This is a genomic window from Kangiella sp. HZ709 (assembly GCF_009674675.1).
Taxonomy (GTDB): domain Bacteria; phylum Pseudomonadota; class Gammaproteobacteria; order Enterobacterales; family Kangiellaceae; genus Kangiella.
Window position 1 is genome coordinate 981,716 of the sequence record NZ_WKJC01000001.1, and the last position, 461,373, is coordinate 1,443,088.

Genomic DNA, 461,373 nt, shown 5'->3' on the forward strand with positions numbered 1-461,373 from the left:
TGCTGCGATGATTCCAGCCAGATCTGCCAAAAGACCACAGGCAAGTGCATGGCGTACTTTTTTGATGCCCACCGCGCCGAAATAGACGGTTAACACATAGAAAGTAGTTTCGGTACTGCCTTGAATAATCGACACCAAAGTTCCAGCAAAAGAGTCAACACCATGAGTTTCCATCGCCTCCAACATCATAGCCCGTGAGCCGCTACCGCTAAAAGGTCGCATCAAGGCCGTTGGTATTGCATCCACAAAGGCGGTGTTACCGCCAAAATAAGTCACCACTTTACTAATAAAACTAGAAAAGGCATCCAAAGCGCCTGAGGCCCTTAGTGCACCTATCGCCGTTAGCATTGCCACCAAATACGGAATAATGTTAACCGCGACTTTAAAACCTTCTTTAGCACCGTCAACAAAGTCCTCGTAAACTGCTACGCCCTTTCGCAAGCCATATAACAGAATGGCTATAATGGAAAACATTAATAAAAAATTACCCATGGCTGAACTAAGATCTGTCATCTGCTGAGTCGGTAAACTCGTTAGGCCATATACTATGCCCCCTATGATGGTGGCAAACACCAAACCATAGGCTGCTATCACTCGGTTAAAGAGTGATATTTTTTGAACCATCGAAACAGCTAATAAGCCCACCAAAGTTGAAGCACAGGTGGCGAGCAACAAGGGTAAAAATATCGCTGCAGGATCAGCAGCGCCCATTTGGGTTCGATAGACCAAAATCGTGATGGGGATAATAGTAACGGCAGAAGTATTGAGTACCAAAAATAAGATTTGAGCGTTTGAAGCAGTATTTTTTACTGGATTAAGCTCTTGCAGCTGTTCCATTGCGCGAATACCCATTGGGGTGGCTGCATTATCGAGTCCCAACATATTAGCTGCCATGTTCATGCTTATGGAGCCTAGCGCAGGATGCCCGGTAGGAACTTCTGGCATCAACTTCCTAAATAAAGGCGCCAAGGCTTTTGCTAACAAATTAACCAAGCCACTTTTTTCTGCGATTTTCAGCATCCCTAACCAGAATGCTAAAACCCCTACTAAGCCTATAGAAATCTCAACACTTAGCTTTGCCATATCAAAAATAGCTTTGACTAACTCAGGGAAGGATTGGGCGTTGCCGAGGAATAGCCACTGATACAGAGCCAATAGGAAAGCTATAAGAAAGAAAAATAACCAAAGCAGGTTTAGCATTTATTATTAATTGTCGAGAAGAGATTGGATAACTTCAAAATACCCTAATTTGCCCAGAATGAAAAATAAAAACCCCGTAAATCGCTTTACAGGGCTTGGGGTCTTAGAAGCTATTGTTATATCCTTTCTACTTATATTGTTTTTATTATCTTATTGTCACTCCATTGACAGTTATTTTAAGCAGAAACTAGAACTCCAGTTATCATCATTAGGACATAAAATTATAAAATTAGGACATCTTAACGGCTTACTCTACCATTTGCCTTATTAACTCTCTTGTCATCACTCATTAGTAAGGATGGCTCTACATCAAAGGCTTTGAGCTTGACCTTTTTATACTTTTCCTTACCTAAGCTTTTGAACAATTGCGGGCTAATATCTCGACTAAGTTTATAAAGATATTCTACTTGATCTTTACGAGTTTTAAGTTTTAAAAAATCTAATTTCACATTATATTTTTGTTCAATTAAAGCCTTTACTATATCCAGTTCAACTTTAGATAATTCAGACCTCAATAAGACTCTTTGCTCAGCTTTAACCGTAAAACTGGAACAGATTATAACGAACAATGTAACATTCAATAATTTTTTCATATACAAAACTCCTAATAATCTGCAGCATCTGAGCTGTACTGAATTGGTATAGTTAACGTTATAACTCCTTGATCTAAAATATCGGCAGTTAGATTAACACTAGTATCGCCAATTAAGCCTCCAGAGCTGGCTGAACAGCTTGAACCAGCAGTTGATGCGCAAGTCCATTCAGCTGATAACGTAACTCCGGACGGTAAGCTATCGCTAATTACAACACCGGATACATCACTAGGCCCGCCGTTTGTAATGGTAATAGTATAAACACTGTTACCACCAGGAACATAATCCGTAGGTGTATCACTTTTAGTCACCGAAATATTAGCGGAAATAAAAGGTGTGATAATTACGCTAGTTTCATCATCGTCAGCCACGCCATCAGATAAATCATCAGTGGCAATTCCTATTGTGAAATCTGAGTCAGGATCTACTCTATCAGAATTAGTGATGGTAGCTTCATTAGTTATTGTCGAAGCTGAAGTAACTTCAGCTGTTATTTCTAAAATTACTGAGTCTAAATTTGCAACAGTCCCAATATTCCAGAGCCCAGTTGTCTCATCGTATGTTGTGCCTGAAGGAACCGTCGCTGAAACAAAATCTAAACCCGCAGGTAATAGATCATTTACTGCAACGTTATTGGCATCGTCAGGTCCACCATTAGTTAACGTCAGAGTAATGGTAATATTTTCACCAACAGCAGGACTCGTTTCGCTAACTAGCTGAGCTAAAGAAAGATCTGCTTGAGGAACACAAATTACATACTCCATAGCGTCTCCACCCGCCCCTTCAGGACCGCCACCATCAAGAGCCAAATTAACAGAGCTATAAGCGCCGGACAAGACTACAGAGCCAGCAGCAGTTCCTGTTGCAGAATCTAAACTTGATTCTGTATTACTAGAGGTAGCAAATAAATCTCTGTAAAAACTATTATTGCTGTAAGTTTCAAAATGACTAGGGCCAGCTAATCGGCCTAAAGTCACTCCCGAAGTTGTTATTGTATGACGTGCACTATTTGCAGTGGTACCACTAGTACCACCCACTCTATCAATATGAAGAATGGCATTATAAACTGTCCTACCACCAAAACTTAAGGTGATGTCCCCAGTTGTTCCATCACCACCACCAGTCGTGCCGTCTGAGGCTAATGACGAATAAATTGCCTCTCCACCTGCACCTACTGTTGAGTCCCACTCAAAAGTTACTCCCAATGAATCAGCGCCTTGAACATTTGTATCGCTCCATGCGTTAATGGCGTTCATATTTTCATTCAGAAAATCAACCCACGCTCCTGTAGTGCTATCAACAGCAAAGTTCATAGACACAGGAATAGAGCCAGATGTTGCAGTCGATGTTAAACCCGTTGACCAGGCCCCTGTCAAAGATGAAGTAGAACAAGTTTGAGTTGTTACCGATAACTGGGTGTCAGTTACTGTGAAAGCAATATTCTCTGCGGAGCCTCCAGCCGGACCAGTAGAGTTAACAACTTGGGTGCCATTTACTCTCACCCTCACGTAAGCACCGGCACCATCCCAACCGTCTCCGAAATTATCTAGAATTCGAATATCATAATCGGCGGCAGGAACATCATTAAAAGTAAAGGTGAGAGGGCCGTAAGGAGTATTTGCAGCGTTGTTGAAGCAATTAGTAGGATTACAAATATAGTTAGTGCCCCCGTTAAGGGTCGTAACACGGTTGCCCAGCGCATCTCGAAAAATAACAGCATTTTCTGTTGACCATTCAGGCCAATTAACTTCTATCTCAACGGTCGCAGCAAAAGCAATCCCACTAGATAACAGTAGAAAGCCTATAATAAGTAATTTATATGCACTTTTTATCAAGACTAAGCCTTTGAAATTAATATAGAAATATAATATTTAATTATTATTACGGTACTTTTTTTGATATGCAATGCAAATTTGCATCAATTTTAACTTTTTTACAATGAAAATGACTATAATTTGTATCCAAACTGACGATGGAGTGCGGTATAATTTCGCCCACTTTAATTAAGCACCATGATGATGCTAAACCCAAAAGATAAGACTGACTTTACTAAACTGCACAAACGTTTACGACGAAATGTTGGCCAGGCCATTGCCGATTTCAATATGATCGAGGATGGCGATAAGGTCATGGTCTGTTTATCTGGCGGCAAAGACTCTTATACTTTGCTGGATATATTGATGAGCTTGCAGAAAAGTGCACCTATCAACTTTGAATTAATAGCTGTTAACCTTGACCAAAAACAACCAGGCTTTCCCGAAGCTATACTGCCAAATTATCTTACATCTATTGAAGTACCCTTCGAAATCATCGAAGAAGATACCTACAGCATCGTAAAAGATAAAACTCCAGAAGGGAAAACCACCTGTGGGTTATGTTCAAGACTACGCAGAGGTATTATCTATGGCTGGGCAAAGCGCAACGGCATTAATAAGATTGCTTTGGGTCATCACCGTGACGACATTATTGAAACATTATTTTTGAATATGTTTTTTGGCGGCAAATTAAAATCAATGCCCCCTAAACTCAATAGTGACAATGGTCAACATATAGTCATCCGTCCTCTAGCTTATGCCAAAGAAAAAGATATTGCCCAATACGCTAAGATTAAAGAGTTTCCAATCATTCCTTGTAATCTTTGTGGTTCACAGGAAAATCTGCAGCGTCAAAATATAAAAATGATGCTACAAGACTGGGACAGAAAATATCCAGGTAGGATTGAAGCCATTTTCAAATCTATTACTAACGTAGCCCCTTCTCATTTGGCGGATACCGAGCTATTTGATTTTGTAAATTTAAAACAGGTATCTACTGACGAAGAACTACTATTTGATTCTCCAGAGTTTAAAAGCGCAAAAATAGGCACGGATAACAGTCAAAATTTGAATATCGTAAACTTAAACTAAATTAACCCGCAAAACTTACAACCCGAGTGACGACACTATGACATTTGAAGAATTTAAACAGGCTTTCCCAGTTATTGTTCCCGTCAATGTGGCTTGGGGTGAAATGGATGCATTTCAACATCTCAATAATGTTATCTATTTACGCTATTTCGAAACAGCTCGTATTGCCTATATGCAAAAGATTGGTCTTAACATTAATGTAGCCGATGCTAAAAATAATGAGAATCCTATTGGCCCGATTTTAGCGGACTCTTATTGTCGTTACCGCAGGCCGGTAACTTTTCCTGATACCTTATATATTGGTTGCCGTATTTCAGAACTACAGGAGTTTGGCTTTATGATGGAATACCAAGCCTTTAGTGAACAGCAACAAACCATCGCAACCATTGGCAATAGCCGAATCGTTATGTTGAATTACTTTACGGGGCAAAAAGAGCAGCTGCCCGAAAAACTGCTCTATGCTATAAATCAATTGCAGAGCCTCTAACTTAAATTCTTACTCTAAACTTTATCTCTGGTAATACTCTGTTACTAATACGAACGCTAGGGTACTTCCCATAACGATTTGTTCTGCTAGTATGATCTGCTGAATTAACATTATTTCTAAATATCAATAACTTAGAGTAAATAATAGGTGTTCTTATGAAAAAATTTATAGTCAGTGCAGCGTGTTTAGCTGTTGTAGCTGCATGTTCTGATAATTCCAATCACGCTGAGCAAAAGGCAAAAACAGCAGCCAAAACTGAAGCTCAAGCGCAAGCCAAGCTAGACAAAAAAGTAGAAGCGCCAAAAGCATTAGTCTCAGGTATCGATCTTGCTAACTTCGATAAGTCAGTTCGCCCGCAAGATGATTTATTCCGTCATGTAAATGGATCTTGGTTAGAAAATTTTGAAATCCCGGCCGATAAATCCAACTATGGTTCATTTACAAAGTTAGCGGAAAAAGCCAAAGAAGATGTCAAAGCTATCATTGAAGATTCTGCGAAAATGCAGGCAGAAAAAGGTTCTGATGCGCAAAAAGTTGGCGATTTATATAAAAGTTATATGAATACCGATTTAATTGAGAAGTTAGGAGTATCCCCTTTAACACCTGAATTTGCCAAAATCGATGCGATTAAAAACGCCGAAGATTTATCTAAGTACCTTGCCTATGCGCAAATGATTTCAACTGGTCCATTCGGCGTTTTTGTTTATGCAGACCCGCGTGATCCTGAAACCTACATTACACAAATGGGACAAGGGGGATTAGGGTTACCCAGTCGTGAAACCTATATCGATGACGACGAAAAAAGCGCCGATATTCGTAAAGCTTATGTTGAGCATATGACTAAAATGTTTGATCTGGCAGGGGTAGATAATGGAGCAAAGCATGCTTCACAAATCATGCAATTTGAAACCGAGTTAGCTGAGAAACAATGGCCAAAAGAAAAAATGCGAAATCCGGTCGCTCGTTATAACAAAAAGTCACTATCTGAACTGAAAACCTTAATGCCAAACACTAATTGGGATGCTTGGAAAGCAGAAGCTCAACTCGATGATATGCAACAAGCTATTATTGGTCAGCCTGATTATTTTGTGGCCGTTGATAAGATGATGGCGGACGTCGATTTAGAAACTTGGAAAAGCTATTTCAAGTGGCACATGCTATCAGGCGCAGCGCCTTTCTTAAATTCTGCTATCGCAGATGAAAACTTCCGCTTCTATCAAGGTGTTTTGAGTGGCGTTGAAGAGCAAGAACCCCGTTGGAAGCGTGGTGTTGATGTGATTAATGGTGTTTTAGGTGAAGTCGTAGGTAAGATTTATGTACAAAAACACTTTAAGCCTGAAGCAAAAAAGCGCATGACGGTGTTAGTTGAAAACCTACGCAAAGCTTATGGTGAAGGCATTAAAGGTTTAGACTGGATGGGCGAAGAAACCAAGAAGCAAGCTTTAGATAAGTTAGCTAAATTTGATCCTAAGATTGGTTACCCTGATAAATGGAAAGATTACTCTGAATTAACCATCGAAGCAGATGACCTAGCGGGCAACATGCGTCGAGCCACAATGGTTTCTGTGAAACAAAACCGTGAAAAGCTGGGTCAGCCTATTGATAAAACTCAATGGTTTATGACACCGCAAACCGTTAATGCTTATTACAACCCTGTGATGAATGAGATCGTATTCCCTGCAGCTATTTTGCAACCTCCATTCTTTAACCTTGAAGCCGATGACGCGGTAAATTATGGTGGTATTGGTGCTGTAATTGGCCATGAAATGGGACATGGTTTTGACGATCAAGGCTCTCAGTTTGATGGTGATGGTAAGTTACGTAATTGGTGGACAGAGACTGACCGTGCGGAATTTGAAAAACGCGCCGATAAGTTAGTAGCGCAATACAATGACTTCACTGTGCTAGATGATGTCCATGTTAATGGTGAATTTACCTTAGGTGAAAATATTGGTGATTTAGGTGGCATGACCATTGCTTATAAAGCTTATCAATTATCCAAGCAAGGCAAACCAGCACCCGTCATTGATGGGATGACAGGCGATCAAAGAGTATTTGTAGGCTGGGCTCAAGTTTGGGCACGTAAATATCGCGATGAAGAACTGCGCAAGCGTATTAAAACCGATTCGCATTCACCTTCAGAATACCGCGCTAATGGTACTGTTATGAATATGCCTGAGTTCCATGAAGCCTTTGATGTAAAACCTGGTGACAAGATGTATAAAGCTCCAGAACAACGCGTCAAGATATGGTAAACCGTAGATATTCTAGACTTTTGTAAGATTAAAAAGGCCTGCAAATGCAGGCCTTTTTGCTATTTAGCTTTTTACATTTTATTAGTTTTTTTCAACCTGATAACTCACTCGATAAATAACACTAAAACCATCATCTGAAATAAGAACAGAACCATCGGGCAAGGTAATCAAATCCACTGGCCGTCCTAATACTTTTTCGCCATCTAACCACCCAGTCACAAAGTCATTCTGCGCAATCACATTACGGTTCTTATCAAGCTGCATGTTAACTATTTTGTAACCGACTTTCTTAGAACGATTCCAGGAACCGTGTTGCGCCACTAAAATCGAATTTTGATACTTTTTGGGAAACTGCTTACCTTGATAAAAGATCATGCCCAAAGGGGCTACGTGAGCTTGATATTCCCATTGCGGAAGCACAAAGTCGGTATTACCTTTGTCCTTTTTGAAGCTACTGAAAAACTCAGGATCTTTTACAGCATTTCCATGAACATATGGAAAGCCAAAAAAATCACCACTCTTACTGACCTTATTCAATTCACAGGGTGGTACATCATCTCCCATCCAATCACGACCATTATCGGTAAACCAAAACTCCTTTGTTAAAGGGTCCCAATCAAAACCAACACTATTCCTAACACCGGTAGCTATATATTCAAACTCACCAGATTCAACATCTAAAGCAATAATAGTGCCAAAACGTTTATCTTCCTCATTACACACGTTGCATGGCACGCCGATCGGAATGTATAAACGCCCATCAGGACCAAATTTTGCGTACTTCCAGCCGTGATGAGATTCATCGGGCAAATTATCAAACACAATTTCGGGCTTTGGAGATTTATCGTAGTTTTTGTCGATATCTTTAAAGCGCAAAATTTTATCTACTTCAGCAACATAGAGATCGCCGTCTTTATAAGTCAATCCCGAAGGCATATAAAGATCATCAATGATTAAAACCGTCTTATCAGCTTTGTAATCACCGTTGGAATCAATGACTGCATGGACTTTCCCAGGTCGTCTTGAACCTACATAAATAATTCCTGTATCAGATAAAGCCATTTGTCTGGCCCCATCTACTTTTTCGGCAAAAACTTCAATTTTGAAACCTTCTGGTACTGTAGCAGCATGTAGTAAACCTGGAAGCGTTGCTAAAAACGTCAGAAACAAGAGCTTTGTTGGATTGTTCATAGTATTTGATTGACCCCTTGGAGGTGAAACTTTAATATCAAGCTTAGCGTTATCAAGAATATTAAAATACTAAACTAATGTCAGAAAATACAGGCTTCTTTTCACAAATCACAAAACGCAGAATCCCTCAATTTTTAGGAATATATTTAGCTGCCAGCTGGACCGCTATGGAGTTTACTCAATGGGCAGTCGAAATATATGGTTTATCCAGAAACTGGGAACAGTTGCTAGTAGTATTACTTTTACTTTGCTTACCCCTAGTAGTCGTTCTAGCATGGCAGCACGGAGCTCCAGGAAAACAGAAATGGAGTTTATTTGAGAAGATTTATATTCCAATCAACCTTTTGGCAATTCCTTTAGTATTGAGCTCTATTTATTTAAAAATGGATTTTTCGCCTTCTACTAATAATATTGCAAGCTCCGAAATTAGTGCTTTCAAATCCACCTCAAAGCAAAGCAGTATTAAAAAAATACTGGTATTCCCTTTAAATAACATTAGCAAAGATGAATCATTAAACAGCGTAGCTATAGCCAGTTCAGAAGTTTTAAGAAGAGACCTTAGTCAAAATAAATATATTATAGCAGGCGATAGTTTTGCCTTGATCAACGATTTACAAACAGCACGAGCGCCAATTGATTCCATACCACTCTCTCTGCAGATAAAGCTAACAAAAGAAAAGTATCTAGATTACTTTGCAAACGGGACATTAAACTTCGCTGGCCAACAATATCAATTAAAAGTCTCTCTATACACTTCTGTAACGGGTAAAAAATTAAAAGAATTTATTGCAGAGTCAACCGACTACTTCACTGCTATAGATATCATATCAGAACAAGTAACAAACCATTTATTAGATGAACAAGATCGCCAACAAACCGACTTACCGATAGGCGATTTATATACCTATAACTTCAAAGCTTTTAAAACTTATGCCAAATCTCGAGTGTTAATGACCGATTATGGCAATCATGAAAAAGCAATTGCTTTACTTATAGATGCTGCTGAACAAGATGACAAATTTGCATTAGCTAATCTTACACTTGTTACTTATTATGCTGGTCAAAATCAGATAGCCAATGCTAAAAACAGACTTGATAAGGTTATGCCTTACAAAGAAAGTAAGTTCACCGAAAGAGAAAAGTACTCTTTGTCTTTAGTGCAATTAAGCTTAACCAATCAACTTAGTAAAACGCCAAGTCTGGTAGAACGATGGATAACTGCATTCCCAGACGAGCTTGAGCCTTATCAAGCCAAAGCTAGCATAGCTAGAGTGCTTCTAAAGAAAGATAAAGCGATTAAAGCTTCAATTGACGCCTATGAAAACATATTACGAATTGACCCTACCCTAGTAGCCTACTGGGGTGCAATCGGTGACGTTTACCTGTCCCAGGCTGACTACGATAACGCCATTATCGCTTACAATAAATTTATAGATCTAGACCCTACTAATCAAGATGCCTACCGCAAATTAGGTAACTACCATTTCCAACTGGGAAAGTACGACTCTTCCAATAACTACTACCAGCAAATTCTTCTTCTTAACGCAGAAGACACTAATGCCCTTTCAAGATTAGCGCTATCTAATGCAAGACTTGGTAAATTCGAAGAGTCTCTACGGTTTATTAATCAAGCTATTGAACTAAGCTTAAACCCTGCTCAAGAACATAGCTTTTTATCGCAAAAATCTCGACTATTTTGGAATTATGGGCAGTATCAAAATGCTATCAAAAGTCATGAACAATCCGTTGATGCATTTAGAAAAGTCACTACAACTAGTAGCTTGGCCCTTTACGAAAGTCAGTTTGCAGTTAAATATTTTGTTGCAGGCGAAGCGACCAAGGCGCAAGAAACTCTTAAATTCTATCAAGACTGGGCTAAACAAAACAATGCAACAGCTATTTTACTAAACATCGATTTGCATAGAGCTGAATTATTAGCAGAGCAACAAAAATTTGACGATGCCATTGAACTAGCTCAAAAAGCCAAAATTTCAGCACAACAGCTTGCAGAAAATACTTCGGATAGCTATATAGAGTATTTAACCGGAAGATTTTACGCCTTCAAAGGTGATGGGGAAAAAGCAATCTCTTCTATAAAACCATACACAGAAGAGAACCCGGATAATATCAATAATCTGAAGTGGTTGGCCAGAGCATACATGGTCGATGGTCAATATACTAAAGCCCAAGAAACCCTCAATTTTATGCTGAGGATTGCTCCTGGTTACCCTGAGTATAACTTACTGATGGCTAAAATCCTCATAGCTTCTGATAAAGCTAATCTCGCAAAAGAATACTTAGCGAAGTCGCTTGTCGGCTGGAAGCTTGCTGATGAAAATCATATGGAGCTTGAGGAAACCAAAGTCCTGATTAGCCAATTAGAAAAAAAGAGTCGTAGCATTTAATATAAATAGTTTGACCCTATAAGGGCTAACCCTTAGTATTTTATTAAATAATCGATTCTTTAGTAGTTAAATGTCAGAAAATACAGGCTTTTTCTCAAAAATTTTAACAAGGCGTATCCCGCAATTCTTCGGTATCTTCTTAGCAGGCAGCTGGACGGCGCTCGAATTCACAGGCTGGGCGGTAGAGCGTTATTCCCTATCTCCCAATTGGGAAGAAGTCCTGATAGTTACCTTGTTGCTTTTTTTACCTATGATTTTAGTGCTGGCATGGCACCATGGCGCTCCTGGCAAGCAGAAGTGGACCTTATTCGAAAAAATATTCTTACCTCTATACCTATTGGTTATTCCTCTGACATTGCACCATTTATACAAAGATGAAGACTTAGGGAAAACCGTTGAGATGGTGATGGTAGAAGATGAAACAGGGAAAATGCAAGAAAGAGAAATTGTTAAGTCTCAATTTATTAAGCCTATTATTCTTTTCCCATTTCAAAATAAAACAAACGACTCTAAGTTTGATATTTTAGCAGGGATAACTTCGAATGTACTCAATAGAGACCTGAAGCAAAATATTTTTTACTCCAGTCCTGAAATAGGTCAATTAAGCGAATCAATTAAAAATGATAAGCAAAGTATAAAAAGGCTGCCGCTTTCTTATCAGCTCAATCAAGCTAAAGAACGTGGTAGAGACTATTTGCTCTCAGGCGAATTATTACAAGCTGGGGCTAATTATAAAATCAAAGTCAGTATTTATAATGCTAGTAACGGTAGAAAAGATCTGGAATTGATTGAGGAGAACTCCAACTACTTCTCGGCAATTGATCAGTTAACAATAAAAATCAATGAACACTTTAAAACAGGTTCTGAGTATACCGACTTACCCATTGAAGACTTGTTTACTTATAACTGGGATGCATTCAATGACTACGCTCAGGCCGTTTTAATTTTTAATTTTGGGGACAATGTCCAAGAAGCCGAGCCATTATTTATATCCGCGATTGAAAAGGACGAAACCTTCTCTATTGCTGCGTTTAACTTTGCATTATTCAGCATTCGTCAAAACAAAGTCGTCAAAGCAAAAAAATACACTCAGTTAGCGCAACAACATCAGACTTATCGCTTAACAGAAAGAGAAAGATTTCCCATCAATGCGACAGCCTACTACCTTAATCAACAATCACAAAAAGGCTTTGGAGTTCTAGACCAATGGATCAAACTTTATCCAACGGATACTTTTGCCTATTTGCTCAAAGCTGAGTTTTTAAGGTTCAATACCGATAGTTATGAAGAGTCTATTGCCAATCTGAAAAAAGTCATTGAGCTAGATCCTTCACAACATGCGCTATGGGATGCTATTGGCGATATCTATAATAGTGTGGGTCAGTATGATAAAGCCTTAGATGCCTATGAAAAATATTCTATCAAGAATTCATCTAATCCTATTGCTTACAAAAACTTAGGTGATCTCTATAAGAAAACCGGTAACTATGACTCCGTTATCAGTAACTATCAATCTGCACTTGGTTTAGAGCCTAATAATCAAGCTGTACTATCAAATTTGGCTGATGCCTACTCTAGGATTGGTCGTTTTAGAGATGCTGAAGCTACCTTTAAAAAAGCTATTCAAAATAGTAATACTTCAGCCAGTATCGTTAACAATAAAATACGGCTATCTCAATTTTATTGGGATTATGGCGTCCGAGAGTCTTCAACAAAGTACCTACAGGAAGCTTTTAAAGAGTTCGCCGAAACCCAAAGTGTTGATACCAGTTTACAGAGAGAAGCACTATTTGCATGGCAATACCATTTAGCAGGCCAAACAGAGTTAGCTCAAACCACCATCGATAAAGCGGTAAAACTTGGCGTAGACTCTGGTGAAGATATTTTATTTATTAATACTCAAATCGCTCAAGGCATGTTGCTTAATTATCTAGGAAAACCTGAAGAATCATTAATTGTATACGATGAATTGTTAAAAATTGGCGGTGCCTACTCTTCAGCAAATATAGCGATTATCAATCACTTTAAAGGTAGAAGTCTTTACTTCAATCAGCAGTACGAAGAAGCTCTGATTGCGTTAGAGCCTATATTAGAGCGTTCGCCTGATCGTACGGACTTCCTTCTTTGGACAGCGATGAATTATTTAGCATTAGGTAATTTAGAAAAGTCTGAATCACTTTATAAAAGACTACTTATCCTTGCTCCAGCTATTCCGACCTATAATCTTGGAATGGCCAAAGTGCTACTAGCTAAGAATGAAGTTTCTGGTGCTAAAGAGTATTTAGAAACAGCCATCTCGAATTGGCAATATGCTGATATGGAAATAGCCGAACTCACAGAAGCACAAAACTTACTCAGTTCGCTATAAAAAAAGCCCTTCAAATGAAGGGCTTTTTTAAGCTTTGATATTATTTTAAATGTTTCTCAAAATAATCGGTAATGGTATTAAACACATGAGTTCGAGTTTTCTTTCCCCAAATTGAATGCTTTGAACCTGGATAATTCATTTGGTCAAAAGGTTTATTCGCGTCTTGCAAAGCTTTATATAACTTAGTGCTATTGGTAAATAATACATTATCGTCGGCCATGCCATGGATTACCATTAAATTACCTTGTAAGCCTTCTAAATAAGGGAACACATTAGATGCTTCATAACCTTCCTTATTATTTTTAGGGTGATCTAAGTAACGTTCAGTGTAATGAGTATCATACAAGTACCAGTCGGTAACAGGTGCAACAGAAACCCCTACTTTAAAAATTTCAGGATTTTTAAACATCGCCATAATGGTCATGTAGCCGCCATAACTCCAACCAAACATGCCAATTTTGTCTTTATCCACATAAGGCAGAGAAGTTAAATACTCAACGCCCTTAACTTGATCCACCAGTTCAATATTACCGAGCTTACGATAAATAGGGTCTTCAAATTTTTTGCCACGATTCCATGAACCACGATTATCTAAAGAAAAAACAACAAAACCTTTGCTAGCCATTAAGTGATGCCAGTAAGTGTTACGGGCACCCCAAGTATTGCGCACACGCTGGGCATGTGGACCACCATAAACATCAACAATTACTGGATATTTTTTATTAGCATTAAATGGTACCGGCTTGTAAATTCGATACTGCATTTCTTGGCCATCTTCCGCTTTTATTGTGCCAAATTCTGGTTTAGAGGCCTTTTTATAATAGTCATAATAAGGATGTGTTTTATCCAGTTTATTTTGTTCAAGCCAAGTTACTAAATCGCCATTTGCTTTTCGCAAACTCACCTGTGAAGGCTGAGTGGTCGAAGAAAAATAATCCACGAATACGTCCATCGATTTTGCAAAGGTTACGCCGTGCACGCCACTTTGTTGAGTAATTTTTTTAAGCTCCCCGCCAGCTAGCGGAACTGAATACAAATGCTGTTCTAGGGGACTTTCCTTGTTAGCATCAAAGTAAACCAAGCCATTCTTTTCATCGACTCCGTAAACATTATCAACTACCCAGTCGCCTTGGGTTAATTGCTTGATAAGTTTACCCTCTAAGTCATACAGATAAATGTGTCTAAAACCATCTCGCTCCGATGTCCAAATAAATTGTTTCGACTTCTTTAAAAAACGAAGATCTTTAGTCAGGTTTATCCAAGTATCAGCAGCTTCAGTTAATACCTTCTTAAATGAGCCATTTGCTATATCTGCAAAGCGCAACTCTAAAGTTTTTTGGTCACGACTTTGCCATTGATAAGAAACGCTTTTGGAATCTTTAAGCCACTTAACTCGCGGAATATAAATATCAGTTTTTTTACCAGTATCGATCCAAGTTGTTTTATTCGAGTCTAAATTTAATACCCCCAATTTAATGGTCACATTATTGGTACCAGTACTGGGATAGCGTTGCTCGAAAACTGTAAAATCTTCAGCATTAATTTCATAGCGCTTTTCAATATTCACTGGCGACTCGTCAACTTGTAAGTAAGCAACTTTTTTTGAATCCGGTGACCACCAATATCCCGTTAAACGCCCCATTTCTTCTTGCGCCACAAACTCTGCCATACCATTTTTGATGGTACCTTCACCATCGAAGGTTAGCTGTGTTTCTTTGCCAGTTTTGACATTAACCATAAAAATGTTCTGGTCACGAATGAAAGAAACATAGTCACCATTGGGTGATAGCTTAATATCCGTTTCATAGGTTTCAGTTTTGGTTAATTGCTTGGTAGCGCCATTACCTGCTTTAGTAATATCGTAAGCAAAGATATCGCCGCCTAAAGGAAATAACAATGTCTTACCATCATCACCCCAGTAGTAGCTAATGATACCCTTAGCAAATAATCGCATTCTTTCACGACGCGCCTTTTCTTCATCTGACAGGTTTTCTTCGCCCGGCAATAAATCACGAGAATCAACTAACATACGTGACTTCTTGTCTTTGAGATTGTATTCCCATAAGTCCAAGCGCTCTTGTTCATCCTCCTTGCCCTTTAAAAAAGTCACGCGCGAACCATCAGGTGACAGCTTTACAGATCTAGGCGCTGGCCCATCTAAGGAAGGATCTGAGTAGATTCTTTCTACGCTTAATTCTTTTGCCTGCGCGACAGTAGTTGAAGCCATACCTAAAGCTCCTATCAGAATGGTTGTAATTATTTTTTTCATAGCATACACCTATTTTTATAGTGCCCTAATCATAGAAGCAATAGTTTGAATATTCAATGCCAGATATGGCTAGTTTCATACCTGGATATACTGCATAATCGACACTCTCTCTTTAAGACAGAACAGTCTTATGCACAAAGTATCAGGAAACTGGAAATTAGGTCTAACCCTATCATTAACCACCGCTTTTTTATGGGGTTTATTGCCGATTGCTTTAAAAGGATTACTGTTGCAAATGGATGCGGTCACTGTGACCTGGTATCGTTTTTTAAGCGCCGCAGTATTGGTCTTTTTGTTTTTAGCATTACGTAAACGCCTACCGAGCCTTAAGCAATTAAAAGGCGTTGTAGGACTCTTAATGCTAATAGCTATTTTAGGGCTTGGTTCTAATTATGTCTTCTACCTAGTTGGGTTGGAATTAACCAATCCTAGTTCCGCTCAGGTCATGATCCAAACAGCTCCTATGATGATGCTAATTGGTGGCTTAGTTATTTTTAAGGAACCTTTTAGTAAGTGGCAGTGGCTTGGCTTTACTACTTTTGCGTTAGGTTTAATTTTATTTTTTAACCTACGCTTTGGAGAAATTTTTAATTCATTAGGAAGTTACACTATAGGTTTGTTATGGATATTCGCCGCCGCTGTTACCTGGGCGACCTATGCCCTAGCTCAAAAACAATTACTGAATGAATTCTCATCCAATCAAATCATGTTTATGATTTATTTGGCCTGTGTCCCTTTATTGATACCAATAAGTAATCCTGAACAAATCATGGATATCAATGGTCTAGGCTGGTTCTTGCTTATATTCTGCTGCTTAAATACCTTGGTAGCCTACGGTGCCTTTGCTGAGGCTCTTGCTCACTGGGAAGCAAGCCGTGTTAGTGCGCTTCTGGCTATAACACCATTACTCACCATAGTATTTATGAAAATCTGCGCCTACTTCTTCCCAGACTATCTAATCGCAGAGCCGCTTAACGCCTTAAGTTTAATCGGCGCAGGAATGGTGGTAACAGGTTCGGCCATCACAGCTTTAGCTGGAAGAAAGAAAAGTAACCACTCTTAAAGTGACATGACACAAAAAAAGGCGCTCAAGGCGCCTTTTTTATATTAAGAATATTTATTTCTTTTTGCGAGCTGGTGGAAGGTCGGTACAAACTCCCTCATAAACTTCTGCTGCAAAACTAATTGATTCAGAAAGTGTTGGGTGAGCATGAATCGTTAAACCAATGTCCTCAGCATCACAACCCATTTCAATTGCCAAACCGACCTCAGCAATTAATTCACCAGCGTTCACGCCAGCAACAGCACCACCGATAACACGATTGGTTTTTTTATCGAATAATAACTTAGTCATACCTTCAGAGCGGTTGGCACCAATAGCACGGCCAGAAGCTGCCCATGGGAAGTTGCCTACGCCATATTCAATACCTTCTGCTTTGGCTTCTTTTTCAGTGTAGCCAACCCAAGCTAACTCAGGGTCAGTATAAGCTACTGAAGGGATAGTAATTGGGTCGAAGTAATGTTTTTTACCAGCGATAACCTCTGCAGCAACATGAGCTTCAGCCGTTGCTTTATGCGCTAACATTGGTTGCCCTACAATATCTCCAATCGCATAAATGTGCGGAACGTTAGTACGCATTTGCTTATCTGTTTCGATAAAGCCACGATCAGAAACGGTAACGCCAGCTTTTTCAGCATCAATCAAATCGCCATTTGGACGACGACCTACTGCTGATAAAATCATGTCGAACTTAACCGGGTCAGCTGGAGCATTCTTACCTTCGAAAGTCACGTATAAACCATCTTTCTTAGCTTCAACAGCGGTTACGCTAGTCTCGAGCATGATGTTTTCGTATTTTTTGCTAACAAACTTTTGAAGTACTTTAACGACGTCTTTATCAGCTGCTGGAATTAATTGGTCAGCCATCTCAACCACAGAGATCTTTGTACCTAGAGCGCGGTAAACGGTTGCCATCTCTAAACCGATAATCCCGCCACCCAAAACTAACATGCTCTCAGGAACTTGGCGAAGCTCTAGAGCACCAGTTGAATCAACGATACGATCGTCTTCTGGCAAGAATGGTAGTTGAACCACGCGAGAACCAGCTGCAATGATCGCATGTTCAAATTCTACTGTTTGTTTGTTACCTTCGTGCTCAACTTCTAGAGTATGAGAACCCGTAAATTTACCGTAACCTTGCACAGTTTTTACTTTGCGCATCTTGGCCATACCGGCAACGCCTTGAGATAAACGACCTACCACACCATCTTTATAAGCACGGATTTTATCGATATCAATTTCAGGCTTACCAAAACTTACGCCATGTTTTGAAGTTTCTTCTGCTTCATCGATGACCTTAGCTGTGTGTAGCAGTGCTTTTGAAGGGATACAACCCACATTCAAACATACACCACCTAAGTCGGCGTACTTTTCTACCATTACCACATCTAGACCTAAATCCGCTGCACGAAATGCCGCTGAATAGCCGCCAGGACCACTACCTAAAACAACAACTTGAGCTTTGATATTACTCATGAGTTTCCTCTGAAAATTCTTTTTTAAATGACCAACACCGACCAAAACCAGTGTTTTATAGCCACCTCAATTTTGAAGTGGCGTATTTTACCTTAATTGGGCGAAAAATCACCACCCTAATTACAATATTATCCGTCGAATATCTTCTAACACTTTCGATAAATGCACGATAAACCTTGCGGCAACAGCGCCATCGATAACCCTATGGTCATAAGATAATGACATAGGCAACATCATGCGCGGTTGAAATTCCTTACCATCCCATACCGGTTGCACCTTGTTTCTGGATAAACCCAAAATCGCTACATCGGGCCAATTAACGATTGGGGTAAAGGCTGTGCCACCAATTCCACCCAAACTTGAAATGGTCATGGAGCTGCCTTGCATGTCTTTAGCGGTCAGTTTTTTATCGCGAGCTTTTGCGGACATTTCACCAAGTTCATTCGCTAACTCATAGACAGACTTTTTGTCCACATCACGAATTACCGGTACTACAAGCCCATCAGGGGTATCAACTGCCACGCCAATATTAAAGTACTTTTTCAAGACCAATGTTTCGCCGTCTGCCGCCAAGGAACTATTAAAGGTCGGAAAGTCCTTCAAGCTGGCAACTAATGCTTTCATGATAAACGCTAAAGGTGTTAAGCGTACACCAGATTGAGCTGCCTCTTCTTTCATCGATTTTCTAAATTTATCCAACTCAGTAATGTCCGCATCTTCATGCTGAGTGACATGCGGAATCAAATTCCAGTTACGCTGCAAAGTGACGCTGGAAATTTTTTGAATACGAGTTAACTGCGTCGTTTCCACTTCGCCAAACTTAGAAAAATCGATTTCAGGCAAATCAGGAGCCGCTTGCGCTGAACCAGCAGTGGCTTTTGGACGCGATAACTCAAACTTAATGAAAGCCTGAACGTCTTCTTTAAGAATGCGATTTTTCGGGCCTGTCCCGTTTACTTTGGATAAGTCAGCGCCAAACTCTCTTGCTAGCCTTCTTACCGCAGGACTTGCATGAATAACGCCATCTTTTTTAGGCGCTTGAACTGGGTAATCTGATACTGGAGCTTTTGCCGGAGCTTTAGCGGGCTTTTCAGCCTTAGTTTGCTCTGACTTAACCGGTTCTGATTCAACCGCAGGTACCTTCAACTGCTCTCTCGTTGCCGTAGCTAATATAGTTCCAATCTGATCACCTTGACTCACTTTATCACCAACTTTTACTGTCAAAGCTTCAATCGTTCCAGCGGTCTCCGCCGGAACTTCCATAGTAGCTTTTTCAGTTTCAAGCACAATAAGGCTATCATCTTTTTCAACGCTATCACCAACCGAAACTGAAATCTCAATCACGTCCACGCCATCCGCATCACCTAGATCTGGGATGATGATTTTTTTACTTTGTGCTTCACTACTAATTTCTGGCTCAGTTATTTGCTCTTGCTCTACTTGCGCTGGCTGTTGTTCTGACTCTAACTTGTCTTCTGCAACGGAGCTATTTTCTGAACTAGTGTCGTCATCCGCCATTTCAACTTCGAGAATTAGGTCTCCTTCCGAAACTTTATCACCGACATTGACCACAATGGATTTAATGACTCCAGCAGCACTCGATGGAACTTCCATAGTAGCTTTATCGGTTTCTAACACGATTAAACCATCGTCTAATTCAACCGTATCACCCACGGCAACCATTAATTCAATGATTTCAACCCCATTGGCATCGCCAATATCGGGAACTGTTACTTTAGTTAATTTGTCCAAAGCTCTTCTCCTTCAATCAGCAGTTATAGGGTCATCGGATCGGCTTTATCAGCATCGATCTGGTAACGTTTAATGGCCTTAGTAACTTCTTTGGTATCAATTACACCTTCGTCGGCCAGTGCTTTCAGTGCAGCCACTGCCACATAGTAACGGTCCACTTCAAAGAAACGACGTAAATTCGCACGACTGTCTGAACGACCATAGCCATCTGTTCCTAAGACACTGTAATTAGCAGGAACAAAATTTCGAATTTGTTCAGCATAGGACTTCATATAATCGGTTGCAGCAATCACCGGACCATCCTGTTTAGCTAAACACTTTTCAACATAAGAAGCCTTGGCTTTCTTCTCAGGATGTAATAAGTTTTCACGCTCTACCGATTGACCTTCGCGCGCTAATTCTGTGAAACTGGTGACTGACCAAATATCTGAACTGACACCGAAATCGGCATACAAAAGTTCTGCAGCTTTTTCTACTTCAGGCAGAATTGCGCCCGAGGATAGCAACTGAACTTTAAGCCCTTTCTTTTTAGATTTTTTGCCCTTAGCTAATTGGTACATGCCCTTGATAATGCCGTCCTCAGCACCTTCAGGCATTTCTGGATGCGCGTAATTTTCATTCAACGTGGTAATGTAATAGAACACATTTTCTTGATTTTTATACATGCGACGCATCCCTTCACGCATAATAACGGCCACTTCATAGGCATAAGTTGGATCGTAACTGATGCAATTTGGGATCGTACTTGAAATCATATGGCTGTGACCGTCTTGATGCTGTAAACCTTCGCCGTTCAATGTTGTACGGCCAGAAGTAGCACCAATAATAAAACCACGCGCTTGCATATCCCCAGCAGCCCAACATAGATCACCAATACGCTGGAAGCCAAACATCGAATATAGAATATAGAAAGGAATCATTGGCAAATCGTTACTAGAATAACTGGTCGCTGCAGCCATCCAAGATGACATGGCGCCGGCTTCATTGATACCCTCTTCTAAAATCTGACCAGATTTGTCTTCGCGGTAATACATGATTTGGTCAGAGTCTACAGGCTCATATAACTGGCCAACAGATGAGTAAATACCAATTTGACGGAACAAACCTTCCATACCAAAGGTACGGGCTTCATCTGGAATAATGGGGACTATGCGTTCTTTTAAGGTTTTATCTTTCAACAAAACATTCAAGGCACGGACAAATGCCATGGTGGTTGAGATTTGTCGCTCACCCGTAGATTTTAATAAAGCATCAAACTTGCTTAATTCCGGAATATCTAAAGATTGAGACTCTTGTCGACGAGCTGGTAAATAACCACCTAGTTTGGAGCGGCGTTCATGTAAATATTTAATCTCGGGGCTATCATTTCCCGGATGGTAAAATGGAATCTCTTCCAACTTTTCATCTGGAATTGGTACATTGAAGCGATCCCTAAAGTGCTTCAAGGCATCTAGGTTCATCTTCTTAACTTGGTGAGAAATATTTTTACCTTCACCAGAATCACCCATGCCATAACCTTTAACGGTCTTGGCTAAAATTATCGTTGGTTTACCTTTGCTATTTACCGCCTCATGATAGGCCGCATACACTTTATGCGGATCGTGCCCGCCTCGGTTTAAGCGCCAAATATCTTTATCAGACATATTAGCAACCATCTCAAGTAGTTTTGGATCTTTCCCGAAGAAATGTTCTCGAGTATAAGCTCCGCCTTTGGCTTTACAGTTTTGGTATTCGCCGTCTACGGTTTCTTCCATCACTTTTAATAGTCGGCCTTCAGTGTCACGAGCAATTAATGGATCCCAATAACGTCCCCAAATTACTTTTAAAACATTCCAACCTGCGCCACGGAATTCACCTTCTAGTTCCTGAATGATTTTACCATTACCGCGCACAGGGCCGTCTAGGCGTTGCAAGTTACAGTTGACAACGAAAATTAAATTATCTAAACCTTCTCGCCCCGCTAAGCCGATAGCACCTTTGGATTCAGGCTCGTCCATTTCACCATCTCCAAGGAAAGCCCAAACCTTACGGCCTTTAGTATCCGCTAAACCTCTATTTTCCAAATACTTTAAAAAACGGGCTTGATAGATTGCTTGAATAGGGCCCAAACCCATAGAAACAGTCGGGAACTGCCAAAAGTCTGGCATCAACCATGGATGCGGGTAAGAAGAGATACCTTTACCGTCAACTTCTTGACGGAAGTTCGCCATTTGTTCTTCAGACATACGTCCTTCCAAGAAAGCACGTGCATAGATACCTGGAGCACAGTGACCTTGATAGTAGATAAGATCACCACCATGAATACCGTCGTCTGCATGGAAGAAGTGATTAAAGCCCACATCATACAAAGTTGCGCTTGAGGCAAAGCTTGATAAATGGCCACCTAGGTCCAAATCCTTTTTAGTAGCCTGTAAAACCATCGCAATAGCGTTCCAACGGATAATAGCTCGAATGCGCTTTTCCACTTCAGGATCACCAGGCATATGCGCTTCGTTAGAAGGTGAGATGGTGTTTAGGTAGGCAGTAGTTAGGTCAAAAGGTAAGTGAGCACCCGCTCCACGAGCTTTGGTCACTAACTTTTCTAATAAATAATGAGCTCTTTCAGCGCCCTCTTCACTAATTACGGCTTCTAGTGCATCAATCCACTCTTGGGTTTCAATTGGATCAACATCCGTTTTTAAGGGATCTAACTCCTGATTATCTGACATAACATAACCTTTTCTAGCTTTTTAGCTTATTTGAAGCACCAGAAAAGCAATAATTTCAGTCTTGCTAGCATAACTTTTTTATGTGCAACTTATTGAAATTGAATGCTTTTTGGTGGTTTAAAACTACAATTGATTAACCTCTGTTAATTAATTGGAAGTTTTTATTTATGCACATACTAGTAGTTTAAAAGTAAAAAAGATAGTAATTATTAACAATATTCGTTGTTTGAAATTTGTAGAAAAAAAAACCGAAATTGCTATTTCGGTTTTTTTCATTAATTAACCAGTGTTAATTAATACAGTCCCAACCCTAACAAGGACATCACAGCCACTAAAGCAAAGATTATCACACCAGCTCTTTCACACAGCTTGAGCGCCCATCTTGAAGGGCCACGTTTATCGTCCGATTCGTAAAAGCCTAAACTAGCGAACCCTGCATCTTCTACGAATTTTACGCCATCCACATCGAAGTCTAAGAAGTCTGATTTAATTTTCTTAACGCCTGCACCCATGTCACCTGCCAATAAAAAGGCTAAGGCCGTGATTCTAGCCGGGATCCACTCGAGTATTAGGTTAAGTTTATAAGCAAAGCCTTCTTCAGGGTGGTCCTCTACAAACCAATTAGTTAAACGGTATAACAGTGCTCCAGCGGGACCTAAAATCATAAACCAAATAGCAACGGCAAAATATCGCGTTTGAGATTTTTGGAAAATCAATTTAGATACATGCTGATCGAGTTCTTCAACAGAATTGATGCCCTCAATATCAATTAGGTCGCCTACTGACTCAAACGCTGCAGCATCATCATGCTCCGTGCGGGCTTTATAATAAACATTTAGTGTTTTTCGAGGTGACTCAGGCCCAAGGCACAGTACCAATACAGACACAGCCAGCGCCAACATAAATAAAGAGCCAAATAAGCCGCCGTAATACCAAAAATCGTGGTGATACCATGCAAAAACCCAATAAATAACTAACACTGGAGCTAACAGTATCAATGCATGCCCAAACCACTTTTTAAACCATGATTGCTCACCAAACCACCCAGTCATCGCTTTTTGGTATTGGGTAAACCATTTACGATGGCTCACGGTTTGATTGAGACCTTTTTTATCTCTATGAAAATAATGTTCTACAAATAGTGCGATTATCAGTGCTAATAAGGCCATTTATTCCTCGTTATCTTTATGATTATTGCTATTCTAAGGAAAATTCTAGCAAAAAGTATGTTTCAGTTCGCCCGAATGTTTTACCCTTCTGTAACAAATCATTTTCAGTTATCAGAAAAACTTGTCATTCATAACAACTCTGAGTCAATTTGATCTAAATAATATGACCATTGGAAATAATGACCAGGATCGGTTTTACGGCCTGGGGCTATATCCGAATGACCGGCAATCCTATCTTTGGTTAGCAATGGATATGCTGTGATTAAAGCATTGGTTATGATTACTAACTGATTATATTGCTCTTGAGTAAAGGGTAAATCATCGGCCCCTTCAAGCTCAATACCAATTGAAAAATCATTACAAGCTTCTCGCCCCTCAAAAGTCGATATCCCGGCATGCCATGCCCTTTGGTTAAAGGGTACAAATTGAACTATTTGACCATCTCGTTTAACCAATAAATGGCTTGATACTCTTAAATCACTAATAGTTTCAAAATAAGGATGTAACTTTGAATTGAGCTTGCCTTGAAAAAAATCTTCAATGTAAGGACCGCCAAACTGATTGGGCGGCAAGCTAATATTATGAATGACCAAGAGACTAATATCCGCTTCATCTTGGCGTTCATCAAAATGCGGAGACGCAATTTGTTTGGCTTCGACTAAAAGGTGATTTTGAATAAGACCCATTGAATGTTTAAAAGCATTAGAATAAAAAATTAAACTCAGTATATAATTGATTTTGAAATGTAAGCAAACCAAAACTAAAATTACAAACAGCCATTACCATAAGACTGTGAGAAAAAATTATGATGGACATTCCTTATCAAGAAGCGCTTAAAAAAGAAATTGATCGAGCAGTAGAGATTGCCTTAGCAGAAGATTTAGGCGCTTTCGATTATGATAATCGTGGCATTGACGTTACCGCCGAATTAATCGAAAACGACAAAATAGCCTCTGGTCGATTAATCACTCGTGAAGATGCAGTTATTGCTGGTCGTGATTGGTTTCAAGCAGTTTTTGATAAGCTCGATCCTAGTCTTGAGATTGAGTGGTTATGCAAGGATGGTGATAAGGTCAGTGCAAACGATATCATTTGCCGTGTCAGGGGTAATGCTCGAAATATCCTCACTGCAGAAAGAACCGCTATGAACTTTTTACAAACTTTATCTGGTACTGCCACCACCGTTGCCCGCTATGTGGCAGAGCTTAAGGGCACTAATTGCCAATTACTGGATACTCGAAAAACTATACCCATGCTTCGATTAGCTCAAAAATATGCCGCAACTTGTGGCGGTGGGCGTAATCACCGGATAGGCTTATATGATGCGTTTTTGATCAAAGAGAATCACATCGCTTCTCATGGCTCAATTGAAGGAGCCGTAAAACAAGCTCGCAAAAATCACCCGGCAATCTTGGTTGAGGTGGAAGTCGAGAACTTTAATCAACTTGATCAGGCCCTTGATGCTGAGGCTGATGTGATTATGCTGGATAATTTTACCATTGAAGATATGAAAACTGGTGTGACTATTAATAAAAGCCATAGGCATACCGCAAAAATAGAAGCTTCAGGGAATGTGACCATCGAAAACTTGCATCAAATAGCCCAAACTGGAGTGGACTTTATTTCAGTCGGCGCATTAACAAAACATATCACGGCAATAGACCTATCTCTTAGGTTAAGTATGTAATCAATTTGCTGTTTTATAGGCCTGTTTACGCTTTCTTGCAGTGACATTTATTGTCAATTTAAAGGGATAAATGCCAACCCGTACAATATTTTGGAAGTTAATACGATCTTAAAAAATATAATTTTATCCTCTTAAGCTATTGTTTTATTTATCTTATTTTACTTTTTCCAGTAAAAGAGAAAAGTTCTAGCTTGTCGATGTTTTTAAGCCACTTTAATATCTAATAACAATTTGTGCTTACAACCTTAGCGAGTATTTTGATCGGTTTTATTCGTGTTGCTTACTGTAAGCTATGTCTTTGAATAGGAAAGCTTTATGAATAATAAAAGTTCTGGTTTTACTCTTATAGAATTAATGATCGTTGTAGCTATTGTTGCAATACTCGCAGCAGTAGCCATACCCGCCTATCAAAACTACATTATTCGAGCTAAAGTTACGGATGGATTAAGCTTAGCAGTTGGCGCTAAGACTTTAATCTCCGAAAATGCTTCAGCTGGAAACCCTCTAAATCAAGGATTTGTCGCACCAACTGCAACGGCTAACGTTGCATCTGTTGCAATAACTGCTGCTACTGGCGTTATCACTGTTACTTATACGGCGGCCGTTACTGGAGGTACCATCACACTAACTCCTACTGATGGCGCAGGTGCAGCACTTGTTAGTGGAACCGTGCCTACAGGCTCAACTAGTTGGAATTGTTCTACGACAATTGCAGTTCAATATCTACCAGCTAGCTGTAGATAAAATAATGTTTATAATCAAAGCGAACACTTTGTTCGCTTTTTTTTTGCCTAAAATCATTTCATTCTAGAAAAGATGAATATCTATTAGGTAAATCGACACAAAATTAAGTTTGATTAAGGTGCTAAATATTGAAAATTAGACTACAGGATGCAAATTTGATGACAGAATTTGTCAGTTTTTATCCCAAAAGGTCTTTTATTTGAACTGCATCACAAACTTACAAAACTAAAAAAAAACACATTTAATGTTCCAAAGCATTGATTTTAAATGTTTTTCTTTGCTTTTTTAATAATTTTACAAAAGATACTTGTCGATTTTTTTTACGGCGATTACTATTAACCTCAGAATTTGCTTACACAAGAAAACTTTGACTTGGCTTGTGTTAACAAACTAACAAAGCGGATTCTTATGTAAGTTTTTTTATATATTTTATTTTAGGAGATTTTCTCATGCAAAAGAAAAACCAAGGTTTCACCCTTATCGAATTGATGATCGTAGTAGCGATCGTAGCAATCTTAGCAGCAGTAGCGATTCCAGCTTATCAGGATTACTTAATCCGCGCTAAAGTTACAGATGGCTTAAGCTTAGCTTCTGGCGCTAAAACTTTGATTTCTGAAAATGCTGCTTCGGGTAACGCTCTTGATCAAGGTTTCGTAGCTCCAACTGCAACAGCTAACGTTACATCTGTAGGCATAACAGGCGCTACTGGTGTTATCACAATTACATATACAGCGGCAGCTTCTGGCGGTACTATTACGTTAACTCCGACAGCTGGTGGTGCTGCTTTAGCATCAGGTACAGTTCCAGCTGGCTCTGTATCTTGGGCATGTGCTGCAGGCACAATGGCAACACAATACTTACCTGCTAGCTGCAGATAGTAATTAATATTTGCTATAAAAAGCGAGCTTTTAGCTCGCTTTTTTTTGTCAAAAAATTGACTTTTTATCTTTTTTATTCAAGGATATAGAATAGATTTCTAAGGATAATTCTCGAGCTTAATACTAGTGATTCAAAACAACTTATCGGGCTTAGCCCACCTTATTGTCAGCGAAGGTTTGTTGACTGAAGAAAAAGTGATTGAAGCGAGATCAAATGCAGACAATGAAAAACTAAAACTGCTTGACTGGTTAGTTTCAGCTAACTGGATCAATCCTACTGAGATTGCCAAATTACAGTCTATAGCTTTTGGTAACCCTTACTTTGATCTTTCCTCTATCGACGTTTCTAATATCCCCGAGGATATTGTCGACCTTAAACTTTTAAAAAAACACCGAGCAATTCCTCTTTATAAACGGGGTTCTAGGCTATTCGTTGGATTAACCGACGCCACAAACTTAAAAACACTTGAAGAGCTTCGTTTCCAAACTGGAATGTCTATTGAAGCGGTATTGGTTGAATCGAATAAACTGGATACTGTAATAGAAAAATTAATTGAAGCTAAAGAAAATGAAGCTTTTGCTGACATGGATGACGGCGATCTAGATAACATCGACTTAGATGCGGTTGATGAAGATCAAGCGGACCAGCATCAAGACGAAGGCGGTGATGCCGATGATGCCCCGGTGGTTAAATTCGTAAAAAAAATGCTTGTAGATGCCATTAGAAAAGGCGCATCAGATTTACATTTCGAGCCTTATGAAAAAAAGTACCGTGTTAGATTTCGAATCGACGGCATGCTGCATGAAATCGCAAGCCCGCCAATGCAATTATCTTCAAGAATTTCCGCTCGTTTAAAAGTTATTTCTGGCTTAGATATATCCGAACGTCGTGTTCCACAAGATGGTCGTGTCAAATTAAAAATATCAAAAACTAAATCCATCGACTTCCGTGTTAACACTCTACCAACTTTATATGGCGAAAAAATCGTAATGCGTATTTTGGATCCTACCAGTGCAATGCTAGGTGTGGACGCGCTAGGATTCGAGCAAAAGCAAAAAGAAGATTTTATGCACGCCATATCAAAGCCACAGGGTATGGTTTTAGTTACTGGCCCTACAGGTTCTGGTAAAACAGTAACCCTTTATACTGGCGTTAATATTCTCAATGATGAGTATAAAAATATTTCAACTGCAGAAGATCCTGTAGAAATTAATTTACACGGGGTTAATCAGGTTAATGTCAATATCAAAGCTGGTTTGACTTTCGCTTCGGCACTGCGTGCATTCTTGCGTCAAGATCCTGATATAGTTTTGGTTGGTGAGATTCGTGATCTTGAAACGGCTGAAATCGCTATCAAAGCATCACAAACAGGTCACTTAGTATTATCGACACTGCACACAAATTCGGCACCAGAAACTCTGACTCGTTTGGTCAATATGGGGGTGGCACCATTTAATATTGCAACGACTGTTAACTTAGTAGTGGCTCAGCGTTTGGCAAGAAGGTTGTGTGAACATTGTAAGAAAGCTTCAGATTTACCTGAAGAAGCACTTTTAAAAGAGGGCTTTAAACAGGAAGAACTGCCAGATTTAACTATATTTGAACCGGTAGGTTGTGATAAATGCACCATGGGTTATAAAGGGCGAGTTGGCATTTTCCAGGTAATGCCTTTGTCAGATTCAACTGGACGTATTATTATGGAAGGCGGTAACGCGATAGATATAGCCGATCAAGCAAAGAAAGAAGATATTCCAGACTTGAGACGTTCAGGTTTAAATAAAATTAAAATTGGTTTAACAAGCCTTGCAGAAATCAATCGTGTGACACAAGATTAGCGATCTGAGATAGCGAAACAATTAAATAGGAAAAATTTATGGCTACAGCAGTAAGTAAAAGAGGGTCCAAGTCAAAAAAAATTAGGACCAAAACTTTTCAATACACAGGCGTAAATAAACAAGGACAAAAGATTAAAGGAAGCATGCTGGCTGACGATGCTGCTACGGTAAAAACTGCTTTACGTAAACAAGGCATTAACCCGCAGAAAGTTCAGGCGGAGTTGTTTTCTTTTGGCGCTGCTAACAAAAAAGCAGTTAAACCTGTTGATATAGCTGTCTTCTTACGACAAATGGCTACCATGCTCAAAGCTGGTGTACCATTAGTCAAGTCATTGGATATCGTTGGCAAAGGTCATGAGAATCCTTCTATGCAAGATCTTGTGATGGGCATTAAAAATGACATTGAATCAGGTAGCCCAATAGCCGATGCACTTCGTAATAAGCCTAAACATTTTGACGATTTAGTCTGTGATTTAATTCATGCCGGCGAGCAATCAGGTACTTTAGAGCAGATGCTTGATCGTATAGCAACCTATAAAGAAAAAACTGAAGCATTAAAATCAAAAATCAAAAAAGCAATGATGTACCCCACAGCAGTGCTTGTAGTGGCAGTAATTGTTATGGCCATTCTTTTAATCTATGTAGTTCCTATGTTTAAAGATTTATTTTCTGGAGCGGGGGCAGATTTACCAGGGCTAACCCAAATGGTTGTAAGCGCATCGGAAAGTGCGCAAGAGTATTGGTATATTTACCTAGGTGTAATTATGGGTACGATTTTTGCTTACTCTTATTTCAACACCAACTCCAAAGTTTTTAGGGATACAAAAGATAGGATTTTACTGAAGTTCCCCATATTTGGTCCGCTGATTCAAAAAGCAGCCGTTGCCCGTTATGCCAGAACACTTGCAACAACTTTCGCTGCAGGTGTGCCTCTGGTCGATGCCTTGAAATCAGCTGCAGGGGCTTCGGGTAATGCAGTATATCGCGATGCCATTTTGAAAATTCGAGATGATGTAACTACTGGTATGCAAATCAATATGGCGATGCAATCTACTGGAGTATTTCCTAACATGGTTAACCAAATGGTCGCCATTGGTGAAGAGTCAGGTGCAGTTGACACCATGCTTTCTAAGGTTGCGGACATTTATGAAGGTGAGGTTGATGATGCTGTCGATGGTTTAAGCTCTTTAATCGAACCCTTCGTAATCGTTTTCATTGGCGGTGTAGTAGGTACTATTATCGTTGCAATGTATATGCCAATCTTCAAACTAGGTGATGCCTTCTAAGAAAAACTATGATAGAACTTCTTTCAACAAACCTACCTCTTTTGGTAGGTTTTATTTTTGTACTCGGTCTTTTATTGGGTAGTTTTTATAATGTGGTGATCCATAGGCTCCCCAAAATATTAAACCGCGAATGGAAACAAACAGCTACCGAAATACTCACAGATGCAAAGTGTAACGTATCTTGTCCTGCCGATGAGCTTCCAGAAAAATATAACTTACAAACGCCACGCTCGAAATGCCCTAAATGTTCACACTCTATTTCAGCTATAGAAAATATTCCTGTGATCAGCTGGCTTGTTCTTGGTGGTAAATGTAAAAACTGTAAAACGAAAATTTCTGCACGCTATCCTTTCGTGGAATTATTAACGGCGACTCTATTCGCTCTGTGTGCATATCATTTCGGATTTAATTGGTCGCTAGCATTTGCACTACTATTTGTCAGTTATCTTATTTGTGGTTCATTCATCGATTACGACCATAAAATATTACCCGATCAACTAACTCTGCCTTTAGTATGGTTTGGGTTGTTTGCAGCCTTAATAGTAGAAAACCCTAAGACTAACTTTGCATCCAATTTAGAGTCAGCGGTTATTGGTGCTTTAGCAGGTTATCTTATACTTTGGTCTATTTATTGGTTATTTAAAATAATCACAGGCAAAGAAGGCATGGGGCATGGTGATTTTAAGCTTCTAGCAGCGATCGGTGCTTTTGTTGGCTATCAAATGCTTCCTCTAGTGATTATACTATCAACCGTTGCAGGAGCCATCATCGGAATAGTATCAATCGCTGTTAAAAAACAAGGAAGAGAGCATAAAATACCATTTGGCCCTTTCCTTGCCATTGCCGGCTTTGTCAGCCTTATTTGGGGGAAACTTATCACTGAGCAATATGTTCAGTTCTTTAGCATTTAAATGAGCTTTAAAGTTGTTTTAACTGGCGGTATTGCAAGTGGCAAAACCGCTGTATCAAATTTTTTTTCTGAACTAAACGTAGACGTCATTGACGCTGATATTGTTGCCAGAGAAGTCGTTGCTCCAGAAACCCCAGGGTTAGAATCTATAAGGAATTACTTTGGTTCCGAAGTTATCCTCTCAGATGGGAGCCTTAACAGAGGGCTGCTACGGTCTATTGTTTTTGAAGATGAACAAGAACGTGAATGGTTAAATGGTTTACTTCATCCACTAATAAGGAAACGAATGGAATCGCTACAAACACAATCCAAGTCTAGTTATTCGTTAAGCGTTATACCTCTGTTGTTCGAATCTAAACAATATCAATTGTACGATAGAGTCTTAGTGGTTGATTGTGCCGTAGAGCAGCAGCTAGCACGACTTATGGCAAGAGATAACTCTAGCAAAGCTCAGGCTTTAGCCATTCTTAATTCTCAAGCCAGTAGAGCTGAGCGTTTATCAATTGCTGACGATGTAATAGAAAACTCAAAGGATTTGCATTACTTGCAACATCAAGTTATAAATCTACATAATAAATATCTATCAATAGCAAAAAATTAATAATCTAATGACTGCTCAACACAGTTCAGACAAAGCGATGACTATCTTGTATGAATTCCCATTAAATGAGCAAGTCAGAACCTATTTGCGTCTTGAAACACTTTTTACTCATCAAATACAATTAACACAATCTACTACTCACGCAAGCCATATATCTGCACTTCATAATTTATTAGAAATATTAGACTGCTTAGACCGTGGTGATATCAAGGGTGATTTACTTAAAGAACTTGAACAGCAAAAACTTCACTTTCAGCAATTAGCTGACAATCCTTACATAGACGAAGTAAAACTTAATAAGTTTCTTTCTCAAATCGAACAAATTTTTAAATGGCTTAGTAATTATCCTGGAAAGTTTGGTTCGCAATTACGCAAAGAGCGATTTATAGAGTTAATAAATAATAGAATGCGGATCCCAGGTGGATCCTGCAGTTTTGATCTGCCTGAATTACATCGCTTTTTACATCAGTCTCTTGAAAAGAAACAACAGCAATTTAGTACCTGGTTCAAACACTTTGACGGCTTGTATCAATCGATAAAAATCTTATTGCGCTTATTTAGAGAAAATGCCAGCTTCGAACAAGTTTGTACAGAAAATGCTCATTTCCAATATAGCTTCGCTAAAGGACAGTCGGCACAACTACTACGAATCCGCCTGCCCGAAGAGTCCTCGGTTTTTCCCGAAGTCAGTGGTTCTAAGCATTGCTTTAATATTCGCTTTTTAATCGCCAGCACTGATGATATAGTTGCCTCCACTGAAGATCACAGCTTTTCCTTATCCATTTGCTAGTTACATTATGACCAAAGATTTGATAGTACCTTGCCCCACTTGTAAACAATCTGTCCGCTGGAGAGAGTCAGAGCAATACAAACCTTTTTGTTCTAAACGCTGCAAATTAATTGATTTAGGTGAATGGGCTGGTGAATCTCACCGTATCGCTGGCGCGGAACTTGATCCTGAATTGGTTGAGCAACTCGCAAAAAAGAATTAAGCCATTAAAGCTTCTAGGATTGCTTGGTTAGCTTCAGGAAATTTGTAGTTATTCAGATCTTGCTTGTAAATCCAAACCAATGGCTGCCCTTCTAACCCTTGCGGCACACCTAAATAGTCCTCGACTAACCAAACATCTAGTAATACTTTTTTTTCTGGATAGTAATGTTCAATCTTTTGTAATGAGGAAGTTTGAGTAGGTATAATATTAAGCTCCTCTTGGCACTCCCGAACCAGTGCATCTTCGATAGTTTCATTTGGTTCGACTTTACCGCCTGGGAATTCCCAATAACCGCCTTTGTGTAAATGCTCTGCTCTTTTAGCAATTAGCACTTTGTTTTTTATAATAATGACGGCAACAGCAACGTGAATAGTTTTATGCATAAAAATTCGTTCTAATAGTAGATTTGAAATCGCTAAATTTTTCTCTCAGTTATAAAAAAGGGAAGCTCTTGCTTCCCTGATATTTTTACTGAGTCACCCGACCATGACACTGTTTAAATTTCTTACCTGAACCACAAGGGCAAGGTTCATTGCGGCCAACTTTTGGTTGTTCGCGAACAAACGTTTCAGCCTGCTTCGCCGCCGTTTCTTGCTCGGGCATTGCAGAACTAGATTCATGCTCAAAGTTCATGGTTTGTTGTTTTTGCTGCTGCTCCATTGCCTGCACTTCTTCTGGCATTTGGAATTGAACTTTTGACAGTACCGTAACAACATCATTTTTTAATCTGTCTAGCATCACTGAAAATAATTCAAACGCTTCACGCTTATATTCTTGCTTAGGATTTTTCTGCGCATGTCCACGCATCCAAATACCTTGCCGCAAATGATCCATATTAGCCAGATGTTCTTTCCAGTGCATATCTAAATGCTGTAACATGACTTGCTTTTCTAAAGTGCGCATTAATTTTGGCTCTGGCAAATTAGATTCTTTAGCTTGGTAATTCTCTTGTACAGATTGATAAATCTTCTCACGCAAGCCGTCTTCATCTAAATCATCATCACTGTCTAGCCACTTGCGCACAGGCATGTCGTTCGCGAAATCTTGATAAAGTCGCTCTTCAAGGCCTGCTATATCCCACATATCTTCGATCGATTGACGAGGAATATACTCACTAACGACCTCGTTTACGACATCTTCACGCATAGCCTCAACGGTTTCAGAAATATCTTCTAAATCCATTAAGTCATTACGTTGCTCGTAAATTACTCGACGTTGATCATTAGCCACATCATCATATTCAAGCAAGTTTTTACGAATTTCAAAGTTACGCTGCTCTACTTTTCTTTGTGCATTTTCAATTGCTCTTGAGACCATGCGGTGTTCAAGTGCTTCGCCCTCTTCCCAACCTAAGCGCTGCATCATCATGCCTAAACGTTCTGAGGCAAAAATTCGCATTAAATCATCTTCTAACGATAAGTAAAAACGACTTAAACCAGGATCACCCTGACGGCCTGAGCGACCGCGTAACTGATTATCAATACGACGAGACTCATGACGTTCGGTACCAATAATGGCTAAACCACCAGCATTCAAGACCGCTTCATGGCGCTCTTTCCACTCGCTATTTGCTGTATCTAAAGCTGACTCTGAAGGGTTATCTCCCAAAGCAGCAATATCAGCTTTTAAGTTACCGCCTAATACGATATCGGTACCACGGCCGGCCATATTGGTAGCAATAGTTACCGTTCCAGGACGACCCGCTTGAGCTATAATTTCGGCTTCTTTTTCATGAAACTTTGCATTCAGAACATTATGCTTAATTTTAGCTTTCTTTAATTCTTTTGAGATCAGTTCAGATGATTCGATAGTGACTGTACCGACTAATACTGGCTGACCTTTTGCTTGTAGTTCTTTAATTTCTTCAATAATCGCAAGATATTTTTCTTGTTGTGTTAAGTAAATTAAATCGCCTCGATCATCTCGCGCCATAGGTTTGTTTGTTGGAATTACCACCACTTCCAAACCATAAATGCTTAGCAACTCAGGTGCTTCAGTATCGGCTGTACCAGTCATACCTGAAAGTTTTCCGTATAGTCGGAAATAATTCTGGAAGGTAATCGATGCTAGGGTCTGATTTTCGTTTTGAATATTAACCTTTTCTTTTGCTTCTACTGCTTGATGTAGACCTTCTGACCAACGGCGACCTTCCATCGTACGCCCCGTATGCTCATCGATAATCACGACTTCACCATCGTTGACAATATAATCCACATCTTTCTTAAATAACGTGTGTGCACGAAGTGCGGCATTAACATGATGTAATAAAATCAAACTAGAAGGGCTATAAAGGCTTTGTCCTTCTTGAATTAATCCGCTATTGATTAATAACTCTTCAATTCTTTCCTGACCACGCTCAGTTAAATGAGCACTCTTACCCTTTTCATCAATAGTGTAGTCGCCGGTATCTTCTTGGCCTTCTTCGGACTCTTTTTCTTGTACTTCTAACTGAGGAATCAAGCGATCAATTGCGCGATACAATTCAGAGCTGTCTTCAGCGGCACCAGAAATAATTAAAGGGGTTCTTGCTTCATCGATCAGAATCGAATCCACCTCATCAATAACCGCGAAATTTAAATCGCGCTGAACGCGCTCTTCTTTTTGGAAAGCCATGTTATCGCGAAGATAATCAAACCCGTATTCATTGTTAGTACCGTAAGTAATATCCGCATCATAGGCTTCTTGCTTTTGTTGGTGGCTTTGGCCAGACAAAATGACTCCAACACTCATACCTAAGAAGTCATAAATAGGTGACATCCACTCAGCATCACGCTGCGCCAAATAGTCATTCACCGTAATAACGTGAACACCTTTCCCAGAAATAGCATTCAAATAAACAGGTAAAGTTGCAACTAAGGTTTTACCTTCACCTGTCCGCATTTCGCCAATTTTTCCGCTGTGTAAAACCATCCCGCCGATAAGTTGTACATCAAAGTGGCGCATGCCTAATGTTCGCTTGCTCGCCTCTCGCACGGCTGCAAAAGCTTCAGGCAGCAAGTCGTCTAATGACTCACCGTCTTGATAACGTTTTTTAAACTCTTCGGTTTTCGCTTTGATATCATTATCTGATAAAGCAGCAAAGTCATCTTCTAGCGCGTTAATTTTGGCTAACGGCTTACGTAATTTCTTTAAATTGCGTTCATTTCTGTTTGGGAAGAGTTTTCTTAAAAAGGCCATAATTTGTTTATCTTATCTAGTTATGAGGCTTAGTTTTAGCGCTCTTGAATAGGCTTGCGTTATTCTATAAAGCCATTGATTGTACCGATAATCGACCGACTGTAAATGAAAAAAGTACCGTTCCGACCAATAGCCAGCTAATTAAAGTTACTTATGGGGTTTAAGTACTTAAAAACAAGGGCTAAAAGAAATTTTTGCCATAAAAAAAGCTCCAGTTTGGAGCTTTTTTGTACAATTTTTAACTATTGCTTGATATAACGATAAGGGTTCAACTTTCGACCATTACGCATCACTTCATAATGCACATGAGGCCCAGTAGAACGGCCAGTATTTCCTACTTTAGCAATAACCTGTCCTTTTTTAATCATATCGCCTTTTTCTACTAACAATTCTTTATTGTGAGCATATCGAGTACTGTAACCATCACCATGGTTAATTTCGATAAACTTACCATAACCAGACTTAACTCCAACTGAAGTTACCACGCCTGCGGCTGTAGCAATCACTTCAGATCCAGATAAGGCTGCAAAATCTATTCCTGGATGCCAATCTTTTTTACCTGTAAAGGGATCGGCACGATTGCCATAAGGAGATGACAACCAGCCTTTTTTAATGGGTCTACCCGATATTTTTTGCTCAGCATTAATATCCTTATCGAATACGATAGCTTCTAAGGCGCTCAACTGCTGTTCCTGTGCCAAAATGCTATTTTCTAGTTTATCTAAAGAGGAGCTGACCTCATTGAAGCTTGGGGTAATTGCTGTTTCAGAAGCTTCAGCACCGCCAATAGCTGGTTTATCATTGAATGCAAACTCGTCTGCAATACCCATATCATTTGCTACGCGATTACCTACAGCATCCAAGCGCAATATATGTGCTTGCATTGTTGCCAGGCGGCTTGAAAGCGCTTGAATTTGCTGTTCTGAGCGAGCTTTGGCGCTTGCTAGCTGTTGTCTTTGCGTATTAAGCTCTTGGCTCCATTGATTAATGGCAGCTTCGCTCACTAGATTTTGTTGAACGCTCCATTTAGTCACAGCTACCGTGATCACTACGATAGTAACCAAGGTTAGGGCTGCTAAAATAAGCGTTGCAATAATCTTTGCACGATTCATTTCTAAAGCTTTAATTCCTTGCTGAGTACTTTTAATCAGGGTAATTCGCATCTATCAAACTCATCAATTAACCACCTTACAATTCCTAAAATATCCACTGGAATTTAGTGGTGGTAAAACAACTCAAGTCGGCTTAAAATCTAAAGCTGACCACATATTTAGCCCAGAATGCTTGTTCAACAAAACTGTAGCTTATGAAGCGTCCATTCCGAGCCAAATCAGTCACTGACTCTTTAACTAATCCAAAAGGAGAGTTAAAGGCATTGCTTGATAAGGCCAATTGCCTAAATTCCGTAGCTCAAACAATTGAGAGCTATATGCCTGAAGAGCTTCAAGCTCATTGCCGTGTTGAGTCTATAGAAAATAATGTACTCAACCTGGTTGCAGATAGCGCCATTTGGCTCAATCGTTTGAGGTATTTTTCCTCAGAACTCATGTCTCAACTAAGAGCCAATGAGTTTCCATCTTTAATTAGTATCGAAATAAAAGTGCGACCTAATTTTTAACTCTCCAATCGAGTAATTACTTTAGAATTTCTCGGTTGTCAGAGACGCAATTGGCGCTTATTTCAGCGCCAATTCCATTTTATCTTTTAATAACAAGCGTTTATCTTTTAATCCGTTATTAGTTATCCTAAATTTGCCCCTAACTTTATACAGAGAGAGCCGGATTCATTATGTAGGATATTGGTGCTGCTTTGGCATCATCGAAAGTCGCTAGTTCCCATGCACTTTCATCAGCCATCAAAGCTCGAATCAACTGGTTATTTAGCGCATGTCCTGATTTGCAACCTGAGAAAGCACCCACTAAAGAATGACCTAACAAGAATAAGTCACCAATAGCATCTAAAATTTTGTGCTTCACGAATTCATCGTCATAACGCAATCCGTCTTCGTTTAGGACACGATAGTCATCCATTACGATGGCATTTTCTTGGCTTCCGCCTAATGCTAAGTTATTTTGACGCAAAAACTCGATATCCTTCATAAAACCGAAGGTACGAGCACGGCTAACTTCTTTCACAAAAGAAGTGCTTGAAAAGTCGATGACCGAAGTTTGTCGACTTTTCTTGAATACTGGATGATCAAAATCAATAGTGAAAGAAACTTTAAACCCATCAAAAGGCTCAAAAATTGCGTACTTATCACCGTCTTCAACTTTGACACGTTTTTTAATACGAATAAACTTCTTAGGCGCATTCTGTTCTGAAACGCCGGCAGATTGAAGTAAGAACACAAATGGGCTCGCACTACCGTCCATAATAGGAACTTCTGGTGCTGAAACATCGATAAAGGCATTATCAATTCCTAAACCAGCCATTGCCGACAATAAATGCTCTACCGTCGAAATCCGCACTCCATCTTGCACTAAGCAAGTTGACATAGTGGTATCACCAACATTTTCTGGTGCTGCTTGAATCTCAACTACAGGGTCAAGATCAACTCTACGAAAAACAATACCGTTATCCACTGGCGCAGGACGTAGAGTCAAATAGACTTTTTCACCTGTGTGTAAGCCTACTCCCGTAGCACGAATAGTCGTTTTAAGAGTTCTTTGTCGTATCATTTACTTCTCCGTTTTTAAGAAAATCCTTCTTTCCAAAAATCATTTACTTAAAAATCAATAATTTATGCAATTTCCATGCATAATTTCAGCGAATATTAACACAAAGTTTCACTTGTTTGAACATTTTTTGAACATTTTTTGAACAAGTGTTTGAATTTTCTTTGCAAAGAATTTCATAACGCCAAAATTTCAATCAATATCCCATCTTCAATTTTGCCCTAACTAGGGCGAGATAAGGAGGGATGAAGGGGCCCTATCCTTATCTCTTCGAGCACTAATCATTCGATTAGTTTCAATCTTTTTTTGCTTAATTCAACTTCTAGCTTTAATCCGCTTGCTTGCGCAAGAATGCTGGGATATCCAAAAAGTTATCAACATCACTACCAACCGCCATTTTCTGCTGTGACTCTTTAGCAAGCCTTTCAGTTTCGACAGAACCCGCTTGTTGACGTAAGGCTGGTGGTAAGTCCAACTTATTATAGTCCATCTCGCCCGAGTTCTTGCGGGCAGTTTCTTGGTTATTGCTGACCAAACGCATACCGGCTTCTTGCCCCAAACCTGTTGCAACCACGGTAACACGGATTTCATCACCCATGTTTTGGTCAATAGCAGTTCCCACTACCACGGTAGCATCTTCATGAGCAATATCTTCAATTACTTCACAAACTTCAGAGAATTCATCAATAGTGAAATCTTCATTAGCCGTAATGTTAACTAAAATACCGCGCGCTCCTGATAAATCAACATCTTCCAGTAATGGACTCGCCACTGCCATATCGGCAGCAATTTGTGCACGACCTTCGCCAGAAGCAATCCCAGTACCCATCATCGCTTGGCCTTGCTCAGCCATCACAGTTCTTACGTCAGCGAAATCTACGTTGATTAAACCAGGGCATGTGATCAACTCAGCGATGCCTTGTACCGCACCATGTAAGACTGAGTTTGCTGATGCGAAAGCTTCCGTTAAGCGTAAACCTGCAAATTGAGCCACCAACTTATCATTTGGAATGATAATTAATGAATCAACGACATTGCGCAATTCATCTATGCCCTGTTCTGCTAACAGCATGCGTTTTTTGCGCTCAAACTTAAAGGGCTTAGTAACCACAGCAACCGTTAAAATGCCCATTTCTTTTGCTATATCAGCAATAACTGGTGCCGCGCCAGTACCTGTGCCGCCGCCCATACCTGCGGTGATAAATACCATGTCTGCACCTTGTAGTGCTTCCATGATAATTTCGCGGTCTTCCATTGCTGACTGACGACCCACTTCTGGGTTAGCACCGGCGCCTAGACCACGGGTAATGTTTTGACCAATTTGGATAGTGGTCTTTGCAGAAGAAGCCTGCAAAGCTTGTGCATCCGTATTGGCACAAATAAATTCAACACCATCGATGTTGGCTTGCACCATGTGCTCAACGGCGTTTCCACCACCACCACCAACACCAATAACTTTAATGACAGCGCTGTTTTGACAACTGTCTACTAACTCAAACATATTAGGCATAACCTTTCCCCTTCATTTTTGTTTACCTGTTAAACAACTCTCTTACTTTTGCTTGTTTAATCGCTATTTACCAGCCACTAAACCAACTCTTCATACGATCCCAAATACTGTCGAAGCTATTGGTGGATCTTTCTCTGTGATGACCTTCGTCATCTTTGCCATACAACAACAAACCAACGCCAGTTGCATAAATTGGATTTTTAACCACATCTACTAAACCTTTAATATGCTGTGGCATACCTTGACGCACTGGCATATGGAATACTTCTTCGGCAAGTTCAATAACACCTTCCATCTTCGAACCTCCGCCAGTAATCACCATTCCAGCGGCAATAATGCTTTCAAAACCGCTACGACGAATTTCAGCTTGTACTAACTCGAATAATTCGCTGTAACGCGGCTCAACCACATCCGCAAGAATTTGACGTGATAAGCGTCTAGGGTCTCTATCACCCACACTTGGCACTTCAATAGTTTCATCTTGATTTATTAATTGTCTTAACGCACAGGCATATTTAATTTTAATTTCTTCGGCGAACTGAGTTGGCGTTCTTAAAGCAACAGCTATATCATTTGTCACTTGATCGCCGGCGATTGGAATGACCGCTGTATGACGGATTGCGCCACCAGTAAAAATTGCGATATCCGTAGTACCGCCACCAATGTCAATTAAGCAAACACCCAATTCTTTCTCATCATCTGTCAGCACCGCATAGCTAGAAGCAAGCTGCTCTAAAATCACATCTTCGGTATCGAGTCCACAACGAGCAACACACTTAGTGATGTTTTGCGCGGCAGAAACTGCGCCTGTCACCATGTGAACTTTCGCTTCTAAACGAACGCCTGACATGCCCACTGGCTCGCGAATACCTTCTTGATTATCGATAATAAATTCTTGTGGTAATACGTGTAGAATTTTTTGATCCGCAGGAATTGCCACAGCTTTTGCAGCATCTATGACACGTTCCACATCTGAACTACCTACTTCGTTATCTTTAATCGCTACTATGCCGTGCGAGTTCAAGCTCTTGATATGGCTGCCGGCGATACCGGTGTAGACGGAATGAATTTGGCAACCCGCCATCAGCTCAGCTTCTTCAATTGCTCTTTGAATTGATGCGACCGTAGATTCAATATTAACCACCACACCTTTTTTCAAACCGCGCGAAGGATGTGAGCCTATGCCAATAATATCGACACTATCGTCAGCACTCACCTCACCTACAATGGCTACGACTTTTGAAGTACCAATGTCTAAGCCAACGATTAATCTTTTTTCCCCAGTTTTCGACATAGCTTTACCTATTGCTGTTGTCATTTAAAACGCTTGCTTGTTCAGAGCTATCTGTATTCCAAGCAACCACTAAACCATTTTGATAACGTAAATCCACATAAGCCAATGGATCTTTTTTATAACTCTTTAAGTTATCTACTTGTGATAAAAATCGTCCTAACCTTTCTGCCACTTGGTAGTTACCAAGCTTTACTTCAATTCCTTCAGCTAGTGTGATATCCACTGCTCCGCGTTCAGATAAATTAATGGATGAAACCACCAATTCTTTTTTCGAAAGCTCTAACTGATAATCCTGCAGTAACTCTGTCAGTTCAGAAGCTATTTTTTCAGGCCCATTTAAGCTAACCCAGTTCTCATTAGGCAACTGTTCCGGATAAAAAACGGTACCTTCTTTAGAAACCACACCAGTGCCGCCCCAAAACGCCAAAGGCTCATGTTCAATTACCTGTAAACTTAAGGTCGCCGGCCATACTTTGCGTAGCTGAACTCGCTTGATCCAAGGCAAGCCAATAATCAGTTCTTCTGTTGCGGCAACATCCAAGCTGAAGAAGCCACGCTTTTCAATATTATTAAAAGCCTCATACAGTTCATTTGCTTGTGTATACTTTTGACCTTTAACTTCTAAACGGTTTAGCTGAAACCAATTTCCTGTATCGACACCCGCGGTCCAAATAGCGACAAACACTAAACTTAAAGTCAAAGTAACGCCTGCCATCAATCCTAAAAACCACTTTAGGGATTTTTTTAATCTTTGGCTAAGTTGAGTAAAACCACTTTTTGTTTCTGTGGCTTTTCTCACGTTGCGTTTGTTTACTTTTTTCGCCATAACTAATAATTATCTATTCTCTATAAAACTAGTGTCTAAAACTTTCATCACTAAATCTTCAAAGTTCATGCCTGCCACTTCAGCGGCTTTTGGAACCAAGCTTGATTCTGTCATTCCCGGCACTGTATTGATTTCCAGCAAATACCATTGCTTTGTTTTTTTATCTCTTAAAAAATCAACCCTTGACCAACCGTGAGCATTTATAGCTGTAAACGCTTGCTCGCTGATTGCCGCTAATTCACTTTCTTCTTTGTCACTTAAACCGCTAGGGCAATGATATTCTGTAGTGTCACTTTCATACTTAGCGGAAAAGTCATAAAACGTATTGGGTGTTTCCATTCGAATACTGGGCAAAGCTTTGCCGTTTAAAATCGTAACCGTGAATTCATCACCATCAATCCATTGTTCCAGCATAATTTCATGATCAAATTCGCTCGCGGCGGCAACTGCAGTCTGTAATTCTCCAACTGTTTTAGCTTTGGCCATACCTACACTTGAGCCTTCGCGAATAGGCTTAACCATTACGCAACCATTTAATGAATTTAAAAGTTCTTCTGCGTAGCTCTCTGATATATTTCCAGTAGCGACCATTGCATGTTTGGCTACCGGTAATTTCAAGGCTTGCCAAACTAACTTGGTGCGCAACTTATCCATTGCCAAAGCCGAGGCCATTACACCGCAACCCGTATAAGCAATCGATTCCATTTGCAAGTACCCTTGTATCTGCCCATCTTCACCGCCACGTCCGTGCAATGCATTCCAAACTCTAGTAATTTTTTTTGTTTTTAAATTACTAAGCGATTCCTCTTTGGGATCAAAAGCAATCGCGTCGACACCATTATTTTTTAATGCTTTAATGACTGCCCCACCAGATAATAGTGAAATTTCACGCTCAGCTGAAAAACCGCCCATCATTACAGCTACTTTTCCGTACTTATCATTCATATCTGAGTTATTCGTGCTCATTCGATTAATCTTTTAACTCTGCAAAATTCATTTTATGACTAGCCCAGCGAGGCGCTAAGACACCAACATTGCCAGCCCCTTGAGTCAGAACCAGGTCTTTATCTTGTAATAAGCTAGGTAGCACTTTTTCTAATGCTTTTTGATCTTCAACAAATATTGGATCCACCTGTCCTCTTTGACGAATACTACGGCACAAAGCCTGACTATCTGCTCCCACAATAGGTTCTTCACCCGCAGCATAGACTTGCAACATTACTAACACATCCACTTCCGATAACACCTGACAAAACTCTTCATATAAATCTCTTGTTCTAGTGTAACGGTGCGGCTGATATACCATTACTAAGCGACGCTCGGGCCATGACTGACGCATGGCTTTAATAGTCGCTTCTACTTCACGCGGGTGATGCCCATAATCATCTATTAGACCCACAGTCTTAGATTCGTCATTTAAGTGAATATCAAATTCACCATACATCTCAAACCGTCGGCCTATCCCTTGGAATTTTTCTAATGCTGTTTGAATTGCTTCGTCAGACACGCCATCTTCAGTAGCTACGGCAATCGCAGCTAAAGCATTTTGTACGTTATGTTCGCCAGGTAAATTTAGGTGTATTTCTAAAGCGCCTGAATGACCTTTGCGAACTACTTTAAATTTACTTTGGGTACCATTTTGTTGAAAATCAATAGCTCGAACGTCTGCTTTCGGGCTAAAGCCATAAGTGGTAATCGGGCGAGTAATTCTTGGCATTAAACGCTCCACGGTTTCATCGTCAATACACAGAACTGCAAGACCATAAAACGGTAGGTTATGTAAAAATTCGACGAAGTTATTTTCGAGAACTTTAAAATCACCACCGTAAGTTTCCATATGATCAGCATCAATGTTAGTAACGATCGACACCATGGGTTGCAAGTGTAAAAACGAAGCATCACTTTCATCTGCTTCTGCTATAAAATATCGGCTGGTGCCAAGGCGCGCATTGGTTCCTGCACTATTTAATAAACCGCCAATAACAAAGGTTGGATCCAAACCAGCTTCGGCATAAATAGATGCCGTCAAACTGGTAGTAGTTGTTTTACCGTGAGTTCCGGCAACCGCCACTCCATGGCGATAGCGCATTAACTCTGCCAACATTTCTGCTCTAGGCACTATTGGGATTCGTCTATCATGAGCTGCAATAACTTCTGGGTTTTCCTGACTAATAGCAGTTGAAGCAACCACTACATCGACTTCAATAATATTGCTTTCTCTATGCCCAAAAAATATTTCAGCTCCAAGCTTTGTTAGACGCTCAGTAACTGCTGACTGCCTCAAGTCAGAACCTGATACTTGATATCCCAAATTAACTAATACTTCTGCTATCCCACTCATACCAGCACCACCAATGCCGATAAAATGAATGCGTTTAATTCTGCGCATTTCTGGGATCTGTTGCATCATTGCTGACTGACTCATGAGGATGCACTCTCTTGTTTAAAATTCAGTTGATTCATACTTGCTTTAACACAGATATCTGCTACTTGTTCCGTCGCATTTGGACTTGCTAACTGTCTAGCTTTTTCTGCAATTTCTATTAAATGTTGTTTGTCGTTTGCCAAAGCAGTAATTTGCTCTGCCAATCTTTGCTCTGTTAAGTCGTGTTGCTGAATCAATAAGGCTGCTGACTGATCAGATAAAAATCTTGCATTGTGAGTTTGATGGTCATCCACAGCATGTGGGAATGGTACAAATATCGCACAAGAACCTGCCATCGCAACTTCTGCAACCGTTAAAGCTCCAGCTCTACAGATCACAATATCGGCCCAGCTGTATGCAGTGGCCATATCGTCAATAAACTCAGTTACTTCATAATTCACTCGAGCATTAGTCCCGGCTTCATAAGACGTTATTACTTCTTGATGCTTCCCTTTTCCTGATTGATGTCTCACATCAATATACAAACCATCATTAACAATATTTAAAGTCTCAGGGATTTTTTTATTAAAAATTTCTGCACCCAATGAGCCACCTACAATCAATATTTTTATTTTGCCATCCGCTTCAGATAAACGCTCAGCAGGCTTAGCAATCTGATAGAAATCATTACGGGTTGGATTACCCGTTGTAATCAATTTCTTGTGAGCCATGAATGCCTTTGGATAAGCTTGCAAGGTAACGCTACTGACTTTATGCAATAATTTATTGGTCATTCCTGCAACAGCATTTTGCTCATGGATCACTAATGGAACGCCTGCTAATTTTGCAGCCAAACCACCTGGACCGGACGCAAACCCACCCATTCCTAACACTACATCTGGTTTAATTTTTTTAATGATTTTTTTAGCTGCCAATATATTTGAGACAATACTAAAAGGTGCTTTCAGTAGTGATAATAAACCTTTGCCGCGCAAAGCTTTCACGGGCAACAAGCTAATGTCTATTCCGTGCTGCGGTATCAGTCTCGACTCCATTTTTCCTTCAGAGCCTAACCAATGCAGATCCCATCCCTTAGCTTGCAAATACTTGCCTACAGCTAATGCCGGAAAAATATGACCGCCAGTTCCACCAGCCATTAGCAATATGGTTTTATTTTTACTCATCGTTGCCCCCGTAACTTCGTTTAACCGAGGCGTATTCATGTTCTTTACGACGAGTCTCGAAGTCGATACGTAGAATAATCGCGATAGCCATACAACTCATAATTAATGCATTCCCACCATAACTAATAAATGGCAAAGTAAGCCCTTTAGTGGGTAAAGCACCGCTGGCAACACCTATATTAATAATCGCTTGTAGGCTTAACCAAAAACCAAAGCCATAACAAATATAAGCTGAAAAATATTCTTCCATCCGTAATGCTCGTCGCCCTATTTTTAAACAGCGGTTAAAAATAATCACAAACAAGGCCACGACAAATAGAACTCCAATAAAGCCAAACTCTTCTGCATAAACCGAAAAAATAAAATCCGTATGCGACATCGGCAAATACGACAACTTTTGTACACTGTTGCCCAGCCCTACTCCAAACCAATCACCACGACTAAAAGCAATTAATGATTGAAACAATTGATAATCAGTACCGAATTGGTCATCCCAAGGATTCATAAAACTGGTTAATCGTGTTAAACGATATGGCGCCTGCACCAATACCAATGCCATAACACTGCTAACACAGGCGGTTAGACTCACAAACTGCCAAAGCTTAGCACCAGCCATAAACATCATTGCCAATGAGGTAGCTACGATTACTGCAGAAGAACCAAAATCAGGTTGAACGAGTAAGAAAGCAACTATTAGCCCAATCAATACTAGTGGCTTCATAAAACCTTTAACTTGTGTTTGCAGCTCATCGCTACGACGCACCAAATACCCTGCTAAATAAATTACAACAAAAAACTTCATGATTTCTGCAGGCTGAATGGTTAAAGGTCCTAGTCCAATCCAGCGTTTGGAACCATTAATTTCGCGACCAATAAATAACACCGCAATCAGCAATAAAATACCGAATAATAAAAAGTAAGGTCCATACACCTGCCAAAAACGGGTTTCTAATTGCATAACACAAACAGCAGCAGTGAACGCAATCAGCAGATAGATTCCATGTCGAGTTAAAAAGTGGTATTCATTACCTGACATTTTATCTTCTGCATATGGCATTGAACTAGACGCAACCATAACCAAGCCGATTGCTAGTAAGATCAATACAGGACCTAATAACCAAGGATCTAATTTCGTTCTTGGATCAGAAATTTTTAGCTGTTCTACAAAATCGCCAACTTTCAAAATATTCTGCGCTAACATGCCTGTGCCCTCGCCAATTTTGAAAATTCATTGCCTCGTTCTTGATAATTTTTATACTGATCAAGACTCGCACAAGCGGGTGACAATAAGACTAGAACTTGATTAAGAGATTTGCTTTCAATAATTTGTTTGGCTTTAGCTAATGCTTGCGCCATATTCTCTACAACATGGCTTTTTTCTTTGCTTAACTCTGCAATTTTGTTAGCGTCTTTACCAAATACTACTACTGAATTAACGGTAGTTTTTAGACTATTTTTTAAGCTACTAAGGTCAACACCTTTGGCATCACCGCCTGCAATTAAAATGATATTTTCAAATAAAGGTGCAAAACTAGTTAAAGCTGCAATAGTTGCACCAACATTGGTGGCTTTTGAATCATTAATATAACTTACATTTTCAGTCTTAAAGACTAACTCACAGCGATGCTCTAAGCCTCGATATTTTTTGACAGCGCTTATCACTTTATCGTTAATTTCTATGCCCGACTGTTCTACCAATGCCAGTGCAGCTAATGCGTTTAACGCATTATGAGTACCCTGTAGTTGTAAATCCTCTATAGGCAATATTTCTTGCTCTGATTTAGATAAAACCTTTCTATCCAAATCCAAACAATAATCTGGTGATATCTTTGATGATTTCAAACCAAAGCTCACATTTTTATCGGCTTCAGAGTTAGCAAAGGTATTCTCATCATCCACATTAAATAATCTTTTTTTAGCATTCAAATAAATACATTTTTTAGCATTGATATAATCTTGATAGCTGTCGTATCGATCTAAATGGTCTTCACTAATATTTAAAATGGTTGCCACTTCTGAATTTAATGAGTCAGTCGTTTCCAGCTGAAAGCTCGACAATTCCAACACAACATAATCACATTTTTGCCCAAGTGTTTCTAAAGCCGGAAAGCCGAAATTGCCAGCCGCAACAGCTGAAAAGCCTGTTGCACTAATTGCATTTGCCACTAGATCCGTCACGGTGCTTTTACCGTTAGATCCAGTTATCGCAACCACTTTTGCCGTGTTTACTTGCGCAAACAATTCAATATCACCCACAATCGCAACGCCTTGCTCAGCTGCTGTTTGGATATCTGGTTGATTGATTGAAATACCTGGACTCACTACTAATTCATCGTAGTTTACAAAAAGTTCTGGCTGCCATTCTAAGTAGCTCTCTGCTGCAAATTGATCCAGCTCTTCTATTCCTGGAACTTCTTTTCGTGTATCCATTACATTAAAAAACTGTCCCGCTTTCTTTAAAAAGCGGGCAACAGACAAGCCAGTTTGACCCAAACCTAGAATCAAACGCTTTTTATCTGTTAGTTGTTTAATGCTCATAATTATTTAATTACTCAGTCAATCGATTAACGAAGTTTTAGGGTTGCCAATCCAACCAGTACCAACATCAGCGAAATAATCCAGAAGCGCACAATGACTCGTGGCTCTGGCCAACCTTTGAGTTCGTAATGATGATGCAATGGCGCCATTTTAAAAATTCTTTTACCCGTTAATTTGTAAGAGCCTACTTGTAAGATGACTGAAACCGTTTCAATCACAAATACACCGCCCATAATAAATAGCACCAATTCCTGTCTTACTAAAACCGCAATGGTGCCTAATGCCGCACCTAAGCCTAAAGCTCCTACATCACCCATAAATACTTGTGCTGGATAGGTGTTAAACCATAAGAAACCAAGACCTGCACCTACAATCGCTGCGCAGAAAACAATTAACTCACCTACCCCTTGAATATATGGGATCTGTAAGTATTCAGAGAAGATTTGGTTACCCGTTAAGTAAGCGAAAATACCTAGACCGCCAGCCACTAGTACCGTTGGCAAAATGGCCAGGCCATCTAAGCCGTCAGTTAAATTCACTGCATTGCTGGTACCTACAATCACAAAGTAGGCTAAGAAGATAAATAAAATACCTAACTGCGGGGCTACATCTTTAAAGAATGGGACTAGCAATTGTGTTTCTACAGGGCTTGCGGTATAGAATAAGTAAATTGCAATACCAGCACCTAATACTGATTGCCATAAATATTTCCACCGAGCGATTAATCCTTTAGGATCTTTACGCACTAATTTGATGTAATCGTCTGCTAATCCCACTAATCCAAAACCTACAATCGCCACAATACAGACCCATAAATAACGACTCTCTAAATCACCCCAAAGTAGAGCACTCAACACAATTGCTACAATTATTAATGCGCCACCCATAGTCGGGGTTCCCGCTTTAACTAAATGGCTTTGAGGTCCATCGTCGCGCACCGTTTGTCCAATTTGATATGAACTTAATTTGCGAATCATTGTTGGACCAACTAATAATGAAATCCCAAGCGCGGTTAACACACTCAAAATTCCGCGCATGGTTAAATATTGAAAGACATTAAAGCCTGAATAATATTGTGATAAATATTCCGCCAACCAGGTTAGCATTGTGAACCTCCCCCAAAAGTTTTTTGTTGCACATCCTGATTGTTGTTTTGTTTGGCTTCTATTGCAGCCACCACCCTTTCCATTCGCGCACTTCTTGAACCTTTCACTAATACTTGTGACTTGACACTCAATTGTAATGCTAAATAATCGATTAAAGTTTCAACCCTATCGAAGTGACGTGCGCCTTTGCCAAAAGCATTTCCAGCAAATTGACTTAAACCACCCACTGAATACAAATGATCAATATTTTTATCTTTAGCATAAACACCCACTTCTTGGTGGTATGCAACACTGTCTTCGCCTAATTCAGCCATATCACCTAACACTAAAATTTTTGTACCTTGCCAATTGGATAAAACATCCACTGCTACTTTTACTGATTGCACACTAGCGTTATAAGTATCATCAATGACAGAGCTACCATGAATACCTTTTAAACGGTTTAAGCGACCTTTGACGACTCCTGAACTTAACAATCCTGATTGAATATGTTCATAATCAATACCTACTGAAAAAGTTAGCGCTGCAGCAACCAATGCATTTGATACTTGATGCTCTCCTGGAACATTTACTCTAATATTAAAAACATTGCTTTGATGTTGCATTTCGAACTCTGCACATAAATCTTCGTTTAGCTTTATATTGTGCGCATAAAAATCGGCAGAATTGTGACGAGAAACAGTTACTTTATGGAAATCTTCCGTATTCAAATAATCTTCTGAAAATTCCGAATCTAAATTTACGATACCAATACCTTCTTTGGACAAGGCTTGGTATATTTCGCCTTTGGCTTTAGCAACCCCTTCAATAGAGCCAAAACCCTCAATGTGTGCAGGTGCGACGTTATTGACTACAGTTACGTCGGGTTCCGCAATCAAGCAGCAATAGGCAATTTCACCTATATGGTTTGCCCCCATCTCAACCACCGCGAACTTTTCCTTACCCGTAAGCCTTAGTAAAGTTAATGGCACACCAATGTGATTATTAAAGTTTCCAAGAGTCGACAAGACTTCTTTCGCGCTAGTTGCACTCTGTAAAATTGTTGCAACCATTTCTTTAACGCTGGTTTTGCCTGCACTACCTGTAATGCCAATGACTTTTGGATTAACCTGTTTTCTTACATAGTTAGCTAAAAGGCCTAAACTTTTCTCGGTATCTGAAACTTTTATTTGTGGTAAATTCGAATCAACTTCTTGCGATACCATAAGCGCAATAGCGCCTTGCGTTTCAGCTTGTTTAACAAACTTATGAGCATCAAAGTTTTCACCTTTTAAAGCCACAAATAGGCTATCGGCAACAGCATTTCGTGTATCGGTAAATACTTCTGAAATGACGGTATCGCTTCCTATTAATTCTCCATTCACTGCATCAGCAATAACCGAAAGAGGCAAACTAATCATGAATGCGCCTCCAGAATATTTGCAACGGTATCAATATCGCTGTAGTGATGTTTTACAGAGCCTATCTCTTGATAATCTTCATGTCCTTTACCAGCGACTAACACCATATCCATGGCTGTTGATGATGCATAAGCATTCTCAATCGCTGCTTTTCTGGATGCAATATACGGTATTGTCTGATCACTAAAGCCATCTCTGATCATCTCAACGATCAACTCAGGAGCTTCAGTTCTTGGATTATCATCCGTGATGATAATTTGCTGTGCATTTTTTTCAGCAACCATTCCCATCATCGAGCGCTTGCTGCTATCTCGGTCGCCTCCACAACCAAAGATGCACCATAAATCACCTTGGCAATGATGATTTAACGTCTGCAGAGCTTTTTCTAAAGCATCAGGTGTATGCGCATAGTCCACCACAAAAGTAGCAGCGTTTTTGCAGCTAAATTGTTGCATACGACCTTTAACAGGTTTAGCAGCATTCAATGCAACTAGGAACTTATTTAAGTCGCCTTCTATAGAGCCTAAAATACCTGCAACAGCTAATAAATTAGACAAATTAAAATCACCTAATAAACGGCTGTTGATTCGACCTGTACCCCAGGGAGTCATCAGATCAGCGTTGATTCCGTTTAAAGTAAACTCTTCATTCGAACTTTCAATCCAGCCTTCTATCTTTCGAACTAATTGTTTATCTAACAAATCTTTATTGCGAGTGTAAGCCACTTTTTTAGCGATAATTTCTTCATCTAACAGTAAACGTTGTCCATACAAATCATCTGCATTGATCACAACTGTTTGTATTTCATCTCTTATGAAGAGCTTTCTTTTAGCTAAGAAGTATGACTCCATATCTCCATGATATTCAAGATGGTCATGACTTAAATTGCTAAACACTGCAATACTATAATTTAAACCTGATACTCTGGCTTGATCTAAGCCATGCGATGACACTTCCATGCAAAGATGATGGCAGGCTTTGTTTAAATACTCAGCTGCTTTGGCTTGAAGAGTTACAGGATCAGAAGTGGTATTTGTCGTCACTTCTAAATTATCTATTTGCCCATTTCCTAGTGTGCTCAACAGCAAAGTTGGCTTTTGCATAAACTCAAACGCTTGTGCTGCCAAGTAGCAAATACTTGTTTTACCATTGGTTCCAGTGACCCCAACTAAGGACATTTTCTTTGTTGGTGAGCCATAATATTTCCCAGCTATTTGGCTAACTTTGTCTCTTAAGTTGGGTACTGGAACGATTTTGATAGCTTTGTACTCATAGGCTATCACTTGCTGGTTGTCATCAAGCAAGACTTCAAATTCTTTTGCAAAACCCTCTAAGCTTTTGACTTCTGCTAATACTAAAATTGCACCGTTTTCTATAGCCGATTTAATAAACTTTCGACCATCAGTTTCTTCGCCTGGATAGGCCATAAACAAAAAACCCTGCTCCACTGAACGGCTATCGATAGTTAAACCAGCTATGTCTATATGCTTGAGTTCAAGGGCTTTAACAACACTCTTTTCAACAAAGTGTTTCAGCACTTTTTTTGCATTAGTTATTAGGTTAGTCATGACTGACACCTCCTACTGCAAATGCTTTTACCGTTTGCTGGTCTGGTGCAACGTTCATCAAATCTAATGCTTTGTCGGCCACTTCAGAAAAAATTGGTGCAGATACTGTGCCACCGTAATAGGCATCGCCTGCTGGCTCATCAACCATAACCACGATCGCTAACCTTGGAGCTGTTGCCGGTACCAAACCTGCAAATACCGTAACGTACTCGTCACCATAACCGCCGGTTTTTGCAACTTTTCTAGCTGTACCTGTTTTTCCCGCTACTCGATAACCTTCCACTCTTGCCTTTGTACCTGTACCACCATCAGCAACTACATTTTCCATCATGCTCACAACTTCTTGAGCGATGGTCGAATCAATTACTTGTTCACCTTGCTCTAAACCATTTTGCTTGATGATAGTTAAAGGTCGTTTTATTCCATTCGCACCTAATACACTGTAAGCCTGTGCTAATTGAATAGAGCTCACCTGAAAACCGTAGCCAAACGAGAATGTCGCTTTTTCTATATCGGACCAATTATCTCTTGGCCGAAGGACACCTTTGGTTTCACCTTGCACGCCCAAGCCAGTGGACTTACCAAACCCAACCTTATAAAAACTGTTCAAAAACTCTTGATCAGATAAACTTAATGCAAGTCGACTTACTCCCATGTTGCTGGATTTTTTTATGATCCCACCCAAATCTAGAACGCCATAATTTCTTGGGTCTCTGACCGTTTTTCTATTCAATTTCATACGACCTGGAGAAGTATCAATGGTTGATTGCGGCTGATACTTACCGCTCTCTAAAGCACTTACAATAGTCAATGGCTTTACCGTAGAGCCCGGCTCAAATAAATCGGTAATTGCACGATTCCGAGTCATATTTGGAAAGCGTGAATCTGAGCGATTAGGATTAAAAGAAGGCTGACTTGCCATGGCTAATACTTCGCCAGTATCGACATCGACTACAACTACCGAGCCACCTTTAGCATTATGATTCAATACTGTTTTTTTCAATTCACGATATGCTACCGCTTGGATTCGAGAATCGATACTCAATTGCAAATCATTGCCTTGCTCTGCTTCCGCCAATACACCGCGCTCTTCAACTACTCGGCGATATAAATCAACCACCACTTTTTCTTTTCCTGGCTGCCCCGTCAAATAGCTATCAAAAGCTTTCTCAACACCTTCTAAGCCCTTGTCATCCACGCCAGTAAAGCCGACTAAATTTGCCGTGACCTCCGCACTTGGATAATACCGGCGGTACTCAGATTTCAAGTTCACACCATTTATCGCTAAACGCTTTATAAATACCGCATTATTAGGATCTAGGTGTCTTTCTAACCACACGAAGCGCCTGTCAGCTCTATCTAAAATCCATTTTGATAATTCTTTCTCATCCCGATTAAGTGCTTTAGCAAAACCTTTCCATGCAGGACTTGTTAAAACTGATTTATCTTTCAACAAAGTTTTAGGGTCAATCCATAATGATTCAATGGGAACAGACCGAGCTAACTCTTCACCGTTTCTATCTAGAATTAATCCACGGTGTGAAGAAATACCCTTAACTCGAATCGAGCGTGACTCACCGGCTTTAGCTAAATCAGTTGCATTCCAAACTTGTAAATAAGCAGTTCTAATTATTAAACCAATAAAGCATGCAGACACCACAAACAGCATGGTGACGTATCGCCACTTGCAATCAGGTACTGTCATAATTTTTCGGTTACGTATTTTCTTCACAATTAGTTTTCTTTCTTTATTTCAATAATGACTTCAGAATTTTTATCTAAATGCTTCATTTTTAATTTTTCTATCGCAATTTTTTCAATACGACTATGCTCTGCTAACGCACTTTGTTCTAACCGTAGCTTTTGCCAGTTCAGATCGAGTGCCGTTTGTTCATCTTGCAATTTATTTAACTCACTAGTAGCAATTCGAAATTGATGTGTTTGATTAGCTACTAAAATTGCTGAATACACCACTAATGCGCCGATAAAGATTAATCCAAAACGTCGGCTAAAAGCCGCCACCAAACTATAGAACGGCCATAAACGGTTGGTTTCACTGTTTACTTTAGCCATAATAGTTAACCTATTTTTTCCGCCACTCGCATGACAGCACTTCGCGCACGATTATTACGAGCCAACTCTTCTTCTCCAGCTTTAACAAATTTGCCGACTTTTTTCATACGACGCTCGATCATGTCTTCAGTAATAGGCAATCCTGCTGGAAAATCTTTGCCTTTTTCTTGGTCTCGAATAAACTGTTTTACAATACGGTCTTCTAAGGAGTGAAAACTGATAGCGACAATTCTTCCGCCAATCGATAATGATTCTAGTGATTGCTCTAACACTGCTTTCAAATCATCCAGTTCGCTATTGACAGCAATACGAATAGCTTGAAAACAACGCGTTGCAGGATGCTTATGCTTTTCCCAGCGTGGATGTGCTTCTGAAATAATATTGGCTAATTTTTTTGTGCTATCGATCGTTTCTTGTTGACGCTTTTCGCAAATAATTCGAGCGATCCGCTTGGCATATCGTTCTTCACCATAAGCCTTAAAGACAAATATCATGTCTTCTTCTTTAGTCAACGCAATCCATTCTTGCGCCGTGATTCCTTTATTAGAATTCATCCGCATATCTAAAGGACCATCATTCATAAAGCTAAAGCCACGCTCAGCTTGATCCAACTGCGGAGAAGAAACGCCAAGGTCCATTAAAATTCCATCAACTTTTCCTGACCATCCACGTTTTTCAATTTCTTGAGATAATAAAGAAAAGCTGTCATGGACTATTTCAAATCGCGGATCTTGATCTGCTAATTCATTGGCGACAGCAATGGCCTGTGGATCTTTATCGAATGCTAAGAGGCGAGACTTTTGACCTAATTTGGAAAGCAGATGGCGACTATGGCCTCCTCGGCCAAAAGTACAATCAATAAAGATACCATTTATCTTTTGTGAGCTTTCACTGCTGCCTATTGTATCGTTACCAGGCAGTTGCTTACCTTGCACGAGAGCCTCCACTGCTTCGTTAAGTAGAACTGCATCATGTGGCTGTTGAGGGTTCATCGTTAGAAGCTCAACTCCGGTAAACTATCCGGATCCAATGGCATTTCAGCCATCGCCGCCACATCGTCACTAATTTTCTGGTGCCAGTTTTCTTCTTTCCAAATTTGGAAAGTGTTTCCCTGACCGGCAAGCATCAACTCTTTTTCAAGTTGCGCATGCTCTCTTAACACTGGCGGTAATAAAATCCGGCCATTCCCATCAATTTCATGCTCTGAAGCATGGCCAAGCAACATTCGCTTTACTCGGCGTTGCATGGGATGAGTGCTAGAGAAACTTTCTAGTTTGGATTCCAATTGCTCCCAATGAGGCAATGGGAACAATAAAAGACAAGGATCAATCAAATCAATGGTGACCACAATTTGATTAGCGCAGACATCATGAAAACGCTGACGGTATTTCGCTGGTATTGCGATCCGTCCTTTTGCGTCCATATTGATGGCACTTGCGCCTCTAAACATTATAATAACCCATTGTTTTATTTAAATTTTAAGGAAAAAGCTTGTTGCAAATAGCCATTTTAGAGTGTTAAAACTAACTGCGATCCACTTTATGACACTTTTTCCCACTTCTCGCCACTATAGGAGTTTGATTACTTTTTTGCAAGTAAATTAGCTTCTAAAAATGTGAAAAATGTCTTTATTTTCCAAAGACTTAGCCAACGTTAGTGAGCGCACACAAACTAAGAAAAATAAATTTGTTATTTTTCATTTGATTACGGATATAAGTTAGAAACTACTTTAAGTTAGGGAAATTTTAAGATAAGGAATTCTTTATTTAGGTCCGAATTTCTGACCAATGATTCAATAAATGCATAACATGCGCGATTTCGTAATCGCGCTTATTGAGTTTGCCGTATGCAAAATGCTGCTGCAATTGTCCGGGATAGGTTTCAAAAGCTTGAAAAGCAGACTTCAGGTTGAAGATGGCCTCTTCGATAGTTTTTGAAGCATTCGGATATAAGGCACCGGGGATTTCTTCGGCTAAATTATGACTCATAGCGCCATTGGCTTTAAATAGAGCAAATGCGCTAGTGCCAATGGTACTTTTAAACGCAGATGATTTATGCTCAGGAAAGCCGATCATCGAGAACTCAATGCTTTTAGCACAGTGATCAAAAATATGCGTCAACTTCCATTGACCATTTGACTGAATGGTTGTGCTATCGATGGAGTCTAAAAGATCCAATGCAAGCTCAACTCTAAGCTTATCTGAAGCGCTAGAAAGCTGAGTCCATGTAAACCCTGCGCCCGCTAATGCCGCAACAGAAATACCAGTACCTAGTAAAAATTTTCTACGATTCATTCAAAGCCAATTACGGAATAAAGATAAGAGATTCTGTCGGCGTGTGGGAAGTCGAACCACCAATTTGATTAAACCTGAAATCATCTTCAAAAGCTTTAATAATTGAGTTCTTAGAGATCGAAGGATACTTATCTAGAAAAAGCTGTGAATCTCGGTGGTAGGCATTTATATGGAATACATTAGCATCTACTTGCCACATGGCGGTGGACTTTGCTGAATCGAAATGATAATTACCAATATATACAACCTTTCCTGCATCAACATTAAATTCAATGTCAATTGGTTCAGATGAGGAATTATTATAACTGCCAGAATTAACTCCCCATCTGAATACTTTGTATTTACCCGCAGGCATTTTGATAGCAAATAATTTTCCTTTGGCATCTTTACTATCAATATCTTTTGTTTCAAACAAACTGGCAGGAGTACCATAAGCAAACTTTACAAACTCACGCTTAGTTGGTGTTCCAAAAGTTAAACTATAATCAGAAATGACTCCATCGACAGTAAGAGTTAAAAAGACTAAACCTTCATTTGAGCTTTTATTTAATTGATAATTTTTACTGACATTAGATACGGCGCAACCTTGAAATAGAAGCACTGCAAATAAAATTACGGATAATTTAAAGTTCATGATCAATCCTGCAGATTATTGTGAATAAGTGAAGCTGGCCGATAAGCCGGATTCTGTCGTGGACAGTCATTCGTCTAGGCCATTGATCACTCAATGGCTCCAGCAACCTACCCGATTCCAACGCGAGCCACGCCGTACGGAATCCTATTTGGTCTTGCTTCAGGTGGGGTTTACCTCGCCATATACTGTTACCAGCAATGCGGTGCGCTCTTACCGCACCATTTCAACCTTACCTGTGAACACTAAAGTGAACCATCGGCGGTATATTTTCTGCTGCACTTGCCGTCGACTTTCGCCGCCCAGGCGTTACCTGGCACCCTGCTCTATGAAGTCCGGACTTTCCTCTCTCTTTTTACCCGAAGATAAAAGGACAGCGACTGTCTGGCCAGCTTCTGTGCGGAATTTTCCGCACTTAAGGGTAAAAACGCAAGCTATAATTGAATTAATGTCAGGCATAAAAAAAGCCCAAAAAATGGGCTTTTCAATATTATTTGTAGGACGTTAGCGTCTTTTAACGAAAATACTGGTCACGTTAGAGCCTTTTAAAGACAGTTGCTCTACTGGTTCATCTGCTTCAACTTCAGATTGATAGTAGTTTCGGTTTTTTTGAACATGTTGATCGAGTTTACGCACCCACTGAATAGCATGATTGGTCTTATGCACATCATCGTAACGACCATTAACCGCTTCAGCATATTCCATAATCAATTGTTTTGCTTCTATTTCAGCTGGAGTTTCTATTTCATCAGACACAGGTCTATCTAAAGCAGACAATATTGTATACCCTCGGTCCTGCGTTTTAGCGAACAGATAACCTTTGATAAAAACAAAAAGGCTTACCCCCATTATCGCTAAAGGTGTAATGATTAGTATTAAATCTGTCATCATTTCTATAATTTTATTTGAATCTCTTTATAAATCAATGCTTAGCCGACATACGACTTCGTATAGACTTTACCAGAAGTAAGGCTATAGGTGCAAATAAATATGCAATTATAAGCCAGTTTACTGCGGTACTACCTACTGAATAGATTGATTTGAAAAATGACCACTCAGTATAATGCCTTTCAAAATATCGACCTACTTCAAGAGTAACAACACCTAAAATTAAAAAACTTATGGGCACAGTAACTTTTTGTAGGTTTGGATATCTCTTTGTTTCTCTAGCTATAATGTAAATCAATAACAAAGAAATCGTAGCCCAAGTTAAATACCAAAGGTATTCTGCGTAAGGAAGCTTTAAAACACTTGTAAAAATTAGCCTTGAAAAAAGTTCGATCGCTAAAATATATATAGTCACTCTGAACAAAGGCATTACATTTTGTAATAAGTAAATTAGAGTTATTATTATTAGTGCCAATAGATAACTATCTATAAAGCTAAGTGCAACCTCTAAATTCATAAAAGCTAACTAACGGTTAAAAAGCACATTCTGTATATGATACACCGAAAGCTATATCGTTCGTACCACTAAACTAATACTTTAGGCTCAACACCACCGCCGCCTACTGCTATCGGCTCAACACCACCGCCGCCTACTGCTATCGGCTCAACACCGCCGCCGCCTACTGCTATCGGCTCAACACCACCGCCGCCTACTGCTATCGGCTCAACACCGCCGCCGCCTACTGCTATCGGCTCAACACCGCCGCCGCCTACTGCTACCGGCTCAACACCACCGCCGCCAACTGCTATCGGCTCAACACCGCCGCCGCCTACTGCTATCGGCTCAACACCGCCGCCGCCTACTGCTACCGGCTCAACACCGCCGCCGCCTACTGCTACCGGCTCAACACCGCCGCCTCCAACTGCTATCGGCTCAACACCGCCGCCGCCTACTGCTATCGGCTCAACACCGCCGCCATCTACTGCTACCGGCTCAACACCGTCTTCGAAAGTTTGAGCAGAAAGATTGAAAGATAAAGAACAACTGCTGACAATCAAAGTTGCCACGAATAAATTACGGATATTCATGAATTAAGCCCCTAAGCTATATGAGAAGTAGTTAATATAATAAAGGGCTAAGGTAACACAACATTTGTAAAATAAATGTTAACTGTTGGGAATTTTTACACTCAACCCATTGATTTTATGAGCGTAATGTTATAAAGAGGACTCTTTTAAATCCAATGCTATTTGATATATTTCTTTTTTAGATATGCCGGTAAAATTAGAGACTATTTTGCTGGCTTTGTTTGGCGGTAATTCTTTCAGCAACTCTTTTAGTAAGCGCTCACTATCAATGCTTGCATTATTTGCTTTTTTATCTACTCCCGATATCATCAAGACAAATTCGCCCTTCGATTGGTTATGATCTTGTTCTAATATGTCGACCAATTCAATCAAGGGAGCATCTAGAATAGTTTCAAAGGTTTTTGTGAGCTCTCTAGCCACTACCGCATGCCTATTACCTAAGGTTTCTAGAGCATCTTGGAGACTGGCAGCAATACGATGGGAAGATTCATAAAAAACCATCGTTTCGGTTCTATTTCCCAATTCTAGATATCGTTGTTTACGAGAACTGGATTTTGCCGGTAAAAACCCAAAAAAACTGAAGCTATCGGTAGGTAAACCAGCAACAGACAAGGCTGTAATAATAGCGCTAGGACCAGGAACAGGGCTCACCTTATAACCTTGTTCGCGCAAAGCTCTCACCAACTTAAAGCCAGGATCGCTAATTAAGGGAGTTCCTGCGTCCGAAATAAGTGCAATAGACTCATTGGCATCCAACTTGGCAGCAATTTGGGCAACCCGACTTTCTTCATTGTGCTCATGCAAAGATATCATGGGCGTATTAATCCCATAATGCTGACATAATCGCTGACTATGGCGAGTATCTTCAGCCGCAATTAGAACCACTTGCTTTAAAGTTTCAATCGCTCGGGCAGAAATATCTTCTATATTCCCAATCGGGGTTGCTACCACGTAGAGGCAGGCTGAATTTAAATCATTCTTCATGGCGACTCATACATAATGAACTAGTTAATAGTGACTCTTGTTAAAGGTTTATTCATAAAGTTTTAATACAATAAGGCTTTAAAAGTCTGATATCAGACAACATTAGTAAGGTGTAAAAAACTGCGAACTTTTTGGATACGAGTCCGAAAAGTCGATTACTACCTTTGCCTAAATTGTTAATAGAGCTTAGAATATCAATGAATAGATAGGCAACATAACTTCTTCATTTATTTGTTATTTTACCCGACATTGCGAGTCATAGGAATGATAAATAATTGGAACTTATACTAGACTTTATAAGTCAGTAACTAATATCAACCTGAGTATATAAGCATGACCAAAAACCACGCTTGCAAAGCTTTTATTATCAGCCTCAGCATCTTTTTGCTCGCGGCTTGCGTTACGAATCAACAAAGTAAACGCAGTAACTCGAATATTTACGGCGCTAGCTCAGGTGAATCGGCAGAGTTCTATTTAGCAGAAGCGCAAAAGTATGAAAATGACCAAGCCGCAAATTTCAAGCTAAAGGCTGCTTCTGTTTTCGCACAACAACAAAGATTTGAGCAAACCTATGAAACCATTGTTAGCTTTCAACCAACCCAACTAACTCCCAATAAGCGCAACGCATATTACCTATTGAAAGGCGAGTCAGCTTTAAGGCAACAAAAACCGTTCGAGGCAATTCGCGCATTACAATCCGTTACCAGTCCCGAGTTGCAAAGCCCTGCCTGGAATTTGCACTACCAACTAATTTCAGCGGATGCCTTACAAGCCAATCAAAGATACGTTGATGCTGCTATTACTCGAATTGAAGCCAAAGATTTAATTAAGGATAAATCTCAGTTTGAGCAACAAATGCAACTAGCTTGGCAAGAACTGTCTCAATCACCATTGGGCGCTCTTGAATCAAAACGCAGCCGTGCTGAAAGTTATGATGCAATGGCTTGGCTAGATCTTGCTATCACCAATCAACGCTTTGCAAATAATGCTAGGTTATTATCAGAAGGCTTAAACTCATGGAGCAAGACCTATCCTGAGCATCCAGCTTATCAATATCTATCTACAGAATCTATGACAGTTAGAGATATAGAATTTCTTGCACCCAAAAAAATCGCCTTAATAATTCCTTTGTCAGGCAGGTTTTCTAGTGTTGGTGGCGCCATTCGCGATGGCTTTTTAGCAGGTTATTTCCAAAGTCGTCAAATCCAAGGCGAACAGCCAGAAGTGGTGATTTATGACAGTGCTAATGGAGAATCTATTGAGCAGATTTATCAAAACGCAATGTTCGATGGCGTTGAAATGGTGGTAGGTCCTTTACTAAAAAATAATATCGATGAGCTAACTCGTTTTAACGAGCTGCCAATCCCAACTTTAGTACTTAATCGTTTAAGTAGCGATTTCGCGCCCGCCAATATGTATCAATTTGGCTTGCCAGTTGAAGATGAAGCAACCCAAATCGCCCGTTACGCCATGCGTAATGGTCAAACTAGGGCCTTCGTTATAGACGCCGAACCCAGCGTCGGTCAGCGTGCTATGCAAAGCTTCACTCAAGCTTATGAGGAGCTTGGCGGCACGGTAGTGCAAACCGCAACCATAGGCAGAAACCAAGATCCGAAAGAAGAAATTACTCGCTTACTAGGTGTGGACAAAGTTGAGCAGCGTACGGATGAATTGCAGAACTTATTAAACTTACCAATCGAATCTTCTGGTCATGGTAGTGCTAACGCCGATGCAATATTTTTGATTGCAAATGCCAAGCGTGCACGAATCATTAAGCCTTACTTAAATTATTATTACGCTTACAATTTACCGGTGTATGCCACTTCTAATATCTATAATGGTACTAGTAACACCCGCATTGATAATGATCTCTCAGGAATCAGATTTACCGACTCGCCTTGGATGCTATCCACAAACAAGGCCATCTCAAAGCTGAAAAATAACTTAGCAAAGACTTTACCCAGTAGCAGCAAAAACCTCGGCCGCTTCTTTGCATTAGGTCATGATGCTTTTATGGTGGTTCCCGAAATAGGACAACTATCAGCGCTTCCAGACTCCGCAATGGAAGGTATTAGCGGACTGTTAAGCATTGATTCCTATGGCCGAATTAAGCGCCAACTGGCTTGGGGACATTACGTTAAAGGTGAAGTGCAGAACTATATCGAAAGATAATGTATTCTTAAGACCTTGTTTATGGAAAAGGATAGCCAAGCGATAGGACAAGTAGCAGAAGCTTGGTGCAAAGATTATCTTTGTACCAAAGGGCTACAGTTTGTTGAACAGAACTACCACAGTCGCTTTGGCGAAATCGATCTGATTTTTTTAGACTGTAATAGCGACCCAGAAACTCTAGTATTTGTAGAAGTGCGTTATAGAGCTAACTCCGATTATGGAACTGGTTCTGAAACCGTTACTATTTATAAACAGCAGAAACTAATAAAAACTGCACAAGTTTTCTTACAAAAAGAACGGGGATTTCTCAACTATAATGCTCGATTTGATGTAGTATCGATTTCAAGTGCTAATGACAATAAAGAAAGTTTTGAAGCTGATTGGCAAAGCAATGCTTTTCAAGCCAACGCTTGGTAAACTAACAAAAACCTAAAGGCTTTTTCGATTTATGGTACAACGAATAAAAGACATTTTTACAGAAAGTATCCAAACAAAAATAGCAGCGGCTGATGCATTGCCTGAGTCTATTGCGCAAGCTGGTCAAATAATGGTGAGTGCTTTGCTGGCAGGAAATAAAATACTGACCTGTGGTAATGGTGGTTCTGCAGGCGATGCACAACACTTTTCTTCTGAGATGTTAAATCGATTTGAACGCGAACGCCCAAGCCTTCCGGCTATTGCTTTAACGACCGATACCGGAACTTTAACTTCCATCTCCAACGATTACAGTTTTAATGATATTTTCTCCAAACAAATTAGAGCACTCGGTCAGGCTGGCGATATATTGCTAGTATTTTCAACCAGCGGCAATTCGCGAAATGTGATCAATGCCATGGAAGCCGCTGTATCAAAAGATATGCTGATCGTAGGCTTAACAGGCAAAGATGGTGGCGAAATGGCTGGTTTATTTGGCGCTAACGATGTAGAGGTTAGGGTCCCGTCAAACTCTACCGCTAGAATTCAAGAAGTTCACCTAGTCGTCATTCATGCCTTATGTGATTTCATTGATAATGCTTTATTTGGACAGGCTTAATTAAATGAAAACATTATTTTTTATAACTTTTTTAATCATTCTAGCTAGTTGCTCAACAACAAAAGAAACGACACCAGTAGATTCTAAAAATCTTATTGAGCCTATTATCCCATCTTATTCCCTTAACTCTGTCCCAGTTTATCCAGGTTGTGATACCTCTATAAAAAATAAAGATTTGATAACATGTTTGTCTAAAGGGGTAGGGAATCATGTAAGAAGCAATTTCAATATGAATTATTTAATCAATAATAATATTCAAAAACGTAGAATCATTGCTTCATTTGTAATTAATAGTAACGGTAAAGTTGCAAAAGTCACTGCTAACGAAAAGAACCCTATATTATTAGCAGAAACAAAAAGAGTATTGTTTTCTATCCCTCGGATGATACCGGCAAAAAAAAATAACCAAAATGTCGCTACCTCTTTTGCACTCCCAATAACTTTAGTCTTAGAATAAAACCGGAATTATCATGCTCTCAACTCAATTACTTAGAAATGTATTTATCTATTTACTAACGATATTTGTTTTAGCGGGTTGCACCACTTTTGGTACTATCTTTGAAGACAATAGTATCGAATCTCGTGTTTATAGCTTACTGAAAGATCTCGAAGCAGAAAATCAGCCTGCCAAGATCGAGGTTGATAGCCATAACCTATATGTTTTAATTTACGGCCAAGTGCCTAATGAATCAGTTAAAACCCAAGTTAGTCAGATCATCACAGGCGTGCCAGAAATTCGCAAGGTTTTTAATGAACTTAGAGTAGGCAGCCCCGATGATGTTAGTGGTTTTGGCGATACTTGGATATCAACTAAGGTACGCTCAAGCTTGACTGCTGAGAAAGGACTAGATTCAAAGCGAATTACCGTGCGCACAGAAAATAAAGAAGTATTCTTAATGGGCTTAGTCACTAGAGCTGAAGGAGATAAAGCTGCTTTAGTTGCGCGAAATATTAGCGGTGTAAATAAGGTCGTAAAGATATTTGAGTACATTGATTAAGCTTTCTCTTTAATGCTGAGCTTTACTCAACATATAATCATAATAGGCGCTGTTCAAGGAATACTACTATTCGTATTATTAAACCTTGATAGTAGAGCAACCACAGCTAATCGACTTTTAGGAGTATTCTGCTTACTGCTGGCTTTATACTTTTTATCTCCCTTTATAGCGCTTAATGCCGAACTCAATGCTTTTTCTGGATTATTAGGTTGGGGCTTTTTCTTACCGGCTTCTTTTGGTGCTCTTAACTTTTTGTACTATCGCCATGCTGTTACCAATACGAAGCTCAGCTGGAAAGATTTATGGCATTTAACCCCTGTTCTAATTTGCTATTTATTAAACTTACATTGGTTAACCGAATCCACCGAATATCGACTTAACCTATTGCAAACCTTTGATCCAGTACCTACTGGATTTAAAACCAGTATATTAATCTTTTATTTTCAAGCCTTTGCATATAACGGATTTAGTGCATGGCTTATCTTTCGATATCAAAATAAAGCGCAAAACACTTTAGCCAATTTTAATCCTGATATATTTAGATGGCTTTGGGCTTTTTTAACCATAACACTTATCATTTGGAGCTTTAAAATTATCGCTGATTTTACCAGCTTAAAGTACCTATCTCGATGGGCAGATATTTTGATCGTAGTGTTCATCTATAGCGTAGCAATTGCCCAGTGGCGAAACCCTAAGTTATTTAGAGTTGAGCAATTACAAAGTAAACCTACTAGTAGCGACAGTCATGATCTCTATACAAGCACACACAAATCTTCGCCTGGCTCTTTAGATGAAGGCACCAGAGAAGTCTTATTAAAAAGTACCAAAGAGTTTATGCAACAGGACAAGCCCTTTTTAGATAGTCAATTAACTTTAAGTAGTTTAGCTGAATCTATTGGTTTAAGTACCCATCACTTATCAGAAGTATTAAATCAACAAGAAGGAAAGAACTTCTACCAATTCGTCAACCAATACCGAGTAAGTTACTTAATAGAACAGCTTAAAAAAGATAAAAAAGCCAAAATACTGGATCTGGCTTTAGCTTCAGGTTTTTCTTCCAAAAGCACTTTTAACGCAGTTTTCAAGCAATTTACCGATCAAACTCCTAGTCAATTCCGCAAAAGCCTCACTTGTTAGTCTAAAAAAGTACGAATCGACCCATTCGTACGTCTAAATAGCTCGGTTAAGACGATCGCCACCTTTTTTTTTGCTGAAATAGATTCAAATCCAACGTCAGACGTTTTTTGAGGTTTTGAATCATGACAAACAACTATTTATTAGCAGAATTTACAGCAAATCAAATTTTTGCATTCTGCAGTCAATTAGCAATGCTTGGCTGGCTGATTTTAATATTATTGCCCAGAGGTCTAAAGCTTATTAACTTTATTCCTCTGTACTTAATCCCTTTTACAATTTCTAGCATTTATAGCGTCCTAATCTTTAAAACTTTTTTTACTGTTGATGGAGGATTCAGCTCATTAACAGATGTTCGGCTCCTGTTTCAAAACGATGGAGCCCTGCTCGCAGGTTGGGTTCATTATCTTGCTTTTGACCTTTTTATAGGAGGATGGATAGCCAAAAAATGCGATGAGTTGAAAATATCACGAATCATTCAAACGCCAATCTTAATCGCTACCTTTATGTTAGGCCCGATAGGTCTAGCACTATTTTTGATGATTCGAAGCACTACAAGATTAGTAGAGGAGCCACAGAATGCTTAATATTAACCAAAACCAGCAACAAAAATACAAAACGCTATCAACATTTTTGTTATCTCCGAAATTTGCCGCAGACAAAGTCACAGGTTTGTTTATTTCTTGCACTTTGTTTCTGTTAGCATTTCTAGCACTTCTTTTACTTGTTAATGCTTTTGACAGTCGTCTAATTGATGGCATGCCTGTATGGCATAAGCCCATTCGCTTTGGCTTGTCATTTGTTTTGCATTTTATAACCTTAACCTACCTAGCTCAGCTGGTTGACGAAAAATATAGAACCAAGTATAGATTCTCATTTTTTGCTGTTGCAGCTGCAATCTCTTTATGGCTCGAGTTTTTATATATTACAATTCAAGCTGCTAGGGGAAGACGCTCACATTTTAATTTTGAAACCGATATAGAAAACTATCTCTATATGGCTATGGGTGTAGGGGCATTATTTTTAGTATTAGTGGCTTTTGTTCTAGGCATAATGATTTGGAAGTATGGAAAAAAAGACCAATCTGGACTTCGCCTAGGTTCAATTGCAGGCCTTACCATTGGTTCGGTACTGACTTTAGTTTTCGCTGGATATATGTCTGTAGACATCCCTTACATAACGAATAGATTGAACCATACTCCTAATGTAGTGCCTTATTTGGGTTGGTCAAGAATCAGCGGTGATTATAAACCTGCCCATTTTATTGCGACCCATATGATGCAATTATTGCCATTGATTGGAATCTGGGCTGATAGGTCAAAGTTAAAATCATATATCTCGCCAAGAAAAATAGTCATGCTCGGTATTATTATTCTTACCCTCCTATCGATATTTGCCTTTATATTAGCAAAATTGGATATCCCTATATTCCCGGTATGATAAGAATGCTGACTTTTAAAGAAGCTATTATATTGCTATTCTGTCTATGAATTATAACCAATAACATTTATGGAAAAATCAATGAAACTTATTAAATACCTTATAATAACAGTTGCTACTTTACCGTTAGCAGCAATGGCTTCTAATATAAAATTAATTAATGATACCGGTAGCAAGCAAAGTATTCATACTGGCTCAGGTTTTGTTACTTTAAATAAAGGCAGTAGCACTTCTTTTAGTTGTAAGAAAGGTAAAGAAGTTCGAAAAGCAAAGAGCGGCTCAAAAAAAGAAGTTATTTTTAAAATCCAATCGAAGCACTGCGGTAAAACAGTTAAATTATCAGACGTGATGTAAGCAACAAGTAGTCATACAAAAAAGCCAGCAATTGCTGGCTTTTTAATAGTTATTTAACAACTCTTAAGCTCGGCTTACCCTTGCTAGGTTTTGGTGGTTCATCGTCAGGGTTGTCTGAACTCTCACCTTCGTACATTTCAGGCGAGAACATAATGCCTTTGTCATTTTCACGCGTATAAATCGCTAAGATGGAATTTAATGGCACATAAATATTCAATGAAGAACCAGAGAACCTCGCTTTGAAACTAATCGCGTCATGATCCATATGATAATCACCTACCGCACTTGGTGATATATTCAAAACAATCTTGCCTTCGTTAGCAAACTGTTGAGGAATATCCACTTGCGGATGGCTGGCATCCACTAGAATTTGAGGAGTCCAGTCGTTATCAAGCATCCACTCATAGTAAGCAATAAGCAAATAAGGCTGTAATGGCGTTAGGTTAGCCATAATCCTTAGCTCAAAGCCCCATTCTAAGTTCTTGCTCTTCTTCCGTTAAGCTGACTTTGAACGACTCACGCTCAAAAATACGATCCATGTAGTCGTGAATAGCTTTAGAACCTTTACCAGAAATTTCTAAACCCAATTGTTCTGCACGCCATAACAGCGGAGCTATCACACAATCAACTAAAGAAAATTCTTCACTCATAAAATAATCACTAGCACCAAAAACTGGTGATAACGCCATGATACTTTCTTGCAGCTGCTTACGCGCTTTTTTCGCTTTAGCTTCTGTACCATTGTTAATGATTTCAAATTGGGTGTACCACTCTTTTTGAATACGGTGAATCATTAAACGGCTACGCCCTCTTGTTACGGGATAAACCGGCATCAGAGGCGGATGGGGGAAGCGCTCATCTAAATATTCCATGATGATATTAGCTTCATACAATACTAAATCACGATCAATTAAAGTTGGAACTGAACCGTAAGGGTTTAAATCGCGTAAATCTTCAGGGATATTATCGCCTGCAACTTCTACCACTTCAAAATTAACACCTTTCTCTGCCAGCACAATACGCACTTGATGGCTATAAGCATCATTGCCTGAGAATAAAGTCATTACTGAACGTTTGGCTACAACTGCCATAGATGTTCTCCTAAATAAAAAGGCTTAGCACTTTAAAGTGCTAAGCCTACGAACTTTTAATGAATGTCTTTCCAGAATTCTTTCTTCAGGAAATACGCAGGGACTAGCAATAATAATAAGAATAAAATTGCCCAAATACCCATGCTTTGACTTTGAAGCTTGACTGGATTAGCGGTATAAGCCATGAAAGCTACCAGATCACGCATTTCTTCTTTGTACTCTTCGGCTGTTAATTCACCTTCTTGAGTCTGTACAAAGATTCCACCTTCAGCTGAAAGTTGTGCTTTGGCCTCTTCAGCTTCTGCTAAGCTCGCATTTGCTTCAGACTTTTCTGCATCCGTAGCATTAGCATCAGCAATAACATTTTTTGCCGCTTTAATCGCAGACTCTGCTGCAACCCACTCTTCAGTTAATACTTGCTCGCCTTGTAAATCAGCAAGAATATGCGGCATACCTACATCTGGGAAAACTGTATTATTCATGCCATAAGGACGTGAAGGATCGGCATAAAAAGACGTTAAGTAGTTATAGAGCCAGTCTTCACCACGTACACGAGCAGCTAAACTTAAGTCTAAAGGATCGACACCAAACACTTTCTTTGCATAGCTTTTAGTCATGCTTTTCTTGATAGGGTCGCCAAATTTTTGATCACCCACAACCAAGTTAGCCATAACCTGTTCTTCAGTAAGACCTAAATCTTGTGCGATACGCGAGTAGCGCACATATTCCATCGAGTGACAGCCTGCGCAATAGTTCAAATAAAGTTTGGCACCATTTTGCAGAGACTCTTGATTGGCTAAATTAACATTAGCTTTTTCATTTGGGTAAGTCGTGCCGCCGCCTGCCGAGAAAGCAACTGGAGCAGCTAGCGATAATGCAGTAATAGCAGTAATAATTAGCTTTTTCATTAGTGTGTCACCCTCTCTGGCACTGGCTTAGTCTTCTCGAACCTTGGCAATAATGGCAAGATCACTAAGAAGAACAAGAAGTAATAGAATGTCGCTATTTGGCCTAACAATGTTTTAACTGGTGTTGGGCTTTGAACGCCTAACCATCCCAATAAAATAAAGCAGATTACAAACAAGGCTAATGCTAATTTGTAAGAAGTGCCGCGATAACGGATGGACTTCACTTTTTGTCTGTCTAACCAAGGTAACAAGAATAAAACAACAATCGCCGCTGCCATTGCTAGGAACCCTAGGAATGGATCAGGAATGGCACGTAGTACCGTGTAGAACGGTGTGAAGTACCATACAGGAGCAATAACATCTGGTGTCTTTAACGGATTCGCCGGCTCAAAGTTAGGGCGCTCTAAGAAGTAACCGCCTAAATCTGGTGCGAAGAATACAATCGCTAAGAAGATGATTAAGAACACTACCACACCCACAATATCTTTAACTGTGTAGTATGGGTGGAAAGGAATACCATCTAAAGGAATACCATTTTCATCTTTATGTTCTTTAATCTCAACGCCATCTGGGTTGTTAGAACCTACTTTATGTAAAGCAACAATGTGTAAGAAAACCATCGCTACTAAAGCTAACGGAACTGCCACTACGTGCAATGCAAAGAAGCGATTCAAAGTTGCTAAAGATAAAGTAAAGTCGCCACGAATCCATTCAACTAAGTCTTCGCCAACCACTGGGATAGTACCAAACAGGTTAACAATAACCTGCGCACCCCAGAAGGACATTTGTCCCCAGGGTAATAAATAGCCCATGAATGCTTCAGCCATTAATAAAACAAAGATGATCATGCCGAAGATCCAGACTAACTCGCGTGGCTTCTTAAATGAACCGTACATAACACCACGGAACATATGTAAGTAAACCACTACGAAGAATGCTGAAGCGCCAGTTGAGTGTAAGTAACGTATCAACCAACCCATTTCAACATCACGCATGATGTATTCAACCGATGCAAAAGGCTCGCTTGGACTGTAGAACATGGTTAACCAAATACCTGTTAACAACTGGTTAACTAATACTAATAACGCTAATGAACCAAAAAAGTACCAAAAGTTAAAGTTTTTTGGCGCGTAATATTCTGCTAAATGCTCATTCCAAACCTTAGTTGCTGGAAAACGTGCATCAAACCATTCAAACATGCTTTTAAACATTAGCTTTCTCCTCCAACCAAAATCGTTTTATTGATAGTATCAATGGTATACGGAGGAATTTCTAAGTTAGCATTCGCCGGTACCGATTTATAAACACGTCCAGCCAAATCAAATTTAGAGCCATGGCAAGCACAGAAGAAGCCACCTAACCAAGTTGCATCGACAGAACCTGCATCGGCAAATAGTTTCGGTGAACACCCTAAGTGAGTACATAAACCAATTGCAACAAAAATTTCTGGCTCAATCGAACGGTATTCATTCTGGCAATTTTCTGGTTGTTGCTTTTCGTTTGTAGAGTCCGGATCAGCAACTAATTCGTTAGAAGCCGTAACTGCTTTTAACATGGCTGGATCTCGGCGCATTACCCAAACTGGTTTGCCGCGCCATTCGATAGTAATCTGCTGGCCATTTTCTAGTTTACTGTAATCAGTCTCAACTGGAGCGCCGGCAGCTTTTGCCTTCTCGCTTGGCTTCCAAGATTTGACGAAAGGCACAGCCGCGAAAACTGCTCCAACAGCACCAACACCTGCGGTGGCGCCGATCAGCAAATTCCTGCGTCCTTTATTAACGCCTTCATTACTCATTAGGTATATCTCCCCACTTCAAAAAGGAGTATTTATCTCATATCAAAACAAAGTTGAAACTACGATAAACACTTGAAAAATAAGATAAAGCTGGCAGATAAGTTAAGGTTAAACAATAACCTTATAAATCTTATGTTTATTACTGCCATACAGGCTGGGCATCATACTGGAATTATAAGAAATACACAATCTGGTCTGACCAATCTCATGCCGATCACAGATCTAAAAAATATTACAACGACCAAGAGTAACCAATAATAGAGTTCTAGTTGCAATTTTGGGCTCAAGCGATTATTTAGATATTATTACTTCTTCCACTTAATGATTTGAATATCGACATATTTATTAAAATCATTAACAGCCACTTCGGCATAAGAATAACCGGGAAATGGCTTATACTTGCAAATTAAGTTTCCTTTTACCACCTTACTGCATGTCTTGTTTTCTTGCGGCTTTGAGTAAAACTCAGCCACTTGCTTAAAAGGCTTTCTGACAATGTAAAACTTCCAGTTAGCATAAGAATCACTCTCAGTATTTTTCCACTTAGCACCTGGCATGACTGGAATTATGTAACTAGCGTTAGTTCCAGCTGGTTGCTGATCAAAATCTTTCAGTTCTTCCTTTGCACCTTTTTTACAGGGCTTATCTTGAAAAGCGATCTTGCCATTCGACGACGTACACTTATACATTTTAGCTTGAGCTGGCTCAGTAAAAAGAATGAAGATTAAGCAGAAAACTAAAACCGGGAAGTTTAATTTAAGCATGAGCTATTTTTCGTAAATTATTTTCTCCAAAAGTATAAAGTAAATGATAGTAATCACAATACAAACAAAAACGCCTGCATAATGCAGGCGTTTTGTAGAACTCTTGAATTCTCGCTCTCGACAGAGAGCTGGCGTAAAATTAACGCTTAGAGAATTGAGGTTTCTTACGTGCTTTGTGTAAGCCAACTTTCTTACGCTCAACAGCACGAGCATCACGAGTAACGTAACCCGCTTTACGAAGTGCCGGACGTAATTCGCCGTCATACTCCATTAAAGCACGAGTAATACCGTGACGAATTGCACCAGCTTGGCCAGTACCACCGCCGCCAGCTACAGTTACGTATACGTCGAACTTTTCTAAAGTTTCTGTTAACTCTAAAGGTTGACGAACGACCATGCGTGACGTTTCACGACCAAAATATTGGTCTAAAGATTTTTGGTTTACTGTAATAGAACCACTGCCTGGACGTAAGAATACGCGAGCAGTAGAGCTTTTACGACGACCAGTTCCGTAATATTGTTCAGCCATAGTCTTCTACCTTATATTTCCAAAGCGATTGGTTGTTGAGCAGCGTGACCGTGCTCAGAACCCGCATATACTTTTAGTTTACGGAACATAGCGCGTCCAAGAGGATTTCTTGGCAACATGCCTTTAACCGCTTTCTCGATGATCATCTCAGGCTTACGTGCTTGTAAGTCATTAAAGTTGATCTCTTTGATACCGCCAGGGTAACCAGTATGACGGTAATAGATTTTATCTTCCGCTTTTTTACCAGTAACCGTAACTTTCTCAGCGTTAATGATGATGATGTAATCACCAGTATCAACGTGAGGCGTGTATTCCGCTTTATGCTTGCCTTTTAAACGACGAGCAACTTCAGTCGCTAAACGACCTAAAGTTTTGCCTTCTGCATCAACCACGAACCAGTCGCGTTTTACAGTTTCAGGCTTTGCACTAAATGTTTTCATCTTTCCGAGCTCCAAAAGCCGTTTGCACTCTATAGTAGGGTTCGTAAGAGCTGTGATTTCGACACACGAAAGCCTTACGCCACCTAAAAATTCAGAGCGCGAATTGTACAGAAACACCACCCCATGCACAAGAGGTAATGCCAGATAATTAAATATTTTTCGTTGTCCTAGAGATATTTGCGAATTTTAGCCTTAATTCACAACAAAAGACTTTATTTAACGGGCTTTTAGCGCTATAAAAAGCGCTGGGGGAGTCAATTTTGCATTACTCGCCAAGACGAAAGCAATTTTAACAGTCATTTAACATGAGGCAAAGGAAAAATAATGGCAGACCGTAAAATAACTGCAGTAAAAGACAAATTCACAAAAACACAAATCCTTAACGAAATCGCAGAACAAACAGGATTGACCAAGAAAGACGTGGGTGCGGTAATCGACGAATTAGGCGTAGTTATAGAGCGTCACGTTAAAAAGCGTTCTTGTGGCGAATTCACATTACCTGGCTTATTGAAAATTAGCACCGTTAAAAAGCCAGCGAAAAAGGCTCGTAAAGGTATCAACCCTTTCACAGGCGAAGAAACGATGTTCAAAGCTAAGCCTGCTTCAATCGCGGTAAAAATCCGCCCATTGAAGAAATTAAAAGATATGGTTGGCTAAGTTTTAGTACGTGAAACAAAAAAGCCGGCAGTAGCCGGCTTTTTTTACAAGCTTTCAAACCCAGCTATCGATTCGGTTAGTTGTTTTAATGTGTTATCAGCTAGCTCCATTTCTTTCTTATCTAATGTTTTGACCAAAGGCGTCACCGCATCTAAAAAATCTTCATTCATCTGACGAAAAGTATCCGCACCTCTATTTGTTGCCTTGATTAAATAAGATCTTTTATGTTGTTCATTGTGAACTTTCTCTACTAAACCATCTGCAACAAGGCTGTTCACAAATTTTTGAATGTATTGCCTAGAAACCCCTCTCTCTTTGGCTAAATCTGGCACAGTCAGTGGCTGATTTATAATTGATTTTAAAATGTTCCATACAGGTACCTCACCTGACATCGCATCTAGCTGATTTCCAAGCCCAAGAATTCTGTAATGACAAAAAATTACAGTTCTAATTAAATCTAATAATTTCTGCTCTTTACTAATAGCCATAATAAAACACTTTACATTTGACAACTTAGTTGTCATCATAGCATGAAATCCATAACCAATACCATTGTTATGTTTCTTAAAATTAGCAATAAAACTTTCATCAAAGTCTTTGTGTATTTTTTAGGCTTCTCATTGTTATACGCATGTTCAACACAGCCCGATCGACAAGAAACCGTTGGCAGGATTTTTAAAAACTATAAAGATGTTTCCCGACAGAACTGGCTAACTGAAGGCGATAGACCTATAAATACCATTGTCTGGTATCCCGCGGATAATGCATTTTCAGAAGAAGTTTGGGACATTGGCGTTTTTACTGCAGGCTGGTCAGCGCCGAATGCTCCCATCAAAAAAGGACTGGATAAGCGACCATTAATTATTCTTTCGCACGGTACGGGGGGCGCAGCTGCACAATTATCCTGGCTCGCCGAAGCGCTGGTAAATCATGGGTTTATTGTAGCTGCCATCAATCATCATGGGAATACAGCGGCAGAAGAGCGCTATTCTGAAAAAGGGTTTGCTTTATGGTGGGAGCGCTCTAAAGATATTAGCGTAGCTATTGATAAACTTCTACAGGATGAACTATTTTCAAGATTTATTGACCCTGAGCGCATTGGTGCGGCGGGCTTTTCTTTAGGCTCCTATGCCGTGCTAACAGCTGTTGGCGCAGAAACAAGCTTGAGCCAATTTAAGAATTACTGTTCTCAACACAAATCTGAAATTGAATGTGCGCTACCGCCTGAAATTAAACAGTTGAATGTTAATTTTGAAGAGCTTATTAAAACTCAAAATGCAGCATCAGAGCCATACCAAAATAAAGCTGGAATGATCCTGCACAAAGATACTAGGATTAAAAGTGCCTACCTTTTAGCACCAGTCCATACTCCTGCGCTGGTGAAACCAAGTTTAAAAAGCATTAACATACCAGTAGCTATCGCTGTAGGTAATAGCGATGCACAATCTAGATTAACCACCAATGCCAATATTCTTAAAGAACAGATCACTAACAGTAGATTAGAGATATTAGATAAAGTTGGCCACTATACTTTTTTAGCGCCCTGTGGTTTCAAAGGTAAAATGACGCTTGCAGAACTATGTTCTGATCATTCAGACATTGAAAGAAAAGAGATACACAAAAAAGTATCAGAGGATGCGGCTAATTTTTTTAAAAACTCTTTATAGCTACTTTCTAAACAGTATTTGAAGAATAAGAACATTAAGCCAAATGCTCTTTAGCTAAATAATCTTTGGATTGCATTTCTTGTAGTCGACTGATGGTTCTTTCGAATTCAAAGGCTAGACCCGTACCAATATATAGTTCTTCAATAGCAACTTCTGCTGAGATTATTAGTTTTACGTGTCGTTCGTAGAATTCATCTACTAGCGCTATAAAGCGTCTAGCGGCATCATTAATAGAGTTATCCATTCGCGGGACTTGGCTGATGAAAACGGTGTTATAGCTTCTAGATAACTCAATGTAGTCGGCCGCTGAACGGGGACCTCCACAGATGGCCTCAAAGGTAAACCAAACTAGGTTTTCCGATAAGCGAACAGTATCAATTAAACGTCCTTCCACCTTTAACTTACAATGCTCTTCGCCTTGCTCGCCCGATAATTGCAAAAAATATTCCTGCATATTTTTATCTGCGTGCGCATCTAACGGATAATGATAAATCTCAGCTTGCTCTAAAGTGCGCATTCGATAATCAGTACCACCATCTACATTCATCACCTGACAATGCTTTTCGATTAAAGCTATCGCTGGCAAAAACCTGTCACGCTGCAACCCATTCCAGTACAACTTTTCAGGAGGTATGTTAGAAGTGGCGACTAAAACCACACCTCTCTCAAATAGTGCTTCAAATAACCCCCCTAAGATCATGGCGTCGGTTATGTCCTTAACAAAGAATTCGTCAAAACAAATCAGTTTTGCTCGCTCAGATAATTGATCGGCAATTTTAGTTAAAGGATTTTTCTCACCAGCCAGTTTTTTTAATTCGGCATGAACTTCATGGATAAAGCGATGAAAATGCAGTCGAATCTTTTTATCCGTGGGCACGCAGTTGAAGAAAGTATCCATCAAATAGGTTTTACCTCGCCCCACTCCGCCCCACATATAAAGACCTTTGACCGATTTAGAGGTGCCAAATAACTTGCTAAAAAAGCCCGTGCCTTTTTGAGCATTTAATTCAAGAAAGACACGATTTAAAGCTTCGACCGCCTGTTGCTGGGCTTCATCTTTACTAAAGCCGTTGACTAGATCTTGTTGGTATTTTTCTATTGGACTCATATTTGTAGGAGGTTGCATTAAAGATTTGACTCCAACGATTGCTCTAGCTCTTCTCGCAAATCCACCAAGCGACTATGAAAAAAATGACCTGCGCCTTCCATTTTGATTAATTTAGGTTGTGGTTCTAAATCATCAACCCAATCGAATACCGCTTGCGGCTCAACCACTTCATCAGCATCACCCATTACCACCAACCAATCACAATCAGGGATAACAAAGTTTTCAAAGCTGAATCGATTTACTGGAGGAGCGATGCTTATTAACTGAGTGGGTAATTGCTTATGCGCTTGCAATGCCGCTATCCAAGAGCCAAAACTAAAACCTGCTAACCATAATTTCCTATTAGGATATTGTATCTTGGCATACTCTATGGCTTTAATGAGATCTTGTTGTTCGCCACGCCCTTGATCGTAAGCACCTTCAGAATGACCCACACCACGAAAGTTAAAGCGTAAGGATGGCATTCCTAATCCCGCAAGAGTTCGCGAAACGGTATAAATGACTTTGTTAGTCATAGCGCCGCCATGCTGCGGATGCGGGTGGCAACAAACCGCGACATAATCACCGCTATCCTTTTCGGGCAAATCCCAAACCGCTTCGAGCTCGCCAGCCATGCCTTCAATTAAAATATGATTTTTATTCATGAAATTATTGTGTTCATAAAAAAACTCAAGATAGCGCTATTTTCGCACAATCTTGAGTTTTTGCTAAGTGCTTGCTTACTTTTAAATACTCGGTGATTTGATTACCATCATTTTATCTACTTGCATATCTTCTATGGTATGCGGAATTCCGCCAATACCATAACCAGAATCTTTCAGGCCAGCAAAAGGCATTCCATCAATTCTAAAAGCCGTATGATCATTCACCATAATCGCTGCTGCATTAATATGTTTACGTACATAAAAAGCATTATCTATATTTGAGGTCCAAACTGCTGCTTGGAAGGATACCTCTAGACTATTGGCAAGCTCAACCGCCTTACTCATTTCATCCACTTCGTAAATGCAAATCACTGGGCCGAAAACTTCTTGCTGACTGACTTTAGAATCCAATGAAGGATTGAGTAAAATGGTTGGTTGATAGCAAGTATCAGAAATTTTATTACCGCCCGTGACCAGCTTCGCACCAGTAGCAACAGCTTCTGTTACCCACTCATGAATACGGTCGCACTCTTGCGGCTTGATTAAAGGTCCTACTTCTGTTTTATCACTTAAAGGATCGCCAACGACTAAACTTTCAGCCAAAGTTTTTAAGCCCGCAACAAATTTTTCTGAATAATCTTTTTGCAGGTACACTCTTTGCACCGACACACATACTTGTCCGGCGTGATAAAAGCCACCTTTACCAAGTAGCGTAATTGCTTCTGCATAATTTGCATCAGGGTAAACGATTGCTGGAGCTACGCCACCATGCTCAAGGGCACAACGTGTACCGCTTGAAAGTTTCGAGCGCAGCATCCAACCAATTTTTGCACTGCCGATAAAGCTAAAAAAGCTAACACGCGGATCGGTCACTAACTTAGTAGCGGTAGTGCTTTTATCGCTAATAAAAACCTGACACCATTCTTTGGGCAAACCGGCTTCAATTAAAATATCACGAACTGCTATACAAGATAGCGGAGTGTCACTGGCTGGCTTAACAATGACCGGGCAGCCAGCTGCAATAGCGGCAATTACTTGATGAATAATCAAATTAAAAGGATGATTAAAGGCGCTAACGGCAACTACAACACCAATGGGCTCTTTTAATGTAAACGCAGCTCGATTAGCACTATATTTATCACCACCCATGGGAATGACTTCACCATGCTCATTACGGATAGCTTCTATTGCTAGCTTACAACCGTCAATGGCGCGGTTAATTTCTACCTGTGAATCTAGGTAAGGTTTACCGCCTTCGCTAGCGGCTAACTTGGTTAGAGCTTCCACTCTTTGACTAATAATTTCAGCGGTTTTTTCTAGGACCACCACTCTTTCGTGGACACTCATCCAGTTGGCTTTATCCAAATACAGTTTCTCAGCACTCGATAATGCGTCTTCTAAATGTTGCTCGCCAACGGTTGCAACTTCCGCAATTTTTGAACGATCGAAAGGATTAAAAACTTCTAAATCGCCCGCTTTTGGGATCCTAGAATTTATTTTGACATCATGAATAATCATCTTTGCTTCCTAAATTTATGTTCAGCTTTAGCCTTTGTAATTATTATATGGGACAAACAATCTTACCTAGTTTTTCAGTAAGCTTCGGATTTTCAGAGTAATCGATTGGGATCACCAATAAACGTGGACCTTCTTTTGCTAAAGCTTTTTCGAGTGTTGAGGCAAAATCAACCGAGTTTTTAACAAAGTAACCATCCCAACCAAATGCTTGCGCCAACTGTAACCAATCTGGGTTGCCAAATGCTAACTGAGTATGCCTACCGAATTCCGTATCTTGTTTCCACTCAATAAGTCCATAACCACTATCTTCCCAAACAATCACCAAAATATTGCTGTTCATTCGCTTAGCCGTTTCCATTTCCTGCACATTCATCATGAAACCACCATCACCGCAAATCGCAACAATATTTCTATCAGGATAAACCATACTGGCGCCAATCGCGCCAGGCAATGCAAAGCCCATCGAACAAAAACCATTCGGAATTAAACAAGTATTGGGCTCATTACAGTGATAGTGGCGCGCTATCCACATCTTATGCGCGCCTACATCAGATAATAAGATATCTTGAGGGTTAAGCGCTTTACGGAGATCCCATAAGCATTTCTGCGGCTTAATCAAACCTTCGGTATCATCATCTTTATATTCAGCTAATTCAGCCTGCATATCACGACGCACTGCCTGCTGTTGACTGAAGTCAAAATCATACTCTAGCGATTTCATTTCTTCAGTTAACATATCAAGTGCGTTGGCCAGATCGCCGATCACTTCTATCTGAGGATTGTAATGCTCATCAATTTCTGCAGGCAAAAAATCAATATGAATAATATTTTTATCCGCATTCTCATTCCATAAATGGGGATGATATTCCACCATGTCATAACCTAGCATGATAATCAGATCGGAGGCATCAAGGGCACAAGCTGTTAAATCTTTTGCGCCCAAACCAATAGTATAAAGGCAATGCTCTGAATCCATATCCACGGCACCTTTACCCATAAAGGTACTGATAACGCCGATCCCCGTTAACTCACATAACTCACGCAAACTGGCGCTTGCTCTTTCTCTGATACAACCATTACCAGCGACAATGATCGGCCTTTTAGCTTGTGCAATGCGTTGGGCAACTTGCTGCACGATATTTTTCTCAGGCACCGAGCGGCGAAAACGTACTGGCTTTATTGGCGTTTTCTCAGTCTGCATAGCAGCAATATTTTCTGGTAGCTCAATCAGAACCGCTCCGGGCTTTTCTGTGCGAGCTAAACGCACCGCTTTGCGAGTAATTTCTGGAATATTGTCTTGATGAGAAATGCTCACCGCCCATTTAGTCACGGGTTTGAACATATCTACAACATTCATCGCTTGATGAGACTCTTTATGTAAACGTGTAGTAGCGCCTTGGCCAGTCAAAACCAACATAGGCGCTCGATCCATATTGGAATCCGCCACACCAGTGATCAAGTTAGTAGCTCCGGGACCTAAAGTACCCAAGCAGCCGGCGGGATTACCCGTAAGGCGACCATAAGCTTCAGCCATAAAAGCAGCACCTTGTTCATGACGAGTCAGAATAAATTGAATACTGTCAGAGTTTTCCAAAGACATCATAAAGTCAGCATTTTCTTCACCAGGAACACCGAAAATGTACTCTATTCCTTCTTCTTCTAAACACTTTACTAATAAATCAGATGCTTGCACTTGGCTTCCCTCTTCATTTTGAATTCATTATGGCCATTGTAGACAGGAATATTCATTAATTGCCATTGAATTTATCTATAATTGTGATTTAAAAAACCCACTTAGTATCAAGTGGCACTAAAACCTTATTGTGATAATTGTTTACACATTTTTAATGAAAATATGTGTATCATTATCTCAAAGGACATTAGACTTATATTACTCTTAAATATTACTGCGTCGTATAAAAACGAGGAAAAAATGACAACCGCTTTAGTTACCCTTGGAATATTTCTAGCTTTGATTGCAGGATTTTTTGCCGGTCGTTGGCATGGTATGTCCGAGCGCTCAAAGCAGCTTTCGGAAGAATTAGAAAAAAAAGATGAAGAACTTGAGTCTCTAAAATCAGGTGTTGATGAGCACTTTGCAGAAACAGCTCGCCGCTTTACTAATCTGACAGAAGAATACAAAGAGCTCTATAAACACCTAGCTAAAGGCGCTACCGAACTTAGTAATCAAAGTTTTAAAATAGCGTTGTCGGCGCCAAGTGAGCAACTCATCGATCATGAAAAAGTTGCTGATGCTGAAGAAGATTCAAAAGGTGAAGAAGATACTGACAAACAAGCTCAACAGCCTGTCGATTATGTTAAAGATGATGCCGTTGAAGACGAGGATTCTGAGTCAGTGAGTTCTATAAAAGAGCCCTCTGAGCAAGAAAGTTCAGCAGTCAACGAAGCAGAGCAAGAAAAGGTAGAGATAGCAGGTTCTGAAAATGAAGTGAGCACTGAACCAAACCCAAAATCATAAGTCTGACTGAAAACAAAAAATATTATCATGATGAAATTTTTAACCAGTTTAACTTTTATTGCTAAATACATTCTTATCGGTTTAGGCTTTGCTGCATTGTTGATATTACTAATGCCGAATCGATTTGGCTTTTCATTTAATCAACAACAGACTGTGATACCCATTAAGCCCGACAATACCTCTGAAATGCTAGCAACTGCCAAAGCTGCTGTGGTTACTTTGCAAGTTCAATCTAAAGCCTACCCGATTAATTCGCGTCAGTGTTTTGAAAGTGTTCAGAGTTTTAACAACCAGCAGAATGCTTGCCGTTTCTTTAACAATGGCTCTGGTGTTATTATTGATGAACATGGCCACTTAGTGACTAGTGCCCATGTGGTGACTTTCTCTTCTCGCGGACAAGTATTTGATCAGGCTGAAACTTTATTAGTGGAATTTTCTAATGGTCTGAAAACCACCGCTGAAATCGTTGGGCTGGATTTAGAGTCCGATATCGCTTTACTCAAAGTCGCATCTGATAAAACACCATTTTTACCTTTAAGCTCAAAGGATTTGCAGGTAGGCGATCCAATTTACGCCATAGGCACTCCTTATATGGGCTTTCATCAAACCATTACCAGCGGTATCGTAAGCGCAAAATTCTTTGCAAAGGTATCCAACTATCTGCAAATAGATGCGCCATTAAGAACAGGTAATTCGGGTGGCGCTTTAATCAATGCTAAAGGCGAATTGGTTGGGATTACTCAACTTAGCACTCAAGAAGGCTCTGAAGAAAAACTATTGCAAAGCTTTGCGATTGCTTCTTCTGACGTAGCAGTGATCGTGGCTCAGCTCCAAACTAATGGTGAAGTGGCTCGAGGCTGGTTGGGGCTCAATGGCGAAATGAGTTTGAATCTAGAATCGATTGTCCAAGAAAATCAGCTGAGCAACGAACAAACTAATAAGTTAAAAGATGAAATATCGAAATTGCCTTTCAGCCAAGGTATCGTAGTGACTGGAATCAACCGAGGTGGACCTGCCGATGAAGCTGGTTTGCAAGTTTTAGATATCGTTACAGAAGTGAATGGTAAACCTTTATATAGCACCAGCGATTTACTGGGCGCAATTTGGAATAAAAAGCCCGATGATAAAGTCAAAGTTACTTATTGGCGAGATGGAAATAAGTTGCAATCAGAAGTGGTTTTGGGCATTAAAAACTAATTTTGTGTAGGAAAGTGATAACGATGTTCAAATTTAAAAATAACCTTATTATCAACCTTGCACTCAGTTTTTGACCTAAGTATCTGTTCCTCACTATCTGCTAAAGAAAAGATAAAGTATTGTGGGTTATAAAAGCTTCCTTCCTTCTTCTCTAAAGTAAATGAGTAGCTTCCTTTATCATCGTAACCAAGAACTTCATTTGGATTTCCGTGATTTATTCTGGTCGAAGTAACATAGTCACAAAATATTTCTTCACCTTTATTGCTCTTATAATCAAATTGAAAACCATGCCAAGTACATGGTTTCTCTTTGCCATCATATACACACTTACTCTGACCAGTTATGTAAATATCTTTTGTTTCGTGACAAATCCATCCAAAAGTTTCATTATCTGTACAAGCGTAGCCAGACTTAAAATTAGATATTTCTAGCGCCTCACTGTTAGGTGTTAATAACAAAAATAGTAGTAGTAACTTTTTCATCCACTCACCCAACCCTGCGGATACTTGCACCAATATTTTGTAGTTTTTCTTCGATGGTTTCGTAGCCACGATCGATATGATAAATACGATCCACCAATGTTTCACCATCAGCAACTAAACCCGAGATCACTAAGCTAGCTGATGCTCGAAGATCGGTTGCCATAACCTGCGCACCCGAGAGTTTGTCGACACCACGACAAATAGCCGTATTACCTTCAATGGTAATATCCGCTCCCATACGCTGCATTTCTAACACGTGCATAAAGCGATTTTCAAAAATCGTTTCTGTAATAGTACTGGTGCCTTCGGCTACTGCATTTAGTGCACAAAACTGTGCTTGCATATCCGTTGGGAAAGCTGGGTAAGGTGCCGTTTTAATGTTTACTGCTTTTGGACGTTGCCCTTTCATATCAAGCTCAATCCAATCATCACCAGTAGTCACTTCCGCCCCCGCTTCGCGCAATTTCACTAAGACTGCATCTAGAATAGTAGGATCGGTATTCTTACATAAGATACGACCACGAGTAATAGCGGCAGCAATCAAATAAGTTCCGGTTTCTATTCGATCGGGTTGCACATCATGGTGACCACCATGCATTTTCTCAACACCTTCTACGGTAATCACTGAAGTGCCGGCGCCAGAAATCTTTGCGCCCATCGTATTTAAACAATTCGCTAAATCCACAACCTCTGGTTCACGGGCAGCATTTTCAATAATCGTAGTACCTTCTGCCAGTGAGGCCGCCATGATTAAATTTTCGGTAGCGCCAACACTAACCATATCCATTACGATGGTTGTGCCTTGTAAACGGCCATCAACTCGAGCTTGAATATAACCATGATCCATATTGATTTTAGCACCCATGGCCTCGAGTCCTTTTAGATGTAAATCAACCGGTCTAGAACCAATGGCACAACCGCCTGGCAAAGACACATCCGCTTTACCAAAGCGAGCAACTAAAGGTCCAAGGCATAAAATAGAGGCACGCATGGTTTTCACCAATTCATAAGGCGCTTCATAACTATGGACATCACCAGTCTCCATTTCCACCATGTTTTTCTCACCGATGGTCAGTTGTACGCCCAAGCGGCTTAATAATTCCAAACTGGTTGTTACATCATTCAAATGGGGTAAATTACCAATGGAAACATGGCCATCACATAACAATGTGCCCATCAAAATTGGTAAGGCTGCATTTTTTGCGCCAGAAATTTTAACCGAGCCATCTAATGGTCCGGCATCTTGAATTAGTAATTTATCCACTCGAATTGTTCCTCAAATACTTTTTGGCAGGTGGTTTATTGAAAGTGCTTTACTTTTTGCCATTCTTCATCGGTGTAAGCTTTAATTGTTAAAGCATGAATGGCTCCACTCGCAATATGCTCATTAACCGTAGCGTAAACCATTTGTTGGCGTTTTACAGAGCGTAAGCCAACAAAAGCTTCACTCACTAAAGTTACTGCAAAATGACTACCATCACCTTCAACTTTCATGTGTTCACAATCAATCGCATCAGAGATTAATTGTTCAATTGTTTCTATCATAATTCACCTTTGATTGGATTAACGCCAGAATATCCTTTAAAAATATCACTATTCTTAGAGAAAATGACCAATCTATTATCAAGTCTGTCAAAATCTGGCGAGATTTTACCTTAATTTACTCCTAGAAACAGCTATATTCTCGAAACACAGATAAGATGACAGGCTTTATAAGAATCAGTTACAATAGGCGGCTTGGCTAAATGCAGTAAAGGCAATGCTTTGAAACAAATTTGAGCTTGCTTTAATTTCCTGCCTGTTATGTCATTAAGATAGAGCTTAACCATGGACCGAAGTCCATAACAAGAATATTGGCCGTTAATATCAATAACATTAAAACCGCAGTCAGAAATTAAACTAGGAATTCCATGTTAGAGTATCTAGCTTACCTATTGGTAGGTATTAGCTTATTAGTTTGGAGCGCAGACCGTTTTACCGACGGTGCAGCTGCCATCGCACAAAACTTTGGCGTATCTCGCTTAATTGTAGGCTTAACCATTGTCGCCATTGGTTCATCTTCTCCCGAGATTTTCGTTTCATTAATGGACTCTATTAAATCTTGTGAGCCAGGCGAATTAAACTGTGGCCCTAAATTAGCCATTGGTAATGCTATTGGCTCGAACATTGCTAATGTTGCCATGGTTTTAGGTATTACCGCTATTGTCCGACCACTATTAGTCGACTCAAGCACTCTTCGCCGTGAAATTCCGATACTCTTTGGTGTCACCATAATGGCATTAGTATTCCTTTGGAATTTAAAACTAAGCCATTTAGAAGGTGCCATTTTATTAACGTCTTTACTCATATACTTTATATGGCTGGTTCGTTTGGGGCTTAAGTCTCGAGTAAAAGATGATCCCATGTTAGAAGAAATTGTTGAAGAACTACCCGATCGCATGGGCAACGGCAAGGCTATATTTTATCTAGTAATTGGTCTTGTTTTGTTAGTTTTCAGCTCAAATATCTTGATTAAAGGTGCTTCAGGTATTGCGTTACATTTTGGCGTATCGGAAACTGTGATTGGTTTAACCATCGTAGCATTAGGCACTAGTTTACCAGAGCTTGCAGCTTCTATCGCAGGCGTCTTAAAAGAAGAGTACGAAATTGCTATCGGCAATGTTATCGGCTCCAATATTTTCAACCTTCTAGCAGTGCTCGGGATTCCGGCCTTAATCGCTGCACCAAGCATTGAAGAAAAGATTATCACCTTTGATTACCCGGTAATGTTTTGCTTAACAGTTGCCATGGCAGTCATGGCCTATGGCTTCAAAGGCCCCGGTAAAATCACTAGGCTTGAAGGAATCATTTTATTAGGCGTCTTTATCGGTTATTATGCGGTAAGATTCTTTTAAAATCAGATAATTAAGTCTCTGCTAAACTGTAACTATTGACAGTAATTAGTGGTGATAATTAAACATATGAACCCTACTAAGCATTCATTTATAGAAAGCGCGAAAACTGTTTTTGCTATTGAGCAAAATGCGATTCAAGAGTTAGCAGACACTCTTGGGGATGACTTTATTCGCGCATGTCAGAGTATTTTGGGTTGCCATGGCAAGGTTGTGGTCATTGGTATGGGCAAATCAGGCCATATTGGTAATAAGATGGCCGCCACACTAGCTAGTACAGGTACTCCAGCATTTTTTGTCCACCCTGCCGAAGCTAGTCATGGCGATTTAGGCATGATCAGTGAGCAAGATATTGTAATTGCCCTATCCAATTCTGGCGAAACTCATGAAGTGACCAGTTTATTACCAGTGATTAAGCGTCGCAGTATTCCTCTGATATCAATTACTGGCAACCCTAATTCACAATTAGCCAAAGCAAGCCAGGTTCACCTTACCGTAGCGGTAAAACAAGAAGCTTGTCCACATAATTTAGCTCCTACCGCCTCAACTACGTCGGTATTAGTATTGGCCGATGCTATCGCTGTCAGTCTGCTAGAAGCGCGTGGTTTTACCGCTGATGATTTCGCACTTTCTCACCCTGGCGGCAGCTTAGGCAAAAAGCTGTTATTAGCCGTTGACGATTTAATGCATGCTGGCGATGATTTTCCATCGGTTTCAGAAGCAGTTTCTGTAAAAGAAGCTTTACTTGAGATGACTAACAAGCGCTTGGGAATGACCGCCATTGTCAATGCTGACAAGCAGCTCTTAGGTATTTTTACAGATGGCGATTTGCGTCGAGCTTTAGAAAGCGAAACCAATATTTTAGCTAAGTCCATTGGTGAATTAATGACTAAAAACTGCAAGACTGTCACCACCGGAGCTCTGGCTTCTGAGGCAGTTCAAATAATGCAATCGAACAGCATTAATGCTTTGGTCATTTTAAATGAACAAAATGAACCTATTGGCGCTCTAAACATGCATGACCTGCTAAAAGCTGGTGTTGTCTAACAAAACCATTATGACAAAATTAAATCCTCAACTAGATAACTTATCAGAAGACTTACTCGAGAAGGCGAGCAAAATTCGTTTGCTCATTTGTGATGTCGATGGCGTTTTAAGTAATGGTCAAGTGATCATTGGTAACTCTGGTGAAGAACTTAAGACCTTCAATATCAAAGATGGCTTTGGGATTAAAGCCTTACAAAAAGTTGGTATTGCGACAGCAATTATCACCGGCCGTAATTCAAAAATTGTAGAAAAGCGTTGCCAAGAGCTTTCCATTCAAGACTATTATCAAGGACATTTAGATAAAACATCTGCTTTTGCAGAGCTTTGTAAAAAATACCAAATAACTGAACAGCAAGTTTGTCATGTTGGTGATGATTTACCGGATCTCCCTTTAATCCAAACAGCAGGTTTGGGCATTGCCGTTTCAGATGCCCATTGGTTTGTCCAGAAACATGCGGATTGGATAACTTCGCAAAAGGGAGGATTTGGTGCCGTAAGAGAGGTTTCAGATTTAATTTTGCATAGCCAACATTTATTAGAAGGTCATTTGGCTAGTTATTTACAGGCTGATTTAAAAGGTTAAATATGAACTTTTTAAAAGGCCGCGCCATTTTATGGCTACTCATTCCAATAACGGTTATCGTTGCTTTTTTATGGGATAAAACCGAAGTTGCCGCGCCCAATTTTATACAAGAAAAGACTAACCCTGATTACTTCCTTATCAATACCGAGTCTTATGATTTTAATGGTGAAGGGTTACCAGAAAGACGGTTTACTAGCGCTAAAACTTTGCATTATATATTTAAGCAAGAAACGGCAATGGAAAATCCAGTTTTAACCATCATCAATAGCAACAATGAACAATGGAAAGTAACCGCAAATAGAGCAACCAATAAAGAACTAAGCGAAGAGCTGCTACTAACCAATGGCGTAAGTATTCTGATTAATGATGCCGGTGGTGCTAGCGCTGAGCTAACGACAGACAATTTATTGATAGATCTAGCATCCGAAAATGCTTCCACAGAAAGTGCTATTTTATTAAAAAGTAATTTATATCAGCTAACAGCCATAGGTATGGATGCAGACCTAAAAGAGAATGTTATTCACTTTAAATCTAAGGTAGTATCAGAAGAACTATGAGACACTCTATAATTTCAATTTTAGCTTTTACTGCTGTAGCCTTATCTTCTTCTGGATTTGTAAATGCTGCTGAATTAGAAAAAGCAAAAATTAAAGCCAAGCAATCTTTTATCGATAGGAATGAATTTATCTATCAAGGTAATGTTAGTTATCAGCATGGCCAACTAACCATCTCTGCAGATAAACTGATTAGAGTTAATAATAATAGGAAAAAAGTCAGCGTCATTGGTAATCCGGTTACGGTAACTTTTATTGATGTTCGCGGAGAAACCACAAATATCCAATCTCCTGAAATATTGTACTGGGAAGACTCGGGAGAGATCATCGCTTCAGGTTCTGCTAATGATGCCATTAAGATTGTGCAGACTTCAAAACAAGATACGCTCACATTAACGGGAAATAAACTCAAAGCAAACCGAAAAACATCCGGTGGTTTTAGCTTCACGCTTACGGGTAGTCCAACATTTTTCAAATTACAACGCCCTCAACAACCTTTAATTGAAGCCCGCGCTGCCAGCTTAAGTTCTAACGGTAAAGTACGCCAAACTGAACTCAGAGGTAACGTTCAATTACGCCAAGGAGACTCACTAATGGCGGCAGCTTCGATGACTTATGATGGGGAGACCGAATTGATTTCTGCTCAACAAAGTGAAGACGGCAGTCAAAGAGTAGAGACGGAGTTCTTTTGGCAAAAAGATACTGAAAATCAAGACTCAGATAACAAAGATAAAAAAGAGCAACCGTAATATGAGTATTTTGTACGCCAAATCGCTAGCCAAAAGTTATAAAAGCCGCAAAGTGGTTGAGAGTGTTAGCTTACAAGTTGAACAAGGTTCCGTAGTTGGATTACTAGGTCCCAATGGAGCAGGGAAAACTACCTCATTCTATATGATTGTAGGACTAGTCCCCTCTGATGATGGAAAAATATTGTTGGATGACACCGATTTAACTTCGGTAGCCATGCACAATAGAGCAAAAATGGGTATCGGATATTTGCCGCAAGAAGCTTCTATTTTCAGAAAACTGACGGTGCAAGATAACATTATGGCAATTCTGCAGCTACGCAAAGAGCTTTCAGCTCAAGAGCGTGAAGAAAAGCTTGAACAACTCCTTAAGGAATTTCATATTGAACATATTCGTCGCAGCCTTGGCATGAGCTTATCCGGAGGAGAAAGGCGCCGCGTTGAAATTGCTAGAGCGCTTGCAAACGACCCTAAGTTTATTTTGCTAGACGAACCTTTTGCTGGTGTTGATCCGATATCAGTAATTGACATTAAAGGCATCATCGAGCAACTTAAAGAGCGTGGTCTTGGAGTCTTAATCACCGACCATAATGTTCGTGAAACTCTTGATGTTTGTGAACATGCCTACATTGTGGATTCAGGGAATATTATCGCCGAAGGAACGCCTGATGAAATCCTGAATAATAAATTGGTTAGGAAACGTTATTTAGGCGAACACTTCACCATGTAGTTCGATCTTTCCCTGATTCTATTTTCTTTAGACAAGTTGTTGAATTTACAAATTTTAACCCCATCACTTTAATAAGCACTTGCAAGCTATTATTCTTAGGAGTAACTTGTAAGTTAACGGATGTAAAACGGATCAAAGAATCATAAGATATTAATGAACCAAGCGTTAGAGTTACAACTCAAACAGCAGATTAAACTCAATCCTCAGTTGCAGCAATCAATTAAACTGCTCCAGCTATCTCAGCTAGAATTGGCTCAAGAAATTCAATATCAACTTGATAATAACCCACTACTTATTTGCGAAGACTCGCAAAACAACCCTGAAACGGATGAGTTCAACAGCAAACAGCTGACTGCTAATAATCTAATTTCAGCTAGCAATCTAACCAACACGAACTCTCACACTCAGGAAAACTATTGGGAAGCTATTCCAGATCAGGTAGACTTTAAAGAGTCTTTAGAATCTCAGCTACAGCTCCACCATCTGTCTAGAAAGGATCTTGAGATTGGCTACTATATTATAGAAAACCTCAACGAATCAGGCTTTTTGACCTTAAGTGAAAGAGAAATAGCCAATCAGATTCGACGGGATACACAACTAGAAACTGACGAAGATGAAGTGCTGGCCATAAAACATCTGATTCAAACTTTTGAACCGAGTGGTTGTGCTTGTTTGGATTTACAAGAATTTTTGTCTTTCCAAATTACCCATAACCGTAACTTAGCCATTTCGCAACAACGAATGTCGCAATTAAAAATATTATTCAATCACCACTTTCAGTTATTAGTGGCTCACCAATATGAAAAAATTGAAAATAAATTAGGCATAAGTAAAGATAAATTAAAAACACTACTAAGTATCGTTCAAACACTTCGGCAAAGACCCAATGACTATCGCGCTGATGACAGCGTCGACTATATCAAGCCGGATATCAATTTCTCGCAGAGTAACCACCAGTGGCAAGCAAAAGTTAACACTAGAGAGTTACCAAGGTTACAAATAAATCCTGACTATCTGGAGTTGGCCAAACAAACGGTTAAGACCGATGAAAAAAAATATATTAAAGATAAGGCTCAACTAGCACAGCAGTTTCTAAATTCATTAGCAGCTCGAAAGTCTACTTTGCAAAGAATTGCAGACTATTTAATAGTCCACCAAAAAGATTTTTTTGAAAAAGGCGATATTGCGCTAAAACCATTAAACCTAATCACTATTGCAACTGCTTTAGATTTACATGAGTCAACAATCTCCAGAGCTACCAGTAATAAGTATTGCCAAACTCCCAGCGGAGTTATCCCTTTAAAATCATTGTTTTCAAATGCTATTAATCCTGAAAAAGGAGGTGAATGGTCACAAACTGCGGTGAAACATCAGGTCCAAGAAATCATTAAATCTGAACCTTCCCAAAAACCCCTTAGCGATAGCTCAATAGTCAGTTTATTAGCTGAATTAGGAATCACAGTCGCCAGAAGAACCGTGGCAAAATATCGTGATGCTCTTAATATTCCTAGCGCAACTAAGCGCAAACAGTTATCGACTATCCTTTAATTTAATACCAACAAAAGGAATCATACTATGCAAATCAATTTAACTGGCCGTCATATGGAAGTCACTGATGCTTTAAAATCTTTCGTTAATGATAAATTTGAAAGATTGGAACGCCATTTCGATCACATCAATAATGTTTACGTTATTCTCAGCGTTGAAAAAGTACGTCAAATAGCTGAAGCTACCCTTAATGTAAATGGCGGTGAGATTTTTGCCAACAGTGAAGCAGAAGATATGTACGCTGCAATTGATTTATTAGTTGATAAACTAGACCGTCAAGTGATAAAACATAAAGAGAAACTTACCAGACACTAATGTCCCTCGATTATTAAATGCAAATTTCTGAAATTTTGTTCCCTGAGCTTTGTTTGCTTGGGGAGCAAGCTACTAGTCGTAAAAAAGCCTTACAAATTCTCGCTCAGTCATTACAACAGCATGATAATGCTTTAGACGACTTTGAAGTTTTAAAAGCGCTAATTACTCGTGAGCAATTAGGCTCGACCGCTATTGGTAATGGCGTTGCGTTGCCTCATGCGAGAACGGCTGACTGCCAAAAACCCGTTGGCGCCCTTCTAAGTTTAGAAGAAGGTGTCGATTTTTCTGCACCTGATCAAGAAGTTGTTGATCTCATGTTTTGTTTATTAGTCCCAGAAAATTATGACTTCCAAAAATTAGGTGGCCTCAACCAAATAGTTGAACTATTTCAAGATAAAGTATTGCGTGCGCAAATAAGAAATGCACATAATGGACAAGCGCTTTATGATATTATGCTTGGCGCGCTAGAAATGTGTGACTCAGTAGAACTCAAGGAAAATGCACCCAACAATGAAACTAATCATTCTTAGTGGCCGCTCGGGCTCTGGCAAATCGGTAGCACTTAATGCACTTGAGGATGCAGGTTATTATTGCATTGATAATTTACCGTTAGAGCTAACCCTTGAAGTTCGTAACCGTCATTTTAAGCATACCGATGCATTAGCTATCAGTGTCGATGCCAGAAATCCTGGAGATTTAGAACGCTTCACCCAGGAAATTGAACGAATCAAAATAGTACACCCTGATCTAAAAGTTATTTTTATTGATGCAAACGAAACGGTACTGCTAAAACGTTTTAGTGAAACTCGAAGACGTCACCCACTAACTCATAGCGGTATTTCATTACGAGACGCGATGCAACAAGAAGAACAACTGATAAGTCCGATTCGTGCAATTGCAGATCTGGTGATTAATACTAGCACCTTAACACCGCACGATTTAAGAGAACAAATTCGTAGCCGAGTTACTCAAAGTACTCAATCCAATATGGATATTTTGTTCACTTCATTTGGTTTCAAACATGGCGCACCACAAGATGCCGACTTTATTTTCGATGCTCGCTGCTTACCCAATCCTCATTGGGTGCCAGATTTAAGACCTTTTACCGGTAAAGATGAACCTATTCAAAATTACCTAGGCGCGGATGATCAGGTAATGGAGTATCTTTGGCAAGTCAGGGTTTTTCTTGATACCTGGTTGCCTGCCTTTGCAAAACAAGATCGTAGCTACTTTACTTTCGCTGTTGGCTGCACCGGAGGTAAGCACCGCTCAGTCTATATCGTAGAAAAACTCGGGGAATACTTCCTGACCCAATATCCCAATCTACAAATACGCCATCAACAACTTGAGAATATTGGCAAATAAACATAGCTAGCCAGCTCTAGCTGTTTTATGTAAAATTTGAATCAAATCAAAAGCTAAGAACGGCTTTATGACCGATAATCAAACAAATCAAAGTAAAGAACAACTGCTTCAGCTGAATAAAGCTTTAGAAGGCGGTCAGCTTATTACTTTTGAAAATTTATTATCCGAGTTGTTTGCCCCTGATATTGCATTATTCCTTGAATCATCGCCACCCAAAGTTCGTAAAACTGCTTGGGAGCTGATTGATATTGATCACCAGGGTGAAGTGCTGCAATATTTATCCGATGAAGTACGCCAAGACTTCATCGATAAGATGCAACCGCAAGAATTGGCTGATGTTGTTTCCGAAATGGATACCGATGACGCGGTTGATATCATCGAGGATCTTTCTGAAAAATTAAGCTCGCAAGTATTAAGACGATTAGACGAACAGAATCGTTCGCAGATCGAACAGGCCTTATCTTATCCTGAAGATACCGCTGGCGGCTTGATGAATATTGATACCATCATGATCCGCCCTAGAGTATCTGTGGAAGTGGTATTGCGTTATCTTAGAATAAGAGGAAGCCTGCCAGATAATACGGATCAGCTGTATGTTGTTGACTCGAATGATCATTTAATTGGTTCTGTACCCATCAGTTCGATTTTAACCCACCCTCCTGAAACACCAATTTTAGATTTGGTGGTAGATAATCATTTTCCAATTTTGGCAGATACCGATGATGCTGAAGTGGCACAGCTATTCCAGCGTCATGATTTGGTAACAGCGCCAGTGGTTGATAGTAATAACAAATTACTCGGCAGAATTACCATTGATGATGTTGTTGACGTTATTGTTGAAGAAGCTGACCACTCCTTATTATCCATGGCGCGATTAGATGAGTACGAAGATACTTTTGGCTCTATCAGTAAAACTGCTAAAAGGCGCGCTATTTGGCTCGGGATAAATCTAATCACCGTTATTTTAGCGGCCTTAGTGATAGGTCTGTTTGAAAGCACCATTGCGAAGGTGACTTTATTAGCCGTATTACTCCCCATCGTTCCTAGCATGGGCGGTATTGCGGGAACTCAAACTTTAACTCTAGTGATACGTGGTATGTCGCTAGGACATATCAGCGAAGGCAATCGTGCTTATTTAATGAAAAAAGAGCTAGCTGTAAGCATTATTAACGGTATTCTATGGGCATTCGTGATCGCTAGCCTAGTCTACTTCTTTGCACTCTACAAGGCGGTTGAGTTCAACCATTTGCATCTTGCCATAACTATTGGCGGCGCCATGTTGTTTAATTTAGTGACTGGAGTTTTAGTCGGTGCTACTCTGCCAATGATATTAAAGAAAATGAACATTGACCCAGCAATTGCAGGTGGCGTCGTGCTTACCACCGTTACTGACGTAGCAGGTTTTTTTGCGCTACTAGGTTTGGCAACTTTCTTCTTTGCCTAAAATTATTTTTTGTTAACCGTTTTTTCTATCAAGTGTTACTCAAGTAAACTTATTGAGAAGCAACAATTAAATGATCAATAGCCATAGAGCCCGTTAAGATACTTGAACGGTGATCGATATCATTTGCTAGGCCGATAATATTCAACAACATATCATTTAAGTTGCCGGCAATAGTAATTTCTTGCACAAAATGCTTTATCTCACCATTTTCTATCCAAAAGCCGCTAGCACCTCTAGAGTAGTTACCAGTAACTATATTGACACCCTGTCCCATCAGTTCAGTAACCAATAAACCTGTGCCCACTTTTTTTATCAATTCTGTTTGAGAAATTTCATCATGACCAATTAAGATATTATGAATGCCGCCAGCACTTGCAGTAGATTCAAGACCTAACCTTTTTGCAGAATAACTACTTAAGAAATAATCCTTCAAAATACCATCTGCCACTATATCTCGTTTATAAGTCGCAACACCCTCGGAATCATAACACCCACTACCAAAACCTTTTAGGATAAAAGGATCTTCTACGATTTGTACTGTGCTAGGCAAAACTTTTTGATCTTTTTTATTCAACATGAAGGAAGATTTTTGATATAAAGCCCCCCCTTTTAGAGCACTTAAAAGGTGCCCCCAAATAGTCCTTGCTGTTTCGGGCGTAAAAACTACGGGATATTTACCAGCTTTGATAGTTCCTTGACGCAATCTTCTTTGTAGGCGATTAGAAACTTCTGTTCCAATTAATTGGGCCGGCTCTAAATCCAAGTAATCACGACCGACACTATAATAAGCTTCTTTCAGCATACCACTATCACTATCGGCAATCATAGTAGTCGATAAACTGTACCTGCTGGTAAATTTCTTTGCTATAAAACCATGGCTATTGGCACAGATGCTTGCTGAGCAATGACCGTATATATTAGCGCCTTCTGATTGTTTAATTATGAAGTTATCTAAGGCAGTACTTTCAGCCATCTTCGCTTGTTCAATAGATTCCTCAATAGACATAGAGCTTGGATGGCACAGCTCTAAGTCTTTAATGTCTGTTGCCATTCTATCTTTTGGAGCTAATCCAGCATACTCGTCAGCTTGGGTAAATCGAGCAATATCAGAAGCCGCTTTAACGCCTTTCTCAATGCCGCTTCTAGTCACATCATTGATAGAAACTGAACCCTTAGATTGATTGAAGTACAAAGTTAAGCTTAATGAGCTATCCTGGTTAAACTCTAAGGTTTCAAGCTCTTGGTTTCGAACTTCAATCGAATTACCAACAGTATTATGACACCATATCTCAGCTGCATCAGCACCAGCTCTTTGTGCCATCAAGAGTCCTTCTTTTACCAGTTCTTGATATTTACTGGCAGTGATAGTTTGTTGCTCTGCAAGTTGAGCTAAAGTCAATTGCTGGCTTTTCGCATTCATTAAATAAGGGCCTTAGAAATCGTCTTAAGTTTTACTATCTTAACAAAACTATCCGCAGCGGTTGTAATTATCTTAATGATGACTTTGTATTAAGCATCATATTTACATAGAATACTAAATATAGATTCTATGTTGATAACACTACTCTGCTGTTGCAGCTTATATTACCGGCGATTTATATTATGTCTGAGCAAAAAGCAATCGAAAACAACGACGATTACCGTTCTAAATCAGAACAGAAGAGAGATATCCAAAAAATCACCAAATTAGGTAAGCGGCTGTTAGAAATCCCTAAAGATAAGTTGATAACTTATCCCTTAAGCGAAACCAGTATAAAAGCCATTCTTGAAGGAAAAAGAATAACGAGCCCTATAGGTCGCAATCGTCAAATAAAGTACATAGGTAAACTGCTTAGAAGCGAAGATATGGATGCCGTTCAAGAGCAGTTAGATATTCTTGATCAAGAAAAATTATTAGAAAACCGAAAGTTTCACGACCTTGAAGCGTGGCGAGATAGTTTGATCACCGACGGTAATAGTGCGCTAACCGACTTACTTAACGAATATTATCATTTAGACAGGCAGCATCTTCGTCAATTAATCCGAAATGCCATTAATGAAGAAAAACGCAATCAGCCACCCAAATCAAAGCGACTCATTTTTCAGTATCTAAAAGAAAATATTTAGTTGAAATAGTCCTTAAGACGGCTAGCTTTTAGTACCGCCAACCGTTAACTCATCAATTTTCATGGTTGGCTGCCCAACCGAAACAGGTACGCTTTGACCTGCCTTTCCACAAACACCAATTCCAGGATCAAGGCACGAGTCGTTCGCAACCATACTTACTTTTTGTAAAACCTTAGGGCCGTTGCCAATCAAAGTGGCGCCTTTTATCGGCGCGGTAATTTTTCCATTCTCAATAAGATATGCCTCGCTGGCACTAAACACAAAGTTACCCGAAGTGATGTCAACCTGACCACCGGCAAAGTTAGGCGCGTAAATCCCTTTTTTTACGGATTGAATGATCTCCTCTTTTTCAGAGCTGCCAGAAAGCATAAAAGTATTCGTCATGCGCGGCATAGGTAAGTGCGCGTAAGATTCTCGCCTACCATTTCCGGTTGGCTCTACACCCATTAACCGAGCATTATGTTTATCTTGCATGTACCCTTTTAAAATACCCTTTTCGATCAATACATTAGATTGCGCAGGGGTTCCCTCATCATCAACAGTAAGGGAGCCACGCATATTTTTTATACTGCCATCATCAACCACGGTACATAAATCTGATGCTACTTTTTGGCCTATTTTATTTGAGTATGCGGAAGAGCCTTTTCTATTAAAATCCCCTTCTAAACCATGGCCTACGGCTTCATGTAATAACACACCTGACCAACCATTACCCAAGACTACGGGCATACTGCCCGCGGGCGCTTCTTGCGCATCCAAATTTCTTAATGCTTGTTGCACAGCTTGCTTGGCTAGATCTGAAAAATCTGCTGCCAATAACTCTGCCCATAAGTATCGCCCGCCGATACCTGCCGAACCTCGCTCTCGCTTACCTTTAGATTCGACTACCACCGTTATATTCAATCGAATCATAGGTCGAATGTCGGCTGCTTGCACCCCATCCGTGGCTAACACTAAGATTGACTCATCAGCTGCGGATAAACCAATAATAACTTGGCTGACTTTTTCATCAAGACCACGAGTTAACTTATCAATGTCTTGCAATAAATTAATCTTCTCTGATTGTCGAACATCAGTCATAGGGGAAGCATGCTGAAATATATTTTCAGATGCAGAGGTCTTAAAGCTTACGTGCTTATTTTGACCAGCCTTACTAATAGAAGCCGCCGCTTTTATTGCATTGGTGAGCTCTTGCTGTTCAAATGCATTAGCATAAGCAAAACCCGTTTTATCTCCTAAGATTGATCTAACCCCCAATCCTTTTACCAAATTAAAGCTTGAATCTTTAACCAGACCATCTTCAAGCTGCCAATACTCCATACTTCCTTGTTGTAAATAAATATCAGAATAATCCAGCTGATAACTGTTGAGTCTTTCTATTGATTGGCATAAATAATCTAAACTTAAGTCAGACTCTTGAAATAATTGGCTTTCAACTTGGTTAAGTAAATTCATAATCTGACTCAATAATTATTGGTATGATGGTTAATATTACAAAAAGTTAACTGTGTGGGTATGGGCAGGGAATCTTTGTCTTATGGAAGTTATTAGTCCCTTCGATAATTGATGACTAATTACCCCTTCTTCTTCTGTAAGCTGTATCAAATCTGCTCCCCAAGGATCAATTATTTTACTATGCCCATAAGTGCGCCTTTCGTTATCATGCACACCAGTTTGATTAGCTGCTAGTAAGTAACATAAATTCTCAACCGCACGAGCTTTTAATAACGTGTCCCAATGCGCTTTACCGGTGACATAAGTAAAGGCAGATGGGGCCACAATAAGCTCAACACCTTGCGTTTGATAGTACCGATACAGCTCTGGAAAGCGCAAATCATAGCAGATGGAAAGACCAACCTTAAATCCTTTAATATCGACTATCACAGGATTAGTGCCGGCCATTGTATCAGCGGATTCACAATATGACTCGTTAGCAGCGACCCCAACATCAAATAGATGTATTTTGTCGTAATAAGAAATTAAATGACCTGTATTATCATAAACTAAGCAGCGAGCATAAGGTCGCTTAGGATCGCTAGATGCAACAGGAAAAGAGCCTGCTATTAAATAAAGTCCAAATTTAGCACTCATCTTTGTCAGCCATTCATGCACTCGACCTTTTTGATGTGGCTCTTGTATGGCTAATTTTTGGCTTGAAGAGACTGGCATTAAGGCAAAATTTTCTGGTAATAGGCACAAATCGACTTTAGTTTGATAACAAGTTTTAAGCATTGACTCTAGCTTTGCTAAGTTAGCATCTAGGTCTGCGCTGGCAGTGTATTGTAATGCTGCCACCTTCATGGTGTAGGCTCTTTAGCTTTTTCAATTTTCTGATCAGTCTTATTATCTTGAACTGGGTTAGTGATTTCTTGAATATTTTGCAAAGCCTTCTCAGCTTCAATCTGCTCATCAGTGATTTCGATTTCTTTAGCTTTTTTCGAGACTTCAAGCACTTCTGGGTCATCGAGTGGTCCCGTAATTTTATATTCGATACTCGATACTACATTTAAAGCTGGTTCAAAAATTTTGCTAATCACTAGCATTATCAAGCCAGTGGTTGGCTCGATTGCCCACCCCGCTAATACAGGCAAACTAGAACCAAGTTTAGGAGTTACCAGAACTTGTTGCTCTACTGATTGTTGATTCAAATCAACTTGCCCATTGACCACTACATCAGCCGCAGTACCATTTATCTCTACCTTCTCACTTAATAGAACGCCTTTTTCAATTTTAAAATTTCCAATAATATCATCATAGAAGAAACCATCTCTAAATAGATCACTAAAATCTAATGATAGTCGTCGTGGAATTGATTCGAGCGAAAACAAACTAAAGATGCGCGCTTTTTTATCACTTAGTTCCCGTATGGATCCTTTGCCTGCTTTTAATTTGAAGTAGCCATCAGTTTGGCTTAACTCAAAATCATGCAAACGGCCTGGCCAGGATAGAGATAACTCACCAGATGTTTTTGAATCTCTAAGTCCACCACCTAAATTCCAAAAGTCCATCAAGCCTCTTGGCTTAGGTATATCAAAATTCAAATTAATGTTGGTGCTATTTTGATCGATTGTGCCTTGAATTTGAGATAGCAGTTGATCACTTACAAAAGCTTTGCCTTCAATAGTAATTTGACTACTGGAAAATTTACTTTTCAGTTCCACTGGTCCAAATTGATAACCATTGATAGTGCATATTTTGCACTCCAGTATCCAATCATCATATTCAGCTAGATCTATATCGACTGAATTTTGCTCATTAACTTCATTAGAATCTAATGATAAATTCATATTTAGATTTTCAATAACTAATTTTTTTTGACCATTTTCTAAAAAATTAATATTGGCTCTAGCTTGCTCGGAATAAAAATTAAAACGTATCGCATTTTTTTCATCACTTTCCCCTTTGATATCATTAATTCTGACATTAGTGAAAGCTTGATCAGCAAAGATAAGCTTAGGAGTCGTTAAGTTTATTCGCTGAATCCAATTGGGCCAATTTGAGTCGCCTTCTGACTTAATGTTAATTGCATCTAACCATTCATTTACATATATAGAGTTAAAATAACCCTCTATAGCAACGCCCTTCGTAGGTATTTCAAGTTTCTGTGTCGCTAAGTCGCCCAGTTTGATAATACCTGTTGGAAGGTAGTTGCTTGCTTGATTTTGCTCAATTTGAGCCGATAATTGATTGCCATAGGATGCTCTTACTTGTAAAGTTTCATCTTGCTTAAAAAATGTTGCTAAAAAGTTTGTCACCTTACTCTGGCTTTTCTTTATCCATTCAGGCCCACTAATAGCAGTACCGACTAGATTACTTCTAACGATTAACGACTCTTCAAAATTCTCTTGTGTTGCGACCTTGTAGTGCAGCGAAAAGTCACTCTTCCCACTGGTATCTAATAGCTCATAACCCATAAGTTGTCGACTGACTTTGGCCAAACTAACTTTTCCATTTGCATCGATTTGGATAAAGTCATCATCATCTGTAAAGTTCCCTATCTTTACATCAATACTCAAGGGGCTATCGAAAAGAGTACCTTTTAGTTTTCTAGTTACAGCTCCATTCTCTGTAAAACGAAGCTGCCCATTTGTGTTATCCAAAATTAAGCCATAAGGAATGCCTGAAATACTGGTATCAGAAAAACTAATAAGGCCTTCTATCTTAGATTTTATTTCCGTAGCTAACAAAAAATCCAAATTAAGATCTGCTGCCAAATAGCCTGAAAATTTTAAATTAAGAAGATCACCCCCTAATTTGTCAAGCATAGGAGATTGCAGATATATTTTCTTATAGCTTGGATAGTCGGTTTTTACGGATAGTTTTACCGAGAGTTCTTCATCTGGAGCTTTTATATCGGGAATAATAGCTACCCCCTTTAAAATCTTTACACCTTCTAAAGTTCCATCTGTTGTCGCAAAGGATATTCTTTCATTATCAAATATCGCTTTGGCGTCAATGTCTGTAGCTATCGGCCAATCTGGCTGAAATTTAAAGTCCGTATCTGTTACATTAGCTTGAACGTTAAATACTCCATCATTATTCTTAAAAGGAAAGTTCTGCATTGACCCTTGCCATATGAACTTTGCAAAAGGTACTTGTCCAGACTTAAGACTCTGATCTAAATAAGCTAAAGCTTTTTTTGATAAGCTGCCCTGTCGTGGCCAGTAATTCTCAAGTTTAGCCACATTGATGTCTTCACCTTCAGCATAAAGTGACATATGTAGATCATCATCAAATGTTACAACTCCTCTTGCTTTGACTTTCGCATCTTGATTTTCAAATGAAAACTGCTCTATAAGAAAAGTGCTAGACTGCTCTATCTCATAAATACCACTTAGGGTTAGTTCTTTAACAGCAGTTTTTTCCTTGAGCATAGGACGAAAATCAAAAGAGACGTTATTTGTTTTAGCGTTTACAAACCAAGAGCCTTGCTCTCCTTTTATAATTATATTATCTAACTCTACCCCAGGTATTTTCCTAAATGGATTTATCTTAATGTCACTAAAGTCTAATGTCCCACTAAATGGTTGAATAGCGTCTTTTGAATCTATTAGCACTAAATCTACCGAATTGACGATTCCTTTGGGTTGCAAGCCAGTTAAAACAGTTAATTGCTCGTCGGTTAGTGCAGGCGTTATTATTCTTGTCAAAAATCCAAAAGGTAAAACTCCCGTTTTTAATCGGTAGCCAATCTGATTATCACGGTTCGATGCTGTCAGTTCAATATAACTTTGATGCTGCTCATAGCCATCATTTTCTTTTGTTGAAATTAATAACTTGTCACTCTTTATGGTGTAATACTCACCTTGCTTAGAAAGATTAAGAGCGATATCGACCTTAGCTGCTGCCCTTTCAGCATTGTTTATTTCGAGCCGTCCAGTCTCTAACTTTCCATTAGTTTGAGTGAGCCAGGTTTTTAAGTTGACCTGTTGATAATCGACAATATGTTCTAAGTGAACTAATTTGTTCAGCTTCTCTAATTCTAAAGATTTAATATCCAAATAATATTGCAGCTGTTCCTCGCTATCAAAAAAGCTGCCTTGCGACTCTATCACTAGCCGCCCTTTTTTAATAAGGTCACCATAAGTATCTAGTAATAGTTGGCGCTCATCTTTATCATGCTTATAAATGAGTTGAGATACTCTTTGAGTGAACTGCTCTTGCTCAGCTAATGCAGAAAATTCCAAATCAACAATTGAAATATAGTCATGGTTAAAATCATTAATAAAATTTCGTGAAGACTTTTCAAAGTCTTCTAGTGACATCAACTTATTAGAATTTGATATTGTGGAGGAAACAAGGTTTAGCTTAACAGATGATAATTCGATTTCTTTGGTTACTAAATTTCCACTATAAACTGTGGCCCACAAATCTAGTTTTAGTTTATTATTCTTACTACTAAATTCAACGCCTCGACTATTATCTAACCACTGTAAGTCAGTAATTTCTACAATCGGATGAAAACCAGACCAGTCAACTTGTAAATTTTTATAATCTAGCTGTCCACCAACATAGTCGGCCACATACTCTTGAATGATTGTTTTTTTCTGTAAGAAATAAGGTAATGAAACTTTGATTAATGATAGCAGCAACACGAAGATGATGAGTAATATGGATACTAACCAAATAGATTTCGATATTAATTTAGATAAAAATTTGCTGAATGCTGAAGCCATAAACTAAATCAGCACCACATCGTATTGGTCAGTGCCATATAATGGTTCAGCTTGTAAGCGAATCGGCTTGCCTATGGCATCTTCTAGTTCCGCTAAACCGCTCGCTTCTTCATCAAGCATACATTCAACAACATCTTCACTAGCTAATACTAATAACTTTTGAACATCATAAGCGCGCGACGAACGGCTAATTTCCCTAAATATCTCATAACAAATAGTTACTGCAGTTTTGATAAAGCCACGACCATTACAATACTGACATGGCTCGCACATCAACTGTTCAAGTGACTCACGAGTTCTTTTGCGCGTCATCTCAACTAAACCTAAAGAGGAAACTTCCGTGATCTGGGTTTTAACATGATCTCGATCCAAGGCCTTCTCTAATGTTCGTAGTACCTGTCTTTTATGCTCTGCATCTTGCATATCAATAAAATCGACAATAATAATTCCACCCAGATTTCTTAATCTTAGTTGTCTAGCCAAAGCATTCGCAGCTTCAAGATTGGTTCTGAATATCGTTTCTTCTAAGGTTTTGTGTCCTACAAATGCACCAGTATTGACATCAATGGTAGTCATCGCTTCAGTTTGATCGACAACAAGATAGCCACCGGATTTTAATTGCACTTTTCTTTCCAGTGCCTTGTGAATTTCTTCTTCGATATTATACAAATCAAATATTGGGCGTTCACCATTATAAGCTTCTATTCTTTGTGTCAGAGCTGGTGTGAATTTTTTTACAAACTTATTAACCTGATTAAAGGTGACTTCGTCATCAATCCTTACACGCTCAATATCTTCAGCTAATAGATCCCGCATAATTCTAAGTTCTAATGGTAAATCTTCATGCAATAGCCCGGGCGACTTAACTTTCTTTTTTTGCAGTTGAATTTCAGCCCATAACTTTTGTAAAAAAAGACTATCACGAGTTAACTCTTCCGCTTCTGCTTTTTCTGCTGCAGTTCTGACTATATAGCCATATTCTTCATTAGAACTCTCTTGTAAAATTTTTTTTAATCGCAGTCTCTCTTCTTCTTCTTCAATTCGCTGAGAAACACCAACATGTTTATGATCTGGCATCAAGACTAAGTAGCGTGATGGAATAGTGATGTGAGTTGTTAATCGCGCCCCTTTACTACTGATAGGATCTTTGATTACTTGCACTAAAATCTTTTGGCCCGCTCGAATTAAATTAGTAATATCTTGCGGTTCATCAGAGTCATCAGAATTTTTTTCGCTTGCGGAGTCAAGATCTTGCTCCATAAAGATATCTGCGGCATGTAAAAAAGCAGCTTTATCTAAACCTATATCCACAAAAGCCGCCTGCATGCCAGGCATGACTCTCGTCACAATACCTTTGTATATATTTCCTGCAACACCTCGATTAGCAGTCCTTTCCAAATGCACTTCTTGCAGGACACCATTCTCTACTACAGAAACTCGCGTTTCTTGTGGCGTTACATTAATTAAAATTTCTTCGCGCATAGCAACTTTCTATTTTTGATAAATTTTAGTGTAGCAATTAACCCGTCAATTCAATAGGTATTTGATGTTAAATTCATCAAGCATTTGTCGAGTCTCAAATAAGGGTAACCCCATAACACCTGAGTAACTTCCAACTAATCGTTTTATAAAACTAGCAGCAACACCCTGAATCGCATATGAACCAGCTTTCCCCATTGGCTCTAAAGTATCGCAATAGGTATTGATTTGAGAAAGATTAATATGCTCAAAGGTGACTGAACTTTGACTGGTTTTTTGGACTTGTTGCTCTGAATCTACCACTACAACACTCGTTAAAACTTGATGCGTTTTACCAGATAATTTGCTTAACGTATTAACAGCATCTTGCTTATCTACTGGCTTACCTAGTACTTCATTTTCTAATACTACTATAGTATCCGCTGCTAAAATTGGAACCTTATAGCTATTCAGCGATTCCATATTCATTGTGAGCACCTGAGTGCTTGTAGCTAAATTTTGTTTTGCCGATAAAGCTTTTCCCATTGCTAATCGCTCCACATACTCAAGTGGAGTCTCATTGGCCAGTTGAGTTTCATCAAATTCGTTGTTTATATGAGTGAAGGCTACTCCCAACTGAGTGAGCAGCTCTTTTCGACGAGGTGAATTAGATGCAAGATAAATGCTCTGATATTGATGAAGCATTCTTATTTGACCTTAAAATAACCAGCTATTTGCTTTAACAAAAGGTAAATCCAAGGCCATAAGACTCCATTTAAGACAATTCCAATCCATGGCAATGTATCAATAGATTTCCCCGTTAAACGACCTAACCAATAGGTTATGGCTAAATAAACTGCGCTTACAATGGCTAGTGATAAACCTTGTTTCCATAAAGGGAAGAGACGAACTCTCTTATACAATAACTGCAGAATAAAAGTCGTGATTGCCAATGCAAAGCCATGCAAGCCCATACTGGTATTTAAAATCACGTCAAGCATTAGCCCAACTATCAATGCCCAAAACAAACCGACTCTTTCCGGGATATATAAGACCCAAAAGCTCAATACCAACATAACCCAAGATGGTCGCCACATTTGCCATGAATCAGGTATCGGAAACAAAGTTAAAACCATGGCTACCATTAAAGACAGCAATATTAACCAGGTTCCTCTTTTGCTACCGCTCATTGGTTGCCTCCAACTCTTGAGTTGCTGTTTCCCAAAGTAGCAACACATGATCTGCCGTATTGATATTGGCTGTCGGTTCTGCAATAACTTCTAAATAAGGTTGATCCGAATTTTTAGTGACTGATACTACTTTAGCGACAGGGTAACCATCAGGGAATTTTTCACCCAAACCCGAACTTAACAATAAATCACCTTGTTTAATATCGATAGTACTTGGTAAATGCATCACATTTAAGTTAATCCCATTACCTCTAGCTATCGCCCGAATTCCATTCCGGTTATTTTTAACTGGAATTGCATGATTGGGATCATTAATCAAAATAATACGACTCCAAAAAAGGGTCACCTCAATTACCTGCCCCATAACACCATCAGAATCGACAGCGGACTGACCGACATATAAACCATCACTAGAGCCTTTGTTAACCATTATTTCTTGCGCATAATTATTAGTGTTCACATTAATAATTTCTGCAATCAGACGCTTACCTTTTAATTTTCTTGATGAGTTAAGTAGTTTACGTAATTGAGCATTATCTGACTCTAATCCTACCAATCGTTGATTCTGGGCTTTGAGTATCATGAGCTGATCTTTTAAGTTTTGATTCTCATCAATCAGATCGGCTCGACTCACAATGTTATCATCAGCCCAGACGCTGATTTCACTTGGTAAATTTGCTAAATAATAAACTGGAGATGCCAATGTGGAAAAAGTACTGCGAACTGAATTCAAATATTGATAGCGGTAATCAAGTACCATCATGCTAGAGCAAGTTATAAGCACTAATATTAATTGAATTAATAAAGAAGGACCTTGAGTGAATATTGTCTTAATAGCTAACTACCCCTAACTATTTAATTACTACTTTTAAATACTGTATTTTAATAAAACCATCATATAAAAAAATCGGGCTTTAAGCCCGATTTTTATTGTAAACTTTAATTATTCCGCGGAAAATAAATCGCCAGCGTGCTCTTCCAAAGTTTCTAAAATTTTACCGCCGCCGCGAGCTACACAAGTCAATGGATCCTCTGCCACAATAACTGGCAAACCTGTTTCTTCCATTAACAACCGGTCAAGATCTCGAATCAAAGCACCGCCGCCCGTTAGCACCATACCGCGCTCAGAAATATCCGCAGCTAATTCAGGCGGAGATTGCTCAAGAACAGCTTTCACCGCTCTCACAATTCCATGTAAAGGGTTCTGCAAGGCTTCTAATACTTCATTCGAGTTAATAGTAAAGCTTCTTGGAATACCTTCTGCTAAGTTACGACCACGCACATCCAATTCACGAACTTCAGTGCCAGGATAAGCGGTACCAATTTCATGCTTAATACGCTCAGAGGTAGCTTCACCAATTACCGTGCCATAATTGCGACGAATATATTCGATAATGGCTTCATCAAAACGATCGCCACCAATACGTACCGAATCCGAATAAACCACACCATTTAAAGATAAAATCGCAATCTCAGTAGTACCACCACCAATATCTACCACCATCGAACCGCGAGCTTCACCAACGGGTAAGCCTGCACCAACTGCTGCTGCTACCGGCTCTTCAACCAAATGTACTTCACGAGCACCAGCGCCTAGCGCTGATTCTTTAATTGCACGTCTTTCAACTTGCGTCGAACCACAAGGAACACAAATCAAAACTCTAGGGCTTGGGCGAAAAAAAGTATTATCATGGATTTTTCGGATAAAATGCTGCAACATTTTTTCGGTTACTTCGAAGTCAGCAATGACGCCATCTTTTAACGGACGGATCGCAACGATATTACCTGGGGTCCTACCCAACATCCTTTTAGCTGCTTCACCAACCGCTGCAATTGACTTAACGCCACCGACTCGATCTTGTCGAATCGCCACCACCGATGGCTCATCCAACACGATACCTTGATCACGTACATAAATAAGAGTGTTTGCTGTCCCTAAATCAATCGACAAATCTGTCGAAAACATACCGCGTAATTTTTTAAACATAGAAAGGAGCAGTCCTAATGTAGAAATTTTGTGTTTATCGCTCTAAAAAAGCATTTATTGATGCTTGAAACTGCCCCAAAAGGCTTGTGTTTATTGATAAAGCGCATTTTTTTACTTATCGCGCTACTCTAACAATAGTCACCCTTTGGGGCAAGTCAAAACCAAGCATAAAGGGATTTATTTGAACTATTGGTGAGAATAATTTTTTAGATGTAAATTCAATCCAACTAGTAGACAAACATATTGCCAACTAATTCCAATTTTTAGCAAGCTAATTGGCTGGTTGTGCGATAGTCACTCGATCAAGCCCTGCTAGATCTTGAAAAGTTTCAATTTCAACATACCCTAATTCTTGCAAAATGGACTGAATAGTTTGAGCTTGCTCAAAACCGTGCTCAAACATTAAATAGCCTTTGCTAGTTAAAATAGATTTTGCTTGCTCAGCGATGATTCTAATATCAGCGTAGCCATTATCTTGAGAGACCAAAGCAGAATAGGGTTCAAAGCTTAAATCCTTTAAATGAGGGTCGTCTTCAGCAACATAAGGAGGGTTTGATACAATTAAATCGAGTTTGCCCTTTTGCCAATTTACTAACCACGAGTTTTGCAGACATTTAACATTATCAAGACTTAAACTACTGACGTTTTGCTGAGCAACTGCTAATGCCCTCTCACTAAAATCTACTGCAAAAACAGTTGCTTGAGAACGCTCATAGCCCAACGCACAAGCTATAGCGCCACTGCCTGTGCCTAAATCAGCCACATTAAAGTCGCCTTCCAAAGGAATTTTATCAAGGGCTAGCTCAACCAATAATTCAGTTTCAGGTCTTGGGACAAGGGTGTCTTGAGTGACTTTCAGGTTAAAAGTCCAAAAATCTTGCGAACCGATAATATAAGCTAACGGCTCGCCAGTTAATCTTCTTTCTATTAATTGACAGAATAACTGATCATCACCATTGGTTAATTGAAATTCAGGCCAAGTTTTTAGCCAAGTCCGACTTTTGTGCAGACTAAATGCCAATAAAAGCTCTGCCTCTAATTGGGATTCACGCTCATCCGTGACCGCCCGCAATTCTTGAGTCGCGGCTTTCAGATATTCATTAACAGTGTTTAAAGACTGGAACACTGAAGCTTTACCCAATCCTAGTTAGCTGATTCTGCAAGTGCAGCTAATTGGTCAGCTTGATTCTCAGCCACTAAAGGTTCAACAATCTGATCGATGTCTCCTTCCATAATTTCATCTAACTTGTACAGGGTTAAATTAATGCGATGATCCGTCATGCGGCCTTGCGGATAGTTATAAGTACGAATGCGATCTGAACGGTCACCTGTTCCTACTAGATTACGACGCATTTCAGTTTGTTCTTGTTGTGCTTTAGCATCTTCCGCCGCTTGAATTCTAGCTTGCAACATGGCCATGGCTTTGGCTTTATTTTTATGTTGAGAACGTTCATCCTGACATTCAACTACTACCCCAGTTGGTAGGTGAGTAAGACGAATCGCTGAATCCGTTTTATTCACATGCTGACCACCTGCGCCAGAAGCACGAAAGGTATCGACTCGCAAATCGGCTGGATTAATTTCAATTGCATCCACAGCATCGGCTTCAGGCATAATCGCGACGGTACAAGCTGAGGTATGAATACGGCCTTGAGATTCAGTTTCTGGAACTCGCTGTACTCGATGAGCGCCTGACTCAAACTTTAAACGTGAATAAACCATATCACCACTGATGCGCATAATGATTTCTTTGTAACCACCTTGATCGCTACGGTTTTCATTCATCACTTCAACCTGCCAGCGCTTCTTTTCTGCGTACTTAGAGTACATACGGAATAAATCACCAACAAAAATTGCTGCTTCGTCACCACCGGTGCCAGCACGAATTTCTAGGAAAGTATTTTTATCGTCATTCGGATCTTTTGGTAGTAATAACTTTTGTAGCTCATCTTCTAGCTCTACCAATAAGCCTTTATATTCTTTTAATTCTTCTTGCGCCATTTCACGCATATCAGGATCACTATCACTCAGCATCTCTTCAGCTGTAGCCAAACCGTCAATCGCTTCTTGATATTTTTGGAAACCTGCAACCACTTCTTCAAGTGCAGAATATTCTTTAGATAAATCTCTAAACTTATTCTGATCGGTTATCACATCTGGATCGCCCAGTAAGGCACTCAACTCTTCATGACGATCAACCAAGCCTTGTAACTTTTCTATAACGGATTCTTGCAACATGGGTAAATTCTTTTCCTATCGCTATTATTTTTTGTTAGTCATCATCAAGTTTAAAAATCTCACGCAACAAATCATCCTGCTCAATTTCCACTGTCGACTCTGAGTTCGATTCTTGACGCAGCCAAACCAGCGGTTGATGCATAAACTTTTTTAATAAACGATGCGCTAAAGCTTCAAGTGCATCCTCTGCTTGAGCATCATTTTGCAATTGGGCTTTAGCCCTTTGCAACTCTTGTGTTGCGATTTGTTGGTATTTCTTTTGTAAATCACGCACTGTATCATGCTTTTTCTGATTCTCCAGCCAATGCCAATAAGATTCAACAAAAGGCAAGATAATAGCTTCAGCTTGAGTGGCAGCCTCTTGTCGAGCTTGCATATTGTCTTGAATAACACCTTCCAAATCATCAACCGTGTAAAGATACACATCATCCAAATCAGCTACCGAAGCTTCTATATCTCTTGGTACAGCTAAATCCACCATAAAGATACTTTTGCGCCTGCGCTTTTTTAGCGCCTCTTCCACCATACCCTTACCAATGATCGGTAACATACTACCGGTGGAAGAAATCACTATATCCGCTTGTGAGAAAAAGTGAGGAATAGCTTCTAAACCAATGGCCTGACCGGAAAACTCTTGCGCTAATTTCTGTGCATTAGCCAAAGTTCTATTGGCCATTAACATTTGCCCAACGGTTTGTTGCTGCAAATGCCTTGCCGCCAATTCAATTGTCTCACCTGCGCCGACAAACAACACTGTTAACTCAGAGAAATCTGCAAAGATGTGTTTGGCCAAATTAACTGCCGCAAATGCAACCGAAACTGGGTTGGTACCAATATCAGTATCATGACGAACTTTTTTAGCCGCAGAAAACGCTTTTTGGAATAGGCGCTCAATATCCACACCTAATGTGCCCGCTCGTTTAGCTTTTTGGTAGACCGCTTTTAACTGACCTAAAATTTGTGGCTCACCCAGCACCATAGAATCTAATCCGCTAGCCACTCGCATAATGTGACCTACCGCTGCTAGATTGCTATGAAGATACAAATAAGAATCAAGCTTTTCTTCCAGCTGATTATAGTTCTGAAGCCATGATTTGGTTTGCTCCATCACTATTTCAGGCTCACAGCCCGTAGCGTTTATGTAAAATTCAACCCTATTACAGGTTGAAATAATCGCAACCTCTGAGGGCTTTTGCAGGCTAATCGATAACTCTTGATTTAACCAAGACTGCAAATCAGCCATGGCTTGAGCTAATTCATGCTCAGCAAAGGCTGCTTTTTCCCGCACCGATACCGGCGCAGTCTTATGATTAATTCCCAAAGATATCAATGACATAGAGAGTTAAACTATTTCCAGAAATGTTCGAAATGCTTTAATGGCGCGAATTATAGCATCGGCAAATATTATCTGCGAGATTAATAGCTCTTCTCACTTAAGTTGATAGTTTTATAAAAATTCACTGTTTTTCAAAAGCAAAACTGATAATCTAACTTTTTATGAGTTCGAGTGGATTTTTCTTTGCGCAATAAATACCTTTTGCTATTGACTATTAGCACACTGATGCTCGCTGCTTGCGCGTCTTCACCAAAGCTTTTACCCAATGAAACTAATTCCACTAAAGCTTTGGTGCACACTACTACTGATGTTAGTCACTTAAGTCCTGACCAACGTAGTCAATTGTACTATTCCATCTTATTGGCAAGGCTGGCAGAAAAAAAACAGTTCTTAGATATCGCTCAAAGCAATTACCAAGATGCTTTAGGAAAAACTCAAAGTCCTCAAATTGCTGCTCTTAGTACCAAAATAGCATTATTTCAAAAAGACTTTATTGCCGCTGAAAAAGCTCTAGACATATGGCAAACCAGTTCACCTGATTCCAGCGCCCCAAAAAGAATTGCCCTATTAATTGCACTTCATAAATCTCAATACGAAAAAGCTTATAATAATTTACTGTCACTTTATCCAGCAGAAATAAACTCAAACGTTGACGCTGATGCAAGCTATCAAGTTTCTGCTAGTGTACTCAAAAATAGCTTCAACGATTTGCTGACCTTAGCCTTTTCGAAAACCCTCGATCAGCAAGGGCTGGAGCACCAACAGTTAGGTCTAGCTTCTCTCTTAGAGCGATATAATACGGAAAACCCTCAGTCTTTTTATGGCGACGCCACGCAAACCGCAGAAGCCTATTTACACCTTAATAGCCGAGGCCCATTAACAAAGTTAGCGCGAATTCACTTACTTCTAGATAGGGTTATTGAGAAGAATCCAGGTTTCATTGCCGCCATAAATACTAAGGTTAAAGCTTTGAGTCTTATCTCACTAGAAAAGAGCGCAAGTTATTTAAAAAAAATCTTGTCCCATCAAGCTCTAAGTAAAGTTCAAGTTTCAGAGTTAGCCAACTTTGCCTATCGACAAAAAGATTATTCCTCAGCGACCATTGGCTTTCAAAGAATTGTAGATTCAGAGCCGGATAATTCCGAAGCTCAGTTTCTATTAGCCGGAAGCCACTTTGCCAATAAAAAATATCAACAAGCAACTGATATCTTTTATCAACTAGCCATTGATGATTACCGTAAAGAAGCTAGTGCTTTTTATTGTGGTGATTCGGCAGAGCGTAATGATGACATCATTAGAAGTTTAAGTTGCTTTGAAATGGTTCCTGTGAGCCAGTATTTTTTAGAAGCTCGTCAGCGGATGGCAACGATTTATGCCAATAAAGAAATGTATCGTGTTGGAGCAGAAAGCTTACAAAAAGCGCAAGACTTAGTTGATTTCAATCAAAGACAAATGCTACTGAAATATGAAGTGAATTATTTATTGGAGTATGAGCAGTATCAACTGGCTAAGTCCAGACTTGAATCAGCCATTCAGTTAGAACCCAATAATGGCACTATTTATTATTTACAGTTATTACTTGCGGACAAAACCTTATCGCAAACCGGTTTTTTAGATAAAGTCTATCAACTGCAACAACAAGCCCCTAATGAATATTTACGTAAAGAAGTCACCTTCAGTGCTGTGAATATTTTAACTCAAGAGAAAGCTTATGAATTAATTTTTGCCGTGCTTGATAAAGAAGTTAAGGCCTTTCCTGAAGACTTGGACTTATTGTATTCACGAGCTTTATCAAACGAGCCTTTAAAACGATATGATCGATTAGAAGCAGATTTACGCTATTTATTAAGCATTGCCCCAGATAATGTTAATGCACAAAATGCATTAGGTTACACCTTAGCCGACACCAATAAAAACTTAGATGAAGCTAAAAAGCTCATCGAATCCGCTTACCAAGCTGAACCCGATAATGATGCTATTTTAGACTCAATGGGCTGGATTCAATATCGCTTGGGTAATTTAGAGCAAGCTTTAAAATACATTCAACTCTCCTACGATAAAGCACCAGTTCCAGAAATAGCTGCTCACCTTGGTGAAGTCTTATGGCAAATGGGGCAAACAGAAAAAGCGATTGCTGTCTGGAAAAAGGCCTTGCAACAAGAGCCCTCTAACTTATATATTCGCGACACGCTGCTACGCTTCCCGAAAGCCAATTTATTGCCTTGATTTATGAATACAAAATTTATAACGCTTATCTTTGTTAGTTTTTTGCTGCCAGCCTGTGAGAACAAGAGAGCCCCACAAGCAACGACTGAATGGGATGATCCTTTATGGCAAGCAAACTATAAAGCATTAAAGCCGATCCAAACCTTTGCCTTAAAAGGCCGCATTGGCATTAGTAATCCGCAAGATAGCTTTTCCAGTAATTTCCACTGGCAGCAAAATGGTTATAAAAGCTTTAAATTCAGGATGTATGGCGCTTTTGGTAATACTTATGCCTTGATGAATTCCACTCCAGATTGGACTACCTTGGAAACTGCTGATGAACGTTTTTTTGAAGGTCCAAATGCCAGCGCCTTAATTGCACAGACATTAGGCTGGAAGTTACCGTTAAACTATTTATCAGACTGGATAAAAGGCGTACCCACGGGTGTTGGCAGAGATAAAATCGCTATCAATACCGATGGTACTTTACAATCGCTCACCTATATCGAGCAAAGCTCTGCACAGCAAAATAAAGTATTTAATGTCAGTTACGAGAAATACCTATCGAGTGATAACAAGCAAATGCCTGCGAAAATTCGTATTATTGAAGGTGATAATAAATTGATACTCTCGATTCGTAGCTGGGAAATATAGTTGGGAATTATAATTGGGATTTCTAAGTGACGCCTTATAACTTGCACTTCACTCATTCGACGGGCTTGACTGATGAAAACGGTTATAGCTATTGGCCAGCACCAGTAAAACTCAACCTTGAGCTAAGGGTCTTAGGCAACAGAGCCGATGGTTATCATAATCTGCAAACCCTATTCCAATTGCTAAATATTGGTGATGAGCTTTGGATTAAACCCAATATGACTGGCCAATTAGAGCTAATCACTGACTACCAAGAAGTAGCTAATGAAGATAACTTAGTCATACAGGCAGCCCAAGCACTTATAACTAAAGCAGAAAAACATCAGCTTGGCGCAACTATTAAATTAAATAAGCGCATGCCTTCAGGGGCTGGCTTAGGCGGTGGCAGTTCTGATGCCGCTAGCACTTTAGTGGCTTTAAATACTTTGTGGGGGCTGAATTTATCCAATTTTGAGTTATGCACCATAGGCGAACAATTGGGTGCAGATATACCCGTTTTTGTCCATGGTTATAGCGCCTGGGCAGAAGGAATTGGAGAAATTTTAACGGCAGCCAAGTTGCCCCAAAAACACTATCTTATTGTTTATCCTGAGTGCTCTATCAACACCGGCAAAATTTTTTCACATCCAGCGTTGACAAGAGACGATAAACCCATTAAATTACGCGCCTCTCGCTCAGAGGTGGACTTGGAAAGCTTAGGTTATAATGCTTTTCAGCCATTAGTAGCAGAGCTTTATCCTGAAGTGAAAGAGGCTTTAGAGTTTCTAAATCAATACGGTAAAGCCATGCTCACAGGTACTGGAAGTTGTGTCTTCTTAACCTTTGACAATAAGCGAGAAGCCAGTAAAATATCGGCACTGTGCAAGCAGCGCTGGTTAACTCTTGAAGCTCAAGGTATCAATACCTCCCCGCTGATAGAGGAATTTAAAAATAGGGGTATCGCCAAGCGGTAAGGCAGCGGCTTTTGATGCCGCCATTCGTAGGTTCAAATCCTGCTACCCCTGCCATTTTCTTCTTATACTATCCAGCTCAACTGCTTGAAACTTAATTTTTCAATTTTATTGCTTTTTGGGGCCTTTTTTCATGTCTGACTTGATGCTGTTTAGTGGTAATGCCACACCAGATCTTGCCGCTAGTATTTCTTCATACCTTAATGTGCCATTAGGCAATATCACTACTAACCGTTTTAGTGATGGCGAGTGCAGTGTAGAAGTTTTAGAAAATGTTCGCGGTAAAGACGTTTTCATTATCCAATCAACTTGCGCTCCAACCAATGACAATTTAATGGAATTGATCATTATGGCTGACGCATTAAAGCGTGCCTCAGCAAAGCGTATCACTGCAGTGGTTCCTTACTACGGTTATGCACGCCAAGATAGACGTGTTCGTTCAGCGCGCGTACCCATTAGTGCTAAAGTGGTTGCCGATATGATCGGTGGCGTTGGCTTTGACCGTGTATTAACCGTTGATTTACATGCGGATCAGATTCAGGGTTTCTTCAATATCCCTGTTGATAATGTTTACGCCACTCCAGTTCTACTGGAACACATTCTACAAGATGCTAGCAAAAACTTGATGGTCGTTTCTCCAGACGTTGGCGGTGTAGTGCGTGCTCGTGCTATCGCTAAGCGTTTAAACGATGCAGACTTAGCTATTATCGATAAACGTCGTCCGCGCGCTAACGAAGTCAGCGTAATGAATATTATTGGTGACGTTTCTGGTCGAGATTGTGTCATCGTCGATGATATGGTCGATACTGCCGGTACACTTTGCCAGGCAGCTCAAGCCCTTAAAGACCATGGCGCTAAAAGCGTCTCAGCTTATGCTACTCACCCAGTATTATCAGGCAAAGCCATCGATAATATTAATGGTTCTGGTTTGGATAAATTGGTTATTACCAACACCATACCTTTATCAGAAGCTGCACAAAGCTGCGATCGCATTGAAAGATTAGATTTAGCCCCTCTTTTGGGTGAGTCGATCAGAAGGGTCAATACCGAAGAATCTATCTCTACTATGTTTTTAGATTGATCTTGAACAACTTCTTGATCTGATTATAAATTTTGTCGTTCCCGCGTTTCATTTAAAGAAATGCGGGAACTCAATAAATATTATTGCAAACTTGTGCTTGGAACTAGCCTCAATTTAAAATTCCCAGTCTATTCCACACCATTTGGCTCAAATCTTGTTAAAAACCCTAGATTTCCTCGCTGAAACACTAGCTTAAAAACGCTTTATCGGTGTATAATCGCGCTCCAAATTTTTATGGGCTTTTGGCTGGTCGCAAGTCATTGGCTGTTTTTCAAACTCATAGTCTACCCGTAAGGGTACATAATTGGAGACAAATATGAGCGATTTTGTATTAAATGCTACTAAGCGTAGCGATATAGGGAAAGGTGCGAGCCGCCGCCTACGTCGTGAAGCGAACATGATTCCTGCTGTTGTTTATGGCGGCAAGGAAGAAGCGCAATCATTAACCTTAAACCACAACCAAGTAGTTCGTCTTTTAGAAGAAGAAGCTTTCTACTCTTCAATCATCACTTTAGATGTTGAAGGCGCAACTGAAGAAGTTTTATTAAAAGACTTACAACGTCACCCGTTCAAGCCAAAAGTATTACACATGGACTTGAAGCGCGTTGTACGTGGTCAAGAAATGAACGCTAACGCTCCATTACACTTCATAAATGAAGAAGACGCTCCAGGCGTTAAAGAAGGCGGTGTAGTTTCTCACCAAGTAACTTCTGTTGAAATCATCTGTATGCCTCGTAACTTACCTGAGTACATCGAAGTTGACATGGGTTCAATTGAAATGGGTGGCGTAGTTCACTTATCTGATCTAACTATGCCAGAAGGCGTACGTTTAGCTGCTTTCGAGCAAAACCAAGACAATGATGCATCTGTTGCTAATATCGTTCCTCCTACTGTTTCTGCTTCTAGTGATGATGAAGCTACTGAAGAAGCGGCAGAAGACGAAGCTCCAGCAGCTGAAGAAGGCGGCGAAGAGTAATTCTTCGCTAGCTTCTAACCAAGCTGTAGTTAGACATAAAGAAAGTCTAAGCATGTCTAGCATCAAGTTAATTGTGGGCCTGGCCAATCCAGGCTCACAATATCAAGATACACGCCACAACGCTGGCGCCTGGTATGTCGAAGAGCTTGCACGCTCTTATCAAATACAACTCAAAACCGAATCTAAATTCCATGGCTTTTTTGGCAAAGGATTCATCGGTGGTTTTGAAGTTAAATTATTAGTCCCCACAACTTTCATGAACCTAAGCGGTAAAGCCATTCAAGCAGTTGCGAATTTCTACAAGATACCACCAGAAGAAATTTTAATTGCACATGATGAACTGGATATAGCCCCTGGCACTTTAAAGTTGAAAAAAGGCGGCGGTCATGGCGGCCATAATGGTTTAAGAGATACCATTAGCAAACTTGCTAACAATAAAGAATTTATCCGCTTGCGCGTAGGTATTGGCCACCCTGGACATAAGTCAAAAGTCTCAGGATATGTGTTGAATAAACCAAGCGCAGACGAAAAAAACGCTATCGATATCGCGGTTGATGAAGCGGTACGAGAAACAGAAACCTTATTAAAAGGCGAATGGGATACGGCAGTGCACCGTCTGCATAGCTTAACCTCACCTTTCAGCCAGTAACGAGAGAAGATAACAATGCCATTAAATTGCGGAATCGTAGGTTTACCTAATGTTGGAAAGTCCACTTTATTCAATGCGCTCACAGACGCTGGCATTGATGCGGCCAACTACCCTTTCTGTACCATTGAACCCAATACAGGTGTGGTGCCAATTCCTGATCCACGTTTAGATGCGCTAGCTGGGATTGTCGATCCTGAAAAAGTCTTACCTGCGACTATGGAATTTGTGGACATTGCTGGCTTAGTAGCTGGAGCTTCAAAAGGTGAAGGCTTAGGGAATAAGTTCCTTGCGAATATTCGCGAAACTCATGCTATTGCTCACGTAGTCCGCTGCTTTGATAATGATGATGTAATCCATGTTGCTGGAAAAGTTGATCCTATTGCTGACATTGAAACTATCAATACTGAATTAGCATTGGCAGATTTAGAGTCAGTTGAAAAGCGTTTAATTAAAACCGCTAAAATCGCAAAAAGCGGCGACAAAGATGCTAAAGCAGATTTAGAAGTTTTAGAAAAGTGTAAAGCTTGTCTAGATGAAGGTAATGCATTGCGAGGTTTAGATTGGGATAAAGACGAAAAGAAAGTTTTGTCTCGCTTCCAACTCATTACCACTAAACCAACTATGTATATCGCCAATGTCAGCGAAGATGGTTTTGAAGATAACCCACTTCTCGATAAAGTTCGTGCGTTCGCTGCTAGTGAGAATGCTGAAGTGGTGCCGATTTGCGCCTCCATTGAATCTGAAATTGCAGCATTGGATGACGAAGATAAAATCGATTTCCTGGCGGACATTGGCCAAGAAGAACCTGGTTTAAACCGAGTGATTCGTGCTGGCTATGATTTGTTGAGCCTGCAAACCTACTTCACTGCTGGCAAGAAAGAAGTTCGAGCTTGGCAAGTAAGAGTAGGTGCAACTGCACCGCAAGCAGCTGGCGTCATTCATACCGATTTTGAAAAAGGGTTTATCCGTGCCGAAGTCACAGCATACGATGATTATATCGCCGGTAATGGCGAAGCCGGCGCGAAAGAAGCAGGTAAATGGCGCCTTGAGGGCAAAGATTACATAGTGCAAGATGGCGACGTTATGCACTTCAGATTCAACGTATAGATAATACTGTTTTTTGGCGCTATTTAGGCTAAATGGGCTTGACAAAAAGCTCTAAAATCACCAAAATACGCGCCACTGAATTTATGGCTATGTAGCTCAGCTGGTTAGAGCACAGCATTCATAATGCTGGGGTCGGTGGTTCAAGTCCACCCATAGCTACCATATTCTTTCAGTAATAAGAAAGTGATTCCAAATAACGATTAGTTGAGGTATCATTTCGCTTCTTCGGAGAGGTGACAGAGCGGCCGAATGTACCGGTCTTGAAAACCGGCGTGGGTTAATAGCCCACCGTGGGTTCAAATCCCACCCTCTCCGCCATATTAAAAAGCCTGCTTAATTGCAGGCTTTTTTGTTTTATAACTCAGTAATATTCAATTCGTCTTTTAGCTTGGCGATAAACGACTCGATATCACCTTTAATTTTTAAGTTCTTGGCAATGGTGTGCTTTGCTCCATCATTAGTGTGTACCAATATATTGTAATACTTAGTGTTGCCTGAGCTGGTTTGAGAAATGGTATCGAATTTTTTTATATTTTCTTTGCGAATGCTTTTTGTTTCACTAAAAGTAATATACCCAGTTTGATAATAAAGATTTGCACCATCGACATATACTCGGCTTTTAAACAACGCCGCCCTCATCCCTAAAACTCCAAAGAGTCCGCCCAACAATCCAAATATGATCGGGAATAATACTGGTGCTCCATGCATATAGACACCAAAGCCCACCGCGACAAACACCCAGCCAATTAGTGACATTATTGACCATAGCAAAGTGTTCATTCTTGGGAATAAGTATTCTACCCCTTGATTAGAATAGGACTGAATAACCCCAATTTTGGTCCAGTCGCCTCTTTCGCTTGCTCGACTGGTAAAGGATTGAGAAGAATCAGTTGTAAATAAATCCGATTCATCTCTTTCTTTTTCTAACAGCTCTTCTTTGGACAATTTAAATGCAGGCACTTCAAAGTCTAACTTGAGATCCGGACCTTTCTGTTTAGAATCTATTGATATTCGCCATAGATATTGTGAGCTTGAGTTTGAAGCATCGGTTTCTTTAAGGCTTGAAGGTACATTAAATTCAAATCTAGATTCTGAAGAAAAAATATCGACTCGTTGAGTGTCCTCCCACAATATCTTTTCTCTGGTGGAACGATCTTCACCCGAACCTGACTCATATCTATGAATCGATTTAAGGCTGATAATGGCTTCGGAATTATCCAAGCGCAACGTCGATAATTGGAAATGCCCGCGATTAATGTCGCCAATCTTAATCCGCTTATCATCTACATAGAGTTTAATACCACCGTATCGTTTATGCCTTCGGTAAAGAGCAATAGCCCAGCCAGCCATAAATATGCCTACCATTGGGAATAGCAAAACAAATAAACCTACATACTCACCTTTCTTAATGATATCTGGTAAAGCCAATATCGCTATGGGGAAAGAAATTAAATTCCAGAAAGCTGCAAATATACTAATAGCAATATAGCTACCTTTCGAGTTGGCTGTAAAGAACTCTTGTTGCCATTCTGTACGCCATAACCAAGGCTTATCTTGATATTCCGTTTGTAGCTTTTCTTCTTCGTTATTCTTTCGCTGCCCCCAGAATCCAGCAAAAATAATGCCGCCACCTGCGCCACCAAAAACCAATAGAAAGATAGAGCCAAACCCCAACATCCCCCAACGAATACCTTTATCAATGACGGCTTCTGATGGATTATCTGGGTTCACATAAGCGGTAACAGTCCTATCAATTCTTTGGGCATTTTTTAAGCGTCGGTAAAAGTCTTTTTGATAGTCGCCAATATTGTCAGTCCCTGAAGAAAAGTTTAGTTTTGAAGAGGTATAGCTTCTACCTTCATATTGATAACTAAAAGAGCCTTTTACGCCATAAGTAGTACCGCCTTCATTCGAGTTAGAGTTTGTTTGTTTAACACTAATGATTTTTGCATTAACCGATTGCCAATCATTAGCCTGTAATGAATGATATAATGGAGCTGCCTGCATTAGGAAAGCTCCAATGCCCGCTAATAAAAATATGCCTCCAAAAATGATTAAACAACCTAAGCCTTTTTTATCAGTTTTTTCCTTCATTGTTATTACTTTTGGTTATATAAAAATCGTTTAATAGTAGAATGCTCTTTTAGGGCCTCATCTAATTCCACGGCCTTTTGATAATAAAGCTTCATATTAACTTTATCCCCTGCCCTGCGATAAGCATCGCCTAACCGCTTCACTGTAATGGCGTCATAAGGAAATAAATTCACTAGCCTTTGGTTATATTCGATATCTTTTTCATGACTCTGGGTTACTTTAGTCAGTTGAGCTGCGGGGAAAAGTAATTCTTGAGCAAATGGATATTTTTTCAATGCTATTTCAAGTTTGTCACTAACCTCAGCTGTTTTATCCAATTCTATTGCAGAGTTAAATAGGATCACATGAGCATTTTTATGGTAAGGGTTTCTTTCAATAGCTTTGCTCGCAGCTTGATATGCTCCAGCAAAATTTTTATCTCTTAGCAATACTCTAGAGTCCACATAATCTAATCTAGCCGTATAGGCATTCATCACAAAAAAGCTTGATGCCAGCGCTAAGCCTGAAATGACCACTAAGACAATATACTTATTGATAGATAGTTCGAAGTTTTTATTATTGGTTAACTGTTTAGTGATAATAACCAAACTAAATACCAATAGCATAACCGGCATTGCTAAGTGCATACTAAAACTAAGATTTGCTTGAGTTAGAATCGATAAGGCACTTAATACGACTCCAAGATTGGTGTAGCTGAATGTATTTTTGAGTAAACTCCAAGCTGTAGTAACTAATGATGCTAGCCCGAAAACCACAAGTACCAATCCCCAAATACCATATTCAGTCATGATTTGAATGTAAGCATTATGGACTTTTGAAGCTCGAACTTGGTAATTGATATGATCATCAGCGACAACGGTATTCATATAGTCGCCGTAAAATACGCTCCATTGACCAGGGCCAACGCCGGTAAGCCAATTTTCTTTTGCCATATGCAATGAATTAATAAAGAGTTTATAGCGAGCTTCTCCTTTATTTTCTAGACTTACCGCTTCAGTAATTTGATTCGCTTCATCAAATACCGCTTGAAAGAACCAATGCAAACCTTCCGCATTGAAATGTACTAAAACTAAAGTTGCGAGCATGCTTGATAACAAGTAGCGCTTTTTTAAATGACTCAATGATTGTCGGTAAGTGGAGAAAACCCCAACGGCGATTACAGCAGCTAATAAAATTATTATTAAGGTCAGCCATGCTGCGCGAGTTTGAGTATAGGCGATATAGGTAAGCATCAAGCAAAAAGCAACGCTATTAAATAACAAAGCTTTATTGTCTTTTGGTTTGCAATGCCAAAAACGGACTAATGTTATAGGAAGCATAGCCATCACAAACTGCGTGGCCATATTTCGATTGAAGAAAACAGACGCTGGCTTCGCACCCTGTTTAATTTCAGAAAACTCAAATAAATGCTGAATAATGCCAATAACCGCAGTAAATGTTGCGCTGATAATAAACACACTCAACCAGCGTTCCACCGATATTTCGTTATAATTCCATTGCCATAAAAGCATCGCTAAACATAAGGCTGCTAGCCAGTGAAAGTTATTCATGACTAATTCAAAATAGTTATGCGCCCAAAATAAGCCAACAAGCGTGAGCCCAATTAATCCAAGCATAGGAATGCTTAGCAGCGGTATCTTATTAAGTGTAAATTTCCTTTTGCTGACTAAATAAGCAACCAAACCACCGGCAGCAATTAAAAGAAAAATTAACTTCATCAACATCTCAGCTGGATAAATCTTTTTTGAAGAGATGATCAGTGCCAGAAAAGGAATGGCTGCCAATGATATAACCAAATAATCGAAAAACTTTTCCGCTTGTCTTGTTTTTGAAGTTTTAAGCATAGTGTTTAAGAGTCTAACGTTTGCTTAATGCTACCAATGGTAGTACCTCTTTGCTAGAGAAAAGGGTTACAATAGCGCCAATTTTAAAAGTAGTTTCCAGTATTCGGAGAATCTCATGGTAATAAAACCAAAAGTTCGCGGCTTTATTTGTACCGCCTCTCATCCAAAAGGCTGCATAGCTCATGTTCAAGAGCAAATCAATTATATCAAGCAAGAGATTACCGATGTACCAGCTAATGCTCCAAAAAATGTTTTAGTCATCGGCTCATCAACAGGCTATGGCTTAGCTTCTCGTCTAGTTTCTGCCTTTGGTTATGGTGCCAAGACTCTAGGCCTATTCTTTGAAAAAGAAGCTTCTGAACGTAAAACAGGCACCGCAGGCTGGTACAACAATCGTGGCTTTGAGATCGCAGCAGATAAAGCAGGTCTTTGGCATAAAAGCATCAATGGCGATGCTTTTTCTCATCAAGCCAAAGAAGATGCTATTAAAATCATTCAAGAAGAAATGGGTAAAATTGATCTAGTCGTTTATTCGTTAGCTTCACCTCGTCGCCAAGATCCTGATACAGGCGATGTCTATAAGTCGGTACTTAAACCGATTGGCGATATGGTTACATGTAAAACATTAAATACTGACAAAGGCGAAGTTCATGATGTAACTATTGAGCCTGCCAATGATGATGATATCCAAAACACCATCAAGGTTATGGGTGGCGAAGATTGGGAGTTGTGGATGAATGCCTTAGATAAAGCAGGAGTCCTCGCTGAAGGTGTTGATACCGTCGCTTACACTTACATTGGCAAAAAGCTCACTTGGCCAATCTATGGTCATGCCACTATTGGTAAGGCTAAAGAAGACTTGGATAGAGCCTCTCATACCATTCATGAAAACCTGCAAAGCAAATACAAAGGCTCTGCAAACGTTGCGGTGTTAAAAGCCGTCGTTACGCAAGCAAGCTCAGCCATTCCCGTGATGCCTCTTTATATTTCATTGCTATACAAAGTCATGAAAGAAGCTGGGGTACATGAAAACCCAGTAGAGCAAATTAAAGGCCTTATTCATGATCAAATAGTCAATGGCCAAGCCATCTATGATGATACCCGCCGTTATCGTTTGGACTTAAAAGAGTTGGATGATTCTATCCAAGATAGAGTTGAATCTCTTTGGGATAAAGCTTCCACGGAAAACATTTCAGAAATCTCTGATTATCATGGCTATAAACATGAATTCTTTAAGTTGTTCGGTTTTGAAGTTGATGGCGTTGATTACGAAGAAGATTTAGATCCCAGAATTTGATTCCTAATTAAAGTTTTCAAAGGGCACATTAAGTGCCCTTTTTTATTGTTTTGAGTTATATAGACTGTTCAAATTATTTACAGTTTAACTAAGAAATAACTACTTAGAGTCATATAAGAAAAACAAAACAATATAATTCAATAACTTAACTGGATTGGCACACTTTATGCTTATATTAATATGTATGCACTCCTAAGTGCAGACTATCCCCGGCTAACTGAAGGCAACTACCCGCTTAAGGTTAGCCAATCAATGCGCAAGCCATTTGCCCATCAAATGATGGGCATTTTTTTGACCAGGATAAAACACTTAACTTAGGAAGTTATTATTAACGTATCCAATTCAGCATTTGAAACAAGATTGCTTGCCTTAGTTCAATATCGGTTGTTTCAAGAATGGATTGTTTTTGGCGTTCTGAAATTGGCATAAACTCAGTCAAGCGATCCATAACAAAACCTAGCTGACTCCATTTCTGTTCATCATCAATAATTTCTACTTGAGGATGATCTGACAAATCAGACAATAAATTAACCAACTCAGCCTGCTCGTCTAATACTTGTTTTTGATCGATAGGCTCTAACCATGAAACGTTAGCGGTCAGCAAATTAGATTCTAAGATTTCTAGGCTGTTAATTTGAAAACTGCGTTGTCCCAAACAAATTATTTTTAAAAGACCTGACTCAGTTTGATCAAAATCAACGATTTCGACATAAGTGCCAATGGTAAAGGGTGTTGCAGGGATACCTGCTTCATTACCTCTTTTAATAAGGCAAACACCAAAGCCTTCTCCTTTCGATAATTGCTCAGAAACCATTTTCAAATAACGCTGTTCAAATATTTGTAATCTCAGCAGGCTATCAGGGAATACCACTCGTGAAAGTGGAAAAATTGGAATAACGCTATTATTGCTAAAATCCATCTAGGATCTTAACCCTTTACCTTTGTGCAATAAATACAAACAAATGCTCGCTAGAATCACTATAAAGACCATAATTAAGCCAAATGCTATACCAATTGATATATCTGATTTACCTAAAAAACCATAGCGGAATGCATTAACCATATAAATAATTGGGTTAGCTTGCGATACTCCTTGCCAAAATTCCGGCAGTAATTTTATCGAGTAAAAAACACCACCAAGGTAAGTTAATGGAGTTAACACAAAGGTAGGAATTATCGATATATCATCAAAAGAACGAGCAAATAAAGCATTTAAAAAACCTGCCATAGCAAATAGAATTGAAGTTAGAATAACTACACTTATCAAAACTATAATATTGTGAATTTGAATATTATCGATAAAAAATAATGAAACCAGTGTCACTATGAAACCGGTAAGCAAGCCTCTTAAAACGCCGCCACCCACAAAGCCGGATAAAATAATCCAATTAGGAACAGGCGAAATCATCATTTCTTCAATTGAGCGTTGATACTTAGCGCTAAAGAAAGAAGACACAACGTTAGAATAAGAGTTGGTAATAACCGACATCATGATCAAGCCAGGAACAATAAACTCCATATAAGGAAGTCCATCCATTGTTCCCACACGCGAGCCAATAAGGTTACCAAAAATCACAAAATACAAACTCATAGTTATGGCAGGTGGCAAAATAGTTTGTACCCAAATACGAGTAAATCGAGTGACCTCTTTTAACAGAATAGTCTTAAAAGCTACCCAGTTAGAGCCTTGAATAGGAGTGGTATTAATATTTTGCATTATTATTCTCCCGACACTTTTGTCGAACTAGTTTTATCGCCATTTTCTACCATCCGCACAAACAACTCTTCTAAGCGATTTGCTTTATTACGCATACTTAAAACATTAATATTTTCTTGTGATAAGGCTGAAAAAACACCATTGATACCAGCCCCTTTTTTTACATCCACTTCCAAAGTTGTCTCATCTCGTTTACGTAACTCGTAACCAGTATTCGATGGAAGCTGTTCAGGTAAACCTTGCGTATCTAAGACAAACGTTTCCATATCCAATTGTGCTAATAAAGATTTCATGTCCGTATTTTGGACAATTTCTCCCTGACTAATAATGGCAATATTGCGGCATAAGCTCTCGGCTTCTTCAAGATAATGAGTGGTCAGCACAATTGTCGTACCTTGCTCATTCAAGCGCTGCATAAAGTCCCACATTGAGCGCCTTAGCTCAATATCAACTCCAGCAGTAGGTTCATCTAAGATTAACAACTTAGGGCTATGGATTAAACCACGCGCAATCATTAAGCGGCGTTTCATACCGCCAGAAAGTTCACGTGAAGCACTTTTGCGTTTATCCCATAGACCTAATTCTTCTAATAAAGGTTGTGCTCGCTTTTTCGCTTCTTTACGACTGATACCGTAATAACCCGCTTGCTGTAGAACGATCTGCTCTACACCTTCAAACATATTGAAGTTAAACTCCTGAGGTACTAATCCCAAGTTTTGCTTAGCAGCAGTTAAGTCAGTATCGATATCATGTCCAAACACACTGACTTTACCCGCTGATTTATTCACTAAAGAACTGATAATACCGATAGCGGTGGACTTACCGGCACCATTAGGCCCAAGTAGTGCAAAAAAATCGCCGTTTTCGACTTCTAGATCAATGCCTTTCAGGGCATGGGTGCCACTGGCATAAGTCTTGGATAAATTGGAAATAGATAATGCTTTGCTCATTGTTATCCTTTTGTACTTTTACTACTTTATAATGGATTGCTAAAAATAAATTACTAAGGCTTAATTACCGCTGTAACCCCAACGATGGCCAAGTTTATGATCGAGATCCAGGTGGTCTAAAATTCTCGCCACGATAAAATCAACTAAATCATTAATCGAACTAGGCTGATTATAAAAGCCTGGCGATGCCGGTAAAATAGTCACACCAACTTCAGACAGGCGCGTCATGTTTTGTAAATGAATCGTATTATATGGCGTTTCGCGAGGTACCAATAATAATTGACCACGCTCTTTTAAAACCACATCTGCTGCCCGCTCTATCAGATTATCCGAAGCGCCAGTTGCAATTGCACTTAAAGTGCCTGTAGAACAAGGGCAAATGATCATTTGCTTGGGTGCACTTGAGCCGCTAGCTACTGGAGACATCCAGTTATCGGTAGAAAAAGCCTTAATAAACCCTTCTGGCAAATTTAATTGCTTGGTTAACTCTTTTTCTACTACGCTTGGTGCTTTATTGACTTGTATATCGCACTCTGTCGCCAGCACTACGCGCGCAGCGCTGGATAACATTAAATAGCAATGCTGATAATGATTAACTAACTGTTGCAGTAGCCTAAGCGCATAGGGTGCTCCAGAAGCCCCGGTTATTGCTAAAGTTATCGCTTTAGTTTGACTCATAAATTCCCCGAAAATTATTTAGAGATCTATTGTTTAAGTAGAATTAGTGATAGCTGCTTAAGGGTTACCTAAGAAATTACTTCGCCAAACTATCTAATATTTTTTGATGTATTCCACCAAAGCCACCATTCGACATCACTAAAATTTTATCCCCTGATTCTACCACGGATTTTACCTCCTTAAGAATTGAAACAACATCCGGCAAAATGGATAACTCACTCAGCTTTTCTTTTTCAGACTGTGGGAAATCCCATGCAAAATCGCCCGGCTTATGAATAATAACTCTATCGGCATCAACTAATGAACTTAATAAAACATTCTGGTGGATACCAGAGCGCATGGTGGCCGAACGTAAATCCACAATCGCTATAATTTTTGCGCCATCTACTTTAGCTCTGAAACCTTCTAAAGTTGTCTCAATCGCCGTCGGGTGATGAGCAAAGTCATCATAAACTTCAACTCCACTAGACTCACCTTTAAACTCCATCCGCCTTTTAACGTTTTGGAACTCATTAAGTGCATCACAGCAATACTTCGATGGAACCCCAGCATGACGCGCAGCTGCTATCGCTGAAAGCGCATTATTGGCATTATGCAATCCAATCAAGTCCCAATTAACACTACCTTGCAATTCGCCTTTGAAATACACCTCGAAATGGCTAGCATCGTCAGCTTGCAAAGCATAAGACCAGCCTTGTGAAGATTGAGTTAATTCTGAAGCAGACCATAGGCCTAGCTCAATCACCTGCTGTAAATTACTTTCAATCTCGGGATAAATTACCAAGCCATTTGCAGGAACAATTCTTATGGCGTGATGAAACTGTTTTTGAATCGCAGCTAAGTTTTCAAAAATATCCGCATGATCAAATTCTAAATTGTTCATAATAAAAGTTCGCGGGCGGTAATGGACAAATTTAGAACGTTTATCAAAAAATGCCGTATCGTACTCATCCGCTTCTACCACGAAAAAGGGGGATTCGGTCAAGCGTGCCGACAGACCAAAATTCTCAGGAATACCGCCGATTAAAAAACCAGGCTGCAAATTCGAATACTCTAGAATCCAAGCGAGCATACTGGCAGTTGTGGTTTTGCCATGAGTTCCAGCGGCAGCTAACACCCATTTATCTTTAAGGATATTCTCACACAACCATTGCGGACCTGAGCGATAGTTAAGCCCTTGCTCCAACACATATTCAACCGAAGGATTACCGCGAGACATGGCGTTACCAATAATCACACAGTCGGTTTCTTCAGGAATGTTTTTAGGATCAAACCCTTGAATCAGTTCAATCCCCTGCTCTTCAAGCTGGGTGCTCATCGGAGGGTAAACGTTTTGATCACTCCCGCTTACCGAGATGCCTTTTTGCTTGGCCAGCAAGGCGATACCTCCCATAAAGGTGCCACAAATTCCCAAAATATGAATGTGCATACTTATTATTATGAAGTTTTAATGAAATCCTAGCTTAATCATATGCTAAGCCAGTTTTTTCGTCATCTTTTCAAGCGAGAAAAGGTGAAATAATGTAGAATCGCCTTAATTTCAATACTTAGCTAACTTCTTAGGAATCTGAAATGGCGAAGAAAAAATACAACGCATTTTACGCCCAATCAGGCGGCGTGACGGCAGTAATCAACGCAACAGCCGCTGGCGTTATCGAAACAGCTCGTAAATCTAAAAATATCAATAAGGTGTATGCCGGTCGTAATGGCATTATTGGCGCATTGCGTGAAGAGCTTATCGATACCAGCAAAGAGTCTAAAAAAGATATCGCAGGTTTGACCCATACACCATCTGGCGCCTTTGGTTCTTGTCGCTATAAACTAAAAAGCATTGAAGAAAATAAAGCCGAATACGAGCGCTTAATTGAAGTCTTTAAAGCTCATGACATTCGCTACTTCTTTTACAATGGCGGCGGCGACTCACAAGACACGGCACACAAGGTTTCTCAGCTGAGTGAAACTATGGGTTATCCAATCACCTGTATCGGAATTCCAAAAACCGTTGATAATGATTTACCAATCACCGACAACTGCCCTGGCTTTGGCTCGGTAGCAAAATACGTTGCCGTTTCTATTCGAGAAGCAGCTTTTGACGTAAAGTCGATGGCTGAAAGCTCGACTAAAGTTTTTGTAATGGAAGTCATGGGACGTCACGCTGGCTGGATTGCTGCGGCAGGTGGCTTAGCTTGTGAAAAAGAAGGCGATGCGCCGCACATTATTTTGTTCCCGGAAATTGCTTTCAACAAAGAAAAATTCCTTAAAAAAGTTAATCGTAGTGTTAAGAAATTTGGTTACTGCGCCATCGTGGTTTCCGAAGGCACCGCCTATAAAGATGGCACCTTCTTAGCCGATGCTGGAACCGTTGACTCATTTGGCCATAAACAGTTAGGTGGCGTTGCGCCGGTAGTAGCGCAAATGATTAAAGAAGAGTTGGGTTACAAATACCACTGGGCAGTGTCAGATTATTTGCAACGTGCAGCGCGCCATATCGCCTCAGCTACTGACGTCGAGCAGGCATACGCTATGGGCCAAGCAGCAGTTGAATTTGCAGATGCAGGGAAAAATGCAGTGATGCCAACCATTGTTCGTAAGAACACTAAAAAGTACTCTTGGAAAGTTGGTGAAGCCAAGTTAGCTGACGTGGCCAACGTTGAGAAAATGATGCCCCGTAAATATATCTCCCGTGATGGCTATAGCATCACCGAAGAATGTCGTGAGTATCTACAACCATTGATTCAGGGTGAGTCCTATCCACCTTATAAAAATGGCCTGCCTCAGTACGTTGAGCTTAAAAATGAGCTAGTAAAGAAGAAGCTCAAAAAGAAATTTAAAATCTAAATACAGCCCTCTCTTGAGGGCTTTTTTAATTCAGCCCAATATCTCATTCATAAAAACTTCTTTCCAGAAGTCAAAGAATCCGATTTAATTACCGATATATATCTGCCAATAGAGTGATTATGACTTTAATTCTAATGCCTGGCATGGATGGTTCAGGCTTTTTATATCAACCATTAAGCCGATACCTAACGAGCAAAGGCTTCGACAGCTCTATTGAACCCTTAAACCCGCATAAAGATAAGCGGGCTTATATCGAGCATTTAGAGCAGCAATATTCTAATGAGCCTGTGGTTTTAATTGCAGAATCTTACTCTGGTCATATAGCAACCGAGCTAGCCTTACGTGGAAATTTAGAGATTGAAAAGCTGGTAATTATTGCTAGTTTTTTAGAAAACCCGTCTAAATTTACCTCTCTGGAAAAATACCTTTCGATGGGATTATTAAGAAAGCCTTTGTTGCCGAAAAGCATTTTAGGTCATGTCTTGTATGGCAGGGATGCAACCGATGAGTTGATTCTCTTGTTCAAACAAGCCATGCAAGATGTTAGCACTGAGCAACTAGCTACCAGAATAGCTGATATGAGAAGCTTGGAACTTCCTGCCAATAAAGTTTCAGTTCCTACTGTTTATATTCAAGGCGCGAAAGATTGGTTAGTACCGGCCAAAAACTTAGAATCTTATCAAAAGGTTTTTACTCAACTAGAAGTCTTGCAGTTAGACTCACCTCATTTAGTAGCTCAAGCTAAGGCTAAAGAATGTGCTGAAATCATAGAGTCTTTTATAAAAAAAACCAGCAGTTCTGTTAATTAGACCATAGAACTGCCGGGTTGGGTAAGCTTAGTTATCAGTTAGGTTGAATTGCATGGTGACCGATTGATTATCTAAACCTTTATCAATACCGCCTCGTTTGCCGGGTTTGAACTTCCACTTTTTTAAAGCTTTTTTAGCTTCTCTATCAAAAATTTTCCTGTGACTAGCAGAAACCACTTTTATGTTTTTTGCAAAGCCTGACGCATCCACATCAAAAGTTAACTTAACCCAGCCTTCAATACCTTGTATTAAAGCATCCGCAGGATATGCAGGCGCAGTTTGAATCAATGGTATGGCCTCTTGATCCATCTCCACCAATCCTAAATCAGTAGAGTTCGGAGCATTAATTAGTCCAATAAAATCTGTTTTTACCGGAGAAAAATCTAAAGTTTCCAGATTCACCATAGCTTGTAATTCAACTTGGATATCCTCATTCGCATCTATTGAAGGCAGTACAGAAATACTAGGTTTAATTATATTAACTGGCTCTTGTGGCGCTGGATCTTTTTCAGACGGTAGCACTTGCGGGGCAGGTTTTACCGCCTTAATTTTTGCCATAGGGGCTTGCGGCTGAGCTATTAAGCCAGTCATTAATAACAGCAATGCTAAAGTTACCAAGCAAGCAGTAGCGGCATAGATTAGTTTCTTCATTTTTATCTCCTTCTGCATTAGTCTCATTTCTATAAACGCTGGGTTAAAAATAAAGGGTTAATTTTGTATAGGGCTGTTATAAAAAAAGCGGCCCAAAGGCCGCTTTTTTACAAAGACTTCTTAACTAACTATCTCAATAATGGCGCTATCACCAACGATACAATCGCCATGACATTTATTAAGATGTTCATCGATGGACCCGAAGTATCTTTGAAAGGATCGCCAACCGTATCACCAACTACCGTGGCACTATGAGTGTCTGAGCCTTTGCCACCAAAGTTGCCTTTTTCAACGTACTTTTTCGCGTTGTCCCAAGCACCACCAGCGTTAGCCATCATCAATGCCATCAAGACACAACCTAATAAAGCACCGGCCAGCATGCCAGCTAAACCAATCGCTCCTAATGGCGACATGCCCACAATAACTGGTGCTGAAACAGCGATAACACCCGGAAGTAACATACGCTTTAAGGCTGCTGTAGTGGCAATATCCACACACTTAGCGGTATCTGGTTCGGCTTTACCTTCTAACAATCCTGGAATTTCCTTAAATTGACGACGAATTTCATTAATCATATCAAAAGCTGCATCACCAACTGCAGTCATAGTGATAGACGCAATCAGGAACGGAATAGTACCGCCAATCAGCATTCCGACTATGACCGTTGGGTTGGATAAATTAATGTCCGCTGGATTAATGCCTGCCGATTTAATAAATGCGGCGATAATTGCCAAAGCTGCTAGTGCCGCTGCGCCAATCGCAAAGCCTTTACCAATTGCTGCTGTGGTATTTCCAAGCTCATCAAGTGAGTCGGTAATTTCACGAACTTCCTTACCCATACCGCCCATTTCAGCAATACCCCCAGCGTTGTCAGCAACAGGACCATAAGCATCAATCGCCATAGTAATACCAACAGTAGACAGCATGCCAACAGCAGCAATACCAACACCATAGAGACCGGCTAACTCAGTCGAAGCATAAATAATTCCGCACAAAACAAATATTGGGATCACCACAGATTGCATCCCTACGGATAGACCTGTAATCATGACTGTCGCCGAGCCGGTTTCGCCTGATTTAGCGATTTTCTTAACCGGTGTTGAACCTGTGTAGTACTCCGTGATTAAACCAATGGCCACACCTCCCACAGCGCCAGCAACTACTGCCCACCAATAATTTGTAGGGATCTCTAGTTGCACTGCTAACCAATAGGCTGCAGCAATAAATATAACTGGGGCGCCCATGGTCCCAATTCTTAAGGCTGTCGCTGGAGCCGAACTTGAAAATAGTCGTACCACAATAATCATGACGATAGAAGCAACCATACCCATCGAGGCTAATAACAAGGGGAAAGACATTAAAGCTGCTTGGTAATCTAAACCCGTTAAAGTGGCAGCAATGGCAATTGATGCAATCATAGAGCCACAGTAGGATTCAAAAATATCCGAACCCATGCCCGCAACATCACCGACATTATCACCCACGTTATCAGCAATAACACCTGGGTTACGAGGATCATCTTCTGGAATGCCAGCTTCAATTTTGCCAACTAAGTCAGCACCAACATCCGCCGACTTGGTGAAAATACCACCACCTACACGGGAAAATAGAGCAACACAGGATGCACCCATACCAAAACCTTCAAGCGCATGTACTGCACTTACATCGGTTGCTGGGTTGAAATACCAGAATAAACCGCCTAAACCAATAAGACCCAAGGCTGCCACGCACAAGCCCATAATAGAACCACCAAAAAAGGCAACAGATAATGCCGCCGAAGCACCTTCTTTTTGCGCAGCAGTTGCGGTTCTCACATTTGCTTTAGTTGCTGCATACATGCCTAACCAGCCAGCGATTGACGATGACAAGGCACCTGCAATCACAGCTATAGCTGTCTTGCTTCCCAGTTGCCACCAAACCAATGCCACTAAAACCGCGACAAAAGCAGCTAACATCGTGTATTCACGTTTCATGAATACCATCGCACCTAAATGGATCTGATCAGCGATTTTCTTGATGGATGACTCCCCTTCAGGATACTTTTTCACCAAGATATAAATCACAAAAGCAAACACTAAACCCACCAAGCCAAGAATTGGCGGCAGCGCAAGATTCTCTAACATAGATTCTTTCATACTATCCCCATTGCTCACTATCTATTTGATTATTAAATGATTTTTAATTATTGCGAATCCAATCTAACAAACTTATCCAAAATGTACAATTTTTATGCAAAAAGTTTAGAGTTTAAGCAGTGTTTTTTCGATTTAAACAGTTGTATAATGCGCGCCGTTTCTATACCCCACGAATGAAAAGGTAACCCCATGAGCTTGGACAATGTATCAGCGGGCAAAAATGCTCCAGAAGAGATTAACGTAATTATTGAGATCCCTGCACACAGCGATCCAATTAAGTATGAAGTAGACAAAGAAACTGGTGCCATGTTCGTTGATCGCTTTATGGCAACTTGTATGCATTACCCAACTAACTACGGGTATGTTAATCACACTTTATCGGCTGACGGCGACCCGGTGGACGTTTTAGTTCCAACGCCATTCCCATTGATAGCCGGCTGCGTTATTCCTTGCCGCCCAATTGGCGTATTGAAGATGACTGATGAGTCAGGTGAAGATGCTAAAATCGTTGCCATCCCAACAGGTAAATTAAGCACCATGTATCAGGGGATTCATGAGGTTCAGGAATTACCGGAATTATTGCTTAATCAAATTCAACATTTCTTTGAGCATTACAAAGATCTTGAGCCAGGCAAATGGGTTAAGATTGCAGGCTGGGAAGGTTCTGAGTCAGCGAAGAAAGAAATCTTAGATAGCATTGCTGCTTACGAAAAAGATTAAATCTTTTTAATATAGTTATTGCATTAAAAAGGCAGCCAATGGGCTGCCTTTTTAATTTTGTACAGAATGTTAACTCACTAAATTTTTTAGTAGCTCTCTCTCGGTTTGATAAGTTCTAATCAGTTTACGGTAAATAGCCGTGTTGTTTGGATCATCAGTAAGCTCTAAACGATAACTAGCTTGCGCTTCGCGTAAATCTTTTAAGGTGATTTTTAATCCATTCGGTAAAGCCGTAGCTCTTGCTTCCATCACATTTCCTAATGCAGAATAGTACTGATTATTGGCTTGTTGCAGGCTATTCAAAACTTTAACTTGAGCATAGTTCAGTTCAGTTTCTGTTGTATTTTGTGGTAATTGCATAGCTAAAAAAGCAACCACAAAAACTGAAGCCGCAATAGATACAGGATATAACCATTTACGCTTAGCAGAATTTTTAACCACAGTTTCTTTAGCCTGTATTTTCGAGTCCATGCTTTGAGAATTCATAGTTTGAGAATTAATGGCTTGCTTAATTTGCGCCCACTGATCTTTTGCCTCAACTGTTTTTGGCAAATCTTGTAACTGCTTAATCAATTCTTTTTCATTCATAACATTCACTATAACTAAACTATCGTCTCCAACTAGACGTACTCTAACTAACTAACTGCTCTCTAACTAAGGTTCGTGCACGACTTAAATGTGCCTTGCAAGTGCCCACAGCGATATCTAACGAGGTTCCGATTTCCTTATGAGTCATACCCATCAAATCATGCAAGATTAAAACGTTCTTTGCCTGCATTGGTAAGTTTCCAATGGCCTTTTCCAGATCCATTTGTTGAGGGTTATGAGAAACTGCAAACTCATCTTCAAAGGCTTGCTGCCAGTCTTGATCAGCCAAAACTTCATATTGATATTTACGCTGATGGCCTAAAACAACATTTACCGCAATCCGATACAACCAGCTACTAAACTTACTTTTACCTTGAAAATTTGCCAGCGCCTGCCAAGCTTTGATAAAAGCCTCTTGGCTATGATCTTCCGCTAGCTCTTTACGCCCAGTCATTCGCAAGCAAAGCAAATAGATTTGCTTGTAGTACTGACGATAAAGTTCCTCAAAAGCACTCAAATCACCAGCCATAGCCATCTTAACTGACGATGACTCGTCAAAGTCATCGCTATTAATGATTCCCTGCTCGCTAGGCTTACTCACTTGTTGATTCAAGGGCTAAAGTAATTAAGTGTTTAGTATTAGATGTTCAATATAACAAAAAGGTTTAGTCTCTTCTTAAAATTGGTTCATAAACTTCAATCAAATGGTTAGTGAAAGGAACATCCCCTAAATATCGCGCTAAATGCGTAGCATCGCTAAACATTGTATAATCATACCTGCCACTTCTATCGAAGTTTCTTACCTTAGCTTTTGTTTCGTTTTGAATTTTCTCTACTGCCCTATCAAATCTTGCTATCGCCTCAGGCGGATTTTTTATCCATTTACGATTTTGCGGAAGAATGACCACTTCTACTTGGTCAGAAAATTGCTGGAAGGTTTTAACCAAATTAATGAAAGAATCCATTAATAAAGGATCAAAATTTAACTCTTCAATATCTGCTGTGTGAACTCTATTGAGTCGAGCATTATCCATCCGATGATCAGATTGTAGCAACGCATAGTATTCATCAAATAGTTTAAGGGTTTCTTCGGAGCGTTCTTCCGGAATAGTGCCACCACCCTGCCAATCCATAGACCATTGCGAATCTACAAAGTTAGGATATTCCTCATCAAATTTTTTATTTAAAGCTTCTCCAACTTCTTGCAAACGCTTTTGATGCTCTTCGCTGTCTCGCGGCAAATCAGTTCTCGGCCTTGGTTCTGCAAACATTCTTCCATAAAAGCTAGTAACCATTTCTGCAGAAATGCCATCACGCAAATATTTGATATTCGCCATCCGAATCCCTTTTCGCAAATCTGATTTAGCGATATTTAATAACTCTTCATCTGTGCCTAATAAGCCTAAAAATGATTCTTCTAATGCTATGGCACCATTTCTACGAGTAGTTGTGGTTTGGAACGGGTTGAACTCAATAATGGTTAATTTTAAGCGCTTATTTCCAGCATCAAATTGCTCTTTAATTCTAGTGGCTAAGACGTCTTGAAAATACGGATTTAAACCTCCAAAACCAAAGTTATATGACTTGACCAAAACACCAGCATTTTTCATTTCACGATCAAACTGCCTTGGAGAAAAACCAGCCCTTACCATTGAAGAACCAAACATCATCACTAAATCTTTTTCTTCTTTAATAATTTCAGGTAAAGCATTTCTAGCTTGATCCACCCGCCCCATCAAGGTATCACTTCCAACACCCATGATCTTTGTAAAACCGCGAAAGCCCACAACAACCACTAACATACTAAGGCAAATAGCCATTAGGATTTTGAAATATATTTTTCTTTCACTCATGATTTTGCCTCCTTAAAATTGAAAATAGATAAATTCAGCACTGGGCTTGCCAATCATATAACACAAGAAATGCCCTATGATTAATAAAGGCCAAAAAAGCCACCACTTGGATTCCAGCTTCTCAGATTTATGCAGAATGAAATAATCCATTAAATGGATCAGCAACAATGACATACTCACCAAACCAAGCACTAAGAACGCAGAGTTGGCCGCTATGGCGGTTGATGCGAAGGTATGCATATTAACCAGCATAGTCCAAGCGCCGGTTAAGGTTTCCGCTCTAAACAAGACCCAACCAATTAATATTAAGTAAAAGGTTATGGCCCACTGCAGCAGTTTAATGGCTTTCGAGTTTGATTGAGCAAAGCCTGCAAAACGTTCTTGTTCTCGAAAAAAATGAGTCGCGGTAATTATCACGCCATGGAAAACTCCCCAAGCAATAAAACCCCAAGCGGCACCATGCCATAAGCCGCCCAATAGCATTGTGATAAAGATATTTCGATAACGATGGCCATTACGATTGCCGCCCAAGGAAATATATAAATAATCTTTTAGCCAGCTCGACAAGGAAATATGCCAACGTCGCCAGAAATCCACTGGCGATAAAGCAAAGTAAGGTACTCGGAAGTTCAACGGAATTTGAAAACCCAATAATAAAGCAAGACCAATTGCCATATCACTATAACCTGAGAAATCACCATAAATTTGCCCCGCGAATGCCAATACCCCAGTCCAGAGTTCTAAGGTAGAAACTGCATTGGGGGCATCAAACGCCAGCGCAGCGGGTGCAGCCAATAAGTCAGCAACCGTTTTCTTAATTAAACCTACCGTGATTAATAAAAAGCCATGCTTGGCATTCAACCAGGTAGGAATCGGTAGCTTGTGAAACTGCGGTAAAATATGTCTAGCCCGTAGAATAGGACCTGCAACCAACTGCGGGAAAAACGCCAATGCTGCAGTAAATTCTACTAAGCCTTTACGTGGTTTCATATCGCCACGATAAACATCAATGGTATAGCTTAAGCTTTGGAAGGTGTAAAAAGAGATACCGACAGGCAGAACCCAAGAGAGTGTTTCAAAGGATACTTGATAGCCAAAAACATTAAGTAACTGTGCTACCGATTCAATTGCAAAATCCGCGTATTTAAAGAGTGCCAAAATACCAAGATTAATAAACAACGATAGCGATACTAACCATTTTTTCCGCGATTGACTCGAGCTATTGCCTATCGCTTGCGCAATAAAGTAATCCGCTACTGCAGAACCAACCAACAATGGAATGAACTTATAGTTCCAGGCGCCATAGAAAACTAAGCTAGAGACCAGAATAAAATAGACCTTTGGTTTACGTTGTAAAAATACGAAACCGTAAAACAAAAGAAAAATGACGAAGAAGATAAAAAATATTGGCGTATTAAACAGCATTAATTATTCCCCATTATTATTGTGCTTTAACTTTATTAGATGCAGCAAGGTGCTAAATGGTTTAGCTATAAAAAAGCCCCGTCATACGGGGCTTGATTTTAAATATCTATCCTCTTCTTAATAAATCGACCAAATCGATTATGGCGGCGTTAGCTCTTGAAATATAAGAAGACATGACTAACGAGTGATTAGCAACAAATCCAAACTCTCGACCATTAACTACCATTGGGCTCCACATAGGATCTTGCGTGGCTTCTAGTTCTAAAATAATTTGTCGGAAACTGGCTAAAGCGTTTTTATCTTTGATCACTGAGTCGAAGTCTTGCTCTACCGCTTTCATCATTTGCACAATAGCCCAGGTAGAACCGCGAGCTTCCCAAAAGATATCGTCAATCTCAAGCCAAGGCGTTTTAACTTCTATCAGCTGCCCTGTATTGGTAGATTGTTGAGCAGATGTATCGCCAGCCAAATCAGTATTAATACGAGTTCGTCCTACACTAGCACTCAAACGCTGCGATAAAGAGCCTAACCGTTTACTAACAAAATATAACCAAGAGCGAAGATTATCGGCACGAGCAAAAAACTGAGTATTGGTTATTTGGCTATCGGTCAGCTCATCACGATATTCGCGCAAATGCTGAATCCCTTCACGATACTGACCTTCTGCTCTTGGAAAGATCCACTTAGTGTGAGCAATGTTAAAACGCTCTAACGCGTTTCTTAAGGACAAATTCTCTGTAGATTGGGATTGTGCGCGGCTTATATCATCCCTTAAAACAGTGACCATATCTCGAACTTGTACCAAAGCCCCAAACTCGTAGCTTGGCATATTGTCCATAAAAATGCTTGGCGGCAAAATATCGTTACTCAAAAAACCACCACTTTTATCCAACAAGCTTTCAGCGACTTTTGCCGTTGCTTCAACTGTTAGATAGCCGATGGGCGGCTCTCCAGCAGGATACGATTGTCTAATAGATACCGGATCAATTGGATCTGGTTCATTGCTCCATATAAAAGCTAAAACAATCATCACCAGCAAGATAACAACAAAGGTAACTAATATGGCGCTAAATTTTCGATTCTTTTTTGTGTTTTCCATAGTTTTAATAATCTACCGTTCTTCTATCTAGGTTCGCCTACTTGGAAGGCTACTGCAAGTGGTTCGCGCCCTGAAAAATGTAAATGAATATTATAGGTTTGCTTTTCATCAAGCGGTCCATCCATACCCATAACCATGATATGCAGTCCACCTGGAGCAAAATCAACTGTATCACTGATCGTTAATGCATCTTGATGAATCATTTTAGCCATTCCATCGACTACTTTAGATTCATGGATCATGCCCATACGAGCCCAGTCAAGCGATACATCCTCTAAAACCAAAGGCTTTCCCGTTTCATTTTTTATTTGCATAAAACCGGCGGTATTAGAAACCCCCTCAGGCATTTTACGTAACCACGGGTTGATAATTTGAATACCGTCATGTTCGTAGACACGTACATCGTTAACACCAGTATTAGGCTCTTCACAAGCCACTATCAAGAAAAGAAATGTTACAGATAAAGATGACTTGAACAATTTATTGAGTATCATAGTGCTTCTCGTTATGGCTAACTTGTCATTGATATATAAAGCCGATATTGTACTAATAATCCAATCTAAGCACTAGAAAAGTCTAATGAGCTACGCTTTTGAACCTCTAATAACTGCAGTTCCGATAATTGATTCGCATGAAACTTTTCCCGTTAGAAGAATATACTGCGTAGGTCGAAACTATGCCGAGCATGCTATTGAGATGGGCCACTGTGAACGTGAGGCGCCTTTCTTCTTTACTAAACCTGCTGATGCAGTAGTGGTTAACCCTAAATCTATCCACTACCCAAGCATAACTAATGAATTGCATTATGAAGTAGAGTTGGTGATTGCTATTGCTAAAACAGGTTTTGAAATTGAATTATCAAGTGCTTGGGAACATGTCTTTGGCTGTGCGTTAGGAATAGATTTAACTAAACGCGACTTGCAAACTGAGTACAAAAAGAAATCACGGCCTTGGGATTTAGCCAAAGGTTTTGATCAGTCCGCTCCTGTAAGTTCAATAATCGCCTTTAAGGAATTTGGGGAATTAAATGAAGTTAAGCTTCAACTCTCGATTGATGATGAAATTAAACAGAGTGGAAATATTAATCAAATGATTTGGTCCATCCCAGAAATCATTGTCGAACTTTCGAGGCATATTGAATTAAAATCCGGTGATTTGATTTTTTCTGGAACGCCAAGTGGCGTTGGTGAAATAAAAAAAGGGCAAACCGTTAGTGCTACCATGAATGCAGCTAGGTTTGACCTTAATTTAAACTTTACTGTTTATTAAAGACTATTATAAATTGCCGTTACAATTTGCTCAGGTTTGATAAAAGCAACGCCATTTTTTGCATCATACTTAGCACTAGGTTTAGCGGCTATCGTCGCTTCTAATGATTTACCATCTGCCTTTAATTCGGCTACATTTTGACGAATATCTTTTAGCATTTGGGTATAAGCTGCTAGCTCAGATTTATTGGCCATAGGACCATGGCCTGGGATAATCTTAGTTTTATCATTGGATAAAGCTAAGCCCGTTTCTAACGCATTAATATAACCATCAATCGAACCGCCTGAACCTAAATCAATAAAAGGGTAGCCAATTTTGAAATAGCAGTCGCCCATGTGCAATACATTATCTTGTTCAAAGTAAATTAAAGAATCGCCATCTGTATGGGCATTAGCAACATGCACTATGCGCATCTTGTCATTATTTAATTTCAAGCTCATCTCTTTTTGATAAGTCACGCTTGGCTGAGCGACTTTAGGAGCAGCTTCAACCACTCGATTGAAGGCTTTCATTTCTTGACGTGTACTCATTCTTTTGTGCACGTTTTCATGAGCCACGATCACAGCGCCTTCTTTACCAAAGTTTTCATTACCGCCCGTATGGTCAAAATGCCAGTGAGTATTTACCACAAATTTTACAGGCGCCTTAGTGATTTTATCAATTGCAGAGTTAATTTTTTCACTGAGTGGCGCAAATTGATCATCAATGATGTAAGCACCATCTTCTCCTACGGATAAGCCAATATTACCGCCTCTTCCAAAAAGAACATAAATACCATCCGTCAACTTTTGGCTTTTAATCTCAACTTCAGGTCTTTCTTCAGCATGAGATTTCACTGCTGGGGCTATTGCTATTGATAATGTTGTTAGAGTTACCGCTAACGCGATGATATTGCTTTTAAACATAACGACTCCTAAATTCATTGCTACTCTATGCTTAGTTTACATAAAACCATCTTTGAGTGTAGAGTATTATTATCTATTATTGTTACAGTTTATCATTAGTCGTTATTTATAGCACATGAGGCTCTAGTTATGGCTTTAAGTAGTTCGAAATCACAAGTGTTTGTTGATAATAAAAAGTGCACAGAAATTATTCCTAAACTTATTGAACGTCTCCAAATTCCTGATAAAGGTATAAAGTTGCTTTTTGCTTTTTGTTTAGCTCTCTTGAATCTTAGCTGTAACACCAGTTATAAGCCTGATTTAAAAAGGTTGCACAGCACCTCTACCGCTTATGAAAATCAACCGCCTATCATTTTTATCCCAGGTATAACAGGTAGCAAGCTAGAAAACAAAAACACTTCTGAAGAGATATGGCCTAAGAGTTACTGGCAATTACTAACACATAATTATCAAGAATTAACAGTGGATATCAATCCTCAAACACTTGAGGCCGTTACCGAAAAACAAAATCCTTATTCAGTCACTGATAGAGTCGCCGGAAGAGATTTTTATCAAAACCTTATAGAGGTTTTAGAAAACTATGCTGGATTTCAAAAAGCCATCGCAGGTAACGCTCAAACCAATAGACGTAAATATTATTTATTTGCTTACGATTGGCGACAAGATAACGTCAAAACGGTGCAAAAGTTAGATCAGTTAATTGAACAAATAAAAATAGACTACAATGACCCAAATCTTAAAGTTGACATAATCGCTCATAGTATGGGGGGGTTAATTAGCAGATACTATTTACGTTATGGGAAACTCGATGTATTAGATACTAATGAACTCAAAACAAACTTAACAGGAGCTAAAAATTTACGAAGGGTCATTATGCTGGGGACACCAAATTTTGGTTCCATTGATGCAATTAATACTTTAATTGAAGGTTTACCTTTGGTTTTTAGTAAAATTGAACCTGAAACATTGGCAACCATGCCTTCCATGTATCAACTGTTTCCGCACACTTTAAATCACTGGATTATTAAGCCTGATGGTACTGCTTTAGCTAGAGATCAATTTGATGTTGAGCTTTGGAAACGCTTTCAATGGTCTATATTTGATCCTATGGTAAAGAAAAAAATTATAAGTACTAAGGGCCAAGACTATTATGATTTGCTCGCGGATTTTTTCGAAAAGCACCTAGAAAGAGCTAGAAGATTTGTGTGGGCATTGACAGTTCCCTACCCAAAAACTGATGTAATCCTGATCGCCTTTGGCGGTGACTGTCATTTAACACCTGCAAGAGTTGTAGTTGAAGAAACCAATAAAGGTTCTGAGCTGAGAATGAAACCGCAGCAGATAAGTAGGAAAGTAGCAGGAGTCGACTATGATCTGTTAATGTTAGAGCCTGGCGATGGCACAGTTACTAAGGCATCCCTATTAGCGAGACATTCACTAGATCCTTCAGTACCACGACATAAGTATAGCTTTTTCCCGCTAGATTATTCCTTCTTTTTATGCGAAAAACATAACCAGTTAACATCGAACATTAATTTTCAGGATAATCTTCTACACGTTTTATTAAGCCGAGATTTATAGCCAATCAGTTAATACAAAGCCAACGCCCAAACGATTAGTACGGCGATTGTAATCAATCAAGCTCTCACCATATCCATTAAAATACTGCACATAACCTCTTAGCTTCCCTTTCTCATCAAGTGGAAAAGTCCAATCCAGCTGAACGGCACCTCGGTTTTCACTGCGTAAATTATTTCGCAATAAGATTCCAAAATTGTGGTCATCCCATTGGTAGCGAGTTTGCAATTCAAAGTAACCCATAAAGTCATCAATGTCCGGATTATCATCACCTTTTGGATCAAGCGGGTCTTCTTTTTGCTTTTCAGGAATTCTCCACCAGGGCTTAAACGCCAGCACCCAACGATCTTTTTCAAAAGCCCATTCAGTATAAAGGCGATTCCAACTACGAGAGCTTAAACCGCTACGGCCATTGGACTGATGTTCCACACCTACTGAAAAAGTCGGAATTTGCCAATCTAAAATTTCCCAATCCGTCGACCAGGCGGCAAAAATTTCGGGTTGATGATTAGTTTCCCTAAAAGGACTCGAAACTTCTGAGTTATAAGCTTGCCAATAAGATTGTCCGGTGTAGGCAAAAAATAGTGCGCTATTCTTGCCAAAAGGGGCTTCCCAAAAAGGAGTTTTAAAACTGACTTGAAATTTAATTTCCACATTGTCAATTTCACGCTCATCACCGGCCAGATCAAAACCCTCGTTATTAGGCGAATTGTTAAAGGTCAACGGTAATAGGTAATTGGGCTTATGCGGTAATATAGCAAACCGATTTTTGCGAGCGCGATATTCTTGACGTAAGCGGTTTTTTACTAATGTTGAATTCTTGCTTTGCTTTGCAGAATTAATTTCTTTTTTTTCTTGAGTCGCAAGCTCCTCTTTTTCAGCCTGTAATTCTTGCTCACATAAAGTTTTCAATTGACCAATAGTGGTACTTTCATCTTCTGTCAAAACCTTGGTTGTAATACATTGATTAAGGTTTTCTGATGCAGCCAATGGTCCTGCCATTAAGCCTAATAGTATTACCACTAAGTTTATTCGATACATTGCTTATCTCTCTCCTTTTTAGCTGCTCAAAGTGTAGCAGAAAATATAGACCATTAATATTTAAGTCTTATAAACCCAAGCATAAAAAAGGGGCTAATAAGCCCCTTTAATTTAACCTAGATAAATGATTATTTTACAGGCTGCCCGCTGGCATCAAGTTCAATAATTTCATAACCCAACTGCTCTAAACCAGGTAGGATAGATTTCTTATCGCCAACCACAACGACAATCATTTCATCTCTTACCAAATACTGTTTAGCCAAATCATTAAGCTCATACAGCTCAATATCTTCTAGTATTTCATTTTGCTCTTCAATGTAATCATCATCTAAACCATAAGTAAGAATTCTTGAAAGCAACCCTAACTTTTGCGATGGCGTTTCATAACGACGTGCATCACTTTGACCTAATGAATTTTTCATAAATCCAAGCTCTGAACCAGTCATACCAGCTTTTTGATATAAATCGATTTCTTTAAAGAATTCTATTAATGATTTATCGGTTGCATCTGAACGAACACCTGCACTTGCAGTATAAGAACCATAATCTTTTGAACCTGAGAATCTTGAACGAGCACCGTAGGTGTAGCCTTTATCTTCACGCAAGTTAATGTTGATACGTGAATTAAAAGCACCGCCTAAATTGTAGTTCATTAAGCCCACACGATAATACTCGCCATCTGCATCATAAGGTAAAGCACGCTTACCAATACGAATTTCAGACTGAGCCGCACCTGGTTTATCCACCAAGTAAATCGCTTTCTTCAGTGTTGGGAAATCGTTTAAAGCTGCTTTAGCAACCTCACCACCTTTCCAAGACGAAAAGCGCTTTAGTTTATTAATAACAGAGCTTTCAGATAAATCAGATACTACCACTACGTTAGAAACAGCAGGAGAATACTGAGTTTTATAGAAGTTCTTAACGTCATCCAAACTGATGTTGGCTAGCGATGCCAATGTACCACCTGTAGGCTCAGCAATGGCATTCTCACCATAAAGCAGTTTGGTATAGACATTAGATGCTACTGTTGCTGCTTGCTTTTGAGAGAATTTAATGCCTTCTATCGCTTGATCCTTAATTCGCTTGAAATCTTTCTCATCGAATTTAGGCGTGAATAATTTTTCTGAAGCAATCCACAAAGTACGATCTAAATTCTCAGTTAAAGAAGATATCGTCATGGTGGTGTAGTTTTCGCCTGCTGAAAAGCTAATTGAACTTCCCAGTTTTTGCAGCATATTACTTAAGTCTTCACTAGAGTAACTTTCCGTAGCTTCATTCATCATCGATGCAGTCATTGACGCTAGGCCAACTTTTGCTAATGGGTCGTTACGATGGCCATTTTCTATTCTAAAGCTAATCGCAGTTGTCGGTGTTTCGCTATTATTAGCACCCAAAACTTCAATGCCATTGGCTAATTCTGAACGCCAAACAGATGGTAAACTAATCGACGGGTTCTCGCCCGAAGCCGGCTTGACGCTTCTATCAAAATCATCTTTAGCAATACGTAGGGCTAAACCGGCATCATCATTTGATTTTGGAATAGTTCTATCTTTGATTTGGAAAGTATCTTTTTTTGCAATCAGCTGCTTTTGACCTTTTGGTACTATGCTCATGATCACTGAAGATTTATTTTTGATGTATTTGTTATATACACGCATAACATCTTCCGCAGTAACATTTTGATAACGAGCCAAGTCAATAGCAATTCTATTAGGGTTACCTTCAAATGTTTCATTAGCGGCTAATTGAGAAACTTTACCTGATACACTTTGCAAACCATAAATGGTTTGAGATTTCATACCAGCTTTCACACGCTCTAAATCATCTTTCTCGACGCCACGCTTCTCAAACTCAGTAAAAGTCTCACGCATGATTTTTTCTAAATCTGTTAACGATTTACGTTTCGCAGGATTTGGAAGGGCATACATAGTGAATTGACAAGCTAGCTCTGAGCAAGGGTGACTTACACCAGACTGAACCGTTAACCCTTGTTTATCTAAATTCTTGTAGAACAAAGAAGTACGGCCTTGACCAATAATTGAAGACAAGACATCTAATGCAGCCTCATCATCACTTCTACCGTAAGTAGTTGGAAATGCCATGTAAATCAATGGCAAGGATACATTATCCTCCATAGAAATATAACGATCTTTATCCAAAGTTACTGGCATTGGTGCTGGGTCGCTTACTTCGGGGCCGCGAGGGATAGAGCCAAAATATTTGTTTACCCATGCTAAAGCTTCATTCTGCTCAAATTTGCCGCCAATAGTTAAAGTCGCATTGTTTGGACCATACCAGCGTAAGAAGAATTTCTTTAGATCATTTAAATCAGCGCGATTTAAATCTTCCATAAAACCGATTACAGGCCATGAATAAGGATGACCTTCAGGATACAATGCTTGTGAAACGCGCTCGTTCAAACGACCATAAGGACGATTATCAACGCGCTGACCTCTTTCGTTTTTAACAGTCTCACGCTGCACTTCAAACTTTTCTTGTGTAACCGCATCTAACAAAAAACCCATACGATCGGCTTCTAACCACAACATTTTTTCTAATTGATTCGATGGGACTGTTTCGAAATAGTTAGTTCTATCACTGTTGGTCGTACCGTTTAAAGTACCACCTGCTTCAGTAATAATTTTGAAGTGCTCTTCATCTGCGACATTCTCAGAACCTTGGAACATCATATGTTCAAAAAAGTGAGCAAAACCTGATTTACCAATATCTTCTCGACCTGAGCCAACATGATAAGTCACGTCAACATGAACTAACGGGTCGCTATTATCTTCGTGCAAGATAACGGTTAAGCCATTTTCAAGTACAAACTTCTTATATGGAATAACGATTTCATTGCCCGTTTTAGATACTTCTTCAATCAACTTAATGCCTCGCAGTTGCTCAGAACCGTACTCAATCTCTGGTGCTGAGGAACAGGCGACTATCCCCGTTAAAGCTGAAGCTACGGCTAAGACCGCTAACTTTGGCAATTTACTTTTTGAATCTTGTTTTTTCATACATTTTCCCACTTAAAATTATTTGCCCTATTGATGCACAGTGATTGTACTCGTTCAAGATGATAAAAACGTGCATAGGTGCAAATTGTCACAAAATAAAAGCCACCTTCGGTGGCCTTTCTATTTAATAATTAACTACTTCTCTAGTTTATTTTTTAGGTTGCGTAAACCATCTTCATAGGTGGGTCCAATCATACCATCCATCATCAAACCCATATAACGACCTATTATGTTGTTGCCAAAGTCAGCACTAAATGTCCAAGTTACTCGAGTTTGGCTATAGGTAATTTCTTCAATATCAAAAACTGCGTAACCGGGATTAGGATCATCTCCAAAAAACAATTCTGTTTTAATCATACTAGGGTATTGCGACTCAATAATTTCTAGAGTCCCTTTCCCTAAATTGGGATCTTGGCTATCCCAAGACATTTTATTGCCTTTGCCGTCAGTCGCCCCTGAATACTCATATTTAGCACTGGGATCCATTTCGTACCAAGGCGACCATTCGTTAAATCGCTGCATACTATTAATCGACGTAAAAACTGAGTCTTTATTGCTACCGATAACTATAGAACGCTGTACCTCAACACTCTTTGGCAAGAAAAACCCTATTACCGCCAAAACAACCACTAAACTTACTAAAACAATCAAGAACCATTTTAAAAATTTCATATGCTTCATCTCCATCTGTTCAAAACCATTCTAAAACAATGAGTTAGAGGCTTGCAAATGTGTGAAAAGCCTTAGCGGAGAGGATTACGGAGGAATGCAGCACAGAAAAACAACCCGTTGTTAAAAGCGTTTAATATTCAAAGGCTTAGCAAAGGCGTTGAATTAATACCTTGTAACATTTTAGTTCCAGTACTGGTCGAAAATTTGTATTAGGTAGGCTTCCCATTTTGCTTTTAGCAACTTTAGGAGTATTTTTTGCACTTTAAATGGCCTTCCGGTAAACATTTTACTCAAAAGGTTAATTAACTTTATCGGATATATTTAATTTTACTTATGGTTTCAGAACTAACAACTTTAAAGTTTACCCCTTTACTTAGCATTTTTTTAATCTAAGCTTTAATAGTCTGATTTAAGACAAACTGCTATATACTTTTCGGCAATTTCTTTTAGCTGTCCTTTAATTATTTTAGGATATGGCTCTTGTCCATAATAACGTCTTGATTCTATCCACGTTATGAGCGACTCATCATACTGTGCTTCTGCTAACGACTCCAACTCTTCAATATCAAGCGTTCCTAAATCAGAACGAATCCGTTTTACGTTATGCCACTCAGTTTCTATAATTCCCCTCAAACTCATGGGCTTGAATTCTTTTATAGACGTGTTATAAATCAAAGCCCTTAGATACGGGTCATTTTTTTTAGATTGATTTACAAGCTTATAAGTAACTGCTGTATTGATTAAAGCTGTTTTGAGTAGTGCCATATCAGACAGTTTATTCTTTCTAAACTTCTCTAATATAAATGAGTCACCTACCCGACTTTCAACTAGTGAACCTAAGTGCCCCATGTATGCAGCCTTGAGTAATAATCCCTTGCCTATGTTAATAAGTTCTAAATCTAATTTGTGACTTACTATTTCTTTATTCGAAGGTCTTTTGTAGTGTTGCTCATTGAAAAAAAACTTTATCCCTACGCCACCTTCCCACATTAAATTAGTACCGTAAACATGCAGAGCTTTTACATCATTAGCTTCAGCTAGAATTCTTATGTCCTCAGGAGTTAATGTCGAATATGGGCCAACGTTAGCAAATTCTTCTGGGCTAAAATAATAACGATTAATTTCATCATAAAGTATACTGATTTCTTGCTCATTATCATTGAAGTATTTATCGCATTGCTCATTGCTAGCTCCAACATTTTTACTTTTTTTAACAGTCTTTTTTTCAATATCACTTTTTTTAATTAATAATTCCATTTCGGGTTTTATAGTGTTTTCATCTATAGATTTCTGCATAATTAATGCAGAAGTATTTTCTTTAAAGATAAAAAAAACAAAGGATATAGACAGTAGCAATAACGCTATTATAAGAATTGCTTTCTTCACTCAAATAACTCCAATGCTTTTTGAATAACTTCCGCGCCAGCTCCTTTTTTATAAGCATTTTCGCTTAAATGTCGGCGCCACAATTTACCCCGAGGTTGGGCATGAAATAGTCCTAAAATGTGCCGGCTCATATGCCCAAGATAGACACCTTGCTCGAGTTGAGCTTGCACATATTGAATAAATTCTCGGGCGATTTCTTGTCGGGACAATACGGGGGTTTCATCAGAATAAAACTTTCTATCCGTTTCAATTAAGTGATAAGGGTTATGATAAGCTTCCCTCCCAATCATCACTCCATCAAGATGCTGCATGTGTTCTTGTGCCTGGTGCAAATCTGTCACGCCGCCATTTAAAATAATTTCCAACTCTGGGAAATCTTGTTTCACTTGGTACGCCACGTCGTATCTTAATGGTGGTATTTCACGATTTTGTTTTGGACTCAGGCCAGATAACCATGCTTTTCGCGCATGGATAATGAAAGTTTCAACGCCAGCTTGTTGAACGGTATTAATAAAATGATGAAGATGCTCATAAGAATCCAGCTCATCAATACCAATACGACTCTTAACGGTTGTCGGAATCGAAACTACATTCGCCATCGCATCCATGCATTCAGCAACTAATTCTGGCTCTGCCATCAAGCAAGCACCGAAACGACCGTTCTGAACACGATCGCTTGGACAGCCAACATTTAGATTAATCTCATCATAGCCGTAGTCCTCGCAAATTTTAGCGCACTGAGCTAAATCTTTTGGGTTACTACCGCCTAGTTGAATCGCCACTGGATGTTCTTCAGAATTAAATTTTAAGTGACCATCTTTATCACCGTACAAAATTGCGCCAGTGGTTATCATTTCGGTATATAGAACTGCGTGTTTTGTAATGATACGCATAAAGCGTCTTTGGTGGCGATCAGTCCAATCGAGCATTGGCGCAATACAGATCTTGCGATTAAGTGATTTACTATTTTTCAAAGAATGGCCTATTATTTTTGCTTGGCATTATGACTTTTACCGTTCAACTTCCTTATCATTTTCAAAGTACTTTACTTGCTTGGTGATCCCTTTCTGCTCAAGATCATACTCAATCCACTTTCCATGCAGCTGACCTTGTTGGTAGTGTTTTTTTATCCATAATTTACCTTCCATAAACATGTTAGCAGTTCCGTGATAGCTGCCCTCTGTATAATTTACTTCAAATATTTTTTCACCATTTGTATTCAACTTCACATGGGTACCGTGTAATTTATCATTTTGGTAATTCTGACGGATTTCTAAACCGCCTTCTTGAAAATATTGAGTTTGCTCACCATGCTTAACTCCTAGCACGTAATTAGTGCGGGTCTGCACAGATTCAAGGCCATTGCTGAAATAGACAACCTCCACCCCATTTTTTACACCTTTAAGATAACTAGTTTTTCTTAGTAAGCGCCCGTCTTCTGAGCTATAAATTCTCACCAATCCTTCAAGTTGATTCCATTTGTTATAGTTCTTATCTTTTGCGATTTTGCCATCTGCAAAAAAGCTCTTATAGGAACCGCAAGGTTTAGAATCACAGTAATCGATCAAATATTTAAGCCGATTACTCTCCACTTGCTTAAATTGCCCGTGAAAAAATCCGCGTGAGAAAGTTGCTTGAATATAACCATTGTCTAATTGAATTTGGTAATAACCGTCCAATGGTTTTTGCTTTTGATTAAAATACTGTAACTGCCCTGCTATATTTTTCTTTAAAGTTAAATCTTTTTGCCATAGATACTCAGGTTCTTGTTGCGGCTCAACAACAGACTCCGCTGTGGCCGCGAAAAAGCAAAGGGATACTAACAATATTCTGTAAAGCAGTTTCAAAGGGAGCTCCATTGGTGTTTTCAGTCATTTTACCTAAGTCTTAACTTAACTCCAAAAGTAAAAAAAGCGGGCTATGCCCGCTTTAACTTTATTAGAAATTCCTAAGCGCTTCTATACGCTCATCCAATGGCGGATGGGACATGAACAAATGACCAAATTTTTCTTGGAAAGAACCCGTTTTACCGTTTTTCAAACCAAAAGCGGTAAAGGTTTCGCCCATATCTGAAGGCATATCATATTCAGCCTTTAGCTTTTCTAGAGCTGAAATCATAGCTCCTGTTCCAGCTAACTGAGCTCCAGCTTCATCTGCTCTAAACTCACGCTTACGTGAAAACCACATCACTACGATGCTGGCCAAAATAGAAAATACTACCTGGGCAATCATCACTGAAACATAATAGCCAATGCCGTACCCGCGCTCATTTTTAAGCACGACTTTATCAACAACATGACCAACGATTCGAGCAAAGAACATCACAAAGGTATTCACTACGCCTTGGATCAAAGTCAAAGTGATCATATCGCCATTGGCAACATGGCCTACTTCGTGCGCTAACACTGCGCGAACTTCATTTCTGTCCATTCTGTGCACCAAGCCTTCACTGACGGCTACAAGGGCATTATTCTTGTTCCAACCTGTAGCAAAAGCATTGGATTGTTCAGATGGAAAGATACCGACTTCCGGCATACCAATTTTTGCATCATGGGCTAAACTAGTGACCGTATCAATTAACCACTGTTCACGCTCGGACTGAGGTCTATTTGGATCAATAATATGGACACCCATACTCCGCTTAGCCATCCACTTTGATATAAATAAAGATATCAAAGAGCCAATCATGCCAAATAAAGCACAGAATATTAGCAAACTGGTTAAATTCAAGCTGGAACCATTTTGCGACAAGACTTGCTCAACGCCCAAGGCGTTCATAATAAAGCCAGCCAAAATTAAAACTAAGAAGTTAGTTAATAAAAACAAACCTACGCGTAACATATTTTCTCCACGCTGAATAAACTAAAAGTTATATACCACCACTATATGGGGACAATGTTAAAACTGGCAAGCAAGAAAATCACAATAACTGTAATATTTTATGTATTTTCATACATAATAAAAGTAGAGTTAGATTAAATATTTAAATATCAATAACTTAAAAGCCCAGTAAGCAATAAAAATGCCGACTGTTATCCAAATCCCTACATGAATATTATGCTTTTTTTGCGGTTCTTTTGGCACGTTCTGCTCTTCTTAAAAAAATCGTTTTAACGACAAGGTAAACGCCACTCAAACTAAATAAGACGCCTAGCAAAGCAGCTATAATAAGAAGTGGGTGATTAAAATCGTCCCTATCTTGATAGTCCATAATGTGTAGCATCCAAAAAAAATCAAATATCCGCCAAGTATCATTACGACGAGCTACCACCTCGCCAGTTTCTTGCGAAACATAAATACGAGTGTTATCCGCATCATTAAACTGGATTCGCCATAACGGTAGTTTTCTTCCACGGATTTCATAGTGAGCTTCTGTTTGTAATCCAGAAGAGACTAACTGACCATCACCCGTAAAGTCAGCCATTGCGACTTGCTCACTCACGGTTTGTCCAAACGGAGATAAGACGCGGCCACTTTGGGCATCCACAATTTGTACTCTATTATCGCCGCTAGCTTTCCAAACTAACTTCCCTTGCCAGTGGGTTAGCTCGATCTTGGAAGCCTTAAAAGGTAATGAAGCAATCAACTGAGAACTGTCGAAAGCCACACTACTATCAATCGTGATAACTTGTGGCTTAGCAGCATTGTGCGCCCCTCTGACTTGGTCAATATCAAAGAAACTCATAACCAAGCCGCCTGATAACCAAAGTACGACTTGTAAACCAATCAGCAAACCTAACCAGCGATGGAACTTCCTAAAAAAACGATGCATTTTCATATGTTGTTATTCTGTAATAGTGACAATAATATTTCTATTATGGTTGGAGTGCCGATGCTCCCAACGGCAATACACGTTAGTGACAATTTACCCGACATTTATTAGCCCCTTATTTTAAGGTTTTTTAGACAAAGCTGTTTTGTCAGCTGGTATTGTCCAAAAATACCTCTTTCAAAGCAATTTAAATTGTCGAGTGTCCAGATTTAATTTCTCGCTTAGCGAGATTATTCTAACCATAAAAATGGCCACAAATGAAGAGCTGTGCTTTTAGTACTTCAAACGTCTACTTTGTTCGAAAAGCGGACGCTCTATCCACTATTAGTGTGGTGGCCTTTTCACCTTTCTTCTCCTAAACACTTGAAATAATAAAATAATCCCGCTGATAGTAAATATAAGCGCGCTTGCAGCAAAAGTTATTAAAAGTGGGTTGTTAAAGTCATCACGAGTGTCGTAATCCATAATATGAAGCATCCAAACGAAGTCAAATAATCGCCATATATCACTTCTAACGGTAAGTAGCTGTCCATTGTAGGGATGAATATAAAAAGTGGTATCGATGATGTCATCAAAAAATAACTGCCATACCGGCCCTTCCAATTTAGAGGCTTCCAAAGGAATGTTTTTAATGAGTTCTGAGCTTTTAATAGGTTCATTTCCTGTAAAATATCCTTTAGCCAATTGCTCTATTTCTAGTTGAGAAAGCAACTCTAAATGATTACCAGTTATGCCAGAATAGTAATATTTATCCTTATCTTCGATCTCATAAGCAGGAACATCTTTAACGCGGTAAAATTTAACTGCAGTGGGGTTATGAGAATATTTACTTAGAATAGTCTCTAGAGACACCTGATAATCAGCAGTTGAAACTTGTTGTTCTTTTGAACTCTTGTGCAAGTGTTTCCCATGAACTTTTTCAAGAGGTATAGAGCTCATAACAAGCCCGCCTACAATCCAAAATAGCACTTGAATCGCAATAAAAAGCCCTACCCACTTATGAATTTTTCGACTGTATCGATATAATTGTTGCTTATTCATATCTACCCTCTTTTCAACCTCTCATCAAAACCAAACCCATATGAGCTTGGTTAAATAACTACAAAATCAAATTCTATTAGTTAACTATTAATGCTTGTGTTTCTTTGGTTTATAATCGCGTGCAGATGAGTGTGTATGGACAACTTTCCACAAATCATTAACTTTTCTAAATAGAAAAGTTTGGTATCCGCTTTTATCGAAAACTCTTCCACTCTTTCTAACTTTCCCTTTGACTCGTGTACCGGCTAAGGCCCAAGCAAAATTATTCTCAAAATGAATTTCTACATTTGAAAAGTCTAGCTCTAAATACTCTAGGGCATCTTTTTCAGGTTCAACATGATGCGTTACCAAACTATCAAGCCCTTCGTTTTGTCCTCCTGATTCAATAAAGCGAGCGCCTTCAAAATCTAAAAAGTGCTCACGGAAAGGCTTACCATCACCATTTTCCCAGCCATATTCTATGCCATCTATAATGCTTTTTATTTGCTCTTCATCTTCAGAGCCTTTAATGTTTGCTTTCTCAAACATGCCTGCTTCAAAATGTCCTGGAATATTACAAGCGATTACAATCTCGTTAGTGCCAGAGAACTTCCAGGTTAGCTCTTTAGTCTCTCCAGGTTTTACCGTAACACTATTACCATCTTCATGTACCATATTCGGCATTTCACGCATCATCTCAAGGTGAGCTTTTTGTTCCTTTGCATCGCCAACAGAAAACTCATGATTTATTTTGCCTTCATTGAAAACAATAAATTTAATGACTTCACCAGTCTTAGGCGCTAAAGGTTCTGAGAATTCATAACGCATAGAGTCTTTAGTTACTACGCGAATGGTTCTTGTTGCTTTAGAAGAATCTGCAGGAGCTCCTACCGAACTCGTAACTTCATGGGAATGCTTATCATGATTATGTTCATGTTTACCGCCCGCAATCGACAGGCCTGGGGATAGTGTTAATGCCAAACTTGTGGCTAAAGCTAATTTTATGTTCATAGTATCCTCTTCATTAATAATTACATTAATTCATTAAAAGTCAGTATTACTCTATTACTCGTTTGCGCCATAAATAGTAGATGGCAGGTAAAACTAATAGCGTAAGAATAACGGCACTTAGCATTCCTCCAACCATTGGGGCTGCGATTCTACTCATTACTTCGGATCCCGTTCCTGTTCCATACAAGATAGGAAGCAAACCAACAATAATCGCTGCTGCTGTCATCATGACAGGCCTAACACGCAAACCTGCACCATTGATAACAGATTCAAGTAAGTCGTTTCTTGAAATTCTGCTCGTATCTGATTGATGTTTTTCTAATAACTCTTGATAAGATTGGTTGAGATAGACCAGCATAATCACGCCTATTTCTACAGCGACACCTGCCAGTGCAATAAAGCCTACTCCAACAGCGACTGAGAAGTTGAAGCCTTGTAAATACATTAGCCAAATGCTTCCAATCATGGCAAATGGTAAGGTCCCCATGATGATGGCAACTTCGGCAAAACTTCTAAAGTTCATGAACAACAAGATAATAATAATGGCTAAAGTAAGAGGAATTACGTAGGTTAATTTCTCTTTGGCTCGCATCATGTATTCATATTGACCTGACCACTGAACAGAATACCCAGACGGCAATTTTAACTGCTCTTTTACAACTGCTTGCGCTGACTCCACATAATTACCTACATCGACATTTTCAATATCGATAAAAGACCAACCGTTTAATCGTGCATTTTCACTTTTGATACCTGGAGGTCCATCTTCAACATAAATACGAGCAACTTCTCCTAATGGTACTTTTTGCCCAGATGCAGTAACAATAGGTAAGAGTTCTAATTGTTCAGGAGAGTTTCGATAGTCCTGGGGATAGCGAACATTAATGGGGTAACGTTCCAATCCTTCTACCGATTGCGAAACATTCATGCCACCGATAGCGGTCGCGATCACTTGCTGAACATCTGCAACATTTAATCCATATCGAGCGGCATTTTTTCGTTGAATATCAATTTTAATATATCGCCCACCTGCGACTCTTTCTGAATACACTGAAGCTGTACCAGGGACATCTTTTAATATTTGCTCAAGCTGCTGCCCTATTTTTTGGATCTCGCTTAGTTTTGGACCTGCAATCTTAATTCCGACAGGCGTTTTTATACCCGTAGCTAACATGTCGATCCGAGTTTTAATCGGCATAACCCACGCATTTGTAAGGCCAGGAATCTTCACCAATTGATCGAGCTCTTTGATCAAATTTTTGGTAGTGATACCCTCTCGCCACTCTGATCGAGGCTTTAGCTGAATAAAGGTTTCAATCATGGTTAAGGGTGCAGGGTCTGTTGCGGTTTCTGCTCGCCCCACTTTGCCAAACGCATTTTCAACTTCAGGAATTGTTCTTATCAATTTGTCAGTTTGTTGAAGCAACTCTCTAGCTTTACCAATTGATATCCCAGGATAAGTAGTTGGCATATACATCAGATCGCCCTCATCGAGAGGAGGTATAAACTCGCTACCAATTTTATTCACAGGCCAAAGCCCAACGACCAAAACCAATACAGCCATTACCAAGGTTTTTTTAGGATGATTTAAGACCAGTTTTAGTGCTGGCATATAAATACCCGTCAAAGCTTTATTAATCGGGTTTTTATGCTCTGGTAATACCTTGCCTCTAATAAAGTAACCCATTAATACAGGCACTAAGGTTATGGCAAGCGCTGCTGATGCAGCCATAGCATAGGTTTTTGTAAACGCTAAAGGTGAAAACATTCGACCTTCTTGCGCTTCTAAGGTAAACACGGGAACAAAGCTGATGGTAATTATCAATAAACTAAAGAAAAGCGCTGGGCCTACTTCTGATGCTGAACGTATGACAATTTCCCATCGATTGGATTTGGTTAATGGTGTTTTTTCCATATGCTTATGCATATTTTCGATCATAACAATGGCACCATCAATCATCGCACCAATCGCAATAGCAATACCTCCCAAGGACATGATGTTGGCGTTTAATCCTTGCCAGTACATAACAATAAAGGCCGTTAAAATACCTACAGGCAAGCTAATAATTGCGACAAGTGAAGAACGGATGTGAAACAAAAAGAGCATACACACCAACGCAACTACGCCGAACTCTTCCAGTAACTTAGTCCATAAATTATTAACGGCTCTTTCAATTAACCCGCTACGATCATATACAGTGACTAGTTCTACACCGTCAGGTAAGCCTTGCTTTAAACTTTCTAATTTTTGTTTAACACCTTGGATAGTCTTTTGCGCATTTTCTCCATAACGCATCACCACAATGCCACCGACAGTTTCACCTTCACCATTTAACTCAGCTATGCCGCGACGCATCTGAGGTCCAATATTAATATCTGCCAAATCTTTTAATAATAACGGTGTCCCTTTAGCGTTAACTCCTAAAGGAATGTTTTCTAAGTCTTCGCGCCTTTGGATATAACCATTGGCTCTGACCATATACTCAGCTTCAGCCATTTCAATTACAGAGGCGCCGACTTCCTGATTACCTCTTTTAATAGCCATTTGAATATGTGCTAAAGGTATGCCGTAAGTTCTTAGTTTTTCAGGATCAATGGTGACTTGATACTGTTTAACCATGCCTCCTAAACTGCTTACCTCAGCAACTCCAGGCACAGTCTGTAATTCATACTTCAAAAACCAATCTTGAACACTTCTTAGCTCACTAATATCGTGCTGCCCTGTCTTATCTACCAAAGCATACAAATAAACCCAACCGACACCAGTTGCATCGGGTCCAAGTTGAGGTCTAGCTGTCGATGGTAAACTAGGAGAAACTTGGCTTAAGTACTCCAAGACACGGCTTCTAGCCCAATATAAATCGGTTTTTTCATCAAAAATTACGTAAACATACGAGTCTCCAAAAAAGGAGTAACCTCGAACAGTTACTGCGCCAGGTACTGATAACATTGCTGTCGTTAGTGGATAAGTGACCTGATCCTCGACTACTTGAGGAGCTTGACCTGGATAGCTTGTTTTAATAATGACTTGCACATCTGATAGATCAGGAATAGCATCTACGGGCGTGTTTTTTAAAGAAAACAAGCCTATGCCTACCAATATCAAACTTGCTAACAGTACGAAGAACCGATTAACAACTGACCAGCGAATAATGGATTTAATCATCATATTCTCCTAGTGAATGTCAGCATGGTTTTGAGATTGTTCAGACTTAGAAAACTCTAAAATAATAAACTCATCCGCTACTTGAAAAGTAAATCTAATCTCCTCGCCGACATTAACCTCATTAATATCAAGGTCATCAGATAATACGAAATCCATAGTTGCTTTAGGTCTATTCCATTTTTCAATAGGGCCACGACTAATGTTGATCACTCTAGTAGATGTATCGATTGAATTAATAACTCCATCTACAGTGGCGGAACTCGGCTCTGAATCTTTGCTATTCATATCCATAATGTGGATATTCGTAATTGAAAAATCACCGTTTTCACTTTTACTAATTTCAAGATGCAAACTCATGTTATTTTTCAGCTGATCAAAATCTACAGAGTTACCTACTAGGAAATCCATTGTCATCATGGGCCACTTCCATTCATCGATTGCTTCGTGATCCACATTAATTGACCTTTGGCTTGGATTGATTTCATTAATAGTAGCGCCGACCCAAACAGAATTAGGTTGGGATTCGGCAGATTCCATTCTTTTAAAGTCCGAAGTTTTACTAGACTCAGAATCAATTAAGAATTGTGCTGAAACTACAACCTCTTCTCCTTCCTTTAAGCCTTCTTTTATTTCTACAAATTCTTGATTTTGAAAACCAGTTGTTACCTCTATAGATTTAAAACGACCGTCTCCTAAAGCCAATACAACCTTATCTTGGTATCCTGTTCGAATAACTGCTTCTCGAGGGATCGATAAAACATCCCCTGTTTGCTGTGAATTAATCTTTATTTTGGCATACATATTTGGCTTTAAAGATTTGTCTTGATTAAAGAACTTAAGTCTAACTTTTGCAGTTCGAGTCATGCTATCAAGAGTGGGATAGATAAAATCAATGGTGCCATTCCATTTTCTTCCAGGTAAAAAATCGACCATCATTTCTGCTTCAGCACCAATTCGAACCCAAGGTAATTGTTTCTCAAAAATTTCAACATCTACCCAAACTTGCTCAATAGAGCCGATACTCATGATTTGTGTGCCAGGTTTAACATGATGGCCTTGACGGATATTCAGTAACTTAACGATGCCGTTTTGAGGGGCAAAGAAAGTAATGTTCTTCTTTACCAATCTGGTCTTTTTGATCGAATTTATAATAGAAGGAGCTATTTGGTAAGACTCTAATTTTTGTAGCGCAGCCTTTGTAAGGCGCTGATTGCCTCGTTTTAGCGCAAACAATAATTCTTCTTGAGCATTAACCAACTCTGGAGAGTAAATGGTATAAAGGGGCTGTCCTTTTGTAACCGATTCACCCTCTGCTTTAACGTTTAATGTCTCAATCCACCCATCTACTCTTGGGTGAATATGTACTAAAAGATCCTCATCGAAAGCAATAGTACCTACCGTGTTGATGTTAGCGGTCATAGGTGAAGTTTTAACCTTAGCTAGCCTAACTCCAAGGTTATTCACAATTTCAGGTGATATTTTTATAGCTCCTGGGCTAGCATCCATACTATCCATTCCTTCTTCATACACAGGAACCAAATCCATTCCCATTGGAGACTTTCCAGGTTTGTCCCGACGATAATTTGCATCCATAGGGGCTACCCAGTACAGGACCTTTTTTTCAGCAGACGCATTACTGCTGGTACTAGCTGACTCTTCTGATGTAAAAAGTAAAAACACTACAGTCGTTACAGCAATCCCAATAAGAGTGCCTATAAATATTGGTAATATTTGTTTATTCATTGCTATCTCCAAGAACTTCTACTGCATTAAGTAGCTCTTCTGAGTTCTGTATAAAATAATAATTAAGTTGCATTATCGATTTAAATTTTGCTGTGTGTATCGATAGGAGCTCTAAGCTAGCATCCAACTCAGCTATTCTTGCTCTAACTACCTCTGCAAAGTCACTGACGTCATTACTGTAAGCATTGAGAGCTGCTTCTGCTTGCTGGCTCATTTGGGGTAAGAGAGACTTTTGATAAAGTGCCAGTCTCTCCTCTAATTTTTGTAATTTAGCTGTTTCCGCCTCAATATTTGAAAGAAAATTTCTTAAGGTTAGCCACTTATCATCTTTCATTGCTTCCTTATTAGAAACTGCCGACTTCACTTGGCTATCCTGCTTTGTTGAACTGAAAAGCGGCAAACTAACGGTTACCCCCACACTAAAAAAGTCAGATCTACTCATTCCAGATGGCGCACTATCACGATAGGAATAGCTTGCACTCAGTCCCCACTCAGGTTTATAGGCTTGTTTAGCTAATTCGACGCCCACATCACCAACCATGATCTTCTTATCAATACTGATTAATAATGGATGTAGCTTAACCTTCTCTATCACCTCAGTAGAATTGAAAATATTGGAATTAAGATCTAGTAACTTTTCAGGATATAAGCGCTTAATTTTTGGTAATTGAGAACTTACTTTTGTTGAATTCAGAGTTTGTATATCTAAATGATTTTCAGACTGCCCATAAAAATCATTTGAGCCAATCCATTCGTTAAGCTTTGTTATGGCTACTTTTTGATTTTGTTTTAATTGAAACAATTTATCTTCAAGCCTTGTTAGCTCTAGCTCTGCGCGAATGACGTCCTGTTGGTGAACTTTACCAAAACTTGAACCATAACCAGCCTCAGCTACCTCTGTCAGCTGCTCAAAAAGCCCTTTATTTGTTTCTAGAATCTCAATACTTGCTTGTGCTTTATAAGCATCTAGCCATAAATTAGCCGCCATTAAGCTTACACTAGCTTTACGGTTCTCTCTTAGCCAAGGTTGCTGCTCACTTAGAGTTTTAAATTGCTTCGACTTTAATTCCAAGCTATCGCCTCTAGGAAGCATTTGGGAAATGCCTACTTTAAACTGAGTCATGGGCTCTTGATTAAACTCGAAGGTATCTGTAGGCAAATTAGCCAAATTCACCGAGAGTTTAGGATCTGGCAATACATTGCTCGCTAAACTTTGCTCGTAAAGTGCAGCTTGACGATTTTTACTTTTGCTTAACCAAGGATCATATTTTTGAGCTTGACGAAGCACTTCTTTAAGGCTCAATTTACCTTGGGTTTCAGCCTTAGCTTTAGCAGATTGTATTAAAACTAAAATAACGATTAGCGTGTATTTTAATACCTTACTAGGTAACGTATATATAGGCATACTTGCCTCCAACAATAGATAAGCAACAGGGATTAAGTCTCAGTCTGACTAAATACCAATTAAATTGATCGATTTTGTACCAGTGAATTACTGGTTTGGCTTAACCTAATATTGGGGGTCGATATGGGGTGTCTAAATAACGACTAGAGTAGGATGTAGAATAAGTATATGTTTTAGAATGCTGTGCATTGAACTCATACAGAAAGCTAGCTTGGCTTAAATAGACAGGCACCGTAACGGCACATTGTTGCATTGGGCAAGAATCAGCTGAGTCACAACAGTCAGAGGGTTTATCTGATTCCATTGTGTTTGTATGGTCCATTTGATGCATTAAGTGCATGCTATGATCCATTTCAACAGCTTCCATAGCTTGTTGACTCATGTTTGAACATTGAATTGAAGCATCAGCAAATACTTGATTTGTAGAAACCAAGATAAATACTAAAACTATGACTTTTAATAAAAGGTGTTTCAATTCAATTCTTCCGAAGATCGTATACCAGGAGAATTAGACCAGATATAATATAAAAGTTCAACTGAGAGCATGTATTACAATTAATACTATATGAAGTAACCTACATATACATTGACCATTCAGTTCCTTAATTCAATGTCGGCTTAGTGACGTTTCCAGACTGCTCAGTTCGAAAAGCAGACACTTAAAATCTAAATAATCACACTTAAATTTGTAAGCACCCTTTACACTATATGACTAGATCAAATTTCAGAGAAGAGTTAAAATTGCCCCGTATTTCTTAAAAAGCCAATACTTTTGAAATTATTTCTAGCCATATTATTAACAATTATGACCTTGCAAGCGTCCATTCAGAATGCAGATGCTCATAGTGCTATTGTTGATCAGTATGACTTGCATGAAGTTTTAGATATTGATTCCTCCAATGAAAATGAGCACGACTCCAGTCATTGTTGCCATTGCTATAATTCAAGCACTCTATTTGTTAACTTTCCTCAAGAAGGTATTTTACCTATAGGTAAGAAAAGTAGCTTTTCTACTATATCAAACCACTACCAAACCTATCTCAGCAGGTTGTTTCGTCCCCCGATCCAGTAATTTCCTACATTTTTTATAAATTTAAAACTTAAATCTTTAAGGAAATTATTATGCGCAAATACTTGTTTGTGCTGCCTTTTCTATGTTTGCCGTCTATAGCAACGGCTGACTGGGGAAAGCAGCTCGTTAATTCTGTTGAAAGCAGCGATTATTATCAGCTATTAAAGCAAAAACTGATCACTGCTAATTTTGAGAAGGAAGCATATTCTCAATCATTTTATAACCCTGAAATTCAAGCCGACTATAAAAATTCTGAAGTAAATGAGTTTTCTATCGGCATTAGTCAAACTATCGACTTTTCGAGCAAACGCCAATTTAGTAAAAACTATGGTCAAATGCGCTTGCTGTCAGCTCAAGCTAATGCAAAAGAAATAGAGAGGCAACTCCTCTTCCAAGCTATCAATGCGTTAGTAGAACTGAGAAAGCAGCAACAATTAGAGCAGCTGAATTTGCAACAAAAGCAACTATTAAGCCAGTTATCCAAGGATATTCGAGAAAAAGAACGCATTGGTGAACTAGGCAAACTAGACAGTCAAGTGTCTGAAATAGCTATGGCTAATTTCTTAAGTCAAACAAGTAAGCAGTTACTAGATTTGAACTCGGCTAAGGAGCAGACTAATATTTGGTTTTCTAACAGTGAGTCTCTTCCTAAGAGCCTTCCAAAAGCTCTAACAACTAAAATCAGGGCTCCTTTTATTGAAAAGTTAATAGAGCAAACTCCACAGATCTTACTGGCTCAATCTCAAGTTAATTTATTGAAAGCAGACTGGAAAAGAACCGAAGCGTTAAACAAATCAGATCCAACGGTAGGCGTTAATGTCGGTAAAGAAGGTGATGCCAATACGGTTGGAGTAACTTTTAGCATGCCCCTCAATATTAGCAATAATTATTCCTCTGCTAATTCAGCAAAACACTCTGAATTTCTTGAGCAGGATTATCAATTGGCAATTGCAAGGAAATTGATGAAGCTCGAATTCAAAAAAGAATTTTCCGCATATACGCAACTATTTGATAGTTATCAAGACTGGAAAACCATTGCCTCAGAAAGCATTAGAGGGAATGAAAAGTTGTTGGTTAACTTGTGGCAAGAAGGTGAAATTACAACCTCCGAATTTATTGTCGCCAATCAACAGCGATTAAACGCACTCAAATCAGGTATAGAGTTACAAAATAATCTCTATAAGCAATACATACTGTGGCTATCAACTTCTAATCAATTAAGAAGTTGGTTAATGAATCAATAAAAGGGCCAGAATCATGAAAAATATTTTATTACTATTATTGTTACTCAATATTATGGTTTTTTCTCCAGTTTCTATAGGAGCTACAGAGGAGCACGACGATGATGGCTTGATAGAGCTCACTGATGCTCAGCTACAGGCTGCAAATATTAAAACTAAAGTAATGATTAAAGAGAGCCTTTCTGAGCGAATACTGGCTTTTGGTGAGCTGGTTAATAATGACTATAAAAGTTATGTATTAACTAGTCCCGTTAAGGCAAGAATTATTGATAGGAAAGCTTTCTTAGGTCAGAAAGTTAGTAAAGGTGATGTTCTTATCAGTTTATACAGCGAAGACATTGCAAGCTTACAAAGTCAGTACTCTATCGCTAGTTCTGAATGGAATCGAATACAGCGCCTAGGAAAGTCTACCGTAGGTGCAAAGCGATACAATAATGCTCAAGTTGCTTTCCAAGCAGCGAATTCTAAATTAGCTAATATTGGGATCAGTTTAACTGATCCAAAAACCATTGATACAAAACCTCCGTTAGGCACTTTTTATTTAAGTGCGTTGGCTGATGGCGTGATTTTGGAAGATAAGTTTACCCAAGGTCAGATTGTTGAGTCTGGTCAAGTATTAATGACTATGGTTGATGAAAATACTTTATGGGTTGATGCAAAAATCACTTCTAATAAATTAATACCTACTAATGCCAAAGCAAAAGTCATCATTAACAAAGCTTCCGTAGATGGTGAGATCATTCAATTTGGTCATGCTATTGATGAAGTTACACGAACCAGAAAAGTGAGATTGTTGATTGATAACCCAAATGACAGTTTTCATGCAGGGATGTTTGCCGATATTGAATTTTATATTCCTAAAAGTGAGCAAGGATTTTTAATTAATCAAGGTTCAGTATTAAGAACTTCTGATGGCGATTGGGCTGTATTTATTGAAGAGAAGCCTAATCATTTTAGGCAACAAGAAGTTGAGTTAGGTATTAACCTTGGGGACGTGGTTGAAATAAAAGGCATTAATGAGAGAACTAAAGTGGTTACCAATGGTGCTTTTTACTTGCAATCAGAAGCTCAAAAATCTGGCTTTGATATTCACGGCCATTAGGAGGCAAAATGTTTCAATTTATAGTAAATTTTGCCTTAAAAAATAGGCTACTAATTGTTATTGGACTCATAGCTTTATGCATTGTAGGTTATATCAGTCTGCAAAAATTAAACCTCGATGCTTTTCCTGATGTTACCAATGTTCAAGTATCTGTGAATACTGAAGCTCCCGGCATGGCTGCTGAAGAAGTTGAAAAACTGATTAGTTACCCTATTGAATCCGTAATGTATTCACTTCCAGATGTTGCTGAAGTTCGTTCAACGTCTAAAACGGGCTTATCGCTTGTAACCATTGTTTTCAAAGATAAAGTCGATATTTATTTTGCTAGACAATTAGTATTTGAGCGCTTGCAAGCTGCTAAAGCATTAATTCCAGAAAGTGCAGGCATACCTGAAATGGGGCCTAACACTTCTGGATTAGGTCAAGTATTTCAGTACTTCTTGCTCGCGGATGAAAGTTCGAATATGGATGCAGTCAAATTACGCTCCTTAAATGACTGGGTCATTAAGTTATTACTCATGCCTGTAGATGGTGTAACTGATGTACTATCATTCGGCGGTCAAGTATTACAATATCAAGTCAATGTTAATCCATCTAAACTACTCGCTTATGAGCTGTCTCTAGATGATGTTCAACAAGCAATAGAAAATAACAATCAAAATGCAGGCGGCTGGTATCTCGATAGAGGTCAAGAGCAGCTAATTATCCGTGGTTTTGGTTGGTTAGAATCAGGTGATAAAGGCTTAGAGCAACTACGCCAGCTTCCTATCCGTTCAGTTGATGGAACCTTTATTAAGATTTCTGACGTTGCAACAGTAGGGTTTGGCGAAGAAATCAGACAAGGCGCTGTGACCTTAAGCAGGCGAGATATAAGTGGTGCTATAAAAGCTGAAGGAGAAGTGGTTTCTGGCATTGTTCTTAAGCGAATGGGAGCCAATACCAAACAAACTATTGATGGCATTCAATCTAGAATTGATTTAATTGAACAAGCTTTGCCTGATGGAGTTAAGTTTGTAGCTTATTATGATCAAGCTGATTTAGTGACTAAGGCTGTCGATACAGTTGTATCTGCACTGCTCTTGGCTTTTGTCTTGATTGTCGTAGTGTTATTACTCTTCATGATGAACTTAAGAGCCGCCTTTTTGGTACTCATCTCTATTCCCATTGCCATATTGATAGCATTGATGATTATGTCTTTTTACGGTATTTCCGCAAATCTTATGTCACTAGGAGGTATAGCTATCGCTATTGGTATGTTAGTTGATGGCTCAGTTGTAGTAGTTGACAATATTTTTAAAAAGTTACAAACAACGCAAAGCACAAGTAATGAAAAAGAAGGAAATAAAACTAGTTTATTGCAAATTATCAAGCTGGCTACTCATGAAGTCGCTCGCCCAGTATTTTTCGCAGCCATTATTATTATGGTGGTATTTATGCCTTTGTTTTCTTTCGAAGGTGTTGAAGCGAAACTCTTTCAGCCAATGGCAATTAGCATTATCTTAGCTATTGCAGCAGCTGTATTAGTCGCTCTAGTTATTGTGCCTGCTTTAGCCTCCTTAATTTTAAAGCGAGATTTAAAACTCAAACAAAGTCCTCTTTTAAAACCACTAAACGCGCTTTATAGCAAAGCCTTAATCTATGCTCTAAAGAAGAAAAAAGCGTTAGTTACTTTAGTGTTACTATTAAGTTTGTCTGCCGCTACCATGATCCCTTATCTCGGCACAGAGTTTGTTCCTGAGCTTGAAGAAGGAACTATTAATCTTAGGGTAACGCTAGGGCCAACTGCCAGCTTAAACACAGCTTTAGAGTTATCACCCAAACTCGAAAAAGACTTATTGTCATTCCCACAAGTTAATTATGCATTAAGTCGTATAGGCAGGCCTGAACTTGGTGGCGACCCAGAGCCCGTTAGTAATATTGAAATTTATCTTGGTCTAACGCCTGTCTCAGAGTGGGATAAGTTTAATTCTCGTCAAGAGTTGCAAAATGCAATGGCGCTAAAGCTACAAAAATATCCAGGCCTTCTACTCAACTTTTCTCAGCCAATTGCCACTCGTGTCGATGAGCTGCTATCTGGTGTAAAAGCGCAGTTAGCGATCAAGTTATTTGGGCACGAATTTGACGAGCTAACGACTAAAGGGAAAGAACTTGAAACGATAGTCAAAGGTGTCGAAGGTACTAAGGACGTTTCACTGGAACAAATTTCTGGTGAAGCGCAATTAGTAGTGAAACCAAGACTTAGCAACCTTTCAAGGTTTGGTTTATCTGTTGCCGACGTAATGCAGTTGGTCTCAACAGGTCTAGGAGGAGCTTCTGTTGGACAAATTATTCAAGGCAACGAACGGTATGATATTTATTTACGCTTAGAGCAAAGCCGAAGAGACAATTTGCAGAAAATTAAAGATTTAACCATCCGTACCGATGAGGGGATCTATATAACTTTGTCACAAATAGCAGATATTACTATAGAGACAGGGCCACCTCAGATCCGTCGCGATAAAGTCCAGCGCAGAGTGGTTGTTCAAGCAAATGTTGAAGGTCGAGACATGGGAACGGTAGTTAGTGATATTCAAGCTAAGGTCGATACTGAGCTTGAGTTAGAACCAGGTTACAGTGTAGAAATTGGTGGGCAGTTCGAAAACCAACAAAGAGCTCAACAAAAGCTATTAATTGTAGTCCCCATTTCTATTTTGCTAATAGCTTTACTCTTGTACTTTGCATTTGGTTCTTTATCACAATCACTATTAATATTAGTGAATATCCCTTTAGCACTGGTGGGCGGTGTCTTTGCGTTATGGTTAACGGGACAATACTTATCGGTTCCAAGTTCTGTAGGTTTTATTACCTTATTTGGAGTAGCTGTATTAAATGGAGTTGTGATGGTTGAAGCGATTAATGAGAGATTGCGACAAGGGGTAAATCTAGACGAAGCCATAACTGTTGGAGCACTCTCTCGACTTAGACCTGTATTGATGACGGCTCTAACTTCCGCACTCGGTTTAATACCGATGCTCTTATCTAGTGGTGTAGGCTCTGAGATTCAAAAACCATTGGCTACGGTGGTTGTCGGTGGCTTATTAAGTGCAACACTGCTAACCTTAATTGTAATTCCAGCATTTTATTCTAGTTTTTCAAAGGGATTTGTATCCTCGAACCATGAATAATATGACAAGAATACAAGGTATTATTACCACAACAGTAATGTATGTTTTTACGATTTTTTAAGTAAGCAAGTAGCTCCTTATGTCACACAGTCACACTAACGATAATCAACATTCTCATGGAAATGCTTGCAGCGGACACGGAGAAGGTTCCAGCAAAAAAGTGTTACTAATTGCATTAATTATTACCAGTATATTTATGGTAGTTGAAGTGATTGGAGGGATAGTCTCTGGATCCTTAGCATTGATTGCAGATGCTGGACATATGCTGACCGATGCAGGAGCGTTGTTATTAGCATTTGCGGCAGTAAAATGGAGCGCTAAGCCTAAAGACTCTAAAAGATCATATGGCTACGCACGATTACAAGTACTCGCTGCATTTGCAAATGGCATTGCCCTATTGGCATTAACAATATGGATAGTTGTTGAAGCTGTTGGGCGGTTTAATTCCCCAGAGCCGATTGAGTCAATGTCTATGTTTATTGTCGCACTCATAGGACTGCTCGTTAATATTATTGTGTTTAAAATGCTCCACAGTTCTAGTAAAGAAAACATTAACGTACGCGGAGCTATGCTCCATGTTCTTGGTGATTTACTGGGATCTGTAGGAGCTATTTTGGCTGCTATTTTAATCTATTGGAAGAATTGGTTATGGGCAGATCCTGTTTTATCAGTGTTTGTGTCTTTATTGATAGTAAAAAGTGCACTGCGCTTAATAAAAGAATCTAGTCATATCCTACTTGAAGGGACTCCTCCTAGTTTAGATGTAGCTAAGATTGAAAATGATCTTTCAGCAATTAATGGTGTTAATAATATCCACCACTTACACGTTTGGTGCCTTAATGAAAATAAAATTGTCGCAAGCCTTCACGCAACTGTAGAGGACTTAAAGCAAGGAGACGATATCATAGCAGCCATAAGCAGTAAGTTGAAAAGCGAATACGGCATTGAGCATAGCACTATACAATTAGAAACGAAGCATTGTGATTTTATTGAGTGCTAACAAGATAGGACGAGTAAACTTCTAGCTGGCATTTAGAATGCTCCATAGTAAAGATTACATAGCTACTTCAAGAAGTATCTGTAAGGAGCAATAACAATACTTGTCGGGTTTGCTAAGAACTATGATTGCGCAGATCCCACTCATCAACGTCCGATTTGTGACGGTTTCAGATTGCTTGGCTCGAAAGCGGACACTCAGAAATTAACGCCTAGCTAAGCCGAGCGTGATTTTTGCGCGTCGGCTTGAGCTTTCTGTTAAGTTTTGCTTGGTATACCAAAGAAGCGAGGCACTCGTGCTTTGTATGATAAAAATTCCTGACCATATGTTTTTTCTAGCCATTTTTCCTCTATAAAGGGGGCCACGATATACATGACGGCCCATAAACCCAACAAAATATAAACATAAGTGGAATTGATAAATAAACCCAAACCTAACATAGCAAATAATGAGAACACATAAATTGGGTTTCTACTCCATTTGTACCAACCAGACACTACCAAACCTTTTGCCTCTCCATGTGCATTAGCCCATCCTAGCTTTAGGCTAATATAACTGGCTAGGCCAAAACCTAAAATAAATAATGGAAGCCATATAAAAAAGCGCACTGAATAACTGAATACAGGGGTGTCGTTGTATGAAGTAAAAGAAAGCACAGCCAGTCCAATGATCATAACCCTAAACAAGAGCCAGAATAATCGATATTGCCATGACTCTTTGGAAGGAGGAGGAAAAAATACAAAAGAGGACTTCAATAATGACGCAACTGAAATAAATATCAGTAATATAGCGGCTATCGATGAAACGGTGAAAATAATCTCGTTCATACGTTTTGAAACTTAATGCCTTAAGCAGCGGCGCATTAGCGCGTCCAACCACCAAGTGGCATTGCTACCTTGGCTTGTTATGTGTTTTTGCACGTTATTCAATAATTTTTATCTCACTAGACCATGCATGATCTGGAAGATTTTATCAAGCACACTTCGAATGTCTGCTTTGTGACGCTTACAGACTATTAGATTCTTTCATCTGCCATCCCCCAATTTTTTCTTTAATTCTAGTATTCGTCACTGGCAATTTTTAGAACCAAACAGCTCTGCTGTACTAATATTGCATTAATTTCTGAAGCTTCACCGAACGTTAATAGCGATAAATGGAGCGGTAGGGGTAGTGAATCAGTGTCAATACTGTATCTAAGTGTATCCGCCTGAGAATCACTCCGGCAAAGAATCATTAAATCAACATCAGAAGCATTTGGCTCATCTCGGTTAACGGAACCAAACAAGTGCCAATCAGTTCCATTTGCAATCGCCCCAAGTGATTGAGCAAGTTCTTTGATATGAAAGATAGCATCTGAACGAGTTAACTTGCTAGACACCCTAGCAACCCTCGAAAGGTTAATGCTTTAGCCCCCATAGATCTAGCTGCCTCTTCTGCTTGTTTAGTTATAGAACCATAGCTTGTGGACTTGACCACAATATCAAAATTACCAAAGCGAGCTCTGGCATTACGTACATCTTCAGCACTCATATTGTACGCTTCTATAACAGCCACAATGAGTCTATCACCCATTAGGCGACTAACCTGAAATACGGTATCGTATACATAAGATACGCTTCGCACATTACTGTGCTGCTGCATGGCATTTATGAAAAAGCCCATATTTTTATCACGAAAATCACCGACATTGCTTACTCTTGCTGAACGATTTATATCCCCCATCTTACCGAATGCTGCGTTATTTGAGTGAATATAGTCTATTGCAGAGCCACTCCACAATATATTTGAAGGGACGTTAATTACAAGTTGAGGCTTGTTTTCGCCAGAAAAAAGAAGACGAACTGCATCGGCTCGAATAATTCCTTTAAGCCCTAATACTGCAACAATAAATCTATTGCCATCTTTCCTTTCAATAACTAAAAAGTCTTCAGCGGTTTTCTCTACAACTTTTATTTCATCCTCATCTTCTGATAGCCTTTTAGCCACCCAGGAGCTTATATTGCTCATACTTTAATCCTTATATATTCTTGATAATTCTGCTGGAAAGCGAGAAGCATCCTCCATACTCCCTTCAATATGGAAGGCTTCAAGGTCGTCTATGTGCTGCCGAAATAACTCAACTGTATGCTTTTCGTCCTTAATAAGAATGTGGCGATTAGTATCCAAAATAGTAAGAAGTCTTCTATTGTTAGGTAATATTCGAGAAAGAACTTTGCGCTTCCATTGCTCTGCTGCCCCACTTTCGGGATTCTGGGCAGCTTCTATATGAGGGCCATACAGCTGAAAGGTTGTATGATTTTGTTCGAGAATTGGCTCTACTACTTCACGAGCAGAAGCACGATCATCAAACTTTACAGCCCCAAAGAGCTGCTGAAGCTTATTAGCATGCTCTACCTTCCATTTTCGCATCATTGAGTCAGGGAAATTAGAAGGGGATTTATCTACTTTCGTATGACAGTTTGAGCACAGAACAATTAAATTCTCAAAAGTTCCTCGCTCTTCTTTACTTAACTCTGGCTTAGCTCTAGGGCCTTTATCACTTGCCGCAAAAACATGTGCCAATTCAGCTATATGAAAAGACCCTGAAGGAGTATCTATAAACAGTTCTTCTGCACAACTAGGGTTCTGACAATACCCAGCAGAAGAAGAGAAAAGTCGACGTTGTGTATGCGCATCTGGCGACGCAGTCCCTTTAGAGCAAGACACCATCACACCACTTATTCATTATTTTCCTTTTTTATTACAAGACTCCAATTATTAAGGATAATATTAGCACAGTAGAAAACGATGTACATTCAGCAAATAGTATTATCTTATCTATATAATCATCAAAATATCCAAATTCATTACTTTTAAATAATCGAATATCAAGCCCTTTGTACTACATTAAAATAATCTTGCTAGATGGAAAATAGTTGATATCCTTTATTGAATCCTTCGTAATAATTTTTAACTAGCTGTTATAACTAACTATGGACTTAATAATAGACTCTCAAGATAAAGATATTATAGATATTTGTACTCGCTATTGGTCCCACAATAACGGGCAATTTAACGAAAGCGTTAAAGACATTCTTAAAAGCTATAACAATCTTAAAGGGTTAAACTCTATTGTAGAAGTGAATTGCACGGCGTACTCTGTAATAACTAGCTGCCTTACTTGTGGTGACAAGTATATCTATAAAAATAGAAATGACTTTAAAAAAACATTTAATAACGAAGATGACTTCATTTGGGAGTGCGATGACTGCCTATATTTTCAGACCAAGCAATTAGAGGAAGCTCAAAGAAATGAACTTGTTTCGAGCTACAAAACAGCTATACAACACCCTGTGAAGATAGAGGAATTAACTGTAAGAGAAGCTGTTGTTTTACGCTCTTTAATATTGCACCTAGCTACAGAAGATATGGAGTATTTAGAATATCTAGACCAAGTCGATGGCGAGTTCTCTCTGAGCCCACTTAGGGATTACAGTTTAGAACTACTTCGAGAAATGTATCGTTCCTCCGTAATTAGCATTCACCCATATATTTCTTTAAATCGAATAAACTTTACTGCTGATTTAAATTTCTCCTTTTCACTTTCAGAAGTTCCATGGCTAATTAACATTCCTGAGGGTAAGACGATGGAAGAGTTTTCCATTGCACTGTCAAATAAAATTTCTTCATTAGAGTATATTGAGGAAAGGCCTGACGAAGTAATGGAGTTATGCCATGAAATAAGCTTGAAAGAGTGCATATCATATTTAGAGTACTTAGGCGACGAGTATGGATTTGACTTTAAAGTTGGTCCAAAAACTTTAGAAGCATTAAACAAAGTACTTGCACACTTTTCAGTTGCTCAGGCATATAATTTCATATGGCGAGCCTGCAAAGATGCGGCTGCGTATTATCAACGCTCGCAAATATCTAAACGCCAAGCTGCCAACTCCATTGTTGGAAATATTGATAGGGCAATTGATCAAGCATTAGCTAATAACTGGGATGTTAAAGCATATAAGAGAAGATATGACGCACCACAATCCGTTATTAGCAAAGTATTATTCAATCATTTATTACATACAGACGATGGAGGGTTTAATTCCAAACTAACAAGCTTGCTATAAAAAGAACTACTTTTTATTATTCTCACTCTTTGAAGTGTAAAATCTTCTGCTCCTTTAAAAGACTATTTTCATACTCTAGTTGTTCATTAACTGTCGTTAAAGCCACAACTATATTAGTTAGATTTTCTATTTTTTTATTCAAGCGTTTGATTTTTTTTACATCAGATTCTCTTCTCTTTTTCTTTTTTTTCCCACTAGAAGGAGGAGCCCTATGTATTTCTGAATATGCTTTAACCTCATTATGCAGCTCTGGATATCGATCGCTTCTGAAGCTGGCAGGGTTAATACCAGCTTCTTTTGCTACATTTGTCAATGTGATAGGAGCCCCCTGATCTAACAAAGACGGTTCACCATTCTTTAAACGCTCAAATGCCTCTCGAAGGGGAGATTCAACACTTTTCTGACGTGGCATGAAAAAACACCTCTATTGCTTGGTTTTCAAGTTTAAGTTTTGAATGACGCGGGGTATTCTCTTGTATTGATTTCAACTCTTCCTCATTGCTTTCTTGCAGCTGCCTTAACCTCTTACTATTTTTCTTGACAAATACGGCATCTTTGCAAGGACCACGTCCATCGACGCCAGCGCAGTGTACCGCTGACTCGACACCTCCATATTGGCAACTTTCGACCATACAAAATCCAAGAAGTGTTTGGCGTGCCCCAACTAGTCCTTTTTTAACAAGCTCTTTCAATTTCTTATGCTCTCCATCACTAATCAATTTAATAACTTTAGAGTCCATAAGATTTTCTCCCGTAGCATAAATGTATTCACTCAGGTTACTTTTAGTTATATTTACTAAATTTCGTACCGTTGTTTGATATGCTTCTATCATTACAGCTCGAGTAACTTCCCCATTCACTCTAATTCGCGTGTAATTTCTCCCATAATAATAGCTTTGTTGCAATGTTTTATGCTTCATCATCCATTGAATAACGCTGCCAGGAACATCTGATGCAAACAAGTTAACTGACAAACTTCTTCTTAACTGGTGTGCGGAGAACGACCAAATACCGCCTACTTTAAACCAGGCTTTTTCTGTGAGACGAGGTGTAAGCTGATAAGCAATTTTGTAGTCTTCTTCAGAAATCATTAGATCTTTTCTGTTAAATGCAAGCGGGTATCTAATAATTACACTGCCTAGGCTCCATTGGTTTATTTTTTTAGCTTTATGCGCACTAAAAGGTTCAAGCCCTCCAATCATTAAATATGGATTATCCGTATATTCAAGATCAATACTTTCTAATGTTGACCGTAGTCTAAGCTGAGTGATGTAATTCAATATATTTACTGCACGTTCTACCGACAAAGGTACTACCCAATAAGCATCACTATCTGGATCTGTTTTAGTTGTCTCTCCAACTATCAACCCAACTTTTCCTAGATTAGGGTCATCGTCTGTTTGAAAGCAGTCAGAGCGTAGCGATAGACCTTCACCAACTCTTTGAATACTATGTGCTAAGATGTATGTAAATGCAGCATCTCGAACCAAGTTAAGATACTCAGACATCATATTCAGTTTATGGGTAAAATGCTTTGACTCATTCAACCATCTATAGAGAAGTTCGTCCAAACCACGATCTTTATAAAATGCTTCAATCCCACCTTCGTAAGAGCATCGAGCACCTCTCTTCTTATCTCCATACGAAACACTTTTCGTATTAATAAATGGACTCACAGAGGAATATCCTTCTTCTATATTATGTTTATATGCTTCAAAGACCCACATCCATGCATCTACAAAGGTGTTTTTGTTAAGTTCAAAATCAGCCATTACTCTCTCCGTTGATTGTATTAACGACATCCAAATTCGTGGAGGGATATATGCATGTTGAATAGGAATATGTGGGACTCTTAGTTTTTTTAATTGCTCAATGAAATGTAAATCTGCAATTTTCCACCCAAGGACTTTTTCTTCCCTCAGGATTGAAGACAAAGTCCAAATCAACTTCAAATGCTGCGCAGGGCTTGTTACCTTAATTACCTCTGTAGCTAACAATGGGAGCCTATAAAGTTCATCAATAGAAATCCCGTGTTTATCAGCAACCTTACATATCTTACAAAGCACTTTAAATATGTGACCCAGTGACACAATTTTACCCGGAAAAAGAGGCATGTGATAAAGGTGAAGAAACATCAACTGTTTAAGCAAATGATTATTTTCATAAGAGAGTTGCTGTCTTTTAAAATTAAAACCACAATGACCATATGCTTTAAAGTTCCAATAACTATCGCCATATTTTGAAAGTGGATTTCCATGTTCATCCACTGAAACTACGAAATCACTTGGAGGAGGGAAGGATAAAGGTTTGTAATTATCTAGCTTTGATGCTTCTTGCTCCTTATCTATGTTAGCGCAAAATCGCAATTCACTAACGTTCACTTCCCCTCCCAAAATTTAATAATATCAGCCCATATAGGGTGATAATTTCCCTCATCTACTTTCAATAAAGCTTCTTTAACCCACGACATCGATTGTTTACTTAGATTGTTAAAAGTTTCAATTTTTTTATTCAAACGCTCTACAGCTATATCAGCAGGCAACTCTCGACTCACTGGCTGAGCCGCTTCAATAAGTTTTAGTTTGCGAAAAGATACTAGTGACCAAACATATTCCTCCGAATTAACATCTCTGTGATTTTTACAAAATAAGCATCCTGACTGACTAATGCAGTTTGGTTTATTTATTCCACTAGGTAAATTATCAACAGGTTCCGGGGCTCCTGTACACCCTCCTCCAATAAGGTTAATTGGATTGCCCCTCCAAAAATTTGTCAACGCAGTCATAGCACGTTGCTGAGAAGGTTTGTGATAGTGTTTCGCAAAGGTTTCTTTAGCATGCTGAGCTATTTCGCTGCTTACTTTTGTATCATCAATCAAGCGACTTAAAAAATTAACTCTTGTATTCCTAGTTTTACTGGGAGGTATCCAAGGAATCTTATCCCGCCTAAGGTGCTTCTTGAGTAGATTGTAGTTTACAAGTCCTTTTACTTTAATTAATGAGCGAGTTAAAGGAAAAAGATAAGGTTGCTCTGGCCGAAACCGATCTATAAATGCAATAAACTCTTTGAACCGCTCTTTATAGTCTTTATATATTACAAATGATTTCGGACCGCCGGCTCGTGCTTTATTTTGCGTAACTAACCAATCACTATGCCCTTGTAATTTATATGAAAAGCCCTTCCTAGAAATATGCAGCACTTGGGTAACATTCATTCCAGTTTGATAGACAAAAATTACAAGCTCCACTAGAATTCTCAATGTTATTAAACCTCTTCGATATGGGTCTAGATCTTCATATTCCATTACATCAACTGGCTCACAAGCATTCTTAGCTTTCGTTTGGCATGTTTTTCTTTCTGACTTCAAGCCATTCTCAATACTAACAGGCAATTTAACGCTTACATTCATGCCATCTGGTTTAGTTAAGTTGACTTTTATGGGTAATCGGCCAATTACTGCTTTTGCTGTAAGGCTGTTTGCAATATCTACACAATAAAAGCCAAGTTTTTGGGAGTCACCAATATGCTGTTTTTCTGAGTCTCGACTAACAGCTACTTTCGCGGGATGTTTAAATGCTTTAACAACTCTTGATGAATATCTAAAATCCTTATATACAGGAAGTTTTATTGCATTCCCTATAACTTTAGCCACTTGAATAACTAGGCCATATGCACTTTCTTGTTTAATTTCTTTTTTTATCCATGCCCTATAATATTGATATTCATCAAAATGGATGAAGTTATCTTTCAAATTATCTTCATCAAGATCTAACAACAAATCCCTTTCATCAATAAATTTTATAAACAGTTGAAAACTAGATAAGTAAGTATAAAGTGAAGAATCTGGCATACCTCTTGTTCTTTCAAGATTGAAAAAATCAGTAACAGCCTCAATGAATGGAGTGCGCTCTTTTATAAGACCTTTCCATTTAGTATCGCAATCATTTTTCCGAAACCACCATCTTGCATCGCTTGAGGCGCCGCCTTTAATAAGAAATCTCCTTAAGTCTCCAGCTTTGCGGTTATAATCTTTTATCTTTAAATGCTGTATCTCATCCATAATTTTCAACTAAAGTTCGGGCCTAGAAAGTACCTTATAAATGCCTTATTAGCTTTCCTAGCTGTTTTAGAGTTCTGCAAAAATTTGACATATTTCCATGTTGTAGCTTCATTCTTGTGCATCAGCCAATCTCGAACATTATTTATAGCATCATTATCACTTTGCTTCATGAATTCTCGAGCTAGTTCTGTTCCACAAGTAGCTCTGGATTGATGAAACTTAAGGTCATGAAACTGAGTATATCCATCTCTAATTAATGATCTTCTTAATTCACTCATAGCTGTATTAATACTCCCTTCACTATACCGCTGCCCATCTTTTGTAAGAAATAACAGCGATTTATTATCTTTATGTGCTTTAGCCTGTCTTTTAAGACGAGTTATATTCGTTTCAGCATAATCAAGAATAAAATCATAGACAGGCTTCAAAAACCTGATGAAACCTCTCACATCATACTTAGTATTAACTCCTGTCCCAGGGCCAGCAGCCACCAGCATAATATTTGGATCAATTTTATCTGGTATTGCTCTTTTTAGGTTTTCAATCTTCATCGTTCTGATAGAACCAATACGTGATCCTGTAAAAAAACCAATTACGAACATTGCGTGTAAAACCGTATTGCTCTCGCTTTTGTGTTCATTCAAATATGTTAAAAGAGTGTCACGGTCTTCGCCTGAAAGAGGCAAAAGCCCATCTTCAAGCTTTGAAATATTTGCTTTTCTATGTGAAATTCTTAGATCGGTTGTTGAAACCGTTAGTGTTCGCTGGAAGCCAGTTTTATTGAAGTATGTTACTGATATTTCTTGCTCTCCCCACATTTTTATTTGTTTATCTATATAACCACGCTTTTGAGCCCATTTATAAAAGTTAACAACTGCATTCATCCTTCTAGAAGGAACTGCACTTGTTCCATTAGACGATCTAATAAGATGACCTCTAAAGCGCTCTAAACAACGCTCGGCTTGCCTAATAGGAAAATGTAGCCATGTGATATTATTATCTTCTAACCAATCAGCATATGCTTTTAAGTCATATGCATTACTTCGTAATGTCGAGCTTTTGCTTCTTTTTTCGGATAGATAGATTAGAGCTTCTATCCAAGGCTTACAATCAGACCAGAAAATCAAATAATTTGTTTTAGACTTTCTTGCATCATCCTTTCTCCATTTACCGCTAACGAATTGATACGGTTGAGCTTTATAACTTTGTATATATGCCATCGGTAATTCAGCATCCTTATATTAATTTTTGAAATTATCAACTTTAAGAAATACTAAAAATAGAAAAGAAAACTGCATTCGTAAAGAAAAAACGTAGGAATATCTAAAAATGTCAGGTTTAAAATTACTAATGTGTAGTTATGTCAGATCATGCACTAATGTGTAAGGTAAACCCCCTGCCAAGTCCCAAGCGCTAATCGCCCCTCAATAATGGGGATACTCAAATTAGTCGCGGTTAAGATTGACTTGATATGAGCAGGCATATCATCAGCCCCTTCAAAAGTATGAGTATACAAGGGATCATTTTCAGGCACTTGCCGATTCATCCAATTTTCAAGATCTCGTTTAGCACTCGGATCGGCATTTTCCTGAATAATTAAACTACAAGAAGTGTGTTGGACAAAAAGATTACAAAGGCCATTGTTAGTATTCGACTTATTGATCAAAGCTACAATTTTTTCGGTAAACTCATAGAGCTTTTGACCCTTGGTTTGAATCGTAATTGTATTATGAATAGCCATTTATATATTCAAACTTTACTCTACGAGTAACACCACAACAAAGGGTATAAGCAATGGTTTCAGCATGCGGCGCAACTTTTTCCATCGGTAATTCTTTTCCCCAAAGCACCACCCTATCACCAACAGAGTCTTGAGAGTCTGAACCTAAATCCACTGCTAGCATGTCCATTGACACTCTGCCGACTAAAGGCACTTCGCGGCCATTGACCCAAACTGGCGTGCCATTTTTTGCATGCCGCGGATAACCGTCACCATAACCAATGGCCACTAATCCAATATTGGTGTTTTGGTCTGCAAACCAATGACGACCGTAACCAACTGACTCGCCCTTAGTTATAGGCTTTATAGCCATCAGTTGCGACTCTAAGGACATAACTGGTTGTAAATCATAATCCGAGCCTTGGGTATAAGGCATAGGGGATGCGCCATATATTAATAGACCTGGTCGCACCCAATCCCAATGAGCTCGCTTATGCGCCAAAATCCCTGCTGAATTTGCCATAGATCGTTGACCCAGCATTTCTTTAGTGGCATTGGTAAATTTTTCGATTTGTTCTTCAGAAAAATTTTGATCAGAGTCCGCGCTTGAAAAATGTGACATTAATTTTACTGGTTGTTCAACGATATTTAATTGACTCAATTGACTATGAGCTGACTCAACCTGATCTAATGCGAACCCCAAGCGGAACATACCTGAATCGCATTTCATCCAAACTTTAATTGGCGCTTTGATTTGTGCAGTTTCTTGATAGCTTTTTATCAAATCAATTTGGCTTTGATGGTGTAACACCAACTGCAGATTTTGCTGCTGAATGATCGGCAACTCTTCTAACTCAAAAAAACCTTCGAGTAATAAAATAGCTTGCTTAATATCAGCTTTGCGAAGCGATAAAGCCTCTTCTAAAGTTGCAACGGCAAACATATCCGCTTCAGGTAACGCTGAGGCAATTTCAACCAAGCCATGACCATAGCCATTAGCTTTAACCACAGCCATAACTTTACTGTTATTAGCAATGGCTTTAACGGTTTTGAAATTATGTTTGAGTGCGGCTAGGTCAATAACTGCCTTAGTGGAGCGCATGATTATGGCTCCTTTTAATAGCCCATGGCTTCGTAATCTTGGTGGGCTATATTATCAAACCGACAAACTTCCCCGCGGAAGGCCAGTTCTATTTTACCAATAGGGCCATTACGTTGCTTACCGATAATAATTTCGGCGCGGCCTTTATTTTCTTCTGAATCTTTATTGTAAACTTCGTCGCGGTAAATAAACATGATAACGTCAGCATCCTGCTCAATCGCACCAGATTCACGCAAATCAGCCATCACAGGACGACGATCAGAACGTTGCTCTAAAGCACGGTTAAGTTGTGATAAAGCAATCACTGGGCAATTCAATTCTTTGGCTAGGGCTTTCAATGAACGCGAGATTTCACTGACCTCTTGGGTACGGTTCTCACCATAACCTGGCACCTGCATCAACTGTAAATAGTCCACCATGATTAAGGCCATACCACCTTGCTCACGATAGACTCGGCGAGCCCGTGAGCGCATCTCAGCAGGTGAAATACCCGCAGTGTCATCAATAAATAACTTAGTATGGTTCTTTAACTGTAAAGTTCCGCTGTTAAACTTATCCCAGTCGGCTTGCTCTTTAATTTGTCCCGAACGGATTTTATTTTGCTCAATACCGCCTAACGACGAAATCGAACGCATGATGATAGATTCACTGGGCATCTCTAAGCTGAAAACCAACACTGGCAGTTCACTGTTTAAAGCCGCATGCTCTACTAAGTTCATGGCAAAAGTGGTTTTACCCATCGAAGGGCGCGCTGCAACAATCACTAAATCCGCTGGCTGCAAACCTGAAGTCATGCCGTCCAAATCGGTAAAGCCGGTTGAAATACCCGTAATGCCGCCTTTATTCTTTTGGATCTCTTCAATCCGATGAATGGTCGATTTTAGGATTTCTTCAACACCTGTCGGGCCTTCATTATCCGTTTCGCGAGATTCCGCAATCGCAAAAACTTTCTTCTCGGCATAATCCAATAATTCAGAAAGCGATCGACCTTCTGGATTAAAACTAGCATCCGCAATTTCATTGGTTGCAGAAATCAACTGCCGAGTAACTGCTTTTTCACGAACAATTTCTGCATAAGCGCGAATGTTTGCAACGCTTGGAGTGTTCTGCGCTAGCTCACCGACAAACGGTAAGCCGATATCAGCTTCACCCTGCTTCTCAATAAATTCAGAAACCGTGATCACATCCATTGGCTGCCCCACATTTGCCAAGGATTCCATCGCTTTGAACACTTCACGATGGTTTTTCACATAAAAGTCAGTCGCTAACAAGACTTCTGATACCATTTCCCACATCTCATTATCCAGCATCACGCCGCCCAGCACCGATTGCTCAGCTTCGATAGAATGAGGAGGAACTTTTAAGTCTTTGATTTTATTATCTGTGTATTGGGCTGCTAGCATCTTTTATTTATTCTTTGGAAGTAAACTGTAGTTTATGTATCTATAAAATTATCAGTGGATATTCTGACACCCAAACCCGTTTTCATCAAGCGAACAAGTCTGTGTAAATGCTTGTGGATAATTATTGAATAACTGTATTTAACTCGCAGATATGGGATAATGAGTATAACGATTTGAAGCTTTGGTGACGAATATTAAAGGACGCATTATTCTCTTCGATAGTGAATGCAAGCTGTGCTCTGCTTGGGTGCCATTTGTTATTAAACGAGATCTCCATCAGCAATTTAAATTTTGCTCCGTTCAATCGCCTAAAGGGCAACAGTTTCTGGAAAGCTTTGGATTAGATACCCAAGAATTTGAAACCATGGTTCTAATTAAAAATGGTCATCCTATTTATAAATCAGAGGCTTTTTTTAATATCACCAAACACCTCGAAAACCCTTGGCCTATGCTCAATCTATTAAGAGTGTTCCCCTTAGCAATGCGTGACTGGTTATATGATCGAGTTGCACTGAATCGCTACAAGATCTTTGGTCGTCATAATTTTTGTATGATTCCCACTAAAGCAATACAGCAACGCTTTATTGACTAACTTAAGAAATCGTATGATTAAACCCGCTCTTGCAGAAAAATGGCTTAAAGCCTTATCCATCATCCATATTGTTGGTGGTTTGCTACTCCCTATTTTAGTTTTTAGCCATTGGAGCGACTCATACTTTGCCCAAATAGCACAGCAATTTCCGGATTCAAACCCAGAGTCGTTACGTTTTTTAATTGGAATATTTGGGCCTACCCTAGCCAGCTGGGGATTATTGTTTTATTTTGCCGTATCCAAAGCCTTTGAGTCATTGAAACAAAAAGATTGGTGGTTTCTCGTAGCCGCTATTTTGATATGGGGAGTTTTAGATACTTCCTACTCACTTTATTTCAATATACAAGCGCATCTATATCTCAATGGATTTGTGATACTTTCTTTATTACTACCATTAATGTTTACTAGAAAATATTTCTTAAAATAAAAAAGGCGCCAAATAGGCGCCTTTCTCATTCTTTAGTAAAAGAATTATTCGTCTTCTGCAACAACGTTAACTTTAACCGTTGCATCAACATCAGTGTGAAGACTCACAACGATATCGAATTCGCCGATTGAACGAATTGCGCCTTCAGGCATACGAACTTCTTTTTTCACTAATTCAACACCAGCTTCAGTTACCGCAGCCGCGATATCTGCTGTGCCAACAGAACCGAATAATTTGCCTTCATCACCAGCGTTAGCAGGGATAGTAACAGTTAATTCAGCTAGCTTTTCAGCACGAGCTTGAGCAGTTGCTAATTCGTCAGCAGCTTTCGCTTCTAACTCAGCACGACGCTCTTCAAAGTGTTTAACGTTTGCTTCAGTAGCAGGTACCGCTTTACCTTGAGGGATTAAGAAGTTACGACCATAGCCTGCAGCTACAGAAACTTGCTCACCCAAATCACCAAGGTTACGGATTTTTTCAAGTAGAATGACGTTCATTATCAATTTCCTCTTAAAAAAGCCGCTTATTCGTGGCTATCAGTGTAAGGTAATAAAGCGATATAACGAGCGCGTTTAACAGCAGACGCCAATTGACGTTGATATTTTGCGCTAGTACCAGTGATACGGCTAGGAACGATTTTACCGGTTTCAGTAATGTAGTTCTTTAAAGTTGCTGTATCTTTGTAATCGATCTCAGTTACGCCATCTGCAGTGAAACGGCAGAATTTACGACGACGATTAAAACGAGCCATGATAATTCTCCTATTATTCAGCCGCAGCTTCGGTTGATTCTTCTTTAGCTTCCGCTTTCTCTTCAGTGCGAGCTGGACGAGAAGGTTTTTCTTCGTCTGCTGCTTTCGCCATTGGAGAAGCTTCAGTTATCGCGTCTTTACAACGGATAACCATGTTACGTAGAACTGCGTCGTTGTAACGGAAAGCGTCTTCTAATTCTTCGATAACGTCACCAGTAGTCTCAACGTTCATTAAAACGTAGTGAGCTTTGTGAAGTTTCAAGATAGGGTATGCTAATTGACGACGACCCCAGTCTTCTAAACGGTGAACAGTACCGCTAGCGTCTGTAATCATCTTTGTGTAACGTTCGATCATGCCTGGCACTTGATCAGATTGATCAGGGTGCACCAAGAATACGATTTCGTAGTGTCTCATTTAAAGTCTCCTTTCGGTATCCAGCCATCGATAACCTATTGATTTACATCAATTATTAGCAACAGCAAGGAGTAAACCTAATTGTAAAAAACTTAGCCGCTTATCAGGTTGAATACGACTAAGGGCGCGTATTTTAAGGGTTTGCGCTAATTCGATCAAGCTTTTTAAGCTTTGAAACCCTTAAATTTCAAGGCTTGCGCTTAGTTTAGATTCTCTTTATCTTAGGCTAAGAATTTACAATAAGAACTCTCATGTCAAAGATTAAAAGTACCTTCGGGCCCGCCACTCTAGTTACTGCTGCTTTCATAGGGCCTGGCACTGTGACCGCGGCAACTAAAGCCGGGGCCAATTTTGGCTTTGCGTTGTTGTGGGCTTTGCTATTTTCAGTCATTGCCACCATGATTCTACAGGAGATGACTGCTCGACTTGGAGTTGTTGGTAGAAAAGAACTGGGGCAAGCTATTCGTGAGCAATTTTCTAATCCTTTTTCCAAAGCTGTTGCAGTAATACTAGTTCTCAGCGCTATTTTAGTAGGAAATGCTGCTTACGAAGGTGGCAACATTGCTGGCGCCGCTCTTGGTATCAATACTTTCTTTGAAAATGATTTAACCGCTAGTTTAGGTTTCGATCCCATCGCAGTCATTATTGGTCTTGTTGCTTTTGTACTGCTATGGTCTGGCAGTTATCAAATAATCAGCAAAGCTATTATCATTTTAGTGCTTTTAATGAGCATAGCTTTCATCACCAGTTTTGTTTTTATCACACCAAATTTTTCACAGTTATTTTCAGGACTATTAATACCTTCAATACCGGATGGCTCAACTTTAACCATTATTGCTTTAATCGGAACCACTGTCGTCCCCTATAATTTATTTTTACATTCTGCCAGTGCCAAGAAACACTGGGAGAGTGAAGGTGACTTACCTCTTGCTAGAAAAGATATTTTCATCTCGATTCCATTAGGTGGGCTAATCTCCATCGCTATTGTATCAACCGCGGCCACTGCTTTTTTTGGCAAACAAATCGAAATATCGGGCGCACAAGATTTAGCGCTAAGTATCCAGCCCTTGTTTGGTATTTCCGCTAAATACTTAATGGCCATTGGTTTATTCGCAGCCGGAATTTCTTCAGCAATAACTGCTCCGCTGGCCACAGCTTATGCGCTTTCAGGACTTTTAAATTTGAGTGGGGATTTGAAAGCTTTAAGCTTTCGCGCCATTTGGGTTTTCATCTTAATTGCAGGCGTGCTAGTCGCAAGCTCAGGTTTAAAACCGATAAACATTATTTGGTTTGCTCAAGTTGCTAACGGCATTTTATTACCTATAGTCGCCATTTTCTTGCTCTGGACTATGAATCAACAATACCTAGGCAAGTACAAGAATAATGTATTACAAAACACCTTAGGACTCATCGTTATCTTAGTCACGCTAATGCTAAGTACTCGCAGTTTAATGTCAGCTTTTGGATTACTTTAAATGAGTCAAGTTTCTATTGATATTAACTGCGATCTTGGCGAAAGTATTTTTGCAGTTGATTGGGAAAACGATTCTAAACTAATGCCCTATATTTCATCCGCCAATATCGCCTGCGGAGGTCATGCTGGCAATATAGAGAGTATCAAGGTTTCTATAGTAAACTCTAAAAAACATAACTTAAAAATTGGAGCTCACCCTAGTTTTCCTGATAAAAATAATTTTGGTCGGGCCGTGATGAATATTTCTAATACTGAACTTCGTAGTTCCATTCGACAACAACTCCAGCTTTTTAAGGACATTGCTGATAAAGAATCTTCTGATGTTAATCATATAAAGCCGCATGGCGCGCTTTACAATTTAACAGCTAAAGATAAAAACTTTGCACTGCTCATAGCAGAAGAAACCGCACGTTTATCAACCGACATTAAGCTAATGGGGCTTGCAGATTCAGAGATGGAACAAGCAGCTAAGTCCACAGGCGTAGAATACATTAGCGAAGCTTTTATGGACCGCCTGTATCATGAGAACGGTACTCTAGTCAGTCGAGAGCATCTAATGGCAGTCCACACTAGTATCGATACCTGTACCGAACAAGCTTTAGATCTTGTGCTCAAAAAACCTATTGTTACTTTTGAAAACACTCATAAAATCATTAATGCCCAGTCGATATGCTTGCACGGAGATAACCCTCTAGCCATTGAAATAGCTAAAGCGCTGCAATTAAAACTTAAACAACATAAGATTTCTATTCAATAATGCTGTTTCACAATTTTAGTATCCATATTAATAGCGATTGCTCTTTATTAGTTCAATTTGAAGAAAAGCCAAATTTAAAACTAACTGAATTTATCCATTCGTTTATTGCTTCAATACCTCAGTTAAACTTAAAAAGTTATACAGAATCTGTTGCTGCATACCAATCTATCTTGTTGATTTTTGATCCTTTGAATTGGAATTATCAAGAATCTATTAAGCAATTAGAGCAGTGTCTTAGTAAATTTGAACCATCAAAGTTCTTTGAACCCAAGATCATAAAAATTCCTGTTTGTTATGATTCGCGTGTGGCAAAGGATTTAACTGCTTTTTGTGAAGTGAAAAACATATCCATTAAAGAATTAATCGCACTGCATACCAAACCAAGTTATAGAGTTGAGATGCTAGGTTTTCTACCCGGTTTTTTATATTTGTTTGGCCTTAATGAAAAAATTTCTTTGCCTAGAAAATCTGTGCCTGATGTTAAAATACCTGCTGGCTCTGTTGCCATTGGTGGTACACAAACAGGTATCTATCCTATAGATAGCCCTGGTGGTTGGCATATTATTGGAAGAACGCCTATCAGCCTATTTACTCCTAAACAAAAGCCGCCTGCTATAGCGAACCCTCTAGATTTTATCCAGTTCGAAGCTATCAGTTATGACGAGTATTTAAATTATGTCGATTAAAGTACTCAAGCCTGGATTGCAAACCTCTATACAAGATTTAGGTAGGTCCGGATTTCGACACTTAGGGGTGTCTCAAGCTGGAGCTATTGATAGTTACCATTTAAAGCTAGCCAATTGGCTCGTTTCAAAACCGTTAGATTCTGCTTGTATCGAAAGCTATTTAATTGGTCCTGTCATAGAGTTTCAATCGAATATGACCATTGCCATAACTGGCGCCGAATTTGAAATGTATTTGAATAACACTCCGATCAGCAATAACCGAAGTTATAACGTTCACTCTAGTGATCGACTAGAGTTCGGCAAGCTGATTTCAGGCGCAAGAGCCTATATAGCCTTCTCTGCAGCACTAAATTGCCAAACAGTAATGACCTGTTATTCTTCTGATACCACCTCAGGAATTGCCGCAACTCAAACGCCAACATTAAGCGTTGGTGAAATTATTAGTACTTTAGATTCCATAGACGAACTTCCAATAAGAACCTTACCCAAAGAACTGGTTATTCCTAATCAAAAAAATATTATAGTCAGAGTCATTAAAGGGTTGGAATACTCACGACTCACTAAAAAGTCTAAGCAAATTTTATTTGAATCCACATTTAAAGTTGATGCAAACAGCAATCGAATGGGCTTAAGGTTAAATGGCGAGCATCTTGAATTAAAAGAACAGCATGAAATGGTTAGTAGCCCAATAGTGCATGGAACTATTCAGTTGCCTAAGAGTGGTCAGCCGATTATTGCTTTAAATGAGGGGCAAACGATTGGCGGCTACCCAAGAGTAGCCCAAGTGATCAGCGCTGATTTGCATTTGCTCGGCCAAGCAGCCCCTAACTCAAAGATTAGCTTTTACCCTATCACCATTGACAAGGCTGCAACTTTGCAAAAGCATAAAACTGATTTTCTAAAAGAGCATATTACTTATTTTTAATTAAGTACATGGTTGTGAAGTGAGCTCCATCTTTTTCATCAAGCTTAATTTTAGTATCGAAACCTTTAAGATCACTACCCATATGAATTGCACTTGAAGCACTTATGCCAGCCATAACTGCTGAGTGTTCATTTTGCTTGTAAGGCTTTAAATTAACTTTACAAATAGTTGATTTACACTGAAGATCTTCAACATTATAAGAGCTTGTATCGCCTGATTCGTTTAGAGCTTTAGTAATCGCATCTTGTGTTTGATATGCCCAAGAAGAGTCTACCGCTTCCTGCTCATACAAATTAATCATTGCTTGACGTTCCTGCTCCATTTTTTTCATGGTTTCATCACTGAGAACATTCACATTTTCAATAGACTCCATGGTTTCATCGTCAATTGTCTTGGATAACTTCGCTAACTCTTCACGGTCTTTAATTAAATCTAGCTCTTCTTGCAGTTTAAGCATTTCGTTCTCAAGTGCTGCAATCTTTTCGTTGGCAGACTCTAATGCTTTTAATGCACCATGATCTTTTACACTAACCACTTCGGTTTCTTTAACAATGATTTTTTCAGGCTCTGCCGTTTCTACCAACACCTCTTGAGGTTTAAAAAAAAGATAAGCATTTCCTGCGATTGATAAAGTTAATAAACTAATTAATATTTTATTCATATTATCTACCTTTTATTGTTTTAGCTTTTTTAAATAATTTAACGTCTCTGCCTGACCACTTCAAAGAGCGTTACTCCAGTGGCAACTGAAACATTTAGACTCGACACTTCTCCAGCCATTGGGATTTTTATCAGGTGATCGCAGGTTTCTTTGGTTAACCTACGCATACCATCGCCTTCTGCCCCCATAACAATAGCAATAGGACCATTTAGCTTAGTTTGATAAATGTCATGTTCAGCTTCTCCCGCTGCACCGTAAATCCATATCCCTCTATCTTGCAGCTGCTTAATGCTTCTGGCTAAGTTAGTCACAGTAATAAATGGAATGGCTTCTGCTGCACCACAAGCAACTTTTCTAACTACATCTGTAATAGTTGCAGCATTGTCCTTTGGCGCAATCACCATATTGACTCCAGCGGCATCGGCGCTTCGCAAACAGGCACCTAAATTATGCGGATCCGTCACGCCATCTAAAATTAATATAAAAGGCTCACTTCCGGCAGCATCTAATAATTCAGGAATATGCTTTTCATGGTAGCTGGATTTTTTTAACTCACCGCACTCAGCAATCACGCCTTGATGACGTTGCTCAGTGAGTTCATCTAAATCTTCGCGGCTTTTCTGAACAATTTTGATATTATTACTTTGCGCTAACTTAATTAACTTGTGCAAACGTTGATCACGTCGATTATTTTGCACCAGAACTCGACGAATAGATTCACTATTTCGTTTTATTAGTACTTCAACTGCGTGAATCCCAAAAACTATTTCAGACATTTATCTCTCAACCATTAAACCTTATCGTCACTATTTGCGCTTACCACTTTTACCACGCTTTGGCTTAGTGTTTTTGCCAAAGGATTTATTGCCGCTTTTCTTAGATCCTTTTTTTGCAACAGCTCCGCCCTTCTTATTCTTGGCGGACTTACTATAAGCACTTCCTTTACGCTCATCTTTTTTTGCCGTAGAACCCGAGCGCTTAGCTTTAGAGTATAGCTTACGCCTTTCTGAGCCTTTAACCTCTTCTCGCTTAACAGATTCACGTTTCACCAAATCAAAATCTATTTTTTTATCTTCTAGATCAACCCGACTTACTTTTATTAAGCAACGGTCACCGACTCTGAAACTTTGCTTTGAACGCTCACCGATAAGACGCATTTTTGCTGCATCAAAGTGGTAATAATCACCGTCAAGTGCACTAATATGTATCAAGCCATCAACGTGCAATTCATCAAGTTGCACAAACAAACCAAAGCTGGTGATAGTAGAAACAGTTCCCCAGTATTCCTCACCTACTCTAGTCAGCATATACTCGCACTTCAGCCAATCAGTTACATCTCGTGTTGCTTTGTCTGCGCGACGCTCGGTCATCGACGAGTGATCGCTCATTTGTACTAACTCAGCCTCCATATAAGACTGGCCAGACTCAGTGCCAACTAACAACTCTTTTTCTGCCAAGATACTTTTGATAATTCTATGAACCAATAAGTCAGGATAGCGCCTGATTGGAGACGTAAAGTGAGTATAGGAATCAAATGCTAATCCAAAGTGCCCTTCATTTTCTGGGCTATAAACCGCTTGCATCATAGAACGCAGCATCATGGATTGTATTAACTCATAATCCGGCCTTTCAGAGATTGAGTTATGCAGCTCTCGATAATCCTTTGGTTGAGGCTGCTCTCCACCGAATAAAAACAAACCCAGCTCACCTAAGAAAGCTCTAAACTTTTCTAATCGTTCTTCAGAAGGCCCTTCATGAATTCGATAAATCCCGGGAACCTTATTTTTTAGTATAAACTCCGCTGCCGCTACATTGGCGCAAATCATACACTCTTCAATAATTTTATGAGCATCATTACGCGTTCTACCAACTATTTTCTCTATCTTTCGATCTTCATTAAAAATAATTTGCGTTTCTGTGGTTTCAAACTCTATCGCGCCACGCTTGGTTTTAAGTTCTAAACGAGCTTTAAATAAATCATACAAATTTTCTAAGTCAGGAACTAAGTCAGCATACTCTTTACGAAGCTCCTCATGATCTGACTCTTCTTGACTTAAGATGCTCCATACTTTGGTATAGGTGAAGCGCGCATGAGAGTGCATCACGGCAGGATAAAATTCAGAGCTAATAACCTGACCCTGCGCATTCAAACTCACCTCAGAAACCATACACAATCGATCAACTTTTGGGTTTAATGAGCAAAGACCATTAGATAATAATTCAGGTAGCATCGGCACTACAAAATTAGGGAAGTAAACCGAGTTACCCCTATTAATAGCTTCGTTATCTAATGCCATATCAGGCCTTACATAATGGCTGACATCTGCAATGGCAACCCAAAGCGTCCAGCCGCCATCAGAATTTTTGCGGCAATAAACCGCATCATCAAAATCACGGGCATCCTCACCATCAATAGTGACTAATGGTAATTGTCTTAAATCTTTTCTTGCGCCCGAACCTTTTTGCCAATCATTTTGTGAAATTTCTACCGGTAACCCAGTCACTTCCTGATTAACAGCTTCCGGCCATTCATGTGGAATACCGTGAGCGCGGATAGCGATTTCTATTTCCATACCTGCCGATAGGTAATCACCTAAAACTTCGGTAATTACGCCGCGAGCATGTCGATTTTTTTGTGGCCTTTGGATAATTTCAGCTACTACGACCTGACCTACTTCGGCTTTTAAGCCCGAACTAAGATCAACAAATAGATCATGCTGTATTCTTGAGTCTTCCGAAGAGACAAAATATAAGCCATTTTCTTCATATAAACGCCCTACAACATGTGTGGTAGAGCCATCTAAAATCTCAACAATATCGCCTTCAGTTTTTCCACGGCGATTAACTTTTTTGATCCTAGCTAAAACCTTATCGCCATGAAAAACATTGTGCATTTCACGTGGAGATAAATACCAATCTTCTCCGCCTTGTTCAAGGTCAAGATAACCAAATCCATCTCGATGTGCCAATACAGTCCCTCGCACCAGATCGGTAGCATCTACCAAACAATAATCGCCCTTACGATTACAGATCAATTGACCATCACGCTCCATTGCATTCAATCGTTTATGCAGTGCACTTTTATCGTCCGATTGCTCAATTTTTAATGATGTCGTTAGTTCATCAAATGATAGGGGCTCACCTGATTTTTCTAGAGTCTGTAATATAAACTGGCGGCTAGCTATCGGGTTTTGATAGCGCTGCGCCTCGAGCTTTGCTTGCGGATCAGAGCTTTGAGATTTGCTTTTCTTTTTTGGCAATGGATTTAATTCTTAATAAACTTACATCTATTGTATAGTTTAGCGGACTAATTAGCGATAGCTGGCATAAATTCTTCAAACTAACTTGCGGAAAATTTTAAATTGCAATGGCCAAATACATTTTTTCATATGGCCAGTATCACACCAAGCAAACTCCAGCGGTTGTAGAATTTGATTTACTGGATCCTCACCTTCCATGATCTTATATTTTTGGACTGCAGACCAGGTTCTTAAGTAGTCAGCAAATTGCTTATACGACCAAGTGATTTCCATATTCAAACTAGGCGCTGATAACAATGGATGAGGAAATTCGAAATTGTTGTAGCCTTGCTCGATCCAACGGCGACGCTCAGACCAATAATCGCCTAAAATATCCTCATACAAAACCTTTATGGTTTTATCAATATTAGCGTTGATACGCACTAAGTCATAACACCAAGCCGCGAATATCCCACCAGGTTTCAATACTCTATCGACTTCTTGCATAAAATTGTCAAAATCGAACCAATGCAATGCTTGCGCCACAGTAATTAAATCCACGCTAGAGTCTTCTAAAGTGGATTGCTCCGCCTTTTCTTTTCGATAGTGTATGTTTGGTTCGGGCTTAGCATGACTAATCTGCTCAAGGCTTTCATCTGTAGCCATCACTTTATCGAATTGTTTAGCTAATTGACTGGCTGCTTGCCCAGTTCCAGTGCCAACATCCCAAGCTAATTGATGATTATCACAAACCATAGCTAAATATTGGAAAATTTCTGAGGGGTAAAGCGGACGATTGCGTTGATACTCTTGCGCAATACTTGAAAAGTAGTTTTTATCATCCATGACTCTAGTTCCTTGCGTATCTTTACTAACCACAATACGCTCAAAGTTAATAAAGATCAAAATCTATGATTGCCAGACTAGCTTGTTCCTTTCCATCTGATTAAGAGTTTATTTTACAAATTTAAACCGACTCATAAACTCTTCATTTCTTTCAATGGTTTCTGTAAACATATCTAAAGGCCTAATCCAAGTTCCAAAGTCTCCGTAAAGTGCTTTATAGACTACATATTGCTCACCAGTTTCTGAATGAGTTGCAACGTCTAGAACTTCGTATTTTTGCCCTTTAAAATGTTGGTAGATACCTTTTTTAATTTTGTTAGTCATTATTATTCTCTTGGTAAATATTTGGAAAGTACCGTTCCATCATACTGGAGGGGTTATTAAGTTCGGTAAAACCATATTTTTCATATAAGAACTTTGCTGTCCAAGTCGCCAAAGTAAAACGTCTAATGTTTTGTAAGTCAGGGTGTGCATCAATAGCTTGCATTAAATAATGGCTTAGTCCCTTACCTTGCTCTTCTCGCATAACAAATACATCTACCATATTGGCAAAAGTAGCTTTATCAGTAATCACTCGAGCATACCCTACCATATGAAAGTCTCTATAGAGACCAAAATTAATCGAGTTGCGAATAGATTTTTCAACTAACGGTTTTGAAATCCCATTTGCCCATGTTGATTCTTTATCGAGAAACTGATGAATGCACTCAATATCTAATTTATCGATATCAGTATCCACTGAATAACCGTCAAATTGCCACTGCATAATTAACCTCTTTCGAACATAAAAAAAGCGACCTAATGGTCGCTTTAATCTAACTTAATTATGATATTAATCAAGCTTCAAACGGGTGACGCTTAATAATCGTTTCTACACGATCTGGACCAGTTGAAATAATGTCTACCGGCACACCTACAATCTCTTCCACTTTAGCGATAAAGTCTAAAGCATTTTGCGGTAAGTCAGATAATGATTGAGCGCCAAAAGTTGTTTCGCTCCAACCTGGCATTTCGATATAAACCGGCTGCAAGCTAGTGTAATCATCAGCACCGCAAGGCGTATTATGTAATTCACCTTTTTTCTCACAGTTGTAAGACACGGCAATCTTTACGGTTTCTAAACCGTCTAAAACATCTAACTTGGTCATGCAAAGACCAGAAACTGAATTAATATCCACTGCACGCTTAAGTGCCACGGCATCCAGCCAACCACAACGACGTGGGCGGCCAGTAGTAGCGCCAAATTCGTTACCGATTTTAGCTAAACGAGCGCCAACGTCATCGAACAATTCTGTTGGGAAGGGACCACCACCCACACGTGTGGTGTAAGCTTTAGTGATACCAAGCACATAATCAATATGACGAGGGCCTACACCAGAACCGGTAGCAACGCCGCCTGCTGTAGTGTTTGATGAAGTTACGAAAGGATAAGTACCGTGGTCAATATCAAGCAAAGTACCTTGGGCACCTTCGAACATTAATTTATCACCGGCACGACGCATATCCGCCAAAGTCGCGGGTACATCGTCCAGCATCGGCTCAAGCATCACGGCAAACTCTTTACACAAGGCCAAAGTCTGATCGTAATCAACTGCATCAACACCGTAAAATTCAGTTAATGCAAAGTTATGCAACTTCATCACTTCTGAAAGCTTTTCTTCAAGACGATTTTGATCAAATAAATCTTCAACCCTTAAACCACGACGGGAAACTTTATCTTCATATGCAGGACCTATACCGCGACCAGTAGTACCGATTTTCTTTTCCGGATGACGTGCCGCTTCGCGAGCGTTATCCAAAGCAATATGATACGGAAGAATTAATGGGCAAGCTGGGCTAATACGTAATTTATCTTTAACCGGAACACCTCGCGCTTCAAGCATGTCCATTTCTTTTTTCAAGGCATCAGGAGCTAGAACCACACCATTACCGATGTAACACATAACGCCATCATTTAAAATGCCCGATGGAATAAGGTGGAGAACGGTTTTTTCGCCTTCGATCACTAGGGTGTGACCCGCATTGTGTCCGCCTTGGTAGCGAACAACCGCTTTTGCTTGCTCAGTTAAAAGGTCAACAATCTTGCCCTTCCCTTCGTCACCCCATTGGGTGCCTAGAACCACAACACTTTGTGCCATTGCTTCAACTCAAATTAGTTAATCTGATTCGCATTTCTGCGACAAGAAACCGCGCATTTTACCGCCAACGGCAAGGAAAATCCTCTATTTTTTGATATTTATCACAAATTAATCCATTAGCAAAATATTGGCAACTTCAAGATCAAGTACTTAGTCTCAGCTATTCATGCGATCTGCTATATCACCCAATAAATCCAAGCCAAACCAATCAGCATACTGATGATTCCAATTATTCGTAACTGGTTATCTGAATTTTTAATTGCTTCGCTCATGGTTCTTTTCCACACCTTTGGAAACAAAGCTGGCATCAGCCCTTCAAAGACCAGAAATAAGCCCATTGCGATTAACCACTCTTGTGACATTTAAAATTCTCTCTGTCTATATACTTTCTAAAACCTAAATAATCTCGCCTAACAAAAAAAGGGACAAGCCAAGCTCGTCCCTTTTTGCGTTGCGATTAACTCTTATTTACCGTCAGCGTCTTTAAAATACTTAAAGAACTCGCTATCGGGTTTAATGACCATAATATCGTCTGAGCTATTAAACGAAGCTTTATAAGCGTCTAAACTTCTCAAGAAGGCATAAAACTCAGGGTTCTTATTGTAAGTTTCCGCATAAATACGAGCTGCTTCAGCGTCACCATTACCACGGATCTCACGAGTTTGTTGTTCCGCTTCAGCAATAATGATCGTTGCCTTAGCATCGGTTTCTGCTCGAATAATACTGGCAGTCTTTTGGCCTTCTGCACGGTTTTTCTTAGCAAAACGATCACGCTCAGCTTTCATCTCGTCGAAAACGTTCTTACGAATTTCAGCAGGATAGTTAACTTTCTTAACTTGAACATCAACTAACTCAATACCAAACTCTGGTGTTTTCAACTTAACCGCTTCTAAAATCGCTGCCATGGTTTCTTCACGTTTAGTTGCCACGATTTCTTGAGTATTGCGCAAACCTACTTGGGTACGAAGCTCAGAATCAATAAAGCGTTCTAAAAATTCATTCGCTTTATTCACTTTACCGCCAGTACGAAGATAATACTGACCAAAGTCTTTTACTCGCCAGTTGGCATAAGTATCAATTTCTAAATCAAACTTATTAGAGGTCACTACACGATCAGGAGCACCATCTAATGTTTGAATACGAGCATCAATTTTTAAAGCTTTATTAATAAAAGGGATTTTAAAGTGTATGCCCGGCTCATATACGGATGGAGTTCCATCAGGGTCTTTTTTTACTTTGCTGAATTCAAGGATAAAGCCACGTTGTTGCTCTTTGACGATAAACATTGATTGAGACAATACAAAAATCAATGCCAGCGCTAAAAAACCTAAAATTGGAGACTTATTCATTATTTGCTCTCCTTATTGCTTTTCTTTTTATTCACGATTTGATCCAACGGCAAATAAGTTAAGTTACTACCACCTTCAGTGTCTAATATCACCTTACTGACTTTGCTCATCACTTGCTCAACAGTCTCTAGGTATAAACGCTGGCGAGTTACTTCTTTAGCAGCCTCATATTCTGGTAATAACTTAGCGAAACGAGCCACCTCACCTTTTGCTTCAGCGATTACTCTTTGACGATAAGCTTCTGCAGCCTGCATCATGGTTTCCGCTTCTGCTTCAGCAGTTGGAATTACTTGATTCTCATAGGCACGAGCTTGCTCTTCATAACGCTTTTTATCATTAATCGAACGGTTTACATCATCAAAAGCTTCTCTCACTGCGGCGGGTGCTTCAGACTCTTGAAGGTTAACTTCAATCACTGTTATACCCATTTCTAGAGGGCCAATGGTTTTATTAATTTCTTCCTGCACCATTGCCATAATGCCGGTTTTATTATCCTTTAAAACTTCATCAATATTAGAGTTACCGACAGCTTTTCTTAGTGCAGCATCTGTTGCGTGCTTTAAAACCGAGTCAGGTTTGTTCACATTAAACAAATAGTCTTCAGGTACGGAAACTCGATATTGGACAGATAATTTAACATCTACAATGTTTTTATTTCTAGTCAACATAGTGCCTGAAAAATACTCAGGTTTTACTGTATTTACGTCAACTTTATATAGACGGTCAATGCCCCAAGGCATCCAACCCAAGCCAGGCTCTACCGTTCTATCATAAGCGCCAAAACGTGTAATGACACCCTGCTCCGCTTCCTTAACCGTATAGAAGCCTTTAATCACGTAAAAAGCGACTAAAACCACTAAGCCAATAACAAAGAAGCTTTTACCGCTATTTGCACCTTGACCACCTTTGCCACCAAACATTTTGCCGAATTTATCGCCAGCTTCTTTGATCATCTTATCGAGATCGTTTTGATTGTTTGGGCGTTTTTTACCCCACGGATCCTGGTTATTACCATCTCCGCCCGGTTGATTCCAAGCCATTTGACTCTCCGAATTATAGTGAATATTCAATCTAACTTAATTTATTGTAGGGGCGCGCCTACTAGCTTTCAAGCGATAACGCCCTTTCTAGCTCGATTAATCTGAATTTAAAATGTAACCAGATAAATCTTTATCTAACTTTCTTTCCAAACGAACCCAGTCTGCTTTTGGCAACTGAACCTTTAGTAATAAGTCACCATGCTCCGAGTAAGCCTCTTCTTCTATGGCACTGAGTTCATATAAATAACCGCGTAAACGACCTTCTGATGGAGGAATTTTTAAGTCTGCAATCAACTGCTCATCCATTGCTAATTCTTCAATCGCATCTTGCAGCAAACCCATACCAATGTCTTTTAGCGCTGAAACCCATACTCGAATAGGTTTACCAGTATCATCACGATCAATCCGAGGTTCAGCGCCTTCGATGGCATCGATTTTATTAAACACCTGAAGCATTGGAATTTTATCAGCACCAATTTGCGTTAGCACTTTTAACACTTCCTCGATATTTTCCTCTCTTCTATCAGAGGCCGCATCAATAACATGTAGCAATACGTTCGCTTCTACCGACTCTTCCAAAGTCGCCCTAAAAGCTGCCACTAGATCATGAGGCAAATGACGAATAAAACCTACCGTATCTGCAAGAATCACATCGGTGCCTTGAGGTAAAGACAAACGCCTTAATGTAGGGTCCAATGTCGCGAATAACTTATCTTCCGCTAAAACGTCCGAGTCTGTGGCTAAATTAAACAAGGTAGATTTACCAGCATTAGTATAACCGACGATAGATATCGTTTTAATATTAGCTCTTTTACGAGAACGGCGACCTTGTTCCCGTTGCTTACCGACTTTATCAAGACGCCTCTCGATATATTTAATTCTATCGCGCAGTAAACGTCTATCAGTCTCAAGCTGGGTTTCACCAGGGCCACGCATACCAATACCGCCCTTTTGACGCTCAAGGTGCGTCCAGCCACGCACCAGTCGAGTAGATAAGTGTTTTAATTGAGCCAGTTCAACTTGTAGTTTACCTTCAAAGGTAAAAGCTCTTTGCGCAAAAATATCCAAAATCAAGCCTATCCGATTAATCACTCTAGCTTTAACTTCTTTTTCAATATTTCTTTCTTGAGCCGGTGATAAAGAGTGATTAAAAATAATCAGCTCTGCATCTGTGGCATTTTTTATTGAGATAATTTCATCAATTTTTCCGCTACCGATAAAATACTTAGGATCAGGTGAGCCTCGCTTAGCAGTTACGATATCCAAAACCTTTAGTCCGGCCGAACGCACCAGCTCAACAAACTCCGATAAATCTTCTTGGTTTTTGTCTTGGCTAAGATCATGCCGAAAATCAATGTGTACTAGAACTGCTGATTCACCACCAGCATGACGATCAAACACTCGTCACCTCTATTAATAAAATAAGACAGGTAATTATAGGAAATTTAGACACTAGAAAGCCAGTTACTTCTGCAAAGCAACTGGCTTCTTACTGAATTCTTTAACTTTTGGTTATTGACCTAAAAACCTTAGATCTAAAGCTAGAGACCACCCATTTGGCCGCCAGTATAACCACCACCCATTGTACCGGAACCCATGCCGTCATCATCTGAAGAATCTTCAGATTGTTGGCCATTTTCATTTGTTCCATACTGAGTACGAACATTTCGGATTGGCACTACCGTTGAAACCGCATGTTTATAAACCATTTGGTTGACAGTGTTTTTTAGCAAAATCACGAATTGATCGAATGACTCTATTTGTCCTTGTAGTTTAATACCATTTACTAAATAAATAGATACCGGTACTTTTTCACGACGTAATGCGTTCAAGAAAGGGTCTTGTAGCGATTGCCCCTTTGACATAATAACTACCTCTTTTAATTATAGTGCTCTTTGAGCCTATTGTTATGGTTCGTCCCAAGTTGGATTTTTTATTCTCCAGCTAAGAGTTTATATCAATCACTATACTAAATCGAGCCCCGTCAATAACTTATGAAGAGTGTAAAAAATTTTTCAAAAGTTGATTTACTGATTTATATAGGCTTTTAAAATCTTGATCCGATTGTAAAGAATTGAGGTTTGACCAGCTACGAAGCCATGTGAATTGACGCTTAGCTAACTGGCGTGTAGCAATAATGGCTCTTTCAATCGCTTCATCTTTACTGAGTTCGCCCGCAAGAAATTGCCAGATCTGTCGATAACCGACTGATCGAATTGCTGGCAGATCTATATTTAAATCTCCCCGCTGGTATAGTTTTTGAACTTCATCCAGTAACCCTTGGTCTATCATTTGGTGAAAGCGCTGCTCTATTCGTTGATGTAAAACCGCTCTATCACTTGGCAACAAAGCAATTTGCAGAACATCGTAAGGAAACTCCTCAGTTTCTTGCTCATTATGTAACTGGCTTAGCGGCTTGCCACTGATGGCAAAGACTTCTAGAGCTCTTAAAATGCGCTGAGGATCATTAGCATTAATTCGCTTAGCGGAGTCCGAATCAACTGCATTCAACTTTTGATGCATATAAGCAAGGCCTTGCTCATTTAACTCTTGTTGCAGCTGCTGTCTAATGTCAGGATTAGAGTCTGGTAGATTGTTCATGCCTTCTAATAAGGTTTTGTAGTAAAGCATGGTACCTCCTACGAGTAATGGAATTTTCCCATTAGCAACGATTTGAGCCATTTGTCTTAAAGCATCATCTCTAAATCTAGCCGCAGAATACGGTTCACTCGGATCGCAAATATCAATTAAACGATGAGGCGCTAATGCTAACTCTTGCTCGCTCGGTTTAGCAGAGCCGATATCCAAACTTTTGTAGACCATCGCCGAATCAACGCTAATAATTTCACAATCATGCTCTTGCACTAACTTTATCGCCAACTCCGTTTTGCCTGCCGCTGTAGGCCCCATTACAAAGATAGCTTGTGGTTTTGTTTTTAATCTATTCACTGCAACTCTATCAATTATTTTTTGGATAAAGTGGTTAAAAAATTACCCATAGTTTGGGGGGAGATCTCGTAATAATATTGAGACTTTTGCCATTCAAGAATATTAGACTTTTGCTGTAAGTAATCTGACCAATGAGTTTTTGATTCCGGTTGCCAAGCATCGCTCAAACATTGAATTAAAGCTGCTGGCAAGTTCTCTATTGTATCTATACTGTCAAAAGCGCTTTGCAACCAGCTTGAATAATCGCAGTGCTCAATACAAGAAGGAACTTTACGAATAACTAATTGATTAGGTCCTAATTGTGATAATTCAAAGCCAAATCCAATACAGCTATCGATTGTTTCTTCTATAGGCAACCTTTTTCGAAGCTGTATGCGTATAGGGATCAAAATAGGTTTATTCTTAACGCTTTTATCTTGCCATTCCTGCTTTAAAACACTAGTTATTAAATCAATCACAAAAGATTTCAAATCAAGTAGCTTTACTTTTGATTCTTGCGGTAGCAGATAATATTGCCCGAACCATAGTTGTGATGACTTATCTTGTTTTGGCTGGTAATAACTATTTTTTTCGCTGATCTTTAAAGATGAATTATTTTCAGGCCTATAGCTCCCGTGCATTTCGTTAGCGGAATTAACTTCTGTGGATTCAGCGTAGCTAGAATAAATAGCATCATGGATCGATGCATGATTTTCAGGCTCTGCTTGCGATTGAGCTATTGGTTGAGCAATCACATCAAAACTATCAGCAGCTGCAAAATCCTCAAGCCGAGTATTTATAGCTTTAATGATGTAATCATGGACTCTCCTGCCTTCTATGAACCGCACTTCATGTTTGGTGGGGTGAACATTAATATCTAACTTATCCGCAGGTAATTCTAAGAATAAAACAAAAGCAGGCGAACGTCCGGTCGGCAACCAATCTTGATAAGCTTGACGAACCGCATGATTAATAGTGCGATCTCTTACTGGTCTACCATTGACAAAAAAATACTGGCTTAGACTTGAGCTCTGGTGATAATCGACTGGGCCCAACCAGCCTGATAACTTAATATCTTCTAATTGAGTATCTAAAACTAATGCTTTTTGGATAAAAGGCCGACCGACAATGGCACCAACCCTCTGCTTAATTTGTTCGGATGAATTGGCGGCTGGTATACGCTTAGTAACTTTGCCATTATGTTTTAGCGTAATAGCGACATTAGCATTCGCCAAGGCAATTTTTTTTACCACATCCTCAACATGAATATATTCTGTTCGCTCTGCTTTTAAAAATTTCTGCCTTGCAGGAGTATTAAAAAATAAGTCTTTCACTTCTACAATAGAACCGAAAGGTAACGAATGCGGCAATAACTTCACTTCCATTTGCTGACCTTCGGTATAAGCAGACCAGCCAATATCTTGAGATTCAGGCTTTGAACTTAAGGTCAGCTTAGATACCGAACTAATACTAGCCAGGGCCTCGCCACGAAATCCTAAGGTACTAATCGCTTCAAGATCTTTTGCCTCTAAAATTTTACTAGTGGCATGTCGAGCAAGTGCTAAGTTTAATTCATTCCTGGGAATACCATGTCCATTATCTGTAATTCTTATGAGTCGAACACCGCCACGCTCTAAATCAATTTGAATACGATTAGAACCTGCGTCAATAGAATTTTCAAGCAACTCCTTAACCACAGATGATGGACGTTCAACCACCTCACCAGCGGCAATTTGGTTTGCAATTAATGGGGAAAGTTTTTGAATTGTCACGAAATATAATGAGCTTAGTTTGCGGTAGGGATAATTAATTTTTGTCCAATGCGAACCGTATTAGATTTCAAATTATTGGCCACTTTTAATTCTTTTATTGAAACATCAAAACGACTCGCCACTTTACTTAAATTATCGCCACGCTGAATGCGATAGATACTTTGACGATACATAGAGGCGTATAAAGTTCCATCTGGAGCCTTAGCTTTAAAGTATTGCTTAATACCATCTTTTACCGCTTTGGCTAGCTTTTTGCGATACTTTTTTGACTTTAACAATTTCTCTTCTTGCGGATTAGAAATAAATCCTGACTCGACTAAGATTGATGGAATATCTGGATTTTTCAATACCAGCAAATTATTTTCTTCTACATGCGGTTTATGCATTTTGGGGGCAACCTTATCCATTTTTTTATGCACTTTTTGCGCTATTTGCATACTTTCGGCAATCGAGTTCTCCATTTGCAAGTCGAGCAAAACCGATCTTACTGATGAGTCATAGTGAGACAATCTAATTTTACTATCAACACCACCCAATAGTTCTGACTTTTCTTCTTGTAGCTGCATCCAGCGCGCGATTTCAGATTTAACCCCGCGGGTGTTTAAGATCCAAACTGATGCACCGCGAGCTTTTGGGTTTTTAAAGCCATCAGCGTGTACTGAAACAAATAAATCAGCGCGATGATTGCGTGCAATATCGGTACGCTTACGATGACGTAAATAATAATCACCTGTTCGCGTTAAAATTGCCTTCATGCCTTTTTCTTTATTGATTTCATCGACTAAATCTTTCGAAAGCTTTAAAACTATATCTTTTTCATGAGAACCGCTTGGACCCAAAGCACCTGGGTCTTCTCCGCCATGTCCTGCATCAACTGCAATGACAATATCTCGCTTAGACTCTTTAGGCGGAACCGCTTTTAACTCTTCTTTTGCCGCGACTTTTTTCTTATCAAATAAGTCTATAACCAACCTATCGCCATAATCTTGATAAGGCTTCAGGCTGAAACTCTTTGGATCTGACTCTTTAGTTAAATCCAAAACCAAACGTAAATCTCCAGGATTTACGGGGGTTGATTGACGTACTTTTTTAATCAAATCACTTTTGATTTCTAATTCAGATAAATCCACTACCACTGAGGAAGCCGGTATATCGATCACCACTCGGTAGGGATTAGTAAGAACTTTGATACTGTGCTCAACTTCAGCGCTCAAATCGAGAACCACTCGCGTAGACTCTGGAGACTGCCAAAAGCGCATACTTTTTACTACCGCTGCATTAGTTGCAAAAGCAAAAGTAGTAAAGATAAGACAACTGAATACCATTAAGGCAGATTTAAAAGTCATTAGCCGACGATTACGGCCTGTGGTTTGCAAGTCTTGCACTGTCATTCTGTCACGCTTGTACGGTTTTTAACCTATAATTATTAATCATCATTTTGGCACAAAATATCATCAAAATTCCAGTGATTCGGTAATTTAGCGTTAAAGTCAGTTATTTGCACTTTGCGCCCAGCTTCAAAATAGCTTAATTTTAATTCGAGATCAGCCGCTGGAATCATACCTAAACCTTTATCAGGCCATTCAAAAATCAATAAAGCATTCTGTTCTTGATATTCCCGAATACCAATAAACTCAAGCTCTTCGGGATCAGCCAAACGATACAAATCAAAATGATACACCGCTAAATCCGCAAGCTGATAGGGCTCAACTAAAGTATAAGTTGGACTTTTAGTAGAACCTAGATGACCCAGTCCTCTTAATAAGCCTCTTACTAAAGTAGTTTTGCCTGCTCCCAGTTCTCCTTGTAAATAAATCACACAAGGCATATCCAAAGACTTCGCTAAGGCTAAGCCTAATTGTTCAGTACTAGAATCATCCGCTAGAAAAAGCTCTTTTTGTTGCATACTTCTTTTCTGCATAGGTTAAGACTATATTCTATTTAAACTGACTGGCAGCTTAATCAAGATTTATAAATTCCTTACGATAGAAAGCACATTCAGCAATCGACTCACGAATATCATCCAGTGCTAAATGCGTTGCTTTCTTTGTGAAATTTTTAAGTATCTGCGGCTTCCAACGAACTGCCAACTCTTTTAATGTACTAACATCAAGATGGCGGTAATGAAAATATGATTCTAGCGATGGCATATGTTTCACCATAAAACGTCGATCTTGGCAGATTGAATTGCCGCACATAGGTGACTTGCCTTCAGGAACCCACTCGCGCAGAAAATCCAGAGTTAGTTGACTGGCCGTTTCTTCATCGATATCACTTTGTCTTACCCGCTCGGTCAAGCCAGATTTACCGTGCTGCTCCACACACCATTGATTCATGTTCGCTAAAACTTCATCAGATTGATGAATAGCCAATACAGGACCTTCCGCCAAAATATTTAAATCTTTATCAGTCACAATGGTGGCTATTTCAATAACAACATCCCGATCTGGCTCTAAACCTGTCATCTCCAGATCAACCCAGATTAAATTATCAGCTAATCCTTTTTTATCACTCATCTCTTCAACCTGTTTCTTTATCTGCTCTATGCTCATTATATTTATACTAAGTCTAAAATAACGCATCAATTTAGGCTATTATAGTCGCAAACTCATTTGAATGTTTAGTATTTAGTGGCGGCTCATACTGCCAATAGGGAATCATTATGCTTTTGAACGAACAACAATGTGTCCACAACGATTCAGCTCGCAGTCCAATTGATGCAAACACGCGCGATCAACTATTATCTGAGCAATTAGATCAATGGCAATTTGATGCTGATGCAGGCGCTGTAATGCGTAAATTTAAGTTTAAAAATTATTACCATACGATGGCATTTGTAAATGCGGTGGCCTGGATTGCAAATAAGCAAGCACATCACCCTGATCTAGAAGTCAGCTACGGTCACTGCATTGTTCGATATACCACCCACGATGCCGGCAATAGTTTATGCATGAATGACTTAATCTGTGCAGCGCATATTGATGCATTAGAAACTAACGGTTCTTTTGGGCCAAACTTTGTTTCTGAGCAATAGAATGTTGTTTCAATAATGGCTAGACGGCAAGGTAAGCATATTACCGACAAGCAGCATAATAAAAAGAAAGTATCCATTGATGAGTCTAGCCTTTTGGCACCTGAAGAAGGTGTGGTTATCAGCCGTTTTGGCCAACAAGCCGACATAGCCGATAAAGACTTTAAAATCATTCGTTGCTTTATTCGTAAATCCTTAGATATTCCCGTGGTCGGAGATAAGGTTATCTTTTGCCGACAAGCTAAAACCGATCAAGGCCAAGAAAAAGGTGTGATTAACGAATTGCTACAGCGTCACTCGTTACTGAAACGCCCAACACCGCATTATGGTATTAAACCTGTAGTTGCCAATGTGGACTTTATTGCCTTATTACTAGCTCCTGCCTTAGGCTTTTCAGAAATGATGTTGGATCGTTATTTAGTGGCCGCTCAGGCCAGCGAATTACCGGTTTGGATTATTTTCAATAAATGGGATTTGCTGAATGATAATGAAAAACAGGAAATCGAAGGCCGCTTAAAACCCTACAAAAATTTAGGCTATCCTATTCATATTATTAGCGCCAAGCAAGGCTCAGGAGTCGATGAGTTTATCTCACAAATAGGTAATAAGAGTTTATTACTAGCAGGTCAGTCAGGTGTTGGGAAATCCACCTTGATAAATCGCTTGTTCCCGAATAATACAGTTGCGACTTCTGAAATCTCGGAGACTTCTGGCTTAGGCACTCATACCACTACAGCCTCTCGACTATATCGCTTGGCTAAAGACTCTTATATCGTTGACTCTCCTGGTGTTCGCGAATTTGGTTTATGGCACCTAGATGCGGAACTGATACAAAATGGTTTTATAGAAATCTCGAGGATTTCTGAGCAGTGCAAGTTTCGTAATTGCCGTCATTTGAATGAACCTAAGTGTGCTGTATTACAGGCAGCAGAAGATGGCCAGATTGCTCAAAGTCGATTGAATAACTATCAATACCTCATCCAAAATTTTGACCAAGTAAACGCCTAACAATTTTTAGATTGTGATGGTAAAATCCTCAACATTAATAAAAACCTTTTTTAACTGGTAATCACAACATGGCCGAGTCCTTCTCAAATCAACTAAAAGTTTTGTCGCAATATTTGATACCACAGCATGGTCTTTCATTATTGATGGGAAAAATTGCAGAATCAGAAAGCTCTCGTGTTAAAAATGGTTTTATCAATTGGTTTATTAAGCAATATGGTATCGATATGTCTATTGCCGAAAGAGAAACTGCTGAAGAGTATAAAACATTCAATGATTTTTTTACTCGTTCACTCAAAGATGGCGTACGCCCAATTGAAGGCGATACCAATACCATCGTAAACCCTGCTGATGGAAAAGTTAGCCAGCTTGGGAAAATTGAGAATGGCTTTATTTTTCAAGCTAAAGACCACTTATTTTCAGCCAAGACTTTATTAGGTGGCGATGAAGAGTTAGCAAAACCATTTAAAAATGGTGAATTTGCAACCATTTATTTATCGCCAAAAGATTACCATAGAGTCCACATGCCTATGGCTGGCCGCTTGACAAAAATGATTCATGTGCCTGGCAATCTATTCAGCGTCAACCCATTAACAGCGCGAAATGTTCCGAACCTTTTTGCACGTAATGAGCGAGTTGTTGCTATGTTTGACACTGAAGTAGGGCCAATGGCGATGGTATTAGTGGGCGCTACTATCGTAGGCAGCATTGAAACCGTTTGGCACGGCACTATCACGCCACCGACTCGTGATAAGTTACAGGTCTGGGATTATCCGGTCGATGGTGAGTTCTCACTAGAAAAAGGCCAAGAGATGGGGCGTTTTAAGTTGGGCTCAACCGTAGTATTATTGTTCCCCGAAAACTCCATCGATTGGGCAAAAAACATGAAAGCCTATGCTCCAACGGTAATGGGAAGCGTGCTTGCCACTAAAAAATAGTATCTCATCCAAATTCTTCTTCAAATTTATTTGAATCTTTCTATCTCCCCTTTTATATTGAACACATAATTAATATAAAGGGGATGATAATGCAAAAATACACTCTCACTATGCGCCTACTGCATTGGTTCATGGCTATTCTAATTTTAGGTTTGATTGCTACCGGCTGGTATATGGAAGGCATCCCAAGAGACGCGCCGAATAAATACGACTTATACTCTTGGCATAAGTCTTTTGGTTTAACACTGTTTCTACTAGTCCTAGTTCGCTTTATAGTTAGAATCACTTCAAAAAGACCAAGTCTTTCCGAAAAGATGCCAAGCTGGGAAAAACAATTAAGTCGTGCCGGACATTTCTTTTTATATTTGCTGATGTTTTTTGTGCCTTTGTCAGGAATCATTATGTCTGATGCTGGCGGACACCCATTGAATTTCTTTTTCACCAGTTTTGATATTTTAGTTACCGATAAAAAACTAGCTAGCATTGGTGCTGACTTCCATGCCATCCTACCTTATGTGTTATTAGGCATTGTGGTTTTACATTTATTTGGCGTTTTAAAGCATAAATTTATTGATAAAGATCCAGAGTTGGACGTTTTGAAAAAAATGCTTTAATAAATACACTATTGAACATAAAAAAGCCCGCAATTGCGGGCTTTTTAAGTCCATACACAGACGATATTAACGGAATAACTTTCCCGCCATCCCCATGATGTCATCCATCATAGAGCCATCACCATCAGAATCCAGCAAACCTTGTAGCATGCTAGGATTTTTCGCCATAGGCTGCTGTTGATTTTGCTTACCTAAAGAGCCCATCAAAACAGTGGCTGCCATAGGTAACATTTTCTTCAAAATAGAAGAGTCTAAACCCGATTGAGCAGAAGCTTGTTGTGCTACTTGACGTGACTGTTCTTTAGAACCTAAAAGGTGACCTAAAATAGAGTTACCATTATCAATAGCTTGTCGTTGACCTAACATTTCAGGTTGCTCTATATATTGTTGATTTTTATTTTTTGTTAATGCTCCTAGCAATGACTCTAGGCCACCTTGAGCAACATTATTCTTCATACCGCCTTGTAGCGCAGGTAACAAAGAACCTAAACCTTTCATAGCATCGCCTGCATCTAGATTTAAACTTTTGGCAATTTGACCAATTGCGCCAGAGTTTTGTTGCCCGAGTACCATTTCTAATAAATTACCCATCGATTCGATCTCCTAAGTAGTGCAGAATCCTGCGTTAAATAACCAATACACTATATGGCGTTGAATGGTTATAATCCAATAGTAGAACGAATCATTTAACACTATTTAACAGATCATGTTCAAGCAATGAGCTCACAGCTAGAAGAATTTAAAAACGCAGTTTATTATTGGGTTGCTCAAATTCCGAAAGGAAAAGTCACCAGTTATGGCTATATAGCACGTCTAGCGGGCTACCCAAGGCATGCTCGGCATGTATCAAAAGCGCTAGGTTCGGCTGATAAGTCATTGAATCTTCCATGGCAACGAGTGATAGGCTCTACCGGCAAGATAGCCTTTTCACCCGACTCTAATGGTTATGCCAAACAGGTGGCTTTGCTAAAAAAAGAAGGCGTTACCATTATCAATGGAAAAGTTAATTTGAAACAATTTGCTTGGCAGTTCGTCGAAAAAGACAAGAGCACAAGTAAAGCTTTTAACCCAGAATCTTTTTTTAAATAATGACGACTGATATCAAAAAATCACAAAAGCCCAAAAAAACCTGGTGGCGACATGCTTTAGAAATTCTAACCCTAGTTAGTATTTTTTTTGCAGTGATGCTTTGGCAAGAAAGACACTTGCTAAGTAATGATGGTCATCAAAAAGCTCCTGAGCAGGTTTTAGTTGGACTAGACGAAAATACTCATGCGTTACCCATTAACAATCAAAAACAGTTACTGTACTTTTTTGCCCCTTGGTGCACGGTTTGTGATATTTCTATAGGTAATATAGAACTACAAAAAAGTGCTCTATTAAATAAAGGCTATCAAGTTCGCTATATTGCACTGGATTGGAAAAGCCAACAAGAAGTGCAAGCTTTTGTTGATGAAAATGACCTTACATTTCCAGTGCTAATGGGAACCAAAGAAACTATGCAACAATATTCGATTAAAGGTTTTCCCACCTATTATTTAATCGACGATAATGGCGTTATTACCGCAGGCTCGCAAGGCTACTCCACCAGCTTAGGTGTCTGGATTCGTAGCCTTGGACAGTAAAGTTTAAGCTAGTGCAGCTCTCGCTTTATTCGTCATATCTACTAATGCTTTTCTAATGCTTCCGCCTGTTCGAGCAATTTTAGAAAAGCTAATAAAGAGTGGTTTCTGCTCATCAGCTTTAACAAAAAAACCATCTGGATTCACTGCTAACATTTCAACATCCTTTGCCTCTACACCAAGTTGGTCTTTTAAAATCAATTGCATGGCATCTTTATGGTCATCATTCATATGAGTAATCATTCCATCTTCAGCCTCTAACCAATCCGGTTCATCAAGCAGCCAATCCTGTTTACTTATCCAGTGTATTTCGCCAAAGCCACCAATGTATCGAACTTTATGGCACCTCAAGATAAAAAAATTAAAATCATGTGCTTTTTTATACTGTGTACTTGACGGGAAAATTCGATAATATCGCTCAGCAATTTTTTCAGCCTGCTCCTTCTCGATTTTCACGGCTTCACCCATAACTGTAAGCCTAGCGCCGGCGTTAGCGTCATCATCATCGCCAGTAAATGCAATTAAAGACATTCTAGGATCTTTAAGAATATTACGGGTATGCTGCGCCAAATCACTAATGTAAAAGATCGGTTCGCCATTTACAGTACTAATATATGTCGTTACCGAACCAAACGGGTACCCTTCCATAGACTTAGAATGCGTGGATAAAACGCCTAACTCTTGTGTGCGTAACAAACGGCGGGCATCTTTAATCACTTCTGTTTTATCTTTCATTACAAATATCTCTTTAATTAATTTGGTTCACCATTAGCGGTGATGAGGTTTGCGGATGCTGCATAATCAATACATCCGTTTCAAAAGTTTTACTGATTAGTTCTGGTTTAAAAATATTTTTTGGCGTATCGAAACTCACTAACGTACCCTGCTTTAATAATAAAATTTTATCGCAGAATAAAGACGCTAAATTTAGATCATGGATAATTATAAAAACTCCAATACGTTTCTTGCTCAGCTTCTTTAACAGCTTCAATACACTTACTTGATGCTTTAAATCTAAAGCCGAAGTTGGCTCATCCAGTAGCAGATATTTATTCTCTTCCTTACTTGAGTATAGCTGAGCAAGTACTCTAGCCAGTTGAATACGTTGTTTCTCACCACCGGATAAATAAAGATAGTTGTTTTGTGCAAAAGTATCTGCATCCACTTCTTCCAGGCAGTCATTTACTACTTCGTTTTGTTGCTCAATACTTAAGCTGGATAAACTTAAGCCTAAACGAACAACTTCCCGCGCTTGAAATGAAAATATCAGATCATTATTTTGTGGAAGTACCGCTCTTAGTTTTGACAGCTCTTGATTACCGTAACTTTCTAACGTTCTACCATTTAATGAAATTTTTTGCTTGCTTGCCTCTAAACCAGATAAGCAATGCATTAGCGTTGATTTGCCGGCACCATTTTCACCAATAATTCCAATTAACTCTGGTGCACCTATCTCAAAATTAATTTTAGATAGCAAAGTTTTTTCAGACTTCACAATTGATAAGTTATCTACCTTAATAGTCATATACCTAGTACCAGTTTTTTCTTTTGCTTAATTAAAAGAGCAATAAAAAATGGCGCACCTAATACCGCCGTAACTAAGCCAATAGGTAATTCTGCTGGACTGATCATAGTTCTAGCGATAACATCGGCTAGGATCAATAAAGCCGCACCAAGTAGTGCCGAGTTGAGCAACAAAAATCGGTAATCCGCGCTAGAGCCTAAGCGCAAAATATGTGGAATCACTAATCCAATAAAACCAATAGCTCCTGTTACTGAGACGGCAACGCCAACACCAATAGCATTAAGCCATAACAACTCCCTTTTGACCTTATCAACTTCGACACCGACATACCGCGCATTAGCTTCACCCAGTAACAATAGGTTTAACTCATTCTTCTTCCTCAGCATCAAAACTATACAAACAATAAGAACAGGACTAATAATGGCCAGCATCTTCCAGCTAGCACTTGCAAGCGAACCCATCATCCAAAAAGTAATCATTCTAAGTGCCTGGTCATCAGCGATGTAGCTAAAAACGCCAATTAAAGCGCCTCCTAAAGCATTAACCGCTACCCCTGCTAACAACAAAGTAGCAATCTGCATATTGCCTTTCACTTGTGCTAAACGGTAAATTACAAAAGTGGCTACTGCCGCTCCAGTAATAGCTGCTAGCGGCGTGAGGTATGGCTGCATAACGCTTGAAATAGCCAATTTATCAGCCATCACGATAACCGTTACAGCGCCCACTGCCGCACCTGAGGAAATACCCAATAATCCAGGATCTGCTAAAGGGTTCCGGCATAATCCTTGTAAGCTCGCGCCGCTAATGGCCAAGATGGCGCCCACTAAAATCGCCAGTACCACTCTGGGAAGGCGAATATTATTAACAATAGTGACTAAGTAGTTTTCACTATTATTTAGTCCAAACCAGTTGGCTATCAACTCAAAAGGAAAAGCGAAGTCCACCTTAGCCGCTCCTACTGAAATGGCACACCAAACAACAGTCAGCAGCAAGCCTAACAACCAATACCTGTGGCCCTGCTTTTGAAATACAGAAGAATTCATAGGTTAAATTTACTGACTAGCTTTATAGATTAATTTGATTGGCATATTCGGTTAATTCTTTGACCGCTAGATCAATCCGACTGCCCATGCCTAGTGCTAACAAAGGGTCCATCACATACAAGTTACACTCACCTTTAAGCGACAATATAATCGTTGGATTCTCACAAATAGCGTCTTTTCCACCTGATGATTTAACAACATGGGCAGGCATTACAATCATGTCTATATTCGCTTGAACCAGTCCTTCGTTGGTCATAGTTTTGTAACCATCAATTGTCAAAGCAACATTATTCAAACCAGAAAGTTCAAACAATAAATTTGGCATGGTATTTTCACCAGCTACCATTACTCCCCTCTGCCCGGCACTCATTAAAAGAACTGCATTTATAGTATTCTGAGCGTATTTACGATTTTCTTGAGAAGTTTTTATCGCTGCTAACTTTTCTTTCATAAAGTTTTTTGCAAAGTCAGTTCTTTCGAAAAATTTCGCTATATCCATTACTAATTTTTGCCAAGCATCTAAACTATAACCGTACTGTTCGAACAACTTTACTTGCACTCCAGCTTCAACTAACTGCTGTAATACAACATCAGGGCCGGCACCTTTTGCCGCAACCAATGTAGTTGGCTTTAACGATAAAAGACCTTCTGCAGACAACTGACGGTAGTACCCTACTTTGGGTAACTTATTTAATTCTTCATACGGGTACATGCTCGATACATCCACAGCAACAACCTCATTACCAGCATCTAAGGCATAAACTATTTCAGTTAGTGCCCCTCCGGCACTGATGACTCTTTTAACGTGATTTTTCGATTCTTCGGCAACAACAGTTGATACGAAAAGCGATAAAGCTAGAACGATTTTTAATCTAAACATACTGTAAATCTTAATGAGAATGATTTGCATTTAGATTTATTATCCTTTATAGTCCTTCCCCGTGTCAACAACAACCTATCAATTAAGTAGTAAATACAATGAAAATTAACACAACTGCTTTAGCAGTGACTCTAGCACTATGCCCCCAAGCGCTGTTTGCAGACGATGAAGCCAAAAAAGAAGATTATAATGTCATCACGGTAACTTCAGACCGTAATGACGTTGCAATTTCTGAAACTACTAACACCGTATCTGTTATTAGTGCCGAACAAATGGAAAAAGAACAAGCTCGCAATATTAAGGACTTGGTTCGTTATGAACCAGGTATAAGCGTTCCTTCCAATGGTCGCTTCGGGTTAACGGGCTTTAAAATCCGAGGAATCGGCGGTGACCGTGTATTAACACTAATTGACGGCGTTCCAGTTGCCGATGAGTTTTCTTTTGGTCCTAATTTAGCTGCCGGGCGAAACTTTATAGACTTAGACAGCCTTAAAGCCGTAGAAATTGTTCGCGGTTCAACTTCTAGTCTTTATGGCAGTAACGCTTTAGGTGGAACCGTTAGTTTTGTTACCAAAGATCCTGAAGATTATATTGGTATACACAACGATAACTATTATGCCAGCGTTAAAGCCGGCTTTAATTCAGCGAATTCAAGCAAGCACTTAACCGGGACTTATGCTGCAGGCGATGATGTTTGGCAAGGTCTATTAATCGCTACTAGACGCGATTTAGATGAGTTCGATGCAGCAGCGACATCTTTGGTTGACCCTGCAGATGGCGACAATACTAGCGTATACGGTAAATTAGTATATAAGCCCAATAACGGTCATCAGTTCAAACTAATTTTAAATCAATTAGATACCGAGCTAGAAACTACTGTCGATTCAGCTGCAGGGTCACAAGTGCTTTTAGGCCCTCCAAATTCAGGCGCCCCAGTAATTACTCGTACTAGTATCATTGGCAAGGATGAACAGCAGCGTAACTCAATTTCTTTTCAATACCGCTACGAAGGTAATACAGCAATAGCTGATAGCTTGGATTTTAATTTGTATCGTCAAGACTCTAAAACTAAGCAAATTACTGATGAGGAGCGGACCCTAGTACTAGGTCCAACCGCTTTCGACTACAATCACTTCCGTGACTCACGTTTTAACCAGGATAACTTAGGCTTAAAACTTCAATTAAATAAGACTTTGGGAACCCATGTGAAACACTTGTTAAGCTATGGAGTGGATTGGGACAGAATGGAAACGGACTCCCAAAGAATCGGCACCCACAACCCAATAATTTCCGGTGTGACAACTGATTTTAATACTCGTGATTTCCCTAACTCTGTGTACAAATCAGCCGGGGTATTTATTCAAGATAGAATTAGTTTTACTGACGGCAACTTCATTTTAGTACCAGCTGTGCGTTTTGATAAGTATGAACTGAGCCCAACAACTGATCCTATTTTTTTAAATGGAAACCCGGGTGCTCCTACCCCAGCAGGGTTTGACGAGTCTAAAGTTACAGCCAAACTTGGCGGTTTGTATAAAATCAATAATGATTGGGCTTACTTTATCCAATACTCTGAAGGCTTTAAAGCACCTCCAATTGATGCGGTTAACACAGCTTTTACAAACTTAACTCGAGGCTACACGACTCTACCGAACCCAGATTTAAAACCTGAGAGCAGCAAAAGTGTCGAAACTGGTTTTAAATACTATGGCGATAGTAGTTTTTTTGAACTGTCTGCTTTCGACACACAATACGATGACTTTATCGAAACCTTAGCATTCAAAGGTTTTAACCCGACAACTAACTTACTTGAATTTCAGGCACACAACCTTTCAGCTGTAGAAATTCGTGGATTTGAACTTAAAGGGGGCTTGGATCTAGGCTCTGAGTTTGAAAATTTAGAAGGTATGAGACTCCGTTATGCTTACGCTTTATCTAAAGGTAAAGACAAAGAGACCGGCGCTCCAATCAACTCTATTGACCCTCAAAAATTTGTAGCAGGGATTGGTTACGACTCAACAAATGATTTCTGGGGAGCCGAACTTGCTCTAACTTTAACCGAAGGCCGTGATGAAGGCGACTTATCAGATACCAATCCTGATACCTTTTACGCACCCGGTTATACTAGTGTTGATTTAATAGGTTACTTCGACTTCACTGAAAAATTTAGTGCCTACTGGGGAATTTATAACTTAATTGATAAAACTTATTGGGAAGTTAGCGATACCATCGGACGCAACAATGACGACGAAGCTTTAGCCCGCTTGACGCAACCAGGGCGTAATTTTGCGGTAACCTTAAAGTACGAGTTGTGAAAGACAAACCCATACTTTAATTAACAAAAATTATTATAACTATAAGCTGTTCTTAAGAACAACATCTCTTCACGCTAATCAACCCCGCTTCAGCGGGGCTTTTTTTTGCATTTCGGATTAATGCAAATGACTTACATGTGAAATCTCATCAAACTTCCGTAAAGCATCAAGCAGCGCCTTAGCACTAGAGTTATTTTTATAGACTTCTTCCGCAATGGGGAAAATTTGCGCGGGTCCAGGTGGCAATTGACCATTTGCAAGCGACTGTCGCATTCTAGGTAAAAAGATAAACTGTAACCATTGTTCAAATGGCATCGCGTCTACAGCGAAAGGCATGGTGGACTCCATAGCTTCTTGGCTTGGTGCTTGAATCGACCACAGCTCACTTTCTTTCAAAGCACTTTCGATCAAGTCGAAGTTGTCATTATATTTTTCAAACCAATCTATTTGACTCATGTTTTGCCTTTTTTATCTTTAAATTTTCCTGGTGCAAGCACTTCTATTACATCGCCATCGGCAGCAAAACCATAACAACTATTGATTAACCCTTCTGTTATTGGAAAAGTGCCATCTTGCTCAAAGGTTAAGTAAGGATAAATCGCTTGTATAGCCGTGGTAGCCATAGGTCTTAACAATTCTACAATATGCGAACAACCCGCAACGCTCCCTATTTGCTCTTTTGCTTTTTGAGTCCAACCGCTTTCAATTTTTAAACCGACCAACCGTTCAACATTAGTTTCAATGGCAGGACATCGCACAAATGGCGTGGTTAATAACTTTGCTTCAGCCGCTTGTATCACCAATTCATTATTCACGGTTAAACGTAGCCATATATCGTGAACTAACTCGCCAACGGGTAAAACCCCGCGCTGAAGCGTAGGGAAAGGATAAGCTTTGTCATCGGTCAAATTCGCTTCAATATCCCATAAACCATCTTGGCGTAAATAAGCATTAGGATGGATACGTCTTTGGTGAATTAATTTTCGAGACTTGGGTTTTGATAAACTCATATTGTTAAGAGTCGATTAATTTAAAAAGAATTTAATAGCAAGCATATAATTAGCCACTCTTATTGCGGCCTTTTTTCTCATAGTCCATCAAGTTTTCTTGATGAACGTAATTGAATTGACAACAATCATCATAGTTTTTCTTCAGAAGTTGTCTACTCTTTTAGCGCGTGATCATAAAGATTATTTAGTAAGCCGTTATTCAGAGCGTAAAGAAGCTATTAAGAAAAAGGAAAAAGACAAATGCTGTCTCAATCAAGCTGACAGCTGTATTGCCAAGATGTAGAAAAGCCCGCATAGCGGGCTTTAAGAGGCTTTAATTTTATGACAAAAAATTAAAATCTATCGAACATCGTTAACTAATACCTTATAAAGTTAACATCCATCTAACAAGTACGAAACCATAGTAGCTTCTTGCTTATTAGGTATAAGATATTTGGCTTAGAAGTTCCAATTAGCTGTCAAGCGCGCATTGAAAGGAGCGCCCACGGTAACTTGATGAGTACTGTGCGAGTTAGGGAAATAAGTTATATCAGTTAAATTTTCAATGTTTAACTGTAAGCTTAAATCGTCATTAACGTCAAAGTAAGCCGCAGCATCAAAACGAGTGTAGCTTGGTAACACGGCAGTGTTACTGTTGTTGACAAAGCTCTGGCTTTGGCGCGACAAACCAATACCGAAACCGAAACGTTCGGTGACTTGGAAATTGTTCCAAATCGATAACATTCTTTCAGGCAACTCGCGAGGCTTCAAACCAGTCGGGCCATTGCGATCCACTTGCTCCCCATCAAGCGTGCTTAATCCTGCAGAAATGAACCATTTTTCATTAACCTGCCCCTTCAACTGAACTTCAAGACCATTGATTTCTGAATCAATGACATCGAATGTCGAAGGATCGTTGTCAGCCACTTGTGGGGAGCTTTGTTCTACTTCAAAAACAGCCATAGTTAAGCTTAAAGCATTATTCATGTCCCACTTCAAACCAATTTCGCGATTGGTAAAGGTGTTAGGATCTAATTGATTATTATCACCATTGATATTAGCAAACTGCTCGCCGCTTCGAGGTAGGAATGATTCGCTATAGCTACCGTAGATAGATACATTCTCTACTGGTTTATAGATCAAGCCAAAACGTGGAGAGATCTCCTCATCTTTACGACTACGGTTTTCGTCAGACACGGCGTTATAAACGTCAATATCAAAGCTGTCAAAGCGCGCACCCAATACCACATCGAAGTTATCAGTCAACTGTATTTCATCTTGCAAGTAAAGTGACGTCACTTCAATGTTAACGCGAGTATCATCGTTTATATCAACACTAAAATCATTAATAGTTTGAATACCGCCAGCATTAATACCAATGCCGCCTGATAAATTTAATGGCCGACCAATAGAAAAGATTTCATTGTCATCCATAGTCGTGTCCCAGAATGCATTGAACCGATCTTGATTAGATGTGGTATCGACCACTTCGAAGCCTGCCAATAAAGTATGTTCAACGTTACCAGTTTCAAACTGCCCGACCAAGTTCCCGCTTAATATCAAATTTTCACGCTGAGTAGTATCCAAATAACCATCCAATGTTACGACATCAGGCGTATCAGTTTGGTTATAGCTGGATGCATAGAAATTCTGATACAGCTTGTCATAATCACCATAGAACACGCTGATGTTACCCTTTAGGTAATCATTAAAATCGTGTTCTAACGCGCCTCTGAATAGGTGAGCTTGTAACTCAGTAACATTCAGATCAGGGTCGCCAAATACGATACTATCCAAAGCCTCAACAGGACGGCCATTACTACCTGTGGGAATACCACGGTCAATGAATCGCTCATGATCTATGTACTCGTAGGACAAATCTAAACTGGTAGAGTCAGAAAACACAAAACGAGCGGTAGGGTTGATGCCAACGCGTTCACCATCATAGAAGTCACGGTGATTGTCCAAGCCTTCGAACATGGCATTAATACGGAAAGCAGAGCTATCGCTACTTGAGATATTGCTGTCAATTTGAATACCGTAGCCGCCAAAAGAGTCTAAGCTTGCTTGCATGGCATTAAAAGATTCGCCCACAACCCCTTTCTTTGTGACACGGTTTAAAACACCACCAGTACCGCCACGCCCAAACAATAAAGCATTAGGTCCACGCAAAACTTCAACTTGCTCCAAATTATACAATGGACGGTAGTATTGAACATCATCTCGCATGCCATCAATGAAAAAGTCCGCTGTAGAGCGTACACCGCGGAACACGATTGCGTCTCGATGACCTTCGCCTTGGGAGTTGTTTACGCCAGGAGTGTAGTCAATGATGTCACTGATACTGTTAAAGCCTTGTAAGCTGATTTGCTCAGCAGTAACGATACTTAAACTTTGTGGCACATCGATGATTGGAGTCGGCGTTTTCACTGAATTAACTTGATCGAATGATAAGTATTCTCCCTTTACAACAATTGTTTTAGATTCTTCTTTTATTGATTCTTTATCAGCTTTGTTTTGCTCAGTTTCGGCAAGTAAACTCATTGGTTGCATGGCCAATGCTACTGAAGCAGCAATCGCACTTAATTTTACTAAGGTCTTCATGGTCTCTCTACTATTTAATGATGTAATTAAAATTCGAAGGCATTATAAATGCAAATGATAATGATTATCAATAAGTTTCTGTTTACACCAGGAGTTTTGTAAAGTGACGGGGTTTTTGCTAGGTTTTCTTTGCAAGGTATGGCACTCCATACCTAATACTCTTGCTAGTGCAATATACTTTTTGATACTAAAACCGAGCACTATCCACTAGTTAATAGACAGCTTTCGCTGGCTTTTATTTATTAAAACAATTTATACTAAAACCAGTGGAGGAATTTATGAAAGTTTTACTCAGTACAGTTCTACTAGTAGTAACCGCCTGCTCTAATGAGCCCAAAGAAAGCGATAAGCTTATATCTGACTATAAAAAACAACAGATGCAAAAGGCTCAACAAATCGAAGATGAAATGAATAAAAGGCTCGATAATCTTGAAAGGCAACTTGAAGATATCGAAAAAAAGAAAAAAGACGACCCTCAATAATTATTACTATTCTATGAAACGCTCTAACCTGATCACTTTGGCAGGCGCTACGACCTTGCGCAATGAATTAGCACATATAGTTCGTATATTAAGACCTGAAGTCACCAAGGCCTTAGGCACTGCCGCTGCTGAAGGTGATCGCAGTGAAAATGCTGAATACATTTATCGCAAAAAACAGCTTCGAGAAATTGATAGACGGTTACGCTATTTACAAAAGCGTTGTGAAGAGTTCCAGGTGATAGAACACAAGCCACAAGACCGAGACTCAGTGTTTTTTGGGGCGGAAGTTACACTTGAAGATGAATCTGGTGCGGAAGTCATGTATCGAATTGTTGGCTCTGACGAGTTTGACCAAGCAAGCCATTACATCAGTGTTGACTCGCCGATGGCACGAGCTCTACTCAAAAAACAATTGGATGATGACGTGAGAGTAGAGCTACCGGGTGGGTATAAGGACTATTGGATAACAGCTATTGTTTATCCTGATTTGGATTAAGTTTACTGTCAGTTGAGCTCGACTGCTCACTGTCATCTTTCGGAGTTTCGGAATTAAAACGATTCTTTAAAGCTTCCTTAACGGCATTAATTCCTTTTTCAGTTAACTGGCCTGTCTTTAACTCATTAACCAAAGTATCTTCAACCACTTGAGCCGCATCATCCACCGTCATCATACCTTTTTTGTAAGAGCGACTATGTTTAAAAAGATTAATATGGTGATCAGTACGGCGCCCAAAGGCCATCAATTTTTCAAAATGTGAATCTTTTTTAGGACCATCATGACTTAGATCGAGAATATAGCAAACAATAGCAACTGGACTTAATAATAAATCTCTAGCTGCATCTGCAAAAAGCTTTAATTGAAATAAAAGTAATTCTCGAGTTTTAATCCAAATATCTTTTTTATCTTTATTTGTCATCGATTGACTACCTTTGTTGATATTTTTTATGTTTATGGTTCAAACCTATAAAAGAGTAAAAATAGGCTTAATATTTTCGGTTATAACGCTCACGATTTTCTTGTTTCGCCCATTCACTCTTCTTGAGCATGACATACACTGATCCTAAACCACCATGCTTAGGCTGTGCACTATGAAAAGCGATAACATCTGTAACTTCTTGTAACCAATGATTAACATGACTCTTGATTACTGCCTGAGGCTCGCTTCTTTCTCCCTTGCCATGCGTAATCAATAACAACCGCTTATCTTTCTTTTTACAATTTTGAATAAAGTAAAAAACGTCCTCGCGAGCTTCCTTTACCGTACGTCGATGCAAATCGATTGAAGCTTCTATCGGATATTTCCCTAATCGCATATTCTTGTACACAAACTCTTGAACGCCATCTTTTTTATACTCTAGCCAATCATCTGGTTTAACCATTTCAACAAACCCTGTCGTCAAAGGATTGGGGTCGCTGCTAGGCTTACGACCAATAGCGGCTTCTTGTCGAGCTTTTTGCGCCAGAGTTAGTTCATCATCTTTTTTAGTAAGATCGACACGGTCATTTTCGATTTTTTTTACGCCCTTCAGCTCTTTTTTAAATAATTCTAAATCATCTATCATGTTCAAATATCCAGTCTAACCTGTTTTTAATCCTTCCAGGTATTCCCAACGTTCAAAGACGCCTTCTAAAGACTCTTCTAATGCAGCCATTTCTTCGTTCGCTTGTGTAATATGCTCTTTAGCTTGCTGATAAAAACCTGGATCAGCCATGCGCTTTTGAATCTCTTCAATTTTTTCTTCTAATTCAGCGATGCTTTCAGGTAATTTATCAAGCTCCCTTTGATCCTTATAGCTCAGCTTCTTAGCTGACTGCTTTACTTGCTTGCTTTCTTGTTTGATGTCTAAATCTTTATCGCTATTGCCTTGTTGATTGATTTTACTTTTTGCAGCCTTTTTATTTGCTTGTTCAATCGAAGCTTTCTGCCTTAACCAATCATCATAGCCACCAACATACTCTTGTACTTTGCCATTACCCTCAAAAACAATACTACTGGTAACTACATTATTAAGAAAATCTCTGTCGTGAGATACCACTAAAATAGTTCCAGGATAGGAATCAAGCATTTCCTCAACTAGCTCTAATGTTTCTACATCTAGATCATTAGTTGGCTCATCAAGTATTAAAAAGTTAGAGGGCTTAGCAAGCAATTTCGCCAATAGTAGGCGATTTCGTTCACCACCAGATAATGCAGTAATAGGTGCTCTTGCTCGTTCAGGCGTAAATAAAAAATCTTGCATATAGCTAATAACATGACGATCTTTACCATTAATAGTCATCATGTCTTTGCCATCTGAAACATTATCTTGCGCCGATAATTTTTCATTCAACTGGGCTCGATGCTGATCGAAATAAGCTACTTCCAACTTGGTACCTAAATCAACTTCACCATCGTCAGGCTGTAGTTTTCCTAACAAAATATTGATTAGAGTCGTTTTACCTGTTCCATTTGGTCCAATAATCCCTATTCGATCGCCACGCATAATAATTGTTGAGAAATCATCTATTAAAACTCGTCCTTCATAAGCCATATGAATATCGCGAGCTTCAATTACTTTCTTTCCAGAAGCTTCACTTTGCTGAACCTTCATATTGACATTGCCGATCAAGTTACGACGCTCTGCTCTTTCTCGACGAGCAGCTTCTAACCGCCTCACCCGACCCTCATTACGAGTACGTCGCGCCTTGATGCCTTGCCTTATCCAAACCTCTTCTTGTGCTAGCTTCTTATCAAACTCAGCATTGGACTTTTCTTCCGCAGCCAGACTTTCTGCTTTATGGCGTAAATACTTCTCATAATCGCCAGGCCAAGAAGTTAACTCCCCTCGATCAATCTCTATAATTCGAGTGGCCAGATTTTTAAGAAAACGTCTATCGTGTGTAATAAATAAAATACTACCCTCATAGGATTTCAAAAAACCTTCGAGCCATTCAATTGACTCAATATCCAAATGGTTAGTAGGCTCATCCAATAACAAGATATCGGGTTGCTCAACCAAAGCTTGGGCCAACAACACCCTTCGCTTCATACCCCCTGATAATTCTTTAAAAGCCTTGTCACCATCAAGGCTTAATCGCTTAATGACTGTTTCTACTTTTTGATCGAGGCCCCAAGCTTCCATCTCTTCAATCTTCTGCTGTACATCAGCCATTTTTTCAAATGATTCAGAATCCATTTGCTGTGATAGATGGTGGAATTCTTGCAATAAGCGTCCCGCCTCACCTAAACCTGATGCCACTACTTCAAAGACACTACCATCAGTACCATGAGGTACTTCTTGAGTTAACTTAGCGACCTTTACGCCTTGTAAAAACCGCAACTTGCCATCATCAGGAATAATTTCCCCATTAATAACTTTTAAAAGAGTGGATTTACCGACGCCATTTCTGCCAATCAAACAAACACGCTCGCCGGTCTCAATGCTAAAGTCGACTTTGTTCAGTAAGGCGGGGCCGCCATAACTGACTTCTACTTGGTTTAAGGTTACTAATGCCATACGAATTATGCAGGTGATCTTAATAGAGATATTCTAACTCAAACTATCTACTATGACTTGTGAAGTTTACACGTAAAGCTAATATTTTTTATATATTAAGTGCTAATAAAAGGCCTGCAAATTGCAGGCCTTTTATTAGCACTTTAAGGTAGGGTTTTCTTTAATTGCTTATAATATTGATTAAGGTTAGACGCTTTTGACTTTCCTAAGTCATTTTCTATCTCTGACAATAAGTCCAACTCAAAGGAGTTACTTTCATCCGAAACCTTAATCCAGGCATAGGCTTTCAAGAGATTTTTTTCAACTCCCACACCATCCAAGTACATTAAACCAAGATTATATTGAGCATCTTCATTCCCTTCCTTAGCTAATTTCAAAAACACTTGATAAGCAAGCTCAAATTGTTGCTCATCATATGCTTTCATGGCTTTATCAAAATTAGCTGTAGCATTAGTCGAGAAAAATAGAAATGATACGACGAACAGTAACGTTAAATGCTTACTCATAATTATCCCCATAAATTGCTTAATACACGATTGTATTAAAAAATAAGCTCGGCTTATTGGTGAGGCTCACATATTAGTGCGAGAATAGTTTTAAACAAGATCCTCTCCTAACGTTTGTGAAAGTTTTACATTCGGATGACAAACTACCGTTTACTTACATTATAAAAAACTTATTGAACTGTCCCGGAATAATCACAACTGATTTACAACATCCCCTTCTCTTCACTTTGAACCATGTTCAAGGGGGGATAATAATATTGATTAAACCTAGAATTTGGCTTGCCAAAAAACAGACTTGAGGTAAAATGCGCTTTCTTTCAGGACTTACCCTGATTCTATAAGGGCCCGTAGCTCAGTTGGTTAGAGCATCCGACTCATAATCGGCAGGTCCCCCGTTCAAGTCGGGGCGGGCCCACCATTTCTTCAGTTCACTGTTTATAAAGCTATTAGTTTAACTTTTCTTAAATACATTTAGGCATAAAACAAAGGTAGCGATAATCCCCCAAGATAACCCTACGACTACCCCAACATCTAAAATCCCTCGCCATGGTTGAGGAATATAACTAAAAAAGATTATTAAAAGAACAATTGCAAAGGTAAGAATATAAGCTGATAGGATATTTCTTCTATCCGCCGCAAAGTAACTCATACAATACAATGGTGCCAGTAGACCAATGGCAATGCTTGGATTACTTTCAATTTGACGTAAACGATTGGAAAACTTAATAGAGTAACTTTGCTGAAAGCCTTTATAACCCTCGGAGTAAGCCATAAAAGCAGTATTCCCAACCAAAATTAGCCAGTGGTACCACTGATATTCGTACTCCCACGATAGCAGAAAATGACCAAACAACCGATAAACTGCATAGCCTAATATGGTTATAAAACCCAGAATAGCCCAAATCTGGGCGTAACGAACAAAAGACATTGAATAGTTTGCAAGAATTGTTTGTACGAATTTTATCACAACAAAATACACAAAGCTTTACAATTCAAGTCTTGTACGGTTGTCAGCAAAACCTAATAACCTATTTAGAATCAAACGTTTAGCTATTTTATTGTTAAATTGTAGCAATTAAGGATTAGCAGGGTCATTTTCTGTATAATATTTGGCTGAACTTATAAGGTATTGATATTGGAGTGATAAATGAAGTTAATGACCTCGATACTAGCAACAATAAGTGTTTTATTCTTGTTAGTTTCATGCGGTTCGACGGATGATAAATTAGCCAAACCGGATCAAGGCAAACAATTAATCGTAGCTTTCAAGAGTGATGCTACTAAAGACATAGTTGAGAATTATTTATCTACTTTGAACCTTGAAGTGGTTAAACCGATTACCAAAGACGGTACTCTTCTTGTGCAAGCGAGTGAGAATGTTGATATGGATGCAATATTAAATCAACTGAACTCAAGTAATTTGGTCAGATATGCTGAGCCGAATTACCCTATGAAAAAATCAAATTAATGGTCCTATATATGAAAAAACATTTTTTTTATTCTTTATTAGTAGCGACGTTAGCTTCGACGCACTCGACTAATATCAATGCAAAAATTCTTCCGCAAGTTGAAAAAGAAGACTTCATTCCAAATCAACTTGTTGCCAAATTAAAACCTGCTCCTTATCAGAAAAATTATTCTTTGGCTAATTTAGGTGTTTCTATCGAAATGTTAGAAACTTCAAATGATTATGCGGTTATTAACATTCTAGATAAAACAGTAATTCTGGAAGATAAAATTGAAGAGTTAATGGCAACTGGCTTATATGAGTACGTAGAAAAGAATTATACATACTACTCAACTCTTACACCAAACGATCCAAGTTTATCATCTCAATGGTATATCAATAACACCAACCTAAATGGTGCTGATATTAACATGTTGGCTGCTTGGGATATTCAAAATAGCGCGCCAAATACATTGGTCGCCGTGATAGATGATGGATTCGATCTAAACCACCCTGATCTTAGTAGCAACTTTATCAATGATGGTAAGTGTTTTGCCTCAGATGCTACTTATTGTGGTGGTAATACCGATGCTGGATTCACTGCTAATGACCAAAGCCATGGAACACTTGTGACTGGTACTTTTGGCGCTACAGCTAATAATGCCGTAGGTATCGCTGGTGCTAGCTGGGCTGTTCAGGTGTTGCCACTAAAAGTCGACTTAACTTCATCAGCAATTATTCAAGCGGTTGACGAGGCAATTGCCCAAAATGCTTCTATCGTCAACATGAGCTTTGGTGGGCCAAGCTTTAGCCAAGCTCAATTCGACGCTTATAACCGAGCATTAAATGCAGGGATTTTGTTAGTTACTTCTGCAGGTAATGGCGATATGAATAATGACAAAGGTCGAATTGTTTTCCCAGCAAATTATGATTTACCGAATATGGTTTCAGTTGCTGCGACTAGTAATAACGACTTAATTACAAGCTTCTCTCAATGGGGCCCATTCACTGTAGATATCGCTGCACCTGGTCAAGGTATATTTACTACTAGCATTAACTCATCGTATTCATCAACTGCAGGAACCTCTTTTTCGAGCCCTCTAGTTGCTGGTGTTGCTGCATTAATTAAAGAAAATACAGGAGCAACTGACTACAAACAGTTAAAAGCTCAACTGCTAAATGGTGGCGAGAGAAGTGCATCTACTATTCAAGCAAAAACTTCTTTCAACGGCACCACTGCAACAGGTCGCCTAGATGCAGCTAAAGCATTAGCACCTTTAACAACCGGTGTAGTTGTAATTAATAAGTTAACCATTGATGACTCAGCGACAGGAAATAACAATGGTATTTTTGATCCAGGTGAGACCGTTGATTTAGTGCTTACCCTTGAAAATGTATGGACTGCTGAAAACAACATTAGTGCGACACTATCCACTAATTCTTCACTTTTCACCATCAATACAGCTCAAGCTAATGTATCGACTATTGCTCAAGACTCTACTGCCGAAGTTAGGTTTGAAGTTTCTGCAAGCGACTTCATTGGTAACGAAACAGAGCTGTTTACTTTAGCTATGACTAGTGACAATGGTGATCTTGCATCTAGACAGTTCTACCATGAGATTAGTAAAATCAACCCTAATGAAGTGCACAGCCAGCAGTTCCAGCGTTGGTTTTGGGATGAGTACCATGCATATACCGTTAATGTTCCAGCAGGTGCTACTGATTTAGTTATTAGTACTACCACTACAAACTCAACAGATATTGATTTGTTGGTTGGCTATAATGAACCGCCTGTTTATAACATTACATTAGATCCACCAGAAGGCTCAGGATTCTTTGAGTACGACAGAACTAATCCTGACGTTTTTGTAAGTGGTAACCAAGATGGTAATGAAAACGTTACCATTGCAGCTCCAAAAGAAGGTGTTTATCACATTGTTGTGGTTAATTTTGCTCAAACTTTCCATACCTACACTATTGAAGCTAGTTTTAATGCCCCTGCTCCTGGTTCATTTGAAATTAACCCTGCTGCTATAACTGTCAATGAAGCCGATGGTACTGCAACAGTCACCGTAGAAAGAGGCGGTACTCAAGGTGCTGTAACCGTAGATTTTGCGACAAGCGATGGTACTGCAATTGACGGCTCAGACTATACAGCAACCACAGGCACTTTGAGTTGGGCTGACGGCGAGAACACGGCTAAAACATTCACCGTCGCCATTTTAAATGACGATACTGTGGAATCAGCCGAAACCATTAATGTAAGCTTGAGTAATGCTACTGGCGGAGCAGCTATCGGAGCTAATGGCTCTGCTGTGATAACCGTCAATGATGATGATAGCCCTGGTACGATTCAACTATCAGCAACAAGTTATAGCGTTAATGAGTCAGCTGGTACTGTTACCATAACTCTAACAAGAGCGGGTGGTAGTAAAGGCGCAGCGTCTGTTGATTACGCAACTTCTGATAACACAGCAACTGCTGGATCTGACTACACTTCTAGTAGCGGAACTTTAACTTGGGCTGATGGAGTTGATAGTAGCTCAACCTTCACAATTAACATCACAGAAGACACTATCGATGAAGTTAATGAGACTATAAGCATTACATTAACCAATGTGCAAGGTGCAACTTTAGGCTCACCAACCAGTGCAACAGTGACTATTCTGGATAATGACGCTGCTCCAACACCTCCTCCATCAAGCGGTGGCGGCGGAGGCGGCGGTTCCATAGGATGGTTAATCTCGTTAGTTTTATTATTAAGACTAAGAAAACGAAAAGCTGTTTAGATATTATGTTCCAAAAAAAAGCGCTGTATTTACAGCGCTTTTTTTATACTCTAGCGATTAACTCTAATATCCAATCTTGATATTGATAACCCAATAAAGCTGCAAAGCTAAGCATGAAAACAACCAACGCTTTGACTCTGTAATAAAACAACGGTACCAATATCAAGGTTATGGCTGTTGCGAAAAGAATCCCAAAACCTAAAGAAACCCCCATTGGAATTAAGAATTGTGCTTGAGTAGATTTATCAAAAATAATCGGAATCAAACCAACGAAGGTGGTTAACGAGGTCAGCATAATTGGTCGTAAACGCCTTATACCTGCATTCAATACCGCTTCTTTTCTAGCAATCCCCTTCTCTCGTTGCTTGTTAATATAGTCCACTAACACTAAGCTGTCATTGACTACTACACCGGTTAAAGCCAGCATCCCAAGGATTGACATCATGCTTAAGGTTAAGCCCATTAACCAATGTCCAAGCACCGCCATAACCGCGCCTAGGGGTATCACAGCCATTACGATAAATGGCTTATGGTAAGACTTAAACACAATCGCTAATAAAACATATATCGCAAGCATCACAAATAAAATACTGACATAAATGCTGCTAAACAATTCACTTTCTTCTCTGGCTTCGCCTTCTAAACTATATCCAATTCCAGGAAAGTTTTCTAAAAGCTGCGCGACATCATTATTGATACCTTCTCTGATGGTCAGGATATTGCTATTCGCTTTGTCCACATCCGCGGTAATATTAATAGTTCTCCGACGATCGATTCTGGTAATTGACGACGGACTATTTCCATAAGACAAATCAGCTAATTGGTGTAAAGGCAATTTACCGCCATTAGGAACTTGAACTAACAAGTTTTTCAACTCATCTAATGAGCTTCGTTCTTCTTCTGAGAGTCGTAACATTACCCTTACATCGTCTCGACCTCGCTGGATCCGCTGCACTTCTACGCCAAAAAATGCACTTCGGACCTGACGAGCAAGACTGCTTAAATTAACTCCCAAAGCCTCAGCTTGCGGTTTCAAATCAAATTGAATTTCTTGCTTACCCTTAGAGAAGGAGTCGGCAATATCAAAAACACCCTCTGCATTCGTTAAAATCGTTTTAATTTGTTCTGCAGCTTGATTGAGCTGAATGGTATCAGCGCCACTGAGCTGAATATCAATAGGATCACGGCTACGACCTATCTCTGCTCTAAAATTCAAAGTTTCAGCACCAGGAAGCGGACCTATTAATTGTCGCCACTCTCTAACAAGTTGACCAATAGAAACATCATTCGCTCGCTCTTCCGGCGGAATGGTCTCAAACATCACACGACCACGATTTGGACTAGCGCTACGACCGCCAGCGCCGGATACAGAAAACACATGAGTAATAACACTTTCACCAGTTTCAGTATCTCGATATTTCTCTTTTAATTCGATCGCCGCATTAGTGATTCGTTGAATGTAGTCATCCGTTACTTCGAACGGTGTACCGGCAGGCATCGATAGTGAGTTACGTGCAGTTTCACTTGGAATTCTTGGAAAAGAAGAAAATTTAGTATGGCCTAAAGAAACCGCAAAATAAATGATGTAGAGCAATCCAATAAAGAAAGTCACCGTAATTGCCCAATGGCTGATGGCAAAGTTTAAAACCGGCTTATAAAACTTTACAATTCCAGCCTCAAAGCCATTGGCAAACTTTTGCTGAAAACGCTGAAAAGCATTACCCTCTTCCTGCTTCTTTTTGAACTTCATATGACCTAGGTGAGCAGGCAAGATCAGTTTTGATTCTACCAGCGAGAAAAATAAAACGGGTATAACAATTAAGGGGAGCTGAAAATACCACTTACCCCACCCGCCAGGTAAAAACAGAATAGGGACAAAGGCAATCATGGTGGTAATGATTCCAAAAGTTACTGGGACCGCAACTTCTTTAGTGCCATTAATCGCTGCTTCTAAGGGCGGCGAACCTCGACTTAAGTGATTATAAATATTTTCACCGGTCACAATTGCATCGTCAACCACAATCCCCAGCACTAAGATAAAAGCAAACAAGCTAATCAAGTTAACTGTGGCGCCCATTTCTGGCATTAGGGCAATACCACCAGCAAAGGCAATTGGGATACCAAGACTTACCCACAAAGCGATAGTTGGACGCAAAAACAATGTCAGTAAGATGATAACCAAAATACCACCTTGTAACAGGCTATAATTCAAGGTAGATAAGCGTGCTTTAAGTCCTTTGGATTGATCACGCCAAATTCCAACTTCTAAACCAGCTGGAATTTTCCCCTGTTTAGCTGTTACAAAATCTTTAATTTTTTGCGCCACTTGTATTTCGCTTTGATCGCCGACTCTAAAAATTTCAAGCTCTATAGCAGGTCTTCCATCAAAACGCGTATTCAAACCTTGTTCTTCAAAGCCATCTTTAATTCGAGCAATGTCTTTAAGTAAAATTCGAGTACCATCGGCTTGTGTCAAAATAGGTATTTCTAGAAACTCGCGCTGAGTATAAGACTGACCTTTTAAACGTAATAAAATATCGCCTTTATCCGAGCGCACTTGTCCTGCAGATAAATCAAGTGAATCATTATTAATGGCATTAGCAATTTCTTGTAAAGTTAATCCATATTCATTAAGCAAGTCCTGATTGACTTCTATAGCAATCTCAAAAGCCCTTACGCCGGAAGTTTCTATTTGGGTTATACCTTCAATGGTAAGCATTTCTTCTTGCAAAATATCAGCATATTCGCGCAGTTCTTGCTCTGGTAACTCGCCCGAAACCATTACACTAATCGTTTCTCGATTAAATTCACTGCGACGGATAATTGGTCTTTCCGCTTCAACCGGCAAAGTGTTTAAGGCATCAACCCGACTTTTTACTTTGTCGAGCAAAAGCTCCATGTCGTAACTATCTTCTATTTCGATAATAACCGTTGAGGAGCCTTCTGATGAAACCGAGCGAAGCTTATCAATACCTTCCAAATCAAAAACAGCCTCTTCGACTCGAGTAGAAATCGTTCTTTCTGCTTCTTCCGGAGAAGCTCCTCGAAAAGGAACTGTAACGGTGATAGTGTTAATTTCGATGCTAGGAAAGCGTTCTACGGTTACCCTTTTGAAAATAGTAAAAGCACCGGCTAAAAGTATAACCACCATGAGCATATTGGCGGCTACTGGATTTCGTGCGAACCATGCAATCATTTGGAATCTCCGTTGGTCGCTTTTTTCTTCTTGGTTTGAGCATTGCCTGGTTTGCCCTGCCATTTTTTTGCTGCTGCTTGCCCTTTTATTTGCAAGCTAGCGCCATCAGCAACAAATCGAAGTGGTGTAGTAATTAGCTGGTCACCCGCTGCTACCCCAGATTTGATTAAACTCAAATCCCCACCTTGCCACTGAGTCTCAATTTTCTGACGTGCTAACTTGCCATCGCGGTATAGGTACACTTGGCCATCGTCATAAATATATTTACTAGGAATAACTATTGCCTGGTCAAGGCTAACGCCAAAAATTCGGGCATTCACAAACTGACCGACCTTAAGTAAAGGCTCATTTTCTAAAATGCTGCCATCAATAATTGCGGTTACAAACCACTGTCTACTAGTTTGATCGATAATGCTATCGCTGCGGTCTAAAGTCGCTGGCCAGCTTTTACTGAAGGTGCCAAAATCCGCAACAAGCTCGACCTTGCTATCTTGATTGAAGCTAGGCAAAAATTCGACTTTACTGGTGGGAATTGGTAAACGGATCTCCAAATTCGAGGTCGAGAATATGCTAGCAATAGCAGTGTTTTGGTTCACCAGCTGGCCGAGATCCGATAACTTACTGATGACTTTACCATCATACGGCGCAATGATATTGGTTCGTTCAAGCGCTAATTCAGCCTTTTCTAAACGGGCTTGCGCAGCATCTAACTTTGCTTTAGCAGAAGCGATTTGCGGTTTACGAAGCACCAGTGATGAAGCTTTTTTATTGGGATTGATTTTCTGCCAGTCGCGAATGGCTTGCTCTGCTAATGCTTCTTCCTGTTGCAAGCTAAGTTTTGCATTAGCTAGCTCCGCTCGAGCGATGGTCACTTCAATTCGATAGTCTTTATCATCAATTGTCGCTAATAAGTCGCCTTTTTTAAAGCTACGCCCTGACTCCATTTTTTCGCTAACGGAAGTGATAATACCGGATGCTTGCGCAACCAAGTTACCAGAAGTTTTGGCTTCGATATTACCAAACGAATCAATATAAACTTGAAAAGGTTTAGGCTCTATAGTTTGAACTTCTACAATGACTGCCTGCTCAAATTGTGGACGCTTCCTAGCTTCTGGTTTAGTAAAATACATCGCCGCGATTATCGTAACAATCAAACCGACGATCACAAAAGGGAGTATCTTTATTAGTAATGTTTTTTTCATTGTCATATTGATTATATTATTCGTAGTATTAAAACCGATCCTTTACAAAAAAATGTCTAGGTACCTTAACTATTAGTAACCATTAAATATCAGTTCTTAATTTCTCGGCTAACGGTTTAACCTGTACTAAAACCATTGCCAAAATGGCAAAAAATAATGCAAACACCATAAAAGAATTTATGTTTACAAACTGTGAAAACAAGTATGGCGCAACACCCGTTGAGCCGATCATAATCGCACCTAACATAGAGCGAATAGAACCTATATGTTGGGTACCAAAGACTTCGGCATAATAGGCATTGACTATAGGCCCTGTGGCCGCCACGGTGACACCGGCTAAGAACATAAAGACAATCAGCCAATTATCAGTGCCGCCCTGCCAAAGACACAGTATGGCTAATGTTAGTGGCAATAGAAACCAATTTAAAAAAACCCTTGGATTATATTTATCAACCCAGGGGCCGACTAATAAAGCACCAACAAAGTGGATGATGCCATAAACTGCCAATCCAGTCGCTAACCATTCTAAGGACCAACCTTTTAAATCCGCCCAAAAGGTTTGATGATAAAACAAGGCGGTAATTAAAAATGCAGGAGCAATAATGGCAGGTACCAAACACCAAAAGCGCCAATCTTTGCTCAGTTCTTTCCTAGTCCATTGTTTCTGCTTAGATCGGTTTTGTTGTTCTACCAAGCGCTCAATAGGTTTCAGCTTAGCTTTATGTAGCAACCAAAACAGTAACGGAATTAAAGCCAACAAGGTAAAACCTGAATACATAAGCCAACTGTTGTTAAAACCATAGTGCTTTAAAAGACTCACAGCCACCAAAGGCATTACAATTTCGCCTATAGCCATACCTTGACTGGAGATACTAACAGCTTTTGCCCTATCTTTAGGAATGTAGCGCAACAAAGTGGTAGTCGCTATATGCCCCATCAAACCTTGCCCACAAAGACGGAGCCCTAAATAAGCAAAAAATAGCATCCAAAGACTTTGACTGAATGCGAACAAGACACAGGATAAAACTAGCAGCAGCAAAACAGCAAAAGTAAAAGCTTTCACTTCAACTTTGTCAATTTTAGGCCCTATAAAGAACAAGGTAAAACCACTGGTTAAAGTGGCAATGGAATAAACGAGACTCAACGACTGCTCATTGATAAGCAAGTCCGTAACTAAGTCTTTATTAAATAAAGAAATGAAAAAGGTCTGCCCTAGATTGCCTATAAATACGCATAAAAAGCCAAAGGCTAACAGGTATTTATTGTTTTTAATGAAACCCCAATAATTCATCAAAACAATCCTAAAACAGTCATTTTGCAAACATTATATAGTAGCCGTTCAAAAAACCCATATTTATTAGCTTTCCCTTGCCATTAATGGTTATTTCTTATATCTTACTGCGCCTACGGTGAAGTGTCCGAGCGGCTGAAGGAGCACGCCTGGAAAGCGTGTATAGGTTAATCGCCTATCGAGGGTTCGAATCCCTCCTTCACCGCCATATAAAAAAGCCCTCTTAAATGAGGGCTTTTTATTATTCAATAACTTATTTGTAAAAGCTCGACTTCAGTAGCTCAGCTATTAAATCTTGTTGGTTTACCATACCGAGGACTTTAATAATATTTGGCACAAAGTTTTCGTCGTTATCACCATCTGCACATATATTGATATGACCAACCTTACGACCTGGCTTTGGTTCTTTCCCATAATCATATAGGACAGCTCCAGGAATTCTTGCTACTGCTTTTTTATCAGGAATTCCACCGATCAAGTTAACCATTGCGGTGGCATTTTGAATGGAAGTATCTTGCAGTGGTTGATTTGTAATTGCCAACAAATGATTCTTAAACTGGGAGGCAATTGCACCATCCATACTCCAATGACCTGAATTATGGACGCGAGGTGACAATTCATTAGCCGCAAATTTGTCTCCTAAATCGAAAAGTTCTACGGCCATAGTGCCAACGTAGCCTACATCTTCCATTACTTTACGAATGATATCTTGTGCTTCTTGTTGCTTAGGATCATGTTGCAAACTTAGTGATAACCTTAAAATACCTTCTCTGTGATAATTCTCTGCTAAAGGATAATAAGCTATTTCGCCAGCCACGTTTCTAGAAGCCACAATTGAAACTTCTCTCTTAAAATTCACCATGGATTCTAGGATACAAGCTACTGGTGCTAAAGAGTCCCAGGCAGCAACAAGCTCGCTTTCATCTCTTAAAACTACCTGTCCTTTGCCGTCATAACCATCGCGACGCGTTTTTAGAATTGCAGGCAATCCAACTTCTACTACAGCTTTTTGTAAGTCTTCAAGACTATTCACTGTTGCAAACCTGGCGGTTTCAATTCCTTGCTGATTAAACATGTTTTTTTCATTTAATCGATCGCTGGCTAAAGTGAGCGCTTTTGAAGAAGGGTGGACGGGCTTTACTTTCTCCAGTTCTTGAACTAATGCAACTGGAATACTTTCAAACTCATAAGTAACCACATCAGACCAATTTTCTAAAGCTTCTTTAGCTTTTGGCTCAAGGTAGGGGTAAACAAAATGCTTACCATAGGCGGCCGCGCAAGCATCTTTTTCAGGTGCTACAAAGGCGAAATCCATTGCTAATGAAGACATGTCTGTCGTTTGCCCAGCTTGAGCCAACATTTGAGCCAGCTGGCCACCACCAATAATGCCAACCTTCATTTATACCGCCTCTCTTGGGTCCGCATTATCCATAACTGTTTGAGTTTGAGCCGCTCTAAACTCTTTAATAGCGATTTTAAACTCAGGGTATTTATTGGCAAGAATGCTAGCGGCAAATAAACCTGCATTGGCAGAACCCGCATCACCAATAGCAAGAGTTCCCACCGGAATGCCCGCAGGCATTTGAGCAATAGAGAGTAACGAATCAACGCCATTTAAAGTTCGTGATTTAACTGGAACCCCTAATACGGGCAAAGGAGTAATCGCTGCTACCATACCGGGTAGGTGCGCAGCCCCACCAGCGCCAGCAATAATGACTTCAATACCACGAGACTCAGCTTGTTGGGCAAATTCATACATTTTCCCTGGCGTTCTATGAGCCGAAACAACCTCAACTTCATAAGGCACACCAATCTTATCCAAGGAATCAGCAGCTTTTTGCATGCAGCTCCAATCTGACTTAGAGCCCATAACGATACTCACCAAGGGTTGCGCTTTATCAAAACTCATATATTGCTCTCAAAATAAAACAAAATTAAACAGGCCGCATTATACACTGTTTTCAACCCAGATTTTAAGCCTCTATCTAAGATAATATGGCATTCAAACCCGATATTATCAGTATTCTTAATACCTAAACTAAGCCGCCGCCAAATTGCTTTGGTTATTTACAATTTCTTCTGCTTGGTATTGAGTGAGTAAATATTCAAATGCCGACAGTGAGGCTTTCGCACCTTCGCCCATAGATACGACAATTTGTTTATAAGGAACTGTAGTCACATCACCACAAGCAAAAATACCCTCTGCCGATGTATTGCATTTTTCATCAACCAGGATTTCACCAAAACTTGTAGTCTCAATAGTATCTTGTACAAACTGACTGTTCGGCACTAATCCTATTTGCACAAAAACACCATCCAAAGTTTTGGTCTTTTCCTCATCAGTTGCTCTATTTACATAATTAATGGCGCTCACTTTCCCATCGTCTGCATCAATAGAAGTGGTCGCTGCATTACTAATAATTTCGATATTTTCAGTTGCTTGCGCCTTATCTACTAAAACTTTATCTGCTTTCAGTTCAGGCATAAATTCAAACACTGTGACCGACTTTACAATACCCGCCAAATCTAAGGCTGCTTCAATTCCAGAGTTACCACCTCCAATCACGGCGACATCCTTTCCTTTAAAAAAAGGACCATCACAATGTGGGCAGTAAGCCACGCCATTGCCAATGTTTTCTTTCTCTCCAGGAATTCCAAGTTCCCTCCAGCGAGCGCCTGTAGCGATTATCACAGTTTTGGAACTGATGATTTCATTGCTGCTTAAGTGAATCTTTTTAGAATATTGCTGGTTTACAATTCTCTCAACACGAACATGCTCTTTCATGGTGATTTCATAATCACTCATGTGCTCCTGCATTGATGCTACGAGCTGTGGCCCGGTTGTTTTAGACACTGAAATTAGGTTCTCAATCCCCATAGTATCTTTTACTTGCCCACCAAAACGATCAGCTACAATAGTTACTGCCAAACCTTTTCTTGCTGCATAAATTGCAGCCGCCACTCCAGCTGGACCAGCACCAATTACCGTGACATCTTGCAATGGTAATTGCGTTGTTATTTCTGTGTTGTTTATTTGCGGGAATTTTTCAATCAGCTTTTCCAATAAAGTCGCAATGTCTAATTTGCCATTAGCAAATAGCTCACCATTAAGGTAAACACTTGGAACGCCTTGGATACCTCTTTGATCTATTAACTCTTGATAAAGGCCACCATCAATCATTTCCACGCTAATCTTGTCATTTAATAATGCGAACTGATTTAACGCCTGCACCACTTCCGGACAGTTGTGGCAACTTAAGCTTACAAACACTTCAAACTTCAGTACATCTTCAACTTTACTGATTACAGTTTTAACGTGATCATCCAACTGCATTGGGTGACCGCCTGAGTGCAAAATAGCTAGTACTAAAGAGTTAAATTCGTGCCCTGATGGGATACCTGAAAATTCAATGCCATTGTCAGCGCCATTAGTTTGCAACTTAAAGCTTAAAGGACTTCTTAGCGTATCGACTAACTCTTCTTTAAAAACAACTTTTTCACCGGCACTGGCAACTTGGCTTAGAAATTCTACTAACTCAGAACGTTTTTCATGTTCACCCGTGTTTAACACTATGGTCACTGTTTGAGTTAAGTTTTCAAAATAGCTTTTTAATGAGTTAATAATATCTTGAGTGATCATGTTTCTTTCCTTTTATTTCAAGTGGATGCTCAGTTTTGCTAAGCATCCGTATTTTCTTTACGGTTATAATTTACCGACTAAATCTAATGACGGAGCTAAGGTTTCTTCACCTTCTTTCCATTTTGCAGGACAAACTTCACCCGGATGTGCTGCGATATATTGAGCGGCCTTTACTTTGCGTAATAATTCACCGGCATCACGGCCAACACCTTCACACGAAATTTCCATTACCTGTATAACGCCATCTGGATCAACCACAAATGTAGCTCTATCAGCTAAGCCTTGACCTTCTCGCATCACACCAAAATTGTTAGTAATTTGACCGGTAGGATCGCCAATCATGGTGTAATTTATTTTACGGATAGTATCAGAAGCATCGTGCCAAGCTTTATGGGTGAAATGAGTATCTGTAGAAACTGAAAATACCTCTACACCTCTTGATTGCAACTCTTCATAGTGATCCGCTAAGTCGCCTAGTTCAGTCGGACAAACGAAAGTGAAATCCGCTGGATAGAAAAAGAAAATTGCCCACTTACCTTTAATGTCTTTCTCGGAGACATCGATAAACTCGCCTTGACTGAAAGCAGCTGCATTAAAAGGTTTAATTGTTGAATTGATAGTAGTCATGAGTATTCCTCGTTATTTATTTAGCCCTTATTGGCTACGAGGTTCACTATATTCAAACCCCGACGTTAAATATATTTAATATTATTTAAATTAATGTTAAATTATTTTAAACGATTAAATGTATACTAATATGATTTCTTTAAAGCAGATCCAATACGCCTGCTCTTTGGCCGAGCATAAGCACTTTGGTAAAGCAGCCCAGCATTCTCATGTCACCACCGCAGCCTTAAGTACCGCAATTGCTGAAATGGAAAAACAGCTCGGTTTTGCTCTATTTGAACGTGACAATAAGAAAGTTTTGATCACCAAACTAGGGCATCAAGTCATTGCAAAATACGAGAATATTTTGTTAGAGGTTAAAGATATTTATGACCTTAGAAAAACCTTAGAAAAGCCACTATCTGGCCATCTTTCACTAGGTATTATTCCTACCATAGCGCCTTATTTGCTGCCTTTAATTCTGCCGACAATTATTAAACAGTATCCAAATTTGGCATTGGAAATTTTCGAGGAACAGTCTCATGTGTTAGTGGAAAAAGTTAAGAAAGGAGAAATTGACACCGCCATCTTAGCTCTGCCCTATCCACTCGGTGGACTATTGAGTTTGTCTTTCCTAGGCGAAAAATTCTTCCTGATCCTTCCTAAAAGTCATGTGTTGGCGAAGCAAAAATCTATCGACTCATCTAGCATCCCTCTGAATAAATTATTGCTTCTAAAAGATGGTCACTGCCTTAAAGAGCATGCGTTAGCCGCTTGCCACTTGGCTGAGAATGATTCCATTAATGCCGAGGCGACAAGCTTAGCGACTTTAGTGCAACTAGTGGATAACGATATGGGGATGACTTTAGTACCAGAAATTGCGATAGAACAGTTAGTTCGAAACCACCCTAATCTTGCAGCAATTCCGCTAAAGGAAAAAGGCCCTCACCGCTCTCTAGCATTTATATTACGACCTAACTATCCCCATTTGGATAATTTGCAACTATTGAAACAAATCGTGCTTCAGTCTTTAAGGGTCTAGCCTGCTCGTTTATAAGCTTCTTTCAACCAATTGATCAGTTCTTTATCCACTTGCTTTATGTCAGTGATGCGCACTCGATGCGAAACCATAGCATTAAAACTTCCTGATGCTTCAAGCCGCTCGGTTGGCTCTTCACCTTTTAAGTTAATACCGACATCAACTCGCGCTTTTGTCGAAGGCTGGATCAATGCAAATTGTTTTTTATGACGCAAGCTGACATAAGCCTTTTTAGGTGCTTGTTCAAAGCCCTTACCAAACTTTTCAACCGCTTTTAATAACTTGTCATAGATGGGCTTAAGATCAGGTTTCTTTTCATATTGAGAGTTTACTAAATCACTATCTGACGCTGGCTCAGAATCACCTTTAAGAAAGTCTGAACTAAGCAAATTAGCAAAACCATGCGTTACCCCATGATCGGTTTTAAGCATCTTAACGATTTGTCCATGTTTATTTAATTGACTGGCTTTAATAATTGTATTCCACTCAAGCTGCTGCTTACCGGTTTTTTCTGGAATATTGTTGCGCATGCTTTGCGCCATTTCTTCAGGGCTAGCCATATTAGTATCCTAATCCTTTAACTGAGTCATAAATATAATCTTAGGCACGACTTTAATCAATCTAAGTAACGCTCCTTAATTGTGGAATACTTCAACGCTTCTAGGTAAAATACGCCAGTCCTGTGTGGCTTAATTCCACACCCTTAGCAATCTTCACTAGGATTAACACATGAGTCTTGCGGATAAAGTGCTTGCTGTAAATAACGATCTCCCCATTCGTACCGACAAACCGGTTCATAGCGGTAAAGTGCGCTCTGTTTATTGGTTAACTGGAGCGGATAGTCAGCGTTTGATTCAAGAAAGAAATTATGACGTTCCTAGTGATACGCCTTTGGCCATTATGGTGATCAGTGATCGTATTTCAGCATTCGACTGTATCTGGCATGGCGAAGGTGATGTGCGAGGTGTTCCAGGTAAAGGCGCTGCCCTAAACGCAGTGTCCAATCATTGGTTTAAGCTGTTTAAAGAAAAAGGTTTGGCCGATAGCCATATCTTAGAAATCCCTCACCCCTTTGTCTGGATAGTACAAAAAGCCAAGCCAGTTAAGGTTGAAGCTATTGCTCGTCAATACATAACAGGTTCTATGTGGCGCGCTTATGCAAATGGTGAGCGTGAGTTTTGTGGTATTCGCTTACCTGAAAATCTCACTAAAGATCAAAAATTAGACGAGCTATTAATTACTCCATCGACTAAAGGGATCTTAGAAGGCATTCCAGGCGTTCCGCCGCAAGATGACGTAAACATTAGCCGTCAAAATATCGAAGATAATTTCGAAGCCTTTAACTTCGCTTCTAAAGCTGACATCGACCTATACGAGAAGCTATTAAAAGATGGCTTTAATGTTATCAGCAAAGAATTGGCGAAGCTTGATCAAATGTTTGTGGATACTAAGTTTGAATTTGGTTACGTTAAAGATAAAATTGGCAATGACAAACTCATCTATATGGACGAAGTAGGAACGCCGGATTCATCACGTATTTGGGATGGCCCAGCGTTTAGAGACGAGGGAAAAATTGTAGAAAATTCTAAAGAAGGTTTCCGCCAATTCTTACTCAACCATTTCCCTGATCCGGATATTTTGTTAAACAAAAATCGTATGGATGAGCGGGAAGCATTAGCTCGTGATAACGAACTACCAATCAGCGCCATTAATAAGATTACCAATACCTACGTAGGCATTGCCGAAAAAATCACTGGTGAAAAAATACATCTTTCAGACAATCCAAAAGCTGAGATCATAGAGATCCTTAAAGAAAAGTATTTCTTAATCGATTAATTTGGGTAACACTTTCCCAGCTTTGGCTATAACCTGGTAATCCACCACCAAGCTTTGTGTAGGCTCTGGATTGATTTCTACTATCTTTGCACCTTGGCTTTTTGCGAGCATCATCAAGCCTGCGGCTGGATAAACCTGACTTGATGTACCAATCGATAAAAATAAATCGCAACAATAAGCAGCCGTTTCGCCATCTTGCCATTTTTTTTCATCCAGTGCTTCGCCGAACCAAACGACCGATGGCCTAACTTGGCCACCACAAACTTGGCATTCAGGTACTTGTTGTAAACCCGTTACATCTTCTAAATGCTGCTCGCGACACTGCAAACAATGGTTCTGCCAAATATTGCCATGAATATCGATAACTTCATATACTTGTGGATCAGAGCCTGCTTTTTGATGCAGTCCATCGACGTTTTGGGTAATTAAAGTGACTTTTTGCTTGCCTGACTCTTTGGCTTGTTTTTGCCAATGGGCGATGGCGGTATGGGCAGGGTTGGGCTCTTTATCTTGATTAACCTCCCGCCGCCATTGATACCATTGCCAGACCATTTCAGGATCTTTCAAGAAACCTTCAATGCTTGCGAGTTGTTGCGGATCATATTGTGACCACAAGCCCTTACCAGGCTCATTTCCCTTTTGTTGAGCCTCACGGAAGGTAGAAATGCCGGACTCTGCAGAAACGCCAGCACCTGTGAGAATACAGATGCGTTTGGCTTTTTGAATCAGCTGTTTAACTTCCTTGAGGGTTTGTTCCGTGGCTTTATCCATAAGCTCTTGAGATTTTTATTCTTCGACTAAGGAAAACTTACTTAAATCGAATTGAACATGTTCAATTTCACATTTAATTCCAGCAGCTTTTACCGCGGCCGCTAACTTCTCAGCCTCATCTTGTTCGAGGTCTTCCAGGATAATATGCGGCGGATTTTCAAGGATAGTTTTTAACTCTTTCGGTCGACTTCTAATATTTCGGCACCATCTACTTCGATGTAATAGGTTCCTTTAGCATTAGCTTCATCATAACCCTTCAGAATTAATTTATAAGACATGCTTCTTAAACCTCTTATTTACACTGGATAGTTATCTTTTAGACCTTGATAAACTTTTTCCTTAAAGTTTTCTTCGCTGGTATCTAAACTATCTAAAATATCCACTAAATATTCATTATCTTCGCGGCCATTCCACTCTTTAATGTAGGTACCATCTTTATAACCATGGTCTTGACGGAAGAAATTTAAAGTGTTTTTCCCTACGTAGCTTTTATAGAGCTCATCAAAAGACATTTCCATTTGCTGCATACAACCTGCAAAACTGGTGCCATCAAAATGTTGGTACATCACAGCTTGACCTGCTAGCACTTCCAAAGTTTGTTTAAAATCATCTTTAACCAATGGTTCAGATAATTCTCGCGCTAATTCAGCAGCTATGTCCGCATAAGGTAAACTGATTTCGCTTGAAGGAGTATCTATGCGCGAACTTAAACCAAAATGAAAAATATCCACTAGCTCCATTTTGACTTGTTCCGCATCTGGCTTTTGATGTTTCCACCATTTCCAACCATAGTGCTCAAGCATTTCGCCACACTCAATCCAAATGGCGCGATACCATTCAAAACCTTGCTCAGCCCATTTGTCATTAACTTTAGTATTCATCGCATTCTGCATTTCTAACATGATTGCGATCTGTTTTGTCATTAATTCTTGTGTAGTCATTTTGCTCTCTTAGATTCCCGTCTTTGCAGGAATGACGATACTTACCAACCCTTATGACGCTCTACAAGCTCATAAGCCGATTTAATTTCTTGTGTTTTTTCTGTGGCGATTTTTATCATCGACTCAGGCAAACCTTTAGAAACCAGTTTATCAGGATGATGCTGAGACATTAAGCGTTTATAAGCTTTTTTCACAACGGTTTTATCATCACTAGCCGATACGCCCAACACTTGATAAGCCTGCTCAATACTCGGAGCGCCATAATCAGTTTGACCAGCGGCTCTATGCCCGCCCTGCTGTTGAGAATATTGATGGAACCCTTGCGCTGCCTGTGCCATTTTTATCAATTGATCGATAATAAAGCCTGCAAAACCGAGCCTTTGCCCAATTTGGCGCAAAATATTTTGTTCAATTGGATCCACTTTGCCATCAGCCATAGCCATACTGATTTGGATTTCTAAAAACATTTGCATTAGGTTTCTTTGCCGCCCAACGACTTGTTTAAATTTCGCCATCACGCCTTCAAAATCAAAGCCGCTGCCTTTGCCCTGTTTGAAGTGATCGATGGCAATTTTTCGAGTCGATACATCAAGCCCCATCCGCGCCATCACATTTTCTGCATGCTTGATCTCTTGCTCTGAAACTCGACCATCAGCTTTTGCAATATGCCCCATGATGGAAAACGTAGAGGTGAAAAAAACCGCTTGGATTTTTTGCTGAGCTTGCGGATCCAAACGCTCTTGTTGCTCCGCAGATTTTTTATCAAATTGATGCCCTATTAATGCTCCTAGCAAAGCACCAATGGGACCACGGGTAAAAATAAAGCCTAATAAGCCGCCAATTAATTTTCCAACCCAACCCATTAACTATTTTCTCCAGAACCTGGACCGGATTCATCGTTAGTACTTTTGAAATCAAAATTAATGGTTTTCATGGGCTTCAAAAATTCTTTGTTTAAAGCTTCCAATCGCTCAGGTGTTCCGATGTCACGCCATTCGCCTTGGAATAATTGTCCCGTCACTTCTTGCTCGGACATTAACTCTCGTAAAACTGGTGCTAATGCCGCTGGCGAATCTAATTTTAAGTCTTTAAATATTGCAGGTTGATAAACGCCAATACCAGAAAAAGTATATTGGGTTTCAGCTTGCGACAATACTGAACCATTATCTAAACCAAAATCCCCATTAGGATGTTGCTCCGGATTAGGCACTAAAACTAAATGCGCTTTAGCTTTTGGCTTATTCAAATTGCTGTAATCAAAGTCTGTCCAGATATCGCCATTGACAACCACGAAAGGCTCGTCGCCAAAATAATCTAAAGCTTTACGAATACCACCCGCAGTTTCTAGCGCGATTTCCTCATGTGAAAAAGTAAGATTTACTTTCCAATAACCACCGTCACCTAAATACTCTGGAATAATATCGCCGAGCCAAGAGGTGTTAATCAATATATCTTTAATTCCGGCATCTTTCAGCGCTTCGATGTGGTACTCAATAAGAGCTTTGCCATCGACCTTTAATAATGGCTTTGGCAGGCTGTCGGTCAAAGGGCGCATTCGCTCCCCTCTGCCTGCGGCTAAAATCATGGCTTTCTTTATATTACTCATTAGAACCTTTAGTTTTATTGGATTTGAGCAAGTGAGTCCATTTTCGGCAAAACTTTCTGCTGCACCCATTGGCTAAACTCATCCAGTTGCGGATATTTTTTCGCTTGATAAACAATATACTTGAGGGTTAGAGGTAGATCTTTCAAGTAACCTGGTTTGCCATCTCGATAATTTAGACGAGCGAAAATTCCAGCCACTTTGATATGTCGTTGTAAACCCATCCAATCAAACCATTGCTCTAACTGAGCTTTATCCAATTCCCAATCCGACTGCTCAACAAAATAATTCACCCAATCATTCACTCTATGCGCTGGCCATTCTATATAGCAATCTCTTAGCAAGGATAAAAGATCATAAGTAATAGCGCCATGCACTGCATCTTGAAAATCAATAATGCCAGGCGACTGCCCATCTATTTGCATGATATTGCGCGAATGGTAATCACGATGAACGAATACTTGCGGCTGTTCTAATGCGCTGTCAGTTAACCATTTAAATAATTGATCCAGCATGAGGTTTTCGTCAGCCGACAGCTTCAGCTGTAAATGTTCTTTTAAAAACCAATCTCGGAATAATTCCATCTCAATATTCAGCAATTTTTCATCGTAAGCAGGTAATAGATCTGCTGACTCAATACGTTGCATTTCTATTAGCGAATCTATAGCTTTTTTATATAAATTATCAGCAGATTCATCATTTAGCAGAGGTAAATACAATCGATCGCCCAAATCTGTCAGCAGCATGAAACCTTGCTCTAAATCGCTAACTAAGACTTTTGGTGCATTGACCTTATTTAACATGCTAGCGACTTTTATAAATTGCTCAGAGTTTTCATGCTCAGGTGGCGCATCCACACAAATCCAGCTTTGCTTGGAGTCTTGCAACCTAAAATAACGTCGAAAACTGGCATCACCAGAAACCATGCTCCAGTTAGCTTGACTAAGCCCCAACTGTTGCATTGACCAATTTTTAAGCAAAGTTTCTCTATTCATGATTTTCTCTTAGTGAATACCTTAATATCTTTAGCCACCTATTGATGTAAAAGAATGAGGATTTGTTACCTATTAAATTTTCAATCTTAGTCTTTAAGGTTTATCATTAGGCATCTTTAAAAATGCTTAGTTTGGCTCGGATAATAACGATTAAATGGTAATCAAGAAAGCCTTTAGGGTAAAACCTTTTTTTCCGAAAAAAATCCAGGGTGGAAATTCGATGAAACGCTTTGGGCTTATTCCAATGGCGGGCCTACTCGTCTGCTGCTCTAACTTGGTGGTAATGAATAACGCTATTGCGGCTGATATTAAGCCGCAAGATAAATCATCCAATCAGAGATTAAATAATGAAGTCAGTCAAAAAATAGAATTCCCCGAGTTTAAATCATGCCGCACAGCACCTAAACCTCTGACTTCAACCTCAAATATTCAAAACCCTTTTGAAAGTTCGCAGCTAGAAGCTGAGAATTTAATTAAAGCTTGGTCAGATAAAGCCTATTCTGAAGCTAATAAAGCTTATTTAGAAGGCAATGTCATCATTAGACAAGGCCAACAATTAATTAAAGCTGATAAATTAATTGCGGATAATGCGAGTAAAAGTTATCAAACTGAAGGACAGCTAACGTTTTCCAGTCCTGAACTCATCGTCAGTGCTGATAGCATGGCTTATCAAGAATCAACGGGATCGAGTCAAATAGATAACACCCAGTTCTACCTCTATAGTAATAACGGTAATGGTTCTGCGGAACAAATCACCATCGATAACAAACAAGAGTTAACTTTATATAATTCCGATTTCTCTACCTGCCCTCAGGACCAGCGAAGCTGGGCATTTGAATCTGATAGAATAGTAATCAACAAAGAATCTGGTTGGGGTCAAGCCTATGGCAGCGTAGTCAAAATAGCCGATATTCCGGTGTTTTATCTGCCCTATATCACCTTCCCTGTCGATGACCGCCGTAAAACTGGATTATTGCCACCGTCATTTAGTAACTCAAATCGAAATGGCGCCGATATTAGTGTGCCTTATTATTTTAATCTCGCACCTAATTATGATCTTACTTTAACGCCACGCTACATGAGCAAGCGAGGTGCCAGTCTTAGCACAGAGTTTCGCTATTTAAAGCCTAATTACGCAGGATTAGTGAGTTTCGAATATTTACCTAGTGACAACTTAGCAACTGAAAACCCAGGCATTGACGCTAAGCGCTGGTCCTACCAAGTTAAGCATATCAATCAATTTAGTGATGCTTGGAGCGCCTCCATTGATGCTGAAAAAGTCAGTGATGACGCTTATTTCCAAGATTTTGGTGGCGGTGTAAATAACTCTAATCAAGCCAGCTTATCGCAGAATTTGTACTTACAATATTTAACCCAAGATTGGAATTTCAAAATTCAATACCAAGACTGGCAACTATTAAATACAGCCAGTAGCCGCTTTAAAATTACGCCTAAAATATCCGCTTCACGCTATTTCACTGGCAATGGTTACTACGCTACGATTAAAAGTGAAGCTACCCGGTTTGAACACAAAGACCCAACCCAAATTGAAAATGCTAACCGTTATCATTTGGAACCAACAGTCGGCTGGAACTTTGAACGATTATATGGTTTTATTCGCCCGCAGCTTAGTTATGGTTTAACTCAATACCAGCAAACTGATTTAAACGGTAATAAAGAGACGTTTAATCGCGCTTTACCAACCGTTTCGCTTGATACCGGTTTGTTTTTTGAACGTAATTGGAATATCGGTGGCAATGACTATACCCACACCTTCGAGCCTCGTGCTTACTATCTTTACACTCCATTTGAAGATCAAACTGGTATAGGCTTATTTGATACCAGCCTACCCACTTTTAACTTCACCCAGCTTTTTACTCGTAATCGTTTTGCCGGCATTGACCGTATCGGTGATGCTAATCAAATTAGCGCCGCCGTCACTAGTCGCTTAATTGATGATACGGGTAAAGAGCGAGCAGCCTTTACTCTTGGCCGAATTGCTTATTTGATTGATAGAAAAGTGCAGCTAGATGATTCGACTGAGCGCGATACATTTAGACAATCGGGTTTGTTAGCTGAGTTAAACTGGCGTTGGACAGATACCTTGGAACTAAAAGGTGCCATTGACTGGGACGATCAACAAGATTTAACTACTAGCGGCTCTTTTTTATTACATTATGAGCCCCAAAATAATTATATAATTAATGTCGGTCATCGCTTCCGCCGAAACTTTGATCGACGAATAGAAGAAGCTGAAGTCGCTTTTTCATGGCCAATTAAAGAAAACTGGAGTGTTTTAGGCCGATATAGCAGAGATTTATCACAAAATAGAACCAATGAATCTTTTTTTGGTCTAGAATATGAGTCTTGCTGCTGGGCAGTTAGATTGGTCAACCGTCGTTATTTAAATATTCAACTCGACAATCAAGGCCAATTACTAACCAATCAAGGTGATTTACACAACTCGGGCTTTTTTGTCCAATTTGTCTTAAAAGGCATTGGGAGTTTGCGAGGAAGCACTACTCAATTTCTTGAAGACAGTATTTACGGTTATCGAGATAGACTCGGTAAATAAACAACATTTGAGTTATATATGAAATTAATACAATTATTAGGTATTGCTGGTATAGCATTTTTAACCACTTCAACTAGCCATGCACAAGTTATCGATAAAGTAATCGCGCAAGTAGAAGAAGATGTAGTTCTGCAATCTGAACTTGACCGAAAAATGGCGCAAATCAAAAGCCAAATTATAGCTCGTGGCACCGCAATGCCTACTGAACAGGTATTGAAAAAAGAAGTTTTAGACGCGCTGATTTTAGAAAATATTCAGTTGCAAATGGCCTCGCGTGCCGGAATGAAAATCAGCGATGCTGAACTACAGCATTTTGCAGGTCAAATTGCAAAGCAAAGTGGAATGAGCTTGCCTGAATTTCGTTTAAAACTTGCTGCCGATGGCATAGGCTACGAAATTTTCTTAAGTGATCTTCGTAATGAAATTATGGTAAACCGTGTTCGTGATGGATTTGTTAATCAGCGCATTCAAATCAGCGAAAAAGAAATTGAATCGATTATTCAAGCCATCGATTCACAAAAACGTATTGAATATCACCTAGGTCATATTTTAATTCAAGTACCAGAAGATTCTGACGAAAAAACCATTAAATTCTATCAAGAAAAAGCCAATGATTTGCGCAAACAAGTGGAAAGTGGAAGTGACTTCTCCATTATTGCTGCTAACAATTCTGATGGACCAAATGCGCAATCGGGCGGCGACTTTGGTTGGCATACAGAAGACTCGATGCCAACACTATTTTCAGATGTTGTCTACTATATGGATAAAGGCGCCACATCAAGCGTTATTCGTTCACCATCAGGTTTTCATATTTTAAAATTACTCGATAAACGCGGGGAAGAACAACACATGGTTTATCAAGTCAATTCTCGCCATATTTTGATTCAACCAGACGTTATTACTAGTGAAGAGGATGCTCAGGCTTTATTAACCAGTGTTCGCGAACAAATCATGAAAGGTGAAAAAGACTTTGCCGATGTTGCCAAAAAATACTCCAAAGATCCTGGCTCTGCTAACATTGGTGGAGATTTGGGTTGGCAAAGTCCAAATATTTACGATCCTATTTTTAAAGATCAAATAACACGATTATCTGTCAATGAAATCAGTCTGCCTTTTAAAAGTAGCTTTGGCTGGCATATTGTTCAGCTATTAGGAGAACGTCAAGAAGATCAAACAAAAGAAATGAAGCAAAACCAAGCAGCTCAAGTTTTGCGTCAACGTAAGTTTAACGAGGAAGTTGAAGCTTGGTTACGCGAAATTCGCGATGAAGCCTATGTTAAAAAAGTGGTAGAAGAGCAAAGCTAATTAAATGGCTTTCGCTAAAATTTTAATAACCGCTGGTGAGCCAGCGGGAATTGGGCCTGAACTAGTAGTTAAGCTAGCTCAAAAACCTCAAACTGAACACTTAATTGTAGCTGCCGACCGTGAGCTTTTAACTCAAACAGCTGAAGATTTACAACTCCCCCTAGAGCTAATAGATTATAATACTGATAATCCTCCTAACAACGAGCAACCATTAGGAAGAGGTCAACTCTATATTATTCATCATTCGCTGGCAGAAACTAGCATTGCTGGTCAGTTGAACACGAAGAACAGTAGCTACGTTATTGAAACTCTTACAACTGCGGCGAAGATGGCACAAAAGAAACAGGTTGATGCTATTCTGACGGCGCCAGTACACAAAGCTATTCTTAACCAAGCATTTACAGAAACATCAAGCGAGATCTACTTTTCTGGCCATACCGAATTTTTTGCCCAAAAAGCCAACATTGATCAAGTGGTCATGATGTTAGCCACCGAAGGCCTACGAGTTGCACTAGTTACAACCCATCTGCCTTTAAAGGATGTTTCGGAGTCTATTACTCGAGATAAACTAACCAGTGTGATACGTATTTTAGACGAAGAGCTGCAAAGCAAATTCGGCATCCAAGAACCCAAAGTATTGGTATTAGGCTTAAATCCTCATGCGGGTGAGTCTGGCTTATTAGGTCAAGAAGAGTTGGATATTATTGAGCCCGTTTTAAATCATTTAAACAAATCCATTCGAAGTGAGCTAATAGGTCCGGTTCCTGCTGATACCGCTTTTTCGCCTCAACTTTTACAGAAAGTTGATGCCGTCTTAGCTATGTACCATGATCAAGGGCTGCCTGTATTAAAGTTTAAAGGGTTTGGCAACGCTGCTAATATTACACTAGGCCTGCCGTTCATTCGTACATCAGTGGATCATGGCACCGGTTTGGATATAGCAGGTCAAAATCGAGCATCTTTAGGCAGTATGGAGTACGCTCTCGAAGTTACTCTAGATTTAATTCATGCTCGCAATTAATAAAAAGCAATAGAATTTATGGCTAAAAAAAACTCTTCCATTGTCCAAGGTCATCAGGCTCGTAAGCGCTTTGGCCAGAACTTTTTGTCTGACAACTTCTACATTAACCGAATAGTTGATTCTATCGCTCCTACTGACACTGACTTTATGGTTGAAATTGGCCCTGGTTTGGGCGCAATCACCGAATTACTGATCTCTAAAGTTAAACAGCTAGATCTAGTCGAATTAGATAAAGATTTAATCCCTAGACTTGAAGACAAATTTGCCACTGCAAATAACTTACAAATTCATCATAGTGATGCCTTAAAGTTCGATTTCTCATCACTAACTCAAACAAGCACTAACGATAGCACTTCTAAGCTCAGAATCGTCGGCAATTTACCTTATAATATTTCTACTCCACTGATTTTTCACTTATTAAACTTCCGTGCCGAGATAAAAGATATGTATTTTATGTTGCAAAAAGAAGTGGTTGAAAGGATTTGTGCAAAACCCAATACTAAGGCTTATGGCCGCTTGAGTGTTATGACCCAATACTACTGTGAAACTGAAATGCTGTTTACAGTACCACCAGGAGCTTTCCAACCTGCGCCAAAAGTGGATTCAGCCATCATCAAGTTAAGCCCGAAAGCGGAATCCCTTTTGACCGCTACAGATACTAAATTGTTAGCTGAAGTAGTTACTTCTAGTTTTAATCAAAGACGAAAAACCATCCGCAACAATTTAAAGAAGTATCTTACCGATGATCAGCTCGAAAGCTTATCCATTGATCCATCTGTTCGCCCAGAAACTTTACCCATTGAAAACTTTATTAGTATCGCTAACTGGTTAGCAAAACATTAGAACCGTTTTAAAATGCTTTACATATTAGGTCCCAATTATTATATTTTTAATTGGAAGTAGTAAATATCAGCCTTATCAAGGCTCTATAGGAATCATTAAGAAAGGAAATCGTATGAGCTCAGCACCAGAAAACGGCACCGACAATGCCCGTCGCTTTAATCGAGTCAATATTAATTTGCCTGTTGCAATACGCCAAGAAAACTCACAAGTATTCTTATCCGAAAGTTTGGATATATCAGAAGGTGGGGTATTGGTACGAAACAAAGAAGGCGCAAAGCTAGATGAAGGCGAAGTGGTTAAAGTTCATATTGACGGCATTCTGGGTGAAGACCAATCGAAAATGGTGCTGCATGAAATGAAAGTCATTCGCATAGAAGAAAACATTATCGCTCTAGAGTTTTTATAATCCTCACCTACAAACTGTATAAATTTCAACCAATCCATTATTTTTTCTAATCCTTCTTATAAAACCTGTTAGCTATATTTGTCACTATTTGTAGGAGTGTGATCCAGTTCACACTTTGAAACTGTTGGTGCTGTATATTCCACCAGTCGCATTTCTAAAACACAAGACAAGCACAACTAAATTATATAAGTGCAAGAATAAGTGGATATGTGATTTGAGGCATTCGCCTCGGGGTAGTCTCTAAATCTTAGGAGTTAACAACATGAAAAAACCTTTTAATAAGGCTATAGCGCCTTTGGCTGTATCTTGCGCATTAGCAGCAACTTCTGCAGTAGCAAATCAAGAAAGAAATTTCGAAAACCAAATTAACGATAGAGTTAATGCCATTAAAGCTAAACAAGAAATGGGCTTTGGCTTAATCATTAAAAAGTCAGGCGTTCAAGCAAATTCAAAAGCTATGCAATCAATGGCAAACAGCAATGCGGTAGAAAAGCTCAGTGCTGTTTTAGGCTCGAAAGCCAAACATAAACGTTTTATGTTTAACGGTGCGCAAGTATTAGATTTTGATAATGGAATGAAGCCAGTTTCAGAACTAAGACGCATGGCAAATGAATTAATGGCATCTGATCCTACATTAGATATCAGCCTCAATCTTCCAATGTACGCTCTTTTAACTCCTAACGATACTCATTACGGTGTTCAGTGGCACTACTCTGACGCCACTGGCGGCATTAATGCGCCAGCAGCATGGGATATCACTAATGGCTCAGGTGTTCGCGTAGCGGTACTTGATACTGGCTATCGCCCACACGCTGATTTAGCAGCCAACATTATTGGCGGTTATGACTTCGTATCTAACTCAGCCTCAGCTCGTGACGGTAATGGCCGTGACTCAAATGCTGAAGATGAAGGCGATTGGGTAGCAACTGCGAACGAATGTTATCAAGGAAGCCAAGCAAGCAACTCAAGCTGGCACGGTACTCACGTAGCAGGTACGGTTGCTGCTGTAACTAATAATAACACTGGTGTTGCTGGTGTTGCCTTTGGTGCAAAAGTTGTTCCAGTACGTGTATTAGCTAAATGTGGTGGCTCAACTGCTGATATTGCAGACGCTATCGTATGGTCTGCAGGTGGCTCAGTATCAGGTGTTCCAACAAACCCTAACCCAGTGAAAGTTATTAATATGTCACTTGGCGGTGGTGGTTCATGTCAAAGCGTTACCCAAAGCGCTATCAACTCAGCTCGTTCAAATGGTGCTGTAGTTGTTGTTGCTGCTGGTAACTCAAATGCAAACGCTTCTGGCTTTACTCCTGCTAGCTGTAGCGGTGTAATCAATGTTGCTGCCACAGATCGCAATGGTAATCGTGCAACATACTCTAACTTCGGTTCAAGTATCGATGTTGCAGCTCCAGGCGGCATGGGCGGCGCTGATGGCGTAGCTTCAACTATGGACTCTGGTACTACTACTCCAGCTGGCGATACTTATGCATATAATGCTGGTACTTCGATGGCAGCTCCTCACGTTGCAGGTGTTGCTGCGTTAATGTTTGCAGTTAATCCAGACTTAACTCCTTCAGAAGTAGAAACTATTTTAAAGGACACTACTCGTTCATTCCCTTCTGGCTCTACTTGTTCGACATCAAATTGTGGTACAGGTATTGTTGATGCTGAAGCTGCAGTTTTAGCAGCGCAAGGTAATGGTGGCGGTGGTAACCCTCCTCCAACAGGTGACGGCGTATTAGCTAAAGGCGTAGCAAAAACTGGACTTTCTGGTGCAGCTGGCTCTGAGCAATTCTTCACTATCGATGTTCCTGCTGGTGCAACTGGCCTGAGCTTTACTATGAGTGGCGGAACAGGTGATGCTGACCTTTACACTCGTCGTGGTGCTAAACCAACTACTTCAACTTACGATTGCCGCCCATACAGAACTGGTAATTCAGAAACGTGTACTGTGGCAAGTCCTGCAACTGATACATACCACGTCATGATTCGTGCTTACAGCGCGTACTCAGGTGTTAGCTTAGTAGCTGACTACACTGAAGCTAGCGGTGGCGGCGGTGGTGGCGGTAGTGCTACTGAAACTGTAACTAACAACACTAACGTTAACATTTCTGATAACACTACAGTGTCTAGTTCAGTTTTAGTTGAGAACCGTACCAGCATCGGTAGTATAGATATCAAAGTAGATATTAAGCACACTTATAAAGGTGACCTACAAGTTAAGATCGTAGCTCCAGATGGTAAGTCTGCAACGTTACATAACCGTACAGGCGGAAGTGCTAACGATATCAACCAAACGTTCACCATAAACGCTAGCTCGGTTAGCAACAGTGGTAACGGTACTTGGAAATTGGAAGTTAACGACAACGCTAACGGCGATACTGGCTACATTGATAGCTGGACTTTAACCTTCAAGTAGTCATCTTCTGATTACAATAAACAAGAAAGCGACTCAATAGAGTCGCTTTTTTTTGCCTTTAATTTAAGGCCATTAAAGGATACTATCTCTTATATCATTAAGAGTAGATTCAGTTAGGCTTTAGTAAAATATCACCATGTTAGATTATCAACGTCACTTCATTGAGTTAGCACTATCGAAAAATGTGCTCAAGTTCGGCGAATTCACCCTAAAATCAGGTCGAATTAGTCCCTATTTTTTTAATACTGGCCTATTTGATAGTGGCTACGATCTCGCTCAACTAGGTCGTTGTTACGCTCAAACTATGGTGCAAAAAGAACTCGCTTTCGATATTATTTTTGGTCCTGCGTATAAAGGAATACCTTTGGTTAGTGCTGCTTCCATTGCATTGTCAGAACAACACCAAATCAACAAACCCTACAGCTTCAACCGTAAAGAAAAAAAAGACCATGGTGAAGGTGGCTCTATTGTAGGTAGTGCACTTTCAGGAGACGTTCTAATTATCGATGACGTTATATCTGCAGGCACGGCAATTCGCGAGTCAATCGATATCATTAAAGCCAATGGAGCTAATCCTGTTGGCGTTTTAATTGCTTTGGATCGCCAAGAAAAAGGGCAAGGTGATTTATCTGCAGTACAAGAGGTCGAAAGAGATTATAAAATACCAGTACACTCCATCGTCCAACTAGCCGATTTAATTAGCTATCTGGAGCAAGATCCCAATCTGGCATCCTTTTATGATAAGGTAGTAGCGTACCGTAACCAGTATGGAGTTTAGTTTGTGAAGAAGATTTTTCTTGTATTGTTAAGCACGATCTTACTACTAGCATCTAGTAGCTTATCCGCCAAAAACTATTACCGCTATACTGATGCTGATGGCAAATTAGTCGTGAAAGACTATTTGCCTACAGAAGCAGTAAAAGTGGGCTATGACATTATTACTGAAACTGGTCGTTTAGTAGAAAAAGTACCAGCCGCTTTGACCAGAGAGCAACGCATTGCAGAAAGTATTCGACAAGAACAATTGAAGTTACAAGCCGACAAGCGTCGAAAAGAACGTCAAAAAGATACCCTATTATTGCGCCAATACTCGACGGTAGATGATATTGAACGTACTAAAAAGTCTCAAACTTCTACTTTGAACATCAATCTAAGAATTATTGCTAATCACACCAATTCGTTAAAACGTAAACTGCAAGAGCAAGAAAAGCGGGCGGCAGATTACGAACGACAAGGTAAAGCAGTACCAGAAATGACCTTGCATGAAATAGCAGCTATAAAAACACAAATTTCAGCTAATAATGATTCTGTTGAGCGTTACGAGTCTCAAATTGCCAATATTGACCAGCAGTTCCAGAAAGATCGAATTCGCTTCCAAGAATTAAAAGCCGAATTATTTGTAGAAAATTCATTACGTGACGTCAATGATATAGACGTTCAAGACATTTACGATTGTGCAGATAAAATAAGTTGTGATAAAGCATGGAGCTACGCGCAGATTTTCGCCTTAGAAAATGCAACCCACGCCCTATCTATCGTAACCAATACTTTAATTGTCAGTAAGAAACCGAGAGCCGATAATGAGATTGGGTTAACTATCACTAGAGTTCCTCAGAAAAATGAAGTGGAAGCTATGAATATTGTGATAAATGTTAACTGCAATCCTAGCGAAGAAGGTAGAAAGCTTTGTCAGAGTAATGAAGTTATAGCAATCAAACAGAAGTTTATCGATTATCTTTCTGCTAACTCATAACCATCATTATTATCTTTAGAGCAAAAGTGTTAGTCGCTTACAAATAGCGACTAACAAATTTTTCTTAATAACTGCCACTCTTCTTCCCAATTTGCCAGTGGCGACTGTAAAAAATTAGTTCTAACGTACTGCTGAATACGGCCCTCTGTAAACGCCATCAAGATATTAGCCCTACTGGCCACATCAGGAATGTACTTTTGTCCTGACGCAACCTCTGCCTGACGAAACTGCTGCTTAATATGGGTTTCAATACGATTAAATAACTGACTTATACGGCCTCTAAGACGCTCATGTTCACCCGTTAGTGCTTCGCCCGTTAGCATACGACTAATACCGGGATTTCTACCTGCAAAAGTTAACAACAGTGTAATGATTTTTTGGCACTGCTCTTCTAGATCTGAGATTTCTTTTGATATCATATTGATCCGAGAAAACATTTCCTGCTCTGCAAAATCAATTAAACCTTCAAACATTCTTGCTTTGCTAGGAAAGTGACGATAAAGCGCCGCTTCAGAAACACCGACTTCTTTGGCCAGCTTAGAAGTCGTAATCCTTGCACCAGGTTCTTTTTCTAACATTAAAGCCAAAGACTGGAGGATTTGCTCTTTTCGTTTGCTGTTATTTTTTTTAATAGTCATCTAGTCTCATCTCTTTAGAAATTTACTTTTAGCTTTGGTGCCACAATACTTAACTGTTCTTTTAATACATTTTTCATTCGCTCTAAAGCCGCTTCATTATCAGCTTCAAACTTCACCACCACACTTGGAGTAGTATTTGATGCTCGTATCAAGAACCAGCCTTGCTCATATTCGGCTCTGATGCCATCAATACTATTAATATTAGCTCCCTCAAAAGTTACCTTAGAGGAAAGTGCATCTATCAATTTGAACTTAACTTTATCAGGCACAGGCAAATTAATTTCTTGTGATGAAAAACCTTCCGGGAAACCAGCAAAAATATCAGCCGAAGAGCGTGTGTCTCTGGCGATCAACTCTAAGACTCGCGCAGCAGCATAAATGGCGTCATCAAATCCATTCCAGCGCTCTTTAATATAGACATGACCGCTGCCTTCACCACCTAATAACGCGCCCGTCTCGCGCATTTTAGCTTTCATCAAAGAGTGCCCCGTTTTCCACATTACTGGCATCCCTTGGTTTTCCTTAATAACGTCAGCAAGATAACGGCTACACTTAACATCAAACAATACTTCTGCGCCAAAATTTCGAGACAGAACGTCCGCTGCAAGTAGCATCATGACACGATCGGTCCAAATGATTTTACCACTCGAATCTACCACTCCTAAGCGGTCACCATCGCCATCAAATGCAATACCTAAGTCCGCACTCTCAGACTGGACCATCTCAATAAGATCTTGCAAATTTTCAGCTTTGTTAGGATCAGGATGATGATTAGGGAAGTTACCATCAATTTCTGTGTGCAAAGCTAAGACTTCGCAACCTAAAGCTTGCAAGAGTCGCGGCAATAAATTTCCAGTAACACCATTACCACAATCAACTGCTACTTTTAATGGCTTTTCCAGTGTTATATCAGAGACTAATTTTTCTAAGTAGTTTTGTTCAAATTCAAGCTCTTTTCTGCTGCCTTTTCCACTTAAGAAATCATTTTCTTTTATGCGAGTATAAAGCGCCTTAATATCACGGCCATAAAGAGTATCTTCTGCTAATACAATTTTTAATCCGTTATGTTGTGGAGGATTATGGCTGCCGGTCAGCATTACAGCTGAACGAACCTTTAAAGCGCCAATAGCAAAATATAAAACTGGTGCTGGGACCAACCCTAAATCAACCACATCACGCCCACTTGAGATTAACCCCTCAATTAATGCATGGTGCAATTGCGGACTAGAAATACGGCCGTCTCTAGCAACTAATATCTTTTGCTCTCCACGTGCATAAGCCTCACTACCAATAGAACGCCCGAGGGCATAAACAATATCTTCATTTAAAGTTTTCCCCACCTCTCCGCGGATATCGTACTCTCTGAAAATCTCAGGATTTATTTTCTCGGCTAACTGCAATAAATCGATATCAAAAGTGATTCCTTTCGGCTCGGACTTTTCTTCCAATGCCGCTGCAACGGCTTCTATAGCTTCAGCTGACTCTTCTTCGGTTTCATGCACACGACGATAACTGGCCGCTAGCTCATTGAAAAAATCCACTTGATAATTCGATGGCATCTTATTTTTTGCAATACCTTGAATAAAGCTTCTTGCTTCTGATTTTAAACTTGTTTTTAACGATAGGAACGGCAGTAAGGCAGCTACCACTAAAGCTGCTAATGCTAATAAAATAATTAATAGTGGCAATAAATAATTTGCAGAGAAGGCATTGTTTTCTTGGAACACTGCTATCGACCAATTCGCACCAAATCTTTCAGACTCTGCCAAGGGTTTTGCGCCAGACGCATTTGGTTTACTAGAACTAATTAAATGATTACCAGTATCAAAATGCTGTAACAACTGAAATTCGATGAAATTCTGTTGATTGCCAAAGAAACGGGCAAAACCTTTAGGGTCAAAAGCAATTAAATATATCTTGTCACTAGAAGCAGAAGCAAAAGCCACATGGTCTGGATTCCCATTATTCAATATCAATTCCGGGTTAGCTCTTTTACCCTCAGAGGCCTGGCGCAAGAGCTCTAAGGTCATATGGGTAACGATTGGAGTTGAATCTTTATCTACTTCTAGCTCGCCTTTTAAACGACTAGTAACGGCGGAAACCTCTGGGTAACTGGCCTGTAACGCCGAGAGTATCGCCGCCTCATCAGCCTCTTCTTTTATCGTTTCATCGATATCCTTTTGAATAGTTTCTAACTGTTGATTAACTTGTTGCGCCTTTTCGTTCACAGTGCTTTGCAAATAAAAGCCTGCCTGCTCTTTTAACGGTTGCTGATATCCCCAAAAGTAAAAAGCCACTGCCGATATCAATAGCAATACCGCACCGATGGCAAACGCTGGTATAAAAAAACTAATTAAACTTCTACCCTTTCCTGATTTTGAATTCGCCATATTTTCTTCCTCTTGTATTACGGCTTCGTCATTTCACTTTTACTATCTGACACTATTAATTAATTCCACTAACTCTAAGCTCAACTCACTTTTTAGCATTGGTCCTAATGGATACATTTCTATTTGATCTTTGATCAAATGAAATACTCTTAATTCGTTATGATCGCTTGAAAAACCTATATCTGTTCGACTAACGTCATTTGCGCAAATCATCTCGATACCTTTGCGCTGCATTTTTGCTTTAGCGTATTCATCCACGTTCTGAGTTTCTGCAGCGAACCCTACGCAATAGCAACTCCTATTAGTTGCTACCCATTTTAAAATATCAGGGTTTTGCTCTAGCTCTAAAGATAAACCTGAATCAGCCTTCTTCTTCATTTTTTGCTCAGAAATATCTTTTGCTCGATAATCTGAAACTGCTGCACAAGCAATGAAAACATCCGCCTTATCAGTTGTTTCTGTCACTGCATCTAACATGCTTTGCGCTGATTCAACCATTAGTCGCTGGACACCGTTCGGCGCGGATAAAGAAACAGGACCAGAAACTAAAGTCACTTTAGCTCCTAAATCAGCAGCAGCCTTGGCAATTGAATAGCCCATTTTTCCAGAGCTACGATTGGTTAAAAATCTTACCGGATCAATTTTCTCAACCGTTGGGCCCGCGGTTATGACCCAATGCTGACCTTTAAGCGGTTTATGGTTAAAAAAAGTGTCCACTTTTTGCGCGATATCAAGAGGCTCAATCATTCGACCTAACCCCACATCACCACAGGCTTGCTCGCCTGAGGCAGGCCCCCAGATATGCATTCCTCTTTTGCTCGCCGTTTGGATATTGTCTTGAGTAGCGGCATTCGCCCACATCTGTTGATTCATAGCCGGAACCAAGGCTATGGGTTTTGCGCTAGCCACACATAAAGTGGAGAGTAGGTCATTGGCCATACCAACGGTTGCCCGCGCAATAAAATCAGCACTGGCTGGAGCGATCACAATCAAGTCCGGCCATTTGGCCAACTCTATATGCCCCATAGCTGCTTCTGCACTAGGGTCAAGCAGGTCATCGTGCACTGGGTTGCCAGATAAAGCTTGTAGGGTTAATGGTGTGATAAATGCTTTAGCGCCTGAGGTCATAACCACGCGCACTTCAGCGCCAGCTTTTACCAACTGACGGCACAAATCTGCCACTTTATAAGCCGCAATACCCCCAGTTAAGCCCAGTAAAATTTTCTTTTGGCTTAAATTCATCCTAAATTGTTGATTTGGTTCACATTGATGGCATTAGTTTACGCCTTTACCTACACAATTTGTAGCGTTCGGAGCAAATACTCGCTAACTATAATTTTGTATTCTTTTCTTTTACCAAAGCATATAAAAAGGAATGAGTATGAGAATCATGGAGTGGCCAAGTAGTGAGCGTCCACGAGAACGCCTATTGACGCAGGGTGCAGCTAATTTATCCGATGCAGAGTTATTAGCAATCTTTCTAAGAACCGGTACAAAAAAGCTCAATGTGGTGGATTTAGCGCGTTATTTATTACACGATTTTCGAGGAATCAAACCATTATTGGAAGCCGATTTTAAAACATTTAATAGCTATCCTGGACTAGGATCTGCCAAATTTTGTCAATTGCAGGCCTGCCTAGAGCTTTCTAAGCGCTATTTAGAGCAGTCCTTTGAGCTTGAGCAAGCATTCACTAACCCAGGTCAAGTTCAACTTTATCTAAAAAGCCTGTTATCCAACAAACAAAGAGAGCATTTCTACTTATTATTACTCAATAACCAAAACCAACTGATCCGCAGTAAATTACTCTTTAAAGGCACCATCAATAGCGCCGAAGTTCACCCTAGAATTGTTGTAGAGTCAGCCTTGAATAATCATGCTTCGGCAGTAATTTTTGCCCATAATCATCCTAGTGGAGTGGCGTCGCCGAGCGATTCTGATATAAGCCTTACCCAGCAACTAAAAAAAGCATTAAAATTGGTTGATATTCGCACGCTTGATCATATAATCGTCGCCCACTCCAAGACCTATTCTTTCGCTGAACACGGACTCATATAGACCGATAGAATAGTCATCTTGTAGCAATCACCGTAACAAAGCGGTGAAATCGCGTATTTCTAGCTAAAATCATTGCTTATAACAGCCGATTTTGGTATAAAGTGCGCCCTAATTTGCAGTATCGTCTTAAAAATACCAATTAAGGCGAGATTTAAGGTTATTTTTTGGAGGCTAATCATGGCTAAAGTTTGTCAGGTAACTGGTAAGCGCCCAGTGACAGGTAACAATGTGTCACACGCTAAAAACCGCACTAAGCGTCGTTTTTTACCAAATTTACACTCACACCGTTTTTGGGTTGAGTCTGAGAACCGTTTCGTGAAACTACGCGTTTCTGCGAAAGGTATGCGCATCATCGACAAGAAAGGTATCGATGCTGTATTAGTTGATGTTCGTAAAGCCGGACACAAGGTATAAGGAGCTAAATCATGCGTGATAAAATTCGTTTAAATTCTAGCGCTGGTACAGGTCACTTCTATACCACTGACAAGAACAAGAAAAACATGCCTGGTAAAATGGAGATCAAAAAGTTTGATCCTGTTGTACGCAAGCACGTAATGTACAAAGAAGGCAAAATTAAGTAATTCATTGGTTTAAACCTTAAATTACTACAGCCTCCATGTAGATTGAAAAGCCCAGCATTTGCTGGGCTTTTTGTTCTTAAATCATTAATATTATATTGCTTCTGGCTTATTAATTAATAACTACAATTATCACTATGGAAGATATCCCTAAAAATATAGAATTAGAAAAGCTACCAGGCTCAAGAGTTAACGGAAACCGCACAATGTACTTTCGCGATCAAATAATCTATTCGCCAAATAAGGAGTACTTTGCTTTAGCTTATTCCATTAATGAGGTTAGCAATGGAAATGAAGTAGGTTTTTTATCTTGGGGGGAAATGCCGAGATATTTGAACTTCCAATGAAGGTTTTTGCTTCTTGCTGGCGCTCACCATGGTGTAAGTGGATTTCAAATGATACATTTGCCTTTAAAGCCCAAAGGTACTTCAATAATAAAGTTAATATTCCAATCGTTATCTTTAATGTTAATAGGGGTTTTGCAATCCTTCCTGAATCAAACGAGCCTAATAATTGGTTTGATGATCAAGTTATTACCGATTTAGACTATACTGCTTATACAGATATAGAATTGTTCAATAAAGTAATAAATAGCTAACTTTTTATGCCAGAATTACCAGAAGTCGAAACCACCAAAAAAGGTTTAGAGCCTTTTATTCTTAATTCCAAAGTTAAAGCGGTGAATATTCACTTTAAGACTTTGCGTTGGCCTATTGCGCAAGAAACTAAGTCAATCGAAGGCTTAAAAAGCATTGAATTAGAGCGCCGAGCTAAATATCTGTTATGGCATTTTAAGCATGGAACGGTGGTAATGCATTTAGGTATGTCAGGTGCTATGCGGATCGTTTCAGCTAAAGAGCCTTTGCAGAAACATGATCACTTTGAAGTGATTTTCGCTAACGGCAAAGCATTACGCTTTAACGACCCACGTCGTTTTGGCGCGGTTTTATGGCAAGCCAAAGACGAATCATTAGAATTATTAGATAACCTTGGTCCAGAACCATTAACCGATGAATTTAATACCGACTACCTGCAACAATCTTTGTCTAAACGAAAAAGCGCCATTAAAAACGCCATAATGACTAATCAAGTGGTAGTTGGCGTTGGCAATATCTACGCATCTGAAGCGCTTTTTATAGCAGGTATAAAGCCGATGGCTGTCGCCAATAAAGTCAGCAAACCGCGATTAGCTAAGCTAGTCGATGCCATAAAACAAGTCTTGGCCAAAGCCATTAAAGAAGGTGGTACGACATTAAAAGACTTTACACAAACCGATGGTAATCCTGGCTATTTCGCACAACAGTTGAATGTCTATGGCCGTGATGGAGAAGAATGCTTTCAATGCGACTCCACTATCAAACGTAAAGTTATTGGGCAGCGAGCCAGTTACTATTGCGGAAATTGCCAGCGTTAATTCGGTCTTGATTGGATCTGGCGCCCTCCCTGGCCTACTGGACAGACCAGCTACCAGGTGTTAATGTGAAATTGACATTCACAGAAGAAGGAGAACGCCATGTTAAGTAAATTCTTACGTCGCCGCCAAGATAACTCTAGTGAAAAAAACGTCGATATGACGCCCATGTTGGATATTGTCTTTATCCTGCTCATTTTCTTTATTGTCACCACCAGCTTTACCAAGGAAAACGGATTGCAATTAAACCGTCCAAGTACGAGCCCTAACCCTTGCCTAGAGAATTGTCCTAAGCCAATGCTGCTGTCTATAAACGCTGAGGATATCGTTACTATGGATAATCGTATTATTGATGCTGAGTCTATTAGCGCTAACTTGCAGGCAAAACTAGCAGATGACCCACGTTCAGGCTTAATTATTAAAATTCATAATAATGCCTCTAACCAAGCTTTATTAACCGCGGTAGATCAGGCGAAATCTGTTGGTATTAGTAGGCCAACTGTCAGCCGCTGGTAGTAATCTTAATTCATTGGAGCTAAGTCCAGTTTTTACTTTGAAAACTGGACTTTTTTCACTAGATCGCCTTTAATGTGTCGGCTACAATGTATTGATGAACGAATTTTGATGTTTGAAATTTACAAATGTCATAAGCGGTAGGAATTAAAATGAGAAGAAGACATAGAGAAGACGAAGATACTAATATTGATATGACGCCGATGCTCGACATCGTATTCATCATGTTGATTTTCTTCATTGTAACTACCTCTTTTATTAAAGAAGAAGGTATCGGCTTAAAGCGTCCAAGTAACACGCCTCCGAATCAAGAAAAAACTGAAGATCCGCCAAAAGTGGTTACCATTACTATTAATCATGAAAATCAAATTAGTATGGATGACCGTATTATTGATTCTGAAAGAATTGGCGCGAACATCGAAGCAAAATTAGCTGAAGACCCTCGCTCTCCAGTATTGATTCGCGTACACAATGATGCGCTTAACAATTCATTATTATCTGCTGTTGACCAAGCACGAGCTGCAGGGGTTGACGAGAAAAAAATTACAGTTGCTCGAATGACCAACTAAATTGGTATTATATAAAAAGGCGGCTTCAAGCCGCCTTTTTTGATTCTAGCTATTAAGTACTTATTTTTATGGACCAACTACTCATTATTCTGACCGCAGCTTTAGCTGTAGGATTCTATTTTTATAATTCGAGAATTCGCGAAGCAGCACATCGTGCCGCGATTAACGCCTGTAAAGAGTCGAATGTGCAAAATCTTGACGGCTATGTCTCTTTGAAAAAGATTTACTTTGGTAGAAATCCTGAAAACCAATTGCGCTTTTTAAAACGCTATCAATTTGAATTCGCGACTACCGGTTCTAAGCGTTATATTGGACATATCATTATGCAAGGCAAGCATCCAATTATTGTCGAAATGGAGTCAACTGAAGAGCTATGAGCCAATCAATTCAACTAGGCAAATATAATCGTTTGCAAGTGCTAAGCTCAAACGAATACGGACTTGATCTTGGGTTCTCTGTTCAAGATAAAGTGTTATTACCTAATCGTTATGTTGAAAAATCCATGCTTCAGGAAGATTGGTTAGATGTATTTGTATACCTTGATTCGGAAGATCGTCCTACTGCTACGACTGAAAACCCATTTGCTCAAGTGGGCCAATTTGCTTTTTTACAGTGCGTTGAAGTCAATCGTATTGGTGCATTCCTTGATTGGGGACTACCAAAAGATTTATTAGTGCCATTTGGACAACAATTTCAGCCGCTACAACCAGGGCGCTCTTACTTAGTTTATTTGTACATAGATAATGCCAGTCAGCGTTTAGTCGCCACTACTAAACTGGATAAACATCTGGATAAATCGCCTGCTAGTTTTTCTAAAGGACAAGAAGTAAAAGCCGTTGTGCGACGTAAAACTGATTTAGGCTATTTGTGCATCATCAATAACAGTCACTCAGCACTACTATTTAAAGATCAAACCATTAAGCATTTAAAAGTTGGGACGGAACTGAAGGCTTACATTCGTGAAGTCAGAAGTGACGGTAAAATTAATTTATCTTTAAACAAAGGGGCCATTCAAGCGAAAGATAAACTGGCTTCGGAGATTTTATCAGAGCTTGAAGACAACAATGGCTTTTTACCTTTAAACGATAAAAGCGCACCTGAAGACATTTATCGTAATTTCCAAGTCAGCAAAGCTGTTTTCAAAAGAACTATCGGGCTTCTGTACAAAGAGCGAAAAATTCGAATTGAAAGCGATGGTATCTATCGGCTTTAATCAATTCAACGTCTAAGCCATATGTTCTATCAGTTAGCCTGCAATATAGATATTATTATCCAGCAGCTCCATATTTAAAGCTCTGCGCATAGCAAAATAAGCGCGTTGGTATGCTTCTTGCCCTACATCCAGTTTAGTTGGACCTGAACGAGGTAAGTCATATATGGCTAAAGACGCTAAATTTTCTCTTTTTGGAATCTGGATAGATGGGGCATCTTTATTACGCCAAGAAGATTTCGAGGCAATATGATGAAAAAAGATTCTTTCGCCTTTTTTCGCAGAAGCCAATGCCGGTCTATCTTTTAAGCCGCCATCTAAGAATTTATAGTCATCAATTTCTATCGGTTGAAACATTAAAGGAATAGCGCAGGATGCGTAAATTGCCGGACCCAAGGCACCCGAATTTAAAGATAGAGTTTGCTTTGAACGGATATCGTAAGCCGACAGTGCTAAAGGTATTTGACACTCTTCAAAGGTTTCAACTGGAAGAATATCCGTTAGTTTATCTCTGAACTTTTGACCTTTTAATAAGCCTAAGCCGAAACCGGGATCCCAAAAGTCTTGGCGTTTTAAATCAAATAAGATATTTCTCAGATCGATTGAATTAATACCAGCAGCCCAACAGGCTCCAGCCAAAGCCCCTGAGCTAGCGCCCATCACTCGCCTTGGCATTAACTTCTCTTCTTCCAAAACGGTCAAGATACCTGTATGGGCAAAGAAACCAAAAAAGCCTGAAGAGAGAGTTAAACTAAACTCTTCTTGTCTTAACCAATCTATTAATTTCATAGTAAAAGCATTATCTATTGATATAAAAAAAGCGGCAGCGCCGCTTAATATTTATACTTAAAGTTACACCTCAACAAAGGGTAACCCTGTCAGCTTTTCGTATTTGACGATAAGTTGCTCTTGAGACTCTTCATTGTCTTCATCCAGCGGAATACAGTCTACAGGGCATACTAATTGGCATTGTGGTTCATCATAATGACCAACACACTCGGTACATTTACTGGTATCTATCTCGTAGATTTCTTCACCCTGATAAATGGCTTCGTTTGGACATTCAGGTTCACAAACATCGCAATTGATGCACTCATCGGTAATTTTTAATGCCATAAAGCTTCAAACTTCTCTTTTTAATATTAAATAATATAACTCAATCATTATCGCCGATTTATTCCAAAAATTCGAGCGCTTATAGTTCAATCCTTAAACTTCTGCTGCAATGCCTCTCCAACGCTAGGGTGAACAAAAGCCCTAATATCACCGCCGAGAGAAGCAACCTCTCTGACTAATGAAGAAGAAATATAAGAATAATTTTCAGATGGCGTTAAAAAGATAGATTCTAATTCTGGAGCCAAATGGCGGTTCATGTTGGCCAATTGAAATTCGAATTCAAAATCTGATACCGCGCGAATACCACGCAAAACTCCTATTGCATTTTGTTGCCGGGCAAAATCGACTAATAAACCCGTAAAGCCTTCTACCTCTACTTGTTTATTCTCGGCAAAAATTCCTTTGGCCATAGCCACTCTTTGCTCCAAACTGAAAAGTGGCTTTTTATTTGGGTTATAAGCTACCGCAATCACTACCTTATCAAACATACGACAGGCTCGCTTCACAAGGTCAATATGACCATTAGTGATAGGATCAAAGGTCCCTGGATATAAAACGGTTTTACTCATAAGGCATCAAGTGTTTTTTAATGAACTGCTATTTTACTGAAATTCTAATATTTTGACCAATGGCTTTATGCTTGCAATTGTCCAGATAAATTCGTTGCTAGTTTTGCCACTAATCCATAAATCGATAATTGGGGGTTGGCACCAATACTGGTTGGAAAAATCGATCCATCAAAAATATGCAACCCTTCTAAATGACGGAACTTACCCTCTTCATCGACAACCGAGATTTTTTCATCTGTCCCCATGCTATTACCGCCCATGACATGGGCGCTAAAAACTAGCGTTTTCAACTTCTGCATAGGTAACTCTTGAATGGCTTTTTTCGCCGACTGCCAGCTCTTGTATGGCTTAGCATCCAAGTGAGTAGGAATAACCTCTTTGGCTCCCGCGACAAACTGTAACTCTGCCATGGCAAGAAAGGCTTTACGAGCGGCATCCCAAAGGTAATCGTTTAGTTGATAATCTAATTTTGGATAACCATATTTATCCAAAATAACTTCCCCACCCTCACTATTTTGGGAGAAACCGTCTCTTAAGATAGCCAATGTACCTTGTTGGTATGGGAATTTTTCAAATAACTTGAAATGCTCATTGCCAAACTGGCTCAACACCGTGGAAACTAATGAAGGATGCAATGGTGCCGCTTCTATTTTAAAACCCATAGAGTTGTCTTTCGGCCATAAAAATTCATCAGAATAAATAGATTGAGGAGCCCCCGCGTAACCATTTACTTTGTCAGCCATTAAAGCCGCGGAAACCACCACTGGATGCAAAAATGTTCGCTTGCCAACTCGCTGATAAGGATCAGGAACTTTTGAGCGTAGCAATACTGCTGGAGAGCCAATTGATCCCGCGCTTAAAATAGTATGTTTAGCGCGTACTTTAATCTTTTGATTCGAACTAGGTTTTGAATTAAGCCCAACCGGTATCACTTCGCAGCCAATAACTTTCTCCTTTTCAATTAAAAGTTTATCCACTTTTGCTTGGTACAAAACCTGAGCGCCTAATTTCTTTGCTGCCGGTATAGTAGTCACCATCATCGACTGCTTCGCATTTAGTGGGCAACCCATTCCGCAATAGCCTAAGTTAGCGCAATCTTTCACATTCCTGGATATAGTTTCAAAATGCCAGCCTAGTTTTTCAGCGCCACTTTGCAATATTTTATTATTGGTGTTTGCTGGAATTTTCCATGGCTCTATATTCAGGCGTTGCTCCATTTTGGCAAACCACGGCGCCATTTTTTTATGGCTATGCTTCTTTAAAGAAAACTCATTCCCCCAAAAATCTAAAGTTTTTTCTGGTGTTCTAAAACTGGTAGTCCAATTAACCACCGTTGAACCGCCAACACTTCTACCTTGCAAGATATTAATCGCCTTGTCTTTTGTTTTCCGTGCTGCAGACTCCTGATAAAGCATAGGGTAGGCATCGCTTTCCTGCATTTTAAAATCGCGACCAGTTAAGTAAGGCCCCTCTTCAATGATGAGCACCTTAAAGCCTGCTTGCGCCAAAATCTCGGCAGAGACGCCGCCACCTGCACCGCTGCCAATAATAGCCACATCAGCTTCTATAACTTTTTGCTTATAGTCATTGGCGTTTATTGATTGTTTGTCCATAAGTCAGAGTTCGAATTTTTGATAGAAACTATCGGTTAAGTTCATTTGGGGAGGGCCAGGATAACCAATAGCCTTCCAGCTTTGCGGTTGCGCATAAAAAGCACCCATAACTATTTGATGTAAGCCCATATAACCTGAACGTAATAAACTCATAAAGCTGGTTCGCCAATCATTCAGAAATTCAGTAACCGCTATTACATTTGCACTAGACCAACTGGACCAAACGCCAGCAAAGTAAGCTCGGCCTAATTGATTACCCAATAAATCGAACAGCTGGCGCAATTCATCCTGACTAGATTGAGTCACAAAATCTATGGCCTTATCAATCTGTTGCATCAAGTGTAATGCAAAATCTTTCTCTTCTAGTTTCTTTAATGCCTGTCCCAACATCGCTGGAATAATCGCAAACAAAACATACCGGTCATTCAATGTTAAGAACTGATAGTCGTATGAATCACCTTCTATTAATTCCTGTGACTCGGATAATGACATCTGCCAAATTGAGACCCCAGTAACAGTTACTAAACTAGTAACTGCAGCACCTTTTAATATTTGGCGACGAGTTGCCATTAGCTGCCTCGCATAATTTTATATAGAAATTTTGCAAATTTAGAGTAAGGCGGATACATCAAGCGAGTGCCAGCCAACGCACTTTGTTTAAAAACACTTTTCGCTTTTGAAAAAGTTTTAAAGCCATCATAACCGTGATAATGACCCATTCCCGAATTGCCCACACCGCCAAAAGGCAGCGTTTCTTGACTGACATGAAGAATCACATCATTTAAAGTCACCCCACCTGAAATAGTATGAGTCAAAACTTTATTGATATTAGCTTTATTCTTACTAAAGAAATAAAGTGCTAAGGGTCTAGGATTATTATTCACATACTCAATAACTTCATCCAGATTTTGGTAAGTTACTATTGGCAATAAGGGGCCAAAGATTTCTTCTTTACGAATCAGCATCGATTCAAGGCTTTGAATAATTAACGCGGGTGACATTTTCCGGCCATCAGTTTTCTCTGCAGCATCATTATTTAAATAAACAATCTCACCGCCTTTATCTATTGCATCTTGCAATAGCGCCTCTTGTCTTTCGAACTGCTTATCAGAGTTTATAGCAGTATAATTTTCGCCGTTCCAATTAGGGTGATACTTTTGCGCCGCTTTTTTGCATGCATCTATAAAGTCTTGCTCTTTTCCCTTAGGCAGAAAAACATAGTCAGGGGCTAGACAAGTTTGGCCTGCATTGAGCAACTTACCAAACATAATTTTTTGAGCAGCATCATCGATAGAATAATTTTCATCAATAATGGTCGGTGACTTACCACCTAATTCCAGTGTTACAGGAGTTAAGTTTTCACTCGCCGCCTTCATGACCATTTTGCCCACGCGGTTAGAACCAGTAAACAATATATGATCGAATGGTAAGGCCGTAAACTCAGCTCCAACTTCAGGGCCGCCATTGATTACGGTAATCACTTCTTTAGAAAAATACTTTTCCACCAAAGTGGCAAATAATTCACTAAAATTTGGAGTGAACTCCGACAACTTAAGCATGCTTCGATTACCTGCGGCCAAAGCACATACCAAGGGGGCTACTGACATATAAAGTGGGTAATTCCAAGGTACCACCAAACCCGCCACACCTAATGGTTGATAAATAACTTTTGCTTTTGACGGTTGAAACCAAATGCTGACCTTACGTTTTTCCGGCTTCATCCAAGTCGACAAATTATTTTCAGCGTGCTTAATCGCTTTAACCGAGGGATAAATTTCTGCAATCTGAGTTTCAAAAGTAGCTCTGCCTGTAAAGTCCTTATCAATAGCTTCTATAATCATCTCTTCATTTTCAATGATTAATTTCTTGAGCTGTTGTAACCAACCTTTACGCTCATTAAAATCTGGAAATGGGGAAGCTTGATAGGCTTGCTTTATTGTTTTATATGAATTTTGCATAGCATTATTAGCAGTTTCTGGTCGAACCAGAATAGCAAACTTTGGACAAATTTAAAGTGATAAATTGTTAATTCGTAATAGCTAAGCTTTCACGAAACTAGAGAAAAATTCGAGTACCGAGTTTTCTAAGAAATAACTATAGCCCAATTTATTAGGATCGCTAACAAAACCCACATGACCGCCATTTTTAGACACCCTGACTTCCATATTTGCTGAGAGAGCTTCTTCATTAGGAATGATCTCTGGAGACATAAAAGGGTCATCTTCAGCATGTAATATAACCGTAGGAACTTGAATATCTCCTAAGAAGTATTTACTGGAACATTGACGATAATAATCATCAGCACTTTCAAAACCGTTTAACTTTGAGCTAATGCGCTCATCAAACTCTCTCATACCACTGATCAACCAAATATCTTTTGCGGTTAAATTTAAATGTTTCAGCAATTCCTCTGCGCTAAATTTACTCACTATTTTCTTTTTTAAAGTAGCCAGCAAATAATGTTTATAGATTTTGGAGAAGCCTTTATCGATGGAGTCGGCACAGATAGCCAAATCGAATGGCGTAGAAACAGCGAAAGCGGCTTCAATTAGAGTATCTTGTTTTATTTTACCTTGTTCACCTAACCACTTAAGTAACACATTAGCGCCTAAGGAATAACCCACTGCGAAAATTGGAGCTTGATTTAAGCTACCGCGTAAATAACCTATGACTTCTGCTAAATCTTCACTTCGACCAGCGTGATAAGTCTTTGTTAGGCGATTCATTTCGCCACTACAGCCGCGCCAATAAACCAACAGGCCGCGCCAACCCTTTTCTGCCAGTTGACTAAGCATGCGTCTTAAATAAGGAGAATCAAGGTTACCCTCTAAGCCATGCAGCAAAATAACGGTTGGCATGTCTGAATTTTTATTTAGCCAATCAAGATCAAGAAAATCTCCATCGCTCAGCTCTAGCCTTTCCCGCTCTAGCGCAGGCAAAGGCAACTTTGGAACCAAAGGGCTCCAAAAAGTCTGCAGATGTCGATTAGTTAACCACCAGGGAGGCTTAAATTCACTTTCTTTACGCACAATAGTTCTTTTTAATTATGATATTCAGGGCTGAGTTCGTGTACAGCTTTAATAAAGGCACCCGCATTTTCTGGATTAACCGTTTGATGGATGCCATGACCTAAGTTAAATACATGTCCGCTGCCTTGTCCATAACTTGCAAGAATTTTACTTACTTCTTCGCGAATTCTGTGCTCTGTTCCATATAAAATTGAGGGATCCATATTACCTTGAAGCGCTACTTTTCCTTGCACCTTGTTTTTTGCGTCTGCAAGATTCGTAGTCCAATCTACCCCTAAACAGTCGCAACCAGTTGCAGCCATTAAATCTAACCAGTCTCCAGCACCTTTAGTAAACAACGTCACAGGGATTTTTTGACCATCATATTCTCGTGTTAAGCCATCGACGATTTTTTGCATATATCGAAGAGAGAACTCTTGATAATCGCTAGGAGTTAATACACCTCCCCAAGTGTCAAAAATCATCAATGATTGTGCCCCTGCCGCTACTTGAGCATTCAGATACACAATTATAGAATCAGCTAATTTATCCAATAAGGCATGCATCGCCATCGGATCTTGATACATCAAACCCTTCACTAAAGAAAAGTTCTTAGTGCTAGCACCTTCTACCATGTAAGTGGCTAAAGTCCATGGACTGCCTGAAAAGCCGATAAGCGGCACATCACCCTTAAGTGCTTTACGGATCGTGCTCACTGCATCTGTAACATACTTTAGCTCCTGATTAGGATCTGGTATCGGCAGTGACTTAATCGCCGCCATATCTCTGACTGGGTTTTTAAATGCAGGACCTTCACCAGGTGTGAAATACAAGCCCATTCCCATAGCATCAGGAATAGTCAAAATATCTGAAAAGAGAATTGCCGCATCTAAGGGGAATCGTCTTAACGGTTGCAAGGTGACTTCGCAAGCCAATTCTGGATTAGTACACAAATCCATAAAACTCCCAGCTTCGGCTCTTAATTGGCGATACTCTGGTAAATAACGACCAGCTTGACGCATCATCCAAACAGGTGTGCGGTCAACCTCTTGACGTAAGCAAGCTTTAATATAACGATCATTTCTCAAAGGAATAGACATAGACAATAGTAAATTAACGGCTTGCGCGCATTATAGTTGGAAACCTTACTAAACGATAGTTGAAGCTTATTAATTAGACTAATATTAATGCTAATGTGGAGCGATTTATAGCTCTTCTTGGATGGATTTAAAGGATCTAAGCCATGGCTTTTGCTTTAATATTTCTGCTGGTAGCGATTGGATCGCTAATTGTGCTCTAGCACGATTAGGATATACCCCCCAAACTACTCTATATTGTAACTGAGCATTAATATTTACTGGATACAGATAAGAATCAGCAAGATCCAGCTTATCTTTAAAACTTTTCGCGTCAAACTCAAGCGGATTAGAATACAGCTGTATAGTGTAATGCTCAGGATCTTGCTTAGCTACCCATTCATTGAAGCTAAGAGGTTTATCCTTTTTGCCCTGCTCGATTAGCAATTCACCTGCATCAACAGTTCCTTCTGAGCTCTCAATATTAATAGGTAACTCGTTTGAAATTTGATTAGGTTGATTTTGAACATTGTTTTTATCATCCTTTTTATCACTAGGCCAAAACAGGTAAGTGGCCAATACCACAAATCCTATTAATAAAACTGCCGTCGAAAAGATACCTTTATTAGCTATATCAAAGCTTTTAACACCTGAGCTGTGCCTTTTAAACTTATCACTCAAGCGCTCACCAATTTTTATAATCTCGGCAGGAAAACCCTTACTTTCATAATAAACTAACTCACTTTCTAAAAGTGGTATCTCAATAGTCGGGTCTTTAAATTGGTACATTTTACTTAAAAGCTTATGGCAATCTTGCTTATTAAAAAGCGGTAAGTTAAACCTCGAGTTTTGGAGCCTTGGAACACGGTTTACCAATTCTGGCTCTGACAAAATGACGTAATAACTGTCGTTATTAGTTGAGATTAACTTTTCAAGAACTGTCGCTTCTACTTCCGCAGCATCGTCGAGAATAACCACACTTGTTAAAGCTGGATTCACTGCAAATTGAGATAAGATACTGTCGGTAGTTACTAACGGATGCAATTTTTGGTAAAAAACTTCAACTTCATCATTAATAGTTAATTTCTTTATTAGAATTTCTGCAAAAGTTGATTTTCCAGCCGCAAATGGGGCTTCTAAAAATATGAAGTTACCACTACTTGCCTGCATTTTGATTAAATTAATTAATCTCATCCAAGAGTCTGGTACATGTATTAACTTCCTATCGACGTGTTCCATTAGTTCTCGCCTTTAGTCTTATAGTTAAGAAGGTAGTCTCTTATCGCGTTCTTACTAAATTCTTTAATAATAGCTGTGCCAAGCTTTTCTATTAATACAAGCCTTATTCCCTTGTCTTTATTTTTTTTATCCAACAACATTGCATCTAGAATTTGTTCTTGGTTTAAATTAGCTGGTAACTTAGTAGGTAAGTTAAAGTGCTTTAAAAGCTTAACAAGGCGACTAGAAATGCTAGGTTCCAATTTGGCTTCACTATTGGAAAAACCAGCTGCTAAAACCATTCCTACAGCAACCGCTTCACCATGTAAAACTTCACCATAGCCTGATAAATTTTCAATAGCATGCCCAAAGGTATGGCCAAAGTTGAGAATAGCTCTTATACCTTGTTCTAACTCATCCTTCTCAACAACTTTTGCTTTCAGGCTACAGCTTCTAAAGATCATATATTCTAAGCTGCTAGCATCTTTGTTACAGATTTTGCGGTAATTTAATTCAAGCCATTCAAAAAAAGATTCATCATAGATTGCCGCAATTTTTATAACTTCTGCCATACCTGCACTAAATTCACTGTCAGGTAAGCTCTTTAAGCAATCTGTATCTATAATTACCTCGGCGGGCTGGTGGAAAGCTCCAATAAGGTTCTTGCCTTTACTGTGATTAATGGCTGTTTTACCACCAACTGAAGAATCAACCATTGCTAGCAATGTCGTTGGCACCTGTACAAAATCAACCCCTCTTTGGTAGCAGGCTGCTGTAAACCCTGTTAGATCGCCAACCACACCGCCACCTAAAGCGAGAAGTAAATCGTTTCTCTTAAATTTGTTTCTTACCAAGGTATCAAGAATTTCAGAGAAGGTATCAATAGACTTAGTGGATTCGCCTGCTGTCAAAGAAATTAACTGTACTTCTATGCACGGCTTAATTTTTTCAATCGCTAGCTTAACCTTCTCATAGTAAAGCTTACTAATCTCATGGTTTGAAATTACGGCAATTTGACTGCCTGTGAAACTTTCGAGGAAACTAAAAGAATGTGATTGTATTAGGCCTGAACCAATACAAATATCGTAATTAGATTTTTTGCGTTCAAGCGATAACTTTATCTGTTTCAAAATTATCGCTCAAATACATTAGATAGACTGATCCATAAGCTCAACTATCTGCTTAGCTACAGATTTTACTGAACTAATATTGGTAGGAACGGTTAGATCGGCTATTTCGGTATAAAATGTTTCACGATCTACCATTAGCTGCTCTAGTACTTCCTGCGGGTTTTCATTTTGAATGAGCGGACGGCGCTTGTCACGGCGAGTACGCTCCAATTGCTGCTCTATTGATGTTTCTAAATAAACGACTACACCGCGTGCAGCTAAAAAGTTACGACTTTTATCGGAAACGATAGCCCCACCACCCGTTGCTAGTACAATTCCTTGCATTTGAGTGAGCTCTTCAATGACATCTTCTTCACGCTTACGAAAGCCATCTTCACCTTCAATGTCGAAAATCCAGTCTATAGGCGCACCAGTCCTTCTCTCTAACTCTTGATCACTATCAATAAAGTCTAGCTTCAATACTTCTGCCAGTTGCTTACCAATAGTCGTCTTACCAGCACCCATAGGACCGATTAAAAATATATTGCGCTTACCTTTCATTAATTACTAATACTCTTTATTTGTACTTATGTAGAAAACTAAAAACCCAGGCATTATACCTAGGTTTTAGTTTATTGGGTACGACTCTTATAATTTCAAGTCAGGATTTAATATTTTTGGTGTAACAAAGATAAGTAACTCTTCTTTTGTGTTCTCTCTAGAAGTGTTTCTAAACAGCCAACCCATAAATGGTATATCACCAAGTAAAGGCACTTTGGTTTCATTCACCGTTGTTCTGTGCTGGAATATTCCGCCTAAAACAATAGTTTCACCATTATCTACCAATACTTGAGTGCCGATTTCTTGAGTATTAATCGCTGGAGCACCTCCAACAGCTTGTCCATTAGCAGTAGTGAACACAACATCTGCGCCTCGTCTATCTTGTTTAATGGCTAAATCTAGATTAACACGCCCATCAGGTGTTATTTGTGGTGTTACCCTCAACTCTAGTACAGCCTCTTTAAATTGGATATTTGAAGAGCCGGATGACCCACCTTCTAAATAAGGAATTTCTTCACCTGCTTTAATAAAAGCTTCTCTTTGATTTGCTGTGACCACTTTAGGACTTGAAATTACTTCACCGCGATTTTCTGATTCTAAAGCTGATATTTCTAAGTCTAAAATTAAACCCTCTGCAAGTCTGAAGAAAGATAACCCTAAGGAACCTGCAGGATTAGCCACTGGTAAGCTAACATTTAAAGGAGAGGTGGACAAACCATCTATAGGAGCTCCTACTAATTGAGCAGCTCTTCCTAGAGTCCCAGAAATAGCGCCTTCATTGCTGCTAAACTGATCTGAAATACCAAAGCGGGCCCCTATATCACGAGCAAAACCGTCATCTGCTGTCACAATTCGAGCTTCAATTAATACTTGCTGTATTGGGCGATCTAACAATTCTACTAAATTTCTAGCTTCTTCAATTTTACTAGAAACATCTTTCACGATAAGACTGTTAGTGCGCACGTCAATTGAAACCGCACCTCTGTCAGATAAGATACCAACAGATTGGTCTGCAGAAGTTGAACCTGCGTCACTTGCAGTAGATAGCTTAGAAGGCTTTAGTAATGAAGCTATTTCAACCGCTTTAGCATAATTAACCTGAATAATTTCTGTTCGTAAAGGAGCTAATTCTTCTACTTGCTTAAGTGCCTCCAATTCCTGCTCTTCACGTTGAGCAATAATCTCAACGGGCGCAATCATAATTACATTGCCTTCTTGACGCTTACCTAGGCCCTTAGATTTTAGAATAATATCTAAAGCTTGATCCCATGGTACATTCACCAAATTCAAGGCCATTGAACCCTGAACATCATCACTAATCACAATGTTTAAGCCAGCAAAATCACCCAAAGTATGCAAAATGGCTTTTAAATCCATATCCTGGAATTGTAAAGTTAAACGATCTCCTGACCACTTAGGTTTATCACGTTCACGTTTCTCAACTTCTTTTTTAGATAACGGCTTTAATTCAAGTGTGTATTGGTCATCCGCTTGGTAAGCTAAATACTCAAAATTATCCGTTGCTCGAACCACTAGACGTACAGTATTTCCACGACGACTCGTCTCAACAATTTGTGCTGGTGTTGCAAAGTCAACAACATCCAATTTTCGAATAAAATTAGGATCGATATCTGTTTGTAAGAAGTCGGCAATTACGTTACGCCCTTCTTGTCGTAAATCAACCGACACATTTGGATTACCTAAATTAACCAGTACTCGACCAGAACCATCAGTACCGCGCCTAAAATCAATACTAGAAATATCATAGTTACCTGAAATACCGTTGGACGAAGGTACAGCAGCGGCAACGTTACTTGCAGAAGTGGCTCCCGCATCACCAAGTGTGACTAAAAAAGTATTACCTTGAACTTGGCTATTGTATGACACCATTCTATCCAAGTTAATAATCACGCGAGTTCTTCCGCCTGCTTCTACCGCAGTCACAGAATTTAAAACACCGACACCAACTTGCTTAGTTTTATAAGCTAAATTAGAATCAACACCGTTGAAATCCATAGAAATTCTGGCAGGGCTTACCGTCGTAAACTCCGAAGGTGTAGGAGGAGCACTTGAATACTCAAGCTTTAATTGAACCTTGTCTCCTGGCAATACTTGGTAATCAATTGATTCCAACTGGCTGGCTTGAATACCCCAAGATGCTAGCAAAGTCACCATTGCCAATGAACATTTCTTTAAAAAACCTTTAGATTTTTTCAACATAATTTTATTACCCAAGTGTAACTGTTGATTCCATAAATTCGTTAGTTTCATTATTGCCCCCTACTGTCCTATCACTAGGTACTGTGGACGTTTTTCCCAACATCCCTTTGAATTCGGTACAATTGCTTCAATAGTGATTTGATCACTATCTATTTTAATAACCTTACCGTCATTAAGACCAATATATTCACCTTCATACACTGGCTGAATAACACCAGCACTTTCTCCTGATTGAATTTTGATCAGACCGCGATGCTGTCGTTTATTGGATATCAAACCGACATATTGCAAAGCATCTAAGCCAAATCGCTCCAAATCAAATTTCTGACGATTTGGATCTGGCTGTAGGTCACTTTCACAACCTTCTTCAATTTGAAGTAAACGCGTTTCATATTCAGGGTCAAGTTGTGCAAAAGGGCTTCTTAAAGCGAATGCATCGTAAGCGTAAGGCTCATAAGGAATGACCGTCGGCAATTCTTTAATTCCTGTAGGAGTACTGTCTTTAATCTGCTGAACTTTTTGTTGAAGCTCATTCAGCCCACTTCCTTGACACCCCGACAATATAAAGCCAGCTAGGATAGCAACTGATAATGATTTTATTTTAGTCATTGTTAAAGCCACCTATATATCCTTGGGTTCATAACGATAAGTTTTCGCCAATACGGTAAAGCTTAAAGCTTCAGCATCACCATCTTCTCCAGCTCTTCTACCAGTGTCTGTTGCAGGTTGAATTTTAAAATCATGCAAAGTAACAATACGAGGCAAACCCGAAATGCGACTAACAAAGTCTGCAATTTGGTGATAACTACCAATTGCCGATATGCTTATCGGTTTTTCCATATAAAACTCTTTAGGTACTTCACCTTGATAAGAATGCGAAATCAAATCCACGCCTGCACCAGAAGCTGCATAAGATATCTCATCAAGCAAACCTGGAATCTCTGTACTTTTAGGTAGCCTTTCCAACAAATCATTAAATATATTTTGCATTTCTTGTTTTTGTTGACGATATAACTCTAAATTTGCAGCTTTTTTGTACTTAGTCGTAAATTCCGAAATTTTCTCTTGCTCTATCCTTTCTTTTGATTCCAATTCAAGCAGTTGATCGCTGGTAAAAAAGTAATAACCCAAACCAAAAACCACTAACATAGCAACAATAATCACAGCAATTTTCCCTGGCCATGGCCAATTGCCCATGTTGTTAATATCTTGATACTTGCTCATATCAGCCATTAGTTAGCACCTCCATCAGCATCCTTACCATCTCTACCTGGAATAACTTGTAATCCATCAAGCACAAAGTTTTGTGCCGGTATTCCTTTTTGTTCTTTTTTAATGTCTTTTAAATCCCCAGCTCTTAATCGCTCTGAACTATCCAGCTTTCTCATAAATTCAGAAATTCTTGGGGTCGTTTCACCGCGACCTACAAAAGTTAAATTCTTATCATTGGTTCTTTCGAAGCTGTTGAGGTGGATTCCTTCAGGAACTGATGTTACTAGGTCAGAAAACATTTTTACAACTTCAGGACGACTTTGCTGCAAGCCTTGAATAACGTCCATCTGATTTTCTAATTCTGCCAACTCTTTTTCAATTTTTACGATTTCAGTGATTTGCCTATTGAGCTGATCGATTTCTTGAGTGAGATAATTGTTCCGCTCTTGCTGGGCACCTATCCGCCCTTGCATCGCCCAATAAACCAGCGCCATAATTCCAACGGCAAACAACACCATCAAACCTAGAGTAATAAAGAATTCTTTTTGGCGTTGTTGGCGCGCTTCTTCACGCCAGTCGAGTAAATTAATTAAAGCCATTAATCGAAACTCCTTAGTGCAAGCCCGCAACTAATCATCATTGCAGGAGCGTCCGAGCTCAACGCCTGTGTATTAACATGCGAAGAAATGGACATTTCTGCAAATGGATTTGCGACACGGGTAGGTGTACCTAAATGCTCTTGAATCATCATGTCCAATCCATTGATTGAAGCACAACCGCCAGCCAAGATGATTTCATTTACGCTGTTAAATTCACTGGCAGAGAAGAAGAATTGAAGTGCACGCCCCACTTGTTGAGTAATAATTTCAGCAAATGGAATTAAAATTTCCGCTTCATAATCATCAGGTAAACTGCCTTGCTTTTTAGCTAAGCCAGCTTCTTGATAAGAAAGACCGTAACGGCTTTGAATTTCTTCGGTTAATTGATTGCCACCGAACAATTGTTCACGGTTATAAATTACCTGACCATTTTGAAGAACGTTCAAACTGGTAATGGTTGCGCCAATATCGATAATCGCAACCACTGAATTTTCGATATGCTCGACCGTTTTCTTCTTTGTTAGTTGATATGCGCGCTCGATGGCATAGGCCTCAATATCGACAACTTTAGCCACAAGGTCAGCATCTTCTAATGCTTCTACTCGAGAATCTACGTTAGTACTTCGCGAAGCGGCCAATAAAACATCAACCATATTATCAGCTGACGCCGAGTCACCTAACACACGGAAGTCCATATTAACTTCTTCTAGCGGGTAAGGGATATATTGATCGGCTTCGATGCGAATTTGATCTTCCATCGCTTCATCGTCCAAACCTTTTTCCATTTGGATAGATCGCGTTATTACGGCTGAGCCTGAAACAGCTACCGCGGCATATTTTGTATTAGCTCTAGCTTTTTGAACGGCTTTTTTGATGGCGTTACCAACAGCTTCTGTATCGCGGATGTCTCGCTCTACAACTGCGCCTTGAGGTAAAGGCTCAACCGCATAGCGGTCTACACGATAACGATTGCCTACTTTGCCTAGCTGCAACACCTTAACTGCGGTGGAGCTAATGTCGATACCAACTACAGGTACCTGTTTTTTTTGAAATAACCCCAGAACCATAAATCCTATGCCTCTTCTTTATGTGGTTCGTTAACTTCCCTTTATAAGCCTAATATTAGCGCTTCAGTGCCAAAAGATAAACTTTTTAATTGGTATAAAGTTAAACTTTTTTCTTAACTAACGTCTCTAAGATACTATATTTACTATAATTTACAAAAAAATTCAGCCTTTTTTTTACAAAAAGGTATACTGGTAATCACTTTGAGATTTCCTGTCGAACGGTCACCTTAATTCTTTTTATGAAAATTACCATCTACATATTGAAGAAAATCACCTTATTTGTGAGTTTACTCACAATATTTGGTGTTATGGTAGTTTTAGGCGCTTATCTCTATTCCGCGCCACAACTGCCAACTATTGCTTCGTTAAAAAATATTCAGCTACAGACCCCCATGCGAATTTTTACCGCCGATAAAAAACTAATTGGTGAGTTTGGTGATGTCAGGCGCATTCCAGTGACATTAGAGCAAGTCCCAGAGAATTTTGTAAACGCTTTAATTGCAACTGAAGATAAGCGTTTTAGAGAGCATTCAGGAGTTGATTTACTTGGTATTCTAAGGGTTATCAAAGTTGCACTAACAACTCAAGAAGCCACCGAAGGTGCTAGCACCTTGACCATGCAAACCGCTCGCAACATGTTCTTAAATCGTGATAAGCGCTTGAAACGTAAACTTATTGAGATGTTCTTAGCGTTGAAAATGGAACAAGAACTGAGTAAAGATGAGATTTTAGAACTTTATACTAATAAAGTTCATTTTAGCCATAGAGCTTATGGTTTAGGCGCGGCAGCACAAGTTTATTACGGTAAAGATGTAACTGAGCTTGATCTACCTCAAGCCGCTATGATGGCGGGGTTATTAAAAGGCGAATCGGCTTATAACCCGATTTCTAATCCAGAGCGCGCGCTCAATCGCCGTAACTTGGTTCTTAGCCGCATGCTCTCTGAAAATTATATTACTGAAGACGATTACCAACTAGCATTGGAGACCCCTCTAACCGCCACCAAACATACTGCAGATTTAGACTTAAATGCACCTTACGTGGCCGAGATGGTTCGCCTGGATACTTTAAATCGTTTTGGACGCGAGCAAGCCTACACTCAAGGCCTCGAAATCTACACCACGATTGACTCCAAACAGCAAATGGCAGCCACCCAAGCTTTAAGACAAGGTTTACTGGATTATGATCGCCGCCATGGCTATAAAGGTCCTGAGCTAGTCGTTGAGAACTTTGATCAAGAGGATAAGCAAGCACTCACCACCCTTCTTAGCTCAACGCCTTCGATTGGAGGCCTTGAACCAGCCATTGTGACACAAGTTAGCGAACAATCCATTGAGGTGATTAACTCAAAACTAGAAACTATCATTATTGATTGGTCAGGTCTCGATTGGGCGGCAAAATTTATATCTGATACCAAAATCGGCAATAAGCCCAAAAAAGCCAGTGAGATTGTAGGTGTTGGCAGTTTAATTAGAATCATTGATGCTGGCCCCAAGCTTGATAAAAAGGGCAATATTATTGCAGAAAATCAATGGCAACTTAGCCAGGTGCCGGAAGCAGTTTCTGGATTTGTCGCCTTGAAGCCCAAAGATGGAGCAGTAACGGCTTTAGTAGGTGGTTTTGATTACCTTTCTAACAAGTTTAACTTAGTCACCCAAGCTCGTCGCCAACCTGGCTCGAATATTAAGCCTTTTATATATGCCGCGGCATTAAACAAAGGCTTTACACCAGCAAGTCTAGTCAATGACGCGCCATTCATTAAGGTGAATGAAGCGATTGACGAAGTATGGCGACCTCAAAATGACAACTTAAAATATAACGGCCCTACTCGTTTAAGAGTTGGTTTAAAACGCTCAATCAATACCATATCCACACGCCTTATCGACGCTATAGGTGCGGATTATGCGGAACAATATTTAGTCAAAGTTGGCTTGCCCGATGAGCACATGGATCCATACCAATCATTGGCATTAGGTACTGCGAGCTTTACCCCAATGGAAATGGCCATGGCCTATGCAGTTCTTGCCAATGGTGGCTATCAAGTAGAGCCCTATTTTATTAAAGAGGTACGAACCTCAGATGGCGATGTCCTTTTTGAAACTACCCCTAAAATAGTCTGCAAAGAGTGCGAACAGCTAATCATTGAGCGTCAACTAAATGCTGATACACCTTCTCCTGAAATTCGTAATTATCCTGAATTACCTGTGGCCGAAGAGCAAATTGCACAGTTAGTAATGGACCCCCGCGATGCTTTTATAATCTACGACATGATGAAAGACGTTATTAAAAGTGGAACTGCTACTACTACCTTAAAGCGCCGTCAAAGCTCTTTGTTGAAACGCAATGACCTTGCTGGCAAAACAGGCACCGCCAATGATTATAAAGATGCTTGGTTTTCAGGTTTTAATAGCGAATTGGTAGGTTCGGCTTGGATGGGTTTTTCTGACCACCGACGTAGTCTTGGTAAGTTCGAATATGGCGGCAAAGCAGCGCTACCTATTTGGGCTGCATTTATGGAACAAATACTAGCTGGCAGCACTGAAAAGCACATTATACAGCCGCCGGGAGTAGTTTCAGCCAAAATTGACCCTGCAACAGGCAAGCTGGCAGCAATTGGCCAAAGTGATGGTATTTTCGAGTATTTCCGCGATGATAATGTGCCAAGCGAAATTGCTCAAACCGATAATAACTTAATACCTGAAGTTTTGATTGATTCGCCTTTTGATGAAGAGGAGAACGATGAGTCAACAAATGAAGGTTCAATATTTTAAAACTATTTAATTTGAAGACAGTTATATAACACTTATAAAAAGCGACAGTTTGTCGCTTTTTTTTTATTTCAAATTTCTGATATAACTAGAAAATACATGGAATAAAACTGCAACCGTATCGTTAACCCCTTGGTACAAACAAAAATTGGAGCGGTCAGTGAGTCAAAATCACTCGCAAGACTTATTGAAATCATCGGAGAAAGCATTGGTATTTGCCAAACAGATGTTAGGCAACCAGTCTGATGCGGAAGATCTAGTGCAAACTAGTGTCATTAAAGCACTTACGCACCCTAGTGCGCCCGCTGCTGGAGCCGACTTGCAAAAATGGTTATATCGAGTAGTTCGCAACGGCGCCATTGATAAGATACGAGAGCAAGCTAGGTTTGTTAGTTACGAATCAGAAGATGATATTGGAAGTACTAGCGACTTTGAATCGCCTGAATTACAGCTTGAACAAGAGCAGTTACAAGAAAGATTAAAAAAAGCTCTCATGAAGCTACCTATCACGCAAAAAGAAATCATCGTATTGCGTGACTATCATCAAAGCTCTTACGACGATATCGCGGAGATATTATCTATTCCAAAAGGCACCGTTATGTCTCGATTGCATCGAGCACGACTGGCTTTAAGAACGCTGTTGCTGAAACAGCAATCAATAGAAACCACAAAAGTTACTCAAGAGGTTTAAGATGAAACTTTGTGATAAAACGCAAGAATTAATTAGTGGTTATCTCGATAACGAATTAACCCAACAAGACAGTCAAATGGTAAGAGTTCATATTGAGTCTTGTGATAACTGCAAGAGCATTTATCAAGATTTATACGCAATTAAAAAGGCAACTTCGGAGCTTGACTATCGCACAACTGAGGCTGAAAAAATTCACAAACTCCTACAAGAGCCTACTGCTAAGAACTTTTCGGTTATAGGTTGGACTTTGTTAATTATTGGTTTAATTGGATTAATGATATTTCAAGCATTTACTTTTTTCTTTTCCGATGAGGTCCCAGTTATCATTAAATTATTGGCATTTGCCATCGAAGCTGGCGCATTAGCCTTATTCATTTCTGTATTAAGACAAAGGTTGATAGCTCAAAAAACTGACAAATATAAGAAGGTACAACTATGAAATCCGACATTCATGTTTTTACGTTAGAGCAAGTTCCTAATCACAATGTTGTTAAAGTAATTGGCTTAGTAAGAGGTAATGCCGTTAGAGCACGCCATTTAGGCCGAGATATTTTAGCTGGCCTCAGAAATATAGTTGGCGGTGAAATTATGGAGTACACCAAACTAATGGCTGAAAGCCGAGAGCAAGCTATCGATAGAATGACTGAAGAAGCTAAAATGCTTGGCGCTAACGCTATCATTGGTGCTCGCTTTACTACCTCTATGGTCTCACAGGGCGCAGCTGAATTGTTAGCTTTTGGTACCGCGGTAATTATTGAAGAAAGTAAGTAGGCAAATAAAGTAATCATTATCCTAAAGGAATATCAGCTGAGCTGGCTAAAGACGCAGTAACTGTTCAGAATCTATATACACACTTTATTTACACTTCTTTAGGTAGCTTCAGTGTAACTTTATTCAAAAGCTTTTATCTAAATTAGTAATGTTAACAAATTCTATGATTATGAAAATAATAAGCTCACTTCTGGTTTTATCATTGCTGACCTTCGGTATCTATGTTTCACTACAAAATAAAACATCTGCTCAAGTACCAGTCGACTCAAGCAAAACTGTACTGGCAAAAGTTTCCAGCTCTGAAGAGATGCCCGCCACTAAGCAACTGGACTCAATTATATTAGGTGAAGGTTGCTTTTGGGGGGCTGAAAAGCGCTTAGAAGCATTGCCTGGAGTGATCGATGCGGTTTCTGGTTATGCCGATGGCCGAGGTTTTGCGCCAGAGTATCAGCAAATCATACAGCGCAAACACAAAAACAACCCAGATAATTACGCTGAAGTGGTTAGAGTAACATTTAATCCACAGCAGATTTCTTTAGCAGCCATTTTAAAAGATTACTTTGAAGCTCACGATCCGACACAGGTGAATCGTCAGGGTAATGATGTTGGTACCCAATATCGATCTACCATATTAACCAATAGCCCAGAACAAATTGCTGTTGCCAATGAGCTCATTAATATTTATCAACCACTGTTATCAAAAGCCGGCTATGGGAAAATTGCCACCATAGTAAAGCCACTTGATGCATTTCATCCTGCCGAAGAATACCACCAGGATTATTTGCAGAAAAACCCTAATGGTTATTGCCCTGACCATTCAACCGGCATCAAGTTCGATCCTAATGAACAGGTGGCTAAAGTTGATAACTCAAAGTTATTAAATGGCAAACATATTGTCGTGGTTGATTCCGAAAATTATTGTCCTTATTGTGAAAAATTTAAACAAGATGTAGCCAACGATTACCAAGGCAGCATCCCTTTAACCTTTCGTTATGCTTCGCAACTCGAACAGCTTTCTATTTCATCACCAACTTGGGCAACTCCAACCATTTTATTTTTAGAAGATGGTAAAGAAGTATTCGGGCATCAAGGTTACTTAAGCGCTAAAGATTTCTATAAGGTTTTTGGCGCTTTTAAATTAGGCGATAGTGAAGCTTATAAAGTAGCTTTTCAAAAAGGTACCGATGGCCGATTTTGTAAAGAATACGAAATCTTTAAAAATACCCCAGATGGCATATTTATCGATAAATTGAGCGGCGCAGCTTTGTTCGATACTCGAGACCGCTTTAACTCAGGTACCGGCTGGCTATCTTTCACCCGTCCAGTAAAAGACTCAGTCACTGAGCACCTCGACACCAGCTATGGCATGATAAGAACCGAACTTCGCTCTAAATCTACAGGGATTCATTTAGGCCATGTCTTCGATGATGGACCTAATGGCCTACCAAGATACTGCATCAATGCTACTGTCTTAGAGTTTAAGCCAAGAGACCTCAACAGCAAAAACTAATCAATTTTTGCTGTTGGTAGATTTTTCACCTGATATGTTATTATTTGCTTTATGAATATTTAGGCGGGTGATAAACCGTGCTCCAACTTAAACCATCTTGTGAACACTGTGATAAGTCTTTATCTGCAGATGCTACTGACGCTATGATTTGCAGTTTCGAATGTACTTATTGCCAAAGCTGTGTTGAAAATATATTAAAAAACGTTTGTCCCAATTGCGGTGGCGGATTTAGCTCCAGACCCGTTCGGCCCAAAGAAGAATATAAACCTGGTGTTAGCTTAAAGCAATATCCAGCTTCTAGTGAAAAAGTCTTCAAACCCATCGATTCATCAGAGCATTTAGCTTTCGCAGAATCGATTAAGGATATACCACCTGAAAAGCGGTGAGTCGCTAACTGTTAAAAAGGCTTGACTACAACCAAAATAATTATAGCTATTAAGATCACTACTGGAAACTCATTAAACCAACGAAAAAAAACATGGCTTTTCGAGCAACGCCCTTCTGCAAACTGTTTTTGAAAGTGACCGCAAATAAAATGATAAACCACTAGGACTAGCATTAAAGCTATTTTGGTATGAAACCAGCCTGCGGCTTTATAATAGTCCCAGTTGTAGCTGGTTAGCCAAACACCAAATACTATGGTTAAAATCATAAATGGCGTAATAAAACGATAAAGCTTGCGTGCCATGATGTTGAGCTGATTGAAAGCCCCGTCATTTTCGGTCATGGCTAAATTGACAAAAATTCTTGGCAAATAAAAAATACCAGCAAACCAGCTGACCATAAAAATAATATGCAAAGATTTAATCCAAAGCATCTTTTATCCTGAAATTATGCAGTTTCTAAACGACCAGTGTCTTTCTTCGCAAAAATATACTGATCGGTAATCATTTCACGTGTGATGACACCATAAATTCTTTCTTGCTCATCCGCTGTTAAACGGTAGACATAAGCCGCTGTAATTTTACGCTGCTCCATTTTGTCGAAAGTTTCTTCCAAGGTCGCTTGTAAATTAATAGAGAGTAAATCTTGACGGTTAGCAGGAATTTGCATCAAATCAATCAAAGCGTCACCTGCTTTTTCTTGCAGACTTGTATCATGTTCTTGAGCATTCGATGGTTCGGACTCTGTTTCAACTTGTTCGTTTGCGTTTATTTGCTTTTCAATCTCAATTAGGTACCTAGCCAGATCACTTGCGACCATCAAGGAAATGATTTGCTCTTCTTCTTTAATCAATACCCAACGAGGGTTATCTTTTAACAAAATTTCCAATTCTAAATGAGTATTGAGACGCTTTGAGACAACCATGTTTCGTTCCATCACCCCGGCTACGCCAATGCTTCTAAGAACCTGTTTGATTGGATTCACCTTTATTTCCAATCCACGATCACCCATTTGCGTTTCCCAGAAAGCTCTTTGTTTAAAAACTTGCGTCACCACCAAGTTAGCAACAACAATAGAGAACATTCCTGGTAGAATAATGTTCGGGTTATTCGTTAGCTCCAACAAAGCAATCAAAGCCGCTAACGGCGCTTGCAGTACCGCGCTCATCAAAGTACACATTCCAATGATCGCGTAAAATCCTTCAAAGCTGGAATGCTCAGGGAAAAAGCTGCCTCCAATGTTCCCCATAACGCCGCCTAACATGGCGCCCATAAATAACGTCGGACCGATAACGCCACCTGGTAATGACAAGCCTGAACAAATAATGGTGGCTACAAATTTACCAGCCAAAGCCAAGATCAAAACTTTCAGCAACAGTTCGTCATGAATAGCTCCATTAACAGTGTCATAACCAATCCCCATCACTTCTGGGATGCCGATAGCAATAATGCCAACACTAGCACCGGCCACGGTGGTTTTAACCCAGACATGCCATTTCCTACTGAGTCTCGCGACTCTGCGAGTCAAAAAGATAAAGGCGCTGGCTAAAGTCCCACCTAAAATACCCACTAATAAAAAGTACGGCATTTCCCACAGTGATTGAATATCTAAATGCGACGGTACATCAAAAGCAGGATCAGGACCAAAAACCCACTGGGTTAAAATGGCACCCGCCACCGAAGATAGAATAATCGGAATAAAGCTAGCCACCGCATATTCCATAACGATGATTTCCATAGCAAAAATCACCCCGGCCAAGGGCGTATTAAAGCTAGCAGAAATAGCGGCGGCACAACCACAGCCAACTAAAATACGAGTGCTATTATTGGGTAATTTTAGCTTTCGCCCAAGCCAAGAACCGGAAGTCGACCCTAGGTGAATACCAGGCCCTTCGCGGCCAACTGACTGGCCTGAAGCAATTGTCATGCCACCAATAAAAAATTGCGCAATGGCATTCTTCACCGGCAAATTCCCTTGATGGTAATTCAGGCGCTCTAAAACGTGGGAAACACCGACTTGACGAGTTTGCGGCGCAAGTTTCTGTAAGATTAAGCCAACTAACAGACCACCAAACGTAGTCAAAGCCAAACGAAACATCCAAGACATATCTTCAAAGTCACGCTCAGTTTCATCAGTTCTTAAATTATCTGGAGCCCATAAAACAATACTGGACTCAGTAAATAAGCGAAATAGAATGTTTGAGCCGCCAGCCAGAATACCGCAAATCAAACCGATAACCGCCATTAATGCTAACGCATCAAAGCCTCCCAGTTTCAATCTTAAGCGGTCAATTAAGGTCATATGTCACAGCTTGTTTCGAAGTCAATTCCCTTGAGATAAATTTTTTGTTCTAATAAGCTCACTCAATAAGCCAATCAAAATCTTGGTTGAACCTGTAAATAAACAATTTAGCCATTAGATTCAATTAGTTACATAATAAGTAAATATGTGCTTGAGAACAAACACTTTCAACAATTATGACACAAGAAGACCATAAGCCCGATTACGTGATCCGAAAACGTCGTTCCAGCAACTGGTACTGGGCGATCGCGCTGGCCTCTATTTTTGTGGTAATCGGTGCGGCGGCTTTAGGTTATTGGCTAAACCAAAAGAAATATGACTTTTCGGAAACCGCTGAACAACAATTTTCGCAAGTACAGTCAAGTTTATCAGAAGCTAATGCCAATGCAGTTCGTTGGCAGCAACAATTTGAATTGGAAAAAGCTATCAATCAAGAGTTACGCAAGCAAATTTTCGAACAAGAGCTGCAATTGAATAATCGCAACAAAGAGCTGGCTGCTTTCCAACGTATTTTTGATCCTGATTCAGTTGAATCTGGTTTGCAAATTGCTAGCTTTAGTTGGGAGCCAATCACCACTAAATACCAATATCGCTTAATTCTGACTCAAGCAAAAAAACAAACAGCGAATATTAGTGGTCAATTTGAAATCAGCTTAGTCGGCAAAGCTAACGGTGAAACTAAAACAATTGATTTTAATGAACTGGAAGCCTTAACCGCTAAAGATAGAAATTTCAAATTTAAATACATGGAAGTTAGGACTGGTTTGTTTACCATTCCTGAAAATTTCGAGCCCGAATTAATCAGAGTTACCGTTACCAGCAATGGTCGTAATGGAAAGTCTATTTTAAAAGACTTTGCTTGGAATGATACTGAGTTGAATAACACCAAGGACAATAATAACAATCTGGATGTATCCGAAAATAATGTTCCTAGTGGAGGAAACTAAAAGCTATGTGGGGCAACAAAAACAAAGATAATCAAATCGATACCATCATTGCCAAAGGCACTCAAGTAGAAGGCAACTTCAACATTTCTGGGAATTTATTTATTGATGGCCAAATTCAAGGCGATGTTCGCAGCGATCATAGCAAAGAAGCCGTAGTTTCTGTCGGTTTAAATGGTCAAGTCAACGGAAATCTATTCGCGCCATTTATCGTTATTTTTGGCCATGTCAAAGGCGATGTACACGCTGCCGAACGAATTGAGCTTAAACCCGGTGCTAAAGTTGAAGGTGATTTGTACTACAAAGTCATTGAAATGAATGCCGGCTCAGAAGTGAATGGCAAAATGTTTGCCATGGGCGAGGCAGCTAAACTTGAACATCAATCTGAAACTAGCGATGAGGAAGATTTAAAAGCCGCTGAGCAACACTAAATTTTTACTTGAAGTCATAGCTCCGAATCCCCATTTAAGGCTATAATGGAAAGCAACTCATTAAAGTAATTACGTTTAAATTTTATGTCTATTACCGTAACAGAAGCCGCAACTAATAAAGTTCGCACGCTGATCGAAGAAGAAGAAAACCTTGAGCTAAAACTGCGCGTTTTTGTGACGGGCGGCGGTTGCTCAGGTTTTCAGTATGGTTTTAGCTTTGATGAGAAGCAAAAAGACAATGATATGCTGATCGAACAAGGTGGCGTTAAAGTATTAATCGATCATCTAAGCTTTCAATATTTAATGGGCTCAGAAATTGATTACACTGAAGGACTGCAAGGTTCAAGATTCTTAATCAATAATCCACTGGCCAAATCTACTTGTGGCTGTGGCAGCTCTTTCACCATTTAAATAAGTTTTATAGGCATAATTACCGATTCTAAAGCGCCAATTTGGCGCTTTTTTTGTAATGAAATGGTATGACTAACGTTTATTAACTATAAAATAGTTATAATTCTTGGAGCACCCGATGTCAGAACATGAAAACCAACCTAAAGGCTATATTCCTCCTGCTGTTTGGAAATGGGATACAGAAAGTGGCGGCGAATGGGCAAAAATAAACCGGCCTATTGCGGGTGCCACGCACAGCAAGAAACTTAATATTGGCCAGCACCCTCTTCAACTCTACTCATTAGCCACTCCCAATGGCGTCAAAGTTACCATTATGCTAGAAGAGCTATTAGCATTAGGTATAAAAGAAGCCGAATATGATGCTCATCTAATTAAGATTACTGATGGCGACCAATTCGGAAGTGGTTTTGTCGATGTTAATCCTAATTCCAAAATTCCTGCACTATTGGATAATAGCGGCGAAGAACCGGTTAGGGTATTTGAATCAGGAGCGATTCTTACTTATTTAGCCGAAAAGTTTGATCAACTTTTACCTAAAGATTTGAGTAAAAAAGCAGAAGCTTTATCCTGGCTTTTTTGGCAAATGGGTAGCGCACCTTATTTAGGCGGTGGTTTTGGACATTTTTATAATTATGCGCCTTTTAAAATTGAATATTGTATTGACCGTTTTACCATGGAAACTAAGCGCCAGTTGGATGTATTAGATAACCAGCTAGCGAATAACGATTATATTTGTGGTAAAAACTATAGCGTCGCGGATATCGCCATTTGGCCATGGTACGGCAACTTGGTTTTAGGTCGCTTATATAACGCCGCCGAATTTCTAGAAGCGCAAAAATATACCCATGTGATGCGTTGGGCCAAAATGCTTGACCAAAGACCCGCGGTTAAACGTGGCAGGATGGTTAATCGAACTTGGGGCGAACTGCACGAGCAATTGCACGAGCGACACGACGCATCTGACTTCGTAAATAAGACTCAAGACAAACTAGCTGGAAATTAAACCTGGAAGACGACTTATTAAAAAAGCGCCATATGGCGCTTTTTTTGCAATCAATATCTATAATGACTTTTTGAATTCATCCGTCATTAATTCAAAGTCTTCTTTACCAACACCACAATCTGGACAATACCAGTCATCAGGGATATCTTCCCACTTTGTACCAGGAGCGATTCCATCTTCTTCCCAACCTGTTTCTTCATCGTAAATAAAATCGCAAACCAAACAACGGTATTTCTTAAATTCCACAATAAACCTCAATCAATCTGTGTGCCAATAAATCTATAACAGGCGCTATTCTAATGATTCTCAACCAAAATACCAATGAGTTAATTCAATTTGAATCAATCACCGATAGCCTTGCAATTTTCCCACATGTCATAAACTTCATGTTAGAATTAAGCCTATTATTTCACAGGCTTAAGTATTTGGGTTTGTTATGGATTTTCAAGGTCAGCATATTCTTTCTATCGAACAATTTGATCGTGAAGCGGTTGAAACAGTTCTCTCTATAGCGGCGCAAATGACGCCTTATGTTGAGCGCAAGAAACGCTGTTCAGTACTAGATGGAACCATACTAGCGAGTTTGTTTTTTGAACCCAGCACCCGAACTCGCGTAAGTTTTTCCAGCGCCTTCAATTTACTTGGTGGTAAAGTGATGGAAACCGTAGGCATGGGTAGCTCGTCGCTCACTAAAGGCGAGTCATTGTTTGATACTGCTCAGGTGATTTCGGGTTATGCCGATGTTATTGCTATGCGCCACCCTGAAGCCTTCTCGGTCAGTGAGTTTGCCAAAGGGGCAACCGTCCCTGTTATCAATGGTGGTGACGGCCCCAATGAACACCCCACTCAAGCGTTGTTGGATACCTATACTATTTTTGATGAGTTACTAAGAATCGGGAAGCCGATGGAAACGTTGCGCATTGCATTAGTAGGCGATTTAAAAAATGGCCGAACAGTACATTCACTGAGTCGAGTTTTAAGCTTATTCCCAAACGTTGAATTTACTTTCGTGGCACCGAATGCTTTGACCATGCCCGAAAAGATCATGGCTGTTTGCGAAGATGCTGGCCATCGAGTATCTATTACTCAAGATCTATCTACTGGGCTTGCCAATCAAGATGTGGTCTATATGACACGAGTGCAAGAAGAACGTTTTGATACTCAGGAAGAAGCTAATCTTTATCGAGGTAAATACCGCCTAACTCAAAATATTTATGATAATTATTGTGCAGACAATACCATCATCATGCACCCTCTTCCGCGTGACTCACGCCCCGATGCGAACGAGTTAAGCGAAGATATGAACAGGAACCCTAACTTAGCTATTTTCCGTCAATCCAATAACGGTATCAAAATTCGTATGGCACTTTTTGCTTTAACCCTTGGTGTTGAACAACAACTTAAAAATCACGAAAGCGAAGTAACTTGGTTTACTCGCAAATAGACCAAAAAATAAATATTAGGCATTATGAATCATTCTGAGCAACTTTTTTCGCGTGCGCAAGAGCGCATCCCCGGCGGCGTTAACTCCCCTGTCAGAGCATTTAATGGCGTAGGCGGTACTCCAATTTTTATCCAGTCAGCTACTGGCGCTTATTTTAAATCCGCAGATGGTGAGCAATACCTTGATTATGTCGGCTCTTGGGGCCCTATGATTTTGGGCCACAATAACCCTGTAATCAAAGAGGCGGTCATTAAAGCCGCTGAAAACGGCTTGAGCTACGGCGCGCCTACCGAAATCGAAGCTGAAATGGCAGAAAAAATCTGCTCAATGATCCCATCGATTGATATGGTTCGAATGGTTAACTCTGGTACTGAAGCCACCATGAGCGCTTTGCGGTTAGCACGCGGTTATACTCAGCGTGATAAATTTATTAAGTTTGAAGGTTGTTACCATGGCCACGCCGATTGCTTGCTGGTTAAAGCCGGTTCTGGAGCCTTAACACTGGGCGAGCCCACTTCGCCGGGCGTGCCTGCTGATTTTGCAAAACATACTTTAACCGCTGAATTTAATAATCTGCAATCAGTGAAAGCTTTTTTTGAACAGTATCCTGAAGACATTTCCTCCATCATTGTTGAGCCTATTGCTGGCAATATGAACTGCATTCCTCCGGTCGAAGGTTTCTTAGAAGGATTACGCGAGCTTTGTGACCAGTATGGCGCTATCTTGATTTTCGATGAGGTTATGACGGGGTTTAGAATGGGTATTGATGGTGCACAAGGCTTTTACGGCATTAGTCCCGATCTAACCTGTCTTGGTAAAGTCATTGGTGGCGGTATGCCAGTAGGTGCTTTCGGCGGTAAAAAAGAAATAATGCAGCATATGGCACCCATTGGTCCAGTGTATCAAGCTGGAACCTTGTCTGGTAATCCTATAGCTATGGCTGCCGGTCTAGCAGCGATGAACGAAATATCTAAACCAGACTTCTATCCATCGCTATTTGACTTTACTGAGCAGCTAGTCGCTGGAATGAAATCGATAGCCGCTCAACACGGCATTGCTTTTACCACCAATCACGTTGGTTCAATGTTTGGTTATTTCTTTTCTGAAGAGCCTAAAATCACTCAATATGCTCAAGTAGCAGCGGGTGATATGGAATATTTCAAACGCTTTTATCACAAGATGCTCGATAATAAGGTTTATATGGCCCCTTCTGCATTTGAAGCAGGATTTGTGTCAAGCGCCCACCAAAGTAATGAGCTAGATAAAACACTATCCGCTTTTGAAAAATCATTGTATTAAGTCTGATTCTCACCAAATTTTACATTTGTCACTAGTCAGGCCAGTCTGAATTTCATACAATCCAAGTCAATTTTGACTTGGATTTAGTGTGCTTGACTAGAGTTAAGGCTAAACGCCTTTCATTTACATACATCTTAATAGCAGCCATTGTGCTTTTGCTAGGCGTAAGCTTGCATGTTTACCAGCAAAATCTTAAGCAGTTCAATCAAGTACAAATAGACCAGTATCAAAAATCATTAGAACAGTATCAAGAAAATAACATCTACTACAATCCCCAAGCCACGATAGATTGGCTAGCGATTCGCCAAAACACGAATGGTTATTTTGTTACCAACCCTGACTTAATTAATGAGCCCTCTCAGCTAAATGCAAATAGCCTTAGAGCAACTCGTTACGCAGTCACTACTTTAGCGCAACTTGATGGACTTGATGCAATCAACCTGAATGCAGCTAAAGATTTCATTTTAAGTAGATACCAAGAAGTTGTAGATGATGAAGGTAATATTCTTGCTGGATTTAGAGTGCAAGCTGGTAAGCCGCTGGGTATTCGGCCTACGATGGATGCATTACTTACGTTAAATGCTCTATCAGCAATGAGTTCAGAGCGAATTAATTTATCTGCTATTAATGATTTTATTATTAGCCATCAAAATACTGATGGCGGTTTTTGGGATCCTCATTACCCAAAATATGGTCAACAATCTTGTTTAAAGTGCACCTCTTTTGCGATGAGGGCTCTGGGCGTGCTTCAGCAAGCTTCAAGCCTTAAGGTTTCAGCCGAAACCAAATCAAGCGTGGTTAATTACGTAAAAGCATCTTGGGATTCTGATGTACAAAGTTATAGCGATCAAATCGGCTCAACGGCAAATGACAGTTACGATATTTTTAGAGCTTTCATATCTCTATGGCACTTAAAAGAAGGTGCTGAAAAAGATAAAAGAACTTTTGTTACAAGCAACCTTAATATTACCGATATAAAAAAGACGATCGATATAAAGTTTAAAGCTCCCGGTAATACTTACTCTAGAAAAATTAGTCCAAGCTCAGCGTCAATGAAAGCGACTCATTTATTAGTATGGTTGTTCTATAAATTGGATATGCTTGATTTTCTAGATAAAAAAGCCGTAATTAATTACGTCAAATCAAAACAAAGTAATCCTGGAGAGTATGGCGGGGATATATACAATACCTATTCCGCGACAGGTATCTTTACAAAGTTGAGCGTAGCAACGACCCCATTAATTGAGCCGACGTTACCGGCTTTAAATAAATCTATAGTTCCACCTTCAGTGCCTTATCTCTTATATATTCTAGCTATCTTTCTAGTGTTATTCTCAACGATTAGCACCAAAAAACATCTAGAAACTAAAACAACCCTTTTAGAATCGCAAGTTAATAAAGATAAATTGACTGGGCTATTCAACAGGGCTTATTTAGAAAGCTCTTTTGTTTATCATGCTGCATCGGATAAAAGCATTTCGTTAATATTATTAGACATAGATAACTTCAAAGCTGTCAACGATAACTTTGGACATTTAGCCGGTGACTTTGTTCTACAATCTATCTCTAAACTTATTAACGACAACATCAGAAAAACTGACGTATTAGCAAGGTGGGGCGGAGAGGAGTTTGCAATCTTATGTCCATCTACACAATCTACTCACGCCAAATTTCTTGCTGAGAAAGTGAGAGGCTTAATTCAAGATCATACATTTGATACTATTGGTAATCTTACTTGTAGCTTTGGAATAAGTTCGATAGCCGAAGACGATACAATGGACACGCTGTTTGAAAGAGCTGACAAAGCGCTTTATCAGGCAAAAAACAGTGGCAAAAACCAAGTCATTTTTTCAAGCTAATCAGAGCTCTTAATATTTCTGTCAATTCTATTTAAGCTCAATATGTGATTAAATGCATTTAATCTAAATTAGCTAATTTTAAAAATGAATTTATCACTAAAAGGTAAAAGAGCTCTGGTTTGTGGCTCAAGCCAAGGAATGGGCAAAGCCATAGCCCAGCAGTTAGCACAGCAAGGCGCTGATATCGTATTGTTAGCGCGTAACATGGCTAGTCTTGAAGAAGTTAAAGCAACTCTTGATACCAGTCAAAATCAATCTCATGATATCCTATTGGCTGATTTTTCCTATCCAGAACAAGTGGTCGCTTCAGTTGCTAATTATTTAAACTCTGGCAAAACGATCCAAGTTTTAATCAATAATACTGGCGGGCCGGCACCAGGACCCGCGCATACCGCAGAGACTGAAAACTTCTTAGCCGCCTTTAACCAACACCTAGTTTGTAATCATGAATTGATGAAATTATTGCTACCTGGAATGCAAGCAGCGATTTATGGCCGAATCATTAACGTGATTTCAACTTCGGTCAAACAACCTTTGATTGGTTTAGGCGTTTCTAACACTGTTCGTGGTGCGGTTGCGAGCTGGGCCAAAACGCTAGCGAATGAGCTGGGACAGTTTAATATTACAGTGAATAATGTGTTACCTGGCGCTACAAATACGGTTCGGTTAGAAGCCATTATTAAGAACAAAGCTTCCAAAGCAGGCGTTTCTATCGAAGAAATGGAAGTTGAAGAAAAGTCCATTATTCCGATGAAACGTTTTGGTGAGCCTGAAGAGTTTGCCAATGCAGTTGGTTTCTTAGCTTCGCCTGCGGCTGCTTACATTACGGGTATTAACTTACCGGTGGACGGCGGGCGCACTTCTAGCTTATAAATGTTATGCAAAAAATCCAAAACTATATTAATGGTCAATTAGTTTCTTCAGCATCTGGTGAATACCTTGAAAATGTTGAGCCCGCAACGGGTAAGATATACTCACTGATCCCTGAATCTAACTCCGACGATTTAGACGCGGCGGTTGCTGCGGCAGAAGCGATTCAGAATGATTGGGCGCATACTTCGCTAGAAAAACGTGCAGACATTTTATGCCGCTTAGCAGATTTAATTGATTCTAACGCCGATGCTCTAGCTAAAGCAGAAGCCATTGATAATGGTAAAGCAATTAGCTTTGCTAAGGCGGTGGATATTTACCGCTCTTCTGCCAACATCCGTTTCTTTGCCCAAGCCGGCACTCAATTTTCGAGCGAAAGTCATGCTATGGGTAACTTGGCAATTAATTATACCCTTAGAGATCCCATTGGCATTGTAGGCTGTATTTCACCTTGGAACTTCCCGCTCTATCTATTCACATGGAAAATTGCGCCGGCGTTAGCTAGCGGTAATGTTGTCATTGCCAAACCCTCTGAAGTGACCCCGATGACAGCTTATCTATTTTCGAAGCTGTGCATCGAAGCTGGTTTACCTGCTGGTGTGTTGAATATTTTGCACGGTAGTGGCCAATCTATTGGCGGCCCCCTTACCACCCACCCTAAAATCAAGGCCATCAGCTTTACCGGAGGCTCTGCAACGGGCGCGCATATCAGTAAAGTCACTGCGGGAATGTTTAAAAAGCTCTCTTTAGAACTTGGTGGTAAAAATCCAACCCTAGTATTTGCCGATTGTGACTTTGAGGAGACCGTTAATGAAGTGGTTAAGGCCGCTTTTTCCAATCAAGGGCAAATCTGCTTATGCGGCTCAAGAATCTATATTGAGCGCCCTATTTATGAACAATTTAAAACAGCCTTCATTGCAAAGGTGAAATCATTGCGTATCGGCGATCCTTTAGATCCGAATACGCAACATGGAGCCACCGTTTCTGAGGCGCACTTGAACAAAGTGCTTTCTTATATTGAGCTAGCACAACAAGAAGGTGGAACTATTTTAACAGGCGGTAAACGTCATATTGAAAGTGGTCGTTGCCAAAATGGTTACTTTGTAGAACCAACTGTGGTTGAAGGCTTAGATAATCAATGCCGAACTAATCAAGAAGAAATCTTTGGTCCTGTTTGCAGCATAATGCCCTTTGATAAAGAGCAGGAAGCCATCCAATTGGCCAATGGCACGGAATACGGTTTGGCTGCCAGTATTTGGACCAATGATCTGAAGCGGGCCCATCGAGTAGCTAAGTCCATCGAAGCCGGTATTGTCTGGATTAACTGTTGGTTACTAAGAGATCTGCGTACACCTTTTGGCGGCGTTAAATCTTCAGGGGTTGGGCGTGAAGGCGGCCTCGAAGCCATGCGCTTTTTTACTGAGCCAAAGAACGTTTGCATCAAATACTAAGTGTGACTGAGTTATCACTCCTACACTGTGACACAAAGATTCATTGAGATTTTAGAGGTTGTGTTGTTAGTATCGAGCGACTGTAATTACAATAGCAGGACTTCTTTTTGAACATAGAAGCATCCACCTCTCATAGGCGCTCGAGTAGACAAAGGTTAACTTTGCCCGCAAAGCTGACCAAAGGCGATTTAGTGTTAGACACTAGAACCGTTGATATTTCTGATACAGGGGTTTTATTAGAAAAGCCTAAGTCGTTTTCTAATATGTTTATCGTTGGTGAGTTCTTACAACTGCACATAGAAGGCCTAATTAAGCAAAGCCAACCTAAAACGTCCACTTTCTCTGTGATTTACGTTAGAAGTGAGCAAGATACGATTGCTTTAGAGTTTATTTAAAAAGCCAGCGAACGCTGGCTTTTTTATTGGTTATTTTTTAGCTTTCAACCAACTAGTGATCTTCTCATTCAAAACAGACATAGGCACAGCCCCGCCCAGTAGAATCAAATCATGGAACTCTTTTGGATCAAATTTGACGCCTAAAGCTTTACGAGCTTTTTCTCTTTGCGCCACAATATTGATCATTCCAAGCTTGTAACCTAAGGCCTGACCTGGCCAAGTCATATAACGCTCAATCTCAGCAATGACATCAGATTGCGCCGTCCCGGTGGTTTCTGCCATGTATTTAATAGCTTCTTCGCGGCTCCATTTCTTAGCATGCAAGCCTGTGTCAACGACTAACCTTACTGCTCGGAACAATTCTGCTTTTAATCGCCCTAAATCACCAAAAGGATCATTCTGATACATACCCATTTCCCAGGCCACTAACTCTGAGTATAGTGCCCATCCTTCAATATAAGCATTATATGAAGCTAGTCGTCTTAACAGCGGCAGATCATCTTGCGCCATATTCAAAGCAATTTGCCAATGATGTCCAGGGTTGGCCTCGTGATAGGTCAGTGTTTTTAAATCAAACTTTGGATTGGCTTTCATATCACGAAGGTTAATCCAATAAATCCCAGGCTGTGAGCCATCTAAAGACGGAGTAGTATATTGACCACCTGGCGCACCATCTTGACGCTCAACCGGGATTCTACGAACTTCCACATCGTAAGGCGGTTTGGTAGCAAACTGCTCAGGCATCCGTTGGTTAATCTCAGCAATTTGGGTATTTAAATCATCCAGCAATTGCTGCCGGCCTGCATCCGAATCTTCATATAAGAAACGCGGCTCATCGTTAAGCTGGGCCATTCTCTTGCCAACAGATCCTTCTTTATAACCATTGGCAGAAAGAATAGAATCCATTTCCTTAGTAATACGTTCAACCTCAGACAAACCTATCTCATGAATCTGATTCGGCGACATATCGGTGTCACCCAACTGACGAACCGCTTCGGCGTAATATGCTTCGCCATTGGGTTGCGCCCAAATTCCCGATTCGGTTCGCCCTTTATCAGATAATGACTGCATAGTTTTAGCAAGCTCAGTATAGGACGGATAAACCACATCTTTTACTAAACTTGTCGCTTGATTGAGTAGTTGGGTTTGCTTTTCAGACTCTAACTCTAGCATCTCAATTTTCGCTTTAAAGCCAGTAACCAAGCTATGCTCTTCTGGTTTAGCACTAGTAAAGCCATTTAAAAAGTTTAAAGCGCCGGCAATCACTACTTTTGGCGGAACCCAATTTTTTTCTGCATCCGCTAAAACTTTTTTATTAACGCTAGCCATAACCTCATCAATTTGCGACAAGCGATCTAAATAATCTTGAGCATCTTTTAAGTTATTTATCGGATGGTTATTAGCTAAGGTAGTTGGCACATCAATCGCTGGTCCATTAATCTGATTTACAACAAAAGCCGACTGACCCATCCACATATCGATATATCCGATATCAAAACTAGGCTCACCCGCATAGTAACGCGCCAGAGAAGCCATCACTTTACGATTCTCATCCCATTTTGAATCGTTAATTTGGATTGCAGACATCTGTTTTGCATAGTCCGCCAATTGAGAGCGTAAACTGGCTTCATCTTTAGGTGAAAAAAGCGGCAAGCGGTCATTAAAATAACCACCAGCATCCTCTTCACTTACTCCAAAAGCAGTAGAACTTAAAGGACGAGCCTTTAACAAAGCCTCAGTGGTTTTCGCAAAAAGCTCATCAAGTTGCTGCTTAGCTACTTTAGTAGCCTGCTTAGCTTGTTCTTTAGCTACCAACTCTGCTTGGTCAATGACTTCTACTCGTTTAGTTTCAACTACCTTTACAGTAGACCTGTTTTCGTCAGAACCTTGCTCGCAAGCGACTAGAGAGAATACTGATGCTAGGGCTAAAACATATAGTTTTTTATTCATAAAGTGCTCATTTAATTTAAAGGAGTTCTACTGATTATTGCTAATAACTTGGTCTTTGTCATCTTCGTCAGTTAGCAATTTACCCATTACCCTTTTTTGACTTATAATCAAACCAATAAATTTATTATAGAGATTAGACCATGCCTTCTTTTGATATCGTTTCTGAAGTAGAGAAACACGAAATTACCAATGTTGTGGATAACGCCAATCGTGAACTCAGCACTCGCTTTGATTTTCGAGGAGTTGACGCTAGCTTTGAGCAAACAGAGGATACAGTTAAAATTACTGCCGAAGCAGACTTCCAAGTAGATCAAATGATCGACATGCTCTATAAATCTTGCGTTAAACGTAATATCGATACTTCTGCACTCGATATTACCGAAGAAGCGACTCATTCAGGCAAAACTTTCTACAAAACCGCTAATTTCAAGCAAGGTATCGATAAAGATATCGCAAAAAAAATAGTCAAAACTATCAAAGAAGCCAAGATGAAAGTGCAAGTTGCCATTCAAGGTGAAGAAGTGCGCGTTACTGGTAAAAAGCGTGACGACCTTCAAGAAGCCATCGCCTTAATCAAAAGCTCAGAGCTAGGCCAACCATTTCAATTTAAAAATTTTAGAGATTAGCCATGTAGCCTTGATTTGAATAAAAATTAAGGCTATAAACTTATTTATGCGTTATTTTCCACACCAAAAAACCTCAGGTTCAATATTTGCTAGCACTTCTGGCTGCAAATGGATCCTAAACTAACGTCCTATTTCATCAGTTTGTCATAGGCGAATATTTGCGCACGCCTATAAATCCTAGTATTTTCTTTTAATTAGCTATTTAGCAGTACAAATTCTATATAGGTGAATCCATGTCTGAGAAATTTGTTTCATCCAAAGCTCCAGAACCAGTAGGTTTATATCCTCATGCTCGTAAAGTGGGTAATTTACTATTTCTTTCCGGCGTTGGCCCTCGTCAAAAAGGCACTAAGGATATTCCTGGCGTGACTTTAGATGCTAATGGCAATATCACTGATTATTGTATCGAAACCCAGTGCCGTAGTGTTTTTGATAATGTGCGCGCTGTCCTAGAAGATTCAGGCTCAAGTTGGGAACAGCTGGTTGACGTGCAGGTTTTCTTAACCAACATGAAAGATGACTTTAAGACTTACAATAAAGTTTATGCTGAATATTTCGCTGACAATCAGCCTTGTCGAACTACGATAGAGATCAACTGTTTGCCAACGCCTATTGCTATAGAGCTAAAATGTATAGCCACCATTGATTAATTGCTGGAGTATTTATGAGTAAACCAATCGCACCATTTAATTTCCAACAATGGATTAATGAACACCGCCATTTATTAAAACCACCCGTTTGCAATAAACAAATATTCGAGCAAGACGATTTTATTGTGATGGTCGTCGGTGGCCCTAATGGTCGTCGAGATTATCATTACGATGAAGGGCCAGAGTTTTTCTATCAACTTGAAGGAGAGATGCTTTTAAAAACGATCCAAGATGGCAAAAAAGTAGATTACCCGATTAAAGCAGGTGAAGTATTTTTATTGCCGCCACGTGTACCTCATTCTCCCGTTCGTTTTGCCGGCTCCATTGGTTTAGTCGTTGAGCGAAAAAGAGTTGACGGTGAGCTCGATGGGTTAATGTGGTTTTGTGAAAACTGCGATCATAAACTGTATGAAGAAATGTTCCCGCTAACTAATGTTGAGAAAGATTTCTTTCCAGTATTCGATCGCTTCTTAGCAAGCGAACAGCACCGTACTTGCGATAACTGCGGTACCGTCATGCCAAAAGAAAATAGGCTGGAGCTATAACTATGACAACAGCTATGAGCTCACTAAAAATAGATATTCATACTCATATCTTGCCGGAGAATTGGCCAAACCTTAAAGAAAAGTATGGCTATGGTGGTTTCGTTTCATTAGATCATCATAAGTGTGGCTGCGCACGTATGATGGTGGACGATAAATTCTTCCGAGAGATTGAAGAGAATTGTTGGTCGCCAGAAGTCCGAATGCATGAGTGCGATCAGCATGGCGTGCATGTGCAAGTTCTCTCAACCGTTCCTGTCATGTTTAACTACTGGGCAAAACCTGAAGATACTCATGATTTATCACGTTACTTAAATGACCATATCGCAGGCATTGTCGAAAAATACCCTAAGCGGTTTATAGGTCTAGGTACTGTTGCGATGCAGGAGCCAAAATTTGCTATTCAAGAAATGGAACGTTGTGTAAAAGAGTTGGGGTTAGCCGGCATTCAAATCGGTTCACATATTAATGATTGGAATCTCAGCGATCCTAACTTATTTGAAATTTTCCAGGCAGCTGAAGAGCTTGGCGTAGCCGTCTTTGTTCATCCGTGGGATATGGTTGGTAAAGAGAAAATGGAAAAATACTGGCTCCCTTGGTTAGTGGGAATGCCGGCGGAAACTTCTTTAGCTATTTGCTCGATGATTTTTGGCGGCGTCTTAGAGCGTTTACCCAATCTTAGAATTGCATTTGCGCATGGCGGCGGTGGCTTCCCTTCTGCTATTGGACGTATCGAGCATGCATTTGATGTGCGACCTGACTTGCTAGCCGTTGATAATCCGCATCACCCACGAAAATATTTAGAACAAATTTATTTAGATACCTTAGTGCATGACCCTAATATGTTGAATTATTTAGTCGACTTAATGGGGCCTAAAAAATTAGCACTAGGAACCGATTACCCTTTCCCTCTTGGTGAATTAGAGCCAGGTAAGCTAATTACCTCCATGAATTACGATCAAGCCACAAATGACCGCTTAATGCATGGCACAGCTTTAGAATGGCTTAATTTAGAAAAGGAATTATTTTTGCCATGAAATTGCAGACAGAAATTAACGGCAAGTCATATCGATTAGATATTGAGAATCCTATTTCATTAGCGATTGCAGTAAAATTTAATGGCGAACAGCCTAATCATTTTGGCGCACCAATCGCTAGTCGTAAACCGCTAGCTGGTGGCGGTTTTATAGGCGATACTAAGCAAGGTGGTAGCTGTAATGTGGACTTTATATCAATGGTGCCCCATTGCAATGGTACTCACACCGAATCGATCCACCATATTGTTGATAGTCCAATTAGCATAGGCAATATCCAAAGCAATAGTATCTCCACAGCGCTAGTTATTAGTGTCACTCCAAAAAACGCACAAGACAGCACTGACGCCTATATTCCTGAATTGGATGCAACTGACCGGGTGATCGATTTAGCAGAATTACAATCGCACGTAACAGAAATCGATTTAAATACCGTGGAAGCTTTAGTGATCAGAACGCTCCCAAATCATGCACATAAAGTTTCCGTTATTTATTCCGAGCAAGCTCAGCCACCTTTTTTTACGCAAAATGCAATGCAATGGCTAGGCAATAGTTCAATCAAACATTTACTGGTCGACTTTCCTTCTTTAGACAAAATGTATGATGAGGGACACTTAACTAATCATCATTTATTTTGGAACATTAAAGCCGATAGTCATCAATTGAACGATGATGCATATTTAGATAGAACAGTTACTGAAATGATTTATGTACCTGATCATCTTTCCGATGGACTCTACGCGCTTAATTTACAATTCCCTGCTTTTGAACTTGATGCAGCGCCCAGTAGGCCTTTGCTCTATCCGCTAATTTCATTAGATAACGACTAAGATTACTAACATGAATAATTTATCAGACAAGATTTTTTCGCAAGACCATGCGCGCCAGTTAGACTCTCAAGATCCTTTAAGTGAGATGCGCCAAGAATTTCATATTCCAAAACAAGCAAACGGCGATGATGAAATATATTTTTGTGGTAATTCGCTCGGCTTACAACCCAAGCGTACTCAAGAATACCTAAACTATGAGTTAAGCCAATGGAAAAAACTAGGTGTTAAAGGCCATTTCTCAGGCGATTTTCCTTGGATGCCCTACCATGAATTTTTAGCCGAAGAATCCGCTAAATTAGTTGGAGCAAAAACATCCGAAGTAGTTTGCATGAACTCCTTAACAGCCAACTTGCACTTCATGATGGCAAGCTTCTATCAGCCTAATAAACTGCGCCATAAAATTCTTATCGAAGAACATGCCTTCCCTTCCGATCATTATGCGGTCGAATCACAAATTCGTTTTCATGGCTTTGCTCCTAAAGAATCTATGTTACTGGCTAAACCTCGCGCAGGCGAAGAGACCTTAAGAACTGAAGATATACTGGCGTTAATTGAACAACAGGGTGATGAAATTGCTTTAATTATGCTACCAGGTGTTCAATATTACACTGGCCAGGTTTTAGATATGAAAAGCATCACTGCAGCAGGCCACGCAAAAGGCTGTCGTGTTGGCTTTGATTTAGCGCATGCTGCTGGCAACATCCCTATGGCGTTACATGATTGGGATGTCGACTTCGCAGCTTGGTGCTCCTATAAATATTTAAATTCTGGTCCTGGCTCAGTTGCAGGCTGTTTTATTCATGAAAGACATCATAAAGCTGAACTCTATTTGAATAATGAGCTACCTCGTTTTGCCGGCTGGTGGGGGCATGATAAAGAATCACGCTTTAGAATGGAGAATAACTTTCTACCTATCGAGACCGCAGAATCTTGGCAACTATCCAATCCTCCGATACTATCTTTAGCCGCAATACGCGCTTCACTTGATACAGTAAAGCAAGCTGGTGGCATTGAGATATTACGCCAAAAATCGATCAAATTGACTCGGTATTTGCGTGAACTTCTCAATCAAGAATTGGGTAATGATATTACAATTCTTACACCTGAAGATATTCATGCTTCAGGTGCTCAATTATCCATAGCGGTTGATTTGCATGGACTAGACAGCAAAACAGTTTTTGATCGCATTGAAGCGGCAGGCGTCACGTGTGATTTTCGTCACCCTAATGTTATTCGAGTGGCTCCCGTACCTCTTTATAATTCATTCGAAGACTGTTTCAAATTTACTTCTATACTTAAAAAAGCATTAGGGGTTAATTTATGATAGAAGCGAAGTTTGAGCAACACATTACGATTATTGGTGCAGGCTTAGTTGGCTCTTTGATGGCAATTTATCTTGGGCAACGCGGTTACAAAGTCACTGTTTTTGAAAAACTTCCTGATATCCGTCAAGAAGCTATTCCAGCTGGCCGCTCAATTAATCTAGCATTAGCCAATCGCGGCATCCGCCCTTTGCAACAAGTTGGTGTGATGGAGCAAGTGGAAAAGCTGCTTATACCAATGAAAGGCCGAATGCTGCATGATATTGAAGGTAATTTGCAGTTTCAATCTTATGGTCAAAAAGTTGAAGAAGTTATCTATTCTGTATCTAGGGCCGGACTAGTAAGCTTATTACGCGATCAAGCAGAAGCAACTGGAAAAGTCACTTTCAATTTCAAACATAAATTAGAAGCCATTGATTTTGATGCCAATACTATCGAAATTACTGACCTACCCAACCAGAACCACTTCACTCATAAGTTTGATGTTTTACTTGGCACCGATGGTGCAGGCTCAAAAGTTAGAAGACTAATGCAAGCCAATGGCATTGAAGGTTTTAGTTCGGAATTACTTGAGCATAACTATAAAGAACTGACTATTCCTGCAAGTAAAACTGGTCAATATTTAATTGAGAAAGAAGCCTTGCATATTTGGCCGCGTGGTGGCTACATGTTAATTGCATTGCCAAATCCTGAGGGTGACTTTACACTGACCCTTTTTATGCCAAAAGATGGCAAAGATAGTTTTGCGCAGCTCGCCGATAAAACTGCGGTCGATGCTTTCTTTCAAAAGCACTTTAAAGATGCTTATGATCTTATTCCTAATTTAAGTGATGAGTTTTTTAATAATCCAACCGGAATTTTAGGCACAGTCCGTAGTGAAAATTGGCTGCATAAAAACGTTTTGCTATTTGGTGATGCGTCACATGCTATTGTCCCCTTTCATGGACAAGGTATGAATTGTGGTTTTGAAGATTGCGCTGAACTCAATACAATGCTTAATCGCTTTCAAGATGACTGGTCTCGTGCCATGCCAGAGTTTACACGTCGTAGAATAGACAATGCTAATGCCATAGCCGATATGGCACTGGATAATTATATTGAAATGCGCGACTCGGTTCGTGATCCAAAATTTCATCTTAAAAAAGCCATTGCATTCGAGTTAGAAAATAAATATCCAAATAAATTTATCCCGCGCTACTCTATGGTCATGTTTCATCATATCCCTTATGCAATGGCGCAATCTCGTGGTGAAATTCAAGCTAACATTTTGCAACAATTAACCACTGACGTTGAAGATATAGATGCAGTAAACTGGAAGCATGCCGATGTGTTAATTTCTGAACTAGCCACCATCCCAAGAGAATATTTACCATGAAATATAAATCGTTAAACTTAATATTATTATCCGTTTTTAGTCTTACGGCTTGCGCGCAAAGTAAATCCGTTAAGCCACAAGAGCTATCTACTGAAGACATGATGGCTTATCTTGTTGATGATAATAAATTAGGACGCGAAACAGGCAGTAAGCCGATGATTGAAATCCAGCAATGGCTGATTGAACAGTATCAAGCCATCGGTCTAAAACCTCTGCCGAACGCAAAATCTTTTCGTCAAGAATTTGTAGCAAAGACGAAAAAAGCTGAACTTGATGCGGTGAATATTATCGGAGCTATCGACTGCAACTGCGATAATGATAAATACCTGATCATTGGCGCTCATTATGATCATGTTGGTATAAACAATAAACTGAAAGGCGACCAAATTTTTAATGGCGCCGATGATGATGCCAGCGGCGTAGTTGCTTCGTTAATTATTGCTAGGGAGTTAGCAAAAGCGCCAAAGCTTCCTTTCAATATCATTATCGCAGCCTGGGATGCGGAAGAAAAAGGCTTGTTAGGCTCAAAGCACTTTGTTGATAACCCATTAGTACCATTGAATAAAATCGAGTCTGGTTTTATGTTTGAGTTAGTTGGCTCAAAAAGTGAACCTAACAACGCTTGGATGACCGGTTTCGCCTACTCATCACTTTACCCTGAGATGAAATCTCAACTTAAGAAACAAGGTTGGACTCTTGGAGAAGATCCTTTTGCCGAGCAATTCTTATTTATGCGCTCAGATAATGCCCCTTTCGCCATGATGGATATGACCAAAGAAAAAAGCAATCAAGTTTTTATGGAAGGGAAAAAAGCTGATATTACCGGTATTCCCATGCATGCGATGTCTATTTGGAAAGGGCAACCTCATTATCATCAAGTCGGTGATGACCTATCAGTCATTGATTTTGAAAACTTAACCAACTTTTCTATCGCCGTTGCCAATGCGATTAAATCATTGCCTGAAGATACCAAGATTGAATGGTTGGAAAATCCGCATTTTAACTTTAAGCGCCCTCAATAAAGCAAGTTTCCTAATAAAAAAGAGCTTCATCTGAAGCTCTTTATTTTTTTAAATAAATTTCTAAAGCGAAACAGTATTTCTTCTAAGGAATCCTTGCTGTATTGCTTAGCAACACTATGCCCCCAAACAGGAGCTGGCCAAGCGATATCTGTCTTGAACCGCGCGACGTGATGAATATGTAATTGAGAAACCAGATTGCCAAGCGCAGCCACATTCATCTTATCTGCGTTAAACCCTTGCGCCATTAACTCTAGGACTTTATTAGATTCCTGCATCAGAATATTTTGCTGCTGATTGCTCAACTGAAATATCTCAGTGACTTCTTTAATTTTAGGTACGAGGATAATCCAAGGAAATTGTGAGTCATTCATCAGCAAAAATTTACATAAATCCGATTCACCGACTTCATGCGTATCCTTGGCCAAGATCGGATCTAACTCAAACATTAATATTCCTCACAATCTTGCTTTTGAGTTGGTGCTTTACCATAAGCAAAAGGAATACTTTCAGTTCTCTTGCAATAATCACCCGCCAAGTTGCCTGTATCTAGGTCAATACGTTGCCACTCAATATCCTGGTGATAACCAAGTTTTAAAGATTGAGTATTAATCCCTTCAAAAATATCAATAAACACTGGAAGGGCAGCAGAAGAGCCTGTTATGTTGGACGCTTTATTATCATCTCGCCCAATCCAAACAACGCCTAAGTGTTCTTGGGAAAAACCTGCAAACCAAGAATCTTTTAAATCATTAGTGGTGCCTGTTTTACCTGCAAAATTGGTCCATGGGATTTTATTTTTCAAACGTTTGCTCGTTCCACTTTTAGTGGCATTTAAAAGGTTGGACGTAATTAAGTAGTTATGAATTTCACTCATCACTCTTTTCGACTCTATTGGATAACGCTCTAATAAGCCGCCATCACTATCGGTTACAGCTTCAATTGCTGACGGTTTAATTTGTAAACCGCCACTAGCTAGAACTTGATATAACTGGGTTAACTCTAATGGAGATAACTCTAATACGCCCAATGGTAAAGCATCCAAAGCCCTAACTTTGTCTACTCCAAGCGACTCTATGTAATCGGCAACATCCGACACGCCGATTTGCTGAGTCAGTTTAACCATCGGGATATTGTATGATTTGCTAAGCGCTTCAAACAGAGTCACCTTCCCATGAAATTTTTCATCATAATTTTGAGGTTCCCAATTAGTACCATCCCTTTGCGGTAAGCTAATTTTATTATCAATAATCATTTGATTAAGCTGGATGGAATCATTCTCTGCTAATGCTGCTGCCACTACAAAAGGTTTTATCACTGAACCAATTTGCCTTTTTGCATCTAACGCTCGATTAAAACCCGAATAACCTTCTTTTCTGTCACCTACAAATGCAACAATTTTGCCAGAAGTTGCTTCTGTAATAATGACCGCTGATTGTAAGGTGCCTTCTTCAATCCCCCGCGTGCTTTCAACATCTTGCATCGCTTTACTTAAGCGAGTTTCTAAATAACGTTGAGTGACGGGATCTAAGGTTGTGAAGATCCTTAGACCTTCTGAGTTTAACTCCTCATCAGAATAACCTTGTTTTAATTCTCGCTTGACCAAATCCATAAATGCTGGAACTTTTGATAAGTTTAACTGAGGTTTTTTAACGATTGCCAAACTGGTTTGCAGTTGTTCTTCATACTCAACTTCAGTTAACACCCCCTTATCAAGCATCAATTTCAACACAAGGTTACGTCTTTTTAAGGCATTTTGGGGATTACGATAAGGATCGAAACTTGTAGGCCCTTTCAACACGGCTACTAATAAAGCAGATTGAGCGACAGTCAATTTATCGATAGGTTTATCAAAATAGTATTGACTGGCTAAGCCCACGCCATGGATAGCCCTATTTTTATCTTGACCAAAAAAGACTTCATTAAAATACGCCTGTAGAATTTCATCTTTTTCATAACGAACTTCAAGAATCATTGCCATTATGGCTTCTCTAAATTTTCGCCATAAACTTCTTTCTCGCGTTAAAAAATAATTTTTAACCAATTGCTGAGTAATAGTGCTACCGCCATGTGAACGACCATCATTATTGATGTTATACCAAACAGCTCTTGCAATACCTTTTAAAGAAATTCCATAGTGATCATAAAAGCCTTGATCCTCAGTGACTATCAAAGCCTGCTTTAATGAGTCAGGAATCTCATTAAGTTTTACTAACAATCGATCTTCTTGATGATTTGGATAAATCTGTCCGATCAACAAAGGATCTAAGCGGGCATATTGTAATGGTTCACCATTTACATGATCTTTTAGGTCTTCTACTTTGCTATTACCTAGGTTAAAGGCAATTTCGCGCGCGGGGGCATGCTCATCCCAGAATTTAAAATCACGTGCATAGATATAAAAATAATCACCATAGTTCTCATAATCACCAGCCCTTACTGCTTTAACGGTTTTACGATAGCCTAATAATTGTAGCTCCTGCTTTAATCGCTCAGGTGTCAAAGATTTGCCTTCAGCTAAAATTAATGGCTGTCCGTAAACTCTTGCCGGCAATTGCCACTTCTTCCCTTCAAATTGTTTTTTAATTTGCGCATCTGAATAGATGACCAAGACAAACAAAAAGGCTAAGCCTAATAGGGAAATCCTGAAGAAAAACTTTTTAAGACGCTGCCATTTTGTTTTAACAGCTTTTGAAGGTTTCTTTGCTTTGGGCATATAACTAACGATATTGCTATAAAATTAACTTATGATAGCAAAATCCCTAGCCTAAAAAATAGGAATATAATGATGAATTATGGCAATTGATTAGTCGCTCGAGATTTCAACACAACAAACTTGATTCTTACCAGCAGCTTTTGCTTGATACATGGTTTTATCAGCATCGCCAATAACTTTGCTTAACTCATAACCAGAGAGCCTAGTGGTGGTAATGCCAAAGCTAGCAGACAAAGGAAATTTATGACCAGAGTCTGAGGTATCGACAGCTTCGATAGCTTTACGACACTTCTCTGCAATCTCTTTAGCTTTTTCCATATTGCAAGTCGGTAGCATCAAAGCAAACTCCTCACCACCTAAACGACCAGCAATATCATTTTGTCGCCAGCATGGTATACAAACGCTTACAGCCTTCTTTAAAACCCAGTCGCCAACTAAGTGCCCATAATTATCGTTGACCGATTTAAAGCCATCCATATCAAATAACACAAAGGTGACTTCTTGATTGGTTTTTTTAGCATGCTCAAGGGTCTTACGGCACATGAAATAAAAATGTTGCCTTGAACTAACACCGGTTAATAAATCAGTTTCTGATTGGCGTTTTAATTTAATTTGATTACGTTTTACGCGATAAGTCCAGAAAGCTAATGACGTTAAAATGAAGATTAGCAAGATAACCATTAAACGATTATTAGAAGCCTCTTCTTTGGATAAATCTTGTTCTAATTTTAAGACTTCATTTTGTTTATTAAGTAATTCGATCTCTCTTTGCTTCTCATTTGTCTGCTGCTTTACGAGTTCATGTGCCATTCGCTTTGATTGCTCGGTATCAGCTAAACTAGCAGACAATTTATAAAACTTTTCATGATAAAATAACGATTGGTCATAAAGTTTTTTTTCACGAAATATTTTGTACAAAACATTATAAGAAGAAACCGCCCATTCAGACTGCTCAACTTGTAAGTTTATCGCCTTTTTGGCAAATTTTTCTGCATTTTCTAACTCTTCGAGCTCCCAATAGCCTTCGGCCAGCCTCGAATAATAAGTTCCAATTAAATATTGGTATTCAGTACTCTCTACTTCTTGTAAGTTTTCTAACAACAGGTTTACAGCTTTTTTGGATTCGCCAAAATTAACATATTGAGTCGCTATAAAAGATAGCATCACATTTTTCGGAATCACTTCATTGATGGAGCTGCACACTTTAATAGAATTCTTAACTCTTTCATCGGCAACATTTAAATTGCCTATTTTGAATTCTGCTTCGACTAAAATATTCTCAGCAAAGCAATAGGTCCGAGGATCAGTGGTATTATTTTGTATTTTCAGGCCATACTCTTTTGCTGATTGATTATCGCCAATTAGATTATAAATAATACCAGCAATAACATAGCCTCTATTTCTTTCTTCTTGATTTTCTAGCATAGATTCAAGCTCTAAGCTTAAATTCAGCTGAGTGATAGCATCCAGGTGACTCCCTTTTGCTGCATACATGTTAGCTAAAGACATGCCTGCTTTATATTTAACTTCAGGATAATTAGATTCCTGTATTACAACCTTAAATGTTTCAATAGCATTTTCTGAATGCCCTTTTAAAATTAGAGACCACACCAATAAATAATTGAAGTAGTCTCTTTCTTTTTCACTAAAATCTTGTTTATTTTTTTCCAGCGAATCCATTTGATCAAGAAACTCACTAGGCTGAGATGTTTTTATCTTATCTGCAGCCTTGAGCACCTCTAGGAAGTCTTTTTCTGCAGCAACTACAGAAAAAGAACACCAGATTAATAAAATAAGTAAGATTTTAATTTTCAAGCTAATGACCTAAGCTGCAATCTTACTTTCAGCTTCATCTCCGTCACTTTCATTACCTTCCTCGCTTTCTTCATCTTCAGCAGGGAACAGTAATGCCATTACATTTTCCGAAGATGCCAGCTTATCAAGATCTTGATAGCTATTTTCTAAAACCATTTGAATGGCTTCAGATTGAAATCCTTTATCTTCTAATGCTTTTTGTAAATCTAGCTTTGGTAAATCTAAAAGCCTTGATTCAATACTCAACAATTCTAATAACTTAACTACATCTTTCATAACATCTCTCCTCTGTGTGTAAAATATAATTATTTTCGTCTCTGCACAGCTTCTGCTGGCGGAACAACCAATGTATCTTCCATCGTTAAATCGATCCGCATCATTTCTATTAAAGATACTTTTAAGGCTCTATAACTATCGGTTGGTCCTACGGCTGCTCGGTATATTGTGACTTCTTGTGTTGGCTCATAATAAGCACTAAGCACTTCAACAAAGTGCTTAAGGTTATTCTCATCCGTAGAAAATCTTTTTAGAGACAAGTCTCCCACTACACCTATCTGCCATACAATTAAATAAGACGTTACATCTATAACTTTATTATAGAGTATCAGTTGTGTTGCTTCGTAATGCTGGCAACCATAAGTTCCGGGGTCAATACCTAGGTCAGCATAGAGGCAATCTTCAGCGGATATTCCTGGTTCCATATGAGCTGGATATCCTTCTTTTCTAGCTTGCTCTATCGCTTTATGAGGAGCCCATGCAAATACGCCTGGATGGCCGTAAAAAGCACCGCATACACTTTTGCCTTTCCTAACCTCAGACAACATAGCTTCAACCATCTCTTTATAGGTGGTCAACCTAGATTTACCCTCTTTATAAAAAGGCTGCAAACTACGAACATCTTTATTCATTTCTTGAATCCAAAGTTCTACCAGCCCGGAAGAAACCCCCATAAATACTACGTCTGCATTTTCAACATAACTTCTTGATATTGGACTTATATGAGCACCTAACTTCATTCCTATGCCCACACACACTAAACTGCCACTTACCTTATCTGTTGTCATCTATTTGTTTTTATTACAGAATAACATCAAAATTTACCATGGTTCCTTAGCTATTAAAAGAAATCATGCCTAAAACATTGATTACTCATGTCATTTTTTTTTAAAAGTGCTTCTTTAAGTTTTCGGCAGCTTAAAAATTCCGATAAAGAACTGTATATATCCTTATATACGGATCCTATTGTTATGCAATACATTGCAGAACCCTTATCAAAAACTACGGCTGCAAGGATGTTTGAAGCGCAACTAAAACCATGGGGCGTAAAATCAACCCATATGCTTAATTTAGTGATCACTGAAATATCCTCGGATTTGGATATTGGTGTTTGTGGAGTGGTAACAAGGAGCCTCCTGAGTAAACAGGCGGAAGTGGGAATGGTTTTTTTACCTGAATTTCATAGTAAGGGTTACGGCACCGAAACATTAACTCGATTGAGTAAATACGCCTTTAAAGAGCTTGGTTATAACAAACTTTCAGGGCCGCCCTTTCCGAGCAATAAAGCTTCTATCAAAATTATGCAAAAGTCGGGTTATAAGTTTGAAGCAACCCTGAGACAGAATCAGTTTTTAAATGGCAAATACCACGACACCCCTTTTTATACACTACTGAAAGACGAGTGTACTTATTTAGATTAATTCGCTAGCAGATTGGCAATACTTCTAAACCCAACCCCGGTACCGCCAGCTGACCATTTACTCGTTGCGTTATCATGATAAGCAGCCGCTAAGTCTATATGCACCCAACCTTTACCATCGTCACGGACGAAGCGGGATAAGAAGCCTGCTGCATTTGAGGCGCCACCTGGTCCGCCACCTTTTACCGGGCGGCTATTGGCTGTATCGGCAAAATTTGAGGAACATTTATTAGCATGGAATGGTTCAAGTGGTAATGGCCAGTGGCGTTCGTTTTCGCTTTTAGCTGCCTTGAGATAAGCATCACGAGCGTCATCATCCAATGAAAAGACCGCATTATAGTCTTCACCCAAAGCTACCACTGCAGCGCCAGTTAAGGTTGCAGCGTCAATAATCACTGGAGCGCCAGATTCAGAAGCTAGCAATAAACCATCAGCTAAGACCAAGCGACCTTCGGCATCAGTATTTTGGATTTCAACAGTTACTCCATTCGGATAAGTGATAATATCGCCTAACTTATAGGCATGACCACTGATCAAGTTTTCTGAACAACACAAGTATAAGTTCACCGGCTTATCTAAACCGCGCAAAATAGCCAAAGCCAAAGCACCAGTGACGGTCGCCGCACCGCCCATGTCACATTTCATATGCATCATGCCAGCGCTTGGTTTAATGCTGTAGCCGCCGCTATCAAAAGTAATGCCTTTGCCAACTAAGGCCGCTGCTGGAGTAGGGTTTGCCTCATTCGTAGGATTGTAAGTCAGTTTCAATAGTGCAGGTGGACGTTCGCTGCCACGACCAACTTCCCATGTGCCAACATAACCTGCTTTTTCAAGATCTTCTCCGGCGATAATTTCATAGGTCACTTGCTCAGGTGATAGGCTTTGTACAAAATCCGCAGCTTCTTGCGCTAATACCATTGGGGCTTGAACTTCTGGAGTTTCATTGACCATTGAGCGAACCCAGCGACTAACCTGAATGCGAGCATCAAGTTCTTTAGATTCCTCGTCGCTCAGTTCTGCATATTCAATCTGTACATCCACTTTTGGATCATAAGCGCCCTGAAAAAAAGCCCATTGATTTTCTAAGCCCCAGTTACCCACCAAAACAAAATCTGAGATACCATTACTCATTAATTTACGCGCTGCAATTTGCACTGCTTCGGGTTCAAGGCTATGAATGGTTGCAGAGTTATCGGCATAACTAATTAAGTTACCTTGCCAAACATTTTGTGCTTCTTGCTCCGATAAAAAAACTTGTAAGCTCATCGCTAGTCCCATTAAATTTTGAGGTTAAAGATTGTTTTATAAAAACAATTACTTGTTAAATAGATGTCCAAGTTTAGATTGCTTGGTTGATAAGTAAGATTCATTGTGCGGATTCTCGCCAAATTGTAGCGCTACACGTTCAGTAACATCGATCCCAGCTTCGCGCATTGAGCTGACTTTTCTTGGGTTATTGGTCATCAAGCGAATTTTTTCGATGGCTAATTGATCTAACGCCTTAGCAGCCACTTTGAAATCTCGCTCATCTGCGCCAAAGCCCAAATGCTCATTCGCTTCAACCGTATCCATTCCTTGATCTTGCAATGAATAAGCACGAATTTTATTGGTTAAGCCAATGCCACGACCTTCTTGGCGTAAATACAATAAAACCCCAGAACCAGCTTCAGCAATTTTCTGCAATGCAGCATTGAGTTGGAATCCACAATCACAACGCAAACTAAATAGCGCATCGCCGGTTAAACACTCCGAATGTATGCGCGCCAATACTGCGTCTTGCTCTTGCCACTGGCCTAAAGTCAGTGCCACATGCTCTTTACCATCGCCCAAATCTAAGGCATGAATAGTAAAGTCTCCGTACGGAGTAGGAAGCTTTGCTTGTAAACGGCTGTTATCAGTCATTGCAATATTCAATCAAAAACTCTTACTTTTAATGAAGTCATTTTACACTAGGTGGGGGCAACTATCAGCTTAATCAATTGATTTATCATAGAAAATTCTACTCGATAAATTCAGCCACATCTTGCCAAAAAGCCAACCAATTATCCGGTATATCGTCATGCCCGCCAGAATAAACTTTATGTCGAGCATCTTTCGCTACTGCTAATAGCTTCTGCAAAGAATCAAATGGCACCACCTTATCTTGGTCTCCATGGATCAAATAGCTTTTACCAGAGTATTTTGCCAGTTGAGTAACATTATCAAAAGGATCTTTAACAAAAGTACTCGGTAACCACTTCTTGGCCGCAACATCAGCAATGCTCGAATAAGTCGACATTAGCACTACTCTATAGGGCTCATTATCTCGATCTATAGCACCATCAAATAGAGAAAGAACAGCGCCACCACCCATTGAGCGGCCTATCAAGCTAATCTTTGATTGATCTAATTCAGCGTTATTACGGGTCCAATTATAAACGATGGCCATCGTTTCTCTGATAGATTGGTAGGTAGGCTGTCCTTGCGAACGACCATAGCCTGGATATTCCACCAAAACCACCGCAAAGCCTCTATTGCGCATCACATCCATATTGGGCGCCCAGGAGTCCATAATATTGCCATTACCATGCGCCAAGATAATAACCGGCGCAGTTTTGTTTAAAGCTTTTAAACTGGGTAAATAAGCAATTTCAAATTCACCTTGCGAGAATGGTAAACGAACTATTTCACCATCGGCACTATAGATCAAATCAGCATTGGGCTCTGGTAATCGCTCCAGCGGAAACAATATCTTGCGCTGTAATAAATAAAAAGCGCTGCTATAGACTAGATAACCGAGTACAAGAATCGCCATAATTAACAGTAAAGACTTCATCTTGTGCGGTTGCGTCCTATAGGTTTATTGGTAGAATTTGTGCAGATATTTAACATTGCTACGACTATCGCACATTTAATTGATAAATTAAAAGGTTAGCAAAAACAAAATGAGGAATCTTATGTCTCACATTTGCATGGTCACTGATATCCAAGATGGGCAAGCCAAAGCCTATCCTCATCCTAATCCCAATCAAGACCGCACTGTCATTGTGGTTCGCCGTGGTTTAAATGTTTACGGCTATATCAATCGTTGTCCTCATGCTGGTACCGATCTTAATTGGCAGGAAGATCAATTTATGACCGACGATCAGGCTTATTTAATGTGTTTTACTCATGGTGCTTTATTCGAGCCCGAAACAGGCACTTGTGTCGCTGGCCCCTGTGCTGGCGCGAAATTATCTGACGTAACACTGGAAGTGGAAAACGGCAAAGTTTTTGTAGCCGAATAAGCTCCTTTTGAAATTCTCGCCGCCTTTATTACAAGCAACTTTAATCAAGCGCTATAAGCGTTTCTTAGCCGACGTTGTGCATGACCAACTAGGAGGCTTTACCGTTCATTGCCCCAATACTGGCTCTATGAAAAATTGTTGGGCCGAAGGCGATACGGTTTATCTGCTTGATTCTCAAAATCCCAATCGCAAATATCAATATACTTGGATCTCAAGCCAAACCCGCAATGGCTATTGGCTTTGCTTAAATACTCATCTTGCGAATCAAATTGTTATTGAAGGTATCGAGAATCAAATGGTCTCAGAGCTGCAAGGTTACTCTGCTATTAAACCCGAAGTTAAATATGGCGAAGAAAATAGTCGTATTGATTTGCTTTTAACCAGTGAAAATAAAGCCGATTGTTATGTAGAAATCAAAACCGTTACTTTGCTTGAAGAGCAAATAAGCGATGAAACACTTGAAACCGGTCGAGGCTTTTTTCCCGATGCCGTGAGTACCCGAGGGCAAAAACATTTACGCGAATTAATGACCATAGCCGATTCAGGTTCTAGAGCAGTATTATTTTTCCTAGTCCAACACTCTGGCATCAAATCTGTCAGCGCCGCAGCGCATATCGACCCTAAATATGCTCAGTTATTAAGCGAAGCGATTAATGCAGGGGTTGAAATCCTTTGCTATCGCACCCATATCAGCCCCGCAGAAATTAGACTGCAGGAATCATTGCCATTTATTTACAAATAAAACAATGAGTTAGGAAGAAAAGTGCATTATTTATGCAAATTTTGTCAATTAGCACTTTTCAATTGTCATTCATAGGGATACTATCCCTGATTGCTGATTTAAGACTTACCCAAATAATTGGTTATTTTTTCAGCAGTTTAGAGTGATTGTTTGACCATTTTTATGGAGCATTATCTAAATGCCAAGAAAAAAAGCTGCGACTAACGCAACCCTAGAAAAACTAGGAATTACGCCTTACGCTGAGAAAAAAGGCGAAGACTACATGAATGATGCTCAATACGAGCATTTCCGTAATATCTTAGAAACCTGGAAGAAGCAATTAATGGAAGAAGTTGATCGTACTGTGCATCACATGCAAGACGAAGCAGCAAACTTCCCTGATCCAGTGGATCGCGCTTCTCAAGAAGAAGAGTTTTCTTTAGAGCTTCGCACACGAGATCGTGAGCGCAAACTTTTAAAGAAAATTTCTCAATCAATCGTCAAGATTGATGAAGAAGAATACGGTTTCTGTGAATCTTGCAGTATCGAGATAGGTATCCGCCGTCTTGAAGCTCGCCCAACCGCAGAAATGTGTATCGATTGTAAAACCCTTGACGAGATCAAAGAACGTCAATACGGTTAACTTCAAAGCGTTTTACTCTTTTAAAGACATAAGTAAAGCTACGAGTGACCAATGACTCAAACTAAACAAGTTATTGGTCGCTTCGCACCCTCTCCTTCCGGCCCTCTACATTTCGGCTCCTTAGTTGCCGCTATTGGCTCATACCTAATTGCAAAATCTACGGGTGGCAAATGGTTAGTTCGTATCGAAGATATCGATCCACCGAGAGAAGTTGCTGGCGCTGCCGATGTGATTTTACGCCAACTCGAAGCCTTTGGCTTTGAATGGGATGGCGAAGTGCTGTATCAGAGCACTCGGTTAGAGCGTTATGCAGAAGTTCTTAATGACCTTAAACAACAAGATCTAGTCTACGCTTGCGATTGCACTCGCAAACAAATCTTTGCCCAACGTGAAGATCGAATTTACACCAATGTTTGCGCCGATAAAAATTTAGCAGCTAACGAGAACAGTGATGTTGCTTGGCGTATGCGTCATGGATCTGGTAAATATTCTTTTAACGATCATATTCAAGGTCATTGCCAATTTGACCAATCGATTTATGACGAAGACTTTATTATTAAGCGCAAAGACGGACTGATAGCTTATCAATTAGCCGTGGTGGTTGATGATATTGACCAGGGGATCAATCAAGTGGTTCGCGGTTTAGATATTCTTGATTCTACACCACGCCAATTAAGGCTGTACGAAGCTTTAGGCGCTACACCACCTGAGTACTACCATTTGCCATTGGCGCTAGATAAAAACGGCGACAAGCTTTGCAAACAACATGGAGCCAAAGCGATTGAGTCAGAAAATGCTAGTGAGTTGCTGGTTAGGGCATTGGAGTTTTTGAGTTATCCAACAACTCCTGATTTAAAATATTTGTCCCCACAGGATATTCTTAGCAATTCAAAGTTAAGAATATAGAATAAAAGGAATAAGTTTGTCATTTTTTAAAACTCTATTTAAAAAAGAAACCGTCAAAAAGGAAATAGAAGGATTAGGGCTTTTCGAGTTCTACCAAGACCAAAATGATTCTTACTGGAAAATTGAACATTCAGTACTATCTCTTCCAAATAACTTTTCGTTTGGTGCAATAAATGGCTCTCAAACAGAACTTAATAAACAAGCTTTACAAGCTTTCAAGTATTACGCCACTCAACCAAACTTATTAATTGAGTTATTAGATAAAAACTTTGAAAGATTAGCGCAGAAATGCATCTCTGACTTTAATCTATTACAAGTCGAGCAACATTTCTTTATTAAAACTCTGACTACAACAGACGATGAGAACTTTGAGTTTGGATTACACTCAAAAACTATAGACGTTTTTATTGAAGTTTTTATAAGAGCAAATAGGTTAGACTCATTACATCTAGATGAAGGTTGCTGCGAATAATATGCTATTATTCGCTTATCAAAAAAAATTTAAATTATGACCAACCCTAACCAACACATTATCCCACGCGATCAGCATAGCGTCTCTCGCGAATTTATTAGTGAGAATGCGCTTAAGGTTTTATATCGCCTACACAAAAGTGGTTACCAAGCCTATTTAGTAGGCGGTGGCGTGCGTGATATTTTGTTAGGGTTACGTCCAAAAGATTTCGATATTGCCACTGATGCGACGCCAGAAGAAATCAAAAAGCTATTCCGTAACTGCCGTATTATTGGTCGCCGCTTTCGTTTAGCGCATATTCTTTATGGCCGAGATATTATCGAGGTAGCAACTTTCCGCGCCCATTGTGACGACAATATTGAGCAGCGTGGTGATGGCATGATAGTGCGCGATAATGTGTATGGTACGGTTGAAGAAGATGCCATTCGTCGTGATTTTACGGTTAATGCGCTCTATTACAATATTGCTGACTTCAGTATTCATGATTATTGCGGCGGGTTAGCAGATCTAGAAAAGCGTCAATTGAAAATGATTGGCGATCCCATAGAGCGCTATAAAGAAGATCCGGTTCGAATGCTGCGCGCAGTTAGACTAGGTTGTAAACTGGGTTTAACCATCGAAGACAATACTGCCAAGCCTATTAATGAGATGGCGCATTTACTCGAAGGGATACCAGCGGCGCGTTTATGGGAAGAATATAAAAAAATGTTCTTATCAGGGCGTGGGCAGCGAACCTTTAACCAATTAAAGTCATTCGGTTTATTGCAATATTTATTCCCGCAAACCAGTAAAGAAATTAATGAAGATGATGACTTTGCTGAGTTTGTCACCCTAGCGTTGGAAAATACTGATCGCCGCATTAGTGAAGATAAGTCCATTAATCCTGCGTTTTTGTTAGCGGTTATGTTATGGAAGCCATTAATGGATCGTACTGAACGCTTGGTCAGTAAAGGCATGCATTTCAATGATGCTTTTTATAAAAACTTTAACCCTACGATTAACCAGCAAAGCCAAACGGTTTCTATTATGAAACGCCATGGCGCCGTGATGCAGGATATTTGGGCGCTGCAAATTCGTCTGAAATTTAATTACGGTAAGCGCGTTTGGAGCGTTTTAGATCATCCAAGATTTAGAGCTGGCTACGATTTCTTAGTCTTACGCTCAGAAATCGATCCGAGCTTAAAACCGCTAGCTGATTGGTGGACCGAATTCCAAGAGGCTGGCCGTGAGCAACGGATAAAGATGATCGCCAAAGGTAAGTCTCTTGGTCAAAAGCGCAATCCAAGAAAACGAAAAAGTCGTACTAGCAACAGTTAAGGATTAACCAAGACAACTGACCATGGCTTCTATGCATATCGCTTATATCGGTTTAGGCTCAAATCTACAAAATCCTATCCAGCAGGTAACTCAGGCATTACTGGAGCTAGACCAAATGGATAATTCCTATTTGTTAGCCTATTCGAGCTTATATCAATCTTCAGCAATGACCTTAGATGATAATTCCGAGCCACAAGAGGATTATATTAACGCTGCTGCTAAAGTAGCCACTCGGCTAGAACCCCTGCAATTACTGGATAAACTGCAAGCTATTGAAAATTCTCATGAAAGAGTTCGTGAAAAACGTTGGGGAGCACGCACTTTAGATTTGGATATCTTGCTCTACGATCATACAATCATGGAAACAGAGCGGCTAACGATTCCACACTATGGTATTGGGCAACGTGATTTTGTGCTTAAACCACTTTTAGAGTTGAAGCCAAATCTTAAGATGCCAGATGGCAGTATGATTGCCTCGCTATTAGAGGGCTCTGGACAATACAATTTAAAAAAACTCGAATGGAGAAGCCTTGGTGAGTGATCATCAAAATAATCATAATATTAACCATAATTTCATAGCGGTTGAAGGCCCCATTGGCGTTGGTAAAACCACTTTGGCACGCAAAATTTCTGAAGTTTTAGGTTCGGAGCTTATTTTAGAACAAGCCGAAGATAACCCTTTTCTGGAACGTTTTTATCAGGACCCTAAAACCGGTGCACTGCCGACTCAATTATACTTCCTATTTCAACGCGTTCGCCAATTGCAAGAAGTTCGCCAGTCGGATATGTTCGCACCTGTAAGAGTGGCCGATTATTTAATTGAAAAAGATAGGTTATTTGCCCGTTCAACTTTAGATTCAGATGAGCTGCGTTTGTATGAGCAAGTCTATGATAACTTAACCATCGATTCGCCAAAGCCAGATTTAACGATTTATTTGCAAGCGCCCGTGGATGTTTTATTAAGCCGCATCCGTAAACGTGGTCGTAATATTGAATCACCGATTACTAAGGAATATCTACAAAAAATTTGTGATTCCTACACAGATTTTTTCTACTATTATGATGAAGCCCCGTTACTAATCGTTAACGCTTCTGGATTAGATTTAGTCGAGAACGAAGCTGATTTTAATATGCTGCTAGAACAAATCTCACGTACCACTCGCGGCAAGAACTATTTTAATCCGCATCCTGCGTAGCGCAATTTAAGTTTTAGCGAACTAATAGCAAAACAGAGTCCGAGAAAAGCACCATGAAAAAAATTACCATTAGCCATATTGAAAAACTCAAAGCTCAAGGCGAAAAGTTCTCATGCCTTACTGCTTACGACGCCACTTTTACCGAAGTGATATCTGATGCAGGTGTAGACATGATCCTGGTGGGTGATTCACTAGGTAATGTTATCCAAGGCCAAGAAACGACGGTGCCCGTGACTCTTGAAGATATGGAGTACCATATCGCTTGCGTTGCTAATGCTAGTCCAAATTGCCTAATACTTGGCGACCTACCCTATATGTCTTATTCAACTCCAGAGCAAGCCTATGAGACCGCAGCGGCGGTCATGCAAGCTGGCGCTAACATGGTGAAATTTGAAGGTGGTCAATGGTTATACGACACCATCACCGGCTTAACGGAACGCGGCATTCCGGTCTGTGCACACTTAGGATTAACCCCGCAATCTGTGGACGCACTTGGTGGCTTTAAAGTACAAGGACGCGATGATAAAACCGCTTCTAAAATATTAACTGATGCGAAGGCTTTGGAAAAAGCCGGAGCACGTATGTTAGTACTTGAATGCGTACCAAGTGATTTAGCAAAATTAGTGACTGAATCATTACAAATTCCGGTTATGGGGATTGGTGCCGGGGTTGATGTGGATGGGCAAGTTTTAGTCCTACACGATATGCTAGGAATTTCTCCTTTCCAAGCAAAGTTTACCCGCAACTTTATGGCTGATGCCAAAGGCTCCATTCAAGATGCGATTACTCTTTATCATAATGAAGTTAAAGAGCAAAATTTCCCAGCTGATGAACATAGGTTTGAGTAACATTTCATCTTTAATCATTTTTGAGAAGCTCCATGATCGTTATAAACACCATCGAAGAATTACAAATCGAACTAAATGCACATCGTCGTGATGGCAAGCGCATTGGCTTTGTGCCAACAATGGGAAACTTACATCAAGGGCACTTAAGCCTAGTCGATGTGGCAAAAAAGCATGCCGATATTGTAGTAGTCAGCTTATTTGTAAACCCCACTCAGTTTGGTCCTAATGAAGACTTCGATTCTTACCCAAGAACCTTAAATGAAGACTGCAAAAAACTAGAAGGCCAGGGCACCAACATTGTGTTTGCGCCAGCTAAAGAAGAGGTCTATCCCAAGTGGCCAAATATCACTTCAGTTACCGTTGCGGAGCTGGATAAAAATCATTGCGGGGCGTCGAGACCGGTTTTCTTTGGCGGCATCACTACAGTAGTAACTAAATTATTCAATATGGTTCGTCCTGATTGTGCCATATTTGGGGAAAAAGACTTCCAGCAAATAACTATTATCCGCCGCATGGTCACCGATTTAAACTTTGATATTGATATTATCGGCGCGCCCATCGTGCGTGAAGCAAATGGACTCGCCATGAGCTCGCGCAATGGTTATTTGTCGCAACAAGAAAAAGATCATGCCAGCAACTTATATCAAACTTTGCTATGGGCAAAATCTGAAATAGAACACGGTCGCCAAGATTTTCGTCAGCTTGAAAAAGAAGCCAACCAAAAACTAGACGACTTAGACTTTACTCCTGATTACTTTAATATCACTAATCAAGACACTTTAGAGTTAGCGCAAGCCGATGATAAAAAGTTAGTCATTTTGCTCGGTTGTTATATGGGTAAAGTAAGACTGATTGATAATATTCAACTATGAAATATGTCTTTCTAATATTAGCCATTTTTTCCTTTGCCTTAGGCTTCCTAAAGATTTCAGGAATTATGGTTTATTTTGCTGAAGCCAATGGAGAGTTAGACCTATTGTGGTTATTCAAACAAGTTGCTTATATCGCCATTCTTTTTATCGGCGCCTTCGTCTTTTTACATCGCTTTAAATCCTTTAAAGATAAAAAGTAAAGACTTTAACAAAAGTACAATTTCTTTTATCCTAACTCTATAAATATAAAGTATGGAGTTAACCATGTCTGAAGTGAAAACCTACCCTATTCGCTCTATTCCAACGCATACACCGCATATTGATGAAGATACATACCGACGCATGTATCAGCAGTCGATCGAGAATCCTGAGCGCTTCTGGACCCGAATGGCGAATGAGTTTGTGGACTGGTTTGAACCATGGCAAACCTTAAATGATATTGACTATAAGCAAGCTTCGATAAAATGGTTCGAGGGCGCCAAAGTTAATGTGAGCTATAACTGTATTGACCGTCATTTAGCGGATAAAGCTGAGCAAACCGCAATTATTTGGGAAGGTGATGAGCCAGATCAACAGAAGCACATTTCTTATCAAGAACTGCATGATGAAGTCTGCCGTTTTGCCAATGCTTTAAAATCGCGCGGGGTTAAAAAAGGCGATCGGGTATGTATCTATATGCCCATGATCCCTGAGGTTGGTTATGCCATGCTAGCTTGTGCTCGAATAGGCGCTGTGCACTCAGTGGTCTTTGGTGGCTTTTCTCCTGAAGCACTCAAAACACGAATTTTAGACAGCGATTGTCAGGTAGTTATTACCGCCGATGAAGGCGTTCGTGGTGGCAAAGGAATTCCGTTAAAAGCGAATACCGATACAGCGCTTGCAGGCTGTCCTAATGTGCACTCAGTATTTGTCATCAAGCATCGTAATGCAGATATTAGCTGGAACCCAGAGCTAGACATTGATTACAACCAAATAAAACTGGATATGGAGCCAGAATGCACTCCAGAAATCATGGATGCCGAAGACCCATTATTTATTCTGTATACTTCCGGTTCTACCGGTAAACCCAAAGGGGTTTTACACACTTCAGGTGGTTATATTCTTTATGCCGCCATGACCCATAAATATGTGTTTGATTATCAAGAAGGTGAGACCTATTGGTGCACCGCCGATGCTGGTTGGATCACCGGCCATTCCTATATTTTTTATGGCCCGTTAGCTAATGGTGCTACAACGTTAGTTTTCGAAGGTGTCCCTAATTATCCTACCGCTTCAAGATTCTGGGATGTGGTTGATAAACATAAAGTTAATATTTTTTATACTGCGCCGACTGCAATTCGCGCTTTAATGGCATTGGGCGATGAGCCAGTGAAATCCAGATCGCGCCAATCGTTACGAATTTTAGGAACCGTTGGCGAACCTATTAATCCTGAAGCCTGGGAATGGTACGACAAAGTGGTTGGCGATGAACGCTGCCCTATAGTAGATACTTGGTGGCAAACAGAAACTGGCGGGATTTTAATTACACCGTTACCTGCAGCAACGCCGTTAAAACCTGGTTCTGCTACTCGGCCATTTTTTGGAATAAGACCTGTTATCCTAGACAAAAATGGTCAAGAAGTTGCTGGAAAAGCCAGCGGCAGTTTAGCCATGAAAGTATCTTGGCCAGGACAAATGCGTGGTGTTTATGGAGATCAGCAACGTTTCTTTGATACCTATTTTTCACAATTCCCCGGCTATTACTTTACCGGTGATGGCGCGCGCCGAGATGAAGATGGTTATTACTGGATAACTGGGCGTATGGATGACGTATTGAATATATCTGGCCATCGCTTAGGCACAGCAGAAATAGAAAGTGCCTTGGTATTACACCCTGCCGTTGCCGAAGCTGCGGTGGTCGGCTATCCGCATGCTATCAAAGGACAAGGTATCTATGCTTACGTGACGCCAATGACTGGTACTCAAATCTCCGATGCCTTAATTGCGGAGTTAATTCAATACGTAGCAAAAGAAATAGGCGCCATCGCCAAGCCGGACAAGGTGCAATGGGCTCCGGGCTTACCTAAAACACGCTCTGGAAAAATCATGCGTCGAATTTTGCGAAATATTGCTGAGAATGAACTTGAAAATTTAGGTGATACGTCAACCCTAGCCGATCCATCGGTAGTAGAAGACTTAATTAAAAATCGATTATAAGTTAATTCAAAATTCTCTGCTCGGCTTTGTGTAACCACTCATCGGTTACAACAAAGCCCCGCATCACTTCCTTACCATTTTCAAGAGCAACAATTTTTTGTAGGTTAAAGTTTTTATAATTTCTATCGATTGGTAATAACTCAGAGTCCAACGATTCAATTTCCGATAACCAATATAAACGTGGCAATTGATACCATTGATATTTGGTTTCTATTAAAACCTCCGATAGTTGAGAGTAAGTGAGCCAAAAACCTTTACCATGTTCAGGGTTAACTTGATTTGGGAAATTAAATTGACTAGCTAAGTAATCTTGATAAGGATAAAACAATCTCCCTTTAGTCAGTAATTTCTTGGCATCGATAACAATTTTATTGTCGTAGAGCCAATCTTTGATCCGTGGATTATCTGAGAGTTGTAATTGGTGCTTGAATAACCGATTTAACTTAACGTCAAAACGATCTTTTAAATTAGGGCCAACCCAATCGGTTAAAGCATCACCTTCACCAACTTTTAAATACAATTTAATCGTCAGCTCACAATGACTGGTTTTCTTCGCCATAACATCATAAATAATAGAGTCAAACTCGCCAAAAGTATGTTTATCGATAATCACTTGGCGATTTTTATGAAGCAATTGAAATTGATGATTACTGTCAATAAGATGATGCCAAAGTTGTTCAAAGTAGACACCAAGTCGATGAGTTGGGATAAACTCAAACGCTTGACTTGCCTGTGCCTTGTTTAACATATATTGAGCACTTAATCTTGCATCAAGTTTTAAAAGTTCAGGGCTTTGAATAAGCCATTGTTGATCAAGTAGTTGGCGCAAATTATAAATTCATAGATACTTATTACTCCTATGGTAACAAAAAAATGGCCACAACAGTGGCCAATAATTTCTAAGGAGAAATTTTAGGGGTAATGATTTATTCAGTTCGATTATTCAACCTTTCTTGCAAAGCTTCTTTGCGTGCTTTTCTTGCATCTTTTCTATCTTGACGTTGCTCTTTTATGAGCTGTCTTTTAGCTTGCCTCTGCTCTTTTATTACTGCATGCCTCGCTGCCTGTTCATCAGTTAACATGGCTTTGAATCTCTTCGAAGATTCATGCTGTTGAGCCATGCGCGCTGCTTTAACTGCAGCTTCTTGCTGCAACAAAGTATCTAAACGGCTTTTATCAAGCACTTCCGCCTGCATTAATTCGCGCACTTCTTTTTTAATGTTGCGTAACTTTTCTTGGCTCTGTTTTTTAAGTGCTAATTTTTGTTCGCGTTCAACTTTAACCTGTGCTCGCTGCTCTTCTGTTAGCTCAAGTTTTTTAAATAACATTTTCTGTTGATGATTTTTACTGTCATGCTTATGCCCAGGGCCAGCAATTACTACAGAAGACATAAGGCCGCTTGTGGCCAATAATGCAGCTGCTATTGACGCTTTACTGAAACTATTCATATTAATCTCCAAAATAATGAGTTAATGATCTATGCCAAATAAAACTGCTGTTTCATTTAGCTGTGCTATGAAATTAATATACTCTTATTCGAAAATTTATGTATCTGCAAGCAGTAAAGATTAAGTAAAAGTCCTGTAAAGCATCCTGACTAAACTTTACATAATCTTTGTAGAATCGTGATATTATTCTCACATACACATATTACTAAGAATAATGAAGATGACTCGGTTACTTTTAGCTGATGACGATATAGAGCTTTGTCAACTACTCAACGAATACCTTTCGAATGAAGGCTTTGATATTAGCTTGGCTCATGACGGTAGCACAGCTGCAAAATCTATCTTAGCTCAAGATTTTGATTTAATGATACTTGACGTCATGCTGCCTAATTTAAATGGTTTCGAGGTTTTAAAAGAAGTTCGCAAAGAATCTCAGGTACCTATTCTGATGCTCACAGCCCGCGGCGATGAAATTGACCGCATTGTTGGCTTAGAACTTGGCGCAGATGACTATATCGGTAAGCCATGCAATCCTAGAGAGCTTACAGCTAGAATTCGCTCAATATTGCGTCGTACCGAAAATATTTATAAAAACAAAAATCAAAAGTTAGAATCGATTCAACTTTCAGATGTTAAAATTAACCCTTCAGCCCGAGAAGTGTTACAAAACGATTCTCCAGTTAAGCTAACTGCTACAGAATTCGACATTCTTTATTTATTGATTTCACACGCTGGTCACCTTGTTGATCGCGATCAATTATCTGAGCAATGCTTAGGTAGAAAGTTAGAACCCTATGATCGTAGTATTGATATGCATATTAGCAACCTGCGTAAAAAATTAGGCCCTAATGAAAAAGATGATGATCGTATAAAAACAGTTCGCGGAGTTGGTTATCAGTATGTTTCACTCGATTCGTAAATTTGTACGACCCAATTTATTTTGGAAAATTTTTCTATGGTTTTGGTTGGCAACCCTAATCGTACTATTTACTACGGTATTTCTTTATAGTCTTTCTGATCAAAAAAGCCGCTTATTACCAATAGAGCGCTCTGAGTTAATTCAATTACGCAAAACCGCAATTTTAATCCAGCAGAAGCGCTTAATTGATAAGTATCAAGAATTAAAAATTTTACAACCAAAAAAGATTGAAAACATCTTAGCTAATACCTACATTCTCGATCAGTTTGGTAAAGACTTATTCGAACGTGATGTTCCTGAAGCTGTTTATAAACTTCGTGCATTTAACAAACGCAATCAACAGCTAGCTAAGGTAATCGATAACTCTACTGGCTATTTTGGACCTGAAATTGTTTTCAATCGTGGTAAACATTATCAGCTATATCTCTCTAACAAAACTAACCAACACTTCTATACGCTAATCTCTTACGTTTATCACTCTACCCCCTTTTGGACTATTTTGGCAGCATTTGGTATTAGTGGTTTTGTATGTTTTGGTTTGGCTTGGTATCTCACTCGACCGATAAACCAACTGCAAAAAGCAACTCAAGCTTTTGCTGCAGGTGATTTAGCTGCTCGCGCAAAAGACTTCATGAATAATCGCCACGATGAATTTATAGATTTGGCTGAAGACTTTGACCAAATGGCAGATAAAATTAATAAAATGATTCATTCGCAAAAGCGCCTACTAAGTGATGTATCACATGAACTTCGCTCACCTCTTACTCGAATGCAAATTGCCTCAAGCTTAGCGTTTAACAATGCCAACGAAGATACTCATAAACACCTAGCAAGAATTGAATTAGAGATAGAACGACTTGACGATATGATCGGTGAGCTATTGCAAGTAGCCGCATTAGAGCGGGGACATTTCTATGAAGGTAAGTCCAGTTTTTTATTAAACGATTTAATATCTGTTTTAATCAAAGATGCTCAGTTTGAAGCAAAAGCGGCTAATAAAAGTGTGAGTTTTGCACAAGAAAAAGATATCGAATTCTATGGTTACTATGGACTTGTTGCCCGTGCGGTAGAAAATATTTTACGTAACGCAATCCGTCATACAGATCCAGAAACTTCGGTCAATTTAAAACTCTTCAGTGTGGATCAAATGATTCATATACAAATTCTTGATCAAGGTCCAGGAGTTAATCCTGAGCACATCCAAAAGATTTTTGAGCCTTTCTATCGTCCCACTGAGGCAAGAGAGAGAGCATCTGGTGGCGCTGGACTCGGCTTAGCGATCGCTAAAAGAGGTGTTGAGGCTAATGGCGGAAGCATTACTGCTGAGAATGCTAAGGATTCTGGTTTACAGCAAGGATTGAAAGTCACTATTTCCTTGCCGATCATCTAATACATCCACTCTAATCTTACTGTTTCTGGTATCTCAATCGAGATTTGCAAATAGTAAGATTAGAGCTAAACCAATTAAGAACACTCCTAAGATACGATCAATCCAGTAACCATAATTCCCAAAGAATCCTCTTACTTTCTGCTGACTCAATAAAAAAGACAAACTGACGAACCAAGCGCCTGTGACTATCGCCATCCAGGTACCATAAAAACCTTGAATAGCTAATGGTGTTTCACTGCTGATCAGGCTGGTGAATAATGAAAAGAAAAATACCGTAGCTTTAGGGTTTAATACATTAGTGAAAAAACCTTGGCGGAACGCTTTTACCAGTGTCATTAATTCATTGGTCGATTTAAATTGCTCGGATGTTTGTTCTGTTTTTTTTGCACCTATAGCTTGAATACCGATATAACCTAAATAAATAGCACCTGCTATTTTTATACTAGTGAAAAGCCATGGCGTGCTCTTAATTAAAGCAGCAACACCAATAAGCGCAATGGCAACATGCACAAATATAGCTAAGCCAATTCCAATGCTGGTCACTATCGCAGGTTTGCGCCCAAAGATTAGGCTCTGGCGCATAACTATCGCAAAATCTGGACCAGGGCTTGCAACAGCTAGTATATGAGCAGTCGCAATAACTAAAAATTCTTGCCAATAATTATCAAAGATTTCATTAATCATCAGCTAACAAGACCCCAAATTTTCGTCATTAAATCGAGCATCAAGGTGCCGTAATCTGAAACCACTAGAAATATTACCGTGGTCGAAAAAACAATCATCATCAAAATAAACATTACATGACGGCGTTGAGGCAAATTCTGATTGGTATTTTTAACTTTATAAGCATCAAATGCATAGCGACTTATTAACCATAATGAAACGCCCATTAATACAATGCTGCTCAGTAAAAGCCACATTTGCGTTTGTTCAAAAGTTAAGGCTGCGCCCACCAAGACACCTGGCATCAAATAGACAGGAGCCCAAATCATAGTTGCTAAAACTACTGCAGTTATGAATTTTTTTATCGGCATTGTGAGAACACCAGCCACAAGAGAAATAACCGCTCGAATTGGTCCAATAAATTGACCGACTAATATTCCTGCAAAACCATGTTTTTTAAAAAACAGTTCCGCTCGCTCCATTAAACTTTGATGATTTTTGACCCAAGACCATTGATGGATCCGGTCATTAAAGTGATAACCAACACCATAAGAAACTAGCTGCCCCAATACTGCGCCACTAAAACTAGCTAAACTGATCAGCCAAAAATTTAGATGGCCCGCACCTATTAGAGAGCCTACACCAACCAGTAACAGCCAACCGGGAACAGCTAAGCCTACAATAGCGAGTGACTCTAAAAAGGCAATTGCAAACACCGCCAAACCCGCCCAATGCGGGTTAGCACTAATCCAAGCTAAAATACTTTCTACTGTTTGTTCCATGGGCGCATCATGACCAAATTCTTTGAAAATGTCGATAGCTGGGTAGGTTTTGCCTTGCTAAATAGAAATGACTCGTTTATCTTGCTTAACATATTTGATAACTAGTTAATTATTATGAGCGATCAGTATAAAACTATCATCCAGCAACGTCAGCCGCAGGAAGTGAAAATTTTTCAAAACATTCATCCTGATGTTGAGCCACCGCGTTTAGAAATCGATCAAATGAATTTGGCAAACAGTCAAATCAATGATTACCGCTCATCAGGCGAGTTAATTCGAAGCCTGGCCAATACCATTAGACAGTGGCGCGCCAATACCCCAGCAGATGCGCAACCTGCAATAACTGCAATTTTATCTGGCGGTATGCAAGTAAATGTTACTCGTTTGGCTCAAGAATCATTCCACGGCATTCGTGTTGAAGGTCATGTCGCAGGAAATGCTTGCATGATTTTAACGCATCAGTCTAATGTGCAATTGCTATGCTATATCGAAAAGATAGCTGAAGCTGCTCCAGAGCGTAAAATTGGCTTTATCATCGATGGTAAAGAAACAGAAGAATAATACTAAAAACTATTCAGCAGACCATAAAGTAAAAGCTATCCAACAGGATAGCTTTTACTTAAATAACTTTTTGATAACCTTCAAACTGCTCATCATCGGTCATATCTTGATTCACTAATAAAACCGTCATGCCTGTGGCTTTACCAAGCTGATAAATTTCTTCTTGCAGTTCATTCTCGTCTACCACGTATTCAGTGGTAACGCAGACGTGCGAGCTCATTTGAGGTTTTCCACTAGCATCCATTTTGATAGAGTCTTGCATCGACTCAACCACTAAACGTTGACGATTAAGCCATTGCATAAATTTAATTTTAAATTCAGCGTTTTCAGGCCCCCACACTTCAAACTCAAAACGCATTTGTTCATTGATTCTTTCGCTTTGTTCGAGACTTAAAATTTGAGTATCAAAGCGAACACTGTAAGAAGTTAAACTATCTAAACAAGAAATGAAGGGCTTAAGGTACATATGATTAATGCCGATTTTCATCAACCCTGTGAACTGTAAACCCACTCGATGAAAATGATTAGACAGGAAAACGCCTTTGAAACGACGAAGAATTTCAGAAATGGTCAACAAAATATCTTCATGTTCCGTTCCATGAATGGTCAGCAATAACTCTTTATCAAGCTTCAATGACGAGTTTTCCCCTAACTCTTCCCCATGCTTATAAGCCATTTTATTATACCGAGTATTTATTATATGCAGGCTTAAAATACAAGATTTATCTTTGAAATTCAAGCACCTAGACCCTATGTAACTCACATATTCAAACAATTGTTAAAATTTTTGTGCTTGATTGTTAATTCTTATCATTGAAGTTACTATAGTTATAGCAATTACTATCGCAAAGGAGTCTCTTAAGATGCGTTTAACCTTCATCAGTCTATTAGTTTTACTCACTTCGGCATGCGCCACCTCGCCCACAGGTAAGAGCTTCGTCAAAATTTTTCCCGATAGCCAAATGAATCAAATGGGCGCTGCAGCATTTACGTCCATGAAGAAAAGCCAAAAAGTCGATCAGTCTCCTAAAAGCAATCGTTACGTTCAATGTATCGTAGACGCACTTATCCCAGAACTCTTGGTAGAAGACAAGCGAGTTTATGGTAACAAGGCTCGCATGCATCGAACATCATGGGAAGTTAGTGTTTTTGAAGAACAAACACCTAATGCTTTTGCTTTACCCGGTGGAAAAATTGGCGTGCATACTGGGATGTTCAAAATTGCTAGTTCGACTGATATGCTTGCTTCTGTCATCGGACATGAAATAGGCCATGTATGGTCAGAGCATGGCAATGCTCGGATGTCGAATCAATTTTTAGGCAATACAGCACTACAATTAACCGCAATATTAGGCGGTACTGATACTCGACAAAAACAGGAAGTGCTAGGGTTACTTGGAGTAGCCACTCAAGTTGGGGGGCTTAGCTTTAGCCGTCAACACGAATCAGAATCCGATGATATCGGCCTTACTTTAATGGCGCGTGCTGGGTTCGATCCAAGAGCTAGTGTCACCGTATGGCAAAATATGTCTCGTTTATCACAAGGTCGTAAACCGCCTGAATTCCTTTCTACCCACCCTTCCAACCAAACTCGTATTAACGATTTAAATAGGAAGATGCCAAAGGCGTTGCAGTTATATCAAGAGGCTAGAGCTCAGGGCAAAAGACCTAACTGCCGACTTTAATGATGCGATTAAGAAAAAACCGAGCATAAGCTCGGTTTTTTATACCTAAAGATAAGTTTTTTAACTCGCGAGCTGGACTAAGTAGCCATCACGCTCGTAGTAAGCTTCGTTATAGAGCTCTTCAAAATCCTCAACTACCGAGTTTTTTACCGCATCCAAGGACAACATATTCTCACGCCACTTTAATAGCTTTCTGAAATCTTCCAATGAATCTTCACCTGTTTCATCAGCCAAAATTTGACTCCGCATTAGAAACGGTGCAAATGCCGAATCCACTAAACTAAAACTATCACCTGAGAAATAACCTTTATCATCAACTTGCTGCTCTAGATGAGCCAGTTTCTTCGCCAAATCCGATTGAATTTGACGGAAAGTTTGTTCACGTCTAGCTTGAGTCAATTGGTGCTGAGCGTTATTAATGCTACTACTAAACTCTATCCAAGCTCGGTGTTGAGCTTTTTCCAATAGATCTTTTGGCAGCATACTTTCACCATAAGATTCATCTAAATATTCATTAATAACTGCTGACTCAAATAAAACCTCTTCGCCAACTCGCAACAAAGGCACTTTGCCAAGCGGAGAAATATTCAAAAACCAATCAGGTTTTTTAGATAACTCAATATACTCAATGGTGTAATCAATTTTCTTGTGCAGCATAGTAATTACCGCTCTTTGCACAAAAGGGCAAAGTTTAAAACTGACTAATATAGGTTGATCGATTTTGCTCATAATAATAAGTAGAGAGCTAATTTGTAATTAATGTAAATCTAATTGTTTTGAAATGCAACTAAGCTTGTGAATAAAAAAGCGACTTGAAAGTCGCTTTTAAATCTTAATGGTGATGACCGCCCTCACCATGCACATGGCCATGAGCAATTTCTTCCTCACTTGCTGCGCGAACTTCTTTAATAGTGACATCGAAATGTAGTTCAATGCCTGCCAATGGATGATTACCATCAACAGTAACCATTTCATTTTCTACTTTAGTTACTGTGATTAATTGTGGGCCATTCGGAGATTCAGCGTGAAACTGCATACCAGCTTCAACTTTATCTACGCCTTGAAATGCGGTTAAAGGAACTTCTTTAACAAACTCTTCATTATATTGACCATAAGCATCATCTGGTGAAATGGCTACATTTAACTGATCGCCAGCAACTTTTCCCATTAATGCACTTTCTAAGCCAGGCACAATATTATGGAAGCCGCATAAGAATGCCAACGGTTCAGTACCTTCAGAAGTATCAATCATTTGACCTTCCGCACTTTTAACTGTGTATTCAATAATGGCAACTTTGTTTTTTTCAATTTGCATAATCTACTCGCTCTAAATCATTTCGTTAATTAATCTACTAAGGATACCGTTTAAAATTAGGTCTTTTGGATTAGAACGAGGCATTTGATTTTCCATTGGCAATGTTACAAGTTCTGCCTGATTTTAAAACAAATAGCTAAGTTATCATTCAAAAAATAATTTTAAGAAGTTTTTATCTAGCTCTTTTTAAGAGACTTATCTAAGAAACCTTATTTCCTGCTGCTTGCTGATCTGCATGGTATGAAGATCTCACCATTGGACCACTTGCCACATTTGTGAAGCCAAGCTCTTCAGCAATTTTACCTAGCTCATCAAATTCTTTTGGTGGCATAAAACGCATCACAGGGTGATGGAATTTACTCGGCTGTAAGTATTGGCCCAGCGTAAGCATATCAACGCCATGAGCTCTTAAATCTTTCATGACTTCAATAATTTCTTCATTGGTTTCACCAAGACCGATCATTAAACCAGACTTAGTTGGAATACCCGGATAGCGCTCTTTAAACTGCCTCAGTAAATCCAAAGACCATTGATAATCAGCGCCGGGGCGAGCTTGCTTATATAATCTTGGTACAGTTTCCAAATTGTGGTTAAACACATCTGGCAACCCATCGCTCATTAAGTCTAAAGCTTTTTCCATACGGCCACGGAAATCCGGAACCAAGACCTCAATTTTCAAACCTGGATTTTGTTCACGCGCAACTCTAACGCACTCTGTGATATGAGCAGAACCACCATCTCGCAAGTCATCACGGTCAACTGAAGTGATAACTACATACTTTAATCCCATCGACTTTACTGAATCCGCTAAGTTTTGCGGTTCTTCTGGATCAAGCGCTAATGGACGACCATGCGCAACATCGCAGAAAGGGCAGCGACGAGTACAAATATCACCCATGATCATGAAAGTAGCGGTCCCATGGCCAAAACACTCAGGTAAATTAGGGCAAGAAGCTTCTTCACAAACTGTATGCAGTTTTTTACCTCTCAGCATTTCTTTAATTTTGGTGATTTGATTTCCATTAGGAAGGCGCACTCGAATCCAATCCGGTTTTCGCGGCATTTCTTCGGTAGGAACAATCTTAACAGGAATACGGGCCATCTTATCTTCAGCACGCATTTTCTCACCAGGAATGACCTTGCCAGTCACTCGCCCTCTTTTTACTTGATCGGACATATGTTCTCTTAATTAGTAGTCAGCTAGTCGCTGGATTCTAAGCCAACTTGCTCAAGGCGCTTAGTATAACCCAATTTTTCACACAATTGATCGATAAGATCTGGCTTTATCCGCTCTAGATCTTGCGGACCGCCTTTATCTTTTATTTGAGTCATGATCATTCCCTGATAACCACAAGGGTTAATTCTGGCGAATGGCTCTAAATCCATATTCACATTTAGTGCTAAACCATGAAATGATTTTCCTTTGCGGATGCGTAAACCTAATGAGCATATCTTCTCATCTTCAGTATAAACACCTGGCGCATCTGCTCTTGGTGTAGCCTCTATGCCGTAAATAGCCAACATATCCACAATCGCATTTTCAATTGCAGAAACCAGATCTCTTGGCCCCATATTTTTGCGACGTAAATCTATCATGAAATACGCGACCTGCTGTCCAGGACCATGGTAAGTGACTTGACCACCTCTATCCACTTGAACTACAGGGATCTCGCCAGGAAATAATAAATGCTCAGCTTTACCGGCTTGTCCCTGAGTAAACACAGGATCATGTTCAACTAACCAAATCTCATCCATTACCGACTCATCTCGCTCGTCGGTTAAGGCCTGCATTGCTTTCCAAACAGGCACGTAGTCGTGACGACCCAGCTCTCGAATAATGACACTATTTTCTATCGACATAATTCTCTGAGCCTTCACTATAGGGTCATTTTCACGCCATCTACGGTGAAAACATCTTGATATAAAGCATCAACCTGCTCTTTACTAGTCACCTGAATATTAAACGATAAAGAAACATAGTTTCCATTTCGACTTGGCTGTGATTTTGGCAAATTATTAGTGGGAACATGCCGATTAACTACCTGCAACACTTCAAGGTCAATCCCGTCTCGATTAACAGCCATGACTTTAAAGCATATGTCAGCGGGGAACTCCCACAGTTTATCTCTATCGTAATTTTGATTCATAAGGTATTGATACCTGCTATCTCTGAAAACTCACCTTGGTAAAGATTATATTTTAGCTTTTGATAAGCTTGATTCATCTCACGCCAAACATTACCTATTTCGCCATTGCCAATTTTAGCATGGTTCAAGCCCACTACTGGGCGGATTTCTTTATTTGAACTTGTTAGCCAAATTTCATCAGCTTCCTGTAAGTCCGCTTCATAAAGGTCCACTTCAAGTACTGAATAACCCAAGTTTCTTGCAAGCAACATCACAAATTCTCGAGTTACGCCTGCTAACAACTCATCGCTCAGCTTTGGGGTCAGTATTTGTCCAGACTTTACAGCAAATACATTACTCGAGGTCGACTCTAGGACTTTACCATCTCGCACTAATATGGAGTCATCAGCCCCAGATTCAAGCGCTTTCTGTAATAAAAGACAGTTCGCTAACAAGCCCGTGGTTTTGATATCGCAACGATCCCAGCGAATATCCTCACAACTAATCACTTGAATGCCCTTCGTTTTTTGTTTGCTGGTAACTACTGGAGGCAGTTCAGATACCATCGCAAAGATCGTTGGCATAATCTCAGCTGGAAATTCATGAGATCGTATAGCGCTAGTCCCTCTGCTAACTTGTAAATACAAACTTGCTTGTTTTAAATCATTTTTAGCCAATAGCTCTTTGCCAATGCTTAACCACTCTTGCCCATCAAATCTTAAATCCATTTTGACACTCTCAAGACTCTGATTAAGTCGCTGAATATGTTCTTCAAAACGAAAGAAATTGCCCGCATATGCAGGGATCACTTCATAAACCGAATCTGCAAACAAAAAGCCTCGGTCAAAAACCGAGACTTTAGCTTCAGAATCCGGTAACCATTGACCGTTAAGGTAGATAATTGCCATTGGAGTTTCTATTGAGGGTCATAATGAAACAATTTATTTAAAACCAAAGTTTAACACTATCCCACATACGGCCCAAAAAGCCTGCTTCGGCTACATCTTCTAGCGCTACCATTGGCATCTTCATAATTTCTTTACCATCAATTTTGAAGAAAACTTCGCCAACTTTCTGACCCTTTCTAACAGGAGCTATCAATTCCGAGTCAATAATATAGTTGGCTTTTAGCTTTTCTTTTTCAGTCTTAAGAATAGTTAAAGTTGCATCCTGCGCTAGGCCAACAGAAAACTCATTCGCTTCACCTTTCCAAACGCGAGCATTCTTTAGTGAAACACCACCTTTAAACGGTGTAATGTTAGTGTAAAAACGAAAACCATGATTTAAAATTTTTCGACTTTCGCTGGCTCTTTTTGCCTTACTCTCAGCGCCCATAACAACTGCAATTAATCGCATCTCATCTTTAACCGCCGAAGAAACCAAACCAAATCCAGCCTCTTCTGTATGGCCTGTTTTAAGGCCATCAACTTTCATACTTTGATCTCTTAGCAAAGTATTGCGGTTTTGCTGAGTGATCTTATTATAGGTGTATTCTTTTTCGGCATAAATCTCGTAATCTTCAGGAAAACTTCGAATTAGAGCCTGTGATAACTTTGCCAAATCTTTTGCTGAAGTTTGATGCCCATCTGCTGGTAAACCCGTACTGTTAGCAAAATAAGTATTATTTAAACCCAGTGCCAATGCATGTTGATTCATCAATTTTGCAAAGGCCGACTCTGTACCAGAAATATGCTCAGCCATTGCAATACTGGCATCATTACCTGAAGAAATTACAATCCCTTTATGCAACTCATCAACCGAAACATATTTGTTCACTTCAACAAACATGAGCGAGGAACCTTTCAGTTTAGGATTTTGCGCCCAAGCATTTTCACTAATTAAAACTTTATCGTCTGGACTTATATTGCCTTTTTTGAGCTCATCAGAGACTACATAGCTAGTCATAATTTTTGTCAAACTAGCAGGTGGTAAAACTTTCTCCGCTTCAGACTCTAGCAATACCTTACCTGTTAGATAGTCAATCAAAATGTATGATTTAGCTTCAATCTCAGGCGTGCCCGGCTGATTTGCCAATAGTGGTAACGAAGTGACTGTTGAAGATACTAATAAAAGTACAATTAAAAAAATTTTCATCATTGTGGTTTATATCACCTAATTTCAAGGCCTGAACTAATCAGTGACCAACTTGGGGGTGGTTCCTAAATCATACTGTCTTAACTGATTTAAAATCCTCTCAGCAGTTTCGCCATTATCCAAAGGACCAATTCTAACGCGATTTAAAGTAATGTTTTGATTGTTTTTAAAACTGGTTACTTGAATCGGTTGTTTGAAAAAATCGCGTAAGCGAGCAGCTAAAGTATCCGCTCTTAAAGCATCGCTAAAAGCGCCAACTTGAACAAATAATTGTGGGGTTTCAACTTGGTCTTTAATTGGCGGTATCTTTAATTCGCCACGTTCATAGTTGGCACCAACGCCATTCGAACGAGGAGACGCCAAGACTTGAACTTCCACTCTTGCAGTTCCCTTATCGTCATAGCCTAATTTTTTCGCTGCAGCGTAGGACAAATCAATCAACCGGTTTTTAACAAATGGTCCTCGGTCATTCACTTTAACCACCACACTGACACCCGTATCTAAATTAGTTACCCTGGCATAACTTGGGAGCGGCAATGTTTTGTGGGCTGCGGTAAAGTGATACATGTCATAAATTTCACCCGAAGAAGTTCTACGACCATGAAATTTTTTGCCATACCAACTGGCCACCCCTACGTCAATATAACCGTCGGCACTATCTAAAACATGATAAACCTTACCGTCTTGTTCGTAGTAAGGCGGGTTACCATAACGACTCTTTGCTTCTACTTTTGGGCGAGGCTCACGAGGCGTTCCATTAGTAAAAGATCTGTCAGAATCTGTCGGCGCCGAGTCTGGGATACTTCGATCTAAAGGCTGTTGGCTGCCAGGACTTCTAATATCAGTAGTGGTACAAGCGGTTAATGTCAAAAGCGTTGCCGCGGCTAAAACTGGAAACTTCATTTGGCGCTCTCACTTGTTACTGCTTTATCTGCTTGCATCTTTTGATAAGTCGCTTTAATTTCTTGGCTTAACTGATGAACAGCCATTGCGTACATTGGGCTTCGATTATAACGAGTTATCACATAAAAGTTGTGATAACCGACCCAGTTATCGACGGAATCTTTTTGTTGGAATTTATAAATCCCAGCTTTAGTATCTTTGCTTGGCGCTGACTGTAATTTGATTCCTGCATTGGTTAGTTGATCAACCGTAAATTGTGGCTTCAATTTTTTATTGCGATATTGCATTGCAAGTTTACTATCCAGTTGCGGCAAAAACTCTGCTACTGGCTCATCCAAGATCCACTTATGTTTATTAAAATAGTTTGCCACACTACCAATCGCATCTTGTGGGTTTTCAAAAAGATTGATTTTTTTATCACCATCAAAATCAACTGCGTAATGGCGATAAGAGCTAGGAATAAACTGCCCCATGCCCATAGCGCCTGCGTAAGAACCTTTATGATGATCTAACATCCAGCCTTGTTCTCTAGCCAAAATAAAGTATTGCTCCAACTCGCTGGCAAAAAATTTGGATCTTTTAGGATAATGGAAAGCTAAAGTGCTGATCGCATCGATTACCGGAAAAGTTCCTTGGATCCTTCCATAAAAAGTTTCAACTCCAATGATGGCGACGATAACCTCTGCAGGGACTTGTGATACTTCTTCTGCCCGCGCTAACGTTTCTTTATGTTTATGCCAAAACTCAGCGCCTTGCTTAATGCGTTTGTCAGTTAAAAAAATCGGACGATACTCGTACCAATCTTTACCTTCGGCAGGGCGACTCATAGCATCTAAAATACTTTGGCGCTTTTCGGCTTTATTTAAAGCCTGAGCGACATAGTCTTGAGTAAAGCCATGTTTTTCCGCCATAAATACAGCAAAATCTTTTGCATTAGTAGGTGCTTTTTTCGCTTGCTCTTTAGCTATCGCCTCATTGCTTAACATCGGCGCAGCAAATAGTGCAGAAGTTAGAGTTAATGTAATAATTTTGTTTATCACTAAAATTTCCTTTATCTTGAATGTAAACGTCTATGTGTTTTAATAGACATTAAAATACCAAATCCAGCCAACAAGGTCACCATCGAAGTACCGCCATAACTTACTAATGGCAATGGCAGCCCAACAACAGGTAATAATCCGCTGACCATACCAATGTTAACGAATAGGTAAACAAAAAACGTTAAGGTTATTGCCGCTCCTAATAAGCGACTAAAAGTGTCTTGCGCCTGTAAACTAATTTGTAGTCCTCGAACTATAATAAACAGATACAGAGCCAACAATACGGCGACGCCGATTAATCCAAACTCTTCACCTAAAACTGCAAAGATAAAATCTGTATGTCGCTCAGGTAAAAATTCCAGTTGTGACTGAGTGCCTTTTAACCAACCTTTACCACTGACACCACCTGAACCAATGGCGATTTGTGACTGAATAATATGATAGCCCGCTCCTAATGGATCACGCTCAGGATTTAAAAAAGTCAGTACTCGACCCTTTTGATACTCATGCATGACAAAAAACCACATGATCGGCACCATCACCAACCCGGCAAAGGCAGCACTTAATAAATAACGCCAACGAATACCCGCAAAGAAAATAATAAAAAACCCTGAGGATGCTATTAACAATGATGTTCCCAAGTCAGGCTGCATCATAATCATAATAGTTGGCACCATCACCAAAGTCAGCCCAACAATTAAGTGCTTAAAACTTGGTGGTAGTGCTTTTTCAGCAAAATACCAAGCCACCATCATTGGCATAGCAATTTTCATCATTTCAGAGGGCTGAAAACGAATACCAACATTTATCCAGCGCTGAGCACCTTTGCTCGACTCGCCAAACAGTAATACTGCTAGTAAAAAGCCTATCGCTCCTACATACAATACTGGCGCCCACATTTTTAAAATGCGCGGTGGGATTTGTGCGATTACCAGCATTACCGCCATACCAAATCCAAGGCGAACTACTTGTCTTTTTATTAGATCGATACTCTCTCCACCTGCACTGTAGATAACCAATAAACCGAACATCATCAACAAGATCAAACCTAATAGCAGCGGCGCATCTAAGTGCAGTCGCCACAAAATGCTACTCTTCGCTTTGTGAGTATTACTAACGGCATTTTGATTAAAAGACTTTAGCATTAATCAAGGCTCGCTTGTTGTTTAGCGCTGGACTCAGATATAGCAATAGCTTTTGGTAGTAAGTCATTATTTTGCAAATAAAACTCCATTAACTGACGGGCAATTGGCGCAGCATTACCACCACCACCACCGGCATTCTCCATTACTACTGCTATAGCTATTTGCGGGTTTTCATAAGGTGCATAACCTATAAATAAAGCGTTATCCTTAAATTTATCTTCTATATTTTCTTCGTCATAAGTTTCATCTTGAGCGATACTTTTAACTTGTGCAGTTCCCGTTTTACCGGCAGCGGAGAAGTTTGCCCCATCAAATGCAGTTTTAGCTGTCCCCAGTGGCGGTAAAGTTGAAAGACGCATTGCTTCCTTAATCGTGTCTAACCAAGTTCCATCACCAGTGACAATTTGCTCAGCAGACATCACAGGAGTATTACTAGTTTTTCTGTCTTCATTTTGAAACTCTTTCACTAACTGTAAATCAAAACGAATACCATCATTGGCAAAAACAGCGCTAGAGTTAGCAAGTTGCAAAGGCGTTGCTGTCCAAAAGCCTTGACCAATCCCAATATTGACTGTATCACCCGTATACCAAGGTTCATTTCTATTTGCTTTTTTCCATGAACGTGATGGCATAATGCCTTGTTTTTCTTCAACGATATCTAAGCCTGTTTTTTGACCAAATCCAAACTGCTGCATCCCCTCATGGATTCTATTAATCCCTAGACGAACCGATAAGTCATAAAAAAAAGTATCACAAGATTCAATAATTGAATCGACGACCCGCATAGTCGCGCCATGTCCCCAAGGTTTCCAATCTCGATATCGATGCTTATTATTAGGTAACGAAAACCAACCAGGATCGGCAATTCGAGTTCTTTCGTCTATCACCCCTTGTTGCAAACCTAGCCATGCCAGGTGCGGCTTTATAGTAGAAGCAGGAGGGTAAGTCCCTTGAACCGCTCGATTGTAAAGCGGCCTTTCTTCTGAATTTATCAGCGCCGAAAAATTGGCTTGAGAAATGCCGCCCGTAAATAAATTTGGATCATAAGAAGGCTGGCTTACCAGCGCCAAGACACCTCCATTTACCGGGTTTACAGCCACTACTGCACCACGCGCTCCCGCTTCTTTAAGTAACTGATTAGCTCTTTTTTGCAATGCATAATCAAGGTGTAAGTACAGATTTTGACCAGCAACAGGATCTTGTCTTTCTAAAACTTTAACCACTCGACCACGAACATCGGTTTCTACTTTTTCTTGACCTACAAACCCATGTAATATTTCTTCGTAATATTTTTCAAGCCCCAACTTACCCATCTTGTTGGTAGCTGCATAATTTTTTAACTTGGAAAAATCCTGTGTAACTTTAGCTTCTTGCTCCATTTTCTCTATATCGGCTTTATTAATCGCCGACATACGACCTATAGCATGCACCACATCTTCGCCATGAGGATAGTAACGCTCTAAACGTGCCTCAACGGTAACACCACGAAAAAGGTGTCTATTAACTGAAAAAATTGCCACCTGGTCTTCAGTTAGCTTACTTTTTATTGGATAAGATTTATATTTGGAACGAAATTTGATCTGCTCTTTAAAATCACTCAATTGCTTATCGTCAATATCTAAAAGCTCGCTTAAGCGAGTCAGAGTTTCGTCCATATTTTTCTTACCGACGATTTCTGGAGTAATTTCTAAGGCGAAGATAGAGCGATTTTCTGCTAATAAAATACCATTTCGATCAAAAATTAGACCTCGGATTGGAGCTACAGGGCGAATACGAATTCGATTATTTTCAGACTGAGTTTGATAGGCTTCGTAGTTAAGAATTTGTAATTTGAATTGACGGAATAACAATACCAATAGAAGTGCTACAACGATAACAAGAGCAACCACCGCACGGACATAAAAAATCGAGATTTCTCGACCATAGTCTTTCACTGCTTGCTTTTTATACATGGCTAAAGCTTATTCTCGATGATATGGGTGATTCACTGTCACTGACCAAGCTCTATATAAAGTCTCAGCTAAAATGACTCTTACCAACGGATGCGGAAAAGTTAGATCAGAGAGCGACCACTTTTGGTTTGCTCTTGCCAAACAAGCCTCAGACAACCCTTCAGGGCCGCCTACCATCATAACTAAACTTGGATGATGCTGCTGCCAATGTTGGATTTGCTGTGCTAATTGCGGCGTCGTGAATGTCTTGCCTTTAACATCTAGTGCCACCACCCAATCGGAGGAGTCTATTTTAGCAAGAATCGACTCACCTTCTTGAACCTTTATTTTTTCCAGATCTGCATTCTTGCTTCTTTTGGCAGCAGTAACTTCAACAAGTTCCAATTTAAAATCACGGGGGAATCTTTTGGCATATTCATGGTAACCTTGCTCGACCCATGAAGGCATTTTTTGACCTACCGTGATTAACCGAAGCTGCATAAAGGATCTTAAATTTTAGTGCGTTGGTTCAGTAGCATTCTGCCAAGCAGGGTCCCACAACTTTTCAAGCTGATAAAAGTCACGAGTTTGTGGGAGCATAATATGAGCAACTACATCACCTAAATCGACTAATACCCATTCAGCAACATCATCACCTTCAATGCCAAGAGGTTGCATACCTTGATCTTTAACTTCTCGAATTAAATTATGGGCGATAGATTTTACATGACGATTGGAAGTGCCGGAGCAAATCACCATAAAGTCGGTGATAGAGCTCATCTCAATTACATCTAAAACTTTAATATCTTTTGCTTTTAAATCTTCTAGCTGCTCAATTACCAGCTTTTTTAATTGCTTTGATTGCATTAGGTGTCGCTAATCTCGGTAGAGTTGATGTCGTTGTATATAGTCTAGTATAACATTTGGTAATAGAAAGCGTGGTGATTTTCCGCACTTTATTTGATTTCTTATATAAGTCGATGAAATATCCAAGAGTGGCATCGTCAAAGTAGCAATTTTTCCATGAGAGTAATGGGGTAGTTGACTAGGAACGACTTGATTAGATTGCAATAAATCGGCAATTTCACCTTGATTTGGATAGCTACTATTTGGCCGTTCAATAACTAAAATATTGGTCAGGTCCAATAATTTTTGCCATTGATACCATTGATTTAATTTTGCAAAAGCATCTGTGCCCATTAAAAAAATTACACTTGCATCAGCTACCTCTTGTCGAATTTCGCTTAGGGTCACTACGCTGTAACTCGGCTCTTCTCTTTGTAGCTCCCTATCATCAATTTGCAAATGGTGACTTGTTGATAAGGCCAACTCAAGCATTTCAATTCGCTGTTCCGGACTCACATTTGGTTGTGCTCGATGAGGCGGATAAGCAGCTGGCATCAATGAGATCTTGGCTCTAGGGAAAATATTGGCCACTTCTTCGGCAATGCGTAAATGTCCAAAGTGTACCGGATTAAAAGTACCACCAAGAATAATATGCACTGCTTTTTGTTGGGATATCTCCATTTTGTTATAAACCCAATGACTTTTTCATATCACTCATCGAGCTGACTTTGGTTGCGCTGGACTGAGGTTGAGTAGAAGCCTTTGTCTTACTCGAGTTCGCTTTAAAAGGATTAATATTACCCATTAAACAAATCACTTGAGCCAGCTCCTGCCAAATATCCCCATCCGCCTGACCTTTGACCGACTTATCGATAAAGCTTAGTCGTTGTAATAAGGCATACCACTTTTTTTTACTACCGCGGTTAAATGCTGCTTGAAGTAATTTTTGTCTTTTTGGCCATAAGCGAGAGGATTGCATAATTTCAGCTAAACTTAAGCCAGCATCTTGTTGCTCACTCCAGTTGGCTAGTAATTGGCACTCTCGGGTCAATTGATTGACCAAAGGTAGCGGATAAGTTGCTTCGGCTTTTAAACTGTTCAACATTCTTAAAGCACGTGCCGCTTGACCTTGTAAACAAGCATCAGATAATTCGTAAATCGAATAACGAGCATTTTGCCCAACATATTGCTTAATATTTTCACTGGTCACCATTTCTCCACTAGCAAGCAAAGCAAGCATTTGTAAGTCCTGATGCGCAGCTAATAAATTACCCTCACAACGTTCGAGCAAAGATTGTGTTGCACTAGCATCTAATTTAACTTCTAACTGCTTGGCTCGGTTATTGAGCCATCCAGTTAAGCGTTCGGCAGGAATAGGCCAAGCTTCTACACAAATACCCTGCTTCTCAATATGCTTATACCAAGTAGTTCTTTTTTCGTTGGATAATTTTGGGGCTACCAATAACAGCACATCATCACTGCCACTTTGCAAAAACTCTAAGATTGCATCGCCCTGTGCTTTTTTTATAGCTTTATCAAAACGCCATTCAAGCAGCCGACTCTCAGCAAATAAGGACATGGTGCCAGCCTGATCGGTTAAAGGGTTTTTACTAGTAGAATCTTCTAAGATTTGACGCTCAAGCACGCCTTGAGATTTAACGAATTCTCGAATCTTATCAGCTGCTTCAATTTTCTGTAACGGCTCATCACCTGAAATCAAATACACCGACTTGAGTTGTGTGAGGTTTTGTTGAAGTTGCTCAGGATAAACTTTCAAATTTTACCTTATTGCGATTTTGCCATTTGTAACAACAGACGAGAGATCACTGCTTGTTGCATATCTTTTAATAAACGATCTTTTTCTACAGCTTGGCCCGTTTCAAGATTACGATCATAGGCCATCTCTCGACGACTGGATAGATGCTGCAAAGGTGCCAAACCCTTACCGTAATCTTTACCTTGAACGGCCAAACGATAATCCAATTTAAAAATTAACTCTAATTCACTAGGACGACCGCTGGCATCACGCGCAAGCACCCTTTCTTCTGTAGAGTATTGCTCAATACCCAGTTGTAAATCAGCACTATCAAGCGCAATGACCCAAGAACCGCCTTGAGTTAACAAACGCTGCTTTAAACTACGTTCAAAGTCACTATTAGGATTGTTAGTTTGTAACCAAACTTTGGTATCATTTAAATCAAAGCCTTGTCCACGCAATTGAAACCCGCAAGCATTCAAAATGCTAACAGCCACAATAGCAATAAATAGTAATTTGAAGCTTTTATTTATCATGATATTCAAAATTATTTATACGCCCTATTGGTAGCATTTAATTAGCAACAATATTCACTAATTTACCTGGAATCACAATCACTTTGCGAACTGTTTGACCATCAGTAAAGTTTTTAACATTTTCATTCTCAAGAGCCAATGCCTCAACTTCGTCTTTTGATGCAGAAGCGGAAACCGTAATCTTGGCACGAACTTTGCCATTCACTTGAATAATAATTAATTTTTCATCTTGCACCATAGCCGCTTTATCGGCAACAGGCCAATCTGCTACCACCACATCATCATTTTTCCCAAGTGCTGTCCACAGCTCTGAACAAATGTGGGGCGTGATCGGAGATAATAATAATACCGCGGCCTCTAATGCTTCTTGTAATACGGCTCTATCTTGCTCGCTTACTTCTTCTGCCTTCGCCGCGTGATTCAATAATTCCATAACCGCAGCAATAGCAGTGTTGAAAGTATAACGACGTGCATAATCATCGGTTACTTTAGCGATGGTTTCATGGGTCTTGCGACGGAGTGCTTTTTGATCACCGTTTAGGTTTGCTGTGTCGATTGCAATCACTTCACCTTTCTGTACATGAGAAGACACTAATTTCCAAAAACGACGTAGGAATTTTAGAGAACCTTCCACTGCCGAGTCTTGCCACTCTAAGGTTTGCTCCGGTGGAGAAGCGAACATGGTATATAAGCGCATCGTATCAGCGCCATATTGATCGACCATAGATTGAGGATCGATACCATTATTTTTCGACTTAGACATTTTAGTCATGCCGGCGTGAGTCACTTCACGGCCATTAGAATCAACAGCCTTAGTTACCGCACCTTTGTCGTCACGCTCGGTCACATCCACTTCCAACGGCGAAACCCAGTTGCGTGCCCCTTTTTCATCCACATAATAGAAAGCATCAGCTAATACCATCCCTTGGCATAACAAAGCTTTTGCAGGCTCATCTGAATTAACAAAACCAGTATCACGTAATAATTTGTGGAAGAAACGGAAATACATCAAGTGCATAATGGCATGTTCAATACCACCGACATATTGATCGATAGGTAGCCAGTAATTTGCGCGCGCTGGGTCGAGAATACCTTCATCATGATCAGGGCAGCAATAACGTGCATAATACCAACTCGACTCCATAAAAGTATCAAAAGTATCCGTTTCACGAATACCTTCAACTCCATCCACCACCGCTTTTTGCCATTCTTTATCACTATGTAAAGGACTAGTCACACCATCCATTTTTACATCTGTGGGCAAACGAACTGGCAACTGTTCTTCAGGCACAGGAACCACAGTGCCATCTGGCATATTCACCATGGGAATAGGAGCGCCCCAATAACGTTGGCGAGAAACACCCCAATCACGTAAACGATAATTAACCGTTTTCTCGCCTTTCTTCTCCGCTTCTAATTTCGATGCTATGGAGCTAAAAGCTTGCTCGAATGCTAAACCATCAAATTCCTGCGAATTGATCAATAAGCCTTTCTCAGTATAAGCCGCTTGAGATATATCCAGTTCAGATCCATCCGCAGGCGTTACCACTGGTTTAATGTCAATTCCATATTTTGTGGCAAATTCAAAATCACGTTGATCATGTCCAGGAACTGCCATCACAGCACCCGTGCCATAATCCATCAATACAAAGTTCGCGACCCAAACAGGAACTTGATCGCCTGTTAAAGGGTGAGTCACAGTTAAACCCGTCGCCATCCCTTTCTTTTCCATGGTAGCCATTTCTGCTTCAGAAACTTTACTGTTACGGCACTCATCAACGAAAGTTTGTAACTCACGATTATTTTGTGCTGCTAAAGTTGCTAAAGGATGAGCTGCAGCAACAGCCACATATGTCACGCCAAATAGTGTGTCCGGGCGAGTGGTATAAACTCTTAAGTGATTTTCCACATAACCATCTATCGCTACGCCAAAATCTAAGTTCATACCTTCAGAGCGACCTATCCAATTACGCTGCATAGTCTTAACCATTTCTGGCCAACCTTCGAGCGTATCTAAATCATTCAATAACTCTTCAGCATAAGCAGTTATTTTAATAAACCATTGAGGAATTTCTTTTTGTTCAACCGACGAGTCGCAACGCCAACAAGCGCCATCTACTACTTGCTCGTTTGCCAATACAGTTTCATCATTTGGGCACCAGTTGACCGATGAAGTCTTTTTATAAACCAAACCTTTTTCATACAACTTGGTGAAAAACCACTGCTCCCAACGATAATACTCTGGATCACAAGTTGCAAACTCACGATCCCAGTCATAGGCAAAACCCAACATTTCAAGTTGGCCTTTCATATACTCAATATTTTCGTAGGTCCAAGGCGCAGGTGAAGCGTTATTTTTCACCGCTGCGTTTTCAGCCGGCAAGCCAAAAGCATCCCACCCGATAGGTTGCATTACATTTTTACCCAACATCCGTTGGAAACGCGAGATCACATCACCAATGGTGTAGTTGCGAACATGACCCATATGCAGGCGGCCGCTTGGGTAAGGCAACATACTCAAACAGTAGTATTTCTCCTTAGAAGCATCTTCAACCGCTTTAAAAGTTTTATTTTTGCGCCAATGGTCTTGGACTTTGCCTTCAATCACTGAAGGCTGGTAATGTTCGTTCATCTTCATTGTTATATATTTCAATGGCTTAGCTCGACATCTAGTGCCGAACTAAACTCGGGAAAAATCATCAGGAATAACCGCAAAGGATACCTTAGAGACAGCTGAAATCCTACTTTTTATTCCTAATTAATGACTAATTTAATTAAGTCGTTTCAATTATTACATTATTACAATTGAAAATTAGCACAATCGCGGATATAACATACCCACTAAATTTATTAGGACGTCGAAAATCATGAAAAAACTTCTTTTTATATGCATATTATTCTTATTCAGCAATAATTTGTATGCTAAGCAAATCCCAGTTGAGGATTTCTTTAAATCTCAAGATATTAGCAATCTTTATCTATCTCCTACAGGCGAATATTTAGCTGCCGTATTCCAGGATGAAGAAAAATATAAAATAGCTACTTTAGATACAAATACCTTAAAATTAATAAAAGTAATTAATGTATCTAATTCTCAAGGAGATGATGTAGAAATATCAGGTCTCCAGTGGGTAAATGATGAAAGATTCTTATTTAGAGTCCGCCGTCAATTTGGTTCATTGGCCGCGCCGTTTGGCACTGGCGAAGTCATGGCATCAAACTTTGATGGTACTAAGCAAATGTTTCTACCTTCAGGGTTTTCATTAGCAGGAACAATGCCAGAAGATCCAAAACATATTCTTGGTATTTTCAGTAACCGCAAAGGCTTCCGCACTGTAAAAAGAGTTAGGCTATACGACCGCTCTTCAGAGAGTACTATCGCTTCACGTACAAAAACAAAATCAACCTTTACTCTCGATTCATCTCCTTTTAGAGGCGGAATATTAACTGACCATGATGGTGTTATTCGAATTGCCGTTGACGATGATCAGCGAGGAGAGCAAAAAACTTATTACCGAGCAAATAAAGATTCAGAATGGGAGTTAATTCAAACTCGCCGTGAAGGGTCTTTGGGATACAGTTTCGTTCGCTTCAGCAAAGACAACCAAAAAATCTACCTATTCAATGATAAAGTAGGAGAAGAAGGTTACTACTTATACGATCCTAAAGATAAATCTAAAAAATTAATCTGGAAGGACAAGGGCGTCGTTACACCAAGCTTAGTATATGATAATAGCTATCCTATTAGAGAACCTATTGGTGTCATGAGGCATGACGGAGTACCTACCGTAGAGTATTTTGATTTAAGTAACCCTTACTCCAAACTATTATCTCAAATACAAGCAGCTTTCCCTGATGAGTTTACATTTGTCCGAGGCTCAACAAAAGATGGCAAATCAACTCTGGTAAACGTTGTTAGTGATAGAAATCCAGGAGATTTTTACCTATTAAATACCGAAACAAAGAAATTAAGATACTTATCATCTAGTGCATCTTGGATAAAACCTAAAACTTTAGCAAAAAGAGAGCCTATATCTTATAAAGCTCGAGATGGTTTAAAAATTCATGGCTACTTAACTCGTCCTATTGGAAAAGAGAAGAACCTTCCTCTTATTTTGTTAGTGCATGGTGGCCCTTATGGTCCTAGGGATTTCTGGTGGTATGACCGAGAAGCTGCATTATTTGCTGATAACGGTTATGCAGTCTTACAAGTCAATTACAGAGGCTCCGGTGGCTATGGAACTAAGTTCCAATATGATGCTTATCGTCAAATGGGCGCTGAAATGCAAGATGATTTAACTGATGCCACCCTGTGGGCAGTTGAGCAAGGCATTGCTGATAAAAATCGCTTATGTATTTATGGTGGTAGTTACGGCGGATATGCTGCATTGATGGGCGCTGTAAAAGAGCCTGACTTATATAAGTGTGCAGTAGGTTATGTAGGTGTTTATGATATTGAAATTCAAAATAAAAGCGATATCGGTGATTGGGAAGGCGGTAGATATTTCTTAGATGTTGCATGGAATAACAAAGACCCGGACTTTGTTAGAGAGCGCTCAGCTGTATACCATGTCGACAAGATCAAATCTGCATTGATGTTAGTTCATGGTAAGGCTGATAGACGGGTTCCATATGCGAACTTTACTGCTCTAACCTCAGCTCTTGACGATATCAATTACCCGTATGAGTCTGTGGTAGAAGACCTGGAGGGGCATGGTTTCTACAAAGAAGAGAATAACGTCGAGCTGTATACCAAAATGTTAAAATTCTTTGATAAACACATCGGCAAATAGTATAAAAGCTCCTTAGGGAGCTTTTTTTTGGATACATAAAAATGAAAAAACTACTAATAATTATCACTTTACTTACCTCTTTCCATTCAATAGCAAATTACACTGCCCAAGATTTTTTTAAAGACGGTCAATTTGAAGAAGTATACCTTTCCCCCAATGGGACTTATCTAGCCGCTATCGTGGATAGAGAAAATGGTTCTGGCGTTGCAATAATCAATACTAAAGACAAAAATCTTTTTAACTTTATTAAGGGCAAAGAAGACGATGTATTTATTTCATTAGAATGGCTAACTGATGAAAGGCTAGAAGTATCTTTAGGGCATAAATATGGGTCGATTGCCATTCCAATCAGAAAAGGCTACATCGTTACTAACATTGACGGCAGCCGTCAAAATAAAGGTACACAAGGCAACATCCTCGATAGACTGCCGAACAATCCTGAGTATATGCTCACCTACTTTTATGACAAAGGAAAACCGGTTATATACAAAGCATTTAAAAAGAATAGTGACATTAAGCAAATAGAGAGAATACCATTTCGTGGTCGAATTTTAGCTGATTCAAAATCTGTAGTTCGTCTTGCTTATAACGTAGAGCCAATATCTAATGATGGCGAGATCTATTACCGACAAAGTGAAAAAAGCGAGTGGAAAAAGATACACACATTCAAAGACAAAGAAGCTAACTTAAGTTTTCTGACTTTTAACTCAGATGACTCAAAACTATATGTATATGATGGTAGAGCAAATTCTAAAGGCTACTATTTATATGACCCATCTACCGATGAATATGAACTGCTGTACAAACACGACAATAAATTTAATGTGAGAACTGTATATGATGGTAGGTTCAATAAGTCACTTCCTATTGGCGTTGAACAACAACCAGGGCGTTATGAGCTTACCTTTTTTGACTCGGAGAATCCATACTCTAAACTAATTAGTAGCTTACAGCCCTCCTTCCCAAACGAAAGGATAGTGGTTCAAGAAATGACCACTGATGGAACAAAGTCTTTAATATTAGTAGAAGGTGACAAAAATCCAGGTGATTACTATCTCTTTGATGTTAGAAAAAAATCTTTAGAATACCTATTGTCGAAGAGACCTGGATTGAAAGCCAACTTGTTAGCTAATGTATTGCCGATACAATTTAAAGCAAAGGATGGCTTAGATATTCACGGATACCTAACAAAACCAAACACTATCAAACCTGATGCCATCCCTCCATTGGTCGTTATGGTTCACGGTGGACCATATGGGATTAGAGATAACTGGGAATACAATCCTGAAGTTCAGTTTTTAGCTTCAAAAGGTTATTCCGTATTACAAATTAACTATCGCGGCTCTGGTGGGTATGGGCTAAATTTTCAATATGACGCCTATCGCAAAATGGGACAGGAAATGCAAAGTGATATAACAGATGGGACTTTGTGGGCTATCGAGCAAGGAATTGCAGACAAGAGAAAAATATGTATCTATGGCGCAAGCTATGGAGCCTATTCAGCTATGATGGGACTCATACAAGAACCAGAGTTATATCAATGTGGCATCGGTTATGCTGGCGTTTACGACATATCGCTACAAAGGAAAGGGCAATATAAAACGAGTGAACAACTAAGAAAATTCTATGATGAGGCATGGAATATCAAAGACAAAGATTTCGTGTACAAATACTCCCCTATAAATCATGTCGAGAAAATCACAAAACCCGTTTTTTTGGCTCATGGTGGGAAAGACTTTGTTACTCGTGATGAGCATTATCGGGATATGCTTGATGCCCTGCAAGATACTAATAAAGATGTAACCACTCTATATAAGAAAAAAGAAGGGCATGGTTTTTATAAAGTCAAAAATAAAATAGAGTTTTATAATAAGCTAGCTTTATTTTTAAAAGAAAATATCGGTAGTTAGAATGCAAGAGGCTGGCTATTTATTTAGTAACCAGCCTGTAATCGCAAGTCTAGGTTTGTCTGTTTTTACTACTTTAGATACTTGATGCATTTTAGGTACTTTAAAAAGGCTTAAGGAGTTGAAGGTTGGGAGGTATTTTTCTTCTATTTTTTGCTCCGAGTCCAAAAAGCACAATTGTCCGCCAAATTCACTTTCCCAATCTTTTGTCAGATTAATTACATAAGCAAACTCGCGCCCTTCATTTTCATTAAAATCATTATGCGGTCTTAAAAAATCATCTTTAATATATTTAGTGGCTTGCGCATTAATTTTTACTATATTCGACTGCCCTGTGAGTTGGCGTAAAAAACTAACGTAATTTGGTGAGTTTAACATTTCTAAAAATCGGTCTAATAATAGACCTGGATTTCTTTGCTCTATATACGCAGTGATCATCATGTAAGTATGGTACATGTAAGAATATTCTTGAGGATTAATTTGATTTAATTGCTCTTTAATTAAAGATAACTCTCTCGCTTGAAAGTTAACCAAGTCATCGGATGGTATTAAAATATCTGATTCAATCCTGTAAGCAAGATCCCAGTTAACATCATGCTTTAAACACTGATAAAGATTTTCTGCCAAACTGGGTTCTAAATAGTTAGGGATTTGAACCCTTCCATCATTTTTTAAAAGGTTCGCATACTCTTGGAAGTTAATCTCTGAATTTATCATTTGCCCATTTTCCTGAACAAAATGGCCAGCCCAAATAAAATGAACATTAAGATAAATAGAGAGGTCTGCCCATATTGATTGTAAATTGTGTCTCTTTGAGTCAGTGGAATCACGCCTGCTAAAACCGTTTTTTCGAAACGATTTTCTTGATCAGTGACACGTCCGTAATGATCTACCAATGCGGTAACACCATTGTTAGTGGCTCGAATGACTGGCAAACCATTTTCGATGGCTCGCATTTTCGCCATTTGGAAATGTTGCAATGGTCCCCAAGATTCGCCGAACCAGGTGTCATTACTGATGGTAACAATGGCTTGCGGCAAATCTGAATCGCTTTTTGCAGACAAGCCTTGAATCAACTCAGGAAAAGCAATTTCATAGCAAATAGCTGGAATATAATAAGCTTTTTCATCACTGAAGCCTTTTTGCTGATCATCTCCAGGAGTAAAAGATGACATAGGTAAATCGAATAAATCGATTAAGCCTCTGATCAAAGCTTGGAAAGGAACATATTCGCCAAAAGGCACCAATTGTTGCTTGCGATATTCTGCTTCGATGCTTCCCAACTGTTTCATACCGGCATAATATTCACTGCGGTTATTGGCATCAGGCATGATGGGAATGCCAGTTAAAAAAGTTGAATTTGAATCCTTGGCTAACGAAGAAATATAAGCTAGATCTTCTTTTGCATAGGCATCCATTCTTGGAATTGAAGCTTCCGGCCAGACAATTAAGTCTTTTCCCCAATAATTATCTGTTTGCTCAAGTTGACCACTCACAATGGGAATATAATTTTCACGCAGCCATTTTTGATGTTGATCGATGTTCGGCTGAATTAGCGCAACCGTTAAACTGCCGTTTTCTTTAATTTGCCCATTCAAACCCCACCAAGAAAGTCCTAAACCCAGAACCAGATAGGACCCTAGGGCAAATATTTTATTGCGAGTTTTTTCGGTTGCAACCTCTGCTGCAAGAATCGATAACGGGATTAGAAATAAAGTAACGCCATGTACACCCAGCAATGAAGCAATACCCATGAAAATACTTTCTGTTTGGGTATAGCCTAGGAACAACCATGGAAAGCTAATAAAGCTATAACCTTGGAAAAAGTTTAGCGCAAGCCATAATAAACTGAAGATGATGATTTGACTAAAAATTGAGTACGTGGCGAAGAATTTTCTATGCAGCCATGCCAACAGACCAAATAAACTTGCTAGTAAAGCCACAAATAAAGCCGTTAAGAAAACCGCCAAAGGCTCCGAGGCATTGCCAAAAGTATTGATTGAAACGTAGACCCACGAAACGCCAACAGCAAAAAGCCCTAAGCCATAACAAAAACCTAAGCGAAAGGCTGCTTTTGGATTAGCATCTTTTAAAAACCACCAAAAGGCACTGATCGATAAAATCGCCATAGGCCACCGCTCGAATGGGGCGAATGCTAATGGATAAATGGCGCCAACTATCAGCGCCATTGCGTATTGTCCTAAACTCGCGAACTTAGATTTTTCTGTCATTTATGTTTTAATCGTTTGCTGTTTTATTAATACTGGTCACTTTCAGCAAATGCACACGTCGTTCATCTGCGTTGACTACCGCGAACTCAAAATCACCCATAGTGATGGATTCCTCAATGTCCGGCATATGACCGAATTGATTCACCACTAAACCACCGATAGTATCAAACTCTTCATCAGAAAAATCTGCATTCAATTCATCGTTAAAGTCTTCAATTTCAGTTTGAGCCTTCACCATAAAAACGCCATTGTCATGAATTTTGATATTGCCCTCGTCCTCATCAATATCAAACTCGTCCTCTATCTCGCCAACGATTTGCTCCAAGACATCTTCAATCGTAACCAAACCTGAAACACCGCCATACTCATCAACTACGATCGCCATATGATTACGGTTCATACGAAATTCTTTGAGTAATACGTCCAGCTTCTTACTTTCAGGAACGATTACCGCAGGTCGAAGGATATCTTTAATATCAAAAACCTGCTTTTCGGACTCAGAAAGATTAATACTGTTTTCGGCAGCATAAACCAATAGCTCTTTGGCTAACATGATCCCTTCAATATCATCTCGATTTTCTCCAAATACTGGATAACGCGAGTGTTTAGTTTCGATGACCATTGGTAAAATTTCATTGAGCTGAGCATCTTCGTGGATAACACTCATTTGCGATCGAGGGATCATAATGTCACGAACTTGCATTTCAGCAACTTGCAAGACCCCCTCCATCATGGAAAGTGAATCCGGCTTAATTAATTCGTCATCTTTGGCGCCGCGCAGAACTTCAACTAAATCTTGGCGGTCTTGTGGTTCCGACTGGAACATGTGAGTGATTTTTTGAAAAAAACTTCTCGACGGAGGTTTGTCGTCGTTCATCTAGGTTTATTTTGGCCTCATGCTGCTAAAAGTATTCAGATGTGCTTATTATGACTTTATAAAAGTTCATAAGGATTAGAAATCGATAACTCTTTAAGAATTTCGACTTCTAGAGACTCCATCTGTTGAGCCTCAGATTCATTTATATGATCGTAGCCTAATAAATGCAAGCTACCATGGATAACCAAGTGCGCCCAGTGTGATTCAAGCGCTTTATTTTGCTCTTTTGCTTCTTGTACTACGATAGCTTGAGTAATTACTAAATCCCCTAAAATTGGAAATTTTTCTTCAACTCCAGGTGGTTGCTCAAAGGGAAAAGACAGCACATTGGTAGGTTTGTTTTTTCCACGATATTTGTGATTTAACTCTTGGCTTTCTGCTAAATCCACCACTCGCACCGTTATGTCAATCGGCTTTGCTAGGGCTTTTGCTTTACCATATTGCTTTGCCTCAACGTCCAGTGCCAAAGCAACCCATTGAGTAACTTTCTCTTGGTTTAAAAACTCTCCATCTACTTCAGCTAATTCAGTTGCTAGCTGAAAATCTAGCGCTATGTCTTGTTTGTTAATCATGCTCAATCAGAGTCTTTCTCAAAAGCTTCATATGCCTGCACTATTCGCTGCACTACAGGGTGGCGCACCACATCTTGTGATTGGAAGAAGGTAAAACTGATAGCATCAACTTTTTGTAAAACGTCAATCACATGGCGCAAACCAGATTTTTGCCCTCGGGGTAAATCTACTTGGGTAATATCGCCTGTGATCACCGCTTTGGAATTAAAGCCAATCCGAGTCAAAAACATTTTCATTTGTTCAGGAGTGGTATTTTGACTTTCATCCAAAATGATAAAAGCATCGTTGAGCGTTCGGCCACGCATATAAGCTAATGGTGCCACTTCAATCACGTTACGCTCCATAAGCTTTGCTACCTTATCAAAACCAAACATTTCATAAAGTGCGTCATACAAAGGCCGTAAATAAGGATCAACTTTTTGTGCTAAATCACCAGGCAGAAAACCTAAACGCTCACCTGCCTCCACCGCCGGGCGAGTCAAAAGAATGCGCCGCACTTGCTGCTTTTCCCACGCATCCACCGCACTGGCTACTGCCAAGTAAGTTTTACCCGTGCCCGCTGGACCAATACCAAAGCTGATATCGTGGTGCTTAATGGCTTGAATATAATGCTTTTGATTTGGGCTACGCGGTTTAATTAAACCGCGCTTAGTAATAAGTTTTACATCGTCATTAGTGGCAGGTTCAGCAAGCGCCTGCTCTGCCATTACTTCTTGAATGGCCAAATGAATATCTGCGCTATCCAAATCTTTACGTTTCTTAGTTTGCATGTAAAGGCTTTCAATTGCTTGGCGAGTAGCCGTTGCATTCTTCGGACTGCCGATTACCTGAACTTGATTTTCACGCAGATTAATTTCCACCCCAAGACGACGCTCAAGATGTTTAATGTGTTCATCAAGATAACCTACTAAGGCAGAAATTCGAGTATTATCGGCCGGCAATAATTCGAACGATTGGGAAGCTAAATCAGCCATTGAAATCCTTATTATTAGTAAATCTTTCCGTCAGCAATAAAGTCACCGCGTAATGAATTCGGGAAAGCGTCGGTAATTTCAACTTCAACAAATTTACCAATGACTGAATGCGGCCCTTGGAAATTCACAATACGGTTATTTTCAGTACGAGCTCTAATTTCCATTGGATCTTTTTTCGATGGACCTTCTACCAAAACTGTTTGGCGGGTTCCAACCATGTTACGGCTTATAGAGAAAGCCTGCTGATTAATTCGTTGCTGTAATAAACTCAAGCGCTGTTTCTTAGTTTCCTCAGGCGTGTCATCTACTAAATCAGAGGCTGGTGTTCCTGGTCGTGCACTATAAATAAAACTAAACGAATGATCGTAACCAATATCTGCAATTAGATTCATAGTATCTTCGAAATCTTGATTGGTTTCACCAGGAAAGCCAATAATGAAATCCGAGGACATGGAAATACTAGGACGAATTTTTCTTAACTTGCGAATTTTAGATTTGTATTCAATTGCAGTATGACCACGTTTCATCATAGCCAATACCCGATCGGAACCAGATTGAACCGGTAAATGTAAGTGGCTTACCAACTCTGGCACCTCTGCATAGACTTCAATCAAGCGATCAGAAAACTCAACTGGGTGAGAAGTGGTGTAGCGAATTCGATCAATACCATCAATCGCTGCCACATAAGTAATCAACTCTGCCAGATCTGCCTTATGCCCTTCATGAGTGATACCTCTATAGGCATTGACGTTCTGACCTAACAGGTTAATTTCACGGACGCCTTGATTGGCTAGTTGTGCACATTCAGCCAATACATCATCAAATGGGCGGCTAACCTCTTCTCCCCGGGTATAAGGTACTACGCAGAAAGAGCAGTATTTTGAACAACCTTCCATTACAGAAACAAAAGCTGTTGGACCTTCCGCCCGTGGCTCAGGTAAGCGATCAAATTTCTCGATTTCTGGGAAGCTTATATCTAACACAACTTTCTTTTGACCAGATGCTTGCTTGATCATCTCTGGTAGACGGTGCAAGGTTTGAGGACCAAAAATAACATCCACATAAGGCGCTCTTTTACGGATCACTTTACCTTCTTGCGAAGCCACGCAACCACCTACGCCAATAATCAAATCCGGCTTATTATCTTTTAAGTTTTTCCATTGACCTAGTTGTGAAAAAACCTTCTCTTGAGCTTTCTCACGAATAGAGCAGGTATTCAAAAGGATCACGTCGGCTTCTTCGGCTGAGGTAGCAGCTTCCAAACCATGGGTCTTATTCAAGAGATCAGACATGCGTGACGAATCGTACTCATTCATCTGACAACCCCAGGTTTTTATAAATAACTTTTTAGTCGCTTGTTCTGCTGGCTGGACTACTACTTCGCTCATGAACCTACCAATACTGCTTAAAATCTTAAAAAGGGCGCGAATTATAGCTTAAACCACTATTTACCGCCATATTTACACGATTATTTTTTGAACAATCAACAATCTATTGAACAAACTAATAGCTAGAGTCATATTTCGTCAGATTTGGCACTTTTCGAACAGAATTCCTAAAGATTTCGGTCATAAGCAATTGTTTTAATAACCTCAAGCAAAACGAAACAATACTTAAATTACTTACATTACTTGGAGAGCATTATGAACCGTTTAAATTTATTAATAACAGGATTAACCTTAGCTGCAACCTTCGCATTCGGTAGTGCCAATGCAGCAGATGCCATGGTTATTGAAGAAATTGGCCATCTTGGGTTTGCGAACGAAGAAAAAGCAGAACGCAAAGTCGCCAGCGCTACAACTGTCATCAGCCGCATTTATAGAAACAAGGCCGTTGTAGAGGTAAGCCAATCTTTCGTTAATAACACTGAAAAAACTATCAATGGTGAATACTTCTTTCCATTACCTTATAACAGTAACTTACTAGATTTTGAATTAACTACGGATTTTCAAACAATTGAAGAACTACCAAATACGACAGTTCAACTTAAAGAACGAGACCAATTACAAGTTTCTTATCAGTATGAGCTAGTGGATGACTCACCTTACCACGCCAGCGTTATGGGTTTTCCAGCCAAACAGAACATGCCATTAATTGATACTGTTAGCCAAGACCAATTAGTCGCCAAGAAATAGTTTCAACTTTAACTAAAGTTATACAAAAAATCCCCTTAAGCAAAAAGTCACAAGGATGTGAATATCTAAAAAAGTTTCAGGCTTTTCTCTCGACCAGCGGTTACTCCTAAGTAAAAAAACAAACCTACAGGCTGGTTCGAGAGACTCTTCTTAGCTTACTTTTTAATCGCCAATTTGGCACCGAGCAAAGCAGCAGGCAAAATGGTTAAAACATTGATCACCATGAACCAAATGGGGTGCGGGATCATAAACAAATTAATAGCAGCGCCAATTAATAAAATAACACCGCAAATTAACCCCAAGTTTATATTATTTACTGCTGCAATTTTTGTACTAGTAAATCCTGCTACAATCGCTCCAACAATATGAGCCATTAATACTGTAATTAAAGCACTCATTGGCAAAGATTGCATATAGCTAACAAAGCCTTCTTTATCATCCATCGACATGCCTTCAGGCCAAGGAAAACGCAGCATATTAATTGCTTCAATACCCATAATCACTAAACCACCGATAATTAATCCAATTATCACTGCTAAGATTTTTTTACCCATAATATATATCCTATATTTCTTTACATTTAAGTTTATTTCTCAACGTATAAACCATCAAAAATAGTTTGCCAAGTTACACCATTATCATGCGATATATCCCAAACCTGTCGTACATATTTTTTTTTATTCTCTTCTTCTGGCGTCCAAGTAATTCGATTTAACACTTGCCCATTCTGTCCTTGAGTCATTCCCTTTAAGATCATCGAGCCTTGATGTATTTTTCCATCTAGTTGCAATAAATTACCACCATTATCAACCCAAGTTTGATGCCATTGTTTTTTCGTTTGGTCATAAATATTAAAGCTATGCCCTCGATTTGGACTGGCGCTCACCCAAGATTCTTTCAAAACACAACCATTCAAAATTTTCTCGATTTTATTCTCGCCAACTTTTTTACCCTTCGGGTCAAATACTTCCCATTCACCAATCCAAAAATCGAATTGATGGTACTCTTCTCCAGAACAGGGTACAGGCTGTTGCGCGGCATAAGTGCTAGAGCAAACCATCACTAACATCAGAATAACTATTTTTTTCATAATTTCTCCTTAAATTTATCTCTATCAGCATACTAGATGCTCGGTGTTAGACAAAATTTGTTTACCGTTAGCAAAAGTTCCTTTTAGCATTGATGACCTTGTAATATTTGCTTTGATTACACATCCAATTTGTACATACCAACTACAAAAATTCATTATGCGTATTCTTGTTGCTGTTTTCCTCACTGTAATTTGCCAGTCGTGCTTTACCGCCGAATCAGAAAAACCACTCGCTCATCAAGCCATGACTAACGAAGGTATTAAAAAGCATATCGAATCGCTAGGTTTAGAATTAGAAGGCAATGATGGATTTTGGACGCTAACTGTCAAAGAACAACAAGTACAAATTATTACTGATACTAAGGCTGATCGAATGCGCATTATAGCGCCAATCGCCAAAGCTGATGAACTCAGTAAATCGATGCTCTATCGTTTAATGCAGGCAAACTTTGAAAGCGCACTCGATGCAAGGTACGCTATTAGCAATGAAGTAGTTCTGAGTACTTATATCCATCCCCTGTCACCCATGACTAATAGCGAGCTTGAATCAGGTTTAGTTCAAGTTTTATCATTGGTTGGAACTTTTGGTACCAGCTTCTCTTCAACCGGATTCACTTTCGGAAGTGGAGCAACTGAGCAAAAAGACAATGAAGAAAAGTCCGATGATATAAATATAATTTAATAGTCGATTATTCATTAAAAAAGGGAGCCTAGGCTCCCTTTTTTAAATCATGCTTTTTACTTAAAGATGATTACTCTGCCGCTGGCTCTTGTGGAGCTTCGGCAGGAGCTTCTTCTTGAACCGGTGGGTCAATCAAAGCTTTCATACTTAAGCGAACGCGACCTTGGCGATCAACTTCTAGTACTTTAACTTTAACCATGTCACCTTCTTTCAGGTAGTCTGTTACTTTATTCACGCGCTCATGAGCGATTTGGGAAATGTGTACCAGACCATCTTTGCCAGGAGTCAATTGAACGAATGCACCGAAGTCAGCAAGGCGCACTACTTTACCTTCAAACTCCATGCCAGCTTCAATTTCCATGGTAATCATTTCGATACGCTTAATGGCTAATGCTGAACTTTCTGCATCGCTTGAAGCAACTTTGATAGTACCGTCATCTTCAATTTCGATCGTTGCACCACTTTCTTCTGTTAGTGCACGAATAGTAGAACCGCCTTTACCAATTACTTCAGAAATTTTGTCCTGAGGAATCTTAATGGTAGTAATACGCGGAGCATGCTCAGACAATTCTGCACGTGGCTTATCAATCGCTTGGTTCATTACGCTCAAGATATGTAAACGCCCACCTTTTGCTTGGTGTAACGCTTTTTGCATAATTTCTTGCGTGATACCGTCGATTTTGATGTCCATTTGCAGTGCAGTAATACCAGCTTCAGTACCCGCTACTTTAAAGTCCATATCACCTAAATGATCTTCGTCACCTAAGATGTCAGAAAGAACAACAAATTTGTCGCCTTCTTTCACCAGACCCATTGCGATACCAGCAACTGGAGCTTTCATTGGAACACCTGCGTCCATTAACGCTAATGAAGTACCACAAACTGAAGCCATCGAACTTGAACCGTTTGATTCGGTAATTTCTGAAACCACACGGATAGTGTATGGGAATTCTTCAATCGTTGGAGCCATCGCTGCAACACCACGTTTCGCTAAACGGCCGTGACCGATTTCGCGACGCTTTGGCGAACCCATAAAGCCAGTTTCGCCTACACAGTATGGAGGGAAGTTATAGTGCAACATGAAGTAGTCTTTTGACTCGCCCATAATGCTGTCTTTAATTTGCGCGTCGCGTTGTGTACCTAAAGTCGCCACTACTAATGCTTGAGTTTCGCCACGAGTAAAGATTGCGCTGCCGTGAGTTCTTGGCAAAACGCCGGTGCGGATGTCTAGCATACGAACCATATCTGGCTCACGACCATCAATACGTGGAGAGCCATTGATAATGCGTGAACGAACTACATCTTTTTCAATTGAATGGAACATATCTTTAACGTCGCCCGCAGAAGGTTGTCCTTCTTCTTCACCTGCTAAAGCTTCTACCGCAGCATCAGATAATTCATGAACTTTTGAATAACGTTCCGCTTTATCAGCAATTTGATAGGCTTCTTCGATAGCCGCTAAAGAATGACCTTTAACTGCATCGTAAAGTGCTACATCTTTTTCTGGAGCAGCCCAATCCCATTTTTCTTTTGCAGATTCAGCTGCAAACTCTTGGATAGCTTTAATAGCACGCTTAGACTCTTCGTGACCAAACATCACAGCGCCAAGCATTACATTTTCTTCTAATTCCTGTGCTTCTGATTCAACCATTAATACCGCGTCATTAGTACCAGCTACCATCAAATCTAATTTTGATTCTTTAAGCTGAGTTACGGTTGGATTCAGTACGTATTCACCGTCTAAATAACCAACCTGGGCAGCGCCAACTGGGCCAGCAAAAGGAATCCCAGAGATTTCTAAAGCGGCAGACGCGCCTAACATTGCAATAACTTCTGTTGGGATATCTTGGTTGATCGAAACGATGGTAATAACCACTTGTACTTCGTTCATAAACCCGTCTGGGAATAATGGGCGAAGTGGACGGTCGATTAAACGAGCAATTAAGGTCTCTTCATCAGAAGGACGCGCTTCACGCTTTAAGAATCCACCCGGGATTTTGCCAGCTGCGTAAGTCTTCTCTGTATAATTTACCGTTAATGGGAAGAAACTTTGACCTGGGTTAGCTTCTTTCTTGCCAACAACAGATACGAATGCTGTAGTTCCTTCACAATCAATTAATACTGCGCCTGAAGCTTGTCTTGCTACTCGGCCAGTTTCCATAGTGACGGTGCGACCGCCGTACTCAAAAGATTTTTTTATATAATCCACAATGTTTTCCTATATTTAATTACCCTTCCAGAACTCACATCGTCTGAAAGTTTTCTTATGGCATCGCTTCAGATGCCACAAACAAAAAAGGGGCTAGAAGCCCCTTTTTATTCTTTAGCGACGTAGACCTAATTTCTTAATCAAATCTGCGTAACGCGAATTATCTTTACGCTTTAAGTAGTCCAGTAATTTACGACGTGAACTTACCATGCGCAATAAACCACGACGTGAATGGTGGTCATGTTTGTGTGCTTTAAAGTGGCCTTGCAAATGGTTGATTTGCGCCGTTAATAAAGCAACTTGTACTTCAGGTGAACCTGTATCGCCTTCTGCACGAGCGTGTTCTTTTACAATTTCAGCTTTCGCTTCTGCACTTAGTGACATATCTCTACTCCAAAATGTTGAGTCTTTATAATTACTGACCAGCCAATCACTAATTCAGCCAATCAAACGAAGTCGCGATTTTACCTGTGTTTTTAGGCCTAAACAAGCCCCAAAGCCGTCAAATTGCTAAGAAAATTATTTATTTAGGGAGATTCTATTGATTTACAGCCTGAATAGCAGAAATCTCTCCAGATTCCACAATTTCGGCACTGAAGTCACTGTCTATTGGTGCGCTAATAAAGCACTCACGCAAGAACTGTTCAAAGCAGGATTCTGTCTCAGATAGTTTTTCTCTCAACCTATGGCCACCTTGAAAAATATGCAAGTTAGCACTAGCTGATTGAGCAAATCGAATAACGTTTTGTACCGGTACAATATCATCATCCCAGCCATGGACAATGGTAGTTGGGCAGCTTATCTTTTCTACTTCGGCCTCAGCATAACCATCCAAGTAGAGTGCTGGTGAAATCAAAAAGATACCTAGGGGATCATGTGAAAGCGCCGAAACTGCAGAAATATAACCACCCATACTAGTACCCACTAAGATATAAGGTCTGTCTATATCTTCTAAGTAACGATTCAACTTTTCTACTCGTTCATTCGTGGGTAGGCGGCGATAGTCCAAAGACTCCACCTCATAACCTAAACGGTTGGCAATCTTAGATAAGGCCTGAATACGGCTCCCTTTAGGCCCGGTAACTTTACCGTGAGAAAAAATCACCAAAGGTCTTTTTTCTATAGCAATATCAACTTCTTGCATAATCACTTACCTAAATTATTATCCTTATTTATTCTTATCATGTGTTTAACATCTATAAACACACCCTTTTATCATTTATGTTTCTTGTTTCAACAATCGGCTAGGGGCTACCTTGCCGTCATCATCAATTCTAGCAACACCAATGAATTGGTGTTCTTGCTCAAATAAGCATACCAAGCCATCTGCTGGTGCTTCTGCAATTTGTAGGGCTTGGCCCTGTTTCAAATAATAGGCTTCATTGTCTGTCAGTTGTAACTTCGGCCAACCCTGCAAAGCCTCTTCAATGGGCAATAACAATTGATCCATTTCAAGCTTTAAGTCATCGGTTTTCATTTCTCGCAATTGCTTCATGGATACAGTTTGCGTTAGTTCAAATTCGCCAACCGCAGTTCGTTCCAATTCCTGTACATGAGCACAACAACCTAAAACATCTCCAATATCTTCGACCAGATTCCGGATATAAGTTCCCTTAGAACAGTGAACATTCATTTCCACTTGTTCGCCTTCAAAGCGCAACAATTCTATCGAGTAAACACTTACTTCTCTTGCGTCCCTTTCTACCTCTATACCTTGTCGCGCAAGTTTATGCAGCGGGGTGCCATTATGCTTTAAGGCAGAATACATCGATGGTACTTGTTTGATAGAACCTTTAAATTGATTCATCACTGCTAGGAACTGTTTTTCATTAACATCCACGGGTTGAGATTCAATGACCTCACCTTCGCGATCAGCAGTGGTGGTCTTTTCGCCTAATTTAGCGACAACTCGATACTTTTTGTCTGCATTTAGAAGAAATTGAGAGAACTTAGTCGCCTCACCAAAACAAATCGGCAAAACACCTGTAGCTATGGGATCTAGAGCACCCGTATGGCCCGCTTTGGCAGCAAAATATAAATATTTCGCATCTTGCAAAGCCGCATTGGAAGTCATATCAGTTGGTTTATCTAATAGCAGAATACCGCTAATATCGCGACCGCGTTTACGTCGTCTTGCCATGAAAAATTCCTAAAACTTATGAATCAGAATGATTTGCTTCATCAGCAGAAATAGCTTGCTCAATTAAAGAGGACATTTTCTGCCCTTCAGAAATTGACTTATCATAGAAAAACTTCAAGCTTGGAACACTGCGCATGCGAATTGATTTAGCTAATTGAGAGCGTAAAAAACCGGCGGCATTGGATAATACTTCTACCCCTGCAGCAATTTCTTCGGCATCTTCTTTACCTAAAAAAGTCACAAACACTTTTGCATTTTGCAGATCAGTGGAGACGTCAACCGCAGAAACAGTGACAATCCCCAACCTTGGATCTTTCATTTCACGTTGCAAGAGTACAGCCAAATCACGTTGGATTTGGTCAGCAACTCTTGCCGCACGAGAATTAGTAGCCATTAATTATACCTTCTACTTTAAAGACTACGCTTTACTTCAACAATTTCAAAGACTTCTATTTGATCACCAGCTTTAACGTCGTTGTAATTTTTAACGCCGATACCACACTCCATGCCATTACGCACTTCGTTTGCATCGTCTTTAAAACGGCGTAAGGACTCTAACTCGCCTTCGTAAATAACAACGTTATCACGTAAAACACGAATTGGATTATTACGCTTAACCACACCTTCTATCACCATACAACCAGCGATTGCGCCTAGCTTTGGTGATTTGAAAACGTCACGAACTTCAGCTAGACCTATGATATCTTGACGGAATTCAGGAGCCAACATACCACTTAGAGCCGATTTAACTTCGTCGATTGCTTCGTAAATAATGCTGTAATAACGAATCTCAACCGCTTCTTTTTCCGCAGTTTTACGAGCAGTACCATCGGCACGCACGTTGAACCCAATAATAATAGCGTTCGAAGCAGCAGCTAAAGTCACGTCAGTTTCTTTAATGCCGCCGACGCCACTAGAAATCACACGTACTTCTACTTCGTCATGGGCCAAATCATGTAATGACTTACTTAACGCTTCTACAGAACCTTGCACATCAGCTTTAATAATGATGTTCAGTTGTTGCGCTTGTTCTGAGTCACCCATGTTAGAGAACATGTTTTCAAGTTTAGCTTTTTGCTGACGGGCTTGACGATCTTCACGTTGCTTTTGCTCACGCTTGGCAGCAATTTCACGAGCCGTTCTTTCATCAGCAACCACAGTTGCTTCATCACCAGCTACTGGCACACCGGATAAACCTAAAATTTCTACTGGAATCGAAGGACCGGCAACCTCGATAGTTTCACCATTCTCATCCATCATGGCGCGAACACGACCATAGTGAGTTCCGGCTAATAAAATATCGCCTTTCTTCAACTGACCTTTTTGCACCAACACTGATGAGATTGCGCCTCGTCCTTTATCTAAACGAGCTTCAATAACAAAACCTTTAGCTGCGCCGTTATCAACAGCAGTAAGCTCTAATACCTCAGATTGTAATAATATTGAGTCTAACAACTGGTCAACGCCTTCGCCCGTTTTAGCAGAAACGTGAACAAATTGAACATCACCACCCCAATCTTCAGGGATAACATCATGTTGTGATAACTCATTCTTAACACGATCTGGATCCGAGTCTTCTTTATCAATTTTGTTAACTGCGACAATCATTGGTACGCCTGAAGCCTTTGCATGTTGAACCGCTTCAACGGTTTGCGGCATAACGCCATCATCTGCGGCAACAATTAAGACAACTATATCAGTAACTTCGGCACCACGTGCTCGCATAGCTGTAAAGGCGGCGTGACCGGGAGTATCTAAAAAAGTAACCATACCTTTATCGGTTTCAACGTGATAAGCACCAATATGCTGGGTAATACCACCTGCTTCGCCAGAAGCAACATGACTAGCACGAATATAATCCAGTAAAGAAGTTTTACCGTGATCAACGTGACCCATGATGGTTACTACTGGAGCTCGCGGCTTAGCTTCACCCTCATCAGAAAGTGCCTCTGATAATGCTTTCTCTTCTTCAGCATCAGCGTTGAGCATCACAGGCGTATGACCCATTTCTTCAACGATAAGAGAAGCGGTTTCTTGATCGATGGATTGATTAACTGTTGCCATTACACCAACTTTCATCATCGCTTTCATTAATTCAGGTGCTTTTACCGTCATTGCTTTAGCAAGCTCACCGACCGTAATGGTTTCTGGAATCATTACTTCGTGAATAATTTCTTCAGTTGGTTTTTTGAAACCATGCTGTTTCAAAGCAGTTGGGGCGTTATAAACTTTTTGCTCAATAACCACACCTTTTTTATTACCCGTTGAAACTGCGTTAGCCACCAAGTCGGCATCAGAAGTTTTCTTCTTGCCCTTCTTCTTTTTCTTTTTACGGAAAGGAGATTTCTCTTCAAAGTCGGCAATCGACATTGGCTTAACTTTAGCATTCGGATCAGCTTTTACAACAGCAGGCTTATCAGAAGTAGATTTTTTCTTTTCTTCTAATTGCTGCTCAATTTTCTTTTTAGCTTCTTCAGCACGTTTAGCTTTTTCTTCATCCGTTAATTTGGACTCTTCAAGCTTGCGCTGAAGTTCTTCTTCAGCTTTTTTCTGCGCTTCCACAGCAGCTTGCTCTTCAGCTACTTTCTTCGCTTCAGCTGCCGCTTTTTGCTTAGCTTCTTCGTTAGCTTTAGCCTTAGCCGCTTCTTCTGCTTTTTTCTTAGCAGCTTCTTCAGCCTTTTTGATAGCTTCTGATTCAGCTTTCTGACGCTCAGCTTCTTGTTGCTTACGCTCTTCTTCTTCATGAGCTAACTTTGCCAATTCTTCAGCAGAACGTTTCACAAAAGTACGTTTTTTCTTAACCGCTACTTGTACAGATTTTTTCTTACCTTCTGCACTAGTTACACTTAAGGTACTTTTTTGAGTACGTCTCAAAGTAATCTTCTGAGGTTTAGAAGAACCATCCTCACCACCATGACTTTTCTGCAAAAACGCTAGTAACGTTTTCTTCTGCTCATCAGAAATAGAGTCATCTTCGTTTTTAACTTTTATACCGGCAGCAGCTAACTGCTCCAACAGTTTATCAACGGGAGTTTTAACGCTTTCTGCTAATTTTTTTACTGTAATATCGGACATTTAAATTCCCCGCTCTTATTATTCTTGATCCTCGAACCAAGGCTTACGTGCTGTCATAATTAACTCTGCAGCGCGCTCTTCGTCAATATCATCTATATCAACAAGATCATCAGTTGCAAGCTCCGCTAAATCTTCCATGGTGATAATACCCTTGCTTGCTAAAACGTAAGCCAAGTGTTTATCCATACCTTCCATCGTTAACAAGTCTTCAGCAGGTTCAGTTTTCTCTAACTTTTCTTCACTCGCAATTGCCTTAGTAAGAATTGCATCTTTTGCACGGCTTTTCAGTGCATCGATCAAACCTTCATCAAAACCTTCGATCTCTAACATTTCAGAAACCGGTACATAAGCAACTTCTTCTAAAGTACTAAATCCTTCTTGTACTAAGATTTCAGCAAGCTCTCCATCAACATCCAAATCTTTAACAAATGCTGCTAATACAGCTTCTGAATCTGATTGGTTATTTTCTGCGAATTGTTCCTCGGTCATTACATTCAATTCCCAGCCAGTCAATTCACTTGCTAGGCGGATGTTTTGACCACTGCGACCAATCGCTTGAGCTAGTTGTTCTTCATTTACCGCGATATCCATTGATTGCTTATCTTCATCAACAACAATCGATACCACCTCTGCAGGAGCCATAGCATTGATAACAAACTGTGCCGGGTTATCGTCAAATAAAACGATATCAATACGCTCACCATTCAACTCACCAGTTACAGCTTGAACACGTGCACCGCGCATACCTACACATGCTCCAACAGGATCGATTCGCTTATCATTGGTTTTTACTGCAACCTTGGCTCGAGAACCAGGATCACGCGCAGCACCTTTAATCTCAATGACTTGCTCGCCAATTTCTGGCACTTCAATTCTAAATAATTCCATCAACATTTGTGGCTTAGTACGACTAACAAACAATTGGGGACCACGATGCTCTTCATTGATTTCGTATAATAAACCACGAATACGATCACCCGCTCTAACAGTTTCGCGAGGCATCATCTCTTCACGTTTGATAACTGCTTCGGCATTGTTACCTAGATCTAAGAAGATATAATCACGAGTAATTTTCTTAACGACACCAGTAATTAAGTCGCCAACTCTATCGCGGAAAGCGTCAACAGTTTTAGCGCGTTCAGCTTCACGCACTTTCTGCACGATAACTTGCTTAGCAGTTTGTGCTGCGATGCGGCCAAATTCAATAGAGTCAATTTGCTCTTCTACAAAATCGCCTAATTGAATCTCTGGCTCATCGATTTGGGCAGCTGAAATGGTCATTTGGCCTAACGGCTCTTCCATCTCTGCATCATCTTCGATAACTTCCCAGCGGCGGAAAGTATCATATTCGCCCGTTTCACGGTCAATATCCACGCGCACATTGATTTCTACGCCATGTTTTTTCTTAGTCGCTGTCGCTAAAGCCGCTTCAAGAGCACCAAAAATAACTTCTGGGTTTACGTCTTTTTCGTTGGAAACCGCTTCAACTACTAACAAAATTTCTTTATTGCTCATAGCTATTAACCTTTACAAATCCTCGAAATAAAAATTCTTAATTAAAAATTTACAACCAAATTGGCTTTTTCTACTTGCTGACAAGGAATTTCAAAAGATTCCCCATCAACCAATAAATAAATCAAACCATTTTCAACTTTTTCCAATGTGCCCTTAAATTTGCGGCGACCATTAACCGCCACCGCCGAGCGCATCTCAACCTCTTCACCTGGATACATAGCAAACTGCGCTTCAGTAAACAGCGGTCTATCCATTCCTGGAGAAGATACTTCCAGATTATAATAACCTTGGATCGGGTCTTCTAAATCTAAAACACCACTAACTTGGTGACTTACTTCTGCACAATTATCAACATCGATACCATTTTCATGATCAATAAAGACACGCAAAACTGAATGTTTGCCTTGTGCTAAATATTCTAAGCCCCAAAATTCAAAACCAGTGGCTTCAACCGCAGGGCGAATCAATTCTTCTAAAACAGCATTTCTTGCCATTGAAAACTCTCACATAATTACTAATAAACGCTTGATCTAAAAACAAAAAAAGGCCCGTAAGGCCCATCACAAATAGCGTTATATATGATGGGTCATCTGTTGCTTTACCAATAAAGCAAGCAACTGTCCCATAAAGGATTATGCAAACACCATAAACCTTTAGTTTTGCTTAGAAAAAACAAAGCCCCTATATAAGGGGCCTTGTTATTATAGTCAGATAGCCTCAAAAAACAACGTTTTGAACCCCATCTTGGTTAATAGTTAAGCAATTCTATTAACCTGATTTAGCAAAATTCACTAAATCGTAATATTGGTAGCGGGGGCCAGATTTGAACTGACGACCTTCGGGTTATGAGCCCGACGAGCTACCAGGCTGCTCCACCCCGCATCGACGAGGGGCAATTATACGGATTTAACCGGCTATGACAAGAAAAATATGCTTATCTTTTACTTTTAAGTACTCTTGTTTCAACCGTTGCTTTTATTTGGTTGCCCGTATCATCTTCTATCGTATATTCAGTTTCAAACACACCGGCTTCTTTTGGCGTACCACTAAGGACATTAGTAGAAATATCTAACCTTAACCCACTTGGTAGGCCTTTGGCCGTAACTGTGAATTTAGAACTATCGTTATCACTTATATAACTATTTAAATCGATAAAGATACTCTGCCCTAAAGTTAAATTCTGAATCAGAGCAATAAAACTGTCAGTATCAAACATTGGGGGGTCCGAAAGCTCTACAGCGCCGATATCAATTAAACCTCCTATAACTCGTGCATATCCACGTTGATCTGTTGCCGGATTACTACCCGCAACTCCATTATCAATAAGTGGACTTCCAGGTAGTGGCAAGTGCGTTCGAGTTGGCCCTCCATAATAATCTAACGGGGCTAACTGCGAAGGGCCTGATGCTGTTGCTCCACAACTACCATCATCTATATGCACACCTCCACTAAGAGTGACATTGCTACTAAAATCCGAACTACAGAGTCCGTCAGCTAAAACTGTATTCCTCAATATCGCATCAGAAGAATTAAATGCAAAAACAGAGCCTCCAATATTCTCAGCAAAAGTACTATTATTTAATTCTACTGAAGCACCATTATTCGCATACATAGCCCCTCCTTCATCCCCTGAGTCATTACCTGATAAGGTGCTATTGGTTAACGCTAGAATTCCACCGTCTATAAAAATTCCTCCACCTCGAACATTGGCTTTATTGCGATATAGAGTGCTGGTCTCAATATTTACTATAGCGTTATCTTCAGCAAAAATTGCTCCTCCTCTATCTTCACTGTTGTTAAGTGATAAAAAACTTCTCTCTAAATTAACATTAGAATTTTCGGTAGAAATGGCTGCTCCCGACAGGGACGCTCTATTTCCAAAGAAAAACACATTATTTGCACTAACTGTTGCTCCCTGTCGAACAAGAACTGCGCCCCCATTTGTACTACTATTGCCTGTAAAGGTACTGTTCGTTATGTTTACAGAAGAACCTGGCCAACTAACCATGATCGCACCACCACCTACCCCACCAGAGCTTGTGGATAAGGTTTTATTATCTGCAAAAGTCGTTTCAAATATACTTACACTGGTGCCTGCCTGTCCGGCGTAAATTGCCCCTCCAGTAAACATCGCATTGTTGTCCTTAATATGAACACCACTGACCTTCAGAGTAGATCCGCCAGTAATATGAAATGCTCCGCCTATAACAGATGCACTATTGTTTGACACTAAATTATTAGTTACCGTTATCTTTGAGTTTATATAGGCCCTAGCAGCGCCGCCACGAGCACCGCTGTTACCCGACAACGCAGTATTGGTAAGATGTACACCAGCATTATAGTAAGCAGCAATACCGCCTCCTCGATTAGCGCTATTATTAGACACTACACTATCGTTCAGATATACAGATGAAGAATTCAAAGCAATAACGGCTCCTCCTGCAAAAGCAGCGTTATTATCTGACAATATATTTTTATCTACAGTCACAATAGCGCCTGAAATAGCCGCGATAGCTCCTCCATTACCAACATAACTCAACGCAGTTACAGCACTCGAGCCTTGCCCATTTACTAACTTTAGATTTAATAAGTTAAGTTTTATGCCATCGGCAATAAAGATTGAATATGCATTATCGCCACTAATGGTGATTTGGTTATTACCTGAAGGGCCTGTAACCATCAGACCATCCGTCACCGTAGGTAAGTCCGCAGTTAAGAGAATGGTGCTACCGTTTATGCTGCTATCGAATATAATTTCGTCGCCGCCAATACTCCCGGCAGTACAACCACCAGACGTAGTACCTGTATTTGCTGCGATAATGGCATCTGCCAAACTACATGTAGCTAATCCGCCAGTTCCGCCGTTCGCACTATTAACCACAATGACTGCAGCTTGAGTACTCAGAGATAGCATTAGTAGTACAAAAGCAGCAGCAAGTTTCCTATAAAATTTCATATCATTAGTCCTGAATTATTTCCAAAAGGAAAAAATATGCTTTCTGCTAATATCAGTACAGGTTTTTACAGGGTAAAACCCGGGTAAGATTTTGATATGCGATAACAGACTTAGTTTTACCCTATTTCTACCCTCTTATTTCATTGTTAGTCAAAATTACTAAAGTTAGGCTTTTGATTGTTCTTAATAGAGAACGTCACTCTATCAATTTTTAACTTAAGGAAAACGAGATGAAATTAATTAAAAAAAGTCTATTAACACTAGTAGTGGGAATATCCATAACATTGCCCGCAATATCTAAAGCTGCACAAAACTGTCCAACCTGTGGCGGATATTTTTATACTGCAGTAGCACAAATGAATAATAATGGAATCATCAGTTATCAGTACGCTAGTCGAGGACCTTATGCTACTGAGGAGGAGTGTCTACAGGCGACATATGAAGATTATGCAAACAATGACTCTTGGCTACCATTCGAAGGCAGTCCAAAATGTGTTTACCGCTTTGAAACTGATTATGAAGCCTATGAAGAAATATTGGACTTTTGGAATACTACAGCACCACCCACAGGTTCGGGCGCTGGCTCTATGAATAATGAAGAGTTAATTAAGAAAATTAAAATTCTTCGCCAAGATTACAGTATCAGGTCCTATAACCACAAACTGGAAGCCATGATTACTGATCCTGAAATGGATGATTGATTTAAAAATAGCAAAATCAATTTCTTGAATATCTATTCTCAACTGTTTACATTAAGAAGCCTTAGCTTTTGCAAGGCTTCTTTCTTAACGCATAATCATCTTCAAATCTATGATTTCTATAATGACAATATATGTACGCAAATAAAAATTTAAATTCTCTAGTGATACTTTTAATACTTTCAGCAATAACTATGCAGGTAAATGCGCAGAATCAAACAGATGGGGCTTTGTTTGCACAATGTCAGTTGGCATATAACCAAGAGCCTATCAATGCAGCTAAAGAAGCTTGCCAAATTGCGAAACAAAAAGCTATTGCATCAAATGAACTAGAGCAAAATTTAGCTATTACTAGGCTTTTAATAAAAATAAATATAAAACTCGGCAATCATGATCCAATAGAAACACTATTTACTGATGCAAAATCTTTGGTGACTTCAGAAATTGAGCGTCATGAAATCCTTAGAGACCATGGTGCTTATTACTACCATCAAGGAGATTACAATCAAGCAGAGCCGCACTTTCAGCTAGGCCTGGAAAAAGCTCAGGAGTTAAATGACTCTAAACGAGTTGCTAAATCGCTCAATGATTTAGGCCTAATAAGGCTAAGAAAATTAGAATATAAAGAGGCTCTGACTTATTTGGAACAAAGTTTGGACATCAAGGAATCATTGCAATTAGAACATTCATCAGCAGTAACCGTTCGCAATATAGCTTTAGTTTATTATCGCTTAAAGGATAACCAAGCTGCGCTCAAATTTTATTTGGATGCGCTGCAAAGGTACCAAAAGGCTTTATCAGAAGACCCATCAAACAAAACATTGCCGGACCGTATTATCCATATAAATACTGATTTGGCTGCACTGTATGCTCGTCTGGGTGACAACATCAATAGCGAAAGAACCTTAGCTAACGTCTACTCATCTATACATGCAATGAGTGATAATAATTCAAAAAGATCTAGGTACATCGATTTAGCTGAAGGTTTAATCGAGGCTGCTGATTACTCCCTGGCTAAGCAATTCCTTGATAAGGCGACAGAGTTACTAAGTGCCAGCGATAATAATCATAGCCGCCTTTATTATTTATTAGGGAAGTCCGAATTTGAATTAAATAATTTAGAAACCGCGCTAAGCTTCACAACCCTTTCAGTTCAAATGGCAGAACAATATTCTGACAATCTAATACTTTTGAAAGTATATAAGCTCTACTCCGATATTGAAGAAAAACTTGGGAACACTAGCAAGGCATTAATAAATTTCAAGAAGCATTTCCATATTCAGCAAGCTAGTCATGAAGAAAAGTATAATAATGATCTAAGGCAAATAAAGTTTAAGCTAGAAACCCAGCTCAATGAAAAGCGAATTTTAGAACGCGACAATGCATTATTGCTAAGCACTACCAATAACCAAAGGCTGACCTTGATCTTATATTTAATTTTAGGGTTTATTCTAGTTTTATCCTTATTTTTTTATCATCGCTTCAAACTTAATCGACAAAAAAGGTTACAGCTAAAAACTGAGCTGCAATCTCATAAAGCACGACTAGTAGAGTTAGAAAAGCCTCTTTTAAATTTCAAGCATTTATTTAAAGATAACGAAGAACGTATACTTATCTGTAATGACGCTGGTTTTATTGTTTATAGTAACCTGTCATCTATTTCCGACTCAGATCCGATAACGGACCTGAATTTAAGTCAATTTTCTAAAGATTTGAATTATCAATTTGAAAAGTGTATTGAATCGGGCGAGAGTCTAATCTCGAGGGTAGCTCAAGATACTAATATCGACTCTCTTGAGTTTATTAAAATAACCCCGCTATTTAACTCTGAGTATTATGCTTTCGAGTTTCTTTCAGATGATTCCAGACCTTTTGATTCTTCCAGAAGAATAGCAAATGCTAATCGCTTTGCTCAGTCTATAAATTCGCTAAGTATTGATATCAATGATATCGGGTTGCTACGTCCGATTATCGTTGATGCGATGAAATTATGTGTAGACTCATGGATAAGAGTTACTCAAACCAATAAAGTCGAATTCGCAGAACAAAGCAAAATATGGAAAGTTAACATCGATGAAGGTCGCTTAAGAACACGTTCTTTAGATAAGTATTTATCTATAAAAGCACTACCTAAGCAACCAAGATTAAAGAATGTTATTAAAACTTGTTACTTCTTATTATCAAATAAAGAATTAACCAGCATCGAAAGAGAGTCAATCGAACTCTATCTCAATAAAATCCTAGCCTTTGACAAAAGTTAAGCTAAGAGTTTTCTTCTTCTGAAATTTCTTGAGCCGTGTCGGATTGGCTATTGGCATCTACACAATGAAATTGTAACCCATGACTAGTTTGGTATTCAGCATGATGGTTACCGTTTGTCGTTTCTCCAATACTAGATACAAATGAATTGGGACCTTTAAAGTAAGGAACTAATACAACTGGTTCGCTTTGCGCGCCAGATGAAGACCAGAGTTCCGTTTGTTTAAAATGGCAATAACCAATCGCAGCCAAACCCGCTGTCATAAATAACTGACTGTGATCGTCAAGGTCTCCACATAGAGACGATATTTTGTCAGATGCAACATCTGCATAAATACTACACTCCACTTCGGCATTGGATTTATTGGACGATGCGGATATATACGAAATCAGACCAGGCACATTCACTTGTTCTGATATTGCTTCTACGTCTATGGTTTTTGCGTAGTTACTCCACTGATTAATCTCATATTCAGAAAATTGCATCTGGTCGCTCAAAATATGGTGATTAACTAACTGCGAATTCAATTCTTGGGGTAATTTGTGTGCGTAAACCGGTTTGTTCACCAATAAAAAGATACTGGCTAAAAAAATTAGTTTTTTTGACATCTTCATTCTCACTAAAGGATATTTTTGGAAAGACTGACAGGATATTTTGTAATTATCAACCAATTATCTGATTTTAAAGGGTAAAAACAAAATTACCCAGCCAAACTCAGCTCATTTAAGGCCTACAGCTAAATATACTGGAATGCTTTTTGACAAAAATCGAGTAATTGAGTGGGGAATAAGCCTAGTGCTATAACGGCTATGCTAGTAATGCCAAGGCCTAATCGCAGGCTTCTTTCCGCACGGATACGGGCTTCATTTTTAGCTTTATCAAAGAAGATAACTTTAACCACCCGCAGGTAATAGAACAATCCGATAATTGACATAAAGGCAGCTACTAAAGCTAACCAAATTAAACCCTCGACATTAAGAACGGCTTTAATAACTTCTAATTTTGCCCAGAAGCCGACAAATGGTGGCAGGCCAGCCATGGATAAAAACAAGAAACTCACCAATAAACCCGCCCAAGGATTTCGCTGGCCCAATCCTTTGAGGTCATCTATTAGACTTATTTCTTGCTGTCCCTTGGCCATATATATTAAGCAGCCAAAAGCTCCAACCGTGGTAATCGCGTAGGTTAAAATATAAAACAGCGAGGCACTATAGCCTTGAGTGTTACCTGCGATTATTCCTAGTAAGAAGTAACCAATATGAGCAATAGCAGAGTAAGCCAATAAACGCTTTATATTCGTTTGCGCTATCGCCACTAAGTTACCCACCACCATCGATAGTAACGATAAAATAATGAGTAAGTTTTGCCAATCCGCAATAGCACCAGCAAAAGCGAAGACCAAAACCCTAATCGCTAAACCAAAAGCTGCCACCTTAGGTACGGAGGCCAAAAACACGGTTGTCGAAGTTGGTGCACCTTGGTACACATCGGGTACCCACATTTGGAAAGGAACGGCACCGAATTTAAATGCTAAACCAGTGACAATAAAGACCAGTGCAAAGCGTAAAGTTAAATTCGCCTCATTGTCAGATAAATAGGCTGCAATATCAGCCACGTGGATTTGACTGGTAACGCCGTACACAAAAGAAATACCGTAAAGGATGAAGCCACTAGCGATTGCCCCCATCACAAAGTATTTTACTGCTGCCTCAGAGCTTAATTTTTCGCGACGATTCATCGCTACGAGTGCATATAAGCACAGCGACATTAATTCAAGACCTAAGTACAAACTCAAAAGGCTCGAGCCGCTAACTAGCACCATCATCCCAAGCAAAGCAAACAAATGGAGTAAATAATATTCCCCTCTTAATATCCGACGCTGCAAGATATAGGGCCTAGCAAACATTAAAGACAAAGAGGTTAAAACCAACATCGAAATTTTTAAAGTTGCTGACAATGGGTCATGAATAAAGTGTCGATGATATAGAAAGTCTTGGCTTGTTGGAAATTGAAATAATAATATAACGCCGGTCACCAATAGAATAAATTGAGCTAACTTGTAGCTTAATTTTCTATCCATGTCGGTAGAGAATGCATCAATGAGTAATAACACTGAAGCGGCTGATAATAAGAATATTTCCGGTAATAAAGGCCAGAAGTCATGACTGACAGAGTTTAATATTTGGGGGGCTGTCGCCAAACTTTGGGTAAACATTAGCGAGCTCCCTCTATATTCAATTCAGCAATTTTTGTATCTGTTAATTGTAGTAGTGTTTCCAATGATGGTTGCATAATCTCTATCAAAGGTTGCGGATAGATACCCAAAGCTATAATCAAAGCAGCAAGACTAAATAAAATAAACTTTTCACGCATATTAAGATCTTCAAGCCTCTCAATAGAATCATTTAAAGGCTTACCAAAGATCACACGCTTATATAACCACAATGAATAAGCAGCGCCAAGAACCAGCGTAGTACCCGCAACCAGCGCTATACGCCAATCTGCTTGGAACGAAGAAAGAATCACAAAGAATTCGCCAATAAATCCTGAAGTGCCAGGTAAGCCCGCATTGGCCAAGACAAACAGCATCATCAGAGCACCAAAGATTGGCATGCTGTTAATTACGCCACCATAATCAGAAATATTTCGGCTATGAACTCTATCATATAAAACGCCTATCGAGAAAAACATTGCTCCCGATATTAAGCCGTGCGAAATCATTTGAATCATAGCGCCTTGCAATGCCATAGAACTAGCATCAAGACTCGATAAATTAAAGATAATAAAAATGCCTAAAGTAACAAAACCCATGTGCGCAATTGAAGAGTAAGCAATCAGCTTTTTCATATCTTCTTGAGCTAAAGCCACAAAACCAATGTAAGCAATCGCAATTAACGAAAACAGTATTAATAACCAAGCATATTCGCTAGCTGCATCAGGAGTCACTGGTAAGGCAAAACGTAAGAAACCATAGCCGCCCATTTTTAACATGATGGCGGCTAAAATAACCGAACCGCCGGTTGGTGCTTCAACATGAGCATCGGGTAACCAAGTATGTACTGGCACCATTGGGATCTTAACGGCAAAAGCTGCTACAAAAGCAGTAAAGATTATAGTTTGCTCTAGCATACTCAACGGCATCTGTTGCATGTCAGCAATATTAAATGAGCCAATAACTGAGCCCATATAGATTAATGCCACCAACATAAATATCGAGCCGAAAAAGGTAAACAAAAAGAATTTAATGGTTGCGTAGATTCTATTGGGTCCGCCCCAAACACCGATCATTAAAAACATCGGTATCAAGATCGCTTCCCAAAACACGTAAAATAGGATGGCATCTTGGGCAACAAAAACACCATTCATTAAACCAGTTAAAACTAAAGCGGCGGAAAAGTATTGCGCACGACGAAATTTAATACTACCAATCGCTGCAATCACCACCAATAAGTTGATAAAGCAGGTAAGCACAATCAATGGCACTGCAATGCCATCAACTCCAAGCGAGTAATTAATATTAAGGGATGGGATCCAGCGGGCAAATTCAACTAGCTCCATTTGTCCAGAAGAACCATCGAATAGATATACCAACCAGCCACTTAAGAGAATGATAAGAATAGAAATAACAAAGCTGATCCTTTGACTCCAAACAAGTTGTTTGTCGCCAGGGCCAAATAGCACTAAGAAGCCGCCGATTAATGGCACCCAAATTAATAAACTTAATATTGGTATTTCCGTTAACATTTAGTTTTATTCTCTATTAACTGTCGAGCTTTAACTTCTTATAAATAAATAGGCGACTAATGCCACCACCCCAATCAGCATCACTAATGCATAATGATACAAGTAACCTGTCTGTAATTTTCTTGCCTTGTTTGCAATTCGTTTAACCACGCTCGCGCTGCCGTTAACAATTCCATCATCAATAATGGCTTTATCACCATAACGCCAGAAGAATTTGCCAAGTCCAACCGAACCCTTTGCAAACACCTTTTGATTAAATTCATCAAAGTAATATTTATTTTGCAGTATTTTTCTAACCGGCATTAAAATTTTCGCTGACAATGCTGCAATTTGTGGCTTATAGGCAAAAACAAACCAAGCTGTTAACGCGCCAATCAACAACAACCAAAATACTGGAGTCACAAATCCATGCAAAGCAAAGGCCCAGGCATTGCCGAAGATTTCACTTAAATGCTGCATAGTGTCATGCTCTTTTAACACGAAAATTGCATCGCTAAAGTAATCGCCAATCAACATGGGCTCGGCGGTGATCCAGCCAATTGCCAGTGACGGAATCGCTAGCAGTAACAATGGATAGGTAATCACCTTTGGCGACTCCTGCAAATGACTTGCGGTATGCTCATCCATTCGTGGCTTACCATGAAAAACTAACAGCAGCATTCTGATGCTGTACATAGCCGTTACAACAACACCGGCCATAACAGCAAAGTAGGCATAATTAGAGCCCCAACCATCAGCCTGTGAGACAGCACTAATAATGGCATCTTTAGAATAGAAACCGGCGAAGAATGGCGTGCCAATCAAGGCTAGAGTGCCGATTACCGAAGTCCAATAAGTAATAGGCATTTGTTTTCTCAAACCGCCCATTTTTCGTAAATCTTGCTCATGGTGCATCGCAACAATTACTGAGCCTGCCGCCAAGAATAATAAGGCTTTAAAGAAAGCATGAGTAAACAAGTGGAATACCGCCGCAGAATAAGCAGAGACACCTAAAGCTACGACCATATAGCCAAGCTGGGACAAAGTAGAGTAAGCCACGATGCGCTTTATATCATTTTGCACAATACCCACCAGCCCCATAAACAAGGCCGTGGTTGCCCCAATCACTGTAACCATGGCCAAAGCGGTTTCTGAGAACTCAAATAAGGGCGACATTCTAGCCACCATAAAAACACCAGCGGTCACCATGGTGGCCGCATGAATTAGTGCAGAAATTGGTGTCGGACCTTCCATCGAATCCGGCAGCCATACATGCAGCGGAACTTGCGCTGACTTACCCATTGCACCGATAAATAAACAAATACAAATAAAGGTAATAGCGGACCATTCAATGCCCCCCCAAGGAGAAAAACTCTTCTCCAAACCAACGGCAGCTAATGCTGAAACTTCTCCTTTAAAAATTTCACCATTTGTCAGTGCGCCTTGAGCTGACTCCTGCAACACTTTTGCTTGTTGCATTTTTTCAAATACAGGTGCGTAATCTAAAGTACCGAATAAATATAAAATACCGCCAATACCTAACAAGAAACCAAAGTCACCTACCCGATTGACTAGGAATGCCTTCATATTTGCAAAAATTGCAGTTTCTTTTTTAAACCAAAAACCAATCAATAAATAAGAAACAACACCCACAGCCTCCCAACCAAAAAACAGTTGCAGAAAATTATTCGACATCACCAACATCAACATCGAAAAAGTGAATAATGAAATGTAACTAAAGAACCGCTGATAGCCATTGTCATCATGCATATAACCGATAGAATAGATATGCACCATCAAACTAACAAAGGTCACCACTACTATCATCATGGCAGCCAGACTATCCATTAGAAAACCAATTTGAATATTAATATTGGCAAAAGACGCCCAGTGATAAAGGGTTTGATTAAACGGTTCAGCGTCACCATAAAAATAGCTTAAAAATATTTTTAAAGATACAACAAACGAAATGGCAACCAAACCAATGGTTATTCTATGAGTAAGCCTCTTGCCTATTCTCTTGCCAAAAAAACCAGCTATAATCGCGCCCAACAATGGTGCAAATGCAATGATAAATAGCTGACCAAAAATACTCATTAGCCTTTCAATTCCTCAAGGTTATCAATTTCAATATTCCTATGAGTTCTAAATAAAACTACTAGAATCGCTAAACCAATGGCTGCCTCCGCAGCGGCCACCGTCAAAATGAAAAATACAAATATTTGTCCAGTGGCATCATCAAGATAACGAGAAAATGCAATAAAGTTTGTGTTTACAGCTAGCAACATTAACTCGATACACATCAACAAAGTGATAACATTTTTTCGGTTTACCACAATCCCAACAATGCTAATCGCAAATAGAATCGCACTGACTACAAGGTAATGAGTCAAACTCATGAGGCATCTCCTACTTCTCTATTAACGTTAGAATTAGAGATTGGTTTTTCCGATTCCATAGAAACAATTTTTAAGCGCTCTTCTTTTAATACTTGATGTTGCTCTCTTACTGATTGACCTTTTCGATCACGCCTTCCGCGGAAAGTTAAACTAATTGCTGCAATAATAGCAACCAGTAGAATGACACCTGCAATTTCGAACGGATAAAAATACTCGCTATATAATAAGCGGCCTAACTCTTCCACATTAGAGTAGCCTTGATCGCTTTTAGCAGGTTCAGGCACTTTGTCACTACCAAAAACTTCAAACCGAATGACCCAATAGATGGCCCCAAACAAGCCAGCACCGACTAATAATCCAAGTGGTAATTGCTTAGCAAACCCTTGTTTCATTGCGGCAAAGTCTACATCTAACATCATTACCACAAATAAAAACAATACCATCACGGCGCCCACATAAACTAACACTAAAGTAATGGCTAAGAATTCTGCTTCTAATAACAACCACAATGCAGCAGCTGAGAAAAAAGCTAGAACCAGACACAAAACCGCTTGCACAGAATTCTTCACAGAGATAACACCAATTGCCGCAATAATAGTTATCGCAGAAAAGAAATAAAATACCAGTGTCTCTATATTCAAGTTGAATCAATCCTCTCTATTAACGGTAGGGCGCGTCTTCAGCTTTGTCTTGCGCGATCATCACTTCGTAACGATCACCTATCGCAAGCAATTGTTCTTTGGTTAAAATATTGTCGCCTCTTTTTTCAAAGTGATAATCAAAAATACGTGTTTCAACAATCGAGTCGACAGGACACGACTCTTCACAAAAGCCACAATAAATACATTTGAACATATCAATTTCATATTTAGTGGTTCGGCGAGTACCATCTGACTCCCGCGGACCAGCTTCAATGGTAATCGCTGCCGCAGGACACACTGCCTCACATAGTTTACAAGCAATACATCGCTCTTCACCATTAGGATATCGACGTAGAGCATGTATTCCTCTAAAGCGCGGCGACTGAGGCGTTTGCTCTTCTGGAAATTGAACTGTAACTTTACGTTTAAATAAATGCTTCCAAGTTAACCATAAGCCTGCGCGTAATTCAGTCAGAAAATAACTCTTAAAATAATGCTTCCACTTACTCATTAAGAAGCACCTCCTAAAGAAGCGATTCCTCGACCATCAAACCACCAGCCCCACTCAAGCTTGATCCAAAATGTTAAAACAATTAACCAAAAAACCGTCACTGGGATAAATACTTTCCAGCCAAGGCGCATAATTTGATCATAGCGATACCTTGGGAAAGTTGCCCTTAACCATATCATCATGAATAAAAACCATGCGGCTTTCAGTAGCAACCAAATAGTTCCAGGCACCCAATCAGTAGCAACATCTAAATAAGGGATCCCTTGAAAAGGATTGAGCCAACCACCAAAGAAAAATAGCGCTGTTAAAATTGAAATCAGGATCATGTTGGCGTATTCCGCTAAGAAAAACAAAGCAAAAGCCATGCCGGCATATTCCACATGGAAACCAGCAACGATTTCTGACTCACCTTCAGGCAAATCAAATGGCGCTCGATTTGTTTCCGCTACACCCGATATCCAGTAAATCACTAAAATAGGAAATAGTGGAATCCAAAACCAATGTAAAGCACTACCATTTTGTGCTTCTACTATATCGCCTAAATTCATGCTGCCGCCAGCCATTAAAACGCCCACTAAAGCAAAACCCATAGCAATTTCATAAGACACTATTTGCGAAGCTGAACGCAATGAACCGATCAAGGCATAGCGGGAATTTGAAGCCCAACCTGCAATGATAACCCCATAAACTGCAATTGAAGTCATTGCCAATAAATACAACAAACCAGCATTGGTATCAGCCAATACTAATTCAGCATCAAAGGGAACGACAGCCCAGGCAGCAAAAGAAGGGGCAATAAATAAAATTGGCGCTAATAGAAAAAGTGTTTTGTTAGCACCGGAAGGAACTATCACTTCCTTCATCAATAGTTTCACTACGTCAGCTATAGGTTGCAACCAACCTTTAGGCCCAACTCGATTGGGGCCAATTCGCATTTGCATATAGCCAATTAACTTTCGTTCCGCATAAGTGGTATAAGCAACAGCCAGCACTAACGGCAGTAAAATCATTGCTATCTTTGCAACAATCCATAAACCTTCAGTGACTAGTTGCATAAAATCCACTAAACGCCTCCCATAATGTTATGGAATGGGCTTAGCTGTGGTCTCTTGAGATCTTCTTGGCCTTGCGCCATGGCTGTTTTTTGTAATGCTGGCGCTCTACGAACATAACAATCCGATTGGTAAATATTAACAGCCTCGGGACAAGTTGCTGCTTCAACTAGACCATCTGGACAATGCCACTTTGATTTTACTTTATCACCAACCGCGCCCATGCGCCCCTTCACTTCCTGCATCACATCTTGTGCAGAAACATAATCGAAGTTCTTTAGTTTTAATAAATTTCCTAAAACTCTTAATACTTTCCAGGCAGGCTTTGCTTGTCCTGGCGCAGTAACCGATGCATTAAATTCTTGCCAAATACCATTAACATTTACATATGAGCCTGCTGATTCTAAATACCCAGCGATAGGTAATACTATATCGGCATACTCAAAGGCTTCATCATCCGCAAAGCTAGTTAACGCCACCACAAAATCTGCCTGCTTGGCCATGGCGACAGCTTTTTCAGACCAAATGGAATCTTTACCCAATTCGGTTTTTAATAATATCAAGGCTTTTTTACCGTTCGAAACAATTTGCTCCATAGTGTGCCCGTCATCAGAAACACTCGCACCTGCTGGTCCTCTATGAGGGATTGCACCAGCTAAGTATGCGCCGGCACTATTAGCTCCATGAGATAAGAAGCCATAGCTAGAGCCTGAAAGTTTGGCAACCGCTTTTGCAAGTTGCCTAAGTTTGGAAGCCTGACTATGTTCAACCGCTTCCAAGCCCAAAATAACGCTTGAGTTTGTGCCATCTACTAACATTTGTGCTATATCAATATGTTCTTGCTCAACTGTCACATCCACTAACAAATCTTGCAGCCCATCAAATTTAACTAAGGCCTCTTCATTCTGTGGTTGTTGACTTAAATATTTGGTAATCGCGGCTAATTGTAGGCACCAATCTTGACCACTCTTCACCAATTCATGCTTTAGTTTGAAATTATTAAAGTTTTTATGTGCAGATAAACTCGCGACTAAACCATGCCGGGTTGCTTTACGAATTCTCAACGCAGCCAATGGCTGTTCTTTACGCATGTTTGAACCAATTAAGAAACAACTATCAAGTGACTCTAGATGCGAAATTTGAATACCCAGTTGTGGATATAACGATTCATAATCTTGTCCTGCAAAATCTGCAATGCGCAAACGGTGATCTACATTATCAGAACCAAGGCCACGAACAATTTTTTGCAACAAATAAAGCTCTTCGGTAGTAGCAATCGGGTTACCAATGCCTGCAATTTGTTCAGGGCCATGAGCCTCTTTAATCATGTTCAATTTGCTAGCGGTTTTTTCTAACGCTGCTTCCCAATCAATTTCTTGCCATTCGCTGCCTTGCCTGGACATGGGTTGCAACAAACGCTTGGCTTTTGTTAGTGACTCATAGCTATAGCGGTCACGATCAGACAGCCAAACCTCATTAGTCATTTCATTTTCTTTCGGTGCTAGACGAATAATTTCATTACGACGAGTATGTACATGTAAATTTGTACCAATACAATCGTGTGGTGCAATCGAGTCATACTGAATCATTTCCCAAGCACGAGCTTGATAGCGAGACGGTTTTGCTGTCAAAGCACCAACTGGACATAAATCAATAATATTACCTGAAACTTCAGACTCCACAGACTTTTCAATAAAAGTACTGATCTCAGTATGTTCGCCACGACCAACAGCTCCCATTTCACGAATGCCCGCTACTTCTCGCCCAAAACGCACACAACGAGTGCAATGAATACAGCGGGTCATTTCTGTTTCAATTAGGGGACCTATATCTTTATCTTCAACTGCCCTTTTACGCTCAGTGAATCGTGAAACGTCTTTTCCACATTCCAGTGCCACATCTTGTAATTCACACTCGCCGCCTTGATCGCAGATTGGGCAGTCTAGTGGGTGATTAATCAACAAAAATTCCATCACAGATTTCTGTGCATCTTTTGCATAACCAGATTCGGTTTTGATCACCATGCCGTCAGCAATAGGCGTTGCGCAGGCAGGAAGTGGTTTACGCTGACCTTCAACTTCCACTAAGCACATACGACAATTAGCTGCGACGGATAATTTTTTGTGATAACAAAAACGAGGGATTTCCACTCCCATAGAATCCGCCACTTCAATAATCATAGAGCCTTGCTCGGCTTCTACTTTTTGACCATTGATTTCAATTGTTACCATATTCAATTAACTCTTTTAATTCGCTTTTTTGATTAACTAGCTTGCTTCATTTTTTTTGCAGCCAACTCAGGAATTTTCGCTTCAAACTCGTGCCTAAAGTGTTTTAAAAAGCTTTGCACTGGCATGGCAGCCGCGTCGCCTAAAGCGCAAATGGTTCGCCCCATGATATTGCCAGCAATCTCATCCAGTTTATCTAAGTCGTCCGCTCGCCCTTTTCCTTCAGCAATGCGGTGGATCACTCGTGACATCCAGCCAGTGCCTTCACGACAAGGAGTGCATTGGCCGCAAGATTCTTCATAATAGAAATGCGCTATTCGCGCTAAAACTTTTACCATGTCAGTATCTTCATCAAATACCATAACAGCACCAGAACCCAACATCGAACCAGCTTTGCCGATTGAGTCATAATCCATGGTCAGGTTCATCATAGTCTCTGCAGGTAAAATAGGAGCACTTGAGCCACCAGGAATCACTGCTTTCAGTTTTTTCCCATCTTTAACACCGCCGGCCATTGCTAACAGATCAGAAAAAGAAGTGCCTAAACCAATTTCATAATTACCCGGTTTGCCCACATGTCCTGAAACAGAAAATAATTTGGTGCCACCGTTGTTCGGAATACCTAAATCTAAAAACCACTGCCCACCTTTGTCTAAAATAACCGGTACAGATGCGAAGGTCTCGGTGTTATTCACATTGCTTGGCTTACCGAATACACCATAATTAGCAGGAAAAGGCGGCTTAAATCGCGGCTGTCCTTTCTTGCCTTCTAATGATTCGATTAAAGCGGTTTCTTCACCGCAAATATAAGCTCCAGCACCAATGTGGCTGTGCAAATCAAAATCCACATCTGAATCTAAAATATTGCTACCAAGCAATCCCGCCATGTAAGCTTCTTTAAGAGCAGATTCAAAGCGCTCTATCGGTTCATAAAATTCGCCGCGCATATAGTTATAGCCAACTGTTGCCCCCATGACATAACCACCAATAGCCATACCTTCAATTAGTTGATGCGGGTTATAACGCAAAATATCTCGATCTTTAAATGTCCCCGGCTCGCCCTCATCCGAGTTACAAACCACATACTTTTGCCCCTCTAAATGACGAGGCATAAAACTCCATTTTAGGCCTGTTGGGAAACCAGCCCCCCCGCGGCCACGTAAACTTGAAAGTTTCAGCTCATCAATTATCTGCTCCGGCGAAATTTTTTCTTTTAGAATTTTGCGCCATATCTGATAGCCTCCCGCAGACTCGTAGGTCTCCAAGGTCCAAGGCTTATCTAGGTGCAATGTTCTAAAACAAACTTCATTAGCCATAACAGTAACCGTTAACCCTTCTATAACTCTAAGGTAATTCTTTAATCAAATGCGCCAATTTGGTCACATCCAAGTTTTCATGATATTGCTTATCAACTTCTAGCATTGGCGCTCCGCCACAAGCGGCTAAGCATTCTACTTCTTTTAAAGTGATACGACCGTCGTCGCTAGTTTCGCCTGGTGTAATGCCTAATTCATCATGGAACCATTGCTTTAATTCTTCGCTACCCGCCAACATGCAAGAGACATTGGTACAAAGTGAAATCACATGTTTACCTTGCGGCTCAAGGGCAAACATTGAGTAAAAGGTTGCGACCTCGTAAGCTGCTATGTGCGGAATTTCTAAATAATCAGCCACCGCATCCATCGTTTTTGTTGCTAGATAACCTAATTCCTCTTGAGCAATCGTTAAGGCTGGAATAATCGCCGAGCGCTTACGATTACTGGGATATTTTTTTATCCAAACATTAATTTCTTCAACTGCATCTACTGATAAAATATTAGCTAAGTCTGCTTTACTCATATACTCAACAGTTACCTATCTATCTCGCCAAACACAATGTCTTGAGTACCGATGACGGCCACCACATCTGCCAACATATGCCCCTTGACCATTTCATTCATCGCTGACAAATGGGCAAAGCCTGGCGCCCGAATTTTCAACCGATAGGGCTTATTAGCTCCGTCGGACGTTAAGTAAATTCCAAACTCTCCTTTAGGATGTTCTATCGCTTGATACACTTCACCTTCGGGAACACAATAGCCTTCGGTAAAGAGTTTAAAGTGATGGATTAGTGCTTCCATATCATTTTTCATGGCCTCGCGATTTGGCGGCGTCACTTTATGGTTATCCAGCATTACTGGGCCCGGGTTTTCTTTTAGCCACTCAATACACTGTCGAATAATCTTATTCGATTGACGCATCTCTTCCATCCGTACTAAATAGCGATCATAACAATCACCTTTAGAGCCGACAGGAATGTCAAATTCTAATTCAGGATAAACTTCATAGGGTTGCTTCCTACGTAAATCCCATTCAACGCCTGAACCGCGCAACATGGGCCCTGAAAAACCTAATTGCAAAGCCCTTTCTGGGGAAACCACACCTACACCTACAGTTCTTTGTTTCCAAATGCGGTTATCAGTTAATAAAGTTTCATATTCATCGACTCTGTCGGGAAATGTTTCTGTAAAATCCCACAAATAATCTAACAATGAACCTTGCCGGTTTTGATTTAATTCATCGACTTTCTTCTGATTTGAAAATTTAGATACCTTATATTGCGGCATTTTCTCGGGCAGGTCGCGATAAACGCCTCCAGGTCTAAAGTAGGTTGCGTGCATACGGGCACCTGAGACAGCTTCATACGCATCCATCAAACTTTCGCGCTCACGGAAAGCATACAAGAATACCGTCATAGCACCTATGTCTAAACCGTGCGCACCAAGCCACATTAAATGATTTAAAATTCGAGTGATTTCTGCAAACATCACCCGAATGTATTGGGCACGTTTAGGCGGCTTTATCCCCATAAGTTTTTCAATCGCCATAACATAGGCGTGCTCATTACACATCATCGACACGTAATCGAGCCGGTCCATATAACCAATCGATTGATTAAAGGGTTTTGATTCGGCGAGCTTTTCAGTGGCGCGATGCAATAAACCAATATGCGGATCGGCACGCACCACGGTTTCGCCGTCCATTTCTAAAATCAGACGCAAAACGCCATGCGCAGCCGGATGCTGTGGGCCAAAGTTAACGGTATAGTTACGAATTTCAGCCATTCACCGAATCCTTACTCTCACCTTTCTGTGCTTGCTTTAAAGACTCTTTCAATGATTGGGGATCGGACACATAAATCGTATCCTCATTCTCACGAATCACTTTCGGCACTAATACTCTTGGTTGAATCGATACTGGCTCGTAAACACAGCGGTTTTGTTTAGCATCAAAACGCATTTCAACATTGCCAATCAAAGGGAAATCTTTTCTAAAAGGATGGCCAACAAATCCATAGTCGGTTAATAAACGACGTAGATCAGGATGACCTTCAAACAAAATACCAAACAAATCAAATGCTTCACGCTCAAACCAATCAACTCCATTCCATACAGAGATCACTGAAGGAATCGTTGGACGGTTTTCACCAATAAAGACTTTTACTCGCAAGCGCTGATTTAAACTGATAGAAAGCAAGTGATAAACCACTGCAAAGCGCTCCCGACTCCACTTAGGTTTAGATTCAGAGATATCTTTTCTACCACGGCTAAAGCCAGACCCAGTGGCCTCATCGGTAGCCCACTCATCCAAACCATATTGCAAGTAGTCAACGACTGTTAAATCAATCAATTGCTCAAACTGCAAACCATCTTGATCGCGCAGCTGCATGGCCACATCCACTAGATCATCTTTGGCAACTTCTATGGTAACTTCATCAAAAGCCTGTTCGCAGGCAATCATTTGATCGCCTAACAAATTCCCCAGTTGTTCAACCAAAGCATTAACCAAGCGCCACCTCATCTTTTTTAGCATTTGTGGGATCTATTTGCGAATTGCGGGATATGACTTTGTTGCGTTTTATTTTATTTTGCAGTTGGATAATGCCATAGAGCAAGGCTTCTGCAGTAGGCGGACAACCTGGCACATAGATATCAACAGGCACAATTCGATCACAGCCACGAACCACGGAATAAGAATAATGATAATAACCGCCTCCGTTAGCACATGATCCCATAGATATAACCCACTTAGGATCAGGCATTTGATCGTACACTCGCCTTAAAGCCGGTGCCATTTTATTGGTGAGAGTTCCGGCGACAATCATCACATCCGATTGACGAGGTGAAGGTCTAAAAACTATTCCAAAACGATCTAAATCATAACGAGCAGCCCCCGCATGCATCATTTCAACAGCACAACAGGCAAGACCAAAAGTCATGGGCCACATGGAGCCCGTACGCGCCCAATCAAATAAATCTTGAACGCTGGTAGTAAAGAAACCATCTTTAGTTAATTTTTCTTCAATGCCCATACAGCCTTACTCCCACTCAAGCGCGCCTTTGCGCCATTCGTAAGCAAACCCCACAAGCAAAAGAAGAATAAAAACGCCCATGGCCCCAATGCCAAACCAACCGATTTCGTCAAATACCACAGCCCAAGGGAATAGAAAGGTGATTTCTAAATCAAAAATAATAAATAAGATCGCTACAAGATAAAATCGCACATCAAATTTCATGCGAGAATCTTCAAAGGCATCAAAGCCACATTCGAATGGTTTTTCTTTATCTTCAGAAGGATTGGAAGGGCCAGCAAAATAGCCGACTAATAGGAGTCCCCCGCCAAACAAAAGGCCAATTAATACGAATACCAGTATAGGTGCATATTCTGCAATCATATATTAATGGTCAAAGTAGCTGCGCGAGACCGATTCCTTAACTATTTTCTATCTTTTATTGCTACTCACCTTACCAGTAGCTTTAGAATTTTGCTAGCCTTTTTAAGTAGTTATGCTTTGTAGTTAATGAAATCCTTTTTCCACTAACTTGTTCTATTTTTTCATGTATAATGATTTTACTGTAAAGGAGTTACACCAATGGGTTTTCTTAAAAACTTATTTTCTTCAAACAAGAAGAAACCAAAAAATAGCCTTCCTGCAGAACCGATTTCTCAATCTAGACAGGAAGTCATCAAGAAAAAAATTTCTAGCCAAGAAATTCAAGTCGGTATGACTGTGATTGAATTAGATCGCCCATGGACCGATCTACCTGTGATGTTTCAAGAGTTAAGCATCTCTACAGAATCTGATATAAAGCTGCTCCAAAAGTATTGTCAATTCGTATTTATTGATTATGAATCCTTTAAATTCTATCGCCAGCAACAGATTAGTACCTTAAAAAATACAATCCGCTATAAAACCCAAGTTCGAAAAGCCTCAGAAGTTAAAAGAAGCTTAAAGCAAGAACTTCCCAAAGCTAAAAAAGCATTTGATAACTCTAATGCTCATATCCACAAAGTTATGCAAGAAGTCCAAAGTGACGGGCAGATTGATATATCAAAATCCAAAGAACTCGTTGCTGAATGTGTAAAAAGTATTTTAAACGAACCCAGCGCCATGTTTTGGATGAGCAAAATCAAATCTAAAGATGAATATACCGCTGAGCATTGTTTACGCGTTGCAATACTGGCAATTGCCTTCGGTCGCCACCTACAATTGCCAAAGAATGAGCTTGAAACGATTGGGCTTTGCGGGATGCTGCACGATGTAGGCAAAATGAAAGTCCCCGCTTCAATATTAAATAAAAAAGAGCCTTTAACCGAAGGTGAATATGAAATCATCAGAGAGCATACTGTTTTAGGATACGTTTTTTTAAAGGAGCATGGTGGGATCGATGAGCAAGTGTGTACCGCCGCTTACAATCATCATGAAAGTTTAATTGGTGATGGCTACCCTCGACAAATAGATAGTGCTTACCTAAGTCTGTACGATCGGATAATTGCTATTGTCGATAGCTATGACGCCATAACCAGCGATCGCTGTTACAGCAAGGGAGTATCAGCTGATAAAGCAATTGCAATTTTGTATAAGGAAATTAGTAGCCGTTACGATGAGTATCTAGTCAAAGAATTTATAAAGATGGTTGGAGTCTACCCAGTGGGCACTTTTGTTCAGTTAAACAATGGCTTTTACGCCATTGTCCTCTCTTCGAATCCAGATGCAAAATTAAGCCCGATAGTAGAAATTATTGCTGATGAAAGGCAGCTGCCTCTTAAGCGCAAAGTAGCGGTTGATTTATCAAAGGGCAAGACACATAAAGGTATCGAGTTGAAAATCTCTAAAAGCGTTTATGATGATGACGTAAATATTGATATCAAAGCATTCCTCGACGAAGAGGTTACAATTTAAGTTGTAATTTTATTTGCTCTTTCTTATCATCAAGGTATGACTTAATGATATTGTTTCTCTTTGAATAACGAACCATCTTTAACTTTTATAAAAGCAAGTTTCACCCCCCCTTTTTGGGCAAGAAATTGCCATCTGCAATCCTTATTAGGAACTTTAAAGTTTAGAAGACCCGCGTTAATAAAAAAATCTCAGCGACTGTTAACTCATAGTCAGGAATTTTTATTAGATGCTCATGATGGGATTCGTCTTCAGAGCTTTTATTCTCCACAGCAGCCCGCTTCAAGAAAACTAGCGGTGTTGCTGCATGGTTGGGAAGGGAGTCATGAATCTTTATATCTGCTGTCAGCAGCAAATAGCTTGTATCAAGCGGGTTATGATGTTTTACGCCTCAATTTACGTGACCATGGCAGCAGCCACCACTTAAATAAAGAATTATTTCATTCAAACCGGCTGCAAGAAATGGTCGATGCGGTTAAAAGCGCCCAAGAAAAATTTCAACCTGATACTACCTATTTAATCGGTTTTTCCCTTGGCGGAAACTTTGCAACTCGGATAGCTGTAGAAGCCAGTAGAAACCAAATTGCTTTAGAGAAAACCATTGCTATATGTCCTGCGATAGAGCCTAAAGATATCTTGGTTCAGCTAGAAAATGGATTAAGATTTTATCACGATTATTTTGTGAAAAAGTGGAAACGCTCTTTACGAATAAAACAAAGTCATTTCCCTGATGAATATGACTTTGACGAAGTACATCAAATTAAATCTATGCGAGAAATGACCAATCGTTTGTTGGAATTATTTGGGGATTTTAAAAGTTCAGATCATTACTTTAATGGTTATGCTTTAAGCGGCGAGCGCTTAAAAGATCTAGACAGCTCAGTGACTATGCTGATTAGTAAAGACGATCCTGTTATTAATTTTCGAGATACTTTCACCCTAACCCAAAATAGTTATTTAGATATCCACATTAGTGAATATGGAGGTCATTGCGGCTTCATAAAAAACTCAAAGTTACAAAGCTGGGCTGATGAATTTATTTTAGCGCAGTTAAAGCAGGTATAAAAAAACCGCTAATTCTATGTAACGGTTTTTAATTTGGCGCCGGAGTGGGACTTGATATAAATATACAAGCAACTGTTTTATAACAACAAACTTGTAAGTAGTTCCTCCTCATTGTTACTACTGATGTTACATTTAATCCCTCTTTAACCATTCAGCATTAAATGCTAAAGGCTAATTATGTTGGCTTATCGCCCAATCCATTTATTAGCATTAATTGCACAGCTACGAACTCGGTATGCTCTAGTTTGAGGGTCTCCGTAAACTCTCCAATTAGGGCTGCTTCCACCTGCTCGGAAAAGATTGTAAGCAGCAAGAATTTCATTTGGTCTGCCATGAGTTGCAGCCCAGCAGTCAGCACTTGCTTCTCTTGCAGCAGGGTAATGCGCTGGATGTCTGTATATATGTTTTAGATAAATATGCGCATATTCATGTGCTCTAAAAAACCCACAAGCTAAACCTATTTGTCTACATACATTTGGATTGTAGATTATTACTGCACCATGATGAGGATGAGCTCTAACTATAGCAATATCATTTAAGCTAGCATCAGGAACTTCCTCTACAGCATATAACGGTGGAATAAATAGAATTAAAGATAGAATGAATACTTTAAATACATTTTTCAAATAAGTCATAACAGCTCCTTGTTGTTCACTTATTAACCATTAAAGCACTACTCCAACTCTAGATCAATCTATGCAAATTTGCATTAGGTTCTTAACCTTTCCTTAAAAGGAATGTGCTTTAATTTAGACTTCCTCGCTTCAAGATACTCTAGTGTAAGCAAACCACTTCTCATCATGTATGAGCCAGCTAAGGCTATTACTAGAAGTAAAAAAAAGAATAGGGTTGTCTTAATGTCAGGTTTTATTTGGCTTTAGTCACCCTAATTCCTGACTGGTAGGAATATATTGAGAAGCATCTTCCGACCAAGGTATGATTAATTTAGCTCCATTAATAAAGAATAATTCCAATACTGGCTTACCTAGATAACGGTTCTCTGAATAAGAATGAATATCTTTCCATTCAACATATCTAACCAGGGAGTCTCTTGATATATAAATACCACTTTCACCAATGTGGCTAATGATAGCCAAGTGCCACCCTTCAAATGGAACGACCCCAAGAACTTCAATAGCTACCTCTTCTTTAGGAAGGTCTGCAGCCACTCCAAACTGTTTTAAGTAGTTTTTAGTGCGCATTCCTTTTATTTTTACTTTTGCAATAATAATAAATAGAACAATAGCAATTGCTTCGACGATGGCTAACCAAGCAGGCTGACCAGCCTTCCAAAACAAGTAACTACACGCTGCAATCAAAGATGCAGCGGTAACTGTTCTAATGTTCAAGGGGACTTTAGGGAAATTAGTTTGACGACTCATTTTATTAAACTGGCACAGGTAATTCGGTTGCTTCGATTATAGTGAATCGTTGTCATTATTGTGCATTTTATTTGTTACTATTCAAAGAGTACATCTCTAGCATTGAATGCCTTTAAAAGTATGTAGGATATGGTTATATATTAAATATACCTCACAGAGAGTACGAGGAATCGCAAAAAATGGCCGTATCGTACTCAGACTGATACCGATAGAGGCTAAAATTTATCAAAAAACGGCTTTAGACGTCATATTTTACAGAAACATTGAAATCAAATGCTTTCAGGCATAAAAAAAGACGCCCTAAGACGTCTTTATATTTTCAATTGGTGCTCGGAGTGGGACTTGAACCCACACGGCCATACGGCCACCACCCCCTCAAGATGGCGTGTCTACCAATTCCACCACCCGAGCAGAATTAGCAGATTTATTTGTCGCCATCCGTTTCTTCTTTAACTTTTTCTTCTGCTTTTTTCTTAGCTTCATCTAGCTTCTTCTGAGCATCAGTTTTTAATTCATCAGCTTTTGCTTCTGCATCTTTTTTAATCGCTTCAACTTTTTGATCAACAGATTCAGCAGCTTTATCTGCTTCAGCTTGAACAGCATTTTTTACGTCATCGCCTGTTGGGATTTCAGTACTGATAACATCAACCTTTTCTGTTGGGATTTCAGTTCCAGTTACTTCTGTTGGGATAGCGTTTAAGCTTGGCTCAACTGGCGCATCGCTAGTGGTTTGATTTAACTTCGCAGCTTCATCAGCAATACCTGCTTCAGCAGATGTATTTTTCTTTACCCAAGTAATAGATAAAGCAATGACAAAGAACAAAATTGCTAAAATTGTAGTGCTTTTAGTAAGGAAGTTACCAGCACCCGGCGCACCAAACATGGTGTTAGAGCCGCCTGAGCCGAATGAAGCCCCCATTTCAGCACCTTTACCTTGTTGAATTAAGATAATGCCGATTAACAAAAGGGCTACTACCAATAAACTGATTAACAAAAATAATTCCATCGTCTTAACCTGCTGCTTTACATATTGCAATAAATTGTTCGGCTTTTAGAGAAGCACCACCAATCAAACCACCATCGATATCTGCTTGAGCTAAAAGTTGTTCAGCGTTAGTAGGATTCATACTTCCGCCATATAAAATTTGTGTTTGTTCTGCTACATCAACATCGAACTGAGCTAAATGAGCACGAATTTCTGCGTGTACTTCTTGCGCTTGTTCAGGCGTAGCGGTTTTGCCGGTGCCAATTGCCCAGACCGGCTCATAGGCAATCACACCTTGAGCAATCGATTCGATACCTGATTTTTCAATCACTGCGTCGAGCTGTCCTTTGACTATAGTCATAGTGGTGCCAGCTTCGCGTTCTTCAAGGGTTTCGCCAATACATAATACTGGTACAACGTCATTGTCTAGTGCTGCTTGATATTTTTCAGCCACGATTGTCGAAGACTCGCCATATAGGCTGCGTCTTTCTGAGTGGCCTACCAATACATACTGACAATTAACATCGGCCAACATAGAACCACTGATTTCGCCAGTGAAAGCACCGTTAGATTGCTGTGATAGATTTTGTGCGCCCACCGCAATATTTGTATCTGCAGCTAACTCTTTAACTTTGGTAAGATATAGAGAAGGAACAGATACCAAAATTTGGTGCTGCCAATCGCTATCTAACCGCCCTTTTATATCCGACATAAGCTCGCCAATGAATTGACTATCGCCATTCATTTTCCAGTTTCCTGCAATCAAAGTTTGTCTAGTCATGATTTCTATTAACTTATCTTGTACTGCTTACGTTGTTAGTCACCTCATATCGAGCACTTCTGCGATTCAATAAAGATCCGAGAAATCAAGTCGAATTGGGGCTTTTTACAAAAGGGCGCAAATGATATATGAAAGCCTCAACAAGCACAAGGATTAAAGGTGATTGCTGTCAACTAAAAGCATAATTTAAAAGAGTTTTACTATAAAAACCATGGATCTTAAACCCCTAATCCACGTATAATGTGCGCCGTTTAAAGCCTTAGCAGTATCTTACTATTTGATACTTTGTCTGGCTTTAGTTTTAAGCAAATTTGGGTATAGCGAAATAAAACAAAATAAAATCGCTGGTTGTGGAATTCCGCATACCGGCATTTTGACGTGTTTCTGTTATATTTCAAATAGTTAGAGGCATATGCCTCACGCAGAGTCATCGAATTTAATTTAACCAAAGTAAAGTAGCGACCTATGATTAAGATTAAAAAAGGCTTAGATTTGCCCATCGAAGGCAGCCCTGAGCAAACGATCTCAGACGGTGCTACGGTTAAAACCGTCGCTATTCTTGGCGAAGATTATGTGGGTATGAAACCGACCATGCACATTCAAGTGGGTGATACGGTAAAAAAAGGCCAACTTATCTTTGAAGACAAGAAAACTCCAGGGGTGAAATTCACTGCCCCCGCTGGAGGCGTTGTGTCGGCAATCAACCGTGGTGCGAAACGTAAATTATTATCAGTAGTCATTGAAATTTCCCAGCAAGAAGAAGCGGTTACTTTCAATAAGTATTCTTCTGAGCAATTAGTCAACTTAGAGCGCCAAGCAATTGTCGATCAAATGGTTGATTCAGGCATGTGGACAGCATTACGTACCCGTCCTTATTCAAAAGTTCCTGAGATTGATAGTGAAACTAAAGCCATTTTCGTTTCTGCCATGGATACAAACCCATTATCAGCGGATCCAGAAGTTGTGATCGCTCAAAACGCAGAAGCGTTCAATCAAGGTCTCTCTATTTTAACCAGCTTATCTTCAGGCAAAGTTTTCGTTGGAACTAGAGTGAGCTCAGGTCTAGATCAGTTTGAGCACCCTAAAGTTCAGTACGAATCTTTTTCTGGTCCACATCCAGCAGGCAACGTAGGAACCCACATTCACTTCTTATACCCTGCTGCAGCCGATAACACGGTTTGGCATATAGGTTATCAAGATGTGATTGCGCTGGCTAAATTGTTTACTAGTGGTGAGTTATACGCTGATCGTGTGGTTGCTTTAGGCGGCACGATGATTAAAAAGCCTCACCTTATTAAAGCTCGCGTTGGCGCCAATATTGACGAGCTGTTAGTAGGCGAAGAAACCGATGCTGACAACCGTCACCTATCTGGCTCTGTGTTAAATGGTTTTCACGCTATTGACTCACGCGCTTACTTAGGTCGTTTCCATAATCAAATCACCGTGATCCGTGAAGGTCGAGAAAAAGAATTCTTTGGCTGGGCTATGCCTGGTGCTAATAAGTTCTCTGTTACTCGTGCCTTTATTTCTGCTTTCTTCCCTAAGAAGAGCTATGAAATGACCACGACAACCGGCGGTTCTGAACGTGCCATTATGCCAATCGGTTTGTACGAGCGTGTTATGCCTTTAGATATTTTGCCGACTCAATTGATTCGTGCATTAGTCACTGGCGATACCGATACTGCTCAGCAGTTAGGCGCACTAGAACTTGATGAAGAAGATTTAGCTTTATGTACTTTTGTTTGCCCAGGCAAATATGAGTTCGGCCCAATTCTTCGTGAAAATCTGACTAAGATTGAAAAAGAAGGATAAGGGGAAGGTTCAGTATGGGATTAAAGACTTTTATTGAAAAAATTGAGCCGCATTTTGAGAAAGGCGGCAAGTGGGAGAAATGGTACGCGCTTTACGAAGCAGCAGCGACTATCTTCTATACGCCAGGTCATGTTACGACCAATGGCTCTCACGTGCGCGATAATATCGATTTGAAACGCATCATGATCATGGTTTGGCTCGCTACTTTCCCAGCCATGTTCTTTGGTATGTGGAATATCGGTTATCAAGCGCAACTAGGTGTTATTAACGGCTTAAGTTTGCCGGATATGTGGCAAGTTGGCTTCTTCGAGTTCTTCGGCGGCGCTATTACTGCAGATACCGGGATCTTCGGCTTAATGTTCTACGGTTCTTGCTTCTTCTTACCGGTATACGCTACTACCTTTATTGTTGGTGGTTTCTGGGAAGTATTGTTTGCCAGCGTCCGTGGTCATGAGATCAACGAAGGCTTCTTTGTTACCTCGATTTTATTTGCACTAATTCTACCGGCAACCATTCCTTTATGGCAGGTTGCATTAGGTATTACTTTTGGTGTAGTTGTTGCCAAAGAGATCTTTGGTGGCACAGGTAAAAACTTCATGAACCCTGCATTAGCAGGACGTGCTTTCTTATTCTTCGCTTACCCAACGGATATCTCTGGTACTGAAGTTTGGGCCGCAGTCGACGGTTTCTCAAGCGCCACTCCGTTGGCCGCTGCTGCTGCAGGTTCCATTACCGATTACAGCATTAACCAAAGCTGGTGGGATGCTTTCTTTGGCTTTATTCCTGGCTCTATGGGTGAAACTTCTACCTTAATGGTAATGCTCGGTGGTTTATTTATTATTGCGGCACGTATTGCTTCATGGCGCATCGTGCTAGGTGTAATGCTAGGTATGGTTGCTTCATCACTGTTGCTTAACTTCATAGGCAGTGATACCAACCCAATGTTTGCTATGCCTTGGTATTGGCACTTAGTCGTAGGTGGTTTTGCCTTTGGTATGTTCTTTATGGCTACCGACCCAGTTTCAGCATCCTTAACCAATAAAGGGAAATGGTACTTTGGTGCCTTGATTGGTGTAATGGTAGTTCTGATCCGTGTGGTTAACCCTGCATTCCCAGAAGGGATTATGTTAGCTATTTTATTCGCTAACTTATTCGCACCTTTAATTGACCATTTCGTGGTTCAATCCAATATCAAACGGAGGGCTCGTCGTCATGTCTAGTAAAGAAAGTCCTACTAAAACTATTGTTGTTGCTTTGCTTTTAAGCTTGGTGTGTTCGGTGGTAGTTTCAACTGCTGCGATCAAACTTAAGCCAATGCAGGAAAAAAACAAAGCCTTAGATAAAAAGCGAAATATTTTAGTCGCTGCCGGCATGATTGAAGCAGGCTCTTCAGCCAGCGTTGAAGACTTATTCAGCCAAGTTGAATCTAAGTATGTTGATTTAGCGACTGGCTCTTTTGTAGAAGAGCCCGCTGGTTTCGACCAACGTGCTTTTGCTAAAAACTCAGCAACTAACTTAAAGTTAACTGCTAGCCAAGACTTAGGCGGTATCGGCACTCGCTCGCAAGTTGCTCACGTTTATATGGTAAAGAAAGACGGTCAACTTGATAGCATCATTTTGCCAATCCACGGTAAAGGCTTATTCTCGACTTTGTACGGTTTTATCGCTTTAGATAAAGACTTACAAACGGTAAAAGGCCTCAAATACTATGAACATGGTGAAACGCCAGGTTTGGGCGGTGAAATTGAAAATGCTAATTGGCTGGCTAAGTGGCCTGGTAAGAAAGTGCTAGACCCAAAGGGCGAGCCAGTTATTACACTTGTTAAAAACGTCGCTGACGATAATAACGAAGTGGATGCGCTATCTGGTGCCACTTGGACTACCAATGGTGTTGAAGGCATGATTCGCTTTTGGTTAGGCGATGATGGCTTTGGTCCATTCTTAGATAAAGTAAGAGCGGGGGAAATTTAAAATGGCTTTTGATAAACAAGAAGCTAAATCGGTTTTATTAGGGCCGATCTTTAATAACAACCCTATCGCCTTACAGGTTTTAGGTATTTGTTCAGCTTTAGCGGTAACCGTTAAGTTAGAAACTGCTTTCGTAATGAGTTTAGCCTTGACGGCAGTTGTAGCCTTTTCAAACTTATTAATCAGTTTGATCCGTCACCACATTCCTTCAAGCATTCGTATCATCGTACAGATGACGATTATTGCTTCATTGGTAATTATGGTTGACCAAATTTTGAAAGCTTATGCCTATGAAGTTTCAAAACAGTTAGCGGTATTTGTTGGTTTGATTATTACCAACTGTATCGTTATGGGACGTGCCGAAGCTTATGCCATGAAAAATGGTCCGGTTATGAGCTTCCTTGATGGTATCGGTAACGGTTTAGGCTATTCGATTTTGTTAATCGTGGTTGCTTTCTTCCGCGAACTATTCGGTTCAGGCAAGTTATGGGGACAAACCATCTTCCAAACCGTTTCTGATGGTGGCTGGTATCAAACTAATGGCTTGCTGCTATTACCGGCAAGTTCATTCTTTATTATTGGTTTACTGATCTGGGCGCTGAGAACATGGAAAACTGATCAAGTCGAGGAGAAAGAATAATGGAACATTATATTTCTTTATTTGTACGTGCGGTTTTTGTTGAAAACTTAGCCTTATCATTCCTACTTGGGATGTGTACTTTCCTGGCAGTATCTAAGAAAGTACAAACCTCGATTGGCTTAGGTATTGCAGTGATCGTGGTGCAAACCATTACCGTTCCAGTCAACAATTTATTATTGAATAACTTATTGGCTGAAGGCGCTTTAACTTGGGCAGGTTTTCCTGAAGCAGACTTAAGCTTCTTAGGCTTGATTGTCTACATTGGCGTTATCGCGGCAGTTGTACAAATCCTCGAGATGACTTTGGATAAGTTCTTCCCAGCGCTTTATCAATCACTAGGTATCTTCCTACCATTGATTACTGTGAACTGCGCCATCATGGGTGGTTCATTATTTATGGTTGAACGTGATTACAATTTATCCGAATCTGTAGTATTTGGATTAGGTTCTGGTTTCGGCTGGGCATTAGCGATTGCGGCCTTAGCTGGTATTCGCGAAAAAATGAAATACTCTGATGTTCCAGATGGTTTACGCGGTTTAGGTATCACCTTTATCGTCGTTGGCTTGATGGCGTTAGGATTCATGTCATTTACCGGCATTAAGCTGTAAGGGGAATTCTAATGAATGAAATTATTTTAGGTGTTGCTTTATTCACAGCTGTAATTTTTGCACTGGTATTAATTATTTTAATTGCTCGTAAGCAGCTAGTTAGTACTGGCGATGTGGTCATTGATATCAATGGCGATTCGGACAAAGCTATTACTGTGCAGGCTGGTGGCAAGTTGCTTGGCGCTCTAGCAGACTCTGGTATTTTCGTATCATCTGCTTGCGGCGGCGGCGGCACTTGTGGTCAATGTATCTGTAAAGTAACCGATGGTGGCGGCTCTATTTTGCCTACCGAAGAAAGTCATATTAATAAGCGTGAAGCTGCTGAAGGTTATCGTTTATCATGTCAGGTTGCCGTTAAACAAGACATGAAAATCGAAGTGCCAGAAGAAGTCTTCGGCACTAAGAAATGGGAATGTGAGGTTATCTCTAATGAAAACAAAGCAACTTTCATTAAAGAATTAAAACTGAAAATTCCTAACGGTGAAAGCGTACCTTTCCGTGCCGGTGGTTATATTCAGATCGAAGCCCCTGCTTATAAGTTAAAGTATTCTGAGTTTGATGTTGAAGAAGAATACCAAGAAGACTGGAACCGCTTTAAGTTGTTTGATATTGAAGCCGAAACGAAGGAAGAAACAATTCGTGCTTACTCAATGGCGAACTATCCTTTAGAAGAAGGCATTATCATGCTAAACGTGCGTATTGCGACTCCGCCTCCGCGCGACATGTCTTTGCCAGCAGGTAAAATGTCTTCTTATATCTTCAACCTTAAACCTGGTGATAAAGTTACTATTTCTGGACCTTATGGTGAATTCTTTGCTAAAGAGACTGAAGCTGAAATGGTATTCGTGGGTGGCGGTGCTGGTATGGCCCCAATGCGTTCGCATATTTTCGATCAACTTCGTCGCATCAAAACTAACCGTAAAGTCAGCTTTTGGTACGGTGCTCGTTCAGTCCGTGAAATGTTCTATGTAGAAGATTTCGATATGTTAGCTAACGAAAATGATAACTTTGATTGGCATGTAGCTTTATCGGATCCACAACCCGAAGATAACTGGGAAGGTTATACAGGTTTTATCCATAATGTCCTTTTGGAAAATTATCTAAAGGATCACCCTGCTCCTGAAGACTGTGAGTTTTATATGTGTGGTCCGCCAATGATGAATGCTGCTGTTATTCAAATGTTGGAAGACTTGGGGGTTGAGCGTGAGAATATCTTATTGGATGATTTCGGTGGCTAGGTTTCACTAAAACACTAGCTAACAAAATATTCAAAGTTCAGTTAAAATAGGCGGCTTATAGCTGCCTATTTTTTTGCCTGATGATTATGACAATTCGTAAATCTTTTTTTTCACTCTTTATTATTTTTGTTTTTAGTAGCTGCTCTAATCAGGCTGATTATAAAAAAATCATTGGTTCTACTATGGGCACTAGCTATAGTATTATCGCTAAAGTCACTGACCAAGACATACAGCTAATTCATCAGACCATTGAAGCCGAATTAGAAGATATTAACCAACTGATGTCTACCTATGTTCCTAACTCAGAAATCAACCAATTTAATAACCTCAAGGAAGACTCTTGCTTTAAATTTTCAGAAAAAACATGGCAAGTTCTTTTAGCTTCAAAGCAAATCTATGAAGAAACTGAAGGGGCTTTTGATATTACCCTTGGTCCGCTTATCTCACGCTGGGGATTTAGTGCCGAAGAGTATCAGCAGCAAGTACCTAATGAGGCCGAAATTAAAGCTCTATTAGCTGTAGTGGGAACAGATAAACTTGACTTCAATACCCAAGCCCAATGCGTTACTAAATCAATCCCCAGCATGAGCATCAACCTTTCTGCGATTGCAAAAGGCTATGCAGTAGATCAGTTGGCGAAAATTTTAGAAGAGAACAATATACAGGACTATCTTGTTGAAATTGGCGGCGAAGTTAAAGCAAAAGGATTAAAGCAGAACCGCCTCAATTGGAAAATAGCTGTTGAGAAACCTTCTAACAATGTGAATCGAAACCAATCAGTGGTAGTGAACCTATTTAATATTTCTATCGCTACTTCGGGTGACTATAGAAACTATTATGAAGTTGATGGCAAGCGCTTTTCCCATACCATAGATCCGACAAGTGGCTTTCCGGTAAAGCATAATCTCACCTCTATTTCAGTGTTACATCCCAGCAATATGTATGCAGACGCTTATGCGACCGCGCTCAATGTATTGGGTCAAGAGAAAGCTTATGCATTTGCTGAACAGCACAATTTAGCTATTTATACGATTACCCAACAATCAGATACTCCTAAGACACGCTCAAATAATCGCTTTGACGCCTATATAAGCCGTTGAGGAGTGTGTTAAAATATATTCAATCAACACAATAGAGTTTTTCCGTGGATACTTTTCTACTAGCATTTATACTATTCGCCGTTGTTATTCTTATAATGGCAATAGGCTATATTATACAAAATAAACGCATCAGTGGCAGTTGTGGAGGACTAGATGCTTTGGGTATCGAAAAAGCATGCGATTGCGAGAAACCTTGTGCTAAAAAGCGCGCCCGTTTAAGAAATGAGCGACGCTTAAATATTCAAATTCTTGAAGATTAACTTATTAGTTTATAACTAACTTATTCCCAATTCACGCCTATGAATTGCAAGGCTTTCAAGATCGATTGCCTTGAGATCATGCCTACCAATTGGCTTTTTTCGACAACTGGGTACATACGACAATTATCTTGCAAAAAACGTTCTGCGACATCGGCTATACTGTCGTCAGGATGACAGCTTCGGACGTCTTTAGTCATTCGATCCATCACCCTATCACCTAAGTCACCATGATAAATTGCGCTTAGAACCGTATGTAAACAGTCTTTTTCTGATAAGAAGCCAATCAGCCTGTTATGGTCATCAAGCACGGGAGCACCTGTTAACCTATACTCAAGCATTGTTTGAGCGGCCTCAATAACATCAGTTTCAGGCGCTAATGTAATCATGGCTGAGGTCATATAATCTCTTACTGCAACGGACTTTAGCATTGGTAACTCCTGTTATACATTCTATGACAACTGTTTGATCTTAAAGAATATTCTTATTGTGTCTTTTGATAATAGCTCAATTATTTATTTCAGGCAAAATAAAACCCAGCCGAAGCTGGGTTTTAATAACGCTCTAAAATCTAAATTATTTAGATTCTAAGTTCGCTTCAGCGCGACGGTTAAGTGCACGACCTTCAGCAGTACCATTGTCTGCGATTGGACGAGCTTCACCATAACCTACAGCTGATAAGCGAGAAGCAGCAATACCAAAGTTGTTTACTAAGTAATCAGCAACAGATTTAGCACGACGCTCTGATAAGCCTTGGTTGTAGCTTGCAGAACCAACACTATCAGTATGGCCTTGAATTTCAGCATTTACGTTAGAGAACTGACCTAAGAACTCAGCTACTTTAGCGATTTCTGAAACCATCTCTGGCTTGATTGCATATGCGTTAGTGTCAAAGTTCAAACGCATATCAATAACTACTTTTTCAGCCGCTTCAACCACTTCACAACCTTTAGCGTCAACTTTCACGCCTGCAGCAGTATTTGGACAAGCATCTTGGTAGTCATATACGCCGTCGCCATCTGAATCTACTGGGCAACCATTTGCATCAACACGTGCGCCAGCTGGAGTGCCAGGACAACGATCGTTCGCATCAATTACGCCATCACCATCAGAATCTTTAGGAGCAGTAGCTGGAGCTTTTACAGGTGCAGCTACAGAATCTCTATGAGTATTACCAAAGAAGCCGCCTACACCTACGTACCACATAGTGTCGTCTTGCTCTGCCATTAAGAAATCATAACCTGCTCTTGCAAAGAAATTATCAGAAAAATAGTGTTGAACACCTAGGCCAACTCGAGTGAAATCTTCATTCTCGAAAGCTACTAATGCTGGTTCTATCGCCGGATCTGCAAACGGACCTTGATAGTCTAAATTATATTCACCATAACCAAGTTTGATAAAAGGGTGAGTTGTTAAGTTACCAATCCAATTTGTGTCATTATAAAACACATCAATACCAACAGTATCAAGTTCAACTTCACCACCAAAAACAAAATTGCTTAGTGTATGATTGCTTTCAGAATAATTTAGCTCAAGCGCCCAATTTGAATTAAATAAATAACCAAAACCAGTACCCCAGCCATCGTTATCTACAATTCCGCGCTCAGAATCAGGATCAAAGTTGTTAATATTGAACTGCCCGTAAAATCCATCTCTATCTTTAATTTCACCTTCACCCGCAAAACCTGCAAAACTAGCAGATAATAAGCAAGCACTTACTAATAACTTCTTCATTTGATTTGCCCTCTCGTGATTAGAAGTATTCCAATTTATTTTGAGTAATAATCTACAAGTATACACTAAACAACAACTTGTACACAAAAATTAGGTAAAATTTTCATTACAATTTGTGATTAAGTTGTTGATTTTATGCTACATAAGTGGCTATTTGCTTTGCTTTCTGCTCCGCCACATTCTGTTCCGCAGCTTCTACCATTACTCTAATTAGTGGTTCTGTACCCGAAGCCCGTATTAAGACCCTTCCAGAGTTTTTCAATTCATTTTCAACTTTCTTGATTTCTTGCTTTAATTTTTCTGAATCCAATGCTTTTTTAGCATTTGTAACCCTGACATTAATTAAACATTGTGGAGCCAATGGGTTGTTTCTAGCCCATTGATTTAATTCGTAATTTAATGATTTTAGCGCATGTAATGCCCGTAAAGCGGCTACAATACCGTCACCCGTTGTATTGTGTTCTAAACTAATAACGTGTCCTGATGATTCGCCACCTATAGACCAATTATTCTTTTTTAGTTGTTCCATGACATAGCGGTCGCCAACATTCGCTCTAACAAAAGGAATGCCTTTATCTTTTAAATTTTGCTCCACCGCAACGTTAGTCATTAAGGTTCCAACCACGCCACCTTTCAACTGACCACTAACATGCATAGATTCGGCAATCAATTGAACCAGTTGATCGCCATTAACTAGATTTCCTTGCGAATCAATCATCATTACCCGATCCGCATCGCCATCAAATGCAATACCTAAATCTGCTTTTTCTTGCAAAACTTTCTGAGCAAGCTGATCTGTATTAGTCGCGCCCACTTCCTTATTAATATTCAAACCGTCGGGGCTAATACCTATCGAAATTACTTCCGCTCCAAGCTCTTTAAAGACGTAAGGCGCTATGTGGTAGGCAGCCCCATGTGCGCAATCTAAAACGATTTTCGCACCTTTCAAGCTAAAATCATTGGGAACACTCGCCTTACAAAATTCGATATAACGCGCTGACGCATCTTCAATTCTATAAGCCTTTCCTAACAATTCTGAAGGCAGTGAATCCATGTCTTGATCTAAATACTTTTCAATTTCCAGCTCTATTTCGTCATTCAATTTAGTTCCATCTTTAGAGAAGAACTTAATACCATTATCATGGAATGGGTTATGTGAAGCACTAATGACAATCCCGGCATCAGCTCTAAACGTGCGCGTTAAATAAGCTACTGCAGGTGTCGGCATTGGTCCAACTAACAGGCTATCAACACCAGCTGCAGTCAAACCCGCTTCTAGTACTGATTCAAACATATAGCCAGAAATCCTAGTATCCTTGCCAATGACAACTTTGCCCCTTTGGCTATTTTTAACTAATACCTTACCTGCGGCCCAGCCCAACTTTAAAACAAACTCAGGGGTGATAGGGAATTGACCAACGGTTCCTCGGATACCGTCTGTACCAAAATATTTACGCATTATTAATCCTACTCTTTGTTATCATTATTCTACTCCATGGTTCTGTTCAATCGCTTTATATACTTCTATTGCTTGTTTTGTTTCTTTTACATCATGTACTCGCAAGATTTTAGCACCTTTCGAAACCGCTAATAAACCTGCTGAAACGCTAGCCACCATTCTTTCCGCTACGGGTAAATTCAAGATTTCATCGAACATTCGTTTTCTTGAAACACCGATTAATAAAGGCTGTTCACCAATCAACAATTTAGGTAACTCTTGTAGCAATCGACAATTATGCTCAAGATTCTTGCCAAAGCCAATACCGGGATCCAAACAAATTCTACTCTTGTCTATCCCTTTATTGGCACAAGCGACTAAGCGCTCTTTAAAGAAGTCGATGACATCAGAGACAACATCATTATATTGAGGAGAGTCTTGCATCGTTCTGGGCTGGCCTTGCATATGCATTAAACATACTTCCACCTTCGTTTTAGCCACAAGATCCAAAGCACCCTCTTCTTGCAAAGCCCGCACATCATTGATCATTGAAGCACCAGCACTTATAGCTTCTGCCATAACCGCCGCCTTGGAAGTATCTACCGATATGGCTACATCTAAATCTTTTAGTGCTTCAATTAAAGGAATCACTCGATCAAGTTCTTCTGCTACAGTTACAGGTGCCGCACCAGGCCGCGTAGACTCACCACCAATATCCAGCACGTCGGCACCTTCTGCGATCATTTTCGCTGCCTGCTTGACCGCCAAGTCTTTATCTAAGAATAAACCCCCATCCGAAAATGAATCTGGAGTTACATTTAAAATACCCATCACTAAAGGGCCTGGCTTTTTTAAAATAGATTGCATTGCTAGTATTCTTTTAATTTCTTTCTTAATTTACGCACCATTAAAAAAGGCCCTTACGGACCTTTTCATCTTTTAATCTTCTCTGAGCTTAACAACCACTGGTGAGCCTTCTTGCTTATCCTCATCTGAAGCTTTTGGATCTTTAGGAGGATTATTTGGGCCTTCAGGCTTTTGTTCCCAGTTTTGTGGTGGCTCTGGATCATTGCCATCCATAATTTGGGCAATTTGCTTAGCATCAATAGTTTCATATTTCATTAATGCTTCTGCCATCGCATGCAATTTATCTAAGTTCTCATTCAAGACTTTCTCAGCACGCTGATAATTACGATCAATAAAATGACGAATTTCTTGATCAATAGAGCGAGCAGTATCGTCGGCAATATTTTTATGTTGCGTTACCGAACGACCCAAGAACACTTCACCTTCATCTTGGGCATAAGACAGCGGTCCTAATTTTTCAGAAAGGCCCCACTTAGTGACCATATTACGAGCTATTTCAGTAGCACGTTCGATATCATTTGAAGCACCCGTAGTGACTTGTTCAGGCCCATTTAAAATTTCTTCCGCAATACGCCCGCCAAATAATGAAGACAATTGCGATTCTAATTGCTCTTTGGACATTGAATAACGATCTTGCTCAGGTAAATACATAGTCACACCTAGAGCACGCCCTCTAGGAATAATACTCACCTTATAAACTGGATCATGGCTTGGCACTTTCAAACCAACAATTGCGTGACCTGCTTCATGATAAGCAGTATTAAGTTTCTCTTCTTCCGTCATCACCATCGAGCGGCGCTCTGCACCCATCATGATTTTATCTTTCGCTTTCTCGAAATGCTCCATATTAACTGTGCGTTGATTTTCACGCGCAGCAAATAAGGCGGCTTCATTCACAAGATTGGCTAAGTCAGCACCTGAAAAACCAGGAGTACCACGAGCAATAACACCAGCAACCACATCATCAGCTGCTGGAACTTTACGCATATGAACTTGTAAAATCTTCTCACGACCTTTTATATCAGGTAAACCAACAACCACTTGGCGGTCAAAACGACCCGGACGCAATAAAGCAGGGTCTAAAACATCAGGGCGGTTAGTTGCGGCAATCACAATCACGCCTTCGCCACCTTCGAAACCATCCATTTCAACCAGCAATTGGTTCAAGGTTTGCTCACGCTCATCATGACCACCGCCCATTCCAGCACCACGATGTCGGCCTACCGCATCAATTTCATCAATAAAGATAATACAAGGTGCATGCTTCTTGGCTTGTTCAAACATATCACGAACCCGCGAAGCGCCAACACCCACAAACATTTCCACGAAATCTGAGCCTGAAATAGTGAAGAACGGAACTTTCGCTTCGCCGGCAATAGCACGTGCCAACAAAGTTTTACCGGTTCCAGGAGGACCAACCATCAAAACACCGCGAGGAATAGTTCCGCCTAGTTTTTGATATTTGCGAGGATCTCTTAGAAAGTCGACTAATTCGCCCACTTCTTCTTTTGCTTCCTCTACTCCAGCTACATCAGCAAAGGTAGTTTTAACTTGGTCTTCTGACAGCATTCGAGCTTTCGACTTACCAAAAGATAAAGCACCGCCGCCTTTACCACCGCCTTGCATTTGGCGCATGAAATAAATCCAAACAGCTATCAATAAAAGAATTGGCCCAAAAGTAAACAAAATAGTACTAATGACACCATTTCCTTCTGGCTTCACAGCTTCATAGTCGACTTTATTTTCAAGCAACAACTCATTTAATTTTTCAACGCTACCATAAGGGATTTGAGAGATGGTTTGATCTTCCGGATTATTCTCATCGGTTAAACCAACCACTAACCCACCGTTATTCGGGTCAATTTTTACCTTGGCAAATTCTTTACTTTCAATTTTCTGAACAAACTCGCTGAATGGAATTTTGCTGTTATCCATAGCTCGCTGATTCACTTGCTCAATAACAAAGAATAGAATGATTGCGGTAACCGCCCAAAAAAGAATGTTTTTAACTAAGTCGTTCAAACTTGAACCTCAATATACGGCGCTACCGCCATTAAAAATATGTACTATTATGCCATGCCTTAATAAGAACTGAAGCCCAATTTACAAAAGCTAACAAGTTTCTTTTGGCTGCGACTTTACACCTCACTCTGAAAGAGTGAGTATAAATTTACCCCTTAAACCCTTGTGCTAAAACATAAACTTCACGAGAGCGATCTCTAGAGGCATCTGGCTTACGGATCATAACTTTGCTAAACATTTGACGACACTGTCTAACATAGTCATCAAAGCCTTCACCCTGAAAAACCTTAACCAAGAATGATCCACCCTTGGTAAGCACAGTTTGCGCCAATTCTAAGGCTAGTTCTGTTAAATACATAGCTCTTGGAATATCGACTGCATCTACACCACTCATATTGGGTGCCATATCAGATAATACAAGGTTAGCTTTTCGCTCGCCAATATTATCTAACAACTGATTAAGCACTAATTCTTCGCGAAAATCCCCTTGAATAAAGTTTACATCCGCCAAAGTATCCATCGGCAAAATATCTAACGCAAAAATATTACCACTAGATCCAATTTTTAGACCACAATATTGCGACCAACCACCAGGAGCCGCGCCAAGATCAACTATAGTATGTCCTTGCTTTACCAGATTATACTTCTTGTCCAGCTCTTCAAGCTTATAAACAGCTCGCGAACGATAGCCATCTTTTTGCGATCGCTTAACGTAATGATCGTCAAAATGCTCTTTCATCCAGCGATGGCTACTTTTGCTTTTACTCATAGCGTTTAAAATTCATCACAGTAATTTCTAATAAGTCTCTCTATTGTACCCATTTTGGGTTAAAATAGCGCCTAATTTACTGCAAAGAGTTTATCCAATGACTGCTTTATCCAAATCACAAATCAAATTTTTGCGAGGCGAGGCCCACAGCCTAAAACCTGTCGTTATGATTGGTGGTAACGGTGTTACTGAGTCCGTATTAGAAGAGCTTAACAAGGCCCTTGAACACCATGAATTGATCAAAGTCAAAGTACGAGCCGAAGATCGCGATGAAAAAAATGAAATCATCGATTACCTTTGTAGCAAAGCCAGTGCACACAAAATTCACGTAATTGGCCATAACCTTGTACTTTATAGAGCATCAAAAGAGCAAAAAATCCTTTTGCCAAAAAGATAATTATTATGGCGTACAGCATTTTATTAGTGGAAGATCATGCAGAGTTAGCTGCAACTACGGGAGAATATTTAGAGGCCTGCGGCTATATTGTTGACTATGCTATGGATGGAAAAACTGGATTGCAACTGGCCCTGACTAATCAATATGATGGTTTGGTACTAGATGTGATGTTGCCTGGAATGAATGGCTTTCAGATCTGCTCTGAAGTCAGAAAACAATCCCAATCAGATATTCCTATATTAATGCTGACGGCTAGAGATCAAATAGAAGATAAACTCGAGGGTTTTGATTCTGGTGCGGACGACTATTTATTAAAGCCATTCGACTTTTCCGAGTTGGATGCTAGGCTGAATGCCATTATCAGGCGTTTTAAAGGCGAACTTGAGTCCAATACTCTCACTCTACACGACTTAAAGTTTGATCTTAAAACCTTGCAGGTGACGAGACAAGAGCAGAAACTCAAGCTATCACCAACAGGCTTACATATCCTCAAAGTTTTAATGCGCCGCTCTCCTGAAGTCGTCACTAAACAAGAGCTAGAAAAAGAACTCTGGGGAGATATGGTTCCTAATAGTGATGTTTTGAGAAGCCACCTTTATAACTTACGTAAAGTTATTGATAAACCGTTCGAAGAAAAGTTACTACAAACTCTTCCGAGCTTAGGCTTAAAAATTGTCGCTCCAGAGTAATTTAGCTATTTAAAGTTCCCCCTTCAAATTTCAAAGTGACCTGGGTTCCTTCACCTAGCTGACTTTGAATTTCTATCGTCCAATTCATACGCTCGCAGATGGTTTTTACAATTGCCATTCCAAGACCGAAACCTTTAGTAGTATCCCTAAACTGCTCACCGCGATAAAATGGATTATAAATACGTTCAAGTTCGCTTTCATTCATTCCTTGTCCAGAATCTTTAATTACTACTTTGTTTTCTGTAATAGCGACATTAATACGGCCAGTTTCATCATAATTAACCGCGTTATTGAGAATATTAGTCACGCAAATAGAAAACAAATATTGTGGGACTTTCGAGTGCACCATCGCTTCTGAATTTAAGTCTATTGCTAAATCACGTGACGGGTAATTCAATCTAATTTTTTCTATCTCTGCATTCACTACTTCTACTAAATTGATCGCTTCATCCTGAGCAGGCCCCTTTTCATTCCTTGAAAGCAACAGTAACGCATCAATTAATCGCTCCATATCACTTATTACTTTTGACATTCTCGAGACGATTTTTTGGCTGTTCTCACTCAAATCTTGTTTAGTCAAAAGTGCAGTGGAGCCTTTCATAACAGCTAAGGGTGTTCTCAGTTCATGACTTGCATAACGCGTAAAATTTTTCTCTCTCCTGACATAATGAGTCACTTCCTTAGAGTAATGCTCAAAAGCTTTAATCAAGGTTAATACCTCGGCATCAGCCTTTTCCTCAATCTCACTAAAATCAGCACTGATATCAGCCGTTTCAGAAACTTCAATATTATCAACTAACTTAGCCAATTTAACGACTGGTGAAATTGCCCTGCGCGACATCATAAAGCTAATCCAAGCGGGAAGATAAATAATCAATAACACAAATGCTAAAGGCGCCACACCAAAATAAAAAGCCAGCCTTGCAACTTGCCCTTCTTTGAACACTAAAATAAGAGTCTTATCGTAACGATTTGAAACATGAACTAATGGCTTATCATCATCAAGCGCCACTGAATGATAGCCTTCTTTAACACCTTTTAAGGCATAAGGTAAATTTTCAGAATCTGCAAAGTAACCCGTAAGATTTAGAGTTTTAGGAAGTGCTTTGGCTTTATCCTTTTCGTAATGCTGCCAAAAAAAATCAGCTTCACCATCTAAAGCTTCTTTAATTAAGACATCTTCGACAACTTTTGCTGCACCATAAACACTCAATAAAGTCACCAGGCTTATCAGCGCTAACTGAAACCCCATGACTTTAAAGAGCTTATGATTTATTCCTTTTGGTTTATTACGCATTTATTATTTTTTTGAAAATAGGTAGTGAGATACCATCCACTCATTGCCTTTAGCATACCCAAATAATTCAGCACAAGCCATAAAGAATATACGCCAGCGCTGGAACCAAACGCTGGCAAAATCTTTACCGTAGGTTTTTTCAAAAATCGGCATTATATGCTTTTTGTTTTTATCCATATTCTCCAGCCAAGCATTGGATGTTTTTTCATAATGCTGGCCATTCACTAACCATCGCTGATCTAGAGATAAATTCTGTTGAAATAATAAGAAGGTATCCGCCGCAGGCATTTGACCACCGCTAAAGAAAAAACGTCCCATCCAGTTATCATCACCATCTTCTGTGTAGGGGTACATTAAATAACGATGACAGAAAATATGAACAAATAATTTTCCTTCATCATTCAACCAGCTGCTAATTTTATCGAACAATTGCTGATAATTACGAATATGCTCAAACATCTCAATCGATACGATTCGATCAAAAGTTTTACCCGGCTCAAATTCATTAATATCCTTAGTAATTATCTCAAGGTTATTCAAGCCACGTTCTTTAGCGATTGCTGTAATGTGCTCACGCTGCGAGTTAGAATTGGAGATAGCAGTGATTTGACTGTTAGGAAACTTTTCCGCTAAATAAAGCGTTAATGAACCCCAACCACAACCCAGTTCTAGAATCGACTGACCGTCGATAAACTGACCACGCTGACAATACATTTCCAGCATGATTTCTTCAGCTTCATCCAGATTTTTGGTAGTTTCATCAAAATAGGCACTACTATATTTAAACCTTTTACCTAATGCATAGTAAAAAAAATCAGTGGGCAACTCATAGTGTTGCTCATTAGCTTCTTTGGTTTTAATCGCAATATGGCTTTGCTTCAGCTCTTGCCAGAAATCATGAAACTGCATCGACTGTTTTTCACAATCGTATGCTGACTCTTCTTCTAAACGCTGTTGGCATAATTTTCTAATTCCAGCTCTTACTAAATTATCTGGAACCAACCCTTTTTCAATTAATTTTATTGCTTGACCAATCATTATGACTCCTAAATTAACTACTTATTCCCTGGGTTTTCCTGGGAAAAATGCATTCGTTGTTTTTTGGTAGCGTCTGTAAGCATCGCCTTTGCTACGGATATTTTGTTCTTCATTAAATGGTATCCCGGTAATCTTCCATAAAAATAGGAACATCCATAGCGGATAGCTTAATAACAGCCACCAATAAGGATCTGACAATGCACCTAGATAAAACCCTAATAAAGGATAAGCACACCAATGTAACCACTCAAAGAAATAGTTAGGATGACGACTATATCTCCAAAATCCCTTTTCACAGACGCCACCTTTACCTGCTTTTTTGAATTTCAAAAGCTGCGCATCTGATATGGTTACTCCCACAAAACTGGTCACAATTAGTAGAAAGGCCAATCCATCTAACCAAAGTACGGTTTGCTCTTGCTCAAGGATTAAATAAACTTGGAAACTAAAAAACCAAGCGAGGAAAGCCTGGAAAATAAAGAATAAGAGAAACTTAAACTGTACAGAAGCATTGGAGCCCGCTAATTGCCAATGCTTTCTTAAGTACTGATAACGACCATCTTCATGCTTAACATTAAATCTAGTAACCAAATGCCAAGACAATCTTAAATACCACAATAAAGGGGCTACCAATAAAACTATGGAGGTGAAACAAATATGGCCTGAATCGACTAGATATAAAGCTGCAATAATTGCAACACAAAGCGACCAGGCAATATCTACATAATCGGCATTATTGTTTTTTGCTTGCAGCACCCAAGCTCCAGCCTGAACAAGTAATGCAATAATCAAAGCAACAACAGGAGTACTGAATGTTTGTAAAACATTTTGATACGTCTCAGGCATGAGTTTTATTACCTGACATTAATTGGAATATGTTAGTGAAATTTTGTTTTTTAATATTTAAAGCAAACCAAATAACACTACCCCACGCCAAACTCAAACATGTGGCCGTTACCCAAGGCGAACTAATAGTTATCGCTCCTAATCGCTCGCCGCCAAAATAAGACAAGGGGCCTCCAACAAAGCCCATTAAATAGGCCAACTTAGGTTTAGAGTGCACCCATGACATGGAATGGTTAAGGCTCAGAGCAAACGCAACCCAAAGCATTAATATCCAAATTGGAGCTGTGTTAAACCAGCTAATATGCTGCTTATATTCAATCAACTCTAGGTAATACCAAGCTGAGTCTAGAATAAAGCCTATCAGTAAAAAATTTAGGACATTTAAACAGTCTCCGGCCTTACGATTTTGTGGCAGAAATTGCCAAACAACCAAGGCTGCAAATAAGCCATAGCACCAAAATAAATTAGCATTTGCAGCTCCCAGTATGGCTGCAAACCAGATGGCTTGAAACAAGACTAGATTAACGATGAAGTTTAGCTTTTCAGATTTAGCCATTGCTCGCGTCCATTGGCTGGTTTAGCAAATAATAAATGCACATCACTAATCGCCTTTTCTAAAAAGCCGCCTTCGCAATAACACAAGTAAAATTCCCACATTTTAATAAAGGCTTCATTAAAACCCTGTGCGCGAACTTCTTCTAAATTTTCCATAAATTTAAGCCGCCAATCTCTTAAGGTATAAGCATAACTTTCACCAAAATCCTCTAAATTTATTAAGCGCATGTCAGTACCTTTACCTGCAGAATCAACAACTGCAGAGACACATGGAATAAAACTGCCAGGAAAGATATAACGCTTAATAAAGTCAACTGACTTAAGAGCTTGTTTGTAACGACTATCTTCAATAGTGATCGCTTGGATTAACCCTAGACCCTTAGGTTTTAATAAATGACTACACTGCTTCAAATAAGTATCCAAATAATGATGCCCAACCGCCTCTATCATTTCTATTGATACCAACTTATCGAACTTACCTTGCAAGTCTCTGTAATCTTCTTTCAATAAGGTTATTTGGTCTTGTAGATTTTCTTGCTCAATTCTTTGCTTTGCATATTGATATTGCTGTTCTGAAATTGTGGTTGTGGTAACTTTACAGCCATAGTTTTTGGCCGCATAAATAGCTAGGCCGCCCCAGCCAGTTCCAATTTCAACTAAGTTATCATCCGCCGATAAGTCTAATTTTTCACAAATTGTTTTCAGCTTAAGATCAGAAGCTGACTCTAAATCATTAGCCTCGGGAGTATATATTGCTGAAGAATACATCAAGTGTTTATCAAGAAATAATTCAAAAAATTTATTACCCAGATCGTAATGAGCAGCAATGTTCTTTCGGCTACCGGTATGATTATTTTTATTTAACAGATGCCATATTTTAAGAATTGAGTTTTTAATCATCGCTGTGCCAGATTCCATATCATCTAGCAAGTCACGGTTGAGAACAAAGAGACGAATAAGTTTAGTCAGGCAATCTACTTCCCACTCTCCTTGCATATATGATTCAGCAGCGCCAATACTTCCGTGCATTGCAACTTGTTGATAGAAACCAATATCCTTAATATCAAGCTTTACATTTAACTCTGAGCTCTCCTCACCCAATGTCATGAGCCCAACCGGATCTTGTAAAGTAATTTGTCCACCTTTTAAAAGATCGAGTTGCTGAACAACTTTTTTACGCAACCAGTTTTGTGACCAATTAATTGTCACACTCTTATCCATTCGGTCTGTATGTCGTGCTTCATCCACTGTTAGGACTCCTTATTAGAAATTATTTTAGTCTATCTTTCTCGTTCTATTTTGAATTTGGATGCTCAATAAAAGGAACTTTTTTTAGCCAGAGTTTCAAAGCTTGCCAATATATTCCGGCGACCATTTTAAGTGGCTGGAAAGGTCTCTTGAAAACCTTGCTTGTCATGTTTGATTTAGTAAATGGTATAAATTCAGCTGTGAAGGTTGCGTCAAATATTTTTCGACTAGTATTTTCTTTTAAAACCACCATATGTATTCGTAAAGAATCATCAGCAAACACAAAGTTCCATCTATAATCCATCTGCATTTCTATAAAAGGTGATATATGGAAAGCTTTTTTAAATTCAAAAAGGTGATTATTCGTATCTTCTGGCTTACATTTCAAGACATAAGGGTGTCGCTCTCCCCAAGGAGTATTGGTAATCTCAGAAACAATGTATTTCAGTTCATCATTTTCAACACAAAAGTAAAAACTTACTGAGTTGAAATTAAAGCCAAGATATCTTAGGTGCGATAGCACATAAACTTTACCTAAGAAATTTTCATTATGATTTTTTTTGATGGTTTCAATAATAGAGCTTTTATTATTCAACTGCCCATTTTGGTGGAAATCTTTTTCCTTAAAACTTATAAGGTTCCACTTATTAAAGGACCAGAATCTATTTTTTGCGAATGTTTCTTCTAATGTATCGAGGTCAAGCATCGTCCAATACATAGAATAGTCAAACTGATGTGGTTTAGGAATGTATCGATGGTGACGAATCGTTCCTTCCAAAAAACCTGGATTAAACATTCGGCATCTCTGCCAGCAACTGCAAGGCCGCCTCTTTGCCACTTCGAGCACCATCTTCATGGAAACCCCAACCCCAATAGGCTCCGCAAAAATAACTATTGTTCTTACCCTGGATTAATTGCCTTCGTTTCTGAGCAGCCATAGTTTTTTGATTATATATTGGGTGAGAATAATTGATTTTCTTCCAAACTTTATCGCTATCTATTAACTCTTCCATATTCAGACTAACAATAACTGGAACTTCTGTATCAAGCGATTGTAATAAGTTCATATAATAACTTACGCGGCAAAGTTCGGTAGACTTCTCATCAACCAAGACACTCCAACTTGCCCAAGCACTCTTTTTATAAGGTAATACTTTAGGATCGTAATGCAGTAAAATAGTATTATCTTGATAATCAATATCACCTAACACCGAGCTCTCATCCGTAGATGGTGACTCCATCAAAGCTAGTGCTTGGTCAGAATGAGTAGCAAATATTACTTTATCAAAACGCTCCACGCTATCTTGCAATTGGATCGCAACACCTTCTGAATCCCTAATAACACTCTTGATATGCACCCCAGTTCTAATCCCAAACTGAGCCCTTTCACTGATCTTTGCTAAATAGTTTTTTGAACCGCCAGCAATAGTTTTCCATACTGGACGGTCAAAAGCTTGTAGCATTTTATGATTGCTCATGAACGCTGCTAAAAATCTAGCAGGAAAATCCATAATTTTGGTCACATCCCCCGACCACAATGCGCAGGTCATAGGCACAATATGATTTTGGATAAAATTTTCTGAATAACGATTTTGCTTTAAATAATCGCCAAGACCAACATTATTATCCGTTGCAACCAGAGCTTTCATTTCTTTATAAAAACGAAATATCTCACCAATCATTTTATAAAAGCTGGGTTTAACGAGATTACTTCTTTGACAAAACAATTGGTTTAATGAGGAAGCGTTATATTCAAGCCCATTAATACGATTTGACACTGCAAAGCTCATGTCACTGTCTTGATAATCCACTTGATACTTTTCTATTAATTCCATAAATGTGGGGTAATTATCGGGGTTGAATACAATAAATCCCGTATCGACATTTATTAATTTTCCATCCACTTCAATCGTCTGTGTATCTGCATGCCCCCCAATCCGGCTATCTTTCTCAAAGACAGTTACATTTGCTTGATCCTGCAAATGACAAGCAGCGGATAAGCCAGATATACCACTACCGATAATAGCTATATTCATGATGATAGCTCTTTTTTAACCTGTGCTGGGTCATGCTTTTTGATATCCCATACCAAGCCTAGTTGTTTCATACTCCATAGAGCGTAATAACTAAAGTCTAGCTCCCACCAATAAATTCCTTGTTTGGCCGAAGCGGGAAATTTATGGTGATTATTATGCCAGCCCTCTCCTAAGGTCAGTAAAGCGAGCAAAAAATTATTACGGCTATCATCGCCAGTATTAAAGCGCTTACTTCCCCAACAATGGGCAATAGAGTTGATACTGTAAGTAACATGCCCTAGTAATATGGTGGAGATAAAATAACCCCAGATCAGTATTTGCCAGGCAGTTACACCTTCTTCTGGTGAGTATGCCTGAAGGAGATAGCCGAGCATCAACATTAGAAACGCATAAATAATTGGCGGTAAAATATCAAAACGATCAAGCCACAACAATTCTTTAAATTTAGTGAGATCTTTAACCCGCTCATAATTAGTAGGAAAATTTTTCTTATTCAAAAACCACAACATATGACTCTTCCAAAAGCCTTTATTGGGAGAGTGACGATCATCGTCTTGATCAGAATGTTTATGGTGATGTCTATGGTGAGCCGCCCACCAAAGAGGGCCTCTTTGCGTAGCCGCCGTTCCTATGAAACCAAAGAAGAACTGAACAAATCGATTGGTCTTAAAGCTCTTGTGCGAAAAGTAACGATGATAAAAAGCAGTTATAGCAAACATTCTAATTAGATAACTGGCAACGCAAACGATAAAAGCTGTCCAGCTGAAACCGACCGAGATGACAAAAAGGCAACTTAAATGCAAAAGTATATAAGGAATGACTCTAGCCCAGTCCACCTGGTCTAAATTATTGTTTTCTTTATCAAGGGCCGTAAGCTTGTTATCGAACCAGCTTTTCATAGGAATTAACACCAAATTTTTTGACAGACTAGCCAGCATTCTGTGAATATGCTGTGAAACTCTATTCACGGCTTATTTACGACCTGAGGCCTATCATAAATGACAGTTTCTACTCATGTAGAGTTATAAAGGTTCATCGTGAAAATAACAATAGCTAGCTTTCTAATCAGTTTTCTCATTGGCTGTTCAAGCTCAGGAAATCATATGAAATATAATAATAGAGTTAATAATTATTTATCAACTTCTCAGCAAATGCCAGGAACTCATTTGACCCAAGATATCCAGCAAAAATTTGAGCTTGTTTTCAGAGACTTCAAAACTGGTACTACTGCTGAGAATATCAGGCACTTGTATGCAGAAGAGTTTTACTTCAATGATACTTTCAAAACGATTAACGACATTGATACTTTAATACATTATATGCAGGAAGCTGCAAATAATGTTGAATCGACCGAAGTCGAGATTTTAGATGTTGTTAAAGGTGAAAAAGATTATTATTTACGTTGGTCTATGAGCATGAAATTCTCAGCAAAAGGAACTCAAGTAGATTCTGTTTCAATTGGCATGACTCAATTGAGGTTTAATGCTGATGGCAAAGTAATTCTTCATCAAGATTATTGGGATGGCGCAGAAGGTTTCTATCAACACCTACCTTTTGTAGGATTTATGGTAAGAAAGGTTCGTGACTCTCTATGAAATACAAGTTTCTTATTGTTATATTGTTATTCTTCACTCCAACGGCTTTCAGTAAAGACAGGCTCCCTAGTTCGATTGTTGTCAATGAAAGGAACTTCAATAAATGTTCAGAGGTTCGGATTACTAAAGCACTCTTTTTTAAAATATTAGATTTAGGCTTATATGCTCCTGACTGCCAATCTTTCTCAAGTGTTTTTTCTAAGTCTGAAAAACTAATCCGCTTCAAATATTTACGAACTGTTACTGGACAAGAATTCAAAGAAGGGGCTGAAGAATATCTAGGAAAAAATCTACCCAAGCAGAGATTAGAACAATGTCAAAAGCCTTTTAATAATCTCAACCAGTTATATAAAAATGTTAACGATGGTGACTTCTATCAGCTCATTCAAAGTAAAGATAATGCAATTAGCATAACTCTCAACAACCAATTAATTGGTTCTATAGAAAACCCTGACTGCGCTATAGATTACTATCATATGTGGTTTGGCAAAGAATCCATGGATACTGGATTTCAAAAACTTATTAGAAAAGCAATTAAGAATCAGAAAAAATCTTAAATTATTCGTCTTTAAACACTAAGCTTCAACTCTATTAGGCCAAAAGTTCCAGTGCAATTTTTCGAGCAGATTTATAATCTATTACTGGCTCTGGATAACCGCAAGCTTTTCTCTGCTCTGATGTGGGAAAATGAATGTCTTTGTTATCCAGTTCAGATAATTCAGGTATGAACTTTTTAATAAAAGCTCCTTCCTGGTCAAATTTTTTTGATTGCGTGATTGGATTCATAATGCGAAAGTAGGGAACTGCATCGGAGCCCGTTGAAGCACACCACTGCCATCCCCCATTATTGGAAGCAAAATCTCCGTCAATTAATTGTTGCATAAAATGCTTTTCACCCCAGCGCCAATCCACCAGGCATAACTTAGTAAGAAACATTGATGCAATCATCCTTAAGCGATTGTGCATCCAGCCAGTTTGCTCGAGCTGTCTCATTGCGGCGTCTACGATTGGGAAGCCCGTTTTAGCTTGCTGCCAAGCTTGAAAACGCTTTACCCCTTCTTCATTTTCTAGCCAAGGTTCAGAGCGTTTTTTAAATGCTCCATGTTTACAAAGCCTTTCTACATTATCGATCATAATTTGACGATAGAAATCACGCCAAATTAATTCAGACAACCAAACGTTGGATTGCCAATCCCTTAATCCTTCTTTGTCCATATGCGCAAGTAATTCAAGGACTAAGCCTTGCGCCGAAAGACTCCCAAGTGATAAGTACGGTGATAAGCCGCTGGTACCATTAATTGAAGGGATATCTCTCGCTTCTGGATATCGCGCCTGTTTCTTTAAGAATTTTTTTACCCGTTTATTTTGCGATGAATAATCGCAAGGCCACAAATCACGTCTATATTTTTCCTGGAGTTCAATATTTTCCTGGGGATACAGATTAAGCTCCAGCGCTTGTTTTTTGAGCTTTGGTAATGTCACCGGCGGAGAATCATGAAAATGCTTTAGCCAAGCTCTCTTATAAGGTGTGAACACTTTATAGGGTTCACCTTTTAAGCTCGTTAATTGGTTTGGCTCTAAAATCAAATCTGAGTGATATTGATGAACACTTCTCCCAGATTTCTGTATCCCGGCTACTACAATTTCATCCCGGTTTATTTCATTCAATAAATATTCATAGTTAAACCATAGGTCATTAACTTGATATTGCTCCATGATTATTTCAATGGCTTCTAACGAACCACGAAAGTCATCTAATTCTATGTACAAAAGTGGAATCGAAAGCTTATTGAGTTCTATTCTCAGTTCTTTCAATATTGATTTTCTCAACCCAACTTTTGCAGATGATTCGTGATGTTTTCTATGCTGCTCCTTTGCTTCTAGATAAAGCCCTATTACAGGCCCTTGTTGTGCAGCAAAATATAACGCATGATTATTTGCAACTCGTAAGTCTTGTCTAAACCATACGAGCTGTAAATTTGATTTGCTCATATATAATTTCTTAGACCCAACTCTATGGGATGAGGATTTAAATAAGCCTGATTGTTAATATACTCATTACCAAATTGCTTAATATAATGATTTAACAAGGTGATAGGCACAATTAAAGTGACAATCCCTTTACGATACTGTTCAATAACTTCAATCACTTCTTTTTTTGCCATCGAGGTTAAATCTCTCTTTAGGTAACCAAAAATATGGTAGAGAGTATTCACGTGTGACTTCATAGGAGCAATTCTTTTTAAGGCCCGCATAAATAAAGTCTCATATTCACTAACTATCTTGGCAAAACTTTTAGAGCCGTCATTCGCCACTAGCCGTCCTAATTCACGATATGCTTTATAACTATGAGCCATAACTAAGTATTTATAGCGGCTATGGAATTTAATCAACATATTGATATCCATTTCCTTTAAAACCATCTCTTGCCACTCTTGATAAGCAAACACTCTAGTAATGAAATTCTCTCTTAGCCTTGGATCTTGCAATCGGCCCTCTTCCTCAACGGGTAATTCTGGTCTTAGCCTCATTAACTCCGCAATGAAGATACCCTTTCCTTTGACATTAGAAGGGTTGCCATTCTCATGATATACCTTGACCCGCTCCATACCGCAGCTAGGTGAGTTTCTTATCACAATATAACCACCAATGTGTCTTATGCCGGGCAGTGTTTTTTTTGCAAAATTTTTCAAATCCTCAGTGTAATCAATGCTGTGGTCATCAATCTGTTTCACTCTAATTTCATTATTCCCTTCCACTAAATGAATAGGTGGCCTAGGTGTTGGCATACCAATACCCATTTCTGGGCAAATTGGTTGATATTCAAACCAATCATTCATGATATCTAGGCAATATTTTGAGCGTTTGTGGCCGCCATCGTATCTAACCTTGTTACCAACAAGGCAAGAACTTATACCGATTTTAATTTTTTTCATAATGTTCATTCTGAGACTTCCTTGTGAAGCTTTCGTGAAAAATTCACATTCTTTCAACTTACTTTTCACCCTCTAGCTGAGAAATTGATTGCTCTAATTCATTAGGAGGTCATTTATGTCTTTCAAACAACTTTTGCTAGCTTTTTCCAGCTTAGCAATCGTCACGGCTTGCAGTGACGACAACGACTTAGTTTTACCTGTTCCTAAAACCAATATTCAAGTAGTGCATGCTTCACAAGATGCGCCTGCTGTTAATATTCTCGTAAATGGTGAAAACACCATCGCTGATTTGGATTTCGCCAATGCTTCATCCAGAATAGAGTTGGATGCCGCAACATATTCTGTTCAAGTAGATGGCATTACACCTGAAGACGATGTTGCTGTCATTGGTCCTGTAGATTTAGATTTGGCTGAAGATCAGCTATACACAGCGGTTGCATTGAACGAAACAGTATCGATCGAACCAGTTATCTTGTCTCAAGCTAATGCCACTCCACCAACCGGTCAATTGACACTACAAGTATTACATGCGGCATCAAATGCACCAACTGTAGACGTTTATTTAACTGCACCCGGTACCGACATTAATACTGAATCTCCAACCACTACGCTCGCGTTCAAAGATAACCTCTCACCAACAGATATAGATGCTGGCGATTATCAAATTCGTATTACCCCTACAGGAAGTAAAACGGTGGTTTATGATAGTGGCACTGTAACCTTGCCCGCTGGATTATTACTAAACGTACTTGCTGTTACCAATACGGGGCCTGGCGACAATCCTGTTAACTTAATAGCTACTACACCAGATGGAAATCTTACTTTACTAGATTCAGCGAACTCCACCGACCTTAGAGTATTTCATTTATCGCCTGACGCTCCAGCAGTAGACATTATTGTTAACGATGGTTTCGCAACTCCACTACTATCCGACGTTGCTTTCCCTAACTTCTCCGGCTTTTTAACGGTTCCTGCTGATACTTATAATGTTAAAGTAGTTCCTACAGGCACTACAACTCCTGTAGTTATTGATGCTGACTTAACGTTAGAAGCAGCAACTAATTATTCGGTACTGGCTGTCAATAATTTAACCAACATAGAACCATTAGTCATTTCTGATCAAATTCGTCCTATTGCTACAGAAGCGCAACTTAGAATTGTCCACGCTTCTCCAACTGCCGGCTTGGTTGACTTATATTTGGTAGCTCCAGCCACAGATATTACATCACTTGAGGCGAATTTCAGAGGTGTCGACTTTAAGCAAGATACAGGTATTTTATCGTTAGCTGCTGGTGACTATGACGTGATCGTTACTCCTACCGGCAGTAAAACCCCAGCCATAGGTCCCGCAGCGATTACATTAAATGCGGGCGGCGTTTATACCATAATTGCCAGAGACAATGCTGGCGGCGGCGCACCATTAAATGTTGTACTAGCTGACGACTTTGTTACCCAATAAAGTCTAGTTATAAAAAAGGCCTCTTACGAGGCCTTTTTACTTTCCATACTCATATATAAAGCACTTCTGCTATTTCATACTCAACCGCACCGCCTGGTGTTTGAATGTTAGCAATATCGCCTTCTTCTTTGCCAATCAGACCACGAGCGATAGGTGAATTAACAGAAATTTTTCCTGCTTTTAAATCTGCTTCATCATCACCGACGATTTGGTACTGAATTTCATCGGCATTACTATCGTCCATATTAATCAAAACTACCGTTGCACCAAAAATAACTTTACCATTATTAGTGATTTTGCTGATATCGATAATTTGAGCATTGCCAAGCTTTCCTTCAATATCTTGAATTCGCCCTTCAGCAAAACCTTGCTGTTCGCGCGCTGCATGATACTCAGCATTTTCTTTTAAATCACCGTGTTCTCTTGCTTCAGCAATTGCTGCTACAATTCTTGGGCGAACCACTTTTTTCAACTCTTCTAGCTCGGCTTGTAGCGCCTCAGCGCCTTTTGCCGTCATTGGTACTCTGTTCATACTTTTTTTACTCGAGCATGCAATTCTTGCACTGAATTAATGTCACTACGAGAATGATCTTTCATCGCTGCACATGAAGCCACAGCGCCAGCAAGTGTTGTTGTATAAGGTACTTTATGCTGTAGTGCACTTCGACGAATTAAGTAAGAATCTGCAATCGCTTGCTTACCTTCTGTAGTGTTAATAATGTAATCGACTTCTCCATTTTTGATGGTATCGACGATATGAGGACGCCCTTCAAACATTTTGTTAACGCGCTGGCAAGGAACTCCAGCCTCGCGAATAGTTCGAGCAGTTCCGCCAGTAGCCAACAGTTCAAAACCTTGTTCGACTAATGCTTTAGCTACTGCTGGCAAGTTAGGACGATCAGCTTCTCGAACTGAAATCACAACTCGGCCAGACATAGGTACCGCTTCTCCGCCACCTAATTTAGCTTTATGGAATGCTTCTCCAAAAGTTGTTCCGACACCCATCGCTTCACCAGTAGACTTCATTTCTGGAGTCAATATTGGATCAGAACCTGGGAATTTATTGAACGGGAATACGGGTTCTTTTACTGAATAATAATTTGGAATAATTTCTTTAGTAAAACCTGTCTCTGCTAAGCTCTTGCCCGCCATAACGCTTGCAGCAACTTTGGCCAATGGCGTGCTAGTTGCTTTTGATACAAATGGTACAGTTCTAGAAGCGCGAGGATTAACTTCTAAGATATAGATCTTATCGCCTTTAATAGCAAACTGTGCATTCATTAAACCTCGTACTTGCAATTCTTTTGCCATTACTAGCATCTGACGACGCATTTCATCTTGCACTTCTTTACCAAGACTAAATGGCGGAATTGAACATGCTGAATCACCAGAGTGAACACCTGCTTGCTCAATATGCTCCATGATGCCGCCTATTAAGATTTCTTCACCATCAAAAATTGCGTCGACATCAACTTCAATTGCATCATCTAAAAAACGATCTAATAATACGGGCGACTCATTAGAGACGCTGACCGCTTCATTCATATAACGACGTAGCTCATCTTCGTTATAAACGATCTCCATCGCTCGTCCACCCAATACGTAAGAAGGACGAACCACTAGCGGATAACCAATTTCTTCAGCAAGGCGAACGCCTTCTTCAATATTGCGCGCAGTTCTATTAGGCGGTTGCAATAAATTCAAACGTTCAATAGCGCGTTGGAATCTTTCACGATCTTCTGCGCGGTCAATCGCATCTGGTGAAGTACCAATAATCGGCACACCCGCAGCCTCTAAATCACGCGCTAATTTTAATGGTGTTTGGCCACCGTAATGAACAATTACGCCTTTAGGTTTTTCCACATCAACAATGGCTAACACATCTTCTAAAGTGACAGGCTCAAAATATAAACGATCAGAAGTATCATAATCGGTAGAAACGGTTTCTGGATTACAGTTAACCATAATGGTTTCATAACCATCTTCACGCATAGCAAAAGCTGCGTGTACACAGCAATAATCAAATTCGATGCCTTGGCCGATTCGGTTTGGCCCACCACCTAAGATCATAATTTTGTCTTTATCTGATGGTTGCGCCTCACATTCTTCATCATAGCTAGAATACATATAAGCCGTAGAAGTAGAGAATTCTGCGGCACAAGTATCCACTCGCTTATAAACAGGTACAACACCTAGTTTTTGGCGCAGGTTGCGTATTTCTTTTTCACTGGCTGCGAAAATATCTGCTATGCGCTTATCTGAAAATCCTTTGCGCTTAAGTGTACGAAGAATTTTTTCATTAAGTTCTGATAAAGACATTTCGGTTAATGCTTTTTCAATACTAATCAATTCTTCGATTTGTACCAAGAACCAACGATCGATATTGGTGTATTCAAAAACTTCTTCTAAAGTCCAACCATTTCGGAAAGCATCTGCTACATACCAAATTCTATCTGCACCAGGAATTCTTAAACGTTGACGCAAACTATCGGTTAGATGCTCATCATCAGCTTCTAATTGAGGCTCAAAACCTGCAGAACCAACTTCTAAACCTCGTAGAGCTTTTTGCAGAGACTCTTGGAAGTTACGCCCAATAGCCATAACCTCACCTACGGACTTCATCTGGGTGGTTAAGGTTGCATCTGAATTTGGGAATTTTTCAAAGTTAAAGCGAGGAATTTTTGTGACCACATAATCAATGGTCGGCTCAAACGATGCTGGTGTTGCGCCACCAGTGATATCATTTTGTAATTCATCTAAGGTATAACCAACCGCAAGTTTTGCCGCTACTTTTGCAATGGGAAAACCAGTCGCCTTTGATGCCAAAGCTGACGAACGCGAAACACGAGGATTCATTTCAATAATGGTCATGCGGCCATTGGCAGGGTTAACAGCAAACTGCACATTCGAGCCACCGGTTTCAACACCAATTTCACGCAAGACAGCCAAAGAGGCATCGCGCATGATTTGATATTCTTTGTCAGTTAAAGTCTGAGCTGGCGCAACGGTAATTGAGTCGCCTGTATGCACTCCCATCGGGTCAAAATTCTCAATCGAGCAGATGATAATACAGTTGTCGTTTTTATCACGTACCACTTCCATCTCATACTCTTTCCAACCAATTAAAGATTCATCAATCAATAATTCGTTAGTTGGTGACAAATCTAAACCGCGCGCACAAATTTCTTCAAACTCTTCTTTGTTATATGCAATACCACCGCCTGTACCACCCATGGTAAAGGATGGGCGAATAATACAAGGGAAGCCAACTTCTTTTTGCACTTTCCATGCTTCTTCTAAACTATGAGCAACGTCTTGCTTTGGTTGGTCTAAACCAATTTTGGACATTGCTTTTGCAAACAACTCACGATCTTCTGCTTTATCAATCGCTTCGCGAGTTGCGCCAATCATTTCTACGCCGTAAATTTCTAACACGCCACGCGATGCCAAATCTAAAGCACAGTTTAATGCCGTCTGACCGCCCATGGTCGGCAAAATAGCATCAGGTTTCTCTTTCTCGATAATTTTGGCGACTACTTCCCAATGAATTGGCTCGATATAAGTCGCATCGGCCATATTAGGGTCAGTCATAATGGTTGCAGGATTTGAGTTAACTAAAATAACTCGATAACCTTCTTCGCGAAGCGCTTTACAAGCTTGTGCGCCCGAATAGTCGAACTCACAGGCTTGGCCAATAATGATTGGGCCAGCACCTAAAATCAAAATACTTTTTATATCAGTACGTTTTGGCATCTTAATTTTACCTATGCTTTATGTTGAGTCATTAGTTCAATAAAGTGATCAAATAGCGGTGCTGCATCGTGCGGCCCTGGACTCGCTTCTGGATGGCCTTGGAAACTAAATGCAGGCTTATCCGTGCGATGAATCCCTTGTAGAGAACCATCAAACAATGAACGGTGAGTTGCGCGCAAATTATCTGGCAAGGTCTCTTCATCGGCAGCAAAGCCATGGTTTTGACTGGTGATTAATACTGTTTTGTCATCCAAATTTTGTACCGGATGGTTTGCGCCATGATGACCAAATTTCATTTTTATAGTTTTTGCGCCACTAGCAAGAGCTAACAACTGGTGCCCTAAGCAAATACCAAACGTTGGCGTACCTGTAGCTACGATGTCTTTAATCGCTTCAATTGCGTAATCACATGGTTCTGGATCACCGGGACCATTTGATAAGAAAACACCATCTGGCTTCATTGCTAAAACATCCTTAGCCGGTGTTTGCGCAGGAACTACTGTCAAATCACATCCGCGATCAACTAACATCCTTAAGATATTACGCTTAACGCCATAATCATATGCCACCACTTTGAACTTCTTTTCTGCTAGCTGGCCATGACCTTTGCCAAGTTGCCAAGAAGTGGCATCCCACTGATAAGCATCTTTAGTGCACACTTCTTTCGCCAAGTCCATGCCCTTTAAACCTGGGAATGACTTAGCCAACTCTAATGCCTTCTCTTCGTCTGCTTCTGTTAATACATCACCCGCTATTAAACAGCCATTTTGCGCACCTTTATCACGTAAAATTCGAGTTAAACGGCGAGTATCAATATCTGCAATCGCAACTTTCTTGTGACGCTTTAAATATTCAGTTAAGGTTTCTTCTGAACGGAAATTGCTTTGTAATAATGGCAAGTCACGGATGATTAAAGCTTCAGCCCAAACTTCACTAGACTCCTCATCTTCAGAATTTGTTCCAACATTACCAATATGCGGATAAGTCAAGGTGACCATTTGCTTGGCATATGAAGGATCGGTAAGAATTTCTTGATAACCGGTCATTGCGGTATTGAAAACAACTTCACCAACGGCACGGCCATCACAACCAATAGAAGTACCACGGAAAACGCTACCATCGGCTAGAACCAAAATGGCAGGCTGAAGCTCTTGGAAAGGCTGCGGTGCTGACAAGGAAACCTCCATAAAAAATGCTTATGCTGCTTCAAAAATAGGTCGCAAAAAAAAGGTGCAAAAAATCCGGATTCATTAAAATGAGCCCGTTACTCGCTACTTCTGAACAATTGTAAATTATGGATCTGCATAGAATCATGCTAGATCCGATATATTTTAAGGGATCAAAGATTCTAAGTCTATCTGATTCTAAAAATAAAACTTCGGATAACCCTATCTAAATACCCAGGCAAGAAAAAGGGCGCTAATTCGCGCCCGTTTTCATTTGGCCTCTTGCCAATTTTTGCTCCTTGCGACTTCCGTGTACCACCAAATCCTTCGGTTTCGTCTTTCCTTAAGCATGCAATCCTTTGCACAACTGATAATCTACGCCTTTTTTCATGCTTTGCAATACCTACTTTTAAACGCCAGGTTTTAATGGAACTCAGTATATTCCTTATAAATCAAATGGTTATATTAAAAAAAAAGGTTTTTGAAACAAAAACCCTATAAAATAGTAACTATTTCTGAATGCATTTTAGTCTTTATCGCACAGTTTCAATGGACAATGTCTCACAAATTCCACTCAAAAAATGAACCAGTACACATTAAAAATGTGTGCTATTTAACATTTTTTGCATATCATATAACCCTATTGGCTGTTTGATTAACCATTTAGCTGCAGTCAAAGCACCTTGAGCAAAACATTGCCTAGTTTGTGCTTCATGCTTTAAGCTCACTAGTTCCCCGTTAAGTGCAAAAGTGACTTCATGAGTCCCAATGGTTTCTCCACCTCGCATCACCGCAAAGCCAATATCATCTTTTTTACGTTCGCCAGAACGCTCATAAACAGCAATCTCATCTAGCCTCCTACCTTTAGTTTCGGCAATGGCTTCGCCAATGGAAATTGCGGTGCCTGAAGGCGAATCAATCTTATGTTTATGGTGAGCTTCAAAAATCTCTATATCGGATTTATCCGACAACAACTTAGTCGCTTCAGTAACTAAATGAATCAAGCTGTTAACACCAAGACTATAGTTGGAAGCCAACATGACAGGAATAGAGGTTGCCGCTTTCTCTATTAATGCTAATTGCTCCGAATCAAAACCTGTTGTTCCAATCAAAACCGGAATTTTGACTTTTTCAGCCTGTAACAATGTTCTTATCGAATGTTCTGGCAAGCTAAAATCGATTAGCACGTTGGCAGACAACAAGGCCGATTCTAAATCCGATGATAGCAATTTGTTTTGCGGATTAGCGCCAACCATATAGCCTATATCAGTACCAATCAAAGGATGATTATCTCTAGCAAGTGCCGCGGCAACTACCGAATCTGAATCTGATACAACGGCTTGAATAAGCTCTTTGCCCATACGACCTGTAGCTGCGTTAATTATAATAGAATGAATCAAGCTGTTTACACCTTACAATTGGATGGGTTAACGACACTTTCCACGCCTTTAGCTATTTGACTTAGACTCATATATTTTACATTAGCATCTTTTCTGCCTCCCCATTCCATTGCGCGAATCTGAGGGAAGTTAGTCATGGTTAAAGCAATCAAAGGTTGCTTTAAATCGACCATGAAAGAATGCTTAAATTTTTCTTGGGTGTATTTTTCAGAAGCGACAATTAAGCAAGCCAAGCGTTCTTTCTTCTCATTGCTTAGTTTTTTATTGATATCAGCCACTGGGTACTTTGCTAAATACCGGGAAGGGTTAAAATCAGGTTTACTTTTAAATTCTGGTGGGATTTCAAAGTTTGGATAAATCACCACAGAAGCATTTGTTGAATAGCTAATCGTGATAACTAAGGATAGTGAAATCAACAGTAAAAAATTTTTCATACTTTTCGAACCTACTTTCTCTTAAGAACTCAATAAAACAGATCAGCTCATAAGGCTGCCTAAAACAGCTGACAAGATACCCAACTAAAGCTATTCATTGCAAATATTTTCAGAGACTATGCGATAGGTTTTACAAAGTTAGCGGCCCAATTGTTGAAAATCATCCTAACTCGATCGATATTGGGAGCGAAGCCATCTTTGATTGACGAAACCACGCTAAAATCAAATTTTTCATAGAAACCCTGAACGTGCTGCGAAGTATCGATATAAACATCAGCAGCCCCATGCTGTTGGTAGATTGCCTTCAAACGCTGAATTAATAACTGAGTTCCAGTACCTTGATTATGCGCATCTTGTGCCACCATACCCCAGCGCAAAAACATTTTATCTTCTATGAAGCCATGGCCCCCACAAGCTATTATTTGCTTAGGTTTATCTTCAGAATAGAATACTAGATAACGATTATCCAAAGCCTGCGCATCTAAAAACTCGATGAAATCTTCGGTTTCTTCTTGAGCAAAATAAAGGCCAATATTTGAAGTAAACACTGTTAATACATCAGCGCGATCATGAATTGTATAACCTCTAGCTTTAACCATTAATTTAAAGGGCTCCATTTTCATCGAGTATCTCTCTTAAGCGTTCTGCTAACTTTTCATAGCCTAAGGCATTGAAATGTATAGGATCTGATTTATATCTTTGCTTTTTTAGCAAACTAGCAATGATTTTTTCGTCAAAAACGAGATTATATTGCTCAGATAATTCTTGATATAAATCAGCAGAATCTGAAAAGATATTTTTTTCAGGAACACCAATCAGTATCAATTGCATATTCCTGGATTGAATTTCTTCAATCATTTTTGCCAAATTTTGTTTAGTTTGCGCTAAGTCATAATTTCTCAAAATATCATTGCCACCTTCTAGCAGAATGACTAATTGAGGAGAATATCTATCTAATTCAGCACCAAGCCTCAGCAAACCTTCTGCTGTGGCCTCGCCTGAAACCCCGGCGTTTATTACTTTCAAATTTACTAATTTTTCTAACTTCTGTGGGTATGCATCTTCATCATTGGCGCCAACTCCCACGGTTAAACTATCGCCAAAAGCTAGGATGGTGGCATCGGCATTTAATTTTTTTAGATCTCCTTCTCCGCTACAGGCCGTCAAGAAAAGACAAATAAAAATACTACTTAATAATCTCAAATTAATCCCCTGTTAGATCGAACTGTAACTCACACAAGCGTTGATAGAGTTTTGAAGAAGCTAATAACTCTTGGTGGCTACCCATCGCAATTATTTCCCCTTTATCCAACAAAACAATTTTGTCCGCATGGATCACCGTCGAAAGCCGATGCGCTATGATCAAAGTGGTGCGGTCTTTCATTAATTCTTCTAGAGCGGCTTGTACATGATGCTCACTTTCTGCATCCAAGGCACTGGTCGCTTCATCCAACAGCAAAACTTCTGGGTCTTTTAAAATAGCTCTCGCTAAGGCCACCCGCTGTTTTTGTCCACCTGATAAACGAACACCTTGCTCACCTAAGTAACTTTCATAGCCCTTTGGTAAAGTTTTCACAAAATCATGAGCATGCGCTTTTTTAGCGGCTTCAATGACTTCGTTATCTTTTGCCCCTGACTTGCCATAACGAATGTTGTACCAAACATCATTGCTAAACAATATTGGATTCTGAGGCACTAGTGCCATTTCATCACGCAGTTTATTAGGCGCCAACTGTTTTAAGTTTACGTCTTTGAAAAGAATATTGCCTTGTTGTGGATCATAAAAACGTTCAAGCAATTCGAATAGAGTGGTTTTACCTGCTCCTGATGGCCCAACTAAAGCCACAACTTCGCCTCTATTAATAGTTAGATTTATATCCTTTAAGGCAAATTCATCAGGGCGCGAAGGGTAACTAAAACTAACGTCATTAAAAGCTATCATCTTCTGAGCATTATCGTTTAATGGCTCTAGTTTCGCTGGCGGTAAAATATTGCTTTCGACTGCCATTAAGTCGACAACTCGCTCCGCAGCGCCGGCCGCTCTTTGCAACTCGCCATAAACTTCCGCAATAGTCGCAGCAGACATACCAACCATCATGGCATAAAACACAAAGGCCGCTAACTCACCACCGGTGATAGCGCCCGATATAACTCCATTACCGCCAACCCACATCATCGCGCTTAAGCCACCAAATACCATCAAGATCACAGAAGCTATCAGAATTGATCTTTGGCGTACTCGCTTCTTAGCAGTCTCAAATGCTTTTTCCACTTCATCACTAAAAGCTGCTTTTTCTTGCTCTTCACGACTGTAACTTTGCACCACTTTAATGTTCTGGATAATTTCACCCGCATAGGTTCCAACATCTGCAATGGTATCTTGGCTGTCTTTAGAGAATTTTCTGACTTTTTTCCCAAAGAACATCATCGGCAATATCGCCATGGGAACACCAATAAGAATATAAAGCGTTAATTGCACGTTGGTAAAAAACAACATCGCAATACCACCTATAAAAGTTAAGGTGCTGCGTAGTGCCATAGAAAAAGACGAGCCCACTATTGACTGCAACAAAGTCGTGTCAGTTGTCAATCTTGACATGATTTCGCCACTACGATTTTCTTCAAAATAGGCAGGATGTAAAACCACCAAGCGATCAAACACTGCTTTACGAATATCAGCACTGACTCTTTCACCAAGCCATGACATCAAATAAAAACGACAAAAGGTTCCAATGGCTAATAGGCTTACTAAACCAATCATTACAAATATTGCTGAACGCAAATTGTCTACTGAACCTGCAGCAAAACCATTATCAATGACTAACTTTAACCCCTGTCCTAATGACAAACTTACAGCCGCTGTTAGCAACAAGGCCATCAAAGCAAAGAATACCATCGCTTTATAAGGCTTTAAAAAACTAACTATAGGCAATAGTGTTTTTATTGTTTTCTTTTGTTTTTTTTCCATTTCTAATCCATAAAAAAGCCCGCTAATTGCGGGCTTTCAATCTATCATTAACTGGTCATATTATCCCAGAATTTTTTAACACCATCGAACCAACCGGTTTCTTTCGGGCTATTCTTGCCACCAGACTCTTCAACACTTTGCTGGAATTGCTCTAGCAACTCTTTTTGTTCTTTGCTTAGCTTAACTGGCGTTTCCAAAATTACACGGCACATCAGGTCGCCGGTATAATTTTGACGTAAAGCTTTTATCCCTTTGCCTTTTAACCGGAACATTTTACCGGTTTGTGTTTCCGCAGGAATTTTCAAACTCACTTTTCCATCTAGCGTTGGTACTTGTAAAGTTCCACCCAGCGCTGCTGTTACAAAGCTTACAGGAACTTCAGCATAAAGGTTGGCGCCATCTCGAACAAAAATCTCGTGCTCTTTAACATTGATTTGTACATACAAATCGCCCGATGGAGCGCCGGGACCACCCGCTTCACCTTCGCCAGATAAGCGAATACGATCGCCAGTATCAACACCTGCAGGAATTTTTACAGACAAGGTTTTGGTCTTATGCACGCGACCTTGGCCTGAACAAGAGTTACAAGGATCTTTGATCGTTTGTCCTTGTCCCTGACAATCTGGACATGTTTGCTGAACTGAGAAGAAACCTTGGGTCATACGTACTTGGCCTTGGCCATTACAAGTTCCACAAGTGACTTTCTCGGAACCTTTTTTAGCGCCAGAACCATCGCAAGGCTCGCAATCAACGTAGGTTGGGACTTTAATAGTTTTAGAAACCCCATTAACCGCTTCTTCTAACGTCACCTGCATATTGTATTGCAAGTCAGAACCACGTTGTGGTCCTGCTCGACCGCCGCCGCGACGACCGCCACCACCAAAGATATCGCCAAACATATCGCCAAAAATGTCACCCATATCGGCGCCATGGAAACCACCTTGGCCACCAGCACTTTGGTCAACGCCCGCATGACCAAACTGATCATAAGCTTGACGCTTTTGCGGATCATTTAGTACTTCATAGGCTTCTTTCGCTTCTTTAAAACGTGCTTCCGCCTCTTTGTCATCAGGATTACGATCAGGGTGGTTTTTCATCGCCAATCGACGGTAAGCTTTTTTCAGCTCTGCCTTATCAGCACTTTTGCCAACACCTAATACTTCGTAATAATCACGTTTAGACATACTGTTCTTCTTTAGTTAATCTTTTCAAAATTGAATTTCTTTTAACGCATAAAGCAGGAGCCAAACTCCTGCTTTATATTTAGATGGTCATCCTAATGATGACTTCCAACAAAACGCTTATGCGTTTTTGTTATCATCCTTAACTTCTTCGAACTCAGCGTCGACTACATCGTCACCGCCAGCATTTGAAGCTTGCTCTGCTCCAGGCTGCGCACCTGCTTCCGCCTGCTGTTGAGCTTGCGCATACATACGCTCAGCTAACTTTGCAGAGGCTTGACTTAAGGCTTCAGTCTTAGCTTTGATTTCTTCTAAGTCATCTGTCTTAATCGCTTCTTCTAAATCGTTAGCTGCTGCTTCAATCGCTTCTTTCTCGCCATCTTCGAAAGTGACATTTTCATCATTCAAAGATTTGCGACTAGCGTGAACAAGTCCATCCGCTTGGTTACGTGCTTCGACCAACTCTTGGAACTTCTTATCTTCTTCAGCGTGAGCTTCGGCATCTTGAACCATTTGCTCGATTTCTTCATCCGATAAGCCAGAAGACGCTTTGATCTGAATTGATTGCTCTTTACCAGTGGCTTTATCTTTTGCTGAAACATGCATGATACCGTTAGCATCAATATCAAAAGATACTTCGATTTGTGGCATACCACGTGGCGCAGGAGGAATGTCCGCTAAGTCGAAACGGCCTAGAGATTTATTCTGTTGAGCCATTTTACGCTCACCCTGTAATACGTGAACCGTTACAGCAGTTTGGTTATCTTCTGCTGTTGAGAATACTTGCGATGCCTTCGTAGGAATCGTTGTATTCTTGTCGATTAAGTTAGTCATTACGCCACCCATAGTCTCGATACCTAGAGACAAAGGTGTTACGTCTAATAGTAATACGTCCTTAACGTCACCAGCTAATACCGCACCTTGAATCGCTGCGCCCATCGCCACGGCTTCATCAGGGTTAACGTCTTTACGAGGCTCTTTGCCAAAGAAAGTGGTTACTGATTCTTGCACTTTAGGCATACGAGTCTGGCCGCCTACTAAAATCACATCGTCGATTTCAGAGGTTGATAAACCAGCATCTTGTAGCGCTTGCTTAACTGGCGCCATTGAACGTTCAATTAAATCTTCAACCAAAGACTCTAATTTTGCACGAGTCAATTTGATGTTTAAGTGCTTAGGACCAGTTGCATCAGCAGTGATGTAAGGTAAGTTAACATCCGTTTGCGAGCTAGAAGATAACTCGATCTTCGCTTTCTCACCCGCTTCTTTCAAACGCTGCATCGCAAGCGCGTCGCCTTTCAGGTCTATGCCTTGTTCTTTCTTGAACTCTTCCGCTAGATACTGAATAACGCGGTTATCGAAATCTTCACCACCTAAGAAAGTATCACCATTAGTCGCCAATACTTCGAAGGTGTGCTCACCGTCAACTTCAGCAATCTCAATCACTGAGATATCGAAAGTACCACCACCTAAGTCATAAACCGCGATAGTACGGTCGCCACGCTCTTTATCCATACCATAAGCTAAGGCTGCGGCCGTTGGCTCATTGATAATACGCTTCACTTCTAAGCCCGCGATTTTACCGGCGTCCTTAGTCGCTTGACGTTGTGAATCATTGAAATATGCAGGAACCGTAATAACCGCTTCAGTCACTTCTTCACCTAAGAAGTCTTCGGCTGTTTTCTTCATTTTCTTTAGAACTTCAGCAGAAACTTGTGGTGGAGCCATATTTTTACCATTAACAGATACCCAAGCGTCACCATTGTCCGCTTCAACGATCTTGTATGGCACCATTTCTATGTCTTTTTGCACTACGTCGCTTTTGAACTTACGACCGATCAAACGCTTGATCGCGTATAAAGTGTTTTCAGGGTTAGTTACTGCCTGACGTTTTGCCGATTGGCCTACTAAAGTTTCACCATCAGTGAAAGCGATAATAGAAGGAGTCGTACGACCGCCTTCAGAGTTCTCGATTACACGAGCTTTGTCGCCGTCTAACACAGCAACACATGAATTGGTTGTACCTAAATCGATACCGATAATCTTGCCCATTTTTCTACTCCGAAAAATATAGTTAAATCTTGCTTGGAACCTATATGTGGGCTGGCTTTAGGAGATCAAGGGGATTTTTAAGAAAAACTTTAATTTTTTGTGGTTATTTGACCACAACGCTCGACTACCTCAGTTTAAGAACCCTTGACCCAAAAGAGCCAAGGGATTTAGGGTTAGATTACAATAGGGAAATTATCATCCATTTGGGCTTGAACACTAGCAACCATAACATTAATTATTCCAGCTCCATGATCTGTATAACTACCGACATCAGGGAAATTAGGTAAATCTGTTATTTCAATACCAGTTCTAGCCTTCAAATTCCTTTTTGATCCAGGATTCATAATACATCCTGCCGCAATATGAGGCGAATGATGGTTAGTGCGGGTACCATTCGGATTTATTACTTTTCCAATCATACTATGAATAATTTCATGAGCTAAAGTTTCACCGATTAATCGACCAACCAAATCAATCAATAAAGAGTTTAAGCGCGCATCAGGAGAACCCAATGAGGCTATTTTGCTTACTAATTGATTCACGGCATCATCAAGTATTGAAACCACTGGGTCGTCATATTCTCCTGAGTAAATTTCAATACTCTCATTAAACACTGTCGGACCAAAAGCTCCCCCTACAGGTATGGTAATTCCATAGGTTTCATCAGTTGGATCTTCATCTTTGAGTGTAGCTACTGAAATCTTGTCCGCAGCTACGCCTGCACCAGAATATTGAGCAGGTAAAGTCTCGTTTTGAGCTCCCACTTGCCATATCATTCTGACATTAGATGTGCTTAGGAGCTGCTCCGCAGTCGCTTTAATTGCGGTAACCACTTTATCCTTATCCGCGGTCAAACCGTAATTAGATAGCGCATTATCAAATTGAGCCGAATCTTCGTTAACAAAAATAAATTGAGGTATTACAATCGGAATATCCATGCTTGAACCAAGTTGATTGTTCGCACTATCAAAAACTTTAAATTGGATCAGATGCTTACCAGGTATCAAAGCACTAACATCCGTTACCATTGAGTTTTTTGCACTAAAGGCAACTGCCCCAGGATTAGCGCAAGACCATTCCACTTTAGCTCCTTCGGGCATACTATCGACAGTTGCTTCCATTTGTATTTGGCCAGTCTTATTACCTGCAATTGCTCCAAAGGTTAATTGATCGCGATTAGCTGGCCTAGTCAAAACCGCCGTAATAGCATTTGGGTCATCCCCTGCTGGAATATTTGCTCCACCAACCAAAGCATTTGAAGCAGCATTTCCTTGTGATTGCGTCAATGCACCGGACTCAACAGCTTTTTGAATGGTTTGTAGATGATCCCTAAGTTGAGCTGGGTTAGTAGAGCGCACCATTTCACTGACTACTGCTTGAGTTGGATCACTACTGCCTGCAGCTGATGTATTAGCACCCTTTCCGCCGGACCCAGAAGGAGTTGATTTAATGCCTGTTGTGCCTGGTTTTGCACCACTGCCACCTTTACCACCGCTACTAGGAATAGGCACACCTGTATAAGCAGATACCAAGCCACGTACTACATCACCAGCTATCGCATTCATTGCAGCCCTGTGCTGCCTAGTACTAGTAAATGCCTCCTTAGTAGCACTATCAATAAACTGTAATAACTCAGCTCCTCTTGATAAGTCTCTAAATATATCTGGTGTACTTAAGGTATTAAGAGCAGCAGTCATACCAGTGGGATCTGGTAAGCCTGGCACATTTTGCAAATTAACAATCGGTGCAGCTAACGGAGTCGGGGTTGTATTTCCTCGTGAAGCGCGAGTTCCAGGCGTGATCCCTGTAATTGCCGGAGCATTCTTAGCGCACGCTTGCTCAGGATCGATAAAACGCTCAACATCGCGTTTCTCAGTAGCATTACAACAAGATAGATACACCTCACCAAATATACCTCTAGTTGGCATAGTAACGACTCTGCTGGAAACCACGAACTCAGGTGGCTCTACTTGGATAAACCTATGCCCTTCCAGTAACTCAAAAGCAACATAGTTACCTAAGACTCCTACCGGCCTATTAACAATATTATCCAATAAAGATTCACCATTCATTTCATACTGATCAAAACGAATAGCTCTTCTATCTGGATCTTCTCGTAACCAAATAGCGCGCATATAACGCATAGGGTGGGACTGAATATGTGCAATCAGCTCTTGTAAACGACAATAATCTCTATGTTCCCTGCCACGATAATTCTCAAAGTTAACTTCAACATCTGAGATTGGTATCATCACAAAAGGGTTTTCATTATCAAGCGTAGTATTAACGGCCCCAACATTTAATCGAAATGATTGAGGAGTAGGAACAAATCTCGAACGATCAGTTCTTGTGGTTATTTCAACACGTTCTAATTTATGTTTGGTCGATTGAGCCAATAAATCATTCAAAAAATCGCCACCCATACTGAAAGGCCCAAAGTCTATACTTTGAGCTGATTCGGCAGGGTCAAAGGAAACTCTCAACTCTTTTAAATCATCTGCTCGTACAGGTAACGAAACGAAATCCACAGGCCCGCTCTTACCAATCGCACCTCTCGGTTCTAAAGTAACGCTTTGACCCGAGTCAGTTTCAATGCTTAAGGAAATTCCTTTTCTCCAGGAGCGGTCCAGATCAACTCTCCAACGGGAAAAAGTTGCAAACGGTTGTTCAATATCATAAACATCACTGCAATGTAATAAACGCGAAAGTGAATTAAAGGCTCTGCGGTACTTTCGAGGAACCATTCTTCTTAACTTTCTAGAATATCTGTCTAAAAATCGAGTTATGGGTCTAGAAGGCGCTTTAACGAACTTATCAAAGCTAGGAATTTTATCGAAAATATCATCATCAATTTCGTAAGGTACTAAAACTACTGGCTTTTCCTCAACCAGCTCAGTTTTGACCGCATAGTGAGAAACAACCGCTGAATACATCAAGTTCATAACGTGGTTTTTGTTATGATTATGGATATTGCGAGTGTTGATTCTTTCCGACTCTCTTTGCCTAGAAGTCGTCACGACCGTGGAACGCTGGGATCTAAAAGCCGAGGCTTTCTGAGTAACGGTATCGGAGATATCCTGCACAGTGGATGTGTGCAAATCTCTTCTACCTGAGGTATTACTGGAAGTTTTACCGCCACCACCACCAATACTAAATATGCCTAAATCTAAACTTGCTCCACCACCTCCAGAGGCAGATGAACCAGACTGCTTTTCAGTTAGAACAGCATCAACGACTTCATCAATCGAGCGATCATGATTAAGCTCATGCGCAAGCTTTTCACGTGAAGTCGTTTGTTCAACACGAGAGTCACGCTCACTTCGCTGCCAATCGATAACGGTGATATTTATATCTTCGCAAGGCGCCAAAGAAGTAGAATACAGAAGCTTCCCTAGCCCTTGCCCTACTGGATACCAACCTTGCTTATATAAGTTTGCAAAACCTAAAACTAAATTACCACCTGTTACAGAGTAAGTGCTTTCCTTTTCATCGCCAAAAGGGATTGGGCCTGTAACTTTATTTCTATCGACCTCTCTTTTGCCATCAAATACAATATCTGTATCAGTTACTCTAACAATTTGCCTAAAATGATATTCAGCACTTGCAAATTCAGTTCGAGGTCTCAAACAACAATTACCATCAACATGCTCCTCATTCAGACCAAAGGAATCAGGAGAAACCAGAATATCGATATCATCTGGGTCTTCTACTGTTCCAGGTTTTTCTGCACCTACCTGGTCAGTAAAAATTTCTGGAAAGTCCAGCTCTTTATCCTTAGGAATGACAAAAATATGTGCCGACCCTAGCTGGTGCTGAAGTGCCACTTCAGATAATGATAATGCTTGTACATATTTAGATTGACTATCTGCCGCTCCTATTTCAACTTTTAATTCAGAGTACGCATCTCTTGGTACTCGAGTAAAGTTAACCGAAGCATAGCCCTTGGCATCAGTCTGCCCTTGCTTCAAAACCACCTCTTTTCCATCGGTGGTTGATTTAGCTTTTACCGAAAAAACGGCATTCCGTGCTAATTGACTGGATTCATTGGTAACTTTAAATCTAAGTTTTCCAATATTTTCTTGAGGCGTGATTACGTCATTCTCTATTAAATTAACATTTCTTGGCCCGTAGCCTGTGAGTTGTGGGGGGACTATATGTTGTGATGCCTTCAATGCAAAATCTTTGCTGTTAAAATTTTTTGCTTCAATTAATTCCGAAGGCTCCAAACGAATAATTTCTTCAGTTTCCTCAAGCCCAAACAGTTGACTGGCTCCTGGCACATCTTTAACCACTTCAAGTAGCTCAGACATTTCACCTTCAAGTATTTTTCCTTTTCTAATAATACTATCTGCCGCTTTATCTTCTCCTTTTATTCTGAGGTCTTCCGCTTCCTTTTCTAATTTAGACATTTCTGCCTGGACACGATGCACTTTATGCTTAAAGCCATCAATAATCTCTTTTGAATTTAAAACTTCCTTCCTTAGCACAGCTCCTTTACTCTTACTTGAAGAGTATTGCTTTGACTTGGGAGGAGATTTGCTTTTTGAGGATTTTACACTAGCCTTATTAGTTACCTCAGTGGGTTTCTTAGCCATAACGATCTCCTTTAACTTTAATTCCATTTCATCGCAAACCTTTTGCGAATTTAATAAATTAAACTTAAAAAAGCCTTAAAAATAGATGTCTAATATTTTAACAAGGCTAATTTGCATTGGCTTATTTGAGCTGGTATCGATTAATGCAAGAGTGCATTGCCAAGCTGAGTAGCAGTTCACTATTTGTTAAATAAATTTACAACCTAATAAAGTCACTTTGAAAAAAAAGTGAATGAAAATGCAATAAAGTGAAAAAAAATGTCACTTTAGTCTATATATTTTACAAAAAATAAGTTTAGGTTTTGCTGAATTAGCGAGGGTTGAATAAAAACTCAAATTTTTTATGGGCTTTGTGCTAACTTTAATCTATTCATTCTAAAAGAGGTTCTCTTATGCTTTATAGACTGAGCTTATTATTTATATGTTTACTACTTCATTCATGCGCTCAAAAGAGTGCCCATGTAATAAAAAGTGATAATGAATCAATTAATGAAGTACTGGCTATGCAAAAAGGTTTCTCAGGGCATGTGCTAATTGCTGATAAAAATAAGATCATTTTTAACAATGCTTATGGTACCTCTTCAATAGATCAACCAATGAAGATTTCTGAGCGCTGGAGATGGGCTTCGGTGACTAAACAATTAACTTCTGTTGCCATTATGCAGTTAATTGAAGAAAAACTTCTTTCTTTAGAAACCACTCTTTCAGAATCCATTCCCGCCGAAAATATCCCAAATGCCGATATAATTACCATCAAGGATTTATTGCAGCACACGTCAGGTTTAATTAATGATTCTTCCTTGCCTGATGAGAGCTTTGCAAATGGTTTTAATCCTCGTGATTACTGTAAAGGAATTCCAAAAACAGAGCCAGGAAAGCAGTTTGATTATAATAATTGCGACTATATAGTGCTCGGTCTAATTCTTGAAAAAATTGACCAAAAATCATGGTTCGAAAGCCTTAATGACCGAATTTTTAAACCTGCTAACATGCACTCAATGCAAATAGGTAAGAATAATGGTAATGAAACGGTGACAGGCTTCATAAGAGATCAAGAGCCATCTCCAAAAGTTTATTTGCCTTTATATGAGGCCTCAGGTGAATTAGTTGGAGAAGCTTATGATCTACTAAAATTTAACCGAGCACTACTCAGTAATAAACTACTCAATAACCATTATCGCTCTATACTTTGGAAGTCTAAACCAGAATATGGCTATGCAGCCCTAGGTCAATGGGTTTTTCCCGCCTCTCTGAATAAATGTAATAAAAATTACAATATAGTTGAAAGAAGGGGCGCAATTTCAGGCGTAAAAGTATTAAACCTATTAATCCCAGAAAAAGAAATTAGCATTATTACTTTTATAAACCGAGAAGAGTGGGACTGGGGAGCTATATGGATGCAAAGTGGATTTGCTTACGAGCTTTTAAGTGCAACACTATGCGATTAAACCTTTATATAAAAAAGCCTGAGAGTTACTCAGGCTTTTCAAGAACAATTTATTACTATTTATAATTCTGCATTATGATAAACATTTTGCACATCATCTTGATCTTCTAGCATTTCCATAAATTTTTCGAACATTTCCATATCATCGGCTGGTACTTCGGCCATGACTTTGGGGATAAATTGAATTTCATCAACTTCAAACTCAATTTCTTCAAAGTTTTCGGTTAAAGCTTGCTTGGCTTTCGCGTATTCTGTGTTTGGAGCAAATACAGTAATCATACCTTCTTCATGTTCGATATCAGATACATCCACATCGGCCATCATTAGTGCTTCCAGCACCGCTTCTTCATCATTATGTGGGAACACAAAAATAGCACTGTGATCGAACATATGGCTGACGCTACCTTCTGTACCAATCTTACACTTGGTTTTAGTGAAGCAAAGACGCACTTCACCGAAAGTACGGTTTGGGTTATCCGTCAGGCAATCTACGATTACCATGGTATTGCCCGGACCATAACCTTCGTAACGTGCAACAGCGAAGTCTTCACCAGCGCCAGACGTGGCTTTATCAATGGCGTTTTTAATAACGTGCGCTGGTACCTGGGCACGCTTTGCGGCATCAATCAAGCTACGCAGTGCTAAGTTACCTTCAGGATCGGCACCGCCTTGTTTAGCCACAACATAAATCTGACGACTAAATTTACTGTAAATTTTTGAGTTTTGATTCGAAGTTTTCGCCATCGAATCTTTACGGTTTTGATATGCGCGACCCATAATTGCTTGTCCAAGTAGCCTTTGAAAAATGATGATTTTACAAGTAGTCCAAGCTCAATGAAACCTTTTGCCAATAAAAAAGCCGATATTTAATCGGCTTTCTTCCTTATATTGTATAACTACTGATTGGCTCCTATTTCCTCTTTACAGGCAGAAACCACCTCATCAAGGTGCTGATCTACGGCTGCCTTATCACCTATGGCCTTACTATCAATCACTAAATTGTAATCGGTTTTGTCGGCAACGCACTGACAGAGAGCTAAAGCTTTAAGTTTATCTTGCTCCGGCAAATTAGCCGCTTCAGCTTTACAAGCTTGCAACGTTTTAGTCTTGAGTGAATCCGCAGTATCAATTTCCTCAGACATTGAATTGAAACTCAATAGGCTCAAACCTATCACTAATGAACTAACTATAATGATCTTCTTCATTTTCATTCTCCTGTGATAAATGAGCTTTCGTTCTAACTAAAGAAAATAAAAATAAATGCGTGCCAGTTGGCAAAGGAGTATCAAAAGTAGGTGTTTTTATAGTCTTGTGAACCCCTTTTACCGATTTACTCTATTGGTTAACCCGGCAAAAGTTATCGGGTTCTAACAGACATTGTCTAGTGGTAGAGCTTTATAGTTTTGCATTTAAGTTCCACTATTTTTTACCTTTTGTAAGCCACTTCAAATGGCTACAAATTTACATAAAAAAACCGCGAGCATGTCGCGGTTTTGGTACTTTTTTTTGAACTTATTGAGCGACCACAACTCTTGCGGGTCTTATTAAACGTCCATTCAAGCTATAACCCTTTTGGAACACATCAATCACGGTATTCGATTCATGCGCAGGACTTGGTACCATAGTCATAGCTTCATGCAACTGAGGATCAAAGACTTCTTCGATTGGATTAAGTTGTTCTATTCCAAATTTTTCTAAGGTTGATAACGTCATCTTAAGCGTCAACTCCATGCCTTCTTTCATGGCAATGGACTCTTCATGTTCAGCTTTTTGCGCTAACCCTTGCTCTAAACTATCCACTACCGCCAACATTTCATTAGCAAATTTCTCAATAGCAAATTTTCGTGCATTGGATACTTCGTTTTCACTACGGCGACGAATATTTTCTGCCTCTGCTTTAGTGCGAAGTGCTAGTTCCATATTTTCAGCGGCTTTGGCTTCAGCTTCTTCTAGTGCTTTTTCTAATTCATCTATACGGGCAGCATCGCCAGTTAACTCTTCGCCCAGCAGCTCTTCACCAAGATCGGCCATTATATCTTGCACCTGCTCAGCAGCTGTTTCAACAGCTGCATCTTGTGCAGCCTTAATATCTTCTTGATTTTTAACGTCTTTTTCAGACATGAGATTACTCCAAAATTATCTGGAATGATTTGAAAATTAAGTGGTAGCTATAATAAGGTCTAGGACTCAGAATTCAAGGCGGAAGTAAGGATTTTTGCGGTAATATCAACGATTGGAATCACCTTGTCATAGGCCATACGAGTCGGGCCCACTACAGCCAAGACACCGACCGCCTGACCGTCAATAGAATAAGGAGCACCAACGACCGAACATTGGTTTAAAACGTCATAGCCAGATTCTTCACCAATAAACAGCTGAACGCCATCGGCCGAAAGACATTTGTCTAGCAAACCTAGCATTTGGGTCTTTTCAGCAAAAGCATCAAAAACTGACTGTAAATCAGAAATATCGCCGGTCCCCACATAATTTAGCATCTGTGATTTACCAGTGATCTGTACTTGCTCATCTTGACCATCATCATTAGCAAAACCTTTTTCGGCTACTGCCATCATGGAGCTCATCATTTCATCCATCTGCGCCTTGTCTGACTTTAGTTCTTCAAATAACTCGCGACGCACTGTATCTAGTTCTTTGCCTGCATAATGATGATTCACATAATTGGCAGCTTGTTGCAACTCCTCACGACTAATATCAACATCCAACTGGATAACACGATTTTGCACTTCGCCATTATCCAACACTAATATCACTAGCACTTTCTTTTGCGATAAAGACACAAATTCGACTTGTCTGACGCAAGTCACATCACGTCTTGGAACTCGAATTAAACCTGCCATATTAGTCATTTGTGAGAGCATATTAGTCACACTATTCAGCATTTGCCCTGTTTCGGTGGCTTTATCAAGCTGATGCTTTAGTTGATCTTGATAATTTTGCTCAACATCTTTGACCGTTAATAATTGATCAACAAATAATCTTACACCCTGAGAAGTTGGAATACGGCCTGCAGAAGTGTGTGGTGATGCCAATAAACCCATCGCTTCTAGGTCGTGCATTACGTTACGAATGGTGGCTGGGCTCACACTAAGCTGCGACTGCTCTAATAAGGTTTTCGAGCCAACAGGCTGACCGCTAGAGATATAAGTCTCTACCAAAGTCTTCATTAAGGTCTGGGCGCGCTGATCGAATTTACTCATCTTATTTGTTTTTCTGATTTCTGAAGCAAAGATTTTGCTTTGCTTGAATATTCTGTTGTTTATTTATCTGCCTATATATTGTTAAATATGGGTCAATAAATCAATTACAAGTTTCTGTTTTTAATAAACATTCAAAACAGCGAAATAGGACCTTCATTGAAAGTCGATAAAAAACTGACATTTTCAACCATTGGGATCATGGGTAAGCCAAAACACAAAGAAGTTGGCGAGACCATAATCACTCTCTTCAACTTCTTGCAGCAAGAAGATTACAGCTTGTTAGTTGAAGATCGAGTTGCTTGTGATTTAGCAATCCCAAATGATCAACAAGTCACCTGGCAAACCCTTGGTGAGCGCTGCGATTTAGTCATTGTCATTGGTGGTGATGGTTCTATGCTTTATGCCGCTCGCTTGATGAGTGATTACGACATCCCATTACTAGGTGTTAACCGTGGTTATTTAGGTTTTTTAACTGACATTCAGCCGCAGCAAGTATGCGAGAAAGTTGCAGAAGTGTTAGCTGGTGAATACACCGAAGAACGTCGTTTTTTATTAGAGGCTGAAATTGATGGCGATCAAGGCTCGGAAAATCCGCGCTTTAGTGATGCCGTGAATGACATTGTCCTTTACCCTGGTGAAATCTCACGCATGATCGAGTTTGAGGTTTATATTAATGATTCTTTCGTTTATAGCGTCCGCGGTGATGGTCTTATCATTTCCACGCCAACTGGCTCTACGGCTTATTCGCTTTCTGCAGGTGGCCCAATCATGTCACCTGCGATTAATGCCATCTCTTTAGTGCCGATGTTTCCACATACCCTATCCAGTCGCCCTATCTCCATCAGCGCCGACTCTAAAGTCGATATTGTGTTTAGTAAAGATAATCAAAATGAAGCGCGCTTAAGCTGTGACGGTCAAGTTCGCTTCCCAGTGATGCCCGGCGAAAAATTCTGTGTGCGTAAACGGCAACAAGAAATGTGGTTGTTACACCCTAAAGATTATGACTATTTCCGCCTATTAAGAACCAAGTTGGGCTGGGGCTCAAAGCTCTAATCTAGACTAGCTATTTATGCTCAACAGTATTCATATTAAAGACTTTGCCATTATTGAGCAGCTCGATTTAGAGCTGAAGTCTGGCATGACCGTTATTACTGGCGAAACCGGTGCTGGTAAATCCATTGTTGTGGATGCGCTCGGCTTTGCTTTAGGTGCGAGGGCTGACTCTGGAGTCGTTCGTCATGGTGCTAAAAGAGCGGAAATTAGCGCTGTTTTTGATATTGAAAAACTACCACAAGTTTTAGCATGGCTGGATGAACAAATGTTAGATGAGGAGCAAGATTGTATTTTGCGCCGCGTCATTAATCATGATGGACGCTCCAAAGCATTTGTTAATGGGCAGCCAGTTAATCTTACTCAACTGTCCCAGCTTGGTGATTTATTAGTAGATATCCATGGGCAGCATGAGCATCAATCTTTGTTCAAGCCGCAAACTCATTTGCAACTATTAGATCGTTATGCAGGTTTATCCGATAAGGTTACTAACCTCACTAAGCTGTCGAAAGATATCCATAAGGTTCAAACTCAACTGAATGACTTTCAAGCAGCTCTAAAAGATAAAAATGACCGCAAAGATCTTATTAAATATCAATTAGAAGAATTATCCAAAGCGCCAGTTGATCAAGTAGAGCAAATTGAAAATGAGCATAAGCGCGCAGCCAATGCCAGTCAGCTATTGGAAAAAGGTCAGTTTAGCTTGTCTGCCATTAGCGAAGATGAGCAGAGCATTTCGAGCCTACTCAACTCAGTCGCAGGACAAATTAATCAGCTTTATTCTGTTGATGAGAATTTAAAAAACACCAACGATCTACTGCAATCAGCTTTAGTAGAAATTGATGAAGCCAGTTCTGAGCTACGCAACTACTTAGACTCTATAGAAATCGATCCAGAGCACTTTCAGCGATTGGATCATGATATTTCACTGCTGCATGATTTATCCCGCAAGCATCAAACCGAAATACAACAGCTACCGGATGTTTTAGCGCAATTAGAGTCTGAGCTAGGTCAATTAGCCGGTGATGAAGCGAGCTTTGAAGCGCTTGAAGTGGAATTAGCTAAATTGCACAAGGATTACGCCAAACAAGCCGAACTAATTAGTAAAAAACGCCACACCGCCGCCAAGAAATTAAGCAAAGAAATTATCGAACTGATGTCTCAGTTAGGGCTTGGTTCAGGCGTCTTTGAGATTGCCTTTAATTCAATGGAAGAAACTGCCTATAAAGCCAATGGACTAGAATCGGCTGAATTTATGGTTTCTACCAACCCGGGGCAAAAACCAATGCCGCTGCGTAAAGTGGCTTCTGGTGGCGAGCTTTCGCGGATCAGTTTAGCCTTGCAGGTCATTAATGCTCAAACCACTCAATTACCCACCTTAATTTTTGATGAAGTCGATGTAGGGATTGGCGGTGGTACTGCTGAAATTGTTGGAAAACTTTTGCAATCACTCGGCGAAAAAGCACAGATCTTAACGGTTACTCACCAAGCACAGGTAGCCGCTCAAGGTCATCAACACTTATTAGTGGCCAAATCACAAACCAAAGACTCAACTTCTAATCAAATGATTGAGATTTCACAAGCGCAACGTGTTGAGGAAATCGCAAGAATGATTGGCGGCGTAGAAATCACTGAAACAATAATAAATCACGCCAAAGAATTATTAGAATCATAATGGATAATATTGATACGAAATACTATCTTACTTTTTATACAAATCAATCCAAGCAAACTTTTTCTAAATAAAAAGTTTGCTATAGTATTGATAAGTCCCCGAATAAATTGCTAACTATGTCATTCAGAACATTAGTCTTTCTATCAATACTTTATGCCTTGGTAGCTTGCGGAGGAGGCTCTGAGTCTGAACCCAACCCTACGCCTTCACCCCCCAGCGGTGGTAATAATCAGCCTCCCTTCGGAGGGACTATATTTGTTAACTCAGACATTATCACTGAAAGTGATCCAACTACATTTGTTTCTTTAACCAGTCTCGGTATTGAGCCTCGCTTGATGTTTGATAGGAGAGAAAACCGCTTTATTACTGTCGATGCATTTTTATTTAATGCTTTATATGACAACAGTCATAGTGTTGAAGTACAGGTTAATATTGAATTTGAAACAGAGAACCAAGCACAACAAGAAGCATTATTTTATGCCACTGAAATCGGTCGATTGCCAGAAATTTTAAGAAAAGACTTAGAAACCGTTTGGATACATAAAGGGGTAGAACTATTTGGAGGAGGTAATAACAATATATTAATCCATACCGGACAAACCCCTAATTACATTGCCGATAATATTCTAGAGGAAGTTTTAATTCACGAGGCCGCTCACACATCCTTGGATGCAGAACATGCTCAATCGACTGGTTGGCTCAATGCCCAAAATTTAGATAACCACTTTATTTCTGATTATGCGCGTGATAATCCAACTAGAGAAGACATAGCAGAAAGCTTTTTATTGTATATTGCCACTCGATATCGGGCAGATAGGATCCCAAACTCCTTAAATCAGACCATCAACGACACTATATCCAATCGCATAGACTATTTTGATTCTCAGGGTTTTAATGTTTACCCAATTGAATAGCTATTTTTTGGGTCTAACGTATAAAACAAGACTGTGATCAACAATCTCAACACCATGCTTTTCGGCAATTTTGTGTTGTAATTCTTCAATTTCATCGCTGATAAATTCAATCACGGTACCATCGTCCACATTCACCATATGATCATGATGTTCGCCATCATCCATCTCAAAGACCGAATGACCACCTTCAAAGTTATGACGTGTGACCAGTCCGGCTTGTTCAAACTGAGTTAAAACGCGATAAACCGTCGCTAAACCAACATCATCGCCAGCTTCTAATAGCTTTTTGTAGACATCTTCGGCACTTAAATGACGCTCCTCGGAACTTTCCAGAATTTGCATAATCTTAACTCTGGGTAAAGTAACCTTTAATCCAGCTTTTTTTAGTTGTTTGTTTTCCAAAATTAAAACTCCGATAGCATTAAGCGACGAAATGATTATACTATGGCGAAATTGAATGAAAAGTCATTAGTCGCGCTAATTCGGACTAATATGAGTAATTAACAAGGTTTTCAATGAGAAATGTAATTATAGCTGTTGCAGCCATCACTATCAGTATTTTGAGTGGCTGTGTATACAAGCCAAATATTCAGCAAGGCAACGTGCTGAATCAAAAAGAAATCAATCAAATTCGCCCGGGTATGACTAAAGAACAAGTTCGTTTTGTGTTGGGCAACCCTGTTTTAAATACTAACTTGGAGAATAATACTTGGTATTACCTGTATTATTTAATCCCATCGAGAGGCGATAGAATTGAAAAGCGCATGATTTTGACTTTCGAGGATGATAAATTAGCCACTATTCAAGGGACTGAGAAACCCGAAATCGAAGAATAGATAGCTCTCTTTATCACAAATAATTGCAAATAAAAAAGCCACTAACGTTTAGTGGCTTTTGTTTTACAGAATAACTTATCTACTTCTTCATGCTCTCTTCAAACTCTTTCGTCAACATATCTTCCATATCTTGAGGGATCTTTTTCTTTGGCGAAAGACTAATCATCGAAATCACTTGTTTCAATTGAAGAATATAACGGCTACAGGACTTACACATAAAAAGGTGAAATTTATATTTAAATCGCTCCCAGCGACTTAAATCACCTTCTAGGTACTCACTACCATTTTCAATTAGTTTCTTACAGCTTAACATTGCCCAGTCCTCTGGAAGTGCGCAACCATTTGTTGCATTCGATCTCTTGCCCTATGCAACAGTACTCGTGCATTAGATGAGCTGACTTCTAGTATGTTACAGATCTCTTCCATATCCATACCGCCAACATCTCTTAAATTCAAAACCTGCTTTTGGTTATCCGGTAAAAGCTCTAAATGCTTATCAAAGCACTCTTGCAACTCATTAGCCGATAGCAATTCATCGGGCGAAGCATTATCCCATTCTGAATTGGTTTCATTCCAATGACCGCGGTTGTCAAAACGCGGATCGGTTGCCCAAGATTCATTAACCGCTTCTAGACTAACTGAGCGAGACTCTTTACGTAATCGAGTCTTAGCTTCATTGGCTACAATCCGAATCAACCAGCTTTTTAATTTAGAGCGACCTTCAAATTTAGGCAAAGCGCGAATGCCAGAAACCCAAGCTTCTTGCACCACTTCGTCGGCAATAGCAGGGCCGGCAATTGCATAAGCAACTGAGTACATAGAAGGGTAATAGGCTTTCACTACTTTACTAAATAAAGCTTGATTGTTATTCAACAGGCCTTGAATTAACTCGCTTTCTTCAGGTAAATTTTTGTCACTCATAGAATTGTTTTCCACTATGATAGTCATCATTATTGATACAAATGATGAATTTCTTTGATCATTCAAGCATTTATGACAAAGTATAGGCATATTTTTGTAATTCGCAACCATAACTGATTACTGGAAAATCGAACTATGAACTCAGTTGCCGTCATGTCTTTTGTTAAAACAGCCTTAGAATGGGTTGGTGCTTTTTTAGTTTTTGCTTTGCTAATTTTGCTATTAGTAGTTCTAGTGCTATATGTCATTGATAGAACACAAAAAAAACAAACTATTCGTCGTAATTATCCCGTCATTGGGCGCTTTCGTTATTTTTTCGAACACCTTGGAGAATTCTTTAGACAATACTTTTTCGCCATGGATCGGGAGGAAATGCCTTTCAATCGCGCTGAGCGAAGCTGGGCATATCGCGCCGCCAAAAATGTTAGCCGCACCATGGCGTTCGGTTCCACCCGTAATTTAAACCCTACTGGTTCGGTCATGTTTTTAAATGACCCTTTTCCAATCTTACAAAAAGATGCCCAAGCCACTAAACCCATTCAGTTTGGGCCTTATGCTAAACAACCCTACGCTGCTCCAAGTTTCTTTAATATATCCGCCATGAGCTTTGGCGCACTTTCACGTAAAGCGGTCATTGCTTTATCTAAAGGTGCAGAAAAAGCAGGCTGCTGGATCAATACCGGAGAAGGCGGACTGTCCCCTTATCACTTAGAAGGTGGAGGCGATGTCATTTTCCAGTTTGGTACAGCAAAATACGGTGTAAGGAACGCAGCTGGTGAATTGGACGATGATAAATTAAAAGCCATCAGCAATAATGCTCAAGTTAAAATGATCGAATTAAAAATGAGTCAAGGGGCCAAGCCTGGTAAAGGTGGCTTATTGCCAGCAGAAAAAGTAACTGCCGAAATTGCTAAAATTCGAGGGATCCCACAAGGCGAAGCTTCAATCAGCCCAAATGGTCATCCGGAAATCACCAGTGTTTCCGACTTATTAGACTCCATTAATCACATTCGTGAACTAACAGGAAAGCCGGTTGGCTTTAAGGCTGTGATTGGCTCGCATCAATATTTGGTTGATTTGATGCGTGAGATTAATACCAGGGGCATAGAGTCAGCACCCGATTTCATTTCCATAGATAGCGCCGATGGTGGTACCGGTGCTGCGCCCCAGCCTCTGTTTGATTATGTGGGTTTGCCATTAAAAGAAAGCCTGCCACTGACCATCGATTTACTAGAACAAAATGGCCTTCGTGAACGAATTAAAGTCATTTGTTCGGGAAAAATGATTACTCCCTCAGGCGTTGCTTGGGCAAAAGCTATCGGTGCTGACGTCGTCGTTTCTGCGCGTGGTTTCATGTTTGCATTGGGATGCATCCAAGCACTGCAATGCAATAAAAACACTTGTCCAACGGGCATTACCACTCATGATGAAGAGCTACAAGAAGGCTTAGTGATATCCGATAAACTTGAACGCGTATATCACTATCATAAAAATATGATCAAAGCCGTAGAGATGATTGCGCACTCCTGTGGTGTTAAGTCTGCGCACGATTTGAAAAGAGAACACGTTAGAGTTGTAACAGAAACCGGTTTATCGACTCCATTAGATAAGTTACATCCTTACCAAGAAAACGAAATAGAAACGAAACAGTTGTAGATTTGAACACAACTCAGGTTTCAGGAGAATAAATATGCAGGCACTAATCGAACTTTATTACCGTTTCCATGAATGGTTATTCGGTAAATTAAAACACCTTTCAGGACTACCAATATTACTAGTTCGACTTTATTTAGGGCCAATACTGATTGTTGCAGGTGTTAATAAATACGCCAATATTGATGATATTATTAGTTGGTTCGGCAACCCTGACTGGGGGCTCGGTCTACCTGCTCCTGCGTTAATGGCTTACTTAGCAACTTTGACTGAGATCATTGGCGGCTGGGCATTAGTCTTAGGCATAGGGGTCCGCTGGGTTTCTATTCCATTAATGATCACTATGGTTGTTGCTGCGGTAACTGCACATCTTGATAATGGTTGGAGTGCTATCGCTTCTGGCAATGCAGAAACAAGTGTTGGAAAATTCTGGTCATGGTTTGGCTTTGGTGATGCAGCAGCCAATCAAGCAGCTGCAGAAGAAGTCTCCAGTCGCGTTAGCAAAGCTCGAGAATTATTAGAAACTCATGGCAATAGCAGCTGGTTAAATGCAAAAGGTAATTTTGTAATTCTACAAAATGGCATCGAGTTTGCTGCAACTTACTTTATTATGTTGTTTGTTTTATTGTTCAGTGGTGGTGGCAAATACTTCTCCATCGATTACTGGCTAAACCGTTTCTTTAGTAAACATACAACCGAACTAAGTTATTAATTCAAAAGGCGCTTTAAGCGCCTTTTTTGATCCTGCATTTATTACCTTTAGCTTGCTATGAAATAAACTGCAACTCCGACCACAAAGTCTATAGAATGAGCGTATGATCCTTTGCCATCAACAGTAATAAATATTCGTTATGAGTAAATACTTTCAACAATCTTTAGATATCCACCGCTATATGCGTGGTAAATGGGCTATAAAATCCAAAGTGCCATTACAAAACCGTGATGACCTTTCTACTGCTTATTCACCAGGCGTTGCTGCCGTATCGAATCATATCGCTAGCGACAAAGCTTCTAGCTATACCTTAACCATGAAAGGGAACTCAGTCGCAATCGTTTCCGACGGATCAGCCGTTTTAGGTTTAGGAGATATTGGTCCAGAAGCCGCTTTACCCGTTATGGAAGGCAAGGCAATTCTATTTAAAGAGTTTGCAGATATCGACGGTGTACCGCTGGTGATTGATGCTGAGAGTGTTGATGAAATCGTTACTACAGTAAAAACCGTTGCGCCTACTTTCGGCGGTATCAATTTAGAAGATATAGCGGCCCCAAAATGTTTTGAAATTGAACAAAAACTTCAGGACATCGGCATCCCAGTTTTTCACGACGATCAGCATGGAACCGCCATTGTTTTATTGGCTGCTTTAATTAATGCATGCAAAGTTACCGGTAAAGACATTTCATCCTTAAAAGTCGTCATTAATGGTGCTGGTGCCGCAGGAACCGCTATCGCCAGATTGCTTCGCTGTGTTGGTCATGATCCAAGTGCCTGTATTCCAGTAGAAGATGTTTTGGTATGTGACTCAAAAGGGATTATCTCTAAAAATCGTGACAACCTAAATAATGAGAAAATTAAATTATTAGCTTACACCAACCGTTTTCATCGCGATGGTAACTTGTTAGACGCGCTAAAAGACGCCGACGTTTTCATTGGTGTTTCTAAAGGAAATCTTCTTACTGGTGATGACATCAAGTTAATGAATAAAGATCCTATCATTTTAGCCATGGCCAACCCCATTCCTGAGATTATGCCCGATGAAGCACTTGCCGCAGGGGCGTCTGTGGTAGGCACAGGTCGTAGTGACTTCCCCAACCAAGTGAACAATGTGCTGGCGTTCCCTGGAATATTCCGTGGAGCATTAGATGCACGCGCTACCAAAATCAGTGAAGGCATGAAAATTGCCGCTGCCCATGCGTTAGCGGGATGTGTTACCAAACTATCAGCCTCGCATGTATTACCCGATCCGCTTAATCGGAACGTAGCACAAAAAGTATCAGAAGCAGTTAAGCAAAGAGCTATAGAAGAAAAGCTACAAAGACCAGACTAATCGTTGCTACACATTTCAATGCGTTCAATAGCTTGATGTAAATAGTTTGAGCTACTTATCATAATTGTATGTTTTTTGTAACTTTGCATGCTATTGAGCCATCGTATTTTTTATATGCTATAAAATATCAAAAAAATTTCTAACTATGGGGATTCTATGAAATTCAAACTAACCTCGATTGGCTTAGCAGGACTATTACTGGCCATCACTCCTAATGTTTTTGGGCATGGCGGCGGACACCCTATTCGCTATATTGCTGAAAATGGCAAAGATGCAGGTGAATGTGGCAAACCAACGGCGCCATGTAAAACCATTGCTTATACCGTGAACAAGTCCAGTAAGGGCGATACTATCCGTATGTCATCAGGTAAGTACCATGCTAAAGACATGGATATTTTTTATCTCTTGAATGATATGGTCTCTATTTCAGGAGGGTACTCAGTCCTAGATCGGTTCCGCAAGCAATCTTCCAGTAATGTTACAACCATTGTTGGCTTACCCGCAGAGTACCGTGAGCGCCTAGCTGAAAAAGGTTTTAAATTATTATCTGATACTAAGGGTAATGACGAATATCGAATCAAACCCGAGTATGTGGAGCTTCTTGCTAAATATCAAAAAATTAACACCAGCTTTGAAAAGAATATTGATTGTAATGGCGGGATAGCTGGAGATTATCCTTGTGCTAACATTAACTTGCAATCTCACTTACCGCTTAATCAAATGAGCTCTACACCTTCTAGTGGTAATGATATTTGGGGTTATCGCGATCTTAATAATGGTAACGAATATGCGATAATGGGCCTTCTTAACGGTACTGTAGTAGTTAACGTTACCGATCCTACAGCTCCTAAAGAAGTTGGCACCATTTCGGGTGTAAGTAGCAGCTGGCGAGACGTCAAGGTTTATCAGTATTTCGATTCCTCTGAAAATAAATACAAAGCCTATGCGTATGTCACAACCGAAGGTAGAGGCGGCTTTCAAATTATCGATTTAACCAAAGCTCCCGATAGTATTTCTCTAGCCAACACTATTAATGTTTTTCAGACTGCACACAATGTATATTTAGGTAATATTGATTACTCAACCGGCTTGCCAGTCGATGGACAAAACGCTTATTTATATATCGCGGGGTCAAATAATGGTAACGGCTCTTATCGTATTTTCGATTTAACCAACCCGATTGAACCGTCATTAGTTACAACCCCTTCAACGACTGGTTACGTTCACGACGCTACTAATTTAACCATATCAGACAGTAGAACTAGTCAGTGCTCCGGCGGACATAACCCATGTGAATTGTTTATCGACTTTAATGAAACAAGCATGGATATTTGGGATACCACTAATAAATCAAGCCCAGTCAAACTTAGTGCAACTAGCTACGATGGCGTTCAATATACTCATTCAGGCTGGTTCTCTCAGGACAAAAATTATATTTTCATTCAAGATGAACTAGATGAGCAAAGAAATGGTATCAATACTACTTTATACGTCATGGATATTAGTGATTTAGAAAACCCGTCGATTGTAGGCTCTTATGTAGGACCTACTCGGGCAATTGATCATAATGGTTTCACTTTGGGTGATAAATATTACATGTCAAACTACAAACGTGGTTTAACTGTGTTAGATGTCAGCACGCCAACCAACCCTGTTGAGATTGGTTTTTTTGATACCTTTCCTGTACCAGCAGCCGATGATGCACAGTTTGATGGTGCCTGGGGCGCTTACCCTTATTTGCCCAGTGGCAACATTCTGGTGAGCGATATTTCAAATGGTTTATATATCTTAAAGGACAATTCTGGTACTAAATCTACTGATATCGGTCAGTTAGAATTTTTATTAGATTCAGCCACTTTTGATGAAGCTAACTCAAAAGTTACTGTCGCAGTTTCACGCTCTTCAGGTTCAAGAAATAACGTAAGCATACAATATGCCACACAAGGTCAAACAGCCACAGCAGGTGAAGATTTTACTGCGGCCAGCGGTGCTCTATTCTGGGAAAGTGGCGAGTCAGGGGTTAAATACATAGAAATTGAAATACTAGACGATACTGTGGAAGAGCCTAGAGAGTCGCTAGTAATTGTCCTTTCCAATGTTCAAGGTGGGGCCTCCTTAGATGTACCTACTTTTTCTATTAACATCAAAGAAAGTGATGGTGCAGTACAAGCTTTACCTGGAGAAGTAACGTTAACAGATACATCCTCTAGCGTTTTAGAATCGACAGCCACTAATACCATCACTGTATCTAGAACTGGAGGCTCTGATGGGGATGTTAGCGTAAACTACGCCACCCAAGATGATACCGCAATAGCCGGTCAAGATTATACCGCCGCAAATGGCACCTTAACTTGGGCTGACGGCGACAGTACAGATAAAACTATTGAGCTGTCTATAATTAACGATTCCTTAGAAGAACCTGAAGAACAGTTCAGCTTAGTTTTGTCTGATCCTCAAGGTGGAGCCTCAATAGGTAGTTCTATTTATACTTTAAGTATCATTGCTAACGATGAGTCTACCCCTCCTACAACACCGCCAGAAAGTGGTAGTGGTGGTGGCGGCGGTCCTATCTTGCCGCTGACAATAACCGGCTTACTTGGTTTGTTATGGTTACGCAGGAATAATCAGTAAAATTTAAAAGGCGCTTTAAGCGCCTTTTTTAATGCTTATAGTAACAATCACTCAATTTAAATTTTATATCTCTAAACATCCTAAATAATTTTCCTTATAATCTATAAAAACTTTTTAGGAATAAATCATGAGACCTAGCGGCCGCAGTAGCAACCAATTACGACCAGTCACCATTACTCGTAACTTCACCAAACATGCCGAAGGTTCGGTTTTAATTGAGTTTGGAGAAACTAAAGTCTTATGTAATGCCAGCGTTGAAGAGGGTGTACCCCGCTTTTTGAAAGGCAAAGGGCAAGGCTGGATCACAGCTGAATATGGCATGCTGCCTCGCTCTACTCACTCGCGCATGAGACGCGAAGCAAGCAGCGGAAAGCAAGGCGGGCGCACTTTAGAAATCCAGCGATTAATTGGGCGTTCTTTACGCGCGGCGGTTGATATGAGTCAATTAGGCGAAAACACCATCTACATTGATTGTGATGTGATCCAAGCCGACGGCGGAACTCGAACGGCATCTATTAGCGGTGCTTGTGTTGCGCTACATGATGCGCTAACTCATATGCGAAATAAAGGTATCCTAAAAACCAACCCTATGAAGCACTGGATCGGCGCCATTTCGGTAGGCATCTATAAAGGCACTCCTGTTTTAGATTTAGATTACCCTGAAGATTCTGAGGCCGAAACCGATATGAATATTGTGATGGATGAAAATGGTGGATTTATCGAACTGCAAGGAACCGCAGAAGCCGAGCCCTTTTCTGGCGATGAATTAATGGCATTATTGGATTTAGGTAAGCAAGGGATCAGAGAAATCTTTGATCTTCAGAAACAAGCTATTTCTAATTAAGCAATAACTGAAGGATGGGTTATCCACCACAACCCATCTTTTAATATATTATATGAATTGTAAATTAATATAGTTTAGTTCTAAACCTGATTTACACTTGTTCCAACTAAATTCAAGCAAAACTTTCTCTTCTTTAAATTGGTAATTTACCTCTACGCCATCATCAAAATGAGAGTATATTTCAGCATATAACGGTAAAATATCATTAGGCTTAATAGGTACTGCTAATTCATTAGTTTTAACGATGACATTATCCACATATATTTTTCCCTTACTATAGAACTCAGCAAACCTAACACTGATATTTTTAATAATAGAATTTTCTACATAATATGAAATATAGCCAGATTCATAATTGCCTTCCTTTTTATCTAAAGCTCCGCCTAGAGAAAACTTATTAATTGATAGTGTATCTAAATTCAACATTATTAGTCTCTCTTAGAATGCTTTACCTTCTCCAGAAATAAGGCGTAAACAATACTAACAAAGTGAAGATTTCTAAACGTCCTAACAACATGGCAAAGCTTAAGACATATTTAGATAAGTCGGAAAGCCCACTGTAGTTAAGCGCGACTTCTCCTAAACCAGGACCAAGATTATTCATACAGGCCGCTACTGCTGAGAATGCCGTGATCTGATCAAGTCCATCAGCAATCAAGATCAACATTAATATCACAAATAGGGCAACGTAAGTTGCAAAGAAACCCCATACCGATTGCACCACTCTGTCAGATACTGACTCTCTACCCAGCTTAATCAGAAAAACACCATTGGGATGAATCAATCGCTTAATCTCGCGAACACCTTGCTTGAATAGCAATAATACTCGAACAACTTTCATACCGCCTGCAGTTGATCCCGCACAACCACCAGCAAAACTGGCGAAGATTAATAATACCGGTAAGAAAATTGGCCACGTATGGAATTCAGTGGTCGCAAAACCGGTAGTCGTCGCAATCGAAATGGTATGGAAAATTCCGTTAACTACGGAATCACTAAAGTTGAACAACCCGTAACCCAGT

The 461,373-nt window shown here is 39.7% G+C and carries 441 protein-coding genes, 7 tRNA genes and 1 other RNA gene (2 of these 449 only partly in view); 172 read left to right on the top strand and 277 right to left on the bottom strand.

The window, feature by feature from the left end; all coding sequences use genetic code 11:
* The 3 genes from GJS41_RS11615 to GJS41_RS04435 all read right to left on the bottom strand — a co-directional run.
* A protein-coding gene (locus GJS41_RS11615; RefSeq protein ID WP_154246111.1) for a nucleoside recognition domain-containing protein crosses the window boundary here: on the bottom strand, window positions 1–1,200 show its 5' portion. The gene continues 30 nt to the left of window position 1, outside the view; the window shows 1,200 of its 1,230 coding nt (coding positions 1–1,200); its start codon is at window positions 1,198–1,200; the stop codon falls past the left edge of the window.
* Between the two features lie 239 nt (window positions 1,201–1,439).
* Window positions 1,440–1,793 (bottom strand): hypothetical protein, encoded by a 354-nt coding sequence (locus GJS41_RS04430; RefSeq protein ID WP_154246112.1) that lies wholly within the window; start codon window positions 1,791–1,793, stop codon window positions 1,440–1,442.
* 11 nt (window positions 1,794–1,804) lie between these two features.
* Window positions 1,805–3,628 carry a DUF11 domain-containing protein gene (locus GJS41_RS04435; RefSeq protein WP_154246113.1) on the bottom strand — a complete coding sequence of 608 codons (1,824 nt, stop codon included), beginning with the start codon at window positions 3,626–3,628 and terminating at the stop codon, window positions 1,805–1,807.
* A gap of 183 nt (window positions 3,629–3,811) precedes the next feature.
* Between GJS41_RS04435 and ttcA the strand changes: the two genes are divergently transcribed.
* The 3 genes from ttcA (at window position 3,812) to GJS41_RS04450 (ending at window position 7,441) form a co-directional block, all read left to right on the top strand.
* The gene (ttcA, locus tag GJS41_RS04440; RefSeq protein ID WP_154246977.1) at window positions 3,812–4,699 is read left to right on the top strand and encodes a tRNA 2-thiocytidine(32) synthetase TtcA; all 888 of its coding nucleotides are present in this window, start codon (window positions 3,812–3,814) and stop codon (window positions 4,697–4,699) included.
* 37 nt (window positions 4,700–4,736) lie between these two features.
* Window positions 4,737–5,186, top strand: a complete 450-nt coding sequence (locus GJS41_RS04445; protein WP_154246114.1) for a thioesterase family protein — start codon at window positions 4,737–4,739, stop codon at window positions 5,184–5,186.
* A gap of 155 nt (window positions 5,187–5,341) precedes the next feature.
* Window positions 5,342–7,441 carry a M13 family metallopeptidase gene (locus GJS41_RS04450; RefSeq protein ID WP_154246115.1) on the top strand — a complete coding sequence of 700 codons (2,100 nt, stop codon included), beginning with the start codon at window positions 5,342–5,344 and terminating at the stop codon, window positions 7,439–7,441.
* 81 nt (window positions 7,442–7,522) lie between these two features.
* On the opposite strand, the gene GJS41_RS04455 is transcribed toward GJS41_RS04450, so the two are convergent.
* Complete coding sequence (locus GJS41_RS04455) at window positions 7,523–8,632, bottom strand: sorbosone dehydrogenase family protein (RefSeq protein WP_154246116.1); 1,110 nt, start codon at window positions 8,630–8,632, stop codon at window positions 7,523–7,525.
* Window positions 8,633–8,709: 77 nt separating this feature from the next.
* Between GJS41_RS04455 and GJS41_RS04460 the strand changes: the two genes are divergently transcribed.
* Together GJS41_RS04460 and GJS41_RS04465 are read left to right on the top strand one after the other, a co-directional pair.
* Window positions 8,710–11,037, top strand: coding sequence for a tetratricopeptide repeat protein (locus GJS41_RS04460; protein ID WP_154246117.1), 2,328 nt, complete (start codon window positions 8,710–8,712; stop codon window positions 11,035–11,037).
* Window positions 11,038–11,107: 70 nt separating this feature from the next.
* A complete protein-coding gene (locus GJS41_RS04465; RefSeq protein WP_154246118.1) occupies window positions 11,108–13,405 on the top strand; it encodes a tetratricopeptide repeat protein in 2,298 nt (765 codons plus the stop codon).
* Between the two features lie 40 nt (window positions 13,406–13,445).
* Here the strand turns inward: GJS41_RS04465 and GJS41_RS04470 are convergent, their stop codons facing one another.
* Complete coding sequence (locus GJS41_RS04470) at window positions 13,446–15,674, bottom strand: S9 family peptidase (RefSeq protein ID WP_154246119.1); 2,229 nt, start codon at window positions 15,672–15,674, stop codon at window positions 13,446–13,448.
* A gap of 130 nt (window positions 15,675–15,804) precedes the next feature.
* On the opposite strand from GJS41_RS04470, the gene GJS41_RS04475 reads away from it, so the two are divergent.
* Complete coding sequence (locus GJS41_RS04475; RefSeq protein ID WP_154246120.1) at window positions 15,805–16,737, top strand: DMT family transporter; 933 nt, start codon at window positions 15,805–15,807, stop codon at window positions 16,735–16,737.
* A gap of 54 nt (window positions 16,738–16,791) precedes the next feature.
* Here the strand turns inward: GJS41_RS04475 and lpdA are convergent, their stop codons facing one another.
* The 5 genes from lpdA to ampD form a co-directional block, all read right to left on the bottom strand.
* The gene (gene lpdA / locus GJS41_RS04480; protein WP_154246121.1) at window positions 16,792–18,210 is read right to left on the bottom strand and encodes a dihydrolipoyl dehydrogenase; all 1,419 of its coding nucleotides are present in this window, start codon (window positions 18,208–18,210) and stop codon (window positions 16,792–16,794) included.
* A 120-nt stretch (window positions 18,211–18,330) separates the two neighbouring features.
* On the bottom strand, window positions 18,331–19,962 hold the full coding sequence (gene aceF, locus GJS41_RS04485) for a dihydrolipoyllysine-residue acetyltransferase (RefSeq protein ID WP_154246122.1): 1,632 nt from the start codon (window positions 19,960–19,962) through the stop codon (window positions 18,331–18,333).
* A 23-nt stretch (window positions 19,963–19,985) separates the two neighbouring features.
* The gene (aceE, locus tag GJS41_RS04490) at window positions 19,986–22,670 is read right to left on the bottom strand and encodes a pyruvate dehydrogenase (acetyl-transferring), homodimeric type (protein ID WP_154246123.1); all 2,685 of its coding nucleotides are present in this window, start codon (window positions 22,668–22,670) and stop codon (window positions 19,986–19,988) included.
* Window positions 22,671–22,963: 293 nt separating this feature from the next.
* Entirely contained in the window at window positions 22,964–23,839 is an 876-nt protein-coding gene (ampE, locus tag GJS41_RS04495; RefSeq protein WP_154246124.1) for a regulatory signaling modulator protein AmpE, read from the bottom strand.
* A gap of 128 nt (window positions 23,840–23,967) precedes the next feature.
* Window positions 23,968–24,525 (bottom strand): 1,6-anhydro-N-acetylmuramyl-L-alanine amidase AmpD, encoded by a 558-nt coding sequence (gene ampD, locus GJS41_RS04500; protein WP_154246125.1) that lies wholly within the window; start codon window positions 24,523–24,525, stop codon window positions 23,968–23,970.
* A 119-nt stretch (window positions 24,526–24,644) separates the two neighbouring features.
* On the opposite strand from ampD, the gene nadC reads away from it, so the two are divergent.
* The 9 genes from nadC to yacG all read left to right on the top strand — a co-directional run bounded on the left by nadC (window position 24,645) and on the right by yacG (window position 32,773).
* The gene (gene nadC, locus GJS41_RS04505; protein ID WP_154246126.1) at window positions 24,645–25,526 is read left to right on the top strand and encodes a carboxylating nicotinate-nucleotide diphosphorylase; all 882 of its coding nucleotides are present in this window, start codon (window positions 24,645–24,647) and stop codon (window positions 25,524–25,526) included.
* Window positions 25,527–25,841: 315 nt separating this feature from the next.
* Window positions 25,842–26,270 carry a pilin gene (locus GJS41_RS04510; protein ID WP_154246127.1) on the top strand — a complete coding sequence of 143 codons (429 nt, stop codon included), beginning with the start codon at window positions 25,842–25,844 and terminating at the stop codon, window positions 26,268–26,270.
* 449 nt (window positions 26,271–26,719) lie between these two features.
* Window positions 26,720–27,148, top strand: a complete 429-nt coding sequence (locus GJS41_RS04515; RefSeq protein ID WP_154246128.1) for a pilin — start codon at window positions 26,720–26,722, stop codon at window positions 27,146–27,148.
* A gap of 126 nt (window positions 27,149–27,274) precedes the next feature.
* Window positions 27,275–28,984: a type IV-A pilus assembly ATPase PilB gene (pilB, locus tag GJS41_RS04520; RefSeq protein ID WP_370515622.1), complete on the top strand. Its 1,710-nt coding sequence runs from the start codon at window positions 27,275–27,277 to the stop codon at window positions 28,982–28,984.
* 38 nt (window positions 28,985–29,022) lie between these two features.
* Window positions 29,023–30,270: a type II secretion system F family protein gene (locus GJS41_RS04525; protein WP_154246129.1), complete on the top strand. Its 1,248-nt coding sequence runs from the start codon at window positions 29,023–29,025 to the stop codon at window positions 30,268–30,270.
* A gap of 8 nt (window positions 30,271–30,278) precedes the next feature.
* The gene (locus GJS41_RS04530; RefSeq protein WP_154246130.1) at window positions 30,279–31,181 is read left to right on the top strand and encodes an A24 family peptidase; all 903 of its coding nucleotides are present in this window, start codon (window positions 30,279–30,281) and stop codon (window positions 31,179–31,181) included.
* Window positions 31,182–31,781 (top strand): dephospho-CoA kinase, encoded by a 600-nt coding sequence (gene coaE / locus GJS41_RS04535; protein ID WP_154246131.1) that lies wholly within the window; start codon window positions 31,182–31,184, stop codon window positions 31,779–31,781.
* Window positions 31,782–31,788: 7 nt separating this feature from the next.
* Window positions 31,789–32,571, top strand: coding sequence for a cell division protein ZapD (gene zapD, locus GJS41_RS04540; RefSeq protein WP_227551246.1), 783 nt, complete (start codon window positions 31,789–31,791; stop codon window positions 32,569–32,571).
* Window positions 32,572–32,578: 7 nt separating this feature from the next.
* Window positions 32,579–32,773 (top strand): DNA gyrase inhibitor YacG, encoded by a 195-nt coding sequence (gene yacG, locus GJS41_RS04545; RefSeq protein WP_154246132.1) that lies wholly within the window; start codon window positions 32,579–32,581, stop codon window positions 32,771–32,773.
* Here the strand turns inward: yacG and mutT are convergent.
* From mutT to GJS41_RS04560, 3 genes are all read right to left on the bottom strand, one after another.
* Window positions 32,770–33,156: an 8-oxo-dGTP diphosphatase MutT gene (mutT, locus tag GJS41_RS04550; RefSeq protein ID WP_154246133.1), complete on the bottom strand. Its 387-nt coding sequence runs from the start codon at window positions 33,154–33,156 to the stop codon at window positions 32,770–32,772. The two genes, yacG and mutT, sit on opposite strands and share 4 nt — an antisense overlap.
* An 85-nt stretch (window positions 33,157–33,241) precedes the next feature.
* Window positions 33,242–35,950, bottom strand: a complete 2,709-nt coding sequence (gene secA, locus GJS41_RS04555) for a preprotein translocase subunit SecA (RefSeq protein WP_154246134.1) — start codon at window positions 35,948–35,950, stop codon at window positions 33,242–33,244.
* 242 nt (window positions 35,951–36,192) lie between these two features.
* Window positions 36,193–37,113 carry a M23 family metallopeptidase gene (locus GJS41_RS04560; protein ID WP_154246135.1) on the bottom strand — a complete coding sequence of 307 codons (921 nt, stop codon included), beginning with the start codon at window positions 37,111–37,113 and terminating at the stop codon, window positions 36,193–36,195.
* A gap of 143 nt (window positions 37,114–37,256) precedes the next feature.
* Between GJS41_RS04560 and GJS41_RS04565 the strand changes: the two genes are divergently transcribed.
* A complete protein-coding gene (locus GJS41_RS04565; protein ID WP_154246136.1) occupies window positions 37,257–37,568 on the top strand; it encodes a DciA family protein in 312 nt (103 codons plus the stop codon).
* 145 nt (window positions 37,569–37,713) lie between these two features.
* Here the strand turns inward: GJS41_RS04565 and lpxC are convergent, their stop codons facing one another.
* From lpxC to rsmI, 22 genes are all read right to left on the bottom strand, one after another.
* The gene (gene lpxC / locus GJS41_RS04570) at window positions 37,714–38,628 is read right to left on the bottom strand and encodes a UDP-3-O-acyl-N-acetylglucosamine deacetylase (RefSeq protein ID WP_154246137.1); all 915 of its coding nucleotides are present in this window, start codon (window positions 38,626–38,628) and stop codon (window positions 37,714–37,716) included.
* Between the two features lie 325 nt (window positions 38,629–38,953).
* Entirely contained in the window at window positions 38,954–40,135 is a 1,182-nt protein-coding gene (ftsZ, locus tag GJS41_RS04575; RefSeq protein WP_154246138.1) for a cell division protein FtsZ, read from the bottom strand.
* A 67-nt stretch (window positions 40,136–40,202) separates the two neighbouring features.
* Window positions 40,203–41,429, bottom strand: a complete 1,227-nt coding sequence (ftsA, locus tag GJS41_RS04580) for a cell division protein FtsA (RefSeq protein ID WP_154246980.1) — start codon at window positions 41,427–41,429, stop codon at window positions 40,203–40,205.
* 4 nt (window positions 41,430–41,433) lie between these two features.
* On the bottom strand, window positions 41,434–42,255 hold the full coding sequence (locus GJS41_RS04585; RefSeq protein ID WP_154246139.1) for a cell division protein FtsQ/DivIB: 822 nt from the start codon (window positions 42,253–42,255) through the stop codon (window positions 41,434–41,436).
* Window positions 42,256–42,264: 9 nt separating this feature from the next.
* Window positions 42,265–43,221 carry a D-alanine--D-alanine ligase gene (locus GJS41_RS04590; RefSeq protein ID WP_227551247.1) on the bottom strand — a complete coding sequence of 319 codons (957 nt, stop codon included), beginning with the start codon at window positions 43,219–43,221 and terminating at the stop codon, window positions 42,265–42,267.
* A gap of 4 nt (window positions 43,222–43,225) precedes the next feature.
* Entirely contained in the window at window positions 43,226–44,680 is a 1,455-nt protein-coding gene (gene murC / locus GJS41_RS04595; RefSeq protein ID WP_154246140.1) for a UDP-N-acetylmuramate--L-alanine ligase, read from the bottom strand.
* On the bottom strand, window positions 44,677–45,804 hold the full coding sequence (gene murG / locus GJS41_RS04600; RefSeq protein WP_154246141.1) for an undecaprenyldiphospho-muramoylpentapeptide beta-N-acetylglucosaminyltransferase: 1,128 nt from the start codon (window positions 45,802–45,804) through the stop codon (window positions 44,677–44,679). The genes murC and murG overlap by 4 nt, the downstream gene beginning before the upstream one ends.
* Window positions 45,797–47,005 carry a putative lipid II flippase FtsW gene (gene ftsW, locus GJS41_RS04605; RefSeq protein ID WP_154246142.1) on the bottom strand — a complete coding sequence of 403 codons (1,209 nt, stop codon included), beginning with the start codon at window positions 47,003–47,005 and terminating at the stop codon, window positions 45,797–45,799. Before ftsW ends, murG begins: the two co-directional genes overlap by 8 nt.
* Window positions 46,999–48,342, bottom strand: a complete 1,344-nt coding sequence (gene murD / locus GJS41_RS04610) for a UDP-N-acetylmuramoyl-L-alanine--D-glutamate ligase (RefSeq protein ID WP_154246143.1) — start codon at window positions 48,340–48,342, stop codon at window positions 46,999–47,001. Before murD ends, ftsW begins: the two co-directional genes overlap by 7 nt.
* Before the next feature lie 26 nt (window positions 48,343–48,368).
* Window positions 48,369–49,448 (bottom strand): phospho-N-acetylmuramoyl-pentapeptide-transferase, encoded by a 1,080-nt coding sequence (gene mraY / locus GJS41_RS04615; RefSeq protein WP_154246144.1) that lies wholly within the window; start codon window positions 49,446–49,448, stop codon window positions 48,369–48,371.
* Window positions 49,442–50,848: a UDP-N-acetylmuramoyl-tripeptide--D-alanyl-D-alanine ligase gene (murF, locus tag GJS41_RS04620; protein ID WP_154246145.1), complete on the bottom strand. Its 1,407-nt coding sequence runs from the start codon at window positions 50,846–50,848 to the stop codon at window positions 49,442–49,444. The genes mraY and murF overlap by 7 nt, the downstream gene beginning before the upstream one ends.
* Window positions 50,845–52,416 carry a UDP-N-acetylmuramoyl-L-alanyl-D-glutamate--2,6-diaminopimelate ligase gene (locus GJS41_RS04625; RefSeq protein ID WP_154246146.1) on the bottom strand — a complete coding sequence of 524 codons (1,572 nt, stop codon included), beginning with the start codon at window positions 52,414–52,416 and terminating at the stop codon, window positions 50,845–50,847. Before GJS41_RS04625 ends, murF begins: the two co-directional genes overlap by 4 nt.
* The gene (locus GJS41_RS04630; protein ID WP_370515623.1) at window positions 52,409–54,148 is read right to left on the bottom strand and encodes a peptidoglycan D,D-transpeptidase FtsI family protein; all 1,740 of its coding nucleotides are present in this window, start codon (window positions 54,146–54,148) and stop codon (window positions 52,409–52,411) included. The genes GJS41_RS04625 and GJS41_RS04630 overlap by 8 nt, the downstream gene beginning before the upstream one ends.
* A 2-nt stretch (window positions 54,149–54,150) precedes the next feature.
* The gene (ftsL, locus tag GJS41_RS04635) at window positions 54,151–54,489 is read right to left on the bottom strand and encodes a cell division protein FtsL (protein ID WP_154246147.1); all 339 of its coding nucleotides are present in this window, start codon (window positions 54,487–54,489) and stop codon (window positions 54,151–54,153) included.
* A gap of 5 nt (window positions 54,490–54,494) precedes the next feature.
* Window positions 54,495–55,481 carry a 16S rRNA (cytosine(1402)-N(4))-methyltransferase RsmH gene (gene rsmH, locus GJS41_RS04640; RefSeq protein WP_154246148.1) on the bottom strand — a complete coding sequence of 329 codons (987 nt, stop codon included), beginning with the start codon at window positions 55,479–55,481 and terminating at the stop codon, window positions 54,495–54,497.
* Between the two features lie 2 nt (window positions 55,482–55,483).
* Window positions 55,484–55,939, bottom strand: coding sequence for a division/cell wall cluster transcriptional repressor MraZ (mraZ, locus tag GJS41_RS04645; RefSeq protein WP_154246149.1), 456 nt, complete (start codon window positions 55,937–55,939; stop codon window positions 55,484–55,486).
* Window positions 55,940–56,255: 316 nt separating this feature from the next.
* Complete coding sequence (locus tag GJS41_RS04650) at window positions 56,256–56,783, bottom strand: DUF1569 domain-containing protein (RefSeq protein WP_154246150.1); 528 nt, start codon at window positions 56,781–56,783, stop codon at window positions 56,256–56,258.
* Window positions 56,784–56,793: 10 nt separating this feature from the next.
* Window positions 56,794–57,417, bottom strand: a complete 624-nt coding sequence (locus GJS41_RS04655) for a hypothetical protein (RefSeq protein ID WP_154246151.1) — start codon at window positions 57,415–57,417, stop codon at window positions 56,794–56,796.
* A 26-nt stretch (window positions 57,418–57,443) separates the two neighbouring features.
* An RNA gene (gene rnpB / locus GJS41_RS04660) (RNase P RNA component class A) lies at window positions 57,444–57,810 on the bottom strand.
* A gap of 108 nt (window positions 57,811–57,918) precedes the next feature.
* Window positions 57,919–58,191 (bottom strand): hypothetical protein, encoded by a 273-nt coding sequence (locus GJS41_RS04665; protein ID WP_195758340.1) that lies wholly within the window; start codon window positions 58,189–58,191, stop codon window positions 57,919–57,921.
* Between the two features lie 696 nt (window positions 58,192–58,887).
* Window positions 58,888–59,391, bottom strand: a complete 504-nt coding sequence (locus GJS41_RS04670) for a hypothetical protein (protein WP_154246153.1) — start codon at window positions 59,389–59,391, stop codon at window positions 58,888–58,890.
* A 129-nt stretch (window positions 59,392–59,520) separates the two neighbouring features.
* Window positions 59,521–60,375, bottom strand: coding sequence for a 16S rRNA (cytidine(1402)-2'-O)-methyltransferase (gene rsmI, locus GJS41_RS04675; RefSeq protein ID WP_154246154.1), 855 nt, complete (start codon window positions 60,373–60,375; stop codon window positions 59,521–59,523).
* Between the two features lie 333 nt (window positions 60,376–60,708).
* Here rsmI and GJS41_RS04680 point away from each other — a divergent pair, with 333 nt between their 5' ends.
* The 9 genes from GJS41_RS04680 (at window position 60,709) to GJS41_RS04720 (ending at window position 67,506) form a co-directional block, all read left to right on the top strand.
* Window positions 60,709–62,547, top strand: a complete 1,839-nt coding sequence (locus GJS41_RS04680) for a penicillin-binding protein activator (protein ID WP_154246155.1) — start codon at window positions 60,709–60,711, stop codon at window positions 62,545–62,547.
* A 21-nt stretch (window positions 62,548–62,568) separates the two neighbouring features.
* Complete coding sequence (locus GJS41_RS04685; RefSeq protein WP_154246156.1) at window positions 62,569–62,964, top strand: YraN family protein; 396 nt, start codon at window positions 62,569–62,571, stop codon at window positions 62,962–62,964.
* A 31-nt stretch (window positions 62,965–62,995) separates the two neighbouring features.
* Window positions 62,996–63,580, top strand: a complete 585-nt coding sequence (locus GJS41_RS04690; protein ID WP_154246157.1) for a phosphoheptose isomerase — start codon at window positions 62,996–62,998, stop codon at window positions 63,578–63,580.
* Between the two features lie 4 nt (window positions 63,581–63,584).
* Entirely contained in the window at window positions 63,585–64,037 is a 453-nt protein-coding gene (locus GJS41_RS04695) for a hypothetical protein (protein WP_154246158.1), read from the top strand.
* A 13-nt stretch (window positions 64,038–64,050) separates the two neighbouring features.
* Window positions 64,051–64,578: a BON domain-containing protein gene (locus GJS41_RS04700; protein ID WP_154246159.1), complete on the top strand. Its 528-nt coding sequence runs from the start codon at window positions 64,051–64,053 to the stop codon at window positions 64,576–64,578.
* A gap of 12 nt (window positions 64,579–64,590) precedes the next feature.
* On the top strand, window positions 64,591–65,715 hold the full coding sequence (locus GJS41_RS04705; RefSeq protein ID WP_154246160.1) for a helix-turn-helix domain-containing protein: 1,125 nt from the start codon (window positions 64,591–64,593) through the stop codon (window positions 65,713–65,715).
* Window positions 65,716–65,837: 122 nt separating this feature from the next.
* Window positions 65,838–66,299 (top strand): ABA4-like family protein, encoded by a 462-nt coding sequence (locus GJS41_RS04710; RefSeq protein ID WP_154246161.1) that lies wholly within the window; start codon window positions 65,838–65,840, stop codon window positions 66,297–66,299.
* Window positions 66,292–67,152 carry a hypothetical protein gene (locus GJS41_RS04715; RefSeq protein WP_154246162.1) on the top strand — a complete coding sequence of 287 codons (861 nt, stop codon included), beginning with the start codon at window positions 66,292–66,294 and terminating at the stop codon, window positions 67,150–67,152. The genes GJS41_RS04710 and GJS41_RS04715 overlap by 8 nt, the downstream gene beginning before the upstream one ends.
* Window positions 67,153–67,233: 81 nt before the next feature.
* Window positions 67,234–67,506, top strand: a complete 273-nt coding sequence (locus GJS41_RS04720) for a hypothetical protein (RefSeq protein ID WP_154246163.1) — start codon at window positions 67,234–67,236, stop codon at window positions 67,504–67,506.
* Between the two features lie 49 nt (window positions 67,507–67,555).
* Here the strand turns inward: GJS41_RS04720 and GJS41_RS04725 are convergent, their stop codons facing one another.
* The 8 genes from GJS41_RS04725 to rplM all read right to left on the bottom strand — a co-directional run bounded on the left by GJS41_RS04725 (window position 67,556) and on the right by rplM (window position 73,033).
* Window positions 67,556–67,957, bottom strand: coding sequence for a ClpXP protease specificity-enhancing factor (locus GJS41_RS04725; RefSeq protein WP_154246164.1), 402 nt, complete (start codon window positions 67,955–67,957; stop codon window positions 67,556–67,558).
* A gap of 10 nt (window positions 67,958–67,967) precedes the next feature.
* Window positions 67,968–68,597 carry a stringent starvation protein SspA gene (gene sspA / locus GJS41_RS04730; protein WP_154246165.1) on the bottom strand — a complete coding sequence of 210 codons (630 nt, stop codon included), beginning with the start codon at window positions 68,595–68,597 and terminating at the stop codon, window positions 67,968–67,970.
* Between the two features lie 56 nt (window positions 68,598–68,653).
* Window positions 68,654–69,505: a cytochrome c1 gene (locus tag GJS41_RS04735; protein WP_154246166.1), complete on the bottom strand. Its 852-nt coding sequence runs from the start codon at window positions 69,503–69,505 to the stop codon at window positions 68,654–68,656.
* Window positions 69,505–70,716 (bottom strand): cytochrome b N-terminal domain-containing protein, encoded by a 1,212-nt coding sequence (locus tag GJS41_RS04740; RefSeq protein WP_154246167.1) that lies wholly within the window; start codon window positions 70,714–70,716, stop codon window positions 69,505–69,507. Before GJS41_RS04740 ends, GJS41_RS04735 begins: the two co-directional genes overlap by 1 nt.
* Window positions 70,716–71,300: a ubiquinol-cytochrome c reductase iron-sulfur subunit gene (gene petA / locus GJS41_RS04745; RefSeq protein ID WP_154246168.1), complete on the bottom strand. Its 585-nt coding sequence runs from the start codon at window positions 71,298–71,300 to the stop codon at window positions 70,716–70,718. The genes GJS41_RS04740 and petA overlap by 1 nt, the downstream gene beginning before the upstream one ends.
* Before the next feature lie 305 nt (window positions 71,301–71,605).
* Complete coding sequence (locus GJS41_RS04750; protein WP_154246169.1) at window positions 71,606–72,064, bottom strand: DUF4124 domain-containing protein; 459 nt, start codon at window positions 72,062–72,064, stop codon at window positions 71,606–71,608.
* A 139-nt stretch (window positions 72,065–72,203) separates the two neighbouring features.
* A complete protein-coding gene (rpsI, locus tag GJS41_RS04755; RefSeq protein WP_154246170.1) occupies window positions 72,204–72,593 on the bottom strand; it encodes a 30S ribosomal protein S9 in 390 nt (129 codons plus the stop codon).
* A gap of 11 nt (window positions 72,594–72,604) precedes the next feature.
* Window positions 72,605–73,033 (bottom strand): 50S ribosomal protein L13, encoded by a 429-nt coding sequence (gene rplM / locus GJS41_RS04760; RefSeq protein ID WP_154246171.1) that lies wholly within the window; start codon window positions 73,031–73,033, stop codon window positions 72,605–72,607.
* 324 nt (window positions 73,034–73,357) lie between these two features.
* Between rplM and GJS41_RS04765 the strand changes: the two genes are divergently transcribed.
* Window positions 73,358–73,690: an HU family DNA-binding protein gene (locus GJS41_RS04765; protein ID WP_154246172.1), complete on the top strand. Its 333-nt coding sequence runs from the start codon at window positions 73,358–73,360 to the stop codon at window positions 73,688–73,690.
* Between the two features lie 44 nt (window positions 73,691–73,734).
* On the opposite strand, the gene GJS41_RS04770 is transcribed toward GJS41_RS04765, so the two are convergent.
* Entirely contained in the window at window positions 73,735–74,178 is a 444-nt protein-coding gene (locus tag GJS41_RS04770) for a MarR family winged helix-turn-helix transcriptional regulator (RefSeq protein WP_195758341.1), read from the bottom strand.
* A 42-nt stretch (window positions 74,179–74,220) separates the two neighbouring features.
* Between GJS41_RS04770 and GJS41_RS04775 the strand changes: the two genes are divergently transcribed.
* Entirely contained in the window at window positions 74,221–75,357 is a 1,137-nt protein-coding gene (locus GJS41_RS04775) for a prolyl oligopeptidase family serine peptidase (protein WP_154246174.1), read from the top strand.
* Between the two features lie 34 nt (window positions 75,358–75,391).
* Here GJS41_RS04775 and zapE read toward each other — a convergent pair whose 3' ends face one another.
* The 4 genes from zapE to GJS41_RS04795 all read right to left on the bottom strand — a co-directional run bounded on the left by zapE (window position 75,392) and on the right by GJS41_RS04795 (window position 80,320).
* Complete coding sequence (zapE, locus tag GJS41_RS04780) at window positions 75,392–76,465, bottom strand: cell division protein ZapE (protein WP_154246983.1); 1,074 nt, start codon at window positions 76,463–76,465, stop codon at window positions 75,392–75,394.
* Between the two features lie 17 nt (window positions 76,466–76,482).
* Entirely contained in the window at window positions 76,483–77,109 is a 627-nt protein-coding gene (locus tag GJS41_RS04785; protein ID WP_154246175.1) for an alpha/beta hydrolase, read from the bottom strand.
* An 81-nt stretch (window positions 77,110–77,190) separates the two neighbouring features.
* Window positions 77,191–78,627, bottom strand: coding sequence for an aldehyde dehydrogenase family protein (locus GJS41_RS04790; RefSeq protein WP_154246176.1), 1,437 nt, complete (start codon window positions 78,625–78,627; stop codon window positions 77,191–77,193).
* 43 nt (window positions 78,628–78,670) lie between these two features.
* Window positions 78,671–80,320 carry an acetolactate synthase large subunit gene (locus GJS41_RS04795; protein ID WP_370515624.1) on the bottom strand — a complete coding sequence of 550 codons (1,650 nt, stop codon included), beginning with the start codon at window positions 80,318–80,320 and terminating at the stop codon, window positions 78,671–78,673.
* 240 nt (window positions 80,321–80,560) lie between these two features.
* Here GJS41_RS04795 and GJS41_RS04800 point away from each other — a divergent pair, with 240 nt between their 5' ends.
* Window positions 80,561–81,106: a ZapG family protein gene (locus GJS41_RS04800; RefSeq protein WP_195758342.1), complete on the top strand. Its 546-nt coding sequence runs from the start codon at window positions 80,561–80,563 to the stop codon at window positions 81,104–81,106.
* Window positions 81,107–81,133: 27 nt separating this feature from the next.
* The gene (locus GJS41_RS04805; RefSeq protein ID WP_227551248.1) at window positions 81,134–82,303 is read left to right on the top strand and encodes a S1C family serine protease; all 1,170 of its coding nucleotides are present in this window, start codon (window positions 81,134–81,136) and stop codon (window positions 82,301–82,303) included.
* On the opposite strand, the gene GJS41_RS04810 is transcribed toward GJS41_RS04805, so the two are convergent.
* From GJS41_RS04810 to GJS41_RS04820, 3 genes are read right to left on the bottom strand one after another with little or no spacing between them, the layout of a single operon-like run.
* The gene (locus GJS41_RS04810) at window positions 82,300–82,785 is read right to left on the bottom strand and encodes a hypothetical protein (RefSeq protein WP_154246178.1); all 486 of its coding nucleotides are present in this window, start codon (window positions 82,783–82,785) and stop codon (window positions 82,300–82,302) included. The genes GJS41_RS04805 and GJS41_RS04810 overlap by 4 nt on opposite strands.
* A gap of 4 nt (window positions 82,786–82,789) precedes the next feature.
* On the bottom strand, window positions 82,790–84,049 hold the full coding sequence (gene murA / locus GJS41_RS04815) for a UDP-N-acetylglucosamine 1-carboxyvinyltransferase (protein WP_370515626.1): 1,260 nt from the start codon (window positions 84,047–84,049) through the stop codon (window positions 82,790–82,792).
* A gap of 35 nt (window positions 84,050–84,084) precedes the next feature.
* Complete coding sequence (locus GJS41_RS04820; protein ID WP_154246179.1) at window positions 84,085–84,330, bottom strand: BolA family protein; 246 nt, start codon at window positions 84,328–84,330, stop codon at window positions 84,085–84,087.
* Window positions 84,331–84,695: 365 nt separating this feature from the next.
* Between GJS41_RS04820 and GJS41_RS04825 the strand changes: the two genes are divergently transcribed.
* The 11 genes from GJS41_RS04825 (at window position 84,696) to mgtE (ending at window position 94,008) form a co-directional block, all read left to right on the top strand.
* On the top strand, window positions 84,696–85,679 hold the full coding sequence (locus tag GJS41_RS04825) for a calcium/sodium antiporter (RefSeq protein WP_154246180.1): 984 nt from the start codon (window positions 84,696–84,698) through the stop codon (window positions 85,677–85,679).
* A gap of 66 nt (window positions 85,680–85,745) precedes the next feature.
* A complete protein-coding gene (locus GJS41_RS04830; RefSeq protein WP_154246181.1) occupies window positions 85,746–86,723 on the top strand; it encodes a KpsF/GutQ family sugar-phosphate isomerase in 978 nt (325 codons plus the stop codon).
* Window positions 86,724–86,733: 10 nt separating this feature from the next.
* Entirely contained in the window at window positions 86,734–87,306 is a 573-nt protein-coding gene (gene kdsC, locus GJS41_RS04835; protein WP_154246182.1) for a 3-deoxy-manno-octulosonate-8-phosphatase KdsC, read from the top strand.
* A 2-nt stretch (window positions 87,307–87,308) separates the two neighbouring features.
* A complete protein-coding gene (lptC, locus tag GJS41_RS04840; protein WP_154246183.1) occupies window positions 87,309–87,863 on the top strand; it encodes an LPS export ABC transporter periplasmic protein LptC in 555 nt (184 codons plus the stop codon).
* Window positions 87,860–88,609: an LptA/OstA family protein gene (locus GJS41_RS04845; RefSeq protein ID WP_154246184.1), complete on the top strand. Its 750-nt coding sequence runs from the start codon at window positions 87,860–87,862 to the stop codon at window positions 88,607–88,609. The genes lptC and GJS41_RS04845 overlap by 4 nt, the downstream gene beginning before the upstream one ends.
* 1 nt (window position 88,610) lies before the next feature.
* Window positions 88,611–89,336, top strand: coding sequence for an LPS export ABC transporter ATP-binding protein (lptB, locus tag GJS41_RS04850; protein WP_154246185.1), 726 nt, complete (start codon window positions 88,611–88,613; stop codon window positions 89,334–89,336).
* Between the two features lie 153 nt (window positions 89,337–89,489).
* Window positions 89,490–90,884, top strand: a complete 1,395-nt coding sequence (rpoN, locus tag GJS41_RS04855) for an RNA polymerase factor sigma-54 (RefSeq protein WP_154246186.1) — start codon at window positions 89,490–89,492, stop codon at window positions 90,882–90,884.
* Between the two features lie 27 nt (window positions 90,885–90,911).
* Complete coding sequence (gene hpf / locus GJS41_RS04860; protein WP_154246187.1) at window positions 90,912–91,199, top strand: ribosome hibernation promoting factor; 288 nt, start codon at window positions 90,912–90,914, stop codon at window positions 91,197–91,199.
* Window positions 91,200–91,216: 17 nt separating this feature from the next.
* Window positions 91,217–91,729 carry a PTS sugar transporter subunit IIA gene (locus GJS41_RS04865; protein WP_154246188.1) on the top strand — a complete coding sequence of 171 codons (513 nt, stop codon included), beginning with the start codon at window positions 91,217–91,219 and terminating at the stop codon, window positions 91,727–91,729.
* Window positions 91,710–92,564 (top strand): RNase adapter RapZ, encoded by an 855-nt coding sequence (gene rapZ, locus GJS41_RS04870; protein ID WP_154246189.1) that lies wholly within the window; start codon window positions 91,710–91,712, stop codon window positions 92,562–92,564. The genes GJS41_RS04865 and rapZ overlap by 20 nt, the downstream gene beginning before the upstream one ends.
* Window positions 92,565–92,631: 67 nt before the next feature.
* Window positions 92,632–94,008 (top strand): magnesium transporter, encoded by a 1,377-nt coding sequence (gene mgtE, locus GJS41_RS04875; RefSeq protein WP_154246190.1) that lies wholly within the window; start codon window positions 92,632–92,634, stop codon window positions 94,006–94,008.
* A 49-nt stretch (window positions 94,009–94,057) separates the two neighbouring features.
* Here the strand turns inward: mgtE and pmbA are convergent, their stop codons facing one another.
* Window positions 94,058–95,428, bottom strand: coding sequence for a metalloprotease PmbA (gene pmbA / locus GJS41_RS04880; protein WP_154246191.1), 1,371 nt, complete (start codon window positions 95,426–95,428; stop codon window positions 94,058–94,060).
* A 182-nt stretch (window positions 95,429–95,610) separates the two neighbouring features.
* Here pmbA and yjgA point away from each other — a divergent pair, with 182 nt between their 5' ends.
* Entirely contained in the window at window positions 95,611–96,114 is a 504-nt protein-coding gene (yjgA, locus tag GJS41_RS04885; protein WP_154246192.1) for a ribosome biogenesis factor YjgA, read from the top strand.
* A gap of 21 nt (window positions 96,115–96,135) precedes the next feature.
* Here the strand turns inward: yjgA and tldD are convergent, their stop codons facing one another.
* The 11 genes from tldD to hemA form a co-directional block, all read right to left on the bottom strand.
* Complete coding sequence (gene tldD / locus GJS41_RS04890; RefSeq protein ID WP_154246193.1) at window positions 96,136–97,569, bottom strand: metalloprotease TldD; 1,434 nt, start codon at window positions 97,567–97,569, stop codon at window positions 96,136–96,138.
* A gap of 36 nt (window positions 97,570–97,605) precedes the next feature.
* Window positions 97,606–98,415 carry a carbon-nitrogen hydrolase family protein gene (locus GJS41_RS04895; RefSeq protein WP_154246194.1) on the bottom strand — a complete coding sequence of 270 codons (810 nt, stop codon included), beginning with the start codon at window positions 98,413–98,415 and terminating at the stop codon, window positions 97,606–97,608.
* Complete coding sequence (locus tag GJS41_RS04900; RefSeq protein WP_154246195.1) at window positions 98,412–102,290, bottom strand: YhdP family protein; 3,879 nt, start codon at window positions 102,288–102,290, stop codon at window positions 98,412–98,414. The genes GJS41_RS04895 and GJS41_RS04900 overlap by 4 nt, the downstream gene beginning before the upstream one ends.
* A 3-nt stretch (window positions 102,291–102,293) precedes the next feature.
* Window positions 102,294–103,772: a ribonuclease G gene (gene rng / locus GJS41_RS04905; RefSeq protein WP_154246196.1), complete on the bottom strand. Its 1,479-nt coding sequence runs from the start codon at window positions 103,770–103,772 to the stop codon at window positions 102,294–102,296.
* 45 nt (window positions 103,773–103,817) lie between these two features.
* On the bottom strand, window positions 103,818–104,453 hold the full coding sequence (locus tag GJS41_RS04910; RefSeq protein ID WP_154246197.1) for a nucleoside triphosphate pyrophosphatase: 636 nt from the start codon (window positions 104,451–104,453) through the stop codon (window positions 103,818–103,820).
* A gap of 2 nt (window positions 104,454–104,455) precedes the next feature.
* A complete protein-coding gene (mreD, locus tag GJS41_RS04915) occupies window positions 104,456–104,938 on the bottom strand; it encodes a rod shape-determining protein MreD (RefSeq protein ID WP_154246198.1) in 483 nt (160 codons plus the stop codon).
* Window positions 104,928–105,773, bottom strand: coding sequence for a rod shape-determining protein MreC (gene mreC / locus GJS41_RS04920; protein WP_370515673.1), 846 nt, complete (start codon window positions 105,771–105,773; stop codon window positions 104,928–104,930). The genes mreD and mreC overlap by 11 nt, the downstream gene beginning before the upstream one ends.
* A gap of 108 nt (window positions 105,774–105,881) precedes the next feature.
* Window positions 105,882–106,925, bottom strand: a complete 1,044-nt coding sequence (locus GJS41_RS04925; RefSeq protein ID WP_154246199.1) for a rod shape-determining protein — start codon at window positions 106,923–106,925, stop codon at window positions 105,882–105,884.
* A gap of 271 nt (window positions 106,926–107,196) precedes the next feature.
* On the bottom strand, window positions 107,197–108,066 hold the full coding sequence (gene prmC / locus GJS41_RS04930) for a peptide chain release factor N(5)-glutamine methyltransferase (RefSeq protein WP_154246200.1): 870 nt from the start codon (window positions 108,064–108,066) through the stop codon (window positions 107,197–107,199).
* Between the two features lie 2 nt (window positions 108,067–108,068).
* On the bottom strand, window positions 108,069–109,160 hold the full coding sequence (gene prfA / locus GJS41_RS04935; RefSeq protein ID WP_154246986.1) for a peptide chain release factor 1: 1,092 nt from the start codon (window positions 109,158–109,160) through the stop codon (window positions 108,069–108,071).
* Window positions 109,161–109,197: 37 nt separating this feature from the next.
* Window positions 109,198–110,499, bottom strand: coding sequence for a glutamyl-tRNA reductase (gene hemA / locus GJS41_RS04940; RefSeq protein WP_154246201.1), 1,302 nt, complete (start codon window positions 110,497–110,499; stop codon window positions 109,198–109,200).
* Window positions 110,500–110,670: 171 nt separating this feature from the next.
* Here hemA and GJS41_RS04945 point away from each other — a divergent pair, with 171 nt between their 5' ends.
* The 10 genes from GJS41_RS04945 to GJS41_RS04990 all read left to right on the top strand — a co-directional run bounded on the left by GJS41_RS04945 (window position 110,671) and on the right by GJS41_RS04990 (window position 118,439).
* Complete coding sequence (locus GJS41_RS04945) at window positions 110,671–112,725, top strand: tetratricopeptide repeat protein (RefSeq protein WP_154246202.1); 2,055 nt, start codon at window positions 110,671–110,673, stop codon at window positions 112,723–112,725.
* A gap of 3 nt (window positions 112,726–112,728) precedes the next feature.
* Window positions 112,729–113,358, top strand: a complete 630-nt coding sequence (lolB, locus tag GJS41_RS04950) for a lipoprotein insertase outer membrane protein LolB (RefSeq protein WP_154246203.1) — start codon at window positions 112,729–112,731, stop codon at window positions 113,356–113,358.
* 26 nt (window positions 113,359–113,384) lie between these two features.
* Window positions 113,385–114,311: a 4-(cytidine 5'-diphospho)-2-C-methyl-D-erythritol kinase gene (ispE, locus tag GJS41_RS04955; RefSeq protein WP_370515628.1), complete on the top strand. Its 927-nt coding sequence runs from the start codon at window positions 113,385–113,387 to the stop codon at window positions 114,309–114,311.
* Window positions 114,291–114,365: transfer RNA gene (locus tag GJS41_RS04960), tRNA-Gln, on the top strand. The genes ispE and GJS41_RS04960 overlap by 21 nt, the downstream gene beginning before the upstream one ends.
* Before the next feature lie 76 nt (window positions 114,366–114,441).
* Window positions 114,442–115,389: a ribose-phosphate pyrophosphokinase gene (locus GJS41_RS04965; RefSeq protein WP_154246204.1), complete on the top strand. Its 948-nt coding sequence runs from the start codon at window positions 114,442–114,444 to the stop codon at window positions 115,387–115,389.
* A 316-nt stretch (window positions 115,390–115,705) separates the two neighbouring features.
* The gene (locus GJS41_RS04970; protein ID WP_154246205.1) at window positions 115,706–116,365 is read left to right on the top strand and encodes a 50S ribosomal protein L25/general stress protein Ctc; all 660 of its coding nucleotides are present in this window, start codon (window positions 115,706–115,708) and stop codon (window positions 116,363–116,365) included.
* A 52-nt stretch (window positions 116,366–116,417) separates the two neighbouring features.
* Window positions 116,418–117,014 carry an aminoacyl-tRNA hydrolase gene (pth, locus tag GJS41_RS04975; RefSeq protein ID WP_154246206.1) on the top strand — a complete coding sequence of 199 codons (597 nt, stop codon included), beginning with the start codon at window positions 116,418–116,420 and terminating at the stop codon, window positions 117,012–117,014.
* A 15-nt stretch (window positions 117,015–117,029) separates the two neighbouring features.
* Window positions 117,030–118,121, top strand: a complete 1,092-nt coding sequence (ychF, locus tag GJS41_RS04980; RefSeq protein WP_154246207.1) for a redox-regulated ATPase YchF — start codon at window positions 117,030–117,032, stop codon at window positions 118,119–118,121.
* An 85-nt stretch (window positions 118,122–118,206) separates the two neighbouring features.
* Window positions 118,207–118,283: transfer RNA gene (locus GJS41_RS04985), tRNA-Met, on the top strand.
* Between the two features lie 65 nt (window positions 118,284–118,348).
* Window positions 118,349–118,439: transfer RNA gene (locus GJS41_RS04990), tRNA-Ser, on the top strand.
* Window positions 118,440–118,475: 36 nt separating this feature from the next.
* On the opposite strand, the gene GJS41_RS04995 is transcribed toward GJS41_RS04990, so the two are convergent.
* Window positions 118,476–120,215: a DUF3592 domain-containing protein gene (locus tag GJS41_RS04995; protein WP_154246208.1), complete on the bottom strand. Its 1,740-nt coding sequence runs from the start codon at window positions 120,213–120,215 to the stop codon at window positions 118,476–118,478.
* A 5-nt stretch (window positions 120,216–120,220) separates the two neighbouring features.
* Window positions 120,221–122,059 (bottom strand): O-antigen ligase family protein, encoded by a 1,839-nt coding sequence (locus GJS41_RS05000; protein ID WP_154246209.1) that lies wholly within the window; start codon window positions 122,057–122,059, stop codon window positions 120,221–120,223.
* Between the two features lie 115 nt (window positions 122,060–122,174).
* Here GJS41_RS05000 and fabV point away from each other — a divergent pair, with 115 nt between their 5' ends.
* Window positions 122,175–123,356: an enoyl-ACP reductase FabV gene (gene fabV, locus GJS41_RS05005; protein ID WP_154246210.1), complete on the top strand. Its 1,182-nt coding sequence runs from the start codon at window positions 122,175–122,177 to the stop codon at window positions 123,354–123,356.
* A 328-nt stretch (window positions 123,357–123,684) separates the two neighbouring features.
* Here the strand turns inward: fabV and GJS41_RS05010 are convergent, their stop codons facing one another.
* The 5 genes from GJS41_RS05010 to mpl all read right to left on the bottom strand — a co-directional run bounded on the left by GJS41_RS05010 (window position 123,685) and on the right by mpl (window position 128,130).
* Window positions 123,685–124,275: an LON peptidase substrate-binding domain-containing protein gene (locus GJS41_RS05010; RefSeq protein WP_154246211.1), complete on the bottom strand. Its 591-nt coding sequence runs from the start codon at window positions 124,273–124,275 to the stop codon at window positions 123,685–123,687.
* Window positions 124,276–125,073, bottom strand: coding sequence for an ABC transporter permease (locus tag GJS41_RS05015; protein WP_154246212.1), 798 nt, complete (start codon window positions 125,071–125,073; stop codon window positions 124,276–124,278).
* A gap of 2 nt (window positions 125,074–125,075) precedes the next feature.
* A complete protein-coding gene (locus GJS41_RS05020) occupies window positions 125,076–126,023 on the bottom strand; it encodes an ABC transporter ATP-binding protein (RefSeq protein WP_154246213.1) in 948 nt (315 codons plus the stop codon).
* 60 nt (window positions 126,024–126,083) lie between these two features.
* Window positions 126,084–126,701, bottom strand: a complete 618-nt coding sequence (locus GJS41_RS05025; protein WP_154246214.1) for a flavin prenyltransferase UbiX — start codon at window positions 126,699–126,701, stop codon at window positions 126,084–126,086.
* 76 nt (window positions 126,702–126,777) lie between these two features.
* Window positions 126,778–128,130, bottom strand: coding sequence for a UDP-N-acetylmuramate:L-alanyl-gamma-D-glutamyl-meso-diaminopimelate ligase (gene mpl, locus GJS41_RS05030; protein WP_154246215.1), 1,353 nt, complete (start codon window positions 128,128–128,130; stop codon window positions 126,778–126,780).
* A gap of 143 nt (window positions 128,131–128,273) precedes the next feature.
* Between mpl and GJS41_RS05035 the strand changes: the two genes are divergently transcribed.
* Both GJS41_RS05035 and GJS41_RS05040 read left to right on the top strand, forming a co-directional pair.
* Window positions 128,274–129,539, top strand: coding sequence for a 6-phosphofructokinase (locus GJS41_RS05035; RefSeq protein WP_154246216.1), 1,266 nt, complete (start codon window positions 128,274–128,276; stop codon window positions 129,537–129,539).
* Between the two features lie 119 nt (window positions 129,540–129,658).
* A complete protein-coding gene (locus GJS41_RS05040; protein WP_154246217.1) occupies window positions 129,659–130,348 on the top strand; it encodes an alpha/beta fold hydrolase in 690 nt (229 codons plus the stop codon).
* 27 nt (window positions 130,349–130,375) lie between these two features.
* On the opposite strand, the gene GJS41_RS05045 is transcribed toward GJS41_RS05040, so the two are convergent.
* Together GJS41_RS05045 and GJS41_RS05050 are read right to left on the bottom strand one after the other, a co-directional pair.
* A complete protein-coding gene (locus GJS41_RS05045; RefSeq protein WP_195758343.1) occupies window positions 130,376–130,999 on the bottom strand; it encodes an energy transducer TonB in 624 nt (207 codons plus the stop codon).
* 128 nt (window positions 131,000–131,127) lie between these two features.
* Window positions 131,128–133,122, bottom strand: coding sequence for a sodium-translocating pyrophosphatase (locus GJS41_RS05050; protein ID WP_154246988.1), 1,995 nt, complete (start codon window positions 133,120–133,122; stop codon window positions 131,128–131,130).
* A gap of 201 nt (window positions 133,123–133,323) precedes the next feature.
* Between GJS41_RS05050 and ppa the strand changes: the two genes are divergently transcribed.
* A complete protein-coding gene (gene ppa / locus GJS41_RS05055; protein ID WP_154246219.1) occupies window positions 133,324–133,854 on the top strand; it encodes an inorganic diphosphatase in 531 nt (176 codons plus the stop codon).
* A 69-nt stretch (window positions 133,855–133,923) separates the two neighbouring features.
* Here ppa and GJS41_RS05060 read toward each other — a convergent pair whose 3' ends face one another.
* From GJS41_RS05060 to GJS41_RS05085, 6 genes are all read right to left on the bottom strand, one after another.
* On the bottom strand, window positions 133,924–134,442 hold the full coding sequence (locus GJS41_RS05060; protein WP_154246220.1) for a hypothetical protein: 519 nt from the start codon (window positions 134,440–134,442) through the stop codon (window positions 133,924–133,926).
* A 43-nt stretch (window positions 134,443–134,485) separates the two neighbouring features.
* Window positions 134,486–135,043, bottom strand: coding sequence for an RNA polymerase sigma factor (locus GJS41_RS05065; RefSeq protein WP_370515629.1), 558 nt, complete (start codon window positions 135,041–135,043; stop codon window positions 134,486–134,488).
* Window positions 135,044–135,107: 64 nt separating this feature from the next.
* A complete protein-coding gene (locus tag GJS41_RS05070; RefSeq protein WP_154246221.1) occupies window positions 135,108–136,295 on the bottom strand; it encodes a hypothetical protein in 1,188 nt (395 codons plus the stop codon).
* Between the two features lie 12 nt (window positions 136,296–136,307).
* Complete coding sequence (locus GJS41_RS05075; protein ID WP_154246222.1) at window positions 136,308–137,720, bottom strand: MBOAT family protein; 1,413 nt, start codon at window positions 137,718–137,720, stop codon at window positions 136,308–136,310.
* Window positions 137,721–137,826: 106 nt separating this feature from the next.
* Entirely contained in the window at window positions 137,827–138,819 is a 993-nt protein-coding gene (locus GJS41_RS05080; protein ID WP_154246223.1) for a DUF2333 family protein, read from the bottom strand.
* Window positions 138,820–138,842: 23 nt separating this feature from the next.
* Window positions 138,843–139,313 carry a copper chaperone PCu(A)C gene (locus GJS41_RS05085; protein WP_154246224.1) on the bottom strand — a complete coding sequence of 157 codons (471 nt, stop codon included), beginning with the start codon at window positions 139,311–139,313 and terminating at the stop codon, window positions 138,843–138,845.
* A gap of 85 nt (window positions 139,314–139,398) precedes the next feature.
* Here GJS41_RS05085 and GJS41_RS05090 point away from each other — a divergent pair, with 85 nt between their 5' ends.
* The gene (locus GJS41_RS05090; protein ID WP_154246225.1) at window positions 139,399–140,088 is read left to right on the top strand and encodes a fumarylacetoacetate hydrolase family protein; all 690 of its coding nucleotides are present in this window, start codon (window positions 139,399–139,401) and stop codon (window positions 140,086–140,088) included.
* Here GJS41_RS05090 and GJS41_RS05095 read toward each other — a convergent pair.
* Window positions 140,085–140,993: an MBL fold metallo-hydrolase gene (locus GJS41_RS05095; RefSeq protein ID WP_154246226.1), complete on the bottom strand. Its 909-nt coding sequence runs from the start codon at window positions 140,991–140,993 to the stop codon at window positions 140,085–140,087. The two genes, GJS41_RS05090 and GJS41_RS05095, sit on opposite strands and share 4 nt — an antisense overlap.
* Window positions 140,994–141,122: 129 nt before the next feature.
* On the opposite strand from GJS41_RS05095, the gene GJS41_RS05100 reads away from it, so the two are divergent.
* Complete coding sequence (locus GJS41_RS05100) at window positions 141,123–142,574, top strand: hypothetical protein (RefSeq protein WP_154246227.1); 1,452 nt, start codon at window positions 141,123–141,125, stop codon at window positions 142,572–142,574.
* On the opposite strand, the gene GJS41_RS05105 is transcribed toward GJS41_RS05100, so the two are convergent.
* From GJS41_RS05105 to GJS41_RS05170, 14 genes are all read right to left on the bottom strand, one after another.
* On the bottom strand, window positions 142,569–143,612 hold the full coding sequence (locus GJS41_RS05105; RefSeq protein WP_154246228.1) for a phospholipase A: 1,044 nt from the start codon (window positions 143,610–143,612) through the stop codon (window positions 142,569–142,571). The genes GJS41_RS05100 and GJS41_RS05105 overlap by 6 nt on opposite strands.
* Window positions 143,613–143,740: 128 nt before the next feature.
* Window positions 143,741–146,629, bottom strand: coding sequence for a pitrilysin family protein (locus tag GJS41_RS05110; protein WP_154246229.1), 2,889 nt, complete (start codon window positions 146,627–146,629; stop codon window positions 143,741–143,743).
* A 135-nt stretch (window positions 146,630–146,764) separates the two neighbouring features.
* Entirely contained in the window at window positions 146,765–147,301 is a 537-nt protein-coding gene (locus GJS41_RS05115; protein WP_154246230.1) for an SRPBCC family protein, read from the bottom strand.
* A gap of 396 nt (window positions 147,302–147,697) precedes the next feature.
* Complete coding sequence (locus GJS41_RS05120) at window positions 147,698–148,687, bottom strand: hypothetical protein (protein ID WP_154246231.1); 990 nt, start codon at window positions 148,685–148,687, stop codon at window positions 147,698–147,700.
* Window positions 148,684–149,661 carry a tRNA dihydrouridine(20/20a) synthase DusA gene (gene dusA / locus GJS41_RS05125; protein WP_227551250.1) on the bottom strand — a complete coding sequence of 326 codons (978 nt, stop codon included), beginning with the start codon at window positions 149,659–149,661 and terminating at the stop codon, window positions 148,684–148,686. The genes GJS41_RS05120 and dusA overlap by 4 nt, the downstream gene beginning before the upstream one ends.
* 36 nt (window positions 149,662–149,697) lie before the next feature.
* On the bottom strand, window positions 149,698–150,534 hold the full coding sequence (locus GJS41_RS05130) for a toxin-antitoxin system YwqK family antitoxin (RefSeq protein ID WP_154246232.1): 837 nt from the start codon (window positions 150,532–150,534) through the stop codon (window positions 149,698–149,700).
* A 91-nt stretch (window positions 150,535–150,625) separates the two neighbouring features.
* Complete coding sequence (gene htpX / locus GJS41_RS05135) at window positions 150,626–151,528, bottom strand: protease HtpX (RefSeq protein WP_154246233.1); 903 nt, start codon at window positions 151,526–151,528, stop codon at window positions 150,626–150,628.
* A 214-nt stretch (window positions 151,529–151,742) separates the two neighbouring features.
* Entirely contained in the window at window positions 151,743–152,465 is a 723-nt protein-coding gene (locus tag GJS41_RS05140) for a PepSY domain-containing protein (RefSeq protein WP_154246234.1), read from the bottom strand.
* Window positions 152,466–152,783: 318 nt separating this feature from the next.
* The gene (locus tag GJS41_RS05145; RefSeq protein ID WP_154246235.1) at window positions 152,784–153,500 is read right to left on the bottom strand and encodes a PepSY domain-containing protein; all 717 of its coding nucleotides are present in this window, start codon (window positions 153,498–153,500) and stop codon (window positions 152,784–152,786) included.
* An 87-nt stretch (window positions 153,501–153,587) separates the two neighbouring features.
* Window positions 153,588–154,490 (bottom strand): hypothetical protein, encoded by a 903-nt coding sequence (locus tag GJS41_RS11470; protein WP_227551251.1) that lies wholly within the window; start codon window positions 154,488–154,490, stop codon window positions 153,588–153,590.
* Window positions 154,491–154,536: 46 nt separating this feature from the next.
* Entirely contained in the window at window positions 154,537–157,656 is a 3,120-nt protein-coding gene (locus GJS41_RS05155) for an efflux RND transporter permease subunit (RefSeq protein WP_154246236.1), read from the bottom strand.
* Window positions 157,657–157,665: 9 nt separating this feature from the next.
* Complete coding sequence (locus tag GJS41_RS05160; RefSeq protein ID WP_154246237.1) at window positions 157,666–159,399, bottom strand: efflux RND transporter periplasmic adaptor subunit; 1,734 nt, start codon at window positions 159,397–159,399, stop codon at window positions 157,666–157,668.
* Entirely contained in the window at window positions 159,392–160,804 is a 1,413-nt protein-coding gene (locus tag GJS41_RS05165) for a TolC family protein (protein WP_154246238.1), read from the bottom strand. Before GJS41_RS05165 ends, GJS41_RS05160 begins: the two co-directional genes overlap by 8 nt.
* A gap of 100 nt (window positions 160,805–160,904) precedes the next feature.
* Complete coding sequence (locus GJS41_RS05170; RefSeq protein ID WP_154246239.1) at window positions 160,905–161,279, bottom strand: hypothetical protein; 375 nt, start codon at window positions 161,277–161,279, stop codon at window positions 160,905–160,907.
* Between the two features lie 647 nt (window positions 161,280–161,926).
* Here GJS41_RS05170 and GJS41_RS05180 point away from each other — a divergent pair.
* From GJS41_RS05180 to GJS41_RS05195, 4 genes are all read left to right on the top strand, one after another.
* The gene (locus tag GJS41_RS05180; protein ID WP_154246241.1) at window positions 161,927–163,120 is read left to right on the top strand and encodes a TolC family protein; all 1,194 of its coding nucleotides are present in this window, start codon (window positions 161,927–161,929) and stop codon (window positions 163,118–163,120) included.
* Window positions 163,121–163,133: 13 nt separating this feature from the next.
* Entirely contained in the window at window positions 163,134–164,219 is a 1,086-nt protein-coding gene (locus tag GJS41_RS05185) for an efflux RND transporter periplasmic adaptor subunit (RefSeq protein WP_154246242.1), read from the top strand.
* An 8-nt stretch (window positions 164,220–164,227) separates the two neighbouring features.
* Entirely contained in the window at window positions 164,228–167,383 is a 3,156-nt protein-coding gene (locus GJS41_RS05190) for an efflux RND transporter permease subunit (RefSeq protein ID WP_154246243.1), read from the top strand.
* A 79-nt stretch (window positions 167,384–167,462) separates the two neighbouring features.
* Complete coding sequence (locus GJS41_RS05195) at window positions 167,463–168,383, top strand: cation diffusion facilitator family transporter (RefSeq protein WP_154246244.1); 921 nt, start codon at window positions 167,463–167,465, stop codon at window positions 168,381–168,383.
* 254 nt (window positions 168,384–168,637) lie between these two features.
* Here the strand turns inward: GJS41_RS05195 and GJS41_RS05200 are convergent, their stop codons facing one another.
* The 4 genes from GJS41_RS05200 to GJS41_RS05215 form a co-directional block, all read right to left on the bottom strand.
* A complete protein-coding gene (locus GJS41_RS05200; RefSeq protein WP_154246245.1) occupies window positions 168,638–169,207 on the bottom strand; it encodes an isoprenylcysteine carboxylmethyltransferase family protein in 570 nt (189 codons plus the stop codon).
* 230 nt (window positions 169,208–169,437) lie between these two features.
* Window positions 169,438–169,758 carry a nucleotidyltransferase domain-containing protein gene (locus GJS41_RS05205; protein WP_154246246.1) on the bottom strand — a complete coding sequence of 107 codons (321 nt, stop codon included), beginning with the start codon at window positions 169,756–169,758 and terminating at the stop codon, window positions 169,438–169,440.
* Complete coding sequence (locus GJS41_RS05210) at window positions 169,743–170,387, bottom strand: hypothetical protein (protein ID WP_154246247.1); 645 nt, start codon at window positions 170,385–170,387, stop codon at window positions 169,743–169,745. The genes GJS41_RS05205 and GJS41_RS05210 overlap by 16 nt, the downstream gene beginning before the upstream one ends.
* A 3-nt stretch (window positions 170,388–170,390) precedes the next feature.
* Window positions 170,391–171,086: a hypothetical protein gene (locus GJS41_RS05215; RefSeq protein WP_154246248.1), complete on the bottom strand. Its 696-nt coding sequence runs from the start codon at window positions 171,084–171,086 to the stop codon at window positions 170,391–170,393.
* Window positions 171,087–171,352: 266 nt separating this feature from the next.
* Between GJS41_RS05215 and GJS41_RS05220 the strand changes: the two genes are divergently transcribed.
* The gene (locus GJS41_RS05220; protein WP_154246249.1) at window positions 171,353–172,486 is read left to right on the top strand and encodes a hypothetical protein; all 1,134 of its coding nucleotides are present in this window, start codon (window positions 171,353–171,355) and stop codon (window positions 172,484–172,486) included.
* 22 nt (window positions 172,487–172,508) lie between these two features.
* Here the strand turns inward: GJS41_RS05220 and GJS41_RS05225 are convergent, their stop codons facing one another.
* The 7 genes from GJS41_RS05225 to dnaB form a co-directional block, all read right to left on the bottom strand.
* Complete coding sequence (locus GJS41_RS05225; protein ID WP_154246250.1) at window positions 172,509–172,898, bottom strand: hypothetical protein; 390 nt, start codon at window positions 172,896–172,898, stop codon at window positions 172,509–172,511.
* Window positions 172,876–174,867: a tyrosine-type recombinase/integrase gene (locus GJS41_RS11650; protein ID WP_370515630.1), complete on the bottom strand. Its 1,992-nt coding sequence runs from the start codon at window positions 174,865–174,867 to the stop codon at window positions 172,876–172,878. The genes GJS41_RS05225 and GJS41_RS11650 overlap by 23 nt, the downstream gene beginning before the upstream one ends.
* Window positions 174,864–176,546, bottom strand: a complete 1,683-nt coding sequence (locus tag GJS41_RS05235; RefSeq protein WP_154246251.1) for a hypothetical protein — start codon at window positions 176,544–176,546, stop codon at window positions 174,864–174,866. The genes GJS41_RS11650 and GJS41_RS05235 overlap by 4 nt, the downstream gene beginning before the upstream one ends.
* Window positions 176,547–176,551: 5 nt before the next feature.
* Complete coding sequence (locus GJS41_RS05240) at window positions 176,552–177,766, bottom strand: tyrosine-type recombinase/integrase (RefSeq protein WP_154246252.1); 1,215 nt, start codon at window positions 177,764–177,766, stop codon at window positions 176,552–176,554.
* A gap of 155 nt (window positions 177,767–177,921) precedes the next feature.
* Window positions 177,922–178,287, bottom strand: a complete 366-nt coding sequence (locus GJS41_RS05245; protein ID WP_154246253.1) for a secondary thiamine-phosphate synthase enzyme YjbQ — start codon at window positions 178,285–178,287, stop codon at window positions 177,922–177,924.
* Window positions 178,274–179,368, bottom strand: coding sequence for an alanine racemase (alr, locus tag GJS41_RS05250; protein ID WP_154246254.1), 1,095 nt, complete (start codon window positions 179,366–179,368; stop codon window positions 178,274–178,276). The genes GJS41_RS05245 and alr overlap by 14 nt, the downstream gene beginning before the upstream one ends.
* A 14-nt stretch (window positions 179,369–179,382) precedes the next feature.
* Complete coding sequence (gene dnaB, locus GJS41_RS05255) at window positions 179,383–180,771, bottom strand: replicative DNA helicase (RefSeq protein ID WP_154246255.1); 1,389 nt, start codon at window positions 180,769–180,771, stop codon at window positions 179,383–179,385.
* 184 nt (window positions 180,772–180,955) lie between these two features.
* Here dnaB and GJS41_RS05260 point away from each other — a divergent pair, with 184 nt between their 5' ends.
* Window positions 180,956–181,363, top strand: coding sequence for a thiol-disulfide oxidoreductase DCC family protein (locus GJS41_RS05260; RefSeq protein WP_370515631.1), 408 nt, complete (start codon window positions 180,956–180,958; stop codon window positions 181,361–181,363).
* 13 nt (window positions 181,364–181,376) lie between these two features.
* A complete protein-coding gene (locus GJS41_RS05265) occupies window positions 181,377–181,790 on the top strand; it encodes a hypothetical protein (RefSeq protein ID WP_154246257.1) in 414 nt (137 codons plus the stop codon).
* Window positions 181,791–181,834: 44 nt separating this feature from the next.
* Here the strand turns inward: GJS41_RS05265 and rplI are convergent, their stop codons facing one another.
* From rplI to rpsF, 3 genes are read right to left on the bottom strand one after another with little or no spacing between them, the layout of a single operon-like run.
* Window positions 181,835–182,287 (bottom strand): 50S ribosomal protein L9, encoded by a 453-nt coding sequence (gene rplI / locus GJS41_RS05270; protein ID WP_154246258.1) that lies wholly within the window; start codon window positions 182,285–182,287, stop codon window positions 181,835–181,837.
* 26 nt (window positions 182,288–182,313) lie between these two features.
* Window positions 182,314–182,541, bottom strand: a complete 228-nt coding sequence (rpsR, locus tag GJS41_RS05275) for a 30S ribosomal protein S18 (RefSeq protein WP_154246259.1) — start codon at window positions 182,539–182,541, stop codon at window positions 182,314–182,316.
* Between the two features lie 13 nt (window positions 182,542–182,554).
* Window positions 182,555–182,956, bottom strand: coding sequence for a 30S ribosomal protein S6 (gene rpsF / locus GJS41_RS05280; protein ID WP_154246260.1), 402 nt, complete (start codon window positions 182,954–182,956; stop codon window positions 182,555–182,557).
* Window positions 182,957–183,207: 251 nt separating this feature from the next.
* On the opposite strand from rpsF, the gene GJS41_RS05285 reads away from it, so the two are divergent.
* From GJS41_RS05285 to GJS41_RS05300, 4 genes are read left to right on the top strand one after another with little or no spacing between them, the layout of a single operon-like run.
* Window positions 183,208–184,431 (top strand): Nramp family divalent metal transporter, encoded by a 1,224-nt coding sequence (locus tag GJS41_RS05285; RefSeq protein ID WP_154246261.1) that lies wholly within the window; start codon window positions 183,208–183,210, stop codon window positions 184,429–184,431.
* Window positions 184,432–185,187, top strand: coding sequence for a 5-oxoprolinase subunit PxpA (gene pxpA / locus GJS41_RS05290; protein ID WP_154246262.1), 756 nt, complete (start codon window positions 184,432–184,434; stop codon window positions 185,185–185,187).
* The gene (pxpB, locus tag GJS41_RS05295; RefSeq protein ID WP_154246263.1) at window positions 185,187–185,873 is read left to right on the top strand and encodes a 5-oxoprolinase subunit PxpB; all 687 of its coding nucleotides are present in this window, start codon (window positions 185,187–185,189) and stop codon (window positions 185,871–185,873) included. Before pxpA ends, pxpB begins: the two co-directional genes overlap by 1 nt.
* A complete protein-coding gene (locus GJS41_RS05300; protein ID WP_154246264.1) occupies window positions 185,863–186,798 on the top strand; it encodes a biotin-dependent carboxyltransferase family protein in 936 nt (311 codons plus the stop codon). Before pxpB ends, GJS41_RS05300 begins: the two co-directional genes overlap by 11 nt.
* Here GJS41_RS05300 and GJS41_RS05305 read toward each other — a convergent pair.
* From GJS41_RS05305 to orn, 17 genes are all read right to left on the bottom strand, one after another.
* Window positions 186,785–187,459, bottom strand: a complete 675-nt coding sequence (locus GJS41_RS05305; RefSeq protein WP_154246265.1) for a hypothetical protein — start codon at window positions 187,457–187,459, stop codon at window positions 186,785–186,787. The two genes, GJS41_RS05300 and GJS41_RS05305, sit on opposite strands and share 14 nt — an antisense overlap.
* Window positions 187,460–187,497: 38 nt before the next feature.
* Window positions 187,498–188,235 (bottom strand): 23S rRNA (guanosine(2251)-2'-O)-methyltransferase RlmB, encoded by a 738-nt coding sequence (rlmB, locus tag GJS41_RS05310; RefSeq protein ID WP_154246266.1) that lies wholly within the window; start codon window positions 188,233–188,235, stop codon window positions 187,498–187,500.
* Between the two features lie 30 nt (window positions 188,236–188,265).
* Complete coding sequence (gene rnr, locus GJS41_RS05315) at window positions 188,266–190,719, bottom strand: ribonuclease R (RefSeq protein ID WP_154246267.1); 2,454 nt, start codon at window positions 190,717–190,719, stop codon at window positions 188,266–188,268.
* Window positions 190,720–190,794: 75 nt separating this feature from the next.
* Window positions 190,795–191,544 carry a class I SAM-dependent methyltransferase gene (locus tag GJS41_RS05320; RefSeq protein WP_154246268.1) on the bottom strand — a complete coding sequence of 250 codons (750 nt, stop codon included), beginning with the start codon at window positions 191,542–191,544 and terminating at the stop codon, window positions 190,795–190,797.
* Window positions 191,545–191,652: 108 nt separating this feature from the next.
* A complete protein-coding gene (locus GJS41_RS05325) occupies window positions 191,653–191,868 on the bottom strand; it encodes a DUF1653 domain-containing protein (protein ID WP_154246269.1) in 216 nt (71 codons plus the stop codon).
* Window positions 191,861–192,310 (bottom strand): GNAT family N-acetyltransferase, encoded by a 450-nt coding sequence (locus tag GJS41_RS05330; RefSeq protein WP_154246270.1) that lies wholly within the window; start codon window positions 192,308–192,310, stop codon window positions 191,861–191,863. Before GJS41_RS05330 ends, GJS41_RS05325 begins: the two co-directional genes overlap by 8 nt.
* 70 nt (window positions 192,311–192,380) lie before the next feature.
* Entirely contained in the window at window positions 192,381–193,682 is a 1,302-nt protein-coding gene (locus GJS41_RS05335) for an adenylosuccinate synthase (protein WP_154246271.1), read from the bottom strand.
* Window positions 193,683–193,858: 176 nt separating this feature from the next.
* Entirely contained in the window at window positions 193,859–194,044 is a 186-nt protein-coding gene (locus tag GJS41_RS05340) for a DUF2065 domain-containing protein (protein ID WP_154246272.1), read from the bottom strand.
* Between the two features lie 102 nt (window positions 194,045–194,146).
* Window positions 194,147–195,031, bottom strand: a complete 885-nt coding sequence (gene hflC / locus GJS41_RS05345; protein ID WP_154246273.1) for a protease modulator HflC — start codon at window positions 195,029–195,031, stop codon at window positions 194,147–194,149.
* Entirely contained in the window at window positions 195,031–196,071 is a 1,041-nt protein-coding gene (hflK, locus tag GJS41_RS05350; protein WP_154246274.1) for an FtsH protease activity modulator HflK, read from the bottom strand. Before hflK ends, hflC begins: the two co-directional genes overlap by 1 nt.
* Window positions 196,072–196,167: 96 nt before the next feature.
* Window positions 196,168–197,472, bottom strand: a complete 1,305-nt coding sequence (gene hflX / locus GJS41_RS05355; RefSeq protein WP_370515632.1) for a ribosome rescue GTPase HflX — start codon at window positions 197,470–197,472, stop codon at window positions 196,168–196,170.
* Between the two features lie 140 nt (window positions 197,473–197,612).
* Window positions 197,613–197,936, bottom strand: a complete 324-nt coding sequence (gene hfq, locus GJS41_RS05360) for an RNA chaperone Hfq (RefSeq protein WP_154246275.1) — start codon at window positions 197,934–197,936, stop codon at window positions 197,613–197,615.
* A 127-nt stretch (window positions 197,937–198,063) separates the two neighbouring features.
* On the bottom strand, window positions 198,064–198,981 hold the full coding sequence (gene miaA, locus GJS41_RS05365) for a tRNA (adenosine(37)-N6)-dimethylallyltransferase MiaA (RefSeq protein WP_154246993.1): 918 nt from the start codon (window positions 198,979–198,981) through the stop codon (window positions 198,064–198,066).
* Window positions 198,982–199,034: 53 nt separating this feature from the next.
* Complete coding sequence (gene mutL, locus GJS41_RS05370; protein WP_154246276.1) at window positions 199,035–200,771, bottom strand: DNA mismatch repair endonuclease MutL; 1,737 nt, start codon at window positions 200,769–200,771, stop codon at window positions 199,035–199,037.
* A gap of 14 nt (window positions 200,772–200,785) precedes the next feature.
* On the bottom strand, window positions 200,786–202,162 hold the full coding sequence (locus GJS41_RS05375; protein WP_227551252.1) for an N-acetylmuramoyl-L-alanine amidase: 1,377 nt from the start codon (window positions 202,160–202,162) through the stop codon (window positions 200,786–200,788).
* Window positions 202,163–202,197: 35 nt separating this feature from the next.
* A complete protein-coding gene (tsaE, locus tag GJS41_RS05380; protein ID WP_154246995.1) occupies window positions 202,198–202,677 on the bottom strand; it encodes a tRNA (adenosine(37)-N6)-threonylcarbamoyltransferase complex ATPase subunit type 1 TsaE in 480 nt (159 codons plus the stop codon).
* A gap of 52 nt (window positions 202,678–202,729) precedes the next feature.
* A complete protein-coding gene (orn, locus tag GJS41_RS05385) occupies window positions 202,730–203,287 on the bottom strand; it encodes an oligoribonuclease (RefSeq protein ID WP_154246996.1) in 558 nt (185 codons plus the stop codon).
* A 146-nt stretch (window positions 203,288–203,433) separates the two neighbouring features.
* On the opposite strand from orn, the gene GJS41_RS05390 reads away from it, so the two are divergent.
* The 4 genes from GJS41_RS05390 (at window position 203,434) to GJS41_RS05405 (ending at window position 206,359) form a co-directional block, all read left to right on the top strand.
* Window positions 203,434–203,805 (top strand): 4a-hydroxytetrahydrobiopterin dehydratase, encoded by a 372-nt coding sequence (locus GJS41_RS05390; RefSeq protein WP_154246277.1) that lies wholly within the window; start codon window positions 203,434–203,436, stop codon window positions 203,803–203,805.
* Window positions 203,806–203,820: 15 nt separating this feature from the next.
* On the top strand, window positions 203,821–204,810 hold the full coding sequence (gene rsgA, locus GJS41_RS05395; protein WP_154246278.1) for a ribosome small subunit-dependent GTPase A: 990 nt from the start codon (window positions 203,821–203,823) through the stop codon (window positions 204,808–204,810).
* A gap of 68 nt (window positions 204,811–204,878) precedes the next feature.
* Complete coding sequence (gene asd, locus GJS41_RS05400) at window positions 204,879–205,745, top strand: archaetidylserine decarboxylase (RefSeq protein WP_154246279.1); 867 nt, start codon at window positions 204,879–204,881, stop codon at window positions 205,743–205,745.
* Window positions 205,746–205,834: 89 nt separating this feature from the next.
* Window positions 205,835–206,359: a cytochrome b gene (locus GJS41_RS05405; protein ID WP_195758344.1), complete on the top strand. Its 525-nt coding sequence runs from the start codon at window positions 205,835–205,837 to the stop codon at window positions 206,357–206,359.
* A 66-nt stretch (window positions 206,360–206,425) separates the two neighbouring features.
* On the opposite strand, the gene GJS41_RS05410 is transcribed toward GJS41_RS05405, so the two are convergent.
* Window positions 206,426–206,950 (bottom strand): DUF937 domain-containing protein, encoded by a 525-nt coding sequence (locus tag GJS41_RS05410; RefSeq protein WP_154246281.1) that lies wholly within the window; start codon window positions 206,948–206,950, stop codon window positions 206,426–206,428.
* 126 nt (window positions 206,951–207,076) lie between these two features.
* On the opposite strand from GJS41_RS05410, the gene GJS41_RS05415 reads away from it, so the two are divergent.
* Window positions 207,077–207,448, top strand: coding sequence for an MGMT family protein (locus GJS41_RS05415; RefSeq protein WP_154246282.1), 372 nt, complete (start codon window positions 207,077–207,079; stop codon window positions 207,446–207,448).
* On the top strand, window positions 207,448–207,984 hold the full coding sequence (locus GJS41_RS05420; RefSeq protein ID WP_154246283.1) for a peroxiredoxin: 537 nt from the start codon (window positions 207,448–207,450) through the stop codon (window positions 207,982–207,984). Before GJS41_RS05415 ends, GJS41_RS05420 begins: the two co-directional genes overlap by 1 nt.
* A 3-nt stretch (window positions 207,985–207,987) precedes the next feature.
* Here GJS41_RS05420 and GJS41_RS05425 read toward each other — a convergent pair whose 3' ends face one another.
* Genes GJS41_RS05425 through GJS41_RS05440 form a run of 4 tightly spaced genes read right to left on the bottom strand, consistent with a single transcriptional unit; the run spans window position 207,988 to window position 211,429 of the window.
* Complete coding sequence (locus GJS41_RS05425; protein WP_154246284.1) at window positions 207,988–208,716, bottom strand: HugZ family protein; 729 nt, start codon at window positions 208,714–208,716, stop codon at window positions 207,988–207,990.
* 13 nt (window positions 208,717–208,729) lie between these two features.
* Window positions 208,730–209,506, bottom strand: a complete 777-nt coding sequence (locus GJS41_RS05430) for a heme ABC transporter ATP-binding protein (RefSeq protein WP_154246285.1) — start codon at window positions 209,504–209,506, stop codon at window positions 208,730–208,732.
* Window positions 209,503–210,549, bottom strand: coding sequence for an iron ABC transporter permease (locus tag GJS41_RS05435; protein WP_154246286.1), 1,047 nt, complete (start codon window positions 210,547–210,549; stop codon window positions 209,503–209,505). The genes GJS41_RS05430 and GJS41_RS05435 overlap by 4 nt, the downstream gene beginning before the upstream one ends.
* Before the next feature lie 22 nt (window positions 210,550–210,571).
* Complete coding sequence (locus GJS41_RS05440) at window positions 210,572–211,429, bottom strand: hemin ABC transporter substrate-binding protein (RefSeq protein WP_195758345.1); 858 nt, start codon at window positions 211,427–211,429, stop codon at window positions 210,572–210,574.
* Window positions 211,430–211,527: 98 nt separating this feature from the next.
* Between GJS41_RS05440 and GJS41_RS05445 the strand changes: the two genes are divergently transcribed.
* Window positions 211,528–213,744 carry a TonB-dependent hemoglobin/transferrin/lactoferrin family receptor gene (locus GJS41_RS05445; protein ID WP_154246288.1) on the top strand — a complete coding sequence of 739 codons (2,217 nt, stop codon included), beginning with the start codon at window positions 211,528–211,530 and terminating at the stop codon, window positions 213,742–213,744.
* 117 nt (window positions 213,745–213,861) lie between these two features.
* On the opposite strand, the gene GJS41_RS05450 is transcribed toward GJS41_RS05445, so the two are convergent.
* From GJS41_RS05450 to GJS41_RS05460, 3 genes are all read right to left on the bottom strand, one after another.
* On the bottom strand, window positions 213,862–214,200 hold the full coding sequence (locus GJS41_RS05450; protein WP_154246289.1) for a YqcC family protein: 339 nt from the start codon (window positions 214,198–214,200) through the stop codon (window positions 213,862–213,864).
* Entirely contained in the window at window positions 214,197–214,754 is a 558-nt protein-coding gene (locus GJS41_RS05455; RefSeq protein ID WP_154246290.1) for a DUF2889 domain-containing protein, read from the bottom strand. The genes GJS41_RS05450 and GJS41_RS05455 overlap by 4 nt, the downstream gene beginning before the upstream one ends.
* A gap of 438 nt (window positions 214,755–215,192) precedes the next feature.
* The gene (locus GJS41_RS05460) at window positions 215,193–217,337 is read right to left on the bottom strand and encodes a TonB-dependent siderophore receptor (RefSeq protein WP_255473410.1); all 2,145 of its coding nucleotides are present in this window, start codon (window positions 217,335–217,337) and stop codon (window positions 215,193–215,195) included.
* Window positions 217,338–217,615: 278 nt separating this feature from the next.
* Between GJS41_RS05460 and GJS41_RS05465 the strand changes: the two genes are divergently transcribed.
* Window positions 217,616–217,819: a hypothetical protein gene (locus GJS41_RS05465; protein WP_154246291.1), complete on the top strand. Its 204-nt coding sequence runs from the start codon at window positions 217,616–217,618 to the stop codon at window positions 217,817–217,819.
* A gap of 13 nt (window positions 217,820–217,832) precedes the next feature.
* Entirely contained in the window at window positions 217,833–218,315 is a 483-nt protein-coding gene (greB, locus tag GJS41_RS05470) for a transcription elongation factor GreB (RefSeq protein ID WP_154246292.1), read from the top strand.
* On the opposite strand, the gene GJS41_RS05475 is transcribed toward greB, so the two are convergent.
* The 4 genes from GJS41_RS05475 to GJS41_RS05490 all read right to left on the bottom strand — a co-directional run bounded on the left by GJS41_RS05475 (window position 218,290) and on the right by GJS41_RS05490 (window position 221,823).
* A complete protein-coding gene (locus tag GJS41_RS05475) occupies window positions 218,290–218,736 on the bottom strand; it encodes a hypothetical protein (RefSeq protein WP_195758346.1) in 447 nt (148 codons plus the stop codon). The genes greB and GJS41_RS05475 overlap by 26 nt on opposite strands.
* A gap of 67 nt (window positions 218,737–218,803) precedes the next feature.
* Window positions 218,804–219,382, bottom strand: a complete 579-nt coding sequence (smrA, locus tag GJS41_RS05480; RefSeq protein ID WP_154246293.1) for a DNA endonuclease SmrA — start codon at window positions 219,380–219,382, stop codon at window positions 218,804–218,806.
* Between the two features lie 15 nt (window positions 219,383–219,397).
* Complete coding sequence (gene abc-f, locus GJS41_RS05485) at window positions 219,398–221,317, bottom strand: ribosomal protection-like ABC-F family protein (RefSeq protein ID WP_154246294.1); 1,920 nt, start codon at window positions 221,315–221,317, stop codon at window positions 219,398–219,400.
* 143 nt (window positions 221,318–221,460) lie between these two features.
* A complete protein-coding gene (locus tag GJS41_RS05490) occupies window positions 221,461–221,823 on the bottom strand; it encodes a tetratricopeptide repeat protein (protein WP_154246295.1) in 363 nt (120 codons plus the stop codon).
* A gap of 341 nt (window positions 221,824–222,164) precedes the next feature.
* Here GJS41_RS05490 and GJS41_RS05495 point away from each other — a divergent pair.
* Window positions 222,165–222,241 (top strand) — tRNA-Ile (locus tag GJS41_RS05495).
* 33 nt (window positions 222,242–222,274) lie between these two features.
* Here the strand turns inward: GJS41_RS05495 and GJS41_RS05500 are convergent.
* Window positions 222,275–222,751 (bottom strand): hypothetical protein, encoded by a 477-nt coding sequence (locus GJS41_RS05500; RefSeq protein ID WP_154246296.1) that lies wholly within the window; start codon window positions 222,749–222,751, stop codon window positions 222,275–222,277.
* A 219-nt stretch (window positions 222,752–222,970) separates the two neighbouring features.
* Between GJS41_RS05500 and GJS41_RS05505 the strand changes: the two genes are divergently transcribed.
* Together GJS41_RS05505 and GJS41_RS05510 are read left to right on the top strand one after the other, a co-directional pair.
* Window positions 222,971–223,291 (top strand): hypothetical protein, encoded by a 321-nt coding sequence (locus GJS41_RS05505; RefSeq protein ID WP_154246297.1) that lies wholly within the window; start codon window positions 222,971–222,973, stop codon window positions 223,289–223,291.
* 11 nt (window positions 223,292–223,302) lie between these two features.
* Window positions 223,303–226,059, top strand: coding sequence for a S8 family serine peptidase (locus GJS41_RS05510; RefSeq protein WP_195758347.1), 2,757 nt, complete (start codon window positions 223,303–223,305; stop codon window positions 226,057–226,059).
* Between the two features lie 43 nt (window positions 226,060–226,102).
* On the opposite strand, the gene GJS41_RS05515 is transcribed toward GJS41_RS05510, so the two are convergent.
* The 3 genes from GJS41_RS05515 to GJS41_RS05525 form a co-directional block, all read right to left on the bottom strand.
* Window positions 226,103–229,255, bottom strand: coding sequence for an efflux RND transporter permease subunit (locus GJS41_RS05515; protein ID WP_154246299.1), 3,153 nt, complete (start codon window positions 229,253–229,255; stop codon window positions 226,103–226,105).
* Window positions 229,252–230,457, bottom strand: a complete 1,206-nt coding sequence (locus tag GJS41_RS05520; protein WP_227551253.1) for an efflux RND transporter periplasmic adaptor subunit — start codon at window positions 230,455–230,457, stop codon at window positions 229,252–229,254. The genes GJS41_RS05515 and GJS41_RS05520 overlap by 4 nt, the downstream gene beginning before the upstream one ends.
* An 82-nt stretch (window positions 230,458–230,539) precedes the next feature.
* The gene (locus GJS41_RS05525; RefSeq protein ID WP_154246301.1) at window positions 230,540–231,748 is read right to left on the bottom strand and encodes an MFS transporter; all 1,209 of its coding nucleotides are present in this window, start codon (window positions 231,746–231,748) and stop codon (window positions 230,540–230,542) included.
* 117 nt (window positions 231,749–231,865) lie between these two features.
* Here GJS41_RS05525 and GJS41_RS05530 point away from each other — a divergent pair.
* A tRNA-Ser gene (locus GJS41_RS05530) sits at window positions 231,866–231,956 on the top strand.
* A gap of 45 nt (window positions 231,957–232,001) precedes the next feature.
* On the opposite strand, the gene GJS41_RS05535 is transcribed toward GJS41_RS05530, so the two are convergent.
* The 4 genes from GJS41_RS05535 to ahpC form a co-directional block, all read right to left on the bottom strand.
* A complete protein-coding gene (locus tag GJS41_RS05535) occupies window positions 232,002–233,147 on the bottom strand; it encodes a 5-(carboxyamino)imidazole ribonucleotide synthase (RefSeq protein ID WP_154246302.1) in 1,146 nt (381 codons plus the stop codon).
* Entirely contained in the window at window positions 233,148–233,657 is a 510-nt protein-coding gene (purE, locus tag GJS41_RS05540) for a 5-(carboxyamino)imidazole ribonucleotide mutase (protein WP_154246303.1), read from the bottom strand.
* A gap of 129 nt (window positions 233,658–233,786) precedes the next feature.
* Window positions 233,787–235,388, bottom strand: a complete 1,602-nt coding sequence (gene ahpF / locus GJS41_RS05545; RefSeq protein ID WP_154246304.1) for an alkyl hydroperoxide reductase subunit F — start codon at window positions 235,386–235,388, stop codon at window positions 233,787–233,789.
* Window positions 235,389–235,451: 63 nt separating this feature from the next.
* A complete protein-coding gene (gene ahpC, locus GJS41_RS05550) occupies window positions 235,452–236,015 on the bottom strand; it encodes an alkyl hydroperoxide reductase subunit C (RefSeq protein WP_154246305.1) in 564 nt (187 codons plus the stop codon).
* A 130-nt stretch (window positions 236,016–236,145) separates the two neighbouring features.
* Here ahpC and GJS41_RS05555 point away from each other — a divergent pair, with 130 nt between their 5' ends.
* On the top strand, window positions 236,146–237,036 hold the full coding sequence (locus GJS41_RS05555) for a hydrogen peroxide-inducible genes activator (protein WP_154246306.1): 891 nt from the start codon (window positions 236,146–236,148) through the stop codon (window positions 237,034–237,036).
* On the opposite strand, the gene GJS41_RS05560 is transcribed toward GJS41_RS05555, so the two are convergent.
* Window positions 237,033–237,593 (bottom strand): DUF5655 domain-containing protein, encoded by a 561-nt coding sequence (locus GJS41_RS05560; RefSeq protein ID WP_154246307.1) that lies wholly within the window; start codon window positions 237,591–237,593, stop codon window positions 237,033–237,035. The genes GJS41_RS05555 and GJS41_RS05560 overlap by 4 nt on opposite strands.
* Before the next feature lie 169 nt (window positions 237,594–237,762).
* Here GJS41_RS05560 and GJS41_RS05565 point away from each other — a divergent pair, with 169 nt between their 5' ends.
* Entirely contained in the window at window positions 237,763–238,869 is a 1,107-nt protein-coding gene (locus GJS41_RS05565) for a phosphoribosylaminoimidazolesuccinocarboxamide synthase (protein WP_154246308.1), read from the top strand.
* Here the strand turns inward: GJS41_RS05565 and GJS41_RS05570 are convergent.
* From GJS41_RS05570 to GJS41_RS05595, 5 genes are all read right to left on the bottom strand, one after another.
* On the bottom strand, window positions 238,858–239,640 hold the full coding sequence (locus GJS41_RS05570; RefSeq protein WP_154246309.1) for an NAD-dependent deacylase: 783 nt from the start codon (window positions 239,638–239,640) through the stop codon (window positions 238,858–238,860). The genes GJS41_RS05565 and GJS41_RS05570 overlap by 12 nt on opposite strands.
* Window positions 239,641–239,936: 296 nt before the next feature.
* On the bottom strand, window positions 239,937–240,581 hold the full coding sequence (locus GJS41_RS05580; protein WP_154246310.1) for a dUTP diphosphatase: 645 nt from the start codon (window positions 240,579–240,581) through the stop codon (window positions 239,937–239,939).
* Window positions 240,582–240,622: 41 nt separating this feature from the next.
* Window positions 240,623–241,444: a co-chaperone DjlA gene (gene djlA / locus GJS41_RS05585; RefSeq protein ID WP_154246311.1), complete on the bottom strand. Its 822-nt coding sequence runs from the start codon at window positions 241,442–241,444 to the stop codon at window positions 240,623–240,625.
* A complete protein-coding gene (murU, locus tag GJS41_RS05590; RefSeq protein WP_154246312.1) occupies window positions 241,444–242,187 on the bottom strand; it encodes an N-acetylmuramate alpha-1-phosphate uridylyltransferase MurU in 744 nt (247 codons plus the stop codon). Before murU ends, djlA begins: the two co-directional genes overlap by 1 nt.
* A 14-nt stretch (window positions 242,188–242,201) precedes the next feature.
* The gene (locus GJS41_RS05595; protein WP_154246313.1) at window positions 242,202–243,179 is read right to left on the bottom strand and encodes an aminoglycoside phosphotransferase family protein; all 978 of its coding nucleotides are present in this window, start codon (window positions 243,177–243,179) and stop codon (window positions 242,202–242,204) included.
* Window positions 243,180–243,399: 220 nt separating this feature from the next.
* Here GJS41_RS05595 and GJS41_RS05600 point away from each other — a divergent pair, with 220 nt between their 5' ends.
* From GJS41_RS05600 to GJS41_RS05635, 8 genes are all read left to right on the top strand, one after another.
* Window positions 243,400–245,754, top strand: coding sequence for an LPS-assembly protein LptD (locus tag GJS41_RS05600; RefSeq protein WP_227551254.1), 2,355 nt, complete (start codon window positions 243,400–243,402; stop codon window positions 245,752–245,754).
* Between the two features lie 18 nt (window positions 245,755–245,772).
* Window positions 245,773–247,059 (top strand): peptidylprolyl isomerase, encoded by a 1,287-nt coding sequence (locus tag GJS41_RS05605; RefSeq protein ID WP_154246314.1) that lies wholly within the window; start codon window positions 245,773–245,775, stop codon window positions 247,057–247,059.
* A gap of 4 nt (window positions 247,060–247,063) precedes the next feature.
* Window positions 247,064–248,080, top strand: a complete 1,017-nt coding sequence (pdxA, locus tag GJS41_RS05610) for a 4-hydroxythreonine-4-phosphate dehydrogenase PdxA (protein ID WP_154246315.1) — start codon at window positions 247,064–247,066, stop codon at window positions 248,078–248,080.
* A gap of 18 nt (window positions 248,081–248,098) precedes the next feature.
* Window positions 248,099–248,923 (top strand): 16S rRNA (adenine(1518)-N(6)/adenine(1519)-N(6))-dimethyltransferase RsmA, encoded by an 825-nt coding sequence (gene rsmA, locus GJS41_RS05615; RefSeq protein WP_154246316.1) that lies wholly within the window; start codon window positions 248,099–248,101, stop codon window positions 248,921–248,923.
* A 112-nt stretch (window positions 248,924–249,035) separates the two neighbouring features.
* Window positions 249,036–249,329 carry a PilZ domain-containing protein gene (locus tag GJS41_RS05620; RefSeq protein WP_154246317.1) on the top strand — a complete coding sequence of 98 codons (294 nt, stop codon included), beginning with the start codon at window positions 249,036–249,038 and terminating at the stop codon, window positions 249,327–249,329.
* 262 nt (window positions 249,330–249,591) lie between these two features.
* Entirely contained in the window at window positions 249,592–251,748 is a 2,157-nt protein-coding gene (locus GJS41_RS05625; protein ID WP_195758348.1) for a S8 family serine peptidase, read from the top strand.
* A 136-nt stretch (window positions 251,749–251,884) separates the two neighbouring features.
* Window positions 251,885–252,526, top strand: coding sequence for an orotate phosphoribosyltransferase (gene pyrE, locus GJS41_RS05630; protein WP_154246318.1), 642 nt, complete (start codon window positions 251,885–251,887; stop codon window positions 252,524–252,526).
* 3 nt (window positions 252,527–252,529) lie between these two features.
* On the top strand, window positions 252,530–253,501 hold the full coding sequence (locus GJS41_RS05635) for a hypothetical protein (RefSeq protein ID WP_370515635.1): 972 nt from the start codon (window positions 252,530–252,532) through the stop codon (window positions 253,499–253,501).
* A 50-nt stretch (window positions 253,502–253,551) separates the two neighbouring features.
* Here GJS41_RS05635 and slmA read toward each other — a convergent pair whose 3' ends face one another.
* Genes slmA through coaBC form a run of 3 tightly spaced genes read right to left on the bottom strand, consistent with a single transcriptional unit; the run spans window position 253,552 to window position 257,771 of the window.
* Entirely contained in the window at window positions 253,552–254,139 is a 588-nt protein-coding gene (gene slmA / locus GJS41_RS05640; RefSeq protein WP_154246319.1) for a nucleoid occlusion factor SlmA, read from the bottom strand.
* Window positions 254,140–254,153: 14 nt separating this feature from the next.
* Entirely contained in the window at window positions 254,154–256,529 is a 2,376-nt protein-coding gene (locus GJS41_RS05645) for a phosphomannomutase/phosphoglucomutase (RefSeq protein ID WP_154246320.1), read from the bottom strand.
* Between the two features lie 42 nt (window positions 256,530–256,571).
* A complete protein-coding gene (gene coaBC / locus GJS41_RS05650) occupies window positions 256,572–257,771 on the bottom strand; it encodes a bifunctional phosphopantothenoylcysteine decarboxylase/phosphopantothenate--cysteine ligase CoaBC (RefSeq protein WP_154246321.1) in 1,200 nt (399 codons plus the stop codon).
* 139 nt (window positions 257,772–257,910) lie between these two features.
* On the opposite strand from coaBC, the gene radC reads away from it, so the two are divergent.
* The 9 genes from radC to GJS41_RS05695 all read left to right on the top strand — a co-directional run bounded on the left by radC (window position 257,911) and on the right by GJS41_RS05695 (window position 262,869).
* Entirely contained in the window at window positions 257,911–258,585 is a 675-nt protein-coding gene (radC, locus tag GJS41_RS05655) for a DNA repair protein RadC (protein ID WP_154246322.1), read from the top strand.
* A 177-nt stretch (window positions 258,586–258,762) separates the two neighbouring features.
* Complete coding sequence (gene rpmB, locus GJS41_RS05660; protein WP_154246323.1) at window positions 258,763–258,999, top strand: 50S ribosomal protein L28; 237 nt, start codon at window positions 258,763–258,765, stop codon at window positions 258,997–258,999.
* Between the two features lie 11 nt (window positions 259,000–259,010).
* A complete protein-coding gene (gene rpmG, locus GJS41_RS05665; RefSeq protein ID WP_154246324.1) occupies window positions 259,011–259,166 on the top strand; it encodes a 50S ribosomal protein L33 in 156 nt (51 codons plus the stop codon).
* Window positions 259,167–259,506: 340 nt separating this feature from the next.
* Window positions 259,507–259,761, top strand: a complete 255-nt coding sequence (locus GJS41_RS05670; RefSeq protein ID WP_154246325.1) for a hypothetical protein — start codon at window positions 259,507–259,509, stop codon at window positions 259,759–259,761.
* Window positions 259,762–259,767: 6 nt separating this feature from the next.
* On the top strand, window positions 259,768–260,577 hold the full coding sequence (gene mutM, locus GJS41_RS05675) for a bifunctional DNA-formamidopyrimidine glycosylase/DNA-(apurinic or apyrimidinic site) lyase (protein ID WP_154246326.1): 810 nt from the start codon (window positions 259,768–259,770) through the stop codon (window positions 260,575–260,577).
* Window positions 260,578–260,676: 99 nt separating this feature from the next.
* Window positions 260,677–261,090 carry a biopolymer transporter ExbD gene (locus GJS41_RS05680; protein WP_154246327.1) on the top strand — a complete coding sequence of 138 codons (414 nt, stop codon included), beginning with the start codon at window positions 260,677–260,679 and terminating at the stop codon, window positions 261,088–261,090.
* A 149-nt stretch (window positions 261,091–261,239) separates the two neighbouring features.
* The gene (locus GJS41_RS05685; protein WP_154246328.1) at window positions 261,240–261,656 is read left to right on the top strand and encodes a biopolymer transporter ExbD; all 417 of its coding nucleotides are present in this window, start codon (window positions 261,240–261,242) and stop codon (window positions 261,654–261,656) included.
* A 68-nt stretch (window positions 261,657–261,724) separates the two neighbouring features.
* Window positions 261,725–262,033, top strand: coding sequence for a DUF3301 domain-containing protein (locus GJS41_RS05690; RefSeq protein ID WP_154246329.1), 309 nt, complete (start codon window positions 261,725–261,727; stop codon window positions 262,031–262,033).
* A complete protein-coding gene (locus GJS41_RS05695) occupies window positions 262,030–262,869 on the top strand; it encodes a S1 RNA-binding domain-containing protein (RefSeq protein ID WP_154246330.1) in 840 nt (279 codons plus the stop codon). The genes GJS41_RS05690 and GJS41_RS05695 overlap by 4 nt, the downstream gene beginning before the upstream one ends.
* A 33-nt stretch (window positions 262,870–262,902) precedes the next feature.
* On the opposite strand, the gene GJS41_RS05700 is transcribed toward GJS41_RS05695, so the two are convergent.
* The 16 genes from GJS41_RS05700 to GJS41_RS05775 form a co-directional block, all read right to left on the bottom strand.
* Entirely contained in the window at window positions 262,903–263,655 is a 753-nt protein-coding gene (locus GJS41_RS05700) for a patatin-like phospholipase family protein (RefSeq protein WP_154246331.1), read from the bottom strand.
* A gap of 63 nt (window positions 263,656–263,718) precedes the next feature.
* Window positions 263,719–263,982 (bottom strand): YfhL family 4Fe-4S dicluster ferredoxin, encoded by a 264-nt coding sequence (locus GJS41_RS05705; protein WP_154246332.1) that lies wholly within the window; start codon window positions 263,980–263,982, stop codon window positions 263,719–263,721.
* Between the two features lie 86 nt (window positions 263,983–264,068).
* The gene (gene coaD, locus GJS41_RS05710) at window positions 264,069–264,551 is read right to left on the bottom strand and encodes a pantetheine-phosphate adenylyltransferase (RefSeq protein ID WP_154246333.1); all 483 of its coding nucleotides are present in this window, start codon (window positions 264,549–264,551) and stop codon (window positions 264,069–264,071) included.
* A 65-nt stretch (window positions 264,552–264,616) separates the two neighbouring features.
* Window positions 264,617–266,164 carry a GMC family oxidoreductase gene (locus GJS41_RS05715; protein WP_154246334.1) on the bottom strand — a complete coding sequence of 516 codons (1,548 nt, stop codon included), beginning with the start codon at window positions 266,162–266,164 and terminating at the stop codon, window positions 264,617–264,619.
* 3 nt (window positions 266,165–266,167) lie between these two features.
* Window positions 266,168–266,734, bottom strand: a complete 567-nt coding sequence (locus GJS41_RS05720; RefSeq protein ID WP_154246335.1) for a hypothetical protein — start codon at window positions 266,732–266,734, stop codon at window positions 266,168–266,170.
* Window positions 266,734–268,122 carry a coniferyl aldehyde dehydrogenase gene (locus tag GJS41_RS05725; RefSeq protein WP_154246336.1) on the bottom strand — a complete coding sequence of 463 codons (1,389 nt, stop codon included), beginning with the start codon at window positions 268,120–268,122 and terminating at the stop codon, window positions 266,734–266,736. The genes GJS41_RS05720 and GJS41_RS05725 overlap by 1 nt, the downstream gene beginning before the upstream one ends.
* An 81-nt stretch (window positions 268,123–268,203) precedes the next feature.
* On the bottom strand, window positions 268,204–269,193 hold the full coding sequence (locus tag GJS41_RS05730; protein ID WP_370515636.1) for a hydrolase: 990 nt from the start codon (window positions 269,191–269,193) through the stop codon (window positions 268,204–268,206).
* 11 nt (window positions 269,194–269,204) lie between these two features.
* Window positions 269,205–270,272: a uroporphyrinogen decarboxylase gene (gene hemE, locus GJS41_RS05735; RefSeq protein ID WP_154246337.1), complete on the bottom strand. Its 1,068-nt coding sequence runs from the start codon at window positions 270,270–270,272 to the stop codon at window positions 269,205–269,207.
* A gap of 105 nt (window positions 270,273–270,377) precedes the next feature.
* Entirely contained in the window at window positions 270,378–271,487 is a 1,110-nt protein-coding gene (locus GJS41_RS05740) for an SPOR domain-containing protein (RefSeq protein WP_154246338.1), read from the bottom strand.
* Complete coding sequence (aroB, locus tag GJS41_RS05745) at window positions 271,487–272,596, bottom strand: 3-dehydroquinate synthase (RefSeq protein ID WP_154246339.1); 1,110 nt, start codon at window positions 272,594–272,596, stop codon at window positions 271,487–271,489. Before aroB ends, GJS41_RS05740 begins: the two co-directional genes overlap by 1 nt.
* Window positions 272,597–272,614: 18 nt before the next feature.
* Window positions 272,615–273,136: a shikimate kinase AroK gene (gene aroK / locus GJS41_RS05750; protein WP_154246340.1), complete on the bottom strand. Its 522-nt coding sequence runs from the start codon at window positions 273,134–273,136 to the stop codon at window positions 272,615–272,617.
* A gap of 87 nt (window positions 273,137–273,223) precedes the next feature.
* Window positions 273,224–275,407, bottom strand: coding sequence for a type IV pilus secretin PilQ (gene pilQ / locus GJS41_RS05755; RefSeq protein WP_154246341.1), 2,184 nt, complete (start codon window positions 275,405–275,407; stop codon window positions 273,224–273,226).
* Between the two features lie 9 nt (window positions 275,408–275,416).
* On the bottom strand, window positions 275,417–275,965 hold the full coding sequence (locus GJS41_RS05760) for a pilus assembly protein PilP (protein ID WP_154246342.1): 549 nt from the start codon (window positions 275,963–275,965) through the stop codon (window positions 275,417–275,419).
* Between the two features lie 12 nt (window positions 275,966–275,977).
* A complete protein-coding gene (locus tag GJS41_RS05765) occupies window positions 275,978–276,589 on the bottom strand; it encodes a type 4a pilus biogenesis protein PilO (protein WP_154246343.1) in 612 nt (203 codons plus the stop codon).
* The gene (locus GJS41_RS05770; RefSeq protein WP_154246344.1) at window positions 276,589–277,167 is read right to left on the bottom strand and encodes a PilN domain-containing protein; all 579 of its coding nucleotides are present in this window, start codon (window positions 277,165–277,167) and stop codon (window positions 276,589–276,591) included. The genes GJS41_RS05765 and GJS41_RS05770 overlap by 1 nt, the downstream gene beginning before the upstream one ends.
* Entirely contained in the window at window positions 277,167–278,234 is a 1,068-nt protein-coding gene (locus tag GJS41_RS05775) for a pilus assembly protein PilM (protein ID WP_154246345.1), read from the bottom strand. The genes GJS41_RS05770 and GJS41_RS05775 overlap by 1 nt, the downstream gene beginning before the upstream one ends.
* A gap of 239 nt (window positions 278,235–278,473) precedes the next feature.
* Between GJS41_RS05775 and GJS41_RS05780 the strand changes: the two genes are divergently transcribed.
* The 6 genes from GJS41_RS05780 (at window position 278,474) to GJS41_RS05805 (ending at window position 284,360) form a co-directional block, all read left to right on the top strand.
* Window positions 278,474–281,005 carry a penicillin-binding protein 1A gene (locus GJS41_RS05780; protein WP_154246346.1) on the top strand — a complete coding sequence of 844 codons (2,532 nt, stop codon included), beginning with the start codon at window positions 278,474–278,476 and terminating at the stop codon, window positions 281,003–281,005.
* Window positions 281,006–281,162: 157 nt separating this feature from the next.
* Window positions 281,163–281,693: an RNA polymerase sigma factor gene (locus GJS41_RS05785; protein ID WP_370515637.1), complete on the top strand. Its 531-nt coding sequence runs from the start codon at window positions 281,163–281,165 to the stop codon at window positions 281,691–281,693.
* 1 nt (window position 281,694) lies between these two features.
* A complete protein-coding gene (locus tag GJS41_RS05790; protein ID WP_154246347.1) occupies window positions 281,695–282,132 on the top strand; it encodes a zf-HC2 domain-containing protein in 438 nt (145 codons plus the stop codon).
* Entirely contained in the window at window positions 282,129–282,464 is a 336-nt protein-coding gene (locus GJS41_RS05795; RefSeq protein WP_154246348.1) for a YbjQ family protein, read from the top strand. The genes GJS41_RS05790 and GJS41_RS05795 overlap by 4 nt, the downstream gene beginning before the upstream one ends.
* Before the next feature lie 169 nt (window positions 282,465–282,633).
* Window positions 282,634–283,974: a peptide-methionine (S)-S-oxide reductase MsrA gene (msrA, locus tag GJS41_RS05800; protein WP_154246349.1), complete on the top strand. Its 1,341-nt coding sequence runs from the start codon at window positions 282,634–282,636 to the stop codon at window positions 283,972–283,974.
* 77 nt (window positions 283,975–284,051) lie between these two features.
* A complete protein-coding gene (locus GJS41_RS05805; protein WP_370515638.1) occupies window positions 284,052–284,360 on the top strand; it encodes a DUF1272 domain-containing protein in 309 nt (102 codons plus the stop codon).
* An 11-nt stretch (window positions 284,361–284,371) separates the two neighbouring features.
* Here GJS41_RS05805 and GJS41_RS05810 read toward each other — a convergent pair whose 3' ends face one another.
* Together GJS41_RS05810 and GJS41_RS05815 are read right to left on the bottom strand one after the other, a co-directional pair.
* Complete coding sequence (locus GJS41_RS05810) at window positions 284,372–284,791, bottom strand: CopD family protein (RefSeq protein ID WP_154246350.1); 420 nt, start codon at window positions 284,789–284,791, stop codon at window positions 284,372–284,374.
* A gap of 14 nt (window positions 284,792–284,805) precedes the next feature.
* A complete protein-coding gene (locus tag GJS41_RS05815) occupies window positions 284,806–286,659 on the bottom strand; it encodes a chloride channel protein (RefSeq protein ID WP_154246351.1) in 1,854 nt (617 codons plus the stop codon).
* A gap of 176 nt (window positions 286,660–286,835) precedes the next feature.
* Here GJS41_RS05815 and GJS41_RS05820 point away from each other — a divergent pair, with 176 nt between their 5' ends.
* The 4 genes from GJS41_RS05820 (at window position 286,836) to yghU (ending at window position 289,448) form a co-directional block, all read left to right on the top strand.
* Window positions 286,836–287,606 (top strand): DUF6776 family protein, encoded by a 771-nt coding sequence (locus GJS41_RS05820; RefSeq protein ID WP_154246352.1) that lies wholly within the window; start codon window positions 286,836–286,838, stop codon window positions 287,604–287,606.
* A gap of 5 nt (window positions 287,607–287,611) precedes the next feature.
* Window positions 287,612–288,034 carry a polymer-forming cytoskeletal protein gene (locus GJS41_RS05825; RefSeq protein WP_154246353.1) on the top strand — a complete coding sequence of 141 codons (423 nt, stop codon included), beginning with the start codon at window positions 287,612–287,614 and terminating at the stop codon, window positions 288,032–288,034.
* 84 nt (window positions 288,035–288,118) lie between these two features.
* A complete protein-coding gene (gene erpA / locus GJS41_RS05830; RefSeq protein ID WP_154246354.1) occupies window positions 288,119–288,445 on the top strand; it encodes an iron-sulfur cluster insertion protein ErpA in 327 nt (108 codons plus the stop codon).
* A gap of 118 nt (window positions 288,446–288,563) precedes the next feature.
* Entirely contained in the window at window positions 288,564–289,448 is an 885-nt protein-coding gene (gene yghU, locus GJS41_RS05835) for a glutathione-dependent disulfide-bond oxidoreductase (protein ID WP_154246355.1), read from the top strand.
* Window positions 289,449–289,505: 57 nt separating this feature from the next.
* On the opposite strand, the gene GJS41_RS05840 is transcribed toward yghU, so the two are convergent.
* Window positions 289,506–289,694 (bottom strand): rubredoxin, encoded by a 189-nt coding sequence (locus GJS41_RS05840; RefSeq protein WP_370515639.1) that lies wholly within the window; start codon window positions 289,692–289,694, stop codon window positions 289,506–289,508.
* A 190-nt stretch (window positions 289,695–289,884) separates the two neighbouring features.
* On the opposite strand from GJS41_RS05840, the gene GJS41_RS05845 reads away from it, so the two are divergent.
* From GJS41_RS05845 to GJS41_RS05870, 6 genes are all read left to right on the top strand, one after another.
* Window positions 289,885–290,892 (top strand): aspartate carbamoyltransferase, encoded by a 1,008-nt coding sequence (locus GJS41_RS05845; protein ID WP_154246357.1) that lies wholly within the window; start codon window positions 289,885–289,887, stop codon window positions 290,890–290,892.
* 24 nt (window positions 290,893–290,916) lie between these two features.
* Window positions 290,917–292,191, top strand: a complete 1,275-nt coding sequence (gene hemL / locus GJS41_RS05850; protein ID WP_154246358.1) for a glutamate-1-semialdehyde 2,1-aminomutase — start codon at window positions 290,917–290,919, stop codon at window positions 292,189–292,191.
* A 92-nt stretch (window positions 292,192–292,283) separates the two neighbouring features.
* A complete protein-coding gene (locus GJS41_RS05855) occupies window positions 292,284–294,050 on the top strand; it encodes a diguanylate cyclase (RefSeq protein WP_154246359.1) in 1,767 nt (588 codons plus the stop codon).
* An 84-nt stretch (window positions 294,051–294,134) separates the two neighbouring features.
* Entirely contained in the window at window positions 294,135–294,923 is a 789-nt protein-coding gene (locus tag GJS41_RS05860) for an SDR family oxidoreductase (RefSeq protein WP_154246360.1), read from the top strand.
* Window positions 294,924–294,928: 5 nt separating this feature from the next.
* Window positions 294,929–296,371 (top strand): aldehyde dehydrogenase, encoded by a 1,443-nt coding sequence (locus tag GJS41_RS05865; RefSeq protein WP_154246361.1) that lies wholly within the window; start codon window positions 294,929–294,931, stop codon window positions 296,369–296,371.
* A gap of 107 nt (window positions 296,372–296,478) precedes the next feature.
* Window positions 296,479–296,766 (top strand): PilZ domain-containing protein, encoded by a 288-nt coding sequence (locus GJS41_RS05870; protein ID WP_154246362.1) that lies wholly within the window; start codon window positions 296,479–296,481, stop codon window positions 296,764–296,766.
* A 30-nt stretch (window positions 296,767–296,796) separates the two neighbouring features.
* Here GJS41_RS05870 and GJS41_RS05875 read toward each other — a convergent pair whose 3' ends face one another.
* A complete protein-coding gene (locus tag GJS41_RS05875) occupies window positions 296,797–298,716 on the bottom strand; it encodes a DUF885 domain-containing protein (RefSeq protein ID WP_154246363.1) in 1,920 nt (639 codons plus the stop codon).
* 140 nt (window positions 298,717–298,856) lie between these two features.
* Here GJS41_RS05875 and GJS41_RS05880 point away from each other — a divergent pair, with 140 nt between their 5' ends.
* From GJS41_RS05880 to GJS41_RS05915, 8 genes are all read left to right on the top strand, one after another.
* Window positions 298,857–299,342: a YajQ family cyclic di-GMP-binding protein gene (locus tag GJS41_RS05880; protein ID WP_154246364.1), complete on the top strand. Its 486-nt coding sequence runs from the start codon at window positions 298,857–298,859 to the stop codon at window positions 299,340–299,342.
* Window positions 299,343–299,575: 233 nt separating this feature from the next.
* Window positions 299,576–299,992 carry a RidA family protein gene (locus GJS41_RS05885; RefSeq protein ID WP_154246365.1) on the top strand — a complete coding sequence of 139 codons (417 nt, stop codon included), beginning with the start codon at window positions 299,576–299,578 and terminating at the stop codon, window positions 299,990–299,992.
* 14 nt (window positions 299,993–300,006) lie between these two features.
* On the top strand, window positions 300,007–300,537 hold the full coding sequence (locus GJS41_RS05890) for a 3-hydroxyanthranilate 3,4-dioxygenase (protein ID WP_154246366.1): 531 nt from the start codon (window positions 300,007–300,009) through the stop codon (window positions 300,535–300,537).
* A gap of 14 nt (window positions 300,538–300,551) precedes the next feature.
* On the top strand, window positions 300,552–301,571 hold the full coding sequence (locus GJS41_RS05895; protein ID WP_154247002.1) for an amidohydrolase family protein: 1,020 nt from the start codon (window positions 300,552–300,554) through the stop codon (window positions 301,569–301,571).
* Window positions 301,568–302,398, top strand: coding sequence for a cyclase family protein (locus GJS41_RS05900; RefSeq protein WP_154246367.1), 831 nt, complete (start codon window positions 301,568–301,570; stop codon window positions 302,396–302,398). Before GJS41_RS05895 ends, GJS41_RS05900 begins: the two co-directional genes overlap by 4 nt.
* A 10-nt stretch (window positions 302,399–302,408) precedes the next feature.
* Window positions 302,409–303,722 (top strand): kynureninase, encoded by a 1,314-nt coding sequence (gene kynU, locus GJS41_RS05905; protein WP_154246368.1) that lies wholly within the window; start codon window positions 302,409–302,411, stop codon window positions 303,720–303,722.
* Entirely contained in the window at window positions 303,719–305,095 is a 1,377-nt protein-coding gene (locus tag GJS41_RS05910; protein ID WP_154246369.1) for an NAD(P)/FAD-dependent oxidoreductase, read from the top strand. The genes kynU and GJS41_RS05910 overlap by 4 nt, the downstream gene beginning before the upstream one ends.
* Window positions 305,092–306,117 (top strand): M28 family metallopeptidase, encoded by a 1,026-nt coding sequence (locus GJS41_RS05915; protein WP_154246370.1) that lies wholly within the window; start codon window positions 305,092–305,094, stop codon window positions 306,115–306,117. The genes GJS41_RS05910 and GJS41_RS05915 overlap by 4 nt, the downstream gene beginning before the upstream one ends.
* A gap of 26 nt (window positions 306,118–306,143) precedes the next feature.
* Here GJS41_RS05915 and GJS41_RS05920 read toward each other — a convergent pair whose 3' ends face one another.
* The 5 genes from GJS41_RS05920 to GJS41_RS05940 form a co-directional block, all read right to left on the bottom strand.
* Window positions 306,144–306,563, bottom strand: coding sequence for an HIT domain-containing protein (locus GJS41_RS05920; RefSeq protein WP_154246371.1), 420 nt, complete (start codon window positions 306,561–306,563; stop codon window positions 306,144–306,146).
* On the bottom strand, window positions 306,563–308,830 hold the full coding sequence (mrcB, locus tag GJS41_RS05925; RefSeq protein ID WP_154246372.1) for a penicillin-binding protein 1B: 2,268 nt from the start codon (window positions 308,828–308,830) through the stop codon (window positions 306,563–306,565). Before mrcB ends, GJS41_RS05920 begins: the two co-directional genes overlap by 1 nt.
* Before the next feature lie 90 nt (window positions 308,831–308,920).
* Window positions 308,921–310,645, bottom strand: coding sequence for a GGDEF domain-containing protein (locus GJS41_RS05930; RefSeq protein ID WP_154246373.1), 1,725 nt, complete (start codon window positions 310,643–310,645; stop codon window positions 308,921–308,923).
* Between the two features lie 9 nt (window positions 310,646–310,654).
* Window positions 310,655–310,921 carry a hypothetical protein gene (locus tag GJS41_RS05935; protein ID WP_154246374.1) on the bottom strand — a complete coding sequence of 89 codons (267 nt, stop codon included), beginning with the start codon at window positions 310,919–310,921 and terminating at the stop codon, window positions 310,655–310,657.
* Between the two features lie 29 nt (window positions 310,922–310,950).
* Window positions 310,951–311,709, bottom strand: coding sequence for an SAM-dependent methyltransferase (locus GJS41_RS05940; protein ID WP_154246375.1), 759 nt, complete (start codon window positions 311,707–311,709; stop codon window positions 310,951–310,953).
* Between the two features lie 87 nt (window positions 311,710–311,796).
* Here GJS41_RS05940 and GJS41_RS05945 point away from each other — a divergent pair, with 87 nt between their 5' ends.
* On the top strand, window positions 311,797–312,342 hold the full coding sequence (locus GJS41_RS05945; RefSeq protein WP_154246376.1) for a GNAT family N-acetyltransferase: 546 nt from the start codon (window positions 311,797–311,799) through the stop codon (window positions 312,340–312,342).
* Here the strand turns inward: GJS41_RS05945 and pepB are convergent.
* The 3 genes from pepB to GJS41_RS05960 all read right to left on the bottom strand — a co-directional run bounded on the left by pepB (window position 312,339) and on the right by GJS41_RS05960 (window position 315,156).
* Complete coding sequence (pepB, locus tag GJS41_RS05950; protein WP_154246377.1) at window positions 312,339–313,607, bottom strand: aminopeptidase PepB; 1,269 nt, start codon at window positions 313,605–313,607, stop codon at window positions 312,339–312,341. The genes GJS41_RS05945 and pepB overlap by 4 nt on opposite strands.
* Before the next feature lie 48 nt (window positions 313,608–313,655).
* Window positions 313,656–314,243 (bottom strand): GTP cyclohydrolase II, encoded by a 588-nt coding sequence (gene ribA / locus GJS41_RS05955; protein ID WP_154246378.1) that lies wholly within the window; start codon window positions 314,241–314,243, stop codon window positions 313,656–313,658.
* 97 nt (window positions 314,244–314,340) lie between these two features.
* Window positions 314,341–315,156, bottom strand: coding sequence for an alpha/beta hydrolase (locus tag GJS41_RS05960; protein ID WP_154246379.1), 816 nt, complete (start codon window positions 315,154–315,156; stop codon window positions 314,341–314,343).
* A 121-nt stretch (window positions 315,157–315,277) separates the two neighbouring features.
* Between GJS41_RS05960 and GJS41_RS05965 the strand changes: the two genes are divergently transcribed.
* The 12 genes from GJS41_RS05965 to acs all read left to right on the top strand — a co-directional run bounded on the left by GJS41_RS05965 (window position 315,278) and on the right by acs (window position 324,778).
* Window positions 315,278–315,607, top strand: coding sequence for a Rieske 2Fe-2S domain-containing protein (locus GJS41_RS05965; protein ID WP_154246380.1), 330 nt, complete (start codon window positions 315,278–315,280; stop codon window positions 315,605–315,607).
* Window positions 315,608–315,614: 7 nt separating this feature from the next.
* Entirely contained in the window at window positions 315,615–316,349 is a 735-nt protein-coding gene (gene sfsA / locus GJS41_RS05970; protein ID WP_154246381.1) for a DNA/RNA nuclease SfsA, read from the top strand.
* A 178-nt stretch (window positions 316,350–316,527) separates the two neighbouring features.
* Entirely contained in the window at window positions 316,528–316,971 is a 444-nt protein-coding gene (gene dksA, locus GJS41_RS05975) for an RNA polymerase-binding protein DksA (RefSeq protein ID WP_154246382.1), read from the top strand.
* A 51-nt stretch (window positions 316,972–317,022) separates the two neighbouring features.
* Entirely contained in the window at window positions 317,023–317,877 is an 855-nt protein-coding gene (gluQRS, locus tag GJS41_RS05980; RefSeq protein ID WP_154246383.1) for a tRNA glutamyl-Q(34) synthetase GluQRS, read from the top strand.
* Between the two features lie 16 nt (window positions 317,878–317,893).
* Window positions 317,894–318,349, top strand: coding sequence for a hypothetical protein (locus GJS41_RS05985; protein ID WP_154246384.1), 456 nt, complete (start codon window positions 317,894–317,896; stop codon window positions 318,347–318,349).
* A gap of 36 nt (window positions 318,350–318,385) precedes the next feature.
* Window positions 318,386–319,666, top strand: a complete 1,281-nt coding sequence (pcnB, locus tag GJS41_RS05990) for a polynucleotide adenylyltransferase PcnB (protein WP_154246385.1) — start codon at window positions 318,386–318,388, stop codon at window positions 319,664–319,666.
* Between the two features lie 31 nt (window positions 319,667–319,697).
* Window positions 319,698–320,207, top strand: a complete 510-nt coding sequence (folK, locus tag GJS41_RS05995; RefSeq protein ID WP_154247003.1) for a 2-amino-4-hydroxy-6-hydroxymethyldihydropteridine diphosphokinase — start codon at window positions 319,698–319,700, stop codon at window positions 320,205–320,207.
* Window positions 320,200–320,862 carry a deoxynucleoside kinase gene (locus tag GJS41_RS06000; protein ID WP_370515641.1) on the top strand — a complete coding sequence of 221 codons (663 nt, stop codon included), beginning with the start codon at window positions 320,200–320,202 and terminating at the stop codon, window positions 320,860–320,862. Before folK ends, GJS41_RS06000 begins: the two co-directional genes overlap by 8 nt.
* 53 nt (window positions 320,863–320,915) lie before the next feature.
* Window positions 320,916–321,710, top strand: a complete 795-nt coding sequence (gene panB, locus GJS41_RS06005) for a 3-methyl-2-oxobutanoate hydroxymethyltransferase (RefSeq protein WP_154246387.1) — start codon at window positions 320,916–320,918, stop codon at window positions 321,708–321,710.
* A 32-nt stretch (window positions 321,711–321,742) separates the two neighbouring features.
* Window positions 321,743–322,582 carry a pantoate--beta-alanine ligase gene (panC, locus tag GJS41_RS06010; protein WP_154246388.1) on the top strand — a complete coding sequence of 280 codons (840 nt, stop codon included), beginning with the start codon at window positions 321,743–321,745 and terminating at the stop codon, window positions 322,580–322,582.
* Window positions 322,579–322,782 carry a hypothetical protein gene (locus GJS41_RS06015; protein WP_154246389.1) on the top strand — a complete coding sequence of 68 codons (204 nt, stop codon included), beginning with the start codon at window positions 322,579–322,581 and terminating at the stop codon, window positions 322,780–322,782. The genes panC and GJS41_RS06015 overlap by 4 nt, the downstream gene beginning before the upstream one ends.
* Before the next feature lie 64 nt (window positions 322,783–322,846).
* Window positions 322,847–324,778 (top strand): acetate--CoA ligase, encoded by a 1,932-nt coding sequence (acs, locus tag GJS41_RS06020; RefSeq protein WP_154246390.1) that lies wholly within the window; start codon window positions 322,847–322,849, stop codon window positions 324,776–324,778.
* A gap of 1 nt (window position 324,779) precedes the next feature.
* Here acs and GJS41_RS06025 read toward each other — a convergent pair whose 3' ends face one another.
* Window positions 324,780–325,607 carry a DUF1853 family protein gene (locus GJS41_RS06025; protein ID WP_154246391.1) on the bottom strand — a complete coding sequence of 276 codons (828 nt, stop codon included), beginning with the start codon at window positions 325,605–325,607 and terminating at the stop codon, window positions 324,780–324,782.
* Between the two features lie 97 nt (window positions 325,608–325,704).
* Window positions 325,705–326,226, bottom strand: a complete 522-nt coding sequence (locus GJS41_RS06030) for a Spy/CpxP family protein refolding chaperone (RefSeq protein ID WP_154246392.1) — start codon at window positions 326,224–326,226, stop codon at window positions 325,705–325,707.
* Window positions 326,227–326,446: 220 nt separating this feature from the next.
* Here GJS41_RS06030 and GJS41_RS06035 point away from each other — a divergent pair, with 220 nt between their 5' ends.
* On the top strand, window positions 326,447–327,145 hold the full coding sequence (locus GJS41_RS06035; RefSeq protein ID WP_154246393.1) for a response regulator transcription factor: 699 nt from the start codon (window positions 326,447–326,449) through the stop codon (window positions 327,143–327,145).
* Window positions 327,126–328,535 carry an ATP-binding protein gene (locus tag GJS41_RS06040; RefSeq protein WP_154246394.1) on the top strand — a complete coding sequence of 470 codons (1,410 nt, stop codon included), beginning with the start codon at window positions 327,126–327,128 and terminating at the stop codon, window positions 328,533–328,535. The genes GJS41_RS06035 and GJS41_RS06040 overlap by 20 nt, the downstream gene beginning before the upstream one ends.
* A gap of 33 nt (window positions 328,536–328,568) precedes the next feature.
* On the opposite strand, the gene GJS41_RS06045 is transcribed toward GJS41_RS06040, so the two are convergent.
* Window positions 328,569–329,219, bottom strand: a complete 651-nt coding sequence (locus tag GJS41_RS06045; protein WP_154246395.1) for a LysE family translocator — start codon at window positions 329,217–329,219, stop codon at window positions 328,569–328,571.
* The gene (locus GJS41_RS06050) at window positions 329,219–329,980 is read right to left on the bottom strand and encodes a DedA family protein (RefSeq protein WP_154246396.1); all 762 of its coding nucleotides are present in this window, start codon (window positions 329,978–329,980) and stop codon (window positions 329,219–329,221) included. Before GJS41_RS06050 ends, GJS41_RS06045 begins: the two co-directional genes overlap by 1 nt.
* Window positions 329,981–330,094: 114 nt before the next feature.
* Here GJS41_RS06050 and GJS41_RS06055 point away from each other — a divergent pair, with 114 nt between their 5' ends.
* On the top strand, window positions 330,095–330,541 hold the full coding sequence (locus GJS41_RS06055) for a hypothetical protein (protein WP_154246397.1): 447 nt from the start codon (window positions 330,095–330,097) through the stop codon (window positions 330,539–330,541).
* Window positions 330,542–330,599: 58 nt separating this feature from the next.
* Here GJS41_RS06055 and GJS41_RS06060 read toward each other — a convergent pair whose 3' ends face one another.
* Window positions 330,600–331,217 (bottom strand): hypothetical protein, encoded by a 618-nt coding sequence (locus tag GJS41_RS06060; protein WP_154246398.1) that lies wholly within the window; start codon window positions 331,215–331,217, stop codon window positions 330,600–330,602.
* Between the two features lie 187 nt (window positions 331,218–331,404).
* On the opposite strand from GJS41_RS06060, the gene GJS41_RS06065 reads away from it, so the two are divergent.
* The gene (locus GJS41_RS06065) at window positions 331,405–332,226 is read left to right on the top strand and encodes a M48 family metallopeptidase (RefSeq protein ID WP_154246399.1); all 822 of its coding nucleotides are present in this window, start codon (window positions 331,405–331,407) and stop codon (window positions 332,224–332,226) included.
* Between the two features lie 60 nt (window positions 332,227–332,286).
* Here the strand turns inward: GJS41_RS06065 and GJS41_RS06070 are convergent, their stop codons facing one another.
* The 17 genes from GJS41_RS06070 to leuS all read right to left on the bottom strand — a co-directional run bounded on the left by GJS41_RS06070 (window position 332,287) and on the right by leuS (window position 348,550).
* Window positions 332,287–332,955 carry a glutathione S-transferase family protein gene (locus tag GJS41_RS06070; RefSeq protein WP_154246400.1) on the bottom strand — a complete coding sequence of 223 codons (669 nt, stop codon included), beginning with the start codon at window positions 332,953–332,955 and terminating at the stop codon, window positions 332,287–332,289.
* A 103-nt stretch (window positions 332,956–333,058) separates the two neighbouring features.
* Window positions 333,059–333,541: a peptidylprolyl isomerase gene (locus tag GJS41_RS06075; RefSeq protein WP_154246401.1), complete on the bottom strand. Its 483-nt coding sequence runs from the start codon at window positions 333,539–333,541 to the stop codon at window positions 333,059–333,061.
* A 199-nt stretch (window positions 333,542–333,740) separates the two neighbouring features.
* Window positions 333,741–334,718, bottom strand: a complete 978-nt coding sequence (gene lipA / locus GJS41_RS06080; protein WP_154246402.1) for a lipoyl synthase — start codon at window positions 334,716–334,718, stop codon at window positions 333,741–333,743.
* Window positions 334,719–334,741: 23 nt separating this feature from the next.
* Window positions 334,742–335,395 (bottom strand): lipoyl(octanoyl) transferase LipB, encoded by a 654-nt coding sequence (gene lipB / locus GJS41_RS06085; RefSeq protein ID WP_370515674.1) that lies wholly within the window; start codon window positions 335,393–335,395, stop codon window positions 334,742–334,744.
* Between the two features lie 23 nt (window positions 335,396–335,418).
* Complete coding sequence (locus GJS41_RS06090; protein ID WP_154246404.1) at window positions 335,419–335,688, bottom strand: YbeD family protein; 270 nt, start codon at window positions 335,686–335,688, stop codon at window positions 335,419–335,421.
* Complete coding sequence (locus tag GJS41_RS06095) at window positions 335,685–336,575, bottom strand: aminotransferase class IV (protein ID WP_154246405.1); 891 nt, start codon at window positions 336,573–336,575, stop codon at window positions 335,685–335,687. Before GJS41_RS06095 ends, GJS41_RS06090 begins: the two co-directional genes overlap by 4 nt.
* Window positions 336,576–336,612: 37 nt before the next feature.
* Complete coding sequence (locus tag GJS41_RS06100) at window positions 336,613–337,764, bottom strand: D-alanyl-D-alanine carboxypeptidase family protein (protein ID WP_227551255.1); 1,152 nt, start codon at window positions 337,762–337,764, stop codon at window positions 336,613–336,615.
* A gap of 33 nt (window positions 337,765–337,797) precedes the next feature.
* On the bottom strand, window positions 337,798–338,664 hold the full coding sequence (locus GJS41_RS06105; RefSeq protein WP_154246406.1) for a septal ring lytic transglycosylase RlpA family protein: 867 nt from the start codon (window positions 338,662–338,664) through the stop codon (window positions 337,798–337,800).
* Window positions 338,661–339,704, bottom strand: coding sequence for a lytic murein transglycosylase B (gene mltB, locus GJS41_RS06110; RefSeq protein ID WP_370515642.1), 1,044 nt, complete (start codon window positions 339,702–339,704; stop codon window positions 338,661–338,663). Before mltB ends, GJS41_RS06105 begins: the two co-directional genes overlap by 4 nt.
* A gap of 11 nt (window positions 339,705–339,715) precedes the next feature.
* Window positions 339,716–340,849, bottom strand: a complete 1,134-nt coding sequence (rodA, locus tag GJS41_RS06115) for a rod shape-determining protein RodA (RefSeq protein ID WP_154246407.1) — start codon at window positions 340,847–340,849, stop codon at window positions 339,716–339,718.
* A complete protein-coding gene (mrdA, locus tag GJS41_RS06120) occupies window positions 340,849–342,801 on the bottom strand; it encodes a penicillin-binding protein 2 (RefSeq protein WP_154246408.1) in 1,953 nt (650 codons plus the stop codon). The genes rodA and mrdA overlap by 1 nt, the downstream gene beginning before the upstream one ends.
* 9 nt (window positions 342,802–342,810) lie before the next feature.
* The gene (gene rlmH, locus GJS41_RS06125) at window positions 342,811–343,281 is read right to left on the bottom strand and encodes a 23S rRNA (pseudouridine(1915)-N(3))-methyltransferase RlmH (protein WP_154246409.1); all 471 of its coding nucleotides are present in this window, start codon (window positions 343,279–343,281) and stop codon (window positions 342,811–342,813) included.
* Between the two features lie 15 nt (window positions 343,282–343,296).
* The gene (gene rsfS / locus GJS41_RS06130) at window positions 343,297–343,647 is read right to left on the bottom strand and encodes a ribosome silencing factor (RefSeq protein WP_154246410.1); all 351 of its coding nucleotides are present in this window, start codon (window positions 343,645–343,647) and stop codon (window positions 343,297–343,299) included.
* Window positions 343,648–343,656: 9 nt separating this feature from the next.
* Window positions 343,657–344,307 carry a nicotinate-nucleotide adenylyltransferase gene (nadD, locus tag GJS41_RS06135; protein WP_154246411.1) on the bottom strand — a complete coding sequence of 217 codons (651 nt, stop codon included), beginning with the start codon at window positions 344,305–344,307 and terminating at the stop codon, window positions 343,657–343,659.
* Between the two features lie 4 nt (window positions 344,308–344,311).
* On the bottom strand, window positions 344,312–345,403 hold the full coding sequence (holA, locus tag GJS41_RS06140) for a DNA polymerase III subunit delta (protein ID WP_154246412.1): 1,092 nt from the start codon (window positions 345,401–345,403) through the stop codon (window positions 344,312–344,314).
* 8 nt (window positions 345,404–345,411) lie between these two features.
* Window positions 345,412–345,918 (bottom strand): LPS assembly lipoprotein LptE, encoded by a 507-nt coding sequence (gene lptE / locus GJS41_RS06145; RefSeq protein WP_154246413.1) that lies wholly within the window; start codon window positions 345,916–345,918, stop codon window positions 345,412–345,414.
* 37 nt (window positions 345,919–345,955) lie between these two features.
* The gene (gene leuS / locus GJS41_RS06150; protein WP_154246414.1) at window positions 345,956–348,550 is read right to left on the bottom strand and encodes a leucine--tRNA ligase; all 2,595 of its coding nucleotides are present in this window, start codon (window positions 348,548–348,550) and stop codon (window positions 345,956–345,958) included.
* A 235-nt stretch (window positions 348,551–348,785) separates the two neighbouring features.
* Between leuS and GJS41_RS06155 the strand changes: the two genes are divergently transcribed.
* Both GJS41_RS06155 and GJS41_RS06160 read left to right on the top strand, forming a co-directional pair.
* Window positions 348,786–350,711, top strand: coding sequence for a S9 family peptidase (locus GJS41_RS06155; protein WP_154246415.1), 1,926 nt, complete (start codon window positions 348,786–348,788; stop codon window positions 350,709–350,711).
* 41 nt (window positions 350,712–350,752) lie between these two features.
* On the top strand, window positions 350,753–352,621 hold the full coding sequence (locus tag GJS41_RS06160) for a S9 family peptidase (RefSeq protein WP_154246416.1): 1,869 nt from the start codon (window positions 350,753–350,755) through the stop codon (window positions 352,619–352,621).
* Between the two features lie 15 nt (window positions 352,622–352,636).
* On the opposite strand, the gene GJS41_RS06165 is transcribed toward GJS41_RS06160, so the two are convergent.
* The 6 genes from GJS41_RS06165 to miaB are packed head-to-tail and all read right to left on the bottom strand — an operon-like array spanning window position 352,637 to window position 358,660.
* Window positions 352,637–353,335, bottom strand: a complete 699-nt coding sequence (locus GJS41_RS06165) for a 2OG-Fe(II) oxygenase family protein (RefSeq protein WP_154246417.1) — start codon at window positions 353,333–353,335, stop codon at window positions 352,637–352,639.
* Entirely contained in the window at window positions 353,332–354,849 is a 1,518-nt protein-coding gene (gene lnt, locus GJS41_RS06170) for an apolipoprotein N-acyltransferase (protein ID WP_154246418.1), read from the bottom strand. The genes GJS41_RS06165 and lnt overlap by 4 nt, the downstream gene beginning before the upstream one ends.
* A gap of 7 nt (window positions 354,850–354,856) precedes the next feature.
* Window positions 354,857–355,726 (bottom strand): HlyC/CorC family transporter, encoded by an 870-nt coding sequence (locus GJS41_RS06175; RefSeq protein WP_154246419.1) that lies wholly within the window; start codon window positions 355,724–355,726, stop codon window positions 354,857–354,859.
* A gap of 56 nt (window positions 355,727–355,782) precedes the next feature.
* A complete protein-coding gene (gene ybeY / locus GJS41_RS06180; protein WP_154246420.1) occupies window positions 355,783–356,298 on the bottom strand; it encodes an rRNA maturation RNase YbeY in 516 nt (171 codons plus the stop codon).
* A 2-nt stretch (window positions 356,299–356,300) separates the two neighbouring features.
* Window positions 356,301–357,272, bottom strand: coding sequence for a PhoH family protein (locus GJS41_RS06185; RefSeq protein ID WP_154246421.1), 972 nt, complete (start codon window positions 357,270–357,272; stop codon window positions 356,301–356,303).
* A 14-nt stretch (window positions 357,273–357,286) separates the two neighbouring features.
* Window positions 357,287–358,660 carry a tRNA (N6-isopentenyl adenosine(37)-C2)-methylthiotransferase MiaB gene (gene miaB / locus GJS41_RS06190; protein WP_154246422.1) on the bottom strand — a complete coding sequence of 458 codons (1,374 nt, stop codon included), beginning with the start codon at window positions 358,658–358,660 and terminating at the stop codon, window positions 357,287–357,289.
* A 255-nt stretch (window positions 358,661–358,915) separates the two neighbouring features.
* Between miaB and GJS41_RS06195 the strand changes: the two genes are divergently transcribed.
* Window positions 358,916–359,407 (top strand): VIT domain-containing protein, encoded by a 492-nt coding sequence (locus GJS41_RS06195; RefSeq protein ID WP_154246423.1) that lies wholly within the window; start codon window positions 358,916–358,918, stop codon window positions 359,405–359,407.
* Window positions 359,408–359,562: 155 nt separating this feature from the next.
* Here GJS41_RS06195 and GJS41_RS06200 read toward each other — a convergent pair whose 3' ends face one another.
* Window positions 359,563–359,961 (bottom strand): hypothetical protein, encoded by a 399-nt coding sequence (locus tag GJS41_RS06200; RefSeq protein WP_154246424.1) that lies wholly within the window; start codon window positions 359,959–359,961, stop codon window positions 359,563–359,565.
* Window positions 359,962–359,993: 32 nt separating this feature from the next.
* The gene (locus tag GJS41_RS06205; protein ID WP_154246425.1) at window positions 359,994–360,497 is read right to left on the bottom strand and encodes a hypothetical protein; all 504 of its coding nucleotides are present in this window, start codon (window positions 360,495–360,497) and stop codon (window positions 359,994–359,996) included.
* A 43-nt stretch (window positions 360,498–360,540) separates the two neighbouring features.
* Between GJS41_RS06205 and GJS41_RS06210 the strand changes: the two genes are divergently transcribed.
* Window positions 360,541–361,179: a type III secretion system chaperone gene (locus GJS41_RS06210; RefSeq protein ID WP_154246426.1), complete on the top strand. Its 639-nt coding sequence runs from the start codon at window positions 360,541–360,543 to the stop codon at window positions 361,177–361,179.
* A gap of 70 nt (window positions 361,180–361,249) precedes the next feature.
* On the opposite strand, the gene pnp is transcribed toward GJS41_RS06210, so the two are convergent.
* The 10 genes from pnp to GJS41_RS06260 all read right to left on the bottom strand — a co-directional run bounded on the left by pnp (window position 361,250) and on the right by GJS41_RS06260 (window position 373,074).
* Window positions 361,250–363,388, bottom strand: coding sequence for a polyribonucleotide nucleotidyltransferase (gene pnp / locus GJS41_RS06215; protein WP_370515643.1), 2,139 nt, complete (start codon window positions 363,386–363,388; stop codon window positions 361,250–361,252).
* A 114-nt stretch (window positions 363,389–363,502) separates the two neighbouring features.
* A complete protein-coding gene (gene rpsO / locus GJS41_RS06220) occupies window positions 363,503–363,772 on the bottom strand; it encodes a 30S ribosomal protein S15 (RefSeq protein WP_154246427.1) in 270 nt (89 codons plus the stop codon).
* A 154-nt stretch (window positions 363,773–363,926) separates the two neighbouring features.
* The gene (locus GJS41_RS06225; RefSeq protein ID WP_227551256.1) at window positions 363,927–364,532 is read right to left on the bottom strand and encodes an alpha/beta hydrolase; all 606 of its coding nucleotides are present in this window, start codon (window positions 364,530–364,532) and stop codon (window positions 363,927–363,929) included.
* 75 nt (window positions 364,533–364,607) lie between these two features.
* Window positions 364,608–365,528 (bottom strand): tRNA pseudouridine(55) synthase TruB, encoded by a 921-nt coding sequence (gene truB / locus GJS41_RS06230; RefSeq protein WP_154246428.1) that lies wholly within the window; start codon window positions 365,526–365,528, stop codon window positions 364,608–364,610.
* Window positions 365,529–365,544: 16 nt separating this feature from the next.
* The gene (gene rbfA / locus GJS41_RS06235) at window positions 365,545–365,922 is read right to left on the bottom strand and encodes a 30S ribosome-binding factor RbfA (RefSeq protein WP_154246429.1); all 378 of its coding nucleotides are present in this window, start codon (window positions 365,920–365,922) and stop codon (window positions 365,545–365,547) included.
* Window positions 365,923–365,939: 17 nt separating this feature from the next.
* Window positions 365,940–368,603, bottom strand: coding sequence for a translation initiation factor IF-2 (gene infB / locus GJS41_RS06240; protein ID WP_154246430.1), 2,664 nt, complete (start codon window positions 368,601–368,603; stop codon window positions 365,940–365,942).
* A gap of 18 nt (window positions 368,604–368,621) precedes the next feature.
* Window positions 368,622–370,118 (bottom strand): transcription termination factor NusA, encoded by a 1,497-nt coding sequence (gene nusA / locus GJS41_RS06245; RefSeq protein ID WP_154246431.1) that lies wholly within the window; start codon window positions 370,116–370,118, stop codon window positions 368,622–368,624.
* Between the two features lie 41 nt (window positions 370,119–370,159).
* Window positions 370,160–370,612 carry a ribosome maturation factor RimP gene (gene rimP, locus GJS41_RS06250; protein WP_154246432.1) on the bottom strand — a complete coding sequence of 151 codons (453 nt, stop codon included), beginning with the start codon at window positions 370,610–370,612 and terminating at the stop codon, window positions 370,160–370,162.
* Window positions 370,613–370,923: 311 nt separating this feature from the next.
* A tRNA-Met gene (locus GJS41_RS06255) sits at window positions 370,924–371,000 on the bottom strand.
* Between the two features lie 52 nt (window positions 371,001–371,052).
* Entirely contained in the window at window positions 371,053–373,074 is a 2,022-nt protein-coding gene (locus tag GJS41_RS06260; RefSeq protein WP_154246433.1) for a choice-of-anchor Q domain-containing protein, read from the bottom strand.
* 230 nt (window positions 373,075–373,304) lie between these two features.
* On the opposite strand from GJS41_RS06260, the gene GJS41_RS06265 reads away from it, so the two are divergent.
* Entirely contained in the window at window positions 373,305–373,775 is a 471-nt protein-coding gene (locus GJS41_RS06265) for a hypothetical protein (protein WP_154246434.1), read from the top strand.
* Window positions 373,776–373,906: 131 nt separating this feature from the next.
* Entirely contained in the window at window positions 373,907–376,033 is a 2,127-nt protein-coding gene (locus GJS41_RS06270) for a tetratricopeptide repeat protein (RefSeq protein ID WP_154246435.1), read from the top strand.
* A gap of 1 nt (window position 376,034) precedes the next feature.
* Here the strand turns inward: GJS41_RS06270 and GJS41_RS06275 are convergent, their stop codons facing one another.
* The 15 genes from GJS41_RS06275 to ndhC all read right to left on the bottom strand — a co-directional run bounded on the left by GJS41_RS06275 (window position 376,035) and on the right by ndhC (window position 391,300).
* Window positions 376,035–376,529 (bottom strand): hypothetical protein, encoded by a 495-nt coding sequence (locus GJS41_RS06275; protein ID WP_195758350.1) that lies wholly within the window; start codon window positions 376,527–376,529, stop codon window positions 376,035–376,037.
* 239 nt (window positions 376,530–376,768) lie between these two features.
* Window positions 376,769–378,247, bottom strand: coding sequence for an NADH-quinone oxidoreductase subunit NuoN (gene nuoN / locus GJS41_RS06280; RefSeq protein ID WP_154246437.1), 1,479 nt, complete (start codon window positions 378,245–378,247; stop codon window positions 376,769–376,771).
* Window positions 378,247–379,776: a NuoM family protein gene (locus GJS41_RS06285; protein WP_154246438.1), complete on the bottom strand. Its 1,530-nt coding sequence runs from the start codon at window positions 379,774–379,776 to the stop codon at window positions 378,247–378,249. Before GJS41_RS06285 ends, nuoN begins: the two co-directional genes overlap by 1 nt.
* 30 nt (window positions 379,777–379,806) lie before the next feature.
* Window positions 379,807–381,852, bottom strand: a complete 2,046-nt coding sequence (gene nuoL, locus GJS41_RS06290) for an NADH-quinone oxidoreductase subunit L (protein WP_154246439.1) — start codon at window positions 381,850–381,852, stop codon at window positions 379,807–379,809.
* Window positions 381,852–382,154 carry an NADH-quinone oxidoreductase subunit NuoK gene (gene nuoK / locus GJS41_RS06295; protein ID WP_154246440.1) on the bottom strand — a complete coding sequence of 101 codons (303 nt, stop codon included), beginning with the start codon at window positions 382,152–382,154 and terminating at the stop codon, window positions 381,852–381,854. The genes nuoL and nuoK overlap by 1 nt, the downstream gene beginning before the upstream one ends.
* Window positions 382,151–382,795, bottom strand: a complete 645-nt coding sequence (locus tag GJS41_RS06300) for an NADH-quinone oxidoreductase subunit J (protein WP_154246441.1) — start codon at window positions 382,793–382,795, stop codon at window positions 382,151–382,153. Before GJS41_RS06300 ends, nuoK begins: the two co-directional genes overlap by 4 nt.
* 19 nt (window positions 382,796–382,814) lie before the next feature.
* Complete coding sequence (gene nuoI / locus GJS41_RS06305; protein WP_154246442.1) at window positions 382,815–383,306, bottom strand: NADH-quinone oxidoreductase subunit NuoI; 492 nt, start codon at window positions 383,304–383,306, stop codon at window positions 382,815–382,817.
* A complete protein-coding gene (gene nuoH / locus GJS41_RS06310) occupies window positions 383,306–384,361 on the bottom strand; it encodes an NADH-quinone oxidoreductase subunit NuoH (protein ID WP_154247007.1) in 1,056 nt (351 codons plus the stop codon). Before nuoH ends, nuoI begins: the two co-directional genes overlap by 1 nt.
* An 8-nt stretch (window positions 384,362–384,369) precedes the next feature.
* On the bottom strand, window positions 384,370–386,589 hold the full coding sequence (nuoG, locus tag GJS41_RS06315) for an NADH-quinone oxidoreductase subunit NuoG (protein ID WP_154246443.1): 2,220 nt from the start codon (window positions 386,587–386,589) through the stop codon (window positions 384,370–384,372).
* A gap of 32 nt (window positions 386,590–386,621) precedes the next feature.
* Window positions 386,622–387,902: an NADH-quinone oxidoreductase subunit NuoF gene (gene nuoF, locus GJS41_RS06320; RefSeq protein ID WP_154246444.1), complete on the bottom strand. Its 1,281-nt coding sequence runs from the start codon at window positions 387,900–387,902 to the stop codon at window positions 386,622–386,624.
* Window positions 387,903–387,930: 28 nt separating this feature from the next.
* Window positions 387,931–388,425 (bottom strand): NAD(P)H-dependent oxidoreductase subunit E, encoded by a 495-nt coding sequence (gene nuoE / locus GJS41_RS06325; RefSeq protein WP_154246445.1) that lies wholly within the window; start codon window positions 388,423–388,425, stop codon window positions 387,931–387,933.
* A gap of 11 nt (window positions 388,426–388,436) precedes the next feature.
* Window positions 388,437–389,690 (bottom strand): NADH-quinone oxidoreductase subunit D, encoded by a 1,254-nt coding sequence (locus GJS41_RS06330; protein WP_154246446.1) that lies wholly within the window; start codon window positions 389,688–389,690, stop codon window positions 388,437–388,439.
* Window positions 389,683–390,366: an NADH-quinone oxidoreductase subunit C gene (locus GJS41_RS06335; protein WP_370515675.1), complete on the bottom strand. Its 684-nt coding sequence runs from the start codon at window positions 390,364–390,366 to the stop codon at window positions 389,683–389,685. The genes GJS41_RS06330 and GJS41_RS06335 overlap by 8 nt, the downstream gene beginning before the upstream one ends.
* 40 nt (window positions 390,367–390,406) lie before the next feature.
* Entirely contained in the window at window positions 390,407–390,937 is a 531-nt protein-coding gene (locus GJS41_RS06340) for an NADH-quinone oxidoreductase subunit B family protein (protein ID WP_154246448.1), read from the bottom strand.
* Between the two features lie 6 nt (window positions 390,938–390,943).
* On the bottom strand, window positions 390,944–391,300 hold the full coding sequence (ndhC, locus tag GJS41_RS06345) for an NADH-quinone oxidoreductase subunit A (protein WP_154246449.1): 357 nt from the start codon (window positions 391,298–391,300) through the stop codon (window positions 390,944–390,946).
* A gap of 198 nt (window positions 391,301–391,498) precedes the next feature.
* Here ndhC and GJS41_RS06350 point away from each other — a divergent pair, with 198 nt between their 5' ends.
* Both GJS41_RS06350 and GJS41_RS06355 read left to right on the top strand, forming a co-directional pair.
* Window positions 391,499–392,809 carry an HD-GYP domain-containing protein gene (locus tag GJS41_RS06350; protein WP_154246450.1) on the top strand — a complete coding sequence of 437 codons (1,311 nt, stop codon included), beginning with the start codon at window positions 391,499–391,501 and terminating at the stop codon, window positions 392,807–392,809.
* A 60-nt stretch (window positions 392,810–392,869) separates the two neighbouring features.
* On the top strand, window positions 392,870–393,871 hold the full coding sequence (locus GJS41_RS06355) for a YheT family hydrolase (RefSeq protein ID WP_154246451.1): 1,002 nt from the start codon (window positions 392,870–392,872) through the stop codon (window positions 393,869–393,871).
* A 185-nt stretch (window positions 393,872–394,056) separates the two neighbouring features.
* Here the strand turns inward: GJS41_RS06355 and GJS41_RS06360 are convergent, their stop codons facing one another.
* The 5 genes from GJS41_RS06360 to tpiA all read right to left on the bottom strand — a co-directional run bounded on the left by GJS41_RS06360 (window position 394,057) and on the right by tpiA (window position 397,019).
* A complete protein-coding gene (locus GJS41_RS06360) occupies window positions 394,057–394,506 on the bottom strand; it encodes a hypothetical protein (protein WP_227551258.1) in 450 nt (149 codons plus the stop codon).
* A 246-nt stretch (window positions 394,507–394,752) separates the two neighbouring features.
* Window positions 394,753–395,253 (bottom strand): hypothetical protein, encoded by a 501-nt coding sequence (locus GJS41_RS06365; protein ID WP_154246452.1) that lies wholly within the window; start codon window positions 395,251–395,253, stop codon window positions 394,753–394,755.
* 324 nt (window positions 395,254–395,577) lie between these two features.
* Window positions 395,578–395,664, bottom strand: a tRNA-Leu gene (locus GJS41_RS06370).
* A 13-nt stretch (window positions 395,665–395,677) separates the two neighbouring features.
* A complete protein-coding gene (secG, locus tag GJS41_RS06375; protein ID WP_154246453.1) occupies window positions 395,678–396,259 on the bottom strand; it encodes a preprotein translocase subunit SecG in 582 nt (193 codons plus the stop codon).
* A 4-nt stretch (window positions 396,260–396,263) separates the two neighbouring features.
* On the bottom strand, window positions 396,264–397,019 hold the full coding sequence (tpiA, locus tag GJS41_RS06380) for a triose-phosphate isomerase (protein WP_154246454.1): 756 nt from the start codon (window positions 397,017–397,019) through the stop codon (window positions 396,264–396,266).
* Window positions 397,020–397,484: 465 nt separating this feature from the next.
* Here tpiA and GJS41_RS06385 point away from each other — a divergent pair, with 465 nt between their 5' ends.
* The 8 genes from GJS41_RS06385 to nqrM all read left to right on the top strand — a co-directional run bounded on the left by GJS41_RS06385 (window position 397,485) and on the right by nqrM (window position 404,645).
* Entirely contained in the window at window positions 397,485–398,831 is a 1,347-nt protein-coding gene (locus tag GJS41_RS06385; RefSeq protein WP_154246455.1) for a Na(+)-translocating NADH-quinone reductase subunit A, read from the top strand.
* Between the two features lie 14 nt (window positions 398,832–398,845).
* Complete coding sequence (locus GJS41_RS06390) at window positions 398,846–400,051, top strand: NADH:ubiquinone reductase (Na(+)-transporting) subunit B (RefSeq protein WP_154246456.1); 1,206 nt, start codon at window positions 398,846–398,848, stop codon at window positions 400,049–400,051.
* On the top strand, window positions 400,044–400,802 hold the full coding sequence (locus GJS41_RS06395; RefSeq protein WP_154246457.1) for a Na(+)-translocating NADH-quinone reductase subunit C: 759 nt from the start codon (window positions 400,044–400,046) through the stop codon (window positions 400,800–400,802). Before GJS41_RS06390 ends, GJS41_RS06395 begins: the two co-directional genes overlap by 8 nt.
* 1 nt (window position 400,803) lies before the next feature.
* Window positions 400,804–401,439, top strand: a complete 636-nt coding sequence (locus tag GJS41_RS06400) for an NADH:ubiquinone reductase (Na(+)-transporting) subunit D (RefSeq protein WP_154246458.1) — start codon at window positions 400,804–400,806, stop codon at window positions 401,437–401,439.
* Window positions 401,439–402,047, top strand: a complete 609-nt coding sequence (nqrE, locus tag GJS41_RS06405; RefSeq protein WP_154246459.1) for an NADH:ubiquinone reductase (Na(+)-transporting) subunit E — start codon at window positions 401,439–401,441, stop codon at window positions 402,045–402,047. Before GJS41_RS06400 ends, nqrE begins: the two co-directional genes overlap by 1 nt.
* Window positions 402,048–402,058: 11 nt before the next feature.
* Entirely contained in the window at window positions 402,059–403,285 is a 1,227-nt protein-coding gene (nqrF, locus tag GJS41_RS06410; RefSeq protein WP_154246460.1) for an NADH:ubiquinone reductase (Na(+)-transporting) subunit F, read from the top strand.
* Between the two features lie 86 nt (window positions 403,286–403,371).
* Window positions 403,372–404,385 carry an FAD:protein FMN transferase gene (locus tag GJS41_RS06415; RefSeq protein ID WP_154246461.1) on the top strand — a complete coding sequence of 338 codons (1,014 nt, stop codon included), beginning with the start codon at window positions 403,372–403,374 and terminating at the stop codon, window positions 404,383–404,385.
* Window positions 404,386–404,429: 44 nt separating this feature from the next.
* On the top strand, window positions 404,430–404,645 hold the full coding sequence (gene nqrM, locus GJS41_RS06420; RefSeq protein WP_370515644.1) for a (Na+)-NQR maturation NqrM: 216 nt from the start codon (window positions 404,430–404,432) through the stop codon (window positions 404,643–404,645).
* 20 nt (window positions 404,646–404,665) lie between these two features.
* On the opposite strand, the gene GJS41_RS06425 is transcribed toward nqrM, so the two are convergent.
* From GJS41_RS06425 to rlmE, 6 genes are all read right to left on the bottom strand, one after another.
* Window positions 404,666–405,073 (bottom strand): CBS domain-containing protein, encoded by a 408-nt coding sequence (locus GJS41_RS06425; protein WP_154246462.1) that lies wholly within the window; start codon window positions 405,071–405,073, stop codon window positions 404,666–404,668.
* A gap of 145 nt (window positions 405,074–405,218) precedes the next feature.
* Window positions 405,219–406,376 carry an OmpA family protein gene (locus tag GJS41_RS06430; protein WP_154246463.1) on the bottom strand — a complete coding sequence of 386 codons (1,158 nt, stop codon included), beginning with the start codon at window positions 406,374–406,376 and terminating at the stop codon, window positions 405,219–405,221.
* Window positions 406,377–406,509: 133 nt separating this feature from the next.
* Window positions 406,510–407,835 (bottom strand): phosphoglucosamine mutase, encoded by a 1,326-nt coding sequence (glmM, locus tag GJS41_RS06435; protein ID WP_154246464.1) that lies wholly within the window; start codon window positions 407,833–407,835, stop codon window positions 406,510–406,512.
* A gap of 24 nt (window positions 407,836–407,859) precedes the next feature.
* Entirely contained in the window at window positions 407,860–408,681 is an 822-nt protein-coding gene (folP, locus tag GJS41_RS06440; protein WP_154246465.1) for a dihydropteroate synthase, read from the bottom strand.
* A gap of 72 nt (window positions 408,682–408,753) precedes the next feature.
* Window positions 408,754–410,703, bottom strand: a complete 1,950-nt coding sequence (gene ftsH / locus GJS41_RS06445) for an ATP-dependent zinc metalloprotease FtsH (RefSeq protein WP_154246466.1) — start codon at window positions 410,701–410,703, stop codon at window positions 408,754–408,756.
* A 148-nt stretch (window positions 410,704–410,851) separates the two neighbouring features.
* Window positions 410,852–411,472 (bottom strand): 23S rRNA (uridine(2552)-2'-O)-methyltransferase RlmE, encoded by a 621-nt coding sequence (gene rlmE, locus GJS41_RS06450; protein WP_154246467.1) that lies wholly within the window; start codon window positions 411,470–411,472, stop codon window positions 410,852–410,854.
* Window positions 411,473–411,569: 97 nt separating this feature from the next.
* On the opposite strand from rlmE, the gene yhbY reads away from it, so the two are divergent.
* Window positions 411,570–411,869: a ribosome assembly RNA-binding protein YhbY gene (gene yhbY / locus GJS41_RS06455; protein WP_154246468.1), complete on the top strand. Its 300-nt coding sequence runs from the start codon at window positions 411,570–411,572 to the stop codon at window positions 411,867–411,869.
* Window positions 411,870–411,874: 5 nt separating this feature from the next.
* On the top strand, window positions 411,875–412,558 hold the full coding sequence (locus tag GJS41_RS06460) for a response regulator transcription factor (RefSeq protein WP_154246469.1): 684 nt from the start codon (window positions 411,875–411,877) through the stop codon (window positions 412,556–412,558).
* 1 nt (window position 412,559) lies between these two features.
* Here GJS41_RS06460 and GJS41_RS06465 read toward each other — a convergent pair whose 3' ends face one another.
* The 8 genes from GJS41_RS06465 to GJS41_RS06500 are packed head-to-tail and all read right to left on the bottom strand — an operon-like array spanning window position 412,560 to window position 420,477.
* Window positions 412,560–413,855: a HAMP domain-containing sensor histidine kinase gene (locus GJS41_RS06465; protein ID WP_154246470.1), complete on the bottom strand. Its 1,296-nt coding sequence runs from the start codon at window positions 413,853–413,855 to the stop codon at window positions 412,560–412,562.
* 3 nt (window positions 413,856–413,858) lie between these two features.
* A complete protein-coding gene (locus tag GJS41_RS06470; RefSeq protein ID WP_154246471.1) occupies window positions 413,859–414,893 on the bottom strand; it encodes a cyclopropane-fatty-acyl-phospholipid synthase family protein in 1,035 nt (344 codons plus the stop codon).
* A gap of 21 nt (window positions 414,894–414,914) precedes the next feature.
* On the bottom strand, window positions 414,915–415,739 hold the full coding sequence (locus GJS41_RS06475; protein ID WP_154246472.1) for a DUF1295 domain-containing protein: 825 nt from the start codon (window positions 415,737–415,739) through the stop codon (window positions 414,915–414,917).
* Window positions 415,732–416,295, bottom strand: coding sequence for a DUF2878 domain-containing protein (locus tag GJS41_RS06480; RefSeq protein WP_154246473.1), 564 nt, complete (start codon window positions 416,293–416,295; stop codon window positions 415,732–415,734). The genes GJS41_RS06475 and GJS41_RS06480 overlap by 8 nt, the downstream gene beginning before the upstream one ends.
* The gene (locus tag GJS41_RS06485) at window positions 416,274–417,542 is read right to left on the bottom strand and encodes a class I SAM-dependent methyltransferase (RefSeq protein ID WP_370515645.1); all 1,269 of its coding nucleotides are present in this window, start codon (window positions 417,540–417,542) and stop codon (window positions 416,274–416,276) included. The genes GJS41_RS06480 and GJS41_RS06485 overlap by 22 nt, the downstream gene beginning before the upstream one ends.
* 46 nt (window positions 417,543–417,588) lie before the next feature.
* On the bottom strand, window positions 417,589–418,338 hold the full coding sequence (locus GJS41_RS06490) for a DUF1365 domain-containing protein (protein ID WP_154246474.1): 750 nt from the start codon (window positions 418,336–418,338) through the stop codon (window positions 417,589–417,591).
* Complete coding sequence (locus tag GJS41_RS06495) at window positions 418,331–419,578, bottom strand: NAD(P)/FAD-dependent oxidoreductase (protein WP_154246475.1); 1,248 nt, start codon at window positions 419,576–419,578, stop codon at window positions 418,331–418,333. The genes GJS41_RS06490 and GJS41_RS06495 overlap by 8 nt, the downstream gene beginning before the upstream one ends.
* On the bottom strand, window positions 419,575–420,477 hold the full coding sequence (locus tag GJS41_RS06500; RefSeq protein ID WP_154246476.1) for an acyl-CoA desaturase: 903 nt from the start codon (window positions 420,475–420,477) through the stop codon (window positions 419,575–419,577). The genes GJS41_RS06495 and GJS41_RS06500 overlap by 4 nt, the downstream gene beginning before the upstream one ends.
* A 204-nt stretch (window positions 420,478–420,681) precedes the next feature.
* Here GJS41_RS06500 and GJS41_RS06505 point away from each other — a divergent pair, with 204 nt between their 5' ends.
* Window positions 420,682–421,173 (top strand): nuclear transport factor 2 family protein, encoded by a 492-nt coding sequence (locus GJS41_RS06505; RefSeq protein ID WP_154246477.1) that lies wholly within the window; start codon window positions 420,682–420,684, stop codon window positions 421,171–421,173.
* The gene (locus GJS41_RS06510) at window positions 421,170–421,730 is read left to right on the top strand and encodes a chalcone isomerase family protein (RefSeq protein ID WP_154246478.1); all 561 of its coding nucleotides are present in this window, start codon (window positions 421,170–421,172) and stop codon (window positions 421,728–421,730) included. The genes GJS41_RS06505 and GJS41_RS06510 overlap by 4 nt, the downstream gene beginning before the upstream one ends.
* A 34-nt stretch (window positions 421,731–421,764) precedes the next feature.
* On the opposite strand, the gene GJS41_RS06515 is transcribed toward GJS41_RS06510, so the two are convergent.
* A complete protein-coding gene (locus tag GJS41_RS06515) occupies window positions 421,765–423,165 on the bottom strand; it encodes a deoxyribodipyrimidine photo-lyase (protein ID WP_154246479.1) in 1,401 nt (466 codons plus the stop codon).
* Complete coding sequence (locus GJS41_RS06520) at window positions 423,162–424,118, bottom strand: DUF523 and DUF1722 domain-containing protein (protein ID WP_227551259.1); 957 nt, start codon at window positions 424,116–424,118, stop codon at window positions 423,162–423,164. The genes GJS41_RS06515 and GJS41_RS06520 overlap by 4 nt, the downstream gene beginning before the upstream one ends.
* 106 nt (window positions 424,119–424,224) lie before the next feature.
* Here GJS41_RS06520 and GJS41_RS06525 point away from each other — a divergent pair, with 106 nt between their 5' ends.
* Entirely contained in the window at window positions 424,225–425,568 is a 1,344-nt protein-coding gene (locus GJS41_RS06525) for a DUF4397 domain-containing protein (protein WP_154246481.1), read from the top strand.
* A gap of 49 nt (window positions 425,569–425,617) precedes the next feature.
* Here GJS41_RS06525 and greA read toward each other — a convergent pair whose 3' ends face one another.
* The 11 genes from greA to GJS41_RS06580 form a co-directional block, all read right to left on the bottom strand.
* Window positions 425,618–426,100 carry a transcription elongation factor GreA gene (gene greA, locus GJS41_RS06530; RefSeq protein WP_154246482.1) on the bottom strand — a complete coding sequence of 161 codons (483 nt, stop codon included), beginning with the start codon at window positions 426,098–426,100 and terminating at the stop codon, window positions 425,618–425,620.
* Window positions 426,097–429,321 (bottom strand): carbamoyl-phosphate synthase large subunit, encoded by a 3,225-nt coding sequence (gene carB, locus GJS41_RS06535; RefSeq protein ID WP_154246483.1) that lies wholly within the window; start codon window positions 429,319–429,321, stop codon window positions 426,097–426,099. The genes greA and carB overlap by 4 nt, the downstream gene beginning before the upstream one ends.
* 11 nt (window positions 429,322–429,332) lie before the next feature.
* Window positions 429,333–430,496, bottom strand: a complete 1,164-nt coding sequence (gene carA, locus GJS41_RS06540) for a glutamine-hydrolyzing carbamoyl-phosphate synthase small subunit (RefSeq protein WP_227551260.1) — start codon at window positions 430,494–430,496, stop codon at window positions 429,333–429,335.
* A 587-nt stretch (window positions 430,497–431,083) separates the two neighbouring features.
* A complete protein-coding gene (gene dapB, locus GJS41_RS06545) occupies window positions 431,084–431,887 on the bottom strand; it encodes a 4-hydroxy-tetrahydrodipicolinate reductase (RefSeq protein ID WP_227551261.1) in 804 nt (267 codons plus the stop codon).
* A gap of 5 nt (window positions 431,888–431,892) precedes the next feature.
* Complete coding sequence (locus tag GJS41_RS06550) at window positions 431,893–432,321, bottom strand: hypothetical protein (RefSeq protein WP_154246485.1); 429 nt, start codon at window positions 432,319–432,321, stop codon at window positions 431,893–431,895.
* Between the two features lie 116 nt (window positions 432,322–432,437).
* Window positions 432,438–432,944, bottom strand: coding sequence for a GNAT family N-acetyltransferase (locus GJS41_RS06555; protein ID WP_154246486.1), 507 nt, complete (start codon window positions 432,942–432,944; stop codon window positions 432,438–432,440).
* The gene (locus GJS41_RS06560; protein WP_154246487.1) at window positions 432,925–433,524 is read right to left on the bottom strand and encodes a GDSL-type esterase/lipase family protein; all 600 of its coding nucleotides are present in this window, start codon (window positions 433,522–433,524) and stop codon (window positions 432,925–432,927) included. The genes GJS41_RS06555 and GJS41_RS06560 overlap by 20 nt, the downstream gene beginning before the upstream one ends.
* Window position 433,525: 1 nt before the next feature.
* Window positions 433,526–435,289, bottom strand: a complete 1,764-nt coding sequence (locus GJS41_RS06565; RefSeq protein WP_154246488.1) for an ABC transporter transmembrane domain-containing protein — start codon at window positions 435,287–435,289, stop codon at window positions 433,526–433,528.
* Between the two features lie 47 nt (window positions 435,290–435,336).
* The gene (dnaJ, locus tag GJS41_RS06570) at window positions 435,337–436,473 is read right to left on the bottom strand and encodes a molecular chaperone DnaJ (RefSeq protein ID WP_154246489.1); all 1,137 of its coding nucleotides are present in this window, start codon (window positions 436,471–436,473) and stop codon (window positions 435,337–435,339) included.
* Between the two features lie 117 nt (window positions 436,474–436,590).
* Window positions 436,591–438,522, bottom strand: a complete 1,932-nt coding sequence (gene dnaK, locus GJS41_RS06575; protein ID WP_154246490.1) for a molecular chaperone DnaK — start codon at window positions 438,520–438,522, stop codon at window positions 436,591–436,593.
* Between the two features lie 173 nt (window positions 438,523–438,695).
* Complete coding sequence (locus GJS41_RS06580) at window positions 438,696–443,117, bottom strand: hypothetical protein (RefSeq protein ID WP_154246491.1); 4,422 nt, start codon at window positions 443,115–443,117, stop codon at window positions 438,696–438,698.
* Window positions 443,118–443,620: 503 nt separating this feature from the next.
* Between GJS41_RS06580 and GJS41_RS06585 the strand changes: the two genes are divergently transcribed.
* Complete coding sequence (locus tag GJS41_RS06585) at window positions 443,621–444,565, top strand: serine hydrolase (RefSeq protein WP_195758351.1); 945 nt, start codon at window positions 443,621–443,623, stop codon at window positions 444,563–444,565.
* A 59-nt stretch (window positions 444,566–444,624) separates the two neighbouring features.
* On the opposite strand, the gene GJS41_RS06590 is transcribed toward GJS41_RS06585, so the two are convergent.
* From GJS41_RS06590 to hrcA, 4 genes are all read right to left on the bottom strand, one after another.
* Window positions 444,625–445,341 (bottom strand): YebC/PmpR family DNA-binding transcriptional regulator, encoded by a 717-nt coding sequence (locus tag GJS41_RS06590; RefSeq protein ID WP_154246493.1) that lies wholly within the window; start codon window positions 445,339–445,341, stop codon window positions 444,625–444,627.
* 119 nt (window positions 445,342–445,460) lie between these two features.
* On the bottom strand, window positions 445,461–445,769 hold the full coding sequence (locus GJS41_RS06595; protein WP_154246494.1) for a hypothetical protein: 309 nt from the start codon (window positions 445,767–445,769) through the stop codon (window positions 445,461–445,463).
* Window positions 445,770–446,076: 307 nt separating this feature from the next.
* Window positions 446,077–446,685 (bottom strand): nucleotide exchange factor GrpE, encoded by a 609-nt coding sequence (gene grpE / locus GJS41_RS06600; RefSeq protein WP_154246495.1) that lies wholly within the window; start codon window positions 446,683–446,685, stop codon window positions 446,077–446,079.
* A 59-nt stretch (window positions 446,686–446,744) separates the two neighbouring features.
* Window positions 446,745–447,782 carry a heat-inducible transcriptional repressor HrcA gene (hrcA, locus tag GJS41_RS06605; protein ID WP_154246496.1) on the bottom strand — a complete coding sequence of 346 codons (1,038 nt, stop codon included), beginning with the start codon at window positions 447,780–447,782 and terminating at the stop codon, window positions 446,745–446,747.
* A gap of 156 nt (window positions 447,783–447,938) precedes the next feature.
* On the opposite strand from hrcA, the gene nadK reads away from it, so the two are divergent.
* The 3 genes from nadK to GJS41_RS06620 all read left to right on the top strand — a co-directional run bounded on the left by nadK (window position 447,939) and on the right by GJS41_RS06620 (window position 451,421).
* Window positions 447,939–448,835 carry an NAD(+) kinase gene (nadK, locus tag GJS41_RS06610; protein ID WP_227551262.1) on the top strand — a complete coding sequence of 299 codons (897 nt, stop codon included), beginning with the start codon at window positions 447,939–447,941 and terminating at the stop codon, window positions 448,833–448,835.
* A 16-nt stretch (window positions 448,836–448,851) separates the two neighbouring features.
* Window positions 448,852–450,507: a DNA repair protein RecN gene (recN, locus tag GJS41_RS06615; protein ID WP_154246497.1), complete on the top strand. Its 1,656-nt coding sequence runs from the start codon at window positions 448,852–448,854 to the stop codon at window positions 450,505–450,507.
* 116 nt (window positions 450,508–450,623) lie between these two features.
* Window positions 450,624–451,421: a hypothetical protein gene (locus GJS41_RS06620; protein WP_154246498.1), complete on the top strand. Its 798-nt coding sequence runs from the start codon at window positions 450,624–450,626 to the stop codon at window positions 451,419–451,421.
* Here GJS41_RS06620 and fur read toward each other — a convergent pair whose 3' ends face one another.
* Window positions 451,422–451,826, bottom strand: a complete 405-nt coding sequence (fur, locus tag GJS41_RS06625; protein ID WP_370515676.1) for a ferric iron uptake transcriptional regulator — start codon at window positions 451,824–451,826, stop codon at window positions 451,422–451,424.
* 110 nt (window positions 451,827–451,936) lie between these two features.
* Here fur and GJS41_RS06630 point away from each other — a divergent pair, with 110 nt between their 5' ends.
* The gene (locus tag GJS41_RS06630) at window positions 451,937–452,257 is read left to right on the top strand and encodes an outer membrane protein assembly factor BamE (RefSeq protein ID WP_154246500.1); all 321 of its coding nucleotides are present in this window, start codon (window positions 451,937–451,939) and stop codon (window positions 452,255–452,257) included.
* A 79-nt stretch (window positions 452,258–452,336) separates the two neighbouring features.
* Here the strand turns inward: GJS41_RS06630 and GJS41_RS06635 are convergent, their stop codons facing one another.
* Both GJS41_RS06635 and GJS41_RS06640 read right to left on the bottom strand, forming a co-directional pair.
* Window positions 452,337–452,570 carry a zf-HC2 domain-containing protein gene (locus GJS41_RS06635; RefSeq protein WP_154246501.1) on the bottom strand — a complete coding sequence of 78 codons (234 nt, stop codon included), beginning with the start codon at window positions 452,568–452,570 and terminating at the stop codon, window positions 452,337–452,339.
* Window positions 452,564–453,178, bottom strand: coding sequence for an RNA polymerase sigma factor (locus GJS41_RS06640; protein ID WP_154246502.1), 615 nt, complete (start codon window positions 453,176–453,178; stop codon window positions 452,564–452,566). The genes GJS41_RS06635 and GJS41_RS06640 overlap by 7 nt, the downstream gene beginning before the upstream one ends.
* A 135-nt stretch (window positions 453,179–453,313) precedes the next feature.
* Here GJS41_RS06640 and GJS41_RS06645 point away from each other — a divergent pair, with 135 nt between their 5' ends.
* The 5 genes from GJS41_RS06645 to rph all read left to right on the top strand — a co-directional run bounded on the left by GJS41_RS06645 (window position 453,314) and on the right by rph (window position 460,351).
* On the top strand, window positions 453,314–454,834 hold the full coding sequence (locus GJS41_RS06645) for an FMN-binding glutamate synthase family protein (RefSeq protein WP_154246503.1): 1,521 nt from the start codon (window positions 453,314–453,316) through the stop codon (window positions 454,832–454,834).
* Between the two features lie 34 nt (window positions 454,835–454,868).
* Complete coding sequence (locus GJS41_RS06650) at window positions 454,869–455,543, top strand: DoxX family protein (RefSeq protein ID WP_154246504.1); 675 nt, start codon at window positions 454,869–454,871, stop codon at window positions 455,541–455,543.
* 139 nt (window positions 455,544–455,682) lie between these two features.
* Window positions 455,683–456,876, top strand: coding sequence for an NADP-dependent malic enzyme (locus GJS41_RS06655; RefSeq protein WP_154246505.1), 1,194 nt, complete (start codon window positions 455,683–455,685; stop codon window positions 456,874–456,876).
* Window positions 456,877–457,032: 156 nt separating this feature from the next.
* Window positions 457,033–459,507: a choice-of-anchor B family protein gene (locus tag GJS41_RS06660; protein ID WP_154246506.1), complete on the top strand. Its 2,475-nt coding sequence runs from the start codon at window positions 457,033–457,035 to the stop codon at window positions 459,505–459,507.
* Window positions 459,508–459,634: 127 nt separating this feature from the next.
* Window positions 459,635–460,351 carry a ribonuclease PH gene (gene rph, locus GJS41_RS06665; protein ID WP_154246507.1) on the top strand — a complete coding sequence of 239 codons (717 nt, stop codon included), beginning with the start codon at window positions 459,635–459,637 and terminating at the stop codon, window positions 460,349–460,351.
* A gap of 48 nt (window positions 460,352–460,399) precedes the next feature.
* On the opposite strand, the gene GJS41_RS06670 is transcribed toward rph, so the two are convergent.
* Complete coding sequence (locus GJS41_RS06670; protein WP_154246508.1) at window positions 460,400–460,777, bottom strand: hypothetical protein; 378 nt, start codon at window positions 460,775–460,777, stop codon at window positions 460,400–460,402.
* A gap of 22 nt (window positions 460,778–460,799) precedes the next feature.
* Window positions 460,800–461,373: the end of a TrkH family potassium uptake protein gene (locus GJS41_RS06675; protein WP_154246509.1), read on the bottom strand. It continues 875 nt past the right edge of the window; the window shows 574 of its 1,449 coding nt (coding positions 876–1,449); its start codon lies off the right edge, out of view — the gene reads right to left on this strand; it ends in the stop codon at window positions 460,800–460,802.

What these genes read in the sequence shown, in the direction of transcription:
- GJS41_RS04430 (WP_154246112.1), bottom strand. Translation starts at nt 1,793, where the DNA reads ATGAAAAAATTATTGAATGTTACATTGTTCGTTATAATCTGTTCCAGT.
- ttcA (WP_154246977.1), top strand. Translation starts at nt 3,812, where the DNA reads ATGCTAAACCCAAAAGATAAGACTGACTTTACTAAACTGCACAAACGT.
- GJS41_RS04445 (WP_154246114.1), top strand. Translation starts at nt 4,737, where the DNA reads ATGACATTTGAAGAATTTAAACAGGCTTTCCCAGTTATTGTTCCCGTC.
- GJS41_RS04450 (WP_154246115.1), top strand. Translation starts at nt 5,342, where the DNA reads ATGAAAAAATTTATAGTCAGTGCAGCGTGTTTAGCTGTTGTAGCTGCA.
- GJS41_RS04455 (WP_154246116.1), bottom strand. Translation starts at nt 8,632, where the DNA reads ATGAACAATCCAACAAAGCTCTTGTTTCTGACGTTTTTAGCAACGCTT.
- GJS41_RS04460 (WP_154246117.1), top strand. Translation starts at nt 8,710, where the DNA reads ATGTCAGAAAATACAGGCTTCTTTTCACAAATCACAAAACGCAGAATC.
- GJS41_RS04465 (WP_154246118.1), top strand. Translation starts at nt 11,108, where the DNA reads ATGTCAGAAAATACAGGCTTTTTCTCAAAAATTTTAACAAGGCGTATC.
- GJS41_RS04470 (WP_154246119.1), bottom strand. Translation starts at nt 15,674, where the DNA reads ATGAAAAAAATAATTACAACCATTCTGATAGGAGCTTTAGGTATGGCT.
- GJS41_RS04475 (WP_154246120.1), top strand. Translation starts at nt 15,805, where the DNA reads ATGCACAAAGTATCAGGAAACTGGAAATTAGGTCTAACCCTATCATTA.
- lpdA (WP_154246121.1), bottom strand. Translation starts at nt 18,210, where the DNA reads ATGAGTAATATCAAAGCTCAAGTTGTTGTTTTAGGTAGTGGTCCTGGC.
- aceE (WP_154246123.1), bottom strand. Translation starts at nt 22,670, where the DNA reads ATGTCAGATAATCAGGAGTTAGATCCCTTAAAAACGGATGTTGATCCA.
- ampE (WP_154246124.1), bottom strand. Translation starts at nt 23,839, where the DNA reads ATGGCCTTATTAGCACTGATAATCGCACTATTTGTAGAACATTATTTT.
- ampD (WP_154246125.1), bottom strand. Translation starts at nt 24,525, where the DNA reads ATGGGTCTTATTCAAAATCACCTTTTAGTCGAAGCCAAACAAATTGCG.
- nadC (WP_154246126.1), top strand. Translation starts at nt 24,645, where the DNA reads ATGATGGACATTCCTTATCAAGAAGCGCTTAAAAAAGAAATTGATCGA.
- GJS41_RS04510 (WP_154246127.1), top strand. Translation starts at nt 25,842, where the DNA reads ATGAATAATAAAAGTTCTGGTTTTACTCTTATAGAATTAATGATCGTT.
- GJS41_RS04515 (WP_154246128.1), top strand. Translation starts at nt 26,720, where the DNA reads ATGCAAAAGAAAAACCAAGGTTTCACCCTTATCGAATTGATGATCGTA.
- GJS41_RS04525 (WP_154246129.1), top strand. Translation starts at nt 29,023, where the DNA reads ATGGCTACAGCAGTAAGTAAAAGAGGGTCCAAGTCAAAAAAAATTAGG.
- GJS41_RS04530 (WP_154246130.1), top strand. Translation starts at nt 30,279, where the DNA reads ATGATAGAACTTCTTTCAACAAACCTACCTCTTTTGGTAGGTTTTATT.
- coaE (WP_154246131.1), top strand. Translation starts at nt 31,182, where the DNA reads ATGAGCTTTAAAGTTGTTTTAACTGGCGGTATTGCAAGTGGCAAAACC.
- zapD (WP_227551246.1), top strand. Translation starts at nt 31,789, where the DNA reads ATGACTGCTCAACACAGTTCAGACAAAGCGATGACTATCTTGTATGAA.
- yacG (WP_154246132.1), top strand. Translation starts at nt 32,579, where the DNA reads ATGACCAAAGATTTGATAGTACCTTGCCCCACTTGTAAACAATCTGTC.
- mutT (WP_154246133.1), bottom strand. Translation starts at nt 33,156, where the DNA reads ATGCATAAAACTATTCACGTTGCTGTTGCCGTCATTATTATAAAAAAC.
- secA (WP_154246134.1), bottom strand. Translation starts at nt 35,950, where the DNA reads ATGGCCTTTTTAAGAAAACTCTTCCCAAACAGAAATGAACGCAATTTA.
- GJS41_RS04560 (WP_154246135.1), bottom strand. Translation starts at nt 37,113, where the DNA reads ATGCGAATTACCCTGATTAAAAGTACTCAGCAAGGAATTAAAGCTTTA.
- GJS41_RS04565 (WP_154246136.1), top strand. Translation starts at nt 37,257, where the DNA reads ATGAAGCGTCCATTCCGAGCCAAATCAGTCACTGACTCTTTAACTAAT.
- lpxC (WP_154246137.1), bottom strand. Translation starts at nt 38,628, where the DNA reads ATGATACGACAAAGAACTCTTAAAACGACTATTCGTGCTACGGGAGTA.
- ftsZ (WP_154246138.1), bottom strand. Translation starts at nt 40,135, where the DNA reads ATGCCTAATATGTTTGAGTTAGTAGACAGTTGTCAAAACAGCGCTGTC.
- ftsA (WP_154246980.1), bottom strand. Translation starts at nt 41,429, where the DNA reads ATGTCGAAAACTGGGGAAAAAAGATTAATCGTTGGCTTAGACATTGGT.
- GJS41_RS04585 (WP_154246139.1), bottom strand. Translation starts at nt 42,255, where the DNA reads ATGGCGAAAAAAGTAAACAAACGCAACGTGAGAAAAGCCACAGAAACA.
- GJS41_RS04590 (WP_227551247.1), bottom strand. Translation starts at nt 43,221, where the DNA reads ATGAGCACGAATAACTCAGATATGAATGATAAGTACGGAAAAGTAGCT.
- murC (WP_154246140.1), bottom strand. Translation starts at nt 44,680, where the DNA reads ATGAGTCAGTCAGCAATGATGCAACAGATCCCAGAAATGCGCAGAATT.
- murG (WP_154246141.1), bottom strand. Translation starts at nt 45,804, where the DNA reads ATGAGTAAAAATAAAACCATATTGCTAATGGCTGGTGGAACTGGCGGT.
- ftsW (WP_154246142.1), bottom strand. Translation starts at nt 47,005, where the DNA reads ATGTTAGCGCAGAATATTTTGAAAGTTGGCGATTTTGTAGAACAGCTA.
- murD (WP_154246143.1), bottom strand. Translation starts at nt 48,342, where the DNA reads ATGAGCATTAAACAACTAACAGATAAAAAGCGTTTGATTCTAGGTTTG.
- mraY (WP_154246144.1), bottom strand. Translation starts at nt 49,448, where the DNA reads ATGCTAACCTGGTTGGCGGAATATTTATCACAATATTATTCAGGCTTT.
- murF (WP_154246145.1), bottom strand. Translation starts at nt 50,848, where the DNA reads ATGATTAGTTTGCCTCTTTCGGTTATTGCTGATGCAGTGAATGGAGAA.
- GJS41_RS04625 (WP_154246146.1), bottom strand. Translation starts at nt 52,416, where the DNA reads ATGACTAACCTAATAACTAATGCAAAAAAAGTGCTGAAACACTTTGTT.
- ftsL (WP_154246147.1), bottom strand. Translation starts at nt 54,489, where the DNA reads ATGGCTAAAGTAAACAGTGAAACCAACCGTTTATGGCCGTTCTATAGT.
- rsmH (WP_154246148.1), bottom strand. Translation starts at nt 55,481, where the DNA reads ATGAACCCTCAACAGCCACATGATGCAGTTCTACTTAACGAAGCAGTG.
- mraZ (WP_154246149.1), bottom strand. Translation starts at nt 55,939, where the DNA reads ATGTTTAGAGGCGCAAGTGCCATCAATATGGACGCAAAAGGACGGATC.
- GJS41_RS04650 (WP_154246150.1), bottom strand. Translation starts at nt 56,783, where the DNA reads ATGAATCGTAGAAAATTTTTACTAGGTACTGGTATTTCTGTTGCGGCA.
- GJS41_RS04655 (WP_154246151.1), bottom strand. Translation starts at nt 57,417, where the DNA reads ATGAACTTTAAATTATCCGTAATTTTATTTGCAGTGCTTCTATTTCAA.
- GJS41_RS04670 (WP_154246153.1), bottom strand. Translation starts at nt 59,391, where the DNA reads ATGAATATCCGTAATTTATTCGTGGCAACTTTGATTGTCAGCAGTTGT.
- rsmI (WP_154246154.1), bottom strand. Translation starts at nt 60,375, where the DNA reads ATGAAGAATGATTTAAATTCAGCCTGCCTCTACGTGGTAGCAACCCCG.
- GJS41_RS04680 (WP_154246155.1), top strand. Translation starts at nt 60,709, where the DNA reads ATGACCAAAAACCACGCTTGCAAAGCTTTTATTATCAGCCTCAGCATC.
- GJS41_RS04685 (WP_154246156.1), top strand. Translation starts at nt 62,569, where the DNA reads ATGGAAAAGGATAGCCAAGCGATAGGACAAGTAGCAGAAGCTTGGTGC.
- GJS41_RS04690 (WP_154246157.1), top strand. Translation starts at nt 62,996, where the DNA reads ATGGTACAACGAATAAAAGACATTTTTACAGAAAGTATCCAAACAAAA.
- GJS41_RS04695 (WP_154246158.1), top strand. Translation starts at nt 63,585, where the DNA reads ATGAAAACATTATTTTTTATAACTTTTTTAATCATTCTAGCTAGTTGC.
- GJS41_RS04700 (WP_154246159.1), top strand. Translation starts at nt 64,051, where the DNA reads ATGCTCTCAACTCAATTACTTAGAAATGTATTTATCTATTTACTAACG.
- GJS41_RS04705 (WP_154246160.1), top strand. Translation starts at nt 64,591, where the DNA reads ATGCTGAGCTTTACTCAACATATAATCATAATAGGCGCTGTTCAAGGA.
- GJS41_RS04710 (WP_154246161.1), top strand. Translation starts at nt 65,838, where the DNA reads ATGACAAACAACTATTTATTAGCAGAATTTACAGCAAATCAAATTTTT.
- GJS41_RS04715 (WP_154246162.1), top strand. Translation starts at nt 66,292, where the DNA reads ATGCTTAATATTAACCAAAACCAGCAACAAAAATACAAAACGCTATCA.
- GJS41_RS04720 (WP_154246163.1), top strand. Translation starts at nt 67,234, where the DNA reads ATGAAACTTATTAAATACCTTATAATAACAGTTGCTACTTTACCGTTA.
- GJS41_RS04725 (WP_154246164.1), bottom strand. Translation starts at nt 67,957, where the DNA reads ATGGCTAACCTAACGCCATTACAGCCTTATTTGCTTATTGCTTACTAT.
- sspA (WP_154246165.1), bottom strand. Translation starts at nt 68,597, where the DNA reads ATGGCAGTTGTAGCCAAACGTTCAGTAATGACTTTATTCTCAGGCAAT.
- GJS41_RS04735 (WP_154246166.1), bottom strand. Translation starts at nt 69,505, where the DNA reads ATGAAAAAGCTAATTATTACTGCTATTACTGCATTATCGCTAGCTGCT.
- GJS41_RS04740 (WP_154246167.1), bottom strand. Translation starts at nt 70,716, where the DNA reads ATGTTTAAAAGCATGTTTGAATGGTTTGATGCACGTTTTCCAGCAACT.
- petA (WP_154246168.1), bottom strand. Translation starts at nt 71,300, where the DNA reads ATGAGTAATGAAGGCGTTAATAAAGGACGCAGGAATTTGCTGATCGGC.
- GJS41_RS04750 (WP_154246169.1), bottom strand. Translation starts at nt 72,064, where the DNA reads ATGCTTAAATTAAACTTCCCGGTTTTAGTTTTCTGCTTAATCTTCATT.
- rpsI (WP_154246170.1), bottom strand. Translation starts at nt 72,593, where the DNA reads ATGGCTGAACAATATTACGGAACTGGTCGTCGTAAAAGCTCTACTGCT.
- rplM (WP_154246171.1), bottom strand. Translation starts at nt 73,033, where the DNA reads ATGAAAACATTTAGTGCAAAGCCTGAAACTGTAAAACGCGACTGGTTC.
- GJS41_RS04765 (WP_154246172.1), top strand. Translation starts at nt 73,358, where the DNA reads ATGGCAGACCGTAAAATAACTGCAGTAAAAGACAAATTCACAAAAACA.
- GJS41_RS04770 (WP_195758341.1), bottom strand. Translation starts at nt 74,178, where the DNA reads ATGGCTATTAGTAAAGAGCAGAAATTATTAGATTTAATTAGAACTGTA.
- GJS41_RS04775 (WP_154246174.1), top strand. Translation starts at nt 74,221, where the DNA reads ATGAAATCCATAACCAATACCATTGTTATGTTTCTTAAAATTAGCAAT.
- zapE (WP_154246983.1), bottom strand. Translation starts at nt 76,465, where the DNA reads ATGAGTCCAATAGAAAAATACCAACAAGATCTAGTCAACGGCTTTAGT.
- GJS41_RS04785 (WP_154246175.1), bottom strand. Translation starts at nt 77,109, where the DNA reads ATGAATAAAAATCATATTTTAATTGAAGGCATGGCTGGCGAGCTCGAA.
- GJS41_RS04790 (WP_154246176.1), bottom strand. Translation starts at nt 78,627, where the DNA reads ATGATTATTCATGATGTCAAAATAAATTCTAGGATCCCAAAAGCGGGC.
- GJS41_RS04800 (WP_195758342.1), top strand. Translation starts at nt 80,561, where the DNA reads ATGACAACCGCTTTAGTTACCCTTGGAATATTTCTAGCTTTGATTGCA.
- GJS41_RS04805 (WP_227551248.1), top strand. Translation starts at nt 81,134, where the DNA reads ATGATGAAATTTTTAACCAGTTTAACTTTTATTGCTAAATACATTCTT.
- GJS41_RS04810 (WP_154246178.1), bottom strand. Translation starts at nt 82,785, where the DNA reads ATGAAAAAGTTACTACTACTATTTTTGTTATTAACACCTAACAGTGAG.
- GJS41_RS04820 (WP_154246179.1), bottom strand. Translation starts at nt 84,330, where the DNA reads ATGATAGAAACAATTGAACAATTAATCTCTGATGCGATTGATTGTGAA.
- GJS41_RS04825 (WP_154246180.1), top strand. Translation starts at nt 84,696, where the DNA reads ATGTTAGAGTATCTAGCTTACCTATTGGTAGGTATTAGCTTATTAGTT.
- GJS41_RS04830 (WP_154246181.1), top strand. Translation starts at nt 85,746, where the DNA reads ATGAACCCTACTAAGCATTCATTTATAGAAAGCGCGAAAACTGTTTTT.
- kdsC (WP_154246182.1), top strand. Translation starts at nt 86,734, where the DNA reads ATGACAAAATTAAATCCTCAACTAGATAACTTATCAGAAGACTTACTC.
- lptC (WP_154246183.1), top strand. Translation starts at nt 87,309, where the DNA reads ATGAACTTTTTAAAAGGCCGCGCCATTTTATGGCTACTCATTCCAATA.
- GJS41_RS04845 (WP_154246184.1), top strand. Translation starts at nt 87,860, where the DNA reads ATGAGACACTCTATAATTTCAATTTTAGCTTTTACTGCTGTAGCCTTA.
- lptB (WP_154246185.1), top strand. Translation starts at nt 88,611, where the DNA reads ATGAGTATTTTGTACGCCAAATCGCTAGCCAAAAGTTATAAAAGCCGC.
- rpoN (WP_154246186.1), top strand. Translation starts at nt 89,490, where the DNA reads ATGAACCAAGCGTTAGAGTTACAACTCAAACAGCAGATTAAACTCAAT.
- hpf (WP_154246187.1), top strand. Translation starts at nt 90,912, where the DNA reads ATGCAAATCAATTTAACTGGCCGTCATATGGAAGTCACTGATGCTTTA.
- GJS41_RS04865 (WP_154246188.1), top strand. Translation starts at nt 91,217, where the DNA reads ATGCAAATTTCTGAAATTTTGTTCCCTGAGCTTTGTTTGCTTGGGGAG.
- rapZ (WP_154246189.1), top strand. Translation starts at nt 91,710, where the DNA reads ATGAAACTAATCATTCTTAGTGGCCGCTCGGGCTCTGGCAAATCGGTA.
- mgtE (WP_154246190.1), top strand. Translation starts at nt 92,632, where the DNA reads ATGACCGATAATCAAACAAATCAAAGTAAAGAACAACTGCTTCAGCTG.
- pmbA (WP_154246191.1), bottom strand. Translation starts at nt 95,428, where the DNA reads ATGAATGCGAAAAGCCAGCAATTGACTTTAGCTCAACTTGCAGAGCAA.
- yjgA (WP_154246192.1), top strand. Translation starts at nt 95,611, where the DNA reads ATGTCTGAGCAAAAAGCAATCGAAAACAACGACGATTACCGTTCTAAA.
- tldD (WP_154246193.1), bottom strand. Translation starts at nt 97,569, where the DNA reads ATGAATTTACTTAACCAAGTTGAAAGCCAATTATTTCAAGAGTCTGAC.
- GJS41_RS04895 (WP_154246194.1), bottom strand. Translation starts at nt 98,415, where the DNA reads ATGAAGGTGGCAGCATTACAATACACTGCCAGCGCAGACCTAGATGCT.
- GJS41_RS04900 (WP_154246195.1), bottom strand. Translation starts at nt 102,290, where the DNA reads ATGGCTTCAGCATTCAGCAAATTTTTATCTAAATTAATATCGAAATCT.
- rng (WP_154246196.1), bottom strand. Translation starts at nt 103,772, where the DNA reads ATGCGCGAAGAAATTTTAATTAATGTAACGCCACAAGAAACGCGAGTT.
- GJS41_RS04910 (WP_154246197.1), bottom strand. Translation starts at nt 104,453, where the DNA reads ATGCTTCATCAATATCAGAGCATTTATCTTGCATCTAATTCACCTCGT.
- mreD (WP_154246198.1), bottom strand. Translation starts at nt 104,938, where the DNA reads ATGAGCGGTAGCAAAAGAGGAACCTGGTTAATATTGCTGTCTTTAATG.
- GJS41_RS04925 (WP_154246199.1), bottom strand. Translation starts at nt 106,925, where the DNA reads ATGTTTAAAAAATTACGCGGTATGTTTTCGACAGATTTGTCGATTGAT.
- hemA (WP_154246201.1), bottom strand. Translation starts at nt 110,499, where the DNA reads ATGTCATTGATATCTTTGGGAATTAATCATAAGACTGCGCCGGTATCG.
- lolB (WP_154246203.1), top strand. Translation starts at nt 112,729, where the DNA reads ATGAATACAAAATTTATAACGCTTATCTTTGTTAGTTTTTTGCTGCCA.
- GJS41_RS04965 (WP_154246204.1), top strand. Translation starts at nt 114,442, where the DNA reads ATGTCTGACTTGATGCTGTTTAGTGGTAATGCCACACCAGATCTTGCC.
- GJS41_RS04970 (WP_154246205.1), top strand. Translation starts at nt 115,706, where the DNA reads ATGAGCGATTTTGTATTAAATGCTACTAAGCGTAGCGATATAGGGAAA.
- pth (WP_154246206.1), top strand. Translation starts at nt 116,418, where the DNA reads ATGTCTAGCATCAAGTTAATTGTGGGCCTGGCCAATCCAGGCTCACAA.
- ychF (WP_154246207.1), top strand. Translation starts at nt 117,030, where the DNA reads ATGCCATTAAATTGCGGAATCGTAGGTTTACCTAATGTTGGAAAGTCC.
- GJS41_RS04995 (WP_154246208.1), bottom strand. Translation starts at nt 120,215, where the DNA reads ATGAAGGAAAAAACTGATAAAAAAGGCTTAGGTTGTTTAATCATTTTT.
- GJS41_RS05000 (WP_154246209.1), bottom strand. Translation starts at nt 122,059, where the DNA reads ATGCTTAAAACTTCAAAAACAAGACAAGCGGAAAAGTTTTTCGATTAT.
- fabV (WP_154246210.1), top strand. Translation starts at nt 122,175, where the DNA reads ATGGTAATAAAACCAAAAGTTCGCGGCTTTATTTGTACCGCCTCTCAT.
- GJS41_RS05010 (WP_154246211.1), bottom strand. Translation starts at nt 124,275, where the DNA reads ATGGATTTTAGCAATAATAGCGTTATTCCAATTTTTCCACTTTCACGA.
- GJS41_RS05015 (WP_154246212.1), bottom strand. Translation starts at nt 125,073, where the DNA reads ATGCAAAATATTAATACCACTCCTATTCAAGGCTCTAACTGGGTAGCT.
- GJS41_RS05020 (WP_154246213.1), bottom strand. Translation starts at nt 126,023, where the DNA reads ATGAGCAAAGCATTATCTATTTCCAATTTATCCAAGACTTATGCCAGT.
- GJS41_RS05025 (WP_154246214.1), bottom strand. Translation starts at nt 126,701, where the DNA reads ATGAGTCAAACTAAAGCGATAACTTTAGCAATAACCGGGGCTTCTGGA.
- mpl (WP_154246215.1), bottom strand. Translation starts at nt 128,130, where the DNA reads ATGCACATTCATATTTTGGGAATTTGTGGCACCTTTATGGGAGGTATC.
- GJS41_RS05035 (WP_154246216.1), top strand. Translation starts at nt 128,274, where the DNA reads ATGGCGAAGAAAAAATACAACGCATTTTACGCCCAATCAGGCGGCGTG.
- GJS41_RS05040 (WP_154246217.1), top strand. Translation starts at nt 129,659, where the DNA reads ATGACTTTAATTCTAATGCCTGGCATGGATGGTTCAGGCTTTTTATAT.
- GJS41_RS05045 (WP_195758343.1), bottom strand. Translation starts at nt 130,999, where the DNA reads ATGAAGAAACTAATCTATGCCGCTACTGCTTGCTTGGTAACTTTAGCA.
- GJS41_RS05050 (WP_154246988.1), bottom strand. Translation starts at nt 133,122, where the DNA reads ATGTTAGAGAATCTTGCGCTGCCGCCAATTCTTGGCTTGGTGGGTTTA.
- ppa (WP_154246219.1), top strand. Translation starts at nt 133,324, where the DNA reads ATGAGCTTGGACAATGTATCAGCGGGCAAAAATGCTCCAGAAGAGATT.
- GJS41_RS05060 (WP_154246220.1), bottom strand. Translation starts at nt 134,442, where the DNA reads ATGAATGAAAAAGAATTGATTAAGCAGTTACAAGATTTGCCAAAAACA.
- GJS41_RS05070 (WP_154246221.1), bottom strand. Translation starts at nt 136,295, where the DNA reads ATGAGTGAAAGAAAAATATATTTCAAAATCCTAATGGCTATTTGCCTT.
- GJS41_RS05075 (WP_154246222.1), bottom strand. Translation starts at nt 137,720, where the DNA reads ATGCTGTTTAATACGCCAATATTTTTTATCTTCTTCGTCATTTTTCTT.
- GJS41_RS05080 (WP_154246223.1), bottom strand. Translation starts at nt 138,819, where the DNA reads ATGGAAAACACAAAAAAGAATCGAAAATTTAGCGCCATATTAGTTACC.
- GJS41_RS05085 (WP_154246224.1), bottom strand. Translation starts at nt 139,313, where the DNA reads ATGATACTCAATAAATTGTTCAAGTCATCTTTATCTGTAACATTTCTT.
- GJS41_RS05090 (WP_154246225.1), top strand. Translation starts at nt 139,399, where the DNA reads ATGAGCTACGCTTTTGAACCTCTAATAACTGCAGTTCCGATAATTGAT.
- GJS41_RS05095 (WP_154246226.1), bottom strand. Translation starts at nt 140,993, where the DNA reads ATGTTTAAAAGCAATATCATCGCGTTAGCGGTAACTCTAACAACATTA.
- GJS41_RS05100 (WP_154246227.1), top strand. Translation starts at nt 141,123, where the DNA reads ATGGCTTTAAGTAGTTCGAAATCACAAGTGTTTGTTGATAATAAAAAG.
- GJS41_RS05105 (WP_154246228.1), bottom strand. Translation starts at nt 143,612, where the DNA reads ATGTATCGAATAAACTTAGTGGTAATACTATTAGGCTTAATGGCAGGA.
- GJS41_RS05110 (WP_154246229.1), bottom strand. Translation starts at nt 146,629, where the DNA reads ATGAAAAAACAAGATTCAAAAAGTAAATTGCCAAAGTTAGCGGTCTTA.
- GJS41_RS05115 (WP_154246230.1), bottom strand. Translation starts at nt 147,301, where the DNA reads ATGAAATTTTTAAAATGGTTCTTGATTGTTTTAGTAAGTTTAGTGGTT.
- htpX (WP_154246233.1), bottom strand. Translation starts at nt 151,528, where the DNA reads ATGTTACGCGTAGGTTTGTTTTTATTAACTAACTTCTTAGTTTTAATT.
- GJS41_RS05140 (WP_154246234.1), bottom strand. Translation starts at nt 152,465, where the DNA reads ATGAAAATGCATCGTTTTTTTAGGAAGTTCCATCGCTGGTTAGGTTTG.
- GJS41_RS05145 (WP_154246235.1), bottom strand. Translation starts at nt 153,500, where the DNA reads ATGAATAAGCAACAATTATATCGATACAGTCGAAAAATTCATAAGTGG.
- GJS41_RS11470 (WP_227551251.1), bottom strand. Translation starts at nt 154,490, where the DNA reads ATGAACATAAAATTAGCTTTAGCCACAAGTTTGGCATTAACACTATCC.
- GJS41_RS05155 (WP_154246236.1), bottom strand. Translation starts at nt 157,656, where the DNA reads ATGATTAAATCCATTATTCGCTGGTCAGTTGTTAATCGGTTCTTCGTA.
- GJS41_RS05160 (WP_154246237.1), bottom strand. Translation starts at nt 159,399, where the DNA reads ATGAATAAACAAATATTACCAATATTTATAGGCACTCTTATTGGGATT.
- GJS41_RS05165 (WP_154246238.1), bottom strand. Translation starts at nt 160,804, where the DNA reads ATGCCTATATATACGTTACCTAGTAAGGTATTAAAATACACGCTAATC.
- GJS41_RS05180 (WP_154246241.1), top strand. Translation starts at nt 161,927, where the DNA reads ATGCGCAAATACTTGTTTGTGCTGCCTTTTCTATGTTTGCCGTCTATA.
- GJS41_RS05185 (WP_154246242.1), top strand. Translation starts at nt 163,134, where the DNA reads ATGAAAAATATTTTATTACTATTATTGTTACTCAATATTATGGTTTTT.
- GJS41_RS05190 (WP_154246243.1), top strand. Translation starts at nt 164,228, where the DNA reads ATGTTTCAATTTATAGTAAATTTTGCCTTAAAAAATAGGCTACTAATT.
- GJS41_RS05195 (WP_154246244.1), top strand. Translation starts at nt 167,463, where the DNA reads ATGTCACACAGTCACACTAACGATAATCAACATTCTCATGGAAATGCT.
- GJS41_RS05200 (WP_154246245.1), bottom strand. Translation starts at nt 169,207, where the DNA reads ATGAACGAGATTATTTTCACCGTTTCATCGATAGCCGCTATATTACTG.
- GJS41_RS05210 (WP_154246247.1), bottom strand. Translation starts at nt 170,387, where the DNA reads ATGAGCAATATAAGCTCCTGGGTGGCTAAAAGGCTATCAGAAGATGAG.
- GJS41_RS05220 (WP_154246249.1), top strand. Translation starts at nt 171,353, where the DNA reads ATGGACTTAATAATAGACTCTCAAGATAAAGATATTATAGATATTTGT.
- GJS41_RS05225 (WP_154246250.1), bottom strand. Translation starts at nt 172,898, where the DNA reads ATGCCACGTCAGAAAAGTGTTGAATCTCCCCTTCGAGAGGCATTTGAG.
- GJS41_RS05235 (WP_154246251.1), bottom strand. Translation starts at nt 176,546, where the DNA reads ATGGATGAGATACAGCATTTAAAGATAAAAGATTATAACCGCAAAGCT.
- GJS41_RS05240 (WP_154246252.1), bottom strand. Translation starts at nt 177,766, where the DNA reads ATGGCATATATACAAAGTTATAAAGCTCAACCGTATCAATTCGTTAGC.
- GJS41_RS05245 (WP_154246253.1), bottom strand. Translation starts at nt 178,287, where the DNA reads ATGGCTATTCATAATACAATTACGATTCAAACCAAGGGTCAAAAGCTC.
- alr (WP_154246254.1), bottom strand. Translation starts at nt 179,368, where the DNA reads ATGCGCTCCACTAAGGCAGTTATTGACCTAGCCGCACTCAAACATAAT.
- dnaB (WP_154246255.1), bottom strand. Translation starts at nt 180,771, where the DNA reads ATGCTAGCAGCCCAATACACAGATAATAAAATCAAAGACTTAAAAGTT.
- GJS41_RS05265 (WP_154246257.1), top strand. Translation starts at nt 181,377, where the DNA reads ATGATTAAACCCGCTCTTGCAGAAAAATGGCTTAAAGCCTTATCCATC.
- rplI (WP_154246258.1), bottom strand. Translation starts at nt 182,287, where the DNA reads ATGAACGTCATTCTACTTGAAAAAATCCGTAACCTTGGTGATTTGGGT.
- rpsR (WP_154246259.1), bottom strand. Translation starts at nt 182,541, where the DNA reads ATGGCTCGTTTTAATCGTCGTCGTAAATTCTGCCGTTTCACTGCAGAT.
- rpsF (WP_154246260.1), bottom strand. Translation starts at nt 182,956, where the DNA reads ATGAGACACTACGAAATCGTATTCTTGGTGCACCCTGATCAATCTGAT.
- GJS41_RS05285 (WP_154246261.1), top strand. Translation starts at nt 183,208, where the DNA reads ATGTCAAAGATTAAAAGTACCTTCGGGCCCGCCACTCTAGTTACTGCT.
- pxpA (WP_154246262.1), top strand. Translation starts at nt 184,432, where the DNA reads ATGAGTCAAGTTTCTATTGATATTAACTGCGATCTTGGCGAAAGTATT.
- pxpB (WP_154246263.1), top strand. Translation starts at nt 185,187, where the DNA reads ATGCTGTTTCACAATTTTAGTATCCATATTAATAGCGATTGCTCTTTA.
- GJS41_RS05300 (WP_154246264.1), top strand. Translation starts at nt 185,863, where the DNA reads ATGTCGATTAAAGTACTCAAGCCTGGATTGCAAACCTCTATACAAGAT.
- GJS41_RS05305 (WP_154246265.1), bottom strand. Translation starts at nt 187,459, where the DNA reads ATGAATAAAATATTAATTAGTTTATTAACTTTATCAATCGCAGGAAAT.
- rlmB (WP_154246266.1), bottom strand. Translation starts at nt 188,235, where the DNA reads ATGTCTGAAATAGTTTTTGGGATTCACGCAGTTGAAGTACTAATAAAA.
- GJS41_RS05320 (WP_154246268.1), bottom strand. Translation starts at nt 191,544, where the DNA reads ATGGATGATAAAAACTACTTTTCAAGTATTGCGCAAGAGTATCAACGC.
- GJS41_RS05325 (WP_154246269.1), bottom strand. Translation starts at nt 191,868, where the DNA reads ATGACTAACAAAATTAAAAAAGGTATCTACCAACATTTTAAAGGGCAA.
- GJS41_RS05330 (WP_154246270.1), bottom strand. Translation starts at nt 192,310, where the DNA reads ATGCAGTGGCAATTTGACGGTTATTCAGTGGATACTGATATCGATAAA.
- GJS41_RS05335 (WP_154246271.1), bottom strand. Translation starts at nt 193,682, where the DNA reads ATGGCACAAAGTGTTGTGGTTCTAGGCACCCAATGGGGTGACGAAGGG.
- GJS41_RS05340 (WP_154246272.1), bottom strand. Translation starts at nt 194,044, where the DNA reads ATGTCACAAGAGTGGTTAATCGCAATGGGCTTATTTCTGGTCTTTGAA.
- hflC (WP_154246273.1), bottom strand. Translation starts at nt 195,031, where the DNA reads ATGAATAAGTCTCCAATTTTAGGTTTTTTAGCGCTGGCATTGATTTTT.
- hflK (WP_154246274.1), bottom strand. Translation starts at nt 196,071, where the DNA reads ATGGCTTGGAATCAACCGGGCGGAGATGGTAATAACCAGGATCCGTGG.
- hfq (WP_154246275.1), bottom strand. Translation starts at nt 197,936, where the DNA reads ATGTCAAAGGGGCAATCGCTACAAGACCCTTTCTTGAACGCATTACGT.
- miaA (WP_154246993.1), bottom strand. Translation starts at nt 198,981, where the DNA reads ATGGGGCCTACAGCGGCAGGCAAAACGGAGTTGGCGATAAAGTTAGTG.
- GJS41_RS05375 (WP_227551252.1), bottom strand. Translation starts at nt 202,162, where the DNA reads ATGACAGTGCAAGACTTGCAAACCACAGGCCGTAATCGTCGGCTAATG.
- tsaE (WP_154246995.1), bottom strand. Translation starts at nt 202,677, where the DNA reads ATGCAACAAAAAGAGCTTTTTCTAGCGGATGATTCTAGTACTGAACAA.
- orn (WP_154246996.1), bottom strand. Translation starts at nt 203,287, where the DNA reads ATGAGTGATAAAAAAGGATTAGCTGATAATTTAATCTGGGTTGATCTG.
- GJS41_RS05390 (WP_154246277.1), top strand. Translation starts at nt 203,434, where the DNA reads ATGCTTTTGAACGAACAACAATGTGTCCACAACGATTCAGCTCGCAGT.
- rsgA (WP_154246278.1), top strand. Translation starts at nt 203,821, where the DNA reads ATGGCTAGACGGCAAGGTAAGCATATTACCGACAAGCAGCATAATAAA.
- asd (WP_154246279.1), top strand. Translation starts at nt 204,879, where the DNA reads ATGGCCGAGTCCTTCTCAAATCAACTAAAAGTTTTGTCGCAATATTTG.
- GJS41_RS05405 (WP_195758344.1), top strand. Translation starts at nt 205,835, where the DNA reads ATGCAAAAATACACTCTCACTATGCGCCTACTGCATTGGTTCATGGCT.
- GJS41_RS05410 (WP_154246281.1), bottom strand. Translation starts at nt 206,950, where the DNA reads ATGGGTAATTTATTAGAAATGGTACTCGGGCAACAAAACTCTGGCGCA.
- GJS41_RS05415 (WP_154246282.1), top strand. Translation starts at nt 207,077, where the DNA reads ATGAGCTCACAGCTAGAAGAATTTAAAAACGCAGTTTATTATTGGGTT.
- GJS41_RS05420 (WP_154246283.1), top strand. Translation starts at nt 207,448, where the DNA reads ATGACGACTGATATCAAAAAATCACAAAAGCCCAAAAAAACCTGGTGG.
- GJS41_RS05425 (WP_154246284.1), bottom strand. Translation starts at nt 208,716, where the DNA reads ATGAAAGATAAAACAGAAGTGATTAAAGATGCCCGCCGTTTGTTACGC.
- GJS41_RS05430 (WP_154246285.1), bottom strand. Translation starts at nt 209,506, where the DNA reads ATGACTATTAAGGTAGATAACTTATCAATTGTGAAGTCTGAAAAAACT.
- GJS41_RS05435 (WP_154246286.1), bottom strand. Translation starts at nt 210,549, where the DNA reads ATGAATTCTTCTGTATTTCAAAAGCAGGGCCACAGGTATTGGTTGTTA.
- GJS41_RS05440 (WP_195758345.1), bottom strand. Translation starts at nt 211,429, where the DNA reads ATGTTTAGATTAAAAATCGTTCTAGCTTTATCGCTTTTCGTATCAACT.
- GJS41_RS05445 (WP_154246288.1), top strand. Translation starts at nt 211,528, where the DNA reads ATGAAAATTAACACAACTGCTTTAGCAGTGACTCTAGCACTATGCCCC.
- GJS41_RS05450 (WP_154246289.1), bottom strand. Translation starts at nt 214,200, where the DNA reads ATGAGTCAAATAGATTGGTTTGAAAAATATAATGACAACTTCGACTTG.
- GJS41_RS05455 (WP_154246290.1), bottom strand. Translation starts at nt 214,754, where the DNA reads ATGAGTTTATCAAAACCCAAGTCTCGAAAATTAATTCACCAAAGACGT.
- GJS41_RS05460 (WP_255473410.1), bottom strand. Translation starts at nt 217,337, where the DNA reads ATGAAGACCTTAGTAAAATTAAGTGCGATTGCTGCTTCAGTAGCATTG.
- GJS41_RS05465 (WP_154246291.1), top strand. Translation starts at nt 217,616, where the DNA reads ATGAAAGTTTTACTCAGTACAGTTCTACTAGTAGTAACCGCCTGCTCT.
- greB (WP_154246292.1), top strand. Translation starts at nt 217,833, where the DNA reads ATGAAACGCTCTAACCTGATCACTTTGGCAGGCGCTACGACCTTGCGC.
- GJS41_RS05475 (WP_195758346.1), bottom strand. Translation starts at nt 218,736, where the DNA reads ATGACAAATAAAGATAAAAAAGATATTTGGATTAAAACTCGAGAATTA.
- smrA (WP_154246293.1), bottom strand. Translation starts at nt 219,382, where the DNA reads ATGATAGATGATTTAGAATTATTTAAAAAAGAGCTGAAGGGCGTAAAA.
- abc-f (WP_154246294.1), bottom strand. Translation starts at nt 221,317, where the DNA reads ATGGCATTAGTAACCTTAAACCAAGTAGAAGTCAGTTATGGCGGCCCC.
- GJS41_RS05490 (WP_154246295.1), bottom strand. Translation starts at nt 221,823, where the DNA reads ATGAGTAAGCATTTAACGTTACTGTTCGTCGTATCATTTCTATTTTTC.
- GJS41_RS05500 (WP_154246296.1), bottom strand. Translation starts at nt 222,751, where the DNA reads ATGTCTTTTGTTCGTTACGCCCAGATTTGGGCTATTCTGGGTTTTATA.
- GJS41_RS05505 (WP_154246297.1), top strand. Translation starts at nt 222,971, where the DNA reads ATGAAGTTAATGACCTCGATACTAGCAACAATAAGTGTTTTATTCTTG.
- GJS41_RS05510 (WP_195758347.1), top strand. Translation starts at nt 223,303, where the DNA reads ATGAAAAAACATTTTTTTTATTCTTTATTAGTAGCGACGTTAGCTTCG.
- GJS41_RS05515 (WP_154246299.1), bottom strand. Translation starts at nt 229,255, where the DNA reads ATGATTGCATGGTTCGCACGAAATCCAGTAGCCGCCAATATGCTCATG.
- GJS41_RS05520 (WP_227551253.1), bottom strand. Translation starts at nt 230,457, where the DNA reads ATGAAAAAAACATTACTAATAAAGATACTCCCTTTTGTGATCGTCGGT.
- GJS41_RS05525 (WP_154246301.1), bottom strand. Translation starts at nt 231,748, where the DNA reads ATGAATTATTGGGGTTTCATTAAAAACAATAAATACCTGTTAGCCTTT.
- GJS41_RS05535 (WP_154246302.1), bottom strand. Translation starts at nt 233,147, where the DNA reads ATGAAGGTTGGCATTATTGGTGGTGGCCAGCTGGCTCAAATGTTGGCT.
- purE (WP_154246303.1), bottom strand. Translation starts at nt 233,657, where the DNA reads ATGAGTTTTGATAAAGCGCAACCCTTGGTGAGTATCGTTATGGGCTCT.
- ahpF (WP_154246304.1), bottom strand. Translation starts at nt 235,388, where the DNA reads ATGATCACTCAAGATATTATTAACTCATTAAAAAGCTATTTTGAAAAC.
- ahpC (WP_154246305.1), bottom strand. Translation starts at nt 236,015, where the DNA reads ATGACTACTATCAATTCAACAATTAAACCTTTTAATGCAGCTGCTTTC.
- GJS41_RS05555 (WP_154246306.1), top strand. Translation starts at nt 236,146, where the DNA reads ATGATTTCTTTAAAGCAGATCCAATACGCCTGCTCTTTGGCCGAGCAT.
- GJS41_RS05560 (WP_154246307.1), bottom strand. Translation starts at nt 237,593, where the DNA reads ATGGCTAGCCCTGAAGAAATGGCGCAAAGCATGCGCAACAATATTCCA.
- GJS41_RS05565 (WP_154246308.1), top strand. Translation starts at nt 237,763, where the DNA reads ATGAGTCTTGCGGATAAAGTGCTTGCTGTAAATAACGATCTCCCCATT.
- GJS41_RS05570 (WP_154246309.1), bottom strand. Translation starts at nt 239,640, where the DNA reads ATGGATAAAGCCACGGAACAAACCCTCAAGGAAGTTAAACAGCTGATT.
- GJS41_RS05580 (WP_154246310.1), bottom strand. Translation starts at nt 240,581, where the DNA reads ATGACTACACAAGAATTAATGACAAAACAGATCGCAATCATGTTAGAA.
- djlA (WP_154246311.1), bottom strand. Translation starts at nt 241,444, where the DNA reads ATGGGTTGGGTTGGAAAATTAATTGGCGGCTTATTAGGCTTTATTTTT.
- murU (WP_154246312.1), bottom strand. Translation starts at nt 242,187, where the DNA reads ATGAGTAATATAAAGAAAGCCATGATTTTAGCCGCAGGCAGAGGGGAG.
- GJS41_RS05595 (WP_154246313.1), bottom strand. Translation starts at nt 243,179, where the DNA reads ATGAATAGAGAAACTTTGCTTAAAAATTGGTCAATGCAACAGTTGGGG.
- GJS41_RS05600 (WP_227551254.1), top strand. Translation starts at nt 243,400, where the DNA reads ATGAAACGCTTTGGGCTTATTCCAATGGCGGGCCTACTCGTCTGCTGC.
- GJS41_RS05605 (WP_154246314.1), top strand. Translation starts at nt 245,773, where the DNA reads ATGAAATTAATACAATTATTAGGTATTGCTGGTATAGCATTTTTAACC.
- pdxA (WP_154246315.1), top strand. Translation starts at nt 247,064, where the DNA reads ATGGCTTTCGCTAAAATTTTAATAACCGCTGGTGAGCCAGCGGGAATT.
- rsmA (WP_154246316.1), top strand. Translation starts at nt 248,099, where the DNA reads ATGGCTAAAAAAAACTCTTCCATTGTCCAAGGTCATCAGGCTCGTAAG.
- GJS41_RS05620 (WP_154246317.1), top strand. Translation starts at nt 249,036, where the DNA reads ATGAGCTCAGCACCAGAAAACGGCACCGACAATGCCCGTCGCTTTAAT.
- GJS41_RS05625 (WP_195758348.1), top strand. Translation starts at nt 249,592, where the DNA reads ATGAAAAAACCTTTTAATAAGGCTATAGCGCCTTTGGCTGTATCTTGC.
- pyrE (WP_154246318.1), top strand. Translation starts at nt 251,885, where the DNA reads ATGTTAGATTATCAACGTCACTTCATTGAGTTAGCACTATCGAAAAAT.
- slmA (WP_154246319.1), bottom strand. Translation starts at nt 254,139, where the DNA reads ATGACTATTAAAAAAAATAACAGCAAACGAAAAGAGCAAATCCTCCAG.
- GJS41_RS05645 (WP_154246320.1), bottom strand. Translation starts at nt 256,529, where the DNA reads ATGGCGAATTCAAAATCAGGAAAGGGTAGAAGTTTAATTAGTTTTTTT.
- coaBC (WP_154246321.1), bottom strand. Translation starts at nt 257,771, where the DNA reads ATGAATTTAAGCCAAAAGAAAATTTTACTGGGCTTAACTGGGGGTATT.
- radC (WP_154246322.1), top strand. Translation starts at nt 257,911, where the DNA reads ATGAGAATCATGGAGTGGCCAAGTAGTGAGCGTCCACGAGAACGCCTA.
- rpmB (WP_154246323.1), top strand. Translation starts at nt 258,763, where the DNA reads ATGGCTAAAGTTTGTCAGGTAACTGGTAAGCGCCCAGTGACAGGTAAC.
- rpmG (WP_154246324.1), top strand. Translation starts at nt 259,011, where the DNA reads ATGCGTGATAAAATTCGTTTAAATTCTAGCGCTGGTACAGGTCACTTC.
- GJS41_RS05670 (WP_154246325.1), top strand. Translation starts at nt 259,507, where the DNA reads ATGAAGGTTTTTGCTTCTTGCTGGCGCTCACCATGGTGTAAGTGGATT.
- mutM (WP_154246326.1), top strand. Translation starts at nt 259,768, where the DNA reads ATGCCAGAATTACCAGAAGTCGAAACCACCAAAAAAGGTTTAGAGCCT.
- GJS41_RS05680 (WP_154246327.1), top strand. Translation starts at nt 260,677, where the DNA reads ATGTTAAGTAAATTCTTACGTCGCCGCCAAGATAACTCTAGTGAAAAA.
- GJS41_RS05685 (WP_154246328.1), top strand. Translation starts at nt 261,240, where the DNA reads ATGAGAAGAAGACATAGAGAAGACGAAGATACTAATATTGATATGACG.
- GJS41_RS05690 (WP_154246329.1), top strand. Translation starts at nt 261,725, where the DNA reads ATGGACCAACTACTCATTATTCTGACCGCAGCTTTAGCTGTAGGATTC.
- GJS41_RS05695 (WP_154246330.1), top strand. Translation starts at nt 262,030, where the DNA reads ATGAGCCAATCAATTCAACTAGGCAAATATAATCGTTTGCAAGTGCTA.
- GJS41_RS05700 (WP_154246331.1), bottom strand. Translation starts at nt 263,655, where the DNA reads ATGAAATTAATAGATTGGTTAAGACAAGAAGAGTTTAGTTTAACTCTC.
- GJS41_RS05705 (WP_154246332.1), bottom strand. Translation starts at nt 263,982, where the DNA reads ATGGCATTAAAAATTACCGATGAGTGCATCAATTGCGATGTTTGTGAA.
- coaD (WP_154246333.1), bottom strand. Translation starts at nt 264,551, where the DNA reads ATGAGTAAAACCGTTTTATATCCAGGGACCTTTGATCCTATCACTAAT.
- GJS41_RS05715 (WP_154246334.1), bottom strand. Translation starts at nt 266,164, where the DNA reads ATGGACAAACAATCAATAAACGCCAATGACTATAAGCAAAAAGTTATA.
- GJS41_RS05720 (WP_154246335.1), bottom strand. Translation starts at nt 266,734, where the DNA reads ATGGCAACTCGTCGCCAAATATTAAAAGGTGCTGCAGTTACTAGTTTA.
- GJS41_RS05725 (WP_154246336.1), bottom strand. Translation starts at nt 268,122, where the DNA reads ATGCAAAATTCATATAAAACAATAAAGCAAGCCTATCAAGCTTCCCCA.
- hemE (WP_154246337.1), bottom strand. Translation starts at nt 270,272, where the DNA reads ATGTCTATTCCTTTGAGAAATGATCGTTATATTAAAGCTTGCTTACGT.
- GJS41_RS05740 (WP_154246338.1), bottom strand. Translation starts at nt 271,487, where the DNA reads ATGGAACACGTCGATAGGAAGTTAATACATGTACCAGACTCTTGGATG.
- aroK (WP_154246340.1), bottom strand. Translation starts at nt 273,136, where the DNA reads ATGAAAGGTAAGCGCAATATATTTTTAATCGGTCCTATGGGTGCTGGT.
- pilQ (WP_154246341.1), bottom strand. Translation starts at nt 275,407, where the DNA reads ATGAAACTAACGAATTTATGGAATCAACAGTTACACTTGGGTAATAAA.
- GJS41_RS05760 (WP_154246342.1), bottom strand. Translation starts at nt 275,965, where the DNA reads ATGACTAAAATAAAATCATTATCAGTTGCTATCCTAGCTGGCTTTATA.
- GJS41_RS05765 (WP_154246343.1), bottom strand. Translation starts at nt 276,589, where the DNA reads ATGGCTGATATGAGCAAGTATCAAGATATTAACAACATGGGCAATTGG.
- GJS41_RS05770 (WP_154246344.1), bottom strand. Translation starts at nt 277,167, where the DNA reads ATGGCTTTAATTAATTTACTCGACTGGCGTGAAGAAGCGCGCCAACAA.
- GJS41_RS05775 (WP_154246345.1), bottom strand. Translation starts at nt 278,234, where the DNA reads ATGGTTCTGGGGTTATTTCAAAAAAAACAGGTACCTGTAGTTGGTATC.
- GJS41_RS05780 (WP_154246346.1), top strand. Translation starts at nt 278,474, where the DNA reads ATGAAAATTACCATCTACATATTGAAGAAAATCACCTTATTTGTGAGT.
- GJS41_RS05790 (WP_154246347.1), top strand. Translation starts at nt 281,695, where the DNA reads ATGAAACTTTGTGATAAAACGCAAGAATTAATTAGTGGTTATCTCGAT.
- GJS41_RS05795 (WP_154246348.1), top strand. Translation starts at nt 282,129, where the DNA reads ATGAAATCCGACATTCATGTTTTTACGTTAGAGCAAGTTCCTAATCAC.
- msrA (WP_154246349.1), top strand. Translation starts at nt 282,634, where the DNA reads ATGAAAATAATAAGCTCACTTCTGGTTTTATCATTGCTGACCTTCGGT.
- GJS41_RS05810 (WP_154246350.1), bottom strand. Translation starts at nt 284,791, where the DNA reads ATGCTTTGGATTAAATCTTTGCATATTATTTTTATGGTCAGCTGGTTT.
- GJS41_RS05815 (WP_154246351.1), bottom strand. Translation starts at nt 286,659, where the DNA reads ATGACCTTAATTGACCGCTTAAGATTGAAACTGGGAGGCTTTGATGCG.
- GJS41_RS05820 (WP_154246352.1), top strand. Translation starts at nt 286,836, where the DNA reads ATGACACAAGAAGACCATAAGCCCGATTACGTGATCCGAAAACGTCGT.
- GJS41_RS05825 (WP_154246353.1), top strand. Translation starts at nt 287,612, where the DNA reads ATGTGGGGCAACAAAAACAAAGATAATCAAATCGATACCATCATTGCC.
- erpA (WP_154246354.1), top strand. Translation starts at nt 288,119, where the DNA reads ATGTCTATTACCGTAACAGAAGCCGCAACTAATAAAGTTCGCACGCTG.
- yghU (WP_154246355.1), top strand. Translation starts at nt 288,564, where the DNA reads ATGTCAGAACATGAAAACCAACCTAAAGGCTATATTCCTCCTGCTGTT.
- GJS41_RS05845 (WP_154246357.1), top strand. Translation starts at nt 289,885, where the DNA reads ATGGATTTTCAAGGTCAGCATATTCTTTCTATCGAACAATTTGATCGT.
- hemL (WP_154246358.1), top strand. Translation starts at nt 290,917, where the DNA reads ATGAATCATTCTGAGCAACTTTTTTCGCGTGCGCAAGAGCGCATCCCC.
- GJS41_RS05860 (WP_154246360.1), top strand. Translation starts at nt 294,135, where the DNA reads ATGAATTTATCACTAAAAGGTAAAAGAGCTCTGGTTTGTGGCTCAAGC.
- GJS41_RS05865 (WP_154246361.1), top strand. Translation starts at nt 294,929, where the DNA reads ATGCAAAAAATCCAAAACTATATTAATGGTCAATTAGTTTCTTCAGCA.
- GJS41_RS05875 (WP_154246363.1), bottom strand. Translation starts at nt 298,716, where the DNA reads ATGAATAAAAAACTATATGTTTTAGCCCTAGCATCAGTATTCTCTCTA.
- GJS41_RS05880 (WP_154246364.1), top strand. Translation starts at nt 298,857, where the DNA reads ATGCCTTCTTTTGATATCGTTTCTGAAGTAGAGAAACACGAAATTACC.
- GJS41_RS05885 (WP_154246365.1), top strand. Translation starts at nt 299,576, where the DNA reads ATGTCTGAGAAATTTGTTTCATCCAAAGCTCCAGAACCAGTAGGTTTA.
- GJS41_RS05890 (WP_154246366.1), top strand. Translation starts at nt 300,007, where the DNA reads ATGAGTAAACCAATCGCACCATTTAATTTCCAACAATGGATTAATGAA.
- GJS41_RS05895 (WP_154247002.1), top strand. Translation starts at nt 300,552, where the DNA reads ATGAGCTCACTAAAAATAGATATTCATACTCATATCTTGCCGGAGAAT.
- GJS41_RS05900 (WP_154246367.1), top strand. Translation starts at nt 301,568, where the DNA reads ATGAAATTGCAGACAGAAATTAACGGCAAGTCATATCGATTAGATATT.
- kynU (WP_154246368.1), top strand. Translation starts at nt 302,409, where the DNA reads ATGAATAATTTATCAGACAAGATTTTTTCGCAAGACCATGCGCGCCAG.
- GJS41_RS05910 (WP_154246369.1), top strand. Translation starts at nt 303,719, where the DNA reads ATGATAGAAGCGAAGTTTGAGCAACACATTACGATTATTGGTGCAGGC.
- GJS41_RS05915 (WP_154246370.1), top strand. Translation starts at nt 305,092, where the DNA reads ATGAAATATAAATCGTTAAACTTAATATTATTATCCGTTTTTAGTCTT.
- GJS41_RS05920 (WP_154246371.1), bottom strand. Translation starts at nt 306,563, where the DNA reads ATGTTTGAGTTAGATCCGATCTTGGCCAAGGATACGCATGAAGTCGGT.
- mrcB (WP_154246372.1), bottom strand. Translation starts at nt 308,830, where the DNA reads ATGCCCAAAGCAAAGAAACCTTCAAAAGCTGTTAAAACAAAATGGCAG.
- GJS41_RS05935 (WP_154246374.1), bottom strand. Translation starts at nt 310,921, where the DNA reads ATGAAAGATGTAGTTAAGTTATTAGAATTGTTGAGTATTGAATCAAGG.
- GJS41_RS05940 (WP_154246375.1), bottom strand. Translation starts at nt 311,709, where the DNA reads ATGACAACAGATAAGGTAAGTGGCAGTTTAGTGTGTGTGGGCATAGGA.
- GJS41_RS05945 (WP_154246376.1), top strand. Translation starts at nt 311,797, where the DNA reads ATGTCATTTTTTTTTAAAAGTGCTTCTTTAAGTTTTCGGCAGCTTAAA.
- pepB (WP_154246377.1), bottom strand. Translation starts at nt 313,607, where the DNA reads ATGAGCTTACAAGTTTTTTTATCGGAGCAAGAAGCACAAAATGTTTGG.
- ribA (WP_154246378.1), bottom strand. Translation starts at nt 314,243, where the DNA reads ATGACTGATAACAGCCGTTTACAAGCAAAGCTTCCTACTCCGTACGGA.
- GJS41_RS05960 (WP_154246379.1), bottom strand. Translation starts at nt 315,156, where the DNA reads ATGAAGTCTTTACTGTTAATTATGGCGATTCTTGTACTCGGTTATCTA.
- GJS41_RS05965 (WP_154246380.1), top strand. Translation starts at nt 315,278, where the DNA reads ATGTCTCACATTTGCATGGTCACTGATATCCAAGATGGGCAAGCCAAA.
- dksA (WP_154246382.1), top strand. Translation starts at nt 316,528, where the DNA reads ATGCCAAGAAAAAAAGCTGCGACTAACGCAACCCTAGAAAAACTAGGA.
- gluQRS (WP_154246383.1), top strand. Translation starts at nt 317,023, where the DNA reads ATGACTCAAACTAAACAAGTTATTGGTCGCTTCGCACCCTCTCCTTCC.
- pcnB (WP_154246385.1), top strand. Translation starts at nt 318,386, where the DNA reads ATGACCAACCCTAACCAACACATTATCCCACGCGATCAGCATAGCGTC.
- folK (WP_154247003.1), top strand. Translation starts at nt 319,698, where the DNA reads ATGCATATCGCTTATATCGGTTTAGGCTCAAATCTACAAAATCCTATC.
- panB (WP_154246387.1), top strand. Translation starts at nt 320,916, where the DNA reads ATGAAAAAAATTACCATTAGCCATATTGAAAAACTCAAAGCTCAAGGC.
- panC (WP_154246388.1), top strand. Translation starts at nt 321,743, where the DNA reads ATGATCGTTATAAACACCATCGAAGAATTACAAATCGAACTAAATGCA.
- GJS41_RS06015 (WP_154246389.1), top strand. Translation starts at nt 322,579, where the DNA reads ATGAAATATGTCTTTCTAATATTAGCCATTTTTTCCTTTGCCTTAGGC.
- acs (WP_154246390.1), top strand. Translation starts at nt 322,847, where the DNA reads ATGTCTGAAGTGAAAACCTACCCTATTCGCTCTATTCCAACGCATACA.
- GJS41_RS06030 (WP_154246392.1), bottom strand. Translation starts at nt 326,226, where the DNA reads ATGAATAGTTTCAGTAAAGCGTCAATAGCAGCTGCATTATTGGCCACA.
- GJS41_RS06035 (WP_154246393.1), top strand. Translation starts at nt 326,447, where the DNA reads ATGACTCGGTTACTTTTAGCTGATGACGATATAGAGCTTTGTCAACTA.
- GJS41_RS06040 (WP_154246394.1), top strand. Translation starts at nt 327,126, where the DNA reads ATGTTTCACTCGATTCGTAAATTTGTACGACCCAATTTATTTTGGAAA.
- GJS41_RS06045 (WP_154246395.1), bottom strand. Translation starts at nt 329,219, where the DNA reads ATGATTAATGAAATCTTTGATAATTATTGGCAAGAATTTTTAGTTATT.
- GJS41_RS06050 (WP_154246396.1), bottom strand. Translation starts at nt 329,980, where the DNA reads ATGGAACAAACAGTAGAAAGTATTTTAGCTTGGATTAGTGCTAACCCG.
- GJS41_RS06055 (WP_154246397.1), top strand. Translation starts at nt 330,095, where the DNA reads ATGAGCGATCAGTATAAAACTATCATCCAGCAACGTCAGCCGCAGGAA.
- GJS41_RS06060 (WP_154246398.1), bottom strand. Translation starts at nt 331,217, where the DNA reads ATGGCTTATAAGCATGGGGAAGAGTTAGGGGAAAACTCGTCATTGAAG.
- GJS41_RS06065 (WP_154246399.1), top strand. Translation starts at nt 331,405, where the DNA reads ATGCGTTTAACCTTCATCAGTCTATTAGTTTTACTCACTTCGGCATGC.
- GJS41_RS06070 (WP_154246400.1), bottom strand. Translation starts at nt 332,955, where the DNA reads ATGAGCAAAATCGATCAACCTATATTAGTCAGTTTTAAACTTTGCCCT.
- GJS41_RS06075 (WP_154246401.1), bottom strand. Translation starts at nt 333,541, where the DNA reads ATGCAAATTGAAAAAAACAAAGTTGCCATTATTGAATACACAGTTAAA.
- lipA (WP_154246402.1), bottom strand. Translation starts at nt 334,718, where the DNA reads ATGTCCGATCAAGTAAAAAGAGGGCGAGTGACTGGCAAGGTCATTCCT.
- GJS41_RS06090 (WP_154246404.1), bottom strand. Translation starts at nt 335,688, where the DNA reads ATGAATCAAAATTACGATAGAGATAAACTGTGGGAGTTCCCCGCTGAC.
- GJS41_RS06095 (WP_154246405.1), bottom strand. Translation starts at nt 336,575, where the DNA reads ATGGCAATTATCTACCTTAACGGTCAATGGTTACCGGATTCTGAAGCT.
- GJS41_RS06100 (WP_227551255.1), bottom strand. Translation starts at nt 337,764, where the DNA reads ATGATGAAAATTTTTTTAATTGTACTTTTATTAGTATCTTCAACAGTC.
- GJS41_RS06105 (WP_154246406.1), bottom strand. Translation starts at nt 338,664, where the DNA reads ATGAAGTTTCCAGTTTTAGCCGCGGCAACGCTTTTGACATTAACCGCT.
- rodA (WP_154246407.1), bottom strand. Translation starts at nt 340,849, where the DNA reads ATGCTAAAGTCTTTTAATCAAAATGCCGTTAGTAATACTCACAAAGCG.
- mrdA (WP_154246408.1), bottom strand. Translation starts at nt 342,801, where the DNA reads ATGTATAAAAAGCAAGCAGTGAAAGACTATGGTCGAGAAATCTCGATT.
- rlmH (WP_154246409.1), bottom strand. Translation starts at nt 343,281, where the DNA reads ATGCAGCTTCGGTTAATCACGGTAGGTCAAAAAATGCCTTCATGGGTC.
- rsfS (WP_154246410.1), bottom strand. Translation starts at nt 343,647, where the DNA reads ATGCAATCAAAGCAATTAAAAAAGCTGGTAATTGAGCAGCTAGAAGAT.
- nadD (WP_154246411.1), bottom strand. Translation starts at nt 344,307, where the DNA reads ATGGAGATATCCCAACAAAAAGCAGTGCATATTATTCTTGGTGGTACT.
- lptE (WP_154246413.1), bottom strand. Translation starts at nt 345,918, where the DNA reads ATGATAAATAAAAGCTTCAAATTACTATTTATTGCTATTGTGGCTGTT.
- leuS (WP_154246414.1), bottom strand. Translation starts at nt 348,550, where the DNA reads ATGAACGAACATTACCAGCCTTCAGTGATTGAAGGCAAAGTCCAAGAC.
- GJS41_RS06155 (WP_154246415.1), top strand. Translation starts at nt 348,786, where the DNA reads ATGAAAAAACTTCTTTTTATATGCATATTATTCTTATTCAGCAATAAT.
- GJS41_RS06160 (WP_154246416.1), top strand. Translation starts at nt 350,753, where the DNA reads ATGAAAAAACTACTAATAATTATCACTTTACTTACCTCTTTCCATTCA.
- GJS41_RS06165 (WP_154246417.1), bottom strand. Translation starts at nt 353,335, where the DNA reads ATGATAAATTCAGAGATTAACTTCCAAGAGTATGCGAACCTTTTAAAA.
- lnt (WP_154246418.1), bottom strand. Translation starts at nt 354,849, where the DNA reads ATGACAGAAAAATCTAAGTTCGCGAGTTTAGGACAATACGCAATGGCG.
- GJS41_RS06175 (WP_154246419.1), bottom strand. Translation starts at nt 355,726, where the DNA reads ATGAACGACGACAAACCTCCGTCGAGAAGTTTTTTTCAAAAAATCACT.
- ybeY (WP_154246420.1), bottom strand. Translation starts at nt 356,298, where the DNA reads ATGATTAACAAACAAGACATAGCGCTAGATTTTCAGCTAGCAACTGAA.
- GJS41_RS06185 (WP_154246421.1), bottom strand. Translation starts at nt 357,272, where the DNA reads ATGGCTGATTTAGCTTCCCAATCGTTCGAATTATTGCCGGCCGATAAT.
- miaB (WP_154246422.1), bottom strand. Translation starts at nt 358,660, where the DNA reads ATGAGCGAAGTAGTAGTCCAGCCAGCAGAACAAGCGACTAAAAAGTTA.
- GJS41_RS06195 (WP_154246423.1), top strand. Translation starts at nt 358,916, where the DNA reads ATGAACCGTTTAAATTTATTAATAACAGGATTAACCTTAGCTGCAACC.
- GJS41_RS06200 (WP_154246424.1), bottom strand. Translation starts at nt 359,961, where the DNA reads ATGGGTAAAAAAATCTTAGCAGTGATAATTGGATTAATTATCGGTGGT.
- GJS41_RS06205 (WP_154246425.1), bottom strand. Translation starts at nt 360,497, where the DNA reads ATGAAAAAAATAGTTATTCTGATGTTAGTGATGGTTTGCTCTAGCACT.
- rpsO (WP_154246427.1), bottom strand. Translation starts at nt 363,772, where the DNA reads ATGTCACTAAGTGCAGAAGCGAAAGCTGAAATTGTAAAAGAACACGCT.
- GJS41_RS06225 (WP_227551256.1), bottom strand. Translation starts at nt 364,532, where the DNA reads ATGCAAGAAGTTGATATTGCTATAGAAAAAAGACCTTTGGTGATTTTT.
- truB (WP_154246428.1), bottom strand. Translation starts at nt 365,528, where the DNA reads ATGGCAAGACGACGTAAACGCGGTCGCGATATTAGCGGTATTCTGCTA.
- rbfA (WP_154246429.1), bottom strand. Translation starts at nt 365,922, where the DNA reads ATGGCTACTAATTCTCGTGCGGCAAGAGTTGCTGACCAAATCCAACGT.
- infB (WP_154246430.1), bottom strand. Translation starts at nt 368,603, where the DNA reads ATGTCCGATATTACAGTAAAAAAATTAGCAGAAAGCGTTAAAACTCCC.
- nusA (WP_154246431.1), bottom strand. Translation starts at nt 370,118, where the DNA reads ATGAGCAATAAAGAAATTTTGTTAGTAGTTGAAGCGGTTTCCAACGAA.
- rimP (WP_154246432.1), bottom strand. Translation starts at nt 370,612, where the DNA reads ATGGCAAGAAATGCTGTTTTAGAAGAATTGATTCGCCCTGCGGTTGAA.
- GJS41_RS06260 (WP_154246433.1), bottom strand. Translation starts at nt 373,074, where the DNA reads ATGAAATTTTATAGGAAACTTGCTGCTGCTTTTGTACTACTAATGCTA.
- GJS41_RS06265 (WP_154246434.1), top strand. Translation starts at nt 373,305, where the DNA reads ATGAAATTAATTAAAAAAAGTCTATTAACACTAGTAGTGGGAATATCC.
- GJS41_RS06270 (WP_154246435.1), top strand. Translation starts at nt 373,907, where the DNA reads ATGTACGCAAATAAAAATTTAAATTCTCTAGTGATACTTTTAATACTT.
- nuoN (WP_154246437.1), bottom strand. Translation starts at nt 378,247, where the DNA reads ATGTTTACCCAAAGTTTGGCGACAGCCCCCCAAATATTAAACTCTGTC.
- GJS41_RS06285 (WP_154246438.1), bottom strand. Translation starts at nt 379,776, where the DNA reads ATGTTAACGGAAATACCAATATTAAGTTTATTAATTTGGGTGCCATTA.
- nuoL (WP_154246439.1), bottom strand. Translation starts at nt 381,852, where the DNA reads ATGAGTATTTTTGGTCAGCTATTTATCATTGCATTTGCACCATTGTTG.
- nuoK (WP_154246440.1), bottom strand. Translation starts at nt 382,154, where the DNA reads ATGAGTTTGACTCATTACCTTGTAGTCAGTGCGATTCTATTTGCGATT.
- nuoI (WP_154246442.1), bottom strand. Translation starts at nt 383,306, where the DNA reads ATGAGTAAGTGGAAGCATTATTTTAAGAGTTATTTTCTGACTGAATTA.
- nuoH (WP_154247007.1), bottom strand. Translation starts at nt 384,361, where the DNA reads ATGCAACTAGTCACTGAAGGTTTATGGATTGTTGCAAAGATAGCAATG.
- nuoG (WP_154246443.1), bottom strand. Translation starts at nt 386,589, where the DNA reads ATGGTAACAATTGAAATCAATGGTCAAAAAGTAGAAGCCGAGCAAGGC.
- nuoF (WP_154246444.1), bottom strand. Translation starts at nt 387,902, where the DNA reads ATGGCTAATGAAGTTTGTTTTAGAACATTGCACCTAGATAAGCCTTGG.
- nuoE (WP_154246445.1), bottom strand. Translation starts at nt 388,425, where the DNA reads ATGAGTAAAGCAGACTTAGCTAATATTTTATCAGTAGATGCAGTTGAA.
- GJS41_RS06330 (WP_154246446.1), bottom strand. Translation starts at nt 389,690, where the DNA reads ATGGCTGAAATTCGTAACTATACCGTTAACTTTGGCCCACAGCATCCG.
- GJS41_RS06335 (WP_370515675.1), bottom strand. Translation starts at nt 390,366, where the DNA reads ATGATTGCCTGCGAACAGGCTTTTGATGAAGTTACCATAGAAGTTGCC.
- GJS41_RS06340 (WP_154246448.1), bottom strand. Translation starts at nt 390,937, where the DNA reads ATGGGCATTGAAGAAAAATTAACTAAAGATGGTTTCTTTACTACCAGC.
- ndhC (WP_154246449.1), bottom strand. Translation starts at nt 391,300, where the DNA reads ATGATTGCAGAATATGCACCTATACTGGTATTCGTATTAATTGGCCTT.
- GJS41_RS06350 (WP_154246450.1), top strand. Translation starts at nt 391,499, where the DNA reads ATGGGTTTTCTTAAAAACTTATTTTCTTCAAACAAGAAGAAACCAAAA.
- GJS41_RS06360 (WP_227551258.1), bottom strand. Translation starts at nt 394,506, where the DNA reads ATGACTTATTTGAAAAATGTATTTAAAGTATTCATTCTATCTTTAATT.
- GJS41_RS06365 (WP_154246452.1), bottom strand. Translation starts at nt 395,253, where the DNA reads ATGAGTCGTCAAACTAATTTCCCTAAAGTCCCCTTGAACATTAGAACA.
- secG (WP_154246453.1), bottom strand. Translation starts at nt 396,259, where the DNA reads ATGGAATTATTTTTGTTAATCAGTTTATTGGTAGTAGCCCTTTTGTTA.
- tpiA (WP_154246454.1), bottom strand. Translation starts at nt 397,019, where the DNA reads ATGACTAGACAAACTTTGATTGCAGGAAACTGGAAAATGAATGGCGAT.
- GJS41_RS06385 (WP_154246455.1), top strand. Translation starts at nt 397,485, where the DNA reads ATGATTAAGATTAAAAAAGGCTTAGATTTGCCCATCGAAGGCAGCCCT.
- GJS41_RS06390 (WP_154246456.1), top strand. Translation starts at nt 398,846, where the DNA reads ATGGGATTAAAGACTTTTATTGAAAAAATTGAGCCGCATTTTGAGAAA.
- GJS41_RS06395 (WP_154246457.1), top strand. Translation starts at nt 400,044, where the DNA reads ATGTCTAGTAAAGAAAGTCCTACTAAAACTATTGTTGTTGCTTTGCTT.
- GJS41_RS06400 (WP_154246458.1), top strand. Translation starts at nt 400,804, where the DNA reads ATGGCTTTTGATAAACAAGAAGCTAAATCGGTTTTATTAGGGCCGATC.
- nqrE (WP_154246459.1), top strand. Translation starts at nt 401,439, where the DNA reads ATGGAACATTATATTTCTTTATTTGTACGTGCGGTTTTTGTTGAAAAC.
- nqrF (WP_154246460.1), top strand. Translation starts at nt 402,059, where the DNA reads ATGAATGAAATTATTTTAGGTGTTGCTTTATTCACAGCTGTAATTTTT.
- GJS41_RS06415 (WP_154246461.1), top strand. Translation starts at nt 403,372, where the DNA reads ATGACAATTCGTAAATCTTTTTTTTCACTCTTTATTATTTTTGTTTTT.
- GJS41_RS06425 (WP_154246462.1), bottom strand. Translation starts at nt 405,073, where the DNA reads ATGCTAAAGTCCGTTGCAGTAAGAGATTATATGACCTCAGCCATGATT.
- GJS41_RS06430 (WP_154246463.1), bottom strand. Translation starts at nt 406,376, where the DNA reads ATGAAGAAGTTATTAGTAAGTGCTTGCTTATTATCTGCTAGTTTTGCA.
- glmM (WP_154246464.1), bottom strand. Translation starts at nt 407,835, where the DNA reads ATGCGTAAATATTTTGGTACAGACGGTATCCGAGGAACCGTTGGTCAA.
- folP (WP_154246465.1), bottom strand. Translation starts at nt 408,681, where the DNA reads ATGCAATCTATTTTAAAAAAGCCAGGCCCTTTAGTGATGGGTATTTTA.
- rlmE (WP_154246467.1), bottom strand. Translation starts at nt 411,472, where the DNA reads ATGAGTAAAAGCAAAAGTAGCCATCGCTGGATGAAAGAGCATTTTGAC.
- yhbY (WP_154246468.1), top strand. Translation starts at nt 411,570, where the DNA reads ATGACTGCTTTATCCAAATCACAAATCAAATTTTTGCGAGGCGAGGCC.
- GJS41_RS06460 (WP_154246469.1), top strand. Translation starts at nt 411,875, where the DNA reads ATGGCGTACAGCATTTTATTAGTGGAAGATCATGCAGAGTTAGCTGCA.
- GJS41_RS06465 (WP_154246470.1), bottom strand. Translation starts at nt 413,855, where the DNA reads ATGCGTAATAAACCAAAAGGAATAAATCATAAGCTCTTTAAAGTCATG.
- GJS41_RS06470 (WP_154246471.1), bottom strand. Translation starts at nt 414,893, where the DNA reads ATGATTGGTCAAGCAATAAAATTAATTGAAAAAGGGTTGGTTCCAGAT.
- GJS41_RS06475 (WP_154246472.1), bottom strand. Translation starts at nt 415,739, where the DNA reads ATGCCTGAGACGTATCAAAATGTTTTACAAACATTCAGTACTCCTGTT.
- GJS41_RS06480 (WP_154246473.1), bottom strand. Translation starts at nt 416,295, where the DNA reads ATGGCTAAATCTGAAAAGCTAAACTTCATCGTTAATCTAGTCTTGTTT.
- GJS41_RS06490 (WP_154246474.1), bottom strand. Translation starts at nt 418,338, where the DNA reads ATGTTTAATCCAGGTTTTTTGGAAGGAACGATTCGTCACCATCGATAC.
- GJS41_RS06495 (WP_154246475.1), bottom strand. Translation starts at nt 419,578, where the DNA reads ATGAATATAGCTATTATCGGTAGTGGTATATCTGGCTTATCCGCTGCT.
- GJS41_RS06500 (WP_154246476.1), bottom strand. Translation starts at nt 420,477, where the DNA reads ATGAAAAGCTGGTTCGATAACAAGCTTACGGCCCTTGATAAAGAAAAC.
- GJS41_RS06505 (WP_154246477.1), top strand. Translation starts at nt 420,682, where the DNA reads ATGAAATATAATAATAGAGTTAATAATTATTTATCAACTTCTCAGCAA.
- GJS41_RS06510 (WP_154246478.1), top strand. Translation starts at nt 421,170, where the DNA reads ATGAAATACAAGTTTCTTATTGTTATATTGTTATTCTTCACTCCAACG.
- GJS41_RS06515 (WP_154246479.1), bottom strand. Translation starts at nt 423,165, where the DNA reads ATGAGCAAATCAAATTTACAGCTCGTATGGTTTAGACAAGACTTACGA.
- GJS41_RS06520 (WP_227551259.1), bottom strand. Translation starts at nt 424,118, where the DNA reads ATGAACATTATGAAAAAAATTAAAATCGGTATAAGTTCTTGCCTTGTT.
- GJS41_RS06525 (WP_154246481.1), top strand. Translation starts at nt 424,225, where the DNA reads ATGTCTTTCAAACAACTTTTGCTAGCTTTTTCCAGCTTAGCAATCGTC.
- greA (WP_154246482.1), bottom strand. Translation starts at nt 426,100, where the DNA reads ATGAACAGAGTACCAATGACGGCAAAAGGCGCTGAGGCGCTACAAGCC.
- carB (WP_154246483.1), bottom strand. Translation starts at nt 429,321, where the DNA reads ATGCCAAAACGTACTGATATAAAAAGTATTTTGATTTTAGGTGCTGGC.
- GJS41_RS06550 (WP_154246485.1), bottom strand. Translation starts at nt 432,321, where the DNA reads ATGAAAAATTTTTTACTGTTGATTTCACTATCCTTAGTTATCACGATT.
- GJS41_RS06555 (WP_154246486.1), bottom strand. Translation starts at nt 432,944, where the DNA reads ATGAAAATGGAGCCCTTTAAATTAATGGTTAAAGCTAGAGGTTATACA.
- GJS41_RS06565 (WP_154246488.1), bottom strand. Translation starts at nt 435,289, where the DNA reads ATGGAAAAAAAACAAAAGAAAACAATAAAAACACTATTGCCTATAGTT.
- dnaJ (WP_154246489.1), bottom strand. Translation starts at nt 436,473, where the DNA reads ATGTCTAAACGTGATTATTACGAAGTATTAGGTGTTGGCAAAAGTGCT.
- dnaK (WP_154246490.1), bottom strand. Translation starts at nt 438,522, where the DNA reads ATGGGCAAGATTATCGGTATCGATTTAGGTACAACCAATTCATGTGTT.
- GJS41_RS06580 (WP_154246491.1), bottom strand. Translation starts at nt 443,117, where the DNA reads ATGGCTAAGAAACCCACTGAGGTAACTAATAAGGCTAGTGTAAAATCC.
- GJS41_RS06585 (WP_195758351.1), top strand. Translation starts at nt 443,621, where the DNA reads ATGCAAAAAGGTTTCTCAGGGCATGTGCTAATTGCTGATAAAAATAAG.
- GJS41_RS06590 (WP_154246493.1), bottom strand. Translation starts at nt 445,341, where the DNA reads ATGGGTCGCGCATATCAAAACCGTAAAGATTCGATGGCGAAAACTTCG.
- GJS41_RS06595 (WP_154246494.1), bottom strand. Translation starts at nt 445,769, where the DNA reads ATGAAGAAGATCATTATAGTTAGTTCATTAGTGATAGGTTTGAGCCTA.
- grpE (WP_154246495.1), bottom strand. Translation starts at nt 446,685, where the DNA reads ATGTCTGAAAAAGACGTTAAAAATCAAGAAGATATTAAGGCTGCACAA.
- hrcA (WP_154246496.1), bottom strand. Translation starts at nt 447,782, where the DNA reads ATGAGTAAATTCGATCAGCGCGCCCAGACCTTAATGAAGACTTTGGTA.
- recN (WP_154246497.1), top strand. Translation starts at nt 448,852, where the DNA reads ATGCTCAACAGTATTCATATTAAAGACTTTGCCATTATTGAGCAGCTC.
- GJS41_RS06620 (WP_154246498.1), top strand. Translation starts at nt 450,624, where the DNA reads ATGTCATTCAGAACATTAGTCTTTCTATCAATACTTTATGCCTTGGTA.
- GJS41_RS06630 (WP_154246500.1), top strand. Translation starts at nt 451,937, where the DNA reads ATGAGAAATGTAATTATAGCTGTTGCAGCCATCACTATCAGTATTTTG.
- GJS41_RS06635 (WP_154246501.1), bottom strand. Translation starts at nt 452,570, where the DNA reads ATGTTAAGCTGTAAGAAACTAATTGAAAATGGTAGTGAGTACCTAGAA.
- GJS41_RS06640 (WP_154246502.1), bottom strand. Translation starts at nt 453,178, where the DNA reads ATGAGTGACAAAAATTTACCTGAAGAAAGCGAGTTAATTCAAGGCCTG.
- GJS41_RS06645 (WP_154246503.1), top strand. Translation starts at nt 453,314, where the DNA reads ATGAACTCAGTTGCCGTCATGTCTTTTGTTAAAACAGCCTTAGAATGG.
- GJS41_RS06650 (WP_154246504.1), top strand. Translation starts at nt 454,869, where the DNA reads ATGCAGGCACTAATCGAACTTTATTACCGTTTCCATGAATGGTTATTC.
- GJS41_RS06655 (WP_154246505.1), top strand. Translation starts at nt 455,683, where the DNA reads ATGAGTAAATACTTTCAACAATCTTTAGATATCCACCGCTATATGCGT.
- GJS41_RS06660 (WP_154246506.1), top strand. Translation starts at nt 457,033, where the DNA reads ATGAAATTCAAACTAACCTCGATTGGCTTAGCAGGACTATTACTGGCC.
- rph (WP_154246507.1), top strand. Translation starts at nt 459,635, where the DNA reads ATGAGACCTAGCGGCCGCAGTAGCAACCAATTACGACCAGTCACCATT.
- GJS41_RS06670 (WP_154246508.1), bottom strand. Translation starts at nt 460,777, where the DNA reads ATGTTGAATTTAGATACACTATCAATTAATAAGTTTTCTCTAGGCGGA.